Genomic DNA, 461,373 nt, shown 5'->3' with positions numbered 1-461,373 from the left:
TCTGGCGCCGTATAAATTTCAAATACGTCCTCTGATGTTTCTAGATCCTCCGCACCAGCTTCTAGTACATTTTCAAACATCGTATCTTCATCAACAGACAGACCTGCACGTTCAATTGCGATATAGCCTTTACGGTCGAACATATAACTAACGGAACCTGTTTCACCTAAAGAACCACCATTTCTAGTAAATGCAACTCTCACATTGGTTGCTGTCCGATTTCGGTTATCCGTTAATGCATACACTAAAATCGCAACACCAGCCGGTCCGTATCCTTCATAAGTAATCTCATCGTAATGTTCATTTTCACCTGCGCTGCTAGCCTTTTTGATTGCTCGATCGATGTTGTCATTAGGCATATTAGCCGCTTTTGCTTTATCCATTACAAGTCTTAAAGCCGCATTTGTGGCTGGGTCTGCGCCCCCTGCTTTAGCTGCCATATAAATTTCTCTTGATAATTTCTGAAAAATCTTCCCTCGTTTTGCATCCTGCGCATTTTTTCGTCCTTGAATATTTTTCCACTTACTGTGACCTGCCATTGTTTATTCCTCCCCGTGTAATAACGTTTTACGAACCTGTCAATCAAGTTCTGTTACCTTCTATTTTACTATGCTTCTTAATAGTTGCAACCTTTACTCTTATTCTCGCTATTTGCTATACTGAACAAAACGAAAGTACTTCATTGAAAAGAGGGAAAAATAGTGAGCGTATTTTTAAAGAAACTGCAAAAACATCAAGATCAACTAAGTCGTTTAGAGCAGCAGGTTCTAGCCTATATTATTGAAAATCCAGAAGTAATTGCCCAAAGCCGCATTGATGAAGTGGCAAAAGAAGTCTATGTGTCAACTGCAACAATCAGCCGAACAAGTAAAGCACTCGGTTATTCTGGGTTTCAAGAGTTGAAATATACTTTGATCCATCATTTAGAAGAAGAGCAACACCCTATTTACCAGCCTTCAGCGAACTTCACTCAATTGGCTGAACGTGTTCAAAATGAGATCAGTGAAACATTACAGTTAGTGAAGCAAGAAAATCTAGAGCTGGGAGCAAAGTTGCTTGCAGAAAGTCAACGTGTAGAATTTTTTGGTGTTGGAAGCTCTTATTCCTGCTGTTTTGAAGCAGCACGAAAATTGACTTTCGCTGGTAGGATTGCGAATGCACGCGAAGATTGGGACGAATTACGGATCGTTGCCGAACATTTAACTGCATCTGACACAGCGATTCTTGTCAGTTACAGCGGTGAAACCATTCTTCCCCTTGAATATGTAGCTATTTTAAAAGAAAAAAAAGTGCCTATCATTGCAATCGTTGGTTCTAAAAATAGTCAACTTGAAGAATTAGCGACATTGGTCTTTCATGTCAAAGTGACGAATGGCTATTATGGGGAAATCGACATGAGTTCACGAATTCCCATGCATCTTGTATTAGAACTCTTGATTCTTCATTATATCGAAACCTATGTAGAAAAATGAAACCCCGTACATTTTTTGAAAGTCCTTCCAGCATTTATGAAAGCGCTTGTTTTTGCGTATTTCGCCACGTAAACTAAAGCTATTGATAAAGAACTATCTAGTTTTTTTATTCAAAGGGGGAATTACAGCGTGAAAAAGAAATTTAGTTTTTGGGAGTTTTTTCAAGGAATCGGGAAAACATTTATGTTGCCTGTAGCATTACTGGCTTTTATGGGGCTGATTTTAGGAATCGGCAGTTCATTTTCTAGTCCTTCAACCATCGAGATACTTCCTTTTTTAGATCAGCCTTGGCTGCAAGTTATTTTTCGATTTATGTCCACGGTTGGTGGTTTTGCTTTTACTTATTTACCATTATTATTTGCAATGGCGATCCCATTAGGCTTAGCTCGCAACGAAAAAGGAGTCGCAGCGTTTTCTGGTTTCGTCGGTTATGTTGTCATGAACTTATCTATTCATTTTTATTTGACTGAAACGGGTAAATTGGCTGATCCAGAGCACTTGCGTGAAGCGGGACAAGGAATGGTTTTAGGGATGCAGTCGATAGAAATGGGGGTACTTGGCGGAATTATTGTTGGAATCATTGTGTATTTATTACATAGTAAATTCTATACAATCCAGTTGCCGGATGCCTTTGCATTTTTTGGCGGCGCTCGATTTATTCCAATCATCACGTCTCTTATTATGGCGATCATTGGTATCATAGTCCCAGTTATTTGGCCAATATTTGCATTAGGAATTAACAGTGTGGGGTTTGCGATTCAAAAATCAGGAATTTTTGGCCCCTTTTTATTCGGTGCGGGTGAGCGTTTATTACTCCCATTTGGTTTACATCATATCTTGGTTTCAATGATTCGTTTTACCGAAGCTGGCGGCACTCAAATCGTAGACGGGCACAGTGTATCTGGAGCATTGAATATTTTTTATACCCAACTACAAAGTGGTTCTCCTATCAGTCCGGCGGCCACGGCCTTTCTATCCCAAGGGAAAATGCCTACTTTCATGTTTGGACTTCCTGCAGCAGCTTTAGCGATGTATCGAACAGCATTACCTCAGAATCGCCATAAAATCAAAGGCCTTTTGATTTCTGGAGTCATTGCTACTTTTGTTACCGGCATTACGGAACCAATTGAATTCTTATTCTTGTTTATCGCCCCTGTTTTGTATGGCTTCCATGTCATCATGACAGGTTTAGGATTTATGCTCATGGCGTTACTTCAAGTAGTTATCGGCAATACTGATGGCGGTGTTCTGGACTTTTTAATTTTTGGTATTTTACAAGGAACCTATACAAAATGGTACTTCGTCTTGCTCGTTGGAGCGCTATGGTTCGTAGTCTATTATGTTGTTTTCAAGTTTGCGATTCAAAAATTCAACTTGAAAACACCTGGCCGAGAGTTAGTAACAGAAGATGTCTCTGAAAAAGAGCGAACTTATAAGAAAAAAGGCAATTACAATGGACCTTTGATCCTAGACGCATTAGGAGGACCTAAAAATATTGTTTCATTAGATAATTGTATTACCCGTCTACGCTTAGTTGTAGATGATATGACGATTGTAAGTGAACAGGAATTGAAAAATCAAGGTGCTATCGGTGTTATAAAATTAGATGCAAACAACCTTCAAGTCATTATTGGAACTCAAGTCGCCACAGTAAAAAATGAGCTTGAAAGTTTGATGGAATAGGAAGAAAATAAATGAAAGAAAAAATAGATTTTGATAAAATCGTGGAACGAACAGGGACTTTTTGTACCCAATGGGATTATATTGCCGATCGTTTTGGTCAAGCAGATTTACTACCGTTTACGGTCTCTGATACTGATTTTGCTGTTCCAAAAGAGATCCTAGAGACACTTCAAGAGCGAATCAGTCATCCTGTTTTCGGTTATACACGTTGGAATCATAGTTCGTTTAAAGAAAGTATTCAAAAATGGTATCGCACAAGATTTGACTATCTGCTCAATCCTGAATGGATCGTTTATAGTCCATCCGTTATTTATTCGATTTCAAAATTAATTGAACTAAAATCAGAGATTGGTGACCATATCGTAATTCAAACACCTGCCTACGACGCTTTTTTTAAGATGATCGAAGCGCACAATCGAACCTTAGTCGAAACAAACCTTTTGTATCAAAATAATCAATATACCATTGATTTCAATGATTTAGAGATCAAGTTGAAACATCCAGACTGCAAAATCTTTTTACTTTGTAGTCCTCATAACCCCACTGGCCGTGTTTGGACAAAGGAAGAATTAGCACACATTATTTTTCTCTGCGAAAAATATAATGTTTTTCTAGTTTCTGATGAGATCCATATGGATATTTTACGTAATGGGCAGCAACATACACCTATTTTAAAAGATGCCAAAGATCCAAATAATCTAGCTTTGTGCACTTCAGCTAGTAAAACGTTCAATACTCCTGGACTAGTTGCTTCTTATTTGATGATTCCAGACTTTGAATTACGAGAAAAATTTTTGATGCTACTGAAAAATCGTGATGGCCTTTCTTCTACAAGCATCTTTGGTATGCTAAGTACGATCACAGCCTATAATCAATGCGGCGCTTGGCTGGATCAATTAAATGATTATGTAGATCAAAATGTTCAGCTGACAGAAACGTTCATTCAGGCATTTTTACCAGAATTAACAGTTGTTTCTTCACAAGCAACTTATTTACTTTGGATCGACTGTTCTCAATTACCTTTTTCAATGGAAGAAATTCAAAAAGCTCTCGTTTATCATGGAAAAGTCGCTATTATGTCTGGCGCAACTTATGGTCAATCCGGCACGTCATTTTTACGTTTAAATATTGGTTGCTCTAAGGATAAACTGCTTGAAGGGTTGAACCGTTTAAGGAAAAGTATTCTATTTTTAAAGACTAAATAAACAAAGCAGGTAAAACAACTGTAAAATAGGTTGTTTTACCTGCTTTGTTTGGATCACTCAATAATTTCTAGACGAATTTCAACGCCGCGCAATATCACCGTTTCACCCGTTTTAAAAGGGATCGTAGACTCTTCTTGATCTCCACTCAACAGTTGTATATTGATGCATTCCGTGTCTGGAAAAATACGATACGCTAACATCCCCAAACCAGTAATCGTTGCTGTATCTCTTGTGTTATTTCTATTGATAGTCATATTTTCCATGATTCATCACTCCTTACTATAAGTATAGACAGCATTCTTTTAAATTTAGCTATCTTCTACATAAGAAATTTTTCATTTAACTAGAATAATGGCAATATATTATCTGGTAAATCACCTTTATCGATTTCTTCCCAATTCATAACGTTCTGACCTTTTACTGTTAATCTAAGAAATTTATCTGGTTTTAACTTTTTTCCAAATGAAATGTATTCTAGTTTTCGTTTTTCTCCTTTATCCGTATAACAAGTTTGAACATAGGCAAAATTTTCTATTTTGCTAACCGCATCTGGATAGGTATAATCGTAGTTTTCAGTTGTTTTAGTATAAAGAGTCGCGGTTTTGACTAATGGATTAAAGTAATCGATCATCGCTGCAGCGGTAGATGTATTATTATAAGTATAAATTCTAAGTCCGATGATGCTGATTACTAGAATAAACAGTATCATCAGTACTGATTTGCAGAAATGTTTCATTAGATGCCGCACACTCCTTCCTGGCTCATTTCGTCCTTCCTTACTATATTAGATTTTTTTGTTCTGACTTTCATCCAGCTTGAGACTGATTTTTTGAATTAAATTATAAAAATAAATGGCACAAGGTTCAGAGTAGTCTCACCTTGTGCCATTTATTATAATTATCAACTTTTGTAGCAAAAAATTGAATGAACTTCGTTTTATCGTTCTGTCTAATTTATTTTTTCCTCAATTTTTTGATGCCGATCACAAGTAAGCAAAGAAAAACTGCTGTAAGCGCCCCTATAGAATCTAGCATGACATCCTGAAATAGCGGAGTTCGCCCACCTGTCAACATTTGATGGTACTCATCCAAACCAGCATATCCTGTTGCTGTAAGCCACGCTACAACACCTATCAAAAGCGGTTGCTTGACTTTCATGTTCAACCCGATGAACCAACTACCGCCTAATAAAAAGTAGGTGCCAAAGTGAGCTCCTTTACGAATAAAGAATTCCACAAATTTTGCATATCCCTTCGCTTGGATACTTACCTCACTTCCAGCATAGCTAAATGAAATTCCTTTGAGCTGCTCTTCAAATGGATGGTTGCTCAATAGTTTATCTAGTAATCCAACCTGTGATTGTTGTTCATACGTTTGAGAAGAACTATAAAATAAAATAGCCATAATCAAAAATGCCATAAATATATAAAAATTACTGTTTTTTAACTGCTTTTTCAATTCGTCACCTCATTCCATTTACTATAGTAGCCTTTTTCGGCGAAATAAACAATCGCTCAAACTTTTTTTCTTATGATATACTAGAAGAAATAGATTTAAGAAAGAAGGTATCGTACATGACTTATTCACTCGTTTGGGACTTAGATAGCATTTTCCCAGGAGGCAGTCACTCCGCACAATTGGAACAACGATTAACAAAATTAAAAGATCAAAGCCGTGATTATCACCAATTGATCGAACAGTGGGCACCAGAAAATGATGCTGAATATCAAGAGTTACAAAAAATTATATCTTTGCAAGGAAACATCTCAAACGGATTTTCTCAATGTAGTAGCTTTATCACAGCACTATCATCTGCCGATACAAAAGATAAAAAAGCAAAAATTTTATCAGGTGACCTTTTCTCATTACTACCAGCGATCCAATTAGCAGAAACTATTTTCACAAAAAAATTGACAGAAATTTCCGACGAGCATTGGCAAACCTTAACAACTTTACCAACATTTGAATCCATCGCTTTTCGTTTAAATGAAATCCGCCGTGACGGTATGCAACTATTATCTGAGCAAGAAGAAAATATCATCAATACATTGTCCTTGGACGGCCTTAACGCTTGGAGCAGTCACTATGATACGATTGTTGCTAGCATCACAATTCCATTTAAAGAAGGAGATCAAACAACAGATCTTTCAGCTGGACAAGCATTTAACCGAATGATGAGCGATCCTAGCTCAGATGTTCGGGCACAACTATTCAAAGAATGGGAAAAAGCTTGGAGTGAGAAAGCACCCTTGCTAGCGGATACTTTAAATCACTTGGACGGATTCCGCTTAAGTGACTATAAGCTTCATGGTGTCTCTGATTTCTTAGAAAAACCATTGAACTATAACCGTATGCAAAAAGAAACACTAGATGTTATGTGGGCAACGATCCAAAAGAACAAACAACCTTTTATTGATTTCTTGACACGTAAAGCTCAATTATTTGGAAAAGAGAAAATGGACTGGCAAGATCAAGATGCGCCGATCATTTTAGGCGATTTAAAGGAAAAATCTTACAGTTTTGACGAAGCAGCTGAATTTATTTTAGAAAACTTTGAAAAATTCAGTCCTAAAATGGCTACATTTGCTAAAGAAGCATTTGAAAAAAGCTGGATTGAAGCAGAAGATCGCCCAGATAAACGCCCAGGTGGATACTGCACAGAACTTCCTGAAACAGAAGAATCTAGAATTTTTATGACTTTTGGCAATTCAATCAATGAAGTAGCAACACTAGCTCACGAATTAGGCCATGCATTCCATAGTAGCGTGATGTGGGATCTTCCAGCACTTGATCGGGAATACGCGATGAACGTCGCAGAAACAGCTAGTACATTTGCAGAATTGATTGTCGCAGATGCAACCTTGAAAAAAGCAGAAACACCAGAGGAAAAAATTAATTTATTAGACACTAAAATGCAAAATGCCATTGCTATGTTTATGAATATCCACTCTCGTTTCATTTTTGAAAATAGCTTTTATGAAGCTCGTCAAAAAGGATTGCTTAGTGAAGATGAAATAACCGAGTTGATGCTTGACGCTCAAAAAGAAAGTTATCAAGATAGTTTAGGGACTTATCATCCTCATTTTTGGGCAAGTAAACTGCATTTCTTTATTGATGATGTGCCTTTTTATAATTTCCCTTACACATTCGGCTACTTGTTCAGTATGGGGATTTATGCCTATGCGAATAAACAAGGCAGTGATTTTGAAGATCAATACATTGCCTTACTTCGTGACACTGCATCAATGACTTCAGAAGACTTAGCTAAGAAACATCTTGATGTCGATTTAACCAAACCTGACTTCTGGCAAGCTGGGATCGATCAAGTCATCAAAGATGTAAATGAGTTTATGGAATTGACAGAAGAATATATTAAGTAACAATTTGAAGTTTCAACGAGAGATCCGTTGAAACTTCTTTTTTTGGTATATTTAACAAAAAAAAGAACCAGACAACTGTCTGATTCTTAAATTATTAGGTTAAATTTGATTACATACGTACAGCGAAGCTTGGTGTAAATGAACCAACGTTGCTGTATTCAACGCCTGTACTTTCGTTACCAGCGTGGATATAACCGCCGCCACCTGTAGCAATCGCTACGTGGTAAGAAGCACCTGGGCTACCCCAGAAGTATAAGTCTCCAGCTTGAGCTTCCGCTACAGAAATACGTGTACCCGCACTTTCTTGTGCAACTGTGTATCCACCGACATTACGGCCAGTTGAGTTCATAAATGCGTAGTAAACTAAACCTGAACAGTCAAAGCTGTTTGGACCTTTAGAACCCCAAACATATGGTTTACCAACTTGTGCTGCTGCAATTGCAATTGCAGAACTACCTGTTGGTGGTGGAGGTGTTGGTGTTTCTGGCTCTTTTGGAACATCTGGTTGTTCAGGTTGTTGTGGTTGCTCTGGTTGTACTGGTGTTACATTGCCAGTTGACGAACCTGTTGTACCATTATTCGATGATCCTGTTGTTGCTTCTTCAGTTGATGAAGTAGTTGTAGTGCTTGGTTTTGTAGCTTTAGCAGCTGCAGCTTCTTCAGCTGCTTTTTTAGCATTAGCAGCTACTACTTTTTCTTGTTCAGCAATACGAGCTTGTTCTGCGATCGCTGCTTCTTTTTCTTTCACTAATCCAGCTTTTTGATCTTCAGCAGTTGCTCTTTCAGCAGCTAATGATGTTTGTAATACATTCAAGTCTGCCTCTGCTTTTACAAGTTCGCCTTTTTGTGCTTCAAGTTCTACTTGGTTATCTTGTAATTCTTTTAATTTATCTTCGTTTTCAGTTTTCTTAGTTTCAACTGCTTTTTTATCTTCTTGTTGTTGTTTTACTAAATCATTGTTTGCATTAACAATCGTAGACATTGCAGTTACACGAGTAATGGCATCAGAAACTGATTTTGCATTCAATAATGCATCCATGTAGCTTGTGCTGTTACCGTTCACTTGAACGTCACGTGCTTGATTTTGGATAGCTACTTCACGTTTGTCGATACGTTTTGTTAATTGTTTGATTTCTTTTTCTAAGCTAGTAGAAGTTTTTCTTAATTTGCCTTGTTCAGCTAATAATGTATCTGCTTTTTCGTTGATAGAAGCTACTTGGCTTTGTACAGCAGCCACTTGGCTTTGAGCATCAGCTTCTTGAGATTTTAATCCTGAAATTGTTTGGTCTTTTTGTTGAATTTTCGAGTCCACTTCATCTGCTGATGAAATCAATGGCATTGCTACAGATGTAAGGGTTAATGAGCAAATCATTAGTAATGGTAATATACTTTTTTTCAAAATTCATTCCTCCGACTTTTTGCTTATAATAAATTCGTTCATTGTTTGAGTAATTTTCATTCTTATATTGACAACGAAATCATTGTATCATAATCACATGTCATACATATAAAATTAATGTTACAGGAGTATTTCATTTTTGATTGTTAAAAATGACAACTTAAAAATTTTTTTAAGATCGTAACACCCCTATGAAATCAAGCTTTTCACCTTGTTTTCTATACTATGCTATTTGATTATAAAATGAGAAAAAACACTAACGCAGCACCAACTCTCTCACCATACTTCAATAAACGATAAATTACAAATAATCCCTACCCAAAAAATCCAGTTGATTTCATGAGTAGGGATTTGATTATTCGCTTAAATTATCCTGGAAAGCGCCATACAACAGCTCTAAAGTTTGCTGCATATGGACTTGGTGTCCAACCTGTAGTTGTTGACACATAACCAGAACCTGCTGGATTATTTGACTCAACAATCTGAACAGAGCTACCGTTGACACCAACGACTAAGACAGTATGAACCCCATCTAACCAAGCATCAGGACTAAGAGAGTTTTCGTATTGAACGACATCTCCCACTTGAACATCAGACCAAGAGACTTGAACTGCTCCTGATTGTGTGTAGCCACTATGAGGACCTCCTGGTGAGAATCTAATACCTGCTGCATTTAACCAATTTTGTACAGCTACAATACATTCACCACTTTGACCCCAACCTGTCGGGTTTGTTTGGCCGACAGCATTTAAAGCGATTTGTGCTGCTTTTTTCTTCGCTTCTGATACGCCGCCAGTACCGATACTGCTGCCACCACCAGTATTACCACTAGGTTTTTCAACTGGTTTTGGTGCTTCTGGTGTTGTATTAGTTGTACCATTTTCTTCTACAAGATTCGTTTGAACAAGTCCTGGGTTTGCAGCTTGTGCTTCTGCAAGTTTCTTAGCAGCTTCTGCTTCTGCTTTTCTTTGTGCTGCGGCTTGTTTCGCTTGCTTAGCTTGCTCTTCTTCTAATTTCTTTTGAGCTGCGGCTTTTTGTTCAACATACTCAGATTTTTTATTTTCTTCTGTTGAGCGCTGTGCTTCTAAATCATTTTTAGCAATTTCTAGTTCTAGCTTCAAAGTATCTAAAGACGCTTTTTTAGCATTCAGCTCTTTTGTAGATGTTTCTAAAACTGAGATTTGTGATTCTACAGTCTTTGTCTTTTTTTCCACATCTTTTTTATCAGACGTCTGTTGCTCTAATAAGTCATTGTTTGCATTTACTAATGTCGTGATCCCTTGAACTCTGCTGATTGCATCAGAGATAGATTCAGAATTGATGATCACGTCTAAATAGCTAGTACTTGTTCCACTTACTTGAACATCACGTGCTTGATTCCGCATTTGGACTTCTCTTTTTTGGATACGGACATTCAGATCAGAAATTTCGCCATATAACTTTGTGATTTCATCTTTAAGTGTTTTTTTCTTCGCTGTTAATTCATCGATTTTAGTTGCTGTAGCTAACATATCTGACTCGATTGCTGATAATTTAGTAGCAGCTTCTGATTCTTTTGTTTTTAGTCCATTGATGATCTCATCTTGTTGTTCAATCTTGGTGTCATAGTCATCTGCAACTGCAGCCGCAGGTAAAGCAACTGAGGTAAGCGTAATTGAACAAACCATCAATGCTGATAATATACTTTTTTTCACTCGTTTATTCCTCCGACATTTATGTTATGTATTTTATAAGTTCTAAGTATTGTTTCGTCTTCATTAAATTGGCAACGTGCTAATTGTAACATAGCAGTATGACATACAGATAAAAGAGATATTACAAAATTGTTTCATAAAACAGAATTAAATAACACCTAAAATCAATCAAAAGCCTAATTCCGCAGGCTTTTAAATAATATCAATTGTAATGTTTCGTTCATTAGCCACATGAAAAAAGACTATTCATTAGCGAATAGTCTTTTTAATGGATAAGAAAAAATAACGAATATCAACATATTAAAAAGCAATGTTGGTCCTAAAACTTTCGTGATAAATAATAATGGTGCCACATTTGATATGTGAAAAATGATTTGCAGCCCCATCGCAATCAGCTCATATGTCGTCACAAAAATAATCATTCCAAAAAAAGCTGTGATTAAGTTTGTGTGAACCACTCGCTGGAAACGATACATCATCATAACAGTCGCTACTAATGCCACCGTATAAATCCCTATGATTCCAATATAATAACTATCGCTAACCATCCCTAAAACAAGCGCTGTGATCAGCAAATAACGTTTAGAGAGATTAGGAACTGCCATTAAAAATGCCAGTAATAAAAAATGAGCATTCGCAAAATAGATATTATCCGTTATATTCCGCGCAGCTTGGGTCAGTTGACCATCGATCAGCATCAGTAAAAAGAAAACTACAGGCGCATAATATTTAACATTTTCTTTTCGGATCATGTGCATCTTACTCCCCCGCTCCAGCTAATCGCTTGATGATTGTCACGACGGGTATGTTATACATTTCAGCGTAAGGTTTGATATAAACTTCGCGATCTAAGCCATAACTATCTGGTTTAACTTTTTGAACCACACCGACCGGTAGATTCGCTGGAGAATTTTGGCCTAATCCAGATGTTTGAACAATATCGCCTTCTTTGATATCCATATCTCCTACCAATTGACTGACGATCAATGTATTTTCTTTATCATCGTATTTTTTCAACAATCCATATGAATCCCCTTTTTCAGAGTTGATTTGAACTGGAAAATGATTAGAATTTTGGTTCTTCGATGTTAATAGTTCGACTTTAGACGATGTTGCATTCACCTCTACAACACGACCAATCAACCCTTTTTGAGCTAGAACTGCCATGTTGGGTTCGATACCGTCATTTGAGCCTCGATCCACAACTAGTAAATCTTGCCACATGTCAGGAGATCGAGTAACAACTGTTGCTGTCACTTTTTCATAGTTGCCTAGTGTCTCATTCAGTGCTAGTTCTTTCTTCAATGCTTCATTTTCTTTTTTTAAGTTATCATTTTGGATAGAAAGTTCGCCATATCCATCGATTCTTTCTTTTAATCGTGCATTTTCATCGTAAGTGTTAAAAAGTGTGCTGATTGATGATACTCCGTTACTGATTGCTCTTCCCGGAAATGAAATAACTTTGTCAACAAAACCAACGCTATCATTGACTGCTGATTGACCAAGATTGGTTTTCCCGTTGTTTGCTCTATGAGCAGCGGTCAAACTAATGATCGTAACCACGATGATCACTATGATCAGCGTGATAATTATATTTTTATTTGGATTAAATTTTTTCACATCGACACCCCGACTAATCTTTAGACTGATAGCAATAATTTTACCACTAATTAGAGGTAAACAAAAGAGCTGTGGTGCGTCTTTACAATTTTTTATTAAATATCGTCATTTTACTGATCCTCCTTCTGCAAATAATCCTTTCGTCTACAGCTATATGGTCCTACAATTCAAAATAATACTATTCTGTATAGTAATGCTCCCAGAATTTAGTAATAATTGTCGACTAACTCCTTTTCCCATTATCCATTAGTAACGCTTTCGTTATGAACTTCATCTTGCATTCGTTGGAAAAATGAAGGTACATCATGCGATAAAATAAAACTAAAAACAGTATCAGTGAGCTAGCCTCACCGATACTGTTTCCATAACTGTACATTCTCTAATTGAAATAGCTGTACACTTAATAGCCATTCAAAAGACTAGAACAGGCCTTTGAATTTTTGTGCAATAAATACAGCTAGTTTTTGTTAGTTATTGACAATTTGATTAGTGAATGTGTTCTTACCAGTCAAGACTTTATCACTTGATTACCAGTCTCGCGAGAAAGTACTTTTTTTATTTTGATACCTATTACTTTAAATTCTCTTTTTCATCTTCCAACCATTTTTCATGGTCGGAAATAACTTTAGATAAGTGTTCCTCCGTGTAAAATTCTTGAGGGGTTAACTTGTTTTCTACACCTTGGTATTGATAAGGCATATCTACTGGAGACTTTAAATAAAGCCAGAATCCACTAATTTCTAACAAAGCATTTACATAATCTTTATCTAAGATTCTCTTCAATAGATTATTAACTAAAATCCATCTCCATCTATAATAAGACATCAAATCTTTTTCATTAGAATTTTCAATTAAATCCAGAAGTTTATATATTTCATTCTCATCATATGGTGAAAATAGACTTCCAAGCTCCCATATATACGAATTTTCCTCATTTTCATTTTTAGATAGATAATCTAAAGTGTATTTCATTACAAACTCATCATCAAGCATACCTTGTAAATAAAATTCATTGTCTGAATAACCAAATCTACCTACTTTAAGCTCATTCCAAGAAAAAGAAATATCATTTTTTTTAAATTCATCTATATAATTCATTATTTTATAGCCCCCACTCAATTCTGAATTTCTGACAAAAATTCTGTGCGTAACTTTTCCGTCTTGAATTATCCGCTCAAAACGCCTATGATAATTTGAGTTTGCTTTGTAGGTGATTTTCCAGTCAATGGGTCAATATCATAAACAGAACCTTTCCCTTTATTGGTGAACTGGCGTGAAAAGCTTGTAATTTTTGGAGCTTCTTTTCTAATTTCCGTTTGGCTTCTAGGCCTCGAGTCACAGAATGATTGTAGTAAAATAAAATTTAAAAATGAAATAAACCTATTGAAACAGCACAAGTAACTCTCGCTGATACCATTTCAACAGGTTTTGAATTTTATCATTTGGCAACTTGATTAGTGAGTCTCATCTTACTAGTCAAGTCTTTATCACGTAATTACCAATCTTGTGATAAAGTGCCTTTTTTAATTATGCTTCAAGTTAATTCTTTTAAAGCATGAGATACTTCATCCCTAATTTGCTTTTCACTATAGTACACATTAGGTAATTTTAAGTCTTCTACGCTATCAGAAAATCTAGCTGCCATATCAGACACATTGCCTAAAATTGTGTATTCTTTTTTTGACAATTCATCATAATCTATTTCTAAATCAAAAATTTTCATAAACTGATTTGTGAAATTATTAATCTCTATTTCTCCATTATTCAGACCATTTAATAAATAGTATAGTTGCTCTTTTTTTGTCATAATAATTTTCCTCCAGTATCATTGTTTTGGGACTGCAGGCAACGGACCTAATGGCCTTCTGTCGTATTTAAAGTGATAAATAGTATTTGTTGCCTTATCATAAAGCACTTCAAAATTATACTTCTTGCCGTTAATATAGATTTCACTATAATACATTGTTGCACTAGAACCTCTTGGGTCAGGCATTGGAGTTCCAACTTTAATTGCTTCTTTCAAAGTCTGAACTGGGACTGCTCTATCTGGATTAGCCATATGCTCATTTACTTTGTTTGTATAATTAAATATATTCTCTCCAGAAGTTCCAGCCCCACCAGCTTTTTTATTCTCAACCGTCTTCGTACCTTTATTCGTCGCCAATCGATAAGAGGCAAAGTTAAACCCTAACATCTGTAACGCTTGCCCCAGCTCGTCTTCCGTCATAAATTTATAACCATCTTCAAGATATTGACCGGATGCCACTAACGCTCCCAAAACTGGATTGTACTTGTTCCCTATCTGTAAATCCTTCCCATTTCGAAAGGCTGCTTTTACCCTATCATCCCAATCCTGTTGAGAAATAAATTCAAACAAGTCTGATGGTATTTCTTTGCCATTCGCATTTAAATACTGGTAGATTTTTGGATTTTTAACACCTGCTCCATCTTTTGTTACTTTACAAAAGATTTTAGGTCACCACTGTCAACGTCTGTTGTATATTGTTGAGGAACGTAGGCAGAACTATTGTAGTAAAATAAAATTAAAACCAGCATCAATGAGCCACTCTCACTGATCCTGTTTCAATTATTTGTAATTTGGGTAGTGAGACTATATCTTACTAATCAAAGCTTTACTGTCCGATTCCACTCAGATAGTAACGTGTCTTTTTATTTTACTATTTTAATTTTTTAATACTTCCTTTGCATATGAAATATCCATCTCTAAATCTAAATACGGAAATTTTTTCTGTAGTTTTTCTAATGTATCAATAAAATCTTCACTTTGTAGATTTTCTGATATATCTTCAAATACTTCACTTATCCATTCTAATTGACTTCCAGAACAATTATTTAAATATTTAATTGTGTCTTTTTCGTCTTCTGAGAATATTTGTGTCAATTCATCCCAGATTTCACCAATTCTTGGGTCATCTGGTAATAATTTTTTTCTTTCATTGATTAAACTTTCCATTTTTTCAGAATCAATCATTTTTAGTTAGCTCCTTCTTTTACGGTTGTCTAGAGTTATCAGGTATTATTGTTCTTACTTTGCTATCTTTCTTTTGTAGTAAAATAGAACTAAAAACAGTATCAGCGAGCTAGCCTCACTAATACTGTTTCAATGACTGCACATTTATTAACCCTTCAAAAGACTAGAAAAGGCCTTTGAATTTTTGTACAATAAATACAGCTATTTTTTATTAGTTATTTGCAACTTGATTAGTGAGATTGTTCCTTACTAGTCAAGAATTTATTACTTGATTACCAATCTCGTGATAAAGTGCCTTTTTTATTTTTAGAATGGTTCTTCATTTACAATTTCACATTTAATATTTTTGCTTGCAATGATTATTGGAGACGTTTCAAAATCTTCAGCATTGATCTTAAAAACGTAGTTTCCTTGTTCAACTTGATACTTATCATCAATTATCTGCTTTTCATCTCCAACTACAAGTTCTATAAATGGTTTCGAGTCATCTAGATGCCATGACAATAGACTAGAAATATAAAATGGTTCACCGAATTCTATATTGATAGCAAACTCATCATATGAAGTATCAATTCTACCAGCTACAACAATATCTCCACCATCCATTCTTGCAAATTCAAAATCCATCCACAAACATTTCTTCAAATAGTTGTTAATTGTTAATATCTCATCGTTAATTTCTTCTATATTCATATCTCTTCTCCTTATTGTCTATTTACCAACGGGTATGTGAGTATCTTTAGCAGCTTTATGGTTGAAATTGGGATTAGATTGTCCACCTTTATGAAATGCTTTTAACTTACTCTCATGCCACCAATTTCCATCAACATCCATATATTCCATTCCGCTCCCTTGCTTACCAGCAACAGGTGTTGCTTTTCTTGAAACTCTGTATATTGATTCTGCATCAGTATGTGCACTATTTCCAGGATGAACCCTTACTTCATAATTGTAGCCATCCTGTGACCATTTTTGTTTTAGATTTTTGGGTACTGTATCTAACCCTTGTTGTTTTAATGCTTCATCCAAATAATTTTGAGGTACATTAGCCCCACCAGCTTTTTTATTCTCAACCGTCTTCGTACCTTTATTCGTCGCCAATCGATAAGATGCAAAGTTAAACCCTAACATCTGTAACGCTTGCCCCAGCTCGTCTTCCGTCATAAATTTATAACCATCTTCAAGATATTGACCGGATGCCACTAACGCTCCCAAAACTGGATTGTACTTGTTCCCTATCTGTAAATCCTTCCCATTTCGAAAGGCTGCTTTTACCCTATCATCCCAATCCTGTTGAGAAATAAATTCAAACAAGTCCGATGGTATTTCTTTGCCATTCGCATTTAAATACTGGTAGATTTTTGGATTTTTAACGCCTGCTCCATCTTTTGTCACTTTCCAAATGATCTTAGGTTTACCATCTTTATCTTTATAAATCATCGCATAGATTTGATACTCTTTTAGCTGTTTTTCCATCAATCGTTTGTCTCGGGTTGCCCAACTGTTTTTGATTGTATTTGCCCAATCCATATTTTTTCCACTTGGAATCGTAAATTGTCCTGTACTCGCATTCCACGATTGATTCGCTTGGGCTATTCCTTGGTCGATTGTTGCTTTTAAACCGCTGATCTCTGAAAAAATCGTAGGTGAACTGGCGTGAAAAGCTTGTAATTTTTGGAGCTTCTTCTCTAATTCCTGTTTGGCTTCTAGATCTCGAGTCAAAGATTGCTGATTTTGATGCATCAATAGTTGTTTGACTGGGCTAGGGACTGGAAAATGGCGTAATTCCCGCTGTAAGTTTTGAACCCGAGTAATATTATTTTCTAGCTCTTCGATTTCCTTTTCCAATTCCTCAGATTTTAGGTCACCGCTATCAACGTCTGTTGTATATTGTTCTGGAAATTTTTTACATGCCTCTTCCACTGCATCTGTTAATAGTATCCCACCTTGAGCTAAGGGAATCAAGACGGCTGAGTAAAAAGCTTTCGCTGAATCGTAGGAATCACTTTTCAAGACTGAATCTCCAACGAATTGTTGTAGAGCTTTTTCTAGCTGATTATAACCATTATGATGCTTGTTACTTAACGCACTGACACCTGTCGCTTGGGAATTAGCTGACGAGAGGTACATATCAATACTGCTCATTGTTGATTGCCTCCTCGTCCACTTTATTTAATAATTGCTGCCGTCTATATTGTTCTTCTGACAGCTGATCATCCAACGCTTGGTTTTCTCGCTTCAACTCTTCCAACTTTTCTTCTAACTGATCGAATAATTGGCGCCGTTCATGATAAATTTCATCCTGAATTTGTTGGAACACTGGAGCAAAATTGTTGCGGTAAAAGGTGGCGTTGATTCCACTGTAAAGGGCATCGGAACGTTGAAAATGCTCATGATATAGTTCCATCGCTTGCTCCATACCGCGTTGTTGATTTTCATTTTCTTGTTGGCTTTCTTCTAATTGACGCATATTTCTAGTGGTCATTTCTAATTCTATTTCAATCATTTACTTCCCTCCGAAAGGGCCATCGGTAAATGGTAATGTTGGTTTTGAACCTCGATTTTTATCGGCACCAGCAATCATTGACGACTGCATTATTTTCCGAATCGCTGCATCTGCCGCTTCAAATTCATTCGCTACACTCTTCAAATTGTTGGATGCTAGCCCTACTGCATCGGCGATATCTGCAGCCGCGTTTTTCGCCAGCTGAATGGCTTCTTTTGCATTTTTATTACCAGCAACGGTTGTTTGATGATCTTCTTGAACCGCACTTGCATCTTTCAGTAAATCCATAGATAAAAAAATATCAGTCGCATACTGGTACGCAACCTGTTTATTACTACTGACTTCTCCAGAACCTTTTCCCATAAAACACCTCACTACATTTGTTTGATAATATAATCATAACAAATAGGCTAGTTGTTTTCTATAAATTTCAGAATAAATATATCATTTGGATAGTATTACTCTCTTTTAGATATGAAAAAAACAAGTGCTTTTTCAAATTTTTTTCTGTTATTTTTTCTTATATATAAGAGAGTTGTTTTTGATGTTATTTAATCGAGGTATGTAAGAATTCTCATTGCGAACGAACGTTTCTTTAGGTATAATAAATGGTATAGGATAGAAATAATTAACATCAAAATAAATAATAAATTGGCACTTTCTGGTACGGCTACCAACCGAACCAGTAAAGTATTGATTAAGCATCACAACCTGTTTAATTAGTTTGCCAATAGTGTAAGACGCTCTCTTATTTTTAGATTTTTTCGTATACCAGAAGTCTACTAACCTTCACATTCAAGAACGGAAAAAGGAAAAATAATGTTTCTTTGTCTTGCCTATTGTAGACGATTACAGGTAGATACTGTAGTCGTCTTTTTTATTGTTATCCTATAGAATTTGAGAAAACGAATAAAAAAAATAGGCACTTCATCCACTGGCACCAACCTGTGAATGAAGCCCTGAATAGACAGCACAACCTATCTATCCAAGTTGCCTGATTACTAGTACCGTAGCACTAGCTTCTTTATTGTACCTAATTTTTGTAAGAATTTCTAGACAGTTTTTGAAATTTTTCTAAATAGGAGAAAGAGTCCTGCTACAGACTTGTGACCAGAGCCACGATAGAGACGGCAATCTCTATCGTTTTTTCTTTTTCTCATTTAACGATCAACAGACAAAATACTAGAAAAAAGGAGAAATAACTTATGAAAAATTCCGCACATTGTATCAAAGCTGTTCCTTATCAAGAAATCATCGATCTTCGTGACACATTAGAGCGATTAGCTTCTTGGCAAGAACCATTAACAACATTGGAAAACTATTTTAAGAATCCAACTACACCCATCAACAAAAAGCAAGTCGTCAAACAATATTATGCCTGTTCAAAGCTCTTTCAGACCTTTAACAAAGAGTTCGAGCTTTTACTGACCACTGCTGAAAAACAAATCCACGAGGTCAGTTGGAATCAAACGGCAGCTATTTCTACAAAAGAAACTTCCCCTAACTGATTTTCTACTCAGAACAAAAAAAGCAGAGTAGGTGAAACACCTTGCTCTGCCTTATTTACGCTATCATTATTTTTCTTTGTTTTCTTCCGTCAATAAAGCTTTACGTGAAACATTTACACGACCTTGTTTGTCGATTTCAGTAACTTTTACAAGCACTTCATCGCCAAGTTTCACAACATCTTCAACGTTGTTTACACGTTCATTTGCTAATTGAGAAATATGAACAAGTCCGTCTTTACCTTTGATCAAGTTAACGAAAGCACCGAATTTTTCGATACGAACAACTTTACCAAGGTAAACTTGTCCAACTTCCACTTCTTTGGTTAATTCTTCGATGATCTTGATGGCTTTTTTGATCATATCTGCATCTGCTGAAGCAATACTTACATTACCTTCTTGATCGATATCGATTTTAACACCCGTTTCATCAATGATTCCATTGATCGTTTCTCCGCCTTTACCAATAACATCTTTGATTTTAGCTGGAGCGATTTGGATCATTTCGATCTTAGGTGCATATTTGCTTAACTCTGGACGAGGTTCAGCTAATGTTGAGGTTAATTCTGCAAGAATTTCCATACGCGCTTTTTTCGCTTGAGTTAATGCTTCTGTTAAGATTTGTTCTGTAATTCCTTGGATTTTGATATCCATTTGTAACGCTGTGATTCCGTCTTTTGTACCAGCAACTTTAAAGTCCATGTCGCCTAAGTGATCTTCTAATCCTTGGATATCTGTTAAAATCGTATAGTTTTCGCCATCGCTGACAAGTCCCATCGCGATTCCGGCAACTGGTGATTTGATTGGCACACCAGCATCCATCAAGGCTAAGATACCCGCACAAATACTTGCTTGTGAAGAAGAACCATTTGATTCTAAAACTTCTGATACCACACGGATCATGTAAGGGAAATCAGCTTCACTTGGAATAACTTGTGCCATCGCACGTTCACCTAAAGCACCATGACCGATTTCACGACGACCTGGAGATCCTGCACGTCCTGTTGAACCAACAGAGAATTGCGGGAAGTTATAATGGTGGATGAAACGTTTGCTGTCTTCTACGCCTAAACCATCAATGATTTGGTGTTCACCCAGCGGTGCCAACGTTACTACAGATAAAGCTTGCGTTTGTCCACGAGTAAATAATCCTGAACCATGAACACGCGGTAAAATACCAACTTCTGAAGCTAATGGACGAATCTCATCCAATTTACGGCCATCAGGGCGGATTTTATCGATCGTAATTAGTTCACGAACTACGTCTTTTTCTAAGTCTTCAGCGATTTGTTTTACTTCTTTCGCTAATTGTGCTTCCTCTTCATGACCAGCAAATTTTTCAGCATATGCTTCTTTTACTTGGTCTTTGATTGCATCAATATTGACTTCACGCGCTAATTTTTCTTCTGTCATAACGGCTTCTTTCATTGAAGCGTAGTATGCATCGAAGATTTCTTTTTTCAAATCAGCATCGACTTGTAATAATTTGATTTCCATTTTTTCTTTACCAACAGCGGCAACGATTTCTTCTTGGAACGCCACTAATTCTTTGATTGCATCAAAACCGAATAGCAACGCACCAAGCATATCCTCTTCAGATACTTCTTTAGCACCACTTTCAACCATGTTGATGGCTTTTTTCGTTCCAGCAACGGTTAATTCAATATCTGTTTTTTCTGATTGTTCAACTGTTGGGTTTAGCACGTATTCGCCATCCACACGACCAACATCAACACCTGCGATTGGTCCATCAAATGGAATATCTGAAATTGCTAATGCTAAAGACGAGCCGAACATTGCCGCCATTTCTGGTGTACAATCTTGTTCAACACTCATCACTGTATTTGTGATTTGAACTTCATTACGGAAACCTTCCGCAAACATTGGGCGGATCGGACGGTCGATCAAACGAGCCGTTAACGTAGCACGTTCACTTGGACGACCTTCGCGTTTGATAAATCCACCTGGGATTTTACCAACTGCATACATTTTTTCTTCATAGTTGACTGTTAATGGAAAGAAATCAAAATCTCTCGCATCTTTTGACGCAACTGCTGCACTTAAGACAACTGTCTCTCCATAACGAACTAATACTGCGCCGTTTGCTTGTTTCGCTAATTGGCCGATTTCAACTTGTAAAGGACGTCCGCCCCAAGTTGTTTTGAACACTTGTTTTTCTGACATATATCTCTTCTCCTTTGATTCTTCGGAAAAGTGAGACTACTACTAAACAAATGAAAAGATTCAAAAGAATTGAGTCCTTTTATTTGGTTAGTAGATTCATTCAAACTTTCCAAAGATGCTATTTTTTTAGTATTTTAAGGATACTTGACCTTCGCTTTTAAATAAGCTAAAAAGCGAGGTTCATTTAAGAATCTCGCTTTTCATTGTTTGATTAACGACGTAATCCTAAACGTTGGATCAATTCGCGGTAACGTTGGATGTCAGTTTTACGTAAGTAAGCTAACAAGTTACGACGGTGTCCAATTTTTTTCATTAGTCCACGGTAAGAATGGTGATCTTTTTTGTGAACGCGAGCGTGTTCGTTCAAGTGGTTGATATCAGCAGTTAATACAGCGATCTGTACTTCTGGTGAACCAGTATCTCCTTCATGACGAGCGTATTCGCTAATGATTTCGTTTTTCTTTTCTTTTGACATTGCCATGTTTTTCACCTCTTCTTTAATAGTCATCTTCTTACTGAGTAATGCGTTGGTGATTCGCACAACCAAGTAAAAGACGGTATGTTTCCATACAGGTACACTTTACAGGAAAGTTCGTAAAAATGCAAGACCAAGCTGACTCACTCTCGTGTTTTTTGAACAATTTATCCCCATTTCTACTGGTTTTATGATAAACTGTATAGACGAATAAATACATTCATGAAAAGATCTCGTTTCTTACTGAAACTTATCAGACTTTTACATAATTAAAGGAGGAATTATCCCATGATCACCATGGAGGATATTATCCGTGAAGGAAACCCAACTCTTAGAGAAGTAGCAAAAGAAGTTGCTGTGCCGCTCTCTGATGAAGATATTAAATTAGGCGTAGAAATGATGGAGTTCTTGCATAACAGCCAAGATCCTGTCAAAGCAGAAGAATTAGGACTACGAGGCGGTGTTGGTTTAGCCGCACCACAATTAGATATTTCTAAACGCATCATCGCAGTCCACGTGCCAAGTGGTGATTTGGAAAATCCTGAGCCGACATTAAGCGCTGTGATGTATAATCCTAAAATTTTAAGTCATTCCGTTCAAGATGCTTGTCTTGGCGAGGGTGAAGGATGCTTGTCTGTTGACCGTGAAGTACCTGGTTATGTGGTACGTCATAATAAAATCACACTCTCTTATGTAGATGCTGCGGGTGAAAAGCAAAAAATCCGTTTAAAAAATTATGAAGCGATCGTCGTTCAACATGAGATCGATCATTTAAATGGTGTAATGTTCTACGATCATATCAATGCAGAAAACCCATATGCGTTGAAAGACGGCGTTTTAGTGATCGAATAAAAAAAGTGATCTGCACAAGCTTAACGGCTTCGTGCAGATCACTTTTTTAGACTTAAATCGCCTTTAATTCTTTCAACGCTTTCCAGATACCATCATTATCATTGGTGTCTGTCACGATTTTTGCTTCTTTTTGAATATGAGGCAAGGCATTGCCCATCGCCACACCGATCCCAGCTTCTCTTAACATTTCACGATCGTTTTCACCATCTCCAAATGTAATGATATCTTCACGCGCAATTCCAACACGATCCGCTAAATTCAGCAAAGTTGCTGCTTTAGACCCATTATTAGGGACGATATCCACACTTTCAGAATGCCAACGGATAAAGCGAAATTTTGAGAACTCACGGTCAAACATGCCGTCGGCCGATTCATCGTAGAATGCTAAAGCTTGATACACATCATTCTCTTTTTGGAAATTCAAATCATATTCTGGCGCTTCAAAATCAATAGAACCCATCGCTTCAACCATTTGCTTTCTGCGATGATGATTATTTTTCTTCACGTCATCCAAACCAACATAGGCTAGACCGATTTCTCTTTTTTCTACTTCTGAAGCAAAGCGATGCAATTCATTTTCATCCAATAAATTTTGATAGTATTGTTCATGATCTAAAAATGCTGCTGCTCCGTTACAGAGAACGTAATTAGAAAAATCTAAGTCCAAAATAATATCTTGTGCCATAAAGCGACTGCGTCCTGTTGCAATTGTTACAAGATGTCCTTGTTGTCTTAACATCTTTAATGCTTCTCGTGTGCTTTCCAACGGTTGTCTGTCGGTTCCAAGCAATGTTCCATCAATATCAAATGCAAAAAGTTTTCTTCTCATGGCGTAATAACTCGCTCGCTTTCTATGATTTTGGCAAATACTTACTGCCTTCTCTAACTGCTAATGGGCTTAATTCGGTCGTCTTGATCAAGGTTTGAACCCAATCTGGATCTGTTTTACTATATTGACGCAAGGACCAGCCAATTGCTTTTTGAATAAAGAACTCATCTGTAGTTTTATCATAAATAATGGCTTTTTTCAATAACGCAGTGTTTGTTTTTTCTTTATATAACAATTGCAAATTGAGTGCAATTCGTCTATGCCAGAAGTCCTCTTCTCCAAAAAACGCTTCAAATAACTGAGGCATTTCGTCTAGATGCTGGTGCCCCCAAAGCCCAAAAAACTTGCGCCAAGCATCGACACTATCCCACCAAGCTTTATTGATTACGAAAGGTTTGAAGCTTAGCATCTCTTCAAAAGAGAAGCGTTTTACATTAACTGTTGCCAAATCAATCGCCAAATACTGATATTCTCGCTCGGATTTATGATAGTAAAAATCAACTAACTCAAACAGCTCATCAAACGGTAGTTTTTTGCTGATTTTTAACAACTCTTTCTCAATCACTGCCCGTTCTGGTGCGGAAACCCCTGCAAAAGGAAATAAATTTTTCATGTAGGCTGCCATCTGTTCAGCTTTTTCTTTATTTTTCGGAAAAACAACTTCATTCATTCTCTTGCTCCTCTTCTCTTATTCTCTTCTATCTTACTTCAATAAACTATAGACAGCAAAAAAAGCTGAAACGGTCATTCCGCCTCAGCCTCTAAATTGATTAATCTACATAAGTTGTATCTGCATTATTCAGCCAAGCATAACCCAAACCAATCACCAAGCCACCACCGATAAAGTTACCGATCAAAGCAAAGAATAGATTGTGTGCTACGCTACTAACTGTCATTGCCGCCATTGTTCCGTGAGAAGCAAAATAGGCTAAGCTAAAGGCAGGGAAGTTAGCGATAACGTGCTCGTAACCTAAGAAAGCAAAGATAAAGATGATAAAAATAATTGCTGCAACCTTACCAGCATCATCTTTCATACGCATACTTACTAAGACCGCCGTGTTTACTACGATATTGGCAAAAATACCTTCTACTAAAATTTGTGTTGTCGTTTTATTTAATTTTCCAGCGATCGAAGTGAAGAAGAAACTATCTGACGCTAAATCTTGATAAGGAACGGTCAAAGAAATCAAGTATCCAAAAAGAACACCACCGACTAAATTAAAGAAAATACATGCAAATAAAATTTTTGCCGCAAATGATAAGTTGATTTTTTTACGATAAACGCCGACCGTCATGTACAACATGTTTGATGTCCCTAACTCAGCATTCATATACAGAATCATAACAAGTGACCAGCTAAACATAAACGCATAAAGCATTTTGCCTAACCCATGTACAATGTCTTCACCTTTCATTGCAATTGCAAATGCAACGGCTGTTCCTAATGTTAAAAACATACAAGCCAGCATAGCACGAAAAGCATAACGCATAAAACTACTTTGGAATAAGTTCATTTTTTTACTGATTGATTTGTCGATCTGCTCAAATAATGGCGATACAGGTTTCATTGTGTTTCTCCTTTTCAATTTGTTTTCATCTAATATTTTCAAAAAACATCCTTTACCATTCTAAAGACCTGCAAGGGTTTTGTCTAGTGCTTTTTCACACAAAGTCACACTTTTTTTCACAGCATAACAAATGAACCCTCTTCATTTCGAGGAATCATTCGGCTTGGCTTTATTCATTTGAGTATATCACAATTTAGTTAATTTTCAGCTAATGCTCATCGTTGGCACCTCCCAGCATTGTAGAAATAGCCTTAAAAGAAGGATAAAATCAACCTGAAGTACGATGCATTTTATGGTTCACATGGTAAAATAATACTATCAGTATTTTGAACGTTTGATAAAAGGAGTTGTATGTGAAATGAAAGAAGAAAAATTTTGGTTGTTAGGTAAATGCTATTTTACAGTGGGCGAGCATGCAAAAAGATATTTTATATCAGCTTTGAATAAAGGAGATGAGTCTGATGTCTAGATCTAGCCAAAACAATCACCCCTCATTGAATCAACAAATTATCAATCACTACCGATCGTTAAAAAGAAGAAATGAGATTGTAACAGTCATTTTATTGTGGGTCCTTCTATCTTGCGGCTTTTTTTTCAGCCTATTCTTTATAACGGATAATCATTATCCTGCGAAAATGGCATCTTACGATCAACAATTGCAAACCCTTAACCAAGAACGTGCAGATATTGAGTCTGGAAAAGTGGCAGAAGCAACAAAATCCTTTGATACTGTTTTACAAGATAACTTAAATCATTTAAAAGAGTATCCTCAACAAGAAAACAATTATTCTGTTTCTATTGACGGAACAAATAGTAACTTAGTCATCAATAAAAATAATATTTTTGTCTCAGATAACGCGGCTATGTTAGACGGTCCAATGAAGAAAAAAATCTACGACCTGAATAAACAATTAGCTGCCAGTACGAACGGCGCTCAGCTAGAAGTCGTAACCGTCAGACGATTGCCAAACGGTGAAGATATCGAATCCTATGCGAATAAAATCTTTAACCAATTAGGAATTGGGAATAAAGAAGAAAACAATGGTGTCTTATATCTGATTGCATTAGATGATCGGGAGTTTCGATTAGAAGTCGGCTACGGATTGGAAGGCTTGATTCCTGATGGAACAGCAAACAACATCATTAACGATGATGACGTGGTCGACGCATTTAAAGACGAACGATATGCGGATGGAGTAAATCAAGTAGTTGACCAAGTTTTTTCATTGATGAACACCAAAACCGCTTTAGTGGATTCTAAAATCAATCAAGTCAAAGAGCAACAACGTTCAGCTAAATTTTCCCATTGGGGCTTATTCAGTTTGCTACTGTTGCTTATGACACTAAGTTTATTTTTCATCATTAAATTGATTCGCGCAAAAGGCACTTTGAAACAAGCCTACAATGACTATCTAGAGCAAATGTCTGCTTACTCTAAATCAATCGATCCAAATGATTCTCAATTCTTGCAGGAAAAAATGAAACAAACAGATTTTTACTATATTCTATTAAGCGGAACTTTTTTGATTTTATCAAAAAGAAGTTTACGTCGGGCGATCACCAGAGGAAAATTATTAAAAAATCCAGCAGCTCAGCAAAAGGCATTTGGTCGGATTTTAATTGGTGATACCCTCTATTCAGGAAACGGCGATATCTTAACGACTGCTTATTTAGCTTCTAACTATAATTCTAGTAACTGGTCAGATAATGATTCATCTGGTAGTGGAGGAGGCTCATCTTGGGGTTCTTTCGGTGGTGGATCTTCTGGTGGCGGGGGCGCTTCTGGCGGTTGGTAGTTTATTAAGGGATAACCCAAGAAAAAGCTTGAGTTATCCCTTATTTTGCGCTATACTATGCTTTGTGTAAAATAATGCAGCAGAAAAATAATAGGCTCGTCAACAATTCATTGCCTTGATTGCTTCGGCTTTCAGGTTCAACTGCGTAACCCACGGCTGCAAAGGGCGAAGGTTGAAGAATGAACTGAACGAATATGAATTTTTCAGAAGATTATTTTACTCCAAAAAATTATTTTATTGGAGGAATTTTTAATGTCACGTTATACAGGACCATCATGGAAAATCTCTCGTCGTCTAGGTATCTCTCTATCAGGAACTGGTAAAGAACTAGCACGTCGCCCATACAAACCAGGACAACACGGACCAAACAGTCGTGGTAAAGTATCTGAGTACGGTATGCAATTAACTGAAAAACAAAAATTACGTCATATGTACGGTATGAACGAACGTCAATTCGTTAACTTGTTTATTAAAGCAAGCAAGATCAAAGAAGGTAAACACGGTGTTAACTTCATGATCTTACTAGAACAACGTTTAGATAACGTCGTTTACCGTTTAGGCCTTGCAACTACTCGTCGTCAAGCACGTCAATTAGTAAACCACGGTCACGTTACTGTAGATGGCAAACGCGTAGATATCCCTTCTTACCACGTTGAAGTTGGTCAAGTGATTTCTGTTCGTGAAAAATCTCAAAACGTAGTAACAATCAAAGAAGCTGTTGAAGCAACTGTTGGACGTCCAGCATTCGTAAGCTTTGACACTGAAAAATTAGAAGGTAGCTTCACTCGTTTACCAGAACGTGATGAGTTATACCCTGATATCGACGAAGCTCTTGTCGTTGAATACTACAACCAAAAACTTTAAGATTCGATTTGGAGAAAAGCGTTACAGCTTCTCATACTTTTTCGGATTTGCAGACCTTGCCCACTTTGTTGGGCAAGGTTTTTTTGTATAAAAAAACAAAGATGCTGTTCACTATCCACATCTTTGTTTTTAGTATTTATTTTTGTTTTTTCAAGACACCATCTTTCATCACAAAGACTTCGTCACAAAAATCGATCAAGCGTTGATCGTGCGTTACCATGATCGTTGCTTTATTTTTTTCTTTTGTTTCTCTTGCTAAAATTTTTACAACTTCAAATGCTCGATCCGAATCTAAACTTGCTGTAGGTTCATCCGCTAAGATAATGGATGGATCATTATATAACGCACGAGCAATAGCTACACGCTGACGCTCTCCTCCAGAAATTTCATCTGGATATTTTTTTTTCAATTTCTCAATTCCTAGCTCTGTTAATAACTGATTGACTTTATCCACATCAGTCTTTTCTTTTTTTACTTTATCCACTAATCGTAATTGCTTTTCCACAGTTAAGAACGGAACCAGATTCGATGCTTGCAAAATAAACCCAATTTCGGAAAAACGGATCGTTGACCGTTTTTTTTCATTTTCTTCACTAAATGCTTGATTATTTATTTTAATTTCACCATTGGTAGGGGTTTGTAAGCCACCAGCAAGAGTCAAAAAAGTACTCTTGCCTGACCCACTCGGACCAATCACAGCGACAAATTGACCTTTTTCCACAGAAAAGTTTGTGGGTTTTAATGCTTCAATTGTTGTATCTCCATCTAAAAATTGTTTATCCACAGATAAAAATTCGATTGCTTTCACTTTTTCTCCTCCTGTTCTAGCCAATGGCCTTTAATGGATCGATTTTAATAATTGTTCGAACTGAGAATAATGCCCCTAATACTGCAATAATTAACATTATTCCACCGATTGATAAGAAAAATAGCCAATTCGATTGAAACGGAACTGCTGTGGGCAATACTAAGGAAGTTCCCACAGTACCAAGTAATCCTAGTGTTATCCCCAAGACAGCTAAGATAAATGTTTGTAAAATTACAGAAATTGCAATATACAAACCTGAAATACCTTGCGCTTTCATGATTCCAAAAATGGTTGTTTTTTGCATGGTCAACACATAAATAAATATGCCTATAACAATTGCCGCTATCACGATCAAAAAGCTGATCATGAAACCAAACGTCAGCACTTGGGCACTGTACCCTGGTAGTTTATTGATAAAAGTTGCAATGTCATAACGAGTTAATCCGTCATCTTTTATTTGAACATTTTTAACCGAGCCCTCTTTAGCACGAAAAACGATTGCATTGACACGAGCATTTTCTGTCGTATCTGATTTTTCAAAGCGAATTTGTTGAAAAGCACTTGTGGATACATATAACACTGGTGCAACATTAAACTTAGCATTTTCAGTAAAACCTACGACTTTAAGCTTTTTATCACTGCCAGCTAGCTTTATTGTATCCCCAATTTTGATATCATTTTCTTTTTTCAAGCTATTATCCGCAACTGTTTCATTTTCATTCGTAAAAGCTTTTCCTTCAACAATATTTGGCATCAAAAATTCATCTTTGTTAATCCCGAAAAAACTAGCATTGATTTTTTCAGCATTTTTTTGATCCAATTGAATCACAGCTGCAGTTTGCCCCAGTGAGGCTTTTTCTTGTGCTTCAACTTCATCAATTGACTTGATTGGTATCATCGACATGTTGATATTCGTGTTTGATTCATCTGATAATACAATCCCATCTGCTTGCCATTTATCCACAGCAGTTCGGTTATCTTCCGCCAATCCATACGCTAAGCCTGTTAAAAAGAAAACTAAATAAGAAATCAAAAACATCACACTAATGATCAGTGCATAGCGTAACTTCGAGCGGGTTATTTCATTCCAAGCCAAAAACATAGTTCATCCTCCTCCTTATCAAACGATAAGTTCTGTAAAAAGTATAACAAAATTTAGAAATCACAACAAAATATCTGCTTTAAGAATGCTCTTAGTGATTAAATAATCCACAAATCGTCTTATTTTCTTCTTATTTACTCGATTTATTCTGGTATACTTATAAGAAATAACACGTAAAAAGGAGTTTATTTATGAAAAAGAAATATGGCACGTTTTATACATTAATACAGTTTGCAATGATTTTACTATTTGCACTTTTTTTAAGAACGTTTGTTTTAACACCTGTGGAAGTCGTTGGAATTTCGATGGAGCCGACGTATCATGAGTCGGATCGTTTGTGGCAAACCTCTTTAGTCAGCCCAAAACGATTTGATGTGGCAACATTTCCTAGTCCCAGAGATGGGAAACGAATTGTTAAGCGGGTTGTCGGAATGCCTGGTGATACTATTCGAATGGAAAATGATCAATTATATATCAATGACAAAAAATATGACGAACCTTATTTAGATGAATTTAAAGATGCTTTGACAGATGGAATGCCTTTAACTGCTGATTTTACTTTAGCCAATAGTGCAGCAGGTCCTGCTACTGTCGTTCCTGATGGGAAATATTTTGTATTAGGAGATAATCGGCGGAAAACGGATGATAGCCGTTATTTTGGTTTTGTAGATGAGGACGCTATTGTGGGTGTTGTTTATTTTCGGTATTACCCACTGAATAAGATCGGTGTGCAATAAAAAATCAGGTAGTAGACTTCTCTCAATACAAAGTCACTACCTGATTTTTTATTGATGTTTAATTGCTAACTGATACAGCGGCAATAATTCCTCATACGTCTTCAACATATATTCTCTTGCTTTTTCTGGATCATTCAACAAATCATCCGTCTTTCGAATAATTCGACCAATTTGAAATTCTCCTTTTTTCACATCACGGAAACGAATAAGGTGTTTCTCCAAATCCGCTTCATTCAACCGTTCGATCTCGGGTTGCGTATGATCGATCGACAGGTAAAACTCATCATCTAATTGCTCAAATAATACTTGATTCTCTAAAAAAGCTTGTGCGATTTCCTTTTCATTTTTAGGATTATCGATCAGTGATAACCACATAAAAAGATAGTCTGGCCAGATCCCTAGTTGAAAATGAGCTTCCATTTTATAGCCGCGTTTTTTCTGACTTAATGCCGACCAAGTGTTTTCAGGTGGATAAACGGTTCTACGGCGATGTTGTGCAATATGAACAAAAAATTCTGTTTCTAGTTTCTCCCCTAATTGTTCAGCAAAATAATCATCTAACTCTTGAAATTTTGGTTGGATCGTTGAACGAATACCAGCCATTCTTGGGTCTAATCCTTCTATTGTAAAGACATCAAAATCTTTTTCAGTAAACATCAACATGTTGTTATTTCTCCTCTGAACTGTTCTATAGTTTAACGGTGTACTTTCTGCCATTCCTCTAACGTAATGCCAAGCATCGCATCTGTCACGACTTTTCCTTTCCACATACGAGCATTTGGAATTCTACCTTCTACTTTCATGCCGATTTTTTCCATTACTCGACCTGATTTAGGATTGTCAACATCATGGGTAGCAAAAATACGCATCAATTGTAATTCTTCAAAACCAAAACGCAAGATTTCACCTGCTGCTTCCGGCATATATCCTTTGCCCCAATAGTTTCGATTCAAGGCGTAGCCGATTTCTGCAATATTATGCTGATCTTCCACACGTAAATCGATCGTTCCGATCAGTTTGCCCGTTTCTTTTAATTCGACACCGTATTTTCCAAATGGTGCTGACATAAAGTAATTAGAAATACTGTCTTGTGTATCTTTCAAAGACTGATGGATTGGAAAAACATGGGTAACCGTCTCCTTATCAGACGCATATTCGTACATATCATTAGCATCACTTAGCGTTACAGGGCGCAGTTTTAAGCGATCCGTTTCTAAATATTGATTTTGTGCAAAAACTAAATTTCGATTGATAAGAATTTCCATAATTACACCTGCTTTTCATACTACTTTACAGAAATCCTCCCTCAGAGGCAAGGGGAAAATCGAAAAAATTTAAACTTCGTTCTTTATAGCTTCTTGGATAAAAGCTTTAACTTCTCCCTGCTTTCCTTCACTAAGGAGTTGAACAATTTTACTCCCAACGATTACACCAGCACAGCTTTTTCTGAAACGCTCAACATGCTCTTTAGTAGACACACCAAATCCTGCTAGAACTGGCTTATCACTCACTTTTTGAATATAAGCTAAATGCTCATCTACTATCTCTTGATAGTTTCGCCCAACTCCCGTTACACCATTAACAGCTACTGCGTATATAAAGCCATCTCCAGCTGCAGCCAATTCTGAGATCCGTTCCTTCGGTGTAGTCAGAGCAATCAGCGGAATCAATGAAATATCACTCTCTTTTAGTAATGGTGTTAACAATTTTTGATGTTCATAAGGTAAATCCGGAATAATCAAACCTAAAACATTGGTTTCAGCTAACTCTTGAATAAACGTTTCTAAACCATAGCTAAAAACCGGATTGAAATACGTCATGAGCACTAAAGGCGTTGGGGTTTTGATTTGTTTTAACTGTTGGATTATCTTTCTTAATGTAACTTTATTTTCCAACGCTCTTAGACCAGCCGCTTGGATTACTGGACCATCTGCAACGGGGTCTGAAAAAGGGATCCCTAATTCGATTGCACTAGCTCCTGCATCCGTTAATAATTGGATTTCATCCGCTAATTGATCTAGACCTTGCGCTCCTGCCATGATATATGGAACAAAAATCGTTTCATTCGCTTGCTGTTTTGCCTTTAATTGTTTCGTTAGTGATTTCATTAGTTAGCCTCCTGTTCAAATAATTCTTTGATTTGCTGAACATCTTTATCACCACGACCTGAAAGACAAACGATGATTTGTTTGTCTGGCCCAAGTTCTTTGGCCGCTTTTATAGCATGGCTAATAGCATGCGCACTTTCTAAGGCTGGTATGATTCCTTCTGTTTGGCATAAAATTTTAAAGGCATCCAACGCTTCTTGATCGGTCACGAACTCATAGCTTGCTCTTTGTATTTTATTTAAATGACAATGTTCTGGTCCAAGTCCAGGATAATCTAAGCCCGCTGAAATCGAGAAAGCTTCTAAAATCTGTCCGTCCTCATCTTGAAGCAGCTTCATCATCGCGCCATGAAGGACACCTGTTTTTCCTTTATTGATCGATGCAGCATGTGCGTCCGTCTCTAATCCCAAGCCAGCTGCCTCAACACCAATCAACGCAACATCATCATTGATAAACGGATAGAAAATTCCCATTGCATTACTTCCTCCGCCAACACATGCAACCACTGCATCAGGCAGTTTATTTTCTACTTCTAAAAATTGACGTCTCGCTTCAATTCCGATAATACTTTGGTAATCGCGCACAATTTCAGGAAACGGATGCGGACCTAAAACCGATCCCATCACGTAATGTGTATCTTCCACATTGGCAACCCAAAAACGTAGTGCTTCGTTAACTGCATCTTTTAGTGTTTTACTCCCAGAAGTCACACTTTCGACTTTCGCCCCTAACAATTCCATCCGAAAGACATTCAATGATTGGCGAGCTACATCGACTGCTCCCATGAAAATCGTACATTCCATTCCAAACAAAGCAGCCACTGTAGCTGTGGCTACACCATGTTGCCCTGCTCCTGTTTCAGCAACAACTTTTTTCTTGCCCATTTTTTTCGCTAATAAAATTTGTCCGATCGTGTTATTGATTTTGTGAGCGCCAGTATGGTTCAAGTCTTCTCGTTTGAGGTAAATCTTTGCGCCGCCCGCATAATCTGTCAGTCGCTCTGCAAGGTACAAAGGATTTTCTCGTCCAACATATTGCTTCAAGTAGTAATTTAACTCATCTTGAAACACCTCATCTGCCTTCGATGCTTCATAAACTTCCTCTAATTCTTTAACGGCATACATCAATGTTTCTGGAACAAATTGTCCCCCGAAATCTCCGTAAAATCCTTGATTTGGTTGATTATACATAACTTTCCTCCTTGTAATTAAAGCTGAATGGGCTCGTTTAGGTTCGACAAGAAAATAGGAAAAATCGACTGTGACGCTTTCTGTCACTTTCTATTTTTATCTTTTTCTCGAGAACCTAGCCCATGAAGCTAGATAGTTTTTAAAGCTGAACGGGCTCGTTTAGCCTTGACTGAAAAATAGAAAAATATGTTTGTGACGCCTTTTGTCGCAGGCATATTTTATCTTTTTTCCGAAAGGCTAGCCCGTGAATCTAGATAAATAAAAGCTGAATGAGCCGATTAGCATCGACTAAAAATAGGAAAACATTGAAGTGACGCTCTTGGTCACATTCAGGTTTTATCTTTTTTCCGAGATGCTGGCTCATGAAGCTAGATCGCTTTCTCTAGAAAAGCAATAATTTTTCTGGGGTCTTTTACGCCATTCGTCTCTACTCCACTTGACACGTCAACAGCATATGGATTAAATCGTTGTTTAGCTTGTTGGACGTTCTCCGTAGTCAGACCTCCTGCGATGATTATCTTCTTACCTTTGATGAAACTTGTATCTAGTTGACCCCAATCAAAAACTTGACCGTTACCACCAACAAACTCTTTAGGTGGTGCATCAAATAGTAGAAAATCCGTCTCTGGTTCTCGGTCAAGTGTTTCTTGTATTTCCTTAGTCACCGGTATTGCCCGAATCATTGGAACTGAAAACTTCTCTGTCGTTAACACCCCATGAATCTGTACCATATCAAGGTTAGCTTGATGAATGATCGTCTCAACTTCTGAATGACTAGGTGAAACAAAAACTCCAACTTTTTTGACTCTTTTTGGCACATTTTTCGTGATCTCTTTTGCTTTTTCAGGCGTAATACGACGCTTACTTTCTGCAAAAACAAAACCAAGATAATCTGCACCAAAGTTGACTGCTAAATCAACATGTTCTTTGGTTTTCAAGCCGCAAATTTTCACTTTCATCGTGAGACCTGCAATTCTTTGACTTTCTCTTTAGGATCATTTTCTTTCATCAATCCTTCACCAACTAAAACAGCTTGATAATTCTCTTTTACCAGTTTAACTTGTTCAGCATTTGAAAAACCTGATTCACTGATATAAATCGCATCTGTTTCTTGTTTTTCACCTAAAGTTTGGCTAACACCAAGTGAAACTTTAAATGTTTTCAAATTACGATTATTTACACCAATCAAACGCGCTGACAATTCTTCTGCGGTTCTTAATTCCTGCTCATCATGAACTTCCACAAGGACTTCTAAACCGAGTACTGCAGCTTTGGTATACAGTTCTGCTAACTTTTGTTTAGATAATGCCGCAACAATCAATAGTACGATTGTCGCTCCAGCATTTCTTGCCCGAATTAGTTGTTTTTCATCAATGATAAAATCCTTACATAAAACTGGAATGTTCACTTGTCCAGCAACTTGACGTAAGTCTTCAATCGATCCTTTGAAGAAATGCTCGTCTGTCAATACGGAAATAGCTGTAACGCCTGCCTGCTCATATGCTTTGGCCTGCTCGATGACATCCACTGACAAATTGATTGCACCTTTAGAAGGAGACGCGCGTTTAACTTCTCCGATAATATGCATTTTTTCAGGATTGTCTTTGACTTGTTGATAAAATGAATACGTTTCTCGCAGTGGTTGGACTATTTCTAAAGGCATCTCTTTTACCTCTTGTTGTTTTTCATTGATAATTTTTTTTAGAAAATCCATCTTACGCAACCTCCTTTTGTATTTGTATCAATTGTTCTAATTTATCTAAAGCTGCCCCACTTGCCACACAGTCTTTGGCTAGTATAATTCCTTCTTGAATGGTTTCCACTTTACCATTACCGAAAAAACCTAATCCAGCATTCAGTAAAACAGTATCCAAATAAGGGCTTTCTTGATTTTTCAAAACGGATAATAGTGTATCTGTATTTTGTGTTGCATTACCTCCACGAATAGCTTCTAAAGGCAGACGAGCAAATCCAAATTCTTCTGGTTCGATCGTATGCATCGTGATTTTTTTCTCTTTCAACAATGCAAAATGCGTCGTTCCTGCAAGAGATGCTTCATCCAATCCACCTGCCCCGTTTACAACTATTGCGCGGCTTCGGCCTAATTCGCTCAAGGTTTTTGCCGTTTCTTCCAACAAATCTCGACGATATGTGCCCATTAATTGCGAGTTCAAGGATACAGGATTTGTTAATGGTCCGATTAAATTTAAAATGGTTGGTGTTCCTAATTCTTTGCGGACGTTCATGACATATTTCATTTTTGGATGCATCTGAGGAGCAAATAGAAACGCTAATCCTACTTCATTTAGTATAAAGCTTGTTTTTTCAGGTGAAAGGCTGATATCTACACCTAAACATTCAAAGATATCTGCACTCCCTGATTTACTGGAAATACTGCGATTGCCGTGCTTCGCAACTGTTACACCACCAGCTGCTAAAACAAATGCTGCAGTTGTACTAATATTGAAACTACCTGATCGATCCCCGCCCGTCCCACAATTGTCCATTACATTTTCTTTTTGACAATCGATCATCACAGCTTTTCTCTGAATAGTATCAGCGATTCCCGCCATTTCTTCTGCTGTTTCACCTTTGCATTTTAGCGCTGTTAGAAAGGCCGCAATTTGGCTATCCGTTAATTGACCTTCAAAGATTTTTTCCGCAACTTGCGCGGCTTCGATCCGTGTGAGATGTTCATTACTATATACTTTTTCAAATAGTTCATGCATAGTATGTTTCCTCCATTAGTTGGATAAAATTTTTAATGATTGCAGCTCCGCTTGGTGTTCCAATTGATTCTGGATGAAATTGAATCCCGAAGATCGGGTAGTCTTGATGCTCGATTGCCATGATTTCCTGATCATCTGTAGCTGTTGCTGTAATCAAAAATCCTTCAGGTATTGTTTTTGGATCAATGACCAGAGAATGATAACGCATCACAGAAGGTTCAGAACCCCTCTCTTTAAAAAGCTTGCTATCTTTATGCGTCGTAATGACTGACTGTTTACCATGTCGAATTTCTTTAGCTGTTATCACTTGTGCGCCAAATACTTCTCCGATTGTTTGATGGCCTAAACAAATCCCTAATAATGGTTTCTGTTGATAAAATTGCTGGGTCACTTCTTTTACATGACCCGTTTCTGCTGGTGTTCCAGGCCCTGGTGAAATGACGATTGCATCCGCTTGTCTTGCTAATCGGAAAATATCAGCTGAATCATTACGAACGATTACTACGTCATGATCCGCTCCAAGTAATTGAGCTAAATTATGTGTAAATGAATCATAATTATCAATCAATAAAATCATTGCCCCACCTCCAAAAGTGCTTTAGCTTTTTGTAACGTCTCTTCATATTCCTTTGTAGGATCAGAATCATAAACAATACCTGCACCTGCTTGGACATATGCTTTATTTTTATGGATGACCATTGTTCGAATCGCGATAGCAAAATCCGCCTGGTCATTTTTCGATAAGTAGCCTACTGCACCAGCATAAATGTTTCGTTTGACGGGCTCGATTTCGTAAATACGCTGCATTGCTCGGATTTTCGGTGCACCGCTAACTGTTCCTGCAGGTAATGTTGATTTTAATGCATCCATTGCAGTCAATTCTTTTTTTAGTTTTCCAGTCACGACTGAAACTAAATGCATCACAAACCGATACTTCTCGACGATCATATAGACAGGTACTTCAACAGAACCGATTTCACTGACTTTTCCTACATCATTGCGTCCTAAATCGATCAACATCAAGTGTTCTGCACGTTCCTTTTCATCTGTGAGCAGTTCTTGTTCTAAGGTTGCATCTTGCTCCACTGTTTTTCCTCTTTTACGCGTTCCTGCAATTGGATTAGTTGTGACGAGTTGATTTTTCACGCTAACTAAACTTTCTGGCGAAGAACCGATAACGTAGGTTTCACCAAAATCTAGAAAATACAGGTAGGTTGAAGGATTAGTAACACGTAATCTGCGGTAATAATCAAACGGCTCTTCTTCAAAATCAGCTGTCAAACGTTGTGAAGGAACCATTTGAAATAGGTCTCCTTGTTTGATATAGCCTTTGATTTTGGTGACGGCTGCTTCAAAACTCACTTGTGTGAAGTTGCTTTGATAATTTAAATTTTTTAAACGCAGCTCTTTTTGTTCTTCTTCACTTGGTATTTGTAGTTCTTTTATTTTTCGAGTGATTGCTTCTTTTAATGCCACTTCACTTCGATTTGAATAGCTATCAGCTTCGACCAAAAAGATCTTTTCCCCAACATGATCAAAGATCAAGTAAGAGTCAAACAGATAAAAATGAATATCTGGAACATTCAACTCATCAAAAGGAGGCTGCCCTATGTCTTCATAACAAGCAATCACATCATAGCCAACATAGCCGATTGCCCCACCTTGAAAGGGTAATTCTTCTGAAATTTCTTCTTTTTTCAAGACATGTTTTTCGATTTCTTTCAGTGGATCTTTTGCAGTGATTCTTTTTCCATCAATCGTTAGTTCGTAACCGTAACAAGTGATTTCAGAAACCGCATCCCAGGCAATGATCGAATAGCGTCCTTTGCTTTTATCTCTGGGTATGCTTTCTAAAAGGCATTTGTTAGTTCCTTGGATTCTTAAAAAGGCGGATATCGCCGTTAGATAATCTGCTTGGATTTCTTTGATCAATTGCATGTGATTTCCTCTTTTCTAGTTTTTTTGTTTTAGAGTTTGATAGGAGCGAAAATTGGTGTAGTGAGTCGCTAGTATGGTTACTTCTCTCACTTCGGTCGCCAAGTACTGTTCAGCATCTACCCTGGCATAGCCAGTCATAGTGATTCCTAGTATGGTTACTTCTCTCACTTCGGTCGCCAAGTACTGTTCAGCATCTACTCTGGCATTGCCAGTCGTAGTGATTCCTAGTATGGTTACTTCTCTCACTTCGGTCGCCAAGTACTGTTCAGCATCTACTCTGGCATTGCCAGTCGTAGTGATTCCTAGTACGGTTACTTCTCTCGCTTTACTCGCCAAGTACTGTTCAGCATCTACTCTGGCATTGCCAGTCGTAGTGATTCCTAGTACGGTTACTTCTCTCACTTTGCTCGCCAAGTACTGTTCAGCATCTACCCTGGCATAGCCAGTCATAGTGATTCCTAGTATGGTTACTTCTCTCACTTCGGTCGCCAAGTACTGTTCAGCATCTACTCTGGCATTGCCAGTCGTAGTGATTCCTAGTATGGTTACTTCTCTCACTTCGGTCGCCAAGTACTGTTCATCATCTACTCTGGCATTGCCAGTCGTAGTGATTCCTAGTACGGTTACTTCTCTCGCTTTACTCGCCAAGTACTGTTCAGCATCTACTCTGGCATTGCCAGTCGTAGTGATTCCTAGTACGGTTACTTCTCTCACTTTGCTCGCCAAGTACTGTTCAGCATCTACTCTGGCATTGCCAGTCGTAGTGATTCACAGCAAAAAGCCCTCACAAAACAGACTTCTATCTGTTTTGTGAGGGCGAATAATAGTATCCACGGTACCACCTCAATGAAAAAAATTCTTTATCGTAACCTTGGAATCGCTGTTCACTATTGATCAGTTGGGATCAGAGCGTTTGGTGATTTCTAGTAAGGTTACTTCTCTCTCCTTAGCACACCTTTTACTGTAAACCACTTTTTTCATGCTTTACAATAAAATAAGCCCCCAAACCACACAAAATCTGTGGTTTGAGGGCGAAAAATTCACGGTGCCACCTCAAGTTTGAAAGAAATTCTTTCCTCTTATCAGTCGTCTATCAACGACCTTACTCTATAACGGGAGTTCCCGAAAATGCCTACTAAGATTCAACATTTCGCTCGAAAGTCCATTCACAACCCATCCCTTACTGATTCGCAGTCCCATCAGCTCTCTGAAAAGTTCCAGTGTTGTTACTCCTCTTTCTCAAAGCTTTGCTATTGAGGACAATCATATTAGAAATCTCTAATTTTGTCAACTTTTTTTTATATGAAAATCAATTTTTTCCTCAATCCTTTGATTTAACAGTGTTTTCTTTGATGATTTCTACAATCGTTTTTGACGCTAATTCCATTGCTTCAAGTGTGATAAACTCATACTGTCCATGAAAATTTTCGCCGCCTGTAAACAAATTAGGGGTTGGAATCCCCATAAATGAAATTTTTGAACCATCCGTTCCACCGCGAAAAGGTTGAATATCTGCTTTAATGCCGAGATTTCCCATCGCTTTAACCGCAAGTTCTACAGGAGTCATGTCCTTTTCAATGATCTCTTTCATGTTGTAATACTGATCTAGAAATTCAATTGTGATCCGCTCTTTATCAAAGGTTTCATTTAACTCACTAACGATTTTAGCAAGCTCTTGTTTTCTTTTTTCGAAAAGTTTCTTATCATGATCGCGAATAATATAGGTCAACTCAGCATGATCCAAACTTCCAACAAATTTTGTCAGTAAATAAAAACCTTCATAGCCTCGTGTTTTTTCCGGCACTTCATCTTTTGGTAATTGCGCATCTATTTTTTCGCCCAATTTAATAGCATTGACCATCGTTCCATAAGCCGTTCCTGGATGAACACTAGTTCCTTCGATCCTGATCACCGCTTGCGCTGCATTGAATGTTTCGTATTCAAAGCAACCAACTCTTCCACTATCTATTGTATAGGCAAAATCCGCTGGAAAATTTGGCGCATCAAAACGATCAGCGCCACGTCCAATTTCTTCATCTGGTCCAAACGCAAGCAGGACTTTTCCATGAGGAATTTCAGGATGTGCCAATAAATATTCAACTGCATCTAAAATTTCTACGATTCCCGCTTTGTCATCCGCACCTAATAAAGTCGTACCATCTGTCGTGACCAAGGTTTGTCCGATATAATCTTTCAGATTGGGAAACTCTTCAACTTCCATGACGATTCCCAGATTTTTATTTAGTACAACATCTTGACCATCATAATTTGAAAAAACATTCGGTTGAATATTCTCAGCATTATAATCTGCCGTATCTAAATGAGCAATAAACCCAATCGTCGGTACCTTTTCTTTGGTTGTTGCGGGTAAAGCAGCGGTCAAAAAGCCATTTTTTTCATTGTACTGAATATCAGAAAGTCCAATTCCCACTAATTCTTTTTCAATGATTTTTGCAAATACTACTTGTCCTTGTGTTGTTGGAACGGTCTGACTAGCTGCATCAGAGCGTGTGTTGACTTTGACATAACGGATAAATCGTTCTAATAATTGACTCATTATTTACTCCTCCGTGAAACTGATTAATCTTCTAAATAGGCTGTTCTCAGATTGAAATAATCACCATATAAGTGATAGCTGATTCCTTTGATTTTTGGATTGATCAAGTAGTTAGATGCACTTTGATAAAGCGGTACTTGCGCTGCATCTTGATCTAGTAAAATATCTTCTGCTTCTTTGTAGTTATCAAATTGTTTACTTGGTTTATTGGCATTCACTGTACGTGCATCTGTGATCAATTTATCATAGTCAGTATTTTTATATGACCCATAATTATAAGCAGATTCTCCAGCGTATAAATTAAAGTAAGAATCTAAATCACTGCTACCTGCGATCCAACCAGATAACGATAGTTCATAGTCTTTATCTTTACGCGTTTGTAAAACATTATTTTTTGGTTGCGCATTGATTGTGATTTCGATACCTTTTAAGTTTTCTTGCAATTGACTTTGGACATATTCTGAGATTTTCTTTCCATTATCATCGTCAGAAACTAAAAGCGATAACTTGATTTTATCGCCTAAATCAGCTTTGGCTTTTTCCCACTCCACTTGCGCTTTTTTCACATCATGAACTAAATGGTCACCACTAAATTTTCTAAAGTCTTCAGAAGTTTCAGGATTTTTGTACAGGTTACTTGGAATCAAGCCATTTAATGGTTTTGATCCATCGTTTAGCACGTTTTTCGTTAAGGCTTCTTTGTCGATTGCTTGGGCAATTGCTTTTCTAAGATGGATATTTGCTGGCGCTGTTCCTTCTTTTTTATTGAAATCTAAATAATAATTGGCGACGTCTGAATGTGTGACATAGCCAGCATCGTCACTGTATTGTTGGACATATTGACCACTGATCCGAACTAGATCCAACTCATTTGACTGGTATAAATTAATCCCTGTATTCTCTTCTTTGATTGTATTCACTTTGACTTCTTCTAGTTTTACTTTATCGGCATCATAATATTCAGAATTTTTCTTTAATGTCCATGTATCTGATGATGCATCCCAGTTAGTTAAGATAAACGGTCCACTATAAATCAAATGGTCGCTGTCTGTCGCATAATCTTTGCCTTGTTTTTCCACATAAGCTTGATTTTGTGGTGCTAACCAACCAATCGATACGACTGTTAAAAATGATGGCTGTGCCTGTTCTAATGTAACCTCAAATTCTTTATCACTTGGTGCTGCAAGACCAATCTCATCAATAGTTTTCTCACCATTGCGGATGGCTTTGCTGTTTTTTACATTATCTAATAAATAAGCATTTGGTCCGATCGTTGCTGGTGTTACTAATTTTTTCCACGAATATAAGAAGTCTTGAGCTGTAATTGGTTCGCCGTTACTCCATTTTATGTTATCTTTTAATGTAAATTTATACGTTAAACCGTCTTCGCTGATTTCTGCTTTTTCTGCTAGTCCTGGAATTGGTGTACTGTCGTCATCAAAACGATACAGTCCTTCAAAAAGATGCTGAACGATCGTGAATGTATTTTTATCCATTGTTTGGGTAGTATCTAAAGTTGAAAGTGGTACTGGTGAGCTGATTTTGATTTTTTGACTTGTTGCGATTGTTCCTTCTTCACTCTTTGTTGTTTCTTTTTTGTCGTTGCCCCCGCATGCTGTTAATAATAATCCCGTTAATACTGCACTTACGACTAATAACTTTTTCTTCATTTTGTTTCCCCCTTCAGTATCTGTATACATTAACTACTCCTACCTTTTTGTGTAGATGTCAGAAAAGCTGAGTATTGTTCATCATCGAATCACTTTGTTCCTCCTGTTTTACAATAATAAGATCAAAACGAAGACCCGTGATTCACTAGTATGGTAACTTTTCTCCCGTTGGTCGCCAAGTATTGTTCATCATCTACTCTGGCGGAGCCAATCGTAGTCCTTCAATTATTTGAGCTTTAGCTCTTAGAATTTGATGCGATTGGAACACCATGTAGTGATTCACTAGTATGGTAACTTCTCTCCCGTTGGTCGCCAAGTATTGTTCATCATCTACTCTGGCGGAGCCAATCGTAGTGATTCACAACAAAAAACTCTCATCCTATAAAAGGACGAGAGTTTTATACTTTCGCGGTACCACCTTCAATTGACTTTATAAAAAGTCCACTCTTTCAGTACAACCATACTGAGGCGCTGTAACAGGCGCACCTGAATTGATCTCAATATATTCGATCAATTTGTTCAAAGGCCATTTTCTTTTCCATATTCACTGTCTCTTCCCACCATCCGAGACTCTCTTTGAGTTATCTGAAAAATACTTTCCTCATCTTCACATTTAATTTTAATAGATAATGTATTACAAGGATTGTAGCATAAAGAGAGAAGAAGCGTCAATATAGGTATTAAAATTTATTGATCAAGCACTATTCATTTTTCATTAGATAAAACCATTAGAATTTATGTATTTAACAAAAAATAAACCTACATTCAATTTTCTGTTAGATAATATGAATGTAGGTCTATTCTGTTATTTTTATTTCAACGCTTTCTGTACATCTTCAATCATCAAGTGTGTAGATTCTAATCCGCCACCACTTAAATACCAAACGTCAGGCTGTAAAGAAATGACTTTATCATTTTTACCAGCATTTGTTTGTTTTACTAATTCATTATTTTCTACATTATCATTTGTATCATCGCCACCGATAGCTTTTGTACGGTCAACAACAAATAAAATATCTGGATTTTTTTCTAATACATATTCATACGAAACGCTTTGACCATGAGTAGATGCTTCAATTGCATCATCTGCTTGTTTGAAGCCAAATGTGTCGTGAACGATTCCAAAACGAGAGCCTGTTCCATATGCAGACAGTTGCCCTTCATTTACCAGAACAACTAAAGCTTTTTGATTACTTGCTTGTGCTTTTTCTTTAACATCTGTAATTTCTTTTTCTAAATCAGCGATTTTTGTTTTTGCCTCGTCTTTTTTATCAAAGATTTCAGCTAATGTTTCGATGTTTTTCTTTGTGGAATTCCATGTGTCTTTAGCATCCACTGATAGATAAATTGTTGGTGCAATTTTACTTAATTTATCTTGGAAGTCTTGTTGGCGACCAGAAATAATGATCATGTCTGGTTTAAGTTGATTGATTTTTTCTAAATCAGGTTCTTTGATTCCACCTGCTGATTCTACTTTTTTATAGCTATCTAAATATTTAGGCAAGTTTTTTGTTGGTGCACCGATAACAGTCTCTCCAACACCTAGCGCATCCATTGTGTCTAGTGAACCATTATCAAATACAACAACTTTTTTAGGATTCTTAGGAACTTCTACTGAGCCATTTGAATCGTTTACTGTGATCGTTGTTGCTGCATCAGAACTTGATTCTTTTGAAGCTGAACCGTCTGTTGCTTTTTTCCCGTTGTTACCACATGCACCTAAAGTAAGAAGTGCAATCATTGATACTGTTGCAATTGCTAAGAATTTCTTTTTCATTTTATTTCCCCCAGTTTAATTAATGTTTTTACATTTTTTCTACAATAGATTAAAGTTTTTTTTCTATTAATTTTCTCAAAGGCTGAACAACGCTCTCCGCTTTTCTAATTAAAATACATACAAAATCGTTTTCCTTCAATTTCACAAATTCGGATGTTCATATCATAAAGCTTATTCAACACTTCTGATTGAATAATGTCATCTGTACTACCATGAGTAAATAATCGACCATCTTTCATCGCGACGATCTCATCTGCATAACTTGCCGCAAAATTGATATCATGTAATACGATAATGACAGTTTTACCAAATTCATCCACCAAACGACGTAACGTCTGCATCATTTGAACCGCAAAGTTCATATCTAAATTATTCAGTGGTTCATCCAGTAAAATATAATCCGTATCCTGCGCTAAAACCATCGCAATATACACTCGCTGTAATTGCCCACCTGACAATGTATCGATCAGTTCATCTGCTAAATCTAATAGCCCAAGATTTTCCATTGCTTCTTCGACTTTTTCATGATCTTCTTTTTTCAAACGCCCTTTACTATAAGGAAAACGCCCAAAATTAACTAGCTCTCGAACCGTAATTTTCAGATTGATACCATTCGTTTGTTTTAAAATCGATAGCTTTTTAGACAGTTCACTTTGTTTCCAAGTCTTTACTTCGTTATGATCTAAATAAATTTCACCCGTATCTTTTGGAATCAAGCGACTCATCATTGAAAGCAACGTACTTTTCCCCGCTCCATTCGGACCGATAAACGCAGTTAATTTTTGCTCTGTAATTGGCAATTGAACCTCTGAAACAACAATCTTTTCACCATATCTTTTTGAAACATTTTTGATTTCGATCATCTGCGCTGCTTCCTTTCACTAATAATCTTTCCAACAAAATAGACACCGCCGCCAAATTCGATCACAATACTTAACGTCGTATTCAACTGAAACACTTGCTCTACAAGAAACTGCCCAAATACTAGTAATAAGATCGATAATAAACTACCACCTAAAAATAACTCACGATGTCGATAGGTACCCATTAACTGATAGCTCATATTTGCCACAATGAATCCAAGAAAAGTTACAGGACCTACCAAAGCTGTCGAAAGTCCAATCAATCCACTAATGACCGTCAACAATACAAACTGAAACCTAGGAACATTGATCCCTAGACTGGTCGCTTGCTCATTTCCTAAATGCAACACATCCAGCGCATGACTTTTTATCCATAAGAAGCCTACCAAAAGTGTGATCAAAACACCTGCAATCAAGAGATGCTGACTATTTACATTACCAAAACTGGCAAATAATTTCCCTTGCAATAAATCATATTCATTAGGATCCATCACAACTTGTAAAAAAGTACTGATACTATTGAAAAACGTTCCTAAAATAATTCCGATCATCAACAATAAAAAGAGATCATTACCGCCCTTTTTCAATAAGAAACGAGACAACATAGTACTCGCACTGACCATCAATAAAACGTTCAAAAGAAATGTCGCGATTGTTTCATTCCCTAAAAGCTGCTGTCCTCCTAAAAAAAAGAACAGTACAGTTTGAATAAAAACATACAATGAATCCAAGCCTAAAATATTCGGCGTTAAAAAGTGGTTCTGCGTCATCGTCTGAAAACTAATCGTCGAAAACGTCGCAGCGATTCCAACGAAAGCAAAAGCTAATAACTTTTTCCCTCTAAGTTCTAAAGCAAAGGCCCAATTCCCATATGTCTTATAGGATAGATACAAAGCACAGACTGCAATCACGGCTATCAACAATGCAATAATTTTCACCGCGGATGACTGGAAGAATTTTTTCATGCTGTTTTCCTCCTCATCAGTAATGCGATAAAAATAAAACTACCTAAAACGCCTACTACGACGCTGACGGGCACCTCATAAGGTGCAATCACCACACGAGCTAACACATCACATGCTAGTAAAAAGATACTTCCGCCAACTGCTGTGATCGCCAAAGTGTTTTTCATATGATCGCCATAACGCATGGATACAAGATTAGGAACGATCACGCCTAAAAACGGAATATTTCCTACCATGATCAAGACGACCGCACTAGATAAAGCCACAATGCCTAAGCCAAATAGCTGAATACGCTGATAATTCAAGCCCAGATTTGTCGCCATATCTTCTCCCATGCCAACTACGGTAAAACGATACGCAAAAAGATATGTGATAATCAATAACGGAATCGTCAGATAAAGCAACTCGTAATTGCCTTTCATCACTGTAGAAAAATTTCCCTGCAGCCAAGAAGACATATTTTGAACTAATTGAAATTGATAGGCAAAAAATGTCGCCACTGAACCAATGATATTCCCAAACATCACGCCGATCAGCGGAATCATAACTTGATTTTTTGCAGGTAAAAAGCGTGTTAAATAAATAAAAACTAACGTCCCGCCAAAAGCAAACAAGAAGGCAATAAAGGATCTGAATAATAATGGCGCGCTAGGAAATAGAATCATGACAACTAAAATCCCCAAACGTGCACTATCCATCGTCCCTGCCGTACTAGGCGAAACAAATTTATTCTGTGTTAAATGCTGCATGATCAAACCAGAAATACTGATCGTACTTCCTGCAATCACTAAACTGATCGTCCGAGGCAGCCTTGTTGTTAACAAAACTAATTGTTGCTGTGAATCCCATTGAAATAATTGTGTCAGAGAGATATCTTTCACTCCGACAAAAATCGATGATACGATCAAAAGGAGTAAGAGAACAAATAGGCCTATTTTTTTCATATACTTGCTCCGTTTTTCTACTTGCTAGAATGAAATACCCAAAATTAAACTCAGCTTGCTTCGCTTTTCTTTTTATCTAGCTTTACAAACTACTTCCTCTGAAAAAAGATAAAACATACGCATGCCAGAGAATGGCACAAGATTTTTGTTCTACCTTTCTAATTGAGAATGATTTTCATTCTTACTTCTTAGTCTATGCGATGTTATGAATAAAAGCAATACTTTTTTCGCTTTTATCCATTCTCAATTAGCGAAGAAATACAGTTCTTCAAGGCGCTTCTCACTTGTTCTATGCTATAATTTGAAATAAGACTAGATGGAAGCAGGTTAGATAATTAATGGCACAAGATGACTTACAGAAACATTTAGATAATGCAATGTATGGCACCCCGCTACTAAAACCAGAAGAACAACGCAAGTATATGGGTACTTTCCGCGAGCGTTGTTACTTGACGATGACGATTACACAGATGAAAAATACAGAAGATAAAGCGAATTTCTTAAAAGAATTGGCAAAACATCCAGATGCTACTGTTTTGCTGAATGGGGCGATGGAAATGAGTTTACAGGCGGCTTATATCAAATTGATCAATGAACAACAATTATCCTTTACCGTGGTCAATGATTTTGTTGAAAATACACCGGATGCTTTGGGCTTAGTTTTCACAGCTAAAGAAGCCGTGAATGAAGAAATAATCGATATTGAACAAAAATATCCAAAACAAACTGCTGAAACTTCCGAAACAGAACAATCAAAGAAAAGTTTTTGGCATAAATTATTTCGTTCTTAAAAAAGAGGTTGGGACAGGAGTGTTTAATCCCGAGAAATAAGAAGGAATTCACGAAAATTGCTCTTCAAATTTTTGTGAATTTCAGCTTATTTCCGATAAGATTGCTTTTGCTCCCACCGTTTACCTGGATTCCATGTGAGTGGGATATGACTCGAAGAGTTATGTCCCACTCTTTTTATCTACCTCTCGACTAACTGATAATATACCTTCGAGGTACGCCAATAAATCACAAAATAACCTAATGAAAAAATCAACACACACCCAACAGTTGTCACAAATAATAAATTAGCATTCATTAACCCAAATAGTACCATCAGCTTCTTAATGATCGGAAAGGCAAAACTTAAATGGATCACAGCAACAATAATCGGTAAAAAGAAAACCAATAAAATTTGATGCTGAATCGCTTTTTTTACCTCTCTATGGCTCAAACCAACTTTTTGCATGATCGTAAAACGTTCACGGTCATCGCTGCCTTCCGAAACTTGTTTATAATAAATAATCAGAGTTGTTGCCACTAAGAAGCTGACCCCAAAAATAATTCCTAAGAAGAAAAAACCGCCGTATAATGAACGCATTTCTTCTCGGTCTTTATCGATCGACGTTACTGACAACGAGCGTTCTAAATTCTCATCGCCATTTGCCGCTACAATCTCTTGAAATTTTCCTTGTAATGCATTCGATACTTTGATCCGTTTAACCAATGTACCTGATACTTCAAAACTTACTATAGAAGCAGGGGTTGGTACAAATTTGAAAACAGACTCTTTGAATTCATCTGCTATTTCAGTATAAAACGATGTTGTCGCTGTTTCATCTGGTATCACGAGAATAAGCGAACCTAAAACTGCGTCTTCTTCTTTCGGAGCAAATATAAATTGCTCTAGCGTTTTTTTCACTTGGAATTCTTTACTACCGATCGTGATACTTTTTTCTTTATAATTTCCAGTAACTGGGTAAACAAACACTTCGTTTTTCGCTAATGTCAATGTTTTATCTTCTAAACGATTGTATTCACTTAGTGCCAAAAAACGAATCCCAACGACTTTGTTATAATTTGAAAAAGCTTCTTTTAAAGGCTCAAATGAATCATCTTGTTGCTTCAGCGTAACTAAATTACCTGAAAGTGTTACGTATTTAACATCTTTAACTGCTGATCTTTGTTTTTTTACTTCTTCATGGATGATTTTTTTGGTTTCTTCCATGGGTAAAGCCACTTCCACAGAATTTTCAAATGGATTTCTACTTTGGATGATTTTTTCCTGCCCAATATACAAGCAAACAGTAGAAGAAATTGTCACTAATGCCATCGTACATAAAATAGAAATCGTAGCCAAACCTGCGCCATTTTGCTTCATTCGAAAAATCATACTAGAGATCGAAATAAAGTTATCTGGCTGATAATAGAATTTTTTATTTTTCTTCAATACCTTTAATAAAGTGATACTACCTGCGATAAAAATACTGTATGTACCAATGATCACTAAAACTACTGCAATAAAAAATTGTGTCAGTGCTTCTACTGGTGATGTGATCGTCACAGAAATACCATAGCCAATTCCCAAACAAATAATTCCCGCTACACTAAACAACCATTTAGACTTAGGTTCTTTCTCACCAGAACTTCCTTGCCCGAACAATTCGATCGGTTTGGTTTTTCTGACTTCCCATGTGTCATATAAAAACGTTACTAAAAAAACACCTATAAACAATAACGTGACTTGTCCTAGGGATTCAACAGAAAATGCATAGACAAAATCAGCACCAAAACCCGTTAGACGTTTTAAAATCAAAAACATCAACTTAGATAAAATAGCCCCCGCTAGTAACCCCACAAGCAACGTAATAGCTAACGTTATCAGATTTTCAAAAAACATCATCACAGTTAGATTCTTCTTATCCATCCCTAAAATATTGTACAGGCCTAATTCTTTTTTACGACGTTTCATTAAGAAACTATGCGTATAAAATGTAAAAACTACCGTGAAAATCATAATAATTTTATTTCCTAAGTCAAACATCACTTTCAATGACTCTGCCCCTTGCAAGTGATCCAGCCCTTGATTATTCCTCATAATTTGCATGATCATGTTTAACACGACCGTAAAAATTGCCGCAAGACAAAATGGGAGGTATACCGCACGATTTTTCTTAATATTGCTATAAGCTAAACGTAGATATAACATAACTTAGACTCCTTTCGACAGCAAAGTCGTCATTGTTTTTGAAATATCACTCAATAGCTCATCTTGCGTTTTTAAACCACGGTACAGTTGATGAAAAACTTGACCATCTTTAATAAATAATATTCGATTGGCGTGACTGGCTGCTATTGCGCTATGTGTAACCATCACGATCGTTTGTTTTTGCTGATTGACTTCTTGAAATAACTCTAACAAATTTTCAGAACTTTTCGAGTCTAAAGCGCCTGTCGGTTCGTCTGCCAAAACTAACTGAGGTTTTGTGATCAGTGCCCGTACCGCAGCAACACGCTGCTTTTGCCCTCCAGAAATTTCATAAGGGTATTTTTCTAATAACTGGTCAATGCCTAACGTTTTTGCTAAAGGTTCGATTCTTCGAGTCATTTCTTTGATATCCATTTTAGATAAGACAAGTGGTAAAAAGATATTGTCTTTAACAGAAAAATTATCTAACAAATTAAAATCTTGAAAAACAAATCCTAGATTTTCTCGACGAAATGCAGCTAATTTCCCTTCTGGTATCTCTGTAATATTTTTGCCATTTAGCGTAACAGTTCCGTTAGTCGGCATATCCAATGTTGCTAAAATGTTCAACAATGTACTTTTACCTGAGCCAGATTCCCCCATGATCGCAATATATTCCCCTTCTTCTACTTGAAAAGAAACGTCTTTTAATGCGGTCACTTGATTACCGCTAAATCTTGTTTGATAGATTTTTTGAATATGATTTACTTCTAATATTGCCATTACAATCGCCCCTGCCTATAATTTATCTACCTATTCACTATAAACAAAAGAGCAAGCAAAGAATACTTACACTTTGCTCGCTAACCTTACAATGAGGTAAGGATTGGCTATAAATAACTCCGTCATTCGATATCAAATATCTTTTGAGTAAGGTTTAGACTGACTTTTGTACCCATTCCTACCTCTGATATAAGAGCGATTTGATGACCTAATTTGATTAAAATTTCTTTACTCATAAACAAGCCCAATCCTGAAGCGTTTTGATATGTTCTCCCATTAAATCCCGTATAGCCGCGCTCAAATACCCGTACAGCATCTTCTGGTAAAATTCCGATGCCAGTATCTTCAATAATCAATTCAGGCTGTGGCTCCTCATTCATGTAAATCCTTATCCCACCTTGATTAGTATACTTGATTGCATTAAATAGCACTTGCTCAAGTACGAATTGCAGCCACTTTTTATCACTAATAATCGTTTGATTCGTCGGGTCCAATGAAAATGTCAGGTTTTTATGAATAAAAAAGACAGCATATTTTTTCACTGTGTCTTTAACCAGTTGATCTAAGTCGATCTCTTCAAAAACAAAATCCGTTTCTGTATGATTCATCCGTAAATACTGCAACATCATATCCAAATATTGATCAATTTTAAACAGTTCTTGTTTTAAAATATCTTGATCCAATTGATTTTCCTGCATTTTTAAATTCAATACGGCTATCGGCGTTTTTATTTGATGACTCCACATACTATAATAATCCATCAGCTTCTGATTAGACGCTTCAAGGCTCCCTACTTCTGTCCGATATTCTTTGTCCAGTACCGTCACCAAACGTTCATATTCTTTATCCAATAAAGAATATCCGCTTTTTTTCTGAGAAGGATATAATTTAGGTGCTTGAATCCCTTCTTTCAATTGTCGATATTTCCTGAGATAAAAATAAAACTGCACCCCCATTGTCACAATGATCAATAAAATAGAAAAAAGAATCGCATCAGAATACGCAGAAAATGGAATCTCATAGAGAAAAAAGGTCAATGCGAATAGTCCGACGATACCTAGATACGTAATAAGCGCTAAACGCTTATCAAATATGTAGTAGAGAAATAGTTTCATACCATTTATCCTCCCTTACCTAAACGATAACCTTTACCTTTTTCTGTATATATCTGTTGATCCAAACCAATCTCAGCTACTTTTTTTCTTAAGCGGGTCATATTGACTGACAATGTATTCACATCAATAAATTCTTCACTTTCCCATAATTTCTCCATGATTTTTTCTTTTGGTACTAATTTTTCAGGTTGCTGAAAAAGCATTCCTAAAATTTTAGATTCATTTATTGTAAGCGCGATTGTTTGCCCCTCAAATCCAACTTCAAATGCTTCTAAGTCTAAAATAAATCCATTGTAGTTCAAACTGTGAGTTGTCGGCAACATATCACTTCGACGCAAAATTGCTTGGATTTTTGCAACTAATATTTGTAAATCAAATGGTTTGGCGATAAAGTCATCTGCCCCCATATTCATCGCCATTAAGATATTCATATTGTCATCAGCTGACGATAAAAAGACAATCGGTACCTCTGTTTGTTTTCTTAACTCACTACACCAATAAAACCCATTATACAAAGGTAGGGAAATATCCATCAAAACAAGGTCAGGTCGGTACTGTAACACATCCACCGCCACATTTTGAAAATCCCCAGCAACTCGAATATCGAATCCCCATTTTCTTAAAAAAGCAGCAACTGTTTTTGTAATTTGTACGTCATCTTCCACTATATAAATTTTTTTCATTGTGTCCTCCAATACTTCATAAGCGCAATATTGTGCAACTTCTTACAATCCTCTTTCTTTTATTGTGGGAATTAATTATGCATTTGTCAAATCATTTTTTAGAAAATAAAATAAGAGATCAAAAAGCAATTAGCCTTGATCTCTTATACTTAGAATTATTCAAATACCTCTGGATACAACATCTTAAGCACATCCATCGTCAAATGACGTCCATTACCTGAATGCGGATAAGCATGCATATGCATCGCTGGATTAAAGTTCGCTTCTATAATTCCATACGTACGACTATTCTTCATTCCTTTGACCGATTTATCTGGAACGATCAAGTCGATCCCACAGATCTTTGCCCCTAAAGCTTGGACTGCTTCAATCGCAATTTGTTTATAACTATCATCGAAATTATCCGTTACATCGATTGAATCGCCGCCCGTGCTGACGTTAGAATTTTCCCGCAAATAAACGATCTGGTCTTTTTCCGGCACAGAAGTTGTTAAGAGATTTTGCTCTTTTAGCATCAAACGCTCTACATCCCCCAATTGAATCAGTTCTAATGGTGAGCGATGGTGGGTTCCTCTTAAAGGATCAAGGTTCTTTTCTGCTACCAACGCTTCAACCGAACGAATCCCATCACCAACAACATTGGCCGGCACACGCAACATAATAGCACGTACTTGGTCATCTAATACAAAGAAACGGTATTCTGTCCCTGGTAGGAATTCTTCAATCAACACAGCTGAATCTTCTTTAAAAGCTAATTTTAATGCTTCTGTGTAATCAGCTAATGAAGCTCCCTCTTTAAAAATCGTGATTCCTAAACCATAATTTGTTGATTTCGGTTTGATCACAAAGGCTTTTTCGGCGTATTTTACATACGCTTGTTCTGCTTGCTCTATCGCATCAAACTCATCTCCACCTGGTACGGTAAAGCCAGCTTCTGCCAAAACTTTTTTAGTGACGGTCTTATTCTCCATAATCAAAGGAACAATGTAGCTATCTTTACTCGTCATATTCGCATTTTTCACATATTCGATATGATCGTTGTGTTTGAGTTTTAAAAATTGTTCTGCTTCATCTAATAATTCAACTTCTACACCTTTTTGGATGACATCAAATAAAAATAACTGCGTCGATAACTCCATATTTCTAAAACCAGCTAATTGATACGGTCGTTCAAAAGCCATTCCTTGATATTCTTTTCCGAAAATAATCCCCAATTCTTGATTTGAATTGCTTTCAATGATCGTCCACATTTTTCCAGCAATCGTTAAATCGGGTGTTCTTAATTGCGCGCGATGGACTTCCAATGATTTTTTCGATCTGAATAAACCTAATGCTTCAATCATCTCATCCATTTCCGCAAAAATACGGTCACCTTCCGCTAAAAGCTTCACTTGAGAAAAAGGATGGCCTAAGGCTACTTGCTCATTTAAGAAGTCGCCTGTCGCTACCCAATCATTCGGCGCTTCTTTTTCATCCGTCCATAGTAAATACAACATAAACAAATGAATGAACTCAAGCGATTCTTCATCCACACCTAATGGCGCAAATGGATTTAAATCTAGATTTCTAAGTTCGATATAACGAATACCCGTTTTAGGTAAATCAGCCATTTGCTTGCCACCACGTAAACGAACAGCTGAATAAAATTCTTTTTCTTCAGATAATATGCCGTTTTCAACCATTCGGTGAATGTCATTGATATAGTGTTGCAATGATTCGTAAGAAACTTTAACGTCCTCATTATTTTTATAACCAAACGAACTGTTGCGTAAACTTCTAACAGGCTCTTTCGGACGCTCTTCTCGATCCGTAAAATAACCAGACTCACTAACAGGAGACGCACCAAATAGATACGTGATCAGCCATCGGTAACGTAAATAGTTCCGTGAGACTTTCATATATAAAATATTTTTGAACTCTTCAATCGTTTCATATTCTGTTTGTGCTGAGAAAAGCTGCTCTACTAATTCGATGTCGTATTCAAAATTAAAATGAATTCCACTGACCATCTGTTTACGTTTGCCATATTCTCTTGCTAAATAACGACGATACAAAATCCCTTCAAACTGGTCTAACTTAGCGATTTTGATCTCTTCATCTTTTAATGGCAATTTTGGCGGCATACTTAACGGCCAAAGCATCTCATGCTTATTCATCGAACGCAATGCTACATCATGAATCGCTGCAAGATAGCGCATCATTTCATGAATAGAATTAGCCACAGGTGTGATCAACTCCATTTGAGACTCACTAAAATCGGTTTGTATGTATGGATGATAAGAACGATTTCCTAAAACCTCAGGATGATCCGTCGTCGCCAATTGACCATCAAATGTCGTACGCTGGCTTTCTTTTTCTAATCCAAATCGCGCAGCCATTACATATGGGCGCGCATTTTTTTGCTGTAACAACTCTTTAAATTTCATACTGTCGCCTTTCTTCCCCGTTATTATTCCATTACTCATCATTATATAGAAAAAGAGAAGTAAAAAGAATATTTTAGCTTAAATTTTGTCAAAAAGAATATAAACTTTCTTAATTTGTCCAAACAGAGAGTGCCTCATACTTTTTTTATCTGCGCTCTCTTCTTTCAAGTCACTGAACTTCATTGTATACTAGAAAGACAAAATGAAGGAGGACATCATGAATACTAAAGCTTTGATTGTCATCGATCTCCAAAACGGTCTAGAAAATGAAGGAACTGGTTTATTTAACCTCACTAATCTATTGATTGGTGTAAATCAACGCATTGCAGATTACCGCAAGCACCATCTACCCATTGTATTTATCCAGCATGAAGATGTTGAGTTAGTTGTCGAAAGCCGCAAATGGCAGTTATTTGATCAACTTGATGCTAGATCTTACGACTTTTATGTCAGGAAAACCCATGCTAATTCTTTTTTTCAAACGAATCTAAAAGAATGTTTAGATAAACTCTCCGTCACTGAACTTGAATTTTGTGGTGCTCAGACAGAATATTGTGTTGATACTACGATCCGTATGGCTCATGGTTTAGGTTATACTTGTTTCATGAAACGAGGTTTAAGCACGACACTAGACACTGATTTACTCGATGCTAAAACAATCATCCAGCACCATGAACATTTATGGGATCAACGATTTTTAACCTTTATTTGATTAAATAGCTATTGTTTTTTTTGTTCCCTCTAATTTTACCATACTACTCAACTAAAAAATTAAAATTATCTCATGATATATTCTAGTCATTCGTGATAGTATAACTAGGGGATATTTGTTGAACTATTTTTCTTTTGCTCTTATTATTCGTTTAACGATGAAATACCCGATATTCTTTGACAATGGAGGAACGTTTTACATGAAATTTACGAAAAGACAAATCCACGATACGTTATACGTGACGATTGGTTCTTTTATTTTAGCAGTATCGATCAATTCGATTTTACTGCCAAACAAGATCGTAGCTGGAGGCGCAAATGGTATCAGTGTGGTAATCAACTATTTGTTCGGCACCAACCCAGCTTTAGTTTTATATGCAATCAACTTACCGTTATTACTGCTTTGTTTTTTACTTTTAGGCAAAGAAGTTGGGATCAAAACAATTTATGGTAGTCTGATCTATCCGTTTTTTGTAGGTGTTACAACTCATTTACCTGTACTGACCCATAATATTTTCCTCGCAACAATCTTCGGCGGTATTTTGACAGGGATTGGGTTAGGGCTAGAATTTAGAGGAAATGCTTCAACTGGCGGAACAGCGATTATTTCTCAAATCGTGAATAAGTACTTCAAAATTTCATTAGGTGTATCGATTTTATTTGTGGACGGTCTGGTGATTTTGTCAGCTCTATTTGTTTTCAATACAGATACAGTACTCTTTTCTCTGATTTGTTTATACCTTATTGGACGAGTGGTCGATATGGTTCAAGTTGGCTTTGTTCGTTCGAAAAATGTCATGATCATTTCACCGAAATATGCGGAAATCAAAGAGAAAATCTTAGTCGATATGGATAAAGGATTAACGATGGTTCCAATCGAAGGTGGCTATCAAAAAAATCCAAGCATGTTGATGATGACGGTTATTAGTGAAAAAGATTTTGCAAAGATCAAAGAGAATGTCTTGGCGATTGATGAAGAAGCGTTCATTGTGTCAATGAATGCGAGTGAAGTTTTTGGTAAAGGATTTAGTTTGAAGAAAATTGCTGAAGATTATGGGATCGAAGCGAATAATTTGTAATAGAAAAGCGAAACAAACCGTTTAGCTCTCATCAAAATTAGGAAATCTTTGGAAAGATGTTCTTTGTCTTTTCAGAGATTTGTCTATTTTGCTTGAGGGCTGATTTGTGTAGCTAGATCAAAAAAGCGAAACAAAGCGTTTAGCTCTCATCAAAATTAGGAAAATAGTTTGGGAGCGCATCTTTTCCTCTATACAAAATCTTCTCTTAATGATATAATTAGTTTGCATACAAAAAGCATAGAGTACACTAAACCCCAGGAGAGTCTGATTCTCCTGGGGTTTTTCGTGGGCTAATGCCGCCATATTTTGTTTTACTTCTTCTTTTTGGTATTTAGCCAATACTCAAATAAAGAGATCAATACTCCTACAAGAAGTGGGCAAACAAATGCTAAAAACATAGAGTACACCTCCTTTCAGTCGTAAGACTGGCGGATAGGCGACATATTAAAATACGCTAGTTTGCTCCGATCACATTATTTTTTACTATTGAGCATTAGATGCATTCAGCCACTGACGTTTCTCCCCTAATTCTAAATCTCCTTTTTTACCGAATATAATCGACTACTTGAAAAAGAAGCAATAAAAATGATAGGTTAGATCAAGAAAAAGGCTGCAACTGATTTTATTAGAAAGTGAGCACTACACTTCTTCAATATTTTCCGTACATATAAAAATGAAGCTCCTTAAATCAAATAAAAAAACAGCCTTTGAATAGTCATCTATTGACGTATTCAAAAGCTGTTTTTTAATTCAAGCTACGCTATAAACTCGCTTTTAATCTTCTTCTTTCAACAATCCTTTAAACAATCCAATCGCAAAATCATTTGCATCAAACGGCTCTAAATCATCAATGCCTTCACCCAGTCCCACTAGTTTTACTGGTAAGTGCAACTCATTACGAATGGCTAAAACGATCCCACCTTTTGCTGTCCCATCCAGTTTAGTTAAGACTAAACCTGTGACATCGGTCGTTTCTTTGAATTGCTTTGCTTGTGACATCGCATTTTGTCCTGTTGTAGCATCTACTACAAGCAAGACTTCATGCGGTGCATCTGGCAATTCACGCTGAATCACGCGCTTGATTTTTTCTAATTCGTTCATCAAATTGACTTTATTTTGTAAACGTCCTGCTGTGTCAACAAGTAAGATATCCGCATTCTCAGCTTTAGCACGGTCTACTGCATCAAAGACAACTGCCGCTGGATCACCACCTGCATTTCCTCGGACAACTTCTACCCCAGCACGTTCGCCCCAAACAACTAATTGATCGATGGCTCCTGCTCTAAAGGTATCTGCGGCTGCCATTAACACTTTTTTGCCGTCTTGTTTGAATTCATGCGCTAGTTTACCGATACTGGTTGTTTTACCTACTCCATTTACACCGACAAATAACATGACAGTTAATCCTTTTTCTTGAATATTCAGCGCATTATTTTCTTCAATACCTTCTGCTTCGTACAAATCAACCATTTTCTCAATAATTGTATTTTGAACAGCAGCTGGTTTTTTCACGTTGCGTAGTTTCACTTCTTGACGTAAGGATTCTGTGATTTTAATCGCTGTGTCAAAACCAACATCTGCGCCAATCAAGGTTTCTTCTAATTCTTCAAAGAAATCCTCATCAACTGATCGGAAATTCGCGAATAATTCATTCAAGCGTTCACCGAACGTTTTGCGGGTTTTTTCTAAGCCCTTTTCATACTTTTCTTGGACGATGATTTCCTCTTCTTGTTCCTCAATAATTTCAGGATCAACCAGTTCTTCTGCTTGGGTAACAGGATTTACTGTAATCAGAGGGTCGATTTCTGGTTCTCGTTCTTTTTCAGGCTCTTCTGCTGCTTCAAAAGTCTCCTCTTGTACTTGCTCTAGTGATTCCGTATCAGCTTGTTTTTCTTCTGGCATCACTTCTTCTTGAACGGGCTCTATGACTTCTTCATCTGTCTTGATTTCAGCAGGTGGTGTTTCTTTTTCGTTCATAAAGGCTTTTTTTATTTTATCGAAAAATCCCATTTAATTCCCTCCTCTCAATGGTTCTAAAACAAATTTTTCAACGGCTTGTGCAACACCATCATTGTCGTTCGTATCTGTAATAACATCTGCCAAGTCTTTCACCTTAGCGACAGCATTTTCCATCGCTACACCAAGTCCTGCATATTCGATCATCGGCAGGTCATTTTCTTCATCACCGATCGTCATGATTTCTTCTTGTTTGATGCCTAAATCTCTGGCCAATAAAGAAATTCCATAGGCTTTTGTGATTCCTTTAGGCATAAATTCTAGTAAATTACTTCTCGTTTTGATGATTTCATAACGGTCGTAAAATGGGGTAGGTATCTTTTTGATTTGCTCATCTAGATACGTTTGTTCTACCGCAACAACTGCTTTATTGTAAATTTTATCAGCTGTCAATTGAGCTAATTCGTATGACTCATATGTCAGTAATTTATTTAGTTGACTATATAAAGATTCATAGTCCTGTGTCGTTGGCAGTTGCAAGACAAGTCCATCAGACAAAATATCCAGAGGTACATTTAACGATGTAGCCAGCTCAAATAAATCGTGGATATTTTCCAAAGGCATGGATGATTTTTCAATGATTTCACCTGTATCATTTTTTTGAACTAATCCGCCATTAAAGGTGATGCTGTAATCGCCGTTATCTCGCAAATTTAAAGCGTCTAAATAAATGCCGATAGCAGCTAACGGTCGACCTGTACAAATGACGATTTTAACACCTGCAGCTTTAGCTTGTGTTAAAGCTTCTTTATTTCTCGAAGAAATTTCCTTCTTACTATCTAGTAATGTGCCATCTAAATCGATAGCGACCAGTTTAATCAACCCAATTTTTCCTCCTATCCTATACAACTAAGTTTCGGCAACGATTGCGCCGCCTTCTTTGACTTCTTCCAAACGAACAGAAACGATTTTCGACACACCGGATTCTTGCATTGTTACACCATATAAGACATCTGCCGCTTCCATTGTCCCTTTACGGTGAGTAACCACGATAAATTGCGTATCGTCTTCAAATTCACTTAAATAATGCCCAAAACGAGAAACGTTAGCGTCATCTAAAGCCGCTTCAACTTCATCCAAGACACAGAAAGGAACTGGTCTAACACGGATGATGGAGAATAATAACGCAATCGCTGTTAAAGCTCGCTCACCACCCGAAAGTAAGCTTAAGTTTTGTAATTTTTTACCTGGCGGCTGTGCTTCGATTTCTACCCCAGTATTCAGTAAATCTTCTGGATTTGTCAAAATCAGCTCTGCTCGACCACCACCAAACATATTTGGAAACACGACTTTAAACTGTGCTCGTATCGCTTCAAAGACTTCACTAAAGCGTGCTTTGACTTCTTCATCCATCTCACCCATTGTTTCGAACAACTGCTCTTTAGCGTCTAACAAGTCATCACGTTGAGACACTAAAAACTCATGGCGTTCATTCACTTGCTCGTATTGCTCGATGGCGTTGAGATTGACTGGACCTAAGCGTTCGATATCACGTTTCAAACGTTTCACTTCGATTTTTGCCTGCTCTTTGTCGATTGATAATTCATAATCTTCACTCGCGCGCTCGAAGGTTAAACTGTATTCTTCTTGCAGGTACTGCAACGAGTTATCTAGTTTGATTTCTGAACGGTTTTTCTCGACTTCGATTTTGGTTTGTTCCGTTAATAGATGTTGTTGTTGTTTATTCTCTTCAGCCAAACCTGTATCGATTCGATCGACTTGCTCTTGTAGTTGGTGCCGAGCTGTTTTCGCTTCTTGAATGCTTATTTGAAGTTGCTCTTTTTTCTCTGCTAGTTGTTCTAATTGAACCGCTAAGCTCTCTTCTGTGACTTGATGATCTGTTGAATGATCATTCAATTGTTGTAATTGCTGGCGTAATGCTGTTTCCCTTGCTAGGAATTCATCTAGCTGGGTTTGTTTTTCTACTACTTGCTCTGTTAAATGAGCCAATTGTTCAGCAGCGACCGCTTGATCTGCCTGCACTTGGTTGAATCGTTCAAACGCTTCAGCTCTTAACGTTTCCATTTGGCTCGCTTCTTGATCAACTTGCTTCATTTCTTGATCCAAACGTTCTTTTGTCTGATTCAGCTCTTGTTGTTGTTCCGTTAGTTCTTCTTTTCTTGCTTGATACTCCGTTAAAAACTGATGCAGTTCACGCGCTTCAAACTCAAACAGTCTTTTTTCTTTAGTCAAACGAGTGATCGTTTCTTCTTGATTAGCAAGTTTATTTTGCAACTCTTGCTGTCTCAAGCGGCTCGTTTCACCAGTGGAACGTAATTGCTCAAGTTCTTCATTTAATGCTTTGACTTCATCTGTTAATTGTTGGACTTCTTTTTCATTAGCTGTTAATTGCTTTTCAACTCGTTCCATCTGTTCAGTCAACGTTTGAAGTTCTTGTGTTTGAGAGAATAAACTACCTTGGTTGCCTCGTTTATTGGCACCACCTGTCATCGATCCTCCTGAGTTCATAACATCACCCTCTAAAGAAACGACGCGGTATTGGTAGTTTACAGCCTTCGCTAACTGATTGGCACTTTCTAGTGTCTCCGCTAACAATGTTACCCCTAAAAGATTTTGGATCACGTTACTGACATCTGCAGAGAATTGGACTAACTCGCTAGCAATTCCCAAAAAACCTGGAATGTTGCTGACACGCTCACGCACGGCGCTTGAAACATTTCTTGGTTTGATCGTGGTCAATGGTAAAAAAGTTGCTCGACCGCTGTGTTGTTGTTTCAAGAATGTGATTCCAGCACGTCCGTCTTTTTCTGTTTCCACAACTACATGTTGTGCCGCACCACCCAAAGCTGTTTCGATTGCTACAGTATAATCTTTCGGCACATCGATCAATTCCGCAACTGCTCCAACGATTCCAGTTAATTGGTCTTTATGTTTTAAAACGGCTCGAACCCCTTGATAAAAGCCTGAATAATTCTCTTGGATTTCTTGTAAGCTTTTTTGGCGAGCTTTGGCCTGTTGAACTTGGTTCATGGCTTGATACATATTTTTTTGTTTCACAGCCAGCTGACCTTGCTTTTGATCTAGTTTATTTTTTAATTGAGTATACTGTTCTCTTTGATCTGTTAATGATTGATCCGATGCGGATAAATTGGCTTCCAACTCTTCTTTTTCGGCTAGAGCATCTGTCATTTGTTTTTCTAACGCTTCATGTTTTTGAATTGATTGTTGGTTTTTAGCCGTTTCTTGTTGATATTGACGTTCCAAATATTTTAAATCGTTGGTAGTATTAGCTTGTTCTTGCATTACTTCTACATATTGGCTACGTAACTCTTCTAATAGTTCTTTTGAGGACTTACTGTACTTTTCAACTTCTAGTTCTGAAACTTTGATTGCCTCAACTAGTGATTCACGCTGCGTTCTTTTCTCAGCAACTTTTGCTTGTAGATCTTGTACTTCTTCACGATAGCGAGTGATTTTTTCGGCATTTTCTGCTAATGACTGCTGATATTCGCTTGTTGTCTGCATCGTATGTTTTGAGCGCTCGACTAAAACATCTTTTTGTCCCTCAGTTTGTTTCAGCGCTTCTGTGATTTGGAGCAACTGTTGCTGCTCTGTTTCGATTTGTCCATCCAATTTATTTCGTTTACCACGCAATTGGAACAATTCATCCTCTGAATCACGGATTTTTTTACTTGCAGCAGCTAGTTTTTCTTCAATCTCAGCAAGTTCAGCAGTTTTTATTTTCCAAACTTCTTTTGCAGCTTCGATCTCAGTTACCGTTAAACTAACGTCGATTTCAGTCAAGCTCTCTTTAAGCTTCAAAAACTCCTTGGCCGCTTCGCTTTGTGCAGCTAGAGGAGTCAGTTGATCTTCTAATTCATAGATGATATCTTGCACACGACTTAAATTATCTTCTGTTTCAAATAGTTTTTGTTCTGCTTTTTTCTTGCGTTGTTTATACTTTAAAACACCTGCAGCTTCTTCAAAAATACCGCGACGGTCTTCAGGTTTACTATTAAAAATCGCTTCAACTTTCCCTTGAGAAATGATTGAAAATGATTCTTTCCCTAAACCAGAATCCATAAATAAATCGTGGATATCTTTCAAACGACAAGCTTGTTTATTGATATAGAAATCACTTTCCCCAGTTCGACGATAGCGACGTGTCACACTGATTTCAGTAAAATCTAACGGTAAAAAATGATCACTATTATCTAAGACAACCGTTACTTCGGCAATATTCAACGCTTTACGACCTTCAGAACCAGCGAAAATAATATCCGGCATTTTGCCTCCGCGGAGGCTTTTTGCCGATTGCTCGCCTAGGACCCAGCGAATCGCTTCGGTGATATTACTTTTTCCACTGCCATTTGGTCCAACGACAGCCGTCACACCATTTTCAAACTCTATAACGGTTCGATCCGCAAAGGATTTAAATCCTGCGATCTCAATTCGTTTTAAATACACGAATAAAACGGCTCCTTCCAAGCTTACTCAGGATTTTGTTTCAGCGCTTTTTCAGCGGCATCCTGTTCTGCTAATTTCTTCGATTTTCCTTGGCCTGTTCCGATCAACTTTTCATTGACGTAAACTTCAACGAAAAAGATTCGATCATGGGCAGGACCTTCCTCATTAACTAAACGGTAGTCAATATTGACATCCCCTTGGCGTTGCAAAACTTCTTGTAAATGTGTTTTGTGATCCATCTCATGTGAAAAAGCACCGGCATCGATTTTAGGAAAAATGACTTCTGCAATAAATTTTTTGACTGCATCCACTTTTTGATCTAAAAATAAAGCACCTAAAAATGCTTCAAATAAATCACAAAGTAACGCTGGACGTGTTCGGCCGCCAGAATTTTCTTCACCTTTGCCCAGAAGAATATATTGGTCAAAATGACATTCTTTCGCAAATTTGGATAAACTATCTTCGCGCACGATCGCTGCCCGCATTTTCGTCAGTTTGCCTTCCGGCATTTCTGGGAATTGTTTATACAAATATTGAGAAACCAATAATTCTAAAACGGCGTCTCCTAAAAATTCTAATCGTTCATTGTCAGATAGTTTCAAATAGCGATGCTCATTCACATAGGATGAATGGGTAAAAGCCTGTTCTAATAGGTTGACATCATGGAAAACAATGCCGTAACGTTCTTTTAATTCTGTAGTTAACTGATTGTCCATTTGCTACATTCCTTTAAGTTTATTTACAACCTTCTCTATTATACTTTTTTTTGCGGAATTTTTAAATGGTTAGGGAGGAATTGCACTAAAATCACTGCTTAATTCATAGTATTTGAAGGATTTCCTAATAATTTTTGTGTATTTTTATCATAAACAGCACATTTTCTAGTATTCATTTGGATTGAAAAGATAAAAAGCGTTCAAGATTGATAACAAATCTTGAACGCTTTTGCTTTATTTTGATTCAGAAAAGAATCGTTTGATCTCAGCCATAGCCGCTTCCGGTGAATCTGATGCATGAATAATATTTTCATAGCTATTAGCACCATAATCTCCTCGAATCGTTCCCGGTTCAGCTTCTAAACAGTTTGTTGCACCAATCATTTTGCGAACAGTTTTAATGACGTTGGCTCCTTCTAAAACGAGATAAACGACTTCTGATGAGGTCATATATGTCATCATGTCTTCAAAGAAATCAAATTTTTTAACATGAGCATAATGTTCTTCTGCTAGTTCTCTGGACATTTTTGCTACTCTTAATTGGCTTAATTTTAATTGTTTTTTCTCAAATCGTTGAAGGATTTCTCCAACTAATTTACGTGAAACGCCATCTGGCTTGATGATAACTAGTGTTTGTTCCATTTGATTTCTCTCCCTATTTTTAAAATGCGTTTTGAAAGCGCTTAACAAAAAGATTATCATTCTTCCAAATTTATGTCTAGGATACAAGTGACAAAAAAAGAAGGTTCTTTGTCACTGTTAGATATAAGTCTTTGAAGTAGTCAGTGTAGAGAGACTATTAGTCCACCTTTTTAAAATATACACATTCCAATTTTGTGGTATCTGTCATTTCTTGGTTGTATTTTGATAAAAGATTCGTATAGTATTTCCAGTGAATATCATACCAATTCTGGAAACTTTGATCTCCTTCTTTGATTGCAAAATCATTCGTTATCGAGGCAAAAGTAGTGATTGTTACCTCTTCCACTTTAACTTCACACACTTTTCTATTTTGACTATCTTGAATAATCCATTTGTCTCCCACTTTAGTTGATTCTTTTACTCCGATTTCTTGCAAGTATAACAGTGAAGATGTTGCAACTTTTATCCCACTATCGACGAGATTTGCAAGTTGGTCCTGTTCATTTTCTTTTTCACCAAATTTAATTACTTTGTGGCCCATTCTATCATTCTCCTTAATTTTCGTTATACTCGTTCTTGTACGCTAAATATAAAAGCGAGTAGCTATGAACTCTACTTCATAACTACTCACTGTTTCCCTCTTACAGATTATCTCAGCTAAAAATTATTCATCAAATAATGACTCTTTATTCTTCGCTATCATAGCGACGACAAATAATAAAATTCCCGATAAGACAAATACTGTTCTCACACCAAGATACTCTGAAACTAGTCCCATAGAGACCGAAGCCAAAGAAAATGTTCCCGTATAAAGTACATTCATCGAAGCATAAATCGAAGCAAGTTTATCTTTTGGAATCTTCTGTTGTATAGCAGTCGCTTGAGGAATATTTTTGATTTGAGAAAATATCCCAACAAAGACAGAACAAATCAAAATAAATATAGGATGCCACCCTGGAACAACAAAAAAGGTCACAATAGCACCAAACAACGAACCTGTAATAACTGCTTTTGATTTATTTTGATTGATCCAATTTGAATATCTCATCACAATAATACTTCCAAGCATAGCTCCAGCAAAGTAAGTGGCGTTTATGTACCCCCACCAACTTTCAGAAACGTGTAAAACTTCTTTCACGTAAACTAACACGATCGCTGAAACCCAAGCTGTATTCGCAATATTCTCGAGAATATCCATCCTAACAACCACACGAACAAGCGACTGCTCACGAATCCCTTGCCAACCTACAAGAAAATTTTCCCATTCATTTTTTTCTGATTCTACGCGTTTAGTAACTTTTGGCAGCAGCCATAAAATAATAGCCGAAATCGCAAATACTCCTACATCCAACCACAAAAGATTCATCACCGAAAAAGTAATCAATAATGACGATCCGATCGCCCAACTACCTATGCTGACAACTTGTAACATGGTATTAAAAATACTATTGGCTCGAATCAAATAATGCTCACTAACATAGTGCGGTATTAAAGCTGTACTAACTGGTTCAGCACATCCGTCTAAAAAAGCAATACCTGCAATAAATACGTATAAAATGGTTAAATCAAGATGCTCGACATTCAACTGTAAATAAGTCGCTAAACCCGCTAAAATAATTGTCTTAAACAATTGGCTTACCTGCAAAATTTTTGATAGCGCTACACGCACCACGATCAATGGTGTCAACAATCCTGACAGAACCATACTCCCTGTGATAATGACGGGGACAGTTGATGCTGCTAATGCAGAATTCGTTAACGAAAAGACAGAGCTCACGATTGCAATCGTATAAATAGTATCACCAATATTAGAAATCATTTGACCTACAATAAGTTTGTTGAACGCTTTATTTTTATTCATTTTTCTCACCTTCACTTAGAAGAAACGAAAATTTCGTTCTTCATTTTTTTCGTTCTTGACCAAGTGAAGTATTTTAAATATTCATAGGTGATTTCCTCCAGATTCCATAAAGATTAGCATACTCTTTCATTTTCACTAACTTTTTTAACCATTTTCTCATACTATTACTTTTAGTTCAACCCTTCAACGCAAAAAGACACTTCCAAATACTAATGGAAGTGTCTTTTTTACTATCTTCTAGCCCAATAAATTAACGTTTTTCTGCTGTCAATTCAATATCATAGAAGTCTCTTGTTTCTTCATAATTCCAAGTAAATGATTTCACGCGATCATTAACTGGCATGATTTCGTTACGATATAATGTTGGAATAACTGGTGCTTGTTCAAACATATATTCTTGCCATGCATCGTATGCTTCTTTACGTTTTTTATCGTCAAATGACGCTTTTGAATCAATTGCTTTTAACAGTTTGTCATTTTCTTCTGAAGCAAAACGTGAGTAGTTGAATGCTGCGTTACGACTATATAATCCTGCTGGAGATGGCGCACTGTTGACACCCCAAGCAGCTTGGAATACGTCGATTTCTGGATCATCATTTTTGATTTTATCGTAGAATGCTTGGAAATCGATTAAACGGCCTGTTGCTAATTTCACATCTAAACCAATTTCTTTCCATTGTTGTAGATAGTAATCTGCTAAAGGTTGAGCTGTTTCGCCACCTGCCATTGAAGCAAAGTTGATGGTTAATTTTTCACCCTTAGGATTTTCTCTAAGGCCATCGCCATCTGTATCTTTATAACCAGCGTCATCTAAAATTTTCTTCGCTTTATCTAAATCATATTGATAGCCTTTAACATCTGTATTGTGCAATGTTTTGAAAATTGGTGGAATCAACGTTGTTGCACCAGTACGTAAGCCATTGTAGAATTTTTGTCCGATTGCATCATTATCCATCGCATAGCCCATTGCTTGACGTAATTTCACATCCGCCATTTTGGCATCTGGATTCATGATAACTTCGCCTTTTTCTTTATCAAATGTTCCTAATTTAAATCCAACATATGTGTATGCTAATTCTTCACGACCTAACATTTGATAGTCTTCTGAGTCTTTATAAGTTGGGAAGTTATCAGTTGGCATTGCGTAAACCATATCATATTTTTTCGCTTTCACTGCTTCAACGATTGAAGCAGTTGGCACGTTGGTAAATACAATTTTATCTAATTTAGGTTTTCCTTTGTAGTAATGTTCATTTGGTAAGTATTCCACAGATTCACCTGTTACGATTTTACTCATGTAGTAAGGACCGTATGTTACAGGATTTTTGCGGACTGCATCACTTTTTTCTTGGTCTTTGATTGGAATATCTTTAAAGATATGTTTCGGCATTGCACTTGTATAAACGCCACCGTCTAATTGTAGCATGCCTGGATTCATTTCTTTATAAGATACTTCGATTGTTTGATCATCTACTTTTTTGATACCTGAGATAGTGTCTGCTTTTCCATCATGGTACTCTTCCATTCCAACAATGTTAGTAAAGTTGTCATCATAGCGAATTCCTGTATAGTCTTTACTTCCAATCACTTCATATGGATAAATCAAATCATCAGCAGTTACAGGTTCACCATCTGACCATTTAATATTTTCTTTCAGAGTGATCGTTGCTTTTTTATTATCAACATCTAAATCTAACTTAGCAGCACCGTCATCTGTGATAACAAAATCTTCATCATAACTAAATAGTCCTTCATCAGAAGGTCTCATATAATGATAATCGTAAGCATCTTGATAGTATATTTTAGAAAATAATCCTTTAAACTGAGTATCTGACGCAACTGCAACTTCCAAAGTCCCGCCTTTGATTGCTTCTTTGTCATTTTTGACCTTCATTGTAAATTTACTGATATCCTCAGTTTCGACATTCTTGTTGCCTGAATCTGATTTCTTACCTCCACCGCACGCAGCTAATGTTACAGCTACCACTGCTGTTAATGTAATTAAACCCAAAAGTTTCTTGCTTTTCACACTACTTCCTCCTCTTCTTAACCTAAACGTTGTCTAGCATCTGCTGAACGTTTAAACGCTTGGCCAATATAATTTATACATAACATCATTACTAAAATCAGCACTGATGCAGGTACCCAGATCCATGTTTTATTTGCTAAAACATCGCCATTGCTGGCATATCCGATCAATGTTCCTAAACTCGGTACATTTGTCGGCAAACCAAATCCTAAGAAAGTCAATGTTGTTTCGATCCCGATATTTGCCGCAAAGTTGATCGTTAAGTTCGTGATGATCAATGAACTTAGATTTGGCATAATCTCTCGAAACATGATTTTAAAATCGCTTGTTCCTAGCGTCTTTGAAGCACTCACATAGTCTCTGCGAACCTCAGATAACGTTTTACTTCTAAACAACCGCGCTTTTGCGACCCAGTAAAAAGCACTCATGATTCCCACGAAGGACCAAACGTTATAGTTAGGAATGATCGTAACAAATACAATGATGATCATCATGATCGGCAAAATCATGATAAAATCAACCACACGCATCACTGCATTATCAAACATTCCGCCATAATATCCTGAAACAATACCGATACCTACACCGATGATCGATGTTAGAATCGTGATCGCAAAACCGATCACAACAGAATTACGAGCACCAATGATCAATTGACCAAGCACATCACGTCCGCCTTCATCTGCTCCTAATATGAAATTTCCACCAGGTTCGGCATATTTATCTAAAATACTGACTGTCATTACTTTGTCTTGATCGGTCAATAAAGCACCGATAAAAACAACCAATAGAATGGCTACTAACAGTACAAGTGAGAAAATCGCTAATTTATCTTTTTTGAATTCTCTTGCGATCATTCGAAATCCCATTGGTGGGATTGTTTCTGGTACAGCAACTGTTGTGTTTTCTTTATTTTTATCCATCTCGTCTCTCCCTCTCCTTAAAATTGATTTTCTATTGAACCCGAATCCGCGGATCTACAAGACTCATCACGATATCTGAAATCAGATTTCCGACGAGTGTCGCAACTCCTAAAATCAATACTAAGGCGGTGATTACTGCGTAATCCCGTTGTCCGATCGAGTCGATAAATAATTTTCCAATTCCTGGATAACCAAAGATCTTTTCGATAACTACTGAACCACTGATCAGAGCTGTGATTTCGTAGCTAAGTTGAGAAACAATTGGTAAAGAGGCGTTTCTGAAAATATGTCTTGTATAGACTTTATTTGTCGGTACCCCTTTTGAACGAGCTGTCCGCACATAATCCAAGGATTGAGAATCAATCACTTCATTACGTAAATATTGAATCGTGATCGCCGTTCCTAAAAGTGCTTGAGACAACGCTGGTAAAATCAAATGATAGAACCGATCCCAAATATACGCACCCGTTCCAGGTTCAACACCACTGGAAATCGAACCAGTTGTTGGGAACCAATCTAAACGATAGCCGAAAACAAAAAGCATCACTAATGCAAAAATAAATGGTGGCACTGCAAAACTGAAAAAGTTATAAATCACCACAAATTTATCTAAAATGGAGTTTTGATAACGACCCGATAAAACACCTAATGGTAAAGCGATCGCATACATGATCACAACTGTTACTAAGGATAGCAGGATCGTATTAATCGCACGACTGCCGATCAAGGTTGAAACGGGTAATTTAAAAATAAAACTCTCACCAAAATCGCCATGAAAAACATTGACGATCCAACGCACATATTGTGTTGTCCAAGGATCATTCAACCCAGCTGATTCACGCATTTTTTCAATCACTGCTGGATCGGTATTGGGGTTGATCAAACCAGTAAAGGGATCACCCGGCATCATTTTGGCTAACATAAAAATCAGTACGCTTAAAATCAAGATTTGAGGGATCATAAAGAGTACACGTCGTAAAATCGTTTTCCACATTAGATCTCACCTCCATCTTTTAGCGCTACTTGATGTGTTTCACTAATTTTACGTAAATCATATACGCGACCATTTTGATCGTAATAATCTTTTTGATGCTCGATATATTCTTTTTCTACTTGACGACGTTGCGCTTTGTGTTCTTCGCGATTTGCAACATCGATTTTAGGGATTGCTGATAATAAGCGTTTTGTATAGATGTGTTGTGGATTTGTGTAAATGTCCTGACGTGTTCCAATCTCTACAAAACGGCCTTTATACATAATTGCGATATTATCACACATATGCTTTACGACACCTAAATCATGTGAAATAAATAAGTAACTCAACCCATATTCTTCTTGGATATTTTTCATAAAATTCAACACTTGTGCTTGCACAGATAAATCCAACGCTGAAACTGGCTCGTCTGCAATAATCAACTTAGGATTCGTTGCAACAGCCCTAGCAACACCTAAACGTTGACGTTGCCCGCCTGAGAATTCATGCGGATACTTGTACAATGCATCTTCCGGCATTCCAACGATATCTAAAAGTCCTTTGACCTTTTTCTTTTCTTCTTGATCGCTCAATCGTTCAAAATTGCGAATTGGTTCAGCAATAATATCCAGCACACGTTTTTTAGGATTCAAGCTAGACATTGAATCTTGAAAAATCATTTGAACGTCTTTGTTGTATTTCATCGCTTTGCGGTTATGCGCTTTTGTCACATCTTTGTCCTGATATGAAATACTACCGCTCGTTACCTTTTCTAAGCCGATGATTGCTTTTCCAGTGGTTGATTTTCCCGAACCTGACTCACCAACTAAACCGTATGTTTTGCCTTTTTCGATAATAAAATCAACACCATCAACCGCCAATACATGATCAGTTACTCTATTAAAGAAACCGCTACGGATAGGATAATGAACTTTCAAGTCTTTGATTTGAATGATTTCTGCCATTATACTTCCTCCCGATCGTCTCTAAAATGGAAATGCTGATAACACGTACAACGGACAAAATGCCCTTCTGACACTTCATGCAAAGTTGGCTCTGCTTCATGAGCATCTTCTGAAATCCAAGGAATTCTTGGCGCAAAACGGCATCCTTTTCTTGGTAATTTACTCAACGAAGGTACCACCCCTTCAATTACGTGCAACTGACTATCATCTGAATTTTCTTGTGGAATCGATTGTAATAATGAACGTGTGTATGGATGTTTGGGATTGTTAAACAATTCTTCAGCCGTTGCAACTTCAACAAATTGCCCTGCATACATCACCGCTACCTTATCCGCCATTTCAGCTACTACACCTAAATCATGAGTGATCAAAATAATTCCAGAACCTGTTTCTTCCTGTAAATCCTTTAATAAATCCAAAATCTGTGCTTGGATCGTTACGTCCAATGCTGTTGTTGGTTCATCAGCGATAATGATTGCTGGTTTGCATGCAATCGCGATTGCAATGATCACACGCTGACGCATTCCTCCAGATAACTCATGAGGATATTGTTTTCCTACTCGTTCAGGATTTGGTATTCCTACTTGAGTTAATAGTTCAATCACTCGCGCTTGTTTTTGCTCTGTGTTCATATCTGTATGATAGGTCAAGCTTTCTTTTATCTGATCTTCAATTCGCATCAAAGGATTCAACGCCGACAATGGATCTTGGAAAATCATCCCGATATCGTTACCGCGTATTTTGTTATATAGTTCTTCATTAAATGTAGTCAAGTTCAAGTCTTTATAAATAATTTCTCCAGTTACACGGGTATTATTTGCATCATGTAACCCAATAATCGTTGTTGCTAAGGTACTTTTCCCACAACCAGACTCACCAACGATTGCCATGATTTCATTTTTTCCTAATTCAAAGGACACATCATCAACTGCATCATAGTACTCATCTTTAATACGAAAACCTGTGTGCAGATGTTGAACGTCTAATAATTGATTTCCATCACTCACTTTATACACTCCTCCACGCTAATTAAATCACTTATTACAATAAAAAAATCTTATTAAAAAACCATATCTTTTTAAACTTTTTCGGTATATTCTCATTGTAATCATTTTTAAGCAATTGTATATAATATTTGTAAAAATTGCAACATTTTGGTAATGCAAAATCGGCTATATGGTAAAAAAAGTGGAACAAAACAGGGTTTGTTTTGTTCCACTTTTTTCATTTCAAATTATAAGTTATTCATAATATAATCTACAGCGGCACCAACTGTTTCAATTTGCTCTGCATCTTCATCAGAAATTTCTGTACCAAACTCATCTTCCAGCTCTAAAACAAATTCCATTACACTAATTGAATCTGCATTCAAGTCATCTTTAATGTTTAATTGATCTGTCACTTTCTCAGCTTCAATATCAAAGTGGTTTGAGATAATCTTCGCTACTTTTTCAAGTACTTCTTCACGAGTCAACTGTATTCACCTCCACTGCTTTTGAAAAGCGTTCATCATGATTGAGTTAAACGCTATGATACATTGTACTCACAATTGATTGATTTGTCCATCTTTTTTTGCAAAACTATTACAATACGGTTGCAAATAGGTTGCGAAAATAGCTATTCTTTTGTTTCATAATAACGAACAAGTTGAGGTACGACCTCTGTTTTTAACATTGTATGAATCTGACGAATCGTATAACGAACAGCCTCTGGTCCAGTTGATCCGTGAGTCTTGATGACTGGTGCTTTCAATCCAAACAGAACCGCTCCACCGTGCTTAGAGTAATCCATTTCATCTTTCATACCACGTAACGCATTTTTTAGAAGTAATGCGCCCATTTTGCCTTTAAATCCTTCTGCCAGAATCGAAGATTTTAACAGTCCCATCATATTCAAGGCTGTTCCTTCGATTGATTTTAAAACAGCATTCCCTGTGAAACCATCAGTCACAACAACATCGGCTGCTCCACTTAGTAAATCACGTGCTTCCACATTACCAATAAAGTGAATTCCTTCTTCTTCTGAAAGCAATTCAAACGCTTTTTTAGTCAGCTCGCTGCCTTTCGTTTCTTCAGAACCATTATTCAAAAGCGCCACACGTGGCTTCGTGATATTTCTAACTTTTTCGGCATAAAAAGAACCTAGCACTGCGTATTGAACAAGATGCTCTGGCTTATTATCGGCATTCGCCCCTAAATCCAACATATCAAACCCGCCATCTGGTTGACCAATAACTGGCAAAGTCGACATCAAACCTGGACGTTCAACGTTTTTGATACGCCCAACGATAAATAATCCTGCGGCTAATAACGCACCTGTGTTACCTGCAGAAAAAATTGCATCAGCTTCTCCATTTTTGACCGCTTGTGCTGCCAACACCATGGAAGCTGTCTTCTTACGACGAATCGCTTTTACTGGCTCATCATCACTATTGATTTTTTCATCCGTATGGATAATCGTAATATTCGTTTCATCTGTTACATATTTTTTAATTTCATCTTCTTTTCCATAAAGTAAAAACTCAATCTCTGGAAAATCCTGTTTGGCTAACATCACGCCTTCAACAATAGCTTGCGGCGCATGATCGCCACCCATTGCATCAACTGCAATCTTCATAACATAGTCCCTCCTAGGTAAATTACAATAAGTAGTATAACATATTGAAAAGCGGAACAAAGCGTTTAACTCTCATGAAACCGAGTAGGTACCCTTCTACATCAACTCAGTTCATTCATTGTGTGTCAGGGCAATTAGGAATCTGACTAGGAAACGCTTTTAGTTTCATAGGCAGATTATCTATTTTCCTTGAGAGTTGCTTTGTGCAGCTAGATCATACCGAAAAGCGGAACGAGCCGTTTAGACCTCGATCAAATTAGGAAAATGCTGGAAAGATGCTCTTTATCTTTTCAGCATTTTGTCTATTTGTTGAGAGGTCTGGCTCGTGTAGCTAGATCAGCGAAAAGCGGAACAAAGCGTTTAACTCTCATGAAACCGAGCCTTTGTTTTTGACACTTAGAATTGAGGAGATCGAAATAAAATGTAGTAGGTACCTCTCTACATCAACTCATTTCATTCCTTGAGAGTTGCTTCATACAGTTCCAAATCTTTTTTTAATCAAAAAATTGCTGCTCACCATCATTCGGCTTGATTTTATCAGCCACTCCACGATACTCTGGTAACACCCACCATTGTTCCTTTTTCCAAATATCGCTTGCTTCTTGACGAGCGACTTCAAGAATATTGAAATCTGTCACAATATCTCCAACAGCAAATTGTGGTACACCAGATTGTCTAGCACCAAATACTTCTCCTGGTCCTCGCAATTCTAAATCCTTTTCGCTCAACACAAAACCATTATTGGTCTCGGTCATGATTTTCATCCGTTCTACGCCCATTTCATTTTTCGGGTTAGCAACTAAGATACAGTATGACGCATCTGAGCCACGGCCAACACGACCACGAAGTTGATGAAGTTGTGCCAATCCAAAACGATCCGCATCCATGATCAGCATAACCGTTGCATTTGGAACGTTGACCCCAACCTCAATTACTGTAGTAGAAACAAGAAGCTGCAAATTATTTTCTTTAAACTCCTGCATAATTTCTTCTTTTTCTTGATTCTTCATTTTCCCATGAAGTAATCCAACCTGATAAGTAGGATTGAAAAAAGCGGACATATGCTCAAAGATCTCTGTCGCATTTTTAACATCTAACGCTTCTGATTCTTCTATTAATGGACAAATCACATAGGCCTGATGACCACGGGCCAATTCTTTTTCCATCCACTCTAAAACAGTATCTAATTGAGGTGGTCGGATCCAACGTGTTTCTATCGGGATACGGCCAGCTGGCATTTCATCAATGATCGAAACATCCATTTCACCAAAAGCTGTAATCGCCAACGTTCTAGGAATAGGCGTCGCTGTCATAAATAAGACATCCGGTTTTAATCCCTTTTCTCTTAAGATTCGGCGTTGATTCACACCAAATCGATGTTGTTCATCGGTGATTACCAAACCTAATCGATGGAATAAAACATCTTCTTGGATCAAAGCATGGGTGCCAATGATAATATCGATTTCACCTGTCGCTAATTGCTCAAGAATTTCTCGACGCTCTTTGGTCTTAGTCGACCCAGTAAGTAGCGCTGTACGAACTTCTAAAGGATCATATAGTTGTTGGAGGCTTTCCATATGTTGTTGCGCTAAAATCTCTGTGGGGACCATTAAGGCCCCTTGAAAGCCAGCGGTCATCGTTGCATAAAGAGCAATCGCCGCAACCACTGTCTTACCACTTCCAACATCCCCCTGTAACAAACGCTGCATATGGTTTGGACTCATTAAATCTCGACAAATTTCATTTGTTACTTTTTTTTGAGCTGCAGTCAGTTCAAAAGGCAGTTTTTGCGTAAATGATTTTAAACGATCCACATCATACTGAATCATCAACCCATTTTTTTCAGCTTTCTCTTGTCTCTTCAGGCCTTGCATTTTCAGTTGGAATAAGAAAAATTCTTCAAAAACAACGCGCCGCTTCGCTTGATGACTTTCTTCTGGATTACTAGGAAAATGCATCGCAAGCATTGCTTTTTCTCTTGGCATCAAACGATATTTCTCCAATAGATTTTCTGGTAGAATTTCAGGAATCAAATTCCCATATTTTTCAAACCCAGTACGAATCAGCTGAATCAAACTACTTTGTCTAACTTTTTTATTTACATGATAAATCGGAGCAAAATCTTCTCCATCGTTTTTTGCCGCTAGAATTTTCATGCCATTCAAGGATTTCCGTTTAGCATCCCATTTTCCGTAAACAGCTATTTCTTCTGACATGACGATTTTATCTTTCAAATAGGGTTGGTTAAAGAAGGAAACATTGATCACCGCATGGTCTTGCATCATCCGAAACATCATTCGACTTTTTTTATAGCCATAGCGGCTCACAACTGGCTCAGATACAACTAAACCTTTTAACGTGACTTTCTCTTGATCTTGAATCTCATTTAATTCCTTTTCTTGGATATCATCATAGCGAAAAGGATAGTAGGATAGCAAATCTTCAATCGTTTGAATACCTAGCTCTTTTAAGTTTTCCGCACGTTTTGGTCCAACTCCTGGCAAGACACCGATATCATCTGATAGGTTCACCACTGTTCCTCCTTTCATTAATAGATACGTGATTTACTCTCTATTTGTTTATTTTCTATAGAAAAAGCCAAACAACAAGTGTCTGGCTTTAGTAAGTCATTAATTATTCAGCTGAAAATAGATATGGATAAACAGGTTGTCCACCTTCATGAAGTTCTGTTTCTAGATCTTCGTATTCAGCCGTCAAAGCTTCTACAAATTTTTCAGCTTCTTTCATTGTACCACCCTCGCCGACAATGATCGTTACGATTTCCGTATCTTCATCTATCATGCGTTTTAGTGTATCCAATGATGCTTTAAACATATCTGGTTCAGAAACGACGATTTTACCGTCGATCATTCCTAGATAGTCATCTTTTTTGATTTCGACATTATCGATCGTTGTGTCACGTACAGCTGTTGTTACCTGTCCACTGACAACACTTTCGATCATTTCTGTCATGGTTGTTTTATTTTCTTCAAGGGTTTGTTGATCATTGAATGCAAGCATCGCTGTCATTCCTTGAGAGATTGTTTTCGTTGGAACAACCGCTACTGGAATATCTGCTACTTCTGCTGCTTGATCCGCTGCCATGAAGATGTTTTTGTTGTTAGGTAAGATAATAACTTGATCCGCATTCACTTCTTTAACAGCTTTCAAGATATCTTCTGTACTTGGGTTCATTGTTTGACCGCCGCTGATGATGTAACTTGCACCAAGGCTACGGAATAATTCTTGGACGCCTTCTCCTGCTGCAATCGCAATCACAGCATAAGGAACACGTGCTTTTTGAGCAACTGCTGCTTGAGCGTCATGTTCAACCAATGTTTCATGCTGCAAACGCATGTTGTCGACTTTGATTTTCACTAATGAACCGAATTTTTGTCCGTAGTTCATCACTTCACCCGGATGTTCCGTATGCACGTGAACTTTAATGATTTCATCGTCATTTACAACAAGTAAAGAATCACCTAATTCATTTAAGTAGTTTCTAAATGTTTCATAATCGAAATCACTGTCCACTGTTGGACCTTCACCGATTTGAACCATGATTTCTGTACAATAACCAAATTTGATATCTTCAGTCGCTACATGTCCGCTAACACCGCGATGATGTTCAGCATTGACCATCTCGTCCATCTCACCTGGGCTTGGTTCATAGATTTCTGTTGCCAAGAATTCACCAGATAAAGCTTCTAAAAAGCCTTCATAGATAAATAACAAACCTTGACCACCACTATCGACCACGCCGACTTCTTTTAACACAGGTAAAAGATCAGGTGTTTTAGCTAGAGCACGTTTTGCTCCTTTAACAACTGCTTCCATCACTTCGATACAATCGTCTGTTTCTTTTGCCTTACGCTCACCAGAACGGGCAGCTTCTCTAGAAACAGTCAAAATTGTTCCTTCCACTGGCTTCATTACCGCTTTATAGGCAGTCTCTACACCATGAGTAAATGCTGCTGCTAAATCTTTTGCATTCAACGTCTCAACATCTGGAATTTGCTTAGAAAATCCGCGGAATAATTGTGATAAGATAACACCAGAGTTCCCTCTAGCACCCATCAACAATCCTTTTGAAAGAATCGTTGTTAGTTCTCCGACTTTTTCAGAACGAGAATCGGCTACAGCCTTCGCTCCACTTGTCATAGATAAGTTCATATTGGTTCCTGTATCACCATCTGGTACAGGGAAAACATTCAATGAGTTGACATATTCTGCATTCACATGCAGACGACTCGCACCAGCCTGAACCATCTCTTGGAACTGACTTGCACTGATTTCTGTTACATTCACCTAAAAAATCCTCCTTTGAGATTCACTGTTGCATAGAAAAGCGAAACGAACCGCTTAGACCTCGAACAAATTAGGAAAGTGCAGGAAAGATGCTTTTTGTCTTTTCGGCATTTTATCTATTTGTTGAGAGGGCTGGTTCGTGGAGCTAGATCAATAAAAAGTGAAACGATCACATCCAGCTAAACTCTTGCTAACAGCTGGCTACCTAGTCAGGCAACACACGAACACCTTGTACAAATACGTTGACAGAATTAGCTGTCACACCTAGTAATGTTTCAAGATTATATTTTACTTTCTCTTGTACATTACGTGAAACTTCTGAAATTTTTGTTCCATAACTCACAATTGTATATACGTCGACCGCAACGCCGTTTTCTTCTTGACGAACGACAACGCCTTTAGAATAATTTTCTTTACGCAAAATGCCATTTAAATTATCTTTGATTTGGTTTTTACTAGCCATACCGACGATTCCATAGATATCCGTCGCAGCACCGCCAACGACCGTGGCAATAACCTCATTGGTAATCTCAATGGTACCTGCTGGTGTTTTGATTTTTACAGCCATTGATGAAAGCCTCCTTAAAGAGCACAATTGCCCTATTTTCTTCTATAATATTTTAACATAGCCATACCTTAATGAAAAGGAACTTATCTAGATAATTATAGAGAGTCTCATCGAATTTACCAATAATTGTATAATTTACATCGTTTGAAGGAAAATGTCAAACAGATTTGAAAATCCTCTTGCAAAAAACTGCCTTCTGTGATAAATTAAGTTAGTATGAGCTGAAAACTATCGCTCCGAGATCAAAGCAAAGGAGGAAACTAAAAATGGCAAAAGTATGTTACTTTACTGGTCGTAAGACAAGCAGCGGCAATAACCGCTCACATGCAATGAACGCTACTAAACGTACTGTTAAACCTAACTTGCAAAAAGTTCGTGTATTAATAGACGGTAAACCTAAAAAAGTTTGGGTGTCAACTCGTGCTTTGAAATCTGGTAAAATCGAGCGTGTTTAATAGAACGTAATCAAAAAGCTGAACGGCATGCCGTTCAGCTTTTTTTATTTATCATCGCGACTTTGGATTACGGCAATCATGCCTGCATCAAACGAAAATCCAGCCGATTCACCAACAAATTCATTACTTGCATAAGAAATAGGAAGGCTAACATCGACATGATCCAACGTATATTTACTTTCTGTCAGTGTCAGGTTTTTGACCGGTATTAAACAGCAATAGGCTAAATAAGTCATTCCTACTTCTTTTGTCACACTATACTCTCCAGGAAGATAGTAGGAGACACTATTTTGGTAATCTTTTAATTTTATTTGGTGCGCAAAACTCTGAAAACGCGATTCAAGAGGGAGCCATAAATTTGCTAGAAAGTGATCCAAACGACCACCTGTTGCACCGATGATCGTAATTTCAGCTTCTGGAAACTTTTTAAGTGTATGAGCTAAAGCTAATTGGGTATCGGTATCATCTTTTTCTGCTTGTGCTTGCACAAGTTCTTTCGTCAACCTTTGGATAAGCTGTTGTTCATCCTCCGTTAAAGAATCAAAATCTCCTACCGCCAAATCCAACGACCAACCCTGCTCTACAATATACAAGCTTCCTCTATCGATGCCCACCAAATAATCAAACTCTTCCATGTCAAACTGCGGCCACTTATCAGGCGAACCACCTGCCACAAGAAGAATATTCATTAATCTAACACAGCTCTAAGTGCAGCGATGCGATCTTTAGGGCTTTCTGAATCATAGATATAAGAACCCGCCACAAAAACATTAGCACCTGCTTCTTTACAACGTTTGGCTGTCTCCGGCACAATACCACCATCTACTTCAATATCGTACGTATACCCTTTGGATTCTTTCCACTCTTTTAATTGGGCAATCTTATCTAATGAACTTTCAATAAACGATTGTCCCCCAAATCCAGGATTCACCGTCATGATCAAAACTTGATCAACTAAATCCAACACATACTCGATGGCTGACAAAGGAGTCCCTGGATTGATCACCACACCCGATTTCACACCAGACGCTTTGATCATTTGGACAGCACGATGGATATGCGGCGTTGACTCTGCATGAACCGTGATGATATCTGCTCCAGCTTTCGCAAATGCTTCAATATAATTTTCCGGCTGAACGATCATCAAGTGAACATCTAGAGGTAATTTTGTCACTGGTCGAATTGCCGAGACTACGTTAGGGCCTAACGTAATATTAGGTACGAATTGACCATCCATCACATCCACATGAATATAGTCTGCCCCTAATTTTTCGACTAATTGAATATCTCTTTCTAAATTGGCAAAATCGGCACTTAAAATCGATGGTGCTAGTTTCATTAAAACCACTCCTTGAATTTTGTAGGTTCGTTCTTCAACGTTTCTTATTTTTTCTTATAAATCGGTCTACGGTTTTCTATTTCTAGTAAAAACTGCAGATAATTATCATAACGTGTTTGAGCGATTGTTCCTGCTTCTACACGTTTTTTCACTTCACAACCTGGTTCTTTGCGGTGCATGCATTCGCGAAACTTACATGAAACGGCAGCTTCTACAAATTCTGGAAATTGTTTCGGCAGATCAGTAGTTTCCATTTCTAAAAAGTCGATCGAGCTAAAGCCTGGTGTATCCGCGACTAAACCGTCATACAACGGCAACAGTTCCACATGGCGTGTGGTATGTTTCCCTCGGCCTAGTGATTCAGAAATTTCATCGGTCGCTAATTGTAGGTCTGGAGAGATTTTGTTTAGTAAGGTCGATTTACCCGCACCAGATTGACCCATGAAAACAGTCAAACGTTCTGGAAAATACTGCTCTAAAGTCCGAACAGCGTCTTCATCATTTGCTTTTGTCGCAGCAATCACAGGATAACCAATATCTCCATAGACCTTTTTGACATCTGCTACGCTGACAGCTTCCGTACCTTTCAATAAATCGACTTTCGTCAAATAAATGATCGGTGCGATTTCTTTATCTTCTAACGTGACTAAAAAACGATCCAACAAATTATATGAAAAATTAGGTTCGATCATACTCATAACGACTACACCTTGATCTACATTTGCTACTGGAGGACGCACCAACTCATTGTGTCTAGGATAAACTTCAAGTAAATAGCCATCGGTTGGATTATCACTTTCAAACATAACTTCGTCACCGACTAGTGGGGTGATTTTTCGATTACGAAAATTCCCGCGGGCTCTTGTTTGAAATGTTGCGCCTTCTGCATAAATGTAGTAAAAACCACTTAATGCTTTTCTGATTTGACCTTTCAGAAATGCCACCTCCTCGTTTCTATTGGTTCCATTTTAACATAGGTTGAAGAAAAGCTAAATGCAGGGCTAGAGAAATCATTTTTTCACATAAAAAAAGTGATTAAGACAATGTTCATCTTAATCACTTATGTTACTTATTTAATTATTTTCATTACCTGTTGAATCGGTTGCACTTGAGAAGTTGACTGTTACGGAAGTCCCTTTTGCGACACTATCCCCAATGCTAGGCGACACACTAATGACTTTTCCTTTAGATGCATCTCCTGATCCTTGTACATACTTCAAGCCACTGCCTTCTATTTGGGACTTAGCCTCAGCTGAAGAAAGTCCTAGAATACTTGGAACACTCACGTTACTCGGCCCAGTACTAACTTTTAACGTAATTTTACCATTTTTAAGATCAAAGGTCGCACCTGCCCCTGGATCTTGAGAAATAACCGTTCCTTTAGGCAGATCACTAGCTTCATCTACTCTTGAGATTTGATTCTCTTTGATTCCTAAACTGACTAGAGCATTTACTGCATTATCATACGTATAACTTTCTGCATAACTCCCTAAAACAACTGTACTTGATTCAGAGCTCGTTGTCGTCGTTTTATCAGGCCCAGAACTTACCGTTAATGTGATCTTACCTTTTTTAGGATTAAATGGATTCCCTGCTGCGGGATTTTGAGCAATAACCAAATCTTTCGCTACAGTATCACTTGGTTTATCTACTCTAGTTATTTGACTTTCTTTAATTCCATAACTTGCCAATTCATCTACAGCATTGTTATAACTGTAACCTAAACTTGCATAGTCAGCTAAATAAATATCAGCTGGTCCTTCACTAACAACCAACTCGATTTCATCTGTTTTCGGATCTACTTCAGAACCTTCTTTTGGTGTCTGACTGATGACTTTGTCTTCATCAACTTTAGAATCCGTTTCCTTCGTAATCTTGATCTGACTTTCTTTGAAACCTAATTCACCTAATTTTTCAATGGCATCTTTATAACTTTCACCAGTCACCTTAGGTAATTTTATTTTTTTATTGCCAGTACTAATATATAGCTCAATCTCACGATTTTTCTTTACTGTAGAGCCTATCTCAGGATTTGTCTTGACTACTTTTCCTTCTTCGATGTTCTCACTTTGTACTTGTTTTACTTCGTTCTTTACTTTCAACCCAGCATCTTCTAATAAACTGCGCGCTTGTGCTTCAGTCTTGTCTTCCACGTTAGGAATCTTGACTTCACTACTGCCTCGCCCAGCAAAATAAAACAAACCGCCGATAATCAAAGCCAAAGCGAATAAAATCAGAAAAATAATCAAAGGCTTTTTCTTCTTTTTCTTCTTTGTTGCCTTTTCCTGATTTTCGATCTCTTCATGTTCATTCCGCTCTTCAGGCGGTGTTTCCATCGAATTGAAAGAAGATGGCATCGCCATTTCATCCGTGATTGGGGTTAAAATTTTCGTTTCACCCATCAATCCTGTTGGTTGCCATTTCGGCTCGTTCAAGCGATTCGCTGCTAATACCGTATATAAATCACGTGACATTTCTTCAGCAGTTTTATAGCGATCAGCTGGATCTTTAGCCGTTGCATGTAATACGACATTTTCCAACGACTGAGGAATATTAGGATCAAAATTTTTGACTGACGGCATTTCTTCTTGGAAATGTTTCAAAGCAATTGTTACGGCTGATTCACCATCAAACGGCACATTTCCTGTCAGCATTTCATATAAAATGATCCCAACTGCATAAACATCGGACTGATTAGTTGCCATACTGCCGCGAGCTTGCTCTGGAGATAAATAATGGACTGAGCCCAACATCGTATTTGTTTGGGTGATTGATGTTTCTGTCAATGCAATGGCTATCCCAAAATCGGTGATTTTAACAACGCCGCTTTCATCCATCAAAATATTTTGCGGTTTTAAGTCTCTATGAATGATTCTATGTTCGTGCGCTAATGAAACTGCTGATAAGATTTGTTCCATGATATCAACAATTTTTGCATATGGAATTGGGTACTGTGTCTGGATAAATCGTTTCAGATCCATTCCCTTCACATACTCCATCACTAAGTATTGTAGACCATCTTCTTCGCCTACATCATAGACACTGACGATATTTGGATGAACCAACTCAGTTGCGGCTAAGGCTTCTCGTTGAAAGCGACGGATTGCTGCTTGATCATTTTGGAAGTCAAAACGCAGTACTTTGACAGCAACATCACGATCTAAAATCAAATCATGTGCTAAAAATACATTTGCCATGCCACCACTGCCGATATTGCCAATAATATGATATCGACCATTTAATTTTCTGCCGATTTCGATCATTGGTTTTCCTCCTTCTGTTCGTCAAAATGGATCACTAAGACAGTAATGTTATCCGCGCCGCCTGCTTCATTGGCTGTCGCGATCAATGTTTCAACTTTTTGGTTTAATGGTTTTTCTGAAAGTAAGATAGTTAGAATATCCTCTTCCGACACCATATTTGTTAACCCGTCCGAACATAGTAATATATAATCATCCGGTACCAAAAGATGATTGGCTACATCAACTTCCACCATTCTGGGCATACCTAACGAACGTGTCAACACATTTTTTCTCGGGTGATTTGCAGCCATTTCACGTGTGATTTCACCAGATTTTACAAGTTCATTGACTAGAGAATGATCCTCTGTCAATTGACGTAATTGATTATTGCGTACTAAATAAGCTCGACTATCACCAATATTAGCCAACACAAATGATTGCTCCAGTAATACCGCACTGACGATCGTAGTCCCCATACCTAAATATTCCGGTCGAGATTGTCCTTTTTCATAAATCATTTCATTTTCGTCTTGGATTTCTTTGATCAGCCACTGTGCTGCCTTTTCCGATGTATCGATATGACTTTCTTGCCAGCGCTCACCAAGATTATTGACTGCCATCTGACTTGCAACATCGCCCGCCTGATGACCGCCCATTCCATCTGCTAAAATAGCTAGAGAAACGCCCGATTGATTTTCAAATAGCCCAGCATAATCCTGGTTGGTATTGCGTTTCCGTCCGACATCTGATTGAAAATTGATTTCCACTATGCTTCACCTCGTTTAACAAACTTTCTGCATACAGCAAATAAAAAATCCATCCGTCCCTAATTGATGCGGGTATAGTGTGAGCATTTGCTCATGTACAGAAGGCTCAACTGCCTCACTAACACTCACATCGATTTTTTTAAATTCTGGATGCTTTTGTAAAAATGCTGCCACAACTTCCTGATTTTCTTCTTCAGCAATTGTACATGTACTATAAACCATTATACCGCATTGTTTTAATGTTTTGGCAACACTTTCTAGAATTTCTAATTGGATTTTAGGTAATTGTTCAAAATCTTGCGCTGATTTATTGTATTTAACATCTGGTTTCCGGCGCATCAAACCTAATCCTGAACAAGGTGCATCTACTAAAATACGGTCAAAATATTCTGCTGGAAATTCTTCCCCTACTTTACGTGCATCTAATTTCTCAGTATCAACAACCTCTTTTACGTGTAGACGGTCAGCGTTTTGTTTGATCAATTTAATTTTATGGTCATGAATATCCAAAGATTTCACCCGACCGCCTTGTGCAGCATCAAGAAATGTTGCAATATGGGTGGTTTTACCACCAGGTGCCGCACAGGCATCTAAAACCACATGATTTTTTTCGATTTGCATTGCTGGCGCTACCAACATAGAGCTTTCATCCTGAATCGTCAGTTTACCTTCTGCAAATAAATAACTACCCGCTAAAAAACCTTTTTCAGCAACTACACCATATGGCGAAACTTGACTGGCAGATGCTTCAATGTGATCTTTTTGCAATTCTTCTAACGCATCAGCAACACTGATTTCACGAGTATCGACACGACCGCTAACATGACTTTTCTCAAAAAGAGAGAGGCCTAATTTTCTTGTTTCATCCATTCCCATTTGTTTGATCAGTTTTTCGGTCAACCATTTTGGCATACTGATTTCCACTGACAAACGCTCAACAGGATCTTTGATATTCTCTAAACTAGGTACTCCTTCACGCTGAAAGGCGCGAAGCACGCCATTAACAAACTTACCGATTCCGACATTTCCTCTATGTTTACCAATTTCTACTGCTTCATTGATAATCGCATGGTCCGGTATTTTGTCTAAAAACACTAATTGATAAATCGATAAACTAAGTAAATTTTTCACCCAGCTGTCCACTTTTTTAGGATTTGTAATAAATGGCGTCAAATAATATTCTAGTAGCAACTTACGGCTGATTGTTCCATACACAAGTTCTGTGAATAAGCGACTGTCTTTTTCTCCCAAAGCAGACTTGTTGATCATTTCATTTAATAATAAATTTGAATACGCTCCGCCATTGTCTACACGCTCAATGGTTCTTAATGCAACGTAACGAACAGAACTCTTGACTCTTGCTGGTATTTTCTTTCCCATTTTGATTAGCCCACCTTATCTGATTCTGTAACTGCTTTACCGACACCATTTAAGAAATCTTGAATGAATAATTTCCCTTTGCCGGATGGCTGAATCGTATTTACAGCAAGAACAGTTCCTTCTCCGCAAGCGATCCATAGTTCTTTTTTGCTACGTTTAATAATGGTTCCAGGATCTGCCTTTGTTGTTTCATCTAAAGGTGTGACTTCCCATAACTTCCAATTGACATCCTGATATGTCGTGAACGCTGTCGGCCACGGACGCATGCCGCGCACTTGATTATCGACTTGTTCCGCTGTTTTATGCCAATCGATCCGTTCTTGTTCTCTCGTGATATTTGGAGAAAATGTCACATGATTTTCGTCTTGAGGAATCGGCGTGATTTCATTGGCCAAAAGTTTAGGCAACGTCTCTAACAGCAATTCCTTTCCTACTACACTTAGACGGTCAAACATTGTCCCTACATCATCAGATTTAGTGATTGGAATCGCCTTTTGAGAAAGAATATCTCCAGCGTCCATTTTCTTCACCATTTCCATGATTGTAACACCTGTTTCTTTTTCGCCTTCAATGATCGAATAATGAACAGGAGCACCGCCACGATATTTTGGCAATAGAGAAGCATGGACATTGACTGCACCAAATTTTGGCGCATTTAAAATTTTCTCTGGTAAAAATTGACCGAAAGCAGCCGTTACAATAAGATCTGGCGCAAGCTCGATAATTTTGTCCATTTCAGGTGATCCTGAGATTTTTTCTGGCTGTAAAACAAGTAAGCCATGTTTGACTGCAGCTTCTTTCACAGGTGTTGGTGTGATTACTTTTTTTCGTCCTACTGGGCGATCTGGTTGGGTGACTACCGCTTGGATTTCATAGCCATTTTCTATTAGTCCTTCTAAGATAGGTACTGAAAAAGCTGGGGTTCCCATAAAAATTAGTTTAGTCATCTAAATGTTCCTCCATATATGCATCTAAATCTTCTGGTTTGATCGGTTCAATGATTTTATCGATAAATAACTCACCATTCAGATGATCGATTTCATGTTGAAATGCTCTGGCAAGGTAGCCATAAGCAGTTACTTCAATCTCGTCTCCTTCACGATCAAAATAACGAACGGTCACTTCATCTGCTCGTTCAACAGTGCCATATGTTTCCGGGATGCTCAAGCAACCTTCAACATCGATATCTGTGCCTTTTCGCTCGATGATTTCTGGATTGATCAGTTCAAACAAACCTGTTTCTTCATCCACTTCGATTACCGCAAGCTGAAGATTTTTACCAATTTGAGGGGCTGCTAGACCGATTCCGTCATGAGCAACCATTGTTTCGTACATATCTTCTAAAAGCGCGATTGTTTCATCCGTAATCATCGTTACTGGTTTTGCTTTTTGTTTTAGACGTTCATTAGGGTGTATCACTATAGGATAGCGCATAGGGTTTCCTTTCTTTTGATCAAGCATTCTCTCACTATGATGCTTGATATAACTAAGAGCTTATATAAAATTCATTGGCTCAGCATCGATCGATAATTTCAATCCGTGCGCTGTTGCTCTTTGAGTGTCAGTCAGTATTTTTTTCAAGATATTTTGTAGATTCGGTTCATTTTTGTACTTAATGATTACTTGATAGAAGTATCGATTATTGACACGCATGATAGCGTTAGGCGTTGGTCCAAGCAAGATACTTTGGTCAGATAATCCTTCTTTCAGTTCTTTGACTATTTCAAACATTTGTTTAGCCGCTTGATTTTCTTCTGGGTGACTTGCAGTAATTTGCACCGTAAAATAAAAAGGCGGATAGTCGCCCCGATGGCGGACGTACATTTCTTTTTGGTAAAAGTCCTCATAATCTTGAGCCTTGGCTAATTGAATCGCATAGTGCTCAGGATTAAAGGATTGAATAATTACTTCTCCAGGCTTTTCCGCTCGACCTGCTCGACCACTAACTTGTGTCAACAACTGAAATGTTCGTTCACTTGAGCGAAAGTCCGGCAGGTTAAGTGCAGTATCAGCGTTTAATACTCCAACTAATGTTACGTTAGGGAAATCTAATCCTTTAGCGATCATTTGTGTCCCTAATAAAATATCTGCTTCATGGTTGCCGAATGCTGTTAAGATTTTCTCATGAGCGCCTTTTCGTCTAGTTGTATCAACATCCATCCGTAAAACACGACTTTCAGGGAACAACGCTTTGAGTTCTTCTTCTACTTTTTGAGTTCCCGTGCCATAATATCGAATTTTATCGCCACCACAGTTTGGACAATGGTATGGGATTCGCTCTTCATGACCACAATAATGACATTTCATCGTTTTTGTATCCATGTGCAGGGTCAAAGAAATATCACAGTTTGGGCAAGGTAAAACATAACCGCAATCCCGACACATCACAAACGAAGAATAGCCTCGACGATTTAGTAATAATACGCTTTGTTCCTTTTTAGCTAAGCGATCTTGAATTTTTTCTTGAAGGGCCAGCGAAAAGGATGACGTATTTTTATTTTGAATTTCTTCACGCATGTCTACTACATCGATTGTCGGCAATGTCGCTGTCTGATTGGCTCTTTTAGATAATACTAGTCGTTCATATACATTTTTTTGTGCACGAGCTCGGGTTTCCAATGAAGGTGTCGCACTGCCTAAAACTACTGGACAATGGTGATAGTCTCCTCGCCAAATAGCTAAATCACGTGCATGATAACGCGGCGTTTCTTCTTGCTTGTAGCTGGCTTCATGCTCCTCATCAATGATCACAACACCAAGATTTTCTAAAGGAGCAAAAATAGCAGAACGTACCCCGACTACGACTTGTGCTTCACCACGTTCGATTTTCCGCCATTCATCATATTTCTCCCCTTGAGACAGCGCACTATGCATTACTGCTACTTGCTCCCCAAAACGACTTTTGAAACGATGAACCATTTGTGGTGTCAACGAGATTTCCGGTACTAGCATCATCGCTGTTTTCCCTTGATTCAATACTTCAGCAATCACTTGAAGATACACTTCAGTTTTTCCACTGCCTGTGATTCCTTCTAGTAAATACGTTTGGCTTTTCCCTTGATTCATTGATCCTAGAATTTTATCCACGGCATTTTGTTGTTCATCATTTAAAGCTAGTGCTGTAGTTTGTTCAAACGTATGATCTGCAAATGGATCACGATAGGCTTCAGCTTCGATAAATGTCAGCCATTGTCTGTTTGCTCCATCGTTTAAAACAGCTGTACTAAAACCTAATTCTTTCATCTCTTTGACTGTAGTCATTTTTTCTAAGCCTAATTGCTGTAAATAGTTGATCAACTGTTCTTTCTTTTGTGATCCTTTTCTAAGTTCTAATCGCGCTTCTTCTAATTGTTCAAAGTCTTTCAGAGCTTGGATGTAGCGGATCGTCTTTACTCTATTTCGCGTATTGACTTCATAACGAATATCGACTTTTTGCTGTTTTCTAAGCTGCATCAATTGGGGCAAGATATTCCGTGCTAAAGCATCGTCCCACGCAATTTCATCTAGTCCATAGAACAACTCATCTTGCATGTTTCCTTCTAATTCATCTGTTAAGTATATGTATTTGCTATAATCTGCACGCATTACGCTAGGCAACATGGTTTGTAAGCAGGTGATTTTAAAGGCAAATGTTTTTTCCTTCATATAGTCAGCTAGTTCTAAGAGTTCTGTATTGAGTACTGGCTTTAAGTCTAAAACTGAAAGAATTTCCTTCCATTCAAACTTTTGTGCTGCAATCACATCGTCAGAAACTTCATCTATTGCTAAAACAAAGCCTTGCAGATGCCGATTTCCATTTCCAAAAGGAACTTCCACCCGCATGCCCACTGTTAATTGTTGTTCTAAGTTCAAAGGAATCAAATAAGTAAACGGTTGATCTGTCTGCATCGTTGGTACATCCACAATTACTTGTGCCGCTTTTCTCATAAACATTCCTCCATTCTATAATTGTAGTACTGATTTTCTGTCAGAGCTAAACGGATTCGTTCAGCTTTGCTTTGAAACACAGCGAATCTATGAGCTGATGTTGAAAAGTACAAGAGTTTCGAAGAAAGTGTTGATCCATTCCTTTGATCTAGCTTCTCGAACCATCTCTTCGGAAAAAAGATGGAATCTGCTCGTGCTAAAAAGCAGCACAATCATATTCCCCTATTTTTCTGTCAGAGCTAAACGGGTTCGTTCAGCTTTTCTTTGCCTATTGTACTAAAGAATCAGGCATTTGTCTTGTTCCTCTGATTTCTGTTACTAAAAATTAAAGGCCTCAGTCGAGGTTTATTTTTAAAACACATAAAAACTGAGATGAAAGCTATTTATAGTTTCATCCCAGTTCTGTATTATTTTATAAACTTTTTTCTTCACGGATGCGATTTTCAAGTTCTTTTTGCTCTTGTTCACGTCTCATTTTTTGTTCTTCTTTTGCCATACGCATTCTTTCACGTTTTTCTTCTGGGCGAGGGTCATTGATCACTGTTGCAGCATCGATTTCTTCTAATGCTTGACCTACGCTTTTTACAGATTCAAAACTTTCTAGTGTTGGTTGTGCACCTTCATCTAGTTCATGAGCACGTTTGCTTGCTAGGATCACAAGTGAATATTTTGATGGTACTTCTTTTAATAATGAGTCAATAGATGGTTTTAGCATCATAAGGCTACATCTCCTTCAACATTTTAATATATTTGCCAATTACTCGATCAACGCGAAAATGTTCACTCGCGATAATTTCTTTGATTCGCTTCACTGCTAGCGGCACTTCATCGTTCACTACAGCATAATCATATAATGCCATCATTTCGATTTCTTCGCGAGCCACACGCATTCTTTCTTCAATCACATCGTGATCATCAGTCCCACGACCAACAATTCTTGATTTTAGCTCTGCTAAATCCGGCGGTGTTAGAAAAATAAAGACACCATCTGGTACTTGTTCTTTCACTTGTTCAGCACCTTGGACTTCGATTTCTAGAAAGACATCTTTTCCTTTATCAAGCGTTTGATTAACATAAGAAAGTGGCGTTCCATAATAATTCCCGACATACTGTGCATATTCCAGCATTTCACCAGCTTCAATCATTGCTTCAAATTCTTCTTTTGTGCGGAAATAGTAATCCACTCCTTCTACTTCTCCTTCCCGCATCTTACGGGTAGTCATAGAAATTGAGTACTGAAAATCATTCTCTTCACTATCAAAAATTGCTTTTCGCACTGTTCCCTTACCAACTCCAGAAGGACCCGATAGTACAATTAATAATCCACGCTCTGACATGATGACTTCCTTTCATTAAAAGCTGAACCGGCTTGTTTAGCCTTGACAAAAAAATAGGAAAAAATAAAATCGATGTTCCTTACTACAATTATTTTTCATTTTTTTCCAAGTTGTTAGCCTGTAAAGCTGGATAATTTAAAAGTTGAACAAGCGTGTTTGCTCATACAACTATATTTTAATAAAGTATTAGTTCTATAATGCACTTTTTTTCAGTAATTTTCAAGGCTTTACCACATAATATTTTCGAAAAAGGCACATACCATTTTAATTCTAACATCTAGCAAACTAATCTTGTATTTATAAAGCTGACTTTAAGCCCCTTTCAATAAATTTATCAAAAAAAGTATACAACACCCCCGTTTTTCAAGTAGAATAAAGTTATTACACATTTTCACAATAAAATAACTAACCTGTTTAATGAAGTGAAAGTACTAAAAATGAAGGGATTTAACTCAATGTTCACTAAAAAAACACTTTTTAAAACGACTAGTTGCTTTTTAATAATGACTTGTTTTTTACTCGGAAGTTTTACTCAAAAAAGCTATGCAGAAGAAGATTTGATGGATTTTGCTGAAAAATCAGGTTTTCCAGTCAAAGAAAATTATCGACCTAAGGCTTCAATCGTAATTGATGCTGATTCAGGTCAGATTTTGTGGGAAGATCAACCTGATTTATCTTGGAGCCCTGCAAGTATTGCTAAAGTCATGACGATGTATCTAGCTTTAGAAGCAATGGAGCAAGGGAAATTTAACTTAGATACGACAGTCACTGCAACTGAGAAATATGTAGATATTTCTCAACTCTACGCATTAAGCAATAATAAGATTTCCTTGGGCGTTGACTACCCTGTCCGGGATTTATTTTCAATGGTTGCCGTGCCTTCCTCAAATGTGGCTACACTGATGCTGGCTAATTTAGTTTCTGATAACGATGAGGCTGGGTTTATTCGTAAAATGAATGAGAAAGCAGCAGAGTTAGGCATGACAAACACAACTTATTTTAATTGCAGCGGAGCTCAAATTAGTGCCTTTGATGGATTATATCAAGCAGAAGGAATCGATCCAAATGGCGATAATAAATCAACGGCTAGAGACTTAGCAATTTTAACCTACAATTTACTAAAAAAATATCCTGATGTATTACAGTTCACGAGCAAGCCTGTAGTTACAACGATGGAAAATACACCTTACGCTGAGACTTTTGAGACATATAATTACTCATTACCTGGCGCAAAATATGGCTATGACGGAGTAGATGGATTAAAAACTGGATCAAGTCCAACTGGTGGTTTCAATTATATTGCGACGGCTAAAAAAGGAGATATTCGTCTGATTGAAGTTGTGTTAGGCGTTGGGGATTGGTCGGATCAAGAAGGGGAGTATGAGCGACATTTAGCTGGTAATGCCATTTTAGATCACGCCTTTTCTACTTATGAATATAAAAAATTATTGTCCAAAGGATCAAATAAGATCAACAAAAAAGAAATAAACTTGGAACAAGATTTTTACGGTTTTGTGAAAAAAGATACCCAGCCTAGTTTCAAATTGGTCGATGGTCAACTATCTTTAACGAATAATTATGGACAAGTTTCACCTAACATCCCTGTTCACAGCGTTCGTTATCAAGAATCGACATCACCCGCTGACGACAAACCATCTGCTAAACATGAAAAAAAGAATAGCTCTGCTCCTTCAAAGACTAATAAAACGGAATATAATTACTTAGTCAGCGCCATATTAGCTATCTTAGGTTTACTCCTACTTGTTTTTTCAAGAGTGTTTAGAAAACGAATTGCTGGAGTCAGAAGAGGTAGTCGTAAAATGGCTACACCAACGACGAGATTTTTATTTATTTTAGGAGCGCTTTTGCTTCTTTCAGCGATTGGTGTACTACTCTTTTTATAAAATATAGAATAGAATGTTTATTCAGATTTTAAGGGACTGATATATAACTCAGCAAGTTATATATCAGTCCCTCTTTTTTATTATAGTATTTCTTAAAATCCCATATTGGATAACGTATTCACAACACCCATAATCTCATCATGGCGTTTGATTTTTTTATCCACTGGACCATCTACTTCTTCAATATCCACACGAACAACAAAACGACGGTTCAATGTCACAAAGGCCTCTTCATTTACACGAATATTTAAAACATCTTTTGTAAATGACACACAGGCATCTTCCCAAACATCAAATGGTTCTTTATCAGAAATAATTTCTCTTTTTACCACGGATTTTCCGCTTAATTCATGGAACGTTACATCATAATAATTTGACATAAAAATTCACCTCTTTGCTTTCTTCTCTTTAATTATAGCTTTAAAAAATAGAATCACAAACTATTTTCTATTATTCGACATTTTGAATTTGTTCACGTATTTTTTCGAGGATCGTTTTCATCTGAACAACGATGTTTTTGATTTCGATCGAGCTAGATTTAGAGCCAATCGTATTTACTTCACGATTCATCTCCTGAATTAAAAAATCTAGTTCCCGACCAACTGGTTCTGACTGAATTAATAATTCCTGCAATTTATCTACATGAATCACTAAGCGATCCAATTCTTCATGGATATCCCCTTTTTCCAGTAGAATTGCCATCTCGGTCAGCAGGCGTGTTTCATCAACTTGACCGCCTAACCAATCATTCAATCTTGCTTCAAATTTTTCCTGGTAATCTTTCTCATAGATCTCGACAAAGCCAGTCAGCTCGTTCACTAAATCAGTAAAATCTTGACTATATACGGTCAATACTTGTTGAATTTTTCGACCTTCCTGTAAACGGCTGGCATCGATTCGCTCGACTGCTTTTTTCACAGATTCTAATATTAACAAACCAAAAGTTTCGTCTGCTTCCTGCTTTTCTGTGACTTCAACATAATCTGAGTTGTTAAGTAGTTGATTGATATTTTGCGCAGGATCAAATTCAGCTTGGGGATAATTAGCGGTTAATTCCTGCCGAACTTCTCCCAACAATTGATGAATCAAATCCCAGTGGATCAACACTTCTTTATTGCCACTGCCCGTTTGTTTAATATTGATGTACGCTTCGATTCGCCCGCGTTGTAATGTTTCTTTCATCAATTGGCGAATAGCCATTTCATGAGGATTGACCTCTTTTGGCATCCGTAATTGAATATCTAAAAAACGCTGATTGACACTTTTGATTTCTACATCGATTTGATACGTGTCATTTAAAAATGTTTCTTTTCCAAAACCAGTCATACTTTTCATTGACAGGGTGTCCTTTCTACATCGATTTTATTGCTTTAGATAAGATTTCAAATTCTTCATTTGTTAAGGTAATGCCTTTGCCCATTTTTTCATGGTCAACAGACCAGTCTCTCAAATCAAATTTTGGTGGACGCCCATTCCAACTAACTAAATTAAATTCTTTACGCCAACCTCTTCCGTTATCGGATAAAACTGCGATCTCTTCTACGATTTCATATGAAAATTCTTGTGCCATTATTGATCCACTCCTTGTTGTATAAATTCTTTCATTAAAATTTGTAATACTTGAACTGGTAATTTGTCCAATAAAAAAACCAAACGTTGTATTTTTTCTTTTTCATCTACATTTAGTAAATTGCTCATTAATGATAACTGTTGTTTATCCGAAAGTAAAAAGTAATCTTCATAGTATTTCATCAGCCATTCTTGAACAGAAATCATTCCAACGCTATCCGCAAAATCCGTCTTCATTTCACTTTGCTGCAGTAGTTCTACTATCTCTTGGATCGTATATAACTTTGAAGCAGAAATTTCCTGCCCCTTAGCTAACAGCTCCAATAAAACCAATCCGACATTTTCAGTATACACCCTGTCTTTATAAACTTTACGCAATTTTTTACAGATTTTATTTTGTTGAGAGATAGAATCCCATAATTTTATTTTATACGTATCATCAACAAAGGAAAAAAAGGCTTGTTGAAACACGGTCAAACTACTTATCGTTTCATCAAATGTATACCAGAATCCAAGATATTTCCCACTAATAGCCTTTAGTGTCTCCAAGTACCCTAATTGAATATTTTTCGTTGAACGAGCACCGTCGAATAAAAGAACAGCTCCCATTGACCATGGTGTTTGTAAAGTCAGACGACTAACTGTTTGGGGGATTTTCACTGGCTTTGTGATCCCTGGACCTTTCACATCTACAATGATGCATTCCGTCGCCCCATTTTGTAACGCGATATCAACAGGGATATTATTTCGATAACCACCATCAACATAATATTTATCCGCAATTTTTGTTGCTGCCATCGCTGGAAAAAAGGAAGCAGAAGCAAGCAACCAACTCTGCCATTGATTCATCTGACACGCATTAAAATGAATGTCTTTCTCCTGCATATTCGGCAATTCAGTGGTAACCAAATAAAAATCGGTAGTGACCTGTTTCATTTTTTCTTGTGAAAATGTGTCTCTGATCAACTTTTGCAGTGGTTTTGTCGATACCCCATTTGACTGGATTGCACTGAATGTAAAAGAGCCAATTTGACTCATCAGCCCTCCAAAAGTATCGCTAGGTGTCACGACTGTTGGAAAAGATAGAATTTGTTGCGTATCGATTGTTTCCCACATATTTTTAGCTGCTTCAAAATCATTTTGTAAAATCAGTGCTCCGTTCAATGCACCTACTGATGTACCCGTTATAATTTTAATTGGGATCATCAACTCTTTCAATGCTTGCCATACCCCAACTTGATAAGCACCTCTTGCTCCACCACCGCCTAAAACCAATCCAGTATGATACATTAGTTCTTTGACTGCTACTCTATTATTTTCCATCAAATACCCATGTTTCAAAAATACTTCTTGTAAATGCAGGGTGAGCGCTCTTGGAAAACGAACAGTAATTTCTGCTTGAAATGTTTGTCTAAAAAATCGATCAATGGCTAAAAAGAGCGATGACCAGCTTAATTGGATCGTTTCAGGAATCAATAAATTAGTTATTTCCCCTGCTTCAACTACCATAAATAAATACGGGCTCTTCCCTTGATAAATGACATACGCGGTCCCGCTATTATCCCGTACTTTTTTCCTAAATACTTGTCTTGCTAAAGTATGGGCATCATAAAAAGGGAGTAACTGAACACTTTTAGCAAGTTGCTCAGTAAAATTAGGCCACTCTGAAGCAACCATTTGTTCACTTCTCACTCCAAACACCTCCATCGTCTAAAGTATACCAAAATTAACCAAAAATTACTTTTTATTAAAAAAAGGCAAAAAAGATACATTTCCCTTCGCTTTTCACGTAAAATAAAATTGTTAGACTTTTTATATAAATACATAATTGTTGGTAAAAAAGGAGAATATTATGGGGATAATAGGGATTGATTTAGGAACATCAAATAGTTTAGTCTCGTTTTGGGATGGGGAATCTGTTCAATTGATCAACAATCAATTTGGTCAGATACTGACACCATCAGTTGTTGGTGTGGATGATAATGGGGATATTTTAATTGGCGCAATTGCGAAAGAACGGCTGATCAGTCATCCTCAGTTGACAGCAGCAACGTTTAAACGATTTATGGGAACTGATAAAAAATATGACTTAGGCGGACAGTCCTTCACGTCAGTCGAGCTGTCTTCTTTGGTATTACGTAGTTTAAAAGAAGATGCTGAATTTTTTTTGAAGCAGCCGTGTAGTGAAGTTGTGATCAGTGTACCTGCTTATTTTAATAATATCCAACGGGAAGCAACTGTAGAAGCTGCTAAACTAGCTGGATTAACAGTACAAAATCTCATCAGTGAGCCTACAGCTGCCGCAATGGCCTATGGGTTTCATAAAGAAGCTGATCAATCGATTTTAGTCGTAGATTTAGGTGGCGGAACATTTGATGTCTCGTTATTAGAGATGTTTGATGGCGTGATGCAAGTAGAAGCGATTTCTGGTGATAATCATTTGGGTGGTGAAGACTTCACTCATGTGATCGTTAGAGACTGTTTAAGCACTCTCGATTTAAGCGGTACTGTTTTATCTGCAACAACACAATCCGTTTTATATCAAAAAGCTGAGTTACTAAAACACACATTGACAATACAAGAATCCAGTTCATTTGAGTTTGAGTGGGAAGACAATGTGTATTCTTATCAACTGTCACAAAAACGCTATAAGGAACTTTGTGAACCACTATTAGCGAAAATGCGGCAGCCGATCGGGCGTGTTTTAAATGATGGTCAGATCAGCATCCAAGAGATTGATCAAGTGATTTTAATTGGCGGTGCTACAAAAAATCCGATCGTCCGTAACTATTTTGCTCGTTTGCTAAAAACCATACCTTATACACAAATCAATCCAGATGAAGCCGTTGGTCATGGCGCTGGTATTCAAGCTGCTTTAAAGCAGGATCGATCTATGGTCAGTGAAATGATTCTAACGGATGTCTGTGCGCATACTTTAGGCGTTGATTCTGTTAGCCAAACAAGTACAGGCTACATCGACGGTGTTTTTTCGCCTATTATCGAACGTAATACCACGATTCCTGTTAGTAAAATGAGAACTTTTTACACACTAAGAGACAATCAAGAATATGTTACATTTTCCATTTATCAAGGCGAAAATCCAATGGCAAAAGATAATCTAAAAATCGGTGAATTAGAGATAAAAATTCCAAAAGGACCTGAAAACACTCCCATCGATTGTCGTTTTACGTATGACTCTAACGGGCTTTTAGAAGTCCTTGTCACGGATACGAGCGGTCGGTCCAAGCAACTGATCATTGAAAGTTCACCTGGTAAATTGACATCAAAACAAATGCAGGAAAGTTTAGCAAAGCTCGCGGCGTTAAAAGTCCATCCACGAGACCGTGCTGAAAACCGTTTATTACTTGCTCGTCTAGAAAGACTATATGCGGAAACAACTGGTTTACAGCGCGAACAAGTCCAAGCATTACTCTTTCATTTTAGAAGTGTCTTAGAAAAACAGGAAGAAATCTTGACCAAACGAACAGCTGCTGAATTAACACAACAGCTAGAAGAACTTGAAAAAGGATTATGGCTATGAATCCTTGGAAAATCCTAGAGATTACGCCAACTTCTGATAAAAAAATGATCAAGCGCGCTTATGCCGAAAAGCTGAAAACAATGATTCCAGATGAACAGCCTGAAGAATTTCAGTGCTTAAAAACAGCCTTTGATTTAGCGTTGACTTTATCAAAAAACGATAGTTTAATAGAAGATGATCTTTTTACCTCAATTGCTGCAACAACCGAAATTGCTGAGGAATTTTCTCAACCTTCCGATGATTATACCCATCATGGACAGTCAAGCTTTCCTGCTTTCCAGCCATTAGAGGGGTTCTCTGATCAGTTACAAAAAATCATCGACGAGGAGAACTATTTTGAAAATGTATCTGTCTGGAAAGAGTTATTAGCATCGATCGACAGTTGGTCAATTGATGAATATATGCAAAACACCTATACGATCCAATTATTTTTAGTGGAAAATTATCCCTGTCTTGCTAGAGAAATCATTCGTTTTTTATTTCAGACGTTTGACTTAACAGAACTAACTGATCATATCGGCCAAGAGCGGTTTGTTTCAACTCACTTTCTTGAGTTGAAAAAAGTGATCTACAACGTTCCACCTTTCTCATTTCAAATAGCAGAGAACATTCCTGCTAATTTGAGAAAAAAGTATTTTCATTTACGCTATGAGATTTATCAAATAATTGCTAATAAGCAAAGCTATATAACAAGTATTGATGATAAAATCAGAAATTGCGCCGAAATTTTTGCTGAGGATAGCGAACTTTGGAATCTACAAATGATCGATTTACTGGATAAGACAAATGGCTTTTTAGAAAATGAAGACGCGCTAAAGCAATATAAGTTCTTGCTAAATCGAACACAAACAATGAACAGCAGTCCAACAACTATTTTTTTAAATAGATATTTCATGTTATTAACTGAAACACAAACAGATGACGCGATTTTCAATTGGAATAAAGAGCAGCTCACTATACCAGAAGAATTATTTCTTCTTATTCTCGGCTGTATATTCTTTAAAAAAAGCCAGTATGTCCCTGCCTTCAATCTTTGGAAGCAACTAAATATTTCCAGAAAAATCGCCCTGCAAGAACAATTTAAAGTGATTTTACCGCACTTATCTAAAGATCAAAAAGTGGACTATCGATTGATCGAAAAAGAAGTTCGGAGAGTCTTAGAACCTAAAACAGAAATGACTGTATCGTTTAAAAAAGGCTTTATGTTTTTATTTTGTAGTTTGTTAGTTCTACTATTTATGGTCCAAATTTCCTCTAGACCTCAGACTCCTAGAAGGATTGGTAGAACGCCAGAAGAACTTGTGAAAGCTTATAGAGAAAAGCATTCAAACCAGCAAAAAACTGAAGAAATTGAAGCAAAAGAAGCATCTGACTCAGAACTTTATGGTGATAGTTTAGAAGAGCGTTTTGTTCATTACTTTTACGCTTCTGATGATCCTAAAGGGAAGCAATTGTTTATCGATAGAAATGTCAATGATGTGCAATTGAAAAAACTATTAAGCTACTACGTAGACCAAGATACCCATAAATATAGCGACAGTTCTGGTTTCAAGTTTAAATCCAACACTGTAAGTGACCCTAACAGCAAAAAGACTGCCGTCTATTATAAAGAAGAGTTATTATGTATTCTGGAATCAGGTGCGTTTACCCTTACCCTTGAAAATGTTTATGGAAATCAATGGCATCTACTTTCAGATATCAAATTTAAACAATTACTTAACACAATAGAAATCAATCCAGAAAGTTCCACAACTATTTTTCTAAAAAAATTCCTATTTTCTGACAACAAACAAGAAAATCTGTTAGAATACACTGACTACCTTTCAGAAAATATGAAAATAATTTTAGAGAATAAATTAAATGAACCCATTTCTGACAATTTACGAAAAGGATTTCTATATCTTGTACGTGAACCCAAATTAAAATTTATTGTCTCTGATCAAAATCAAGAAAATGAGGAGAAATTGATTCTCACTTTCGATGAACTAGGAAGGTTAGATCACGTTTTCGGACCAAATTGGGAAGAAGTGGATGAAGAAATGATTCATTACTCTAACAGAGAAGCTTTTAAAAATATTCCTACTTTATTAGAAGAACCTGATTAATTACAAAGGATGTTTATATGAAGAAAAGAAACGTTTTACTGAAAATCTGCTCGCTACTATTGTTTTTAGGTTATTTTTCCGGTCTATTCACAGCCTCAAGCGCTTATGCTCAAGAAGATATCTTGACGATTACACAAAATGCAGGCTATCAAACAAATGAATTTTACAAACCTAAAGCATCGATCGTTATCGAAGCTCAAACGGGGCAAGTTCTTTGGGAAGATAATCCTGATTTAAAATGGAACCCTGCCAGTATCGCTAAATTGATGTCTGTCTACCTTGTTTTTGAAGCAATGGAGCAAGGCAAATTCACTTTGGATACAACCGTTAAAGCAACAGATAATGACCAAGCTATTTCACAAATTTATGAATTAAGTAATAATACGATTGTTTCCGGTGTAGATTATCCTGTTCGAGATTTGTTATATGCAACGCTGGTTCAATCATCAAATGTTGCAACCGTGATGTTGGCAAATCTAGTGACAGCGAATGATGAAGCAAAATTTATCCATATGATGAACGATAAAGCAAAAGAACTCGGCATGACTAATTCGACATTTTATAATTGTAGTGGTGCCGAAACAGGGTCTTTCAATGGTTATTACAAACCTGAAGGAATCGACCAAAATGCAGATAACGTGACGACTGCGCGCGATTTAGCTATTTTATCTTATCATTTATTAAAAAATTATCCAGATACTGTGACCTTTACAAGTCCAACCCAAATCACGATCATGGAAAATACGCCTTATGCTGAAGTTTTAGAAAACCATAACTATTCTTTACCAGGTCTTGCTTACGGTTATGAAGGCGCAGATGGCTTAAAAACAGGTTCAAGCCCAACAGGTGGTTTTAATTACGCCGCAACGGCTAAGCGAGAAGACACACGTTTGATCGAGATTGTTTTAGGTGTTGGTAACTGGGAGGATCAAGAAGGTGAGTTACAGCGTCACGCTTTTGGTAATGCAATTTTTGACCGAGCTTTCGCCACTTATGAATATAAAAAACTACTTTCTAAAGGAAATAACACAGTCAACCAAGAAGAAATTATTTTAGATCAAGATTTTTATGGTGTACTTCAGCGAAATACCGAACCAGCCTTTAATTTATCTGCTGATAAATTAACAGTTGAAACTGGACTTACTTCAGTCTCACCAACAATCAAGGCACCAAGCTCCAATTTCAAGTATGCAAAAAAATTAAAAGCATTACAAAATTCAACTCTTTTGAAAAACGTAAAGAAAAAAAATGGCTTATCTACCTTTTTCGTTAATGGCTTACTGATTATTCTAGGTCTCTTATTTATGGCATTAGCAAAACTATTTAGAAAAGAACCTATTGAAGCTAGCAGCTCCAAAAAATTCAGTCCCATATTTGCTTTAGGTATCCTATTTATTCTTGCAGGAGTCGTTTTAAGTATCTATACCGTAGTCGTTGGTCCTTGGATTTAGACAAAATAACAGCCACCCTATGAGTTTATCTCATTAGGTGGCTGTTATTTACTTATTCAAAAGAAATAGCGAAGGATCTCTCCTTCGCTATTTCTATCTTCACCAACATGACTTGGCAAAGAATATACTTTTTATAAGTTTCACACAAATTTGGGTAAGAAAGTTGGGAATTAGTAGTTATTTATCAGGGAATTATTTGTTTTTCTTTAATTGTTTGATTTCTTTTTCGATTTGATCGATTTGTTTGCCTAAAGCTTTTTGTTCGTTTTTATCACGTGATACTTTTTTCTTGTTGATCAATTCTTGTTTTTCTTGAATCAACGCATTGATTTTAGCTGTATTGTCTTCAACTGGTGTAGATGGTGCAGTTGTGCTTCCAGTTGAACCACCTGTTGAGCTACCATTTTTCAATGCTTGGATTTCACGTTCGATTTCGCCGATACGAATACCTAAAGCTTTTTGTTCGTTTTTATCACGTGATACTTTTTTCTTGTTGATCAACTCTTGTTTTTCTTGGATCAACGCATTGATTTTTGATGCTGTATCTTCTCCTGGTGTTGTCGGTGTTGTTGTGTTTCCTGTCGAACCACTTGTCGCGCCATTTTTCAACGCTTGGATTTCACGTTCGATTTCACCGATACGAATGCCTAATGCTTGTTGCTCTTGCCAGTTTGTGCTAACTTTTTTCTTGTTGATCAATTCTTGTTTTTCTTGGATCAACGCATTGATTTTTGACGCTGTATCTTCTCCTGGTGTTGTTGGCGTTGTCGGTGTTGTTGTATTTCCAGTTGAACCGCCTTTTTTCAATACTTGGATTTCACGTTCAATTTCACCGATGCGGATTCCTAATGCTTTTTGCTCTTGCCAGTTTGTGCTAACTTTTTTCTTGTTGATCAACTCTTGTTTTTCTTGAATCAACGCATTGATTTTTGCAGTGTTATCTACAAGTTGTGCTGAGTTTGCATGTGCTTGAGTAGCAGTTGCTAAAAATCCTGATCCTCCGATTGATAAAGCTAAACCAGCAACTACTGCACCTTTTACAAATTTGTTCATTATAAATTCCTCCAATTTTTTTTGTTCGAATACTACTGTTCATATGATAATAGTTCCGATACACAGATTATACCCACAGATTTAAAAAAAGTAAACTATTATTTTATAAATAGTAGTATCAAAATTTTTTATAAGTATCGAAAAAAATGAAAAAAGCTTATGTATCAGTAGTTATAGCGCTTATTTTTATGGAGAATTAATTTTTCTAAAATAAAAAAACTAGTTTTTTTTCTTGAAATCAAGTAGAAAAACTAGTTTTGGCTATTAATTATTTTAATTGATTATTACATTGAACCTTTAAAAACACTTGCATTTTTTACAAAATAATCGACTCCTGAATAAATTGTAAATAGTAAGCAGACGTACAGCATGATTTGATCTAATGGAAAACCAATTGCTGCAAACGGAATATTATTGATGAATAATAATATAATAGCAACCATCTGTGTTGCTGTTTTTACTTTCCCCGGCCAAGCAGCAGCCATCACTTCGCCGCCTTCAACTAGTAACAAACGCAATCCAGTAACTGCTAACTCTCTACAAACAATGATCGCTACTACCCAAGTAGGCGCTTTTTGTTGTCCTACTAAAACGATAAAAGCAGTCATTACTAGCATTTTATCTGCTAATGGATCTGCAAATTTCCCAAAGTTGGTAACTAACCCTCGTGCTCGAGCAATTTTTCCATCTAGCCAATCGGTAATACTCGCTACCGCAAAGATGATTGCTCCAACTAACTGAGTAACTGCTAATGATGTGCCCGCTACTGTGATTGTCCCCCAATCCATAGGAATACTGACGACAGCGATAAAAATTGGAATCATAAATATTCGAATAACTGTTAATTTATTTGGTAAATTCAATGCTTGTTGCCCCTCTCTTTTCTACCTTATTTTACGTTATCTCATAGAAGGTGTCACGGAAAAAGACACATTTTTAATTCTAAAGAGAGCCGTTTACATATATTGGATCACACTCTCAATAAATGAGCGAGAAAAATGCTTACAACGGTCGGCATCCCATCGCAAACTTTTCTCGCCCATCTTTCTATGAAAAATTATTTTTTCTATTGTGGTTGTTGAGATTCTTGTGATTGTTCTAGTTGTTGCGTTTGTGCATAAGCTAAATTCATATTGATATTTCTTGGCCCAATTCCTGCATTATTCGGATTAAACTCTGCTTTTTGACCATCTAATTTGAATTCCATATACTCAGATGCACCTAAACTTATAACCAATTGAGCTGTTCCTGCCGGTACCTCAACAGTTTTTGGCTGTCCAGGTTGAATTGTTTCTTGGTAAAAGTACCCATTATCATTGTTAGCTGCGGTCGCAATATACACACCGACCCAACAAGGTCCTGTCACAGCAGTAAACTCTAACTTGGCTGGCGTTGCAACATTAACAGCGCTCATGTTTACTGTCACACCAGATTCACTCTCAAATTTTACTTCTGTTGGTGCTTTTGGTTCCGACGAAGAACTAGTCGAAGTCGTTGTACTGCTTGATACTGGTGCTTGACTTGATTCAGAACTTGATGTGGAATCTGTTTCTCTAATAATCTCAGAAGCTGGTGGTTGGATCATAGGCGATGCCTGACGATCTTGCCATGTAATGTAAAAAACAACGATTGCGATTGCCAAACCAATCAAAGAAAAAATAATGGCAGGCAAACTACGCATAAAGCGTTTAGTTGAGCTGTATTCATCGTACATCTGCGTCCGTGATTCATCTAATGTTTCGTATTGAATCGTTGTTTCTATGTCTTCCGGCTCATCTATCCCATCATAAATCTCGACTAATTCGTTACCGTCTAAGCCAACCGCACTTGCGTATTGACGAATAAACGCACGCACGTAAAAAGTCCCCGGCATGGAATCAAAATCATTTTCTTCTATTGCTATCAAATAGCGTTTTTGTGTTTTAGTAATTTGCTGCAGTTCATCTAATGTCATGTTTCGCTGCAGTCGTGCATCTCTTAATTTTTTTCCTATATTCACGCTGGCCACTCGTCCATCTTCTCCAGTCTCTCTAATTTATCAGTTTTGCCTAAATCGATTAGGCGATTTTTTAGTCGTGCAGCTTTTTTGTAAATAAGATAAAATACCTCTGAATAGATCCTTATCTAACTGCTTATTGTCTACTTTAAAGTTGATGTTCATTTTATGTAAAACATTTGAGTAAAAATAGCTCACTTCACCTGAATTACCTAAGTAATTAGTTGGAAATTTCTTTTCATTCAACTATTCTAAGGATAACATAAAAAAATACTGATGAGGATAACATTTTTGAAAGTTTTTAACTAAATATCGGACTTTTTTTATTTAACACAATTGTCACTTCACATACTCGCTTTTCTACTACAACAGCTGATGATTCTTCTCGTTTATGAAAAGAATCATCAATGTAGAAAAATAAATCCTAGCTGTACTATTCGCTTTTAACTAAATAATTGTTATTTTTTAGGATACATATAAAAGCGGCTCAATCCCTCTTTGTTGATAAATGCTTGCGCCAAATTTTTCACATCTGCTAATTGAATGCTCTCAATCACTTCTGGTGTATCAAACAAAGTCGTTTCACCATAGAGTGATTGTGAAAATTGATTTGCAATATATTCTAGTGAATTTAATGATTGGAAGTACTTGCCAATCATTTTTTTCTTCAATAATGATAAGTTTTCAGCTGTTACCTCAGAGCTGTTATCTGCAGTTAAAAGAATTTCTTCGATGCGCTCAGCCAATTGTTCCGGCTGATCACTATCTCCACCAAAATCTGCAAAATGGAAGCTACGGTCTAAATTAAATTCATAACCAAAGCTATCATCTAATAATCCTTCATTATACAAATTCAAGTAATTTTGTGACGTATTGCCAAATAGTAATTGGAACAATAGATTTGCCGTTGTTTTGTATTTAAGTAGTTCTTTTCCATCTGTTGGAACGTCATCTAGTCCCTTCAAACCAACAATGACCTTTGAACGGCTGATAGCCATTTCGATAGAGCTTTCTTTAACAATATCTGCTGGTGTTTCTTTGGGGAAATGACGTTGGATCGGTTCAGCTTTGGCGAAATTTTTGGCAGACTGATTGTTACGGATAAACGCCATCATTTCTTCTGGTTCCATTTTTCCAACCACAAATAAGGTCATATTACTTGGGTGGTAAAAGGTGTTGTAACACGTGTACAGATCTTCTGCAGTGATCTCACCAATACTCTCTACCGTTCCAGCTATATCAATGTGCAAAGGGTGTTTCGGGTAAAGATTGCCCAATGTTCCAAAAAATAAGCGCCAGTTAGAATCATCTAAATACATTTGGATCTCTTGACCGATAATGCCTTTTTCTTTATCAACTGTTTCTTTTGTAAAATAAGGTTCTTGAACAAAATTCAATAATGTTTCTAAGTTTTTCTCCACTTGATCTGTGGTCGAAAATAGGTAACTCGTTTTCGTGAAACTTGTAAATGCATTAGCAGAAGCACCTTGGCGACCGAATTGTTGGAACACATCGCCATCTTCTTTTTCAAACATTTTATGTTCTAAAAAATGAGCGATTCCATCAGGAACTTTTACAAAATCTGTCTCACCAATTGGCACAAATTCATTGTCGATCGAGCCATAGTTTGTCGTAAACAGACCATAGGTTTTGTTGTACTCTTTTTTCGGCAATAAATAAACCGTTAATCCATTATCCAAAACTTCTGTATAAAGAACTTCATTGATTTGCGGATATTCTTTTTTATTCATCGACTTTTTCTCCTTCCAAAAAGAAAATGGCTTGCAGTTGCACCAATTTCGCAACGCGTTGAATATCGGCTAATGTGACAGCTTCCATTCGGCGAATCCATTCGTCATCTTTTAAGCGAAGGTGAGGAATTAAATCATTCAGATATTCATTTTCTAAAACAGCACCTGCATTGTCTAAAGAAAGTAAATATTGATTTTTCAACATTGCTTTAGTTTGTTCGATTTCTAAATCTGTTACGTTTCCTTGACGAATATTTTCTAATTCTACTGAAATCAAGCGCAGAACTTGGTTACGATTTTTACCATCGATCCCAGTCTGAACACTTAAAAAACCACGGAATGTATCGATACTGCTTGATGCGTAATAGGCTAAATTTTCTTTTTCTCGGACATTCATAAATAATTTAGAATGCGGGAAACCACCAAATACACCATTAAAAATCTGCAATGCAAAGTAATTTTCATCCCCATAATAAACGTCTGTGTGGTAGCCTAAATTCAATTTTGACTGTGCTAATTTTTCTTGCTCAGAGCGTTCTTCGATCACATTTCTTGATGGCTGTGCATAAAAAATATCAGCAATCCCTGAGGATCTATCTTCAAACGGTAAGGCACTGAACAATGAAGCCACTTCAGCTTCCTCCACATCGCCAAGAACAAAGATATCAACTTGATCTTGTTGAATCATTTGCTTGTGATATGCCGCAATACTTTCAGCTGTTTCTTTTTCTAAATCTGCGACAGTCCCAAAACTTGGAATTTTTTGATCTTCAGATTGACCAAAATAAAGATTTTGTAAAGCCAAAGAAGAATAGACTTGCTTGTCTTCTGAAATACTTTCATAATAGGCTTTCAGATTTTCTTTTTCACGTTGGAACGTCTCTGTTTCAAATTGTCCATCAATAATGTTTGGATAAAATAAAATTTCTTTTACAAAATCAGCAGCATCTGCTAGTACATGACTGTTTTCCAAGTACTTATCATTAACTAAATTCAGCGATAGATTCAGCCAATGTAAATTGCCTTTTTTATTCACATTGATTCCAAAACTAGCACCATATAATTCTGCCAGTTTTTCACTTAATTTCACTTGATCTGGATAGTTCAAACTATTCGTTTCCATCAAACTGGATAAAAGTGTCCGTTTTGTGATCGTTTCTCTATTCAAACGCGTATTAAAACGTACCAAAATACGCACTGTTTTATATTTTTCTGTTGGAACAACATGTAAGTTGACCCCTTGTGCTAATGTGATCGGCATCTTGTCAGCTCCTCTTTGTTTTTTCATCATAATAAAGCCCAGTCTTAAATACAATCATCTGGACGTTTCTAAATGTTTTTTTAAGGTTTTTCTACATCCATTTAATTATAGCACAGCTCAACTGTCTTTCCTTGATGTAAGAGTCTTTCATTTCAAATTTTTTATTTTTTTCTGTATACTGTATTTGAGAAAGGGAGGTTAGACTTATGATTAAAGAATTTAAAGAATTTATTATGCGTGGTAATGTTCTTGATTTAGCTGTTGGGGTCGTTATCGGTTCTGCTTTTACTGCTATCGTTACACAAATCGTTAATGGATTGATTACACCATTAGTTAGTCTAGTATTCGTATTGACTACTGGAGAAAAAAGTGCGGATGATGCTTTAGGCGCACTCGTTTTTCATGTAAAAGGTGTAGCATTTAATATTGGCGATGTAATCAGTGCTCTTATTACATTTTTAATTACTGCTTTTGTTTTATTCCTAATTGTAAAAGCTGTCAATAAAATGAAGAAAAAACCACAAGCTGAAGAAGAAGAAGAAGTTGTTGCACCTGCAACAGATGAACTATTAGAGCAAATCCGTGATTTGTTGGCAGCACAAAATGCTGCAACGCTAAACAATGGTACAAAGGATAGCTCTGAAAATATCAAAAAGTAACTATCAACTAGCTTTATATCCATAACTTAACTTTCCTAACAAACATATATACACTTATGTTTGTTAGGAAAGTTTTTGTTTTACAGTTCTATTTCCTTAAAACGTATACATTACTCTAATAATTCCTGTATACTTTATACTAAAGGAGATAAATTCACATGAAAAAAAACTTGATTAAAATTGGCTTACCGATTTCCACACTTATCTTTTTGGGGATTTTTATACAATTAATCCAACCTCGCCTAGGAACATTTTTCATAAATTGTGTTGTAGGTCTCGCCTTTATAGTTTTTGGTTGGCAATTGAACATAAAAACAAATTGGTTCGCTCGCATTATTTTATTATTAGGTGTACTTTGGCTAGTATATTTATTTTTATATTATGTAACTGGGTTCAATAACCCTCATTTTTAAGTTCTATCCTTAACATTCAAATAAACAATAGTAAAAAGGGTGTGGGACAAAAGTAAAAATCACTTTTGTTTCACACCCTAAGTACAGATAAACGGTGGGAGCAGATAAACATTGTTGCACAATACCTACTTGGTTCTCGGGATTAAACACTTCTGTCCCATCCTCTTTTACATCCATCTCATTTAATTTTTTCTCATATCAACATGAGGAATATCATCTTCCAAATACACTTCCGAAATTGCTTCAAATCCAAAAGCTCCGTAAAAATTTGTCAAGTGAGCTTGCGCCCCAATAATAATTGGTCGATTTGGATAGTTCGCTTCTATGACTTTCAGTGTTTCTTCTACAAGCTTGTTACCTAATTTTTTCCCACGGTAATCAGGATTGACGATTACTCTGCCAAAAGTCACCGTATCTCCTTTATCGATGATTCGTGTATAACCCATTATTTCCGAGCCGTCTTGAAGCCAAGTGTGCAATGCCTGTTCATCAGCTTCATCGACTTCTTGATATGGACAATTTTGCTCAACAACAAATACAGCAATACGCAATTTGACAATTTCAAAAAATTCTTTCGTCGTTAGTTTCGCAAATTCTTTGACATGATAATCCATTCTGTTAACCTCCACAATTAAATTAGTAACAAGAACCCCATTTTCTTATTCAGTCATTTTTAACGTTCCTGGACCAGAACGATACATAATTTTAACACTTTCACTAGCCATTGCTGGATACAAAAAATCAATCAACACAATGTCCCCGCTAGATACAGACTCTTTGCCAAGCTGAATCATTGTTCCTTCTGACGATTCCTTAGAATCTAGCGTATAAACATACTCTTCTTTTTCTCGTAAATGATCGATGTATTGCTCCATTTCCTTTTCACTGATACTTCCAGCTTTATACGTCAATGTCGTTGTGCGAACTTTATTTTTTATTTCGCTATTCGTGCCGACAATTTTTTTCTCACCGACTACCGAATAAATCGAAGGAACCTTATCCTCATTGATTTCAATTTCCTCTGCCGTACTCGAAGCACATCCAACCATTAACATACTTATCATGACCAATAACCCAACCTGAAAAACTTTTTTCACTGTTATTCTCCTTTTATTTTCCATATTTTCACCATTTATTATATCATAAACAAAAACATCTAAAACCCGACAATTTAGTCAGTTTTAGATGTTTAGTTCGCTAAGTAAACAGTTGTACACCGTTCCATAAATTCAATAACAACACCAAAAGAATCACGATTTGATATACTTGAGTGACACGTTCAGAAGAAATTTTCCCGCTAATCAATGCACCCACAAATCCACCTACAATAGCAGCTGGAATCACGTAAAACAAAATCGATAGATCAAACCGTCCAAAACCAGTTGATTGGGCAATCGTAAATAATTTTGCTGCCTGTGAAAAGAATATCGTAATAATCGAATAAACGGTAGCTTCTTTGATTGGAATGCCAAAACATAACATCAACAAGGCCACATTGATCGGTCCGCCGCCGATTCCCAATAAAGTAGAAATAAATCCTAAAAACAATCCCACACTCACATACCATATTGGATGAGACAACTCAAAAGACCGTTCATTGCCAATCTTCGTATAGAAATAAGCAAACAGCAACGTTATGATCGTCAGAATGATTTGGATCAACTGAACATATTTTTCATCAGAAAACACCCTTAATAATGATTCAAAGACCGTATTCCCCAAAATCCCCCCTACGACTGAACCTAAAGAAACGAATACAGCGATCGGTATCTGCAATTGTAGACCGTTTTTCATTTGCCTTAACGTAGAGACGATCGACATAGTAAAGACTGCTACACTAGAATAAAAAGAAATAGCGGCTAGTGGATGGAAGTGTAGCGTATCTAGCACAGGCTTGATAATTACGCCGCCTCCCATTCCAGAAATCGCGCCAACTGTATTCGCTAAAATAATGACAATAAAATAGATGATTCCTATATACACAATTATTTCATCTCCTAAAAAGTACTCTGTTTTTCTTTAGGCTTTTCTTCGTCTAGCAAAATCAACAAATTTAAATTTATCTAATCGATGTCTGGATTCCGTATATTCAAAACAACGCGTATCTTCTAAGCTGACCACACTGCGGACAACCACTACATGAGTATCTTCATGAATGTCCATCAATCTCTGATCATCTTCAGTGACAGCTTCTACTGTGATCTCTTTTTGCGCATAACTGATGGCCAAACCTAAATCATTTTCAAAGTAATCATAGATAGAGTCTGCCGCACGCTCTTTTGGCAACTCATGAATGATTTCTTTTAATAAATAATCAATATCAACAATTACGACTTCCCCATCTATTTCCCGTTGACGAACCAGACGCCACACGGCCGCCTCTTTCTTCCAGCCAGTCAAACGCGCTAAAGATTCACTAACTTTTTCTTCCTTTAGCTCCACAACTTTAGTTAGGCTATGTATTTGCTGAGCATTTTGTAATTCCTTATAACTAATAACACCCGAAATCGGTAAATCAAATTTTCTAACATTTAAAACAATCGATCCTTTTCCTTGTTTCTTTTGGATATAGCCTGCATTGATTAATAAATTCAGCGCTTTGCGAATTGTTTCTCTTGAAACTGAATATTGCTCTACCAATTGATTTTCACTTGGGAGCAGCGTTCCAGGTTGATAATCTCCTTCTAAAATCCCTTTTTCAAGTTCTAAAAATATATCATGAAATTTATTCATGTCCATCCCTCCACCCTAGGATACTCAAAGAAAATGATAGCACATTCTTCCTTAAAAAAATAGCGTTCTCAGTAAGTAAACCGTAGGACTGATACAATTCTTTGAAATTGTCGCACTTGTATTTACAAGCATTTCATACTATAATGAAAACGAAAACACAACATGTCTATACAAGTTTAAAATAAATCATAGTCAGGAGCCTTATAAATGAACTTTCTAGTCCTTTCACTTACACAAGATGCCTTATATATTCAGGAAAAAGAACAGAGCAACCTTATTTCGGAACAAGCAATTTCTTTTTCTGATTTTGAATTTCCTAAAACTGCTGAAACTTTAGCAACCCAAATCAAAGAAGAGTTTCCAACTGCCAGAGGTGCTATTTTCAACGATATATCACCTGACTTTTACAAGAAAAACAAGCAAGCAAATCCATTGAATGTAGGGCTTGATACTCTAATCAAATACTTTTCAGAACGCTTGAATTTTCCAATCCTTACAGCTTCTGAACTGGAAGAAAGTAAAGATTTAGCTACAGCATTTACTAAAAAAATGGAGTACTCTACCTGGAATTTAGATTATTTTGGTTATACACCAGGTAAAGAAGAATATTCAGTGGAATCCTTACTAACGATTGGTAACGGCTTTATGGGTTTACGCGGTACAGTCCCTGAAATGTCCCTTTCAAAAAATCATTATCCTGCCACTTATATTGCGGGACTTTACAATGAAGAAAAGTCAGAAGTTGCCGGTCAAATCGTTGAAAACGAAGACTTCGTAAATACACCAAATAACCAATATATAAGCATCCAAGTCGAAGGGACTGATGAGTGGCTCACTCTTGAAAAATCCACCTTGCATTATCTGCATAGAAATTTAAATTTAAAAACAGGTTTATTTACTTCGACTATGGTCATTGAAGATACACATAAACATCAATTAACAATAACTGCTCAGAAAATAGTTAATATGGCAAAAATGAACAATTACAGTATCAAATACTCGATCAAACCTGTGAATTTTTCTAAAAACATTACGATCAAGACCGCAACTGATGGATCAATCTATAATTTCAATGTAGAGCGATACCGTAATTTAACAGCAAAGCACTTTCATATAACACAATTACTTGCAGAAAAAAACAACTCTATGATTGAAATCCAAACAAATCAATCAAAAATAAAAGTCCAACAAATAGCAACTATTAGTGGAGACTTTTTTGAGGCGAATGCCATAAAAAACTCGATTGGTGAAGAGCGAATAGAACAAGAAATCACTTTTTATGCTGAAAAAAATACAGCTTATACACTTGAAAAACAAGTCCAAGTTAAAGCTTCTATAGCTAAGGAAAGTTGGGAAACCCCTTCTCTTCCAGCCATTTCTTTTGACTCAGAATTTACCGAAAGTAAGCTTGCTTGGGATACATTGTGGGAAAAATCAGATATCCAGATCACAGGAGATTTGATGTCACAAAAATTGCTGCGTATCCATACGTATCATCTATTCGTTTCTGCTTCTCCGTTTAACAACAATGAACTAGATGTTTCTGTAACTGCTCGCGGTTTACATGGTGAAGCTTATCGAGGCCATATTTTCTGGGATGAAATTTTTATCTTACCATTTTATATTCTCCATTTTCCTGAAACAGCTAAACAATTGTTGATGTATCGCTATAATCGTTTAGGCAAAGCAAAAGAAAATGCTCGTGAAAGCAACTATGCTGGTGCGATGTATCCTTGGCAGTCGGGTCTTGATGGCAGTGAAGATACACAAAAACTTCATTTGAATCCATTAAATGGAGAATGGGGTGAAGATCACAGTATCCTTCAGCGTCATGTCTCTCTAGCGATTGCATACAATATCTGGATGTATTGGAACAACTCTGGCGACGATCAGTTCATTAAAGAATATGGTGCCGAAATGCTAGTAGAAATTGCAAATTTCTGGCGTAGTGCTGCCTCTTTTGATGACAAAACTAAACGCTACTCTATCGCTAAAGTGATGGGACCTGATGAATTCCATGAAGGGTATCCTAATAGTACCGAAAGCGGCTTAAAAAATAATGCTTATACTAATCTAATGGTCGTTTGGTTATTTGAAGAATTAGAAGGTATCCTTTCACTATTAAATACGCAAGAACGAACAGAATTATTTAACAAGACAGGAATCACGCAAGACAATCTTGAAAAAATGAAAGACATTCGTAAACGACTATCAATCGAGGTCAATGAAGATGGGATCATCGCCCAATATGAAGGTTACTTCGATTTAAAGGAAATTGATTGGGATGCGGCTCGTGCGAAGTATGGCAATATTTACCGAATGGATCGAATTTTAAAAGCAGAAGGTCAATCACCTGATGACTATAAAGTGTCAAAACAAGCAGATACATTAATGCTGTTTTATAATTTAAATAAAGAAAAAATCGATGAAATTTTAGAAGAGCTTGGTTATGAATTGCCTGCTGATTATCTTGAAAAAAATCTTTTATATTATTTAAATAGAACTTCACATGGTTCAACATTATCAAGAATCGTCCATGCACAATTAGCCGAAGCGGTATCTTTTCATGACCTATCTTGGACGTTATATCAAGAAGCTTTATACTCTGATTATCAAGATATCCAAGGTGGAACGACTGCTGAAGGAATTCATACAGGTGTAATGGCCGCAACCATTTACGTTACGTTAACTACGTATGCTGGAATCGATATTAAAAAGAACCAGCTGACGATCCAGCCAAATTTACCGAAAAACTGGGAGGAAATGACCTTTAACCTTGATCACAAAGGAATTCACTATCAGTTGACTATTTCAAAATACACGGTTCAAATTTCTCCATCACAAGACACAACGGTCATCATCAATGGGCAACCTTATCCATTGATAGCCCATAAAGTAGCAAACATTAACTATTAAACAACAGACAGGAGAATACACATGAAAAAAGGCTTTGTTTTTGATTTAGACGGCGTTATTACCGATACAGCAAAATTCCATTATATTGCTTGGAAAGATTTAGCAAAAAATCTAGGCATCACAATCGATGAAGCGTTCAATGAAACATTAAAAGGCATCAGCCGCATGGATTCTTTAGAGAAGATTTTAGCTTATGGTCAACGAGAAAATGATTTTACTTTAGCAGAGAAAGAAGCACTCGCGCAAACGAAAAACGATGAGTATGTTTCGCTTCTGGCAGACCTTTCAGCGCAAGACTTATTGCCAGGCGTTCATGACTTTTTAGTTCAGGCAAAAGAACACCACATTCCTTGTTCGATCGCATCCGCTTCTAAAAATGCACCGATGATTTTAGAAAAGTTAGGTGTTCTTGAATTTTTCGGGCATATTGTTGATCCGGAAACACTAAAAAAAGGTAAACCTGATCCGGAAATTTTCGTAAAAGCAGCAGCTAGTATCAATGTCGCCCCAAAAGATGCCATTGGTTTTGAAGACGCACAAGCGGGAATCGAAGGGATCAAGGCAGCTGGAATGTATGCTGTTGGGATTTCCCCAACAGAAGTTTTAACAGGTGCTGACTTACAAGTTGCTTCCATGACTGAACTGGATATTGAGCAACTAATCAACCAATAAACTGAAAAGAAGAAGAAGCGAAAAACTTAAACGCTCCTTCTTCTTTTACATTTTCATGATGTTAAAACAAGTTTTTTCCATTTACGGATCTTCGTTCGAAAATTGGTGAATGGCGCAACTGTATTGATATGTACCCATTTATATAACGGCCACATCGCTTTTGTTGTGGCATAGTTTCTCTGACCTGCTTCGAATAATTCTTTATCCGAAAGTGTCTCCAACCATAAGCATACCTCATTAACCGATGCTCTCAACATTTCTCTTTGTTCAACAATACTATATTTCCCATACTTCTCATAAAATGACTGATACAAACCACCTAAATTATTCCATTTGTACCCTGGTGCAGGTGTTTCCACTATTTTTCCAGCTTGTTCCTCTTTTTCCCATTGAAGGATCAAATTCACCCAGCCAAGCTGATAAGACAGATTTTCAGAAGGCGTTTTGTCTACCTCTTCGATTCGTTGATTCTTCAACAATTCAGGTACTTGTTCAAATTCTTCATCATACTTCTCATATCTTTTTTTGATTTCGTCAATTAATTCCTCTTTAGTTGCATAAGTGCGCATAATTGTACCCCTTTCACGTTATCTTCTCTCTATTTTAAACCTTGCCACAATGTCAAAGTCAAGTGTACATATACAAATAAAAAATAGTATACTAAACTAACAACTAGACCATCTGTTCAAAGGAGAAAAATATGTTTAAAATCGGCGAGTTCTCTGAATTGACGAATATCAGTCCGCGCATGCTGCGACACTACGATAAACTAAATTTACTTAAACCTGTAATCAGTCATAAAGAAAATGGCTACCGTTACTATAAACCTGAACAAATCAATCAGGCCAATCAAATTCTTTCCCTTAAAAACATTGGGGTTCCGTTAAAGGACATCAAAGTACTTTTGGCTAACGAAATCAACCAAACGGACTATTTGATCAAACACCGAAAAAAAATCGAAACTGAATTAGCTGAAAAAAAGCTGCAACTTGCTTATTTAGATCGATTGGAAGAAAAAAATACTGCTTCAATAAGCAAAGCCGTAAACTATCCGATAGAAATAAAGACTATCAATGATAGGTTGGTTCTTTCCTATCGTCAAAAAATAGAGTCTTATTATCATGAGGAACAGCTTTGGCAGAAATTATTTTCTGAAATAAGACCGCAAGACTTAGCAAATTTAGGACCATCTATTGCTGTTTTTCATGGTACTGATGCAGAGATTATAGATATCGAAGTGATGATTGGTATTCCTGATAAGCTTAAACCAACATACCCTCGCGCAACGATGTACTCAATAGGATTAGTCGCTTCTGTCGTTATGACTGGTGCGTACTCAACAATCCCTAACGTTCATGCAGATATGCTGGAGTGGCTCAAATTAAATGAATACATCCTCAATGGAAATATATTTAATATTTATCATTCCAGTCCTGCTACACAAGAGCAGGAGGAATTATATATTACAGAGGTTTGTTATCCTATAAAAATAAAAGCAGATCAATAAAAAGAGTGCGTGACAAAACTTAAACTCAGTTTTGTTTCGCACTCTAAAACTTAATAACCGATGCCTAAAGGTCAATTGCTCTAACCTAATCGACTTTTGTCTCAACCTCGTAGAGTAATTTAATTCAGCGTTCCTTTTAAAATCCGCTTTACAACACGAAATTCCTCATCTAAAAGAATTAGGTCAGCAGCAAATCCTACCGCAATCTTCCCTATGTTTTGTTCTCCCAAAATAGCAGCTGGAGTAGTCGCCCCCATTTTAATTGCATCATCTAGTAAAATGCCCATCTCCACACTCAATTTAAGTGCTTCATTCATCGTTACTGTACTAGATGCCAAGGTGCCGTCTTTTAAGCGGGCAATCCCATTTTCTACAGTGACATGATGTCCGCCGAACTCATATGCACCATCTCCCACACCCATAGCCTGTAAAGCATCTGTGATCAAAACCATCCCATCCGATCCCTTTATTTTATACAATAAGCGAACGATTCCTGGGTGTAAATGAACCCCATCAATAATTGCCTGAACACTGACCTCATCGTTTTCAAGCGCTGCCGTAACCAATCCTGGTGTCCGATGATGGATCGGCGGCATTGCATTGAAACAGTGGGTGATGTGCGTTGCACCGTGTTGAAAAGCGACTTGAGCTTCTTCGTACGTTGCATCAGAATGCGCGATTGCAACAACAACGTTTTTTTCTTTTAGGTAGGTAATCAATTCCAAACAGCCTGGTAATTCAGGTGCTACAGTAACCATTTTAATTAAATCACCTGCTCGGTCAAAAATCATATCCATTTCTTTTAAATCAGGATTTCTAAGATAGTTTGGATCTTGCATTCCTTTTCTTTTACTATTTAAATAAGGACCTTCTAAATGAATACCTAAAATTTTTGCGCCTTCTTCATTCCCAATTACTTCTTTAGTTCGGTCGATCATTGTCAATAACGCTTCTAACGAAGAGGTTACAGAAGTCACTAAAAAGCCTGTACAGCCTGTTTCTAAACATTTTTTTGAGACTTCTTGAATACTTTGGGTCGTCCCATCCATCATATCAAAATTATTAGCTCCATGAATATGGACATCGATCATGCCAGGAATCAGTAATTGCTTGTGACCATCGATTCGTTGATCCACAGCTTCGCTAGAAAAAGAATCATTTTCTGATGGTTCTATCTCTAAAATAATTCCATTATCTATCATGATATCTACTATTTCTAGGTTATCTCCTGTACTTATCGTTGCGTTTTGAATAAGGGTCTTCATTTTTTTCCACCTTCTACAAGAATGATTTTTACTTCGTCTTTTCGCAGTTGCTTGTTTATTGTTTCTGGTAATGGCTTATCTGTGATCAATAGATCGATGTTGGTAAAATCGAGTTTAAAGTTGGTTGTATTCCTAACCTTTGTACTATCCAATAAGACACAAGTCCGTTTAGCATTCTGGATTATCGTCTGCTTCAACTCAATATCTTCTAATTCAGAATAAAACAAACCTGATTCATTGATGCCGGATGCACCGATGAAGGCAATGTCAAAATAAAAGTTAGCCAACTGATTGATCACTGATGTACCATGCAATAAATGAGAAGCTGGGTTAAAATACCCTCCTAGAAGAAAAACTGCCTGCTCTTTACTTTTTTCTGTTGCTGATATGGCGTTGTCGATTGAATTGGTGACGACTAAGACATTTTTCTGAGTGAGTTCTTTCGCAATAAATTGAACCGTAGTGGAGACATCTAGCCAAATGGTTTGGTCCTCACTAATTTGTCGTACTGCACTTTTTGCGATTTGAATTTTTTCTGGACTGTTTACAACTAAACGCTTAGAATAGTCTTCGATTTTTGTCTTGATAATCGGCAGTGTAATTCCACCACGATACCTTTCAGCTAATCCCTCGTTGACGATCAACAAAATATCTCGGCGAATGCTGTCTTTAGAAATTTGGAAATACTCCGCTAGTTCAACTGCATCTAGTTTTTCTTTTTCTTGTAACAACTCTAAAATTTTGGCGATCCGTTCTTTTTGATCCATATACTACCTCCTGATTTATTTTGAGTATAACAAATAATCCTATGTTTTGCATATTAATAAGTTTTTACATATCAAACCACAAGTTTTAGTAAGTTTTTATAAAAAAATAAAAAGACCTTTATCAAAAAAGTCTTTTCACAACTATATTTCTTTGGTGGTCGATTTTGTATAAAACAGGTTGACTGTACACATAAATGAAATCGTATTGTCTCTCAGTTTTTTTCCTGTAGATATGTTTTGCGAGTTGCTCAATGCTTTTTTCATCTTCACCAAATACAAAAATAAACAAATTATTTTCTTGATATACTTTGTAATTGCCACTTTGCAGTTTCTCAACTTTATTGTCGTACGCTTCGATCAGATTAAATAATGAATGCCAGTTATCGATGGAAATAGCGACCTTTTTCTTCGTATTATCCGGTAAGGGTAAATTGATTCTAAGCACTTCATTTCCGTACCTTTCCTTGATGATTTCAAGGATTTGCTTATCGTTATGTATATTGATCGTATCAAGATTCAATGCTTTTAGTACACTTTCTTTGAGTGATTGAGTGACTTCTACTCCAATATTCTGAACTAAATTTTGAATATCTGGTTTATCCAACAAGATTGCCTTTTGATACTTCTCAGGTTCTGATTTTTGAAGTATCTCCAATGCTTTTCGCTCATCCGGTCGTTCCATTGTAGCCATCTAATCACTCCTGCCCTACTTCTATTATAATCCCATTATACTAAAGTTAGGATAAATTGTGGGAACAAAAAAAAGCTGAACACCTGCTTATTGTTTTGCGTTCAGCTTTTCATTTTTTATCTATTCATTGAGCTTTTTTTATACCAGCCTATTGATGCTAAAAATACAAGAAAGAGTCCAGTGATCCAGAATCCGTTTGTACTTGAATCATTCGTTGCAGGTAGTTGTTTTCCTGTGGGTTTCGTCGTACCTACTGGTTTGACTGATCCCGTAGTGTTTTCAGAGATCGTTACTTTGATTACTTGAGTTGTTTCTTTTTTAGAAAATTCATAACCTGGATATTTCTCAGCTAATTTCTTCATTGTTTCATCAGACCAATTGTACGTAACTGTAAATTCAGTTGTGCCAGCCTTCAACGCTGTCCATTTGCCTGCAGCATCAACTTCAATGATTGAAGGGTCTTGAATAGCTGTAACAAAAGAACCTTTGGTATCATCGATTCCTTCGATTGGTTTCACTTTTAGTTGTCCAGTATCACCAACTTTGCCATTAATCGAAGTACTATCGATTGTTGGCGTAATATCTAATAACCCAGCTGGTTTCACTTCTACTTTTACCGAATAAGCAATATCTCGTCTAATCAATGTACTACCTGGATTTTTCTGTTCAATTGCCTTAAGTGATTCATCTGAAAGTTGGAAATCCAAGATAAATTCAGTCGTGCCAGGTTTTAATGCTGTCCATTTCCCATTTGCGTCAACAGAAATAATTTCTCTACCAGCACCTTCTGGAATATAAGCTAAATAGGTTCCTTTCAGATCTGCTACGCCCCCCATTGGATCTACTTTAAATTGACCAGTTTCTCCAATTTTGGCACTCACTAAACCACTATTAAAGTTAGGTGTAATATCCACAGTCTTTTCTTCTGGTTGAGTCACTTCTACAGGCAATTCCTGAGCGATATCTTGTTTGATCAATTGATGATCTGGATATTTTTCTTGAATTTTTTCTAAGGATTCTTTGTCCCATTCAAAATCCAATGTTGCTTTGGTTTTCCCAGCTTTCAGTCCTTGCCATTGTCCTTTTTCATTGATCGAAAGAATACTTTTATCTGCTACTGTGGTTTTGAACGATCCCTTGAGGTCTTTCATTCCCTCGATTTGTTCAACTTGTATTGTGCCCTTTTCACCAATGGTCGTTTTGATTTCTTTGATTTTAAATTTTGGTGTAATATTCATTTCCTTTTTTGCTTCAGTGACTTTCGTCTCTGTTTCAGATACCTCAGCTGTTTTGATTTCAGCCGCTGTGCTATCCTCTGTTGCAAACGAAACCGTCGAAAATGCTAAAAGCGCCGAACTAAATAAAATCCCCAACATCAAACTTTTTACTGTTTTCATTCTTCTTCCTCCCGAGTTTGAAAGCTTAACAGGCTCATTCATCCCAACTGAAAAATTGCGGGACAGTATTTTTTCCCAATCAATTCTTATTTTTTTGAGAATATCATTTCTAAGTGCTTAAAATACTTAGAAATTGATGAGATTGAGGCAAAACATAATGATAGCCTGTGAAACTAGATATTCAAAAATTGTATACGCTTCAATCTTATCAAATTCTAATCAATAGAGCAACCACATGTTTATGATATAAACACTTATTATACGTTTTTAAACTCTAGTCATATAGACTTTGAAAAATTATCTTTCTAAATGACATAAAAAACAAACCACCTTTAAAAATTTATATATGAAAATACAATTTTTTAAAGGTGATTTTATTCTATTATTATGCGTTAAGCTCAATCAAACTGATTGTATCCATTCGTTTTATTTCGGCATTACATCCGCTGGAATCGCAGATTGATATTTCTTTCCGCCTACTGTTACTTGATGCTCTGCTTTGGCTTTTGCTACTAATTCAGGATTTGTCAGCAAATCATAAGCCGTAGTGGCAATTGTTTTTCCTGCAGCTAATAACCCTTTATGTGCTACAGAAGATTTACCATTAGCAACCCATTGCCATGAATGCGGCGGCGTTCCTTGCGGTTCACAACCAATTAAAACTTGAGCTGTCGGACAAACCCAACTCACATCACCGACATCAGTTGAGCCAGAAGTCGCATTTGAAAAGAATAATGGACTAATTTGATCTAAAACTGGCATTGTACCCAGACGCTCAATTTCTTCTTCACTTGCGCTAGGATTACTTTGTCTGGCTCTAACTTTCAGCCCTTCTTTTGTTGCCTCATTTAGGCTATCATAATATCTTTGGCTATATTCTTGATCTTCTTTGGTCAAGTTCATATTTCCAAAATCTTTTAAATTGTCATACATTGCAGCTGTTACTGCATGGTTTGGTAAATAATTAGCGCAAGCAGAATCAAACACGATCTCTAATTCTGTTTCCGTCATCAACGCCGCACCTTCTGCGATTTTGTTAACACGTTTGTAGATTTCTTCGGCTTGTTCTAATTTTGGTGCGCGGATAAAATAATACAAGCTTGAAGTCGGCTGTACAACGTTGGCAGACTCACCGCCAGCGTCCATAAAGGCATAATGGACACGTCCTTCATCAATGATATGTTCACGTAAGAATTGAACCCCAATATTCATTAATTCCGCTGCATCAAGGGCGCTGCGCCCTTGTTCAGGAGCTGCTGCTGCATGAGCAGATATTCCTTTAAAGTTATAATAAATTTGATAAACAGCTAAACTACTTAATCCCCAAGCCATACTTGTATCCATCGGGTGCCACGAAAGAGCAATATCCAAGCAATCAAACACACCATCTCTAGCCATGAAGGCTTTTCCGTAGCCACTTTCCTCAGCAGGACAGCCGAATAACTTGATCGTACCCGTTAATTTTTCTTGTTCCATCAAATCTTTAACACCAATAGCACCCGCTAAGGCACCTGTTCCGAGTAAATTATGTCCACACCCATGTCCATTACCGCCTTCATTTACGGCTTTTTGCTCACCTAAATCAGCGACTTGGCTCAAATTACCTAACGCATCATATTCAGCTAAAATCCCAATAACAGGGTTCCCACTGCCATATGTTGCAACAAATGAATGTTCCATGTTGGCAACACCTTTTTCAATTGAGAAACCTTCTTTTTCTAAAATTTCTAGAAAAGGTTTTACAGATTCACTTGTCGCAAATCTTGTTTCTGGTGTACCCCAAATCCGATCTGCTGCTGTGATAAATTGGTCTTTTTTTGCATCGATCAATGCTGAAATTTGTTGTTTTGCATCCATTCTTATGTTCTTCCTTTCTTAACCATAATCTATTTTCTCATTAGTGAACATACATATTTTAGATTAGCGATCAATCCCAAATAATTCTTTAGCAATTCGCTTACCTGTTTTTGTTCCAGCTAATCCGCCAATGCCAGTCTCACGAATATCCGCTGGCATACTTCGGCCAACGCGATACATTGTTTCCACTACTTCGTCGGCAGGTATCTCACTTTCGATTCCTGCTAAAGCCATTTCTGCTGCACTGATGGCGTTGGAGGTCCCTCCTGCATTTCGCTTGATACAAGGAATTTCTACCAATCCTGCCACTGGATCACAGGCTAAACCAATCAAATTATTCAATGCAATTGCAAAAGCATGACTTGCTTGCTCAGGTGTTCCTCCTGCCATTTCAACTAATGCAGCGGCGGCCATTCCTGAAGCAGAGCCTATTTCAGCTTGACAACCGCCTTCTGCGCCTGAAATCATGGCATTATTCGCGGTGACAAACCCAAAGGCAGCGGCTGTAAATAAAAAGTTCAGCATCTCTTCTCGAGTTGACCTAAACTTTTCACGAAAGGCTAGTAAAACCCCTGGGACCACGCCGGCTGAACCAGCTGTTGGCGTGGCACAAATCATCCCCATCGCTGCATTCACTTCATTCGTTGCCACAGCATAGCATAAGGCTTTGACAAACGTATCATCCGTCAAAACTGTTTTTTTATCCAGATAAGCTTGCAACTTTTTCGCATCATAACCTGTTAAACCAGAGTGAGAGCGTACTCCTTGAACACCTTTGGCAGCCGCTGCTTCCATTGTTTCTAAATTTAAGGTCATTTGATTCATGATTTCCGTTCTGCTACGCCCAGATGTCTCTATTTCTTGTCGGATCATGATTTCGGATATCGTGCATTGATTATCTTTTGCACGTTGGACAAGTTCTTCAATTGATTCAAACAAAATATTCACGTCCTCTAATTTAGCCGGTCGTAGGCATAACTGCTGTAATTCCCGGTATTTCTCTGATTTTTTTGACTAACTTTTGACTAATATCGCTGACCGTTTCAACAAAGAATACTGTTTCTTGATTTAGTTGTTGAACTTCAACAAAAGCTGGATTTTCCAGCGCCATTTCCACACAAGGAAGAGCGGATTCTTTGTCTGCTGTAAAAACTAAGCCATTGCCTTGATCATGATTCAATAATGTAGAATAATGATTAATCTCCGTTAGCTGAATACTGCCTCCCCCAATCGAAATAGCCGTTAAATTTAGTTTTTCTTGTTCATCAATCAACTCTAAATTCACCGTATTGGCGTGTTCCGTTTCTTTGGTACTAACTAAAAACTCAATAGAAACGCCTTGTTTTTCTGCTATTTCAATAGCATCGGGAATTCGTTCATCATGTGTTTCAAATCCTAAAACCCCTGCAACAATCGCAACAGCAGTTCCGTGTCCTTTATACGTTTCCGCAAAAGAACCGAAAAATGTCACGATCAACTTTTTGGGCGTATGTTTATAAAGTTCTCTTGCCACATTACCGATCCTGACCGCTCCAGCTGTATGAGAGCTGGAGGGACCGACCATGATTGGGCCAATAATATCAAAGGCGCTTTTATATTTAAATTTTTTGTCTGACATTATGCTTCTTTTTTCACTCCTAATACACAAAGTCCGCAAAGTAGACTTGCTGCCGCCATGAAACCAAATGCGAGTGTAAATGAACCACCGGCCGCTTTGATCAATTGACCTAAAATCATTGGTGCTAAGAATCCACCTAGTGTTCCACCAGTATTGATGATTCCGATCGAAGAACCGATGATCGATGGGTCCATGATTTTGTGCGGCCACGTGAAGATTGCTGTAAAAGCACTAACCGAAACCATGCTGACTGCGATCAGACAGATCATCGATAAAACTAGATTATTCGATGCGACAAAAGCAGCAACTAAAACCGCGGCTAAAACTGTTGCACTAAGAATAAACATGCGTTCTTTCCCTAAAAATAGTTTTGATAATAGTGCCCCTGCAAACATTGTTGCAGCTGTTTGGAAAACGGCATTGACTGCTAATAAATAACCGATTGTTTTAATATCGATCGCAAATTTTTGCGCTAAGAAACTTGGTAACCAAGACATATTTCCATAAAGTAAAAAGTTTAATAGCAACATTGCGACAAACAAGACTAATACATTGCGATTTGTAATTACTTGACTAAATTTAATAGCTGGTTTATTCGCTGAGCTAGTTTTTGCACTCGTCGCTTGACTAGGAACGAATACAGCCACAAGAACCAACGCTACCGCGAATAATGTTCCCAATGCCAGATAACCATAACGCCAATTTGCATTGATCAAATTGGTTCCTAAAGTAAAAGCTAAGATCCCGCCGATACCAGATGTTGAAAGGATCAATGACTGAATAAAGGTTCTACGCTCTTGCGGAAAATTGTCTGCAATCGATTTTGAACAACTTGGCGGATAACCACCGTGACCAAGTCCCGCAAAAAAGCGGATAACCATAAATAACATCAAACTACTAACTGCACCAAATGCGAATGAGAAAATTGAAATAATTGCGAGTGATAACATTAATACTTTTTTAGCTCCGATTTTATCCGCTAACCAACCGCCAGGAATTTGCATCAATGAATAGCCTAGGAAAAAGAATGACATGATCATCCCAGTTTGACCAGCATCTAAATTAAACTCTTTGGCCATTGGCAAAACAGCTGTGGAAATCATGCTCTTATCCATGTAAATCATCGAATAGCCTGCCATTAAGGCAAAAATCAACCCAGCACTACTTTTATTCGTTACTTTTTCAACTTGTGTCTCCATTTTTTTCCTCCATTGTTCTAATATAAGAAAACGTTTTCCATGGATTTATTATATAAAACAATTCACAAATATAAATTACTTTAATTGCTCAATATAGTCTTAATATTTTTAATCTACACATTAAAAAAAAACGAGAGCAAAAAAGAACTAGTCTTTTTTGCTCCCGCTGTATCTTATTCACTTTATTTCCTCTTGACTTCACCTGAACGACGTTCTTTGATTTCATGTTCTTCCGAGATATTTTTTTGCTGTTGAGCGACATCATATATACGCACAGTACGATCTTGATTCATACCGCCAGATCCAGTATCAACCATTTTCCCCCAGCCCTTCTTGACAGGCGTTCGACCATTCGCTCGTAATCGGTCATTCTTTTCTCTAATCTTTTTGTGCTTTCTTTTTCGTCGATCATCAAAGTAATCTGAGATTTTATCTATCATTTCCATATTATTCACCCCTTACTGGCTATATCAACTCTACAATCATAATATAGAAAAAACTAGCTAGCACATACAGGAGATAGACATTTCCAACCATTTCTCCTAAACGAATGTTTTGCCATTTATTAGAATACGTCTTTTGAAAGGTAATGACCAACATCGCTATTGTAAAAAGAAATACCAAGATGCTTCTGGAATTAAAAAATACGTTCCAATAAGGTGAAGCGGTGGTAATTTGAATTCTTGGTAAAAAATAGTAAATAACAATCGCTAAATTTATCCCAAAAGTTGAAGTATGTTGGGTCTTTCCCATCTTAACAGCCTCCCCCTATCATTTGCTCAATAGATTATATTAAGTTTAGTATGAAAGCGCTATTCCGTCAATGATATCTTTGCTACATTCTCTTAGTATAAAGGTTGAAACAAATACAACTGACAAGCATTCAATGTCAGTGTAGCTTCTAACTCATAGCCAGCTGAATCGATCCACTCTTTTTTTAGTTCAAACTTTGGTACGATCTTTTGCTCCAAATATTTCTGTAATTCATGATCTAACTCTGCTTGACCACCTATCCTGATCCAGTCATTGTAAATGCCGCCGTGATCTTTATCCAAGACATATTCTCGAATCAAATAATTTCCTTTCGGCAACTCTTTTAAATGAACTAACATTTTTTTCGTCTGATATTGTACTTGAAACGTATCGACTGAGTAAAGTGGATCAAGGTAGCTAGAATTATATAATAATAGTTGGTATTGTCCTTGATTTCGCGTCAAAATATAGCCGTCTCCACTAGCAAGAAGTTCTCCTTTTAAATGATTTAAAAAACGGAGTGAAAAAAATAGCGGTCGTCGCAACTCTTCATAAAGAAAAACAGATAAACTGCTATCTTCTCTCGTATGTGTTTGCCGTTCTTTTACTTTGATGTTCAACCAAAAAGCAATACCCGTCACCTCGTTTGACAATTCAACGATCGATTCTAAAATCAGCGCTGAACGGAAGAACGTTCCAGAAAAAGTATTTCCTTCCCCAACTAAAGTGTTCCAGTCTGTTAAAAATAGCTCTGGTGACCAATCTGAAGCCATCGATTTTTTTTCCGATTGGCTTGTGTTGATAACAGACTTCACTCGGCTTAAAATTTCTTGTTGATACTCTTTGAATCGTACCGCATGTTCATCCTTGATCAACGTCGACGCATACGGATCAGCATGAAAACTAATGAATCCCGGTAAACAATGCTGCAATGCTTGCTCAGAAATAAAAGCTTGATACTGCTGATATTCTTCTTCATCCAGTGATCGTAACGACATTAGCCCCAGCTTACATTCGGGAACTAATTGTTTCAACTTACGATAAAAATAATGATACCCCCAACGGCTTTCTTCATTCCATCTTCCACTTACTTTTGGAAGTGACCATTGAATATACCAATGATTCACTTCATCCCTTCCATAACGATTGAGAAAATGACGGATAATTTTCAATTGTTTATCACACCACAATTGAACCTCTTCTTTTTCAGTATAATGTTCTGGTAAATAGAGCTGGATCATCGGTTTCAACTGAATTCTCACTAAAAAATCAAACCATTGATTATTTAAAATATATTCTGATACTAACAAAACATCGTTATCAAAATTCGTTTCTTCGCAAAAGCCCTCGAATTGAACCAAATCAAAAGCTAAATCTTTTTGCAAAATACACAATTCACGCTGAACACCATTCGCTAATCCTTCACTTGCAGGACCGATCTTTATAATTTTTTTACCGCTTTGGTAATGCTCTTGGCGCTCTGTAGGCAACACTAACTGTAAATTCTGTTCAATCGCAGCATTTTCATCTTCTAAATCTTTTTCTACCAAATATCTTGCCAACTCTTGCAATGCAGCAGCGCCTGTTATTTCGTGATAATCAGCATTTTCCGTACTTGGCTTTTCTAGATCTTTCTGTAACGAGTATTTTTTACGATAATTAGCCGGCGTTAAGCCATAGTGCTTTTTAAATACTTGATGAAAATGTTTCGCATTAGAAAAACCATTGTTCAAAGCAACTTTAATTACTGATTGTGCGGTCAACATCAACGATTCTGCTGCATGCATCAAACGAATTTGGTTTAAATATTCAGTAAAGGTCATTCCCACTTGTTTTTTAAAAGAACGGGACAAGTGATAATAAGAGATGCCACTTGATTCTGCTAACGTTTCAAGTGAAATTGGCTGATCATAGTTTAATTGAATCTGATCCAGCAATTGATTCAAGCGCTCATCTGCTATCTCTGCCGTTACTTGAGGAGTTGGGACAACTTCTTTTTTAAACCCTTTGACCAAATTTGTCAAAACTGTGAAAAAGTGCTGATAAATTTCCAGTTCACTTTCATTATTCTGTTTAAAATAAGCTGCCATTAAATGAACTAAGGCTTCACGTAGTTGTTGAAATTTTTCAGACTCACTCCCTTTGTCGGCTCCTGATGTCGAACAATCGATAAAAGGCAACCAGTTGTCTTTAAATTGTGATGTGATCGGCGCTCTAGAAACGCGTAAAGACAGCAACAGATTCTTATCTGAGCTCTTTACCTGAAACTGCTGACGCGGATTGATGACTAATAAATCATCTGTCTGAAGCAGATAGTCTTTTCCTCCAGTCGTCACGACCATACTGCCGCTCAGCATGAGAAAAAGTGTTAAATAGTCACTAATCTGCGGCGGTGCATAACTTACCTTCATCAATGACAAATGAAAAGGAAATTGTTTCGTTTCTCCCATAAATTCAGCCTTCCTTACTTCCTGCTAGTTTGTTTATCAAAATATATCATCAAATCTTCAGTGAAACAAGTTGTCTTTTTAGCGGAAAATTGTCTATACTATGGATAATTTAAAAAATGAGAAGCTTTGAGATAGGAAGATAAAAATGAAAACAAGTCAAGGTGATGTGTTTAGACGACGGGAAAAATTGATTGAGCGGTTGAACACAGCAGACAGCCAAACTGTGAATGAACTAGCTGCATTTTTTGATGTTTCAGCCGTTACGATCAGACGAGATCTTCTTTTTTTGGAAAAGAAAAAGATGATCGAACGTTTTTATGGTGGTGTAAAATTAATCAAAAAACAGCCAGTATCACAGCCTGCGATTCAAGAAGAACGGGTATTTCCTGTTGCAGTATTCGTTGAAGAACTCGCAACTATGCTACCAAATAAGGCACAAATCTTCGTTAGCGCTGGAAATTTTTCTACAGCAATCATTCATGCATTATCTTTTCTTGAGGTCAGTGTTTTAACGAATGATGTTACAGCTCTTTCCATTGATCATCCTGAGAAAAAAGCCTTGATTACAATCAGCGGTGGTGAACTTGAGAAAAATACAAACGCACTTGTTGGTGATTTTGCTATCCATGCTTTTAATAAAATTGAAGCAGATCTTTGTATCGTTGAAGCTGCTGGTTTTAATACACATGAAGTAACGACCAACACGTTGAGCGAATCCTTTATTTACCGCACAATGATCCAGCATACCAAAGGACCAAAAATTGTTTACACCCCTTCTATTAACTTAGAATCAGTTAGCTCATTTATGATCGATAGAACCTATTTATTTGATTTCCTGTATACAGATAGCGCCATCTCTACAACTCTTTTGGCGAATTATCAAGCAAGAGGAATCCCCGTTAAAGTGTTATTTGAATAAAAACGGTATACTAGAAGGGTTCGCTCTTCTTGTAGTAACCGTCTTTGAACTGTTCATAAAAATTCTTTCATGAACAGTTCTTTTGATTGTATTGAATTTACTCATATAATCACTTATTCTAAAGCCAAAGAAAACGCTTCACAAAAAAAGATATAGAATGGAGAAACCAATGACACATACATTTCCAAAAAATTTCCTATGGGGCGCGTCGATTTCCGCCCATCAAACCGAGGGCGCTTATCAAAGCGACGGTAAAGGATTAAGTGTGCAAGACACACGCCAAAGAGATAATCATGAGATCGCTAATTTTACAGTCGCTGTAGATCACTATCATCATTACAAAGAAGATATTCGTTTATTGGCTGAAATGGGCATCAAAATCTTTCGCTTTTCGATTGCCTGGACACGAATTTTCCCAACTGGACGAGGAGAAATCAATCAAAAAGGAATACAACATTATAGCGATGTGATTGATGAATTACTAAAATACGGTATTCAACCTTACATCACCTTGAATCACTTTGATTTACCCCAAGCATTAGAAGATGAAGGTGGCTGGAGTGTCCGCAGTACCGTAGATGCATTCAAACGGTACGCTGAAACGTTGTTTGAAGCCTATGGTGATCGCGTAACACACTGGCTGACGATCAATGAGCCGAATATCATGCTTTTGGTGGACAAGAAAATCCTAGGTAAAGAAATTCCATTACAAGAAAAATACCAACAATTTCATCATCTAATGATCGCTGAAAAATATGCCTTCAAACGTTGCCATGAATTGATCGAAGGCGGACAAATTGGGCCTGTTCCAAATATTTCTCTTGTGTATCCTGCAACCAGCAAGCCGATGGACAATCAAGCTGCCCTTTATTTTAATAGTGTTCGTAATTGGGCCTATCTAGATTTTTCTTGCTTTGGTCGTTATAACGCAGTCTTTAAAGACTATTTAAACCGCAACGATATCACGATTGAATTTGCCGCTGAAGATCAAGAATTAATGGAACATAACTTCCCTGATTTTGTTGCTATGAATTTTTACACCACCGTCACTGTCGAAAAACCAACTGAAAAAGACGGTATGGCAAACGGCATCAGCGATCAGCAAAGCGAAGATATTATGGAGTGGGGCTTTTATAAAGGCTTCACCAATCCTTATTTGAAGAAAAATGAATTCAATTGGACCATCGATCCTGATGGCTTGAAAACCACTTTGCAAACGCTGTATGACCGCTATCATTTACCAATCATTATCACTGAAAATGGTTTAGGCGCTAAAGATGAGCTGACAGATGACGGGAAAATCCATGACAGTTACCGTATCAATTATTTAAATCAACATATCGACCAATGTTTACAAGCTATTGAGGCTGGTGTTGACCTGATTGGTTATAGTCCGTGGTCAGCGATTGATCTGATCAGCGTTCATGAAGGCATCAGCAAACGTTACGGATTTATTTATGTGGATCGTACTGAACACGATGAAAAACAACTCACTCGCTATAAAAAAGACAGCTTTTACTGGTACCAAACATTGATTGATACGAATCAATTGCCCTCTTAAAGAAAGGAGAAAAAAATGAATAAAGTATTTACGTTTTTAGAAACAAAACTCATGCCCCCTTTGAATAAAGTTGCGAATTTGCGCTTTATTCGCGCGATTATGCAAGCTGGGATCATCACAGTGCCGTTTACAATCGTCGGCTCGATCTTTCTGATCATCAACAATTTGCCGCAGATCATTCCACCACTCGCACCGTTTTTTGAAAGTACGATTTTGAAATTCGCGCCATTTTATAGTGTGGCGACTACCATGTCGATCGGTTCAATTGCCATTTTTTACTGTTTAGCGACGGCTTATTATCTAACCGATATTTATCGAAAAGAAGAAAGTGATGGGCTGAGTAGTTTTGTTGGGGCGATTTTAGGGTTGTTTGCCTTTTTAATGACGATCGTCCAAACGGATATCGTTGATGGCGGTGCCCAGTTGATTCAATCAGAAAGTGAAACGTCGATCGTTTATAATGGGGTTGCACTTGGTGGCTGGGTCACTCGTTTTAGTGGCGTTGGGATTTTTATTGGGATCATTACAGCAGTGATTGCGACACAAATTTATCGCTGGTGTGTGAAAAAAAATATTACGATTCGGATGCCAGAAGGCGTACCTGATGGTGTAAGTAAAGCTTTTGCTTCATTGATTCCTGCTATTTTTATTGCGTTCGTGATGTTATTTATCAATACGATTTTAGCGGTATTCCATACTGATTTACATGGATTATTATCAAAACCGTTTGAGTTTGTAAAAGATTTGACGGGTTCTTGGTTGGGAATTATTGTCATCATGTTGTTGATCCATCTACTTTGGGCTGTTGGGGTTCATGGAACAGCTGTGATCAAAAATAGTTTTATCAATCCGATTTTATTGGTGGCATTGACTGAAAATATTGATGGCGGATCGAATATTTTCGCTGGCGATTTTGTCAATATGTATATCTTTATCGGAGGTGCCGGTAGTACACTTGGATTGGTTTTATTGATGATTTTTGTGGCAAAATCAGATCAGTTGAAAGTCTTGGGAAAAGCCGCAGTGCTGCCTGGTTTGTTTAATATCAATGAGCCAGTGATTTTCGGAGCACCAATCGTTTATAATCCTTATTTGATTATTCCATTTATTGTGACACCTTTGATCAATGTGACCGTTGCTTATTTTGCTACTTCTCTTGGCTTAGTGAATAAAGTGATCACTGGGATTCCTTGGATTTCGCCTGTGGGGATCGGGGCATTTCTGGGAACTGGTGGTGATTTTAGAGCGGTGTTGATTGCGTTGATTAATTTGGCCGTTTCGATTATTTGTTACTATCCGTTTTTCAAAATGTATGATGGGAAGCTGTATGGAGAACAGATGGCGGCTGTTGATAAAGATTAATTTAAAAAAAAGATAGCGGTTCTGTAATAGAACTGGTATCTTTTTTATTTTAATATATTTGAGAAGGTATCATTCCCCATAAATCCTCGACACCGTATATCTATTGATCAACGGTGTCAGCAAGTTCATCACCAAAATCGCCACACCAATTCCACCCGGCAAGTCCAAACTAATTCTCAAGACCACTGCCAACACACCACAGCCGATCGCAAAAATATACTTCCCTTTATCCGTCAACGGCGAAGTCGTATAATCCGTCACCATAAAGACTGCAGCAAAAATCAATGCGCCACTCAGCAAATGAGCATTAGCAAATGAAAAATCAAACCCGCTATATAACAGAATTGCGCTATAAAACGAGCCTAATGTTAGAATAGGAACCAACGGATTGATGATTTTACGTGCAATCAAATAAACAGCTGATAAAAATAACGCAAACTTACACGTCTCTCCAATCGGTCCACCTAAACCATACCCCATAAACAAATCAAACAAATCTGGTGTCGTGGGTGAAACCTCTCTAGCAAAATTGCCTAAATCAGCTAATGGTGTTGCTGTTGCGACAACATCTGGTTGCGGTGTGACCCAATTTGTGATCCATGGTGAGAAAAATAATTTCAATAATACACGAGCTGCCACAGCTGGGTTCAACCAATTTCTGCCGATCCCGCCAGTCAACTGCTTTACAATAATAATCGCAATAAAGTCTCCAATAAGCAATGTCCATAACGGCGCTGTCACAGGCAATGTCAAAGCCAAAAGCCACCCTGTAATCACCGCACTGTAATCCGATATCGTCACTTTTTTGTGAACTATTTTCTGAAAAGAAAATTCCAGACCTACACAGGCAACAATACTTACCACTACCATTACTAATGACCACCAGCCGAAAAAGTAAGTAGCAGCAATTGTTGGAAACGCTAAAGCAATCAACACTTGCTGCATGATCCACTGAGAGGTCCATTTTTCTCTAATATGAGGGCCCATAAATGGTCCCGTACTTGTATATTCTTTATTTACCATCATCGACTCTCCAATACTTTTTGCTTCGCCGCTCGGATATCACCTAAAATATCGATTTTTGACGGACAAATATACGAACATGCACCACAATCGATACAGTTCAACACACCTAAGCGTTTTGTTTCTTCAATATCACCTGCTCGATACGCATTACTGATAGAGATCGGTTGTAAATTAACGGGACATGCATTCACACATTCTGAACAGCGAATACAATTTTGCTCTTCAGGGATTTCCGCTTCTTCTCTAGTCAACGCAAGAATCAACGAAGTTGTTTTTGTGACTGGTTCATCTAAATTTTGAATGACTTTTCCCATCATTGGTCCGCCATTGATCAATTTCATCGGGCTTTCAATAAAGCCACCGCACGCTTCAATGACATGTTCGATCGGTGTGCCGATTCTTACGCGTAAGTTTTGAGGCGTCTTGATCGGTGTACCAGAAACCGTCACAACTCGATCGATCAATGGTCGATTTTCTTTCAACGCATGAAATGTTGCTAACACCGTTGATACATTCATGATTCCAACATTTAAATCAATCGGTAATTTCCCTACTGGCAGTTCAGTTCCAAGGACCGCTTTAATAACGATCTTTTCAGCCCCTTGAGGATAATGATTCGGCAAAATTTTCAGTTTGATACGGTCATTATCGATCTTAGCATTCAGTTTTAGGATTGCTTCTTCCGATGAACTTTCGATTGCAATCACACACTGTTTGATTGATAGCATTTCTTGAAGCAGACTGATTCCTTCGATAAAATCATTCAGCTGCTCAATAATAATTCGTCTATCAGCCGTGACAAAGGGTTCACACTCGACCGCGTTAATGATCAACGTTTCCATCTGCTGCTGTTCTTTGAAAAGAAATTTTACATCTGTTGGAAAACCAGCTCCGCCCATGCCGACAATTCCGTTGTTTTTAATAAGATCAACTATGTTTTCATTCCTTGATTGTGGTATTTCATATGTATCTTTAAAATCATTTTTGATGACTACAACTGATACTTCGTTTACTCCAATGATTCTTTGCTCAATTTTTTCAACAGTTCCTGAAACTGAGCTATGTATGTTGGCTGAAATCAAGCCATCTTTTGCGCCGATCAATGTTCCTATTTTCACTTCTTGACCAATGGAAACAACAATTTTTGCAGGTTTACCGATATGCATATTCATTGGTAAGATAATCTGCTTGGGAGCACTTAGCTCTGTGATTGATTCTAGCTTGGTTAGCCACTTATTTTTTTGAACCATAACACCGCCAAGCTTTCCTTTCATTCTAAAAAACATTGATTTTCCTTCCTTCTAATTCAAAATTTCTTACTTATCTGTAAATAAAAAAATAGTACACTAGTGCAATCGCCACCACGATTAATTGCAGCGTTAAACCCCAGATTTCGTATTTTTCTCTTTTCATGATTGCTCCTTTTAACGTTCTATTTTTAGAATCAAATACCTATTAAATTCAGCATATCATCAAAATTTACAACTCAGAATTATTTTTTTCCGTCAATTGCCGAAAGATGAGCTTGCGATTCACTCTATAAGACGAATATTCAGCTTCTTTTTTATAATTAAAATAGATAAACCGTTTTCCAATTGTCAGTACCAGGCATTGCTAACGATTTTCTTATAAAAAAAAGACTGAAAATCAATATTTTCCTGTTATAAAACTAATTTTGATATTTTTTTACAAAAAAAGACGACAAACGTTATTTCACTGTATATTTCCATACCGTGAAATAATGTTTGTCGCCTTGTATCCATTAAGTTTTAACGACGCTTCGTTTCAAACAATGGGCTAACTGGTTTGTTCTCGTGAATACGTTTGATAGCATCCCCAATTAATTCACCCACGCTGACTTCATCGATTTTATCGATTTTTCTATCATCAGAAAGGTAGATAGAATCCGTCACAACTAAACGTTTGATAGCAGAATCTTCAATGCGTTGTAACGCAGGTCCTGATAAAACAGGGTGTGTACATGACGCATATACTTCTTTTGCACCAGCTTCTTGTAACGCATTGGCAGCAAGTGAGATCGTTCCAGCTGTATCGATCATATCATCGATCAATACACATGTTTTTCCTTCTACATGTCCAATAATATTCATGACTTCGGCAACATTTGCTTTTGGACGACGTTTGTCGATAATAGCAATTGGCGCTTTCAGATACTCAGCTAATTTGCGGGCACGAGTTACACCGCCATGGTCTGGAGAAACAACAACAACGTCATCACCTTGAATGCCATGCTCCATAAAGTAATCTGCAATTAATGGTGCTCCCATCAAATGATCCACTGGAATATCAAAAAATCCTTGAATTTGCACTGCATGTAAATCCAATGTCAACATTCTAGTTGCTCCTGCTTTTTCAAGCATATTTGCAACAAGTTTCGCTGTAATTGGTTCACGGGCACGTGCTTTACGATCTTGACGTGCGTAACCATAATAAGGCATTACAACATTGATTGTTTTAGCACTGGCACGTTTTAAAGCATCGATCATGATCAATAATTCCATCAAGTTATCATTGACAGGACTACTTGTTGATTGAATAACATACACGTGAGAACCACGAATACTTTCTTCGATGTTTACTTGAATTTCACCATCGCTAAATTGATTTACAGAAGATTTTCCTAATTCGACACCGACAGCTGCTGCGATTTTTTCCGCTAACGGACGATTCGAGTTAAGAGAAAAGATTTTCAATCTTGGATCAAAATAATGTTTTGACATGGGGACCTCCACTTTCTTTTACTGAACAATAGTTTCCTTATAAATAGTAGTCACTTTTTCAAAATAAATCAAGTGATTTTGGAGCATTCCTCTAAATTAATACGATTTTCTAATAAAAACCTGCATGCACTCACTTGAAAAAAATAAAAGTCATAAAAATATGTAGATTTTGTCATTTTCTTTTGAAAAATCAGTACATTTTCTAATGACAAAACAAAGGATATATATTACTATTTAGTTGGACACTAAAAATGAAAGCGCATTATTTTTTTATGGATAATTCGTTCATTATAATGTCTTCACGAGCTGAGCAAACCTGCTACGCTTTAAATTTAAGGAGGAATTTTGTGAAAAAGTCTGTTTTGAAAAAAGTACACCTCGGGTTACAAGTATTGATGGTTTCAACCTTGCTTTTAAGTACTAGTGCTACTACTGCATTAGCAATCGAGCAACAAACTGGCGAATCAACACAACCAGAAAGCACTACTGTTTCAAGTACAACATCAGATGAATCAGATACCACTGCTCCAACTGATCAGACAAAAAACTCACAACGACTGACTATTTTAGGCACTTCAGATGTTCACGGACAGCTATGGAACTGGTCATATGAGGATGATAAACAAACACCAGTGGGTCTTTCTCAAGTTAGTTCTGTCGTCCAAAATATCCGTTCAGAAAACCCTAATGGTACAATTCTGATTGACAATGGAGATATGAACCAAGGAACAATATTAACAGATGATCTTTACAATAAAACACCTTTGATCGAGAAACCAAATCCGATGATCAAAGCAATGAACTATATGAAATATGATGCCATGGTGTTGGGGAACCATGAATTTAACTTTGGACTAGATTTAATCAAAAAACTCAAAAGCGAAGCTGAATTTCCAATTTTATCAGCGAATACTTATGTCAAAGAATCAAATAACCGCTTTGTTGGCGGAACAACAAAAAAAGATATTGATTTGGATGGTGATGGCACCAAAGACTTAACAGTCGGCATCATCGGCCTCACAACACCACAAATTCCATTATGGGATGGCGCTAAAGTAGATAGCTTGTATTTCAATCCATTGAAAGAAGAAGCTGAAAGAGCGGTAGCTGAATTAAAGGATGAGACTGATATCATCATCGCTTCGATGCATGCTGGACGTCAAAGCTCTGATCCTGCTGCGAGTGCAGATCAAGTCATCACTAATGTCGCTGGCATCGACGCCTATATTTTAGGACACGATCATCGCTCTTTCGCAGAGAAAATTCAAGGACCAAATGGGCTTGTTCCTGTGGCAGGTCCAAAAGATACTGGAACTGAAATGATCAAAATCGAACTTGATATCGAAAAATCAGCCGACAAATGGCAAGTAAAAAATAGCGATGCCGCTATCGTAAGTACTAAAACTGTTCCAGCAGATGAAGCCTTAAAAGCCGAAACAAAAGAATACCATGATAAAACGAGAGAATTCATCTCAGAGAAAATCGGAACAGCCACGGGAGATTTTTTACCCGCTGAAGAAGTGAAAGGCATTCCTGAAGCTCAGCTTCGACCTACTGCAATGATTTCACTGATCAATAATGTACAGCGAAAAGCAACTGGCGCACAACTTGCTGCTTCTGCACTCTTTAAAGCAGACAGTAAATTAAATGCAGGAGATATTTCTTATTCCAATATTTTTGATATTTATAAATACCCTAATACACTAGTCAGTGTCAATATCACTGGAGAAAATCTACTGGAATACATGGAAAATCAGGCGGATTACTACAATACACCTGGTCCTGATGATTTAACGATCAGTTTTAATGAAAAAATCCGAGTATATAACTATGATGTCTTTTCTGGAATTTCTTATAAGATCGACATTTCTAAACCACATGGTGAGCGTATTATCAATCCAACAATTGACGGAAAACCAGTTGATCTTGCGGCAAATTATACGATTGCCATGAATAATTACCGCTACGAAGGTCTATTGACCCAAGGTCTTGTGACAGGTGAACCAATCAAGTCTACTGATCCTGAAACATTGCGTGGATTGATTGCCGATTATATCCGTGAAAAACAAACACTTGACCCAGCACAAGAAATCGAACATAACTGGGAAGTGATCGGCTATCATTTTAATAACAACTGGCGGAAATTAGCTGTACAGTTAGTGAATGATGGTACATTGCAGACTCAACCAGCTGCAGACGGTCGTACCCCAAACGTTAAACCGATCACGAAACAAGATGTGCGCAATGCTGGTTACGCTCCAGATTCAGAAACATTTACGATCATGCATACCAACGATGTTCATGGACGATTAGAAGGCAATGGAAAAGATGTTTTAGGTTCGGCACGTTTGAAAACGTATAAAAACGTGATCAATCCAGATCTCTTAATCGATGCAGGAGATTCATTTCAAGGCTTGCCGATTTCTAATTTCTCTAAAGGCAAAGACATGGTCAAAGTGATGAATGAAGTGGGCTACGATGCCATGGCTGTCGGAAATCATGAATTTGATTTTGGCTTGGACACGGCACTAGAATATAAAGACGAATTAAATTTCCCAATCCTATCAAATAATACTTTTAAAGATGGAAAATTAGTCTTTGAACCCTCTACAATCGTTGAAAAAGGTGGCAATAAATACGCAATTATCGGCGTAACCACACCTGAAACAGCAACAAAAACACATCCAAACAATGTAGTTGGTGTGACTTTTGCTGATCCAATCGCTGAAACAAAAAAAGCCATCCAAACAATCAAAGATTCAGGGGAAACAATCACTGCCTATGTCGTTACTGGACACCTAGGTATCGACGAAACAACTCCACATGAATGGCGCGGTGATACTTTGGCAGAAACACTAAGCAAAGAATTTCCCGATTTGAATATTACTGTTTTAGATGGGCATTCTCATACAGCTGTTGATGGCGGAAAACAATTTGGAAATGTTATGTACACCCAAACAGGGAATTATTTGAATAATGTCGGTTTAGTCAATGTGGATTTGACAGATCTTAGCAAAAAAACAGCTTCATTAACTCCTGCAGAAACCTTAGCAGATTTAGAAGAAGATCCTGCTGTTAAAGCTTTAGTTGACCAAGCCAGAGCAAATTTTGAAGCATGGGGTTCAGAAGTTGTCATTGAGAATAACCCTTACCAATTTAATGGTGAGCGCGACAATGTACGGACTAGAGAAACGAATCTAGGGAATCTGATTGGCGATGCTATGTTAGCTTACGGGCAGCACGGCTTTAAAAATCAAGCTGATTTTGCAGTAACAAATGGTGGCGGTATTCGAGCAAATATCGAACCTGGAAAAGTGACACTAGGAGACGTTATAGCTGTAATGCCATTCGGTAACAGCATCTCTCAAATCAAAGTGACAGGTGCTGAGGTCAAGGAAATGTTTGAGCTTTCGCTTCGTTCAATGGCTCAAAAAGACGAAAACGGCAACATCATTTTAGATGACTACAATCAACCTAAACTTGGCGCAAATGGTGGATTCCTTCATGTTTCAAGCACGATTCGTGTCCACTATGACTCAACCAAAAAAGGGTCACTATTGCCAGCAGACGAAGGCAATGGTACAGACAAAACCATCGTCGGGGAACGAATCTTACAAATTGAAGTCCAAGACCGTACCACTGGAAAATTTGCACCGATCGATGAAAAAGCAACTTATCATATGGCGACTAATGACTTCCTAGCTGCAGGCGGTGACGGTTATGATATGTTAGGCGGCGAACGTGAAGAAGGTCCTTCTTTAGACACAGTCTTAATCAATCATTTAAAACAAGCAACCAATCTTCGCTTATACGATGCCGCAACAAATATCGATCTAGCACAATATAAAGAAGCCTTCCCAGGCGAACGAATCATTTCTATTTCAGAAGCTGAATTTAATAAGAAAAACAAACCCGAACCTGTACCAAATCCAGATCCAAAAGATCCCACGAAAACAAAACCAGACGAGATCAAAACAACTAAACCTGGCGGAAAAACAGCAGATTATCCGAAAATGGGTGAAACAATTGTTGCTTACGGCAGTTTAGGATTACTTGTTATTGGATTTTCTGGTTATGGTTTTTATGAATATAATCGTAAACGAAAAATCGGATAACTAAAAAGATGGTCACCAACTATGGGTGACCATCTTTTCTATTTCATGAAGTAAATGTCAAATGTTTAATTATTTTACTATGTAACAGCTTCGCACATGCCGCTTGCTTCAATGACACTATTTCTCATCACTGATACCTCATGTGAAAATGAGGTGCCCGCTTGCCCTTTTACCATATCTGGAGCATTTTGAACGAATGTTTCCACACTACGTCCTAGATCAAATTGCTCTGTCTTTATTTTATTTTGCATTTGAGCAGCTTCTTCCTTCAATGGGGTAAATACACTGACGCACTTCGCTTGTAATGCTATTTTTTGCATTCTTTTTTTCTCTAACTTTTGGTATTGTTCTAGTTGGATTTTATATAACGTAACTGTAGCTGAATTTGGTTCCTTTAAGCTTGATTCAAACGTAATTTTTTGCTGTAAACTTGAAATAACATCACTATATGACTCTCCACCAATACTCAAATCTATACCTGATCCATTCATTTTTTTCTCCCCTTAATTAAAACGATGTTGCTATTTGTTCATCTGCCGCTTCTGCTTTAACAGCTGCCATCCGTAAGCTATGGGCAAATTCGCCTAGATTATCTCCAATCGTCATCATCTTCCCCTTTAACTCTTTGACAACTTCTGGATCATGAGCATAGTATTGATCCCCCTTAGAGTAAGGTGCGACTGATTTCAAAATATCTTGAATTTCATGGTCTTCTAATTCAGAATAAGCTCCGCCACTGGCTTCACTACGGATATGTTTTTGCAAAGCCATCACTTCTTCGCCTTCATCCCATTCATATTGTTCAATTGTTTTTTTGATTCCTAATGCAGTGCCTTTCATATCATCATATTGTGCAGCAGTCGCCCGAAGCAATGCTGGAGCAAATAGACGCATAATACTTCCATCACCATTAAACATGTCCATGAAAGTATCGGTAGGATGTCCACCTAACGTTAATAAACTCATGATAAACGTTTCTAACTCTTTATTACTTTTAGTGAGGACCCGCTTCCCAACTAAAGGCATACCAAATTGATCAAAATTTCCCACACTATCATTCATATGCGTGTAATTTGTAATCTTGTCGGTGGCATGTCCAGCATCAACCCATTTTTTTGCTTTTTCACTCAATAACCGATAAATATTTGGAGCAGAAAAGACTGTAGCGTACTCTCCGAACTCAGCAGCAACATAAGAAGCTAAACCAGCACCTAGACTATGACCTGTGTAATCAAACGTTGCATTTTTAAAACGTGGATCTGCTTTTAATTGTTCAGCAAAAGCTAATGCCGTATCGAATTGACTACTGACTTGAACGGGAACACGTATGGTTGTTCCAGGAACATGTACATTTTGGTATTTATCTTTTTGACCCATGGTAACTTGTTGGACATCAGCGCTTAGATCACCATCCACATCAGCAAGGTTGGTTCCTTTGTAAGAAATCGTGATATTGGAAAGATCGGGTTTTCCGTTAACGATAGGGGCTACTGCGATTCCTTGTGCACCGTTTTTATCTGGGTTATTTAAAACCTCCACAACTTCATACATAACACCGTCGAAACCTTCAATTTGTTTCCCAATTTGTAATCCTTGGTACGCTCCAGTAGTTATATCAAAAAAATCTTTATCTGTCTTACTCATTGTTGTTCTCCTTATGTTATACTTATATTCAATTATGACACAAAAAGGACACATTGACTATGAAAACTAGGTATAAATTTTTAATAGGGGTAGGAATAATAATAATAGGGGTGGCAGGATTGAATTACTATAGCTATAACAATTATATGAACAAACAAAAAGAGCGAATCGAACTATTTTTTAAATACAATTACAATAATATTGATTCTCTGACTTTTACAGAAACAAAAAAAAATCCTATGGGCTCACTCGATTTCTATGGTTATTTTAACTCTGACAAATCAAATAGCTTTATAGGAAGTGTAATGCCTTATCAAAAAGAATTTGAAAGGAACAATGTCATGGATGGTGAATTCTCAAGAAAAAATGATAAATTTAAGAATAGGAAAACCTATACTGTTTCTGAAATTGAGAAACTTAAGCGTAAAGAACGTCGAGAAAATACAGAAGAAAACTCCACTTCTTGGTTCTCTGATTCAGAAGGTTTATCAAAGTATAGTGAATGAATTCTAACAACTTATACTTTTTTTGAACAGCTGATTATCACAAATACTAGAAAAATTTTCAGTTTCAACTAAATAATCTTCTGAAGCTATAACAAAATAGCCGTTATCGATTTTGCTCATGATAATGGCTCTCTTTTTGTTATGCTTATGGATAATTCTGATACAAAAAGGACATACTAACTATGAAAATTAGATATAAAATTTTGGTTGCGATAGGAATAATGGTAGTAGGGATATCAGGACTGAATTACTACAGTTATAACGATTACATGAACGAACAGAAGGAGCGTATCGAATTATTTTTCACCTATAATTATAACAATATAGATTCACTTACCTTTACTAAAATTAAAAAAAATCCTACAGGCTCTTTAAATTTTTATGGATATTTTAATAATGATAAAGAAAATGATTTTATAGGGAAAATTATGCCTTCCCAAAAAGAGTTTGAAAGAAATAATGCTATGAGTAGCTCTTTTGCAAGAGAGAATGCTAAATTTGAGAATGGAAAAACCTATACTGTTTCTGAAATAGAGAAGATCCAACGAAAGGAACGCCGGGAAAATACAGAAGAAAATTCTAGTTCTTGGTTCTCCGATTCAGCAGGTTTATCAAAGTATAGTGAATGAATTTTAACAACTCATACTTTTTTAGAACAGTGGATTATCACAAATACTAGAAAAATTTTTCAACTAGATAATCTTCTGAAGCTATAACAAAATAGCCTTTATCGATTTTACTCATGGTAATGGCTATACTTTTGTCATGCTTATAAATAATTCTGATACAAAAAGGACACATCGACTATGAAAACTAGGTATAAATTTTTGATTGCGATAGGAATAATGGTAGTAGGAATAGTAGGATTGAATTACTACAGTTATAACGATTACATGAACAAACAAAAAAAGCGAATCGAGCTATTTTTTAAATACAATTATAATAATATTGATTCTATTACTTTTACAGAAACAAAGAAAACTCCTATGGGTTCACTCGATTTCTATGGTTATTTTAACTCTGATAAATCAAATCGATTTATAGGAAGCGTAATGCCTTATCAAAAAGAATTTGAAGTAAACAATGGTATGACAGGCTCCTTCGCTAGAAAACATGCAAAATTTGAGAATGGAAAAACCTATACTGTTTCTGAAATAGAGAATAGCCAACGAAAGAAACGTAGAGAAAACAACGAAGAAAACTCTAGTTCTTTGTTCTCCGATTCAGCAGGTTTATCAAAGTATAGTGAATGAATTTTAACAACTCATACTTTTTTAGAACAGCGGATTATCACAAATACTAGAAAATTTTTTCAACTAGATAATCTTCTGAAGCTATAACAAAATAGCCTTTATCGATTTACTCATGGTAATAACTCTTCTTTTGTTATGCTCATAAATAATTCTGATACAAAAAGGACACATCGACTATGAAAACTAGATATAAATTTTTGATTGCGATAGGAATAATGGTAGTAGGGATAGCAGGATTGAATCGCTACAGCTATAACAATTATACGAACAAACAAAAAGAACGAATCGAATTATTTTTTAATTACAATTATAATATCGATTCTCTTACTTTTACTAAAACAAAAAAAAATCCAATGGGAACATTAGTCTTTTATGGTTATTTTAATGATGATAAAGAAAATGATTTTTCAGCAGATATTATGCCTTATCAAAAAGAATTTGAAGGAAATATTGCAATTAATGGCGCATTTGATAACGAAAATGCAAAATTTGAAAACGGAAAAACATATTCTGTTTCTGAAATAGAGAAGATCCAACGTAAGGAACGCCGAAAAAACAGTGAAGAAAACTCTAGTTCTTGGTTCTCCGATTCAGCCTACACTGAATGAATTTTAACAACTCACTATCATAAATACGAAAAAAGATGATTACCAAGGATTTGGCAATCATCTTTTTTCTCTTATTTCTCGTTATTCATATAAGGCATGTTCTTCCCATAACCTTCTTTATTCACTTGTCTTGCACGAGCAATCGCCAAGTCAAATTCTGCCACATCATCTGTAATCGTAGAACCTGCTGCGATAACGGAATTCGCTGCAACGTTCACAGGTGCGATCAAACTTGTTGATGACCCGATAAACGCATGATCCCCGACTGTTGTGCGGTGTTTATCTTTTCCATCATAGTTAACAAAAACCACACCGCAGCCGACATTGATATTTTTCCCTAAGTCTGCATCGCCAACATACGTCAAATGACCCACTTTAGTATCTTCTGCCACTGTCGCATTTTTGATTTCTACAAAGTTTCCGACATGAACACGCTCACCGATTTCAGCTTTCGGACGGATATGCGCAAATGGACCGACATCGGCATTTTTGCGAATAATGCTCTCTTCAACAACGGATTGCGTGATTTTTACGTTATCTTCGATTATACTATCCACAATTTCAGAATGTGCGCCGATAAAACAATCTTCACCGATCACTGTTTTCCCTTTTAAATGCACGCCAGCTTCAATCACCGTATCGGAACCGATCACAACGCCTTCGTCAATATACGTTGAATCAGAATCAACGAATGAGACACCATTTCTCATATGCATTGTATTTAAACGGCGATGCATGATTTTATTCGCCTCAGCTAAAGCTACACGATCATTGATTCCCATCGCTTCTTCAAAATCAGCCATTTGGTAGGCAGCAACGGTCTTACCTTCCTTTTTAAGGATCTCAATAATATCTGTTAAATAATATTCCCCTTGTGCATTGTCGGTATTGATTTTAGATAAGGCATTAAACAAGGCTTCATTATCAAAACAAAACGTTCCAGTATTGATTTCTTGAACACGAGCTTCTTGTTCGGAAGCATCTTTTTGCTCCACGATTTTTTCAACGATGCCCACATGATCACGGATGATTCGACCGTATCCAGTTGGATCTTCGGCATGAGCTGTTAAAATCGTTGCACTGGCGTTTTTCCCTTGATGATAGTCAAATAGATTCGCTAAAGTTTCAGCAGTTAATAACGGCGTGTCGCCTGTAATAACAAGGGTTGTACCTTTTTTGCCTGCTAAATGTGCTTCAGCTTGTAGCACAGCATGTCCTGTTCCTAATTGTTCTGCTTGTAAAGCATATTGGCTACGTTCACCTAAATGGCTTTTGATTGCCTCAGCACCGTGACCGACGATCGTCACAACTTCACTTGGATTCGTTTTTTCTACTTGATCCATGATGTGTTCCACCATTGGTTTTCCAGCGACAGGATGCAACACTTTATAAAGTTTCGATTTCATACGTGTTCCTTTACCGGCAGCGAGGATGATGACATATCTGTTTTCCAATTGCTTCACTCCTAAGATTTGTTTTATTTTCAATCGTTTATTTTCATTTTAAAATAGCGCCATGTTTTAGTTTAGCTTACTCTTTATGGTTTTTCAACTGAACCAATTGCTTTTTTACTATACCAATTTATAATTTTGCGTGTTTGCGTTATAATAAAGGAAAATTATGTTAGCGGGGTGATAATATGATACCAATTCAAAAACACGTATCTCGATCAAAAGCCCATTCAGGTTTGAAATAATAAAGTACTTTGGTTGTTGAAGGATTGCCTTTGCACAAAGTACTTTATCACTTGAATGATAGAGAGGAAATCCATTATGAATACAAAAATACAACCATATCAATTTAATTTTATTCGAAAACAAGCCAATATTTTGCTACAAGCTCATTTATCTGTAAATGATAAAAATACAATCAAAACACTGCAAGCAATCGTTCTTGAGAAAATCAATGAGCAGTTTGGTACAGATAAAGATGCGTTACAACCATTATTAGATGGATTTTTAGAAGCTGCTACTTCTAAGCCTAGACTGGAACATTATTTGGAAGGATTAAAAGAAGCGGTTATTCCCTTTGATCCGCCTTCAAAACAACAACTGACAAAGCTCTTTAAAAAGACCAAGAAATTGAAAATCCCAGAATGGGAAACAATGGACTTGAGAGATTATACTTTTTACAGCTGGAATGATAGCGGGAAACAGCAAAAATTTATTATCGCTTCAATCGACGGACAGCTCGTCGGTGTTTCCGGAACGATTTCTCCTACGACTCAGAAGGGTATCTGCCCGATTTGTCATGAAACGTCAGAAGTTGCGATGTTTCTATCTAAGGTGAAAGAATCCGGTGATGGGATGTATACAAAGCGCGGAAACTATATCTGCTATGATAGTGAGAAATGTAATCACAATATCGAGCGTAGAGACGAGTTAGAAGCGTTTGTTCAGAGTGTGAAGTTTATGAAATAGAACACTACCTAGAGGAAATCACCTCTAGGTTTTTATTTTTTTGACCTCTTCAATTTTGCTATTGGCAAGAAAAGATTGAGGAAACTTGATGTTTTTATCAAATTTAGCCTGATTTTTAGAATTATTTGACTATTCGGCATTATTAGGTTAACTAACTATTTCTCTTTAAACTAAAATGATTTACTCTATCCAAAAGATCTAAGAAAATACATGATCTAACAGTTGAATAAATGCGCATTATTGCGTATCATATTATCCATAAAGGAGATTAGTAGTGTGCCCAAGTCAGCCAGGGAAATAATAAAAATTCTAAAAAAAAATGGATTTGTTAAAACTGATCAAAATGGCAGCCACGTAAAAATGTACAATCCAATCACTCATTGCACAACAATAGTTCCTGTGCACACTGGAGATGTACCGATAGGAACCGAAAATGCTATATGGAAACAGGCAGGACTTAAATAGTCCTCATTTGTCCATCGTTTCAGCACAGCGTAAGGAGGAATACTAAAATGAGTAGTCTAGTTGTATACCCAGCAATTTTTAATCAAGAAGGAAATAGCTATAATGTTACATTTCCAGATGTTCCAGAAGTAATTACATTCGGCAATGGTATAGATCATGCTGTAGAAATGGCTCAAGAAGCTTTGGGTTTGGCCATCTATAATAAAATAGAATTGCCTACCACATCTGATCCAAGAAAAATAAAATTAGACAATGAAACTGATTTCGTCTTAATGATCACGTTGGATTTAAATGAATATAGAAGAAAATTTCATTCAAAGTCTGTAAGAAAAAATACATCGATTCCAGAATGGATCAACGACTTAGCTGAAAAAGAAAATATAAATTTTTCTCAGACTCTGACAGAGGCCCTTAAAAATAAGTTGAATGTTTGAAAATGTCTGCATGCTTTTTAACGTTATGGTGAGAACTGACTTTGTTCTAGCTACTAAACTATTTCAAATGAGGTAATTCATTCCCTAACTTCGTTAGCGTCTTAAAAAAATCGTGTTATAATGACAATGAAAAGAGAGATATGCGTTAACATACCTCTCTAGTGTAGATAGTACCAGTAAAAAGCTGGCGGCTATAGATCAAACGGTAAAAATAAACCATTTTAACCTACTAAAGTTAAAAAAATGGTTTATTTTTTTTGATTAAATTTCAATATGGCAACTACTAACATTGCAAGACTAATCGCAAGTGTTAATGCTTCATATACTGACAACTCTATTCCTTTCTAGGGACACAACCATTAATCATCAGGCATCACCCCTTTTCAAGAGATTTAGCCAACCATCTTTTCACTTTTATACACTAGTTATTATGTCATAATAGCGATTATTTATAACTCTTACTTGCAATTTTTTGCAGCAAAATGGCCCATTATTAGGCGATAAATCAGACAATCATCAATGCAAGTAAAACTTAAAAATTTCTACCTCTTTTGTCAAAATTGTCCTTTTTCCTGGACAGTTTTGACTATTTGAATTCTTTCACGATATTCTATTGACTATTCCAATGTCTTTAAGTTAGAATAAATTTACAACATAAAATAAAAAAAGGCGCCCTGCCAGAAGACGGACATCTTCTAAACAGAGCCCTGTATTATCAGCCAAAACTAATAATACAAGTTGCCTCGCCAATAATTTCTTATTGACTATCTTTATTGTACTAAAAGTAAGAACGGATTTCCATTCTTTTTTACTTGCTCAATACTGTTAGTGAATGGTTATTTAACGAACGCTTCATGGTATTAGTAGCTGACTAATATCATTTTTTTGTGTTTAAAATCAGGTAATTAGAGCGAAAAAACAAAATAAAAAGGCACTCTGTAAAAGGACGGACATCCTCGTACAGAGCCTCATATTATCAGCCAAAACTAATAATATAAGTTGCCAAGTCAATATTTGCATATCGACTCTTTCATTTTACTCAATTTTTGTAAGAAATACTAGTGTTTTTTACAAATTTGAGCGGTTTGAAGCAGTTGGTGGTTATTTGTTGCACTTTTGCACGGTATTAGTTGGTCGCTGATGCCGTATTTTTTTCGCTCTTTTTATAAATAGCAAGCACCTCTCTCCTTTTTCAATACGGTGTTTTCGTATTAGCATTCTACCAATTGGTGCTTGCGAGCGGATTTACTTGAATCGATCACTACCATACGTTGCCATTCAATCAAAAAAGGCAGCCAAGTCAATGTGCGTACAAATGGATAAAAATCAAAAACAGATAAATAAACATTTCTTTAATCTACCCGATTGAATGGCGCAACGTAACGATTGATTTCTTGTTCATCCGTAGTCTTAACGATCCGTCTGGCGGAAGATGGATCGTTAAGTAAAAAAATCGCAGGCCTGCAGAACCTGCGATTTTCAACTAGTTGCTCATCATTTCAGAAACAACCCAACCATTTTTTACTATCACAACATGGTGAGCAGCTACTTGTTTTTTACTTGTTTACTAACTCTATTATTTGCATAGAAGTTACCTGTTATACGCCATCTAAATACTACGATTTAGCAGTATTCTTTATGCAATCTATGTTTCTGATACATCTTCTTTTCTACCAAATAAAAAGAATAGATACCGCACTAAGACATAACTTACAATAATCAATGCGATCCATATCTCAACCTTCGCTACTGTTTCTAAAAAAATACCAACTCCACTTTTCGGATTCAACACATTAACAACTGTATTGACCGCTGTTGCTGAAATCACTAATGGAAATGTAAATGCAGCATAACTTGGATAAAATTTTATTTTTAACAACCTTGGTAATAGACAAAGAACAAGTACATACAATCCTTGCGAGATAAACAACAACAAATAAACGAACCATAGAGATTTTTGCTCCATCACAGAAAGATAGCCTACTAAACACAAAGAGCCTGGAGCTGTAACAATCGTCAGTAAAGGTAGGGTCGACTCGTGCATTTTTTTTAGAATAAATACCCTCTTTAAAATAATTGGCAATAAAATAATATAAAAAAATAGCGCAAACCAAATAATGATCCTACCAAAATCCACAGAAAATCCAGTAGAAGTCGTCGGAATCACCCCAATACCAACAAAGGTGATAAACCAACTGGGATAAATCTGCTCTAACTCAATTTTTTTGGGATAAATAAATACGACTATAAAAAAAAGCATTAATAGAAAATGAATGCTGATAAAGACGACCCATAAGATCAAAATAAAGGGATTACCTGGAAAAAGACGATTCAAAAAAACGCAGATAACCATTCCAGCCATCGAAAAAGTGGGTGAAACAGAAGCAATCATTGGATCATTTAATGTACGCCAGGTATGTTTCATAGTGAACATTATTTTACATACGACTAAAAACATCAACACGCTACCTATTAATACATAAACATTTCCTACGATTGAAAATCCTAAAGAGTAGAGAAGATTTCCTAAAGAGACAAGCGCAAGAATTAACCCACAGATTGGTATTGGTATCTTTTTTAAAAATTCAATGTATCTATCGTACATGTCTGTAGCACTTCCGATCATTTATAATTATGTAATCAACTAATTATATACAATTCGTTGGTAGAATCATAATTATTTGAAAGGTATTTTGGTAAAAACCTCCCTTATTTTATGAGCACTCTAGCGATTTTCTAGCGTTCCCCTTTAGGAAGTCTATACGTTTTAATATTGGTGAAAAATCAGCAGAATCATTTTTCATACATAGTAATTAAAAAAACAGCCTGAAGCCCTTGGAGTTAAGTCGACAAAAACTAACTACAAGGGACATCAAGCCGCCCTATACGAACCATTTTAGATATTCTAATCTTAAACATTGTTAAAAAACATGAATCAATCAGAGGCAGATTGCGCTAAATAATCTCTAGCACACGTACTTATTCTACTCAGCATTACCTTCATTATCTATCCACGGAAATCACTATTTATTAAAACCATGTAGTACATCAAACGAATCATGATAAATAAGAGAAAGAGATTACTAAACACAAAACCTAAAATCGTTTTAAATCCTAAGGTGATATTCCTGAATGTAAATCGACGTAGAAATTGCGGAAGCTTATTGTAACCATTACGTTTTAAACGAAAACTTTCTTCATACATTATCTCTAGAATATCATAATACACAATGTATAATGGCGATTTTGCGAAAAATGATCTGCTATACCCGACCGTCCTCACTAATATCTGTTGGAATTTATTTCTTAAATATCCAACCTCTTCTTGTTCAGAAATTTGAGGTACACTCTTGCTAAAAATGTCGTTGTTGCTCGTTTTTAAATACAACGCAGTGCTTGATACATATCCAAAATCAATACTATAACTCTCATATGGTAGCCCATCCTTTGATTAAGTAAATAGAATCTACTCCAAGCACTTTTATTCGGCAGGTAATGATTACATATTTCCCTCGTCATCTATGAAAAAATATTTTCTGATGTTAAGGTATGCCCCTTCTCTATGGGGTTTCAGCTATTTTCCATAATAATTTTGCTTGATAAGCTCCTTTTAATGATACCTCATTTTTAAAGACATTTAAGACTAACCCAGATTTATTTTTCTCCCATTTCTCACTGACATTGTACTCTCCATTTGCGGAAATAGCTCCTTGATCCACCAGTTGTTCTTCATCTTGAGATAGATTGACCATCGTGGCATCATTCTTCTTGTACCGAATCGCCCGATACAAGATTTGTTTTGAATCTTGTACACTCGTCAATGGTTGTTTGATCGTTACACTTAATTTCCAAGGCGTTTTTTCTTTCCGTATATCTTTCACGACCAACGGCTCTTTATACTTAGGTTGATTCACAGAAACATGTGAATCAATTAAAGAAACGGACCCGAATGAAAGATTTTCTGGAACAGATTTGAAATAAATTGTACCTAAAAATGTATAAGATACCTGAGTAATGTTTTCTGTAATAACTAAATTTGTTTCATTTTCAGGCCTATTATTCACAATATAATGAAGATCTTCTATTTCTTTTATTCTTTCAATCACATCACTATTTGATAATAAATTGATTGACGAGCCTACAGGTCCACTTATAGTAACTGGAGCAGTTAAAGGTTGGTTGTCTTCTCCTAAAAAATTAACCGTTATGCTAGAATCTCCTTTCTCCACAGAAATATTCCAACAATTATTAGGATTTTGATCTGCCTCATCCATGATTACTTGCAATTTATCGTCTTTACTTACAGCAATTGTTTGAGAATTTGAAGCAGGTCCAGAATATAAAACCTCTTTGGTGTCAGAATTTAAAATTGTAAATGTATGATTATTATACAATGTTATTTGATCGTTGCTATTCTCTTCTTTTGCCTGAAGATTAAAGTATCCTGGATCTGATTTATCAAATGGTTTAATCTTCTGTTTGTCACTCGTAACATTTATAACTTTTTTCCCACTTAACGTCAATTTCTTTGGATTGTTTTTATCAATAAATGTTTGTTCAAATCCTTCAGATAAGAAAGGAGGCGCCTCCGGTGAATTATACGTAATTTGGTTACTCATTACACTAACGTTCGTAGTTGAGTTGTTTAATTCAGGAATTTGCCCAACCAAATGATTATTAGAAACATCTAACGTAGTTAAATTAGAGAGGTTTTTAAGAGATTTGGGTAAATTTTTTCCTAATTTCTTGTTTGGTATCTTCAGCATTTGTAATTTATATAAGTAATCTATTCCTTCTGGAATAAATTGCCCTTCATACGTTGAGGAATCTGCAACTTTATCGATCTGTACAATTTTTTTTAAGTCAGATATATAAATACCTGTAGTTGAAGTCACTGTATTACTTATTTTTTTTCCAATTTGAGTTTCAATTTCTTTAATTAACCATTCTTGATTATCAAAATCTGACTTTTGTATCAATGCATCTTTAATTTGAATTTGAGTATTAATTTCTTTCACTCGATTTGGATCTTTAGTACTGTGCAATAAAATTTTTATTGGGAATGTTCCCACACTGTCGAATTCTTTTTCTTCAGAAAATGTAGCATAAACGTCACCCATTCCCAAGATACTTTTCGTGTTTTTCACAAATTTATTCGCGTCTAATTTTTTCGTGTTTACACCAACGTTGTATTGTAAGATAGGTGTTACCGCTGAACCGAAGGGACCACCACCTTGAATTGCTTTTTGTGTCACAGTATTACTCCGATAAATCCCTTGTTCATCTTTCCATGTCGCTGTTACTTTTATCGGGATTTCATACTGATTTTTACTTGCATTGTATAATTTATTCGCTTTATTTTCTAATGAAGATATGTTGAAGTTAGAATTTTTATAACTAATCTTAATGAGATTTGCCTTTAGATTTTCCATCGCACCTTTAGAGAATATCACAAGGTTTTTTCCATTTCCTCCATCTTGTTTCAAAACGCCATCAGCTGCAGTAAGTTCTTTATTATTTTGATCAGTTATGACAATGTCCTTTGTTGTAAATTCTTTAAACACATTTAGGTCGTCTGAAAATTGTACGATAAATGGATTAGGATAAAGATCTGAATAGGTTTCATAGGTCATGATTTGGAAGTTATACCCAATACCAATATCATTCACATTATTAATCGAACTCCCTTGAATTGTATAGTGAGGTGTAAAAGGATTTAAAACACCTGGATCTAGTAAAATAAATGATGAGGTCCTTGCATTTGCTGAAGTACCATTCATCGAAAGTGAATAGTTATTATCCGTAATTACCATATAATATAATACATTATAGTTAACTTTAGATGAAAGAAATCCCGCTCTATATACTGTATATTCTTTTCCATCAACAGTTTTAGTAAAGGTTACAGGGTCATTGGTAAATGGATAACTAACAGCACCACCATAATCTATATTATAAAGGCCATCCTTTAAATAATAAAGTTGTTTTAATCCATCAGAAGCAATAAGTGTATAGCCATATACATTAGAAATATTAGTATAAAAGGCAGTCCCGTGACGTGCTGGAAATGACAGATACACGTCTTTTACCCTTTCCCTGGTATCAGAATAAACCAAATACATATTAAATACATTTCCTTCAAGAGAAGATTTAACATTAAAAGTACCATCTTCTAGCAAATATATCTGTGATTGCCAATGATTATATCCTTTAAGCATTTCGATTTTCAAGGATAATGGTCTTCCATTATAAAAGCCTACTTGATTGTAATAGAATATGTCCCCTGCACCAAAAGAATAACCTAAATCAACATGTGTACCTAGTCCTTTCACTACAGGTCGCCCATCTGGAAAAACCAATAACTCTAAATAACTTTGTCCAGGATTTAAATAAGGTTGTGGACGTATTACGGCTTTATTAGGTTCTAATGGAGAGGGGACTGGAGAGCCAGATTGAATATGTCCGTCATTACTTACTATCGTTAATCCATTAAAAGCAAAGGCTTTCGTTGGAATCAAAATAAATAATAGACTAATTTGTGTTAACAATATTAAATATAAGAATTTTCTATTAAAAATTTTCATTTTTATCACTCCTTATTTTTCGTATCATTTTTTAAATAGGTAAGGACTGCTATTCCTAAAAAATACTATACTAAACAGTATGATAGAGACTTTTTGGATTTTCACACTATTTTGATTTGAATATGTGCTAATAAAGTAAACATATAAATTAAAGAATTGTTCCTTATGTCAAATTATAAAAAATATAATGAAGACTTCATAATTTATCACGAAGCAAAAAAATCAGGCCGCATTAAGAAAATATTACAGTTTTTTTCTACCGCTTTATCATGATGGATTAAAAGCTCAAATCGATGATTGGGCTATTTTGATCACTAACAGAGATCGAAGATTTTCAAAAGAAAAATGCTCTACTAAAAGAAGAGAATCTTATTCTTAAAAAAGCAATTTCCATATTCACATATCACTTAAACAACGATTATAAGTTAATCATTTACTGCATATTGAGCGTTTGATTGTTCGACATTGCCCAGTTCTAAGAATTACTCGAAGTATTTACATAAACATTTTTATTCTGCTGATTCTTCTCCTCGAACTCTTTAAAACCAAAAACTACAACAACTAATTGAGGATGAGTACTCAATTAGTTTTTTTTTTCTTTTTCTCATTTATGTAGTTTCCTGTTCTCTTTCTTCTGCCGTTACTTAGGTGGGTATTCCTTCGCATTATCACCCACACACTTCCAAAAATCACTATACACAACACTAAGGTACATCCTAGAAACAACGGTTGATTGAAATAACCATTCTTCGTTAAGTTATTTATTTCATTTACACGTTGAGCTTCTAGTTTAGAAAACGTGAATTCTTTCTTCCACATCCAATGTTTCCCGTTGGTAGTTGATGTCGTTACCTCTACGACATAATCCCCCGAATCAAGTTCAGTACCTTCTAATTCCACTGGAAAGTTCATCACTGAATTGGGTGCCATGCGCATATCACTTTGTTTTTTTTCAAACAAAATCGCTTTTGTTCCTTTTTTTCGAATCCTCACCTGAGTCGTCAAATTCTCTAAAAATACTGGTTGAACATTAGACAAACTAACGCTTAAACCATATTGTCCATCTCTTTTTTTCAAAGACATTCCATTTAAAGCCATCTCTGGGGCCAGTTGGTGACTGTCAGACTCACTTATCAAAAGACCAATCACATAGGCAAACTCATTGAGAATAACTGCCTCTTCTTTGGTTGTCTGTTCTGTATAACGAAATGGTGTTAATTGAATCCCACCTGCAAGATATCCGATAAAAGGCTTCGCGGGTAAATCAATCCTCAATTCCACCATTTTTTTACTATGTGGTGCCAATAAAACTTCTTTTGGTGTTGTCACCAATTTTTTTATATCGTAGGTTAATGAAGAGTCAGTCTCTAACTGATTCTCCCCATACTCAATAAGCCCATTTCCATTTGTTTTCGCACTGTTGACTGAAAGTGAGATTTTCATACTTTCAGATGAAAGATTAAACAATTTTAATTGAAGCGTCTGGGTCTCTCCTGCCTTCATCACCAGATCATAATACCCCACATCTGTTCGCTTTTGGTTTTCAGGAAGTACGACCTCGTAAGCAAACTCATTAGGGTTACTTCCCATGCTCTCACTTGCCTCACCCTGAATAGGAAGTACGATTAATAAGAAAAAAAAACTTATCATACAACGTATCAAATGATTCATTAATTGTTCCTTTCTATACAACTCTGTAATACCGTATAATTTTTGTTCATTCTATCTTTTCTTCGTTGAACAACTTAAAACAATAACTCTCTTCCCAATCTATTTCTATGATTTATTCTTTATATATTTTTTCGTTTTTATGTTAGAGATCCATTATGGTTGTAGATCATCCAATGTCCAAGTTACTTGACCTGTAAAAGATTTACCTGATGCTAAATCTTTTTTTGCATCTGTTGCCACTAATTTTACATCTTTTATCAGTGTCGCATATCCACCTTTTGTCTTAGTCGCTTCAGTTTTATTCATCACTGTTTTAGCTGTTGTATTGCCAGCTTCTAATGTCAGCGTGTTCCCACCTAAAACTACTTTAGAATCTGGTGCTAACGTTCCTAATGATGAAGCTCCTTCATCTGTTGCTGGGTTTGGTGCGATGAAGTCATTTGTCTCTGGATCAATAGTAGTCCCAATGTCATAGCCTTGTAAATCCCCTAAACCATAAACCAATTTAGATGTTAATTTTGTTTTTCCATCTGCTGTTGTCATTTCTGAAAACTTTGCTTTTAACTCCCATGTTGACAATGTTTCGTCCCCACGATCGTCATTGACAACTAAATATTGTTTGCCTTCAACAGTATTGTTAAACGTCGCAACCCCACCTACAGCTTTTTGTTGACCAAATTCAAAACTTGATGGTTTCCACACTAGTGATAAATTATCTTTGTAAGGTTTGTTGTCACCTGGTGTTGTTGGATCATCTGATTTGAAGCTTACGCCTACATCAGAGTTGTCATCAAAAGATTTTGCGTCTGCTGAAGTCGCAAACATCATCATTGCTGCTGCTGAAAGTAAAGAAATCATTATTGTTTTTTTCATTTTTTAGTACCATCCTTTTAATATTATAGAAATAGATTGGGGACAGTTACTGTTTTAAGTTGTCCAATACGAATTAGCTAAGCAGATCTATTTGTTCACGTAAAAGATTAAAGAGGTAAATTATAATTCCCAAATCACCTAACGTGATGAATAATAAACTAAAATTTAAAAGAAACCCACTCTTTGATTTTCTTAACTTCGTAAGTAAAAATGTGTCTTTTGACAAGGTCATCAAAAAAATTAGAAGCGACACAGTCGCTATTCCTCCCAAATAGAATAACCAAATATAATCCATTTCTTTATACTCCCTCCCATGCACTACTTATCATGACGCGTCTTAGACTATAGATCCCTACAAAAATGATGACCAAAGAAAGTCCAATAAACGTCATCATAACAGAGGTTACAAGCTCCCCTGTAGAAGGTAATTTTCCACTAGGCTTTACTAGGGGAAAAGTTTCTCCTGACGATGGAACGACAGGTTTCGTTGGATTCAATGACATTTCTTCTTTCAAAAAGGAAATACCAACATTCGTTTGGTCAGACCTTTCCATTGCCTGCACATTCGTACAAAAAAGGAAGCTACTCATTCCCATCAGACAAAGAATGATAATGCTATATTTTTTCATTTTTTTGTCCCTCTTTCATTTTTCTCTTTCTTTTTCGTCTATTTTTTCTTTTTTGCCACTCTTTCGTCAGTTTTTTCCGACGTATGACAAGTCCTATGACCAGTAAAACTACTCCAATAAAGGATAGAATTGTCGCAATCTTTACCCATGTCGGAGTAATAATTTTAAAACCACTTTCTTCGTTCATTTTTTTTGCTTGTTCACCGCTTATAATAAACTCTTTTTCAAATGACCACTCATTTAACTGATTGTTTCCTTTTATTTTAAGTATATACGTTCCTGCCTTTATTTGATTGGTTCCCCAATCCATTTCCAAATCAAAGTGACTATTTGGCGCAAGCATGTAATTTTCAACTTTTTTTTCTTTAACGATGTCTGTTTTTCCTTTTTCCTGAATCGTTGCCATTAATTGTAAATTCGTCAAAATCTTAGACTCTGGATTTTGTAGCGTTCCCAAAACCATTTTCTTGCCTCGTTTAATACTTGCTTTTACCTCAGTTAAATTTAATGTTTTTGAATTTTTGTAATCATCACCGGTTTCTGATGCAAAAAGCCCTATTCGATACGAAAACTTATTGCCGACAGTTTCCTCCTCGTCTTTATTTTCTAATTGAAAAACGAGCGCTCCCATTTTTATCCCGTCATACGGTAGTTTGGGAGGTTTTACTTTGATGACTACTTCTTTTTCTTCATAATTCTCTACAGAGATATTTGGTGTTTCTATTGTTGTCAATGAACTGATAGGATCTTTTAAGGTCTCGTCCAATGCTTTTGAATCTGTGGTATATTCAATCGTTCCTCCGTCACCAGTAAAAGCATCTTCGGCATAAATTTTAATACGTACTTTTTCTTTCTGTGTACTTTTTACTTTTACTTTTAATTCCTCTTCCACACCTGGAGATGTTTGAATATAGAAATAACTTTTTTCTGGATCTATTTGTTTGCTACTACGAACTGCTGAAACAGTGTACCCTAAATTTGTTTCTTCTTTCGCATTCACTTTTTGTGGGAAGACAAAGGAAAAAAAACTTATCAGCAAAAGGACATACAGTATTTTATTTGTTTTCATCTTGTTATTGCTTCTCCTTACTTGATTGATGAGGAACATCCATATGGTAAAACAGCTCTACATAATAGTGGTTGTTTTCATCTAAATAAATTTCCTTTTCTGCGACCAAACTTTTCTTCTCGAAAAAATCATGTATAAACACTTGGGCTCTTTCTTCCGCTTCTGTTTCTGTTTGAAAAGGTCCTATAATTTCAAGCAGATCCCTTTCTTCATCGTTCGCTGTCTTTTTAGCCATCGTGAAGCTAAGAACAAAGATGATGTAAACAACACTCATACTTAACACAATAATCACTAGAAAAATTGGCCACAATATGGTAAAGAATGAAGCAACTACGGTTAGAATACTTACACCGTAAAAAAAGTAATAAAGTCGTTGCTCTTTGTGATTCTTTTTAAAAAAATGACCAATTGTGCTGAAGAAAAATAGAGCAACATATACTAAAAAACTTAAACTAAGATACATCAGTGATTCTATCCAGTTATCATTCAAAAAAGAAATAATTTGGTAAAAAAGTGTGCGACTCTTGTCAATATAAAAATACGCATCTTGATAAAAAAGATAAAATTTACTCACGTATAGAGCCGTCGCAGCTAATGCTAATCCTACGAATAGGTAAATAAATTTATTTTGGGTTTGGGTCGTTTCTATTGGTTGGACCATAACTACCTCATCAATCCTTTGTTTTTTTTTAATCTCTATCAATACATACTGATTTTTTTTCTCTTCAAAAAAACTATTCGTTTTTAATGCTTCACTTGATACACTTGTTTTTTGAGAACAACTGTCTATCATGCAATAGATAGATGATTTTTTTATATTACCTACCACCTTCTAGTCTCTTTATGTTTAGAGATAGAGACTAGAGGTGCCTTTTATTTGCAATATTTATGAACCATCCCTATTGGCCCATTATATTGGTCCGCAATGGTTCGGATGTTTTTTTTGTTTATAATGACTTTATTGTCTATTATTGAATTCACTTCCTTATTGATCTTCTTTTACAGAGAGAAAATACCCTTTGTTACGTACAGTTTTAAGATAGACTGGATTTGATGGGTTTTCTTCTATTTTTGTTCTAATATGAAACACAATATTTGCAATCCGTGAACGGCCATTTTCTAGTGTTAAAGTTTCCATCCACAGAACCTTCATCAGTTCATCGTAGCTAGCGAATTGTCCTTCAATGTTGTTTAAATGATCAAGTAATTTAAACTCTAACTTAGTGAGAAACACTTCTTCCCTACCATCTATTCTGATAACAAAGCGGTTTGGCAACAATTCAATAGAACGATTACTTTCTTCCTGTTCTACTTCTACCGATTCTAACTGTCCCATATTTTTTGTATTCAATAGATTCGATAGAAAAAGAGAAAATTCATCCGGAGCAGTTTGCTGATCAAATACTTGAGTCACGCCCAATTGGAGAAGTACCATACGGTCTATTTTTTTTGATTCCTTGACTATCACAAAAATAATCTCAGGATTACTTACTTTCTTACTAACTAAAAGTTCGCATATATTTAACATCACCTCTTCACTAGATTGTTCGGAATAGTCAATAATTATAATGTCTATAGAAGAATCAGCTACACTATTAAATTCATCGTCTAATTTCAAAAGTGATAATTTTTTTTCATGAAGTACTTCTATGTATGAGGAATATGTATCTTGTTTGTTTGAAATAATCCCTATGTTTATCATAATTCATCCTTCTTTCTTCGTTTTTATTTTTACGTTATACTATGTGTATGGGAATTAATCTCCCTAAATTATTTTTTCTCAGAATTAGTCCTTCTAAGTTGAATCATACTCGCTCTTTTTACAGCAACACTTCTTATTTAAAGTGACCATTTTTTTGACGGCTACCAAATCGAGCCTAGTGCTTTTTCCTGACTAGTTAGCCATTTAAATTTAATGTCGCATCTACTATCGACATTGCTTGTTCTCTTGTTTCCCATAGGGATCCTGCGTACGTATCAAGCGTTAGTTTAATTGACTGATGCCCCAGTAATCGACTTAACGTCGCAATGTCGATGCCATTTTCAATACAACGTGTGGCAAATGTATGCCGTAACGCATGGAAATGGATCGAGGGAATCTTTGCCTGTTCCACGGTTTGTTTAAAGTGATAATTAATTAATCGCGGCTCTGCAAAAGAGTTTTTATTGTTCACTACATAGTTTCCAACAGATAATTTTTTCTTCTCCGTTAAGTACGTTAGTAGATTTTGAGCTATCGGTATTTTTCTAACAGAATTTTTTGATTTTGGTAAATCGAAAATCACTTCGGTCTTTGCGGATTTACCAGTGACGGAAACCCTTTGGATTGTCCGGACGACATGAATAATTTTATTTTCTAAGTCAATGTCTGACCATGTTAAACCACTGATTTCTCCAATCCTAAGTCCGGTATATAAAGCAATAATGACGGGTGAGCACTCGGTGTTTTGTAAAGCTGCTTTTTCTAATTTTCTTTGTTGTTCAACGGATAGTACACCAATCTCTTTTTTCTTAATTGGAGGAAAGACAACACCATCAAAAGGATTATCTAAGATTGCTTTTTCCGTATAGGCTTTATTGATGGCACTTTTAAAAATCGTCAAGGTATTGTGGATACTTGTTGTACTTAAACCTTTATCTGATAAAAGAAACAACACTTCAAGGATGTCTTTTTTACTGAGTTTACTCAGCTTTTTCTTCCCTAGATAGGGAAGAATATGATTGTGCATTTTAGTTTGATAAGACGCGTACGTGGACTTTTTGATTTGTCGGATAATCAAGTGATCTAGCCAATAAACCAACCATTCTTCTACTGTTCCTTGAAAAAAATCAGCGTGTTGCATTTGAAAACGATAATGTGATTTGATTCGTTCTAATTCTACTTTGACTTCGCTGTATTTTTGTCCGTATACATAGCCATACACTAGTTTTCCCTGCTTATTTCGACCTTTACGGTATCTACCTTCCCAGCGGCCGTCTCTTCTTTTATAAATATTTTCTCCCTTTTTAGCCATGAGTTACTTCCTTTCTAATTGACCATGTATTTGACGGCTTTAAATAAATAAATTGTTGTTTTTCAACATTATTCCCATGATATAAGGGGATAAAAATTAAATAATTCACATTATTTTACTATAGACTTTTCTTTTTCTTTATATTATAATAACTTTTGTGAATGTTTTTGAGCGAAACAATGTGATTACCCTATTGATTCTTCTTCTTAGAAGGACTAATTCTGAGAAAAAGAATTTTTTTCACCTCTGTTTCATCAACAACATTAGTATACTTAAACTAAAATATAAACGACTTGAAATGAAACGCTTCCAAATCAGTTTGGTGCGTTTTTTCATTTTATCGATATCTTTTTATATAAATACAATCCAACCTAAAAACAAAAAAATAAGCCACAAAATAAATTGTGCCTTACTTTTAAAAGTATTTTCATGCCTAGACTAAGTCCTCTATTATGAGACAGTTTATTTCTCGAAAACTTGTTCCTTAGTGTTCTAATGATTCAATTACTTGTCTAAGTTGTTTAACGGATTCTCTGAATTGCAGCTGCTCATTAGCATCGATATTCAGCTCAATAATTTCTCTAACACCAGATTGATTTACCACTGAAGGTACACCAGTAAATAGACCTGATTCTCCATATTCACCATTTAAATAGGAAGAAACTGGCAAAACTGCTTGTTCGTTGTTTAAAACAGCCTTTACAATTCTTGCTGTACTCATTCCAATTCCATAATACGTAGCCTGTTTGCGATCAATAATTTCATAAGCAGCATTTTTTACTCTATCTGAAATTAAAGCTAAGTCTTCAATACCTAAACGATTATTCTTTACAATAAATTCTAAAATAGGTTTACCGCCAACTGTAGTATGAGACCATACCGCTACCTCTGAGTCACCGTGTTCCCCAATTATATACCCATGGATACTTCGTGGGTCGATTTTTAATTTTGCAGCCAGTTCTTTTCTAAAACGAGTTGTATCTAGTGTTGTTCCTGTACCCAGTACTCGATTAGCTGGGAAGCCAGATGTTTTCCACGCAACATATGTTAAAACATCTACTGGATTGGAAGCAACTAACAATATCCCATCAAAGCCTGTATCCATTATTTTCTGAACGATTGATTTCATAATTGATGCATTGATATCAACTAACTCTAAACGCGTCTGTCCTGGCTTTTGATTGGCACCTGCTGTTATGACTACTACATCAGCATCGTGACACTCTTCATAATCTCCTGACCATACATCTACATTCTCTTGTCCCCAAGAAACTCCATCTAATAAGTCTAAAGCTTCACCTTCAGCTTTTTCTTGATTTACATCAATGAGAACAAGTTCATTCACGATTCCTTGATTAATCATAGAATAGGCTATGCTCGTTCCTACAAATCCTGTTCCTACTACAACTACTTTTCTACTGGTTTTTTTCATCGATCTTCGCCTCAATTCTAATTTAATCGTAACAATGAGAAAATAAGGTATCCTGCTCATTGACACTTTTACTTAATTTGTATCTTTTTTATTAGCTTAACTTCAATTATTGTCCTTTTTTAACTCTTGTATTCAGTCTCTTTTTCACTTTCTTGCTTACATTAATATAAATTCATTATAAAACGATTTTAAAAAAAACAACAATATCCTATCTGAATTGTTACTATTACTTTTTTTGATAGTTAAAACGATTCATTATTAAACGTTGTTTCTCTCATCCAAATTTATTTTTTCAAGCTTTTGCTTCTATAATACTACGTCAATTTTTGGAATGTGTTTTTTCCTTGTGTATATTTTTATGAAAATGTACACTGTGTATATAATAAATGAGAAAAATATAAAAAAGAGAGGATGAGTATAGTGGATGGAGTCATTCGCGTTTACATCATTGAAGATGATTTTGTATTTCGGAAGAAAACTCACGATATCGTTGAGTCATTGCCATTATCAGACGACTACTTTTCTTTGGAAGTGATTGCTGTGGAGAATTTTGACTCTTTTTTCTCTACACTAAATAAGTTAGTCATCTTAGATAATGATATTTTTCTTGTCGATATTGATTTACAATCCTATTATTCTGGTATTGAACTTGCTAAAGAAATTCGTCAGAAAAATAAGAACTGTTTTATTCTATTTTTAACAAACTTAGAAGATAAAGCCTTAGAAATCATTAATCAAGATATTAATGCAAAATCATACATTATTAAAGGTACTAGCTTAGATACTTCCATCTTTGAAAGCCTATTTCATTCTATAAAAATGGAAATCATTAAACGTATACAAAATAAAGATAATTACATCTCTTTTAAAAAATTTGGTGAAATTATCTTCATTAAATACGAAGACATTCTCTACATTACTTCTGTATCCGGAATGCGAGGTACACTGGCAGTCCATACGATCAATTCTGAACAGATAGTTGAAGGTTCCATTAGCAAGTTAAGAAAAGAAATCACTACCCCTTATCTTTACACTGGTTTGAAATCGTATATTATCAATCTAAATCAGCTTCAATCATTGAATCGTTCAATTGGGTTAATTATATTTAATGGCGGCTATGAGTTAGAGGTTGGGCTTAGCATCATTGATAAGTTAAATAAAGTTTTATAGTAAGGCAAGAACCACTGGAGGTGTAAATCATGGAAGCGTCAGTATTAACTATTGTAACTACTTTATTTGCAGTCAATCTTTTGCAAACATGTTGGATTGTCGGCTATAAAAAATACTTTTCGCCCCAGCAAACATTTATTTTAACGGGATACATGTTTTTTCTTTTACTTATCAATTATTTTATTAGTACTAATTTCAGTTTCAGTCTACTTATTCCTTTTATTTTAATTGAATCAGGATTTATACTCTATTTCACAAAAAGCTGGGCTTTGACTTTACTTTATTCAATATTACAAAATATGGTCATGCTTATTTCTTGGCTATTTACGTGGGATATTATTTATATTTCACGGTTGAAAGATATAATTTCACCTGAACAATTTCTCTTCTTTAAGCCCATAGCTATTATTTCACAGCAGCTATTGCAGGTTGCTCTATTATTAATAGTAAAAAAAATTAGTAGTAAGTACTCAATTTTTAATTCTATTGCGCAACTTCAAAAGAAATATATCGCTACATCCGTTTTTGGTTTCGTTTTACTTTATTCTTTAAATATTCTCAGACAAGGTAGTATTGTTCAGTTTGGACTCCTACCTTTTTTCCAGTTAACACTTATATTACTAGCTCTTTCAATTGTTTTTTGTTATCTAATATATATAATTAGCCGCTTTTATCAACAACAAACACAAATTTCTCTTCTTTCTAAAAAAACGGCAAGAGAATTACAAAACATCGACTTAGCTAATGAGTTTAGACATGATTATCGAAATATTCTTTTAAGTTTAAATACGTATCTTGATCAAAAACAATTTGAACAAGCAAGTACGTATCTATCGTCTATTATCAACTATTCTAAATCTTTTACTGAAACGAACTACTATGCCCAAATCTCCACAATCAATATTCCTGCTGTACAAGGATTATTGCTCCATTTTTTTGAAAAATGTGCAAATCTAAAGATACCCGTTCAGTTTTTTACAGATCAAAATATTTCTGATTTTGATCTAACAATCAATTTAGTTGATTTTATTCGTTGCCTATCCATTCTTTTAGACAATGCAGTAGAAGCTTCTGTTGCCGTAGAAAAACCACTAATTCAGCTGACAATGATACATAAAAACCAAGACTTGTTTATTGAAGTCAAAAATAAGTCCGAAGCACCAATTGTGATTGAAAAAATTTTTAAAAATAATTTTACAACTAAGAAGGGACATCAAGGAAAAGGAATCCCTATTTTTGTTAAACTATTGAAACAATATCGAAAAGTAACTTATTCTTTTTCTAGAGAAAACAATTTTTTTGTAGCCTCATTTACTTTGCCTACAAACCGGTTAAAAAAATAGCTTATAATAAAACTTTCCCCAACTGATACATTCTAGATACTATTCATCCTAAAAATACTAAGCTTTATCTTCTTTTGTTTCGTTATTCTCATTTTACAGGTGTATTTGAAGATAGTGCATTTAGAAATCTCATACTTGTTTCTAAATGCATTATTTTCAAAACACCTTCTATTATAAGGAGTAGTTTTATTTTAGCACTTGATAAGCTACTACTTATTTTCTGACTCGTTTTCAAAAGGGATTTAGTTTCGTTGTTTATGGCAATCTATCTGAATATTACTTAACATTTTAAGAATATCGCTATTCGGATGACTTTTCCCATTTTCCCAATTCGAAATACTTTGTCTTGTTACATATAATATATCTGCTAATTCTTGCTGTGTTAAATTTAATTGTTGTCGCTTCTTTTTTACATCTGTAATCATTGTCTTCCCCTTACCAGTAATAATATAAACTTATTATAGGACTATTTTTTCATAAAAAACAATATTGGTTTTGAATAGTTACAATTACATTTTCTAATATTTAAGGAATCTGATTTTTCTTCTATTCTGCTTAAATCAACTCAGTAAAAATAAAAAACACCTAGAACTGAAATACTCAATTCTAGGCATTTTTTTACTTTTCTATCTTTCGATTACGCTAAATAAGTCGTCGCCATTTCTTTATAAATATCTACCATTTCCAAATAGTTATCCACATCTACATATTCATCCACTTGATGCGGTGTTTCATTTCCTGGACCAAAAATAATCACTGGAAAAGCTTTTTTGCCTTTTGTAAATTCAGCGGCATCCGTCGTTCCAGATACACCAACCATTGGAATATCCACATTGACTTGTTTTTTCGCTACTTGTTGGGCAATTTTTGCGATATCAGAATCTTTTTCGCTTTTCACTGAAATTTTATTGGCTTCAATGCTCAATGTTAAATGATACGTATCTTTTTGGTTTAACTCATCGATCAGTTCATTCATTTTTTTGATAACAAGGTCATTATCGTAACCAGGAATCGTTCTAATATTTCCTTGAAGACTTGCTTCACTAGGAATACTGTTGATTTGTTCCCCGCCAGAAATCATGGTTACATTATAGATAAAGTCTCCCAACACTTCGTCTGTGTGGATTTCACTACGGAATAATTGATTCGCTCTTGAATAGAAATCATTTAGATGATCGATTGCATTAACGCCTAATTGCGGCATTGAGCTATGAGCGTTCTTACCTTGAGACTCTACTTTAAAATTGATCGATCCCTTATGAGCATAAACGATACCAGCATAGCCGGAAGGTTCACCAATTACCATTGAGGTTACATCATCCACATAGCCTTCTTTGGTTAACTGTTCTGCACCTAATTCTCCGACTTCTTCCCCTACTGTAGCGATCAAACGAAGACGTCCATTGAACGCTGCATTCTCTTCTTTTAATTCAATCATTGAAATAGCCATTGCCGCTAAACCACTCTTCATATCACAAGTGCCGCGACCATACATTTTGCCGTCACGAATTTCAGGTTTGAACGGATCTGATGTCCAATCCGCTTCATTTCCAGCAGAAACAACATCCATATGTCCTGAGAAAGCTAAAACTTTTTCGTTATTTTTATTGCCGATTTCAACAATTAGATTGTCACGGTCTTTATCATATTCTAAAAAGCTTGAGTCGATGCCATGTTTTTTGAATAATTTGCTTAAATACTCAGCGACTTCTTTTTCATTGCCATTGACTGATTTGATTGCGACGATGTCTTTTAAGATTTGAATTTTTTCTTGTTTTTCCATGTTGTTTGCCTTCTTTCATTTGATTCATTCAGCTTTTGATCGTGTGTGAAAAACTGGATAAATTTGTTTACAAATTAACTATACACCTAAATAGGAAATTCGTTAAATAAAAGAGGTTCATTTTATTATGCCTATTTATGAAAAGATTCACAAAAAACTTCATTTTTTATTTGTTTAATATATAATTAATAGATAATAATAAATAAAAGAAAGAAGATTGCAAATGAAAAAAATTGCTAGTTTCATAAGTTTTTTTGCTATTTTACTAATTGTAACCTGTTTTCCCAAAACTTCATACGCAGTAGATCAACTGGTTTTTGAAGGCCCTACATTAGATACTCCTTATGCAGGTCAAACTCAAATTTCTGGGTATCTTGCAGCATTCGGTACCTTGCCTTCTGGTGAAAAAGTTCCTGTAAGTAAGTTTGATGGTGCAGCTTGGATCGTAATCAATGGGAAAACGTATAATGGAACAACTGCTGGAAATCAGATGTTTGATTACACCGTTACAAAAATTGATGACGAAAAATACGCCTTTACGTTCAACCTTCCAGACAATATCGTTTTAAAAGAGGGGGATAAGATAAGTACTTTTGTGATTCCAGCAACTGTAGAAAATCCTTCAAATTACCCTCAATTGTCTCACAAATTCTCTGGAGAATACATCGTCCAAAAGAAAGCTGATCCGCTACCTGGTGAAGATGTCTTGGTTACATACCTAGATGAAAATGGCACTGAAATTGCCCCTAAAAAACCAATCAGTGGTATGGTAGACGATCTTTACGATGCTACAACAGCCGAGTACAAACTGACTATTGACGGTTACACCTTAGACGAAACAAAATTACCTACAAATGCGACTGGGACTATCAGCCAAGTAAGTCAAATCGTTACCTATACGTATAAAGAAAATCCCATCAAAGCTCATGACGTCACTGTGCGCTATGTTGATGAAAAAGGCAATCAACTAGCTGATTCAAAAACGATCAGCGGGTCGATCGGCGAACCTTATGATGCCTCAACAGATGCCTACAAACCAATCATTGATGGTTATACCTTGGATGAAACCAAACTACCCACAAATGCGACTGGAAAACTAAGTGCCCTCGATCAAATCGTTACTTATACGTACCAAAAAAATCGAGTCAAAGCACAAGATCTGACTGTTCGATATCTTGATGAAAATGGTAAAGAACTCGTAGCATCACAAACCGTTAGCGGCTTGATCGGTACACCTTACGATGTCTCAACGGCTACTTACAAATTAATCATTGATGGCTATACTCTGGATGCAACCAAACTACCCACAAATGCTATCGGAACTCTGACTGATAAGAAGCAAACCGTTACTTACTACTATGTTGCCAATAAAAAATCAGATCAACCAACAGATATAAACCAAAAAAACTCTGGAAAACCAACAACACAAAATACAACCTCTTTAAAGAACAACAAGAGCTTTCCTAAAACAGGGGAAACTGCCACACAATCTATTTTATACCTTGGCGGATCATTGATTCTCTTAACTGGGCTTGCTTACCTAAGAAAAAATAAAACAACTAAGTCTCAATAATATGATAAAAAAAATGCTGGCAACAAGTGCCAGCATTTTTTTATTGAATAAAACAAAAAACCAGCTCATCATTTCTGATAGCTGGTTTCAATTCTATTCGTCAAAATAATTCCCAGGAACCACATTGATTGTTTTCGTACGTGTATCTACATCTTCCACATAAAGCAATGATGTATAGTCTTCAATCGCACGTTGCCCTTTAAATTTAGACTCTGCAAAGACAGTGATCCCAACAAGCTCTGCCTCAAATTCTTCGATCAGGCTCTTCATTCCATTGACCGTGCCGCCGCCTTTCATAAAGTCATCCACGACCAACACTCTAGAACCGCGCTTTAAGCTACGTTTTGATAATTCCATTTTTTCGATCCGTTCAGATGATCCAGAAACGTAATTCACACTAACAGTCGAGCCTTCTGTGATCTTCGAATCACGGCGCACGATCACAAATGGAACATTCAAGTAATACGAAACAGCTTGCGCGATCGGCACACCTTTTGTCGCTACTGTCATCACCGCATCGATTTGTTCCCCTAAATATTTAGAAGCAATGATTCTCCCAACTTGGCGCAACAATTCCGGCTGTCCTAACAAATCAGAAAGATACACATATCCTCCTGGCAACAGACGATCTTGCTCTGATAAACGTTCACACAAAGCCATAACTAATTCTTTTGATTCCTCATATGGAATTTCTGGGATAAACCGAACACCGCCGGCTGCTCCTGGAATGGTTTCAAGAATTCCCGTCCCTCGTTGTTTGAATGTTTTTTTGATGATCGCTAAATCCTCACTGATCGATGATTTCGCTGATTTGTAGCGCTGTGCAAAATGGGTCAAAGAAACCAATGTATGGGGATGATCCAACAAGTACTGTGTCATATCAATCAATCGTTCGCTTCTCCGAATTTTAGAATCTGTCACTTCTTCTCCTCTTTCCTTTAAGGTTTTTTATTCATTTGAATAATGACTAGCCCTTATTTTTTATAGGTTCGTTATACATTATTTTTCAACAAGTAAAATAAATGATACTTCCTCATAATCTATCGTTCCCTATTATAGGGTGTTTTCCAAAAAAAATCGAGCATTTTTTGACAAAATTGAAAAATAGTTCGCAATTTAAGAAACAAAAAAGAAGATAAGAGAAAAAACTTTCGTTTTTCCCTTACCTTCAGCTAACTTATTTATGCTTTTCTTTCACTCATTTTTTTATTTCGTTGCATCGTTACAACTACTTTACGGACAATACTCACAAGAATAAATAAAGCGATAAAAATCAAGGTAATGCTGGCACTTGGCGGTGTTTCTAAATAATAAGATCCCGTCAGTCCTGTTAGCATGCCAATCAATCCCATGATCACACTAATAATAATCACCGTGTTAAATCCTTTACCGATCCGCATCCCGATTGCAGCTGGTAAGACCATGATTGCTGATATCAATAAGGCTCCAGCAATCGGAATCATCACCGCAATCGCTACACCTGTGATCACGTTAAACAACATCGACATCCAGTGAATCGGTAAGCCATCCACATGAGCCGTATCTTCATCAAACGTCAACACATACATTGGACGTTTAAATAAAACAAACAAAATCACTAATACCACAAACAACACAGCTAAAATAATGACTTGCTGCCATGTAATCGTCACGATTGAACCAAACAGATATGACTGGATACTGGCCGCTGAATTTCCGCCACTTAGATTCATCAGAACCAGAGCTAACGCCAGTCCTCCAGACATTAAAATCGCAATCGAAATTTCCGAGTACGTACTATAGATCATTCGTAGATATTCTAAAATAATTGCTGCAATGATCACCACGACAAGTGTCATGATATCTGGATTCCAATTTAAGAAAAATCCTAATGCAACTCCGGCGAGCGATACATGAGAAAGAGTATCCGCCATCAAAGATTGTCTTCTGATCACAAGAAACACACCTAACATCGGCGCAATCACTGAAATAAAAGTTGCTGCTAAAAAGGCTTTTCTCATGAACTCATATGAAAGCATCTCCACTGTGAATCCTCCTTCCGAACTAAACGAATTTGTCGATCGGCATACGCTTTGATATCTTCATGATCGTGGGTGATCATCAAAATCGCTTTGCCATGATCATGTGCATTATGCCGTAAAAGGCGATAAAATTCATTTCTAGACGTTTCATCCATCCCTGTTGTTGGCTCATCTAAAATAAATAAATCTGGGTCTGTCGCAAAAATACGAGCCAAACTGATACGTTGTTTCTGTCCACCAGACAGTTCACCGATCCGCTTATGACGCATCTCCCACATACCAACTGCTTTCAACGCTTTTTCTACGTGTTGATGATCTCGTTTCGTTAAAGGTTTAAACCAGCGATTACGCGGAAAACGCCCTGAGCGCACTAGCTCGATCACCGTACTTGGAAACCCTGCGTTAAATGATGCCACTTGCTGAGGAATATAGCCGATACTCAGCTTTTCACCTGTGGTATTTTCTTTTGCGATCGTGATTTCCCCTTTAGTTGGTTTTAATAACCCTAAAGTACTCTTGATCAACGTGGACTTCGCTGCACCATTTTCTCCTGTTAGAATCACAAATTCGCCAGGATCAACATAATATGAAACATCTTCTAAGACTGGCTCATCATCATAATAAAATGTGAGGTCTTTGACTTCTAGATAATGCATGACTCTACTCCTTCTTCTGCCTTATAAACTGCCTAAAATCGGGAGAAAAAACTAAATGTCTTTTATCCCGATTCGCTTTACTTAATACTTTTCTTCAATGCGTCAAGATTGGCTTTCATCACTGAAATATAATCTTCACCTTTATCTTGTTCTTTTTGGGTAATACTTTCTAACGGATTAAGGACCGCTAATTCCACACCTGTTTCACTTGCTAATGTTTCAGCAACTTTTGATGAAGCCGATGTTTCAAAATAAATAACTGAGACATTATGTTCTTTAATATATTTTTTCAACTCTGCTAAACGACTCGGTGACGGTTCTTGATCTGGTGAAATTCCTGCAATCGACTCTTGCGTCAAACCGTATTGTTTCGCTAAATAGCCAAACGCTGCATGCTGTGTCACAAACGTTTTGTTTTTAGCATTCGTAAAGGCTTCTTTATACTCTTTATCTAAATCCTTCAACTTCTCAAGATAAGCTGTAGCATTTTTCTCAAATGTTTCTTTTTTGTCTGGGTATTTTTTGACTAATGCATCGCGAATAGCTTCAACTTCCTTTTGAGCTAAAACGGGGTCTAACCAAACATGTGGATCTAATTCGTGATCGTGATCATGCTCATCATGGTCTGCTTCTTCCTCGTCATCGTCATGTTCATGAGCTGCACCTGCCATTAAATCGATTGAACCTGCTGCTTCCACTACAGTCACTTTTTTCTCATCAACGTTTTCCAAAACATCTTTGACCCACGTCTCTAATTCATGACTGTTGTACACAAATACATCTGCATCTGTGATTTTGGCGATATCTTTGGCACTTGGTTCATAGTCATGTGGTTCTGTTCCAGCTGGGATCAACAATTGAACATCTCCGGCATCACCGACAACATTTTTAGCAAAATCGTACATTGGGTAAAAAGTTGTCACGACTTTTATTGTATCACTTTTTCCAGATTTATCTTGCTCTTTTGTTTGTCCACAGGCCGTTAGTGTAAAAATCACTGCTGTTAAAAGGAGTCCTACAATATATTTCCAGCTATTTTTTCTCATATCATTTATCCCCATTTCGATTTATCTTATTCAAATCGTAATATTTACGATTTACTAGCAAGAACTAATTTACCAGAAGGAAAAGAGAACGTCAAGGGAAAACAGAAAAAATCTTTAGTGTTTCTTATTTTATAGAAAAATGAAGAGATGCCATTTTGGTCATCTCTTCATTTACAACTTATTTTAATGTCCTTACAATATACACTTCATCACAAAAACCTTTTAAGCCATTATAAATCCGCTGCGCTCGTGTCTGCTTCTCACATAATGCAAAGACTGTTGGACCACTGCCGCTCATTAGTGCTGCGTCTGCTCCGTATTTCATCATACGATCTTTGATTTGTTGGATCACTGGATGACGCTTGATCGTCACCCCTTCTAAAGCATTGCCGATTTTTTCTGCCATCAATCGATAGTCATCCGTTTCGATTGCTTGCTTCAACCCATGAATATCAGGATGATGAATACTGTTGAAAGATAAACTTCCAAAAATCGAACTCGTTGAAACACTCATTCTAGGTTTTACTAAAACGACCCAGCACTGCGGCATTGATGGTAAAAACTCGATTTTTTCCCCGCGTCCTGTGACAAATGCCGTTCCTCCATGAATACAGTAAGGAACATCTGACCCAATTTTACTACCCAATTCTGCAAGTTCTTCAAAAGACAAGTCTAAGTTCCATAAACGATTCAGACCTCTTAAAGCTGCTGCACAATCACTACTGCCGCCAGCTAATCCTGCTGCAACTGGTATTCTTTTTTCTATATAAATTCTAACTCCTTGCGTAAGACCAAACGTATTTTTCAGTAATTCTGCTGCTTGGTATACGTGATTCCTTCTATCTACTGGTAAAAAGGAGCTATCTGTTTCAATCACTATTTCATTTTCCGGCAACAACTCAAAGGTCAGTCTATCTGCTAAATCTACACTAGCCATGATCATCTCTAATTCATGATAACCATCTTGTCTTTTATAGAGAGCATCCAACCCCAAATTGATTTTTGCGGGCGCTTTTTCTATGATTTCCATTCTTTTCACCTATCTAATCCCATTACCTGACCAACTTCACAATCTTTTAAATTCTAACATATGTCGTTGGAGAAGTATAGATTATATGAAAAATCGTGCTATTTTATATATAATTTAGGAACCCCAAAATAAGATTACTGAAAAAAGATGCAACAGAATTCTATTTTATTTTTCTTGGACGTTACATCCCAATCCTGTAATTTTTATTAACTCTTTTTCAGGATAAATACAAATGGGCAGTTTCCACTAAGTTCTCTCAAGTTAAATCTGACATACATGTAGCTATCCTTTTCATAATAAATTGGAAGTCCCTTGTTGGTAACACTAGCGCTCCCTGTTCCTCCATTTTCAATATTAACTAAATTGGTGTTTCCTGCACTTTTTTCCAATGAATGCTCTTGGAAAAAATCTGCACTGATTCTGCCTTTTCCTTCATAATCTGGTACGCCTCTAAATCCCCATGAACCTCCTACATCATAATACCCTGTTTCTGGCACTTTTAATTTCAACCAACCTGATTCCTGGAATTGTTTAGACTCAACTAGATTATGATATGTTAGTTCTTCAAACGTATATTCTACCGCTTCTCCTGCTGTTTTTCCTAACGGCGAATTTGTTCGTTCTCTAACCTCATCTGTAAACTCTTTTGCGGCACCAGATACTTGTTCTACCAACGTTAAGTTGAATGCTCCATATGTTTTAAACTCCATATAATAGCTATCATTTTCTTTTGTTAACGTTACAACGTTTGGTGTCGACGTCTCTAGTTTATATTGTGGGGCAAGTGTCGGCACGACTTTATTTGTAATGTTTAATTTGTATTTTTTATTGAGCTTATAATAGGTTGTAACATTGGGAATAGCGCCTACTTCACTACTTAACGATAAGTTTTCAGCCACGGTTACTATTGGTCCGCCTTCTTTGTTAGATTTTTTCAAGATAAATATAAATGGACAGTTTCCACTAAGCTCTCTCAAGTTAAATCTGACATACATGTAGCTATCCTTTTCATAATAAATTGGAAGTCCCTTGTTGGTAACGCTAGCGCTCCCTGTTCCTCCATTTTCAATATTAACTAAATTGGTGTTTCCTGCACTTTTTTCCAATGAATGCTCTTGGAAAAAATCTGCACTGATTCTTCCTTTTCCTTCATAATCTGGTACGCCTCTAAATCCCCATGAGCCTCCTACATCATAATACCCTGTTTCTGGCACTTTCAATTTCAACCAACCTGATTCTTGGAATTGTTTAGACTCCACTAGATTATGATATGTTAGTTCTTCAAACGTGTATTCTACCGCTTCGCCTGCTGTTTTTCCTAATGGTGAGTTTGTTCGTTCTCTAACCTCATCTGTAAACTCTTTTGTGGCACCAGATACTTGTTCTACCAACGTTAACTTGAATGCACCATATGTTTTAAACTCCATATAATAGCTATCCTTTTCTTTTGTTAACGTTACAACGTTTGGTGTCGACGTCTCTAATTTATATTGTGGGGCAAGTGTCGGCACAACTTTATTTGTAATGTTTAATTTGTATTTTTTATTGAGCTTATAATAGGTTGAAACATTGGGAATGGCGCCTACTTCACTACTTAACGATAAGTTTTCGTCAACGGTTAATAGTGGTTTGCCTTCTTTGTTAGATTTTTTCAAGACAAATATATATGGACAGCTTCCACTAATTTCTCTGAAATTCAACTTCACATACATGTAACTGTCTTTCTCGTAATAAAGTGGAAGTCCACTATCTCTACCACTGCCACTGCCTATTCGACCATTCTCAATATTAGCTGTTAGTGTTTTCCCTGCACTCTTATTTAGTGTATGCTCTTGGAAAAACTCTGCACCTACTGTGCTTCTTCCTTCAAAATCTGGTACAGCTCTAAATCCCCATGAGCTTCCTACTTCATAATAACCCGTTTCCGGCACTTTTAATTTCAACCAACCTGATTCTTGGAATTGTTTAGATTCCACTAGATTACGATATGTTAGTTCTTCAAACGTGTATTCTACCGCTTCGCCTGCTGTTTTTCCTAATTTTGACTTAACAGTAACTTGTATTTCCGTTTTCACATTGAATTTCTCATTAATTGCACTAATTGTGACTGTACCGCTAGATTTTCCTACAAGCTTTCCTTCTTGGTTGATAGAAACAATCGAATCATCTGTGCTAGTCCATTTTATTTCTTTATCTGATGCATTTTCTGGTACTATCTTGGCCATTAGTTGTCTAGTGTCACCAACACTTATTTCCATATTTTGTGAATCTATAGAAATACTCTCAACAGGAACTATGGGCTCATTAAATGAAACAGTCATATTTCTATTTGAGTTACTTTCAATTGTGAGATCAAATTCACCAAACCCATCCGCTATTTTTGAAGATGGATTGGTATCTTTTGAAAGTTTGGTTGCTTGCTCCTTATTATGTGTATTGATCCCTACATAATAAAATGGATCGGCATTCCATACACCGCCACTCTCATAATAAGAATAACCTCTTGTGCTTTCATCTGCTTCTAACACTGTGACAAGTTGCTTCCCAGAGGTTTGATTTTGTGTATAATTTTTATTGATTCTATAAATAGCTATTCCTCCTGAATGAATCGCATTTCCGCGTTTCATTCCTTCGTCATAACCAGAAAGTTGTCTATTTTCAATCAAAAAATACTCTTTTTCGTCTGCTGAGTTTACTTTTAAGATTGTTGGTGTTCCCTCGTCTATCGACTGAACGAGTTTTCCTGATTGCGAAGTGGTTATTGTTTCAACAGCCATTCCTAATAATGATTTAGAATACGCATCTAAGCCAACTGGTGTTGTCCCACTCTCTTCACCGGGGCGTGCCCCCCAGCTACCAGAAGCCATTACACTAGTATAGCTTAAACCAGAACCTTTCTTTTCCGTTACTCCATTTTCATCTTTGAACCCAACATTATATAGATCAGGCAATCCTATATCATGGCCAAATTCATGCGCTATGATTCCCAAAGTGGCTTGTCTCGCCGCATGTTTCTCGCCAAATTGAGTATAGTAATCTAAAACAGTATCATCTAATTTTACTCGAAGAGAATTTAATGCCCAGCGGTGTCCCCAGACTGCCGGTTCTGAGACATTCCCATAAGACTGTTCTTGTCCTGCGACAATGACCATAAAATGAAGCTCATCTGTTTCTATTCGACCGTTTCCATTTGTATCATATTGTTTGTAATCAATATACTGATCTGCTTTTTCCAAAGCACTTCTTGTGATTTTTTGATTTTCAGTAATCAACTGTTGTCCTGTATTCGGGTGGTTCCCATCAAGGGGCAATCGAATGATTCCATCATCGGGACTGCCATTCGTTTCTCTTGCCGGCTCTATTCCAATGCCATTATTGGTGCTCGTTGAATAATAGTTTTTCAACGATGGGGCTGCTTCCCCAAAAACAAGTTTACTCCAGTCCTCATCAGAATATTTTAGTTTAACATCTTCAAATTCAACCAATAATACTAATAGATTATGGTCTTTCTTTTTACCACTTTTAACCTTTATTTCAGGTTCTTTTTGCTCTATTTCAAGTTCTTGTACATTTCTTTTTGATTGTAGTAACGTTTGCTCGTCTGCAGCATCATTTGGCTGGGTATCAATTCCAACTTTTGATTTAGACAGAGTTGTCGGGATCTGGGCATTTCTAGTATTGCTTTTTTGTAGATAATACCAAAACCCATCTTCTCCTTGTTCTAGACCAATCCCTCCTTCTGTCACAACATAATTAAAGTGCTCATCCCCTTTGGTTTGCGCTTTAAATGTTTCTCCAGATGGTTGTTTAAATGAGAATACTTCTGGATTTGCTGGAGAAGCATCCACCATTTGAGTCCCCATTATCATAGAACAAAATACCAAACAACTAAACAATTTCTTTTTCAAAATATAACCTCCTTTATGATATAAATTAATTATATCATAATTATATACCGTTAATACTAAACATTTATGATATTGATTATACAAAAGATATATATTTATTATATTCATATGTAATTATATGAATGGCTTTAAGAAAATAGAAGAATATGCACCATCTTTCTAAGCCAAAACCAACAGTTTTTGGGAATCATACATTTTAAAGAAACTGACACACTTTTTTATGTCAGCTCTATTATTGATAAAATTATGATTGTACTGTTTGATAGCCTAATATCCTGATTCTTCTTGATTGATTTTATTCGATCAATACTTTTAAGTTTTGATAGCACGTTAGAAAAACTATTACTTTTTTGATTGATAGACTACTTTCTCATTTTATTCGGTACATGATTTAAGCCAAAGTTACACAAATAGTGCAGCAAACCAAAAGTGAAGCTTTAAATATAAAAAAACTTTACCAATCTATTGTTTACATATTATTATCATTAAGTTATTATTAAATTACATAGAGGAGGTATCTTATGAAAAAAATATTACTAACATCCATTCTTCCATTAAGTTGTGTGATTGCATTGTCAGCAAGCTATAGCCTTGAGGTTGAAGCAGCATCAGCAAACGTAGGCGGTGTTACTTTCAGTAATGGAGGATACACAAATACCACAAATTTTTTGAACACGACTTGGATATATAATGGGAGTAAAGATAAGGATGGAAATGCTATTCGTCTTAAAAATGATTCGGCCACTACTGTAACCTTAAGTTCAAACACACGTGTTATTCTTACTGAAAATCAGAATTACAAGGGAAAGAGTATTACAATAGAAAGTCACGATGGGAAACCGATTTTACCACCCTTACCGCCAGCTTATCACTATAAAGTTTATAATTACCAGACAGTTAAAGACGGCAATGTCGGATTAAGTAATTATGGTTTTAGTAAAAAAACATCATCTATAATCGTAGAAGATTTAGGATCTGAACCAAAAGTGCCTGTCGTATACGAACATGATACATTTGGTGGTCGAAAACAAGAACTAAGTGCTAGAAACTATAGAAAAAAAGACCTTTCATTTGGTAATGATAGAATTTCAAGTATACGAGTTCCTGAAGGATACACTGTACAACTATTTGATGATGACAAATACAAGGATAGAAATTATATTTTTAAAGGTCCTATGCATGTACCATTTTTAGAAGGATTTAATGATAAAACATCATCTATGAAAGTTACTAAAAATTAATAACACATACAATCAGCAATTAAATAAACTTACTTGAAATTAATCCAACTTGAACTTTTTGGCAGACTCTTCTGTGTACTGCAGAAATAGTCTGCCCAATTTTGTTTCAATCTTTTTGTTATCAACCTCTACCCAAAACGAATGTTTTTGGGAATTAGACAATTAATAGAAACTGACTCAACGTGCTTGTGTCAGTTTCTAATCATTATATGTATGTATCACGAAAAAAGTGATCTAGCCGCTGCGCAAGATCACTTGTGATATCTCAATTAAACAGAAGAACCAATTTTTTTGAATGATCTGTTTCTAATTGAATAATTTGATTTATCAGTCTTCCGTATCTTCGATAATTCCGTTTGACTCTACATACGTTCTTTTGAAAGACATGTAATCCTTATAGGCTTCTTCGATTTTTTTTCTAGAAATTATCTCCCATTCACTTTTTAATCGATCACTGTGAGTTTGATAATCAGTTTTATTCAAATCTGAATCTACATCCATTTCTCCACCAAAACCAATAAAATCTTCTAAATTTTGGACAATTCCTGCTTCACCAGCAAAACATAATTCATAATCCGCATAAGTGAATTTAATATCTTTTTCTTTTAATTCATCAAAGGTAAAGCCTTCTATTAACATTTTTTCCAGATCTAATCCATCTTCATAATACACTTCTAATAATACATGCTTCATTCTAGTTTCCAAAATAATAAACTCCTTCTAATTTAATATTTATGCCCTCTGATTACATCCTTCAACCTAATTTTTCCTTTTCCGTCAGTTTCATAAGTTCCACGGATTCCACCTCTATTATTACCTGTCCCTTTGCCTTTAATATCAAAAGCACGTTCACCTTTTCGGTTTCCGGAAAGAGCGTGGTCATGTAATCCAGTTTTATCTCCTTTTGATAGTTTATCTAAGGCATTATCCAACGCTTTTTTCTGTTCTGGAGAAAGTTTTTTTATTTTTCTTTGTACGTCCTTAGGTATCTCAATTTCAACTTCGTCTGTATTTGCATCACTAAACGAAATAGACGGAGCATTATTCAGCGCTGTCAAAACACCAGCAGAAAGAATCGCCGTTCCTATACCTTTAACAACATTCTTTATATTTCCTAAACCTCCGAGGCCTGGTATAGCAATCGATGGATCAACAATTCCCTTTTTAACAGTCATTTCAATAAAACGATTAGCTGGTAATGAATCTCCGCACGTATTAATCGCTGCATACAATTCAGGAAAATCTTTCGGATTAAGATACTTTGATCCTTTTAAAATCATGTACTCATAGCCATTCCCGTTCTTTAACCGCATGACATCGTATCCGTTTAACAGCTCTTTTGCTGCTTTTATTTCAGCAGCTCTTTTTGATTCTAATGCTTTTTCACGTGCTTTCCAGCGATCATTGATCGGCTTTGCCCAGGACATATTTAATCTTCCTAAATCAAACGTTCCTGAAGCTGGATTCCACGCTTTACACTCTTTTACTTGTGCAAGACCCGCATTAAATTCTTGCTGACTCGCTTCATAATCTGAAAAGAAACTTGCTGATTGACCATCGTAGGCATGAAACTTTTCTAATTTTTCTCGACGTTTATCAATACTTTCACAGGCATTGATATATCTCCGTTCTAAGTCTGGTCGTGGTGTTTTAGCAGTACTCATTTGGTGGTCTAAACGCTGCTTTAACTGCTCAAACTGATTAATTTCTTCTAGGATCAAATCTTCATCCGTATCAATCCCACTTACTGTTCCTTGATATTCACTAAGAAACTTTTTATGTGCACTTTCCAACGCTTCACCAGTCATTATAGCAGATTGACACAACGGTGTATAAGCCACCATAAAATAACTTTTGGCTGAATCATAAGCTTTGCTAGATAGTGGTGCTGATAAAAATAACTGAATACTGGATTGTAATGAATTGATTGCTTGGTTCGCTTGATTGCTTAATTGTGACGCTTGTATAGATCGCGACTGTGCTTCGCTCACATAAAATTTAAGCCCCATTTTCTTTCTCCTCCGACTTCTTCCAAAACGCATGTTGCTCTGCTTTGAGTTTTTCTTCCTGATCAAACAAGCTGCGTTCGTCTTTTTTAAGCTGAAGGAGTTGTTCATCAAACTCTCGTTGGGCTTTTTTTGCAAGGTGAAGACTATCGTCTCCTCGTTCTTCAAAGAAAGATCGTTCCTCAGGATCACAATTTCCTAAGACAAAATCATAAGCTGCTTGCTCTTGTTGTTGTAGCTGGAAATATTCTTCTTGTAATTCTTCAAGGTAACGTTGCTCTTTTCTACTAGCTAACTGATCGTCCTGAAGTTGTTCAAGTCGGATTCTGAACTGATAGTTCTGCTGATCAAATTCTTTTTGTTCCTGAATTTCACTCATTATAGACCTCCAGGAAAGTTGAATTTTGTTAGCTGGGCAATCTTTTGATCTATTTGGTCAAACTCTTTTGCTACAGAATGAATATTATCACCAGCGGAAACCACACTAGTAGATAACCCTGCTAACCCTTGTTGAAAATTATTCAATGATTGGACTGCTGGGGCATTGCCTGAAACATTAGTACTAGACGCAGACACAGCAACACTGATACTATTTAAAGCACTAGCTGATTGACTAAATGAAGCTGAAATACCTCCTGCAATACTGGAATTACTATTAACGGTCATTGGGTCACTCCTTCTTTGATAAATACATTTCAGTTATATTTCATCACAATAAGGAAGTTATTCTTATCTAATTATTTATTTAATCGTATTTACTAACTAATATTTTTTAAGTGATCATTTACTCGTATAATTTACAATAAAAAAGTGATCTCACGGCAGCTGCACAAGATCACTTTTGACTATACTCTATTTTTACACGACAAGGGTAAAATAAACGAATTGATTCTATTAGCCTTTGTTCGATTAATCATTGTTTTTACTCTACATTACTTATAATTTTTACATACTTGACTTCAAATTCGTAACTTTTCGATAATTCCCAAAAACCGTCATTTTAGGTAACATTTTTGAACAAAAATGAGCTTCCTATTTATCCTGAGCATAAAAAAACATTTGTTATTCAACCATATTTTGATAAGTAAGGACGATTTTGGCTTATTATACAGAAAAATAATGACATTTTTGAATGAATAATCATAAAAATTCGCGCTATACTCTTTTTATTCTCATGACGGTGAGAATAAATATAAACTACTTTATTATAGGAGGAATAAGTATGAAAAAAAATGTATTAGGTGTTACTTTAGCTGCGTCGATTATTCTAGGCGGATTAGGAATGTTCACTTCTCAAGATGCTTCTGCCCATGGTTATATCTCAAGTCCGCCATCCAGAGCTTATTATGGAGCACTTGAAAAAAATACGATTGGCTATCAAGCCGCACAGCAAAAATATGGAGCGGTCATAAACGAACCGCAAAGTTTGGAAACTGGAAAAGGTTTTTCAAAAGATTTCGGGATCAATTTATTCTCATGGGAAACTGGCGCCTCAGGAAACGGACCTGCTGATGGAAAAATTGTTTCTGCCAATGATGCACTAGGTAGTCAGCTTAGTGTTCAAAAAGATAATTATTGGAAGATGAATGACATAAATTCTGGTAAATTGAACATTACTTGGAATTATACGGCGACTCACGCAACAAGCCGCTGGACTTATTACATCACAAAAAATGGCTGGAATCCAAATAGCCCCATTAAACGTAGCGATCTCCAGTTAATCTCAAATGTGCCATTTACAGGAGCACAAGCAAATACTAACTTAACACACACTATAGATATTCCAGCAGATCACACAGGCTATCATGTTATTTTGGGTGTTTGGGATGTTAGCAACACAGGTGCTGCGTTCTATCAAGCAGTCGATGTAAATATCAAAAATGGGGCTGAAACAACACCTCCAAAACCAGAAAAAGCACCAACAGCACCAACAAATGTGAAAACAACCGACGTAACAACTAAGGCTGCAACATTAACGTGGACAAAAGTAGATAGCGCACAAGAATATAACGTTTATAGAAACAATAATAAAATAGCTACTACCTCAGCAAATAAGATTACTGACGAACAGTTACAAGAAAATACAAACTACAGTTATCAAATTGAAGCAGTAGGGACAAATGGTCTTTTATCTGAAAAATCTACTCCAGTAAACGTATTAACGAAATCGTCTGAACAAAAAGACACTCAGAATCCCACAGTACCTACAGGTATCCACTCAATGGAAACAACAACTTCATCTGTAGATTTAATGTGGACAAAATCTGATCACTTTTTAGGGGTCAAAAATTATGAAGTGTTCCGTGATGGTAAAAAAATCGTAACTACTGGAAATACGCACTTCAAAGACACAGGACTAAAAGCTGATACAACTTACACTTATACAATTAAAGCTTATAGCTTAGGTGGAAATGTTTCACCACTTAGTCAAGCTTTCACTGTTACAACTAAAAAAGAAGAAGTTATCTCTGGAAAAACAACTTGGGATAAAACAAAAGTCTACAATTCGGGGGATGTCGTTTTCTACAACGGATTGAAATATCAAGCAAAATGGTGGACTCAAAATGAAAAACCTGAAGAATCAGACGCTTGGAAATCACTTTCTCCAACGGCTGTGGAATGGAATTCTAAAAAAGCTTACACTGCAGGTGAACGTGTAACTTTCCAAGGTAAAACATACAAAGCAAAATGGTGGACCAAAGGAGCTCAGCCATCCACTTCAAATGTTTGGGAATTAGTGTAAAGAATCCACTCAATATTATATAAATAAAAAATAGAGCTAAAGCGTTTACGCTTTGGCTCTATTTTTAAAATCAATAATTTTTTAGACTGCTTCACTGACAAATTCAATCTCTACTGTGCGGGTTAGCACATCCGAATAACTATAAGAAACTCGTTCAAATGAGTTTTCATCTGGATCTAAATCTACAACGAAGACAGATGGATACGTTTCTGTCAAAATACCGTTACGTTCAGTTTGACGCTTTCTGCCGGTCTGAGCAACTAATGTGATTTTGCTGCCGATACGACATTCTAGATCTTTTTTAATGGAAGCTAAAGTTGTTGGCATTGCATTCACCTCAAATCCCATTTTACCACATATTAATAAAAATAACAAGTTTACCATAGCAGAAAATGAAATGCAACTAATTATATTTTATAAATGGATAATTATTTAATGTGAAAAATGACAAATTTCTCATTTAATCATAAATAATGGCTCTAAGTTTCTTTTTGGCTCGGTCATAAGCACTTCGAACAGTAATTTCTCGGCTATCTGTGTCTCTGGCAATCTCTTCTAATTCTTTGCCATTCATGTATTCCTCAAATGTAGTTCGTTCAAAAGGGGATAAAATGGTCGGCAGTTGCTCTAATTTCTCCCTTATGATCATCTGCTCTAACGCATCTGTATCTTCCACACTTATGTAGTCGAAAAATGCCTCTCCCTGTTTTTCTATTTTTTGATCTAAAGAGATGGACTGCGTATCAATCGTCCGTTTAAGCGCACATTGTTTTCTGACCAAACTGCGAATATGATTTTCAAAATTTGACCTAAAAAATTTTCCGATAGAGACATTATGCACTTCTTCATATTTTTCTAATGAGCGATGAAAAATGATCCGACCTTCCTGCAACCAATCTTCTCGATCAAAATCCTTCAGGTAATACTTTTTTTGAAACTTATACACGACAGGATGATATTTCCGATACAAACGGTCAAATACTACTGGGTCTCCCTTTAAAACATCTTCATACTTATTCATCAACAACATTCTCCTTCCAAGCATTCTACCAAAATGCTTGAAAAAATCGTACCACTTTTTTTTGAATAACTAGAAGTAAATATGCAATTAATCTTTCTTTTTGGACAATTCGTCCAATTTATCGGACAATTTTGATAATTGCTCTATATTCCATGGAGAATTTCGTCGAAAATCTTGAAAATGAATATCTGTTGCATGAATTGCAATTGTTCGCTCCGTTTTCTGAACATTTTTATACAACTCATTCGCTGATGCTCGTAACGCTCCTTTTGAAAAAACTAGCCATTGTTCCGCCAGATCACTCGTTGCTACTGTGACTTGAGTCAATCGATCATTTTTCTCTCCTGCAATCCGCTCAATATAACTATCTGCAGTCTCTTCTTCTTTCGTGAAAACGACTGTTAAGCGATATTTCTTATACGTTTGCTGAATGCCTGGAACCAACTGCGCATCAAATACAGCAATGACTTCTAAATCTTCATATTTGGCATAATTAGATAAACGTTGCAATAAAACTTCTCTAGCATCTTCAAGTTTATTTTGATTCTTCAACTGAACCAATTCAGGCCAAGATCCGATCATATTATAACCATCAACGATCAACAACTGTTTTTTCACTTTATTTGTCACCTTCTTTATAATGATGCTGAGATAGAAACTTACATTCACAGTTGCTTCTATCTCGCCATTAAACTAAGTATCTAAAGAGGATTGCGTCCGCGATACACTTCATACATCAACAAGCCTGCTGCAACACCAGCATTCAAGCTTTGAACATGTCCACTCATTGGAATCGTCAATAATTCATCGACTTCTTTGTGAAGTCCTTGGCTCATACCACGACCTTCATTACCAATGATCAAAGCGATAGCTCCTTGGGTATTCCATTTGCGATAGTCCGTGCCTTTCATATCTGTTCCGAAAATCCAAAAACTATTTTCTTTCAGTGTTGCAATGCTTTGGGCTAAATTCGTGACACGTGCAATTGGAATATACTCAACTGCACCAGTCGAAGCTTTTGTCACAACTGGCGTAATTCCTACCGCGCGGTGTTTTGGAATGATGATGCCATCCACACCTGTTGCATCTGCAGTTCTCAAGATCGAACCAAAATTATGCGGATCTTCTAAACTATCTAAAATCAAGAAAAATGGTGTCTCTGTCTTTTCTTTTGTCCGATCAAGTAATTCGTCTAGCGTCAAGTATTCATAAGCTGTAATCGCCAGTACGATCCCCTGATGCACACCATGGTTGGTCATTGTATCTAGTTTTTGCTTTGGTACCCATTTTACTGGAACAGCATTTTCTTTTGCCAGTAACTTTAGGTGTTCAACTTTCTCACTTTTACTATCTTCTTGAAGAAATAACTTGTTTCCTCGCCCTTGTTGAATCGCCTCAATCGTTGCGTGGTTCCCAAAAACAAAGTTATCTTCGATCTCTTCTTGTGAGACTTCACGCTCTTTTTTGATTGTTTCTTTTTTAAACGGCTGATTTTTTTGTGATTTGTTCCCCTTGAAGGGACGCTTTTTATCATTTCTCATTTTTTTCACCTACTTTTTTTATACACCAATCGATCAATTCTTCCAAACGCTCGGTTTGTTTGGTTAAATGCAGATACCCCATCAACGATTCAAAGCCAGTCGCAATTCGATACGTTGTGATGTCAGCATTTTTAGCCGACGTGTGGCTTTTCGCATTGCGGCCGCGCTTGTACATTAACTCTTCATTTTCTGAAAGTAATTGCTCTTCTAACATTTCTTGTATCAAAAAGGCTTGGGCCTTAGCTGATACATAGTGCGTTGCCATACGGTGCAATATATTAGGTTTGGTTTGTCCTTGCTCCACTAAGTAGTCACGGATATAAATCTCATAAATCGCATCTCCTACATACGCCAAAGCTAAACCATTTAACTGAGTATAATCTCTCATTCACTTCTTCTCCATCTAGTTCCTTGGGCTGTGTCTTCCAAGGTTATTCCTTTGTCTTTTAATAAGTCACGGATTTCATCACTGCGGGCAAAATCTCGGTTTGCACGTGCTTGGTTACGTTCTTCGATCAACTGGTCGATATCATCATCTAATAGCTCTTCTGATAAAAAGAAAATACCGAAAATACTTAACCATTGCGCGAACTGTTCTAGCGCTTTTTCGATTACTACAGTTGATACAGCTTCTTGTTCACTATATTGATTCAACCACTTAGCCATTTCGTAGACTACCGTGATTCCATTTGCTGCATTAAAGTCATCATCCATTTCAGTCGTAAAACGTGTTTCTAAGTCAGCTAATTCTTTTAGCTTTTGACCGTCTTCTTCTAGTTCTGCTACTGCGTCAGCTGTTCTAAATGACAAGTTTTCAAATGCATTTTTTAATTTTTGTAAATTGACACCTGCTTCTTTCATCGTTGTTTCACTATAACGAATGGGACGGCGATATTGTGTAGTCGCCATGAAGAAACGTAGCACCTGAGGGTCGACTTGTTTTACTAACTCATGAACCGTGACAAAATTCCCTAGCGATTTACTCATTTTTTCATCGTCTTCGCCAATTGTGACAAAGCCATTGTGCATCCAGTAATTAGCGAATGTCTTACCTGTTTTTGCTTCGCTTTGAGCAATTTCATTTTCATGATGAGGAAATTCTAAGTCTTGACCGCCACCATGAATATCAATTGTATCACCTAAATGTTTCGTTGCCATAACAGAACACTCAATGTGCCAGCCCGGACGGCCAGCTCCCCACGGAGAATCCCAAAAAATCTCGCCTTCTTTAGCCCCTTTCCATAAGGCAAAATCTAACGGATCTTCTTTCAGTTCTTTTTCTACACCGGTACGTTGGCTCGCTCCGACTTCTAATTCATCGATTGATTGGTGACTAAGTTTTCCATAGCCTTCAAATTTGCGTGTTCGATAATAAACATCCCCTTGTGACTCATAAGCATAGCCTTTGTCGATCAATGCTTGGATAAAGGTCAAAATATCCGGCATATGATCCATTACTCGAGGATGAAGAGTTGCTGGTTTAACATTCAAAACATTGGTGTCTTCTTCAAATGCATGGATAAAACGATCCGCAACTTCTGGTGCTGTAATACCCAATTCTTTAGCAGCTCGAATGATTTTATCATCGACATCCGTAAAGTTTGACACATAATTGACTTCATATCCGCGATATTCTAAGTAACGTCTGATCGTATCAAACGCCATTGAACTACGAGCATTACCAATGTGAATATAGTTATAAACAGTCGGTCCGCAGACATACATCCGAACTTTCCCTTCCTCGATCGGCTGAAATTCTTCTTTTTCTCTCGTTAATGTATTATAAATTTGAATCATACGCTACCTCCAATTTTTCTCCTTTGATTCTGACCACTTTTGCTGGAATTCCTACAGCTGTTGCATCGTCTGGTATATCTGTTAAAACAACAGCTGCTGCTCCGATTTTAGCCCGTTCACCAATTGTGACAGGCCCCAATATTTGCGCATGTGCATGGATCATCGCCCCTTTTTTGACGGTTGGATGACGTTTCCCTGTGTCCTTCCCTGTACCGCCTAAGGTCACTCCATGAAATAACACGACATCCTCTTCGATTTCTGCTGTTTGACCAATCACAACGCCCATTCCGTGATCGATAAAAACACCTGACGCAATCGTTGCACCGGGATGGATCTCGATCCCTGTTAAAAATCGCCAAAACTGAGCGTGGATTTTCGCTAATAAAAACAAACGATGTCGATATAAAAAATGGGAAAAACGATGCCAAAACAACGCATGCAACCCTGGATATGTAAGCAATGCTTCCAACGTTGAGCGCGCTGCTGGATCATTGTTTTTGACTGCTCTAACAGCTCTTTTTAACCAACTCATATTCTTGCTCCTCTCATTCGATTTTAGATATAAAGTTGTAGCTGGATCATTCAGGTCTGATAGAAAAATAGAAACTAAGTTTAGGACGTTTTTGGGCACAGGCCTATTTTAGCTTTTTCCAAAGAACTTAGCCTAATAAAGCTAGATAATAAAAAAATAAACGCCTTTTAAACGAAATAACTTCGTTTAAAAGACGCTTATGCGTGGTTCCACTTTTTTTCACAGGTCTCCCTGCCTCAAAACAGATAACGGTTGTTGGCCGTTTTCAGCTACGTATCGCCGAAACTATTCAAAGATGCATTTCAAAAAGTGCTGACAACTGTTTTCACCATCCACAGTCTCTCTAAAGACATACGCTTTTTTACTTCTTCTTCTCTACATATTTCTATTATAAAACGTTATTTAAATGATCTAAGGCTTTTTCTTTTCCTAAAAGTTCGATCGTATCGCCTAATTCTGGTCCATGCATTTGTCCTGAAACAGCGACACGAATCGGCATGAATAAGTTTTTACCTTTAACCCCTGTTTCTTGTTGAACAGCTTTGATCCCCGCTTTAATACTTGGAACATCAACGACGTCCATCGCTTCTAATTGCGCTTTGAAAGCAGCTAAAACAGTAGGAACGGTTTCGCCAGCTAGTACTTCTTTTGCTGCATCATCTAAGACTGGATGTTCATTGAAGAACAATTCAGATACATTGACAATTTCTGCAGCATAGCTCATTTGTGGTTGGTATAAGCTAACAACTTTTTTCAACCACTCTAATTTTTCACTGCTTGGTTGAGCTTCGACTTTGCCTTCAGCTACTAAGTAAGGAAGACACATATCTGTTAAAACATCTAAATCTAATTGTTTCATATATTGATTATTGACCCATTCAAGTTTCTTCCCATCAAAAGCTGCTGGTGATTTGCTTAAACGTTCTGGATCAAAGATTTTGATCAATTCTTCTTGGGAGAAGATTTCTTCTTCTCCAACAGGTGACCAACCTAGTAAGGCTGTGAAGTTGAACATAGCTTCTGGTAAATAACCAAGTTCACGGTATTGTTCGATAAATTGTAAAATCGATTCGTCACGTTTACTTAATTTTTTCCCTGTTTCTGAGTTGATGATCAACGTCATATGACCAAATTCTGGTGCTTTCCAACCAAATGCTTCATACACCATCAATTGTTTTGGCGTATTCGCAATGTGATCATCCCCACGTAAAACATGTGTGATTTTCATCATATGGTCATCTACTGCTACAGCAAAATTGTAAGTCGGCATACCATCACGTTTTTGAATAACAAAATCGCCGCCGATATTATCTGATTCAAAAACGATTTCACCTTTGACCATATCTTCAAATGTGTAAGAAGTATTTCTCGGTACACGGAAACGAATGACTGGTTTAAGTCCTTGCGCTTCTTTTTCTGCTTGTTCAGAAGGTGACAAATCGGCACATTTCCCTGAATAATGAGGCATTTCACTGCGAGAACGTTGTGCTTCTCTTTCAGCTTCCAACTCTTCTTCAGTACAATAACATTTATAGGCACGATTGCTTACTAACAATTGATCGATCAATGGTTGGTAAATTTCGCCACGTTCAGATTGGCGGTAAGGACCGTACTCACCTGGTTTTTCAGGAGACTCATCCCAATCCATGCCTAGCCATGCTAAGTTTTCTAGTTGGCTTTTTTCACCATCTTCAATATTTCTTTTTTGGTCTGTATCTTCAATACGGATAATAAAATCACCATCATTATGACGGGCAAATAAGTAATTGAATAAAGCTGTTCTTGCATTTCCGATGTGCAGATGTCCAGTTGGACTTGGTGCGTAACGTACACGTACTTTTGTCATTGTGCATTCCTCTTTCTATTTATCAAGTAAAGCGACCGCGATCGCTCCCATACCTTCTTCTTGACCGATAAAACCCATTTTTTCCATCGTTGTTGCTTTCAAATTGATTTGATTCGTTTCAATTTGACACGCTTTCGCGATGTTTTCTTTCATTGATTCCAAATAAGGTTTCATTTTTGGTTGTTCTGCTAAAATTGTACAATCAATATTGCCAATAGTAAAGCCGTCAGCCAAAATTTTTTGATTTGCTTCATATAATAATTTCATTGAATCCGCATCTTTAAATCTTGGATCTGTATCAGGAAATAAATGACCGATATCTCCAAGTCCTGCAGCACCTAAAATGGCATCTGTGATTGCATGCAGCAATACATCTGCATCTGAGTGTCCTAACAAGCCTTTCTCAAAAGGAAGCTCAACACCACCGATGATCAATTTACGTCCTTCTACCAATTGATGAACATCAAATCCTTGTCCAATTCGTATCATAATTTTTTCACCTAGCTTCTTTTTCGTTTCACGATTGCTTCGCCGATCAACATATCTTCTGGGGTCGTCAATTTGATATTTTCATAACTTCCTAACACCATCGAGACTGGTAAGTCACTATATTTTTCGATCAACGATGCATCGTCTGTTCCTAAATAACCTTCTTGTTGTGCACAAGCATGTACCGAAAGTAAGTCAGTCCCGTAAAAAGCTTGCGGCGTTTGAATTTGCCATAATGTTTCACGTGGAACTGTTTCTTGAACGATTCCATCGATCACACGTTTGATTGTATCTTTGACTGGAACACCTAAAATTGCCGCTCTCGTTTCTTGTACCTTTCGATGTAACAATTTCAATTGTGTCAAGTTAACAAAAGGTCTTGCACCATCATGGACCATCACGATATTCCTTGGATCGAGTAATGCTTTCAACCCATTGTAGACACTGTATTGCCGTTCACAACCACCAGAGACGATCGTGATTGGACATCTTTTTTTCTTTGTTTCTTTTTTGACCATCGCCGCTATTAAATCTTGTTCATTTTCTTGTGTGACCAAGACAATGTGCTTGCACGCAGGATCATTTAAAAATGTATTTAATGAATAAGAAATAACTGGTTTGCCGATTAAATGCAATAAAATCTTATTCCGACTGGCGCCCATTCTCTTACCTTGTCCAGCAGCCAACAATATGACTTCATAATCCAGCGCTTTGTTTCTATTTTTAGCTTCTTTCATTGGCTTTGTGTTCTTCTTTACTGTCGTCGATACCGCGTCCTGAGTGAGCAGGCTTCGCAAAAATCATCCGACCAGCTGCAGTTTGTAGCGCACTGGTAACAACTACCTGAATGTGTTCATTCATGTAATGCTGTCCATCTTCGACTACGACCATTGTACCGTCATCTAAATAAGCCACACCTTGCTGACGTTCTGTCCCTGCTTTTACCACCATCACATTCATGGTCTCACCTGGAATCACGACAGGTTTTACAGCATTAGCCAACGCATTGATATTCAAGACAGGAACATTTTGGAATTCAGAAACTTTGTTTAGATTATAGTCATTTGTAACAACGACACCATCCAACAACTTCGCTAATTTGATCAACTTACTGTCGACTTCTGAAATATCTTCAAAATCGCCATCGTACATCTCCACAGAGATGCCATCTTCTTTTTGTAACGCATTTAAAATGTCTAATCCACGACGTCCACGGACACGCTTTAAGCTATCTCCAGAATCTGCAATATACTGCAGTTCATACAGAACAAAATTAGGAATTAAAATAACACCTTCTAAAAATCCCGTTTTAGCAATGTCATAGATTCTCCCATCGATAATTACACTAGTATCCAAAATTTTATATTTATGGAAATGATCTTCCACTTTGCGTTCTAGAACTTCTCCATCATTTTCAGATTGAACTTTCTTTTGTCGCGGTGTAAAAATTTTACGCCACTCATCGATTCGTGTCGTCCCCATACGGAAACCAAGATAGCCAAAAATGATCATGACCAAAATCGGTAAGACACTATTTACAAACGGAATATTCAAATTATACATTGGGATCGAAATAATCACACCAATGATCAGACCAATGATTGCGCCCACGCTCCCGAATAAAAGATAAGTCAAACTCATTTCGTTTAATGCTGCTTCTATTTTTTTAACACCTGAAACAATATACTTTGCTAACCCTAACGATAAAATAAAGAAAATAAGTGCACCAATCAAACTGTTAGTAAAGTTGTTGTTCAGCCATGTGTTATCTGCCTGTTTCGCCATGTCCCAAGCCATCGGTAACAGTGAAATACCTAAACTTGCGCCAACGACGACCATCAGCAATGTGATGACACGTTTTTGCATAGATTCATCCTCCAATATAGTCATACTTATTTAAAGGCTGAAGGAGAGACCGATCAAACGTTATTCTGTCGATCTCTAGTCCTCATCCTATTTGAATACTTTTCTCAGTGTTTCCCCGATTGTCGCAACGCCGACAATCTCGATGCCCTCTGGCGGGGTCCAACCACCTAAATTGTTCTTCGGTAAATAAATTTTGGTAAAGCCAAGCTTTTGTGCTTCACGTACTCGCTGTTCGATACTATTCACACGCCGAATTTCACCAGTCAAACCAATTTCACCAATAAAACATTCTGTTGGTTTTGTACCATTTTCTTTGTAGCTTGAAGCAATGCTTACAGCCACTGCTAAATCGATCGCTGGTTCGTTGATCTTCACGCCACCTGCAGCTTTTAAATAGGCATCTTGATTTTGTAATAGTAATCCAGCACGTTTCTCTAAAACGGCCATGATCAAAGATACTCGGTTAAAATCAAGTCCTGTTGTTGTTCGTTTTGCATTACCAAACATAGTTGGTGTCACTAACGCCTGCACTTCAACTAAAATCGGGCGTGTTCCTTCCATCGCTACCACAATGGCTGAACCTGTTGCATCAGCTAATCGCTCTTCTAAAAATACTTGTGAAGGATTCGCGACTTCTTCCAGTCCATGCTCCCGCATTTCAAAAATACCGATCTCATTAGTGGACCCAAAACGATTTTTCACCGCTCTCAAGATTCTAAATGTATGATGTTTGTCTCCTTCAAAATACAACACCGTATCTACCATATGTTCAAGCATACGTGGTCCTGCAATTGAACCTTCTTTGGTCACATGACCAACGATAAAAATCGCAATCCCATTTGTTTTAGCTATTTTCAATAATTCAGCAGTCGTTTCCCGTACCTGACTCACACTGCCAGCAACACTGGTCACATCAGGTTGTGTCATCGTTTGGATAGAGTCGATGATCACATAATCAGGTTCTAACTTTTCGATTGCTTTGGAGATTTCATTCATATCTGTTTCAGCGTACAAATAAAATTCTGTATCGATCGAGCTTAAACGTTCAGCACGCATTTTGATTTGTTCGGCGCTTTCTTCTCCAGAAACATATAAGACTTTGCCGCCGATCTCAGCTAGTTGTTGTGAGACTTGTAATAGCAGCGTTGATTTCCCGATACCAGGATCTCCGCCGATCAAAACAAGTGACCCAGGAACCACGCCACCGCCTAAGACACGATTCAGTTCTACCAGCTTCGTCTTAACTCTAGGTTCTTTTTTCGGCACGACTTCCGCTAAACGTTGGGGCTGTGTTTTTTTACCAGTTAAGCTGACCCTGACACGGCGATCTGTTGTATCTTGAATAATTTCTTCTGTCATTGTGTTCCATTGCCCGCAATTCGGACAACGACCTAAATATTTAGGGGAGATATACCCGCACGTTTGACACTCAAATTGAACTTTTGCTTTTTTTGCCATATGCTATCCCCTCGTTTTGATGTATTCTTTATTTTACCATAGTATAGACACTACGACTAAGACTTCCCACTGTAAAATACGCAGTTCAGAAGTGTTTTTATCTTAGTTTTTACCTGAAGAGCCAAAACCGCCTGTACGTTCAGTTTCTACGTCATCAACATCCGCTAATAGAAACGGTTTAAAAATTCCTTGTCCGATTCGTTCGCCCTTTTCAATAACCATCTCTTCATAGCCGAAATTCAAAAATTGAAACATGATATGTCCTTCGTTGCCTTCGTTATTATAATAATCGCGGTCGATCACACCTACGCCATTGGCTAACATTAAAAAGCGCTTCAATGGGTTTGATGAACGGCTCACTAATTCTAAATACTCATTTTCAGCCATATACGCTTTGATTCCCGTTTTTACCAAGACTGGTTTTGGTGCTATGCCTTGTGCTTGTAATTGCCAAATACTTGGAACGACTACTGTTTCTGCAGCTTCAAAATCGTAACCTGCAGCGCCTTTTGTCGCACGTTCAGGAATCGCGATGCCTTGATCTTTATAATCCGTAATAATTTCAAATCCTCGTTGTTTCATCAAAAATCTCCTCTACTTGTAAACTATTTCTATTTTAACATACTAGGTTGATTCCCAGTTTAGTTTTATAGCATCTTTAATATTCTCTTGTGTTTTTTTAATGTTTACACATTAATTGGACTCATTTTGTTCATGTTTTACTACTTCGTAAAGGATAAAAGTAAAAAATAACATCAACCCAACGATACTAATTACATGAACATGCTCTACTAGTTGAAGTGCCGCTGGATTGTGGGTCCGATGTGCCGTGATCTGTAAAACTGTTTTAACGGGTAACTGTGCTTGTTTCGCTAATAACCATAAAACACTCATCAATAACAATTGATGGGTGACACTTCCTTTGGTTTGCGTGCTGTATTTCGTAATGATTCGTTGATCCTGAGGTAAAATCTCTTCTTGATAATACTGCTGATTCAAAAAATTACCTGTAGCACTTATGAAACAACTAAGAAGAAAAATACCAACTGGAAAAATCGGTCGAAATAATAACAAGAATAGTGACAAAATAAAGCCGCTCAGATGAACGATTTTGGGATCCACTTTAGGAAACAGACGATATAAAAATTTAATAACAAAAGCGGAACCAATGATTCCCAAAATATAAGGAACATATAAAGTAGCTGTAAGACGATCTATCCCTAAACGCAACGAAACATAAAACGTGCCAAAAAGCAGTAGAAAGTTCATACACATCCCATTAGCGAAGGTTAGCAAATTTAACCATAGTGGGAGTTTCCATATTTTTCTTTGACTGTTCAAATACCAGCCAGCGATTAAAAATAAAATAGAAAACCCGATGATCCCAACATCCAAGAGTTGTGGATCGAATAATAAACGGGCTGAACGGATAAATAACAACAGAACGAAGAAAAATAAAAATAAAAAGAACTCCTTGACCGATATCACTTGTTGATTGACTTCATTGAAATCAATTTCATAATCAGGATAATGTGTGACCGTATGGTAGGCCGCTATATACAGCAAAGTATACTCTCCTAAAACTAAAGGAATCCTCAACTCTTTCGTCAACATCAACGATGCGATCACACCACCGAATATTAGTAAGATAAAAAGATATTTTCTACCCGTCAAAGCAGAATAACCTTGCCGTTTTTCATGATAGTTAACAGTAGTATTCGCTGCAGGCAACCACGATGCACTAATCCCCAGTAAAACAGCTGAAAAAAGATAAGCCGGAAAATAAAATTGCCCTAATACGCCAATCAAACACCCCGCACCCCCGAGTAAAATCGAAATAATCAGCACATTAAAACTCGTCAATGCTAGTTTGAAGCTTTTTAACAAAAAGATCCCCGTCATCCGAAACGTATAAAAAAGGACAAAGGGTAAAATTCTCTCCATTGTGGTGCCATCACTTAAACTTAAAAATAGAAAATAAGGAATAAAAATAATTGTATTGGATAAAATAAATGGCGCAACTTGTAGGAAATTGCGGGCTAATTCTTTTACTTTAGACATCGATCAGTCTCCTTTAAAACAGTTTGTTATGTTGGTAGTCTACCACGTTCATGAGAAAAGTGAAATCAATCACCCAACTAAAAAAAGTCGATCACATAAACTATGCAATCGACAATTTTTTAAATCTATACTTCCATTCCTACAACACTTCATCCACTAATTTCGTTTGATTTTTTTCAAATACTTTAAAGAATGGATAATAGACAACAATACTCAAAATAACTAAGAAAACATAGAAAACAATATTGCGCCAATCCATCGTAGCCAAATACGCTTGAGCAAAAAATGGTGTGAAAGACGGATCAACAATAAATCCTAGCGAAATCAAGCCGATTTTTTGTGCAAAGTACGTTAGAAACAGTGAAATAATTGGCATAATCAAAAATGGAATCCCTAAAATCGGATTAAAAACGATCGGCAGACCGAAAATAACTGGTTCATTGATAGAACAAATTCCTGGCACAAACGAAAGTTTCCCAATCGTACGATATTGAGGAACTTTACTAAACATCATTAAAACCACTAAACCTAATGTATTGCCTGCACCACCTAAAACAGAAATCCGAAACATCTGCAAGTTCATCAAATGCGTCATCGCTTCACCTGCGGCAGCTTGTTCTGCATTCAGTCCTGTTTGAGCTACGCCCAACGTAAAGACAATTGGAAAAATAATCGATGAACCATTGATACCAAATAACCAGAGAACATTTCCAAGTGTTACGATCAGCAATAACCCGCCTAAACTTCCTGCAATGTTGACTGCTGGTGTTAGTACAGACATGACTGCATCAGGAAACGTTTTATCAATCATACCTAAAAACACCAAATTCAATCCATAAAATAAGATAATATTCGTCAACAGCGGAATCAACGTATTAATAAACGTCACAACCATCGGCGGTACTGTATCAGGCAGCGAAATTTTGATATTTTTCACTTCAAAAAAACGGCTGACTTCAACAACTAAAAGACCTAAAATAATTGCCACAAACAACCCGTTCGTCCCTAAATAAGCAAGAGAAATCGTACCATCTTTGACAGGCGTACAAACAAGTAAGTAGGTCACCATACTGACCATACCATTCATTGCAGCGTTCAGTTTGTATTCATTTGATAATGAATACGCAATCCCAAAGACACTAATTAATCCAATGATTCCCATCGTTAAGTTATATGGAGCTGTAATCATATCATAATTGGCCACAGCGAATTCTTTCCACGCAGCTAAAAACTTCATAAAGACTCCAGCCTTCGCTGGATCATACTGATCTATATTGATGGGCGGATTGGCAAAAATCAAGAAGAATGAACCAATCACAATAAATGGTAAGCCAAACATCATTCCAGTTGAAACAGCTTTAAGATGGCGCTGATTGCCAATTTTATTTGCAAACGGACTTAAAATGTCATTCAATCGATTTACCATAGAACCTTTAGCGCTCGCAGATTTAGTCATGAGAAGCTCCTCCTTAAACTTGCCAAGAATTAAATTCAAAAGCCGATTCAACGACTTCATTCGGGTCATAGCGATCAATGATTTTTGCATATTCTTCTTTGTAGTTATTGGTTACTTCAGCTTGCGGAATAACGAGACTTGCTTCATTCAAGAAATGTTTTGAATCTCGCCCCATTTCTTTACCACGTGTTGTATGTTTATCTAAAGCGATATCTGGAATCTCAGGTACATGTCCCATTGCAAAACTTTTGATCACGATATTTTTCAATAAATCGGAAGAACGATCTTTTTCAGATTGGCATAGGTAACGGATCGCATGGAAAAAGAACATGGCACGATCAGATTCATTATATTGAAACTCTTTACGCATTTGGTTTAAATTATTGACCATGATTGCAGCTTGATCATTCCCCATTCCAATATCTTCTACTGAAATTGCTAGTAATCTGCGCCATAATTTTTCTTCAAACTGAGGAGACGTGATATACATTTCATACGCAAAATCACACGCTGCACGCTCATTGCCTCGACGGATCGATTTTTGCAGTGCAGAGACAACTTCGTCCCCATTTAAATTATTTCTGGTTTTAACTCTTGCCCACGGATCATTGATATATTCTTGTTCTGTCATGTTATAATACTCCTAACTAAATTGATTTTTAAGGGTGATTCAAGTGAATATCGATAGTCTTGCTGAAAAATACCAATTGAATAAAACCGAAATCCAAATTTTACGATATATGGCCGATCATCGGCAGGAATTGAAAAATTTAGGTATTCGGGAAATTGCCAAACAAAGTTTTGTTTCAACCGCAACCGTGATCAATATGGCGAAAAAAATGAATTTTACAGGCTACAGTGAACTTGTTTTTTACATCAGTGAATTCAACCTCAACCAAGAACGTCTTGAAAAACATGACGTGATCAAAGCATATGGCAATCATTTTTTAACTCTTATGAAAAAATATCAGGATAAAAACATCATGATTTTAGGTTCTGGTTTTTCACAAAATTTAGCAAATTACTTTTCTGAATACTTAAATCTTTACGGATTTAGAGCCACTTCAAATAGTCATTTAGAATTTTTAAGAGAAAGTCATAAGAATGATGTATTACTGATTTTCATCAGTAATTCTGGTAATACTGGTAGGATGTTTGAACTCGCAGAAATCGCTCAGACTAATGAGTTGGAAAGCATCTGCTTTGTTGGTAGTGAGCAATCTGCAATCAGTAAACTTTCTACACTTTCTATCAGTACAAATACCTACTCTAAAAGCTCCCATCAAGATTTCTATCCTCAACTATTTTTTGGTACAGTTCTAATCCAATTTGAATTATTAATGAGTTACACACTTCAAAACTTACAGTAGAAGAACGATTCGGCCGATGTCTCTTCATGACGTATTATAGTAAATAAAAACACTTATAAGAAGCGCTTTCAACCAAATATGAACATGTTTACTAATTTATAAACATGTTTGTTTTACTCAAAATGAAAATCTCTGTGAAAAATTTTACGAAATTTACTTTTAATCTTTTTTTAATTTAAGCTTTCTGTTATAATGGTTTTCACATTTACTATACAATAGTAGATGAATGATCATATCAAAGGAGAGATAGATGTATGAAAACTGTTTACAATTTTTCAGCTGGTCCCGCCGTTTTACCTAAAAGTGTATTGGAAAAAGCACAATCCGAATTGGTGAATTACGAGAACAGCGGCATGTCCGTGATGGAGTTGAGTCATCGTTCCTCCCTTTTTGAAACGATCATTGAAAATGCCGAAACTTTACTCAGAGAATTGATGAAAATTCCTGATAACTATAAAGTGCTCTTTTTACAAGGCGGCGCTAGTATGCAATTTACGATGGTTCCGTTGAATTTAGCACAAAATAAAAAAGCCTTATATGTCAACACTGGTTCTTGGGCAAAAAAAGCCATTAGTGAAGCGAAAAAAATCAAGAATGTTGACGTTCAAGTAATTGCTTCAAGTGAAGATAAAAATTTCACGTATATTCCTGAAATCAGTAAAGAAGACATCCCGCAAGATGCAGCCTATGTCCATATTACGACGAACAACACCATTGAAGGTACGACAATTTATAACCTCCCAGACACAGGTGAGGTGCCGCTTGTCGCAGATATGTCTTCTAATATTTTATCGATTGATTATAATGTGGCTGATTTTGGCTTAATTTACGCGGGAGCACAAAAAAATATTGGTCCAGCAGGACTTACTGTCGTTATCGTTCGTGATGACTTGATCGGTCAAGCCGATGTTCTCAGTGCCATGTTAGATTACGATATCCATGCGAAAAACGGCTCAATGTACAATACACCGCCGACATACAGCATTTACATGGCAAAGCTTGTCTTTGAATGGATCAAAGAACAAGGCGGTGTCTCTCAAATGGAAAAACAAAACAAAGAAAAAGCAGCGATTTTGTATGATGAAATTGATTCATCTACTCTATTTTCTTCACCAGTAAATCCAAAAGACCGCTCGATCAACAATATTCCTTTTATTACTGGCAGTGATGATCTAGATAAAAAATTCAATCAAGAAGCCTTAGCAGCAGGATTCCAAAATTTAAAAGGTCACCGTTCTGTAGGCGGTATGCGTGCAAGTTTATACAATGCCTTTCCAAAAGCTGGCGTTCTCGCTTTAGTTGACTTGATGAAAAAATTCGAAGCAGAAAATGGAGGAACAAAATAGATGTACGATATTAAAACATTCAATGCTATCGCCCCAGTTGGTTTAGCACGCTTCAATGAAGAAAATTTTACGATCAACAAAACGGAAACACCTGACGGTATCATCTTACGTAGTGAAAAACTCCATGAGTATGATTTTCCTGCTTCTGTTTTAGCTGTTGCTCGTGCAGGTGCGGGGACGAATAATGTTCCAGTCAAACAATGCACAGAAGACGGCATCGTTGTGTTTAATACACCAGGTGCCAATGCGAATGCTGTAAAAGAGCTAGTAATCGCTTGCTTACTTTTATCTGTCCGCCCAATCTTAAAAGGCTCTAACTGGGTTCAAACATTAACAGGTCCTGACGCTGAAGAACAAGCTGAAGCACAGAAAAAACAGTTTGCCGGCACAGAATTAGAAGGTAAAAAATTGGGTGTGATCGGTTTAGGTGCAATCGGTGCGATGGTTGCCAATGATGCCTATCGTTTAGGAATGGAAGTGACAGGTTTTGATCCTTTTGTTTCCGTTGATACTGCTTGGAGTATCTCACGTCGTGTCAAACGAGCACAAAGTATGGAAGAAGTTTTGAAAACCTGTGACTTCATAACTGTTCATGTTCCTTTGTCTGAAAATACTCATCATTTGATTGGCAAAGAACAATTAGCGCAAATGAAAAAAAATGCCGTTTTGCTTAACTTTGCTCGTGGTGAACTAGTCGAAACAGACGCTGTGATCGAAGCCTTGGCCCAAGAAGAAATCAGCAATTTTGTTACTGACTTTGCCGATGAACGTCTTTTGCACAATGAAAAAGTCTTAGTTCTTCCTCACTTAGGCGCATCAACTGAGGAAGCGGAAATCAATTGTGCCAAAATGGCTGCTCGTACTCTGAAAAAATTTCTAGAAACTGGGAATATCAAACGTTCTGTTAATTTCCCAACTGTGGAAATGGCCTTCAATTCGCCATTCCGTTTCACGATCATCCACAGAAATGTTCCCAATATGTTAGGACAAATTTCAACTGGCATTGCCAATTTAGAGATCAATATCGATACAATGATCAACCGCAGTCGTGATGATTATGCCTATACGATCGTTGATATTTCTGAAACAGATGAAGCCAAAATCAATGCTGCTGCTGAGAAAATTCAAGCCGCAGAAAACATCATCCGAGTACGGACGATCAAAAATACTGAGGCGGTGAGTTATTAATGGTTATGATCCACCCATTTAAAAGCATTCGACCAGCATCTGAGTTTAGTGACAAAATCGCGACATTACCTTATGATGTTTTAAATTCTGCAGAAGCGCGTGAACTTGGTGAAAATAATCCTTATTCTTACCTTCACATCGATAAAGCCGAAATCGATTTACCTGAAACCCTTTCGCCTTATGATGATCAAGTTTATGCAAAAGCTGCTAGTAATTTACAAGCTTTTTTACAAAAACAATGGTTGGTTCAAGATGAACAGCCACTCTTATATCTTTACGAATTAACAATGAATGGACGCGCTCAAACAGGTCTTGTCACGTGTACTTCAATCACTGATTACACAAAAGGTAAAATCAAAAAGCATGAATTTACCCGTCCAGAAAAAGAAGTCGATCGCATTCGCCATATTGAAGCATGCGATGCGAATACTAGCCCGATTTTTTTAACCTACCGTAAAAATGAACAGATCCAAACGCTGACAGATGAATGGAAAAAATCACATGATCCAGTCTATGATTTCACTAGTTTCCATGAAGTCACACACCGTGTTTGGCTTATAGATAAACCAGAAGTGATTGAACAACTCGTGACAACTTTTGCTCAAGATGTGCCCGCTTTATACATCGCTGATGGTCATCATCGTACAGAATCTGCAGTAAAAGTTGGACAAAAGAAAAAAGAGGCTCAACCTAATGCAACTGATACAGCGGAATTTAACTATTTCTTATCTGTCATTTTTCCGAAAGAAGAATTAGAAATTTTAGATTATAACCGTGTCTTGAACGTACCGATCGAAGCAGATTTCTTTAAGCATTTGGAAACGAATTTTACAATCACCAAGACAGACACTGGAAAACCTACCCAAGCAAAAACGTTTGGCATGTATTTAGACGGGCAGTGGTTTGCTTTAACGGCTAAAGACACGATTTTATCTGATGATCCAGTTGATGGCTTAGATGTTTCTTTACTTCAAAATCATGTATTTGCAGCGATTTTCGATATTCAAGATGTCCGTACAGATAAACGAATCGATTTTGTCGGCGGCATTCGCGGCATGCAGGAATTAGAACAACTAGTGGATAGCGGTCAGTGGTCAGTCGCTTTCGCTGTTTACCCAACAACCATGGATGATTTATTAAATGTTGCGGATGCAGGTAAAATCATGCCGCCAAAATCAACTTGGTTTGAACCTAAATTATTGAGCGGATTATTTGTTCATGATTTAGAGACAAAAGACCTATAAAGCTGTAAAATAGAAGAATAAAATCTAAGCTTGGACAAAAGCCAAATTTTTGTCCAAGCTTTCTTGCAAATAAACGGAAAAGGCTAGATAATAGCCTTATCTAAAATAATCGAAAACGGCTATCTAGAAGCAGCTCTTTCGGAAATAAGCTAAAAAACACAACAAAGGACGCGTTGATGTTGCGCATTCTCAGAGCTAAACGCTTCTATCTAAGCCTCTAATAAGTGAGGTCAACCATGCGAAAACAATTAAAAGAAGCAAAACGAATCGTCATCAAAGTTGGGACCAGTACCTTGATTTATCCCAACGGCAATATCAATTTAAGCGCCATCGATCAATTGGCGTTTACCTTATCCGATTTGCGTAACCAAGACAAAGAGATCATCTTAGTGTCATCTGGTGCGATCGGTGTTGGCTTAAATAAGTTAAACATGGACAAACGACCCCCGACCATTCCAGAACAGCAGGCAGTGGCAGCAGTGGGACAAGCGGAATTGATGAACATTTACAACCAACGCTTTTTGACTTACAGCCAGCAAATCGCCCAATTATTATTGACTAGAGACGTGATCGAATATCCTGAAAGCCGCCAAAACGTAACGAATACAATTGAACAATTGCTACAAATGGGCATTATTCCCGTCATCAATGAAAATGATACTGTGGCAATCGACGAATTGGATCATCTGACAAAATTCGGCGACAATGACCAATTATCGGCAATCGTAGCCCAACTGATCCAAGCAGATGCCTTGATTATGTTATCTGATATCGATGGTTTCTTTTCTGATAATCCAAATACTAATAAAGACGCAACTCTGTTCTCCGAAATCAATGAAATCAATGACGAGCTTTTACAATTAGCTGGTGGCAAAGGCAGTCGCTTTGGAACTGGTGGCATGTACAGTAAATTAAAAGCAGCAGAACGTGTATTAGAGCATGATGGCGCCATGATTTTAGCAAACGGACAACAACCAAAGATCATATTTGATATTTTAAATGGTGAAATGATTGGTACGTTATTTATTTAACTCAAAAAAGGAGGAACGTTTCATGACTGATTTAATACAACTAGGCAAACAAGCAAAAGAAACAGCTTATCAACTAGGCTTGATGGACACAAAAACAAAAAACGATTTATTACTGCACATGGCGGATGAACTGGAAAAAAGCACTGCTAAAATATTACTAGAAAATCAAAAAGATTTAGATGCAGCCAAGGAAAATGGGATTACAGATGCGATGTTGGATCGTTTGCGTTTAACAGATGAACGAATTAAAGAAATGGCGGACGGTATTCGCCAAGTGGCCACTCTCCCTGATCCAATCGGAGAAGTCGATAAAATGTGGAAAAATGAAGATGGCTTGATGATCGGCAAACAACGTGTGCCCCTAGGCGTGATCGGCATCATCTATGAATCACGTCCAAATGTGACGACAGATGCAGCAAGTCTTTGTTTTAAAACAGGTAATGCTGTGATTTTACGTGGCGGTAAAGAAGCTTTCCATTCAAATCAAATCCTTGTATCCGTTTTACAACAAGCATTGAAACAAAACGATGCTTCTCCTTTGGCAATCCAGTTTGTCGATGACACTTCTCGGGAAACAGCGCAAAAATTGATGAAATTAAATGATTATCTAGACGTTTTGATTCCTCGTGGCGGCGCTAATTTGATCAAAGCAGTCTTAACAACTGCAACTGTTCCAGTGATCGAAACAGGAACTGGTAATTGTCATGTGTATATCGATAAAGACGCTCAATTAGAGATGGCAACAAATATCATCGTCAATGCTAAATGCCAACGTCCTTCTGTTTGTAACTCAGCAGAAACATTATTGATCCATCAAGAAGTAGCAGCAGATTTCCTACCGGTTATCGAAAAAGCCCTGAATGAATATAATGTGGAATTACGAGCGGATGAACGAGCACTAGCGCTTTTTGAGCAGTCAATTCCAGCCACTGAAGAAGACTGGGAAACTGAGTTTAACGACTATATTTTAGCTGTTAAAGTGGTTGATTCTTTAGAAGAAGCCATCCAGCATATCAATCGCTATAACACCAAACATTCTGAAAGTATCATTAGTGATAATTATTTTGCTACGCAACAATTTTTACAGCAAGTTGACGCAGCCGCGGTTTACGCTAATGCTTCGACTCGTTTTACGGATGGTTTTGTTTTTGGCTTTGGAGCTGAAATCGGGATCAGTACACAAAAATTACATGCACGCGGTCCAATGGGCTTAGCTGAACTGACTTCTACGAAATATATTGTTTATGGAGATGGCCAGTATCGGAAATAACTAAAAAGCGTAAATCTTAAATACTGAGATTTACGCTTTTTTATGATTTCTATTTCTTCAAACATGCAGTACATACCCTTTTGACCGTACTGTTCGAATCGTATCTGATGACCCCACCTCTTGTACAAATTTTTGTCGAATATGGAAAATCAAATTACTGATGCGGTAAAATTTACGATCCTTACTTTCTTCTCCATCCCAAATCACTTGATACATTTCTTCATAAGTGACTGTCTTACCTGCATTTTTAAACAATAAATCCATCGCTTTATACTCAAGATTCGTCAATTGGACTTCTTCATTTTCATTTATAATGACACTTCTATTTCGATGGTTCAACACAAATCCATCACAATTATTTTCTTGAATTGTCTGTTCAGGTTTTGACTTTTTCATTGTTTGTTTACGCTTTAATGCGTTATCTATAATCAGTAGCCACTCTTCTAACTTTAAGTTTTCGGTCTTTACCCCGTCTGCCCCAAGTTTTAAATAAACCATTCGATTCATCTCAATTTGAAAAGTAGACCAAACCCAAATCAGCGAATCCGTTTCATTTTTCATTTGTATCAACTGACCACATATTTCTCCAACTTGCTCCAAGCTATTTTCTAAAAAAACAATTAGGTCACAGAAGGTCTTTTTCTCATTATCTATCTGAAACAATTCCCAGTTATCTGGAATAATCGTTTGTAACTGTTCCCAGTCCGATGTTCCACCTGCAAAATTTACTACACCAATACGATACATGTCGATCCCTCCAATAGAATTTTTGTGATTCATAGCCATATCAATAGGTGTTCATTTGATAAAATGGCCACCAGCGTAATTTTACATTACCGATCATCGCTCGTTCATCAACCAGTCCATAGTAACGGCTATCCGTGGCATAATGACGATTATCGCCGAGCACAAGATACTTTCCCTTTGGAATAATACCATTAGTTGTTCCTATAATATCTATCGAATCAAAGTCCTCAGTAATGACTTCGTTAGCTAATTGGGCTTGCACTAACTTTTTCTGCAAAAAACGCTCAATTACCAATCGATCATCAATATAAAGTTCATCATTGTGATATCTTATCCGTTCTCCAGGCAAACCAACGACCCGACGAATCGAAGTGCCATTTCCGTCTGGCTGGTCAAAATAAATCAATGAAAAACGCTTAGGTTTTCCAATCCGATCAACATACACACGGTCTCCATCATTTAGCGCATCCCGCATACCATATCCTTCATTTTTAGGTAGCGTAAAAATAACTTTAGAAAGAAAAAGCATGAGTAATAACAGAATCAAAAAAGTTAGTCCTAGCTCTTTACTTAATTCTTGAAGATGCTGTTTTTTTCTATTTTTCTTCCTTTTCTTTTTCCTATTTTTCGCTATTCTTTTACTACTCATACAGCTTCACAGCCATTCCCTAAACCCTTTTATTTCTTTTGCTTTAAAGCCGTCTCATTCACGTTAAAATACGTAAAAACTTTTTTCTGGCTTGTTTGTATTTTTTTTATATCTGCTAGGTAATTTTCATACGTTGTTTTTTCCTGAAGACTTTCCACCGACTGGTTATTCAAATTTAGACCTAGCTCTTTCATTTGTGCATAATAACGATTTAACAATTGCTGCCCTTCTACTGTCAACCTCGGATCCGCATATCGAATTCCAAATCCAGATAATTTTGCAGCCAATTCTCGGACATTCTTTCTCGCCTTCTCAATATTTGATGTTTCTTGCGTTGATGCTAATTGTTCTGATGTTTTATTTAACAAATAATACCCTTCCACAATTCCGTCCGAGTCACGATCCCCTAAATTTGTCGCTTGGTGATAACGAGAAAACACAGCTCCGCCTGCTAAAGCCACTCCTAAAAGTAAGAACATCATGCCTAAGCGAATTTGCTTCTTGCCTTTTTTCATCAACATACGTGATTTCTTTTTAAGAATCCTGCGCTTTTTTTTATTTTTTGGTCGAAGTTGTTTTAATTTTAGTCTCTCTTTTTTTGTTAAAAATGAAGAAATTAAAAAAACACTTGCGAAAATAATACAGAGGATAGCCGTTGAAAGTATCCCAATGAATAGCCAATCTAGTATCGACATTTTTCTATCCCCCAGAGATCGACAGTTTTAGCAATGGTCTGCTTTAGTTCTGCCTTTTTTTTGGATCACTAAACAACGTCGTTGATTGAACGTTGTAGTATTACATTATCTTTTTTTAATACTTGACTTCTTTTTCTTTCTAGCTTTTTTCTTGTTCTTTTTTCTAAAAAAGCGAACTGCAAAAAATATAATGACCGTGATTCCTAATACACCTAACACAATAAAAATGATTGTAATCCAATTTATACGACTCTCTTGCAGTAGACTGACATCTTCTTGGTTAAATTTATCGGCTTCTTCATCGGTGATTTTAAATTCTTGTTCCCAGTCCCACTTTCCATTGTTTTCAGTCGTGACTAAAATATGCGCACGATAATCGCCTGCAACCATTTTTTCGCCATTCATCAAAATCGGAAAATTGATTTGTGAGTTAGGGGCCATTCTCATTTTATTTTGCTTGGTATCATATAAAACTTCGTCTGAACCCTTTTTCATGATTTGAACATCGACTGTCATATCATCGATGTAGACAGGTTTTGTATTTGAATAATTGATAAAAACTGCATTTCGATAATTCTGCTGTTCAGCGAATACTGTATTAAGTTTAAGTTCTGGTTTTATTGCCGTATCAGTTTCCGTTAAAATCATGCCGACTAAATAGCCATATTCATTTTTGATCATGGCTTCTTGGCTTTCAGTTTGCCCTTTTTGAATCATATAGATTCCGCCAGAAATAACCCCATCGTATTGGGAATCCGGCATTTTTATGTTTATTTGGTAATCAATACTTTGGTTTGCTGGAATTTTAACTGTTTTTTCGCCCTTTACTAGATTGGCAAAATCATATTTTAATGATTTATCTTTTTCTAGCTTTGAAGGGCCGTATTCTATGACACCATTTGTATTGGTTTTAGCGCTATTTAGTGCAACTTCTACGGTGATTTCTTCGGAGGAGCTATTATTCATTTTGATCGTGACCGTTTGCTCCTGACCTGGTGTCATTCGTAAGTCAAAATAGCCGACTTCTTTATTATGTTGATTTTCAGGCTGAATGACTTTGTACGTGAAACCACTGCCGTCATCTTCTGCAGCTAATCCTGTTGTGGATAGAAAGATACTGTTCATCCCTATGTATAGAATAATTGCTAGCCACGTTAAGAAATTTTTTTTCATGCCATACTGCCTTTCTTTTATATGAGAACAAGAACGCCACTAATGACGGACTTGTTCTCATTCTTGATTTTATTTTTATGTCTTGCTTAGATTATCTTGCGTCAGCGATCGTCCAAGTAATTGTTGAAGAATAGCCGCTGCTTGTTGACAATTTATTGCCTGCTGAAGGAACCCATAATTTTACAGAATCCGCTTCAGTACTATCAGCCTTATCTCCAAATTGTAGGATAAATTGACCGAATCCTTTGTCTGCTGCATCTTGTGTTACAAAAGTTGTTGGTGTTGTGCCATCTGTTTCAACAACTTGCGTTGCAGGAACGCCAGCCGCGTTCACTTGATTTTGATCTGCTGCATTGATCAGTTTCACATTACCAAATTTTAATTGCGCTGATTTTAATTCTTGTTTTTCTGTATTGGTAAATTTTGTCGCTTTTGCTGTTAATGTGTGTTTGTTTGGTTGGTTATCTGCACGTGTATCTTTGAATTGTACAAAGTTTGGACTAATTACTTTTGTACCATCTTTATAGACAACTTCAGCAGCTTTCGCTGTATATTCCCACCCATTACCAGAAGCTGGTGTTACTTTATTGTCGCCAAAATTCAAATCAGTAAGCGCAATAACTTTTAACGGTCCTTTAGCTGGATTGACTGGTGGTTCTGTGATTGGATTTTCAGGATCGACCGGTTTTGTTGGGTCTGTTGGATCAACTGGCTTGTCTTCTCCGTCATCTTCACTAAAGTTGATTGTTCCTTTTCCGCTCCAATTTAATGGATCCTCTGCTGCCTGTACAGCATTTGGTAATGCAACTGCTGCTCCTAATACTGCTAATAGTGTTGCTGCGCATAATTTGTGTGTTAATTTCATGTGTGTTTCCTCCTAGAATTTGGTTGATTTATGGTAGCTCGGATAAAATCCAAGTTAACACCGTTTGGTAGTTGCCTGGTTCTTTTGCTGCTTTACCAGGTACAAATAAAGAAATCGCTTGGTTTTCATAGATTGGTTGATTATTGAACGTTGGATCTGTGATTGGATTGTTTTTTTCATCCAATTTTGGCTTCAATGTATCTGCTCGTTTTTTATCATTGTTCACAGATGCGCCAAAGATGATCGACCATGTTCCCTCACCCATATTTGGTTTGGCTTCAGCTAAGTTATAGACTTCTCCTATATTCAACAGTCGAATAACTTCTTTAGAAACTGTTGGAGCCGTTTTAGGATCATTCATTGAATTTGCCCATGATTGGTCAAACGACAAAACAGCTCCCTTTAACTCTTTACTTTTAGCTAAGTGATTTTGAAACTGAGTCTCTTGCTTTAGCTGTAATGTCCAGCCTGGACTGTCGTTTCTAAAATCAGATACTTGAATAAAATTCCCTCTCGCTCCCGTGTCGTCTTTAAATAACTGTGCATTTCCATAATACGTTTGATCTTGATCAGAAATCGCTGCTTCCCAAAAATTGATTTGAGGAACAAAATCAAATCGTAATAGACGATCTGTATTAGGGCTTTCCCCAGGATCAGCTGGCTTTTCTGGGTGTTCAGGGTCCATCACTTGTATTGGATGTTTTCCATTAAATTCAATCGTTCCCTCGCCTGAATAATCAGTTGCATCTGCTTTGACAGATACTGGACTTGCAAATAGAGCCAGTAACAGTAGAAAGCCGCTGAATCGTTTTCTCTTCATCTCAATCACGCTCCCCTTTCAGTGTTCTTCTCTTCTTCCAAAAGAAAAGAAACAGTGCTAGTAGACTTAGCGTAACTCCCGTGAAAAGTAAACTGATTTTTATTAAATCTCCTGTATTTGGCAATCGACCCGTCGGTTTTTTCTCTTTGTTTGACGGTTCATTATGCGTGGAATCACTTGTCTGCGGTGTTGAAGGATCCGTTTTTTGAAAAACAATCCCAGCATTTGTTTGTACCTGTCCACCTTCTTCAGCTGCCCAGCCCTCGTTGATTGTACCGAAAGACACGGCTAGAAAAATCAAAGGAGTTAGAATAAAACGAATAATTCGATGCTTTTTCATGACAGTCTTCCCTCCATTAATAGGCTTCTTCTATTTGCCAAGTCAGTGTCGTTTCATATTTTCCTACTTGTTTAACAGAACCGACTGGAACATTCAAACGTAGTCCTTGTTTTTCAGGTCCCCAAGTTTCTTCACTAATATCATATTTTCCAGTGGTCTGGTGTTTTGAACGAAAGACTTCTTGAGCATCGGTAGAAATTACTTTCTCGCCCGTCGTTGTCTGGTAGCTTAGGGCGTTTGGTAGTCGATGTGACGGGTCCCCTGGAATACTAAAATCTTGTGACTGTTTCAACGTGATTTTCCATGTGCCCAATGTTGAGCGATTGTCCCAAATAACTAAATGTTGATCATAATTTGGGTCGTTGAATTTTTTATTTTTCCCACTCACTTTTTGGTCACCGAAATCAATCGCATTCGGTGCGGATTCAATAAACAAGGTTCCTTTAAATGTATATTTACGAGTCACGCCTTCTGGAACGATCAAGAGATTTTTTTCATCTAATGGTGGCGTGTCTAATACATAGTTCAATGCTTTGACTGCTTTAAGTTTTTCGATGACTTGAGCATTTTGACTTAGATCGATCCGCTCCGAAATCGTTGCTTCAAAAGATAAATCATCCACGATCGGTTGGTTATTTTCATCCACAAAGGCGATTTTTACCGTAGCAAAGCTTTGGATAATCGTAACCTTGATCTTTTTATCTACTTTAGTGTTCCCACTGCCATAGGAAGCAGTCACTTCATACACCCCTGCACCTGCGAGTTCAGGTGGTTTCGGTAACGTCCCTATCGACAAGTTCAATTGACTTTTATCGATTAAATCAGCGGATAGTTCGTTATACTGCCATAGTTTTAACTCTGCTTTTTCCCGAATTAGTCCCAGCAGGTCTTCCTCTGTTTTAGGATAGTCTTTTGCAGCAACGTCGAAGTCCTTACCAAATATAATGTATTGACTACTTTTGGCTACTTCTTGATTTTGAACAAAAATCGGGATCTTCACATCACGCGCATTGCCTTTTTCATCAGTAAGAGTAACTTGAAAACTGCTAGGACCAACTGTCTTAACAACACTTTCAATATCCTGCCCCGCTTTTAACGTGATTTTTATTTTATCTTTGGGTGAAAAATCATCTTCATAGTGCAATAGAAAAGTACTATAGTCAGAAGCGTCTGATATTGCTTTGGAATCTCCCGCATCAATAAACGTTAATTTACCGAATCCAATTGGAGCCTCAAAGTCGTACGTTATATCATATGAAGCATCTTTCCCTGAGATAATATTTTTAGCAACCGCCTGTGCTGTTAGTGTCAACTTTGTATCATTAGTCACTTTAGTATCTTTCACTTTAAACTGAATATCGACGATCGGATTCGTTGCTGATAAATCTTTGGATAACGGAATTGCTAGCTCATTATTGATATACGTCGGGGTTGCAGGAACACCATTTAAAAGAAGTGTGCCTTGTTGGTATACTTGATTTGGTGACAAAGCAAACTTGAATGTTGGTTGAATCATGTTTTGTTTACCGCCTGTATATTGCCCTGAATAGTGTACTGTCACCTCAGAATCTTGTGTGATACTTTGAATTTTTTTTCCTTCAGTATTCATAAACTCAACATTTTCGGTGTAATTTACCAATCCAGGTACTGATTTAAATGCAACCACAGCTTTTTCAGACAAGGCACCCGTTGAACCAGTAAATCCCCAATAAACGCTATCTGTGCCAAACGTATCTCTGGAAATAGGTACTGAAACTGAAGCTAAATCACCAAATGTATACGTTAAATTCCCAACATTGCTTGCATTCCAAGCAGTCCATTGAATCTTTAACAAACGCCATTGCCCGTCTCCAAGCTTAAATGTCGGATATTGCAGACCTGAATGATTAATTCCAGTAATTGAAGTAGACGGACTTTTGTACTTATAAGAAGAAAGTTTGTCTGGAAAAGAATACGCAATATGCCCTTTATCTGAGTTTTTATTTAAGCCAGAGTCATAACTATCACCGTTGAAATACGTATCAAATTCGATTGCAAAACTATTTTTTAATTGCTTGCCTCCGACTTTGTTAGGTGAACCATAAACAACTTTATCACCATAAATCGACAATCCAGATCCGACTAATCCAGAAAAATTAGCAATTTTATCAGGATCATTATGCATCACATAAGCAATACCGTCCGCATCGCCATCAATGTATATATACATTTCAGAGTAAAAGTCTTTTGATAGATCCATTTTATTTTGCTCTGTAGAAAAAATACTCCCAATTTGACTCACTTTTTTATCCGTGATTACGACATTATTTCCTTCAACATAGCTGTTTGCTCCTTTGGGTGTCACAAAAATCTGGTCCAAGGGAACACTTTGAGGGGCATCAACATAACCTAATGCCTCGGCTTTTAAAGGAATGCACACTAGAGTAAAAACTATCGCTGTAAAAATAAGTTTTTTTACTTTGTTTAACATCTTCTATTTTCACCTCCTTTCAACTGAGGTGCTTTTCGTTTTAAGCATGACAAATAAACCTGCCTTAATCAGAATAATTGACTTCATTGGGGGTCTTTGATTTAATGAACAAAAGATTCTTCTTTTTAAATGAAACGAGAAATAAGACGGGTTTCTCTCTATTTTTAAGGATTCTTATCTCTACTTGACGATGAATTTGACGGCGGTAAAAAATAAACTTTTCTCTAGGTCCATCGTATTTTAGTCATTGGTTTTGAACATTAAAATAACAATCGTTATTTAATAAGCATGGATTTCTCTACTATAAAATAAGAAAAAACGAAATTTTTCCTATTTTTATAAACAAGCTAGCTTATCAATAGCCGCTCTCTGCTCTTCGAAAAACGAATTTGTATACGTATCTAACGTCAATTTTATTGATGAGTGCCCCAACAATGAGCTGATAGCTGCAATATTTACCCCTAATTCCACACAGCGCGTTGCAAAAGTGTGGCGTAACGCATGGAAAGGGACATTGAATAATCCTAACTTCTTTTTAATCTGCTCAAATCGATAACTAACTGTTCTAGGCTCAATCGAACGAGAGCCACTTGTCACAACAAAGTCAGAAGTTGCCCGCTCTTTACACTTCAATAACGCATTTTTCACTTTTAGAGAAAGAGGGATCAATCGATTAGCATTTGCCGTCTTTGGTGCAGTTTCAACGATTTTAGTTCGTTGATTTGATGTTTTTGGCATAGCGATCCGCTGTTTTGTTCTACGAACACGTAAAACTGCTTCCTCAAAATCGATGTCTTCCCATTTCAACGCACAAATTTCTCCAATACGCATTCCTGTTTCCAACGCTAATAAAACAGGCAATCCTTTGTCTGTTTTTAAACTTTCTATTTCTACTGCTTTTTGTTGGTTACGTGTCAAAGCTTGAATTTTTTGCTTGGTGATTTTAGGCAACATCGTCCGTTCACAAGGATTCAAATAAATGTATCCTCGTTCTCTAGCTGCTTCAAAACAGCTTTTAACAATTCGAAAAACAATCTGAATGGAACTTGCTGATAGTGATTTAGAGAGTCCTTTAACTACTTGATCCATATCAGATGCTGTGATTTTTTTCAAACTCCGCTGGCCTAGAAATGGAAAAATATGTATTTGAAGATTGTTGCTATAACTAGCGTATGTACTCTCTTTCAATTTCATTGCCATGATATCGTTTAACCAAATGTTAGCCCAATCACCAAAAGTACCTTGAAACTCTTTTGCTGATTTCAAATAAAACAACGCTGTTTGTGCTTTTCGTTCAATTAGTTGCTCTTTTACAGAACGATAGGAACGTGCATAGATATAACCATAATGAATCGTTCCATCTGCTTTACGACTTTTAGGATAACGACCTTCCCAACGTCCATCTTTTCTTTTATAAATATTTTCGCCCTTAGCCAAAATAATCAAATCCTTTCTCCCAAATTTGACGGCGGGATTGACGGCGGTAAAAAATAACCCATCTTCCCTTGATAAATCACCTTATTTTCATTTTTTTTAATAAACTCTCAAAAAATTGAAAAAACAAAACATTATTTTCTATCAATAACCTATTGATTTATTTCAAATAAACCAATACAATACACTTATGATTAAAGATATTTTTCTCAAATAAAACTATTTCTCGTTTCATTTAAAAAGCAGAAATAGTTTATTTTTTTCTATAAAAAACTCCTTTATACTGATTTCTCCCGATAGATATATCACTATAAAAAGAAGATTAATTATACTTTTTCGATATTTTATTTTCAGAAAAACAATTAAAATAAATCTATAACAATGATTATATAACAAAAAAATAATGATTAAAGTTTTAATTTTAAAAAATATTTACTCCTAAAATTCATGGCGCCATGATTTAATGTCTCAATAAATACTAATACTAGGGTAAAAGATAATAGACATAAAACACATTATACGATAGCCTATAGATTAACTATACGAATGATAGGAGGGACCTCATGAAACGTGATGGTCATACCCACACAGAATTTTGTCCACATGGAAAGGTTGAGGATACAGAATTACTGATTCAGCGTGCAATCAGCCTAGGCTTTAAAGAATATAGCATCACAGAACATGCACCTTTACCTACAGGCATAGAAAAAACGGTAGCTGGAGATCCCAATGTGTGGACAACTGCTTCAATGGCGCTAAATGATGTGGATAACTATTTCAAAAGGATGAATGAATTGCGGAAAAAGTATGCTTCTGACATTATTATTCACATTGGATTTGAATTGGATTATTTTTCAGCATTTGAAGGTTGGACTCGTGATTTTTTAGCTGAATACGGACCACAAACAGATGATGGAATTTTATCTGTTCACTTTCTTGAAGGGAAAGATGGATTACGTGGAATCGACTACTCTTTTGAGGAATATAAGAGTGGCATTGTTGACTATTTAGGTAGCTTTAAAAAAGCTCAAAAACATTACTACCAAAAGCTTTTAGCTTCTTTAGAAGCAGACCTTGGTCCTTTTAAACCTACACGTTTAGGTCATATTTCTTTGTGTCAAAAATTCGAACGTTCCTTTGACGAATCTACTGATTACTCTTTTGAAAATCAAGAACTTGTCCACACCCTTTTAACTCGTGTGCAACAGGAAAAATACAGCTTAGATTTAAACACTGCTGGATTTTATAAACAGGGTTATCAACAGAGTTATCCACAGGTGTGGATAACTAAAAAAGCTGCTGCATTAGGGATTCCTTTTATTTATGGATCCGATACTCATGCATTAGCTGAGGTTGGACAAGGGTATGAGAAAATTAAACAATGGCTTTAAAAAAATACTAAGATTCGCAGCGATATTGCTCACGAATCTTAGTATTTTTTTAATTCAATTCTTCATATTGCGGTGTTTTCACTAACTCATAGCTCTTGATCCGATCACCATTTCCAGCAACTTCATCAAAGTGAATGGTTTGGATCGTAAAATTATCATACATCTTCACATACAGTTGCTTTTTACTTAAATCATAGACAGAAGTATATTGGGTATACTGACGGTCTTGTCCTTTTGGCGCGTCCAGTTTGATGACTCCTTTGACGATATCAGATGTGGATAAAAGGTGAAAAGCTTTATTGATGCTTTCTTTTTCCACAACTGGATCACTAAATTTCAACAAATAGGCTGCTCGGACAAAACGCGAAGTGGCTGTGTAATCTCCAGGAATACCATGCATACCAGAACCTTTGCCTGCTGACAAAACTTTATGATCGTGGAATAGTACATCTTTTGTATTTGCATCAGATAATCCTGTATAGTTTTCCAAATTGGTCATATGCCAATCAAATTTAGGACTATTCGTCATCACACCGATTGGATTTTCATATACAGCAAAGTCCAGCTTTATTGAAGGCTCAACCACAATCGTACGACCAGCAGCATCTGTAAACATAAAGTGCTGTGGCAACCCGGGAGCTTTGCCATTCATTGAAAGATCAGCAATCGCCACTGTGGAAATCTTTTCTTCTACTTCCTTTGTATCCTTACAATTTGCTAATACCCAAAAAACAAATTGCTCTGCTATCAGCGGTAATTTTCCAGCATTTTTGATTTCTTCAATAGTTGAATATCGATTAAACTCCGCAAAATATTGCGTAATTCCTCCAAGTCCCCATTCATTAACGCCGTCGACCACACTTTGAGCAGCTTTTTCTTCGCTTTCCTTGATGCCCATCCCTAATACTGAATAAAGCGTCCGCCATTTCTCAATACTTTCTGTGATTTCAAATTTTTTAGGAATTTGTACGCCAACATAATCAAAATCAATATTGTATTCCTGCGTTCTTCCTAAATAATGACTTCCTTCTATTGATTTCAAACTAATACCTGTACACATAACGATCCCTCACCTTCCATAATAATCATTTTATACCATTCATTATACACACGTTATTATAAAAACAACCAATTAAATTATTTTTCCAATTTATCCATTTAGAAACCTTTCGATTTTCTTTAATTTTTTCTTTCTGACAATCAATTTTTCAATGGATATGCTAAACTATATATATCCTATTTATTACGTTGTGAGGTTGATTATGAAGAAAAAAATACAGGCGTTTACTAAAGAAAACTGGCCTTATATGACCGCCAGCTTTTTCATTCCTTTTTTTATAATGGTCATTATTTATTTAAGTATCGGCATTTATCCTGGTAGCAGCCGTAGTGTGATGGCGAGTGACTCCTTTTCGCAATTTTCCAACTTTCATGCTAGTTTCAATAATGTGCTGCACGGTAAACAAAGTATTTTTTATACTTGGAATGCGTCACTAGGATTAAATTATCTTTCATTGATTTCCTATTATCTTGGTGGACTTTTTACGCCACTGGTCATTTTCTTTAAAAACCAAAATATTCCTGATGCTCTGTATTTGATTACCTTGCTGAAAATTGGTTCTGCTGGTTTAGCTTTTTGGGTGTTTGCTAGAAATACCTATAAGATACCAAAATGGGGCCATGTCATGCTTAGTGTTCCATATGCTTTGATGTCGTTTGCTACAGCTCATTCAGAAATCATTATGTGGTTAGACGCGTTTACTTACCTACCATTGGTTATTCTAGGGATTCATCGTCTGATGGATGAACGAAAACCAACACTCTTATTTGTAAGTTATCTGCTGTTATTTATCTCGAATTTTTACATGGGCTTTATGATCGGTGTCTTCTCTTTCCTATACTTTATCGCCCGAATGTTGACGAACTGGAAAGTGTATAAAAAGCGGATTCTGCCTTATGGGATCACCTCTCTTTTAGCAGGTGGCGCTTCGATGATTTTAGTATTACCTGCGGTCCTTGATCTAAGAGCAAATGGTGAAACCTTGTCTCAAGTGACTCAATTTAAAACGGAAGCTACAGCCTTTTTGGATATCGTCATGAAAAATATGGTTGGTGTTTATGACACGACCAAATACGGCTCGATCCCCTTTATCTATGTAGGGTTACTTCCTTTGATTTTCTGTGTCTTTTACTTTGTCACAAAAGAAATTCCTCGGAAAAACAAACTGTTATTCGGCAGTCTCTTTATCATTTTGATTGCTAGTTTTTATATCACACCATTAAATTTATTTTGGCACGGTATGCATGCACCAAATATGTTCTTGTTCCGTTATAGTTTCCTTTTTTCTTTCTTAGTGGTAATGCTGGCGGGATATGGGTTTGAGAAATTCAAAACCGATGATTTAGGTCTCTTAGCAGGTTCCACGATCATGCTGATTGCGATTTTTGCTTTAGCGGAAGGAGCGAAAAGTGCTACAAGTTATGACTATATCCCTATTTCAGCCTTTGTTATCACTGCTTTATTTTTACTGCTATACCTTGCTGGAATCGTTTTTTATCAATTGAAGAAAATACCGATGCATTATTTGATCATCTTACTGTTATTACTTGTTTCAACGGAAGCCTTTATCAATACAAATTCGATGTTAAAAGGGATTTTAGAGGATTGGAATTACGCTTCTCGCAGTCTCTACTCAGAACCATATCCATCCATTAAAAAACTAGTGGATAAAACGAAAAAGGAAAATGATGAATTTTACCGTTTGGAGAACTTAAATCCTGTTTCTTCTAATGATAGTATCAATTATGGTTATAGCGGTGTCAGCTTGTTTTCTTCTATCAGAAATCGTCATTCCTCTTCTTATTTAAATGACTTAGGTTTCCGCTCTAGAGGAACTGGTTTGAACATTCGCTATCCAAATAATACCTTGTTAATGGACTCTCTTGTTGGCATCAAATACAATATTTCAGAAAGTGATCCATTAAAATTCGGCTTTTTCCCAATCGATAAAGCAGGTAAATTTTCACTATACGAAAATAGCAATGCCTTGCCTTTGGGCTTTTTAGCTGATAATGATATTTATAACGTCAAACAACCAACGAATGATAATTTAAGCAGTCAAACTGAATTATTCAATGCATTAGCTGGTCAAAAAGAAGATTATTTCAAATTTTATCAACCAACACTGATTGATAAAAAGAATGTCAAAATCGAACAAAATGCTGGTTCTGTGACATATAAGGAACTGCAAAATAATGTCGCTAAAGACCTGACTTGGACAGTAGATGTACCTGCAAACACGCAAGCGTATCTTAGTTTGTTCCCAACCGATTTTGGACAATTAGAAAGTTCAACTGCCACAATATCTGTAAATGGGACTAGTCAAAAGTCTCAAATCAATATTACTGGTCAATATTACAATATCGGCTATTATGATAAACCGACTAGCGTTACGTTTACAGTTAGTTTCTATGGAACAACGGCGGTCAGCTTTATGGAGCCAAAAGTAGTTGGAATGAATACAAAAGCCTTTGAAAGTTCCGTTCAGGCAATTCAAGCTAAAGGTGCTGATTTAACAGCTAAAGGACGTAAAGCAGTCGGAACCGTGACTGCTGACAAAGATCAAGTCCTCTTGACAACCATTCCTTATGACAAAGGATGGAAAGCCTATGTAGACGGGAAAAAAGTACCAGTTCAATCCTTTAAGAAAGCATTTGTCAGCATTCCTGTAACACAAGGTGAACATACGATTGAATTTGTTTATTTACCTGAAGGATTTGTTCCCGGTGTAATTTTGTTTTTTGTTTGTATTGGCGGATTTGTTGTTTATGTACGATTCACGAATAAACCAAAACTGGCATTAGTAAAACCTGCTAAACGTAAACGTAGAAAACGTTAAATCGATCTTGTACGAAACTAGCTTTCCCTTGATAGCTCTTCAGATAAAAAAATATTTGAGAATCACAGGGCTAATGAAGCGCAAGTATAGTAACTAACCCGCTGGAGAAATCAGAGTCTCTGGCGGGTTTTCGTAATCTGACGATCCATATACTTGAGGTGGGAACAGAAGTATTTAATCCCGAGAAAGTAAGAATGGACTGCTTCTGCTATTACTCCACCTGAGTGGGAGATGACTCGAAGAGTTATGTCTCACTCACTTTTTTATAGTACTTATTGTAAATCTCTATAGAATAAATAAAAATGAATTCCAATGAAACCTTTTTGACAAAATCAGAGTCTAATAGTTATCAAGGGGAAGGAGAAGTTTATGGAAAAGAAGGAACAAATACGTTTGGTTAAAAAAGCAAAAAATGGCGACGCGCAAGCGTTTATAACACTTTGTGAAGCCTATCAAGTGGTGTTGTACAATTCTGCTTATAAATTACTTTTAAACAATGAAGATGTAGCCGATTGTCTACAAGAAACTGAAATTCGTGCCTGGCAAAAAATTACGAATATCAAAAATGAAGCAGCGTTTAATTCTTGGATTTTTAGAATTATGATCAATATCGCTAAGGACATCTTGGAAAAAAGAATTGAAACGGTTGAATTTGAGGAAAGTTATATGAGCACAAAAGAAAGCAATGGTGAACAATCACACTTAGAAGAAGAATTTAATCAATTACCCGATAGATATAAAATCCCTATCGTGTTACATTATTACGCAGGTTTTAACGTTAATGAGATTTCCGAACAGCTGAATCTGTCTAAAAATACAGTTAAAACAAGACTTGCACGTGGCAGAGGAAAATTGAAAATATTATTGGAGGGAGAAGAAAATGGCTAAAAAAAGGAAGACTATTATCATACAAGAAAAGGAAATTCCAAAAGAAGTAATGGCAAAATTAGCTCAGAGTCGAGAAAACATTTTAAACGATCAAATTAAGCAAGAAAAAAAGAAATTCCAAATCAAATACAAGAAACAAATTGGCATCACTTTAGCTCTAGCCGCAACACTTATTTTAATTGCTATGATCAACCCACAAATAAATACAGCCATCAAAAATGCTTTCGGCATTAGCCAAGATTCTGGTGTTGCGGTAGTAGAAAATAACGGGATACAAAATGAACTCCATTTAACGAGCACAGAAAATGGTCGAGAGATTACATTGACAAAATTTATATCAACAAAGAAAAAATTTGCCTTTGATTATCAATTTAAATTGGATGACGAAAAACTAAAAGAGCTACTGAAAAAACAACGTTCTCCTGATCGACTATTCACTAAAAATGCGGCAAATGCTCAACATATTGAACTTGGTCTTTTTGTTAATGATAGCGCTGAAGACATGTTTTCTGGTGTCTCATCTCAATCTACTTTCCGCATAGAAGGAGATACTTTTTACGGCTCTGTTGTAGCTACTTTTAATCGAGAAAAAATTCCTGAAGATGCTAAATTGACCCTCCACATTTACAAATTATCTTGGCAAGATGCTGAAGAACTTGATCAAGCTTTTGCCGAAGCTTCTAAAACAGGCAGTCCTTTTGGTGTTGACAATGCTTTAGAATATGAGGGAGATTGGCGTTTTGATATTGATTACAAACCATTGACCCAAACAGCAGATACACAAATTAGGAACGTGAAGAATATCACTGATATCAAAGCAATCAGTGATCCTTTACAAACAACCGTTCAATTTATTGCACCTCTGCAAGAGTTTAATTCTCCTGAAAATCTTCTTAGCCCAGAGGTTACTTTATATAAAGATGGTGTACAAGCTGAAGATCAACTATTTACACAAATATATAATTTAGAAACTGGAGAAATCGAAGTCTCAATTAACCTAAGTTCATTAGATAAAACATCGATATATAAAGTCCAAGTCAATAAAGTGGACTACTCTTCTGGTGAAGTAATGGAGGAAATTGGCTTTTTTGAACTACAAAACAAATAAGCAATTTTCCTAAAACGAAAGAGTGACGGACACAACTAAAAATAGTTTTGTCCGTCACTTTTTAATAATTATCAATCACACTTCTCAATAGCGGCTAAAAACCATTGTTTAAACAGCTGTGCATCAATATCCGCACAAACCCGACAATTAACCGCTTTCCCTAAATATCCATCTAAATCAACTAACGTGGCGCCTGCTGTCAACGTACCTTGCGTTTCAACTGCAACATAAGCCTCTTTCACTTCAAATATTTCAGGCTCTAACAAATAAGCAATTGCACAACCATCATACATCTTCAAACCAGTATCTGAGTGACCTCCTCGATAGTGTTGAAACAACTGAGCAATCATGTCTCCGGTTTTGTTCATTTTTTGGATTTGATCGCTTACTTCTGGTAAGACTAACGCTTTTTCTCCAACATCTAAACTCACCATCGTTAATGGAATTTTACTTTCATATACGATTTTGGCCGCTTCTGGATCCGCAGCAATATTAAATTCCGATAATACACCGTAATTCCCTCTCCCCAAAGCACCGCCCATAATCACAAGTTCTTCGATTCTTTCCACACATTCTGGATAGATTCTCAGTAAAAGCGCAATATTCGTCAATGGACCGATCCCAACAATCGTGGTTTTCTCCTTAGATTCCATCAATACCTTGTACATCTCGATCACTGCATGATTTTTCGTTAATAACTCATACTTAGACTTAGGAAATTCATAGCCATCCATTCCTGTACTCCCATGAATGTCACTTGCATTGATTGCTTCACGCAACAACGGGCGGTCAGAACCAATCGCAACTGGCACTCCTTTGTTCCAAAAAGCCAACAGTTTTAGCAGATTTTTTGTTACTTTATCCACACTGACATTGCCTGCCACTGTTGTAAACAACCTGATATCCAACCTTTCATCAAATAATGCAGCCGCAATTGCAACAGCGTCATCAATTCCAGGATCTGTATCGATGATGATTTTTCTTGGTTTTTTCACTTGACTATTCCTTCCTTTTAAACTTTAGCTACACAAAAAAGCACACTCTCCCATGCTGATTTCACTTCACTAAAGCTACCCCTTTTTTATATAAAAAACGGGAAACAGAAAAAGTGCCTGTCTTCCCGCCTTCTTCTATTTTTAATAATCTAATTGCTTCAAATGTAGTAAGAACGACTCTTTCGTCAATCTCTTGATTGTATATAAGCGCTCAATCTGCTTACGGATTTTTTTATCCTCTTTTATCGCAGGATCAAAAACATCTAGCAATGTACCGATTCCATATTCTACTAAAATACCGATTCCGCCGCTACCAACAGCAAAACCTAAAGTATCCGTATCATCTAATTGTCCCCTTTTGATTTCTGCGATATTTTGACTAAAATCCCCTTCAACAATGATTTCATCTGTCTTCTTCTCTAACTCTGCGGCTAATTCAGCTTTTGTTCTTACAGTTACTCGTTCAAAATCCATCCCAAAAACCTCCTTTTTTAATTATTATACGCTATTCCTATTTTTTTACTAGTGGTACTTGAGAATGAAAAAAAGAAGCTAAAACCATGCGCTGATTTTAACTTCTACTCTTTTACTTTATGCCCCAGTCATTACCTCTTCTACCAAAGAAACGGCTTTGCCTTTCCCGCGTTCCACCAATAATGCTAGTTGGATAAAAGCAAACAAGACATTACTTTGCTTAGAGTAAGCAAAGTACCTAGACTCCCAGTTAGTTACATATTGTTCCTTTTCTTTGCGTGTATCTTTGAATCCATACACCTGATCGCCATATTTATAAAAAATATTGATAAAACGCTCATTTAAAAACGAGTATTTCGTTTCGCCAACATTCGATAGCGGAGCAGTACCTAGATCGATGGTTTGATACCCTCGTTGTTGATACTCCGCAATAAAATGAGTCAACAAGAAATCCGTAACATGCTCTGGAGCCGTTTCTGTATACCGTAATAAATCATAAGACATTTCACGATTTATCACAATTGGCTTAGCGGTAATAAAACCAATCACTTCATGACGTTCATTTCGCATAATACCAATATCACTTAACCGTAAATACTCTTTATCAAAATGACCACCAACAAAATTCCGTTCCCGCCCGTTTCCTAACCATTCCTCTGATACACGAGCTAACTCTTGAAAAAGCTCATCTGAAACAGGTTCGTGATACATCATAAACGTATACCCTAAATTACTTAAATGCTTTAACTCCATACTGTTTGTTGCTAAAGAAATCGGTGCCGAATCGATACAAGCAAAATCAACAATTCCTTCTTCGCCGACCTTCATAAAATTAAATCCTAAATCATGCAAGATCATTGTGTATGCTTCACTAACTCGGTAAAACGCCGCTTGATACCCAAGTAAATCTGCCCCATCCATAAAAGCTAATGTAGCTTGAGCCCATTTTTCTTGATTGCCGATTGGATCAGCTAAAACAAAACATTTATTGCCCTTGATCTGATAAGCAAATAGGACTTCATCTTCATTTTGTTCCTGATAATAATAATAGGAATAATTTTTTAAATACAGCAAGTGACTCCCTTGTGTTCCGCCATATTTATCGATCAGCGCTGTTAAACGTTCTTCTTGATAAGACTCACCTAAGCTTTTTGTCGTATCGGCTAAGTATTGATACAGCGTAATCAAGCCGATCATCGAAATACCCAGCCCAATCAAACCAGAAAACCAAACATCATCTGATGGGAAAAGCAAAAATGTGTGCGGCAGCGGCCCTATTTTATCTGGATGAGAACTATAATATCCTGCAACTGCATAAATTATGAATAAGAAACTAAACAAAACTCCATCAACTGCAAGCGCCCCCCAAGAATAAACAAATTTTTCTCGGTAAAACTCTTTTCTTGCTAAAAAAACAGCGGACAGAATCACTAAATAAACTAAAATCAGTTGCCACGAAGCCGTTCTAGAAATCGTATTGGCAATCCCAAAAATCAATAATCCAATCGTGGGCCAATACGCTTTTTTTACTTTCATCGAAATTCCTCGAGCTAATCCTAACAATAAAAAGCCGATCAACATATTAAACGTTTGGTCTAAGAAATCAAAAGAAAACGGCAAGAGAAATTTAAATAATCGACTCACGTTCGATAGATTAGTGATCGTTGAAAGCAACACCATCATGATCCCCGCAAAATAAAGAGCGGCAACTAAAATAAAATGAGCCACTTTTTGCGAAAATATTCGTGGTAAATTATCCAAAAATCGATTGATTTTAATCCCAGTTTGATGAATAAATAGAATAATGCCCGTAATAAAAGGCAATACATAATAAAATAACCGATAATAAATCAACCAAACGACCGCAGTAGATTGCCCTACCCCCAACTGAGATAACCCCAAAATCATCAACACATCAAAGGTTCCCATGCCACCTGGCACCATTGTCAGCATGCCTATCAAGGTCGCGATCACAAACATCGGATAAACCGATATCAACGACACATCCACTTTCATCAATGCCCCAACACTTAAAAAGACAAACATCGCACCTAACCATTGTCCAAGTGAAGCGCCAAAAAGAAGATAAATACCTTTCGGGAAAAAATCTTTAAACAAGGTATATTTTTTTAATTGCGTAAACAACAACAACGCCGGCGCAATCAAACTTCCTGCAAGTAACCAAAGCCAATACTCTCGAAATAAACTATCCGGTCGAATAAAAAAGACATCAATAAATGCAATAAACGATAAAATCGATAGTCCAGATATCATAAACAAAGCGACTTTAGAAACGGTTGCAACAACTTTTTTATGCGGCGCATCTTTGCCATAGAAATTAGCCCGTAATGTTGCTCCAACTACACCGCCGAAGCCCGCAAGGTTATTGATTGTATTTGTGACCCAAGCAGAAACAAACCACTCCCAGCGATTCATTTTAGGCTTTCCTTGGTCCTCCAGCACTTTTACTACTACTAAATCATATAAAAGCATCGGCAAGACACCGATAAAGCCTGCTAAAACCATTCCAATTATACGAAAGCGGTTCTGCTGTCCCATAGTATGAAAAACATCCTGCCAAGTCATTCCTTGAACAATATGGGTTACTTGATTTGCCACAAAAATTAAAACTGAACCTAGAAAGATCAATTTTAACAATAGACTGTGCTCTTTCATCCAATGAATTAGTTGGTTTATTTTATTTTTCATCTGCTCACCACCTTTGTATTTTTTAAAGAGTTTTCTTTTATATGTTATCTTATAACAGGTTATTTTTCCAGTTTCGCTCTTAAAACTACAAAAAAACAGTTGTTAAGCTTCTATTTACTAGCCTAACAACTGCTTTCACAAAATGACTATCTACTTATGACTCTTATACTCTTTTCCGATTTGATCTGCCACAATAATTGCTGCTTTTACTTGATCCACTGTAATTGGGAACGGCATTGAGTGGATCGATTCTTCTGGAATGCATGATTTTTCAGCTACTTCTGTTAGCTCAGCATCCGAAATTTCTTTCACCCCTAAGTCGGCTAAACAAACCGGTAAGCCGATCGATAAAGCAAAATCTAATACTTCATACAATTCAGATTTTGGCGCATTTTCTAAAACCAACTGACAAATCGTGCTGAATGCTACTTTTTCGCCATGTGTGGCACCATGCGCATCATGTAAAACGGTCAAACCATCATGGATCGCATGAATGGCAGCGAGTCCTGCACTTTCAAAGCCTAGGCCTGAAAGTAAAATATTGGCTTCAATGATATTTTCCAAAGCAGGAGTTACCACATTATTATCTGAAGCTTCTTTGGCTTTCAATCCATCTTCCAAGATTGTTTCATAACATAATTTAGCCAGTGCTAAAGCAGTATTCGTCCCTTTAGCAGGAGGACAAACGCCTTCACGGGCGCCACAAGGCAATCCAGCATTGACATTCGAGTAGGAATTATGTGTTGCTCTAGCCTCGAAATAAGTAGATAAGGCATCACCCATGCCAGAAACTAAGAAACGTGTTGGCGCATTTGCAATAACTACCGTATCAATCAAAACGACACTCGGACTTTGTACAAAGTAAGCATAATCGTCAAACTGACCGTCTTCTGTATAAAGAACTGCTGAATGACTCGTTGGCGCATCTGTTGCAACGATCGTCGGTACAATGATCAAGTTGTGCCCTTCTGCCACACATTTGGCTGTATCGATCGCTTTTCCACCACCAAGGCCGATTACGCAATCACAATCATTCTCTTCAGCAACTTTTTGCAGGCGAGCGACTTCTACTCGCGACGCTTCTCCATGGAAATTACTTTCGACAAAGGAAATATTAAATTTTTCAGCAGTTTTATCTAGTTTCTCTTTCACTCGGCTGACGTCATCTGCATGGGCAATCAATAATGCTTTTTTCCCAAAGGTTGTCACAAAATAGCCTAAATTCAATAACTCATCTTCACCTTGAACGTATTTCGTTGGACTAATAAACGCTTTTCTCATGTTTGCAAACTCCTATTCTCATCTTATTTTATTTTTAAAGGGGCTAACTGCTCCTTTATGGCATCGATCGGTGTATCTACTTGTAACAATGCTGCCGCTGTATAAGCGCTCTCTACTAAGGCCGTATCGAACAGTAACACTTCTTTTTCTGTCATATCAATGGCCATTTCCAAATTCATTTTAGCGCTACCTAAATCATAGAATGCTAGTAATGTTTGAGCAGAATTTTTTTCAAATGCGTCCATGATTTTTTCAAATGACGTTCCGACTTCTCCTTGATCCAATCCTGCTGCAACAGTGATTGGCACATCTTTTGCCACTTCTTTGATCAAACGGTCCACACCTTCGCCGATTTCTTTGACGTGTGACACAATAACTACACCATTACGCATCAAACACACCTGCTTCCATTAAAGATTGAAAGAAATACAGACTGGACATTGCACCGGGGTCAATATGACCGATAGACCGTTCCCCCACATAAGACGCACGTCCTTTCGTTGCCGCAATCTCTTTCGTCGCTTCTACAGCAGATTCTAGTGCGGCATCTGTTAACGTGCCTTTTTTGATTGCTTCGATTGCAGGTGCCCATTCATCCAACATTGTTTTTTCGCCTGGCTGACTGTTCCCACGTTTTTCGATTCCTGCTAATCCAGCTTCTAAAATTGGTAGTGCATCAGATGTTGCTGCAGAAGCTTTTGCCATTTCCATCATCGCTGTTCCATAAAGCGGACCTGAAGCGCCACCTACTTTGCTGATCAAAGCCATTGCAGTCAATTTGAAAATATCTTGCACCGTTTCTGGCTCTTTACTCTGCAAACTTTCACTCACAGCTTCCATTCCTCGAGCCATATTATTACCATGATCACCATCACCGATTGGTGTATCTAATTCACTTAAATAGTCTTTATTTTTATCGATTTTTTCTTTGAATAATTGTAGTGATTTTTTTAAATTATCTACAGTAAACATTACAATTCCCTCCGTTTTTTCAAACTATACGTAAACACATTCAATCTCTGTCAGACTTTACCATGCTACTGTCTCAACATCCTCATTCAACGCGTTTACCCAATCATCTTCCACTTTCAGCAACGTCACAGAGAGTCCAGCCATTTCCAAGGAAGTCATATAATTACCCACCTTAGAAAACGCGATTTCTACACCTGCAGCATCCAATAAATTCATTGCATCTTCATAAAAAATATATTGTTCCATTAATGGTGTACCACCTAATCCATTGACCAAAATAGCGAAACGTTCTCCTTTGTTCCACTGAAATGCATCTGCTAATTTTGAAATCAATTCTTCTGCCATTTCCTTAGATGGTTTGATTTTTTCCCGTTTATAGCCTGGTTCTCCGTGGATGCCAACACCAAATTCGATCTCATCATCTGCTAACACAAATCCAGGCTTCCCAACTTCTGGTACCGTGGCACCTGTTAATGCAACCCCAATCGTTTTTAAATTGTTGACAACGCGTTCTCCTAATGCAACTAATTCCTCTACAGAAGCGCCGTTGCGTGCGGCCGCACCTAAAATTTTATGAACTAGAATCGTACCTGCTACACCCCGTTTGCCTTGCGTATAGGTGCTATCTTCAACTGCAATATCATCATCCACAACAACTGTCCCAACTTTGATATCTTCCATTTCCGCCAAGTCTTTTGCCATGTCGAAATTCATAATATCGCCAGAATAGTTTTTTACGACCATCACAACGCCCTGTCCTTGATCGACTGCTTTGATTCCTTCAAAAATCTGATCAGGCGTAGGAGATGTAAAAACTTGTCCGCAAACTGCAGCCTGCAACATCCCTGATCCGACAAATCCAGCGTGGGCAGGTTCATGACCGCTGCCGCCTCCACTGATCAAAGCAACTTGTTTGCCAATTTCTTTTTGCTTTAAAACAAATGTTTCTGGAACTTGTTCTATTGTTTCATGATGAGCTCGGACAAATCCTTGTACCATTTCTGGAACGACATTTTGCGCTTGATTGATAATTTTTTTCATGATATTCCCTCCTGTTTTTCTATTAAGACTGTATAAGCTTGTTGCTCTTTTGCTTTATCTAGCTTCACACGCTAATCTCTCGGAAAAAAGATAAAATCTGAGTGAGGCAAAAAGCACCTCAATCATATTTTCCTATTTTTCTGTCGAGACTGAGCGAGCTTGTTCAGCTTTCACTTTTTGTATACGTTTACAATACTCGCATATGGAAAATGTTGCAACGGACAAACAACAAAATGTGTCCGCTTTCATTTATATTCCACCTAAAGATTGTAGTTTTCAGATAGAATACAGCGTATAATAGAAACAGATATTATTGAAAAGGAGCGAAGGCTCAATGAAGCAATTGATTAATTCCCGCGGACAGATTCGCCAACAACTACTAGCAGGACTTACCTATACATATAACGATACCTTGACTTGGCAAGAAAAGACTGGAATCGTCACTAAAAAAGTGATTCCCGAGGATAAAGTAGTTTTAATCAGCGGTGGTGGCTGTGGACATGAACCAGCTCACGTTGGCTATATTGGTGAGAATATGCTGGATTGTGCGGTTATGGGTGCTATTTTTGAACCACCTGTCAGCTCAGAAATTCTTCAAGCGATCGAACAGACATACAATGGGCAAGGTACTTTACTGATCATCAAGAATTTTGAAAAAGATTTAGCCAGTTTTTTAGAAGCTGAACGTCTAGCTAAAGCAAAGGGGTTAACAGTCTCTCATGTCATTGTAGATGACGATTGTTCAATTGAAAGTGGCACATTCGAAAAAAGACGACGTGGAGTTGCTGGAACTGTTTTTGTGCACAAAATTCTTGGTGCAGCAGCCGCTGAGGGTAACTCTCTAGATGAGCTAAAAGCATTAGGCGAACAAGTAATCCCTCTGATCAAAACATTAGGTGTTGCTTTTTCACCCGCTTCTCCTATTGGTGTCATTCCCCAACAATATGAATTAGCAGAAAATGAAATGTACTTCGGTATTGGTATTCACGGAGAACCTGGCTACCGTATTGAAACAATGCAATCCTCTGAACGAATCGCAGTTGAGCTTGTAAACAAATTAAAGCAGCAATATAAAAAGAAAGAATTGAGAAAAGCAGCTGTCTTAGTAAATGGTTTAGGTGGAATCCCTTTACTTGAACTTAGTGTTTTTATGAACGATGTCCAACAATTATTGGATATTGAAGATATTGACGTCGTTTATAAACGAATGGGCGATTTTTTAACTGCTTATAATACAAATGGTCTTTCTTTAACTTTATTAACAATCAAAGAGGATAAATGGTTGGATTATTTAAGGATCCCAACTGATGCCTTTGGCTGGAAATAAAAAACGATACATCAAAAAGACAATGAACAACAGTGTAAATGCCACGTACACCCCGTTGTTCATTGTCTTTCTTCAAATCCCATTAAAAAGGCAATTTTCATTTGCTCAGCAAATCGATGCGAATCAATCTTGCAACCCTCAATAATCCATTTTGTCGTTAATGAAACAAATGCATTCGCATAAAATTCTTCCAGAAATAAGCGATCCCCATCTTCCAGAGTCTCGTCTGTTTGCTTTTTAACCACTAAAACTTGATGGATCAATACTTTCAAATGTTGTGTATAATATTCTTGAAACGAGTTTTGTCCCTCAAAAGTCAGGATCCTGCGATAAAATACCTGATTTTCCTCAAAGTAGACAAACAAGTTTTCCACAATAAATTGCCAACCCTCATAAGCTAAATTATCTTCAATTTTTTCGATTGCCTCTTGTCGAAAAATCCAGTCGGCTAAATCATATTTATCTTGAAAATAATCATAAAACGTCTGGCGGCGCATGTTACTTTCCTTCATGATTTTTGCGATCGTGACTTTTTCAAAACCGATCTCAGCAACAAGCTTTTTAAATACCTTCGCAATTTTCTTTTTCGTAATCAATGATCCTGTCATCTGCATACACCTTTGGTTTCTTTAGTCCTTTTATTGTACCAGTTAATCTGCATTTAGAAAATCAATCATCTTATCCTTAAATAAAAAAAGATAAAGCTAGGATATCAGGCCTAACTTTATCTTTGGATAATACTTATAAATTTTGTCGTTCCAATGTTCTCAATGAAATATAGCCAAACACAACAATTGAAAGGACTGTCAGGAATAATTGGAAAATATAACTTCCAGTTGAACTAAAGTCAAATGAATAAGCTAGAGTTTTCAAAATTCCTGTTACTAAACTGCTGATAATATTGAACCCAATGAACAGCAAGAACGAAAGATTTTTTCCTTTCATGATGATACAAGAGGTTGCAATCACCATCAGCATATTTAAATAGCCAAGCAATCCTGAAAAAATAAATTTTCCAAAGCTTAAATCTGTATAATAAAATGCTGAATTAAAACCATCCGCAAAATCATTCCAAGCATCTAATTGTACTAATTTTATCAAAAATAAAATTGTTGGAATCAATGCGATCATTAGCATCAATGCAATCGTACAAATAAATATTGCACCAACTTTTGCAAAGAATAATTTTCGTCTATTCACACCAGAAGCAACCATCATCGCCATAACATTATTCTTGTAATCCATAGAAATCATATGGAATGGGTAAACGTACGCAAAAATAATATTACCAAAAAAGACAATTACACCAACGAATGCTACTGTTCCCAACATTGATGCAGTAGCGCTTGATTCATAATATGAATCTGAAAATGTCGACGTTAAACTTAATGAAAGCAATGTTAAAACAATATTCAAAATACCAATCACTCCAGCCGTGATCAAAAAGCTTTTATCTCGTAAAAATTTAAATAACTCCATTTTAAAAATCAGTTTTCCAGTCATTTTCACCCCTCCTAATTCAATTTCTCATCTAAAATTTTCACTTTAGATAATTCAGAAATGTCAATTGCTTCTTCTGTTAAACGTTGTTTAACCAGTACCCAACGCTCATCAGAGATATCCAATTTAACGCCGCCTTCATCATCTACTTGATAGTAATAATTGGCTTCATCCAACATTTCTTGTAGACGGGCATTATTGGTCGTATCGATACGGCGAATTTGTTTTTCTTTTTCAGCATTGATGTCGATCGTTTCTGAAATTCGACCGCGGTCGATCACATACACGATGTCACATAATGCTTCTAAGTCATTTTGGACATGACTGGAAATTACCAATGTTAAGCCTTTTTCTGTCAATTGTTTCAAATATTTTTTAAACCATTTCACCGTGTCGATATCTAATCCGCGGAATGGTTCATCTAAAATCAAGACTTCTGGAGTATGCATCAATGCAATCAATAAAATCAATTTTTTCTGCATCCCATATGAATAAGTTTTTACTTTTTGATCCAATACAGCGTATAAATCCAACTCTCTTGCCAGATCTCTCGCTTTTTCTTCATCAAAATTACCACGCAACCCAGAAAAATACTGGATATTGAACCAACCTGAACGGTTCGAATAGACAGACATGCCATCTAAAACGATTCCCACATTCAATAGCACTTCATTGTGCTGTTTCACTGAAGTGTCATCAATCAAAATTTCTCCTTGGTAATTGGCAATGATATTGGTCATACATTTAAACAACGTTGTTTTACCTGCGCCATTATGACCAACTAAACCATACGACGTGCCTTTTTCGAAGTCTAATGAACGGATGTTCAAAACTTCAGCACGACCATAGCGCATAACTAAATCCCTTACTTTAATTTCCATAGTAATCTCCTTTAATTTTTTTGTTGTCCTTTTCTTTTTTTCAGTACCCTAAGTATAAAAAGACTAACAATAATAGTTTATCATGTTTTTTCCTATATATGGAAACAGATTCAAAATAGAAAACGTTTTTATGGAATTGTGTAGGAGGATGTTCAATATTTGTTGTATTCTTATTCAACTTTTTTGTTACTTCCGACCTTAACTTTTGATAAACTGAGTATCACAAAAATAAACACTTCTAATTTCTCAAGATTAGCATTTTAATATTATTCTTGTAATAAAGTATTGATAGTAGAGCACGATTTACATAAAATACCTGATAAAGTCTCTGCACGAAAAAGAAAAAACGGAAATCAACTTAATCCAATTGATCTCCGTTCATATTTCTATCTTATTATTCCATCGTTTTGTCGTGCAAGATAAGTCTCTAGGTATTCACTCAATAGCTTATAGCCTTCCATCTTTTGTTCCACTTCTTTCGGGCAGTAAATCCACTTACCCATAACTTTTCGTTTCCTTGATAGAATATCTACTTCTTCTAAAAAATCATTTAAGTCATTGATTAATTGCTGCATGCTTAATTCATTACCCAACAAAATATCTTTTTTCTCTCGTTCATATACAGACGCCCATAAATAAGGCAGTACTTCAATGCTGCGAATATTCGCATAAAAGTCATCTTTGGGCATCATTCCCTTGTGTCCCAAACCTCGTCCTTGTTGGAACAAAGAATGAATATCCCATTCTAATTTTTTTAAACGGCGTAAAGATGGCCCCTGTGTATCTTCAGCGTCACGATTATTTTGATCGTAGCCTTCATCTAATCCCCAAGTATTTCTTGTTCCGGTTGCCGTTTGAGGATGCTTCTCTGAGACCCGATCCAACATTTCTTCGATCGCCAAAGTAACTGTTGGCCTTTCTTCTTCACTCTCTATGACAGGCTTCACTGGTCTGTTTGCTTGTAGAAAGGTCTCTTTTGTTGGAAAACTTCTACCTGTTTGTGCAGTCTGATTTTGCTGTGGTGCTGTAGAGCGTTTTGGTGGTGCTGGCGGTCCCATCATAGTATTATTTCTTGTCACAGCCTCTTGCTGAACAACTGTTGCAGGTTCTTTTTTAGCATTTGGTGTTGTTTGTGCTGCTTGACGCATTTTTTGTTCTAATTCAGCAATTTTTTGATGTGCTTTGATTAATTGAACATCTACTTTACCAACGGTTTGTGTCAATTTTTTGATTTCTGTTGCATTTGATTTTAATTGCTCTTGATCTTTTTGGTGTTGTTCAGCTAGTTGTTTCGCTGAATCACTTTTTGTTAGTTTTACTGTTGGTACTTTTTTCTTATTCTTTTTAACTGTTGTAAGTTCCATCTCAACGTTTTGCAATTTCTTTGTCAATTGATCGATCACTTGGTTCAACTTAATAGTTTCTGAGGCTGTTTCTTGTAGTTGTCCATGATCCTTCTCAATTCTTGCTAATGCTTCAGAATCTGGGTTCACTTCCAAAACATTGGATTCTACAGCACTCAATTTATCGTCGATCTGCTGTAATTGTTTCGCAATCATTGTGACTTCATTACTGGTTGTTGCTAATTTTTCTGCTAGTTTATCTTGTTCATTCGTTGTTTTTTTAGCTGTCGAAAAGGTTAGTTTAGGTCTTGAGGTTTGTTTATTTTTCTCAATTGTGTTGTTCAACTCTATCACTTGCTGATCTGAGCGACTTATTCTTTGACTGAGCAAATCAATTCGCTTCATTGCTTCCTCTAGACGCATTTCCATAGTCGGTCCTGATTCTTCGTCTGAACCAAACATAATTTTAAATTTCGGTGGTGTCTTTGGTTTTGGCATATTTGCTAATTTTTCATCTACATATACTTTAAATGTTGAAAATTCTTCCATTAATTGAACAATTTTCTTATTCATTATTTTTAATTGTTTGGCATTTTCAGATTCCAGTGCTTCTTTAGCTGCGACTTTGCTTTGTACTACTTTGACTACAGGTGGTGTTCTCCTGTCTTTAACAGTCTGGACCTCTTTGTAGATATCATTTAGATTTTCACTAAATTGATTCATCATTTCTGTTAGAAGTAAAACTTCACTATTGGTTTCCTGCAGCCCTTTCACCATTTCAAGCGGAACTTCTTCAGAGAAGTTAGACATATGCTCTAGTGGCAATTCAGGAACTTCTAAACTACTGATCCAGGTCCGTAAATCACTGATTTGTAATTTACTGAGTGGATGTGCCAAAGCCAAAAGTAATGTAATGTAAACAGCTTTTTGTGTCACGCGTACATAAAGATTTTTTGCGACACAATCTTCAAATTCATGATTGAATTGTTCTGGAAGATCTGCCAAAAGTGCTTCAAATTGTTCTGGCTTCTCATAATCTTCCGATACCTCGAATTTTCTTAGGAGATAGACAGAATATTGACTCAACACATCATCTGAATAGAGCTCTTCCCCTAATCGACTCGCTTCAATTTCTTTTCTAAAAAAAACTTTTTTGCTTCCTGTTGCATTCTTTGTAAGATTCAACTTTTCCATATGTACTAACGGCCCCTTTTTCACTTGTACCTTACCTTTTTATTTAGAAACACCCTTTTTATGATCAAAGAGGCTGGGTCCAAAGTTTTGCTTTAAAAATCAAGACCATCAACTTTCTTTAAAAGCCGATCAGATTGAATGGGTCATGTCTTATCAAATAACTTTTGTAACACCAGTTTGCTTGGATTAAGGCAGCATCACGTAACACTAAGCTACTTATGCTCCAATCCCCTCTACATCCTTTTTTATAATTCTATGTTTACTACGTTCTTTTTTAAACAATCATATTTAATTTTACCCTAAAAACAACCCGATTTGTTTTCATAAAATGTGCTGATATCATAAAAAAATGAGAATATCTCGTTTCAAAATCGATTTTCCATCTTTATTTATTTTAAATAGCAACAAAAACAAAATAAAAAGGATTTTATTATCCTTTTTATTGGATTTATATAAAAAATATCGTATTTACTCCTTATATTGTTTTTCAATTCGTCGATCTGGTATGATCCACATAATCAAAATCCCAATATTTACAATTAATACGAAATAGGGATGGATTAATAACCCTAAGACCAACCCTAGAATATTTAGAAAAATCGTTACATACGCTTTATTATAACGTTGAAACAGATTTTTTAATGTTGAATCACTGCCGTTTGCTCGGATCAACTCACGAGTCAGCACCAGATATGAACTATTCGCTAAAAGTGTCATCACACCATATGTTAACTGAGGAATTAAACTATCAATAAAATCCCCCACCCAGGCAGTAGCAAATGGCACGAGTGTTAATGTAAAAATGAAAAAGTTATTCGCCCATAGAACACGTCCATCGATTTTGTGTACTAACTGAAACATATGATGATGATTATTCCAATAAATCGCCAGCATGACAAAACTTACTATATAAATGAATAACTTCCGCTCAATTCCTACTAAACCAGCTAAAGTATCTGTTGTTGGCTGACGTAATTCTAAAACTAAGAGGGTCATTACGATGGCTATAACGGCATCTGTAAAAGCTTCTATTCTTGATTTCGACATATTTTTCATCTCCTTCTTTTTAATTTTACGTTCTTTTTAAGCAAATGCAATGAATATGACCCGCCTAAAGATGGAGAAAAAATCAGCCTAAAGGTGGATTTCTTGAACGGGGATTCTTGCTATACTTTATTCATAGAGAACGAGAGAAAAAATGGAGGTTTTCATAATGAGACAACGATCAATGGTAATGAATATATTAATGGTAATCGGGTTATTTTTCGTAGGAAGTATTGTTTTAAGTATTGCACTTGGTATTTTAGGTGGACTATTATGGTTTGCAATTAAAATCATGATTCCTGTGGCTATTGCAGTTTGGTTAGTTCGTATGATTTCAGGTTCATCTAATCGTCGTAGATATTACTAATAAATAGAAAAAAAGATTCGACCTAATAAGGGTTGAATCTTTTTTTCCTTGTTTATTACTTAGTTTCTGTTGTATACATTTTATCTCGATAACGCAATAATTGTTGCTCCTTGATTTCTTCAATCGCTTTTACAGCATAAGCAAGTCCCTTATGGTAATCTTTATGAACTTGTTTGGAAACAGTCAAAAGATTCGTTTCATGATCGCTGCCACCTTCGGATACGAAAACTAAGTGATGGATTTCTACTTGCTGATTGCTTGTTGGAATTCTAACGCCAAAACGGTTGGTAAAGGCTAAATCTTCGCCTGTTATCCTACAATAGAATCGATCTCTACTGGCAATTCTATAAGGTAACGTGGAAAGGCCCCGCTTAAAAAAAGTTGCTTTCCCATAATTCCGACTACAACGGTCTGAGCAAAATGATCTGCGCCGACCTTCTAAAGGTTGGTTACACCATTTGCATAAGCTTATATCTTCTCGAAAATCAATCGTTTCAAAACCTAATGTTTCACCAAAGGCTTTTTCATATTCATAAAGACTCAACCAGCGTCTTGTATAGGTATCTGATGTTTCTTCTAAACGTAATTGGCTGCCCTTCGCTTTATAGATATATTTATCAGGAATCTCTTCAACAGTTTCCTGAATGTCTTTTTTCCTTTCAATAGAAAACGCTGAGAAGTCATTAACAGGCAATTCTCCCACACCAAATTGTCCAATCGTTTTACATTTAAAACAAAGGTAAAATTGCGGTAAACCTGAAGACTCTTCTGAAAAAAGTAACTCTACTTTTTTTGAGCATTTCGGACAATAGGCTTTCGGTAGTTTAAAACGATGATAATTCATGGTGTCATTCCTTCGTGTTTTTTTCTATTATAACGTATTTTAGAAATAAATAAGTAGAGAAGGAACTAATTGACATCCTTCTCTACTTCTTTATTATTCAATTAGAATTGGTCATTACCCTAATTCTTCTGTTTTTTTAACGATTTTTTTGATTTCATGAATCGCCTTCTTTTGTTCTAAATAACTTTTCACTTTATTTTCATCGCTATCGATTTTACCCAACGTTGTATCTAATTTATCGATTTCATTATTGATTTTACCAACCAATGATTCTTGATCATCGATCCAGTTTTCAGTATTTTCAACTGCTTTATCACGTGCTTTTTGTTCGTCTTTTTCAATCTTATTTTCTTTTCGGATAATTGATTTTACTTCATGTAACGCTTTTTCTTGTTCATAAAAATGTTTGATTTTGCTGTCAGTATCTTCCATTTTTCCAAGAGTAACGTCTAACTTATCCATTTCTTTACCGATTTTTTCTACTAATTTTGCTTCTTTTTCTGCATAATTTGTCATAACTTACTCCTCCTTGTCTTATCTAAATGCATAAACAATATGTGTGATACCAAAAAGCATAAAATAAAATCCAACTAGAAAACTTAATGTTAGAGCAGAAGATAAAGGATTCATCAATAGCATGATTCCTAAAATAATCCCTAAAACATCTACAACTAAGGTAAACCAAAAGTACCCTGTACTAACTGATTTCGCCAAATCTAAAGCAAACAATCCAAAAACAGAGTCTAAGATAAACCAAATTGCAAATATAAACGGTAAAGCTGCAACACCGATATTTAAATTGAATAAGAAATACACACCGATAATAATATCGATTACACCTAAAATAATTGGTGCATACGCTTTGTACCCTGTTAATTCTTTCATTCTGTTACGAGCGAAAATTTCAAAGATTCCTTTCAAAATCGCAAATATAGCAAAAACCATCACAATTGCAATCAAGTTTCCAGCTGGATCTTGAAAAGATAATAATGCTGTTAAAACAAACAGAATGCCTAGAATCAAAGAACCCCAATCAATGCCTTTTTTGCTTGTTTCATTCATAATTTCCCACTTCTTCCTGTTTTATTTCTCTTTACAATTTTATGGTACTCCTAAAAAATGACTGGGTCAAAACAAAAGGCCCTAAAAACAACAAACGTTATTTTTCTCACATAAATCACACAAAATCAGTTATTTTCTATCAAAAATCATTCAAAAAATTAATTCAAGCACATATGAAAGATAAAAATTCGCCAGATTCCCTATAACTATGAATCATACAAAAAAATTTTATAAAAAATCTGCTATATTGCTTTACAACATAGCGGATTTTTAGTATATTGTATTACAAGATACCAATATCAAAGGAGGAACTTAGTTGGATGCTACCCAGATGTTAAAAGGTTTGCTCGAAGGTTGTATCTTAAAAATTATTCAAAAAAAGACTGTTTACGGGTACGAGATGATTACGCTCTTATCAGAATATGGCTTGAATATGGTCAGTGAAGGTAGTATTTATCCCATCTTACTCAAGCTTCAAAAACAACAATTGATTTCAGGTGAGATGCGTCCATCTTCTGAAGGACCAAAAAGAAAATATTACTCTTTGACACCAACTGGAGAAGTTTATTTACAGCAATTCGAAAAACAATGGGCATTGATCTCCACAGGCGTTAACAACATTATGGAACAGGAAAATGAGGGCTGAACATGAACACAAAAGAGATTATCCAACAAAATAACGAACTAAGAAAACAGTTACATCCAGAAAATAAAAAATACTATGAGGAAATCTTGCTTTATATCCGCGTAAACGTGAATAAAGATGAACAACAGACAGAAGAAATTCTCTTAGAAATTTTACAAGATATTTTAGATGCACAAAAAAATGATACTTCAGCGCAAGAATTTTTCGGGAAAAATCCGAAAGAAATCAGCGATCGTATTTTAGCAGAATTACCCCATAGCGCTAGAACAGATTTAATAAAATTTGTTCTTATGATCTTCATTTTGCTCCTGCAATTTAATTTATTTAATCTTCTACTTGAGCCTGTAATAGCAATCAGCCTGTTTAAAACAGGTCTTCCTATCTTGTTGTTAGGTTTAGCCATCGTTTTTATACTTGCAGCAGTGAAATACAGTGGGTTTTCAAAAAAAGCAAGTTATTCTTTTGGTCTATTAGCTTTTGTTTGTTGGCTAGCTACTTTTTTAATTCCGATATTCGATAACATGATGAACGGTATAGGAAAAACAATCATACTTTCTCATCAAACATTTGCTTTGATTCTACTTGTTTTATCCGGGATTATTTTAATAGGATATTACTTAGAGAAAAGCAGCTTTTTAGAGGCCATCCCGACGGTCATTCTAACCATTTTAGAATTCACTATTCTACTAGGATTAGTGAATCCTGCCACATTGTCTTTAGGGAGTAAAACGATCTTCTCAACGCTTCTACTACTAATGATGTTTGTACTCCCTTCTATTCAATTTTATAGGCAGGAGAAAAAGAATTAGCTACAACTGTAACAAAAAAGATCAGAGTCAAAAAACGATTAACGTTTTTTAGCTCTGATCTTTTTTTATTTTTTCTTACCAATCGATTGAAATGCACGTTTGATTACATCAAAAAATCCTAATGACTGTACCATATGATCCGGCGCTACATATTCCTGCATCTTCCTAAGCACTTTTTTTGGTTGCTTAGAAGAAAACGTAAACGTTCCATTTTTCTTTGTTTGGATCGCATAACGAGGAATCCATTTCCCCTTAAACATCACAGAAGCAATCACATAATCAACTTCTTCCCACGGAATTTGAACAAATTTTCGGCTATCACGAGAATTATAAAATTCAAAACCTTTGTCTCCGATCATAATTTTTCCATAATCCGTAAGTCCCGTAAACGCGGTGGCATCTGTTATGAAATCTACTTTAGTATTCAGTGATTGAACCATTTTATCTGCTCCATTTCTTCCGTGATCTATAGTCTTTATTATATGTGTTTTCAATCAATTAAGCTATGTAAATGAAACTTGGGACAAAACCGAATGGCTTTATCCCAAGCATAAAACTCATAGACGTATTACAGTAATCCGATTACGTGACCAAGTACACCGACTACGAATAAGCCAAGAATAATAACGATTGGAGAAACTTTTTTCTTCAATAACCACATACATAAAAATGTAAGTAGTAACGCTGCTAAACCAGGAATCAATTGATCCAAGTTATTTTGCAATGTCGTTACTTTCATTGCTGAAAGTGCCTTGCCTGAGCCAACTTCTTCAAAGGCTTTTTGTAACCCTTCACCATTGATTGGAAGTTTGTCCCATTCAACATACGCACCTTTATCCAATTTAACCGTTGAAACGATTGGTATGAACTTGATGGATACCCACCGCTGTACGAGCGCCGCCAGTACAAACATACCGAGAATCGAAGCACCTTTTGTAACATCTTGCAACAACCCGCCTGAAAGGTCTTCTGTGATCTTAGAACCAGCTTTATAACCGAATTCTTGTGTATACCACATAAATGACCAGCGAATGATATTCCAAGCTAAGAAGAAAATGATTGGACCAAGAATGTTCCCACCAATTGCTAGTGAAGCTCCTAAGGCACCTAACATCGGACGGATCGTAAACCAGAATACTGGATCACCAACACCAGCCAAAGGTCCCATCATCCCAACTTTAACACCTTGAATCGCTACATCATCAACAGGTGCGCCATTGGCACGTTCTTCTTCCAATGCTAACGTTACACCTAGAATTGGTGAAGCAATGTATGGGTGAGTGTTAAAGAACTCTAAGTGACGTTTTAATGCCGCTGATTGATCTTCTTTTGTTTTATATAATTTACGGATCGCTGGGATCATTGAAAATGCCCAACCACCATTTTGCATACGTTCATAGTTCCAAGAGCCCTGAATGAATGTAGAGCGCCATGCAACGGCTAAACGATCTTTTTTGGATAATTCAATTTTTTCTGCCATGTCTTTTCTCTCCTCCTTCAGGATTAATAATCATTTAAGATATCGCCTAGTGGGTCACCAGTATTGCTTCCGCCGCCACTACCATTTGAAGAACCACCCATTTTAGAAAGGTTCAAGTAGATCAACGCTAACGCAACGCCTAAAGCACCAAGTGCGATCAATGTTAATTGAGAAATTGCCGCTACAACGAATCCGATGATAAAGAATGGCCATACTTCTTTTGTTGCCATCATATTGATTACTAATGCGTAACCAACAGCTACAACCATACCACCACCGATAGCCATACCTTCAGTTAACCATGCTGGCATTGATTCCAATGCTGATTGAACCGTTTCTGCTGGAATGAATAAAAGTGCTGCTGCTGGAATCGCAATACGGATCCCTTGCATACATACTGCTAAAATGTGTAACATTTCTATTTTTCTGATATCGCCTTTTTCAGCTGCCGCATCCATCATGTGAACGATCGGTACAGCGAGTGTACGAACGATCATTGTTAAGAAAAGACCTGCTACTGCAAGTGGTACAGCAATCGCGATTGCTGATGGAACACCTTTAACACCTTGTCCGCCTAATACTAAAATAATTGCTGATGCAACAGATGCTAATGCCGCATCCGGTGCTACTGCGGCTCCGATGTTTGCCCAACCAAGTGCGATCATTTGTAACGTTCCGCCAAGAACGATCCCAGCTTCCAAGTTCCCTGTTACTAAACCGATCAACGTACATGCCACTAACGGTTGATGGAACTGGAATTCATCAAGAATTCCTTCCATACCAGCTAGAAAGGCAACTAAAATTACTAAAATAATTGTTATAATAGACATGATAAGCCTCCTATTTTCATTTGAATTTTTGGATTATTTTGAGTGTGCTTGTGCTAACTCATGTTTTGCTTTTTTAAGGATTTCATCCATGTTTGCGCTAGAGTCATTTGGAACTTTACGAACGTCGAATTTAACGCCTAAATCTTCTAATTTTTCAAAAGCATCAACATCTTCTTGTCCCATTGATAATACTTTACTTACGACTACTTTGCCGACTGAATGTGCCATAGAACCAACGTTTACTTCTTTGATATCTACGCCTGCTTCGACTACTTTTACCACATCTTCTGGGTTTTCAAATAACAATAATGCTTTGGTATTCCCAAAACGTGGATCTTTTGAAATTTCAATCATTTTGCTGATTGGGATAACATTTGCTTTAACCCCTGGAGGCGCTGCTTGTTCGATCAGTTTTTTACGAAGATCATCTTTAGAAACAGCATCTGAAACAACGATAATACGATTTGGTAAAACCGATTTTGTCCAAGCTGTCGCTACTTGACCATGTAATAACCGAGAATCGACACGTGCTAAAACGAACTTGATTTTGCCGTCACCGACAACTGTTCCTGCTGGTAATGCCCCTTTTGGTTGCGCATCTTCCACAGCAGCTTTCGGTGCTTCTGCAGGCTCTAGCTCTTCTGGTTTGATTCTCACACCTTCTTTAGCTGTTTCAAGAATGTGTTTAGCAATTTCTTGCGCTGAATTCATTGAAAAGCGTGATGCATATGCTTCAATCAGCATTGGTAAGTTCAAGCCGCTAACGATCGCCCATTTGTCTTTATGTTCTTCAAAAAGACTGTTTGCTTGGTTAAACGGTGTGCCTCCCCATAGATCAACTAAAAATAATACTTCGTCTTCTTCATCAAACGTTGCGATTGCCTCTTTCAGCTTTGCTTTTAAATCGTCTGGGCCTTCGCTAGGCATCAATACAACTGCTTGTACTTTTTCCTGTTCGCCAAAAATCATGGAACCGGATTGTAAAATGCCTTGAGCAAATTCCCCATGGCTAGCAATAATAATTCCTACCATAATTTGATACCTCCTATATTTTTTTCAATTACTTGGTTATTACCCTCATCAACAGACGAAAACACTTGCTAGAAAATTATAAAAAGAAAAAATGCATGACTCTTTTTGTGCTCTCAATTGCTGCTTGCAATCTGTCAGATGATTTTAAAGTTAGAACCATCTATTGCTCAACGATCAGTACTCACTTTTTGATCGATCGGATCACTCCTTCCAATACTATGCATAAGTTTCGACAATTGGCATCTAGTTCATCACTTCATTTATATAGAATCTGAAAAAGAATTATACTAACTGTTCTTTTTTCAGCAATTCCATCAAATCTACTTGGTTATCTGCAACCACTTTTCGAATTTCCAATGTAATTCCTTGATCATGTAAATATTTGAATGCTGCAATATCCTTTTCGTTGACAGCAACAGCATTTGTGATCATTCGTTTACCACTAATAAAGCTCATACCCCCAATATTGACAGAGGTAAGTTTGACATTCCCTTCAACCACACGTTTTACATCTTCTGGATTAGTGAACAACAACATTACTTTTAAACTGTCAAAACGCTCATCGGCAAAAACGTCGATCATCTTTTCAACCGTAATGACATTTACTTTTACGCCTGGTGGGGCAGCTTGTACCAGTAATGCTTTTCTTAACGTATCGTGAGCAACTGCATCGCTTATAACTAAAATTCGATTTACATTCGTACTTTTGGTCCAGACAGTAGCAACTTGACCATGTATCAAGCGATCATCAATTCGCACTAAACGAATATCCATCATGTATTGTTCTCCTTTTTTCCTATTGTCTAATCAATAAATACTTAGTGTGTTATTAATAAAATACTATGTCCAGTCATTTATTGCCAAAATAACGACTAGCGGAATCGACTACATCATCAAAAATTAAGCGATTGCGTAGTAGGCAGATTTCACCCACGACTTAATTAAAGCAAGTATCGTGCCAAAAATAGTGTATTGCTGAAATAAAGTAAAAAATAAGGCTTTTATTAAGAAAATACACAAAGAAGATACACTAAAACAGTGTATCTTCTTTGTGTATTTCATCTAGTGTATCTTCTGTATTTTGTTCTTGATTCATTTGTGTATTTTTAATCAGCTGAATAATATAATAAATTTCTTCTATTGGTACTTCTATTTTAAAGGTTTGCTTTAAATAGAGAGTTGCTTTCATCACAGTTTCATAGCTTGGCTCAGAAGTAATTTGTTGCAATTCTGCTTCAGTGAGTGTCAATGTGTCGTGTTGCAGCACTCTTTCTAACATACCAGCTAAATGCATAACTAAGTTAACGTAGAATGTATAGTCCAGTTGTAAAGCAAGTTTAGTTCTGATGATGTCTGTAAACGCCCATAAAGGGTCAATAACTTTTCTAGGGTTGATAAAAGTAAAACTTTCTTCCATATAATCAATACAGATTTTTTTTGCAGCGGATTCATCCATTGCTTGCGTCTCTACATAGATATCACTAGCCATCAATAATTGATCGATTATAGACTCAGCTTCCCCTGAAAAGAACGTCTCCATTGGAATAAATGGTGCTGCAATTTTTGGATCGGTGATTCCTGTTACAGCAATCACACGATATTCATCTTGAATAGCAACTAGCTGCTCTTTCATATCGATAATAGACAATGGTAATACTTCTAACTCTAATCCTAACTGTGGTGGAACAGCTGCTTCGATCATTTCTTTCATCCGTTTAGCTGTCCCTTCACCAGAAGCACAGATTGCGATGATCACTCGTTTTTTCCAAGAGGCTAAGGGGTCGATTGCTCTCTCTTGCTGAATATCCGCATATCCTTGAAAATTTTTCAAAGAATCATATAGTGTATCCAATTGAGTATCGATCAAAGTCGTTTTTCTGGCAGTTTCTAAAACAATAGGGGTTGTGACCATATCGACCGTCCGCACATCAATTCCAGTCTGTCGAGTAATCTCATCTGAAAAAGTTGCTAAAGAACCCATATCCACTAAAAGAATCACACCACTATCTTCATTGACTTCTTTGACCACATTGACAATTTGGTGTAATGCCTCTTTTGGTTGCATTTCTAAAGGCATATCGACAGCTCTTAGATTATCGACATTTAGCAGTTGAGATACAACTTGTACCATACTGGTAGCTGTACTTTTTCCGTGTGCAGCAACCACAATCCCAATTCGTCCCGCATCTTTATTTTCTCTTAATGAAATTAGTAACACTGCTAAATAATAGGTTTCAAATTCTGGTATCTTCATTTGATAATTGATTTCGATGATACGCTTGATCTCTTGGGCTGTCTCGAATTCTACTGGATAATCCAACACCATATTTCTGATATTTTCGTTTAGCTGATGCTGACGCTCCTCACCGTTTTGGATTCGTTTTAAAAATGAACTGATATGCAAACTCATAGCATAAATAAAATTAGATTGAAAATTGTAATTTAGTTTTTGTTTCGCAAAATTATAGATTTCCTTGGTGACATCAATAATTCTCTGGTCAACGATTTCCGCTAACTTATTTTCAGTATCAAAGGTAAAACCATGGTCTTTATAGAAGGATTTTAGATGAACATTGATATCTGTCGTAATAAAATTATTGATCACTTCTTGTTCTAGTCCATCTGCTTTTAATAAGGCGGCTTTATCTCCAATAATTTCGTATAAATTATATGGCAGTTCATATGAATCAGACTGTATCGTTACTAATGGTTCATTTGGTGTAACGATCATTTGTGGTTCTAGATATTTAGATAGTTCAGCTAGCATATCGCGATTACTTGCCAGTTGCATCATGCCTTCTTTAATACTATCCGTCAATTCATCAATCGTGATTGTTAGTTCATCTTGGTCGATATGATTCAAAAACCCTCTGGCTGTCACTAACTGAACATTGGATTTCAATTGACCTACATTTCCGTAGGAGACGCTGCCGATCAAAGCTTTGACGACATCTTCAGATAAAGATATTTTTCGTTGAATTCGTGAAGCTTCCATCGAAATCATCACTCTAAGCAAATCGATTTTTTCTTTTGCTGGACGATCTATAAAATTCGGCAATTGGATAATAATCGGAATTCTACGGACAAAAGTATTCAATAAAGAGGAGGTTGGATTTTCAGTTGTTGCACAAATGATCCGTACATCTGCACGGCGATTTTTGACAGTTTCACCTAGCCTTGAATATGTCCCATGATCCATAAAATAAAAAACCATCTCTTGTCCTTCCGGCGGTAGGCGATGCACCTCATCAAGAAATAAAATACTGCCGTCAGCTTCGTGAATGATTCCTTCTTTAGCTTTTGTTGCACCAGTAAATGCGCCTTCAGCATATCCAAATAAATGGGACATCAACAACTCTGGGTTGTGGGCATAATCAGCGCAATTAAAAACAACTAGTTTTTTATCTGAATCGATCACATGATTTAATAAAGCAAATTGAAACATTGCATGAGCAAAGTACGTTTTCCCCGATCCAGTCGGTCCCGTGATCAAACAATTTAATCCTTTTGGCGGATATAGAATTGCCGCTTTGGCTTGCTCCACAGGTGTTCTCATACTCCCCGTGGAGCCGATCATTCCTTTAAAAATATCTTCTCCAGCAAATTTTTTCGTTGGCTTATGTACCTGTTCAGCACTTGCTGTTTGACCATTTATTAAACTATGTTCACGATAGCTCATAACAGGTTTAGACAAAGGCTGATATTTAAAAATAGCTTTATCGACATATTTGACTGGTCGACCTTCTGTTTTGTCTAATAATCCTTCTCGGACAAGCTGATTCAAATCTTTACTAGCATTCGTCCTTTGAATATTCAACGCTTTGGAGACATCCTCTGTTGTCAGTCCGCCTCCCAAAGAAACATCACTCGTCGTTAAATTTTCAGTCTGTTCTTTTACGTAAAGGTAGATTCGTTCGATGCGCTTCATCTTACTTCTCCTTTCAATTTAAAAGCCTTACGAGTTCAGCCGAGACTAACTCATAAAGCAAGATCACAATACCACTTGGATCTATAAACGATACACTAATTTTATGTGTATCATACAGTGTATCGTTTTAAATGTACACTAATAACCTTTTTATTAAAATGTTTCACATGAAACACCTTTTTTATAAAAAGTTATCTCATTTTAGTAAAATCCATACAGTATTTCTGAAAAAGTCTGAAATTCCTTGAATAATATGGGTTTCCTCGCTATAATGCAGAGAGGTTTAACTATTCTATATGAAGTGAGGAAAACAATTGATTACTGTAAATGATGTAAGTTTGCTCTTTTCAGATCGCAAACTTTTTGATGATGTAAATATTAAATTCACACCTGGTAACTGTTATGGCTTGATTGGTGCAAATGGTGCTGGTAAATCAACGTTTCTTAAAATTTTATCTGGTGAAATCCAACCAACAACTGGATCGATCACATTAGGACCAGATGAACGTATGGCAACATTGAAACAAAATCATTTTGATTTTGAAGATAATACTGTTCTGGAAACAGTTATCATGGGTCACAAACGCTTATACGAAGTAATGAAAGAAAAAGATGCAATCTACATGAAGGAAGATTTTACTGATGAAGATGGGATCAAAGCAGCCGAACTTGAGGGAGAATTTGCCGAGTTAGATGGTTGGGAAGCGGAACCAGAAGCAGCTGTTTTACTGCAAGGTTTAAACATTCCTGAAAGTCTGCATGATCAAAAAATGAGTGAGCTAACAGCTGGCCAAAAAGTCAAAGTGTTACTTGCACAATCTCTATTTGGTAAACCAGATGTTTTACTATTGGATGAGCCGACCAATGGTTTGGATACTCGTTCAATCAATTGGTTGGAAGAATTCTTGATCAACTTTGAAAACACGGTTATCGTGGTTTCCCATGACCGCCATTTCTTAAATAAGGTATGTACACACATGGCCGATCTTGATTTCGGTAAGATCAAATTATATGTTGGTAACTATGATTTCTGGTTGGAATCTAGCCAATTAGCCGCAAAATTACAATCGAATGCAAACGCGAAAAAAGAAGAGCAAATCAAAGAGTTACAAGACTTTATCGCTCGTTTCAGTGCCAATGCTTCAAAATCAAAACAAGCAACTTCTCGTAAAAAAATGCTTGATAAAATTACCTTAGATGACATCCAACCCTCTTCACGTCGTTATCCATTTGTTGGGTTTACTCCTGAAAGAGAAATCGGAAATGATCTACTTCACGTAGAAAATGTTTCTGTAACGATTGATGGTAAGAAAATTTTAGATAACATTTCTTTCTCTTTAAATAACGTTGATAAAGTAGCCTTCATTGCAGATAATGATATCGTTACAACCACTTTATTCAAGGTGATCATGGGGGAAATCACTCCTGATACTGGCAGCGTCCGTTGGGGTGTTACAACAACTCAAGCTTACCTACCAAAAGATAACAGCAAAGACTTCGATACTGATTTAACGATTTTAGATTGGTTACGTCAGTTTGCAAGTAAAGAAGAAGATGATAATACGTTCTTACGTGGATTCTTAGGAAGAATGTTGTTCTCTGGTGAAGACGTACTGAAATCAGTAAATGTGCTTTCAGGGGGCGAAAAAGTTCGTGTAATGTTGTCTAAATTGATGCTTTCTAAATCAAACGTACTTGTTTTAGATGATCCTACCAATCACTTGGATCTAGAATCGATCACTGCTTTGAATGATGGCTTGATGGCCTTCACTGGCGCCATTTTATTTGCTTCACATGACCACCAATTTATTCAAACATTAGCAAATCGGATCATTGCGGTTTCTGATAAAGGTGTTGTTGATCGCGCTGATACAACCTATGATGAATTTTTAGAAAACAAAGATGTTCAAAAACAATTGGATGAACTGTTTTCTGGTGAATATTAATTAAAAAAAGAAGAAACATCTGAATTAACGGATGTTTCTTCTTTTTTATTACGCTCTTTTATTCCCTCTAGAGAAAACTGCAATACAACCATTTCCTGTATGACTGGTAATCGTTGGGCCTAAAGGATGTAAACGAATCTCCCTAACCTGAATCTTTTCTTCAATCATGGCTTTGACTTTCTCAGCACTCTCTAAATCCCCAGCATAGGCAATAAATAATGTTTGTTTTAATGGCTCGACCATTCCTTTAACCGTCTCATCTGCCAGCTTTTTCAATGCTTTACTACGACCTCGAACTTTGCCGATATTTTGTAGTTTTCCTTGTTCGTCCACTATAATGATTGGTTTCACATTCATCAATCCGCCAATTGCAGCGGCAGCTTTAGAAATCCTACCACCTCGTTCTAAATGTTTCAAGTCATCCACCGTCACCCAAGACTGAACAGTCATCTTATTTTCAGATAACCATAATAAGATATCCTCTAAAGAATGTCCGTCTTCTTTTAATTGAACAGCTTCACTCACAAGCAATCCCTCGCCTAAACTAGCCGCTTTTGTATCGATCACATAAATTTCAGCGTCCTCATATTCTTCTTTTAGGATATCAACAGCCTGCATAGCACTTTGGTACGAACCGCTTAATCCTGAAGAAAAAGCCAAATATAGTATGGGAACTTTTTTTTCCACGTAAGGTCTAAAAAATTCAATATATCTCCCAACATTTACTTGAGAAGTCGTAGGCATGCCGCCAATTTTTATCTCTTCTAAAAACCAATCATAGTCAAATGTTTTCCCCAAGTCATCGACTAGTTCTTTGCCATTTAATTGAATTGTCATACTGATAAAATCAACATCTTTGGCTTCTAAATATGTATATGGTAGATCACAACATGAATCTGTCATTATTTTAAATGTCATTTTAAATCCTCCCTAACTATTTTTCTATTTTAACACATAATCGTTGGATACTCATGCTTTATTAAGCGAGTAAACAACCAAAATAAGCCGTTCCTTAGAAAAAAGTGATTAAAAAACGAGAGACAATTTTTACATTGTCTCTCGCTTATTTTATCGTTTAAATTTGTGCCCAAACACTTTCTAATACATTTGTTTGGTTACGGTCTGGACCTACTGAGAATGTTGAAATACGTACACCGACTAATTCAGAAATACGGTGAACATAGTTTCTTGCATTCGCTGGTAGATCAGCTAAGGTCTTACATCCAGTGATGTCTTCTGACCAACCTGGTAGCTCTTCGTAGACTGGTTTACAACGGCTCAACTCTTTCAAACTAGCTGGATAATGATAGATCAATTCGCCATCTAATTCATAGGCTGTACAGATTTTCACTGTATCTAAACCACTTAAAACATCGATTGAATTCAATGATAAATTCGTGATTCCAGAGACACGTTTAGAGTGACGCATCACAACCGTATCAAACCAACCCACACGACGTGGACGACCTGTTGTTGTACCATATTCTTTCCCAACTCTACGAATTGTTTCTCCTGTTTCATCAAACAATTCTGTAGGGAATGGTCCATCACCAACACGTGATGTATAAGCTTTACAAACACCAACGACTTTATTGATCTTAGAAGGACCAACTCCGCTTCCGATCGTAACGCCTCCAGCAACTGGATTTGATGATGTTACAAATGGATAGGTTCCTTGGTCGATATCTAACATAACACCTTGTGCGCCTTCAAATAACACACGTTTACCAGCATCTAATGCATCGTTTAAAATAACAGACGTGTCTGTTACGTATTGTTTGATTTGTTGACCATATTCATAATATTCTTCAAAAATATCTTCAAATGCAATTGGTTCGCTATCGAACATTTTGACGAATTGACGATTTTTTTCTTCTAAATTGATTTTTAGACGTTCTTCAAAGATTTCTTTATCTAATAAATCTGCTACACGAATCCCTACACGAGCTGCTTTATCCATGTATGCTGGACCGATTCCTTTGATTGTTGTACCGATTTTATTATCACCCTTAGCATCTTCTTGTAATTGATCCAATTGGATGTGATACGGTAAAATCACGTGAGCACGGTCAGAAATACGTAAGTTATCTGTCGTTACATTATTTTCTTTTAAATAAGCCAGTTCTTTTACTAAAGATTTCGGGTTAACTACAACGCCGTTTCCGATCACGCTGATTTTTTCTTTGTAAAAGATACCTGAAGGAATCAAGTGTAGTTTATAAGTAACACCATCAAATTTAATGGTATGACCTGCATTATCTCCGCCTTGATAACGTGCGATGACCTCAGCATTCTCACTTAAAAAATCCGTGATCTTTCCTTTTCCTTCATCGCCCCACTGCGTTCCGACTACTACAACTGATGACATTCGAACACCTCGTTCTAAATTATTTTGTCCTGATTCATTGTACCAAGAAAGCAGAACGCTTTCAAGGAAAAATCGAATATTGTTTTTTCCGAAAAGAAAAAAACGAGCAAAACACGAACATTATTCCGATAATTATTTTACATCAGATAAAAAAGCGAAAATTTTCTTATTGCCTTGTAAAGTAATTTCATTTTGTTATAATCATAAACAATATATTATGAATTTAATAGGAGGTACATTCGGGATATGAAGCATTCTTTTTGTTTAGAGATTGACGAATCTTTATCTTTAATTCAACCAACACTTGAGATGGCACAGGAACTTTTTGAAGTTGTCGACTCAGATCGAGATCATTTAAGAAGGTTCCTAGATTTTGTTGATTCAACAACCTCTTTTGAACCGCAAGAACAATATATCAAGATGAAATTAGAAGGCTATGTCAACGGGACAGACCGCTTATTTTTAATTGCTTATGATCAAAAGATCATCGGCTGTATTGATCTACATTTTATTGATAACAATAATAAAAAGGCAGAGCTTGGTTATTGGCTTCATTCATCTCAAACCAATAAAGGTATCATGACAAAAGTAGTTAAAATGGTTTGTGCAATTGGGTTTGAAGATATGGATTTAAATAAATTAAGTATACGAGCTGATACTGAAAATAAAGCAAGTAATGCGGTGGCGGTCAAAAGTGGTTTCTCCTTTGTTGGAACGGATAAGTCTGAAGTTCTTATGTATGATGAATTTAGAGACTTGAATAAATATTCTCTTTTAAAAGCAGATTTTAACTAAAATAATAGCCCAGGTAAGTGTTTTTCAGTAGATACTTACTTAGGCTATTATTTTTATCTATTCACGCTTCACTAAAACTCTTCTCTTGGTGATAGTGAAGCGAATTTATTGAATTCTTTAATAAACAACAGTTCTACAGTTCCACGGGCACCACTACGGTTTTTCTCGATGATCACTTCAATTACGTTGTCGATTTCGGGCTCTTCCCGATCGCCATCTTCTCCGTCTTCACCACGATCATAATAATCATCACGATATAAGAAGGCAACGATATCGGCATCTTGCTCGATCGATCCAGATTCACGGATATCACTTAATACAGGACGTTTATCCTGACGCTGTTCTACACCACGAGATAATTGAGAGAGTGCAATAACAGGAACTTTTAATTCCTTTGCTAATTTCTTCAATTGACGGGAAATTTCAGATACTTCTTGTTGACGACTTTCACGACCAGTTCCTTCAATCAGTTGCAAGTAATCAATTAAAATCAACCCAAGATTACCGCGTTCTTGCGCTAGTTTACGACATTTCGCTCGGATTTCGGTAATTTTGATACCTGGCGTGTCATCAATGTAGATTTGAGCTCTAGACAAGCTTCCCATTGCAATGATTAGGTTTTGCCACTCTTCTTCTGATAGTTGACCAGTCCGTAAGTGCCCCGCTTCGATCGAACCTTCCGCACAAAGCATCCGGTTAACTAATGATTCTGCCCCCATTTCCAAACTGAAAATAGCAACAGAGCGGTCTGTTTTGGTTCCGATATTTTGAGCGATATTCAGAGCAAATGCTGTTTTCCCCACGGCAGGACGGGCGGCTAGAATAATCAATTCTTCTGCTTGCAGTCCAGCGGTCATTTTATCTAAAGCTGGATAGCCAGTTGGTAATCCAGTGATTTCTTCATCATTTTGATACAGTTGGTCAATGTTTGCAATCGACGTATTCAATACATCTGCAATTGACAGGAATCCGCTTCGGTTTCTTTTTTCTGAAACTTCTAAAATGCTACGTTCAGCATCATCCAAGATAGTTTCTACATCTTCCCCTTGTTCAAAACCTTTAGTAACAATCTCTGTAGCGGTTTGAATCAAGTTACGAAGCAATGATTTTTGTTCAACGATTTTCGCATAATATACAATATTCGCAGCAGTTGGCACAGCCAACGCTAGATCAGACAGATAGCTTAAACCGCCTACGTCTTCCAGTAAGTTTTCTTGCTCCAAACGATCTTTGATCGTGATAACGTCAATCGCTTCATTTCGATCGTTCAAAGTCAGCATAGTCTGAAAAATCAATTGATGATTACGGCGATAAAAATCTTTTGGTTCTATGTATTCTAACGCATCGATAATAACCTCAGCATCTAAAAAAACCGACCCTAAAACGGCCTGTTCTGCTTCCATACTTTGGGGCGGTACTCGATCTTGCCATACTTCATTCATTTTTTTCTCTCCTATAGCTCAAATTACGCCGTTCAGTCTTTCTATTTTAACAAGAAATAAGCGAAATGTACAATGACATTATCGTATCATTTCTTGTTAATAATAAGCAAAAAACAGAGGAGATCCTCTGTTTTCACCCTTTATTCTTCTACAACATGAACTTTGATTGTCGCAGTTACTTCGTGATGTAATTTCACTGGAACTTTTGTAAAACCTAATGCACGGATTGGTTGAGATAGTTCTAGCTTACGTTTGTCTAATTTCACCTTATATTGCTTGTTTAAGGCCTCTGCGATTTGTTTTGAAGGAATAGATCCAAAGAGACGTCCATCCTCTCCAGCCTTCGCTTTAAGCTCTACAACTGTTTCTTCTTTTTCTAGAAATTCTTGCATTTTTTTAGCTTCTGCTAAAACTTCAGCTTCGTGTTTATCTTGTGCTTTCTTTTGTCCAGCTAAAGCACTGATACTTCCTTTATTTGCTTCTTGAGCGTAACCATTTTTGATGAGAAAGTTTTGAGCATAACCTGTTGGTACTTCTTTTACTTCCCCTTTTTTCCCTTTACCTTTAACGTCTTGTAAAAAAATAACTTTCATACTATTATTCCTCCTTAATTTTAAAGCATAGAAGTTTATGGAGCTGGATCATACATTACATCTATATTTTGTTGGATCACTTTCAGCAGTTGCTCTTTTACTTCAGCGACTGTTACATTTGTTAATTGTACCGCAGCATTCGTAAAATGACCACCTCCGCCTAAATTCTCCATAATCAGCTGGACGTTTATCGACCCGTTACTGCGGGCACTGATTCCAATTTGTTTATCAGTTCGTTTCGTTATCACAAAAGCTGCATTGATGCCGACCATTGACAATAAGGTATCTGCCGTTTTCGCTGCAGTTACGCTATCATATTCTTTCTCTTCGCTACCTGTTACGATAACTGTATCTGGTGTAACATACTCACTTTGGGCAATCAAACTGTTCATCTCCAAATAACTGGTTAAATCTGAGCTTAATAAATATTGTACTAAAGATGAATCTGCACCACAAGTTCTTAAATAGCTAGCCACATCGAAGGTGCGTGCCGTTGTTCGAACACTAAAACTCTTCGTATCGACTACGATTCCGGCTAGCAATAATGTCGCTTCAAGTTTGTCTAAACTTCTTTGAGCATTACTTTGATATTCGATCAATTCAGTCACCAACTCTGAAGCAGATGAAGCGGACGATTCAATATAAGCAAGTAATGGTTTTGCTGGAAACTCATCACCACGTCGATGATGATCGATAATCACCACTTTGTCAAACTGTTCATATAACTCTTGTGAAATTGAAAGAGATGGCTTATGGTAATCAACCATGATCAATAAACTGCTGTCCGTTTTTCGTTTCATTGCTTCTTTTGGCGTAATGATTTGCTTTGCAAGATCAGGATACTTTTCTAATTCAGACATCACTCGCTCAACATCTGGAATACTTTCATTTTGCTCCAAAACGACCCAAGCTTCCTTGTTATGGAATTTGGCTAATCTTGCCATACCAAATGCCGAACCAATCGCATCCATATCTGGAAAACGGTGTCCCATGATATAAACATCCGAAGACTCTGTTAAAATCCCTTGAATTGCAGTACTCATTGCACGAGAACGAACGCGTGTTCTCTTTGCAACTGAAGCTGTTCTACCCCCATAAAAAATAGGTTTAGCGTTATCTTTTGCTTCTTTGACTACTACTTGATCTCCACCTCTGACTAAGGCTGTATCTAAGTTTGTTTGGGCAGTATTCCCCGTTTGGCTTAGTGTTTCACCACCATAAGAAATCCCCATACTTAATGTTATTGGTATATCTCTTGTACTTGATTCTTTTCTGATCTTATCTAAAATTTGAAATTTAGTGTCCATCATTTTCTTTATATCTTCTAACTGTCCAATGAAAAAATACCGTTCAGCGTTTAGTCTTTTATAAAAAACTTGATACTCATCCATCCAATCAGAAACCATTGTGGTGATAAAACTATTCAAGTAAGAAATTTCTTTCTCATCCATACTATCTGTAATATCGTCATAGTTATCCACCGATACGATTCCAATTGCTGTCTGCATCTCTAATTTTTCTTGATACAAGTTACTCTCTTCTGTGATATCTCTAAAGGTAATCGTATTTTGACTTGTATCAATATTAAAACGATACACATGATCCCCAACTTTAAATATATCCTTACCTTTTTCAGCTCGTGATACATACGTCTGTATCAATTCTGAGCTAATAAGTGTCTGACCGTCTTTATAAAAAATATCTTCTGCAAACGGATTTAGCCACTTGGCTTCTTTCGTTTCTGGATCATAATTTATGATCCCTACGGATACTTCATTAAAAGCATAATCCAACGACTTTTCCGCAATGGTACTTGCTTCTCTGATTTTTTCTGTATTTGATATCTCAATTTTTTTAATTAGGTAAAAAATTCGATTGATCAGTATAAGATTGAGTATCAATAATCCAGCTATAATCATGTATTTATTAGATAGGAAGAAAAGTAATATTACTTCTAATAAAAAGAGAACGAATACAGAACCCAAAATCCGTTTCATTCTAATTTTTTTCATTTTTAGGACTCCCCCATTGTTCTACAGATAAGGTTATTTTAGCATAAAAAAGAGATTTCTGCGAATCTCCAAATGTTTCACGTGAAACATTTGGAGATCATATTCGAATCCTAAACTAAAAAAGATCAAAGAACTAAACGTCCTTTGATCTTTACGTAATACTATATTATTGCTCTTCACCAACAAATGGTAATAAGCCCATGATACGTGCACGTTTGATTGCAATTGTTAATTTGCGTTGGTTCTTAGCGCCAGTACCTGTTACACGACGTGGCAAAATTTTCCCACGTTCAGAAATGAATTTTTTTAATAATTCGATATCTTTATAATCAATATATTCAATATGGTTAGCAGCGATATAATCGACTTTACGACGTTTACGTCCGCCTCTTCTTTGTTGTGCCATTCTTATTCCCTCCTATCAAATTCGTTTAGAATGGTAAATCATCATCTGAAATGTCGATAGTTGAACCTGATCCACTAAATGGGTCAGAATCTCTATCAAAATCAGGCATACCGTTATTGTTAGACTGAGAGGATGATTGATTAAAATTGTTTTGTCCTGAAAAATTATTGTTCTGTGATTGTTGGAAACTTCCGCCGCCAGCATTATAAGTTGGTGTTGAATCTGATCCATCTGTTGTTTGTCTTTGCTCTGATGCAGAACGAGACTCTAACAACTGGAAATTTTCACATACAACTTCCGTCACGTATACACGTTGACCTTGTTGATTCTCATAATTTCTAGTTTGAATACGACCAGTTACGCCTAATAATGTACCTTTGCGCGCGTAGTTTGCCATTGTTTCAGCAGGTTTACGCCAAATCACACAGTTAATAAAATCTGCTTCACGATTTCCATTTGCATTCGTAAAGTTACGGTTTACTGCTAGAGTAAATGTCGCAACTGCAGAACCACTAGATGTATATCGTAAATCCGGATCTTTTGTTAGTCTTCCAACTAATACAACGTTGTTAATCATTTAAACATCTCCTTTCGTCAATCCAATGTTTCACGTGAAACATTTGGTTATGCTTCTTCCTTGATAATCATGTGACGGATAATATCGTCATTGATTTTAGCAAGACGATCAAATTCATTGATTGCTCCTGCAGTTGATGGAGAAGATACTTTAACGATATGATAGATGCCTTCACGGAATCCGTTCATTTCATATGCTAAGCGGCGTTTTTCCCAATCTTTTGATTCGATAACTTCTGCTCCGTTATCTTTTAAGATTGTGTCGAAACGTTCTACTAAAGCAGTTTTTGCTTCTTCATCAATGTTCGGACGAATAATGTACATAATTTCATAATTCGTAGCTTGACTCATTGATTTTCACCTCCCTATGGACTTTAGGCTCTTAGATTGCTAAGAGCAAGGAGAGTTATCTAAAATTTATAGACTACTCACAAGGTTTCATTATACAGCTAAAAGCTGATAAAATCAAGTCTTCTTAGCAATTTTTGATCATTTTTTTCAGCAATGTTTTTTTCCTCTCGTGTCTTACTTTAATATACGTATAATTTTACTTTTTTCATTTTTTTTTGCTATTGATTTAGGTTATTTATTTTTCATGTTATACTATCCTTGTTCGATATTACACAAATATTTTAAGGTAGTTTGAAAGGATGCTGTTACATTGAATCAACTGTTAGAATACCAACCACTCAACTTATACACAAATTATTTTGAGGCTGCACGTAATACCCCAGAAATTTCTATTATTCATGATGAACTTCTACCAGCTTTTCCTGAACTTGGCACTAATTATACTTATCAACTAAGTCACGACGCAATTTTAAATCGCGCCTATCAATTAGCTAGTTTAGGTGTAAAGGCTGAGGATAAAATCATCATTTTCAAGAGCCCAAAATTCGATACGTATTTGTTAGCAGTTGCCGCTTCTTATTTAGGCGCTGTTCCTGCAATGATTTCTTATCATTTTCCCGCAGAAACGATTGATGTTTTTGTTGATCGCTTGGAAGACCCTTTTATTCTATTTGATGATGAAACAGCAGAAAAAGTAGCACATGTGAAAAATAGTTCACAAGAAAAACAAATTTCAGTCCAAAAACTTTTGCAATCACCTGCTAAAAAAGTTTCCCAAGTAGAGTTACCTAAGGATGCTATTGCATACATGACACATACATCCGGAACAACTGGTATTCCTAAATTAATCTGTCACTCCGCAAATTCTATGGGCTGGCGAACAAAGTGGCAAAAAACAATTTTCACAAAAATTGCAGAAAAGAAGATTGTTGGTTTCCACATTTCACCAGTGCACTCCCGCTTTAATATAGGTATTTCTTCTTTAATGGCAATGGGCTTTCCTATGATGCCTTTATCAATATCAAATAGTGATTCTGTTTCAAAAATGTTAGTAAAACATCAACCAATTGCTCTTGAGACTCACCCAAACAATTTTGTTCAGTGGACATCTATGGCAAAAAAACAACCTGAATCCTTTGCAAGTGTCCGTTATTACCACTCCACTTTTGATGCCATCAACAACGCAACAATGGGAAGTTTCTTAAAAGCTTCAGAAAAGAATCAACCGATTTTCCTTCAAGTTTATGGACAAAGTGAATGCGGACCTATGATTTTAAAAGCTCATACGTTAGACTCTCTAAAAACATCTGATGCTCGTGACATGGGTGTTGGTTTAGAAGGATTAACTGAAGCTCGAATCGCGGATAAAGAGGGTAACGTACTACCTGCTATGACAGACGGACACATCCAATTCTTATCTAAAGGCCGTGCTTTAACGTACTATAAAGAAGACGACCGTTTCCAAGCAACCGTCTTTGGTCCTTGGTGGGATAGCGGTGACTATGGTTTTATAGATGAAAATGGTCATTTATTCCTGAAAGATCGCCAAGTTGATTTAATAGAGAAAATCGATAGTAATTTAGCAATCGAAGACCATTTATTGGATGCTCTGGATTTCCTTCAGGAAGTAATCATTGTTAGAGCAAAAGATAACTCTCCTCAGCCAATTTTAGCAGTTGATCCAAAACAAGGAATGGATTGGGATGCTTGGTGGGAACAAGTTGCTGATTTACCGCATCTAAACAAGCCGATTATTATGGATTGGGATGAGATTCCTCGCACTGCAACAATGAAAGTACAACGATTACAGATCGAAAAAGCATTGAAAGAAAAAGAATGATTTAAACTAAAAAGAATCGCAGACTAAGATGGAATAATAGTCTGCGATTCTTTTATTTAGTATATATAGTTTCTAAAGTACCATATTTTAATAATTTTTCTTTGGATAAAGAAATGCCGATTCCTTGACCATTTGGAACACTGATTTCACCGTTTTGAATTACAATTGGTTCACTCAGGATATCCTCAAAGTAATAACGATCAGAAGCGGAGATATCTCCAGGAAAAGTAAATATTTTTTGAGAAGCAAATTGTAGATTCAAAGCTCTTCCTACACCAGATTCAAACATTCCTCCAAGCCAAACAAACAGCCCTTTTTCTTTACAAAAATCAACTATTTTCATAGCTTCTGTAATTCCACCTACTCTAGGAATCTTTAAATTGATTGCTCGACAACTCCCCAAAGCAAATGCTAGCTCACAATCTTTAAGCGTTCGAATATTTTCATCTAAACAAATATCTGTTTTTATTTCCTTTTGCAACTGTGCATGATCCAGAAAATCATTTGCAGCAAAAGGTTGTTCGATCATTGCCAAATTATAGGCATCTAGTTGCTTTAAGTAGGAGATATCCTTAATGGTATAGGCTGAGTTGGCATCTACCATCAGCAAAATATCAGGAAATTCTTGTCTAATGGCTTCGATTGGTTCTAAATCATATCCTGGACGAATTTTTAGTTTGACCCTTTGATAACCCTGTTCAACATATTTTCCAATTTGATCGGTTAACTTAGTTAGATCGGTCTGAATTCCCACACTGACACCGACTGGGATTCTTTCTCTAGTATCATAAAAATATTCTTTTAGGCTTTTGCCCTTTCGTTTAGCATATAAATCCCAAATCGCTGTTTCAAGGCTAGATTTAGCCATTTGATTGCCTTTTACTTCATCAAATAAAGTCGATACTTCTTTAGGATGTTGAATATCACTATTTGTCATTAACGGAATCAAATGTTTTTCAATGATTATTCGAGCTGTATCGATTGTCTCTTCTATGTAATCTGGCTGCTCAAATGGAACTAACTCGCCCAGACCACAGTTACCTAATTCGTCTGTCACTACCAAAATATCAAAAGCTTTCTCTGTTAGACGACCGTAACTCGTTACAAAAGGAATCCTCAACGGCAATCGAACACAGTAACGATCAATACGGTGAATTTTCAACGTAGTTTCCTCCTTTTAAAAGTTTAGCGACTCGTTCAGCTCTGACTGGATAATTTAAGTTGTCGCATTTGGTTTCTCGGACAATTTAGCTATTTTCCTAAGGATTGATTTGTGAAGCTCGATAACACTAAATGCTAAACAAATCGGGGAATCCTTTAGAAAATTAGGAAATGGACATTGAAACGCTTTTCGTTTCGATGGCAATTTATCTATTTTCCCAAGGATTGATTTGTGAAGCTCGACAAAAATGTATAAACAATTTTCTCAAATACCTGTGGTTTTTCCAAATGAATACAGTGACCAGCATCTTGCACAACTTCAATTACCAAATCCGGTTGTTTTTCTTGCATTTTTTTGGCAATATCTTGGAATTTAAGATCTAGTTCTCCTACGATCAAAAGGGTAGGTATTTTTATCTTGTTAAGTTCCTGCCAAAAATCTGGCTGAACTCCGGTCCCCATAAACCATAAACTGCACGCCAATCCAAAATTCCGTTGGGATAATCGCTCTTGGCGAAGCGTTCCTTGGACTTTAGGCGATAACCTTTTTTGAGTCTCAAAAAGAGGTAACTGTTCCCAATTGTCAACAAAGTCTTCAATTGGATGGCTCATAATAAAACTAGCTAAATGTTCATCAGAACATTTCCGCACTATTCTTTCTGACTTGCTCTGTAAGCCCGGAGATCCACTCTCTAAGATCAGTTGCTGAATCTTCTGAGGAAATAGATGAGTGAAACCTAAAGCCGCTCTAGCGCCCATTGAATAGCCTAATAGAGAAAATTGAAATATACCCAAGTGTTCGGTCAATAACGCTATATCCTGACATAAGCAATCCATCTGATAACGATAGGGGTGAACATAACAATCCGTTTGACCATGACCAATTAAATCAATCGCTAAAATATTTATATCACTTTTTTTTTGAAAAACTGATGTGAAAGTTTGACTCGTTCCAGTAAATCCATGTAGGCAAACCAATGTTGGTTGGTCTGGTTTGTAGACAGACAGCCATTCATAATAATAAGTTACACCATTTATAGTCGTATTCATTTATTTTTTACCTAGCTTTTCTTTCAATCCACTAATAACTTTTTCATATAGCAACACATTTTCCTGACGATTACCGACAACTTCAATCATTTGAAATTTCGGTTGCTTTTGTGTCGCCTCCAACACTAATTCTAACTGTTCTAAACTCTCAGCTTTTACATAATCTGCTCCGTATAATTGAGCAACTAAAGAAAAATCCAAATCGATTGGTGTACCAAAAATTGGTTCAAAATCATCGGGTCTCAACTGACGTTGTGAAAGAAATGAAAAAATGCCGCCGCCATTATTATTCAGTAAAACAATCGTCAATGGTAAATTGTATCGTTTTGCTAATAATAATCCATTCATATCGTGATACATAGCTAAATCACCTATCAACAACACATTCTGACGATCTGGATTAATCGCGCACATTCCCAAAGCAGTTGAAACGATCCCATCGATTCCATTGATTCCACGATTACCGAATAAATGATAATGATTATTTTCAGATGCCGTAAAACGGTCTAAGAAACGTATCGCATTGCTGTTTGAAACAAATAATTGACCATTTTTTGCCATTTTTTTATGAACAAGAATACTTGCAGTCGTTTCATTTAGTGTCTTCATTTCACTTAGTTCTGCTAATTGTTGCTCTGTTGTTTCCTGCCAATCGACCCATTGATTACGCCATGAATCTGAAGTTTTCGTTTTAATTTTATCCGTAATCGCCTCAGCAAATATTTGTTCTTCTGCTTGGATCGCAACTTGGGTTTGTTTTAGTTGGTCTTGCCATTCGCCTGTTTCATCGACAAAGTAGATTGTGGTCGTCTCATTAAGTGATTGCAACCAAAGCATCGTATTTTTTGAAATAGGCAACATCCCAAAACGAACGACTACCTCTGGATACAGCTTCATTTCCACTTCTTGGATAAATAGATCAGCATAGCTCATGATCAAAGAGCTGTCTTTACTACACGAAGTAATATTTGCCAAAGGATCACTAATAATCGGCCAATTCAATGTTTCTGCCAACTCAATAAATACTTCAGCTTCTTCTAGTGTGTGACTTCCCCCTACAACTAAAACTCCTTTTTTCTCTTGCCATGCAGCAACACACTTAAGCAACTGTTCTTCTGATAGTTGCTTTTGACCAGCGAAAATTTCTGTTTGTCTTTCAACGCTCAATGATTGATTTAAATCAGGTAATAACGGCTCACGTAATGGAAAATTCAAATGAATGGGACCTTTTGGTGTTTGACAAGCCGTATCAGTAACTCGCATTCCTTGCCAATACGCATAGTCTAACATCACATTCGTTCCTTCTGGAATCGCCATCTCTATAAATTCTTTTACATGACTTTGAAATAAATGGAATTGATCCATTGCTTGAGGCGCGCCTACTTGCCGTAATTCATGTGGTCGATCTGTTGTTAGAATGATCAAAGGAACATGACTAGCACTTGCTTCGCAAATTGCTGGATAATAATTTGCAGCGGCTGTTCCAGATGTACATAATAAAGCGACTGGTTTACTGCTAGCTTTACTTAAGCCTAAAGCAAAAAATGCTGCAGAACGCTCATCAACTTCAATAAACGTTTCGATTTTTTCTTGTCGATGTAATAATAGTGCTAAAGGTGTAGAACGAGAACCTGGACTTATCACAGCCTGTTCTACGCCACTGCTGATCATTCCCTCAACAAACGTTTGTAGATAATTTGTCATTTCACTTTGATTTGTCATGATCATCCCCACCTATTCCTCTTAACATCGGTTGAAATTTGATTTTTGTCTCAACTCTTTCTTGCTCTACTTGAGAATCTTTCACAATACCACAGCCAGCGTATAAATAACCGATATTCTCTGAAAGTACTGCAGAACGAATTCCAACAGCAAATTCTCCTATATCTTCCTTGATTGCAACCCAACCAATTGGAGCACCATACAAACCTCGGTCCAAACATTCATGTTCTTTAAGCCACTTCAACGCTAACTCCTTTGGTTCTCCACCCAAAGCTGGGGTCGGATGTAATTGCTGGATTCCTTTTAGAAAACGGTATTCAACTTGTCGTTGTCCTTCAATGGCTAGGTGAAGGTGCTGAATATCACGATTCTTTAATAATTGCGGCTGTTGCGGGTGAATCGTAGTACCCGTCATCCATTCTAATTCTTTGATGATTCTATCTACAACGATTTTATGTTCTTGCCGATTTTTCATATCATTCAATAAATAATTCCCTAACGCCTTGTCTTGTACCTCTGTTGTTCCACGTGAAACAGAACCAGCGATACTTGCTGTCGAAAATGTCGTTGCAGAAGCCTGTAATAAGCGTTCTGGAGTAGCACCAATAAATATATGCTCATCTGATTCTAAAACAAAAAAATAGGTGTTTGTTTGCTGCTGCTGAAGATTTTTTAAAATCACATCTGCTTGGAATGGACGATCACTTTTCACTTCCATCCGTCTAGCTAAAACGACTTTCTCTAAAGGTCCTGCTTCCCTCAGTTTTGCTACAGTTTGATCCACAACAGACATCCATTCAGATACAGCGATTTCTTCTGCCTTTATTTGTAAAGGGACATTCTTTTCTAGCAACTGAACAGTCATTAGTTCTGTGAATTGTTCTGTAAGTTCTAGCCATTTTTGCTGTAATATTTCTTTATTTTCTGCACTGAAATTCATCGAAAGATACCGTTTGCCATCGGTTTCTGTAATTAAAAAGGTGGGTAAGTAAAATAATCCTTGTTCCATCTTGCCCCAGTCATTCTGCTTCATTTGTTTGCTATCAAAAGCAAATCCACCAAATAAAATAGCTCCTGTTCCAGTCATCGAATGATTTTGATATATTTTTTCTTTTTCTGCTAAAATAAATGCATCCACCTGTTCAAAAGTAGCTTGATCATAGGTCAGTTCTTGCTCTTTACCGAAGCCGACTAGCGTAAAATTTTTGTCAGGTGTTTGCCAATAAAAACGGACACCTTTAAACGTTTTTTGTCCCTTCTCAAATAAAGTACGCAAAGAATCTGTATTTTCATTTATTTCTTTAATCCAGCTAAATTGGCGATAGCCATTTTCATATGCTTGTTCTAATTCTTTAGGAATGCTCATTTGCTTAAAAAAGCCTCCCTTTCTATTGTTGTTAAGCGGTGCTTCGCTAATTTTCCACTAGCTGTTTTTGGTAGAGAATGGCATAAGTAAATTCGTTTAGGTAGTTTATACTTTGCCAAATAATTTTCAGCAAATTCATTTAGTTTTTCTACTGTGATCGTCGGTTCGCCAACAATATAGGCCACAGGAACAGCGCCCCATTTTTCATCAGATTCGCCAATTACGGCAACTTCTTTTACACCTGGAAACTCTTGGATAACATGTTCGATTTCTGTAGGATAAATATTCTCACCACCTGAGATGATCAACTCACTTAAACGACTGACTAAATACAGATATCCTTCTTCATCGAGATACCCCATATCACCCGTTTTAAACCAACCATCTGCTGTCCACTTTACCATCTGCCATTGATCTCCATTTAAATACCTGTAAACAACATTCTTCCCTTTTAGAAGAATCTCCCCAACCTCATTTGGCTGCAATTTTTTCTCGTTGTCATCAATGATTTTGACTGCCATTCCCATCAAAGGCTTACCAGCTGATCCTATTTTTTCTGCAGCATCTTCAAAACCTAATGCTACAACTTGGGAACAGGTTTCTGTCATTCCATATGATTGGATCACACGTATACCATGGCTTTCACATTTTTCCAACGCTTTAGGCGAAATCGGTCCACCGCCAAGCAGCATCGCTTTAAAATTTGAGCTATAGCCTGCCTTAGGATAGTTTTCTAGTAACTCTTGTAGCATAACTGCCACAACAGAAATCACGGTCCCACGACCTTTTGCTAGATCGTTTGTCACCATTTTTGCGTCAAATTTACTATATAAACGGAGACTACATCCTAATACTAACTGGCGAATGATGATCGATAATCCACTAATATGAAATAGTGGGACTGGGCAAAGCCAACAATCATCTGCTGTAATATTCATGTTTTCTTGTGTCGCCAAAGCACTAGCCAAATGATTACTGAAACACTGCACAACACCTTTTGGATTTCCCGTCGTACCTGACGTGTACATAATTGAAGCTGTCCCATCAAGCTGATAGATAGACGTATTTTCAGTTGCTGCTGTTCCTTTAAGGGGATTGGATTTTGTCATTTCAATCTGTTTTAATTGATCTAATTCAGAAAGAAATGCTGTACTTTCAGTAGAAACCACCACCAGATTCACCTCTGCATCGGTCAATTGGTAGTGGAGTTCCTGTAAGCTTAAATGTGTATTTAATAAAACTAACTCTTTACCTAATTCCCACAAAGCTAAAATCGAAAAATACATTTCTTTTGAATTACGACTAAATAAAGCAACTCGTTTTTCTTTATTCGGTATCTTTGATGAAAACGATTCTGCCCATTGCTTGACTTCTTGAGCTATTTCAGTAAACGACCAAACTTCATCCTGCCAATAAAAAGCAGGCTGATCTGGTCGTTCATTTACTTGTTTTTGTAGCCAACTGCACATGTTTTTCACCCTTTTATTTTATGGAAATTTAGGGAATTGGTCGAAATCAGGATCACGTTTTTCTTTAAATGAATCGCGTCCTTCTTTGGCTTCATCCATTGTATAATAAAGTAACGTTGCGTCTCCTGCTAATTGCTGGATTCCAGCCAAACCATCTGTATCGGCATTTAGAGAAGCTTTGATCATACGCAATGCAAGTGGGCTTTTCTTCAACATTTCTTCGGCCCATTCCATCGTTACATCTTCTACTTCAGCTAAAGGTACGACCGTATTGATCCACCCCATATCCAACGCTTCTTCCGCTGAGTATTGTTTGCATAGGAACCAAACTTCTTTGGCTTTCTTATGACCAACCACACGCGCTAAATAGCCAGATCCATATCCACCATCAAAACTACCAACATTAGGTCCTGTTTGCCCGAATTTAGCGTTATCTGCTGCAATCGTCAAATCACAAACAAGTTGAAGTACGTTCCCACCACCGATCGAATAGCCTTTGACCATCGCAATGACAGGTTTTGGAATCACACGAATCAAACGTTGTAAATCTAATACATTCAAACGAGGAACACTATCTTCCCCTACATAACCACCGTGACCACGAACTTTCTGATCGCCGCCAGAACAAAATGCTTTATCGCCTGCACCAGTTAAAATAATCACGCCAACATCTTGTTTATCACGGCTAATGTTGAATGCATCGATCATTTCCATGACTGTTTTTGGAGTAAAAGCATTGTGTACTTGAGGACGATTGATTGTGATCTTCGCCACTTTACCTTCTTGCTCAAATAAAATTTCTTCGTATTCTTTGATTGTTGTCCAGTTTCTCATTGGGAAACCTCCTTATAATTTTTAAAGCGGAACAAGCTGCTTAGCTCTGATAGAAAAATAGGGAAATATGATTGTGACACTCTTTGTCACTGGCAGATTTCATCTTTTTTCCGAGAGACTGGCTTGTGCAACTAGATGACATAAAAGCGGAACAAGCCCGTTTAGTCTCGACTGAAAAATAGGGAAATATGATTGTGACACTCTTTGTCACTGGCAGATTTCATCTTTTTTCCGAGAGACTGGCTTGTGCAACTAGATGACATAAAAGCGGAACAAGCCCGTTTAGTCTCGACTGAAAAATAGGGAAATATGATTGTGACACTCTTTGTCACTGGCAGATTTCATCTTTTTTCCGAGAGACTGGCTTGTGCAACTAGATTAGTTTTCAATGCCTCTATTATACACAAATATGAAGATTTTAGAATGATAGACGGTTTAGAGAGTGGCGAAATTGAACTTAGAAAAAGGAACATCCTACGAAACCTTGTCGTAAGACGTTCCTTAACATTTAGTACATTTATCACCATGGTCAATGATGGAATCTGGATTCCTAACTTGATTATTTTTGAATTTAAGACTTTTAATGAATCTTCTGATATCGATGCTATTACTTTACGGAATTAACAGTACTTTCGTTTATGGTTACTTTTTTCTTCAGAAAAACTGTCTGATACAACAATGAAGTTACATCAGACAGTTTTATTTTACAGATAGATACTTCCCTTGTATTACATACAGTTCTCTTCTAAGTTCATGTCGTAAAGCGCTTAGCTTAAACGTATTTCATCAAAAAAGGAATAAAGCGAGTTTGTGATCACTTAGATTACTCCTCTCTAAATTAAAGATTCTCCCTATAAAAAGCCTCTAATCTCTCCACTGCCAAACCAACTGGTTCTTCCTGATCATACAAATCATAATGACTAGCACCTTCGATCACATACAAATCCTTCTTCTCAGAACCTGCACGAGCAAACAATTCGTGTCCATCTCTATTCGAGCCAAATGCACCTTGTACACTACCAACAATAATTTGCAGTGGTTGTGTCAGTAATTCTTCTACAAGATGAAACGCATCAAACCCAATTACTGAACCAAAACTAGTATATCTCACTTTATTTGGAGAACAAGGATGTTGGCCACGAGGTGTCGTATAATAGTCCACTGCTTCAATTATATCAATATCTGTGATTCCAGCAGCTTCTCTTTCTTCTTGATTCTTAGGAATCCAATTCGCAATCAAAGGATTTTCGCCTCTTGCTTCCACAGTCCGTTGTTGCCCAATCTCTTCCAATGCCTTGATTACGCCAACTGTATCGCCATGACTTTCACGATTGACACGACCAATATTTGCACCTACAACAGTTCCAACTGCTTTGATCCGACGTTCGGTCATTGCTGCATTGACTGCGTAACCTCCACCAGCACAAACACCTAAAACACCAATGCGATCGACATCCACATAATCAATTGTTGTTAAATAATCAACTGCACAGCGAATATCTTCGACTCTTGCTGCTGGTTCTTCAATAAAACGCGGTTCTCCTTCACTTTCTCCTTGATACGAAGCATCAAAAACAAGCGTGACATAGCCTAATGCTGCTAGTTTTTCAGCATAAATTCCAGCAGTTTGGTTTTTACAACTACTGCCAGGATGGACACACACAATCGCAGGATATTTCTTGCTTGCATCTAATCCATCAGGGACATTTAAAATACCAGCGACCTTTAATCCTTTTGCATCAAATTTTACAGTTTGTTTTTCTACATTCATCATAATACCACCTTTATTTTTCTCTTGAGAGAATTATTACACTCTAGTATAATAAAATGCAGAAAAATACTTTTCAATAACCAAAAAAAGAAAAATGAGACTTACTACACACTTATTCAAAAATGTGTAGTCTAGGAGAATGACTATGAGTAAAATCGATCGAAGAATTCTAAAATCAAAACAAGCGATTCGGGTAGCCTTTGTAAACTTATTAATGGAACGTGGATTTGACGAAATAACGATAAAAGACATTGCTGAACAAGCAGATATTGCTAGAAAAACCTTTTACCTGCACTATCTAGATAAATTTGATCTTTTAGAACAACTTGTCGATGAGCACTTATCTGAGTTACGGATAATTTGTGATCAAAAACAAGAAAAAGAATTGATAGAAGGAACAATTATCTGGTTTAACTATTTTGATGCACGTAAAGATTTTTTTAAAGCGCTGTTTAAAAGTAACAGTACACTTTCATTTCGAAAAAAGTTACTAGATTTTACGATGGGGGAACTAAAGAAAAAAATCTACCCACTATCTGATAGCAACAAAATGATCGATCAAGAAATTCTCTTAAAATTTTTGGGAATTGCTGTGATGGGGATCATTGAATCTTTTGTTCTAGAAGAGATCAATGGTGATACAGCAATTGTAGCCCAACAAGTCGGAAAACTTGTTCAAAGAAATATATAATCAAAAATAAAAATGAGACAATCATTAATGATTTATATTAGTATCAATGTGCCAGCATCTCTTGTGCAATATCAAATCCAGTCATACCAACAGGATAGTACGTAGGCCAATTGTCCATTTCTTCCAATAATTTTTGCTGACTTTCATCACCAAAATAGATATGGAAATGTGCTGCTTTTGAAGGGGCGATCCCATGATCTGAAAATTGCACATACTTATACGGCGTGTCTTCTGTGGCTTCAAATAAATAGCGAACTCCACGATTTCCTGCTTTATAAGTTAAGATTTCTTTTCCTACGTATTTATATTTCGACGAGTACTGTTTATCCCCTACTATAAAAGTCATGGTGTCCTTACTGATATCAATTCGATCTACGTCTGTTTGATACCCTTTCTGATAATAGTCTTTGTATTCTTCTGCCGTCATTTTTTTCGTTCGTTTTTCTTTATAGTCAAATACTTGGTCAAACATGCCCTCTTCTAAATAAGGAAACACCGATTGCCACTCACCAGCATAATCAGAAAGCTCACGGTCTTTAACATCCTTGTCGTCAAAATAGCCATTTGAAACCGTCTTGTTTACAGTAGCTTCAGTTAGTTCTTTTTTAGGCGTAACTTCTGTTGATTTTATCAGTGCTTCTAAATTCTCTTTCATCACACTAATATACGTTTTGCCTGCTTTCATATCCTCATTTGTAAGACCTTCTAACGGATTTAAAACAAGTAATTCAACACCTGTCTCGTTTGCTAAGGTTTTCGCTACTCGGTCATTTGCATTTTCTTCAAAATAAATATAGTTGATCCCTGTTTCTTCCACTAGTTTTTTCAGTTCTGCAATCCGAGAAGGCTGCGGTTCTTGATCGGGAGAAATTCCTGCAATTGGTACCTGTTTTAAGTTATAATCTAAAGCTAAATAAGAAAAAGCTGTATGTTGGGTAATAAAATTTTTTTGTTTAGCATTCGTCAACTTTTTCTCATACAGTTCATTAAGCTCCGTTAATTGTTCGATATAATCTGCCGCATTTTTAGTAAATGTCGTTTTTTTCTCTGGGAAATGCTTACTCAATTCATCTCTGATTGTTTCAACTTCTTTGATTGCTCGAAATGGACTTAACCATACATGAGGATCATAGTCATGAGAATGCCCGTCGTGATTTCCCTCTGCTGAATGATCGTGATCATCACTCCCAGGTAAAAGAACCATCCCTTCACTTGCCTTGATACTCGTCACATTCTTTAGTGATTTTTCCATCTTAGGTACCCAAGTCTCCATATATTCACTATTATAAACAAAGGCATCCGCATCTTGTAATTTGGCGATGTCCTTTGCAGAAGGTTCGTAATCATGCGCTTCTGTTCCTGCTGGAACCATTAACGTAACCTCACCACCGTCACCAACGATATTTCTAGTAAATTCATACATCGGATAAAAAGAAGTGACAATCGTTAATTGTTTTTGATCTTTATTCTCTTTTGTCTCCGTTTTTGGTTTGGTACAAGCTGTTAAAATAATTCCTAGTAAAAATAGCCCTACGCTAATAAGTCGTAACTTCTTTTTCATTTCTGATCTCCTCAATCGTTTTATTTATGATCTAGTGTATCTTAAGATAATTGCTAGTGTGAAAAACACATTATTGTAATAAAAACTAATTACTCATCAGACCACTCCTTTACGATTCTCACAACACAAAACGTAATGGTTACGTTTTAATCACATGAGAATATAACAATTTTTGTTATCGTTGTCAAGAGACGAACAGAGACCAAGAAAGTATAAAACCAAAATAAAAAGCGTAAGACAATAGTCAGAAAAAAATCTGATTATTATCTCACACTCTCTATTTTTTATTCTTATTCCATATAAATACTGTTCGTAGGAACGACTTGTGCACCAAACGGCATCAATGCCAATTTAGCCAATTTAAACGACTGCATCCCAAATGGTATTCCAATGACCGTTACACATAAAATAATTCCGCTGACACAATGTCCTACTGCCAACCAAAATCCACTGAATACTAGCCAAAGAATGTTTACTAAGAATGAGGTCGTACTTGTGCTGTACACAACTTTTTTACCGAAGGGCCAAAAACTTAAACCTGCTAGTTTGAAACACTGCAGTCCAATCGGAATCCCAACGATCGTAATACACCACAGAATTCCTGCTAAAAGCCAAGTCAATCCACCAAAAAAACCACCAAAAATGAACCAAATAATATTTCCTAGACAACCCATATCTTGATCCCTGCCTTCTTTATACTTTAAATAGAAATTATACTATAAAATCCAAAAACATTCTTTTTCTTTATGCATAAAATGATTAAATCATATAAATTTTCTTGTGAACACTTAATACTTTCGTTACTATTACTATTAAGAACCTCATTATTAGCCCCAAAGGAGATTTTTTTATGAGCACAGCAATCATAGTCTATCAAAGTACACCAATGTTTGGAAAAAACATACTTCCAGATGGAAACGTTCTAGGCATGTTTAAACAAAATAAATTAGTCACTAAGCTAAACCAGACACTTGAAAAAAAGAATAGTCACTGGCTCGTCGTTTTAGATGACTCCATCGCAGATATCGACGTTATTACTCCAGAAGCGGATGCTATTATTTGTGTCCCAGGACTGCAAAAACAATTTGATCTAAAAGATTATCCAAGAGAAAAAGTATTCTATTTTGATTCTTTAAGTTATCATGAGTTGAATCTAGATAAGGTGATTGCTTTTCTGGAATCGATCCAGTAATGATTTGCTTAAAAAAAGAGAGGATTGGGTGATTATGCATTTATTAGACTATTTGAACATTGAAACAACTGAGCTATCTAAAGAAAAAGTAGTTCTAACCATGAAAATAGAAGATTTCCATAAACAACCTTATGGCATTTTACATGGAGGAATGAATGGTATTTTGATTGAAACAGCCTGCAGTTTAGGAGCAAATGAACAGCTGGATGAAACTTCTTATGCAGTTGGTATCGACCTTCAAATCAACCATTTAAAAAGCGTACCTAGCGGCATATTAACGGTCGTCGCAACAGCAGATCGAATTGGACAAACTGTTCAAGTTTGGGAAGGAAAAATTTTTAATGCTTCAGAGGAGTTGACAGCTGTTGGTCGTTGTACACTAATGAGCCGCAAAATTGAGAAATAAAAATAGGAGTGTGGAACAATAATCTTTTCTCCAAACAAAAACGATTGATGGTTCATAGCTAGGTTGAGAACTTTGAGTGAGCCACATCATGCGAATGGTGAAAAGATGAACCCATTTGATGATGAAAAAAGCTAGCGCGTTCCTCAAGAATACGCTCAATCAGCTCATCTATGGTAATTTTTTCTACCGGAAAATTAAAATCTAGAGGAAGAAGAACTTGATTTTCGGTATAACGTTTAACTATAAAAACACCTCGCTAGTTTGATTGAGTCGTTACTTTTATTCTAGTAAAGGTGTTCATATTTTTGTACAAAAATAATCCAGATGTCCATCAAATTGACTGGTATCTGGATTTCGGTTTAGAACGTATGGTCCAAGCTCCTCTAGTTTAGTGTGTTTATTCAACTTTCTATCAATAATTAATATGCTTTATCCCACTATTTTTATTAATTGAATACGTAAAGGTTACTCTTTATTGTTTCGGTTATTTCGCTTTTTTCAGTAACTGTACCAACTGCTGAAGATGCTCGTCTGCAGATTCTACATCTTCGCGGATCATTTTCTCTGATAAAATAAAGGAGCCACCAACAGCTATGATTTCCTCAGCGTTTACATACTCTAAAAAGTTGCTTTCATGAATCCCACCAGTTGGCAAAAATTTCACATCATAAAAAGGACCACTTAAGCTTTTAATCGCTTTTAACCCACCATATATATCTGCTGGGAAAAATTTCACCACATGTAACCCAAAGTCTAATGCTTGTTGAATATCCCGAGGCGTAGCCGTTCCAGGAAAAACGGGAATATTTCTTTCTAAACAAAATTCAATGACTTCTGGAACAATGGCTGGCGACACAATAAATTGAGCACCATTACTGGTAGCATCTCTGGCTTCTTGTAACGTACGAACAGTACCAGCACCCACAATTAATTTCCCAGAAGCGGCTAATTGTTTGATGGCTTCCAATGCTAAGTCGCTTCGAAACGTGACTTCAATGAACGGTAGCTCATTTCTTAGTAACAGTTCTTCTACTTGTGGTAAGTAGCTTAAATCTGTTGCTGTGTATAGCGGCAACAATTTGCAATCGGCTAACGTTTGGTACATTAGCTCTTTTTTTTCCACATCTATCATCATTCTCTGTCACTTCCTATTTTCATTTGCTTTGGTTGCTTCATAAAGCCCTTGAATATACGTTAAGCCCATTGCTCGATCATATAAACCATAACCTGGCATCGCATTCTCATCCCAGATTGCGCGACCGTGGTCTGGACGAATCACCCCTTCGTACCCTACATCAACTAAAGCCTGCATCAGGGCGGACATATCTAAAGAACCTGCAACACTTGGATGAGCTGTTTCTTCAAATCGATGATCTCCTAAATATTTTACATTCCGAAAATGAACAAAATTAATTCTGTCACCTATTTCACGAATCATGGTAGGCAAATCATTGGTTGGATCTGCACCAAGAGATCCTGTACAAAAAGTGATGCCGTTTGCTGGTGAATCGACTAAAGATAAAATTCGTTTCAAATCGGCTAAGTTCTTGGTAATTCTTGGTAAACCAAAGATTTCCCAAGGTGGATCGTCGGGATGGATCCCCATTTTGATATCTTCATCTTCACAAACGGGAATTACTCTTTCTAAGAAATAGCGTAGATTTTCAACTAATTTTTCTTCTGTGACCCCTTCGTACATCGCTTTTAATTCTTGAAATTGTTGCAGCCGTTCTTCTTCCCAACCAGGTAAACGAAAGCCCTTCGATTGGCTATGAATCAATTGATACATATCTTCTGGTTGCATATTTTCCACAACAGCTTGGTCAAAAAGTAAAGATAAACTGCCATCTTCATTTTCGTAAGCCAAATCCGTTTTGGCCCAACCAAAAATAGGCTTAAAACTGTAACAAACTAACGAAATCCCGCATTTTCCTAGATTACGTAATGTTTGAATATAATGATCGATATACAAATCCCGCTCAGGTGTACCAGCTTTAATCGCATCATGAATAGCTATGCTTTCAATTCCTAGTAATTCTAACCCTTCTTTTTCAACGGATTGTTTTAATGTTTGGATTTCTTCTACAGACCAAATATCTCCTGGCAGTTTATTTAATAATGTTCCAACGATTCCAGTAATTCCTGGGATTTGTCGGATATGTTTTAACGGAATGGCATCTCCTTCAGTGCCATACCATCTAAATCCCCATTTCATTGCACTCATCCTTTGCTTCCTCCATTAAAAATCATCCTCATCATCATCAATTTCAGTTGTTATCATGGATATATCCCACGCTTGTACACTCTCTTTTCCTTGTGCTACAACAGCTTGAGCTGCTTCAGCGATAGGTGTCCTCAATATTTGATGATTAATAGCTTCTAAAACCATTGGTAAATTCGTGCCGCTAACGACATAAATATCTTTTTGAGTATTTGGTTCTAATTCATTAATGACTAAAACAGCTTGATTGTATGGACTCGCACTCAGTAAATCAACTAAGACCAGCACACCAGCATTTTGATTCACTGTTTCAATCGCTTTTTTGATTTGCTCACCTAATGCTTGTACATCATCTCCACTATTTAAATTTACTGTTTCAATATTTTCTGTTGCTCCCATGATAACTGTAGCAGCATCTTTTGCTCCATCGCTTAGTGCGCCATGTGTCGCAATCACAATTCCTAGCATACTTGTTCCTCCTGTAATCTTATTGAGGCTATTTAACTGACCTAAAATGGTCTATCTTTCCCTTTGTTTTACAAGTCAAAATTTCCTAATACGTCTTTTAAACTAGTTTTTGTTGCGGCGGGTGTTGCTTGGAAATAAATGTCTTCTACCCCGTAGTTATCGTGCATATCTTTTAATTTTTCAGCATCTTCTTTGTTTAAATAGACTGATTTAGTAACGAATAAATCCTTCTCTGGATTTTTTTGTGCAATTCCACCGATATTTAATTCTTTCATCGGCACCCCGTGTTTTACCAAGTCGTAAATAACCCCAACGGTTTTAGCAATTAAAATACAGTTATACTCTTTGAAATTGTATTCATCCCAATAAAATTTAGCTTTTTCTGGCGTAACAACAATTGTTTTTTGCCCAGTGCGGCTACCCGCACTTTTGTATAAATCCCGCATAAATTTATCTTTTGCCACAATCTCATCCACTACGAAAATTGAATTAACACCACTCTTTTGTGATAATGTCATCATTACCTGTCCATGGATCAAACGCTCATCCACACGTGCTAAATTTACTACACCCATTTTTTTCACGTCCTCTTCTTTTTATAAAATACCAACTGCGGCCAAAACAATTAAAATACCTGTGAGCCACAATAATGCTTGCGTTACTTTTAGACCTTTTTTCGTATAGAACCAATACACCCCCATCACAACTGCTAATGGTAATAGTCCTGGTACAATTTGATCCAAAATCTCTTGAACAACGAATTCACGCCCAGAAAGCTTAAATTGTAATGTTGAAGAAACTTTGACATAGTTTCCAGCCAAAATCCCCATCATAAACAGACCGAGAACAGACAACATTTCAATTGCCTTTTGAATCCCTGCACTTTGCATTAAACCCGTTGCATTTCGACCCATTTTAAAAGATGATCTGGCAAAGAAAACACCTAATAACACTTGATATAAAGCGAATGCGATAAATGGAAATATCGCCCCTAATGCACTTCCTTGTTGTGCCCACGGAACCGCAATGGCGATGAAAATATATTGCACAGTTCCAGAGTCGATCGCATCTCCAATCCCCGCCAAAGCGCCCATCAAACCAGCTTTGGTGTTATACATTAAATCATCTTGCATCATGATTTCGCGTTTTTCATATTCTTCTTTAGCACGTTCTTGTTCCATTGACGCCATCAACCCTGTAATGACACCACCGCCCCAACTTAACTGCGTATTGAAGAAAAGTAGCTGACGCATGTAAGCCGCTTTTAATTGTTCATCATCTTTGTATAGCTTTTTCAAAAGTGGCATCATTGCGTAAAGCAATGATGGTGCCAAATAACGTTCAAATGAATGTGGAATTTCATTGGCAAAATGCCAACGAAGATAAGCTTTTGTTACATCTTTATTTGTAATTTCTTCTGGTGCCAAAGCCGTTGTTTTCGGGACCATTTTTTCTGTTGTTTCCGTCATTTTTAGTTCCTCCTTTTTTCCTAAAATCCGTCATCGTAATCGTCGTCATCATCAAAATCGGCAGATGAATGGTTAGAAACAGCACTTTCTGTCACAACGGATTTGCCTTTTTGAACTTGAACAAAAATTAACGCGATAATAACACCGAAGATTGCATAAGTCACCATCGTGATTTCTAATGATTTAAAGACAATACTCATGAAATAAGCTAGGAAGAAGAAGACCAAGAAGTCTTTACGTCCAATAACATAAACTGTTGTCGCAATCCCGATCGCCGCTAGCCCGCCGCCGACTACTTCTAATACATGAATAACCACTGTTCCTTCTAATGCCTTGATAATATCTGCAATCACTGGTGCACCTAAATAAAGAGCAAAAAACACTAACGGAACGAATAAAATAAATGATGCAATCGTTGGGTACCAGATGATCGAACGCGCAATTTTTTTTGAGTTTAACTCTGCTACTGCTCGGTCAGTATACTTTCCTAAAAATGTATTAATAAAGAAACGGAATTGATACAAATAACTTCCTAAAAGTCCCACAGGTACTGCTACAGCAATCGCCGCTTCTGGTTTTAAGTTTCCTAATAAAGCAACAGGAACTGCGATCGCTGCGGCAATCGATGGTTCCGCCGGCATAGAGCCACCTGGAGAAAACACCCCCATATAGATCATTTGCAGTGCCGCTGTAACAACCATTGCTTTTGGCACATCCCCCATCACTAAACCAGCAACTAATCCAGTCATTAAAGGTGAAAAACGTAACGTTAACGTTGCGCCTCCTCCAAGCCATCTTGACATAATTGCTGCTACCCAAAGCGCCATTATCAAACTTTGTAAAACACTTAAAGTTTCCATAGTTCCTCCTTCTTATCCTTGTTCTCGGATATATTTTTCTAGGTCTTCAATTCCTTGATGCAACGTTTTTTCAGAAATAGCGATCGGAATTAAATGAACCTTTTCTTTTGAATCAATAAATTGAACCATAGCTTGCAAAATATCTGTATCTTCTGGATATAACCCCATTTGTTCTAGCGACATAGGCAAGTGCATGTCTTGATAAAAAGGGATTAAGTCGTCAATTACCGACCACTTTTGTTCTAATGCTAATTGATAAAAAATACCATAGGCGACTTTTTCACCATGTAAGAAATCATGACTGTTTGATAAAAACTTACTCATTGCATCATGCATCGCATGTGCAGCGGCATTTCGGGCGTATTTATCACCTAACCCACCGACTAATCCTGAAACCGCAAAAATGATTTCTGAAAGGTGAACAAATTCTGGCGTTACCTTTCTATTATCCATGGCGTTCAAGGCAGTGACTGAATCACGCATAATAGCTTCCTGACAAAGCTTAGCCGTTGCGCCAGCCAATTCTAAAAACGGTTCGTCTTGTAATTTTTCTTGTCGTAAAATACTTTCTGATTCATACCATTTCGCTAAGGTATCGGCTAATCCTGCAATAAAATAATCGCGAGGCGCATCAATGACCAATCGCGGATCTGTCATTAAAAATGCCGCTTGTCGAAAGAAATGTTCTGTTTTTCCTTCAGCTACACCATTTTCTTTATACATCACTGCTAAAGGTGTCCAAGGAGCACAATTACTCGCCAAAGTTGGGATAACACCAAAATTCAAATCATTAAGATGTGCTGCATAACCGACCAAATCAGCTAATTTACCGCCACCGACACCAATCATAAAGTCGATCTCATGGCTTTTGATCTGATCTGCAATCAACTCTGCCCCATAATAGCTGCATTCACCTGTATAAGAATGATAAAAAAATCGATAACGCTCATCTGACAAAAAAGTTAAAAATGGCTGGGCTTTTTCAAAAGATAGTGAACCATGAACCACTAAAATTCTTTTAGCATGATATTCTTCCAATAATTGCGGGACAGTATCTAATGCTCCTTCATGGTAACGATAAAATTGCGGTCCCACTTTGACTTTTAAATCTGTTAACATCTTCATCCTCCTCTTTTAGCTGACATAACGACTATCTGCTTGAACGGCTCGTTGCGGTAAAACACCTTTTGCAACATCTTCCACATCTCGAACACATTTTTCCCCCATCGCTTGCAAACATTCCATCGTATAAGCTGATGTATGGGGTGTCATTACTACGTTTTCAAAAGAGAGATACGGATGGTTTTTTCGACCAGGTTCTTCTTCTAAAACATCTGTACCAAATCCAGCGATTTTCCCTGAACGCAAACCTTGAATCATTGCTTTTTCATCAATTAATGCACCACGTGCACTGTTCGAGAGATAAACTCCGTCTTTCATTTTTACAATTTCTGTTTCACCGATCATATGGTAGCTTTCGTCTGTTAAATTGGCACATAAACAGATAATATCTGCAGAGGTTAGTAATGTGTCTAAATCAACTTTTTTCGCCCCATAACTTTGTATATACGTTTGCGATTTATAAGGATCATAGGCTAACACTTCACAACGAAAACCATTTCTCAATGCTTCAACCACGCAACTCCCTGTATTACCAATCCCAATAACACCCACTGTTTTATTAAACAATGTTCGACCAACAAATTGGGCTCTTTTTTCCCATTGATCTGCTTTGACGCTGGAATCTGCTGCGACTGTCCGTCGTAAAACAGCTAATAAATTCGTGATATTATTCTCAGCAACAGCATCTCGTTCAACTAATGCTGGAATGATAGAAACAATCGTATTGTGTTTTTTCGCCGCTTCTAAATCAATGTTATTGTAGCCGATGCCATGACGAGAAATTAATAGCAGTTCATCTTTGTATTGGAAAAATTCTGCTGTAAAAAACGGAGTAACACTGGCAATAATCATCGTGTATCCATGCAGCAATTCAGCTAACTCTTTACCACCAATTTCACTGTCTACTATAAAATGTTCAACGACTCCAATTTTTTCTAATCGAGCTAGGTGTTCTGGAAAAATTTCACCAAAACTACTTGAATTCACTATTGCGATTTTCTGTTCTTTTGACATAGTTAGGCTCCTTTACTGACTTTCTACAACCGCATGACCACCAAAGCCTCGACGTAAGGAGGCTACTACCTTGTTAGAAAAATGATTTGTTAACATACTTTCGTTACGAACGAACAACGACAATGCTGTTGTTGGAACAGGCATTTCTAAACGTAATGCTTCTTCGATCATCCATTTCGCTTCCCCATTTGAAGCAACTTTTCCTTCTAAGCTGGCTAATGTTGGATCATCTGAAAAAATATCAGCTGCTAATCCCATCAAACGTGCTTCGATAATTGAGCCGTGGTTCCAAACACTCGCCACCTCATCCAATGCAAATGAATAATCCGAGGCTTCTAACAAGTTAAAGCCTTCACCCATTGCTTGCATCATCGCGTATTCGATGCCATTGTGAACCATTTTTAAGTAGTGTCCTGCTCCTGATTTTCCTGCATAAAGATAGCCATTCTCACAAGCTAAATCTTTAAAAAAAGGTTCCAACACAACCACCGCTTCTTTTTCACCACCAACCATTAAACAGGCTCCTTCACGAGCTCCTTTTAAACCACCAGAAGTGCCGCAATCAATAAAGTAAATGCCTTTTACTTTGGCTTTCTCTGCATTCGATACACTGTCATGAAAATTTGAGTTACCGCTATCTACGATGATATCTCCTACCCCCAACACTTCTGTAAGATCTGCTACCAATTGATTAGTGATCATTCCAGCTGGTGTACTTAAAAATATCACCTTCTTTTTATTAAGCGCTTTCAATAAACTGTCTAAAGAATCTGCTACCGAAAGTCCTTTTTGATTCGCTGTTTCTCTTGCCTCGTTGTTTACATCATAGCCAATTATTTCCCAGCCTTGTGCTTGAACATTCAATGCCATGTTCAACCCCATCTTCCCAAGACCAATAAATCCAATAATCATTTTTTACTCACCTGCCTTTTTGATACCCCCATCATAATAGATAAAAAAAAAAATGTAAATGCATACATTAAATAAAAAATATTTTTTATTTTTTAAAGAAAATTCGCTTTTTACAGGAGGAAAATAACACTGTTTTTTTTGCTGTTTTCATGTGAAAGAAAGGAAACAACGATGCTCAGCTCGAACATTTTTCCTTATTTTCATTTTCTCTCTTCAAGATTTTTTCAAGGCTTTATAAATTTTTCAGAAAAAAGATTGTTTATTTTTTTACCCCTTTTTTTAAGACTTTATTTTTTTTAGACGAGATGAGAAATTGTAATTCTAATTTTTTTTCTCTATAATAAGTCTATGCTAATCATAAAAAGGCATTCATTTTGTAAAAAAGGTTGAAAGATTGGAGGAACTTCCTTATGAAAAATCATTACCTTGACCAGCGAATTCGGATAAAACGACCAAGTTTAAGTATTACAGAAAAAAAAATTTCAGAGTATCTTGTTCAATCAGAAGCATTATTGACTCAGATGACGTTAGAAAATCTAGCGAATGAAATCGGTGTTTCTCAATCTTCCGTTTATCAATTCGTTAAAAACATTGGCTATTCTGGTTTTCAGGAATTTAAGATTGATATTGCTCGAAATTCCAATTATCAACCGACCTTTCAGAACATCAATTCCGTCAATGGCGCAGATGATATTTTACCAGATGATAATAGTATCGATATTGCCAAAAAGGTCTTACAAGCCAATATATATTCATTAAGTAATGCCACGCAGTTTTTAACGAAAGAGTTATTGGACAATGTTTTGGCACTAATGTATTCTGCGAAAACCTTACACTTTTTTGGACAAGGTGGCTCTTCTATTGTTGCTTTTGACAGTTTTCATAAGTTTATTCGCACCAAATATCGGTGTAATTATATCTTTGACTATCATATGCAGTTAAGCTTTGTTACTAAGCTGACTAGTGAAGATTGTGTGTTTATTTTTTCTCACTCTGGCAAGACAAAGGAATCCATTAACCTAGCTCGGCAGGTAAAAAAAACCGAGGCAAAACTTATCACTTTAACCGGCAACAGTGGTTCAGAATTAGCTGGATTATCAGATGAAGCTATTATCGTTGTAACGGAAGAAGGACTATTTCGTGCTGAATCATTAGCTTCTAGAATCAGTTATTTAACCGTTATGGATATCCTATACACCAATATTATGTATCATAATTTTGATCAAAATGCCGATTCTTTAAAAAAGATTCGCTACAATATTAGTACTACGTAGAGATCTACGCATTGATTATCACTATATATCCTTCAAAAATAAAAAAAAACACATTTTTCATAAAAAATTGACACTCGATATTCGAGCATAAAATTTCAATGAGGATGTGTTTTTTTTATTTTTCTTCAACAACTCTAACGATCTCCCATATTCTTTTGATTATATAATCATTGTTACTCTATAATATACTTTTGGGAGGTTGAAGTTGAAAATGTTTCATTTAATCAGTTTAATAATGGTCATTTGGTTCCTTGTAGCACTGTCTGCATTTTTCATTCGTATAAGAGCGTTTTTTATTGCATCATACGATCATATAAAAGAAAAGAATTTAAAAAAACTTAGTAACAAACTGTTTTTATGGTTAGTTATTTCTATGTTTGTATTATTAGTTGCTTCAGCATATCTTTTATAGCGTTAATTTCAAGTAAAAATCGTATTTACTAATCCGATCAACATTCCTGTTACAGGTACTAAAACCCAAATCCATGAACTCCAGTCCGCTTTGTTTTCTTCCTTCATCGTTGCTAAACGTAATCTTAAATTTTCGTTTTCTACTTTTAATGCTTCGATTTTTTCATTTTGATTTGTCATATTTATTCGCTCCTAAATTAGTTGATAAGCTTATTATGACGGATTCAGCTCCAGACAAATAGAAGCTTTTGTCAGGAATCAACATGACAATTGTCATGTTTTTAGGCTAGGACATAACGCTACAAGTCACATTCTCATTTAACTAAATTATTTCACCAGTGATAACTTTTAAATTCATCAATAAAGAGGACATTACATCCAATTCTCTTTGATCTACTTCCGCATATTTTTGATTCATGATTTTTTCTCTTTCTTTTTTGACAAGTTGGTACATTAGAGTTAGTTCTTCCGAGGTTAAATTTGATAAATAAACGTGATTTGGCTCTGAATAAGCAAAAGCTTCGATTTCAAAGGTTTCTGGATTTCTTTTCAGACTTGTCCGAATTTGAAATCCATTTGAAAAAGTGATCATCTCTACATACAGATATTCAGAAAAAGTAATGGGTCTCCGTTCATAAACCGTCGTTTTCCCTCCGAATATTTCTAGTATATTTTCAAGAAAGTTAGATAATGCTGTTCCAATATTTAATTGTTTTGAAAAAGTTTTTGATAGTAATAATTTTTCTTGTGTCATCATTTTTACCTCTCACTTCTTATTACTCCTATTATAATCATACTTTTTTTCAAAACAAAGCGAAACGATATTATGTTTTTTTTAAATTTAGTAAAAAGAAGAACATCTCGGCCTTCCGCTAAGATGTTCTTCTTTTCAATTTATTCTTCTGTTGTTGTATCTGTATCTAGCGTCTCAGTTTCAATCACTGTTGTTTCCACACTTTCAACTTCTTCAACGATTTCGTCTGGTTCTGGCTCAACAACGGCCATCGTTACAACTTTTGCATCATCTTCCATTCTCATCAAACGAACACCTAATGTGGCACGTCCTGTTTGAGAAACTGAATCGACATTGAAACGAATAATTACACCTTTATTGGTGATCACTAGAATATCTTCATCACCACGAACGGTAGTAAGTCCTGCTAGTGGTCCGTTTTTCGCTGTAATGTTAGCTGTCTTGATTCCTTTACCGCCACGGCCCTTCACAGGGTACTCAGAGGCTTTTGTCCGCTTACCGTAACCATTTTCCGTCAACACCAGTACTTCCGTGTCAGCGTCCAATAAAGAGGCTCCTACGACGTAGTCATCTTCTCTTAGACGAATACCACGCACACCTGATGCTGTACGGCCCATATCACGAACCGCTGTTTCAGCAAATGTCACAGAATAACCGTTATGCGTTCCGATGATCATGTTTTGTTCACCATTGGTTAAGACAACATTGACTAGCTCATCATCTTCTTTTAGACCAATCGCAATCAAACCATTACTTCTAATGTTAGAGAATGCCTTAACTGCTGTACGTTTAACGGTACCTTTACGAGTCGTAAAGAATAGATAATGTCCTTCTTCTGCTTGTCCTTCAACAGCGATGATCGCTTGGATCTTCTCACTAGAGTCGATCCCTAGCATGTTGATCACTGGAATTCCTTTAGCCGTTCTACCATATTCAGGAATCTCATATCCTTTAGCACGGTAAACTTTCCCGTTATTCGTAAAGAATAATAACGTATCATGGGTTGAACAAGAAACAAGGTTTTTCACGAAATCATCATCATGAACACCCATTCCTTGAACACCACGACCACCACGGCGTTGTGCTCTAAATTCACTATTCGCCATACGCTTGATATAGCCATTGTTTGTTAGTGTGATAACAACTTCAGCTTCTTCGATCAAGTCTTCATCTTCTAGACTTAGAACTTCACCGACTAATAATTCTGTACGACGAGCATCACCATATTTATCATGAATCTCACCAAGTTCTGTTTTGATGATCTCAATAACACGTTCTGGACGCGCTAAAATATCATTCAAATCAGCAATTAATTTCAATAATTCTTGGTACTCATTTTCGATCTTATCGCGTTCCAAACCTGTTAAACGGCGTAAACGCATATCTAAAATCGCTTGTGCTTGACGATCAGAAAATTCAAAACGTTCGATTAAAGCGGCTTTTGCTTCATCATCTGCTTTTGAATTTCGGATAATTGCGATGATCTCATCAATGTGATCTAAAGCAATTCTCAAACCTTCTAAGATATGAGCACGTGCTTCAGCTTTTTTCTTATCAAATTCTGTACGACGTGTAATGACTTCTTTTTGGTGTTCTATATAATTTTCAAGAATTTCTTTCAAGCTTAGAATTTTAGGAATTCCTTTTTCGATTGCCAACATATTAAACCCAAAAGAAGTTTGTAATGCCGTCATCTTATACAGATTATTCAAGATAACAGAAGCACTCACATCACGACGAACATCGATAACGATACGCATTCCTTCACGAGAGGATTCATCTCGTAAATCAGTGATTCCTTCGATTCTTTTTTCACGATGTAATTCTGAAATCCGTTCAATCAAGCGCGCTTTGTTGACCATGTATGGCAGCTCTGAAACTAGAATACGTTCTTTGCCGTTTGGCATATCAACGATCTCAACTTTTGCACGAATCGTGATCGAACCTCGACCTGTTTCATAGGCACGGCGGATACCTGATTTACCCATAACTAAACCACCCGTAGGGAAATCTGGTCCAGGTAATACTTCCATTAATTCATTCGTTGTTGCTTCTGGATTTTCCATCAACAAACTTGCAGCTTCAATAACTTCTGCTAAATTATGAGGCGGAATATTGGTTGCCATCCCTACAGCGATCCCTGTTGTTCCATTCACCAAAAGGTTAGGAAAACGTGCTGGTAGTACATCTGGCTCTTGTTCTGAGTCATCATAGTTTCCATGAAAATCAACTGTATTTTTATTGATATCACGTAGCATCTCCAGCGCAATCTTACTCATTCTCGCTTCGGTATAACGCATGGCAGCGGCACCGTCGCCGTCGACAGAACCGAAGTTTCCGTGTCCATCAACGAGCATACTGCGGTAACTAAATGGTTGAGCCATCCGTACCATTGCTTCATAAATAGATGAATCACCATGTGGATGATACTTACCCATAACATCCCCAACGATACGAGCGGATTTTTTATGCGGTTTATCAGGTGTTACACCTAACTCATTCATCCCATATAAAATACGACGATGAACTGGTTTTAACCCATCACGAACATCCGGTAACGCACGCGCCACAATAACGCTCATCGCATAATCAATGAAGGATTCTTTCATTTCACTGGTCAGATTGACGTCTTGAATGTTCTCTTTCATTTCTTCACTCATGAATTTTGCTCCTTCTTCATTAAATATCTAGATTTTTCACGTAATGGGCATTTTCTTCAATAAATGCTCGGCGTGGTTCAACACGGTCTCCCATCAACATTTCAAAAATTTGATCGGCTTCGATTGCATCATCAACACTGACACGTGACATCAAACGTTTTTCAGGATCCATGGTTGTTTCCCATAATTGATGATCATCCATCTCTCCAAGACCTTTATAACGTTGAACACTTGGTTTTGGACTAGCTGGTAGGCTCTCTAAAACTTGAGCGAGTTCTTCCTCAGCATTCTTCCCTGGTTGAACGTATGTGATATTTTTTCCTTGTTTGACCCCATATAAAGGTGGTTGAGCGATATAGACGTATCCCGCTTCAACAACTGGACGCATGAAACGATAGAACAATGTCAATAACAGCGTACGAATATGTGCACCATCGACATCGGCATCGGTCATGATCACTAGTTTGTGGTAACGAGCTTTTGATACATCAAAATCAGCCCCAAAACCTGTTCCCATCGCTGTAAATAATGAACGGATTTCTTCATTCGCTAAAATTTTATCCATGCTAGCTTTTTCAACATTCAAGATTTTCCCACGAATTGGTAAAATCGCTTGAAATTCACGGCTACGGCCTTGTTTTGCTGATCCACCGGCCGAATCTCCTTCGACGATAAAGATTTCGCATTTTTCAGGATCTTTACTTGAACAATCGGCTAATTTACCTGGTAAATTACTGATTTCAAGTGCACCTTTACGACGAGTTACTTCACGTGCTCGTTTAGCAGCCATACGGGCTTTTGAAGCCAATAGACCTTTTTCTACGATTTGTTTCCCAACAGTTGGGTTTTCCATCAAGAATTTATTGAAATACTCAGAGAATAAACGGTCTGTAACCGTACGAACTTCTGAATTTCCTAGTTTTGTTTTAGTTTGTCCTTCAAATTGAGGTTCTGGATGCTTGATAGAAATAACAGCTGTTAATCCTTCACGAACATCTTCCCCTGTTAGGTTTTCGTCATTTTCTTTCATGATCTTTTGTTTACGAGCATAATCATTGATGACACGCGTCAATGACGTTTTAAAACCTGATTCATGTGTTCCGCCTTCATACGTATGGATGTTGTTGGCGAAACTTAGTAAGTTAGTATGGTAACCATCTGTATATTGCATCGATACTTCAACGATGATGTCTTGTTGTTCTCCTTCAATGAAAACAGGTTCAGGGAACAGCACATCTTTATTCGCGTTCAAGTGTTCCACGTAACTCTTGATCCCGCCTTCATAGTGATATTCTTTCAAGACAGGTTTTTCTTCACGTTTATCTTCAATAGAGATTTTTAATCCTTTATTCAAGAACGCTAATTCTCTTACACGTGTTGCTAATTTATCAAAATTAAAAATCGTTGTTTCTGTAAAAATTTCTGGATCTGGAACAAAGTGAACCGTTGTACCATGACGGTCTGTATCGCCAATCACTTTTAGATCATCTTTGACGGCACCTTGATGGAACTCTTGGAAGTAAATTTTTCCTTCTTTGTAGACTTTTACATCTAATGTTGTTGATAAAGCATTAACAACAGAAGAACCTACCCCGTGAAGTCCTCCGGAAACTTTATATCCGCCACCGCCGAATTTTCCTCCGGCATGTAGAACGGTGAATACTGTTTCTACAGCTGGTCTCCCTGTTTTAGCTTGGATACCGACTGGGATTCCACGACCATCATCGACAACAGTGATGCTGTTATCTTCTTCAATAATTACTTGGATACTTGACGCAAAGCCTGCCAAAGCCTCATCGATCGAATTATCAACGATCTCCCAAACTAAGTGATGCAAACCTTCTGAACTCGTCGATCCTATGTACATACCAGGACGTTTACGAACCGCTTCAAGACCTTCTAATACCTGAATCTGACTGGCATCATATTCTTGTGCACGTTCTTTCATGTTTTTTTCTTCTTCTGTCATATAGATGCTTCCCTCTCTATCTCTCCCTGATGAACATGAAATATATCTGGTTCAACAGTTAATTTATTGTTTAAATGATCCAAACTTGTTGTTGTTAAAAAAGTCTGAACCTTTCCTTCAATCGTTTCTAGCAGGTGCAATTGTCGTTCATTATCTAACTCACTCATGACATCATCTAATAACAACACAGGATATTCTCCTGTTTCTGAATACATTAAATCAATTTCCGCAAGCTTCACGCTAAGAGCTGTGGTTCTTTGTTGACCTTGTGAACCATATGTTTGAACGTTTTGTCCATTTACATTAAAAATCAGGTCGTCTCGATGAGGACCTAAAAAAGTATTTGCTTTGAACAATTCACGTTTCCGGTTGTCAAGAAGGCTCTGCAGCAGTTGCTTTTGGATCTCTTCCAGTGAAAAATTTTCTTTGTCTAATGGGATACTTGAAAAATAATCGATCGCTAATTCTTCTTTTTCATGGCTGATTTTCTTGTGCAGTAAGTTCGCCCAGTGCTCTAATTTTTGAATAAATTCGAGACGAGCAAACAAGACTTTACCGCCAAATTCTGCCAATTGTTCTGTCAAAATATCTAGATAAACAAGATCCGACTGTTTTTTTTCCGCCAGCTGTTTTAAATATTGGTTACGCTGTTTTAAGACAGACTGATATTGAACCAAATCATATAGGTAAATTGGATTGACTTGGCCTAATTCCATGTCGATAAACTTACGACGTAATTGTGGTGAGCCTTTGACTAGCGATAAATCTTCTGGCGCAAATAAGATGACATTCAGCTGACCAATGTATGAACTCAAACGCTTTTGTTCAATGTGATTGACTTTTGTCTTACGGCCTTTGTTGGAAATAATGATTTCAAGCGGCACCGTTCCCGTCTTTTTTTCAATGACACCACTGACCCTTGCTGAATCTGAATCCCAATGAACTAGTTCTTTTTCATTACTGGTTCGGTGACTGCGGGTCATTGCTAAAACATAAATACTTTCCAAAAGATTCGTCTTGCCTTGCGCGTTTTCTCCAAGAAAAATATTTAATGTTTTAGGAAAATCTAAGCTCAGCCCATCATAATTACGATAATGCTGCACCTCGATTTTATTCAGTCTCATCGACTGCCTCGCCTTTTTTAACCATAAAAAAAGTACCTTCTTCAGGTATCTCGAGCATCATTCCAGCATACAATTTTCTGCCGCGGCGATTCTCTAATTCCCCATCTACGAAAACACTATTTTCAGCTAAGTACCACTTTGCAGCACCGCCGCTACTGATAACATCGACTTCTTTTAAGACCTGACCAAGTGTCATATAATCAGTTTCTAAAACAATCGTCTTTTTCAAAATGCATCCCTCTTTTTTGTTTTCACTTTTACTTTAATATTATACTCTTTTTTACGTCAAAAAACAAATTTATCCGTCTAATTTTCTTTCTAAGCAATTTTGAATGCAATCGACAAAAAATATTCTAACGATTAAAAAAGGCTTAAAATGCATTTTAAGGAGAAATTTGTAAGTTAGGTCTCTTGAAATTTTTTTTCAGTAATTTTCATTTTGCTTATCATAAATAATAGTTATATGCGAAAATCATCTGAATAAAGAATTGACTTATACAGCTCGACGATATACAATCAAAATGTACAGTTCAACTGTATAAAAATAACGATATAAAGGTGTACGATAAATGGATATTAAGAAAATCTTGCCTCTAACAGAAACAACTTTTTATATTATGCTGTCACTGATTGAACCTTCACATGGATATGCCATCATGCAAAAAGTCGAAGAAATAAGTAATGGTCGGGTACGTATTGCGGCAGGCACAATGTATGGTGCAACAGAAAATTTATTAAAACAAAAGTTGATTTGTGAGGTCCCTGGAGAAGATAAGCGGCGGCGGGTATATCAATTAACAAATACTGGTAAAGATGTTTTAAAACTTGAAGTGAAACGACTAAAAGAATTAGCAGCACTTGCTGATCAATTATTATAGGATAGGAGGACCAAATGAAAAAATTCAAATTATTTATTGATATAAAAAATGAAGAACACTACTTAAATAAAATGGCAAATGAAGGCTGGGCACTAGTAAAATATAATGCATGGGGAATCTATACATTTGAAAAGACAGCCTCAAAAGTTCTGAATTATAGAATTGATTATCAACTATTCAAAAAGAAGGCTGATTATATGGCTTATCTAACCTTATTTGAAGATAGTGGTTGGCAGCATATCAGCGGCACTAAACATAGCGGTTTTCAATTTTTTTTACCGTTGAATAGTGAAAATCAAGAGCTAGATATATTTTCAGATACTTCATCAAGTAATGAACGCTATAAGCGTTTATACAATCAAGCGATGTTATGGATGGGACTAATGATTGTATACTTTTTTATCGTTCAGCCTTCTTTTGAAAATATTTCTTCTTGGTATTTAACCCCAAGTCTTTGGGAATATACTGGCCTACAACTATTTGGAATGATTTTTATGCAAACATTCTTTTTGTTACTACAAATAATGCCAATGATGTTTTTTATGTTTGCCGCTATATACTATATGATGATGGGAATCAAAACAAAAAAACTTATCAAGAAATATGAGAATGGATAATTATTCTTATCCAGATATTAACTCCAAAAAAAGAGTGTATGAGAAACTGAGTTTCAGTTTTTCATACACTCTTTTTTCTTAATTTGTACGAACTGGTGTAATCAATTGAATAAAATCTAAATCTGTTTCTGTCGGTTCTAATGTAAATGGACGGATTGCAGAAATAAACTTAACGGTAATACTCATATCGCCAAAAGCACGCAATGCATCTTTCATATAATCTGGATTGAAAGAAATTTCTAATGGGTCACCCGTTACTTTTTCGTAATTCAGAGGTTCTTCTACTTTACCGATTTCTGGAGAGTTTCCGTAAAGAACAACAGAATCAGAAGCAATGGCTAAACGAACGATATTATTGCGGCCTTCATGTGACAACAAAGAGGCGCGATCGATAGCTGATAATAATTCTGGTACATAAAAATCAATTTCTGTATTAAAGCTTGTCGGAATCAAACGATTTGTATCAGGATAATTTCCTTCTAACAAGCGAGAATAGAAATACATATTTTGAGTTTTGAACAGTACTTGGTTTTCCATGATGCTGATTTCGACCATTTCTTCTTCATTCGTGAATGAACGAGAAAGTTCAGTCAAACTTTTTCCTGGAATGACAATATTGAAATTTTCAGCTGCTTGTTCGATAGGGATGATTCGTTGACTCAAACGATGTGAATCTGTCGCAACAGCTAATAATTTTTGATCTTCTAATATAAAGTGAACACCAGTCAAAATTGGACGACTTTCATGAAGAGAAACAGCAAATCCTGTTTCATTGATAATTTTTGTCAACAGGTGAACAGGTAATTGAATTTGATTTTTGGCATCGATCACAGGAAGGTGTGGATAATTATCTGCATCCAAGCCATTAACAGTAAAGTCAGCTTTTCCTGAGGTAATCGCTACTTGATTATTCTCTAGTACTTCAAGTGTAAACATTTCTTCAGGTAATTTACGAATGATTTCACCAAAGAAGCGAGCTTGTAAAACGATACTTCCTGTAGATTCAATCGTCATTTGAGCTTTTTCATCTTCTTTACTTAGAAAACTTTCAATAGAGATGTCTGCATTACTACCTGTTAAGGATAAACCTTCATCAGTCAAAACGATTTTTACACCTGTTAAAATAGGGATAGTCGTTTTAGAAGAAATGGCTCTTTGAACAGTTTGTAATTCTTGTAAGAATGTATTTCTTTTTACAGTTAATTTCATAATGATTGAACTCCTTTTTAATTGATTTTAAAAGCATTAATTTTGCTAAGACAGTTTTGTATTTATATATAAATAAATAATAAAAGTAGTAGGGCTTGTTAATTCTGTGGAAAAGTCTAGAAACGAAATGAAACAGGAGTTTTCCACCTGTGTATAACTTGTGGAAAACTTTTTCCTTTTTCTCTTTTTTATCCACAGGTCAGGAATTAAGCAAGTTTTTGATTTCTCCAACTTCTTTTTGAATTGTCGGATCTTTTTCCATTAATTGTTGAATTTTTTCGTGAGCATGGATGACCGTGGTATGATCTTTTCCGCCGAACTCTGCCCCGATTTTTGGTAGAGAGTTATCTGTCATCTCTCTGGAAAGGTACATCGAGATTTGTCTAGGAACAACAATGGATTTTACGCGTTTTTTGCCTTTTAAATCTTTTAATTGGATATGGTAATACTTTGCCACTTCTTCTTGGATTTGTAAAATCGATAGGTGATTTTGACTGCCGACAGATTTTAAGGATTTCAAAGCATCTGCTGCTAAACTTGTTGTAATATCTTCACCATTGATTGTGGCAAATGCTTGAACTCGGACTAATGCACCTTCTAGTTCCCGAATGTTGGAATCGATTTGGCCTGCAATGTAACTAAGGGTATCATCAGGAATCTCCAGACGTTCTGCATCAGCTTTTTTCCGTAAAATGGCGATTCTCGTCTCTAAGTCAGGTGGTGTGATATCAACAGATAAGCCCCAAGCAAAACGAGAAACCAAACGCTCAGGAAGTTTGGGAATATCGTTAGGTGGCCGATCACTTGTTAGTACGATCTGTTTATTTTCATTATACAAATCATTAAACGTATGGAAAAATTCTTCTAATGTTGCTTCTTTCTCTGCTAAAAATTGAATATCATCGACTAACAGCAAATCAACATTTCGGTATTCTTTTCGGAACTGTTCTGAATTTTTTGTTTGGATCGAATTGATAAATTCATTTGTAAATGTTTCGCTGCTGACGTATTTTACTTTAGCGTCTGGTCGATTTTGCAGCATTTGATGACCGATTGCATGCATCAAATGGGTTTTTCCTAAACCAACACCACCATAAAAGAATAATGGATTGTAAATTGAGCCTGGATCTTCCGCCACAACTAAAGCTGCAGCATGTGCCATTTGATTTCCTTTTCCGATAACAAACGTATCAAAAGAATACTTTGGATTCAATAAAGCTTTCTTGCCATGTTCTGCAATTTTTTCTTGCGTTACAGGGGCTTTTTTTTCTTCTTGAACAGGCATTGTCTCGGTTTCACCAGTAACAACAAAATGAGGCATCACTTCAGCACCAGTCAATTTAAAGCCGGTCTCAACGATTTTAGCGGCTAAATTCTTTTCCCAATAGTCTTTATGAACAGCAGAAGGAACTTCTAACCATAATTGGTTATTCTCCAACTTTAGCGGTTGCGTTGTTTTTATCCAAGCATCAAAACTTGGCGCAGACAAAACAGATTGGTAAGTATCTTCTAGATCTTTCCAGAAACTTTCCATATCGGGCATATGGTGACCTCCTTAGTTTAAAAGCGGAACAAGCCGGCTGATCTCTGACAGAAAAATAGGAAAATATGATGAAGGTCCTTTTTACCTGGGTCATATTTTTAGCTTTTTTCAGAAGCGCTGGCTTGTGCAGCTAGATAAAATTTGTCTATATAAAAAAGCAGAGCAAATATAAATAGATAAGCAAATAGAATTTTAGCATTTTTTCGGAACTTTTTCCACAGGCAAATTGTGAATTGTGGAAAAAAAATTCACAGAAGGTTATAAACTTATCCACACAGAAGAAATAAACGGTGGATTTCTCATAGTTATTTTATTTATCCACAACATATTCTGTAAAACAAAGCTAATGAATTCAAGCTTTTTAAAAAGTTATACACAACAAAAAAACGAAGTGTGCATAACTTTTTAACAACCTGTTTTTTTGTGCATAAGTGTGGAGGAAACTAAAAATAGAATGAGATCGTTGAAAAAACTATCCACAAGTTATCCCTAAACTTTTTCGTTTTGTGGATAACTTATTTAGATGGAGGGAAAAATTAATTCCTGAAAATTTATTGACAAATCTACCCAATACTAGTTATACTATCAAAGTATGTCTATGTATTGATGGATAGTTACAATTTCAGGAGGTGGAACAAGAGATGAAAAGAACGTATCAACCAAACAAACGCAAACGTCAAAAAGTTCACGGTTTCCGTAAACGCATGAGCACAAAAAATGGTCGCAACGTATTAGCGAGCAGACGTCGTAAAGGCAGAAAAGTTATTTCAGCATAATCTATGTTGATTTTAAATAACGAATCAAGTTTAAACTAAGAACCCTTTATTATCTTCACAAAGTATCTGTGGACATAATAAAGGGTTCTTTGCTTTCTCTCATGAACTTGTTGCACACAAAAGTATAAGTTGATTAAAAAGAAACGTGATGATCTATTCAATCATGACTTTTGAATACGTCTATTTCATAAGAAAAAAAGTGAAAAAAAATCAAAAAAATGATAATATATGAAATTAGGGTCATTATCACCAAAATCTCTGGACATTTTCCCTGAAATTTGGAAAATTTTGACTGAGATATGCTATTATTGTAGAGTGAGCAAAAAAGAAAGACAGAAAGAAACAAAGGGATGCATATGAAGAAATCCTATAGAGTAAAAAAAGAAAAAGAATTTCAGGCAGTGTTTCAACACAAACAGTCTTGTGCGAATCGAAGATTTGTCGTCTACGTGTTGGAAAAGCCAGAACAAAAGCATTTTCGGGTAGGGATATCCGTAGGGAAAAAAATTGGGAATGCGGTTGTCAGAAATGCTGTAAAACGTAAAGTTCGTACATCGATCTACCAATTAAAAGAATCGATCGATCCATCTTGTGATTTTATTATTATCGCGAGACCCGGCGTCGACAAGTTGACATCGGAAGAAATTCACAGCAACGTGACGCATGTTTTAAAACTTGCAAAAATTTTGAAATAAGAGAGGAACAGTTTTGTGAAGAAGTATAAACGCCTATTATTGATGGCAGGCTTAGTTACACTTGTTTTTGTGTTGTCTGCCTGTGGAACAGCCCCGATTAATGAAAGTAGTACAGGAATTTGGGATCGCTATATTGTCTATTATTTCGCTGAGGCGATCAAATTCTTATCCATTTCAGCAAATACTGGTATCGGGATCATTCTGTTTACATTAGTGATTCGAATCATTTTATTACCATTAATGCATTTCCAAACGAAAAGCATGCGTAAGACCCAAGAATTACAACCAAAATTAAAAGCGCTACAAAAACAATATTCATCAAAAGATCCAGAAACACAACGTTTATTCCGTGAAGAACAACAAAAATTATATGCCGAAAATAATGTAAACCCATATGCTGGTTGTTTACCATTATTGATTCAAATGCCGATTATGATGGCACTATATCAATCGATTTCTCGTGTACCTGAATTGAAGCAAGGAAGTTTTATGTGGCTGAATTTAGGTCAACCCGATCCGTATCTAATTCTACCGATTCTTGCAGCTGTGTTTACATTTGCCAGCAGTTATTTAACAAGTATGAGTCAGATCGAATCAAATGCGTCATTGAAAATCATGAACTTTGTAATGCCAGTTATGATTTTTGTTATGGGGATGAGCTTAGCCAGCGGGTTATCACTTTATTGGGTGGTTTCTAACGCTTTCCAAGTGGGTCAAACATTATTGATCAATAATCCATTCAAAATCCGTAAAGAGCGTGCTGAAGCAGAACGACAAGTGAAAGAACGCGAACGAGCATTGAAGAAAGCAATGAATCCTAAGAAAAAAAATAAGAAAAAATAAAAGGAGGTTTTCCAGATGCCGGTATATGAGGGAAACACAATTGAAGAAGCAACAACTAAGGGCTTAAACGCACTGAATTTATCAAAAGAAGAAGTAGAGATCAGCGTGATCACAGACGCTAAGAAAGGTTTCTTAGGTTTTGGTAAAAAACTTGCTCAAGTATCGATTGAACCTACTGTTAGTGAACAAATTTCAGAAGCAGTTGCAGAGACAGTCGAAGATATTATTGTGACAGATGAGGAAGTTAAAGTAGAAACAGCTGTTGAAGAATTGTTAGCAGCTAAAACATCAGATTCTGATTCCTCACAGCCCAAAGTCTTGGAAAACTTAAATGATGAAGAAGCAATCACTGAATTAGCAATGTATTTAACAACCATTTCAAAAGAGTTGAATGCGCCGGCTTTAGTCCGCTTAGAACGTAAAGATGGGTTGTTGGTTTTCCATTTAGATACAGATAAACAAGGGATTTTGATTGGAAAACATGGAAAAGTCCTAAACGCTCTGCAATATTTAGCACAAGTTTTTGTCCATCGTGTTGCAGAAAATAAATTGTCAGTCGTGGTAAATGTTGGCGATTATCGCGAAAAACGTCAAGCAATCTTACAACGTTTAGCAGAAAGAACGGCAGAAAAAGTCAAACAAACTGGTCGTCCAGTCTTTCTGGAACCAATGCCAGCATTTGAAAGAAAACAAATTCACTTTACCTTGAGTAAAGATGATCACATCAAGACACATTCAGAAGGCGATGAACCGTATCGCTACTTAGTGGTTGAACCTGCGAAAAAGCATTATTAAGCAATAAAAATGACCCTTTAAAAGCAATTTTTTAAAGGGTCATTTTTTATTTAAATCAAGTAACGTCATAAAAAATACATTGACAAATACTGTTAAACAAAGTATATTTTAAACGAAATCATTCTTATCAACGTACAAAATACGATGATAAAGTAGTCGAAGCATTCGTGCTTCTTCCAGCCTGGTTCTTTTAGAATCAGGTTTTTTTATTTAGCCAATATTGGTTTGTGTAAATTGTACGACTGTACCATAAGCAAATATTTCCACGACCCATTTCCCTTGGTACTCCACATATTTTTCTTCAAAATGGCAGTTGATCACAGCATCTGCTTCATACTCAAATGCGATCACTTTTAGTTGACGATACACGCCACTGAAGACATCATTTGGATTGACATCGGGTGAAAATAAATCGGTCTCAATTCGATCTGTCGCAAAAACAATATCTCGAACGATATACTTTCTACTAACGTTTCCTGTAGATAATGTGATTCCATTTAAACGATTTTCTAATTCTTGTTCATTGAATTCGTCTTTTTTTGTTCGTTTCATCATAGGAACCTCCTCGCCTTATATAAGTTTATTTTAAAGATAAAAAGAAAGAAATGCAAAGTTAACGAACACTTTTAGTAAATAAACAATCTTGCGAAAAATATAAAAATATGCTATTCTATTTCAAGAAATTAATAGGAATTGATGCAGTGAAAGTGCTAGATCCAACCTGAAAAAATAGGGGTGGAGTGGGCGCTTTTTTTGTAGACAAAATTAGATGTATACATAGTTTTAAAGAAGATAAGAGTCGTTTAACATAATAATTATTACGCGAAAAACAGCTCAATTCATTAATGAAAGGAAGTCAATCATGCAACAAATAACATTAGAATTCGATACGATCGCCGCAATTTCAACGCCTCCTGGTGAAGGAGCCATAAGCATTGTCCGTTTAAGTGGTGATGAAGCGATCACTATTGCAAATAAAGTGTATCGTTCAGGGAGTAAACAGTTGAACGATGTACCTACTCACACGATCCATTATGGTCATATTCTTGATCCTAAAGATGATAGCTTGTTAGATGAAGTGATGGTTTCTGTGATGCGGGCACCAAAAACATTTACCAGAGAAGATGTTGTTGAAATCAACTGTCACGGCGGAATTGTCGTTGTTAATCAATTATTGCAGCTATTGTTAAGAGAAGGTGCACGTTTGGCCGAACCTGGTGAATTTACGAAGCGAGCGTTTCTAAATGGGCGAATGGATTTATCTCAAGCAGAAGCTGTGATGGATTTGATCCGAGCGAAAACGGATCGAGCAATGCATGTTGCATTGGATCAATTAGATGGAAATCTATCTTCCTTGATTCGCTCATTAAGACAAGAAATTTTAGAAACATTAGCGCAAGTAGAAGTAAATATCGATTATCCTGAATACGATGATGTAGAAGAGTTAACGACGAAATTACTACTTGAAAAAGCTGGTTTCGTCAAAGCTCAGATCGAAGGATTATTGACAACAGCGAAACAAGGAAAAATTTTACGTGAAGGTCTAAGCACAGCCATTATTGGACGCCCAAACGTTGGGAAATCGAGCTTATTGAATCATTTATTACGGGAAGAAAAAGCCATTGTAACGGATATTGCTGGAACGACACGCGATGTCATCGAAGAATACGTCAATGTCCGCGGTGTGCCGTTGAAATTGATTGACACAGCTGGTATTAGAGAAACAGAAGATATCGTAGAACGAATCGGTGTTGAACGTAGTCGTAAAGCGTTAGCTGAATCTGATTTGATTTTACTGGTCCTTAACCAGAATGAGCCGCTAAGTGAGGAAGATCGTCAATTATTAACTGCTACAGAAGGGCTAAAACGTGTGATCTTACTCAATAAAATGGACTTACCTTCTCAATTAGACCGAGAAGAATTAAAGCAACTTGTTAAGGATGAAGAAATTTTACCAGTTTCCGTTTTGTCCAATACAGGGATGGAACAATTAGAATTAAAAATCGCTGATTTATTTTTCGGCGGACAAACAGGGGAAAAAGATGCCACATATGTCTCCAATACCCGCCATATCGCCTTACTAGATCAAGCAGCAATAGCGCTAGATGAAGTCATTCGCGGAATCGAAGCTGGCATGCCAGTGGATTTAGTCCAAATGGATATGACTCGCTGCTGGGACTTTTTAGGTGAAATCGTCGGTGATAGTGTTCAAGACGAACTGATCACCCAATTATTCAGCCAATTTTGTTTAGGAAAATAGAGAGGAAGAGTCGATGAATCAATTTAAAGCAGAATCGTATGACGTAATCGTAGTCGGAGCAGGCCACGCAGGCTCAGAAGCCGCCTTAGCATCCGCTCGTATGGGCAGCAAAACACTGCTCCTAACCATTAATCTAGATATGGTGGCCTTTATGCCGTGTAACCCATCTGTGGGAGGTCCAGCCAAAGGCGTCGTGGTGCGGGAAATCGATGCACTTGGCGGGGAAATGGGTCATAATATAGACAAAACATACATCCAAATGCGGATGCTAAACACAGGAAAAGGTCCGGCCGTTCGCGCGTTGCGCGCCCAAGCGGACAAACATGCTTACGCTACTGAAATGAAACACACGATCGAACGCACTGACAACTTATCATTACGCCAAGGAATCGTGGAACGTTTGATTGTAGAAGATGGTATTTGCCAAGGCGTTGTGACAACAACAGGTGCACAATATCAGAGTAAAGCGGTAATCATTACAGCCGGAACAGCACTTCGAGGAGAAATCATCATCGGTGAGTTAAAATATTCTTCTGGCCCAAACAATTCGTTGCCATCTATTGGTTTAGCGGATCATTTAAAAGAATTAGGTCTTGAAATGGATCGTTTTAAAACAGGGACACCACCTCGCGTGAAATCTAGTACGATCGATTATTCTGTTACAGAAGAACAACCTGGGGATGAGCAACCGAATCACTTTAGTTTTAGTACACCAGATACTGCTTATAATTTAGATCAACGGTCTTGCTGGTTGACTTACACGAACGAAGGAACCCATGAAATCATTCAAGATAATCTACATCGTGCGCCGATGTTTACTGGAATTGTTGAAGGAGTAGGTGCTCGTTACTGTCCATCGATCGAGGATAAAATCGTTCGTTTCTCTGACAAACCGCGCCATCAATTATTTTTAGAACCAGAAGGATTAAATACAGAAGAAGTCTATGTTCAAGGATTATCAACTTCACTACCAGAAGATGTCCAAACTGATATTTTACATTCGATTGCTGGTTTAGAAAAAGCTGAAATGATGCGTACAGGATATGCGATCGAGTATGATGTCGTTGTGCCGCATCAATTACGCCCAACACTTGAAACCAAAGTGATCGATGGCTTATTTACAGCAGGACAAACCAACGGGACCAGTGGGTATGAAGAAGCAGCGGGTCAAGGTTTGATCGCAGGAATCAATGCGGCACTTAAAGTGCAAGGCAAAGATCCGTTTGTTATGAAACGTAGCGATGGCTACATCGGTGTGATGATCGATGATTTAGTGACAAAAGGAACCAATGAACCTTATCGTTTACTAACATCAAGAGCTGAATACCGTTTGATTTTACGTCATGATAACGCTGATTTGCGTTTAACAGAAAAAGGTCATGAAATCGGCTTGGTTAAAGAAGACCAATATACAGCCTATCTTGAAAAGAAAAAAGCAGTCGAAGCAGAAATTGCTCGTTTGAGTTCAGTCAGAGTCAAGCCTACGAAGGACGTACAAGCGTTTCTAGAAGAGAAAGGTTCTGTTCCATTGAAAGATGGAGTCTTAGCCAGCGACTTCTTAAAACGCCCAGAATTGACGTATCATGAAGTCACTCAATTTATCCCAGCAGTAGACGAAGAGTTAGATGATAAAGTCATCGAGCAAGTGGAAATTCAAATCAAATATGAAGGCTACATCAAAAAAGCGTTAGAAAAAGTCGATAAACTAAAACGAATGGAAGCCAAACGAATTCCAGAAAATATCGATTACGAAGCAATCAATGGTTTGGCAACAGAAGCAAGACAAAAATTACAAAAAATCCAACCAGAAACAATTGCTCAAGCAAGTCGGATCAGCGGAGTGAACCCAGCGGATGTATCGATTTTGATGGTTTATATTGAGCAAGGGAAGATAGCGAAATTGAAACCGGAAAATACTTGAGAATTAAATAGAAATTGAAAATAAATACGTATATTGAAAAAAGACCTGTTTGTTGATAGGTCTTTTTTTGGATATTCAATTTGTTATAGGAGGAGGAACGTGGGTTACAAAATTATATGAAAGTTATTGATTATATTTTTTAGTTAATATTTTGGTGTAAATGAAAAAAAGTTTTAAAATTTGACCAAATCACTTTTTTTAACTAGATAAACAATATCCATATAAGATCATTACTGTACTGTTAATTATAGAAAATTGCGCTTTTTTCTAAACAAATTAGACTTTATTTTAATATAAAGTTGTAATGACAGTGTCATAGATATATGATAATATGTTATATAGTAATGTAATCTCCACTAGGAGTAATGCCACTTCATATTTTCCTCTTCCCCAAGATTTGAGTATGAAGTGGTTAGTTTTTAAACAGTAATCATCCACTGATATAGTGAAATCACACATGAAGCAGCTAATCCAAACATAAATCCTTTCCTCCTCTAAAACAATTAATAAAAAATGAAAATCCAAATTTTATTAAGTAAAGTATATCAATATAAAAGTAAAAAATAAACATTATGTTTTTGTGATTTCCGCCAGTGGGATAAATTATGAAAAAACAAAAAAGATTTATCGATTTATTTTTAAATATGATAAAAAAAACCATATGAGGGATTAGGGAGGATAGACATGAATATAGGTGAGACGATTAGTTTTTTTAGAAAAAAATTGAAATTTAGACAAAAAGAACTAGTTAATGATTATATGGAAAGTTCCTCTATTTCACGAATTGAACAAGGGAAACAATCTATAAAAGTAGATGCATTGATTGAGATATTAAATCAAATGTCATTAACAGTAGAAGAATTTTTTGCAAAATGCTTAACAGACAAATCTCAAGACGAGTGGAGAAAACTATTTTATGAGTGTGCTGAAAACCCAAACAAGGACTCAGCAAAAAAAGAGCTTTTACGTTATTATGATTCAGTTAGGTTGAAGGATAAGAGCCTAAAAGAATGGGTAAACTACTTAAATATTAAAGTATACTTTTCAAGGCTGTGGGATGAGATTGATGCGATTTCAATAAAAGAATTAGATGAAGTATTTTATTATTTAAAGTCTAAAGATTATTATCAGCAATATGATTACGTGATAATAAGTAATATGATTTTACTTATGAAGGATGATCAACAGGAATACTTACTTTCTAGAGCAATTCCTATTCAAGATGAAGCCTCACGAACAGATGAGGTAAAAAAAAATGCTTGTCAAATCCTGATAAATTTGATTACATCAAGGATTTACAGAAAAGATTTTGTTGGAGCCAAAAAGTATTTACAAAAAACAGAAACATTGGCTATAAGTAAAACAGATTACCGACTGGCTTTAAATATTGAGTACTTAAAGAACTTATTAGGGTATTTGATAACAGGAGAAATGTTCTACATGAAAAATATCCAAACATATATTATTTTATTGGAATTTGTAGGAGATGAACAAACATTAAAAGCAGTGAAAGAAGAAGTAAAAGTTTTGACGTATACAAATACCAATACTGTAAAAATAGATGAAAATGATTTTCCTATAGGGATATTGAAATGAAAAGTAGTTATAGTGTAAATAGGACAGAGATTCAGCACAATTGTTGAGTCTCTTTATTTTATTGAAAAGCTTAAAGTAAATCTATAAGAAAATTAGATCAAAAAATTCTCAAATAGGGGAAAAAGACCAATTGTCTTAGGTTCTTTTTAAATGATAAAATATAAACAACAAAAAGTTTTTGATATTCCGTTGATGATGAGAATATTAAAAGGCAATAAAGGAGTATTTAAATGACAATTAACAGTTATATGAGCATTGCAGGAGGCATTTCGGCTTCTTTTAGTCAATCTGCTAGTACATTGAATAGTATCAGTGCTTCAACCGTCTCATCAGGTACCAATGTCTTGGGCAACGCAAAAGCCAAACAAGCAATGAATAAATATGAACAGGGACTAAAGTTGTTATCTTCCAGCGTCGTTTCTGCGGGAAATAACATTCATTCCGTTGCGAAAGAATTTGAAAAGGTCGATCAGAATATTGCTCAATTGACAAACTTAAACAATTTGGGAGGTTTTCGATGAACGATATAGATTATGATCAAAAAAATTATCAGTTTCGTATGCGAATTGAACAGTTGCAACAGGATCAACTAGGTATAAAGAAAGAACAACGCCAAGTAGAAGAGCAACAAGACGCTTTTTTCTACCTCCAACAAAAAGAGCAACAAGCGTATGAATTTGTTTTGAATAGTTGTGAAACAGAGGAACGCGCTATTTACCAAGACCGGGGAGACGAAAGTCTTCATCTAGCTAAAAAAGTGCAACTAGAACTTGAAGAGCAACAAGTTGAATTACAAAAAGAATATCGCTCGTTGTTAGATCAAGAAGAATCAATAAATGCAGAACAAACTTCTTTTTGGAAGCAAAAGGAGGGAGAGTCAAGTGGGACTTAGTTTTTATATCGGTGAAGTTCAAGCACAAGCCAATCAAGCTTCTCGAATGAATAATCAGGCAAGCCAAGCAATTGCTTCACTACAAACAAGTATTCAGTCTTTTTTATCAGCACCATTATCTAGTAAGGCGTATGATTCAGCTAAAAGCTATTTCATGGTGGCTTACACACCGTTGTGTCAATCTGCTATAATGACAGGAGAAGCACTAGAAAGTGCGAATAAACGCCTACTTAGCGATTATCAGAGTATGGTTTGTGGAATTGATACGATCGAAGATGAAATTTTAGAACAAATCGCTCGTTTCGAAGAGGTCAAACGAGATGTTGAGCAACAAATGAGCACAGCGAAAACAACACGCCCTGATTTAGAACGGCGTTACATGAATGCCTGTGAGACTATTGAGAAACGCCGAGAGAAATTAAGAAAGTTCCATGAATATAATACCCATTCAGCGAGTATCTTTTCTGATTACGAAGCCAGTGAAGCAGAATTTAGTACAGGTTTGAATCAAGTAGCAAACTGCAAAGCTTGGAATCCAGCGACAGGAACATTTGATATGACTCGTTTAAATATGAGTTGGGCGAAACCAATCAATGAACGCTGGAAAGCTCGAGCAAAAGAGATAGAAAATCGAGCGAAAGCCAAACGAGACAACTGGGAAAGACAAGTAAAAGCAGACGGCTTGAAATTACAAGGCGAATTGGATATACGCAAATATATGCTTGTCGATATTAATGGAACGAAAAGATGGATGTGGGTTATTGATCCAAATCGCATCACTCAAGAAGACTTCCGAGTAAACGAAGCGTATGATTTATGGATAAAAAATCAGATAGAGCTTTACGGCAGAGATGCGGTTTTAGGTAAAGAAGAACCTGATTATTTGACGAAATTAGCGATTGAATTACGAGATGGAAAAAATTATGATACAGGAAAACCCTTAACTGATCTTGAAAAAGCGCAACGCTGGGCAACTATTGCAAGTATGATTGCTGCGACAGGGATTGCAGGTTATTATGCGAATAATCCATTGACTGCTGGGCAAGTTACGCCTAAAAGGACACCTATTACTGGGAGCAAGGATGGGAAAAATTATGCACTGGACAGAAATAAAAGTAAGGGGAACTGGGACGTTAAAACGCCTAGTGGAATTAATCCTAGAACTGTCATTAAAAATGGTGGAAAAATGCCAAATCATATAGTTATCCAAAAGGGAGGGTTATCTAAAGATGGGAAACCAAATTCTTCTGCAGATATTCTTAATCCTGATGGGAGTGTTAAACAACGAAGATATTATGATGAAAAAGGTAGAGCTACAGAAGATATAGATTTCAATCACTCAGATGATGGAACTCATGAGTTTCCACATAGACACAAATGGGATTGGTCAAATCCTGAAAAGCCAAAAAGATTAAAGTGAGGATGAATAAAAAATGGAATGGAAAAATTTAGAAACTCAATCGGATATAGATGAATTAATGCAATCGCTAGATAATTTCCATGATAGTTGCATAAAGGATTTGAAATATACAAGTGGTACTTATGTAGATGAAGATTTCTCTATGATAATGAATACGGATCCCGTTGTAAATCTATTTATTCAAAGACAATCAGAATTTATGACAACGATTGAATTTTGTTTAGAGGGTGTTAATCAGTTTCATATAAATAATATTTTAGATTCAACGTTAGAAATATTTGAAGCTAGCTTCTTTGAAAAAGATGGGAATTTTTATTGGTATAGTAGCGATGATATTGAGGATGAAACTGCTACAAGTTTTATATGTAAAAAAATTAAGTGGAGAGAGCTTTCATAATATACTGGGGTGAAACATGTGCAATGAATTAATCCATACTACAAAATGTGAGTATATCGAATCTGATCCTACTAGTAAATTAGGAAACTGTTTTATTGTTAATTTAAAAGGCAATGAAATATCAAATAAAATGGAATTATTTAGTGTATTACAAAAAGAATATACATTGTCAGATGCTAATAGTTGGGAAGGGATAACTGATTGGTTAACAGATTTAAGTTGGATTGAAACAGATAATTCTCAGTTAATTGTGCATAACTATACTTATTTTTTAGGTGATGATAATAACCTCAAAGACATATTTGAAGAAATATTGATAGATTTTGTTTTGCCTTTTTTGGAAAAAGAAATCCTAACTACTGTTGTAAAAGGAGAACCGAAAGGGTTTATTGTCTATCTAATTGATTAGATTTAATAAATAGAAATAATGATCTCGTTAAAAAATATTGATTTTCATTTGTGATCAGAACATCTTTATAATTTAAAAAGCCTCGTTACATCAATTAAAGATGTAGCGAGGTTTCTTAAATAATAAGTTGTTAAAGTGCATCAATAAAAGAATTTCAAAGTATAAAAATAAATAGAAGAAGCAATGTCCATAACCCCTTTTTTAACTACATTTTGATTACATTCATTAAGAGTGAGTGAAAATATATGAATCCATTTTTATTAAAAAACATAGTAAATTAGCAACATTGATCTGTTTGAAAACTTATGAAAATCAAAATTTCGACTATATCGAACAAGGTAAGATAGCAAAGGTACAACCATAACACACAAAAAAAGCCACCCTTTAAAAAAGGGATGGCTTTTTCTTTTTTTACTCAGTATCGCTCTCAATGCTATCTGTATCTTCTTGCGTAATAACAAAATTAATTAATTCTGTTTTATCTGGGTTAAGGAAAATCACTTGAATTTTAACATCTGGGATCACTATCTTAGCCCCATCGATTACTGGTTTTAATCCTTTAATCAATGTAGGTTTCAAAGCCTCGACATCCACTTCAGCGGCTGGTGCTTGCGCAAATGTATAGGTATAAACAATTGTACTATCTTCTCCTTCAGTTATAGAAATATCAGAGTACATTCCTTCGTATTGCTTTTTCAAGCTAGGAACTTGTGATTGAGCGCCTTCGATCATAAGCTTAAACTGTTTTGAGTTACCAGCTTCAGATTCTGCTGTTTTTTCTACCTGCTCACTAGTAGATGATTCTGAACTTTCTTCCTGACTCTGACTGCTAGTACTAGCAGCAGTGCTTGCTGAACTTGAACTAGTATTTGCCTTACCACAACCACTAAGAACTAAAGCTCCCATTAAAAAACAAACCATTCCCACTTTTACCTTTTTCATTTTTTCTTCTCCTTGTAAACTAAAATATTTTATATAACACTAGTTAATTTTAACATAATATATAAAGAGCGCACTATTTATATTTAAATTTTCTTCTTAATTTACATAAAGGATGCAAAATACTTTTTGTTTCACATGAAACATTAGCCTTTTTTAGGTGCAAATGAATACCCGCATTAGGGAGAGTTTTAACAGTAAGTTAAGAGTTCGTATGTCTCAATATTAAGTAAAATCAAGGTACAAATGAAAATCAAAATAAAGGAGGTAGAAATAATGCGTACAATCAAAACAATCACCGATTTTTGGGAAGTAATCGATGAGATAAGAATAAAAAAAGAACTGAATTGGTCTGAATTAGTAGGTGGAAAGGCTAAATTAGCTGGCAGTAGACGATGGAATCCATCGTTAACATATATACTTCAAATACAAAAAAGACTGGACATTGATATCCTAAATACGATTGCTTATGAGTTGTCTGAATCGGAACAAATCCTTAATAAAGATCCAGAAACACCGAATAAAATGAAGCTGATCCATCAATGGATTCAATCTGATAACTGGATGGAAGATGAAGAAATCGTCAAAAAAGTTCAAGAAATAGCTAAGACGATTCTATAGTAAAAATAAATGAAAGGAGTAAAAACGATGGCAAATATAGAACACATGATTAAATGGATGGCCGAGCGTAAAGGAAAAGTCACGTACTCAATGAACGTGCGATTAGGTCCCAACAGCTATGATTGCTCAAGTGCCGTTTATTACGCATTGATCAACGGCGGTTTTTTGAATACTGGAATTATGGGGAATACAGATACACTTTTCTTCCATTTAGAAAACAGTGGTTGGACCCAAGTAAAAAAAGATGGATTTGGGAATTATCCTGCAAAAAAAGGAGACATTTTTATCTGGGGAGATCGAGGAGCTTCTGGAGGAGCCTCTGGCCATACGGGGATTTTTATAGATGATCAAGACCGAATTATTCATTGTAATTATGGTTATAATGGTATTACCGTCAATGATCATGATACGATTTGGGCGTTAAATGGGTGTCCTACGATAACGATTTATCGTTATGGGAAAGGTGAAAGTAATCAGCCGAAACCTCAGCCAAATCCCCCTAAACTTCAACCTGAATCACAAAAACAACCATCAAGTTTGATTCCAATGTCAGGAACCTTTTATCCAGATAGACAATTAGCAGTTAGCCGAGATACAGAGCCAGATGACAGGATTAGTCCAGCACTTGATTATTATTCAGCGGGTATGGCAATCAACTACGATCACTATCTTCATAGTAAGGGTTATGTTTGGATCAGTTATATCAGTCAAGCTGGTTCTCGCCGCTATGTTGCAGTGGGCCCAGATGACGGACAGATAAATACAACATGGGGAACTGGTTTTTTTAACTAATCAAAAAAGTACCTTTCTATAAAAAACAGCCGAACCCTGCTATAATGATGGGAAAGTAATGATAGGTGGACTGATAGTTAATGAAAACGAATTTTGTAGAAAGTGAATTTGCTCCGTTAAAGAGAGTTGTTTTAGCACAATCACAATTTTGTTTACCAGAAGGGGAAGATGAGTTAGATACAAGTTTTTTATCAGAAAAAAATCTGGCTCTATTTGATCATAAAGTTGGCGATATAGCAGAAATTTACCCGGATATGCAACTAAAATGGGAACAAGAGAAAGAGCAAATGGCTACATTATTAACTTCTTATGGGGTAGAAGTGATTAGACCGAGAATGTTGACAGAATATGAAAAAGAGTTAGGCAGAAAAAATGGACATGGTTATGCTAATTTCTTCTCCAGAGATCCATTTTTTACGCTTGGACATTTCGTTATTGAAGGAAACTTGAGATTTGCTCATCGACGTATGGAAATATTGCCGATTCGAGATATATTAATTGAGGAATCCAACCATTCAGAAGCAGTCTATTTAGCTGCGCCACAACCAGATATTTCGCAAGGAGCAGAAAGTGAAGTAGGACCGTTTTTAGAAGGCGGCGATGTTTTAGTATACGATAAAACGATATTTGTTGGGTACTCTGGTTTGGCTAGTAATTTAAATGGAATCAATTGGCTGAAGTCATTTTTAGCGCATTGGGACTATAATGTTATACCTGTGCGTTTACACCCAGATATATTACATCTGGATTGTGCATTAAGTATGGTTCGAGAGGGCTTGATGATTTGCTGTGAAGAAGCCTTTTTAGACGGTCTGCCGAAGGAATTAAGCAATTGGGATAAGATCAACGTTTCTTTAAAAGACGCATCTTTATTGATGACAAATGGTCTTCCAATCAATGAATCTGTGTATGTTACAGATCAGGCATTTACAGAATTGATTGCAGCATTGGAAGAATATGATATAAAAGTTGAAACATTGGATTACGAAGTTTCAAGGATATTCGGCGGTTCGTTCAGATGTACGACACAAGCATTACTGAGAACAACAAACTCGTTGTGAATTTGGCTAAGATTATAGAAAACTAAAAGAAATTCAGAATTTCACCAAACAATCGTAATAAAGAAACCAATTTTTCAACACAAAATAGTCACAATTTCAGGTTATTATATATTCATACCAAACAAACAACCCTAACAAAACACTTTTTCATTTTTTAACTCCTTTTCCCACTCTTCCCCAAAGAGTGGGTTATTTGTTGTGAATCACTACGACTGGCTATGCCAGAGTAGATGATGAACAATACTTGGCGACCAGAGGGAGAGAAGTCTCCTTACTAGTGAATCACTCCCTTTCGTTTCGAATACATCAAATTTAAAGTGCCAAAGCGCTAAGAATTGAAAGACGACGACTGGCTCCGCCAGAGTAGATGATGAACAATACTTGGCGACCAGAGGGAGAGAAGTCTCCTTACTAGTGAATCACTCCTCTTCGTTTCGAACGCATCAAATTCCAAGTGCTAAAGCGCTAAGAATTGAAAGGCAACGACTGGCTATACCAGAGTAGATGATGAACAATACTTGGCGATCCAAGAGAGAGAAGTCGCCGTACTATAGAATCACTCCCCTACGTTTCGAACGCATCAAATTCCAAGTGCTAAAGCGCTAAGAATTGAAAGGCAACGACTGGCTATACCAAAGTAGAAGATGAAGAATACTTGCAGAACGCGGAGAGAGGTAATCTTTCTAAAAATCTACAAGTTCATAGACAATGCTGAATAGCTAAGTATATAATTGAAACAAAATAATGAAGAGTGGAGGGGTTTGGAGATGAAAGAGTTTATTGGTGAACATGATAATAATAAGATCAAAGTATTAGACTTTTTAATAAATGAAAATAAAAGTGTAAATATGTCAGAGATATGTTCGGCAACACAACTATCATACAAAACTGTTCGTAGTGTTATTGACTCTTTTGAAGAGAATACATATATTGATAAAAAGAATCTAGAGATATACTACAATAAGGTGGGGAAAATTGAATCGGTCAAGCTTAGTAATAGTTCACATGTGGATGTCTCTTTTTTCTATTTAGAGAAGTCCATTTTATTTATTATGATTAAAGAGTTGTTTTTAAAAGGACGAGTTGAAAATAAATATATTTGTGAAAACTACTACATCAGCACAACTACATGCATAAGGTATAAAAAAAAGCTTAGGGATTTACTAGAAAGCTTTGGACTTGAAATGTCTGTTAATGGTGAATTGAAAAGTGAAGAGTATCGTATTCGTAATTTCTTCTTGCATTTTTTTTCCAACGCTAGTTCTAATTGGATCTTTTCAAACGAAGCATATAACTTTTTAGAACATTCCTTGGATGTGGAATTTCCTGCAATTTTTCAAATGGATGCTGCTCAAAAAGAATTAATGAGATTATTATTGTACATTACTATTAAAAGGAATAGCCAAGGATATGTTCTCGTAAAAAAAAGACAAATAGATTTAGAAATGAAAGGAAAATTATTAAAAATATATACGAATATTTCTAATTATATTATTAACTACTTTCCCTATTTTGAAAATAAACCTTCAGAAATTGACTATCTTTTTGTTTCAATGCTAAGGATTCAAGTAATTAGAATGGAGAAAAATGCTGAAGAAAACCAACTGATAGTCAATATTAAAAATACGCCTAATTTTGACGTTATATGTAATTCTTTAATAGATTTAATAATTGGAAGTTTTTTTAAAAATAATAAAAAAAATCACAATTTTATTCGCATTAGTGTGACGCTGTTTTTAATCTATGCGATAGCAAGTTTTCATGATACAAGAAGATTTTTTTACGAGTATGAAGAAGAAGTTTATACAAAGCGAAATGTTTATGAAGATGAATTATTCAAAAGAGTCACAAAGATAGTCGAGAATTGGGAAAGTGAACATGATGTATTCTCAAGACTTTTAAACATCCGAGGAGAAAAAAATCAGATATCATTTAAAAGGCAAGTTTATTTACTAGTCTACAGTCTGATATGTCGACTGGAACCAGTTCAAAATAAAGAGAAAGTCAAAATATATGTTCAAAATTCTAAAGTATATATCGCAGATATTATTCGTAGAAAAATTGAAACTATTTTTTCAGATAAAGTGACAATATTAGATGTATATAGTTCAGATATTGACCTTTTTGTTACAGACAAAGAGTATAAGGTGACCGATATTTCAAGTAATAAAGTATTTGTACAGACTTTTTCTGATTGTTATGCTATTCATCGATTAATTGAAGCAATAGACAATGAAATTTTAAATAAAGTAAACTCTGCGCCATTTAAAATTGATAATTGATAAGTCGCAAGGAATCAAAGATATTTATAGAAGAGTGTACAACCAAACTAAAAATTAGTTTGGTTGTACACTTTTTTATCATGCCATTTAGGGATAACTCGTTAGGAAAAACTGAATAATTAAGTCGATAAAAAATGATATAAATAATAAAGAAATGAAAAACATTTATTTTTAGTAATTAATAAATATATTTTCTTTTGTGTTTTTTAATTATTAAATAATAAAGAAGAAAGTCAGTAAATATAATGCAAATGCAATAATTAGGAGGTTTTTTAATAGTGGAACACATTGTATTAATTACATTAAATAAAAAGAATGCACAACCATATATTCAGGAATTTGAAGCTTCAGGAGGAAAAGTGGATATTTTACTACCAAGTGAACTGGATTTTATAGATAACAATGATTTCTCTCCAGGAATTATTTGTATTCTAGAAGATAACGTATTGGCAGCTGGAGAAATTGGTCAATTGATATTATCTGTAAAAAAGTATGATCCATCGTATTTATGGGTATTTTCTTTGTCAGATCAACTACCATATAGATTAGTTTATTCCAGTTTGGGAGCCGATGGCACTATTTGTGTAAAAGAAATGGCAACAGTTCAAGAATTAATCCGTTTCAGCTTCCATCAAATAGAAAAATTAAAGCATTTGAAAAATAATTTTGTAAAAGAATCGTTTCCTGAAAAACAGTCAAGTACAAGGACAAAGAAAACAGGAATATCAGGATTCAAATTGAAAGAAAGTAACCTAAGTATTTGTATAGAAGAAACGGAAATCTTTTTGACACGATTAGAGTTTCGATTTATGAGTATTTTAAATGAAAACTTAGGCAGAGCTGTTACATATCAGGAGTTAGGTGAGTATGTTTGGAGTGACAATAGTGCAGATTGGAAGATCAGTAGGTATCGTACAGCAAATATTGTTTATAAATTAAGATGCAAAATTGAAAAACATAATAAAAGTTCGGACGTTATCCAAACGGTACGTTCAATGGGGTACAGAGTGGGAAGTAAATAAGCTTTAAAAAGAAGTATAAACCAGTATAGCTGTTTTGTATTAGGGTATTGTCAAAGTTTAGGTTGGATGGGGTGGGAAAGAAGACAGAAGGTAATAGCTGATTCAAAAACTAAGAACTTTATGGCAGTTATTACTTTTAGAAAGGAGGAAAAGTAATGAGGAAGTTTATTAAGCTAAAGCGAAGATATAAAGTAGTTGTTTGTTTGTGTATGTTTTTTGGAGTGACTACGTTCTTCTTGTTAACAAATCGCTTTAATACAAATATTAAAGCACATCCAGTTGATATAAGCACTATTGATGCAGGGACTGATTTGGCGGTATCCATTCCTATAGATTCACCACCAATTTATGAACCGGAGTTAAAACCTAAGTATCCAGATTACTTCCAAGGAGATTCCAGTGTTATCAATTTAACAAAAGAAGAACTTTACGGAAGCAGTTCACCAATCAATGATACGGTTTATGGTGCGGTAAAAACAGCAAATGGAAATATTTTGGAGATATGGTCTCATTCAACTTACGGATTAGAAAATCCTGATTGGATGGTAGTATCTGAAGTTGTTCTTCTTTCAAAAGATAATCAAATTATTAAAAGATTATGGATAGATGGGAAGACACCAGATTTAAATTCAACTAAAAATAATAATGAAATCCAAAAATCAGAAAGTAGCTTTGAACTAATTGCTGATAATAAAAATGGAACATACAGCATCGTTTATTCAGGTTATGTTGGAGATGAGAAAGGACCTGCGATTTTGACAGTTGATACTGATCTAAATGTGGTTAGTCGAAAGATCATTTCAAGTGGAAATTTTGCTTTAGAAGGACAAACTTATAATCGATCAAGTACGGATTTTGACGACAATATTTATAAAACATCTTACATTTATTGGCGATCAACCGAAAAGAGAAATTACAACGTCTTTACTGTGTCAGAAGATGGTTTATATTCAACCTTGAATAAATTGGAAGCGATGGATGCGGACGATTTATATTCTAAAAAGTTAGGGGCTCCCAAACCAATTTCAGCATATGACGGATTAGCACAGGTAACTAGAGCTAGAAATGGCGATTTTATTGGAGTCGCAACACTAGGGAAAACAGACCGAACAGTAGATATACCGCAATATTCATTTCTAAACGTGTGGGATGCTACTACTGGAAAAATAAAATACAGGTATGAACCTTCATCAGGAGATACTTCAATTAGTATTAAGAGTGAAATTTCTGATGTTGATAATATCTATTTTTTTGAATCAAGTTCAACTAAAAATCCATTATATTTGAAATGTTTAGACACTGTTACTGGAGCGGTTCGTCTAGTGAAAGAATATCCTAGAGGAACGAGCCCAAGTTCTTTTCATTTTTCAAGAAATGAACATACAGGAAAAGTAGTATTTTTCGGATATATATCATCATTTACAGGTGATTTTAAAGGGTATGGAACAGAGCCTAGTGTTGTTTCAGGATTTATGGATAAAAACTTTAATATTGAAAGTATGTCTGCTATAGGTACAGGTGGGGAACGTGTCTTACCTAACGCCATTGTTTCTATGGAAGGAGATAATGTCCATTTAGCGGGAACTTTACAAGGAACGCAGTTTGTAGGCTCATATCCAGGTGGCGGACCTACAGCTAAACGAGTAGATACTAAAAACAATATTTTTTATGGAACTATCAAACAAGTTGCAGATTTTCCGCCTGTTATTCGGGCACCGAAAGATCAATTGATTAATCCTAACAATCCAATTTATCAAATTCCTGAAAATGTAGAGAGAAAACTATTGACTGGTTCTCCAACAGGTAAATTTGAGCATAGTAATGCCGTGAAAGTTTACGATTTTTATGATTTCAATAAAAGTATGGATTTAAAAGATCAACCATGGTTAAATGCCAGAATTAACCGTAATCCTCACGATATTACACAACCAATTGATTGGAAAGCGTTAGGTTTTGATATAAATCAAACAGGACCTCAACAAGTTACCTATTTTGTAACAGACTCTCAAAAACAATTTTCGGTTACATCAAGTATTGTGAGTGTTTTATCAAATAAATCTGTCTACAATGACAAAGCTGTGATGGATGCGCATAATTTTGCGATTAGTTTTGAACAAGCGCAGACGCTAACAGAAAGTATGCTAAGAAGAACGAATGATTTTGCCAGGTTGTACGCCTGGGATAGGATTAAAGGCAATAGACTTTCCGGCGGGATATTAAATGTTGAAGTAGATCAGGAAGATTTAAAAAGAATCAATAATGCGTCCTCTACTAATCCAAAAGAAACGCAAATATATGATTTAACTTTCCGGCTAAAATACGGTGCTATTGCAGGGGAGCCAATGAAAGAAATAAAAGTAAAAGTATTCATTGGTGGAGAAGCTGATGGCGATTATGTCTTTAGCACAAGCTCTAACAAGTTCCCAATCTTTTGGGATATATCTAAATCTATTTCAAGTGATCAACTCTTGAAGAAAGAATATGGAAATGTAAAAGCATATCAAATTTCTAAAGGAACGCTAATTGATGAAACTCAAAATAAATTAAAAGTGAAAGATGACTCTCTTCAAGTATTTAGAAAAGCAGAGCCAGTTTCAGGTGCTATTAGTCAAGGAGTGATCCTTCAGATTTTAGCAAAAGATAATTCTGTTTTAGCAGAAAGTAAAAAGCTAGATCAAACAGTTGGGACAATAGATTATCGTTATGAGGATATTTCGGTTTCTTTTATAGATGAAGAAGGGATGAAACTTTATGATGAAAATGATCAAGACGTTACAACGAATCTAGTTAAATTGCCTAAGCAAATAGTTGGAAAACCATTTATTTTTGATAAAGAACCGAAAGTAATGATCGAGGTAGACAAAGCAATCAAGAGTCAAGGATATGAGTTTAAAGGGTACATTTTAGATGATAAGACAACTCAATATCCTCTTGCTGGAATGGAGATTCCTTATAAAGAAGGCAAGGGATGGCAACTATATGCGTTCTTCAAAGGTGTATTAAGATTTATCTCTGTACCAAAACAAATATCTTTTAAAGAAAGTCGCGTTTTGGCCAAAGAACAAACGGTACTGCCTGCAGACAACAATCCAGCTATCATTATCGGGGATAATCGGAAGGCAGGAGAAAAAAACGTTAAAGGGTGGCATTTGTATGCCCGTCTGGCGAAAGACTTCACCTCAGCTACGAATGATAAACTTCCAAATGTTTTATATTACGATCAAAATCTACTTGGATTCAAAAATAGTTTGATCAATACGAATCGAGTACAAACAAAGTCTATTGTTAGCTTAGATAGTACCGGACACTTTAGTTTACAAGTACCAATCGGAACAGCTAAGAAAAAATCCTACTCTGCAACAATTATCTGGGAATTGGCAACTGGGCCATAGAAAGGAGTAGTTCTAAAAATGAAAAAGAAGCTGTTTGTCTTTCTGCTTTCACTTTTATTTGTAGGGGCAATGTTTAATCGAACTGTTATTAGCTACGCAGCCGAAATGGAGTCTCGAGTCGGTTTGACATTTACAGATGACAAATTTCCAAATGCAGGCATAGCAGATACACAGAAAAATGAATCAATCAAAAAAAATCTTACAACTAAAAATATAAGTAGTAAATTTCCTGTAACAGGGGAAGAAATTGTACTTTTTCTACTATATTTAGGTCTCTTGCTTCTTTTGATTTGGTTAATAGTTATTGGTAAAAAATACAAAGGAGAGAAGCGAAAATGATGAAGGTAAGCCGTGTTCTTTTAGCATTATATTTGTCCTCTTTCCTTATTTGTGTATTTGAAACAGATGCTTTTGCTCATTCAACCAGTGGAAACATTCAATTTTTTTCAGATGATACAACAGAAGATCCAATAGATCCAACAGAACCAGGGAAACCCATTATCCCAAATCAACCACCAAGCGCTGGATCATTAAGCTTAAGTTATGTCAGTAATTTGTCATTTGGCGCACAAGCAATGTCCACTCGCTCACAAGAATATTTTGCGCAACCAGATAGTATTATGGATAAGGAAACTAATCAAGCTAAAGAAGTACCTAATTTTGTACAGTTAATAGATAAAACTGGAAAAAATTTAGGTTGGGAACTGACCGTAGCTCAAAGTAAACCATTAACTAATGAACGAGGCTTTATGTTAGAGAACACTCGATTTTCTTTCCGAAATTTAGTTCTTAAAGGACTATTATCTGATGCCACAGCACCTTATTTCCCAGAAAAAGAGATTAATTTAACAAAAGTAAATGAGCCAGTACTTGTTGCCAGAGCGACTAAAGAAACAGGGCAAGGGACTTGGTCTATCCAGTTTGGAAAGGAGGGGAACGAAGCAAATAAAAGCATATCTGTTTATATTCCTGGAAAAATCAAAAAAGAAGCTGGGCAATATAACACAACATTGATTTGGACGTTAACAAACAGTCTATAAAAAAGGAGAAAAGAGATGAAAAAGACAATATTAGCAACTGCAACACTGGGCACATTGTTGTTAGCAATAATAATGCAAGGCAATATTGCAAATGCGACGACAACAAAAGGAGATATCCACTTTTTAGAAGGAGATGGCTCTGATTCCAATGGGATAGAGGTCAGTGATCCTGGGAAAGGAGGTCAACATGAAGGAGACGGCAGTATAATCAAACCTCCAGCTGGCGGAAGTTCTACAACAGGAGCTTTACGCTTTAACTATATACCGTCTATTCGATTCGGCCAAAACCGTTTATCGACCAAGACACAAGATTTTTATGCATTGTTTGATGAGATAGAGATCGGTGGCAAAAAAGAAGAACGTCCAACCTTCTATGAGATCGTGGACTTGAGAGGCGGAACAAAAGGCTGGACCGTTAATTTAAAAAATGACCGCGTTTTTCGTTCAGCTGACGGCAAACAATTTAAAGCGACACTAGCATTCAAAGATATGACCGTTCAAAGTAATAGCTCCATTAGTAACGAGAAACAATTTCCAACTGTTCCAAAAGCTATGGAAGAGACGGCTATTGGGACAGATGCAGGTAGTTCAGTAAAAATCACTGAGGCTAAAAACGTTGAAAGTCAAGGCTACGGAAGTTGGTCTGTCCGAGTGGGGGATCTCGATAAAAAAATACCAGTTAAAGGAGATTCTGGTATTCAAAAAAATGCTGAAGCGGATGAAACAAAAACAACAAGAAATGCAGCAGTAAAATTGACTATTCCTGGAGGACAAATCATTGATACGTCCAAAGATTACAGCACAGATTTAGTTTGGGAATTGGTTTCGGCACCCTAAGCTTTAATGGGAGATCGTAACAAAATAAAGTATATGAGGAGAATAGAATGAAATTTCGAGTGTTTTTATTTAGTATGTCACAAATCCTATTGATTGGAGGGCTTAATCAAGCAACTATGACAGCTGAAGCAGAAGCGTCGACAGAGACGACCTTAGAATTTATTCCTAATGATGCAAATGGTGGAAATCCTGTCGTACCAGGAAAAGGACCCGAAGAAAGAGAGCGAATTTATCCTGAAAAAGCAGATGGAAGCTTTACAAATGGCTCTTTACGTATCGAGCATGTTCCAGCGATTCGATTTGGTCAACAAAAAATAAGTTCAAAAATTGAATATTATCAAGCCTTATGGGGAAGCGGTACAGTAGGTGAAGATGAAACAAAGGTAAAAATTCCAAGTTTTGCACAAGTCACAGATGAACGAGGGATTCAAAGTTCCTGGAAGTTGACCGTGCACCAAGAAAAAGCTTTTCAAAATACAAAGAACGAGAAAAATGAACTAGAAAATACTCGAATTGAAATTCATGAAGGTCAACTATTTAACACAGTAGAGCCAGATGCAACTGTATTAGTTAGTGGTGTCCTAGGATTAAGTGATTCTAAACCTGTAGATATTCCAGTTGGAGCAAAAGGAAATGCTCTAGAAGTCATGGCAACAAAAGAAGCAAAAACAACAGATGGTTCTAAAACATCGATTGTCTTTGCCTCATCCAAAGATTACGACAATGATGCAACCTTTTATGGCGCAGAAAAACAAGAAACACTTTCAATCGATCATGGAGGACTTAAGCTCCGCACACCAGGAAAAGATAAAAAAGAAAAAGCAACATACTCTGCCAATCTAATTTGGACACTGACAGATAGTATTTAATAAAAAACATGAAATGGGGAAAAAAAATGAAAAAACAAAGAACAATAAAACTTATTTCCACACTACTTTTGAGCAGTGTAGTATTTCTACCTATCACTAGTTTTGCTGTGACAGAAGAAAAAAATACAGAGTCAACTGTGACCTTTAAAGATAATCCAGTTGATCCAGTAAATCCAGCACCAGAATCTTTAGGTTTGGTAAAACCAGGTACGGTCGAAGACAATATTTGGATTGGCGACGATGGAGCATTTACTACGGGAAGTTTACGTTTTTCAAATATCCCTCATATTAAGTTTGGTGAAGTAAATATTAAAGCGCAATCTATGCGTTATGATGCGGTAATGCCAACCTACCAAGTAGCGACAAATGGGGAAAAACCGAAAGAAACGGATCCTAAAATCAATATTCCGCATTTTACACAAATCGTTGATGAGCGTGGAACGACAGGGCAGTTTGAAGTGAAAGTTTCCGCAACAGAATTTACGCAAGTAAATGATGCAACTAAAAAATTAAAAAATACGCGTATCGAGTTATACAATAAAACACTTAGAAATAACAAAGTGGACAAAGAAGACGCTAACGGTCGTGATGGTGATGCCTCAACATTGTTAGATGCACCAGGTCTTAAAACTGATACTGCAGTCGCTATCCCAATCAGCAAACAAAACAGTATTTCTTTATTGAAGGTAAAAGCTGGCAAAAATGCAAATGCGACTATCTCTTCAGTCGTTTTTGATAAAGAATATAAATCAGACAAGGATTATAAAGCAATAGCCAACAATACAAATGTGAAACTTTTCGTACCACAAGGAGAGCAAGCAGAAAAAGGTAAAAATTATAAAGCAACACTTACATGGGAATTGATTGATTCAATTTAAAAGAAAAGAGGGTCGAAACTTACATAAAAGCTTCGACCCGAACTTTTCCAATAATGTAGCAAATAAATAGAGGTGGAGATTATCTTGTACATAATGAAAAGAGAACTTAGTAAGAAACATTTCGTTATAAGAACAGCTATTTTAATGAGTTGTATGATAGTTTTTTTATGCGGATTACCAATACGAAGTCAGGCGAATGAAGCTGAAACAGGTGGTTTTTCAGTAAAAGCCGTTTTGCCTGAAAATCAACTGAACCCTGATGTTACATATTATGATTTACGTGTTAAACCAGGACAGGAGCAGACACTTGATTTAGAATTATACAATTCCACAAAAGAAACACAAAAAGTTGCTGTGATGATTAATCCTGGAATTACCAATGACAATGGCTTGATCGATTACTCAGAAAGAGAAAAAGACTACCAATACGATGACTCACTAACTCTTGCAATCACGGATATAGCTACAACGGATAAAGAAATAACAATCCCTGCATTGAGTAAAGTCACAACTAAAATTCGTCTAAAAGTTCCAGATCAGCCATTTAAGGGAATGGTATTGGGTGGTATTTATTTAACGTCACTTTCAGAAAATCAAGAGGAACAAGGAAATACTGAAGGTGGCATGCAAATCAAGAATAAAGTTGTCTATTCTGTAGGGATCAAATTGACAGAAAGTGATGATCCAGTTGAAGCTGATTTACTCTATGAAAAAGGCCAGACTTTAGCTGCACAAGAAGCAGGACGTAACATTATCAAATCTAAAATTAGAAATATTGCTCCGACGAACATTGACGAGATGACCTATCATGCTAAAATTTACGCTGAAAATGCTAAGGAAGTACTCGTCGAACGTGCTGTCTCAGGTTATCGCATGGCTCCTAATTCTTATTTTCACTATCAGGTTCCATGGGGAAGCCAACCGTTCAAACCAGGAAAATACCGAATTGAATTATCAGCTGAGTCAAAAGCAACAGGGCAAAACTGGCAATGGCAAGATGATTTTGAAATTACACAAGAAGAAGCAAAAGAACTGAATGAGTCCGCTATTGACTTAGAAGAGACGTACAATTGGCCGCTTTATGTAGCATTAGGAGTAGGTATTTTATTCCTAATTATTTTAGTAATCCTATTTATCAGAAGACAAAAAAAGAAAAAGCGGAAACGAAGAAAAATAGAGGCACAAAGAAAAAAGCGACAAAGAAAGAAGAGACCACAACCCACAGGAAAAAAACGTTCAGAAAAACAGATCAAGAAAAAAGGATATAAAAATGGCTAAAGAACAAAATGTTTCTGAAAAAGAAGGAATGAGCACACTAAATCCTACATCGGAGCAGGAAAAAACTGCAGAAAAAGATAGCTATTTTGTTTTAGGACAAATCGTGGTAGGTCTAAGTATTTTTGTACTAATAGGGTTTATTTTACTTTTGAGCTATCGATTATTTCCAATGAATCAAAAAGTATCTGGTAATTGGCAAACTAATGCCAATCAATCATATCAACTAAAAATATCTGGAAATCGAGCCACGTTGGTTGTGGAAAAACTTAATGGAATGGATGGTGTTCGCATGGAAGTAAATTCAACTATTTTTCCAGTCGATTCAACGCATTATCGCGGAAAAGAGACATTTGTACATCTATTGATTAATAAACAAAAACAAGATAAACAAGAGCTTGAAGCGATCAAACAACAAAGGAATTACTATAAGCTTGTAAAAGAAACAAACGAACAATTAACGTTGGAATACACATCTGAAGCAAAACTCATGGCTTTTGGGGCTGAAAATTTAGATTCCTATTTTCAGTTTGAAATAAACGCATGGCGATATGGAATAATGCCAACAAAAATCCATTTCCTAACGGAAGATTTCGTAACTGAAGACCTAATAGTAATCAAATAAAAATAAGAGGCCAAGATATAACTCTATGAGTCGTATCTTAGCCTCAAATAATCCTAATAAACAGTTGGAGTAGAAGAAAAGTTCTGTTTATTGGAATGAAAATAGATATATTTTTTTACTAGACAGAAAATTAAATTTTATTTACTGTGTTTTCCTTTTTTTCTCTTCCAGAAAAGAAGTGATCCAGCAGCTCCTGCCATAAAGGCGCCCATTCCTTGACTCATTAGTGAAGTCTCGGTTCCCGTATTTGGGAGTCTTCTTTCAGAACGAGTATTTGGAAGTTTAGTCCTAGATGGATCAGCAACTGTATTTAATCCAGGACTTGTAGTTGCCAGCACTTTTTCTTCAGCCTTCTTTTTAGGATCTACTAATGCAACAGGAGCATCGGGCAGCTGACTTGCTGCAGGTGCTTCTAATGTATTAGGTTCTGTTGGCGCTATGATCTCAATTGGTTGTTCTACCGGAGGGGTTGTTGGATCTACCTCTTCTGGCGCTGTAATATCTGGAATAATCGGATCTTCGACTTTTGGTGCTTCTTCCAGCTCTTTTGGACGTTCTAATGGATCTACATTTGTAACATCCTCTAAGTCTTCTAACTCAACCGGAACATCAGGTTGAACACTTTCTTCCGCTTCTTTATCTTCTAATTCCACGTCAGTTACACCCTCTGAGGTACCTAGTGGTATAGCTGAATCGGTTGGTTTTGATGGGCGTTCTTCTGTTAAAATTGGTAAATTGACTCCTGTGATACCAACAATTGTTTTTGTTGAAACGGTGGAAGGCGCAAGCGCTGGATTAACTGGCTCTTTTATAGGCTCCACTTTTTCAGGTATGTTGAATTCAATTGTTGGGGGGATAGGAGCTGATGGCATGTATGGTACTTCTGGAATCACAGGAGCTGTAAGTTCCAGAAGGTTCAGAGTGCCTAAGGAAATTGTTAACTCTTTAGGTACAAAGTTAGGAACTGTCACTTCTACGGGTCTTGATTGACCACTAATGCGCCAACTCATTGCAGAACCAACGCCTTGCCCGTCTAACCACCCAAGCACTGTTTCGCCAGAATCTGGATCATAAGGATCGTCATGAAGCGTAGAGAGACTGTTATTATAGACACGATCTGCTTCAGCCGCTACTCCAGCTGCAGCACCTGAAAGTCTATTGCTAGTAGTCGGTTTTTTAATCGTTTCTCCTGTTATTCCTTCAAATTCAGTTATTGCAGCAAGCATATCGGCATGTGCCGCTGTCCACTTATCAGATACACCGATGATGTATGTTGCATAGTTTTTAAGATGATCAACTGCCTCTGATCCTTGAGTTTCATAGGCTGAAACGACTTCATCCCATTTCTCCATAGTATCCATCAAATCTAGGTCATCATTAGAATAACCCAGTTGACTAAAGTCAACATTGATCGTTGCATTCACAATAGCAAGCCATTTTTCTTGCTCATTGTTAGGGTCTCCTACATTTCCTGGTTGCCAGCCAGCTAAATATTCTTGAAACTCCTTTTTATAGTCTATATTCGCTTTAATAACCGCTTTAAAAGCATTGGCGTTAGTAATAGTTTGATTCATTACTTTTTCAGCATCAGCAATATAAGCTATTAATAGTTCTTTAAAATTTTCTGGATCATAAACAAGTCCTAATCTATCCTTTAAATTTTCAGGTGCAATAGAGCTTAGGTTGTAGGCATCACTTTTTGTTTGGTAGTCGTCAATGGACAACCAAGATTCCTTCAATGCTTTATCTAGTGCTTGTTTAGCCGTATCATACGTAGCTTGCCATGCTGCTAAGTCAGCTGAAATATGATCAAAATTCGCTTCTGTGATTTTATCAGTTGGAAAATTTTTGAGAGTTTGGTTCATATTTGTTACAGCAGCGTTAATTTCTCCTTCAGCGATAACTGCCTTCTCATAGGCGGCTAATGCGTCCTCATAAGGTTTTGCTGCAGTAGTGAAGCTTTCTTTTGCAAGATCGTACTTCGTTTGTAGACTATTGAAGAGTCCAAGTGCATCAGTGTAGTCACTATTAAGTAACTTTAATTTGTCGTTTGCTGCTTGATAAGCAGTATCGGCTTTTTCCCATGCATCATTTGCATCGTTGTATAATTTGTCAACACTAGTATATTTTGTATGAAGTTTTTCAAAAGAAACTTTTACTGCTTCATATTCTTCTGAAACAGCGTTGTACTCATCTTCATGTATTTTTTGTTCAGCTGTTACTTCATTCAATTTAGTCGAAGTACTAGTGTAAATTTCAAAGGTTTTTTCATACTCTATTTTAAGATTGACATAGGAAGCTGCTAAAGCTTTATATTCATTTTCACGAAGGTCGAAGGATTCTTTTGCGTTGGCAATTGCCGTTGCTGCAGCTTTATATGCAAGTTCAGCAGTACTGTATTCTTGACCTAAGTTTTTATATTGTTCTGTTACATCATTAAAGTTCTTCATTGTTTCAGTATATTGTGATTGTAAATCTGTATATTGATTTTTAGTTGTTGCCAGTATTTGCCCCAAATTAGTAAAAGTTGTTTTTGCTTCTGAGAGATCTAATTTTAATTGGTCCAATTGATCTTTAAGCGTTCGATATTCGGGTAATAAGCGGTCATATTCGTCACGTGCTTTTTCGTATTTTTGGTTAACCGCTTCATAGGTTTTATTTGCCTCGATATATTTCTCTTCAGTGGTTTTAAACACGTCTGAACCATTTGTAAATTTAGTCTGTACCTCTTCGTAAGATACATTCAGCTGAGTAAATTGTACTTTGACTTCCTCGGATTCTTCAAGTGCCGCTTTGTATGCTGTTTCTGTTTCAGTGTAAACTTTCATTACTTGAGTGTAGCTTTCGCTGATTGTTTGATAGTCTTTTTCCAATTGTTGGTAATCAAGTTTTGCCTGATTATATTTGGTAACAAGAGAATCATATTGTTGCTTGATCGATTGGTAAGAAGCCGTAATGACTTGGTAATCGCTTGTTGCAGTATCGTAAGCTGTTTGGACTTCTTTAAATTGCTCTGTCAGTAAATCTGACTGTTCTTTAACTTGTTGATAGTTCTTATTTACTGCATTGTAGCGATCATTATTTTCATTGTATGCAGCCAAGGCAGTTGAATATTCTACTGTTCCTTCTTCATATTGTGCAAGAATTTCTGCTGCGGCTGTTCTTTTTTCATTGTACATATTCAATTCTGTTTCATAGGCAGTAAGTTGAACCTCATAGGTTGCTTTTTGTTGATCATAGGCTGTTTTAGCTGTTTCGTAAGTTTTCGTTTTCTCATCAAAAGTTGTTTTTTCAGCTTCGTAAGCGATACGTTCAGTATCATATTGTTTCGCTAATTCTTTTAATTGAGTTGATAGATCATTGTAATTGATTTTTGCTTCTTCATAAGCTTGTTTCGTGGCTTTATAGTTATCTTTGATTTTATTGTAAGCAGTAAGCTTCGTTTCGTAATCGCGAATGGATGTATCTAATTCTGATAAACGTTTTTCATATGCTGTCTTTTCAGATAAATAGCTTTCTTTAGCTGTATTGTACTCAGTTACTAGCTTTTTGTATTCATCAAGAGCCTTATCGTATTCAGATTTGATTGTTGTGTATTCCGTCTTAGCTGCTTCAAGTTCATTTTTCAATGTATTGTATAATTGCGCAGCTTTATTGAAATCTGTGGCTTTTTTGTCATAAATGATTTTCTCATTCGTATAAGTGCTGAGTAGTTTTTCATAAGCAAGCTTTTGTGTATTATAATCTGTCAGCTGCACATTATAGTTCTTTTTTGCCGCATTATAGGCTGCTTGAATCTTTTTATACGCGGCTGCAGCTTCATCATAGATTGTACGTTTATTTTCGTACTCTACACGTAAAGTTTCATAAGTAGCTTTTTTTGTCTCTGCCTCAGTGTTCAAGTTCTCATACGTTGTGAGCGCACTCAGATAGTCTTTTTGCATGTTACTAAAAATTAATTCTAATGCTTGGTAACTAGTTTGTTTTGCTTCGTACTCTTCTTTTGCTTTATTGTAATCTTCAATATGTGCTTCGAAACTCGACTTATTTGTTTCATATGTAGCTCTATGTGCTTCGTAAGTCGTAGTAGCTTTTTCGAAATCCTCTAACTGTTCTTTGTATATCTTTTTTTGCTCATCTAAATCAACTTTAAGCTTAGCGGCTGCTTCATAAGTTTTATCAGCTTCTGTTTTTGATTGATTGTACGCATCTAATGCAGCATCGTATTTGCCTTTGGTTTCTAGATAGTTTTCTTTTGCAACGGTGTATTCTTTCAATACACTAATGTAATCTTTTTCCAAAACAGGTTGAGCTGCTTGGTTTACTTGTGTTATCGTTGTAGCCAATGTTTGCACAGGAAAACTAGTTCCTACGACTATCGTGCTTGAATACAACAAAAACTTAAACGAACCTCTTTTCCATGAATCTTTCATTACACCACACGTGCCTTCCTTTTTTTAATAATATTCACACCGTAAAAATATAAAAACTTAAAGAGTGTTATATTTTCACAAATGTAATTATACATTAGGTATAAGTATAATATTTATCATATTTTTCTTTGTAATTCTAATTTTTTGATAAACTTATAAAAAACAAGGGTAAATGCTATCTATTGTAGAATTATTAGTTGTGTTAAAGACTTATATTTATTTTTTATGTAATGTTTATATATATAATATTTAGATATTTTTGAACGTGAATGAAATATAGTATATCTGTTTTGTGTTAGTTTTCTAATTTTTTTGTGACTATGAATATCTAAAAAGAAATTCAGAATAACGCTAAAAATCGTAATAAAGAAACCAATTTTTAGCCACAAAATAATCACAATTTCAGGTTATTATATATTCATACCAAACAAACAACCCTAACAAAACACTTTTTCATTTTTTAACTCCTTTTCCCACTCTTCCCCAAAGAGTGGGTTATTTGTTGTGAATCACTACGACTGGCTATGCCAGAGTAGATGATGAACAATACTTGGCGACCAAAGGGAGAGAAGTCTCCTTACTAGTGAATCACTCTCTTTCGTTAATGCATCAAATTTAAAGTGGTAAAGCCCTAAGAATTGAAAGACAACGACTGGCTATGCCAGAGTAGATGATGAACAATACTTGGCGACCAAAGGGATAGAAGTCCCCATACTATAGAATCATTCCCCTTCGTTTCGAATACATCAAATTCCAAGTGGTAAAGCCCTAAGAATTGAAAGACTACGCCAGAGTAGTTAATGAATAATACAAGGTGTCCGCAAAAAGAGTGATCCACCAAAAAACTAAGCCTAAAAAAATTGATGTTCATTTTTCGAAAGAACTTTCTAAAGATCAGCAGTAAAATAAAGCTACGAAATGAAGGGATCGATGAAAAATGAAAGAAGCAAAAGTAATGCAATTCAGAACAGCACATAAAAAAGATAAACCGCTTGTTTTACTAAATATCTGGGATGTAACAACTGCCACTGAGCTGATACAAAAAAAGATAAAGTTGATTCCCACAGGAAGTTTTGCAATGGCTGACTTTTACAGCTATCAAGATGGTGAAAAGATGCCTTTTGAAGAAATATTAGGCTTTATAGAACAAGTGAACGGAGAAAATCACTATATCACAGTAGATATTGAAGCTGGTTACGCGTCAAATTTAACTGATTTAGCTTTAAATGTTGAGGGAGTTGTCAACAACGGAGCCGTCGGTATCAATATTGAAGACAAAAGACCAAATCTAGATACCTTGTATTCCATAGAAGAACAATGTGAGCGGCTAGTTTGCATCAAACAAAAACTCAACGCCATGAAGAAAGATCTGTTTATCAATGTTAGAACTGATTTATATTTTACAGGCGACATCGTGCAAAATAATCAAAATGAGCGGTTGCTGAACCAAACAATTACTCGAATCAAAGCCTATGAAAAAACGGGAATCGATGGTATTTTTATACCAGGTTTAAAAAATAAAAAACATATCAAGAAAATCGCAGCTGAAACAACATTGCCGATCAATATTATGCTTGATATCAAAGAAGATTCGATCGCAGATTATTTAAATTCAGGTGTTTCAAGAATTAGTTTTGGGCCTTCGATTTATTTCCTTTACAATGAACAGGAGAATCAAGAATTGGCGGCTTTTTATACATCATTATTGACAGATTTGGCTGAACTGGAAGAGAAAGAACGTATTGAATTATTCAGATTAAAGTAGAAAGGGGAATGTTCAATGATCGGAGAAAAAGAAAAAAAACAGTATTACAAAGCACTGCTTGCAAAAGATTCTACCTATGACGGCATTTTCTTTGTCGGTATTAAATCAACGGGTGTTTTCTGCCATGCAACGTGTCCAGCAAGGAAACCCAAATATGAAAACTGTACTTTTTATGAAACAGCAGAAGAAGCTTTGTTATCTGGCTACAGACCATGTAAACGATGCAAACCGTTATCTTTTCCAAGAGAAATTCCACCACTCGTTCAAAAAATGGTGGAGTTAGTAGAAGAAAATCCAGAAAAGCGTTGGAAAGACCAAGACTTCGCTGAGTTGGGCATTCATTCGATGACTGCCAGAAGACAATTCAAAAAAGTCTACGGCATGACCTTTGTTCAATATGCACGTTCAAGAAGGATGGGGATGGCGTTGAAATCAATCAAAAACGGTGAGAAACGGATCAATACTCAGCTGGATGTAGGCTATGATTCATCCAGTGGATTCTATGATGCTTTTTCAAAAATCATGGGCAGAAATCCGAAACAATCAAAAGAGATCAAAATTTTATCTGCCGATTGGATCGATACGATTTTAGGTCCGATGATGAGTATTGCGAATGATGAGTACTTATATTTGTTGGAATTTGTCGACCGTCGCGGCTTGGAAAGAGAAATCGAGCGACTACGGAATCGAATGAATGCATCGATCGTTCCTGGAAAAACCAAGATCAATGAACAGATCAAAGAAGAATTAGAGTTATATTTTGAGAAGAAACTAGATGAATTTCAGACTCCATATCTGTGTTTGGGTTCTGATTTTCAAAAAAGTGTATGGCAAGCTTTGACGAAAATCAAGCGTGGTGAAACATCTTCTTATAAAGAGTTGGCGCAAGCTATCGGAAATCCTAATGGAATGCGTGCTGTTGGGAATGCGAATGGTGCGAATCAATTGGCAATCATTATTCCGTGTCATCGGGTGATCCAGACAGATGGGAGTTTAGGTGGATATGGTGGTGGCGTGGAGCGGAAGAAGTGGTTGTTGAAGCATGAGCGTGAGTATGATTTGTGAGTAGAATAAAAAGAGAGAGCCATATTTTAAGAATTGGCTCTCTCTTTTCTATTTACCAGCCTCCAGAAAAGCCGCCACCGCCGGATGACCCACCGCCACCAGAGCTGCTTCCGCCGTCCCCAGAAGATCCGCCAGAATCACTACTTCGATAGCTTGAAGGACTAAAATACTGTAACGTTTGATAACTTGATAAATTCATGCCAGGTATGGCGCCAAGAAATAAACATTTATCAAGATCCGTGATCGCTTTTTGATAATAGTCAGACTCGATTTTTTTAAAATCCTTCTCACCCTTTTTAAAAGCTTTAGGCAATTCATTTTCAAAATTACCTGCTTCTGTTAAAAAATCTTCCTTACTGGTATCTTGACCTTTTAACAGATGATAGGAAACAAGTAAAACTAGTAATTTTTCTTTTTGTTTTGTGTAAAATGATTTTGATACATGTTCTTTTACATAAACTTGCACAATCTTTCTCGTTTGCATGAAAGCAACTCTGGCTTGAACAATTTTTTGTAAAATTTCTAAGTAGTCACTATCTGATTTTTTCAGTCTTGGTTGTAGTTGTTCTTTAGCCTGAGTGATTTTCTGTGGTTTTGATAAGAAGTCGTCTAAACTTTGAGCATATTCTTCATAGTAGCGCTCGCTGACTTCTAAACACATGGTGCAATAAGTTAGCTTGTTGGCTGGGGTAAGGTGATGCATACGATATTTCCCAAGTTGGGTTGCATAATCAATGACATCGCTAGTAAATAAAATCTTAGTTAAATAGTGTTGTAAAGGTTTATAGTTATCAAAATTGGCTAGAATCAATATCCTAATAGGTGCTTCTTTAACATAAAGCATAATCGCTTTTTCCCTCACAGCTACTTTACCTAGCCAACGTACTTGTAATTCTTGGATTGAATCAAACAGGGGCTTTTTTAAAAGCCGTTCTTCTAAGAAACTCCTTAAGAAAAGAAAGCCGATAAATAGACTCAAAGCAACCAAAGTTGATAGGACAAAATGATCCATGATAAAAGCAAAAGCACTCCCAATATAGTTTGAAAAATTCTTTTTCGGTTCTACATAGTGATATTCAGAGTCGTCATAAGAGTTACTTGCCTGTGCTATATCTTGAACTTCCTTTTTTGCTACTTCGTAATTGCCATAACGTTCATTGACGATCGTTATGATATTGTGGCTGATGATAGTCAAACCTTGATCATACTTTTCTTCACGAAACAATTGTTCCACGTTTGTAGGGACGATGTCACGCTTCATACTATCTGTGATCACGTCTTCTACACCATATCCAACTTCTAAACGATATTTCCGATCAGACACTGCAATGACGAAAAGAAAACCATTGTTTCGGTCTTTATCACCGATACCTAATGTTTGAAATGTTTCATTTGCGTAGGTTTCGATCGTTTCGTTTTTCGGTAATTTTTTGATAGTTTTTAGAACGAATTGCGGACTGCCAGGTAGTTGTTTGAAGTCTGATTCGTTTGCTTGAATGATCGCTTGTTTTGTTTCTTCGCTTAATAGACCAGCTTGATCATCGACGAAGAAACTTTCGGCTGTGCTGATTTGTGGAGAGAATAGAGCGAATAGGAAGATAGTAGTGAGGAATAGGATTGTTTTAAAAAAGGTTGCTTGGGTAAAGTGTGTGTGTTTTTTATGTGTGTGATTTGAGTTCATTTTGCTCCTTTTGATTGTGTTGGCTTAGTTTTTTAGAAAAGTGTTGTTTCTTTTTTTGTTCTTCTTTATGTTCCTTAGATTTAGAACCGTACCATAATTTTTTCTCTATTTTAAATTTTTGTCTAAATTCCTCTGAAAATTCATTCAAAAAATATATTCGTGCCATCGTTTCAGATAGCCAAGGAAATGCATAAATGCTAAAAATAGAGAATAGAATAGGTATTACTGGAACAAGTGCCAAGATAATTCTGCCTTCTATGTTTGGTTTAGGTGTTTGATTAGACAGCTCATTTGAAAATATATTGCTTACGACAGATGCTATAAAAAGAATTGTCAAAATGGATTTAATCATTTTAGGATTTTCAGTCATTAATTTACTTAATCGATCAGCTTCTTGATTTTTGTAAATTAAATTTTTAATTTTTTTGATTGATTTGATTATACTGAAAATAAAACAACCTGAGACGACTAAAATATTGAAGATTCTCAAGTAAGGATTTTTTGTCAACAATTGTAAGTCAATAATCAACAACCAATAAAAGATTACGCTAAGTTGCGCTAACCAAACATTGGATTTATATGCTAACTTAATATTGTTTCGACATCTATATTTGGCACCTAAGAAAATCATATTAAAAAGAAAATATAGACAGAATAGCATCACGAACCATTTTAAGGACAACGTGAATTGGTACTCATTTGTAGTGCCTGAAAAGGTTGGGTTTCCCACTAAAAAATAGCCAAACCAATACAACGCTTGTACGGAACCAGCAAAAAAAATTGCAGCTATTAACCGTTTACCAAAAGACATATTTTCTGCTTTTATATACCCTTCCTTGGCCATCTTTTCTGAGACAGTATTTTCTATTTGTTCAAATCTAATGCTCTTTTTCATGTTGTAATCCTCTTCCTTTTCTACCAAGTAAATATATTATTTTCATTAATTTCCCCAACCTTCTCTTTTTAATGTTGCTTCTAAAGCTTTTTCAGAATATTGTTTAGGAAATTTAAATTTGACGAATGACATAATCAAGACTTTACCTACTACAAAAGCTATAAAATAAGCGAGAGCAGTTAACAGTATAAATAATACAAATGATCCTTCCATAAGTCCGCCTATTCCGATTCCAGCGGATGTTCCAATCAAAAGAATTCCTTGACTCTTAGTAATTGCACTATCTACATCACTATCCCCTTTAACTTTTTTCTCCATCTCAATTACTTTTGGATATTTTTTATGAGTTTTTCCAGTTAGAATCATCCAAACGTACCATACTATTGAGATAAGTATAAAGACAAAAGGTAGGAATAATAGAATATCGAATGCTAGAGCTTGGTATTCTTCAGAGATAGAATTTGATAAAAAATTTCTATATTCAAAGATAAGTAGAACATAGCTTATTTCTAAAAAGCCCCAACTGACCAAAAAATAGATAATCGGATCATAGAGTTTTGTTTTTATTAGTAGTAGTGAGAATAGAATCAACACATTTATAATTAAAAAGAATAAAACAATTTTTTGGAATAACATTGTGTTTGGAAAATAAATCTCATCATATTCAAAACTATCAATGTAGAAATACATGATTGGAAAACATGCTACAGCAATAAGGCTTATCATTCTTGAAGCCTTGATTCCGGCAAATTCTAATCTGTATTTTATTGGAGCGATAAAAAAATAAAAATCGTCTGCTGTTTTTTTCAAAATTCTTCTCCTAATTTAATTTTATCTGAAAGTAAAATTACGCATTTTTTTGATAGATTTTCCAATTCTATCTTTAACTATATACAGTACATAGTAGATTTAATTTTAACATAAAGAGTGAACGAATATTTTTATTTGAGAGAAAAAGTCAAAAATTACTTGAAAAAGTAATTTCTGACTCTGAAAGGTAATAAGTAATTAAATTTTTTTCTTTTCGACGTAGTTCTTCAATTTGATTTTCCATTTTGGGAATAGTCTGTGAAAAATCAGATTGAAAAGCTGAGAATATTTCGGAACAAGCGTAATAGTCACTAGCAATTTTCTTCTTGTTCACGGGGCATTTTATGTCACTGAATTTAGTTGTTCCAACATGCCATGTAGAGAGTAAATTTCCTGATGACTTACCATTTTAATAGGTTGATTCTTTTTTGTCTCTAGCTTTTTAATTTCCATAATTCTACTCCTTTTTTGAAATGATGCTTTTACGAATACCAATTCTTTCTTGGTTATACTATATGATGTTCGTATGAGCAACAGAAGGGTGGAGGAAATTTTATGGAAAGAAAAGTAGAAATTCGTTTGAAACAACTAGTTAAAGATAGAGGTATATTATTAAGAGAGCTTGCACGTTTATCTGACATTGAGCCTTCAATTGTTAATAAATTAGCAAATAATAACAGAGAAAAGATTTATTTATTGCATATTGAGAGGATAGCGGATGCGTTGGATATTAGTGATATATCTGAAATAATTCGGTTGAAGTGAAAAACTGTGCAAATATCAGAAATACGATATTTGCACAGTTTTTCTATATTTTTTCTGTTTCTATTTTAGTTACCTTATCGTCTTTTAATTCTATAGATAAATATACATACCCTTTTTCCAATTTATCTTCCCATCGTAATACAATTAGCCCATTTCCATCCTTTTTCATTTTATCTGGTTCTCCAAGTTCGTCGATAACCTTGGAGAATGGATCTTTTTCCGCTATATTTTTAATCTTTTTTTCTTCAGGCATCGTTAAATCAGCGCTGTTCATTTTCATAAACCTTAATTCATTTTCTTCTGGAGAGTATGTTAAATTCTGAATATAATCTTTTGAAATAACTAAAATTTTCTCAATATTTCTATCTTTAGCTTCTTGGAAAGTATACTCATTTTTTTCAGCAAATCTTTTCAATGATTCAATATTGGCTTTTTCATTTTTTGTGGAAATATCCATTTTTTCGAAAATGTCTGGAAAAGATGCATATGTTTTATTATTGGAAGATACAAATAGCCATCCTCCAATAATAGCAACAAGGACTACGCTAATTAAAATAACAATAAATGTTTTCTTGTTTTTCAATATTTTCTCCTTTTTTCTATTCAACATTTTTTGATTTACTTAGATCTATTCTTCCTGTTCTTTCTTCTTCTTTTCTTCGTATTCTATCCGAACAGCTTTTATATAAGAGTAGTGACGAAATAACAAAACAATACCACATACAATGAGTATCAATTCTAAATTTCCCCAAGTAAACGAACTATAACTAGAAAAAATATTAGTGAAACCAGAAGCTAAACAGCAAATAAATATCCACCATGCAGTTGAGTTTTTTGGGAGTTTTTTTTCTTTATTTACTAACCAAAACATTATGATAGTCTGAATAACTGCACGAATAAGCATTCCACTTAAGAGTAGTCCGTATAAATAGTATTGACTCCCTGCCCAAAATCCAAAAATAACATTGAATATAGTCATTATCACTTGGACGAAAAGAAGAATATTAGCAATAGTATCTAGTTTATCTCCAGGATGTTTACTTTGCACTATCTTGTAGCTCCTTTTCAGATAGTTCATCTGTATCATAGTTTATTTCATTACAATAGTGAACGACTAATTGATAGCTATCGTTTGTTAATTCTTGATTATCATATCGATCGTTTCCAAAGTCAATTAAATCTAGCCGCACATCATCTGGAAGAAGTTCTTCATAGCAATTTTTGTTGGTTCTTAAAGCACCTGTGAAGTATTCTTTTCCAAATAAAGATAGTGTAACACCCAATTCAATTTCTTTGACTGGTTTGTCGGTGTTATTTATTAATGCATATTCTAACACCATATTTTCGTCTTTAATAGTCATATCTCCAGTGATAAGTAATAACTTATTTGATAGAAAAATTTTTCTATTTTTTTTAAAATAATCATCCCAGGCTGTAATATATTCTTGATTCTCAACAATAGAATGACATTCAGGGTTTTCTTTTAAATATTTTGCCCAATCAATTTTCATTTTTATTGTTCACTTTCTCTCCATTTATTTCTAGATCTTTAATTTCAAATGTAATATCGGAACCAGTATTTTCTTTTAGTTTATCAAGATACTCTATAGGGGCATTTGCTGAGATAGCTTTAGGTATAGCACCGTTATTTGGTAGGTCAATAAAATCTTTTTTGTTGTACTCTATTTCACCAAATTCCCCGTCTGTTATATTTTTAAATGTTGGTTTAACTTTCATTTTAATACTTTGTATATTCTCATGTGATGTATTCACTAAAAAAACTCCTAGATTAAAACGTTCTTCTTCTGGAGAATAATGCATAGCGTAGGTAATTATATTAATTTTTTTAGCAGGGTTTATCTGAGATTCTGCATCTAAGAATCCTTTTTCAAAGAAATTATTCTCTAAAAAAGTGGTAACGTCTTGTGTAGACTTCTTATTATTTTCGGTTAAAAATATCGTATATTTACCTACGGGATAACCGTTATCAAGTGCTTTTTTTTCTTCTTTAGTAAAGCTATTCAAAGTATGGCCAGTACTAGATTCTGTGACATAATTATAATCATTTTTTTGACAAGAACTTAATAATATAGTAAACAAAAATAGTATAAAAAATTTACCTAGGATGTTTTTGTTCATTTACTTCTCCTTTCTATAAGCCGCTGTCAAGATCTATTAGCTCTTTTTTACTTCCAGAAATACCAACACCTACTAAGCCTGGTGTACCGATGTCAAAACCGTCAGTTCCTAGTTTTGCTTTTATTTCTCCAGATAGTAAAGAAAGATCAAGTTTAGCACTAACTCTGTGTAAGTCATCTTCCCAGAAAACTACTTCATAACTACCTTTTGCAGCACTACCACCTAGCGCAATATCAGCTCCTTTTTGGTTAATCGAACCTTTCAATGAAGCATTTCCAACAGACCAACTGGTATTATCATTTTCTATTGAAACAAGGCTACCAGATCCTGAAACAGAGGTTCCCATTCCAGGTTTTAAAGACGGTTTTCCAGAGCCGTTTATGTCAATATTAGATGACATCGATGGTTTTAGAAGATTGGCACTTGCAGAACCATTTATATCTAAGAAAGTCACTTTTGACATATTAGGATATAAAATTTTATACTTTCCATCTTCAAATATTAATTTTGCATCTTTTCCTTGTATATCTAACGGTTGAGTTAGTAAAGGCCACGATTTCATATTTTTAAAGACATAATATTCACGTAAAATTTTAATTTGATCATCTGATAAATTACGATACATTTCTCTTATTTTTTCTTCAATTTTTTCTGGCGACCATAATTTATTTAATCTTACTTCTCTTTCCAATCGTTTGTTACGACCATCAATAACTCCGGGAATATTGTCAATATTCCCAGCTTTACCTATAGCTTTTAGTCCTGAGTTTAGTCCGGGTGCAGTAAGAGAAGATGCGCTTTGTATTTTACTTTTATATTGACTTATTATACTCTTCAATTGCTTTACTTCATCAGAACGAGCTGTGATTTTTTCTTTGATTTCACGGTCATCGGTTTGAGCTTTCTCATTAGCATCTGTTAAAGCGGTTTTGATACCTGTGACATACTCATCCAGTTTTGTAGTTAATGTTGATGGTGATGAAGCGCCGGAAAATTCTTCTGATAAAGTTCCCTCAATAGACAGGTCACACTCCTCGATTAAAGTATCGATTTTTGTTGCTAGCTTTTCGGATGATGTATAGTAAGAATCAATATCCGTAGCAACGCTCGCTATATCCGTATTATACTGTTCAATCGCCTCACTTAAAAGCTTTCTTTCCCCCATTTTTGTTACCTCCAACTAGATATATTTGTTTCTGAACTAATTACTTTATTGATATAGTTATCTAACTCTTCAAAAAGTGTAGCATCACCAATAATTTTTTTAGATAAAGCTTCAAAAAAATCGGTAATCTCATTCATATATACAAGAAAATTATCAACATACTCTCTATAACTTTCATAAGATTCAGATTTCCAATCTTTTTCTGTTAAGGAATTTTTTTTAGATTCTATTAATTTGACACCTTCTTGCAGTTGGGTTAATCCTAACATAATATTCGTACATATTTCTGTTTCAATTTTTCCTTTGTCAATTAATATTCCAGCTCCCATTTCATAAGATGCTTTTGTTTCAGAAATTTTTGGTTTATATCCCCCAGCATATGAAGGTGTAGGTTGTGTGATGGAATGTGTTGGTATATAAACTTTATTCACAGCATCACCTGTAGTTGGACTTTTTCTCATATTATTACCTCCTATTATAACGATTCAAAGCGGTCATAAGCAGCTTTTAAAACACTAAGTACTAAGTCATTATATTTGTCAGTGGGAGCAATTACATCTGATTTAATAATATTCATTAATTCTTCAATACTTTTTCCAGCTTCGCCTTTATAACCTTTGTTCTCTACACCTTCAAGAGCTTTTTCTATATTGACTAACCCATTATGAATACTATCAAATCCATTTTTTAAGCCATCTCTTTGTTCAGATAATTTATCTGTTTCAACTTTTAGTTCGTATCCCATTACTGCACTCCTTTAATTAAATAATTGAATTTAATGCTTGTCTAAATTGAAATTGTGTTTCTGTTAAAGTAGTCATTGTTGAGCTCAATTTTGAACGTAATTTTTCAATTTTTTTGTCCAATTTCGTTTGTGCTTTAATGCTTTTGTCCCACGCTCGTTTTACCGCTTCTCTTGCTGATTGACCATCCCCAATAACTGCGGAAGCTTGTGCATTAACTTGAACCATATAATTCCCTTTTAGATCTTCAGTATCAATTTCATTAAATTTATTTTTATTAGTGTTCATTAAGTCACGAAAATTTTGATGCGTTGTATCTAGAGTTGTGACATTACTATCTAAAAAAATTTTTTTCATCGTTAAAAATTCAATTTCAGTGGTCAAAGAGGTAATATTTGCCTCCATTGCTCGAATTTCTGGTTCATATACATTTCTAAGATTTTGGCGTTCTACATTTTTTTCAGATTCAGTTTTTTTACCCATAAAACTCTCCTTTAAAATAGTGTTGGTAATTTAAGAATAGTCGCGTAATCATCTTCTACAAAGTAAGCTTCTTGATTCGTTAATGCAGGTGATTTGTAGTTCAAGTTAGCTGCTGTTAATAGACTTTGATCTGAATATTTCATAAATAGTAAACCGTGTTTATTTTGTTTTAATAGCTTAGAAAAATCGTCATAGTTCGCACCATAGTCATTAGCTGAGCCAAAAGTAATGAATTTAATTGAATCGTATTCTTCATAAAGTTCAATGTTTATCTTAGCTAAAGTATCTCTTGTTTTGGCACTAAAATCATTGATGTTTGCAATTAAAATATAATGATTCATTTCAACATCGGTTCTATTTTGTTCTTTTAGAGCGACTTGTTCATTTCTAATTCCTGTTAATAGTTGTTCCATGCCCTCAAGTTCTGAAACATAGCTAACTACTGAGCCGCTTAAATGTTGGTAAGCTTGTCTGCTAGTATCAATAACATGCAGATAATTAACTGGATTAGCTTGGTTCATACGGTTCACTTGTGAGATGAATAATTTCATCAAACCTTCAGTGTCTTGCTGACTAGCCCCTACCACAGTTAAATGTTCTTCTTTTGTTGTCAACCAAGGAACTACCTCAACACTGTCTAAATCTAGTCCTAATGGAATGTATTCTGTTGACGCTGGATGTTTTCTGTCTAAAATGCCTGCAAAATGCTCGTAAGTTAATTCTTCTGGCACCATCGGAATTGGTTCAGGTCTAGCCCCAGTCCAATGTTGATCCATCTCATTTACTTCTTCTTGAATCGCTTCAATAATCTGCAATGTATCTTCACCATCAGCTGGAAGGGCAGTCTGGAATAATTCAGGTTCTTCCAACTTGATCAATCCACGACCAGGCAAATCATCGATCGTCAATGTCGTCCGTCCAACAATCGCTCTTGGCTCGGAATCATCGATCATTTTCAACACAATTTGCGTCTTGATATTACTTGAAAGCGTCATGCGCATTGAGTTTTGACGTCCCGCAGAAAGTAAGAGGTGAAGTCCAATCCCAGCACCTTCACGAGCCACTTGAGTAATCACTTTCTCAAGAATCTCTTCAAACTTAGCACCTTTCATTCCTTCAAAACCATCTAACAGAATAAGGATGATCGGTTCTTCTTTCCCACTAGCACGCTCATACATATCCAAACTAGCCACAGAATACTCACTCAATAACTTCTTACGACGTTTCAATTCATCATTGATCCGTCTCGCGAACTTCTCAATTTTCTCTTCTTCATCAATACTCATCGTATCCGCCACATGCGGTAATTTCTTCAACGGCAGTAAACCATTCGTCCCAAAATCAAGCAAGTATACATTTAATCTTTCAGGACTATGCACTCTCGCCAAATCCATCACAACCGTCTGCATAAACGTACTCTTCCCATACCCAGGACTACTAAACACCGTCATATGACCTTCTTGCGTCATATTCAAACGCAACGTATTCTGCGCCTGCATACTCGGCACATCCACCACACCCAAAACAGGTTCAAGCGGCTGTTTTTCAGTCAACCATTCTTCTCTAAAGTCCACAGGATGTAGCGTAGAAGAAGCAATCCGTTCTTCCAACGGTGGTAACCAAGGTCTCGGTAGTGGTGTGATATTTTCCCGTTCCGCTACTTCATGAATCCCATCAATAATGGCATCCAGTTCAGTTGGAATTTGTTTCACATCATCCGCATTTTCAAGTCCACTTAAATCTTCACTCAGAATCTCATACTGACCCAAATCATTCACAAGGTAAATCGTATGATCCTCAATCTGTTGATCATCTTTCTCTGGCTGATAATCCGCACCACTCCAAGCACTCTGGAACAATTCATAAATCTCATTATTCCCAACTTGCAAGTACGCACGCCCAGCTTGGGTGATTTCCGCCGCATCTGGCGTTTTCAACATTTCCATCGAATCGGCTTTATCCGCCACTTTCAACGCTAATTTAAATTTCGAGTTACTCCAGATTTGGTCGTTGACCACACCACTTGGTTTTTGCGTCGCAAGAATCAAGTGAATCCCCAATGAACGCCCAATACGAGCAGTGGAAACAAGTTCCTTCATAAACTCAGGCTGTTCTGATTTCAACTCCGCAAACTCATCCGAAATTAGGAAGAGGTGAGGCATTGGTTCAGAAACATCGCCATTTTTATATAATTTTTGATACTGATTGATATGATTCACGTTATTCTCCGAGAAAAGGCGCTGACGGCGTTTTAGCTCGGCATTGATAGAGATTAAGGCACGCATACTTTGAGCGCCATCTAGGTTGGTAATACTCCCTAATAAGTGAGGTAGGTTACGGAACAAGTTCGCCATTCCTCCACCTTTGTAGTCAATCAGTAGGAAAGCGACATCATACGGATGGAAATTCACGGCTAAACTCAAAATATAACTCTGCACGATCTCAGATTTACCAGAGCCCGTCGTCCCAGCGACTAAACCATGAGGTCCGTGGGCTTTTTCATGTAAGTTCAAATAGACAATATCGTCTTTTCCACGCAAACCCAAAGGCACAGCTAAGGTTTTATGCGGCGAATGTTCAGCCCAACGTTGGGTCACATTAAATTCCTCAAATTTCTCGATGCCGTACATTTCTAGGAAAGTAACAGCTTCAGGAATACTTGATTTCAAGTTCTGTAAGTGATTCAATGGCGCAAGTAATCTTGGCAATTGCTCTTTGTTAAATTCAGCAGGGAAGTGATCCAATTGGAACGATTTGTTCATCAATTTTCCTTCTTCCAACAAAAGAACCCCAGTATTTCGGTCACGGATATCGATAACCGTTTTGATATTATCCGATAAACTACTCATAACATCTTCCACAAAAATCACGCTACAACCTAATTCACTCGGATCTTCATTGAAGAATTCCATGATCACATGATCCAAAATCAACTTCTCATCAGTGATCATCACCACATAATGAGGGGAGAAGATGGTGCTGTCACGGCTATTGCGGTTTTCTTCCATGGAATTTTTACGGTTTTTCAAAATTTGATTCAAACTATTCAAGACTTGGTCACGGCTCCGTTGGTTATAGACAAACCCACGTACATTGACATCTTGCATTGTCGCATGAGGCAACCAACGCATCCATTCCCATTGGTCTTTTTCTGCTTCTGGGAAAATCGAGATAAATTGTAAATCATGGTAACTATGGAAGGCAGGTAACTGGTTTACTAATTGATAAAGCTATGTATTTCATTCTTTTATATTAAGTTTAACATAAAGAAAGAATGGATATTTTGATTCAAAAGAAAAAGTCAAAAATTACTCAAAATAGTAATTTTTGACTTTGGAAGGTAAGGGGACTTATATTTTTTCTTTTTGTTGTAACTTTTCGATCTGCTTATTAATCTTTTTTGAAAGTTGGTAAAAATCGTTATGAAAGTTGGTGAATAATTTAGCGCAAACATAGTATTCACTCATGACCTTTTCCTTATCTAGAGGTTGTGGATTTTCATTAAAAAATTGATGTAGTAGATTTAATACAAGGTTCCATGAATCAAGTTGTTTTAGTGTGATACCTAAAGACTGAATATCTTGTTGAGTGATGTTGTTGTAAATTGGCTTATTTTTAGTTGTGGTGGTTAATGGTTTAATTTTGTTCATTATAATTCTCCCTTCAATTTTTCGTGAGTGACTTGGAGAATTTCTTAAATGTATGGTATACTCTACTTGTCTATGGTGGAGTTTTAATTTAAGAAATTCATTTCTTATTTTTAGAACTCTGCTTTTTTGTTACTTTGAATTGTAAAATCAATCTATTATAGTACCTCCTTTTAAAAGTATTTGGTAAATTATAGTCTTGTTAAGACTATAATTTATTTTAAACAATCTTTATATGGTTGTCAATGTTTTGTAGTCTAGATTAGATTGAATTTTTTGATTTAATAATCTAAAATAGATAAGGAGAGGTGATATGCTTGTTAAGTGAAAATTTTCAGGAGTCATTAAAACAATTAAGAATAAAAAGAAATCTAACTCAAGATGAACTAGGTACAAAACTTGGAGTGAGTGGTCAAACAATTTATAAATATGAGAATGGGGTTACCTTTCCACCACCAGAAAAAATAGAGAAGATTCTTCAATTTTTTAGAGTCGATCCAAATGTTTTATTTGGTTACCACAGTCAAAGTGAGAACATCAATAAGTTATTAAAAATAATCAATAACGAAGCACATTTACAAGCTGAGATTTTTCGTAACTTGGAAGTTGGGGATGAAAAGAGTGTTTTGGAAAAGCTGATTAATGAATATCCATACTTGGAGAAACAGAATATGGATTTATTGATAAATTACAATGAATTTATTTTTAAAACAAATGTTGAAAAATATATAGTGCGAGAAATTGAACGTATCAAAATAGCCGATACTTTTTTGAATAAAGAATGTTAAGATAAGTAAAAAGAGAGTATCAAACAAATTATTTGAGATTTGTTTGATACTCTCTTTAATTTAATGATTATTTTTGATACTCAAAGATTCTTGTCGCACCTAAATAAATTTGCAGATAGCTTATATCATCCATAATTTTTAAAAGATGGAAAAATGGAGCAGTTAATTCCATACCTTGTTTGTCTGTATACTCTAATAACTTACCGTAACTTTCTAGAGTTTTATTTTCAAAATCATGATCAATTCGTGTCATAATCATATCAGAAACAGCAAAGTAGGTTCGGAAATTTAAAATTTCCATATCTATTTCCACATTATTCTCTTGAACTGGGAGAAAGAATTCAGCCAATATGGGTTCTGAAGTATCTTTTTGGTTATAGGTATTAATGGAGTAGAAAAAAGAACCATTTGGTGTTAATTTATTCTCTCTAATTGTTTCGAAAAAATCATCTATGGCTAACTGCATTTCAGTTGGAATAAAAGTATAATATTTTGATATTATATTTCTGTATTCTATTTTTTGCCCTTCCACAATCATTTTATTGACACATCCTTTATGGGAATGTAGATATCTAATACGTATTCTCCAAAAACATCTGTGCAAATAACATAAGAAGTGTCTTCTAAAGTTATTTGATTTTCTTTTGCATATTGTTCAATTTTTTCTCTTGCTGCAAGAAAGTTGTCCTCATTATCAGCTTGTCGTAACATTACTGCGTTTCGAATTGATAATTCTTCTGTGAAAGTTAATGAATCCAATTCAGGCGGAATCTCAGTTGCCCAATTTATTGGCATATAAAATGTAAAGGATTTTTCTTCATGATCTTGAATATCTTTTATAGAAAAGAATAATGGACCAGATTGGTACAGGCCTTCGTTCAATTCCAGAACTTGTAATGTATTTAGACCAGTTTCCCATTCCTTTGGTAAAATTTCTCTTGAAAAATTAATTAAGTTCTTCATGTATAGTGGCCGTTGCTCTATTTTCAATGTTCATTCTCCATTCTGCTAGTTAAATATTTCTCTGGAAATCTAATTTTTAAATAGGTTAAAATAAATATCCTTGGTACGAAAAAAATGAGTAAATAAGAAAGAAGTAACATGATTATGGCTAGAAAAGATTCTCCTGGTGTAAGTAATTTCATTATAACAATACCTAGGACTGCTCCTATAGATGCATAACTTGTAAGTTTTTCACCTTCTTTTTTATCTTTTTCAGTTAATTTTTTTAGTTTTCCTTTTTTTGTTCTATGAACAATGTCATAGGAATAGCCTATAAATAAGACTACAATTAGGAATAAGAATAATATAGTAGTTATAGTGGCAAATCTTTCTTTATATACTATAAACCATTTATTATATTTATTTTCAGAAAAAAATACGTTTGACATGAGTAAAAATAGATTAAAAAAGAACAAGACTACCCAAATAGAGCCAATTCCTAAGCTTAAAGTATTATAGATTTCAGCTTTAGGAGAAGGTACTGATTGTCTATTTAATATTAATAATATGGCCATATAAATAAATAGACCTAGGGTCAATACAAAAGATATCCGTTCTATCCATCCTAATTGAAAGTCGTATCTAGAAGGGATAATTAAAATTCCTAACATTAATATTACTCCTAAAAAATATAGAGCTAAATGCAAAGTTGCTAGTCGTTTCTTATCAGTACTTCCAAATTGAATAGCAGCTCCCCATCTATCTAACTGTTTTTCATCAAATTGTTTTAAGCTTAGTTTTTTTAACATATTTTTTCCTCTTCTTGTGATTTTATCAAACAAAATTTATCAGAAAACCCGTAGTTCATTCTTATTAAGAAAAGAAACTACCAAGTTTTTTTCCTGCCCAATTTAAGCCTCCTGATACAGCTTTTACAGCTCCTTTGCCTATATCTTTTACAGTATCTTTTATTCCTGTCTTATCTAACACCCAGTTAACACCTATTGATATTCCTATTGCCCCAGCAGTAACAGCTACAGCTGCAACAGTTCCACCTCCTGGACATATGGCGGTACCAATCGCTGCAGCAGTAGCCATAGAACCCGCCCATGTTGCACCACCTATAGCTACATCAGTCGCAGTATTGACTGCTCCTGCAAAATTAGCCTCAGTAGTGGTCAAGCTAGGATCATTATGAGCATCACTAAAATTATCCCATGCAGACATACCGACATTTGCAATAAAAAGACCTCTTCCTAAGTTATTTAGCCCTTTGAAACTACTTGGCTTGAAATCATCAAGTGCTCCTTTCCAAGTAGCACTTCCAATTCCTTTAACGGAATTTTTAAGTCCACCTGGCTTTAAATATGCAGGATGAGTATTAGGTAATTGAAATTTCTCTTCAAATAATCCCATTGTTCCCGACTTAAAAGTTCCATTCCATTCGCTAACATATCTAAATTGACTACCAGATCTCCACGGACGTCGTGTAGTATTTATCATATCATATAATTTTTTAGTAGTAACTTTCCATATTTTTTGTCCATTTGCATTTTCTACTAATACTAGGCTACCATCTTTTATGCATTGCTCAAAAAATTTTAGTCCCTTACCTAATTTGTATCCATCTTTTAAAATGTCTAGATTTCCCCAAACATCATTAAGTTTACTAAAATTTTTAGCATTGTAGTTATTCAAGCCTACTTCACCAATTTGCCCCATTGTTTGACTAACTTGATTTAACCCATCTAGTTGTGTAGAAAATATTGATAATACACCAGAAAAGCTACTTTCAAAGGTTTGTAAATCTTCAAACATCGTTTTAATAATCTTTTTTAACTCTGTCCAAGCTTCATTAGCTTCTGTCAACTCTATTTTAGATACTGAGCAAATACTACTAACGTTTGAAAATTCTGTATTAATTGTTTTTAAACTTGTTTTTACAGATTTGTATTGTGTTTCAACGGTTGTTTTGAAAGTTTCAATCTCGCTTTTTTTTATAACACAATCCCCTGAATTATCTACTTGACTTGAAAAATCTGTTAATGATCGTTTTACTTCATCAGAGAAGGATGAGACAGCTTCTTTATAGCTTTCTGCTAATTTTGAATGTGTATCTTTTAAATAGTTTTTAACAGATCCTGCGCCGTTCCCGTCAAATGATTCTAGTGTGGCTAAACCATTTGAGGCTTCTTTTAATGTGTCAAGTTTTCCAGAAAATTCAGTTGTAAAAGTAGAGAGGTTATTGCTCCAATCTTGGACTTCACTAATTTTTACAGTTGTCATTTTTTACCTCCTATTCTTTTATCAGTTTCTACTAATGCTGCACCGATACTTTTCATTTGTGTGATATCAGATTCAATCAAAGACTGATAAGTTCCTAAAAATTGGCTCAAAGATTGTTGAACGGTCTTAAAAGAAGTGTAGGGTTCTATATCAGTTTCAGAAATAGAGTCTGTAACATCCATAGACAGATCTGTCCCTCCCGTTGAGAATTTACTGATTTTGTCTTCAAATTCCTTTGGATCAAATTTTATCTTATCTCCCATTTACTTCACCTTCTTATGTCTAATTTATATAGTTGCTAATAGATTTGCTAGGTCAGCAACCGATGCTTCTTGATTAACTACCCTAGATTCTAGTTCAATTAATTCTTCTTCTAATTCAGTTAGTTTATCTTCTATTTTTTGTAAGCCGTCTTCTATTTTTGTTTTAGCAGTAGTAGTATTTTCTTTTATAGTAGAGTATTCTGTATTTGCTTTGGTTGCATTTTCACCTTGCCAAAACGAGCTTTCTATAGTAGTACTACCTAAGGTAGTACTACTAGAATCAAAAGTCTCTTTAGAAGATTGAATATTTTTAATTGCTGTTTCTAATTTTTTTATTTTTGCTTCCAAAGTAGATTTTTCTGTTTTTAAAGTATTTAAATGTAAAGTTTCAGTATTTAATTGTATGCGGAGTTGAGTTCGCATCGCCGCTTTTTGTGCTTTTTCTTTAGCATCAGTTGTCATAAAATTATTCCTCCTTTTCAGACACAGCAAACTTTATTTTTATAAATTGTTTATCTACACTATAATGAGCAGCATTTTTTTCTAATTCTGGTTCTCTTGAAATATATGGCTTTTCAATATATTCTTGATCGGAGATACGCATAGGGAAAATAGCAGTTTTTACTAATTCTTTAAACAAACGTGGTAATCCAATTCTAGTACGTGCCATATATTGGTGGGATCCAGCCAATATGAAGTGAATGTTGTTTATTTCATTTACTTGTAAAAGAAGTTTTAATTCATCTTCAGTCAAGTCAACTAACTCAATAAATTTTTCAATATCTGTAATGTATATTATTCTTTTAGGCGTTTGTTTTTCAGCTACTTGATTTTGAATTTCTTGCAATATTAAAGGCTTCATTTGTTTGATATTTTCTTCTTTGGATATATAAGTATTAACATTCAGGTTTATTCCATCTGTAATTTTTCCTGTATCAATAACCATCGTTTGCATATTTCCAGTTAAAAGCTCCATGCTTGAGAGAATAGAACGTTTTAATGGCATGAAAGTATTATTTGACTCACCCATCACTGACAAATGGCCAGAATCATCTAAATTAATAGCAACTGGTTGAACTTCTTCAAAATCTACACCTAATGGTAGTATTCCTCTTAGTGAAAGCTCTTGGACTTGTTTTTTCTGTTTAAATTCTTCAAAGTAAAGTATTTCAGGAACCATCGGAATCGGTTCAGGTCTTTCACCTGTCCAATGTTGATCCATCTGGTTAACTTCTTCTTGAATTGCTTCGATGATCTGTAGTGTATCTTCACCATCAGCTGGTAATGCTGCTTGGAACAGTTCAGGTTCGTCCAACTTAATCAACCCACGCCCAGGTAAATCATCAATGGTCAATGTTGTCCGTCCAACGATGGCTCTTGGTTCACTATCGTCGATCATTTTCAACACAATTTGTGTCTTGATATTACTTGAAAGGATGGCTTTCAGAGAGTTTTGTCTACCTGCAGAAAGAAGTAAATGAACCCCAATCCCAGCACCTTCACGAGCTACTTGAGTAATGACTTTTTCAAGAATTTCATTGAACTTCGCATCTTTCAATCCTTCAAATCCATCTAACAAGATAAGAATGATCGGTTCTTCTTTCCCACTAGCACGTTCATACATATCCAAACTTGCCACAGAAAACTCACTCAACAATTTCTTCCGTCGTTTCAACTCATCATTAATCCGTCTCGCAAACTTCTCAATTTTCTCTTCTTCATCAATACTCATCGTATCTGCCACATGCGGTAATTTCTTCAACGGCAGAAGTCCATTCGTCCCAAAATCAAGCAAGTAAACATTCAATCTTTCAGGACTATGCACTCTCGCCAAATCCATTACAACGGTCTGCATAAACGTACTCTTACCATAACCAGGACTACTAAACACCGTCATATGACCTTCTTGCGTCATATTCAAACGCAACGTATTCTGCGCCTGCATACTCGGCACATCTACCACACCCAAAACAGGTTCAAGCGGCTGTTTCTCCGTCAACCATTCTTCTCTAAAGTTGACTGGATGAAGGGTAGAAGAAGCAATCCGTTCTTCCAACGGCGGTAACCAAGGACGTGGAAGTGGGGTGATATTCTCACGTTCAGCTACTTCATGAATCCCATCAATAATGGCATCCAGTTCAGTCGGAATCTGTTTCACATCATCCGCATTTTCAAGTCCACTTAAATCTTCACTTAGGATTTCATACTGACCTAAATCATTCACAAGGTAAATCGTATGATCCTCAATCTGTTGGTCATCTTTTTCAGGCTGATAATCCGCACCACTCCAAGCACTTTGGAACAATTCATAAATCTCATTATTCCCAACTTGCAAGTAGGCACGCCCAGCTTGAGTAATTTCCGCCGCATCTGGTGTTTTCAACATTTCCATCGAATCGGCTTTATCCGCCACTTTCAACGCTAGTTTAAACTTCGAGTTACTCCAGATTTGATCATTGACCACACCACTTGGCTTTTGCGTCGCAAGAATCAAGTGGATTCCTAGTGAACGCCCAATACGAGCAGTGGAAACAAGTTCCTTCATAAACTCAGGCTGTTCTGATTTCAATTCCGCAAACTCATCCGAAATTAGGAAGAGGTGAGGCATTGGTTCAGAAACATCGCCGTTTTTATATAATTTTTGATACTGATTGATATGATTCACGTTATTCTCTGAGAAAAGGCGCTGACGGCGTTTTAGCTCGGCATTGATCGAGATTAAGGCACGCATACTTTGAGCGCCATCTAGGTTGGTAATACTCCCTAATAAGTGAGGGAGATTACGGAACAGGTTCGCCATTCCTCCACCTTTGTAGTCAATCAGTAGGAAGGCTACATCATAAGGATGGAAATTCACGGCTAAACTCAAAATATAACTCTGCACGATCTCAGATTTACCAGAACCTGTTGTCCCAGCGACTAACCCATGAGGCCCGTGGGCTTTTTCATGTAAGTTCAAGTAGACAATATCGTCTTTTCCACGTAAACCAAGCGGCACAGCTAAGGTTTTATGTGGAGAATGTTCAGCCCAACGTTGGGTCACATTAAATTCCTCGAATTTCTCGATGCCGTACATTTCTAGGAAAGTAACAGCTTCAGGAATACTTGATTTCAAGTTCTGTAAGTGATTCAATGGTGCCAACAAACGTGGCAATTGTTCTTTGTTAAATTCAGCAGGGAAGTGATCCAATTGGAACGACTTGTTCATCAATTTGCCTTCTTCCAACAAGAGAACCCCAGTATTGCGGTCACGGATATCGATAACCGTTTTGATATTATCGGATAAACTACTCATAACATCTTCCACGAAAATTACACTACACCCTAATTCACTCGGATCTTCATTAAAGAATTCCATGATCACATGATCCAAAATCAACTTCTCATCGGTGATCATCACCACATAATGAGGGGAGAAGATGGTACTATCACGGCTATTACGGTTTTCTTCCATGGAATTTTTTCGGTTTTTCAAAATTTGATTCAAACTATTCAAGACTTGGTCACGGCTCCGTTGGTTATAGACAAAGCCACGTACATTGACATCCTGCATCGTCGCATGAGGCAACCAACGCATCCATTCCCATTGGTCTTTTTCTGATTCTGGGAAAATCGAGATAAACTGTAAATCATGGTAACTATGGAACACAGATAACTGGTTGACCAATAAATGAAGCTGTTCTAATACTAAGTTTCTAGGACCGATATACCCAACAGGTCCATTAACTAAATTGGCAACAATCGGCATATCTTCCAGCTCTAAACTCTTCGTATAGAGCTCATACCCACTTTTTTCTAAATCATCCGTTTCTTTCCCACGTTCTTTGTTAGAATACGTAATCTCACTTGACGATTGCAATGTTCCCAATCCTAAACGATAGAAGAGGAAGTCAAAGTGCAACGGCGTTTTTTCGTAAATTCTTGGGCTATAGGTTTTTGTCATATCCAATAATTCGGAAACGTTTGGATAGTGATAGAGTTGTCCTTGTTTTTGTTCTTGATTCAGTTGGTGCAATTCTACCGATTTATCGACTAAATATTTTTTATAGCTCACTTCACGGTCGATCAAACTTTGTTTGTGTTCTTTTTTCGTTTTGAAGTAATTCGTGATCGAGAAAATAATCGTGATCAAGGTCGTTGCTGCACTGGCTAATACGAATAACCCGTTCGGTCTGAAAAAGGCCATCGCAACTGTCACCATCAACATCACGATCGGTGGTAAAATCGTTTTGATCAGTTGGTCTTGTTGTTTATTGTTTGGTTCACTTGGTGCATTGATCATCATTTTTTCTTCTGGTTCACGGTAAATGATCCGCGGTGAACGGTGGAAATCTGGGTAATCTTCATAGACATCGTAACGAGAGTTGTAGATTTCGCATAGATCAGATTTCACGATCGTGCCTTCTGTGGCATGGATTTCATGCGTAAAGATCTTCAACGTGTGGTGTAAGAAAGACAGCTCGTCTCCTTTGTGCAATACATAGTCGGTCTCGGTAAATAACTGGTTGTTGATCATTAATTCACCGGAGATACGTGTCAAAGCCCACTGATCATCTTGTTTTTTCAAGATAGCAGAAAGTGGCTCAGCTAAATGATCATTTGGTAATTCAAGGGTTGCGCCTTTATCGGTGCTTAAAATGATTTCTTTTTTGTCTAATAGATCGAAGATATGGAGCTTCGTCTCAGGTGCTAAAATAACAGTCACTTCTTGTTCATCTGATAAAGAGAAGGAGAGAGGTGTAGCAAAATTTAAGACATGTTCAGTATCTTGGTGCGTCAACACCCATTTGTCCTCTTTATTTTCGATCGTAAAAGCATCTGTTTCTGGTAACAATGGCAAGTGAAGTGCTGCTTGATTGTCGGGACCAATCTGTTGAACTTTTTCTTCATCAAGGGTCAATTGATAGCGATAGCCTTGAAGGTAGATGATGGCTTGTGTCTTGGTCATCTAATTTCCCTCCTGAGCAGTCGATCCTTGTGTCTTTTCTGCTTCTGCTGCAGCATTTACACTTTCGTCACGTTTTTCTTTGTATTTCTTATAGTCGGCTTCTAATTTGCCGATTGTTTCTTCTTTTTCAGTTCCAGTCATTTTCGTATCTTTTCGAACTTGTTCGATTTTTTGCGTGATACCATATAAAATCAAATCAGAATCTTCCAAGTTTTTCGCTACATCTAGGGCTTCATCAAGGTTTCCACGACCGTTTTCGATCCAGTAATCTAAATAATTTTCGTCAGAACGTAGTGTTACATTGTTTAAAATGACTTTTTTCTGTTGCTCTTGTAAGGCTTCTCCTTGAATGAAGCTAAAGGCTAATTCGTATTTTTGCGTAAATGGAATTTTAGCTGTCTTAACAGGTTCCAAGGTTGTGATCACAGCTTCATAGTCATTTTTCAAGAAGGCAGTGTCAGTGTCTTGCATACGATCTAAAAATGGCAAGCGGAAAAAGAGCAGGTAAGCTAAAGGAACGACTAAAAAGACGGATAAAACAGTCATCCAAATCGATAGTTGTTTCATGACTTGGAATTTTGTTTTGCTGACTTTTTTTATGGTTTTTTTTGTGCGTTCTACTGTATGATCATAGCTTTCAACAAGGTATTGTCTGATTTCTTCAAAGCTTTCTTTTTTTAGAATCGTTTGAATAAATTCGGAGCCTTTTTTGATTTCTAGTTGTCCTTCATAGAGCTTTGAAAAATCTTGTTTCTTTTCAAATAAAGCCACAATCAAGCTTTTGTATTGTCTTAAAAGTAATTCGTTATTTGTGACTTTTGGCGGCATTTTGCCTTCTAATCCTCGATAAGCGACTTTTGGTAATAAGTTGTAATCAAATAAAATATTTTCTGGATGAATAAAGAAGGTTAATGGTAAATCTAATAATTGTTCGATTGCGGCCATATTTGCCATGGCGCGTAGTTTTTCTTCTTTAGAAGCGGCTTTTAATTCATCAAAAGTGATACGCTCTTTCGGTAGTTCATAAGTAAATGTCACGGCATCTTCTTCCCAATAGATGCTCGTATCCATCAATAAGGGGTGAGCGACTTTAAGTAAAGCCAAGTCTTTTTCTTCATGGACTTGAACTTCCGATTTTCTTAAGGCAAGCGTCCAATTTTCTGCTGTTTTGTTAAATTCATATGTGTGTTTTTCAATGATTACGTCTGTTTTTTTCGTTGTCTCCATCTATTTTACTCTCCCAATATTTCGATTATGTCTCCGTTAGTGATTGCCCAATCTTTTAGCTTTTGTTCTTCATCTAAAAGGATTCCTTTGTTCAACACTTTGAGTTGGTATTTTTTCAATGTTTTTTCTTTCCCAAATATTTGGTTCAATTCCCGAATAAAGCGGTAAACAGTAATGTTTTTTGGGATTCTCAAATCCATTTGTTTATCCTTGTTTCCTTGGTACAACAAGGTAATGTTGATATGTTCTTGGTTATCTGCCATTTTGCTGACCTCTTTTTCTGTTGTGATACAACACTAGTGTTACAACTGTGACCAATAGCAAACCTAGTATTAATGGAAATAACGCAGGAGGAGAAGAAACTGCGTTGACAGTTTCTTCTTTTTTGACTGCTGCGTGATTGGTTTCATTTGCTGTAAATAACTGCGTATGATCATTTGCTTTTACTTTGGGTATTTTAGTCAAAAAGAATTGTGCTTCTTCTTCTTGTCGTTGTTTGGTTTCAACTTTTTTTGCATGTGTGACTTTTTCAATCATTTCTGTTTCGAATAAACGGTCTTCCGCAATAAAGCTTTGGGCTTTTCCGTTATCGATTTGGTCTTGATTTAGACGATCTGTTTTTAGGTCTAGGTTGTTATCTAATAATGTTTCTTTGGCATATGTCGTTTCAGTAAAAGAAAGGATTCCTATTCCTAATGCAACTAAGAACAGTAGTTTCTTCATTTTTTTGCCACTTCCTTTACTTTTCTTCTTGGTTTCCAAATGAAAATGTTAAACGCAAAGAGAGCAGTAATCGCTAGTACATATAGAATAATATGAACAACATTCAAGGCGTTTCTAGCTAGGATATCGGCTAAATTGTTTTCGCCGATCGACAGTGGGTTGATAGATCGAATCATGTCCACCATTGGGTTGTTTCCTTTGGTTTTACCGATGGCATTGGTGACAAATACATAACTGATAAATAGGAATAAACTAAATCCAAACCCTGCGATATGGAATTGCTTCAACGCATAGTGGTTGAGCAGGGAGAAGATCAGCATAAAGAGTACGACCATCATGACCCAAACGATTTGAGATTCTTTTACGATCGATAATTCACTAATGCTTAGCATGCCTAAGATCAATCCAATACCAATGGCGCTTAAGCCAAGAAGAGCTGTTTCCATAATATTGTCTTTAAACCATAATTGTTCCCGCTTGAACTTATCTTTGACTTTTCTAACGACTGGTTGTGTCGCAAAGAGATAGGCAATAAATAAGCTTAAGGTATACATGATCAAAATCCATGTAAATGGTTCGTTGACTTCCGTTGTTTTGATTGTTGCTTCTGATTTTCCATGAACAGGATTAGCGATAAATTGCAGCAACGTGTTATTTGGTACGCCGTCTTTTTGAGCATTGCTAAGAACTTTGATGAAGGCTGAAACGAAGTCGTTATTGTTTGCTAGTTCATCATTTAAGTTGGCCATAATCACGTCAGCGTTGGTTGAAAGTTCTTCACCATTTTTTTGAGCAGTGTTGACTTCTTGGTCGAAAGAAGTGAAGACAGATTTCACCGTTTCTGCTTCTTTGACATTCATTTCGGATGCTTCTTTGACAGCTTGTGATTGTTGTAAGAGTGATTCTAATGTTGATTTAGCAGATCCGATTTCTGAATCTGTTTGGCTGTTCCAAGAGCTGATTTTGCTTTCTGAACTGATGGCTTCTTGAATTTGTTGTTGTCCATCTTCTACCAGTCCGGCTTGTTTTCCAATGGCTTCATTTAATCCCATAGTTGTGTTGAGAACAGTACTCATTTTTTCTCCAACAACTTCCGATTGCATCTCAAGGCTATCTGCTTTTAGTTTCAAGGCTTCAAGGTGATCTACTTGAACTTTATAATCACCGCCAAGGAAGGTTTCGTTAAGAATTTTTTTGAAAGCGTCTGTCAGATCTAATTTAAGGAAGCCGCCGAATTGTTCAAATTGATAATTTTCGTAAAAGGCTAGTTCACTGCTGATCGAGTCGTAAAGATCTAATGTTTTACCAACTTGTTCAGAGTAAAGTCTTTTTTTGAGTTGATAATCTGCATCAAGGAAGGCTGATGTATCGATAGTTTGATCCCACACGATAGCAAATTGTGATTGTACCAGTTCACTTGTAATTGATTTTGTTTCCACTTTTTTAGAAATTTCGTCCTGCGACTGTTCAGTACTTTCTTCTTTTTCAGAAGAAGAAGTTGTTTCTTCTGGACTTGTTTCAGGCTCAGTTACCTCTGCTGTGAAAGGAACACTTCTTTCATTAGATAGTTTTGGTTGACCGACTCTAATACTCATTGTTGGTGCTGAAGTTGTTTCGTTGTATTCATCTGTAAATCGGTAAGTGACTGTGTAAGTACCGCTTCCAGTGAATGGATACTCTTCGCCCACGGCGATTGCTCCTATTCTAGAAATGTGAACATTGGTGATTCCTGCTGGGATACTGTTAATCTTGATCGTTCTGCTTGAACCAGTAGTATCCATATTTATTTGGAAACTACCTTCACTAGATTTTAATAATTCTGCTCGTGTGGCCGTCAGATTATCGTAGGCATCTTTCAAATTTTTATAATAAGGACTGTCTAAAGCTTTTTCTGGATCCATTTCAAACTCTATATGAGGTTCTTTTAGATTATTCTCCTTATTGTTTTCATCGATTTTTTCATTGAGAGTGAAAACTTTGCCTGAAATATCATTAAATTTTTCTTGTAATTGGGCAAATGGTTGTCCATCTCCGTAAGGCACTTTCGTGTATCTGAAAATATCGTCTTGCGGGTTTAAGTTGAATGTTATTGTTCTAAAAGGCAGTAAAGCTAAACGTTCTTCCATCCATTTTTTATAATCAACGTTAAACCCAGTATCATCACTTGGCGGATATTCTTTATTTGCTTTCTTTAAGACATCGTTTAAGGTGACTTTAGGATCTCGGCTAGATTCATCGATTCCTAAGGAAGCGAAAAAGGGTTCTTTGTATCTGTCAAAGTAGTTATCACTGATCTCTGTTAGTTTCTCTTGTTGTTCTGTCACAGCAGCTCGGGCATCTGCTAGCTGTTGGTTTAAAGCATCCATTTGTTTGACTGTTGTATCGGACATTCCTTCTGGGTTGAATTCATTTTGTAAATCCATACCAGTATCTTGAAGTTGTTTGAACATAGCAGCTATATCTGCTGCGGTTACAGTCTTTTCAGCTTCTAATAATTGTTTGATGAATTCATCATAAGTGAGTTGTCCTTTTGCCCGCTCGTCCAATAGTTTTTCCAAAAGAGAAGCGTAGTCCTTATGACTGTTAACGAGTGAATCTGTCCCTTGAATGTGACTCCCTAAAGTATTTGCTAACAAATCATTGGCTTGTAGCGCACTTTTAGATTGTGATGTGATCGAAGGGAGATATTCTTTAAAATTTAATGTTGGCTGATACAGGACATCTTGAAATTCCTGCACAGATGACGTCTGATTTGCATAAACTTTTTCAATATTTCGTTGTGCTGTAAATAGATTGTCCATAATGCTAACAACATAAAGATCCACTAGTTGTTGATTCAAATCATTTACGATTCTTCTCCCAACGCTTTTTGATTCGTTTTCTAATGTTGCATTCCCATTTGCATTGATCTTGTAGTTGACCTGAACTTTTTCTGGTGCTTCGCTGTCTAATTCTAATAATTTACTTGAAAAATTGCTGGGGATTGTTACAAGTAGGTTATAAGTCCCATTTTTTAAGCCATTTTCGGCAATACCTCGACTAACTGTAAACCAGTTATAGGTAACATCTTTTTCAATTTTTTTAACATAATCTGCACCGAGATTATAGTCTATGTTATTTTTATTGACTCCTGCATCTTCATTTACCAAGGCAATATTTAGTCGCATATCTTCTTCTTGGTCTTTTTTTGCCGAAATATCAGTAAAATCCCGGTTCATGAATATAAGCATAATAAGTAATATTACAACCATCCAAACAGATTTCAACATATAGTATAGTTTCTTACTGTTCATTTATCATTCTCCTAAACAAAAGAGGAACAGCGAGGAGCAAGTGCCCTCCCTATTCCTCAGATATGTGTTTCTTATAGACCTCTTCCGATTGCTGAAGAGATATTTTGGTCTGTTTCTTCTACAATGTTTGCAACTTCGTTTAATTGTTTGTTGATTTGCTCTAATAATTCAGCAAACTCAGATACTTTTGGTTTTAAAGCAGTGAATTGATCGTTAAAGCTATCAAAACCGCTACCTTCCCAGTTGCCTTGAATTGTATCTTGTTCAGATTGTAACTTCTGTAAAATGTCGTTTACTTGGTTTGAACCATCCGTATATTTTGTTGCAGAAGTTCTAAGTTCTTGTGGGGATAATTTAATTCTATCGCCTGCCATTTTTCATTCCTCCAAATTGTTATTTTAGGGAGCAATAATTATGCTCGCTAGTTATATAAACGTTACCATAAAAAAAGATTTATAAATACTTAATGTAATAAGTTGCGAGTTTTAAGTAAAAAATAACGAAAAAAATAGAATCATAACTTTTCTTTTAGGCGATTTTTTTTCTTTTTGTGGTCTTTATAGTTACCTATAAGTCTGAAAAATAAAAAACCTGCAAGAATAACAGGTTTTTATAGAGACATGCTAAATTTCTACAAGCACTTTAATGTAGAGAACAATGCACGATTCAATTATGATTTACCCAATCTTAAAAAAGTCGAGTATGATTCTTTTGCGTTGTCTTTAAAGGTTCTACTCATAGGCAAAGAGGTGGGGCTATCTTGTTGCATGTTATTCTCAAATTGTTTAACAAATACTTCACTCTTGATGATCTTAACAATATAATTTAAGTTCACAATATAGCTACCGTGTATTCTGGTAAATATATCTTTATTTAGCTTATCTACTATTTCAGCCATCGTTAAATAGGTTTTATAAACTTTTTCTGTTGTATGAATGTATGCTATGCGTCCACTTTTGGCGATGTAGACGATGTCATTCATTGTTAATACAATAAGTTTTCGGTTAAATGAAAATTCAAAGTAAGCGTGGATAGCATTGAAATAATTAGTTGCTCTAGTCATTGTTTCTAATAAACGGTCATCAGCAATCGGCTTCAATAAGTAATCAAAGGCGTGAACTTGAAACACATCCGGCATACGTTGAATATCATTAGATACAAAGATGATCAGTGCTTCTCGATCGGATTTCCGTATCTGTTGAGCTAAGGCAATACTATCCATATCATTCAGCTCAATAGAAATGAAATATATAGAATAATTTGCCTCGTTTTTCTTAAAATGTCTGATTAATTTTTTTCCGCTGCTAAAAAAATCAAACTCATATTTTTGAGAAAAGTGTAAATTTATAGATTTTTCGATTTTTCCCATTTCTCGCTGGTTATTATCACACAAAACAATCTTCAATAGCTCATCTCCCTTGAGTTTAAGATTAAAAATGTATGTATAGAGTCATTATATTTTTTAAACTTTCTATTTTTATCAATTCTAATCATAGCATATTTTTATTACAGAAATTCTCAAAAATTTTACTCAGAACAACGTTTTTCGATAAAATATTATAATCTTTTTAAAGAATACCTCTATTTATGAAATGACAGACATGTTGTATATATAATTAGTAGTCTTTTTTTGTTACACTAAAGAAAGTGATGGAGAGCCAAAATACGTTGTTTGAAAGGAAAGTCATGAAATGAAAAGATCTGAAATTCAATTAGCTCAAATAGCTAAGCCAATGATTTTTACGAACGTTGCACCAACTTTTTTAACCAATGATACAATGCGTGAAAGAAAGCAAAAAGTCTTGGAAAATATGAAGTCAGAAGAGTACGATGCGTTAGTGGTTTATGCAGATAAAGAACATGGCGGGAACTTTGAATATTTAACTGGCTTTATTCCTCGTTTTGAAGAAGGATTGCTGGTGTTGGATGTTTCAGGAGAATGTACACTGATTCTAGGTAATGAGAACTTGAAGATGGCGAAGGTTGCTCGAATCGAGAACCAGTTGATTCATAGCCCATTATTCTCTTTACCAAATCAACCGATGGATAATGAAGCAAGGTTAGAACGCATTTTTGAAAAAATAGGTTTGTCTGACAAAGATAAAATCGGGGTAGTCGGTTGGAAAATGTTTACAACAGCCGAATCAGACAATGAGTCTTATTTTGATTTGCCTTATTTTATTGTCCAAGCACTTTTAACAAGTAAAAAAGAACAAGCAGTGCTTAAAAATGCGGCGCATCTATTTATCCGTGGTGATAAAGGTGCTCGTACGACGAATAATGCAAATGAAATTGCCCATTATGAATATGGTGCAAATTTGTCTTCTAGTTGTATGTTAAAAGCTATGGACGCTGTTGAAGTAGGTGTAACTGAAGCTGTATTAGGCAACGAACTGACTGCTGAAGGTCAAACCAACACCGTGGTGACAATTGCTGCTACTGGACAGCGTTTTGAATACGGCAATGTATATCCAACCCATAAACAAGTGAAATTAGGTGATCCACTGTCCTTAACGACGGCATATAAAGGAGGGCTGTCTAGCCGCACGGGTTTTGTGATAGAAAATGAGAAACAACTTCCAGAAAACCAACAAGATTATTTAGAAAGAGTCGCTAAACCTTATTATCAAGCCATTACAACGTGGTTGGAAACGATAAAAATTGGAATGGTAGGAAAAGAACTGTATCAAACAATCGAAACTGTTTTTCCTCAAGCTGATTATCACTGGCACTTAAATCCTGGACACTTAGTATCAGATGAAGAATGGATGTCTTCACCGATTTATGCAGGATCTGAGGAAACGTTGAAAAGCGGGATGATTTTGCAAATTGATATTATCCCATCTGTGGCAGGGTATACAGGGGTAAGTGCTGAAGAATGTGTAGCGTTGGCTGATGTAACGTTACAAAAACAGCTAAAAGAGGATTATCCTGAGCTATGGCAACGAATCAGCTCAAGGAAACGTTATCTCAAAGATGTATTGAATATCGATTTAAGTGAGGATATCATCCCTTTATCAAATACAGTGGCCTATTTAAGACCGTTTTATTTAGCGAAAGATCAGGCTTTTCGATGGACAAAATAATACTTAAAAAATAAGAAGAGCCTGGGACAAAACTAAAAATCAGTTTTGTCCCAGGCTCTAAATCTGAATACACGGTTGGATCAGAAGTAACCCCTTCTGATCCAACCTCTCTTTATTTTATTCCCAAAAGTCATTGTTACACGTGAAACATTTACTTAATTTCTTTTAAAAGAATGTTATTTTTCAAAGATTTAACTGATTCAATAGATACATATCCCACTGCTTGTTCAAGAGCATTACTCATCCCACAAGCCATCCCGTAACGCAAAGTTTCTTCTATAGAAAGACCTTGGTCTATAGCGAAAGCAATGCCGCCAACTGTAGCATCTCCAGACCCCGTCGGATTGATAATGTCGATTGGGGGAATAATAACATCGAAGATCTGCTCATTATACTTTGCCACTGCGCCATCTCCGCCACAAGAAACCAGAATAAAGGGAATTCCCTGCAATAGCGGATGATTTAGATATTCAATCACGTCATTTTTACTACGAATAGGAATACCCAATAACTCTGCAAATTCGTGGATATTTGGTTTGATAAAAAATGGTTTGGTTGCCCCTTGTAGAACATATTGCAGTTGCGTACCTGAAATATCTGTTAGAATTTTTATTTCTGAACCAAGTTGAGTCTGTAGTTGTTGTAAGTAATCCTGATACAATCGTTCATTTTTCGTATTGGCTGATCCGCATAGAGCAATGATAGGACATTTTTTTTGTTGAGATGAGAACTCAATGACTTTATTTACTATTTGATGTGCTGTTTCCTCTGTTATTTCAGGACCTAACTCGACAATTTCAGTTTGATTTTTTTCTTGGTCCATAACGGTTACAGCATTTCTCGATTCCCCCTTGATTGCAAGAAAGTCTGTGTTAAATGGTTCAAGTTCAAGCGCAGATTGGATCAGTTCTCCATTTAGTCCAGCTAAAACGCCCATCGTTGTGACGTCACTTCCTAAAATTGCGGCTGTTCTTCCTGCATTGATTCCTTTTCCGCCAACAGCCTTTACAGGGTTACTGCAGCGGTTCATTTCGCCTAAAATAAATGTGTCTGTAAAATAAATAGAATCCATGGATGGGTTAAGTGTCACTGTTAGAATCATTGTTGTTTTCTCTCCTTCAGATACCTAGCTAATCTGGGTTTCTGAAAGAGCAGACCAAACCCAGTTAACTTTTTTTGTTTAATAATGTGCCATAAGATTGATAGAAATTAAGTGTCTGTTCGTCAATTTGATCATCGGTGATTACATAGTCTAAATCAGACAGCTTATAAAAAGTATAGACATCGCTCACATTGAATTTTGTACTATCTGCTACAACAATTTTTTTCTTAGCATTTTTAAAAGCAGCCCGTTGGACGCCGCCTTCTAAATAGTTTGAGGTAGTCACATTATTGTTGTAGATGCCATTTGTTGCAGCAAAAGCAATATCGATATTGATTGTTTCAAATGTTTTCTCCGCATGTTCCCCAATAAATTCTTCCGTAATAGGTGTGAAATCCCCTCCAGTCAACAAAATTCGATAGTCCGTGTGTTCAATCACATAATTGAAAGCCAACAGGCTATTTGTAACGATCATCAAATTTTGTTTTTTGATAAAAGGTAGCGCGTATAGAATAGTCGTTCCTGCACCGACAAAAACAACTTGATGATCCTGGATCAAAGAATTCATGATTTTTCCGATATATTCTTTTTGCTCAATATGAAGATTGATTTTTTCATGAGTGGCCAATTCCTTATTTTTTCGATCGATTTTTTGTGCGCCACCATATAGACGAACGAGTTGGTTCGAGTCACTCAATTCGTTGATATCACGGCGAATCGTCATTTCAGAAACATTCAGCTCCTCAGCGATATCGGATACCGTCATAAACGTATTTTTTTCCAGTAATTCTAAAATATGCGCATGGCGCTCTCTTTTTAACATAATATGTTCCCCTTTTTGTTCGAAAATGTTTATCTATTACATTTTAAACGTAAAACGAACAAAAAACAATCAAAAGAAAGCGTTGACAAACCTTTGTACAAGTTGTATTCTTTTTGTATAAACAAAGTTTAACATATATTTACAAAGTTGAACATAAAAAGTTTAAATGTGTTAAAAAGTATAGAGGAGGAATCAAAGACATGAAGCAGATGTTTCAACCAGATTTGATCGATTTACGAGTAAGTGTTCAAGAGGAAGAAGAATTATTTGAGTTGATTGCCTGGCGATTGCAGCAAGCGGGATACGTGAATTCAGGGTATTTGGAAGGGATCACCTCAAGAGAAAAAAGGTTTCCAACAGGCTTGATCACAGAGCACCTCAATATTGCCTTACCTCATTCTGACACGGAATATATTGAAAGGCCTTTCATATATATCGTAAGAACAACAAAACCGATCAAGGTCAAACAAATGGGAGATAATCAAGAAATGGAGGTGAGCGATTTATTTTTCCTAGGAATCAAAGAACCCTCAAAACAGGTTGGTCTATTACAGGAGTTAATGGTCTTATTTCAAAATGAAGCATTTGTGTCAGAGCTAAAAGCGACAACAGAAAATGAAGCAGTATTCAACTTATTCATGAAACAATGGGAGGAAGTTAAAAATGCCTAGAAAATTAATTGTAGCGTGTGGTAGCGGTGTTGCAACAAGTACGACTGTAGCAGAAAAAATCAAAAGCCAATTTGATGCTGATAATATTGAATATCCAGTAGAAGCGGTGGATTACAAATCGATTTTACAAGAATTACCAAGTGCTAGTATCTATGTTTATATCGCAAAACCTGATGATGAGGTACTTGAAGCAGCGGAGAAACTGGGCGTTTCGGTGTATGCGGGTGTGCCGTTTTTGACAGGCATGGGTGTTGATGAAGTGTACGAAGGAATTGTCAACGATACGAAGAAATAAAAAAGCGGTTCAGGTTATGACGAACCTGAACCGTAGTAGATAGTGAGAATGAAGCAATGCTTTTCTCTCACCCTCTAAATTAAAAAAGTATACAAACTAATCATACCAAAAATTTAAAGAGATAGGTAGGTAAAAGAGATGGGGATTTTTCAATCTGTGATTGATTTTATATTGAATCTTGGTTCAGCTATTTTTGTTCCGTTGATTATCCTAATTATCGGGCTGATTGCTCGGATGCCACTGAAAAAAGCGTTTATGTCAGCTGTTACACTCGGTGTTGCTTTTACAGGAATGAGTATGGTGATCGGTTTCATGTCGGATGCGGTCAGCCCTGCATCTGAGGCGATGGCCAAAAATACAGGAATCAGTTTGCCAGCTCTCGATTTAGGCTGGACGGGTGCGGCGAGTATTACGTGGTCATGGTCTTATGCATTTGTTTTTTTCGCAGTCGTTTTAGGCGTGAATTTTATTATGCTTCTATTAAATTTAACGAAGACACTAAATGTCGATATGTGGAATGTTTGGGGTAAAGCGTTGACTGCGTATCTGGTGTATTTTATCAGTGGATCACTTGTTGCAGGGTTCATTGCGGCTGTTGTTCAAGTCGTTTTGGAACTAAAAATGGGCGATATGTTCCAACGGCATATTCAAGATTTAACAGGGATTCCTTTAGTGACGGTAACCCATTTGATGAATATTTCGGCTGTATTGATGCTGCCAGTTAATATCGTGATGGATAAAATCCCATTCTTTAATAAAAAAGCCGATACTTCAGCACTGAAAGCAAAGATTGGGATTTTTTCTGAAAATAGCGTGATGGGATTCATTATTGGTGTATTGCTTGGTTTTGGTGCAGCGTATGGGATTTCTGGTTCGTTGAATTTAGGGATTCAAGTGGCAACGGCGATGGCATTGTTCCCGATGATTAGTAAGATGTTTATGCAGTCTCTTTCTCCTTTGGCGGATGCGATGTCAGAGATGATGAAAAAACGTTTTAAAGATCGTGAAGTTTTTATTGGTTTAGATTGGCCCATTTTGGCAGGGCGTTCTGAGATTTGGGTAACAGCGATCATCTTAGTGCCGATTTTCATTGGTTATGCCATGATCTTACCAGGCAATCAAGTATTGCCTTTGGCTGGCATCATCAATTATTCGATTGCAGTTGGAGGATTATTACTGACTGGGGGAAACTTGTACCGCATGATCACACTTGGCATTATTTATACGCCGCTTTATTTATATGGTGCAACGTATCTTGCGCCAGTGTTGACAGGTTTAGCGAAAAAAACAGGTGCAGTCGATCTAAAAGGCGGCAGTATAACATGGTCATCGATTGAAGGACCAGAATTTAGAATTTTGTTTGCAGAAGCGGCCAACTTGAATGTTGTTGCCATTGTTGGTTTTATCATGTTTATCGCAATGTTCATTTGGTTATATAAGTATATGGCAAAAGAACCTGTGCCAAGCGCACGTTATGAAGAAGTGAAGGATTGAATAAAGAATAGAAAGGACCAAATGATATGACTCAAAAAGGAAAATGGATGATCCTACTATTTGTAGATAGTTTACTGTTTATACTAGCATTATCAATCAATATCGTTCCATTGTATTTTCTAGTCATGCTCCTTTCTTTTGTCATTTATAAATACGGAAATCCAGTACTTTTTAAGGAATATGATGATAGAAAAAAACAAAAATATAAAGAATATCAAGTGGTGCAGGAAGCAGCGAAAAAAGTGATCCGCACAGGTAAATTACTAAAAAAGAAGGAGCTGTAGTAAATCATGGCAGATGGAAGAATTTTATTTGAACGTGAAAGAGAAGATATGGCAAAAATCGTACAATTGATTTTTGAACGTAAAAATACCAATGTTGCTGGCGGAAATTTTTCATTTAAAACAACGGATAAAGAGGGGAAAGAATATATTATCATGACCCCTACAATGATGTCTCAAGCCTATTTAGGACATGTTTCCCCGTCACAGATTTTAGTGGTGGAACCTCATACAAGAAAAGTCGTTGCAGGAGAAGGGGGATTAACAAGAGAAATCAATATGCATGAGGCGGTATATGATGCAAACCCTGAAATCAAATCTGTTTTACATGCTCACGCACCCAATAGTATGTTTTGGGCCACTAGTGGTTTAGATATGCCTAATTTAACCGAAGCGACTCAAAAAGTCGAATATATTGAAGTCTTGGAATTTGAGCCAAACTGTTCAGAGGAGCTAGCGGAAATCGTCAGTAATCATATTAAGACAATGCCGAGAAAAACATTGCCTCATGAATTTTTGTTGGACAGTCATGGTGTGTTGATCACAACAGGTGGTGAAACAGGGATGGAGGCTATTCATTCAGCATTAGCCATTCTGGATACAGTTGAGTGGAATGCCGAGATTGCGTATAAGCAAACCATTTTCCAAAAGCTTGGTATTTTGGATGGCTACTACTCTAAAGGGGTTAAAATAGGCACGATTGAAGATCTGATCAATCGTGAACCGATTTATAACCAAAAAATCAAAATGACAGCTGGTGGAGACTAAGAAGGAAAATATCGAAACGAGGTTGGAACAGAAATGTTTAATCCCTCGAACCAAGTAGGTACTGTTCTACATCAACTCGTGCCTCGATGTGTGTCACAGTAATTTCAGTTTATTTCCGAAGGAATTGCTTCTGCCCCACCGTTTATTCTGATTCCACGTGAGTGGGATATGACTCGAAGAGTTATGTCCCACTCACGTTTCTTTTTTACTGAAAATGAGCGAGATTTTTTTCTGCCATATAATAGAAAGAAACATTTTATTATAACTGTGACAAATCTTGCTAAAAACATTGCAAGAAATCTCTATTTGCGTTAAAGTAAGAAAAGACAACTGTGAAACATTTTCCTGTTTCACGCAAGGAAGGAAACGTATGACACCAGAAGAATTTAAACAACTATTAAGCCAAAAAGGCATTGATTTGTCAGATGAGCAAATGGCGCAATTTACTCGTTATTTTGAATTACTCGTTGAGTGGAACGAAAAAATGAACCTGACAGCAATTACAGAAAAAAAAGAAGTTTACTTGAAGCATTTTTATGATTCTATCTCATTGGCATTTTTTGAAGATTTTTCAACAAATAAATCAATTTGCGATGTGGGTGCAGGAGCCGGTTTTCCAAGTATTCCGTTAAAAATCGTTTTTCCAACATTACAAGTCACAATTGTTGATTCATTAAATAAACGAATCACCTTCTTAACAGAATTAGTCAATGAATTAAAGTTAGAAGAGGTTTCTTTGTATCACGATCGTGCAGAAACATTTGGACAAAAAGAAGAATTTCGGGCAGCCTTTGACTACGTTACAGCTCGTGCAGTTGCTCGCTTAAATGTGTTAAGTGAGTTATGCTTGCCGTTAGTGAAAAAGGATGGTTTTTTCTTAGCATTGAAAGCTGCTAAAAGTGAAGAAGAAATTATTGAAGCCAAACCTGCAATTGCTATTTTAGGTGGTAAATTTCAAAAAGAAGTTTCCTTTGAATTACCAGTCACAGCGGATGAACGTCATATCGTTGTAGTACAAAAGAAAAAAGAAACACCAAAAAAATACCCGAGAAAACCAGGGTTACCAAATAAACAGCCAATCAAATAAGATGGAGGGACACAAATGGCACGAATTATTTCTGTAGCGAATCAAAAAGGCGGCGTTGGTAAGACAACGACCACTGTGAATCTAGGTGCTTGTCTTGCCTATTACGGCAAAAAAGTGTTGCTGATCGATATTGATGCTCAAGGAAATGCTACAAGTGGTATCGGCGTACGTAAACCAGATGTTGCAACGGATGTTTATGACGTATTAGTAAATGAAGAACCAATCAAAAATGTGATTCAGCAAACATCTAGAGAAAATCTGGATATCGTTCCAGCGACGATCCAACTTGCTGGAGCAGAAATAGAATTAACTTCAATGATGGCGAGAGAGTCGCGTTTAAAAGCTGCGATTGAAGAAGTAAATGATATTTATGATTTTGTTTTGATCGATTGTCCGCCATCTTTGGGACATTTGACTATCAATGCTTTTACAGCTAGTGATTCGATTTTAATTCCAGTGCAATGTGAGTATTACGCACTTGAAGGATTGAGCCAACTCCTTAATACGATACGTCTTGTTCAAAAGCATTTTAATCCAGATTTACGTATCGAGGGTGTATTGTTGACGATGTATGATGCTAGAACTAACTTAGGCGCTGAAGTCGTAGAAGAAGTTCGCAAGTATTTCCGTGAAAAAGTCTATGACACCATTATTCCTAGAAATGTTCGTTTGTCTGAAGCGCCAAGTCATGGTTTGTCGATTATTGATTATGATCCCCGTTCACGTGGTGCCGAAGTGTACCAAGCACTAGCAAAGGAAGTGTTGGATAATGAGTAAAGGAAAAGGTTTAGGTAGAGGTATTGATGCATTGTTTCAAGATTTTGCTAGTTTGGAAGATGTAGACGTTCAAAAAGAAGAAGTACTTGAAATTCCTTTAAATGAACTTCGTCCGAATCCATATCAGCCAAGAAAAACATTTGATGAAGCATCACTGCAAGAATTGGCGAACTCGATTCAGCAATCAGGTGTCTTTCAACCGATCATTGTTAGAAAGTCATCTGTTAAAGGATATGAAATCATTGCAGGTGAAAGACGATTTCGCGCTTCAAAATTAGCAGATAAAGAAACGATTCCAGCAATCGTCCGCGAATTCGATGAAGAAGCCATGATGCAAGTCGCTGTTTTAGAAAACTTACAACGTGAAGATTTAAATCCGCTAGAAGAAGCAGAAGCTTATGATATGCTGATGAAAAATTTAAAACTCACACAAGTAGAAGTTGCAGAACGTCTAGGGAAAAGTCGACCATATATTGCAAACTATTTACGCCTATTAACGTTACCGACCCAAGTTAAAGAGATGGTTCAAAGCGAAACTTTATCGATGGGACAAGCTAGAACGTTACTTGGTTTAAAAGATAAGGATTTAATTTTAACTCTAGCAAAACGAGTTGTAGAAGAAAACTTGACTGTTCGTCAGCTAGAACAAATCGTCAATGATTTGAATGAAAATCAAGGCAAAAAAGCTTCTAAGAAAGAGAAGAAACCGATTAAAGATAAACCTTATTACATTCGTGAAAGCGAAGATCGCTTAATGGATAAATTTGGTACAACCGTTGCTATTCAAGAAAAAGAAGGTAAAGGGAAAATAGAGATCGAATACCTTTCACAGTCTGATTTAGCTAGAATTTTGGATATTTTAGAGATTCATTTTGATGAAGCTTGATTAACTAAATGAACAAAAGAGTCTGATACAAAACTAATATTAGTTTTGTGTCAGACTCTTTTTTATGGTCGAATTATTATTAGTAATAAGTGAAAAAGAAAGTCACATAGACAGATAAAAATTACTATTTATTAAAATAATTATTTAAACAATTGAATTTCCATAAAAAATATAATATATAGAAATAAATAATATTTTTCTTATTCTTATATAAAATAAGAAAAATCTATAATTGTTTAAATTAAATCATATAGATATTGTTAAAATAGGTACTTACTGTTAAATACTTACATTTCAAGTATACAATAAATAATTTGGACATGTCAATGAGGAATAAAAAAATCACAATATATTTAATTTATGTAAATTATGCTCTACCTAAGAGAACAAATTAGTCAATTGATATAAGTAGCGAGATTACGTATCAAGCCTATATCACATGACGTGTGCTTTGTTGTTGTTCATAATCAATACTAACTCAAAATAAATTTACTTATTTCTATACGCCGTCAAATGAACCGTCAAATAAATAGTCTTAAATAGTTCGTATAGTGAAAAGATCTAAGCACGCTTTTTTTGGAAGTGTGCTGTTTTTATTAATATAGATATAAAAACAGTAATATTTTAAATCGTAAAAAAGCTAAAAGAAAATCATGGATTGTAACTATACATTTGATTAGGTCAAAAAAATAATAAGTAAAGCTTCTGTTTTCATCTCAAAAGTTATGATTCGTTTATTTTTATTAAAATTACTATTTTTTAAAATGTTAATTTATGTATTTTCTTTATTCCACCGTCATCTAACCGTCAATGATAAAAACAAAACTTCTTTGCATATACGTTTAAACGGTTTTTTTCTTATTTTATATAAGAATAGGAAATTCCTATTATCTAATATTTACAGTTTTATGTAGTGCATGTATTAAAACCTGTATTACATGTATTTTTCGAAGGAATCTTAGTAATCATAAATGGTTGGAATTTACTATATAAAAATTAAGAGGAGGATTTTCCATTATGAGGAAAAAAATTATTATATTGACCGAAACGTTAAGCGCAAATGGGCTATTACAAAATAGTTTATTAAATATGGATTATGAAATAATGGTTTCAAAAGATATATTAACTCAACCAAAAGATAAAGAGTTTTATTTTCTGCAAAATTTTGATCTGATTATTTATCAACAATCTATGTATAGCGGCTTAAAGGAATCATTTCTAGATAACTTGGCATTATTGAATAAGCCAATTGTTGTTTTAACATTTGAATCAGAGCAGGTAAACAAGTCTAAGTACTTGAATAATGCTAATGTGAGCTTTGTTCGTTATCCAATATCTGTTACTGATTTAGCGAGTAAATTAGCAGCAATTTTTGAGGAGTCTGCAAATCGTAAAGGTAAAAATAGTCAAGAAAGAGCAGAGGGATCCTCTACAAATAATGATGGATTTGCTCGAAACATGTCAGCCTATTCAAATGCTGTAAAAGTAAAGAAACCATACTCTTTCCAATTAAAAGACCGCACACTAATTATCGATAATTGGTTGATTCCATTAACTAAAAAAGAACATCAGGTATTGACACATTTTATCGAATCGGAGCAAAGAGTTTTTTCAAGTCAATCACTCTGTGAAGCAATTTGGACAAATGCCAAGCAAAAAAACAAGCAGGCACTGTTGAGCAATTTGATTAACCGTATCAAACAAAAAATAATGGATAAAACCTCTATTTTTGAACCATTTATATTAAATAAAAAAGGGATAGGCTATTACCTGAATCAGGAGTTTGTAGCCTTAGACGAACAAAATGATGAACAGATAAGAGAACTATTGGTAGGCAATCTGTAATTTAAAAAAGGTAAGTCAGAAAGGAAGCGGGAGCATTGGCGATATTTAACAAAAAAAGCAAAAAAAAAAAGAATCATGAGGATATTTACGAAGAATACTACGATGAATATGACGAATACGATGAGTATGAGGATTACGACGAGTATGATGAGGATGAATTTGAAGAAGAGGATCATGTACCCCCTAAAAAAAATCGTCCAGAAACTTCAACTAAAAGAGAGCGTTCGGAAAACACTATGAGAAAACAAGAGCAAGAAGCACACCAAGAACAAGCAGCTGTAATTGAACATTTAAACAATGAAAATCAACAGTTTCAAAAAGAAATGCAGCGCCAAAAAACAATGGCAGAGCGCTTAAAAGCAGAAGTTGAAAATAAACAGCAAGAAATAGATCAGTTAACCATGCGTTTGACCAGTTCATCTAAATCAAAAGAAAGAATTCTTTCATTAGAAGAGCAAGTAAGGCAGTCAGAAGAATTGAGAATACAGCTGGACGAACAATTATTAGAAGAACGTAATAAGAGTACAGAGATCGAAAAGCAGCTACGTCAACAGGATTTAATGAAAAATCAAATTGCAGAGGTATTGATGGAAGCGAAAGAGAAAGCGCAACAAATCATTGAACGTGCAACAATTGAAGCTGATCGAACAGTAGAAGCTGCTAGACATGAGACTAAAAAAGCAGTTTCAGAAGCATCAATTGAATTAAAAATGATTAATCAGGAAGCGGCAAACTACCATACACGTATTCTTCGTCTACAAAGTGAAACAAGTGTATTAATGGAAGATTTGTTAAACAAATCTAGCCGATTAGCTGACCAATCACTGGATTAAAGGAAGGGGTTTAAGAAGTGGTTTATCAAAATATTATGGTTGACATCTATCAAGCCGCTTCTCCAGCAGTAGGTGAGCGCCTTTTTGATGACGATATGCTACGGGATATCTATTATATTTGCGAAGAAATTTTTCAAAAAAGAAATAAAAGAATCCCCTATCCTCAAAAAGAAGTGGAAGAATATTTTGAAGAGTTTCATACCATAATTTCTTTTTTTAAACATGTTGAGATCACTTTAGATTTTGTAGATCTTGATTGGTCTGCTTTGTTGGACGAGTTGATTCATACCTTTCCTCAAATTGCCTGGATAGGCGGTTCTAAGGAAAAAGAAGACAATCGCATAGTATATTATATCGATTTTGTTCCTATTGCTTATAGAGAGACCGGATTTCCTTTCATGGTTAATTTACTACAGTCATTAGATCAGCAGTTATTAGTTGAGAGTGATGATATGTTGGAGTCGTTTGTTTGTGAAATCGAAAGGCTTGTAGCTAAGTTTATCAAACCGTTTAAGATGGCTGACTCTGTCGAAAAGACAGAGGTTGTAGAATATAGTGATGATGACAGTGCAAATTATTTACTGAAAATGGAAGAAGCAGTCAGTAGAGAGAGGTATGCAAAAGAAAGAATGCGGCTTGCAAATAAAAAATTGGAAGTTGTCATTGAGCAAATGGAACGGCAAAACTTATCCAGAGCTATGAAAGAATTAAGTAAATCTAGCAGTGATGAAAATGAAAACTGGGATCATGTATTAAAAATTGATTTGAGAGAGTATTCTCAACTTCTACAAAAGGCCAAGTTTTTAGAACAGTCGTGGCTAATGAATAAAGAATTGGTTACAAAATCTGAAAAGATGACGATTTCTGATAATCAATTAACTTACGAAAGAGAACAGGTAAGGAGCTTTAAAGATTCAGTTTCAACAAACGAGATTTACCTTATTCTAGATGAGTGTAAGCTAATTGAATCAAGAGTAAAGATTAAGAACAAATCTTGGTTTAGACAACCTCATGTGCGAATCATGAAAATGGACTATGACAGTATATTAAACAAAGCGGCCTATTTTGATCTTATTCAAGGAGAAAATTACTTACTCGAACAGATAGTACTAAATGAGGAGTCGATAGTAAACGATTAAAATAAGTCGATAGTTGATTTTAATTAAAAAATAAAAGGATTGGGAATAGTCGGCTTTTCCCATCCACCACTACATAATGATTTTAACTATTTACTAGAGAGAAATATTGAAAAAGAACACAATTATCAATGAGGTAAGAAGGATTTAAAAAAAATCAATTGAAGGATTGGGAAAAGAAAGTAATTGATGAAAAATAAAGATTTTGACCTATGATTCATTTGATTTTAACTGTTGCTATGTTTAGTTTTTTTCAAAGTACATATGATTTTACTATGCAGGGAGCTTAAAATTCAATGATTAATAAACGAAAAAGACTTCGCTTGATTGTTGTAATGATAGGATTTTTTCTTTTATCACTGATAGTCATAGTTGCTAAACCAGAAGTTGGTTCAGCGGTCTCCGTAAAACCAATTTTACCAAAGAATCAACATAATTCAGAAGCAACTTATTATGATCTTCGAATGAAACCAAGCCAAGAACAAGAGCTGAATTTGGAGTTAGCAAATACTTCTGATACAGAACAAAAAGTTACTTTTCAAATAAATGATGCGACAACAAATGATAGTGGAGATATAGACTATTCTGATCGATCAAAAAGTATTTCGCGAGATAAGAGTTTGAAGATTTCTTTGAAGGACATTGCAACCATCGAATCGGAACTAATAATTCCAGCAAAAAAAACGATAACAACAAGAGTTTATTTAAAAATGCCCGAGAATAAGTTTGATGGAATGATTTTAGGTGGAATTAAAGTTGTTTCATCGGAAAAAAATAATAAACTCTCTGATTCCGATGATAAGAGACAAGATAAAAAAACATATATTGTAGCTGTGAAACTGACTGAAACAGACACACCGATTGTAGCAAAATTAAATTTATTGACTATTTTATCTTCAAGAGAGTCAAATAAAACCGTGATAAAAGCAACTATTCAAAATGATCAAGCAGTAAACTTAGAAGATATCGAGTTTGTTGCCAAGGTGTATAAAAAAGACTCGGATCAGTTATTTTCTCAAAGTAAGGTGACAGGTTATCGGATGGCACCAAACTCTAGCTTTGTTTTCAAGCTTGATGAGGAAAATAAGAAATTTTCGGCTGGAAAATACCAAATTGAACTAACAGCTAAATCTAAAGCAACAAATCAGGAATGGCAATGGAAAAAAGAACTGGAAATAGCAAAATCTGATAATAGAAAAGATAGAACTGCTAAGGATGTAACTGACAAAGAAAAAATAATGCTTTACACCATTATTTGTGTGATTACATTTGTTTTATTGTTGTTACTACTATTGATTTTGTTAATTTTAAGAAAGCGCAAGGAGAAGCGTTACGAAGAAGCTTTGTATCATAGAAAGAAAAAACGTGACCGAAACAATAAAAATATCCAGCGAAACAGAAAATCTAAGAGTAAAAATGTTGAAAGAAATAAGAAAAAAAAGCCTGCAGATTATAGTCGATCAAAAAGATAGAGCATCCACAAAAGTTTGAAGCTGTTTCTCTGTTTTTTTAGAGATAGAAAAACGTATTAGAATAAGTTATTAAGGTATCCGCACCCTTGTAAATTTACTCTTAATTCCACTATTAGAAACAGGCATAACCAAAACGTTTTTGCCTGTAGAGAATGTTAAGAAAATCAATGCTGTAAAAAAGAATTAGGAGCTATATAAAAAAATTTCATAGACGATAGTAGGTTTTCTATCTGAAAAAAAGGAATATATAAAGCGAGTTACTGCTATTCTAGATAATCACTGATTATCAGTTTGTATTTTAAATTATGAAAAATAGATATATAGTATAGAGATTTTAGGAGTTGGAGGATATGAAGAAAGCAGAAGAAAATTCTCAAAAACAGGGAAGAAAGATAATTAAAAAATACATTCTCCATCAAAAAGTCAATCCCAGGCTTTTAGGCGTAGAGTTGTTCGATAAGCATTTAGATACACCATATGAAGCTTATTTATCATGTAAATTAATCTTTAGAAAAGATGTTCGCTCATTGATGGAACTTGAAAATATTGCAACAAAAATATACGAAACTTGGACAAAAAAAAATGATAAGTTACATATAAAAAAAATAAATGTTTTTACATCAACTGCATATATTGTATTAACATTTACGATCGGTTTCTATGAGGATGTACATGTAAAATATTTACGCAATTTAAAAGAGTGCGCTAAGGAAATTATTGAGACCTATGATAACTTAGTTAAGAAAGAAAAAGAGGCTGAATATAAAAGAAAAGAAGAAGAAATTTATAAAGTTTTAGAAAAATTTAGTCAGCTAAATGACAAGATGGATGGTTTGGAAGATAGACTCACAAAAAATGAATCGATAGTTTTAGATTCTGGAGAGTTATTGAAAACAGAACTTACTAAGGTCAGTCAAACAATCAAAGAGCAACTAAGCCAAGCTGAATATACTGTAAAAGATGTGCCAAATAGTTTCCAAGGTAACGAGAAGGAAGTAGAAAAAGCCAATCCTAGTAAGGTAAAAACAAAGCAGTTAAAGAAAAAGGTCGTAAAGAAAGAAAAGTATCAAGAACGTAATTTTATACTTGATCGTTCTAAGCTATTACCAGTAGTCAAGATAAAGAGTTGGAAATCAAATCGCTTTTCTTCAAAAAACATGGATGAAAGAGAACCAACCAAAAAGAATGATTTGAAGGGATATGTATCTAAACTTGAGTTGGAAGTGTTAGCCTGTTTCTCGGAAAGTAAGGAATTGAACAAAAAAAGAATGGTACCGAAAAAACAATTCTTAATTTTAAAAGCAAAAGTAGAATTTATAGATTATTTATGGATGTTATTGGAATTAGAAGGAAAAGAAGAAATTATCATTGCTGATAAGCTAAGTTGTAGAGAATTGATCGAAGAGTTAGGTCAATTTATGGAAACTGTTGAAAAGATTGCTACAGGAGCAACAATTTTTAATTACTGGGTCTATTGCTCGCAAGAAATCTTAGTCAAATTAGAAGGATATGCAGCATTAAAAGATTTTTTAAGCAATTCATTAAGACTAAGCAACAATACTTTAGCAAATGAAGTATGATGATTAGCCTGTTTTGGAAAAAAGGGGTGTGTACAAGAGACTAAGACAGTTTCAAATGTATAGGTCCTCTTTCTTTTTCTTTTATTATTATACAAATAGTATTTCTATAACAAAGAAAACTAACATTTTACTTCCAAAAATTCTCTTTTTTTCTAAAATTTTTGAAACTAAATAAAAATGATAATCATGCATACTTAGTTAGGAAAAGCGAACGTATTGTAAGGTCATGATTGGTTTTCGTTGGGAGAAGATGAAGTGAGGAATTTGATTCATTGATTTTAATAAAAATAACACATGAAACTTTAAAATTTGTAGTCATTCATTTTCTTAAATTAATAAAATTAAGTTTTGGAAAGGATCTTAATTATGGCAAGAAGAGGAGAAAATATCTATAAAAGAAAAGATGGTCGTTGGGAAGGCCGATACATAAAAGGGAGACAGAATAACGGGAAGATTCATTATGGTTATATCTATGGATATAAGTATTCAGAGGTAAAGCACCAGCTTATCTTAAGAAAGTACGAAAAACAGACGAGTAATAGTAAGAATCTGCTACCTTATGAAGGAGAGTTGTTGGATTGGACAAAGTATTGGTTGGAGACATTCATTCGTCCAAAAGTAAAAAGCAGCACATATGCTAGTTATAAAAATAAAATGAATGTCCATGTATTATCAAGAATTGGTTCTATCAAGCTCCAAAAACTAAAACAATCAGATCTTGACTCATTACTTAAAGAAATGGATAAAACGTTAAAAGCAAGTTCGATTCGCTCGATATTTTCTGTATTGAAAAATTGTTTGAGTAAGGCAGTAACAATAAATTTGTTGACGGAGAACCCATGTATGGGAGTAGAACTTCCCAAAACAAGAAAAAGTGCAGTGCAAGCGTTATCTATTAAGGATCAAGACAAATTAGTTAAAGAAATTAATACAGATCAGAAGTTTTTTGCAATTATACTTGCTTTACAAACTGGACTTCGAATTGGAGAAATTTGTGGTTTAAAATGGGAAGATATTGATTTTGAGAATAGTACACTAGGGGTGAATAGAACGGTACTTCGTATTCAGTCTGAAGATAAGTCTGGAAGAAAGACAGAGATTGTTGAAGTTACACCTAAGAGTAATAATTCCCAACGTAAAATCCCAATCACGAAAACATTAAAGGAAAAGTTACTAGAGCTTCAAAAAGTATCGACAAGTGAGTATGTTATTTCAAACAAACACAAAGCTTTAGAACCTCGTACGATAGCATATCGTTTTCAAATAATCCGCAAAAAAATTGGATTAGAAAAATTTTCTTTTCACTCTTTAAGGCATACTTTCGCTACTCGTTGTTTAGAAGCAGGGGGAAACATTGCAACAATCAGTTCATTGTTAGGTCATTCATCAACAAAGATGACATTAGATTGTTATACCAATTCTTTTTTTGCGGAGGAACGTCAATTAGTTGAAAAGCTTGAATTTGTTTAGGATGAAATCAAGTAACCTTTTTTTGATAAGGTGAACTGAGAGGTCGAGACAAAAGGATCTAGCTCCGAGAACCAAATAGGTACTATGCAATATCAATTTGTACCTCATTTTGTTTTATCGCAATAAGAAGAAACAAGGTGTCTGAAAGACACCTTGTATTGTATATTATCGAAGCACTTCGTTCTTCGTGATTTAAAACAATGTGATCGAAGTGTAACGTAGTAGTAGCTTTTTTAGTGAGGATAAATTTAACGGGAAGAGGAATAAATTTCATGTAGTAACTGATCAAGATCAAAGATGTCTTTTTTTTCGTTATAGTTGGTTAGAAAGAAAAAATATTTCCCTCTCTTTTTTAGGTACGAACAATCTACATTACTAATGACTAAGTCATAAAGTTGGTTGGAAGCAAAAGGGTCTGCCTTGGCAAAAGTAGTTAACTCAATGTATTTGATCCACCAGTCCATAAATCTATTTTTGTATAATAGATCACCTTCAAGAAACACCCCAACAGAAATTTTAGTTTTGATACATTCTTCATAAAAATTTATCGCATGAGCATATTTTGAAATTAGAACAGTGTCATATGTGTCATCTACAAAAAGTGTGGAGTATTTTTCTTTTAAGTAATTAATAAAATAATGAATTATTTCGGAGTGTTCAGACTCTCCCCAGTCTGTATACTTTCGTTCCCAATAATAATCAATATGTCCTTTGAATATCAAATGATGGTAGCCAATAGTGTTTAGATAATAATGAAGGGTTGAACTGTGAGTGTTTTTTAAACAAGTGTTGGGATAGTATTTGTTCATTAGATTCAAAAATTCTTTGTTTAACGTAAGAACAAAAAAATCACTATACCTTTCAATCAAATCAAGTTCTTTTAAACAATAAGAATTAGCAGGAATGATTTCTTCACCAAGCATGAAGAGAAGCAATAGGATGGTTTCGTTAGGAAGCATTTTAAAAGAATAATAAACTAAAAACGATTCAAGTGTTTTATTGACTTTTTTGAATAAATGAGAATTTTTAAGTGCATTTATAAATCTTTTTTGACTGCTGATATCTGATTTATTACTGAAAAAAGGTTCCTGATTACTATAATCTGATATATTTTTTTGGGCATTTCTTCTTTTTAGCAAACTAAAATAGACGACTAGCTTTTTTCGGGAAAAAAAAGATAATGGACTATCTAAAATTTGTTGAATCGTATTGATTGTTTCATAAATTCTAGGATCGATGTTTGGGACCTTTAATTGGTGTTTAGGGTCTGTGACCATGTAAAGTGATACATAAAAAAAGCGAATTTGTAACTCAGATCCTAGAAGAGAACCATTTTGGATAGTCAAATCAAACTCTTTCAACAAGCTGTTCAATTCGTTGATTTTTCTGAAGTAGGTTGAATGACTAATTCCAATTTTTTCACATACACGAGTCACATCAATCGTTCCACAACGCAATAATTCTTCTAAAATTTTATATTTTGGTGAATAAATGATTAATTCATTATACAAAGTATGAAGAGAATACTCTGGTGTTGTTTGGAAAGTGATTGTTTGCTTATTTACTTCAATAGAAAAGCGCTTATTTGATTTTTTGGCTGAAGTCATCAATCCATCAATTACTTTTAATAAAAAGTAATCTCCGATGTTTAAATGACGTAAAAGGTCTTTTTTTGTTGCAGTACCTCCAACGTTACTCAAATGTATTAATAAGTCAATTTGATAAACTTCCAATTTTTCTAGTAAGTCAAATTTTCTCATATGTAAAACTCCTTTAAATATCAGTATAGGGAATAGCAACTGAAGGGATAAGATCAGCTGAGACTCTTGTAGTGATATTTTCATTATTATCCAACATAAATACAGTAAATACAATCTCATTTAAATGGATTTATTTTTCATTTTTTTGAGAATTAACCTTATTTCCTCTTTGTGTTTTCTTATTGAATATATAAAAAAAGCGGATCAACAAAATAGTTTTGCTTGATTGTCAAAAAAATGGTATTGTATCTTTGTATGTTTATATATGATTTTCTGACTATTTTTAGAAGGGATATGTCTGTTATGTATGATCTTGGTGATATTGTAGAAATGAAAAAGCCCCATGCTTGTCAGGCAAATCGTTGGGAAATTATCCGAATGGGTGCTGATATTAAAATAAAATGTACGAACTGCGGTCATATCGTGATGATGACACGCCGTGATTTTGAAAAGAAGATGAAAAAAATTTTGGAAAAAAACTGATAAAGGATAGTGAATGATCAATGGCATTAACAGCTGGAATCGTAGGTTTACCTAACGTAGGAAAATCTACCCTTTTTAACGCAATTACAAAAGCAGGTGCAGAGGCTGCGAATTATCCGTTTGCAACAATTGACCCAAATGTGGGAATGGTTGAAGTACCAGATGAACGCTTGCAGCGTTTAACAGAGCTAGTGAAACCTAAAAAAACAGTGCCAACTACTTTTGAGTTTACCGATATTGCTGGGATTGTTAAAGGTGCAAGTAAAGGTGAAGGATTGGGCAATCAATTTTTAAGTCATATTCGTCAAGTAGATGCAATTTGTCATGTAGTACGTTGTTTTGATGACGATAATATTACCCATGTTGAAGGACGTGTAGATCCGTTAGCAGATATTGATACGATCAATTTGGAATTAGTATTAGCTGATTTGGATTCTATTACAAAACGCTATACACGTGTAGCTAAAATCGCTAAGACAAAAGATAAAGATGCAGTCGCCGAATTAGCAGTATTAGATAAGCTTAAACCAGTTTTAGAAGAGGGATTATCTGCTAGAACGATCGAATTTACAGAAGACGAGCAAAAAATCGTTAAAAGTTTATTCTTATTAACAGCAAAACCAATTTTATACGTAGCAAATGTATCAGAAGATGAAGTAGCGGATTCAGATAATAACCCTTATGTTCAACAAGTACGGACTTTTGCTGCAAATGAACAAGCAGAAGTAATCGTTGTTTGTGCCCGCGCAGAAGAAGAAATCGCTGAGTTAGATGATGAAGATAAAGCTGAGTTTTTAGAAGCGCTAGGTATTGAAGAATCAGGTTTAGACCAATTGATCCGTGCAGCCTATGATTTATTAGGATTAGCGACATACTTTACAGCTGGTGAACAAGAAGTTCGTGCATGGACGTTCCGTAAAGGGATCAAAGCCCCTCAAGCAGCTGGGATCATTCATACTGACTTTGAACGTGGATTTATTCGCGCAGAGACGGTTTCATTTGATGATTTGAATACGTATGGCAATATGCAAGCAGCCAAAGAAGCGGGTAAAGTTCGCTTAGAAGGAAAAGAATATGTTGTACAAGATGGCGATGTTATGCTTTTCCGTTTCAATGTATAGGAAAAATATTGCTAAAAACTGTTTTTCTCCCTAAAAAATGTGTTAGAATACTTTTTAGGTAAAGACTGCCCCGTTGGCCACGGGCGAGGAGGACGCAAAAAAATGGAATCAGAAGCACTTCGAGATATTGTTTCAGAAAATCGTGAACTTGAACAAAAATTGACAAAGAGAAATGAACAATACATCTTTGACTTAAAAAAATCATTAGTTGCTGCTAATCTTTCAGAAGAAGCACAAACACTTGCTTTACATGAAATTCTACCTCATTTAGTAGAAGGACAAAAAAGCGGGAAAACAGCGCGTCAGCTTTTCGGAACAGTGGCTGAACGTACGGAGTCTATTTTAAATAAACCAGAAGAGCTTCCAGAGTCGACACCAATGTTGATGTGGCTAGATAATACATTGCTATTGTTTGGTGTAATGACGATTATGTTTTCAGTTATGATGATGTGGTCTAAAGGAAAATCACAACCATTGGGATTGTTAACATTAGTGTTAGCGTCGATGGCTGGTGGGTATGTGTTTTATCTAATGTATAAATACGTATACCAATATGATCGACCTGGTGTGGATAAATCAAAACGGCCTGGCTGGTTTAAAACAGGGTTAATCTTAGTTGGAGCGATGCTTTTATGGTTGGTTGTTTTTGCAGGTTCTGCAATGCTGCCAGTCGTTATCAATCCTGTGTTGGATCCAATTATTGTTATCATTATTGGTGGGATTGCCTTAGGTACACGTTACTTATTAAAGAAAAAATACAATATGCGTAGTAGTTTGGCGCGTTAAAAATGAAAGTAGAAGAGTGTTAGACAAAGCTAATGATAGTTTTGTTTAGCACTCTTTTTTGTTGTAGATTCAAAGGGTTCATGTTTGAAAGAAAAGCTTTAGCACGCTACCATAGAGTTTAAGAATGAAATTTACAATGTATTTTCAGTATAAGGAGGTGGATCAATGAAAAAATGGATCAAACAATATAATCAGGTATTGATTTTTCTAAGTTTTTTTCTATTAAGTGTCTTATCTTTATATATTGTTTATCTTCAAAATGGTCATATAATGATTGGTGACGATTATCATTTTCATCAAAATAGGATCGAAGGTTTGGCAATGTCATTGCAACACGGTATATTGCTGCCAAAAGTGAGTTACTTTTTTATTGGGGGATATGGATATGCATCGAGTTTGTTTTATCCAGATTTTTATCTCTATTTCCCGGCACTTTTACGTGTTTTTGGTCTTTCACTCGCTACTAGTTTTGTTCTCTTTGCTATTGGGATAAACTTGTCTACTTTTGCTTTAACATATGTGTCTGGCAGGTACATGGGATTAACGAAAATAAAAAGTTACTTGTTTTCTTTATTATACACGTTATCGATTTATCGATTGCAAGATTTTTTTAATCGGCAAGCGATAGGAGAGCTGTTGGCAATGGGCTTTTTTCCATTAGTTCTAGCAAGTTTATATTTATTGAAAAATGGGAAAGAGAAGAAATGGTTCTTGTTAACAGTAGCTATGACAGGAATTGGTTTAGCTCATTTTATTTCATTGGAAATCGTTAGTATTTTTGTAGGGCTATATATTCTTTTAAATCTGAAGTACTTTTTAAAAAAAGAGGTCATTATTGCGATAGTAAAGGCTGCAGGAGTTACTATTTTACTGTTAGCTTTCTATCTAGTACCTATTTTTGAACAGATGAGTCATGTTACGTTTCAAGTAACGTCCAGTCCATTGACGTTGATTTCAGATAGAAGCTACTCTGTGGGGGAATTAGTGAGTAATAGCTTTGAAAATAGCGTATTCCATGCTTCTTCGGCGAATATAGGTGTCATTCTCTTATTTGGTTTGGTGATCTACACAGCAATGCTTTTTAAGCGAAATTTGCCCAATCGTGAAGTGGTTATTCTTGCATTGCTATTTATGTTTGTTACGACGAATCTTTTTCCTTGGCAGCTCTTTGACAATACGCCGTTGAATACGATTCAGTTTCCTTGGCGCTTTCTATCGATCGTGACTCTGTTGTTAGCATTTCTTATTGCAAATGATGATATTGGATTATTTAAAAGATTTCCAAGTAGTCAGATAATCTTAATTATGGTTATTTTCCTTGGTGTTGGATTGTATGAAAAAGAAAGTATTGATACTGAAGGAAAACGTATCTTATCGCACCACTCATACGATCAAACCAATAGCTATTATATCGGTGCTGGGCACGAATATTTACCAAATGAAGTTGATTATTCTACTATTAAAAAGAATAAAAAGCGAAAAGTCGTTTATGATGATTCTAAAATAGAAATAACAGACGTTAAAATGAACTTTGACTCAGTGGCTTTTGACTATCGTACAAATGATCCAAAGAAAACAACTGTTACTGTCCCATTTATCTATTATTATGGTTATCAAGCTAAAATAGTAAGAGACGGCAACGAAAAAATAATTCCAGCATCATTAAATAAACAAAACGGATTAGTCGATATTCAGTTATCTAAAAAAGGCAGTGTTGCTATTTCTTATGATACAACTTGGGCTCAAAAAATTTCTTTAAGTATTTCTGTGTTGACTCTTTTAGTTTGCGTAATATGGAAAATTGCGACGATGTGTTCTATTGAGTTGAAAACAAAGAAATAACTATAGTTATCCTTTTATTTCGATAATAAAAAAATGAGAAAACGTTCATGTTTCGGGTGATACAAAGAAAATATCTGTAAACAGGAAAATTCGGTTGACTTACCTTTTATTATCTGTTATTTTCTTATATAAAATTAAATAGAGGAGTGGTCTAGAAAATGTCTAACTGGGAAACAAAATTCGCAAAAAAAGGTCTTACATTTGATGATGTTTTATTGATTCCAGCAGAAAGTCACGTGTTGCCAAATGAAGTGGATATGGGTGTGCAATTAGCAAAAAATATTAAGTTGAATATTCCTCTGATCAGCGCAAGTATGGATACAGTAACGGATAGTAAAATGGCCATTTCAATGGCTCGTCAAGGCGGCTTAGGTGTTATTCATAAAAATATGAGCATCGCTCAACAGGCAGATGAGGTTCGTAAAGTAAAACGGTCTGAAAGTGGTGTGATTATTGATCCATTTTTCCTGACACCAACAAACTTAGTAGCAGATGCTGAAAATTTAATGAGTAAATATCGTATCAGTGGCGTTCCAATCGTAGAAACGATGGATAACCGTAAATTAGTTGGCATCATCACAAATCGTGATATGCGATTTGTAACAGATTATCAAATGAAGATCGACGAAGTCATGACGAAAGACAATTTAGTGACAGCCCCAGTTGGTACTTCTCTAAAAGACGCAGAAAAGATTTTACAAAAGCACAAAATTGAAAAATTACCGATCGTTGATGAAAACAATCGTTTAAGCGGTTTGATCACGATCAAAGATATTGAAAAAGTAATTGAATTTCCAAATGCAGCGAAAGATGAGCATGGCCGTTTACTAGCAGCAGCGGCAGTCGGTGTTACTAGTGATACATTTGAACGTGCGGAAGCGTTATTAGAGGCAGGAGTAGATGCGATCATTATCGATACAGCTCATGGCCACAGTGCAGGTGTGATTCGTAAAATCAAAGAAATTCGTGATACATTCCCAGATGCTACGTTGATTGCTGGAAATATTGCAACAGCCGAAGGTGCTAAAGCTCTTTATGATGTGGGCGTTGATGTTGTGAAAGTGGGAATCGGACCTGGTTCTATTTGTACGACTCGTGTGGTTGCCGGTGTTGGTGTTCCTCAGTTAACAGCTATCTATGATGCGGCATCTGTTGCTCGTAAATATGGAAAAGCAATTATTGCTGATGGCGGGATTAAATATTCAGGAGATATCGTGAAAGCTTTAGCAGCTGGTGGACATGCTGTTATGTTAGGAAGTATGTTAGCTGGGACAGATGAATCTCCGGGTGAATTTGAAATTTATCAAGGTCGTCGCTTTAAAACGTATCGTGGAATGGGTTCATTGGGGGCAATGGAAAAAGGCTCAAGTGATCGTTATTTCCAAGGCGGCGTTAATGAAGCCAATAAATTAGTTCCGGAAGGTATTGAAGGACGCGTTGCTTATAAAGGTAGCGTATCAGATATTGTTTTCCAAATGATCGGTGGTTTAAAATCAGGTATGGGATACGTTGGTGCGGCAAACCTAAAACAATTGCGTGAAGAAGCACAATTTATTCAAATGAGTGGTAACGGATTGAAAGAATCTCATCCTCATGATGTGCAAATTACAAAAGAAGCACCTAATTATTCTGTAGAACAATAACTAAAAAACTTCCGATGTCGCTTATGACATCGGAAGTTTTTTGCTTATTGGACAGGGCGTTCATCTTTAGAACCATAATACATATGGAGTGGCTTGGCTTTTCTCCCTAATAATTCTTTAGAAGGTAAGATTTCATAGCCATCGCTACGTAAATGATCGATTACAGTTGAAACAGAATCAACTGTTTCTGGATGAATATCATGCATCAATACGATTGTGTCATTATAGGCAGTATCATCTATACGCTTGATGATTGCTTGGGCGTTGTGACTTTGCCAATCTTGAGAGTCTACAGACCATTGAATGATTGGTTTCCTAATGATTGCAGCGACATCCTTGTTTACAGCACCATAAGGAGGTCTAAAGTCAGTTGGAATCTTACCGATCGCATGATAAATGGCTTTGTCTGTGTTTTGAACTTCATCTTTTACTCTTTGAGCATCGACTCCAGTTAGTTGTGGATGTGAATAAGAATGACTAGCTACTTCATGGCCTTCTTCGGCTACTCGTTTTACAAGCGCTTCATGCTTTACAACATTTTGTCCTAACATAAAGAAGGTGGCTTTGACCCCTTTTTCTTTTAGAATATCTAAAAGTCGAGGTGTTGTTTCAGGATTTGGACCATCATCAAAAGTCAATGAAATATACTTCTTGTTTGGATCTAAAGGTTCCGGTAGGGCATCTTTGATGGAAGAAAAATCGACAAATTCTGGATTCACATAACCAGCAATATCTTTATAAGACAATGTGATTTCATTCTTACCAGTTGAGTTATCAGGCAGGCCCAATTTGATTTTATCAGGATAATAGGTAAAGGCAGTTTTATCTAGTGAAAGATTGGGCAGATTGAGTACATCGTCAATGATAGTATTGCCATCAGAATTCTCATCAAGTAATTGCTGTTGAACAACTTGCTGGACAGCTAGCATATTTGCTTCATTCGAGAAAATATCTTGGAGTGTCAATGGCTGTTTTGTTTTTTGATTGACAAATACTGTGTTTTTACCCAGTTCAGTCTTTTCAGACCAATCACCTTTTTCTTGTTCCCAGGTATAAGTGTCAATAGCTGGGAGGTAACCAACCACCTGATCACTGATTTTGTTTATCTTCATATGCCCGACAATTTTTATAGGAACCTCTTTGAAGCTATTTTTTTTAGAAGTTTCTATTAAGGTAGTTAATTCAGTTTTTATTGCTTGGAATTGAGGGACAACGTCTGTGGCAACAGGTTCATAGATTAGCGTCTGGACATTTCCATCTGTTTTTTCTACTTCAGAACTTTCAAGATCCTCTAGTTTTTGAGATTTTCGAATTTTTTCTAAAAGCGTTACTTCTTTTTGCTTATACTGGCGTTCATCTTCAACTTCATTTAGTTTATCTTGCTTATGCTGCATGGCATAGGTTGCATAAACACCACCGCAGATGAAAATAAGTAAAATACTCAATATAGATACAAAAGCGATCTTTTTTGAAAAAATGTGATTATTTCTTTCACGTCGGCTATTTCTAGTTCCTCGTGGGTGATTTTTTCTGTCCATAACGTTTGATCCCTCTAATTTATAAATTTGACTGCGTGCAGTAATTCAAATGTATCATGCTTGATTTATTCTTTCAACAAACATAATGGCAAATTAGCGATTCTTTTTATTTATTTAATTAATTTCAAATTACCCATGTAAGGAACTAAAACTTCTGGAATAGTTACTGAGCCATCTTCGTTTTGATAATTTTCTAAAATGGCAGCGACTGTCCGTCCGACAGCTAGACCAGATCCATTTAAAGTGTGGGCGTATTGAACTTTGTCATTTTCATCACGGTAACGAATCATAGCGCGTCGTGCTTGGAAATCTTCACAGTTTGAACAAGAACTAATTTCACGGTAGGCATTTTGTGCCGGGATCCAGACTTCTAAGTCATATGTTTTCGCAGCTGAGAAGCCCATATCGCCTGTAGCTAGTGACATGACACGATAAGGAAGGTTCAATTTTTGTAGAATATCTTCAGCATTAGCAGTCATTTTTTCTAACTCTTCATAAGAATTTTCAGCATCACTGAATTTCACCATTTCTACTTTATTGAATTGATGCAGGCGAATCAAGCCTCGTGTATCACGACCAGCACTTCCAGCTTCAGAACGGAAAGACGGGCTAAGAGCTGTAAAGTAAATCGGTAAATCTTTGCCATCTAAAATTTCATTATTATAGTAATTTGTCAATGGTACTTCAGCAGTAGGAATCAAGGTCATATCCGTTCCTTCTAGCTGAAAAACGTCTTCTTTGAATTTAGGGAATTGACCAGTACCAAACATAGAGTTGCTATTTACGATATATGGTGTCATCATTTCAGTGTACCCGTGGTCATAAACATGCATATCCAACATGAAATTGTATAGCGCACGTTCTAATCTAGCACCGAGTCCTTTATAATAAACAAACCGACTTCCTGAAACTTTTGCTCCGCGTTCAAAATCAAGAATATCTAGATTTTCAGCTACATCCCAGTGTGGTTTCGGTTCAAAAGCAAAACTTCTAGGTTCACTCCAACGGCGTACTTCAACATTGTCTTCTTCATCAGCTCCTACAGGGACTGAGCTGTGAGGTAAATTTGGTAAGGTTGTAGAAATTTCTTGAAGTTTAGCATCGATCTCTTCGATTTCAGTATCAAGAGCTTTGATATTCCCGCCGACTTCTTTCATCTCAGCAATTTTTGCAGTGCCATCTTCTTTATTTCTTTTTAATTGCGCGATTTCAGCAGAAACATCGTTACGATATTTTTTCAGTTCTTCAGATTTAACTAATAAGTTACGTCGGCTTTCATCTAAACGTAAGAACTCTACTAATACTTCTTCCTTTACACCACGTGTTTTTAATTTTGCTTGGACTTCATTGAAATTTTGACGAATCATTTTTACATCTAACATAATTACTCCTCCTTAATATAAAAGCGTAGCAGGCTCTTCCAACTCCGACTAGAAAATAGGAAAAATCGATTGTGGTGCTTTTTACCACAAGCTATTTTTATCTTTTTCCTAAGGAGTTAGCCCGCGTAGCTAGATAACCTTGTAGTAAAATAAAAAGTCACTTCATCCCCAGAAAAATATTCTTGGGACGAAATGACTTGAATTTCGCGGTACCACCCAAGTTCAGCTAAATGCTGCCCTTGTATTGCAGATAACGGCTGCAACCGGTCTGACTTATCTCGCCAAACGCATGTAACAGAGACGGACTTCTTTATAGTAGAATATTTGCTCTCACCACCGCAAACTCTCTTTGATTCAAGGCTATAAATACTTTTTCTCTTTGCTTGTCATTAGGATACAAAACTTTTGTTTGGATGTCAACCGTCGTAAATCAATTTCTTTTTAAAGGTAAGTGAATAATAAAGGATGTCCAACGATTATCAGAAGTTGCGTAGATGTATCCACCATGTAAAGCTATGATACTTTGTGCAATAGCTAAACCAAGCCCTGTTCCGCCTGTTTCTTGTGAGCGAGATTCTTCTACACGATAAAAACGGTCAAACAATTGATCTAAAGATTTCTTAGGAATCGGTGGACCATCATTTCTAACAGCAATGACAGCTTCTGTGCCGACTTTCTCTACATCGATCACGATGTTTTCCCCGCCTTTTCCATATTTAAGGGCATTAGATAAAAGATTGTTGAAGACGCGGACTAACTTTTCCGTATCGCCATCCATTTTTATTGACGCTGGATTAGCATTAACTTGAATTGTCATCCCGTTCTTATCCGCTTCGAGCTCGAAATCAGCTGCAAGTTGTTCAATCAATTGTGCCATATCAAAACTGATTGAATTAATAGGAACGGAAGGTTGTCGAACTTTTGTATACTCAAAGAGATCATCAACGAGTAGTTTCATCTGTTTGGCTTTCACATAAGCTGTATGTGTATATTTTAGCAGATCCTCTTCACTATGAAATTGTCGATCCTCAATCAAACCTAAATACCCTATAATAGAAGTTAAAGGTGTTCGGATATCATGACTTACGTTTGTAATCAGTTCATCTTTTGATTTTTCTATCTTACGTTCATCTTCAATTGCTGCAACAGTACTGTCAACTAAACCATTGATACTAGTAACTACTTTTGCTAAATCACCACTTAACTCAAACGGAATACGATGATCATAATTACCATCAGCTATATAATGCAGCTCACTGATAATATGTCGTAATTGCATTTGACGATACCGACGAATCAAACGCCAGTAAAGAACACCAACATCAACTACAAAGAATATCGGGATAACAAATTTGCTCAAACTCCAAAATAAATCTGTATTCAGTTCTGTAGCAAAAGCGCCTTTTGTTGCCCAAATGATTCCTTGTAATGTTTGGTTACCACTCAAGATGACCGTAATTGAGACATTTAATAGAAGCAACAGGATAATCGTGACAATTCCTTCAGCAAGTAATTCGCTGATTTCCTTTGAAGTTAAGGTGATTCGTTTTTGTTTTTCAATTTTCTTTTGTCTAACGAGCATCGATCTTATATCCAACTCCCCAAACTGTTTGAATGACTTTTTCTCCACCAGTTGCTTCTTCTATCTTATCTCTCAGGTGACTGACGTGAACCATAACTGTTTTAGCAGAAACGATACTTTCTTGCTGCCATACGCGTTCAAATATTTCATCAGCACTAAAAACGCGATTTGGATGACTAGCCAATAGATATAAAATCCCAAACTCTAAAGCGGTCAATTGAATTTCTTTTCCATCGACAGTTTTTACTTCGTGAGAATCTTTGTTGATGATCAATGAGCCAGTTTCAAGTACATCTGGTTCATCTGATTTAAGCTGCATTTGACTACGTCTTAAGATAGACTTAACACGAGCCATAACTTCTAGTGGATTAAATGGTTTTGTAACATAATCATCTGCTCCAGCTACAAGACCTTTGATTTTATCCATGTCAGTTGTTTTAGCAGTCAACATAATAATCGGGATTTGAGATTCTTTTCGCAGCTCTTTTACGACTTGCATACCATCCATAACTGGCATCATGATATCTAAAATAAGTAAATCAATATCTGATATCGTTCGAATCTTAGACAAGGCTTCTTTCCCATCATATGCTTTGACCACTTCATAACCTTCATTGTGAATATAAATACTCAGCAGTTCTACAATTTCTTTATCATCATCTGCAACTAAAATTTTCATATCATTCATTTCCTCCATATATATAGTAGAATTCTTCTCCTACATTCTAACAAAAAAACAGAAAAAAGGACAAAAACAAAGAGAAGTTACGGTAAATTTAGAATATGTTACAAAAAATTAAGAAACAGGCTAAAAAAGATCGTTTTTAGGGTCAAAAACGAACAATAAAGAACAAAAGTAATAAAACAATCGGTAACGAAAAAAAGTTTGAAAAAAGTGCAAATTTTAGTTGACCTAAGCGTATAATCTTGGTATATTATATCTTGTCGCAAGGCACCGATGAAACACGCCGAACGATAGGAATAATATAACAATCCAAGTTTGAAAAAAACTTTGGAAATCAGGTGAAAAACTTGTTGACAAACAATGATTAACCTGATAAACTAGTGAAGTTGTCGCAAGAAACAAAGACAGCTGAACGAAAAATAGAATAACATTTCAGGTTTTAAAAAAACTTGAAAAATCAGGAAAAAAGTTGTTGACAAATAACAAGCAACCTGATAAACTAATGAAGTTGTCGCGAAACATTCGATAACATCAAGCAGAAAAAACTTTGAAACTTTTTTAAAAAAAGTGTTGACATCAAATCGAAGATTTGATATGATATAAAAGTTGCTGCGAGGTAACACAGTAGACCTTTGAAAACTGAACAAAGTAAGACGAACCAAATGTGTAGGTTGTTTTTACAACGGTAAAAACAAACAACAATTTTTAACAAAGCGAAGCAATATGCTAGCAAACAAATGAGCTTAACAATCTTCGGATTGTGTTCAACTTTTATTATGAGAGTTTGATCCTGGCTCAGGACGAACGCTGGCGGCGTGCCTAATACATGCAAGTCGAACGCTTCTTTTCTACCGAGTGCTTGCACTCATTTGAAAAGAGGAGTGGCGGACGGGTGAGTAACACGTGGGTAACCTACCCATCAGAGGGGGATAACACTTGGAAACAGGTGCTAATACCGCATAACAGTCGACACCGCATGGTGTTGATTTGAAAGACGCTTTCGGGTGTCACTGATGGATGGACCCGCGGTGCATTAGCTAGTTGGTGAGGTAACGGCTCACCAAGGCCATGATGCATAGCCGACCTGAGAGGGTGATCGGCCACACTGGGACTGAGACACGGCCCAGACTCCTACGGGAGGCAGCAGTAGGGAATCTTCGGCAATGGACGAAAGTCTGACCGAGCAACGCCGCGTGAGTGAAGAAGGTTTTCGGATCGTAAAACTCTGTTGTTAGAGAAGAACAAGTAGGAGAGTAACTGCTCTTACCTTGACGGTATCTAACCAGAAAGCCACGGCTAACTACGTGCCAGCAGCCGCGGTAATACGTAGGTGGCAAGCGTTGTCCGGATTTATTGGGCGTAAAGCGAGCGCAGGCGGTTTCTTAAGTCTGATGTGAAAGCCCCCGGCTCAACCGGGGAGGGTCATTGGAAACTGGGAGACTTGAGTGCAGAAGAGGAGAGTGGAATTCCATGTGTAGCGGTGAAATGCGTAGATATATGGAGGAACACCAGTGGCGAAGGCGACTCTCTGGTCTGTAACTGACGCTGAGGCTCGAAAGCGTGGGGAGCAAACAGGATTAGATACCCTGGTAGTCCACGCCGTAAACGATGAGTGCTAAGTGTTGGAGGGTTTCCGCCCTTCAGTGCTGCAGCTAACGCATTAAGCACTCCGCCTGGGGAGTACGACCGCAAGGTTGAAACTCAAAGGAATTGACGGGGGCCCGCACAAGCGGTGGAGCATGTGGTTTAATTCGAAGCAACGCGAAGAACCTTACCAGGTCTTGACATCCTTTGACCACTCTAGAGATAGAGCTTTCCCTTCGGGGACAAAGTGACAGGTGGTGCATGGTTGTCGTCAGCTCGTGTCGTGAGATGTTGGGTTAAGTCCCGCAACGAGCGCAACCCTTATTGTTAGTTGCCATCATTCAGTTGGGCACTCTAGCGAGACTGCCGGTGACAAACCGGAGGAAGGTGGGGATGACGTCAAATCATCATGCCCCTTATGACCTGGGCTACACACGTGCTACAATGGGAAGTACAACGAGTCGCTAGGCCGCGAGGTCATGCAAATCTCTTAAAGCTTCTCTCAGTTCGGATTGTAGGCTGCAACTCGCCTACATGAAGCCGGAATCGCTAGTAATCGCGGATCAGCACGCCGCGGTGAATACGTTCCCGGGCCTTGTACACACCGCCCGTCACACCACGAAAGTTTGTAACACCCGAAGTCGGTGAGGTAACCCTTGTGGAGCCAGCCGCCTAAGGTGGGATAGATGATTGGGGTGAAGTCGTAACAAGGTAGCCGTATCGGAAGGTGCGGCTGGATCACCTCCTTTCTAAGGAATATTACGGAAACTTACACATTCGTCGACACTTTGTTCAGTTTTGAGAGGTTTACTCTTATAAAAAAAGCGAATCGCTTGATTTTCTTTTTTATATGATTTCTCTCAAACGAATTGTTCATTGAAAACTGGATATTGAAGTAAAAAAGTAATCAAAACAAACCGAGAACACCGCGTTGAATGAGTTTTTTAATTAAAATAGTTCGAATGCTTATTTTATTGGTGACGCCTCTATCGCTAGAGAAACGAACCAAACAAACTGACCGTAAGGTCATAAGGTTAAGTGAATAAGGGCGCACGGTGGATGCCTTGGCATTAGGAGCCGATGAAGGACGGGACTAACACCGATATGCTTTGGGGAGCTGTAAGTGAGCTATGATCCAGAGATTTCCGAATGGGGAAACCCAACATCTTTTATAGGATGTTACTTGCCAGTGAATACATAGCTGGTTAGAGGTAGACGCAGAGAACTGAAACATCTTAGTACCTGCAGGAAGAGAAAGAAAATTCGATTCCCTGAGTAGCGGCGAGCGAAACGGGAAGAGCCCAAACCAACAAGCTTGCTTGTTGGGGTTGTAGGACTCCGTTGTGGTAGTCTGTCAAGATAGTCGAAGAACCTGGAAAGGTTCGCCAAAGTGGGTAATAGCCCCGTAGACGAAATGTTGGCAACACCTAGGAGGATCCTGAGTACGGCGGAACACGAGAAATTCCGTCGGAATCCGCGGGGACCATCCCGCAAGGCTAAATACTCCCTAATGACCGATAGTGAACCAGTACCGTGAGGGAAAGGTGAAAAGCACCCCGGAAGGGGAGTGAAATAGATCCTGAAACCGTGTGCCTACAACAAGTCAAAGCCCGTTAATGGGTAATGGCGTGCCTTTTGTAGAATGAACCGGCGAGTTACGATTGCATGCGAGGTTAAGGTGAAGAGCCGGAGCCGCAGCGAAAGCGAGTCTGAATAGGGCGAATGAGTATGTAGTCGTAGACCCGAAACCATGTGATCTACCCATGGCCAGGTTGAAGGTGTGGTAAAACGCACTGGAGGACCGAACCCACGTACGTTGAAAAGTGCGGGGATGAGCTGTGGGTAGCGGAGAAATTCCAAACGAACTTGGAGATAGCTGGTTCTCTCCGAAATAGCTTTAGGGCTAGCGTCGAAGTTAAGAATGATGGAGGTAGAGCACTGTTTGGACTAGGGGCCCATCTCGGGTTACCGAATTCAGATAAACTCCGAATGCCATTCATTCATATTCGGCAGTCAGACTGCGAGTGATAAGATCCGTAGTCGAAAGGGAAACAGCCCAGACCACCAGCTAAGGTCCCAAAATATATGTTAAGTGGAAAAGGATGTGGGGTTGCACAGACAACTAGGATGTTGGCTCAGAAGCAGCCACCATTTAAAGAGTGCGTAATAGCTCACTAGTCGAGTGACCCTGCGCCGAAAATGTACCGGGGCTAAACATATTACCGAAGCTGTGGATCACACCTCTGGTGTGATGGTAGGAGAGCGTTCTAAGGGCGTTGAAGGTCGATCGTGAGGACGGCTGGAGCGCTTAGAAGTGAGAATGCCGGTATGAGTAGCGAAAGACGGGTGAGAATCCCGTCCACCGTATGACTAAGGTTTCCTGGGGAAGGCTCGTCCGCCCAGGGTTAGTCGGGACCTAAGCCGAGGCCGATAGGCGTAGGCGATGGACAACAGGTTGATATTCCTGTACCAGTTGTTTTTGTTTGAGCAATGGAGGGACGCAGGAGGCTAAGGAATGCATGCGACTGGAAGTGCATGTCCAAGCAGTAAGTCTTGAGTAGAGTCAAATGCTTTACTCTATACGGACAAGCTGTGATGGGGAGGGAAATAATAGTACCGAAGTTCCTGATGTCACACTGTCAAGAAAAGCTTCTAGTGAGAAAACAACTGCCCGTACCGTAAACCGACACAGGTAGTCGAGGAGAGTATCCTAAGGTGAGCGAGCGAACTCTCGTTAAGGAACTCGGCAAAATGACCCCGTAACTTCGGGAGAAGGGGTGCTGACTTCGGTCAGCCGCAGTGAATAGGCCCAAGCGACTGTTTATCAAAAACACAGGTCTCTGCAAAATCGAAAGATGAAGTATAGGGGCTGACGCCTGCCCGGTGCTGGAAGGTTAAGAGGATGGGTTAGCTTCGGCGAAGCTCAGAATTGAAGCCCCAGTAAACGGCGGCCGTAACTATAACGGTCCTAAGGTAGCGAAATTCCTTGTCGGGTAAGTTCCGACCCGCACGAAAGGCGTAACGATTTGGGCACTGTCTCAACGAGAGACTCGGTGAAATTTTAGTACCTGTGAAGATGCAGGTTACCCGCGACAGGACGGAAAGACCCCATGGAGCTTTACTGTAGCTTGATATTGAGTGTTTGTACCACATGTACAGGATAGGTAGGAGCCGATGAACCCGGAACGCTAGTTTCGGTGGAGGCGCTGGTGGGATACTACCCTTGTGTTATGAACCCTCTAACCCGCACCACTTATCGTGGTGGGAGACAGTGTCAGGTGGGCAGTTTGACTGGGGCGGTCGCCTCCTAAAGAGTAACGGAGGCGCCCAAAGGTTCCCTCAGAATGGTTGGAAATCATTCGCAGAGTGTAAAGGCAGAAGGGAGCTTGACTGCGAGACTTACAAGTCGAGCAGGGACGAAAGTCGGGCTTAGTGATCCGGTGGTTCCGCATGGAAGGGCCATCGCTCAACGGATAAAAGCTACCCTGGGGATAACAGGCTTATCTCCCCCAAGAGTCCACATCGACGGGGAGGTTTGGCACCTCGATGTCGGCTCGTCGCATCCTGGGGCTGTAGTCGGTCCCAAGGGTTGGGCTGTTCGCCCATTAAAGCGGCACGCGAGCTGGGTTCAGAACGTCGTGAGACAGTTCGGTCCCTATCCGTCGCGGGCGTTGGAAATTTGAGAGGAGCTGTCCTTAGTACGAGAGGACCGGGATGGACTTACCGCTGGTGTACCAGTTGTTCTGCCAAGGGCATTGCTGGGTAGCTATGTAGGGAAGGGATAAACGCTGAAAGCATCTAAGTGTGAAGCCCACCTCAAGATGAGATTTCCCATTTCTTTAAGAAAGTAAGACCCCTGAGAGATGATCAGGTAGATAGGTTGGAAGTGGAAGTGCAGTGATGTACGGAGCGGACCAATACTAATCGGTCGAGGACTTAACCAAAGAAACGAAATAAAAAAGTTTTTTCGGAATGTTTGATTACTACTTCAATCCAGTTTTGAGTGAATAATCACTCAACTTAATAGTAACAACACCCAGTGTGGTGGCGATAGCGAGAAGGATACACCTGTTCCCATGCCGAACACAGAAGTTAAGCTTCTTAGCGCCGATTGTAGTGAAGGGTTTCCCTTTGTGAGAGTAGGACGTCGCCACGCTAAAGTGTTGTCTTGGAGGTTTAGCTCAGCTGGGAGAGCACCTGCCTTACAAGCAGGGGGTCGGCGGTTCGATCCCGTCAACCTCCATTTTTTGAGCCGTTAGCTCAGTTGGTAGAGCATCTGACTTTTAATCAGAGGGTCGCAGGTTCGAGCCCTGCACGGCTCATAGAAATATTTTGCGGGTGTGGCGGAATTGGCAGACGCACTAGATTTAGGATCTAGCGCCTTACGGCGTGGGGGTTCAAGTCCCTTCACCCGCATTTTTAGTCTCGTTTTAATACTAGGCGATTATAACGCCGGCTTAGCTCAGTTGGTAGAGCATCTGATTTGTAATCAGAGGGTCGAGGGTTCAAATCCTTTAGCCGGCATCCAGACTGCGGAAATAGCTCAGTGGTAGAGCACCACCTTGCCAAGGTGGGGGTCGCGGGTTCGAACCCCGTTTTCCGCTTTGCTTGTTCTTTCGCCGGGGTGGCGGAACTGGCAGACGCACAGGACTTAAAATCCTGCGGTGAGTGATCACCGTACCGGTTCGATTCCGGTCCTCGGCATAGAAATGTAGCACCCATAGCTCAACTGGATAGAGTGCTTGACTACGAATCAAGAGGTTAGGGGTTCGACTCCCTTTGGGTGCATACTTTGAATGTTTGACTACGAATTAGAAGGTAGAGAAACTTAGTTCCTTTTAAGCGTTTAGTCTTTTTTTATTATTATAGCTACGGGAAGTAGCTCAGCTTGGTAGAGCACTTGGTTTGGGACCAAGGGGTCGCAGGTTCGAATCCTGTCTTCCCGATTTGATGAACAGAGTGGTCTTCTCTGTTCTTTTTTTGTTTACTTGTTTATCTTTTCTTATCAAATTAGGCATTCTCCTTTATTAAACACTTAAAGTTATGTATAATTAAGGTCAGTATTAGTCAAGGGAAAAGGATGAGTGTGATGAGTAATCAAAATACTTCAGATTTAATAGAAGCATATTTAAAAAAAATTCTTGAAGAAAGTAGTAAGATTGAGATTCGTAGAGCTGAAATGGCTCATTTATTCAATTGTGTTCCCTCCCAGATTAATTATGTGATCAATACGCGTTTTACGATCCAACGAGGTTATTCTGTCGAGAGTAAGCGTGGTGGCGGTGGTTATATTAGGATCGCCAAAGTCCAAATTTCTGATAGTGATCAATTATTAAAACAAATTGCCCAGTTTACGGGAAATGGACTTTCAGAAAAGGATGCACTGATTTTTATACAAAAGTTGTATGAAGAAGAAGTGATTACCAAAAGAGAAGGAAATCTGATGTTGTCTGTTCTTGGGAAACAGGTTTTAGGCAAAGCAGGATCAAATGAAGATTATTTACGTGCTCAATTGATGCATTCATTTTTAGAACGTTTGAGTTACGAGGAGGAATGATAGTATGGACGAATTATTTACAGAAAGTGCCAAGGCAGTACTAGCCATTGCACAAGAAGAAGCAAAGTATTTTAGGCATCAATCCGTGGGCTCAGAACATTTATTATTGGCTTTAGTTTTAGAGCCTAATGGCATTGCTGGAAAATCTTTGCGTCAGTTGAATGCTGATAAAAATGATATCCGTGAAGAAATTGAACACTTAACTGGCTATGGAACAGTTAAAGGTTATCCTAAAGGTGCTTATTTACCCTATTCTCCTCGCGCGAAACAAATCTTTGCGTACGCCGGAGATGAAGCGAAACGTTTAGGGGCACCAAATATTGGAACTGAACATATTTTACTAGGTTTATTAAGAGATGAAGATATATTAGCTTCACGTATTTTATTGAATTTAGGTTTAAGTTTATCCAAAATGCGTCAGTTATTAATGAAAAAAATAGGTATTACTGATCCACAAATGAGCGGCAATGTAGGACGTCGCCGAAATAATCAAGCTCAAAAAGCAGCACCAAAAGGAACACCGACTTTAGACTCATTAGCACGTGATTTAACGAAATTAGCACGTGAAAATAATCTTGATCCTGTAGTTGGACGTTCACAAGAGGTTAGACGATTGATTCAAATTCTAAGTCGTCGTACAAAGAATAATCCTGTTTTAGTCGGTGAGCCAGGTGTTGGTAAAACAGCAATTGCTGAAGGATTAGCACAAAAAATCGTGAATGGCGAAGTACCAGAAGATATGTTAGAAAAACGCTTGATGATGTTGGATATGGGAGCGTTAGTTGCTGGGACTAAGTATCGTGGTGAATTTGAAGATCGATTAAAAAAAGTCATTGATGAAATTTATCAAGATGGCGAAGTAATTTTATTTATCGATGAATTGCACACCTTGATCGGTGCAGGTGGTGCGGAAGGTGCTATTGATGCATCGAATATTTTAAAACCAGCCCTTGCAAGAGGGGAACTACAAACAATTGGAGCAACAACATTAGATGAATACCAGAAATATATAGAAAAAGATTCTGCTTTGGAACGCCGTTTTGCTCGTGTACAAGTCGACGAACCGACACCAGAAGAAGCAGAAGAGATTTTAAAAGGTTTGCGTTCACGATATGAAGAACATCATGGCGTAGAAATCACGGATGATGCGTTGCATGCGGCGGTTCAACTATCCGTACGTTACATTAATTCTCGTCAATTACCAGATAAAGCAATCGATTTGATGGATGAGTCTTCAGCTAAAGTTCGTTTAGACTTGGCAGATGAACCTTCGGAAATCAATAACTTACGTATGGAGATTGCTCGCTTAGTTCAAGAGAAAGAAGAAGCAATCCAGTCACAATCCTTTGAAAGTGCGGCAAGACTACGCCAAAAAGAAAAAAAACTGGCTCGTAAATTAGAAAACATTTTATTATTAGAGCAAAAAGAGGCTTCTGGGTATGCAAATCGCGTGACAGAGCAAGATGTTGCTAATGTTGTGTCACAATGGACGGGTGTGCCGTTGCAACAGCTGGAGAAAAAAGAAAGTGAACGTTTACTTGAACTAGAAAGTATCCTACATCATCGAGTAGTTGGTCAAGATGAAGCGGTCCAAGCTGTATCACGCGCTATTCGTAGAGCCCGTAGTGGGTTGAAAGACCCAAATAGACCGATCGGTTCATTTATGTTCTTAGGTCCAACAGGTGTCGGTAAAACAGAACTGGCAAAAACCTTAGCTGAAACAATGTTCGGTAGTGAAGATGCTCTGGTTCGTGTGGATATGTCTGAATTTATGGAAAAATACAGTACTAGCCGTTTGATTGGTTCACCTCCAGGTTATGTGGGCTATGAAGAAGGCGGTCAATTAACTGAAAAAATCCGTCAAAAGCCATACTCTGTCATTTTATTAGATGAAGTAGAAAAGGCTCATCCAGATGTCTTTAATATTCTATTACAGGTATTAGACGATGGTCATTTGACAGATTCTAAAGGACGTAAAGTTGACTTTAGAAATACGATTTTGATCATGACATCAAATATTGGTGCAACAGCGATTCGTGATGAAAAAAATGTTGGTTTCAATGTACAAGATCTAACTAAAGATTACGGTGCGATGCAAAAACGAATCATGGAAGAATTAAAGAAAGCATTTCGTCCAGAGTTTTTGAATCGTGTGGATGAAACAGTTGTTTTCCGTTCATTGGATCAAGAAGAAATTCACGAAATAGTGAAAATCATGAGTAAATCAATTGTTCAACGCTTAAGAGAACAAGATGTCAATGTGAAGATCACGGCAGCTGCTATTGAAGTCATCGGAAAAGTTGGTTTTGATCCAGAATATGGGGCACGACCAATTCGTAGAGCACTACAAAAAGAGGTGGAGGATCGACTAAGTGAAGCATTGCTTTCTGGTCAAATCCATCTTGGAGACAAGGTAACCATTGGTGCAAGCAAAGGGAAAATAACATTGAATGTTAAATCACCTAAACCCGAACAAGTTTTACAAACAATTTAACAAAAAAATCTTTAATTCGCTGTGCAAAACGAATCTGTTTTGCACAGTTTTTTTCTTTAAGAAAAGCAAATTGCAACATTGAATTTGTGAAAAATGTACATTAAAATAAAGAGAGACTATTGGAAAGTTTGTGAACCTATGCTACTATAAAACAGTTGTTAGAAGACTGTTGGAAAAAGTAAAAAACATAACTTTTTAAATAATTTATTCGAAAAATGGACACTTGTTCAGCTTTTAAAGGAGGATATAAAATGATTGAACTTATTGCGACTGCTGAATCTGTCGAACAAGCGGAGGCATTGTTAGCAGTCGGGGTAGACACTTTATACATTGGGGAGGAGATGTTTGGTTTACGATTACCAACATCGTTTTCTCGTGAGGAACAGCGAATCATCACTGAAAAAGCGCACAATACTGGTAAAAAAGTAACTGTAGCGTTAAATGGGATTATGCATCCAGAAAAGATGAAAAAGGTTCCAGAATATTTAACATTTTTAAAAGAAATAAACGTAGATCAGGTAACGGTCGGTGATCCTGGAGTTGTGTTTGTGATGCAACGAGATGGAATCGATATTCCCTACATTTATGATGGAGAAACATTAGTAACTAGTTCTCGTCAGATCAATTTCTGGGCGAAGCGTGGATCGGTTGGCGCGGTCTTGGCTCGTGAAGTTCCTTTTGAAGAGATGAAAGCGATGAAGGAAAACTTGATGGTTCCAGCTGAAGTTCTTGTATATGGTGCCACATGTATCCATCAATCCAAACGCCCTTTACTACAAAATTACTATAATTTCACTAAAAATGATGAGTCTGCCAGCAAAGAACGAGGTTTGTTTATATCGGAACCTAAAAAAGAAGAAACGCACTATTCGATTTATGAAGATAGCCATGGCACTCATATTTTTGCGGACAATGATGTAAATCTAGTTGGTGAATTGGACAAACTTCATGAACATAATTACACAAAGTGGAAACTTGATGGGATTTATGCTCCGGGAGAAAATTTTGTAGAAGTTGCTAAGGTATTTGTAAATGCGAAAGAAAAAATCGAAGCGGGTCTTTGGTCGAGCGAGCAGGCTTGTAAAGCAATTGAACAAATCGAAGTGCTTCACCCAGAAAATCGTGGTTTAGATATCGGATTCTTTGATTTGGATCCAGACGAGATAAAATAAGGAGAAAAAAACACATGACAAACGAACGAACATTGAAGCGTCCTGAGGTCTTAGCACCAGCAGGGACGCTAGAAAAACTAAAAACAGCTATTCATTACGGTGCAGATGCGGTATACATTGGCGGAAATGCTTATGGTTTACGCAGCCGAGCAGGTAATTTTACAAAAGAAGATATGATCGAAGGCGTAGCATTCGCTAACGAACATGGTGCAAAAGTTTATGTGGCAGCAAATATGGTTACTCATGAAGGAAACCAAGAAGGAGCAGGAGACTTTTTTAGAGAAATACGTGATGTCGGTATTTCTGCAGTAATCGTATCTGATCCAGCCTTGATTGAAATTTGTGCAGCGGAAGCACCAGGCTTGCCAATCCACTTGTCCACACAAGCTTCAGCGACGAATTATGAAACATTAGAGTTTTGGAAAAATGAAGGACTGGAACGGGTTGTTTTGGCGCGTGAAGTATCTATGGATGAAGTAGCTGAAATTCGTAAAAATACGGATGTTGAGATTGAAGCGTTTATTCATGGAGCGATGTGTATTTCTTATTCAGGTAGATGTACGTTGTCTAATCATATGTCTATGCGTGATGCAAACCGCGGTGGCTGTTCTCAATCTTGCCGTTGGAAATATGAGCTTTATGACATGCCTTTTGGTGCTGAGCGTACAAGTTTAACCGATAAAGGTGAAGTGGAAGAAGAATTTTCAATGAGTGCGGTGGATATGGCGATGATCCAACATATTCCTGAACTGATTCAAAATGGTGTAGATAGTTTTAAAATCGAAGGCCGTATGAAATCAATCCACTACGTATCGACTGTAGCGAATGTGTATAAAAAAGCAGTGGATACTTATATGGAAGATCCGGAAAATTATGAATGTAAACAAGAATGGATCGATGAGCTTTGGAAAGTTGCTCAAAGAGAACTTTCAACTGGGTTTTATTATCATGTACCGACTGATGAAGAACAATTATTCGGAGAACGCCGCAAGATTCCTCAATATAAATTTATTGGAGAAGTCATGGCATATGATGCTGAGACAAAAGTTGCAACGATTCGTCAGAGAAACCATTTCAGTGTCGGCGATGAAATTGAATTTTATGGTCCTGGGTTCAATCACTTCCATCAAACGGTAGAAGTTATGTATAATGAAGAGAACGAGTCGATCGATCGAGCACCAAATCCAATGATGATTTTAACGATGCCGGTCGTAGAACCAGTAGCAGTTGGCGATATGATTCGTAAGAAGAAATAAATAAATTAAGTGAGGGATTGGCTGTTACGGCTTGTCCCTTTCATTGCAGAGAGGATAGGTAAACAATGGCAAAACAATATGATTATATCGTAATTGGCGGTGGAAGCGGCGGAATTGCTTCTGCTAATCGCGCAGGTATGTATGGTGCTAAGGTTTTATTAATCGAAGCAGGTGACATCGGCGGAACATGCGTCAATGTTGGTTGTGTACCTAAAAAAGTGATGTGGCAAGCAAGTTCAATGATGGAAATGATGAAGCGTGATACAGAAGGATATGGTTTTGACGTAGATGTAAAAGATTTCAGCTTTAAAAAGCTTGTTCAAAATCGTGAAGCCTACATTGATAATTTACATGCGGCGTATCATCGTGGATTAGATAGTAATAAAGTAGAAGTTTTATCTGAATATGCAACATTTGTTGATGATCATACAATCAAAGCGGGGGATGAAACATATACAGCGCCCAATATCTTGATTGCCACTGGCGGTCGTCCTAAAAAGTTAGGGATTCCTGGTGAAGAATATGCAATAGATTCTAATGGTTTTTTTGCCTTAGAAGAACTGCCAAAACGAGTAGTGTTTGTGGGAGCGGGTTATATAGCCGCTGAACTTGCTGGAACGATCCATGGTTTGGGTGCGGAAACGCATTGGGCATTTAGAAAAGAGCGTCCGTTGCGGGAATTCGATGAGATGCTTTCTGAAAAAGTGGTTGAGCACTATCTTGAAGATGGGATGCATATTTATCCTCATTCAACACCTCGTTCAATTGAGAAGTTTGAATCTGGAGAATTGATGATTACCTTTGAAAATGGGACTAAAATCACAGCTGATAGCATTGTATTTGGTACAGGACGTCAACCGAATACAGATACGCTAGGTTTAGAGAATACACATATTGAGTTGACAGATAAAGGCTATATAAAAGTCGACAAATTCCAAAATACGACCCAATCAGGTGTATATGCCGTTGGAGATGTCATTGGTAAAATCGATTTAACACCTGTTGCTATTGCGGCAGGAAGAAGATTATCAGAACGTTTGTTTAATGGGAAAGAAAATGAATACTTAGATTATGAAACAATTCCGACCGTTGTCTTTACTCATCCACCGATTGCGACAGTTGGTTTAACTGAAATCGAGGCAGAAGAAAAATACGGTGATGAAAATATCAAAATCTATCAATCCACTTTTACGCCGATGTATTTTGCGCTAGGAGAGTATCGCCAAAAATGTGATATGAAACTAGTTTGTGTGGGTGAAGAGGAAAAAATCGTTGGGTTGCACGGAATAGGTTTAGGTGTGGATGAAATGCTGCAAGGTTTTGCAGTAGCTATTAAAATGGGGGCGACGAAAAAAGATTTTGATAATACAGTCGCAATTCACCCAACAGGTTCAGAAGAATTTGTAACGATGAGATAAGGAAAAGGACAAGGCGGAAAAAATCGTCTTGTCCTTTTTCTCTTAATTTGTTCTTGCAAGAATTGCTTGTGTAATAGTTAAGAGTTTACCCCTAGCATCAGCTGATGTATCAGGTAACTTAGTGATGCCTTTTAATGCTTGTTGTGTATATTTTTCTGCAAGTTTTTGTGCCTTAGCAACACCGTCAAATGAATGAACCAGTTCGTAGATTTTATTGGTTTCAGCATCAGTTAATACTTCCCCTTTTTCTAGATAGGGAAGTAAAACTTCTTTTCCTTCTTCCAAAGCGTATAGTAAAGGAAGCGAATAAACACCTTGACGGACATCTTCCAACACAGGTTTACCAATTTGTTCAGGACTTTGCGTATAGTCTAAAACGTCATCAATAATTTGAAAAGCAATACCAATGTTTTCTCCGATCTTTCCGCAATTTTTAGCAAATCGTTCCGAAGTTCCACTTTCGTAAGCCCCAACAAAACAACTTAGTGAAAATAGCTCAGCAGTTTTACCAGAAATGTTTTCAAGGTATTGATCGATCGTCATTTCAAGGTTATAGCGATTGTCCATTTGCCCTAATTCACCGCTTAGTATTTTTTCCATGCTTCGGGAATTTAACTGGATGCTCTTTAAAGAAGAAGAGTAGTCAGCCAACAATTTGAAACAACTGACAAATAGATAATCACCAGCGTAAACGGCTGTGCTATTACCAAATTGAGACCGAATAGTTGGTAAGCCGCGTCTTATATCTGCATCATCTACAATATCATCATGAATCAATGTTGCAGTATGCAGTAATTCAATCGCAGCAGCAAGAGCAACTGTTTTTTTCGACTCTCTATTTTCTCCAAATTGAGAAAATAGAAGTTGATAAGCTGGTCGAAGCAATTTTCCACCAGAATGAATCATCGACATAACCGCGTTTTCGACTTCTTTGTTTTTCAAATTAACACTATTTTCCATCAGCTTTAGTGTGCTATTTAATTCTTTTGCTAGTTCAGGATATTTTTTCCACATTGGGTGAATGTTCATAAAATGACTCCTTTGATTGTACTCGATCAGACTAAGATGTTATTGGAAATATTGACTCCATTTATGCTTGGTTGTTGATTCGTAATTCAATTGAAATTGCCGTAAGGTTTGAACATGGCGAAGTAAGTAGTTGGCCGCAATACCTATGGCAATCCCAGATAATAAGCCGATAAATGAAAGAAACGGTAGATAAAGCATCGGAGCCCACGATTGCGCGAAGAAACAAGTGGTCAATAGCTGCCCAACGTTATGCAAAAATCCACCCGCAGCACTAATACCGATAATGCTAACACGTTTTGGTCCTAATTGCATGATGAGCAACATACCAAAATAACTAAGTAGAGCGCCACTAGCGCTGTAAAAGAAGGTCGAGATCGTTCCACCAAGTAAGGTCGTCAAAATTAGACGCATGCAAACTAAAAAGAAACTGTCTCTTTTTCGCATTGTGAAAATAGCAATGATCGTAATCAAGTTAGCCAGTCCAAGCTTTGCCCCAGGGGCGAAAGCAAAGGGATAAGGAATCATATTTTCAATCAAACCAATGATCACACCCTGAGCGACTAACATGGAAATATAGATGTTTTTTTGTAATTTACTCATAAAATGTTGGCAATGTTTAGTATATCAAACTGCCATCCTCACTCCCGTCAGAAGCTTCAACTGTGATGAATAAATTATGGGGCAAACACGCAATCGGTGTTTCTCCTGCTTTAGATATCCAGCCTCGTTGTACGCAAATTTGATCTCCGCAATTTGTTTCTGCCATACGGATTTTATCTCCACTAACTTCAATCACATTGTAATCACCATCAGCGGCTTCGTATCTGTATGTATAAGTAGGGCCATCTTCTTTTAAGTCGAAGACCTTGATGACTTCACCATCTACTTTTAGTACTGCCTGTTTTGTGGCATCATCTTGTGCCGTGTTTTGTATGCCAAAAACAACAAGGGGCAAGAAAGAACTGATCGTTAGAAGTAAAATAATGACAATATCCCAAGGACGTATATAACTTTTTTGAATAAATTCTTTAAAATCCAACTCTTTCCTCTCCTTTGTCGTTTTTAGTTTAATATATTCTATCATAATGAGAAAAGAAAGTTCTAGGAGTAAACCTAGAACTCTCTTAGATTTTTGCTATAAAAGTACTTATTTACTGACGTATCTAGATTTAGGTGTACCATACCACCATTTACCTAATGTACGTTGTACCCAAGGGATGACCCAGCGGTCTAAACCAAGTGAACGTCCAGAGCCATTCATCAAAGCAAAGGCTACAAAGATAAACCAAATATTTACCCAGTAGAACATGCCTGATAGACAAAAGGCAATTGTTAAACCAATTGTTGCGGCACTACTTAACCAAGTGAATAATCCAGCGATCAATGCTAAAGCAATCAAGACCTCAACGATTGTCATGAACTTTTGCATGAATAAAGCAACTTCTTGGTTAGGCATCATGAATTTCATAACACTTTCAAACCATTTAGGCATGTGATCGAACACTTGCATTGGTTCTTCACCATATGCATAGCTTAAACCAAATTGAGCAGCTTTAGCTGTTGTTTCAGTTGCCTCAGCACCGCCACCTGCGGCAGAAGCACCAGTCGTTACTTGTTCTTGTAACCAAGGGAATGGGAAAGCGACTTTATCAGTAAACCATGAACCGTCACCAAACCAAGTGCTTGGTTTCAAGTAATCGCCAGTTCCGACAATTTTCTTCATTGATTCAACTAGCCAAACCATACCATAGAATACACGTAATGGAACGCTCCATAAAACATTACCATAACGAGAAGAATGTCCGCGTGTTACGTTGCGGTCGTCTTTAATATGGAAGAATTCGTGCATAATATATTGGAACATGTAGTAACCAGAACGGATATCAAAGAAATATTTCAAGTTAACGATGTGTTTCATGATGATTGCTAAGAAACCGCTAAGGTGAATTTTATCAAATAAGTTCGCCACACCCCATTTAGAGCCGACAGAAACCATGAATCCTTGATAATTTCCTTTGAATTTGTGTTTTTCGCTGCCTTTGATGTCAGCTACGATATTAGCAGCGGCTGTGTGACCAGTTTGTTCAGCTGCTTGAACGATTTGCGGAGTTGGTGTTTCAGGGAATTCTTCGTAATACACCAAGTCACCAACGATATAAATGTTTTTGTCTTCATATCCTTTGGCTTGCATAAATTCGTTTGCGATCAAACGATTTCCACGAGCTGATTCTAAACCGAAGTCAGCAGCATCAGAAGTTGCTTTAACACCGGCAGTCCAGATCAATGTGTGTGTTGGAACTGTAGAACCATCTTTTAATTTAATATGATCTGCAGCGACTTCAACGATTGGTGCGTTAAGCAACAATTTCACATTTTTCTTCTCTAAATAACGTTCAGCTTTGGCTGCGTCATTACGAGATAACATGTTTAAGATTGTCGGCATTGCTTCAACGACCATTAATGTAAATTCATTAGGATCAAGTTTGAAGTCTTTTGCAAGACGATCTTTCCAGTCGATCAGTTCGCCGACCATTTCGATACCAGTAAATCCTGAACCACAGACAACAAATGTAAGCATTGCTTTACGAACTTCTGGATCTGGTTCGATTGCTGCTTTTTCAACTGTTTCCAAGATATGTTCACGAATTTTCAAAGAGTTTTCAAAAGACCATAGAGTAAATCCATGTTCTTTAACTCCAGGAGTACCAAAGTCATTTGGCTCGCCACCCATACCGATAATCAATTGGTCAAATTCATAAGAACCTAACTTCGTTTGAACGACTTTTTTGTCTTTATCGATACCAGTTACAGTGTCTGTTACAAGAGTAACGTTCTTTTTACGTGAGAATAAACGTTGCAAATCGTATTGGATCGCAGAAGGTTCAACACGTCCTCCAGCTACTTCGTGCAACTCAGTCATCATGGTGTGGTAAGAATGACGATCAATTAAAGTAATCTCAACGTCAGAATCTTTTTTCAATTTTTTTGCTAAAAATTTAGTAGCTGAAACTCCAGCATAACCAGCTCCCACAACGACAATTTTTTGCTTTGTCATTGATAATCCGCTCCTTAAAAAAATAAAATAGAAAATGATAATAATTACACAATCGATTTCATTATATAGCGATATTTGGGTTTTGTCTAATAACAATTCTTAAATATAGGAAATAAATTTTTATTATTAAAAAAGTGTGAAAAACGGGTAAAATTTTGTCTTTCTTTTATAACTTTAATTGACATAATTGAAATTTTCTATAGAATGTAAATTATATCACAAACTTAATTTGTGGAACGTTTAAGAAAAGGAAATGGTGAACAAAATGAAAATGAATAAAATTGTAAAGGGCTTCACAGCTATCGCACTATCATCTCTTTTATTAGCAGCATGTGGATCAGATCAAAAGAAAGATACAGCAAAATCATCTGATTCAAGTACTGCAACATCAAAAACAGCTGATTCTTCTACAGTAGCAGAAAAAGAAGCTGGTGGCGATTTACAAGATGGTACGTATAAATTAGAAGAAAAGAACGAATCTAACGGTTACCGTGCAACATTTGAAATGACTGTTAAAGATGGCAAAATCACTGAATCTAAATATGACAATATCAACGCTGATGGCAAATCAAAAGCAGATGATAAAGACTACGAAAAAAATATGAAAGACAAATCAGGCGTAGGTCCAGCTGAATACATTAAAGAATTAAACGATTCTTTTGTTAAAGCTCAAAGCGCTGACGGTGTAGAAGTAGTAACTGGTGCGACTCACTCTAGTGAATCATTCCAAAACTATGCACAACAATTGATCCAAGCAGCTCAAGCAGGAGATACTAAAACAATCGAAATCGACAATGGTGCTGACCTTAAAGATGGTACGTATTCATTGAAAGAAAAAAATAATTCAAATGGCTACCACACTGAATTTTCAATCGTTGTGAAAGATGGCAAAGTAACAGAATCTAAATACGATAACGTTAATGATGAAGGCAAATCTAAAAAAGATGATGCTGACTACAACAAAAACATGAAAGACAAATCAGGCGTAGGCCCAGCAGAATACATCAAAACGTTAAACGAAGAATTAGTAAAAACAATGGGTGAAGAAGGCAAATCAGCTGCAGACGTTGAAGTTGTAACAGGCGCAACTCACAGCTCTCATTCATTCGTAATGTATGCGGAACAATTGATCAATGCTGCTGAAAAAGGCAACACTGATGAAATCGTTGTAGACAACATTGTAATGAAAAAATAATTTTTCACACAAGTGAACGAACAAATATATACGTGGCAGAATTCAGAAATCGCTCTGAATTCTGCTTTTATTTTTATCAAAATACATAAATGACAGATAGAAAATCCTTCCCATTCACGAAAAAAAGAGCTACTATAAATAAGACAATTTTCTATTTAGAAAGAGGGATATGATGAAGAACAAAAAAACACTAATCACTGTAGCAATAGCATTATTATTGGTTGTTTTAGCAGGATGTAATTCGAAAGACGCGCAGTCAAAAATCAATAAAGAACCTTATTCAGATCAGCAATCATTGTTAGGAACGTATGTACAAGTAAGAATTTACGATGATGGTAAAGAAGAAGTGTTAAAAAAAGCTTTTGATCGGGTAAAAGAGTTAGGTGCTAAAATCACGGTTAATGAAAAAGGGTCTGAGATAGATGAGATCAATGAACAAGCTGGAATCAAACCAGTTAAAGTTTCCGATGATATTTACCCATTATTAAAACGAGCATATGAATATAGTGAAGATTCTTCTGGCGGTTTTGACATGGCTATTGGGCCGATCACGCAATTATGGCATATAGGATTTGATGATGCCCGTAAACCTTCACAAGAAGAGATCGATCAAGCATTAAAATTAGTTGATTATCACAAAGTGAAATTAAATGATGAAGACAAAACAGTCTACCTTGAAGAAAAAGGTATGGAGCTAGATTTAGGTGCGATTGCTAAAGGGTTTATCACAGATGAGGTCGTGAAAGTCTTAAAAGATAATGGTGTCACGACCGCTATCGTGGATTTAGGCGGGAATGTTTATGTTCTTGGACATAGCCCTCGAGGAAAAGATATGGACTGGAATGTTGGTATTCAAGATCCTAATAAAGCACGAAATACAGTGATCGGAACAGTTCAAGAAAGCAATAAAACATTAGTTACTTCTGGAATCTATGAACGTTTCTTAGAAGTAGAGGGTAAAAATTATCATCATCTATTTGATCCAAAAACGGGCTATCCTTTTGATAATGATATTGCTGGAGTGACTGTGATCACGAATAAATCAATTGATGGTGATGGTCTATCAACAGCAGTATTTTCTATGGGTGTCAAAAAAGGGCTAGAATATGCTGAAGGTCTAAAAGATGTCGATGTGATTTTTGTTACAAAAGAAGATGAAGTATTTGTAAGTAAAGATATTGAAAAAGTGTTTGAGTTAGGAAAAGATTCAGGTTACACCATGGGTAATCGTAAAGACCTGAAATAAGGAGAACGGATATGACGGTGAAAGTGTTTTTGCAAGTTGTGGAAATCCAGACAAAGTTAGCAAGTCTATTTCCTTTTGCAGTTGGGGTGTTATTTTCTATTGCTTATTTTAACCAGTTTCAATTAGGGTATACAGTGTTGTTTTTTGTTGGTATGGTCGTGTTTGACATGGCGACGACAGCAATCAATAATTATATGGATTTTAAGAAAGCAAAGTCTGAAGTATATAAATATGAAGAAAACATTATTGGGAGCTCGGGAATTGCCCCAGTTCTTGTGCGAAATATGATCTTTGGAATGATTACTTTTTCTGCTTTGATCGGTATTTTTCTAACAATTAAAACTGGTTGGTTATTTTTAGTGATGGGCGGCGTATGTTGCTTCATTGGTATTTTTTACACGTTTGGTCCAATCCCATTGTCGCGGATGCCGTTAGGTGAAGTGTTCAGTGGGTTTACTATGGGACTTGGGATTTTTGCGATGACGATTTATTTAAATGTTCAAGAGAGCCGTCCATTTTACCTGTTGCTTGATTGGAGTCGTGGAACATTTGCTTTGAATGGGAGTTTGTGGGCAGTAGTTGCAATTATTTGGGCTTCATTGCCGATGGTGTTTACAATTGCGAATATTATGTTGGCAAATAATTTGAGGGATCTGGATACAGATATTGAGAATCATCGGTATACATTGGTTTATTACATTGGTAGAAAGCAGGGTGTGATGTTGTTTCAACTATTGATGTTGGCGTGTTATGCCGTTGTATTGATCGGTTTACCGTTTGGTGTATATCGTTGGCCGATTTTAGTCGTATTCTTATCATTGCCAATTGTTTGGAAGAACCTTCAGCTGTTCAAAAAAGAATTGCCGCATCCTAAAAGCTTTGGTTATTCGATAAAAAATTTGATAGCCTTTAACGGCAGCTATTTAGTCGGTTTATTTCTGACAATTGTTTTAGAGAAATTATAAAAAAAGAAGGAAGCAGTAACCAACAACGACTCTGCTTCCTTCTTTTTTTTTTCGATCTATTTTAACAACCCTTTTTCATAAATTAACCTTTATTCTTTTTACTTTTAATGAAAAGAAATAGTATAGCTAATAAAATAATGGCAATACCAGCAATTGAATAGTAAACAGTTTTCTTTTCTCCAGTATTTGGGAACAGGCCTTTTTTCTGTTCTTCTTTTTTAGCAGTTGATGACTCGGTGCTTTTAACTGGTGTAGAACTATCTGCTGTACCAACTGCTGCTCCAGCAAAGGTTTTGTCATTCAATGTGCATATAGGTGAATAATCTCCTGTTTCTGGAGAAAAAACTGTAAAAGTGAAATTATCTTTATACGGAAGGGTAAAATAACCTTCCGCGTCCGTCAAAATGGGAGCGTGAACACCCCAATTTGTATACGGGTAGAACTCTTTTATACTTGTAGGCAGACTGTCAATCATCCCACCGTAAACGGCAACGTTACTTGTTGAAGCACCATCTGTAGCCACAATTTTCCCCTTAATTTGATTGTTATCCGAGTCATAAGAGACGAATTGAATATCAAAAGTAGGGCTAGATTTTGCTACTAAGTACTGCATATTTAGCTTAACTTCTTGTTTGTCTCCTTGATTTTCTTCCAATGGATAAAGCATGAAGCTCACTTTGACTGAATTTTTTCCTAATTTTTCTGTTGAAGCCTCTTCTAACAGTTTAAGATCCCTATATGCAGTACCATGAAACCCAGCATCTTTGGAAAGCAATTCAGCGGTCACTTTTTCTTCTGGAAAGACAACTACTGTTGTGGAAAGAAGATTGACGCCGTCATACATATTTTGAATCGTACTGGATGTTTCTGTAGCACTTGAATCTAATGTGGAAAAAACGCTGCTATCAACTGTTTTCTCATCATTTTTTTCTGTGTTTTGTGTTGAAGCTGCTACTTCCGAAGAGCTTTCAATTTGTGAAGGTTCAGATGTAGATGTTGTTTCCTCTGCAAAACTTGTGATTGGAAGCGCAAACGATAATGCAACCAAACAAAAAACCAATTTTTTCATAATCATTCTCCTTTTGTAATATTCGTATCATTCGCAATACAAATGTAACATAAGTGAAATATATAGCAAATAGTTGTAAGAAAAGAATCTTTTTTCTTAAGGAATTCTTAATGTTTTTGTTTGGCAAGTGGTCTAAACCGTCGGGTTTATTTTACTAAGACTGATTTCTCCAGAAGAAAGTACTTTTTCTGTTTTATCATGAAGTTGAACAACCAATTCACCATGATCGTTGATTGCTGTAGCAATCCCTTTATAGTCGACTCCGGCTTGTGTAAATGAAACTGTTTTGCCAAGGACAAAAGATTTTTGGCGGTATTCTTCTAAGAAACCTTGTTCTGGTAGTCGATTTAGTATGGCGTAAAATTGATTCCAGATTGCTCCGATCAATTCGTTTCTTGTGATAGTTGGTTCATTTTCTGGAAATAGGGAGGTTGCTTTTTCTCTTAGGTCTTTTGGAAATTCGTTTTGTTTCAAAGAAAAATTGATACCCATACCGATAATGACATTCGAGATTTGCCCAGATTCAACATCGCTCATGGCTTCTGATAAAATACCACAGACCTTTTTCCCATTGATATAGATGTCGTTGACCCACTTGATCTCTGTTTTAACTTTGACCAAAGTATCCATCGCACGTGCGATGGCGACGGCCATAATCACAGTATATTGCGCCATTTCTTCGAAATTTTGATTAGGCCTTAGCAGCATACTCATGTAGATGCCGCTGCCAGCCTTTGAAAAGAACGGTCGGCCGAATCGTCCTTTGGGTGCTTCTTGGATATCTGCTACGATCAATGTATTATTTGGTTCACCGTTGATTGCAGCTAGTTTAGCATCTTTCATTGTGGACTCTGAGGCGTTTAAAACAGTGATTGAAAGATCGGGAGCTGTAGGTTCTAGAGTTAGACGAATTCCTTCTATAGATAAAACATCTGATTTATCATAGGAGTAGCCTTTGTTGCGGCTGCTAGTGATAAGATGTCCTTCTTTTTTCAATTCATTGATTGCTTTCCAGATGGCAGTTCGAGACAAGGAAAGTTCTTGAGCCATCTCTTCACCAGAAATAAATGCTGGGGCTTGTTTCATTAATAGAGTTAACACCTGACTTTTAGTAGACATATACTTCGCTCCTTTATAGTAGTTTCATTGTATCTGATGGGAGGAAGGCGGGTCAACCGCGATACGCCTAAAAGAGGAGGAAAAAATCCTTCTTAGGATGTATGATTTCTCTTTGAAAGCTTGCTATACTTACATGACAGGAACGAAGGACAATGTGTTTGATTGTTCATCGAATAGAGAGTTTATAGAGATGGAGTGGGTAAGAATGGAAAAGCAGCAATATGTTTGTGATAAGTGTGGGAATGAACATTATGTTTCCGATCAGTTTCAAGCAACAGGGGGAAACTTTGCGAAAATATTTGATGTGCAAAATAAAAAATTTATTACGGTCAGTTGTACAAGATGCGGCTTTACGGAACTATACCGTGGGCAAACATCAGACGGCTGGAATGTTTTAGACTTTTTAATGGGTGGTTAATAACCACCATAGGAACAAAAAAGGAACCCAATTACATTGTGCAATTGGGTTCCTTTTTTTATTTAAACTAATAATAATTGATCATCTTTTAATTCAGTGCCGCTATTTTTATGGAACATGTCCATCAATTCATTTACAGTCAAATCTTTTTTCTGCTCAGCAGGCACATCTACCACGACTTGTCCTTGATGAAGCATGATCAAACGGTTGCCATAACGAATAGCATCTTCCATGTCATGTGTGACCATAAATGCTGTCAGGTTTTGTTCTTGAATCAATTTTTCAGTCAGTTCCATAACTGTGATCGAGGTTTTAGGGTCAAGTGCTGCAGTATGTTCATCCAACAATATCAATTCTGGACGAATCAACGTTGCCATCAGTAAGGTGATTGCTTGGCGTTGACCACCAGATAATAAGCCGATTTCTGCACCTAAACGATTTTCGAGTCCTAAATTTAAACTAGCTAACTGTTCTTTAAAAAAAGTACGATCAGCTTTGCGAACGCCGTTGCCTAAACCACGTTTTTTACCACGTTTCATTGCAAGCGCCATATTTTCCTCCACAGTCAAACGAACGGCAGTCCCCATTTTAGGATCTTGGAAAACACGGCTGATCTGTTTGGAGCGAGCGACAACGCGCTGTTTAGTGATGTCTTTGCCGTTTAAAGCTAATTGGCCTTCTTCGATCGGTAAAGTACCTGCGATACTGTTTAATAACGTCGATTTACCAGCGCCATTTCCACCTATGATCGTAATGAATTCCCCTTGATTGATTGTTAAATCAATCCCTTTTAATACGTGATTTTCATTGACTGTTCCACGTTCAAAATATTGGTGTAAGTTTTTGATTGTTAATACAGGCTCCATTAATTTGCGCCTCCTTTACGTTTTCCGAGTTTAGAAAGTCCTAATTTTTTTTGTATCAATGGTGAAGATAAACAAATAACTAGAATGATCGCGGAGAATAGTTTCAAGTCTGCTGGATCAACACGTAATTCTAAAACGCAAGCTAGTATGAAGCGGTACAAAATAGCACCGATCACAATCGTAATCAAACGCAGACCTAATGATTTGTTTTTAAAGAGAACTTCTGCAATGATGATCGAAGCAAGACCGATAACGATGGTTCCAATTCCTGAGTTTAAATCCGCAAAGTTATTATTTTGTACAAGCAAAGCGCCAGCCAACGCAATACAACCATTTGAAAGCATATAGCCGATGATCTTCATATTGTCTGTTTTGATTCCGTTAGCCTCACTCATATCGATATTATCGCCCGTTGCACGAGTGGCTAAGCCGATTTCAGTTTTGAAGAATAGAACGAGCAAGACGATAACTAAAAGCACGATGATCAAACCGACAACGATGGCACTGTTGATTTTCGTTAAGCCTAATGACTGAGCATGAGAGAAAATTGAATCTGTACCAATCAATGAAATATTTGGAGCGCCCATGATTCGTGAGTTGATACTATAGAGTCCAGTCATAGTAATGATTCCTGCTAATAAAGCGGGGATTTTTAATTTTGTGTGTAAAAGTCCTGAAACAAGTCCCGCTAGCATACCAGCGATAAAAGCAATGATCAATGCAACAATTGGTGCTATCATATAATGAAGGTCAAATAAAGACTGGATCGGTGCAGGCCAAGTCGTTGGATCTTTCGCTAAAATAACCGCTGCGACAGCTCCGCCTAAAGGGAAACTTCCTTCGGTAGTTAAATCGGCAATGTCTAAAATCCGGTAAGTCAGAAAGACTCCGATGGCTAATAAGGACCATAAAAGACCTTGAGAGGTTGAGGAAAGTAATATGTCTAACAATAAAATCAGCTTCTTTCAATAATTTTTATGTAGAGGTTGGGACAGGAATGCTTAATCCCAAGAAATAAAAAGGAATTGCTTCTGCTCTCACCGTTTATCTTGATTTCACGTGAGTGGGATATGGCTCGAAGAGTTATGTCCCACTCACAAAATTCAATTAAGGTGCTTTGATAGTATCTGGATCAATATCCAAGGCTTTTGCCATGTCTTTATTTACGAACAGTTCTAAGTCTTTGGCTTTTTCAACAGGCATGTCAGCTGGTTTTGCTTCACCTTTTAGAATTTTCGCCGCCATGACACCTGTTTGTTTACCAAGTGATTTATAATCGATCCCGACTGTTGCTAATCCGCCTTCTTCTACTTGCTCGATCGAACCAGCGATAACAGGGATTTTATGTTCTTTGGCTACTTCGCCGATGACAGCTGCAGCCGAAGCAAATGTGTTGTCTGTTGGAATGTAAATTGCATCGACGTCTTTTGCTAAGCTAGTTGTTACTTGCTGTACGTCATTGGTTGAGTTAGCAGTTAAAACTTTTGACTTGATTCCAGCATCTTTTAAAGCTTTTTCTGCCATGTCTGCTTGTATTTTAGAATTTGCTTCACCTGCGTTATACATAATTCCGACAGTTTTTGCCTCTGGTACGATGTTCAACAATAAGGCGATTTGTTTGTCGATTGGGACGATATCTGTAGTTCCAGTTACATTTCCGCCAGGTTTTTCATCTGATTTTACTAATTTAGCGCTGACTAAGTCGGTAACTGCTGTGACTAGGATCGGAATATCTGTTGTTTCGTTCAATAGTGATTGTGCAGCAGGTGTCGCAATGCCTAAAAGTAGATCTGGTTTTTCTTTGACTAATTTTTCACTCATGCTTTTTAATTGAGCTTGATCATTTTGGGCATTACTGTATTCAATCGTTAAATTGTCGCCTTCTTTAAAACCATTTTCGGCTAAACCTTCTTTGAATCCTTCAAATGCAGCATCTAATGAGCCGTGTTCAACGGGTTGTAAAACACCGATTTTTTTATTATCACTATTTGCACCGCTGTCCGTCTTTTTCCCATCTCCACATGCTCCGAGAGCCAATAATGCTACGGCCGATATGATACTTAGTCCTACTAGTTTCTTTTTCATTCTGATTCCTCCAGTTTTAGTTGATGTTGATAAAACAAAAAATCCATTCAGACAATATGCCTAAATGGATTGATAAAAGTCGTAGGTAAACACTTCTTTATTCGCCACTTAGGATTGTCTACGTGGCTGTTTGTTCAATACAAAGCGCTCTAGCCATCATAGATACAAAAACAGGTTTTTGCTGTTTGTACCCACGATTGCATGAATACAAAACTATCTAAAGTAGCTAAAGTAAGCTTTATTCAGTTGTGCGTTGATTGAGTGTGTCATAAAAATCCCTCCGCAAATTGAATTGTGTTTAGTATATAGGAAAATAGAGGTGGATGTCAACAGATTATTTTAAATTTTCTGAAGATTCGTATAAAGGATGTGATTTTGTGAATTTTTTAAATTAATCGTAATAGTACCCATTGAAATAGATATCTTTGTGAATTTAAACGATTTCATGCTACTATTTAATTGAATAAATAGTAAATAATTAGGAGGATGTATATGATTTCGAAAAAATTGATTACATTAGGAACATTAGCAGCAACAGTATTGGTGTTAGGTGCATGTAACAGTGATAATAAAGCTTCTAAAGACAGTTCGTCTGATAGCAAAACAGAAACATCAATGAGTTCAAGTGTGGATGCAGTAAGTGGTGCGTCAATCAGTGATAAACCAGAAGTAATCGAAAAAGCATTAAGTAAAGATGGAAATTGGATCGTTGCAGCAACAGCAGATCTGACGTTTGATAAAGATGTGACCGTTGCAGGTGAGTTTCATGATAAAGGTGAAAAATCTGGCGATATTTATAGAAAACTAGCATTATACGCGCAAGATTCAGATAAAAAAGTGACAGCTGAGTATACAGTAACGGTTCCTAAACTAATTGTTGAAACAGAAAACTTTAATATCGTTAACGGAACTGTTAAAGGAGATATCTTAGTTAAAGCGAATGGTTTTGTCTTAAATGGAACAAAAGTTGAAGGTAACGTAATGTTTGAAAAAGAAGAATATAAAACTTCTGCTACTTTAGACAAAGAAGGCGCTGAAATTACTGGAGAAACTACGGTTCAGTAAGATAAAATAATAGAATCTGTGAAAAAGACACTTGAGTTTTTATCGAGTGTCTTTTTTTGTGAATAAAATAGTATTTTAAACTCTCAGAAACCCTTGACTTTTACTATAGAAGGAAGTACAATGTATAGATGCAAAAACTATCTGAAAAATGACAAAGCAGGAGCGAAATATTGTCCGTTCCGGTTTTTAATAGGGAAACAAAAGTAGAGACGCACGAGAAATTTTCAAGAGCACATTCTATTTTTGGTTTTTTTTTGCCTAAAAACTGCAAAAAATGCTCAATATTACAAATATTTAATATTTGTAATATTAAAGAAATATTTTCGGTTAGTGTTTTGATAGACTTTTAATTAGAGGAGTGAAGAGCTTGGCTGGACACGTAGTAAAATACGGAAAACACCGCGAACGTAGAAGTTTCGCCCGGATCAGTGAAGTGTTAGAGTTACCTAACTTGATCGAAATTCAAACAGACTCTTACCAATGGTTTTTAGATGAAGGATTAAGAGAAATGTTTGAGGACATTTTACCGATCGATGATTTTCAAGGAAACTTATCTTTGGAATTTGTGGATTATGAATTAAAAGAACCTAAGTATACGGTAGAAGAAGCGCGTGCACATGACGCAAACTATTCTGCACCGTTACACGTTACTCTACGATTGACGAACCGTGAATCTGGAGAAATCAAATCACAAGAAGTATTCTTCGGTGATTTCCCTCTAATGACTGAAATGGGAACATTTATCATCAATGGTGCAGAACGTGTTATCGTTTCTCAATTAGTACGTTCACCAGGTGTTTATTTCCATGGAAAAGTAGATAAAAATGGTAAAGAAGGCTTTGGCTCAACAGTAATCCCTAACCGTGGTGCATGGTTAGAAATGGAAACTGATGCAAAAGACATTTCTTACGTACGTATCGACCGTACGCGTAAAATTCCTTTGACTGTATTAGTTCGTGCTTTAGGTTTTGGCTCTGATGATACGATTTTTGAAATTTTCGGTGAAACATTAAGCTTACGTAATACGATCGAAAAGGATTTACACAAAAATGCCAGCGATTCTCGTACTGAAGAAGGCTTGAAAGACATTTATGAGCGTCTTCGACCTGGTGAGCCGAAAACGGCTGACAGTTCTCGTAACTTACTGAACGCTCGTTTCTTCGATCCGAAACGTTATGACTTAGCGAACGTTGGTCGCTACAAAGTCAACAAAAAATTAGATTTAAAAACTCGTTTATTGAACCTAACTTTGGGAGAAACATTGATCGATGCTGAAACTGGTGAAATCATTGTTGAAAAAGGGACAGTATTGACCCACCAAGTAATGGAAACATTAGGTGAACATATCGATAACGGCTTAAACAGCGTAACGTATTACCCAAGTGAAGATGGTGTAGTTACTGAACCAATGACAGTTCAAGTAATCAAAGTTCTTTCTCCAAAAGATCCAGAGCGCATCGTTAACGTAATCGGTAATGGTTATCCTGATACAAGTGTGAAGACTGTTCGTCCAGCAGATATCGTCGCTTCAATGAGTTATTTCTTTAACTTACAAGAAGACATCGGTAACGTAGATGATATCGATCACTTAGGAAACCGTCGTATTCGTTCAGTTGGTGAATTACTACAAAACCAATTCCGTATTGGTTTAGCTCGTATGGAGCGTGTGGTTCGTGAAAGAATGTCTATTCAAGATACTGAAACATTGACACCACAACAATTGATCAATATTCGTCCAGTAGTGGCAAGTATCAAAGAATTCTTTGGTTCTTCTCAGTTATCACAGTTCATGGATCAAACAAATCCTCTAGGTGAGTTGACACACAAACGTCGTCTATCTGCCTTAGGACCTGGTGGTTTGACTCGTGACCGTGCCGGCTATGAAGTTCGAGACGTTCACTATTCCCACTATGGCCGTATGTGTCCGATCGAAACGCCTGAGGGCCCGAATATCGGATTGATCAATAGCTTGTCAAGTTATGCTAAAGTTAATAAATTTGGCTTTATCGAAACACCGTATCGTCGTGTAGATCGTGCTACAGGAAAAGTAACCGACAAAGTAGATTACCTAACTGCCGACACAGAGGATCACTACATCGTAGCGCAAGCAAACTCACGTTTGAATGACGATGGAACGTTCGCGGAAGAATTGGTAATGGCACGTCTGCAAAGTGAAAACCTTGAAGTGACGATCGATAGAGTCGATTACATGGACGTTTCACCTAAACAGGTAGTAGCAGTTGCGACAGCATGTATTCCTTTCTTGGAAAACGATGACTCCAACCGTGCCTTGATGGGTGCCAACATGCAACGTCAAGCAGTACCGTTGATCCAACCTCGTTCACCACTTGTGGGAACTGGTATGGAATACAAGTCAGCACATGACTCGGGTGCCGCTTTACTATGTAAACATGATGGTGTCGTTGAATATGTGGATGCATCAGAAGTACGCGTTCGCCGTGACAATGGCGCATTAGATAAATATATGGTAACAAAATTCCGTCGTTCAAATTCAGGTACAAGTTACAACCAACGTCCAATCGTTCTTTTAGGCGAAAAAGTTGAAAAAGGCGATACATTAGCAGATGGACCTTCTATGGAAGAAGGAGAAATGGCTTTAGGACAAAACGTACTTGTCGGATTTATGACATGGGAAGGGTATAACTACGAGGATGCGATCATCATGAGCCGTCGTTTGGTGAAAGATGATGTCTATACTTCTATCCATATTGAAGAGTATGAATCAGAAGCTCGTGATACAAAATTAGGCCCTGAAGAAATCACTCGTGAAATTCCAAACGTCGGGGAAGATGCTTTGAAAGATCTTGACGAAATGGGAATTATCCGTATCGGTGCTGAAGTCAAAGACGGCGACCTATTAGTAGGTAAAGTAACGCCTAAAGGGGTAACTGAGTTATCTGCTGAGGAACGTTTACTACATGCTATCTTTGGTGAAAAAGCCCGTGAAGTTCGTGATACATCTCTACGTGTACCTCACGGTGGCGGCGGGATCGTTCATGATGTGAAAATCTTTACTCGTGAAGCCGGAGACGAATTATCTCCAGGCGTAAACATGTTAGTTCGTGTATATATCGTTCAAAAACGTAAAATCAACGAAGGTGATAAAATGGCCGGTCGTCACGGTAATAAAGGGGTTGTATCCCGTATTATGCCGGAAGAAGATATGCCGTTCTTGCCAGATGGTACACCAATCGATATCATGTTGAACCCATTAGGGGTGCCATCACGTATGAACATCGGACAAGTACTAGAATTGCACTTGGGTATGGCTGCTCGTCAGTTAGGTATCCACATCGCAACACCAGTATTTGATGGTGCGAATGATGATGATGTCTGGGAGACTGTTCGTGAAGCTGGTATGGCTAGTGACGCGAAAACAGTTCTTTACGACGGACGTACAGGTGAACCATTTGATAACCGTATCTCTGTTGGTGTGATGTACATGATCAAATTGGCCCACATGGTTGATGATAAATTACATGCCCGTTCTATTGGACCATACTCACTTGTTACCCAACAACCACTTGGAGGTAAAGCTCAATTTGGTGGACAACGTTTTGGGGAGATGGAAGTGTGGGCACTGGAAGCATACGGTGCAGCTTACACATTACAAGAAATTTTAACGTACAAATCTGATGATGTGGTTGGTCGTGTGAAAACATACGAAGCCATCGTCAAGGGTGAACCAATTCCAAAACCAGGCGTACCTGAATCATTCCGCGTATTGGTGAAAGAATTACAATCACTTGGGTTAGATATGCGCGTATTGGACATTGAAGAACAAGAAATCGAATTACGTGATATGGATGACGATGATGATGACTTGATCACAGTTGATGCCCTAACAAAATTTGCCGAACAACAATCAGCGAAACAATTAGAAAAAGAAGCAGCTGAAGCAAAAGAAGCGGCTGATGCAGTTCTTGAACAAGAAATTGAAACTGCAGAAGATACAAAAGACTAATTGTTTAGAGTCTTATTAAAATTGTCAAGTTAGTTTTGTCTCAACACTCTTTGCAAAAACAGAGTTGAGACAGCTGGTGGAAGAAAATGAGTATTAAAAAATACTGCAATTTTCTTCTCACCCTAACTTTTCCTATCAAGAAATGGAGGGAATCCCTTTTGATCGATGTAAATAAATTCGAAAGTATGCAAATAGGTTTGGCTTCTCCAGAAAAGATCAGAAGCTGGTCTTACGGTGAAGTAAAGAAACCCGAAACGATTAACTACCGTACGTTAAAACCTGAACGTGAAGGTTTGTTCTGTGAACGCATTTTCGGTCCAACTAAAGACTGGGAATGTGCCTGTGGAAAATACAAACGTATTCGTTATAAAGGTATCGTTTGTGACCGTTGTGGTGTAGAAGTAACTCGTTCTAAAGTTCGTCGTGAACGTATGGGACATATCGAGTTAGCAGCACCTGTTTCACATATCTGGTATTTCAAAGGTATTCCATCTCGTATGGGTCTTGTCTTAGATATGAGTCCTCGTGCGTTGGAAGAGATCATTTACTTTGCGTCATACGTGGTAATTGATGCTGGAGATACTTCTTTAGAGAAAAAACAATTATTAACAGAACGTGAGTACCGCGATAAACGTGATCAATATGGTCAAGGTTTTTCAGCCGCAATGGGTGCAGAAGCTGTTAAACAGTTATTAGACAATGTTGACTTAGATGGCGAAGTAGCTCAACTAAAAGAAGAGTTGAAATCTGCCCAAGGTCAAAAAAGAACACGTGCAATTCGCCGTTTGGACATTTTAGAAGCATTCCGTGCCTCTGGAAACTTACCAAGCTGGATGGTTATGGATGTTATTCCTGTAATTCCACCAGATTTACGTCCAATGGTTCAACTAGAAGGTGGTCGTTTTGCGACTTCTGACTTGAACGATTTATACCGTCGTGTAATCAACCGTAACAATCGTTTGAAACGTTTATTAGACTTAAATGCGCCAAACATCATTGTTCAAAATGAAAAACGTATGCTGCAAGAAGCAGTCGATGCATTGATCGATAATGGTCGTCGTGGTCGTCCTGTTACAGGACCAGGTAACCGTCCATTGAAATCTCTTTCTCATATGCTAAAAGGGAAACAAGGTCGTTTCCGTCAAAACTTACTAGGTAAGCGTGTGGATTACTCTGGTCGTTCAGTTATCGTCGTAGGGCCTAACTTGAAGATGTACCAATGTGGTTTACCAAAAGAAATGGCGATTGAATTATTCAAACCATTTGTGATGCGTGAACTAGTTCAACGTGAAATCGCAACAAACATCAAAAACGCAAAACGTAAAATCGAACGCGGAGAAGATGAAGTTTGGGATATCTTAGAAGAAGTCATTCAAGAGCATCCAGTATTGCTTAACCGAGCACCTACACTACACAGACTTGGTATCCAAGCCTTTGAACCAGTGTTAGTTGAAGGTCGTGCAATCCGTCTTCACCCATTAGTTTGTGAAGCCTACAATGCCGATTTCGATGGAGACCAAATGGCCGTTCACGTTCCGTTGAACGAAGAAGCACAAGCAGAAGCACGTATGTTAATGCTAGCTGCTCAAAACATTTTGAATCCAAAAGATGGTAAACCAGTTGTAACGCCTTCTCAAGATATGGTCTTAGGTAACTACTACCTAACAATGGAAGAAGACGGTCGTGAAGGGGAAGGTATGATCTTCCGTGACATGAACGAAGCTGTTTTAGCATGGCGTAATGGATACGTACATTTACACTCACGTATCGGTGTTCAAACAACCTTACTTGGCGACAAACCGTTTACGGATTGGCAAAAAGAACGTATTTTGATTACAACAGTAGGTAAGATTATCTTTAATGAAATCATGCCTGTGGAATTCCCTTACTTGAATGAACCAACAGATTACAACTTAACTGTACAAACACCTGACAATTATTTTGTAGAAGCTGGTACAGATATTCCTGCGCATATTAAAGCACAAGAATTAGTCTTACCATTCAAGAAGAAAAACTTAGGAAATATTATCGCTGAAGTATTCAAGAGATTCCATATCACTGAAACTTCTAAGATGCTTGATAGAATGAAAGACTTAGGTTATAAACATTCTACTCATGCTGGTATGACTGTTGGTATCGCTGATATCATGGTGTTGCATGAAAAACAAGAAATCATCGATGATGCCCATAAACAAGTAGAAAATATTACGAAACAATTCCGTCGTGGTCTGATTACAGATGACGAACGTTATGAACGTGTTATTGCTGTTTGGAATAAAGCTAAAGATGAGATCCAACAAAAACTGATCGAAAGTATGGATGCTAAAAATCCAATCTTCATGATGTCAGATTCTGGAGCCCGTGGTAACATCTCCAACTTTACTCAGCTTGCTGGTATGCGTGGACTGATGGCCGCACCGAACGGCCGTATCATGGAACTACCGATCATCTCGAACTTCCGTGAAGGACTTTCTGTCTTGGAAATGTTTATCTCTACCCATGGAGCTCGTAAAGGGATGACCGATACAGCCTTGAAGACTGCCGATTCAGGTTACTTGACTCGTCGTTTAGTTGACGTTGCCCAAGATGTTATCATTCGTGAAGATGATTGTGGAACTGACCGTGGTCTAGTGATTCAATCTATTCGTGAAGGGAATGAAATCATTGAACCTTTAGAAGAACGTTTACTAGGACGTTACACTCGTAAATCAGTGATGCATCCTGAAACTGGCAAAATGATTATTGGCGAAGATCAACTGATTTCAGAAGATCTTGCAAGAGAAATCGTAGATGCTGGTGTTGAAACTGTAACGATCCGTTCCGTATTTACATGTAACACCAAACATGGTGTATGTAAACACTGTTACGGCCGTAACTTAGCAACTGGTTCTGGTGTTGAAGTTGGGGAAGCAGTTGGTACAATTGCCGCTCAATCAATCGGTGAACCTGGCACTCAGTTAACAATGCGTACGTTCCATACAGGTGGGGTTGCCGGAGATGATATTACTCAAGGTCTACCTCGTGTCCAAGAAATCTTTGAAGCACGTAATCCGAAAGGACAAGCAGTTATCACAGAAGTTACCGGTGAAGTTATCGATATTTCTGAAGATCCTGCAACACGTCAAAAAGAAGTAACAATCAAAGGGAAAACAGATACTCGTACGTATACAGTTCCTTATACAGCTCGTATGAAAGTTGCTGAAGGCGATACGATCCATCGTGGTGAGCCGTTGACAGAAGGTTCGATCGATCCTAAACAATTACTACAAGTTCGCGATGTATTATCTGTTGAAAACTACCTATTGCGTGAAGTACAACGTGTGTACCGTATGCAAGGGGTGGAAATCGGCGATAAACATATCGAGGTAATGGTTCGTCAAATGCTTCGTAAAGTTCGTGTCATGGATCCAGGTGATACTGAAATCTTACCAGGTACATTACTAGATATCGCTGAATTTAAAGATCGTAACTACGACACATTAGTAGCCGGCGGCGTTCCTGCAACAAGCCGTCCAGTCTTACTAGGAATCACAAAAGCATCATTAGAAACAAATAGTTTCTTATCTGCTGCGTCATTCCAAGAAACAACTCGTGTGTTAACAGATGCTGCGATCCGTGGTAAAAAAGACCCATTACTTGGTTTGAAAGAAAATGTTATCATCGGTAAGATCATCCCAGCTGGTACTGGTATGGCTCGTTACCGTAACATGGAACCAAAAGAAGTTGGCGTAGCGAGCGAAAATGTCTACAGTATCTCTGATATTGAAGCACAAATGGCTGCTGAAGATGCTTTGAATGAGTTGAATAAATAATAGATAATAAAAAGGCTTGAAATCAATCGATTTCAAGCCTTTTTTGTTTAATCAAGTTCTGACGCTGCATCTTGATCTAAAACAATCGTTAAATTAGGGTGTGTTTGTAATAAAGAAGCGGGTACTTCATTTGTGATTGGACCGAAGAAAGCGCGTTTGATGATAGCGGCTTTTTTCTTGCCCGTAGCAAAGAGTACAATTTCTTTTGCATGCATCACGCTTTTTGGTCCCATCGTCACATAAAAGTCTGGGCGTTCATTTTCATCTCCGCCGACTTCACTTAATAAGATCTCTTTCATATTTTCAGTAGCATTTTCTCCTACATAAGAAGTTAAATCTTCAAATTTGGTTGTTCCTGGCAGGTTTCCGCAATAATGACCGTCTGCTCCGATTCCTAATAAAATCAAATCTAATCTGCCATCTTGCTCAATTCTTTTATCTTGAGTTTTGTAGTTATTTTCGTCTAAAGGATGAATCTGGCTTTCAGGAATGTCTGCTGGTTTAAAGAAAAGATTAGTGAGGTTTGTCATGGTTACGCCATATCCTTTTCTTTGTTTGAACGGGATCTCATCGAAGTTGTAATAATGAACATTATCAAGATAAGATTTGTTTTTTACATCTGAAACTAAGTATTCATACATTTTAATGGGTGTTGAGCCAGCGGTTATAGCTAAGTTTACTCGTTTTTGTTGGTACATTTTACCTAGTAGAATATTTGCAGCAACTCGGCTCATTTTTTCGTAGTTTTCTTCAATAATAATTTTCATTTTTTGAACAGCTCCTTCTTTTTATTTAACTTATCATATGGGAACCATCCCATGTCAATGGGATTTTTGTAGAAGATATGAGTTTAGTATATATCTTTTGTGTACCAATAAGTTCAGAATTACAGTAGCTTGGTTGAATGGCAGTCAATAAATAAAAAATTTCCTGATAAGTAGTTGTAATTATACTTAGACTAAAATATAATTAACATACTGAACAAATAGGGGTTTGAGGATGGTGAAATTATGGATATAAAGTTAGAATTAGGAAAAAAAATCCGTATGTTTCGAGAACAAAAAGGTCAAAGTAGAGAAGCGTTTTGTGATGATGAGCTAGAATTGACTGTTAGACAACTTTCTAGAATAGAAGCTGGAGAGTCATTACCCACACTACCGAAACTTACATATATATCAAAACAACTTTCTCTACCTATTTCACACCTAATTAACGAAGATGAAATCACGTTGCCTAAACGCTATATCCAGTTGAAAATGAATTTGTTCAAAAGACCTCCGCAATATAATGATGCGATGAAAAAAATGGTCGAGGACACCTTTGAGGAAATATATGAAGACTACTACGAGACTTTACCTGAAGAAGAGCAACTTTTAATGGATACTGCTCAGGCACAAAATGATGTAAATCTTTCAAAGAAAATCGATTTTGGTGAAGGAATACTACAAGACTATTTTTTTCAAATCAGGAAAAAAAGAGAGTTTTCTGAAAATGATTTGTTAATTGTAGATTTATATTTTGCCTGTTGTTTTTATAAGCCTTTTGATAATCAAGAGTTTGATACTTTGGTGGAGAAGATATTGGAACAAGTAAACTACAGCTCGGAGTTTGGCTTGATTCTCCTAAATAGAATTCTCGTTACGATAATGGGTCTATATATTATTTCTAATAGATATGATAAAATTTTGAATATTACAAAGATTTCAAATACTATAATGAAGATGAGTCAGGACTTTCATCAAAAACCGATCATTGATATGCTTGAAGGAAAGTATTGGTTGTATTTTAATCACCTAGAAAATGGGAATAAAAAGTATAATGATGCAATATTACTTGCTCAATTACATGGTGAGGAGCTATTATCAGATAGAATTAAGCAAGAATGGGAAGAAGATTTAAATAGTTAATTATAGACTGTGGAGACATAATTATGTTTCCACGGTTTTTTTTCTAATTATTTAGGAATGTTAATAACCGGACAAAGATGTCCTGTTAGAAAAAGACAGAAAGCAGTAAAGTAATACATGTAAAGAGGATACAGAGCAAAAAAACTTGAAAGGAGCTAACGAGTTCTAGTAAGGATTATAAAAAATGACAAAGATGTCCTGTTAGAAAAAAGGATAAAACAGTAGAGTAATACATATCAGGAAGACCTAAATAGAAAAGGAAAGGAGGAATTAGAGTATGAAATTATGGAGTATCTTATGCAATCTTTGGTGGAGAATATAAAAAGAATAACTTGAGTAAGTATAAAACTATAACATGAGAGAAAAAACATAAATAATTAGCTACTAAAAAGGGAGGGGATATTCATGACAAAGATAAAATATTTTATTGAGGATGAAGAAGTTATACATAGAAAATTAGTTATTGTAAATGATGGTAATGAAGATAAATTACTGAAAATACTTAATAGAGGCGAGCTATTGAAAATTGTTATGCTCCCTCAAAAAACAGAAAAGGAATTACTTTTTGACTATTTGAATGTAGAAGATGTTGAAGTACTAGAAATAAAATGAAGAAAATCCAGTTAAATCATAGGAGTGATAAACATGCAGGAAGTTAGAATGAATAACTATTTATTAAAAACGAAGAGTTTAGTAAAGAAATATAAAGATTATCATGCAGTAAATGAAGTCTCAATGACGATCAATCAAGGAGATATTTACGGATTTATTGGCAAGAATGGTGCAGGTAAGACAACTTTTATTCGGATGTTAACGAATTTAATCGAGAAAAGTTCAGGTAGTATCGAATTTTTTAATGGTAAGGAAAAAATAAAAGTTGGTGCTGTAATAGAATCACCAGCATGTTATCCCTACCTATCTGCCCAAGAGAATTTGAATTATTATGCTATCCAAATGAATTTACCTGATAGGAAAAATCGTATTAAAGAAGTGCTTGAGTTTATTGGGCTAGGATCTGTTGGTAAGAAAATGTTTAAAGACTTTTCTTTAGGCATGAAGCAGCGCTTAGGTATTGGGTTAGCTATTTTGAATAACCCTAATCTACTTATTTTGGATGAACCAACCAATGGTTTGGACCCACAAGGGATAGTTGAAATTAGAGAAATCATAAAAAAATTAAATAGAGAGTACAAAACGACTATCTTAGTATCAAGTCACATTTTATCAGAATTATCCATGATAGCGACAAGATACGGAATCATTCATCAAGGAAAATTGATTAAAGAAGTGACAACACAAGAACTTGAGAATGAATGTAAAAAAACAATTCTATTATCGAGCATAGACAATCAAAAATGCCAGAATATTTTAGAAAAAGAAGGTTATGTCGTGAATAGTGATGATGTTGGATTAGTAGTTAGTGCAGAAAAGTCTGAAATGCCAAGCATTTCTCAGGTTCTATTTAACAACCAATTGTATCTTACTTATTTTTCATACAAAGAAGAAAGTCTAGAAGACTACTATTTAAAATTAACAGAGTAAAGGGGAATTTATATGTTAAATCTATTAAAATCAGATACTTATAGAATTTTAAAAGGAAAACTTGGTTTTTATTCAGTCGCAGGTTTAATTTTATTCGGAATATTTTTTGGAATAGTGAGAGATGATACACCGAGTTTAGAAGTGATCCAAGATGGCTTATCCAGTGCTTCGATTTTTGTTTCAATTTTTATGATCAATATTTTTATTATTGTTTGGGGTCATGAGTTTATGAATCGGGTCGTCAATAATTCATTGATTTTTGGGATTAAAAGATGGGTATATTTTCTAAGTAAAGTTGCATTAACCTTTATTCTGGTATTTATCTTTTTAGTAATTTATACAGGATCATTAGCAAGTACGGTGTGGTTTACAGGTGGCGGGTTTTCTCTGTTTGAAATGGCAAAAATAATGTTGTTACAACTGCCATTATATTTTGCAGTCAGTCTTATAGGTGTGTTGTTGTTTAATGTAATTAAATCAAGTAATGTTGCAACTGCGGTATTTGTGGCACTAATTTTAGTAGGAGAAGGGCTCGCCTCAAGTTTTGTTTCAAGCTATTTTTCAGCAGCCAACTCATTATTAGACACGTTATTATTTACTAATATTAGACAATTGACGGACTATCAAAATGTATCAAACCAGACATTTGTAATTGTTTTTAGTAGTGCATTAGTTTACAGCATTATATTTTATGTATGCAGCTATACTTTGTTCAAAGAAAGAGATTTTAAATAATAAAAAGAGAAGAAAGAAGTGAATCATATGAAAAAGAAATTAATGATTTTGATCCTTGTGGTCGCAGCTGTTCTCCTTGTCGGCTATACAACGATGCGCTCAGATAAAACAACAAAAGACATAACGAAAGAATGGAGCCTTTCAACAGATGTGATTGAATCGCTATCGTTATTGGGTGCAGAACAAAATGTTAAGACCACGATCATTGAAACGGATAAAGAAAAAACAGTAGTTAAATTAGCTGGAAAAGTATCTGATAAAACAGAAAAAGAACTCAATAAGACAACGGCTAAGAAAGCGAATTTGGAAATTACATTATCTGATATAGATGGCTTCAAATTGATGCCAAGTAACGATGGGAAAAGTGAACTAGAAATGCAGATTTTCTTAGGCAAAAATGCAAGTATAAAACATTTAAAAATAGAGTCAATCGTAGGAAATGTTGATGTTACTGTTCCACAAGATTTTCAAGGTAAGTATGTGACGACCGCCAAAAATGGTGGAGAAGTTTTAGAAGTTCCAGATACAAGTAAAGATCAGGATGAAGTTATAGAAATTAACACCATTGGAGATATTCGCATTAAAAAGTAAGGAGAATGTATTATGTATGCTCATTATATGCAACATTCAACGACAGATTGTGGAATCGCCTCGTTAAAAACAATCTTAAAACAGTTACGAGTAAAAATTGGTAGTGAGAATGAATTATATGAACATTATAGTATTAAAAAAACACAGGGACTTTCTCTAGATGAAATGAAAACCATTTTAAAAAAGTACGGAGTGAATTCTAGTGCGTATGGTGTTACGGATTTTGAGAAGCTAAAAAAAATTGAAAAACTACCTATGCTCTTGGTCGTGGAGAATGATGGCGTGGGTCACTATATAGTTGTTCATGAGATAAAGGAGGACCAATCATTTATAGTCTCTAATCCTGCAGAAAGCACTCTAATGGAGTACGACGAAGCCTATTTGAAATCTATATTTTTAGGCTATGCTTTATGTATTGCAGATTCTAGCCCAGTTGTTACAAGCAAATCAAAAAAGAGATTCAGAATGAATAATGAAGAATCGAGTCTAGGTAAAAGGCTTTACAAGGAAGTAATGCAAGAGATTTCTTATAGTTTAAAAGTGAAAATGATTGGGTTGATATTGCTAAAATATCTACTTCCGATAGTGACAACTTTTCTGATTCAAGGGACACTATCATCAAACCGACTACATTCTGTCCCTGTCTTTGTTTTTGTAATTTCTGTAGCCATAATATTGATTTTAGGATTCTATAAAATCAATATTATGGAAGGCAAGCAAAAAGTTGCTCTTGAGAATAAAATACAAGAAAAGATTTTAATGAAGTACTACGCTCAAAAAGTTAGTGATATCAAATCAGGAGGCAATAGTGATAATATAACTGGCTATTTTTGGAATTTGTTTGGTTCAGTTTCGGGTTTATTGGAAAAATTTTATTTTAAACTCAATTTATGTTATGTGTTGTTATTGGCAAGTATTGTTTTTAGTATCACTCCCTTATTATTTGGTGTATTAGTTTTCTGGATTGGTTTATTTTCTTATTTTTTAAAAATGAAAGTGGACACTATCAGAAACAATGAGAAAGATGTTATTGGGAAATCATCGGCTTTTTCATTCTCTGTTGAAAATAATATAAAGAGCTCATTTGATATCAATTTATTTTCTAAAAATAAAGAAGCTGAGAACTTTGTTCAACAAAAAATCCAAGATTATTTTGAAAGCAAAAATCAAATGGTTAAGAATGATTTGAAAATAGCTTCAACGTTTCAAGTTTTTTCAACGCTAATTTCAATCTCAACATTTGTTGTATTTGGAGTTAATGCAGCACTTCATGCAGGAGATACAACTAGTTTATTAAATGATTCAAATGGTATTTTGATCATCTCTATTATACTTAGTTCGGTTGCTCCAGTCCTGCAATCGTGGTTGAGCTATCAAAAAAGTGCTATTGCGATCGACTATATTCAAAGTGGTGAAGATTATACCGAACAAGCAGAAATTTTAGAGAATGTATTAGATGTTCCCAAAATTACAACGATTGATGTGAAGAATTTGGATTTTTCTTACGATGAGAAAAAAAAGATGTTCAAACAATTCAATACTCGATTTGAAGCTGGGAAACTATACACTCTTATTGGGGATAATGGTTGTGGCAAATCAACACTCATTAATTTACTTTCTGGGATGCTAGATCCAGATTCTGGCACATTGATTGTTAATGATTGTGTCGAGAAGCGGTCATTTAAGAATACTAACATTAGAGAGTATATTAGCTTGTATTCACCTGAATTCAGTTTATATGGAAATACTGTTGGTCGTAATATTCGCTATAAGGTATTTAATGAGCATTTGACGACAGAGGAGAAGTCTCACTATGATGACTTACTAGATTTAAAGTTGCCAAATAATTATTTAATTCAAAGTGATGGTCGAAATTTGTCTCAAGGCCAAAAGCAAAAAATTCTGTTAATGAGAGCTTTGTATCAAGATACGAGCTTATATATTTTTGATGAACCAACTGGAAATTTAGATAGTGCGTCTAAGCAGAAATTTATGAATTATATCAAAAAACTAGCGAATCACGAAAAGAAGATCGTGATTGTAATAAGTCATGAATCAGATGTTTTAGAATATGCTGATGAAATCATCAATATAAAAGAAAAAAGACAAGGAGGGAAAGAATGAAAAATAAGACAGGGATATTTATGCTCTCTATAGTTGTTGTTGTATTCTTTATGATTCTAACTGCGACTAAATCTAGTGCTAGTATAAAAGACAATACAATATCTACCCAGAAAATCGAAGATACTATTAAAAATGAAGAGGATGCATTCATTTTAGTAGGAAATCGAAATTGCACTTCATGTCAAAAGTTTCTCCCGATACTAGAGAAAGCAGCCAAAAAAACAGATACTGAAGTTTATTATTTGGACACTGAAAATACTAGCAATAAAAAATTTATTACTAGTAACAATGTAACAGTGACACCGACAATACTAGTAATCAAAGAGGGGAAACTAACGCGTTATGAAGGTGCTCTGGAATACGAAGCAACAAAAAACATTCTTGAAAGAGGGGAAGTGAAATGAATTTAAAGAGGGTAGCAGTCGTTTTGGCAGTAATTGGGTTATTTAGTCTAAGTGGGACAGCATATGCGTTAAAGATGGATAATGATAAAAAGGATGAGCAATTGGTAGTAGAGCAGTCTAATTATCCAGATATATACAATACAGTGGATTCAATTACATTTGATAGCTTTAAAGAAAAAATTGAGAGAGAAGAGGATTTTTACGTTTATGTGGGTCGGCCAACATGTGGGGATTGCAATGATTTCGAGCCAGAATTTATTAAGTTAGTAGAAGAAAAAAAGATAACACAACGAATATTTTATCTGAATGTCGCAAAGGTTAGAGAAAATGAAGAAGAGTGGGAAAAATTCAAGGTGGATTACAACATTATGTATACACCAACGCTAGCTAAATATAGTAAAGGTATTTTGACAAGCAAAATAGAATGGACACCTGAAAATGGAATATCCCTGCAAAAAGTCGCAGAGTGGATAGATATAAATATTGCATCAGAAACAGTATAAAAATAACTACTAAGTTATTAAAAATATAAAAAGAGGAGGAAAAGCAGATGAAAGAATTAACGAAAAACGAAGCGAAAACAGTAGAGGGTGGATTGAGATTTTGTTTCTTCTATTGGAAAGGCTGGGGCTTCTTTTGTAAATAAAAAGAAGGAAGCAAGTTAAAAAGCATAAGAAATGGAATGAATATAAAACAAGCATAAAAAGAGGAGGAAAAAAGATGAAAGAATTAACGAAAAACGAAGCGAAAACAGTAGAGGGTGGATTGAGATTTTGTTTCTTCTATTGGAAAGGCTGGGGCTTCTTTTGTAAATAAAAAGAAGGAAGCAAGTTAAAAAGCATAAGAAATGGAATGAATATAAAACAAGCATAAAAAGAGGAGGAAAAGCAGATGAAAGAATTAACGAAAAACGAAGCAAAAACAGTAGAGGGCGGATTGAGATTTTGTTTCTTCTATTGGAAAGGCTGGGGCTTCTTCTGTAAATAAAAGAAGTGATCAAGTAAAAAGGTATATAAAAACGGAATGAATGTAAAACAAGCATAAAAAGAGGAGGAAAAAAGATGAGAGAATTAACGAAAAACGAAGCAAAAACAGTAGAGGGCGGATTGAGATTTTGTTTCTTCTATTGGAAAGGTTGGGGCTTCTTCTGTAAATAAAAAGAAGGAATTAAGTTAGAATTGAATTGTTGAATAAAGTAAGTAAAAAGATAAACGCTTTAGTATTTTATTCATAGAAGATACAAACGCAACCTTGTTCATTAGGTACAGGTTGCGTTTTTTTGTTTGTAATAGTAACGAACAGTATGGTGAGATAAGTTGATTTTTTAGTATATCATCTTTAGGCTATCTTGACTTTTAGTTTTTCACTCATTATTGAAGGGATCTTTTATTGTAGGCAAATCAATATCATTATTTTTTGATTCGGCTTATGATAAAGAAAAAAGAGGTGAAGGAATCATGGAACATAATTACGAAAAAGCGATTTTTGCTGGTGGTTGTTTTTGGTGTATGGTAAAGCCTTTTGACTCTCAACCAGGCATTATTTCTGTGGTATCAGGATATACAGGTGGACATGTTGAAAAACCAACTTATGAACAAGTTACAACAGGAACAACGGGCCATACAGAAGCAGTTGAAATAACGTATGATCCTACGATTATGTCATATGAAAAACTAGTGGAAACTTACTGGCAACAAACAGATCCGACAGATGCACTAGGACAATTTGCAGATCGCGGTGATTCTTACCGTCCTGTTATCTTTTATACAAATGAAGCGCAAAAAGAAATTGCAGAAAAATCAAAAGCAACACTACAAGCAAGTGGTCGCTTTACTCAGCCAATCGTTACAAAAATTGAACCTGCTAAACCTTTTTATCCAGCAGAGGATTATCATCAAGATTATTATAAAAAACACAGTGTACACTATAATCTATATAGAGAAGGTTCTGGTCGTGCTGGTTTTATTCGGAAGAACTGGAAAGATAAATAACTGAGAGAAACGAGACAAAAGTAAACATGTGCTTTTTGTCTCGTTATTTATTTACAGAGCAATACAAAAAATAGTCCAATACTTAAAAAGGGGACAAAGGGAAGATGTTTTATTTTTTTCTTTAAAATATATCGGTAAAACAACATAAAAAATAATCCGCTGCTACTAGCGCAGAATAGTAAAAAGATAAGTGACTCACTTCCTAAAAGTGCGCCCCATAAAGTTAATAGGATGATATCTCCACCGCCAACTGAATCAGGAAAGAGGTAGTTTAACCCATGCAAACCAAAGAAAAAAATGCCGCTTGTAAAAAGATAAAACGGCCATGCTAAATAAAAGTGCCAAATACATAGTAACACCGTGAGTGGGAAAAAAATTTTAGGCTCAACGATCAAATAAAAAATATCTGTCAAAGACAAAATCACTGCTGTAAATAAAAAGCAAAGAGAGTACAGTGGATAACTAGATTTGAACGCGATAAAAGAGCAAAGAAGTCCACAAATTATTTCACTACAAAAATAAACAAATGGTAATTTATGCCCACAATAACGGCAGCGAAAACATAGAAAAATAATAGAAACAACCGGAATCAATTCAAAAACTTTTAACTTCGTCTGACAGAAGGAACAATGTGACGCTGGAAATAGAATCGATTCCCCAATAGGAATTCGTTCAGCAACTAAACAAAGAAATGAACCTATCACACTACCAAAGATAAAATAAATAACCAACATATAAAAACTCCTTTCATAAATAAGTACGCAAAAAAATATCTTTTTAACTAGACAATTCTTTTTTTATTCGGAATAATGAAAGTGAGAAATGAGGCGAGAAGATGGAAAAAATAGCAATCGGAGTAGATATTGGTACGACGCAAACAAAGGCTGTTGCCTTTAGGGAAGATGGAACAGTTCAAGATTCTGCTTATGTACGTTATCCACTCATTCAGGAAACGGAAGGCATGGCAGAACAGGATATAGAGCAGATATTTCAGGCGGTGGTTACTTGTATCAAACAAGTTGTGGCTAAAGTGCAGCCATTGGAAATTTCAGTTGTGTCTTTTTCCACGGCAATGCATGGGTTGATCGTCATGGATAAAAATCATCAACCTCTGACAAGGGTCATCACATGGGCCGATAATCGTGCGGAAAAATATGCGGAAGAACTAAGAGATACCGCTTTGGGGAAAAATATTTATCAAAATACAGGATTACCGATGCATCCAATGACTCCTTTTCATAAGATTCGTTGGTTAAAAGAAGAATGTCCAGCAATATATGAGCAAGCTGAGACGTTTATTGGAATGAAAGAGTATGTATTTTATCGTTTGTTTGACCGATATATTACAGATATTAGTACCGCTTCGGGGACAGGATTTTTGAATATCCGCGACTTGAATTGGGATCAATTAGCTTTAGCCGAGATGGGAATTACAACTGATCAATTACCATTATTAGTAAAGCCAACTCATCAACTATCCGGATTAAAAGCTGAGTGGATCGAACAGTTAGGTTTGACTGCACAAACAGTTTTTATGTTGGGAGGTGCGGATGGTCCATTATCTAATTTAGGATTAGGTGCTGTGGCAAAAGGAACTGCAACATTGACTGTTGGAACGAGCGGTGCTTTACGTTATATCGTGGATAAACCTCAGACCCATCCGCAGGAGGAAACTTTTTGTTGTGTGCTAGACGAAAAACATTGGGTGATCGGAGGCGCAACAAGTAATGGTGCTGGGATTTTCGATTGGGCTTGTGAAAATTTATTGAAAGAAGTCCAAGCGGAAGCTCGTGCAGCGGGGAAAAATCCTTATGATGCTGTGATGGATCTTGTGAAGGCAACACCTATTGGGGCTAAAGGACTATTATTCCAACCTTATTTGTTGGGGGAACGTGCTCCTTTGTGGAATGCAGAAGCTACAGGTAGTTTTGTTGGATTGAAGCGAAACCATGATGACAAATTGATGATGCGTGCAGTAGTTGAGGGGATTTGTTTGAATCTGAAACGTATTTTAACAGAGTTAGAAGAGTTAGGCGGAACAGTTAAAGAAATTCGAGCCACAGGTGGCTTTGCTGATTCAGAAGTATTCAAACATGTGATGGCTGATGTTTTGGGTCAAAGTCTTTCGTTAACGGAAAGCGTAGAGGCTTCAGCTTTCGGTGCGGTTTTGTTAGGTTGGCAAAGTATTGGTAATATTACTGATTTAAAAGTAGCGAGTGAACAAGTAGAAATTTATGAAACAGTTGAACCTAATAGTGAAAACAGTCAAATTTATCAACAGATTTATCCACTGTTCATAACTACGCAGCAACAATTATCCGCCAATTATCACCAATTAGCGAAACTAAGAGCAGACTTAGAATAAATTTTTTTGACAAATAACTATGAACTTGCTTTACTAGTAGTAAGAGAACGGAGGAAAGGAAATGAAAAAGTTATGGATCACCTCGTTGCTCGTAATGGGAATAGTGCTGACAAGCTGTGGTTCCAAAGGTATCTCAGCAGAAGATGCGGGTGAATTATTTGTTGATCGTCTTGTTTATCAAAAAGAAGAACAAAAATTTGCAAAAGAATTTCGAGATGGCGAGCAAGTGGGTAAGGAATTAGATGAAAATAGTAAGACTTTTGAAGAGAACTTTGCTAAAGGTTTATCCTCTACAGGAGCGAAAGTTCCAGAAAAACAGGCAGATCAACTAACAAAGGAGCTTTTACAACAAGCAAGGGAAAAAGCAACTTTTAAAATCGTTCAAATAGATGAAACAAAAAAGGGCGCAACAATCACTTATTATGTCACTGGACTGGATCTAGTAAGTGCCATGCAGGAAATGACAAGGCAGTTAGTGAAAGAGACCTTAGCTGATACTGAAATAGCGAAAGATGAGCAAAAAACCCTAGATGCTACGTTTTCCATTCTCGAGGAACGGGTCAAAGCAATTAAAATAAAAACAGATCCAGTAGAACTAAAATTACGCTTAGAGAAGGAGAAAGGGAAGTGGTTTGTGCCAAATGATCAAAAACAGGCAGTATCTAACTTATTTCTGGCGTTCATTTCTGGCTCGAAAGATATAAACACGATGAATAAAGAATTACAAGAAGCATTAAATGAAGTAGCTAAAGAGATTCTGGATTCATTAGACACTATACCAATACCTAACAGTAATTAATCTTTTTAGTTTATAATTATTCTTAAATGAGAAAAATTATAAAAATGAAGATTTTAGTGTACTTTTTTGTGATTTCGTACTACAATTGTATATAGATAAAAATTTAGGAGGATGATGTATAATGAAATTTGAACAAACTAAAGAAGTATTGAACCAACTAGTTGCAGATTTAAGCCAGTTTTCAGTGGTAATCCACCAAACTCACTGGTACATGCGTGGCCCAGAATTCTTGACATTACACCCTAAAATGGACGAATACATGGATCAAATCAATGACCAATTAGATGTTGTATCTGAACGTTTGATTACACTAGATGGCGCTCCTTACTCAACATTACAAGAATTTGCGGATCATACTGGTATTGAAGATGAAATCGGCACATATGAGCGTACAATTCCTGAACGTATGGAAAAATTAGTTGAAGGCTATCGCTATTTAGCTGACTTATACCAAAAAGGAATTGATGTTTCTGGTGAAGAAGGCGATGACTCTACACAAGATATCTTTATTGCAAACAAAACAGATATCGAGAAAAATATTTGGATGTTGCAAGCAAAATTGGGTAAAGCACCTGGTATTGATGCAGATTCACGTGCAAAAACTCGTTAATCAAAAAAATTGAAAGCTGATGGAAGATAGTATGCTATCTTTCATCAGCTTTTTTAGTTTTTTTCACTTTCTAGTTTTAACTTACTGCGTTCAATTGCGGCCGTTACTTGGTCAAATCCAGTACCGCCATATGAGTGTCGACGCTCGATTGCGGTCTTTGATGCTAGAGTTTGGTAGATATCAGAGTCAATCAATGGCGTAATAGCTTGATATTCTTTTAATGGAATATCTTGTAAATAAATGCCTTGTTTGGTACAGTCCAAGACTAATTTCCCCACAACTTCATGTGCTTGCCTAAAAGGCATTCCTTTACTTGCAAGGTAGTCAGCCAACTCTGTTGCGTTTGAAAAATCCTTCTCGGTCGATTTTTCCATCATTTCCTGATTTATTTTCATGGTCTCTACCATACCTGACATGATTTCTAAACTAGTCAAAATCGTGTGAGACGTATCAAACATACCCTCTTTGTCTTCTTGCAAGTCTTTGTTATAAGCTAACGGCAAACCTTTCAAAACCGTTAAAAGGCTGAATAAATTGCCATATACGCGACCTGATTTCCCCCGAATCAATTCTGCCATATCTGGGTTCTTTTTTTGAGGCATGATTGAACTACCAGTAGAAAACGTGTCCGTCAATTGAATAAATTGAAATTCATGACTGCACCATAAAATGATTTCTTCACAGAATCGAGAAAGATGCATCATTAGAATGGAACTATTACTAAGAAACTCTAAGATAAAGTCCCGATCACTTACACCATCAAGACTATTTTCATAGATTGAAGAAAAACCTAGCAATTCAGCTGAATAAGCCCGATCGATTGGAAACGTTGTGCCGGCCAAAGCTGCACAACCCAAGGGAGAAATATCGATACGCTTCAAACTTTCTTTAAAACGCTCTTGATCCCTTGTCAACATGCCGTAATAAGCCATCATATGATGTGCAAATGAAATCGGTTGTGCATGTTGTAAATGGGTGTAGCCAGGCATAATAGTCTCTATATTTTCTTCGGCTTTGTGGACTAAAACTTGGCGAAATGAGTGAATCTTTTCAATAACTTCTTGGACGATTTCCTTTAAGTAAAGATGCATGTCTGTGGCGACCTGGTCATTTCTACTACGACCTGTATGTAGTTTGCCAGCAACTGAACCAATTTCATCATGTAGATGCTTTTCAATATTTAAATGGATATCTTCATTTTCTATACTGAAGGTGAGGTCACCAGCAAGCAGTTTTTCTTGAATCGTAGTTAGTCCAGAACTAATTTGTTCAGCTTCTTCTGCAGTTAAAATTCCTGTTTTCGCTAACATTTTTACATGAGCTAAACTTCCAGTGATATCTTGTTTTGCTAATTTTTGATCAAAAGGAATCGAAGCCCCAAATGCATCGATCCATGTTTCACTTTTTCCTTCAAAACGTCCGCCCCATAATTTTTCCATGATACACACCTCATTTTTGTATTATTATTCAGTGGAATAAGAAAGAGGTCATCTACTTCCCGATGCAGATAACCTGTTTGCTTATTAAGTGACACTAGAAGTAACTATTTCGTTAAATTCCTGTTCAACTTTGTAACGAGTTTGGCACACCTATAAAGACGTACGATTTCCTTATTTCGATCCGCAAACCGAAAAGAAATTCTCCTTAGATAAGTCTGTTTAATAGGTGGATTGGATAACCTTATTTACAAACCTGTAAAAGTTATCTCACAGTAGTTTCAACCTAGGTAAAATAAGATTGTTGCTAATTATTTTTGTTTAGAGAGGCTTGGACTTCAGCATTTACCTTAGTCGGAAGTCCCCAGAGTTTAATAAAGCCGACAGCAGCATCTTGATCAAAAGTATCAGCTGATGTATACGTTGCTAAGTTTTCATTGTATAAGCTATTATCAGATTTACGCCCCTCAACTACGGCATGTCCTTTGAATAGTTTTACTCGAACTACACCATTTACATACTTTTGTGTAGATTTTAAGAAGGCAATCAGAGCATCTGTCAACGGGTTGAACCATAATCCATCGTAAATTATTTGTGATAATTGATTTTCGATGATTGGTTTGAAGTGTGCTACTTCACGAACAAACGTTAAATCCTCAAGCTCTTTATGAGCAGTCATCAACGTAATCGCTGCCGGACATTCATAAACTTCACGAGATTTGATCCCAACTAAGCGATTTTCCACATGATCGATCCGACCGATTCCGTGCTTACCAGCTAAATCATTTAACGCCAAAATTAAATCGGATAAAAGCATTTTTTTCCCGTTGATAGCTGTAGGTACACCCTCAACAAATGTCAATTCAATAATATCTGCTTCATCAGGGGCACTCTCTAAGCTAGCAGTTAATTCATAAGCCCCTTCTGGCGGAGTTGTCCATGGATCTTCTAAAATGCCGCATTCATTAGCACGTCCCCAAAGGTTTTGATCGACTGAATAAGGATTATCTAAATCAGCGGGAACAGGCACGCCTTTTTCTTTGGCATAATTAATTTCTTCTTCACGGGACCATTTCCATTCACGAACGGGTGCAATAACATTCAGCTCAGGTGCAAGGGCATTGATCGCAACTTCAAAACGAACTTGATCATTCCCTTTTCCTGTACAGCCATGAGCAATTGTTGTTGCGCCAGTTTCGTGTGCCAACTCTACTAATTTCTTAGCAATCAATGGGCGGGATAAAGCGGAAACGAGTGGATAAGATTGTTCGTAAAATGTATGCCCTTGTAAAGCGATCAAAGCAAACTCTTGCGCAAATTCTTCTTTAGCGTCAATGGTATAAGACGCAGAAGCACCGACTTCTAATGCTTTATTTTTGATGAAGTCTAAATCTTTTTTTTCACCGACGTCTAAACAGCATGCAATCACATCATATCCTTCGTCAACTAACCATTTAACAGCAACAGAGGTATCTAATCCCCCAGAGTAGGCTAAAACAACTTTTTCTGTCATGAGTAACACTCCTTATTTTCTAATTGTCTTTTTTGATTGTTTTCATCATATCACTTGAAAATACAAAAATCAACCATTTTTATAAATAAATATGCATAAAAATAAAATAAAAAGGAATAATATACATTTTTGTTCAAAGGGATTACGTAATATACATTACGCATTTTTTGAAGGAATCGATTTGATAGTGCAGATATTTTTTGGATAAGAAAAATATGTCGAAAACTGCAGAAATTCATTGACTTTGCTAGTGATAGAAGGTATCATATTAAATGGTATTGTTTGCCCCACAATGAGCCCCGGAAACTCAAGTGAATGTCAAACATCGAATAGAAAATTGGAGGAAAGAATCGTGCGTACAACATATATGGCCAAATCTGGCGAAGTAGAACGTAAATGGTATGTAGTAGATGCGACAGATATCCCAATGGGACGTCTATCAACTGTAGTTGCTTCTATCTTACGTGGAAAAAATAAACCAACATTCACACCACATGTGGATACTGGAGATTTCGTAATTGTAATTAATGCTGATAAAATCAAATTAACTGGTAACAAAGCAAGTGATAAAATTTACTACCGTCACAGCCAATACCCAGGTGGGTTAAAATCTGTTACTGCTGGTGAATTACGCGATAAAAACTCTCGTCGTTTAATTGAAACTTCTGTAAAAGGTATGCTTCCTAAAAACACTTTAGGCCGTAAACAATTTACTAAATTAAACGTATACGGTGGAGCTGAGCATCCACATGCTGCACAACAACCAGAAGTATTAGATATTACTAACCTAATTTAAGGAGGGAAATTCATTGGCTCAAGTACAATATAGCGGCACTGGCCGTCGTAAAAAATCTGTAGCTCGCGTACGTTTAGTACCAGGTACTGGTAAAATTACTGTAAATAAAAAAGACGTTGAAGAATATATTCCACACGCTGACTTGCGTGAAGTTATCAACCAACCATTTGGTGTAACTGAAACTAAAGGCGCTTATGATGTAATGGTAAACGTTAATGGTGGAGGCTACTCTGGTCAATCAGGTGCGATCCGTCACGGAATCGCTCGTGCATTATTAGAAGTAGATCCTGACTTCCGCGGAGCTTTAAAACGCGCTGGACTTCTTACTCGTGATGCCCGTATGGTAGAACGTAAAAAACCAGGTCTTAAAAAAGCTCGTAAAGCTTCACAATTCTCAAAACGTTAATTGTTGGAGTCGTTGCGAATTTATTCGCTTACGAGTACCATTCAATTGTAACATTTCAAGACACTTTCCATTTTTTGGAAGGTGTCTTTTTTTGATTTGGTTAAGAGTTTAATTTGCCTGTCTATATTCTTCAAAACGTTCATTTGTATGCCCGTAAACTTTTCTAAGCATATTAGAAGTTTCTGCCTGACCGAAAAGAAATTTAATAATTGAACTATTGATTACGTGATTTAGTAAATCTAAAACAAATGCTTGTCTTAAGCTTTGAGAAGGAATGTGAGGAACTCTATATTTTTTATTAATTGAAAAGGTCCCTGAACGATTTTTATAGAGTAACATCTTTTCGCTGTTTTTATTCTTTATTTTTTTGTTTTTAAGTCAGGTATATTTTTTTATTTGTCGGGTTTACTAACTATCCAAGGATGTTATAATTATTATGACTGTTTAATTGTTAACGGTAATAATTAATAGGAGTGTGAAAAAATGGGAGAAACGGTCAGTACAGATGGAAATGCAGTTGCTAAATTTGCTGCGGATATTTTAGTTGCAAAGGAAAATATTGATTTTAAGCCAACAAATAGCATTAATACATCTACAAGTCCAGCAACAAATGAGTTAAAAACATTGATGACTTCTTTTCAGCAAACAATTGACACCTATAAAATGTGTTTAGCTACAGAAGTAAGAAATGTTCAAGCCGTACATAATGCAATTGAAGAAACGGATCAAAAAATAAAAGATAGCATAGCAACAACGATGCAAGCATGAGGTGGAATAGATGGATAAGAATTTATTTAGCTTGCGTATGAAAGTAGAGGAAGCAGAAGAAGATTTCAACAGCTTGAAAAAGAAAACTGGAGAGATTCCATTTGCTTATGAAGAGTGTCAAAAAGCGATCAATCGACAAAAAGAGATATGGGAACGTGTCCTACATTATTCTAAAGGGACAGATTCAGAAAGACAAGTCTATCAAAAATTAGATGAAGTGGAAGAAAAGCAAAGGGAACTTACAAAAGTTTTTTCTATTGCAGATGAAGAAATTGAAGACGAACTGACGGATAGAAAAGCAGTTTACAAAAAAGCTGAATTATTATATGAAGAAACTAGAAAGGAGGACTCCGATGAAAATAATGTATGAGGAACTAAGTGATGTAAAAAGTAGTATTCGTTCGCAACGTTTAAATGCTGTAGGTAGTTTTAATTCTGTGACAAGTTCAATAGATGGATTAGCTGGAAATAGAAATTTATTAGGTGGTGGTTGGGTTTCAACTGTGAGCCATCTCCAAGCGTATCAAGAGATAGACAAAGCACTATTCAACGTTTATTATGAGATGGACAACAGTTTAAATAGCTATTTAACAGATTTTGTTGGTGAAGTTGGCAAGACAGATGAAGTATTAGACACAGATGATTTGGAAGGATTGCTTAGAGATTTACAAACTGCTCAAAATGAATATACTAACTTAATGAGTGATTTGGCTAAGTCGATGAAGAATGTTCCTGTATTAGGTGATTTTTTTAAACAACAGAGTATTGATCCTATTAAAGAAGATATTGAGATTTTACAGAAATATCAAGCTTTTGAATTTAGTCATGCCTCTCATTATTCGGAATTATCTAGTTTGATCAGTGATGTAAACACAGGATTAGCACAATTAGGTAATCCAGCAAATTTTCTTAATCCAAGAGAGGGGTATAGAATTGTTGACTATGGTAATCAACAATGGTTTAAAAATTTAAAAGGATATAATGATAGCCAGCCAAAAAGTCGTGTTGAAACGGTGACAGAATTAGATGCTGCTGGAAATATTGTCTATGTTGTTTATACAAATGGTGTAAAAGATGAGAAGCTAACAGCTCAACTAACAGAAGCAATGAAAGAAAGTTGGCTTGATTGAAGCATAGATGCGGTAGCAAAATTTCTGGATTTTGTAGGAAAAGTAGTGTGGACTTCATTAGGAATAGCGACAACAATTACAGGTATAATTGGAACAATCGGAGGCTTGGCAATAGTTTCTACCACGAATGGCGTTGGGATTCTAGTTGGTGGAGAAGTTATTCTGGATGGAGTGGCTGTAACAGCAGAAGGAATAGCGATTACAGTTGATGGTATAAATGGATTAACAACAAGTAACTTTACTTCAAGTGATGGTGGAGGAAGTTATAATAAAAAATTTCCAAAAGGAAACAAGGAATTTAAAAAGACTTTTGGTACTGACAAAAATACATTCCATGACAAGATTAAACCAGAAATCAAAAAAGACTTAAACGTTGATCCAAAGTTTAAGAGGTGGTTGAACCAATTTGGAGATAATCCCGATATAGGAGTAGATAGTTTGGGGAATATTGTTTTAAGAGCAACCAACGGGAAGAAACCATTCGCAGAACTTATAACAAATTTAAAGTTAGAATGGTATTTGTTACCATAATTAAGGAGGAAAATAATGTCATTTTCATTAGATGTACTTGTTTTGTATCAAGAAGAAATTCAAGAATATACTACAACAAACTCTTTTAGAGCAAAAGCCTATCATGAATCAACAAAAAAAGATATTGAGGAACTATATGAAGAATATGGGGAAAAACTAATTATTCCCGAATCTGAACCTGATTATTTTTATGATAGTATGAAAGGTAAGTGGTATACATTAGGGGAAAATGATGATGGACTTGTTTGGGCATTGGGCTTGATTGATACAGATTTTGACAAACCATTATCTATATCTGCTCCATGGATAGACGATGAAGATGATTTTGAAGCTTTCACTCCTGTAAGGGTAAAAAAAGAATTTCAAGAAGATTTATTTATTTTATTAAGTGAGATGCTAGATACTTCTCCGAATAAAACTCTTGTAGTCCATCCAAGATATCAGAGTGGCGACGTAAAAATAGTTCAAGGCCCGATTCCATTAGAAAAATATTTTAAGTTGTTAATAGAAGAAAAAATCCCTTTTAATGTATATACAATGATACAAAGATAACTTATTAATAATTACAAGAGGAAATAGAAGTTTTCTCAATAAATGATGAGGATATCTTACTGGAGAGAGTTCTTAAAGTATAAAAGAGCTAAGTATAGAGGGGAATACATCAATTTTGATAGATGTTATATAGAAACTTGTCTATTATATTTGTTGACTAAGAAATTTTTTATATGGATATAATGGTTCGTTAAGACTTAAAAGCAGATCCAGATTTAAGTAAGTGGTTATCAAAATACGGTAAAAATCCAGATATGATATAGGGTAGATAATTTAGGAAATATTGCTTTAAGAGCAACAAAAGAAGCAAACTTGTTTGCTGAAGAATAACTAATTTAAAGTAGCTAGAGTCGTATCGTTTGCAAAAGGAGGAATCAAATGGGATTTTCATTAGATGTATTTATTGTAGGTCAAGTAGAAGAAAATAAATATTATAAAACAAATTCATTTTGCGCTGAAAAGCAAGATGAATTAAATGAAGAGGATATTTTAGAAGCACATGAGGAATTAAAAAAATCGGGGAAAATCATTGATGATGTCTCTTATCCATTTTACGAAAATATTAATGGTAAGTGGTATACGCTTGGTAAAGAAGAAGAGGGAGAAGTTTGGTGGGCGTTAGGATTGATTGATACAGATTTTGATAAGAGATTAACAATTGCAGCACCATGGTTAATAGATGAAGCAGGTTATGAAGCTTTCACTCCAGTAATTGTAAAAGAAAAATATCAAGTGGATTTAGAAATAATTTTAGATGAAATGATTGAATCTTCGCCAACAAAATCATTAATAATCTATCCAAGATATCAAAGTCCAAGCAATGAAATTGTTCAGGGGGTAATACCGTTAAAAAAATATATCGAGTTGTTGAGAGAAGAAAAAATACCTTTTAACGTTTATTCAATTATTCAGAAGTAAAAATTATTCTGCTGACGAATCAAGTAGTTTTCTTGTACTTCTGTTGCGACTACTTGAAAGATATATCTTAGGGATTTCTTGTGGATTTTCGATCAATTAATGGATTAAGTAGTCGATTTTTATTACTATTTTTGATCATATCAACTGAAATTAGGCGCAATTAAAAATTTGTCCTGAAAAGAGGTATGAATTTTCTGAGAATGGTCAAAAGCATACCTATTTTTTATGTAAATGTAGACGGAACCCGCATTGTATACTACTATGAGAATAATAAATAGATTTCACTAAATAGACGAAAGACTTGGGGGATTTGTTGTGAAAAAAATGAAAAGAACTATTTTGTTAGGTGTTTGCATTGCATTTTCAGGCTTATTAGCAGGGTGTAATAATTCTAGTAAATCAAGCGTGGATACTGATAAATCATCAGCTAGTACGAAAGCAACTACAGAGTTGACCACTAGTATTAAAGAAACTAAAGAAACCACAGAACAAACTACGGAACAATCAAGCACAGTTCAGGACACAAAAGAAACAGATCAATCACATGAACAGGTAAAAGAAGAGCAAGTAAATGAAGTGACTGAAGAAATGAATCTCTCTCAAATTCAACAAGGAGATTATTCGAGCCTTAATGGAATTTGGGAAAATGGATTAGGTAATACAATCTTTGTGGAAAACACTACAATGAGTTTTACAGACATTTCTAACCAGAAGCAAGCAGCGGAAATAAATGGGTTAAACGTAAATATTCCCACTTTGAATTCACCTGACGGGACACCTGAGTTAGTATCTTTTATGGGAGATAATAATAAAGTTCAATCGTATGAACAGCAATTAGGAATTGAAGAGAATCAAGGATTTATTTCTTTAAAAAGTAGTCTGCCAAGTGCAGTAATCTACGTATCATTTTTACCAAAAGGGACAGTGGGAGACCTACTTGAAGGAGATAGCACCAGAGATAAAATTGTTGCTGTGGGTACGCAAAATACCGCTACATCAGTTCGCGCAGAGTATGTCTATTACAAAATCGACTAGATATGTGTTAGGGAATTAAAACAATACATTCAAAAAAAATAGTATGTATCTGTAATGAGATACTGTGATTTCTTTATGAAGTGCCCACAAAAAATGGGTGCTTTTTTTGTTTAATATCCTGACAAAAATCAAAAGAAAAAGCGCTCCATTTTAGTGAGCGCTTAAAACAACTTATTCTATCAGAGCCTTATTTCTCTTTATAAAAATCCTTCAAAATCTCACGCACTTCATCCGTCGATTTTGTCCCCATCAATTTAACACGCAAATCACTTGCGCCAGGAAATCCCTTTACATAAATCTTAAAGAAACGATGCAAGCCAACGATCGAGCGTGGCACCATTTCAGCATACTGATCCTGTAAATCAAGCTGCATCTCCAATAATCCAAGCAATTCTTGAGATGAATGCTGTTTCGGTTCCTTTTCAAACGCATAAGGATTTTTAAAAATCCCGCGACCGATCATAATTCCATCTACGCCGTATTGCTCTGCGAGTTTTAAACCAGTTGTGCGATCAGGAATATCGCCATTGATCGTAATTAGTGTTTGAGGGGCAACACGATCACGAATTTCCATAATTTGAGGAATCAAATCCCAATGAGCATCGACTTTACTCATTTCATTTCGTGTTCGCAAATGGATAGATAGGTTCGCAATATCTTGTTTTAATAAGTGGGTGATCCACTCCTCCATTTCGGCTATTTCTGCATAACCGATTCGTGTTTTGACGCTGACAGGGATACCTCCTGCTTTTGCAGCTTCAATCAGCTCAGCGGCAACTTCTGGTCGTAAAATAAGACCACTTCCTTTTCCACGACCCGCTACATTCGGAACTGGACAGCCCATATTGATGTCGACGCCTTTAAATCCCATGTCAGCTAGACCAAGACTCATTTCTCTAAAGAATTCTGGTTTATCCCCCCAAATATGAGCGACCATCGGCTGCTCATCTTCGGTAAAAACGAGACGTCCACGTACGCTCTCCTTACCATCTGGGTGGCAATAACTATCCGAATTCGTAAATTCAGTAAAAAAGACATCGGGTGCTCCGGCTTCTTTGACAACATGGCGAAAGACAACATCTGTCACATCTTCCATCGGTGCTAAAACAAAAAAAGGCTTTGGTAGTTCTGCCCAAAAATTATTCATCATTCTATAATCTCCACTCTATTACTTTCGGTTACGATCTGAAAAACATAATCATTATACTAATAATAGTAGAAAGAATCAAAGGGAAGATTTGCTCAGCTAAGATGAGAGCTAGTATTGAGAACCACAAAAATTGGTAATAGTGGGAATCGATAGTTTGCTTATTTTTAGTAAGTATAATATACTAACGTTATCAGTTTAGTCCTAAACTATGAAGGAGGTTCAATCAATGGAAAAGTTATCGATTTCAGAAAAAGTAAAATTAAGTTGCTGGATGTCCATTTTGCAGTTCGTTCAAAAGAGCAATCTCCAGTCGAATGAGTTTCTTAAACAATATGACTTAAATGCTTCAAAATTTGATATGCTTCATCAAATTCAGGAATATCAACCCATCACGCAAAAAGAACTAGGAGAGAAGTTACTGATCTCTAAGGGTGGAGTTTCTCAAATGATCAAGCAATTTGAGTCGGATGGTTGGATCACGCGCCGACAAGAATGGAAGGAAAAATACATTTCCTTAACCGATAAAGGACAAAAACAACTAGATAATTGTTTTATTGCACAAAGTAAGCAGCAGGCAGCAGCGTTTGATAATTTAACCAAACAAGAAGTTCTTCAACTAGCAAAAATCAGTAAAAAGTTGATGAAGTGATAACTATATCAAGATAATGAAAAAGGAGTGCAGGAAAATGAACAAAAAAATGAATGAAAAATTCGGTATTGATTCCTCAAAAGGGATGGAAATCGGCTTGTATTCTTTAGGCGATCACGTTACAAATCCAATGACAGGAAAAAGAATCAGCGAGCAGCAACGAATCAATGATATTATCGAAGCAGCGAAATTTGCTGATGAGGCAGGAATCGATGTATTTGGTGTTGGTGAGAGTCATCAAAGCCACTTTATCGGACAAGCCAACCAAGTGATTCTATCCGCAATCACGGCACAAACCAAAGATATCAAAATTTCTAGTTCAGTCACCGTTTTAAGTACCAATGATCCAGTCCGAGTTTATGAAGAGTATGCAACCTTGGATTTAATTTCAAACGGTCGTGCTGAAATCGTGGCTGGTCGAGGTTCTCGTGTTGGTGTTTATGAGCTTCTGGGATTTGACTTGAAAGATTATGAAGAACTATTTGAAGAAAAAATGCATTTGTTAAAGCTATTGAATGAAGCTTCACCAAATGAACGAATGAATTGGGAGGGGGCATTCCGTGCCCCGCTAAAAAATGCAGAAATTCTACCACAACCTGTTCGTGGTCATTTACCTATTTGGAGAGCGGTAGGTGGACCAGCGGACAGTGCAATAAAAGCTGGATTAGATGGGATTGCCATGATGTTGACGACATTAGCTGGACCTGCTCCGATTTTTAAACGAGCAGTAGATGCTTATCGTTTATCGTTAACAGAGGCAGGTTATGATGAGAAAGAATTTCCGCTTGCTACTACAAGTTTATTTTATGTTGCAGAGTCTGGCAGCCAAGCGCGTAAAGAGATGTATCCATTTTTAAATGCTGGCTGGAGTGCGATTCGTGGTGGAACGTATCCGAAGCAACATTTTGCCCAATCAGCTGATGGCAGAGACACATTGATGGTTGGTGGTGTTAATGAAATTATCGAGAAGATGCTCTATCAATATGAATTATATGGACATCAACGTTTTATGGCACAAATCGATTTTGGTGGAGTGCCGCTTGATCTTGTGAAGAAAAATATTGAATTGATTGCGACGAAAGTGATGCCAGAAGTTAAAAAATATACGAAAGAGTAGGGTGAGCTTTTATGAAAATCGTAGCAGTCATCGGTTCCGCTTTTGGTAGTAAATCAAGGGTAGCCGTAAATTATACAATGAATAAAATAAAAGAAGTACGAGAAGATGCTGAAGTTGAAGTGATTGATTTTTCTGAAATACAATTTCCATTCGCTGATGGTCGGGAATATTTTCAGCATGAAGGTGAAGTTGGTATTGCGTTGAAAAAAATCATGGAGGCAGATGGCTTGATTATTGGAACACCGATTTTTCAAGCATCGATGCCTGGAACGTTGAAAAATTTATTTGATATGTTGCCAGTCAATGCTTTCCAAAATAAAGTAGCAGGAATGATCGTCACAGCTGGATCAGAGAAACACTTTTTGATCCCTGAGCAACAAATCCGCCCTGTTTTAAGTTATATGAAGGCGAATTTAGTGCCGAACTATGTATTTATTACAGATCAGGATATTATTCGAAAAGAAATCAAAAATCCTGATATTGAATTTCGTTTGGATCGATTCGTGGATGATTTCTTCTTATTGTTGGATACGTATCAAACAATGATTCAGCAAAAAGAAGCGGAATATGATTTTTAAGAGGCGATAATAGAATTTATACACTTTTCTTTTTAGAAGAGTGTATTTTTTTATCCTAAAAAGTGGCAGTTAGCACGTGTATAAAATGGTATCATGAGAGTAACATATCAACTAAAAAATAAAATCATATTTCAGGAGGCTCATAATATGGAAACATGCGACCAAAACAATTTAAAAAACTTGATAAAGGAATTTCTAACGGATCAAAATTGTTTGAGAACGTATGAACACTGTATTTCAGTAGGCGATTATGCATATGAATTAGGGAAAGAATTTTTAGATGAACCATATAAAGCACGAGTTGCAGGATATTTACATGATATTTCAGCTATTTACCCAGATGATCAAAGAATCGATGTAGCCAAGAAGATGGGGATCGAATTATATCAAGAAGAATTAGAGCTTCCCATGATTATTCATCAAAAAATCTCAAAGGAAATTGCGTTAAATGAATTCAATGTGACGGATCCAGCAATTCTGTCTGCTATTGAATGCCATACGACGTTAAAAGAGGAGTATTCTGATTTAGATTTAGTTGTATTTATTGCCGACAAAATAAAATGGGATCGAAAAGGTGAACCGCCGTATCTTAACCAACTTATGGTAGCTTTAGACATTTCTTTAGAAGAAGCGGCCTACTGCTATATCGACTATCTGTTAAATCATGACATTCAAGTGATTCATCCATGGTTAAGAGAAGCTTATTTGAAATTAAAACATCATTAAGCAAGTTCCTCTTTACTATTTTTTATTGTATAAGGAAAACGAAAAAAGTTCTCTAGTAACGTTGGTTACTAAAGAACTTGAACCGTGTGTTAACCTCAAGCATTTATCTTGTTATCAGCTGAGAGGCAAATTGAGTTGCCGCTGATTCTTGAACCGAGCTCCTGCATGATTTTCAATGCTTCTAATAATTCCAAACCCAAACTGCTCAAACTGTATTCAACTTTAAGTGTATACGTATGGGGTTTATCAGGAGGTGTCATACCACCATAAAAAGAAGATAATTCTTTTGATTGATTAGACCCGATTGGACTGTGCTAACTATTGATTCCTTGAGTGAAATCAAGTGCTGTTTGGCTTTCATTTGCGGATAATTCTGCTCTTGTTAAGTCAGAGATGACCCAGTGGATCCATGGAAAACCTTTGGTTGCAGCAAAAGCATCTATGTCATATAAAATGACAGCATAACTTTTAGTATTTTCAGGTGCATTTTCTATTTTAAAAGGGATAGAGTAAGTAGGCATTCCATTTTCATTAAATTTTGTTCCGTGTCCGCCATAACTATCTAAAAAGTAACCATTTTCAATTGCTGAACTGCTGATATTCATCGTATCATCCTTTACTGAATTATTTGTACATTCATCATAAAGGAAAATACTAAGCTTGAAAATTACTTACTTTTTAGTGGGTATGCTTTTTTAGTTAAACAACTGTCCACTCATTAAGGGTTTTCCCATTAGCATCGATCAGCTCAAGCCAACTATTTGTTCCGCCAAAATATAAAAACAATCCAACTTCATTAACGCTTTTTAAAATAATATCTTCAGTCGTAACGAAGTTTTTTACCTTGTCTTTATGATCTTCTCTGATTCTTTGACCCATTTTAGCTGAAAAGCCCAATGAACCGTCTTTGTTAAGCGGTGGCGTTGCCATCATCGTAGCGCCTGCTTTTAAGAGCATTTCATTTCGCTTATGCCAAAGTGCAGTGGCTTTGCTATCTCTGGTATCAATAAAAAATTCAATTTGACTGACTTCTTTTGTCCATTTATGGCGTGCTTTTGCTGGTTTGGCTTTCTCTTTTTTAGGTTCTTCGTGGCGCTTTAGAGGGTAACCGAATGTTTCAAGAACTAAAAGTACGTCATCTTTGTAGGTGGTAACCGTTTTTTCATAGTTGGCAGGGATTTTTGTTTCTATTTCAGGTAGATTAGTGAGTGTTATACCATTTGCCGTGGCTTCTGTGATGAATTGGTGTTCTAAATAGTCTAATTCGATATCCCATGATGGGTTGACTATAATTATTTTGTTAAAATCTACGTCATTTTGGAAGTTGCCTGCAGCTGATTTTCCAATGGAAATAATCACGTTATCTTTTAACAAAATATAGACAGCAGGTTGGTCTAATGTGATTTCTTTATTGCTATCAATGATGTTGATTTGGCCGTGATTATTAGGGAAGGTAATTGTTGTTTTTGCTTCTGTAATAAGCACAGATAAATTGATTTCCATGTTAAGCTCCTTTTACCATTTTTGTCGTTTGAGATGTAAGTAAATAGTATCATGAAACGATCAATAAATCCTAAAATGAGTGTTTATCATAAAAAAGGGTGTATTTTAGTAAAGTTTTTTTATGAGAGTGAATTTGTAAAAGCTTACCATTTGCTCATTTTCGATAGAGTAAGTTCATAAGAACTGGTTTCTTTTTGTATTGGCAAGACTGTTTTTCTTTAATTTGAAAACAAGATAAGTAAAAAAGGGAGATCCGTATTTTCTCATTTTCATTTGGTTTGATTGTAAAATTGTAGTTGAAAAAGAAGTGCCTCCTTGTTATTCTGTTCAGTAAATTGATGAAGGAGGTTCCATTGATGGAAAAAATTCGCAGCAATCAATTTGTGACACAAGAAGATTTCCAGACTGCTCTGGAAGAAATTATCCGCCCTTTGAGAAGGGAAATACTTGAAACAGACACTGCAGGGCTACATTTAGGCAGTAGTGGTGCTGTATACAATCAACAACGAGCTGATATGGAAGCGCTTGTTCGCCCGTTGTGGGGGATTGCGCCTTCTTGGATTTTTCAAAAAGATGATGAATTAAGAGATGCATACCTAGATAAATTGGTTAAAGGAACAGATCCAACAGGACCTTATTATTGGGGGATGATCGACAATTATGATCAATATATTGTCGAAACTGCTGCTTTGTCTGTGACGTTGTTATTACACAAAGAATATTTCTGGGAAAAGTTATCGAAACAGGCGCAACAAAACGTTATCAACTGGTTATCTCAAGCGTTGGACCGAAAAATTCCTAAAAATAATTGGACTTTTTTCAAAGTGTTGATTCGAATTGCCCTATATCATTGTGGCGAGATATTGGATCGTGAGAAGCTATTAGTGGAACTGCAATTAGTGGATTCCATGTATATCGGGGCAGGATGGTATGTGGATGGAAAAGCGGCGCAAAGAGACTACTACATTCCATTTGCTTTTCATTATTATGGGTTGATTTATGCACGATTTATGAGAGAAGAAGATCCTGAATGGTCGCAGCGTTTTATCGAAAGAGCTACGCTGTTTGCTCAAGAGTTTATTTATTACTTTGATAGCGATGGGGAAGCATTGCCATATGGGCGGAGTTTAACCTATCGATTTGCTCAAGGCGCATTTTTTTCAGCGTTGATATTTGCTGATGTTGAAGCGATCCCTTGGGGAGAAATGAAAACAATACTATCTGCACATTTAAAAAGCTGGATGAATCATGATATCTTCACTTTTGATGGGCGACTTTCGATCGGTTACCATTATGAAAATCTCGTGATGGCTGAAGGATATAATGCGCCAGGTTCCCCTTATTGGGCCTTAAAAACATTTTTATTGCTAGCAGTAGAAGCAGATCATCCTTTTTGGCAGGCAGAATTATTACCCGTTCAGAAAAGCTCAAAAAAACTTGTAGAAAAGGGCAATCTGCTTTTGCTTCAACAAAAATCGGGTCATCATTTATTAGGTTATCCAGCAGGAATGATGGTTGAAGGACAGGCGCATGCGCAAGCGAAATATAGTAAATTTGTTTATTCTACTAAGTTTGGTTTTAGTGTGTCTAAAGCAGGTGTTTGTTACGAGGAAGGAGCTTTTGATAATATGTTAGCTGTTTCTTGTGATGGTCGATATTTTAGGACGAAAAGGGAAGTAAGAGACTATCGTTTGACGGAAACATGTGTTTATCAGCGGTGGTCTCCTTTTAAAGAAGTATTGATCGAAACGGAAATTTATCCTTTTGATCAGTGGCATCTGCGTGTGCATACTATCAATACTAAGATGCCGATAGAGATTCGTGAAGGCGGCTTCAGCGTACCAGTGTCTGGGCGAAAATCAAAAGGAGCGGTCGGTACTGACTGGGCTTTTGCAACAGAAGGCGGCCTTACGTCTAGAATTATTGGGATTGAAGGGTATGAAGAAGCGTTGCTGGTCACTCCAGAAGCGAATACGTCCTTATTTTTCCCAAGAACAAGTTTACCGTGTTTGAAAAAAGTACTTCCGATTGGTAGGCATCGCTTGATATGTCTCGTTGGTGGAATACTTGAACAAAAAGAAGGAGTGAAAGAGCATGATAAAAATTGAATTGAAAAATCAAACGAATCAGCCGATCATTGGTCGAATCGATCATGAAAAACAGGAGCAAGCTTACGTAGCGCAAGGGGATGACATGGCAGTTCTGGCTATCAAAGAGTATGCTTATGAACAAGGAGATAAAATTGTTGTGACAACAGACGAAGAAGATCAATACTTTGTCGTACAGTTAGACGAAACCTTGGCGTCGTCGGTTATTTATCTGCCTCAAAGAACGTGGGAATATCTAATACCGTTATCAGATGCGGCTAGAAAGGCTTCGGTTGAAACAAGCTTTCATTCTAAACGTCATCACTTAATGGTGCGAAAAGCGCATGATTTTGAAATCAAAAACTATCAGAATCTTTCCTTTAATGCCCATGATCAAAAAGAGTTATCAGGCGCTTATCCACATGCCCATGCCAATGTGGAGACTAGAGATGATGCCGTCTTTTTTGCTAAAAATGCGATTGATGGGAAGTTTGGGAATTTATCTCATGGTTCGTATCCATTTGCATCGTGGGGCATTAATCAACAAAAGGATGCTGCTTTAACGATTGAGTTTGGACGTAAGGTAGAAATTGATTGGATTAGGTTGTTATTTAGAGCAGACTATCCTCACGATAGTTACTGGACTGAAGTGACATTGGCATTTTCTGACGGCTCACAGAGTATTGTATCAACAACAAATGCTGCAGGATTTCAGGAAGTTCATTTTTCTCCCAAAGAAACAAGTTTTGTTACGTTGAAAAATCTCAAAAAAGCAGTGGAGAAATCTCCATTTCCAGCTCTTACACAAATTGAGGTTTTTGGAAGGAATAAGTAAAGAAATTAACCATGGTTTTTCATAGATAGAGAAATCATGGTTTTTTGCTGGAAAAAATTTCCAAGGAACGTTCGCTTTTTAATTTTTTTTGAGTTATAATGATTTTAGTTAATATGTTAACAAGTTAAGGAGATGTGAATAATGACTCTTCAAGAGAATAAAAATAAGCTAATTCATTTAGGTGAAAAAGTGACGCAACAATGGCTAGATGAGCAAATTCATTGGTGTATCACACAAATCGAGAAAAATATGGCGCGCTTTGGCACGGAATTCCCTTCCGCTTGCGGGACAAATGGAAAATATCGAATCAAAGCCAATGATGATTGGACGAATGGCTTTTGGACAGGGATGCTTTGGTTAGCATATGAATGGACTGGGAAAGCAACGTTTTGGAATCGAGCAATGGAAAATATTAAAAGTTTTCAGCAACGTTTAGATGATCATTTTGTGCTAGATCATCATGATATCGGTTTTCTGTATAGTTTATCAGCAGGTGCAGGTTACAAAATCACAGGTAGCGAGGCTTGCAAAAAAGAACTTTTACAGGCGGCAGACGTATTAGTGGCTCGTTTTCAGACACAAGGCAATTTTATCCAGGCGTGGGGGAAATATGGTGATCCTAAAGAATACCGTTTGATTATTGATTCTTTGCTCAACTTACCGTTATTATTTAGCGCAACAGAAATTTCTGGCGATCCTCGTTATTCAGCTGTGGCAACTAAGCATTATCGTACCTTGTTGAATACGGTGATCAGAGAGAATGCAACAACATTTCATACTTACTATTTTGATCCTGAGACAGGGAAACCGAGTCATGGTGCAACTCATCAAGGAAATAGTGATACATCGATTTGGGCAAGAGGGCAAAGTTGGGCAGTGTTAGGGATTCCGTTAAATGAAAGCTATATTCAATCTAAACCATTTCCAGAAAATTATGCAGAAATCGTAGATGTTTTTCTTAACCATTTGCCTGAAGATCTTGTGCCGTACTGGGATTTTGATTTTAACGATCAGTCTCCTTCTGACAAAGATAGTTCAGCTGCTGCAATTGCTGTTTGCGGATTACTGGAAGCTGAACGATTACAGGCTTATCCAGATGCTAAAGCTCTCGCAAAAGGCATGATGTATCAACTAGGAGAACACTATTCAGCTAAAGAAGCGATAGATAATGAAGGTTTGTTGTTACATGGTGTTTATGCTCATAGTGAGGGTAAAGGAATCGATGAGCCAAACTTATGGGGCGATTACTTTTATTTAGAGGCTTTGATCAGATTAGCAAAACCAACATGGCAAAGATACTGGTAAAGGAGAATGACGATGCAAACGTTTGAGATAAAAGAAGATTTTTTATTTGATGGTAAACCGATCAAGCTGATCAGCGGAGCGATTCATTATTTTCGGCTGACACCTGGTCAGTGGGAAGATAGTTTGTATAACTTAAAAGCTTTAGGTGCCAATACGGTCGAAACCTATATTCCTTGGAATATCCATGAACCTGTTGAGGGAACTTATGATTTTGAAGGATTAAAAGATATTGAAGCTTTTGTAAAGCTTGCTCAGAAAATGGGGCTAATGGTGATCTTGCGCCCTTCTGTTTATATCTGTGCTGAATGGGAATTCGGTGGGCTTCCAGCTTGGTTACTAAAAGAAAAAGGCGTGCGTCTTCGCTCGACAGATCCGTTTTTTATGGCAAAAGTTCGCCAGTATTTTAGTGTTTTGATACCTAAATTAGTTCCATTGCAGCTGACGTATGGCGGTCCTGTTATTATGATGCAAATCGAAAACGAATATGGCTCTTACGGAATGGAAAAAGAATATCTACGCCAGACAAAACAGTTGATGGAAGAGTTTGGTATTAATGTCCCGCTGTTTACATCTGATGGTGCGTGGGAAGAAGTGCTAGACGCAGGAACCTTGATTGAAGAGGATGTTTTTGTAACAGGAAATTTTGGCAGTCACTCAAAAGAAAATGCCGTTGTGATGCGTAAATTTATGGAACGACACGGTAAAAAATGGCCGATCATGTGTATGGAATACTGGGATGGATGGTTTAATCGTTGGCATGAGCCAATCATCAAGCGGGATGGACAGGAATTAGCGGCAGAGGTCAAAGACATGCTGGAAATTGGCTCGTTGAATTTATATATGTTTCATGGTGGCACGAACTTTGGTTTTTATAATGGCTGTTCTGCTCGTGGGACGCTTGATCTGCCTCAAGTGACAAGTTATGATTATGATGCATTATTAAGTGAATCAGGAGAACCAACTGAAAAATACTATCATGTCCAAAGAGCCATCAAAGAAGTTTGTCCCGATGTATGGCAAGCAGAACCTAGAAAAAAAGAGCTTGTAGATCTAGGTTCATATCCTGTAAAAAGGAGTGTTTCCCTTTTTGCAGCAAAGGATAAAATGATGCAGGCCAAACAGACAATGTATCCGCTAAGCATGGAAGAAGCAGGTGATGGATATGGCTATATGTTGTATTCAGCAGAGATGAATAATTATTTTCGTGAAAATAAATTGAAGGTCGTAGAAGCTAGCGATCGCCTTCAAGTCTATGTCGATGGGGAACATCAAGCGACGCAATATCAAGAAACGCTAGGGCAAGAATTGACAATAAAGGGTCAATCGAATCAAGAGTCAATTAGCGTAGACGTTTTAGTAGAAAATCTAGGGCGAGTAAATTATGGATTTAAACTAAATAGTCCAACGCAATCAAAAGGTATTCGCGGCGGGATCATGCAGGATATCCATTTTCATCAAGGCTATAAACAATACCCGTTGATGTTTTCCACAGAGCAGTTGGAGGCAATCGATTACGCGGCAGGGATGAATCCCTTACAGCCCTCATTTTATCAAGTAGAGTTCGAGTTAGAGAATGTGGGAGATACTTTTATAGATTGTTCCGCTTATGGTAAGGGGATTGTCTTGGTAAACGGAATGAACCTTGGTCGTTACTGGAATGTTGGACCGATTCGTTCACTTTACTGTCCAAAAGAATTCTTGAACAAAGGACATAATGACGTTGTGATTTTTGAAACAGAAGGACAAGAAATTACTGAGCTTACATTTTCAGAAAAAGCAATCGTAGATTAAAAAAATAGAAGTAGAAGCTTATTCGGCTTCTACTTCTATTTTAGTTTTGAAATACTTCCAATGTTTGTAACTAACGATGTATTCAGCCACACTTCGGTCAGGTAAATAAGAATGCTTGATTTGTTTCACTACAGGCTCACGAAAACTTAGTTGCAACAAATTTAACAATTCTGCATCGTCTGGAAAGACGATCTCATTCGTTTCCACTGAAGCTAATGAGAACAGATCAACGTCAAAATCTTTTCGAACGCGTTCGTAAACACTAGAATAAGTGGATAGTTTTTTTGAAATGGGTTCTTTCATTAATTTTTTTGGTAAATGTGTAATGTGAACCAAAAAAGGAACATCACCAAAAGAACGGACACGGATGATTTTATAATAAGAACTATTAGCGGACAACCCTAACTCTTTTAAGATTTCAGGGTTATTTTCTTCTTCAACAGAAACGACTTGAATCTTTTCTGTGTCTAAAGAATGAAGCTCTATATCAGAAAATTTTACGTTTTGTGAGACTTTTGATTTTGAGACAAATGTTCCTTTTCCTTGTATGCGGTAAAGATATCCAGCACTGGTTAATTCATTTAATGCCTTTACTGCAGTAATGGAACTGACGGAGTATCTTCGTTTGATGTCCGCCTCTGAATAGAATTTATCACCAGGGATAAAGGTGTGATTTTTTATTTCACTTAAGAGATCCTGTTTGATCTGCTCATATTTAGGGATCACGATGGATTACCTCCGTTCTCATAGAATAGTCAATTAAGCATAACATGTTAATTTAACTTTAGCAATTGCATTATAGCCTATTCTGTTAATAAATACACACAATAAGTAAGGCTAAAATAAAATACTCAACATATTAAGATATTAGGTTTACGAATAACTTATCATGTGTTATAGTATATTCGTAAAGGACATAACATGTTAAGTAGGGCGACCTGCACTTTAGGAGGGAATTGAGTGGAAAATATTGTATTAATAAGCCACGGCGGGATGGCGGAAGGTGTCAAAGTGAGTCTCGAGATGATTGTTGGACAACAAGAGCATATTCATACTGTTTCTTTACGGCCAGATGGAGACAACATCCAGTTTGAAAATGAGTTGAATGAAAAAATGAAAGCCCTTAACGGATCAACGCTGATCATCGCAGACTTACTAGGAGGAACGCCTTGTAATGTAGCTGTGAAGAATTATTTAAATGTGGAGGATGTTGAAATCATTGCTGGAATGACTCTTTCAATCGTGATCGAAGCGGTTGTAAATCAACAAGTATCTATAAAAGAACTGATTGGTTTAGCAAAAGAAAATATTGTTGATGTCAAGGCTGGTATGAATAAAGCCGAGAAAGATATCTCAGAGGCTAACTTGGAAGCAGAATTAAGTAATTTTAGTGAGTATGCTGGTAAAGCAAATATCGTTAATACGCGAATCGATGAGCGTTTAATCCATGGTCAGGTTGCAGGGATATGGTCAACAAGTTTAGATACACAGCGAATTATTGTAGCAAATGATGAAGCCGCCGCCGATCCATTACAAAAATCCTCTCTCAGAATGGCTGCGCCTACTTCTATGCGATTATCTGTTTTACCTGTCACTGAAGCGGCTGAAAATATTCTTTCTGGTAAGTATGGGAAACAGAGACTGTTTTTATTATTCAAGAACCCGACGGATGTCTTAAAGTTTATTGAAGCGGGCGGACCGATCCAAGCAGTTAATGTTGGGAATATGAGTTATAAAGAGGGCGCTCGTGAAGTGACGAAAAGTATTCAGGTTTTAGAAACAGAAGAAACGGTTTTTGAGACGATTGCTTCAAAAGGAGTAAATGTAACCGCTCAATTGGTACCAAATGATCCAGTGATCGATTTCATGAAAAAATTAAGAAGTTAAAATTTTGTATATTAAGAGCTGATTTTTTTAGGGGGAAATATAAAATCTGATTGTGGCGAAAAGCGCCACCCTCTGATTTTCCTATTTTCCAGTCGAGTCTGAACGAGCTCTTTCAGCTTTTAAATTGTCTAGCTTCACGGGCTAGTTCTTCGGAAAAAAGATAAAATATGCCTGTGACAAAAAGCGTCACAAACCTATTTTCCTATTTTTCAGTCAGAACTAAACGAGCCCGCTACGCTTTTAAAATTAGGAGGGAAATTTATGCATTTAGCGACGTATCAAATTATTCTTATCACGGTTTATGCTTTTATTGCGATTAATGATTCACTTATTTCAAATACGTTGACACAGCCAGCGATTGCCGGAATGATTTCTGGGATGATCATGGGTGATTTGAAAACGGGATTGATGGTTGGAGGAACGTTACAGCTTATGCGTCTTGGTATTGCGGCTTTTGGTGGAGCTTCTGTTCCAGATTATTTTACGGGAGCAGTATTGGGAACAGCCTTTGCAGTGATTTCTGGAAAAGGTGCTGAGTATGGTATCGGTTTAGCGGTTCCAGTGTCGTTGCTTATGTTGCAATTAGATGTTGTTGCACGATTCTGTAATGTGTTTTTATTACATCGTGTTGATAAAGCCATCGACAATATGCAAATCAAACGAATTCCTAAATTAGTTCTTTCTGGTTCATTTTTATGGGGATTATCTCGTGCGATACCAATTCTTTTAATGTTATTAGTCGGCGATGCAGCTGTTACAACGATTACTGAAAATACGCCGGAATGGTTAATGACAGGATTAAAAACAGCGGGTGGTGTCTTGCCAGTTGTGGGTGTGGGGATTTTATTACGTTACTTGCCAACCAAACAATATATTCCATATCTGCTTTTAGGTTTCTTCTTGGCAGCGTATTTACAAGTGCCGATGTTAGGTGTTTCGATCATCGGAATGGTTGCGGCAATGCTTGTATTTAAACGTGACAGTGACAAAGCAGTAACTCAAACGGCTTCTAGCACAAGCAACTTTGAAGGAGGATTTGATGGCGATGAGTAATCAAAAACTAACAAAACAAGAACTGAATGCAATCAGTTGGCGCTATATCTTAGGAAGCCAATTAAATTGGAACTATGAGCGAATGATGAGTTCAGGGTATCTATATGGAATCTTACCAGTATTAAAAAAATTCTACGGACATGATGATAAACAGTTTCAAGATATGTTGCGTACCCACAATCAATTCTTTAATACGAATGCTATTTTTGGCAATCTGATTATGGGGATCGATGTGGCGATCGAAGAACAAGATGGGTATAAAGCCAAAGATACGATCGTTGCGTTGAAAACAGCTTTGATGGGTTCACTTGCAGGTGTGGGTGATTCGCTGTTCCATGTCATCTGGGGGACAATTTTTGGCTCAGTTGCTGGAACTCTTGCACAAAATGGTTCTGTTGTTGGCTGTGTGATCTGGATTATTGCCAACATTGCATTATTGTTTGGCCGAGCAGCTTTATTGCCGTTAGGGTATAAGCAAGGCGTTAAGTTAGTTACCACATTGAAAGATAAATTATCAGCATTTACAAATGCAGCAACAGTTTTAGGAATTACCGTGATTGGTGCGCTGATTCCTTCGGTGATCAAAGCCACAGTTCCATTTGTTTATAAAAAAGATGGCGTTGAGTTAGTTATCCAAGATACATTAGATGCAATTTTACCATCATTAGTGCCGATTCTTTTGGTTCTTTTGACTTACTGGATGTTAGGGCAAAAGAAATTAAACTCAACTCGAGTGATTTGGATTATTTTGATCCTTTCAATTGCATTAAGTGCTTTTGGTATTTTAGGTTAATAAAACGATGAAATAGGTGATTAGATGAAACGAGTCGATATTTTATCTCGTTTGGAGAAAACAGGTGTGGTTGCTGTTGTGCGGGGTGAAACGAAAGAAGAAGCCTTAAAAGCAAGTCACGCGATCATAGAAGGCGGAATGACAGGAATCGAGTTGACGTTTACAGTGCCGCAAGCAACTGAAGTTATTAAAGAATTAGTCGCTATGTATAAAAAACGTTCGGACATTGTGATTGGTGCGGGAACAGTTTTAGATGCTGTGACGGCGCGATTGGCAATAATGGCAGGGGCTGAATACATTGTCAGCCCAAGTTTTGATGCCAAAACGGCTGAGTTATGCAATCTGTATCAAGTTCCCTATTTACCAGGTTGTATGACAATTACAGAAGT

The 461,373-nt window shown here is 36.5% G+C and carries 416 protein-coding genes, 8 tRNA genes, 3 rRNA genes, 1 pseudogene and 4 other annotated features (2 of these 432 running past the window's edge); of the genes and pseudogenes, 166 read left to right on the top strand and 262 right to left on the bottom strand.

Annotated elements, in window-relative coordinates; genetic code table 11:
* On the bottom strand, window positions 1-539 hold the 5' portion of the coding sequence (locus tag A5821_RS13240) for a YebC/PmpR family DNA-binding transcriptional regulator (protein ID WP_086315220.1). Its footprint begins 187 nt before the window's first position; only the first 539 of its 726 coding nucleotides appear in the window; its start codon is at window positions 537-539; its stop codon lies off the left edge, out of view.
* A 162-nt stretch (window positions 540-701) separates the two neighbouring features.
* Here A5821_RS13240 and A5821_RS13235 point away from each other — a divergent pair, with 162 nt between their 5' ends.
* From A5821_RS13235 to A5821_RS13225, 3 genes are all read left to right on the top strand, one after another.
* Window positions 702-1,472, top strand: a complete 771-nt coding sequence (locus A5821_RS13235) for a MurR/RpiR family transcriptional regulator (protein WP_086315219.1) — start codon at window positions 702-704, stop codon at window positions 1,470-1,472.
* A 183-nt stretch (window positions 1,473-1,655) separates the two neighbouring features.
* Complete coding sequence (malX, locus tag A5821_RS13230; protein ID WP_249921888.1) at window positions 1,656-3,155, top strand: maltose/glucose-specific PTS transporter subunit IIBC; 1,500 nt, start codon at window positions 1,656-1,658, stop codon at window positions 3,153-3,155.
* Window positions 3,156-3,166: 11 nt separating this feature from the next.
* Window positions 3,167-4,360, top strand: a complete 1,194-nt coding sequence (locus A5821_RS13225; protein ID WP_086315217.1) for a MalY/PatB family protein — start codon at window positions 3,167-3,169, stop codon at window positions 4,358-4,360.
* A gap of 53 nt (window positions 4,361-4,413) precedes the next feature.
* Here the strand turns inward: A5821_RS13225 and A5821_RS13220 are convergent, their stop codons facing one another.
* The 3 genes from A5821_RS13220 to A5821_RS13210 form a co-directional block, all read right to left on the bottom strand.
* On the bottom strand, window positions 4,414-4,623 hold the full coding sequence (locus tag A5821_RS13220) for a hypothetical protein (RefSeq protein ID WP_086315216.1): 210 nt from the start codon (window positions 4,621-4,623) through the stop codon (window positions 4,414-4,416).
* 80 nt (window positions 4,624-4,703) lie between these two features.
* Window positions 4,704-5,108, bottom strand: coding sequence for a YxeA family protein (locus A5821_RS13215; protein WP_339098746.1), 405 nt, complete (start codon window positions 5,106-5,108; stop codon window positions 4,704-4,706).
* 205 nt (window positions 5,109-5,313) lie between these two features.
* A complete protein-coding gene (locus tag A5821_RS13210) occupies window positions 5,314-5,817 on the bottom strand; it encodes a VanZ family protein (RefSeq protein WP_086315214.1) in 504 nt (167 codons plus the stop codon).
* A gap of 116 nt (window positions 5,818-5,933) precedes the next feature.
* On the opposite strand from A5821_RS13210, the gene A5821_RS13205 reads away from it, so the two are divergent.
* Window positions 5,934-7,739, top strand: a complete 1,806-nt coding sequence (locus A5821_RS13205) for a M3 family oligoendopeptidase (RefSeq protein ID WP_086315213.1) — start codon at window positions 5,934-5,936, stop codon at window positions 7,737-7,739.
* A gap of 109 nt (window positions 7,740-7,848) precedes the next feature.
* Here A5821_RS13205 and A5821_RS13200 read toward each other — a convergent pair whose 3' ends face one another.
* The 12 genes from A5821_RS13200 to A5821_RS13145 all read right to left on the bottom strand — a co-directional run bounded on the left by A5821_RS13200 (window position 7,849) and on the right by A5821_RS13145 (window position 18,313).
* Window positions 7,849-9,138, bottom strand: coding sequence for a coiled-coil domain-containing protein (locus tag A5821_RS13200; protein ID WP_086315212.1), 1,290 nt, complete (start codon window positions 9,136-9,138; stop codon window positions 7,849-7,851).
* Window positions 9,139-9,506: 368 nt separating this feature from the next.
* Window positions 9,507-10,832 carry a coiled-coil domain-containing protein gene (locus A5821_RS13195; protein ID WP_086315211.1) on the bottom strand — a complete coding sequence of 442 codons (1,326 nt, stop codon included), beginning with the start codon at window positions 10,830-10,832 and terminating at the stop codon, window positions 9,507-9,509.
* Between the two features lie 242 nt (window positions 10,833-11,074).
* Complete coding sequence (mreD, locus tag A5821_RS13190; RefSeq protein ID WP_086315705.1) at window positions 11,075-11,584, bottom strand: rod shape-determining protein MreD; 510 nt, start codon at window positions 11,582-11,584, stop codon at window positions 11,075-11,077.
* A 7-nt stretch (window positions 11,585-11,591) separates the two neighbouring features.
* The gene (gene mreC / locus A5821_RS13185; RefSeq protein WP_170923040.1) at window positions 11,592-12,452 is read right to left on the bottom strand and encodes a rod shape-determining protein MreC; all 861 of its coding nucleotides are present in this window, start codon (window positions 12,450-12,452) and stop codon (window positions 11,592-11,594) included.
* Between the two features lie 570 nt (window positions 12,453-13,022).
* Complete coding sequence (locus tag A5821_RS13180; RefSeq protein WP_086315209.1) at window positions 13,023-13,550, bottom strand: DUF2247 family protein; 528 nt, start codon at window positions 13,548-13,550, stop codon at window positions 13,023-13,025.
* Window positions 13,551-13,986: 436 nt separating this feature from the next.
* The gene (locus A5821_RS13175; RefSeq protein WP_086315208.1) at window positions 13,987-14,259 is read right to left on the bottom strand and encodes a hypothetical protein; all 273 of its coding nucleotides are present in this window, start codon (window positions 14,257-14,259) and stop codon (window positions 13,987-13,989) included.
* Window positions 14,260-14,277: 18 nt separating this feature from the next.
* Window positions 14,278-14,718, bottom strand: coding sequence for a hypothetical protein (locus tag A5821_RS13170; RefSeq protein WP_339098745.1), 441 nt, complete (start codon window positions 14,716-14,718; stop codon window positions 14,278-14,280).
* A 417-nt stretch (window positions 14,719-15,135) separates the two neighbouring features.
* Window positions 15,136-15,444, bottom strand: a complete 309-nt coding sequence (locus tag A5821_RS13165) for a hypothetical protein (protein WP_086315204.1) — start codon at window positions 15,442-15,444, stop codon at window positions 15,136-15,138.
* 306 nt (window positions 15,445-15,750) lie between these two features.
* Entirely contained in the window at window positions 15,751-16,137 is a 387-nt protein-coding gene (locus A5821_RS13160) for a hypothetical protein (RefSeq protein WP_086315203.1), read from the bottom strand.
* A gap of 18 nt (window positions 16,138-16,155) precedes the next feature.
* A complete protein-coding gene (locus A5821_RS13155) occupies window positions 16,156-17,589 on the bottom strand; it encodes a hypothetical protein (RefSeq protein WP_339098744.1) in 1,434 nt (477 codons plus the stop codon).
* A complete protein-coding gene (locus tag A5821_RS13150) occupies window positions 17,576-17,950 on the bottom strand; it encodes a DUF3958 family protein (RefSeq protein ID WP_086315206.1) in 375 nt (124 codons plus the stop codon). The genes A5821_RS13155 and A5821_RS13150 overlap by 14 nt, the downstream gene beginning before the upstream one ends.
* Window positions 17,951-18,313 (bottom strand): TIGR04197 family type VII secretion effector, encoded by a 363-nt coding sequence (locus tag A5821_RS13145; protein WP_086315205.1) that lies wholly within the window; start codon window positions 18,311-18,313, stop codon window positions 17,951-17,953. It abuts the gene before it with no gap.
* Window positions 18,314-19,155: 842 nt separating this feature from the next.
* Between A5821_RS13145 and A5821_RS13140 the strand changes: the two genes are divergently transcribed.
* A complete protein-coding gene (locus A5821_RS13140) occupies window positions 19,156-19,458 on the top strand; it encodes a hypothetical protein (protein WP_086315202.1) in 303 nt (100 codons plus the stop codon).
* Between the two features lie 66 nt (window positions 19,459-19,524).
* Here the strand turns inward: A5821_RS13140 and pnp are convergent, their stop codons facing one another.
* Together pnp and rpsO are read right to left on the bottom strand one after the other, a co-directional pair.
* Window positions 19,525-21,639 (bottom strand): polyribonucleotide nucleotidyltransferase, encoded by a 2,115-nt coding sequence (gene pnp, locus A5821_RS13135; protein ID WP_086315201.1) that lies wholly within the window; start codon window positions 21,637-21,639, stop codon window positions 19,525-19,527.
* Window positions 21,640-21,850: 211 nt separating this feature from the next.
* The gene (gene rpsO / locus A5821_RS13130; RefSeq protein ID WP_010761818.1) at window positions 21,851-22,120 is read right to left on the bottom strand and encodes a 30S ribosomal protein S15; all 270 of its coding nucleotides are present in this window, start codon (window positions 22,118-22,120) and stop codon (window positions 21,851-21,853) included.
* Between the two features lie 282 nt (window positions 22,121-22,402).
* Between rpsO and def (A5821_RS13125) the strand changes: the two genes are divergently transcribed.
* Complete coding sequence (def, locus tag A5821_RS13125; RefSeq protein WP_086315200.1) at window positions 22,403-22,966, top strand: peptide deformylase; 564 nt, start codon at window positions 22,403-22,405, stop codon at window positions 22,964-22,966.
* Between the two features lie 52 nt (window positions 22,967-23,018).
* Here def (A5821_RS13125) and A5821_RS13120 read toward each other — a convergent pair whose 3' ends face one another.
* The 3 genes from A5821_RS13120 to A5821_RS13110 form a co-directional block, all read right to left on the bottom strand.
* Window positions 23,019-23,795 (bottom strand): Cof-type HAD-IIB family hydrolase, encoded by a 777-nt coding sequence (locus A5821_RS13120; RefSeq protein WP_086315199.1) that lies wholly within the window; start codon window positions 23,793-23,795, stop codon window positions 23,019-23,021.
* Window positions 23,796-23,817: 22 nt separating this feature from the next.
* On the bottom strand, window positions 23,818-24,465 hold the full coding sequence (locus tag A5821_RS13115; protein WP_086315198.1) for a DNA alkylation repair protein: 648 nt from the start codon (window positions 24,463-24,465) through the stop codon (window positions 23,818-23,820).
* Between the two features lie 100 nt (window positions 24,466-24,565).
* Window positions 24,566-25,363, bottom strand: a complete 798-nt coding sequence (locus tag A5821_RS13110; protein ID WP_086315197.1) for a formate/nitrite transporter family protein — start codon at window positions 25,361-25,363, stop codon at window positions 24,566-24,568.
* A gap of 461 nt (window positions 25,364-25,824) precedes the next feature.
* On the opposite strand from A5821_RS13110, the gene A5821_RS13105 reads away from it, so the two are divergent.
* Together A5821_RS13105 and rpsD are read left to right on the top strand one after the other, a co-directional pair.
* A complete protein-coding gene (locus A5821_RS13105; RefSeq protein WP_086315196.1) occupies window positions 25,825-27,159 on the top strand; it encodes a TPM domain-containing protein in 1,335 nt (444 codons plus the stop codon).
* A gap of 252 nt (window positions 27,160-27,411) precedes the next feature.
* A complete protein-coding gene (gene rpsD, locus A5821_RS13100) occupies window positions 27,412-28,023 on the top strand; it encodes a 30S ribosomal protein S4 (protein ID WP_025870165.1) in 612 nt (203 codons plus the stop codon).
* Window positions 28,024-28,159: 136 nt separating this feature from the next.
* On the opposite strand, the gene A5821_RS13095 is transcribed toward rpsD, so the two are convergent.
* Together A5821_RS13095 and A5821_RS13090 are read right to left on the bottom strand one after the other, a co-directional pair.
* Window positions 28,160-28,831 (bottom strand): ABC transporter ATP-binding protein, encoded by a 672-nt coding sequence (locus A5821_RS13095; RefSeq protein ID WP_086315195.1) that lies wholly within the window; start codon window positions 28,829-28,831, stop codon window positions 28,160-28,162.
* 16 nt (window positions 28,832-28,847) lie between these two features.
* Window positions 28,848-29,933, bottom strand: a complete 1,086-nt coding sequence (locus A5821_RS13090) for an ABC transporter permease (RefSeq protein WP_086315194.1) — start codon at window positions 29,931-29,933, stop codon at window positions 28,848-28,850.
* Window positions 29,934-30,124: 191 nt separating this feature from the next.
* Here A5821_RS13090 and lepB (A5821_RS13085) point away from each other — a divergent pair, with 191 nt between their 5' ends.
* The gene (lepB, locus tag A5821_RS13085) at window positions 30,125-30,670 is read left to right on the top strand and encodes a signal peptidase I (protein ID WP_086315193.1); all 546 of its coding nucleotides are present in this window, start codon (window positions 30,125-30,127) and stop codon (window positions 30,668-30,670) included.
* 48 nt (window positions 30,671-30,718) lie between these two features.
* Here the strand turns inward: lepB (A5821_RS13085) and A5821_RS13080 are convergent, their stop codons facing one another.
* The 16 genes from A5821_RS13080 to A5821_RS13005 form a co-directional block, all read right to left on the bottom strand.
* Entirely contained in the window at window positions 30,719-31,333 is a 615-nt protein-coding gene (locus A5821_RS13080; protein WP_086315192.1) for a DUF1054 domain-containing protein, read from the bottom strand.
* Window positions 31,334-31,365: 32 nt separating this feature from the next.
* On the bottom strand, window positions 31,366-31,935 hold the full coding sequence (locus A5821_RS13075; protein WP_086315191.1) for a GNAT family N-acetyltransferase: 570 nt from the start codon (window positions 31,933-31,935) through the stop codon (window positions 31,366-31,368).
* Window positions 31,936-32,004: 69 nt separating this feature from the next.
* Window positions 32,005-32,778 (bottom strand): tryptophan synthase subunit alpha, encoded by a 774-nt coding sequence (trpA, locus tag A5821_RS13070; protein WP_086315190.1) that lies wholly within the window; start codon window positions 32,776-32,778, stop codon window positions 32,005-32,007.
* A complete protein-coding gene (trpB, locus tag A5821_RS13065) occupies window positions 32,778-33,968 on the bottom strand; it encodes a tryptophan synthase subunit beta (RefSeq protein ID WP_086315189.1) in 1,191 nt (396 codons plus the stop codon). The genes trpA and trpB overlap by 1 nt, the downstream gene beginning before the upstream one ends.
* 368 nt (window positions 33,969-34,336) lie before the next feature.
* Window positions 34,337-34,927 (bottom strand): phosphoribosylanthranilate isomerase, encoded by a 591-nt coding sequence (locus A5821_RS13060; RefSeq protein ID WP_086315188.1) that lies wholly within the window; start codon window positions 34,925-34,927, stop codon window positions 34,337-34,339.
* The gene (gene trpC / locus A5821_RS13055) at window positions 34,924-35,682 is read right to left on the bottom strand and encodes an indole-3-glycerol phosphate synthase TrpC (RefSeq protein ID WP_086315187.1); all 759 of its coding nucleotides are present in this window, start codon (window positions 35,680-35,682) and stop codon (window positions 34,924-34,926) included. The genes A5821_RS13060 and trpC overlap by 4 nt, the downstream gene beginning before the upstream one ends.
* A 1-nt stretch (window position 35,683) precedes the next feature.
* The gene (gene trpD, locus A5821_RS13050) at window positions 35,684-36,697 is read right to left on the bottom strand and encodes an anthranilate phosphoribosyltransferase (protein ID WP_086315186.1); all 1,014 of its coding nucleotides are present in this window, start codon (window positions 36,695-36,697) and stop codon (window positions 35,684-35,686) included.
* Window positions 36,690-37,274 carry an anthranilate synthase component II gene (locus A5821_RS13045; RefSeq protein WP_086315185.1) on the bottom strand — a complete coding sequence of 195 codons (585 nt, stop codon included), beginning with the start codon at window positions 37,272-37,274 and terminating at the stop codon, window positions 36,690-36,692. The genes trpD and A5821_RS13045 overlap by 8 nt, the downstream gene beginning before the upstream one ends.
* Window positions 37,271-38,635 carry an anthranilate synthase component I gene (trpE, locus tag A5821_RS13040; protein WP_086315184.1) on the bottom strand — a complete coding sequence of 455 codons (1,365 nt, stop codon included), beginning with the start codon at window positions 38,633-38,635 and terminating at the stop codon, window positions 37,271-37,273. Before trpE ends, A5821_RS13045 begins: the two co-directional genes overlap by 4 nt.
* 15 nt (window positions 38,636-38,650) lie before the next feature.
* The gene (locus A5821_RS13035; RefSeq protein WP_339098740.1) at window positions 38,651-39,349 is read right to left on the bottom strand and encodes a hypothetical protein; all 699 of its coding nucleotides are present in this window, start codon (window positions 39,347-39,349) and stop codon (window positions 38,651-38,653) included.
* A gap of 310 nt (window positions 39,350-39,659) precedes the next feature.
* Window positions 39,660-39,887, bottom strand: a binding site (T-box leader).
* 69 nt (window positions 39,888-39,956) lie between these two features.
* Entirely contained in the window at window positions 39,957-41,192 is a 1,236-nt protein-coding gene (pepT, locus tag A5821_RS13030; protein WP_086315183.1) for a peptidase T, read from the bottom strand.
* 23 nt (window positions 41,193-41,215) lie between these two features.
* Window positions 41,216-42,862, bottom strand: a complete 1,647-nt coding sequence (locus A5821_RS13025) for a peptide ABC transporter substrate-binding protein (RefSeq protein WP_170923039.1) — start codon at window positions 42,860-42,862, stop codon at window positions 41,216-41,218.
* 382 nt (window positions 42,863-43,244) lie between these two features.
* Window positions 43,245-43,479 (bottom strand) — a binding site (T-box leader).
* Between the two features lie 194 nt (window positions 43,480-43,673).
* On the bottom strand, window positions 43,674-44,639 hold the full coding sequence (locus A5821_RS13020) for a siderophore ABC transporter substrate-binding protein (RefSeq protein WP_086315181.1): 966 nt from the start codon (window positions 44,637-44,639) through the stop codon (window positions 43,674-43,676).
* Between the two features lie 104 nt (window positions 44,640-44,743).
* On the bottom strand, window positions 44,744-45,502 hold the full coding sequence (locus tag A5821_RS13015; protein ID WP_069639184.1) for an ABC transporter ATP-binding protein: 759 nt from the start codon (window positions 45,500-45,502) through the stop codon (window positions 44,744-44,746).
* The gene (locus A5821_RS13010; protein ID WP_086315180.1) at window positions 45,499-46,467 is read right to left on the bottom strand and encodes an iron chelate uptake ABC transporter family permease subunit; all 969 of its coding nucleotides are present in this window, start codon (window positions 46,465-46,467) and stop codon (window positions 45,499-45,501) included. Before A5821_RS13010 ends, A5821_RS13015 begins: the two co-directional genes overlap by 4 nt.
* Window positions 46,464-47,411: an ABC transporter permease gene (locus A5821_RS13005; RefSeq protein WP_086315179.1), complete on the bottom strand. Its 948-nt coding sequence runs from the start codon at window positions 47,409-47,411 to the stop codon at window positions 46,464-46,466. Before A5821_RS13005 ends, A5821_RS13010 begins: the two co-directional genes overlap by 4 nt.
* A gap of 338 nt (window positions 47,412-47,749) precedes the next feature.
* On the opposite strand from A5821_RS13005, the gene A5821_RS13000 reads away from it, so the two are divergent.
* Window positions 47,750-48,202, top strand: a complete 453-nt coding sequence (locus tag A5821_RS13000) for a YueI family protein (protein ID WP_086315177.1) — start codon at window positions 47,750-47,752, stop codon at window positions 48,200-48,202.
* Window positions 48,203-48,381: 179 nt separating this feature from the next.
* Here A5821_RS13000 and A5821_RS12995 read toward each other — a convergent pair whose 3' ends face one another.
* The 5 genes from A5821_RS12995 to gshAB form a co-directional block, all read right to left on the bottom strand.
* The gene (locus tag A5821_RS12995) at window positions 48,382-50,388 is read right to left on the bottom strand and encodes an ABC transporter permease (protein ID WP_086315174.1); all 2,007 of its coding nucleotides are present in this window, start codon (window positions 50,386-50,388) and stop codon (window positions 48,382-48,384) included.
* Window positions 50,389-50,391: 3 nt separating this feature from the next.
* On the bottom strand, window positions 50,392-51,150 hold the full coding sequence (locus tag A5821_RS12990) for an ABC transporter ATP-binding protein (RefSeq protein WP_086315173.1): 759 nt from the start codon (window positions 51,148-51,150) through the stop codon (window positions 50,392-50,394).
* 122 nt (window positions 51,151-51,272) lie between these two features.
* Complete coding sequence (locus tag A5821_RS12985) at window positions 51,273-52,265, bottom strand: sensor histidine kinase (RefSeq protein ID WP_086315170.1); 993 nt, start codon at window positions 52,263-52,265, stop codon at window positions 51,273-51,275.
* A gap of 5 nt (window positions 52,266-52,270) precedes the next feature.
* On the bottom strand, window positions 52,271-52,948 hold the full coding sequence (locus tag A5821_RS12980; protein ID WP_086315167.1) for a response regulator transcription factor: 678 nt from the start codon (window positions 52,946-52,948) through the stop codon (window positions 52,271-52,273).
* 155 nt (window positions 52,949-53,103) lie between these two features.
* Complete coding sequence (gene gshAB / locus A5821_RS12975) at window positions 53,104-55,374, bottom strand: bifunctional glutamate--cysteine ligase/glutathione synthetase (RefSeq protein WP_086315161.1); 2,271 nt, start codon at window positions 55,372-55,374, stop codon at window positions 53,104-53,106.
* A gap of 217 nt (window positions 55,375-55,591) precedes the next feature.
* Between gshAB and A5821_RS12970 the strand changes: the two genes are divergently transcribed.
* Window positions 55,592-56,086, top strand: coding sequence for a cysteine hydrolase family protein (locus A5821_RS12970; RefSeq protein ID WP_086315159.1), 495 nt, complete (start codon window positions 55,592-55,594; stop codon window positions 56,084-56,086).
* 199 nt (window positions 56,087-56,285) lie between these two features.
* Window positions 56,286-57,164, top strand: a complete 879-nt coding sequence (locus A5821_RS12965; RefSeq protein WP_086315157.1) for a YitT family protein — start codon at window positions 56,286-56,288, stop codon at window positions 57,162-57,164.
* 311 nt (window positions 57,165-57,475) lie between these two features.
* On the opposite strand, the gene A5821_RS17605 is transcribed toward A5821_RS12965, so the two are convergent.
* The 18 genes from A5821_RS17605 to A5821_RS12880 all read right to left on the bottom strand — a co-directional run bounded on the left by A5821_RS17605 (window position 57,476) and on the right by A5821_RS12880 (window position 79,209).
* Window positions 57,476-57,562, bottom strand: coding sequence for a type I toxin-antitoxin system Fst family toxin (locus A5821_RS17605; protein ID WP_139844076.1), 87 nt, complete (start codon window positions 57,560-57,562; stop codon window positions 57,476-57,478).
* 376 nt (window positions 57,563-57,938) lie between these two features.
* Window positions 57,939-59,174 (bottom strand): signal recognition particle-docking protein FtsY, encoded by a 1,236-nt coding sequence (gene ftsY, locus A5821_RS12960; RefSeq protein ID WP_086315153.1) that lies wholly within the window; start codon window positions 59,172-59,174, stop codon window positions 57,939-57,941.
* Window positions 59,175-60,002: a Cof-type HAD-IIB family hydrolase gene (locus tag A5821_RS12955; RefSeq protein WP_086315151.1), complete on the bottom strand. Its 828-nt coding sequence runs from the start codon at window positions 60,000-60,002 to the stop codon at window positions 59,175-59,177.
* A 27-nt stretch (window positions 60,003-60,029) separates the two neighbouring features.
* The gene (gene smc / locus A5821_RS12950; protein WP_086315150.1) at window positions 60,030-63,608 is read right to left on the bottom strand and encodes a chromosome segregation protein SMC; all 3,579 of its coding nucleotides are present in this window, start codon (window positions 63,606-63,608) and stop codon (window positions 60,030-60,032) included.
* 23 nt (window positions 63,609-63,631) lie between these two features.
* On the bottom strand, window positions 63,632-64,324 hold the full coding sequence (gene rnc, locus A5821_RS12945; protein ID WP_010770450.1) for a ribonuclease III: 693 nt from the start codon (window positions 64,322-64,324) through the stop codon (window positions 63,632-63,634).
* A 234-nt stretch (window positions 64,325-64,558) separates the two neighbouring features.
* On the bottom strand, window positions 64,559-64,966 hold the full coding sequence (ndk, locus tag A5821_RS12940) for a nucleoside-diphosphate kinase (RefSeq protein ID WP_086315148.1): 408 nt from the start codon (window positions 64,964-64,966) through the stop codon (window positions 64,559-64,561).
* Between the two features lie 157 nt (window positions 64,967-65,123).
* A complete protein-coding gene (locus A5821_RS12935) occupies window positions 65,124-65,507 on the bottom strand; it encodes an ASCH domain-containing protein (RefSeq protein ID WP_086315145.1) in 384 nt (127 codons plus the stop codon).
* A 123-nt stretch (window positions 65,508-65,630) separates the two neighbouring features.
* Window positions 65,631-66,827 (bottom strand): MFS transporter, encoded by a 1,197-nt coding sequence (locus tag A5821_RS12930; protein WP_086315143.1) that lies wholly within the window; start codon window positions 66,825-66,827, stop codon window positions 65,631-65,633.
* Window positions 66,828-67,077: 250 nt separating this feature from the next.
* Window positions 67,078-68,856, bottom strand: a complete 1,779-nt coding sequence (locus A5821_RS12925) for an oligopeptide ABC transporter substrate-binding protein (RefSeq protein ID WP_086315141.1) — start codon at window positions 68,854-68,856, stop codon at window positions 67,078-67,080.
* Between the two features lie 17 nt (window positions 68,857-68,873).
* A complete protein-coding gene (locus tag A5821_RS12920; RefSeq protein WP_086315139.1) occupies window positions 68,874-69,779 on the bottom strand; it encodes an ABC transporter permease in 906 nt (301 codons plus the stop codon).
* Between the two features lie 31 nt (window positions 69,780-69,810).
* Window positions 69,811-70,773 (bottom strand): oligopeptide ABC transporter permease, encoded by a 963-nt coding sequence (opp4B, locus tag A5821_RS12915; RefSeq protein WP_086315135.1) that lies wholly within the window; start codon window positions 70,771-70,773, stop codon window positions 69,811-69,813.
* The gene (locus A5821_RS12910) at window positions 70,773-71,717 is read right to left on the bottom strand and encodes an ATP-binding cassette domain-containing protein (protein WP_086315098.1); all 945 of its coding nucleotides are present in this window, start codon (window positions 71,715-71,717) and stop codon (window positions 70,773-70,775) included. The genes opp4B and A5821_RS12910 overlap by 1 nt, the downstream gene beginning before the upstream one ends.
* A complete protein-coding gene (locus tag A5821_RS12905) occupies window positions 71,717-72,724 on the bottom strand; it encodes an ABC transporter ATP-binding protein (RefSeq protein WP_086315096.1) in 1,008 nt (335 codons plus the stop codon). Before A5821_RS12905 ends, A5821_RS12910 begins: the two co-directional genes overlap by 1 nt.
* 227 nt (window positions 72,725-72,951) lie before the next feature.
* Entirely contained in the window at window positions 72,952-73,191 is a 240-nt protein-coding gene (gene acpP / locus A5821_RS12900; RefSeq protein ID WP_010761893.1) for an acyl carrier protein, read from the bottom strand.
* Between the two features lie 143 nt (window positions 73,192-73,334).
* Window positions 73,335-74,333, bottom strand: a complete 999-nt coding sequence (gene plsX, locus A5821_RS12895) for a phosphate acyltransferase PlsX (protein WP_086315094.1) — start codon at window positions 74,331-74,333, stop codon at window positions 73,335-73,337.
* A gap of 494 nt (window positions 74,334-74,827) precedes the next feature.
* Entirely contained in the window at window positions 74,828-76,882 is a 2,055-nt protein-coding gene (recG, locus tag A5821_RS12890; protein ID WP_422392078.1) for an ATP-dependent DNA helicase RecG, read from the bottom strand.
* Between the two features lie 85 nt (window positions 76,883-76,967).
* Window positions 76,968-78,641 (bottom strand): DAK2 domain-containing protein, encoded by a 1,674-nt coding sequence (locus tag A5821_RS12885; protein ID WP_086315089.1) that lies wholly within the window; start codon window positions 78,639-78,641, stop codon window positions 76,968-76,970.
* A gap of 205 nt (window positions 78,642-78,846) precedes the next feature.
* Window positions 78,847-79,209, bottom strand: a complete 363-nt coding sequence (locus A5821_RS12880) for an Asp23/Gls24 family envelope stress response protein (protein ID WP_010761897.1) — start codon at window positions 79,207-79,209, stop codon at window positions 78,847-78,849.
* A gap of 266 nt (window positions 79,210-79,475) precedes the next feature.
* Here A5821_RS12880 and rpmB point away from each other — a divergent pair, with 266 nt between their 5' ends.
* Complete coding sequence (gene rpmB / locus A5821_RS12875; RefSeq protein ID WP_010761898.1) at window positions 79,476-79,664, top strand: 50S ribosomal protein L28; 189 nt, start codon at window positions 79,476-79,478, stop codon at window positions 79,662-79,664.
* A gap of 44 nt (window positions 79,665-79,708) precedes the next feature.
* Here rpmB and A5821_RS12870 read toward each other — a convergent pair whose 3' ends face one another.
* From A5821_RS12870 to gmk, 11 genes are all read right to left on the bottom strand, one after another.
* On the bottom strand, window positions 79,709-80,353 hold the full coding sequence (locus A5821_RS12870; protein ID WP_086315087.1) for a thiamine diphosphokinase: 645 nt from the start codon (window positions 80,351-80,353) through the stop codon (window positions 79,709-79,711).
* Complete coding sequence (gene rpe / locus A5821_RS12865) at window positions 80,353-81,003, bottom strand: ribulose-phosphate 3-epimerase (protein WP_086315085.1); 651 nt, start codon at window positions 81,001-81,003, stop codon at window positions 80,353-80,355. The genes A5821_RS12870 and rpe overlap by 1 nt, the downstream gene beginning before the upstream one ends.
* Window positions 81,004-81,047: 44 nt before the next feature.
* The gene (rsgA, locus tag A5821_RS12860) at window positions 81,048-81,947 is read right to left on the bottom strand and encodes a ribosome small subunit-dependent GTPase A (RefSeq protein ID WP_086315083.1); all 900 of its coding nucleotides are present in this window, start codon (window positions 81,945-81,947) and stop codon (window positions 81,048-81,050) included.
* A 129-nt stretch (window positions 81,948-82,076) separates the two neighbouring features.
* Entirely contained in the window at window positions 82,077-84,266 is a 2,190-nt protein-coding gene (pknB, locus tag A5821_RS12855; protein WP_086315081.1) for a Stk1 family PASTA domain-containing Ser/Thr kinase, read from the bottom strand.
* The gene (locus A5821_RS12850) at window positions 84,263-85,012 is read right to left on the bottom strand and encodes a Stp1/IreP family PP2C-type Ser/Thr phosphatase (RefSeq protein WP_086315080.1); all 750 of its coding nucleotides are present in this window, start codon (window positions 85,010-85,012) and stop codon (window positions 84,263-84,265) included. Before A5821_RS12850 ends, pknB begins: the two co-directional genes overlap by 4 nt.
* 15 nt (window positions 85,013-85,027) lie before the next feature.
* Window positions 85,028-86,392 carry a 16S rRNA (cytosine(967)-C(5))-methyltransferase RsmB gene (gene rsmB, locus A5821_RS12845; RefSeq protein ID WP_086315078.1) on the bottom strand — a complete coding sequence of 455 codons (1,365 nt, stop codon included), beginning with the start codon at window positions 86,390-86,392 and terminating at the stop codon, window positions 85,028-85,030.
* Window positions 86,393-86,397: 5 nt separating this feature from the next.
* Window positions 86,398-87,339, bottom strand: coding sequence for a methionyl-tRNA formyltransferase (fmt, locus tag A5821_RS12840; protein ID WP_086315076.1), 942 nt, complete (start codon window positions 87,337-87,339; stop codon window positions 86,398-86,400).
* The gene (def, locus tag A5821_RS12835) at window positions 87,332-87,826 is read right to left on the bottom strand and encodes a peptide deformylase (RefSeq protein ID WP_086315074.1); all 495 of its coding nucleotides are present in this window, start codon (window positions 87,824-87,826) and stop codon (window positions 87,332-87,334) included. Before def (A5821_RS12835) ends, fmt begins: the two co-directional genes overlap by 8 nt.
* Window positions 87,827-87,886: 60 nt before the next feature.
* A complete protein-coding gene (priA, locus tag A5821_RS12830; protein ID WP_086315071.1) occupies window positions 87,887-90,319 on the bottom strand; it encodes a primosomal protein N' in 2,433 nt (810 codons plus the stop codon).
* Window positions 90,320-90,731: 412 nt separating this feature from the next.
* Window positions 90,732-91,037, bottom strand: a complete 306-nt coding sequence (gene rpoZ, locus A5821_RS12825) for a DNA-directed RNA polymerase subunit omega (RefSeq protein WP_010770429.1) — start codon at window positions 91,035-91,037, stop codon at window positions 90,732-90,734.
* 4 nt (window positions 91,038-91,041) lie between these two features.
* Window positions 91,042-91,656: a guanylate kinase gene (gmk, locus tag A5821_RS12820; protein WP_010766465.1), complete on the bottom strand. Its 615-nt coding sequence runs from the start codon at window positions 91,654-91,656 to the stop codon at window positions 91,042-91,044.
* 455 nt (window positions 91,657-92,111) lie between these two features.
* Between gmk and A5821_RS12815 the strand changes: the two genes are divergently transcribed.
* Window positions 92,112-93,560 (top strand): DUF1958 domain-containing protein, encoded by a 1,449-nt coding sequence (locus tag A5821_RS12815; protein WP_086315069.1) that lies wholly within the window; start codon window positions 92,112-92,114, stop codon window positions 93,558-93,560.
* Window positions 93,561-93,652: 92 nt separating this feature from the next.
* Here A5821_RS12815 and A5821_RS12810 read toward each other — a convergent pair whose 3' ends face one another.
* The 4 genes from A5821_RS12810 to A5821_RS12795 form a co-directional block, all read right to left on the bottom strand.
* On the bottom strand, window positions 93,653-93,940 hold the full coding sequence (locus A5821_RS12810; protein ID WP_086315067.1) for a hypothetical protein: 288 nt from the start codon (window positions 93,938-93,940) through the stop codon (window positions 93,653-93,655).
* A 70-nt stretch (window positions 93,941-94,010) separates the two neighbouring features.
* Complete coding sequence (locus tag A5821_RS12805) at window positions 94,011-94,895, bottom strand: YicC/YloC family endoribonuclease (protein ID WP_086315066.1); 885 nt, start codon at window positions 94,893-94,895, stop codon at window positions 94,011-94,013.
* Window positions 94,896-94,911: 16 nt separating this feature from the next.
* Window positions 94,912-95,130, bottom strand: a complete 219-nt coding sequence (locus tag A5821_RS12800) for a YdbC family protein (protein ID WP_086315064.1) — start codon at window positions 95,128-95,130, stop codon at window positions 94,912-94,914.
* Window positions 95,130-96,821 (bottom strand): patatin-like phospholipase family protein, encoded by a 1,692-nt coding sequence (locus tag A5821_RS12795; RefSeq protein WP_086315063.1) that lies wholly within the window; start codon window positions 96,819-96,821, stop codon window positions 95,130-95,132. The genes A5821_RS12800 and A5821_RS12795 overlap by 1 nt, the downstream gene beginning before the upstream one ends.
* A 160-nt stretch (window positions 96,822-96,981) precedes the next feature.
* Between A5821_RS12795 and A5821_RS12790 the strand changes: the two genes are divergently transcribed.
* From A5821_RS12790 to A5821_RS12780, 3 genes are read left to right on the top strand one after another with little or no spacing between them, the layout of a single operon-like run.
* Window positions 96,982-98,670, top strand: coding sequence for a molecular chaperone HscC (locus A5821_RS12790; RefSeq protein ID WP_086315062.1), 1,689 nt, complete (start codon window positions 96,982-96,984; stop codon window positions 98,668-98,670).
* A complete protein-coding gene (locus A5821_RS12785; RefSeq protein WP_086315060.1) occupies window positions 98,667-100,775 on the top strand; it encodes a hypothetical protein in 2,109 nt (702 codons plus the stop codon). Before A5821_RS12790 ends, A5821_RS12785 begins: the two co-directional genes overlap by 4 nt.
* 17 nt (window positions 100,776-100,792) lie before the next feature.
* A complete protein-coding gene (locus tag A5821_RS12780) occupies window positions 100,793-102,226 on the top strand; it encodes a DUF1958 domain-containing protein (RefSeq protein WP_086315058.1) in 1,434 nt (477 codons plus the stop codon).
* Window positions 102,227-102,418: 192 nt separating this feature from the next.
* Here the strand turns inward: A5821_RS12780 and A5821_RS12775 are convergent, their stop codons facing one another.
* The 5 genes from A5821_RS12775 to yfmF all read right to left on the bottom strand — a co-directional run bounded on the left by A5821_RS12775 (window position 102,419) and on the right by yfmF (window position 108,287).
* Complete coding sequence (locus A5821_RS12775; protein ID WP_339098725.1) at window positions 102,419-103,279, bottom strand: hypothetical protein; 861 nt, start codon at window positions 103,277-103,279, stop codon at window positions 102,419-102,421.
* 284 nt (window positions 103,280-103,563) lie between these two features.
* A complete protein-coding gene (gene pgsA, locus A5821_RS12770) occupies window positions 103,564-104,142 on the bottom strand; it encodes a CDP-diacylglycerol--glycerol-3-phosphate 3-phosphatidyltransferase (protein WP_086315055.1) in 579 nt (192 codons plus the stop codon).
* Window positions 104,143-104,345: 203 nt separating this feature from the next.
* Window positions 104,346-105,278: a helix-turn-helix domain-containing protein gene (locus A5821_RS12765; RefSeq protein WP_249921875.1), complete on the bottom strand. Its 933-nt coding sequence runs from the start codon at window positions 105,276-105,278 to the stop codon at window positions 104,346-104,348.
* Between the two features lie 455 nt (window positions 105,279-105,733).
* Window positions 105,734-107,026 (bottom strand): EF-P 5-aminopentanol modification-associated protein YfmH, encoded by a 1,293-nt coding sequence (yfmH, locus tag A5821_RS12760; protein WP_086315050.1) that lies wholly within the window; start codon window positions 107,024-107,026, stop codon window positions 105,734-105,736.
* The gene (yfmF, locus tag A5821_RS12755) at window positions 107,019-108,287 is read right to left on the bottom strand and encodes an EF-P 5-aminopentanol modification-associated protein YfmF (RefSeq protein WP_086315048.1); all 1,269 of its coding nucleotides are present in this window, start codon (window positions 108,285-108,287) and stop codon (window positions 107,019-107,021) included. Before yfmF ends, yfmH begins: the two co-directional genes overlap by 8 nt.
* Before the next feature lie 206 nt (window positions 108,288-108,493).
* Between yfmF and mscL the strand changes: the two genes are divergently transcribed.
* Window positions 108,494-108,946 carry a large conductance mechanosensitive channel protein MscL gene (gene mscL / locus A5821_RS12750; protein ID WP_086315046.1) on the top strand — a complete coding sequence of 151 codons (453 nt, stop codon included), beginning with the start codon at window positions 108,494-108,496 and terminating at the stop codon, window positions 108,944-108,946.
* A 595-nt stretch (window positions 108,947-109,541) separates the two neighbouring features.
* Here mscL and A5821_RS12745 read toward each other — a convergent pair.
* The 4 genes from A5821_RS12745 to treR form a co-directional block, all read right to left on the bottom strand.
* Window positions 109,542-109,973 (bottom strand): GNAT family N-acetyltransferase, encoded by a 432-nt coding sequence (locus A5821_RS12745; protein ID WP_086315042.1) that lies wholly within the window; start codon window positions 109,971-109,973, stop codon window positions 109,542-109,544.
* A 45-nt stretch (window positions 109,974-110,018) separates the two neighbouring features.
* Window positions 110,019-110,456 (bottom strand): hypothetical protein, encoded by a 438-nt coding sequence (locus A5821_RS12740; protein ID WP_086315040.1) that lies wholly within the window; start codon window positions 110,454-110,456, stop codon window positions 110,019-110,021.
* 100 nt (window positions 110,457-110,556) lie between these two features.
* Window positions 110,557-111,342: a sulfite exporter TauE/SafE family protein gene (locus tag A5821_RS12735; protein WP_086315038.1), complete on the bottom strand. Its 786-nt coding sequence runs from the start codon at window positions 111,340-111,342 to the stop codon at window positions 110,557-110,559.
* Between the two features lie 36 nt (window positions 111,343-111,378).
* Window positions 111,379-112,092, bottom strand: a complete 714-nt coding sequence (gene treR / locus A5821_RS12730) for a trehalose operon repressor (RefSeq protein WP_086315036.1) — start codon at window positions 112,090-112,092, stop codon at window positions 111,379-111,381.
* Window positions 112,093-112,299: 207 nt separating this feature from the next.
* On the opposite strand from treR, the gene A5821_RS12725 reads away from it, so the two are divergent.
* Together A5821_RS12725 and pgmB are read left to right on the top strand one after the other, a co-directional pair.
* The gene (locus A5821_RS12725) at window positions 112,300-115,008 is read left to right on the top strand and encodes a glycoside hydrolase family 65 protein (RefSeq protein ID WP_086315034.1); all 2,709 of its coding nucleotides are present in this window, start codon (window positions 112,300-112,302) and stop codon (window positions 115,006-115,008) included.
* Window positions 115,009-115,029: 21 nt separating this feature from the next.
* Window positions 115,030-115,680 (top strand): beta-phosphoglucomutase, encoded by a 651-nt coding sequence (gene pgmB / locus A5821_RS12720; protein WP_086315032.1) that lies wholly within the window; start codon window positions 115,030-115,032, stop codon window positions 115,678-115,680.
* A gap of 53 nt (window positions 115,681-115,733) precedes the next feature.
* Here pgmB and A5821_RS12715 read toward each other — a convergent pair whose 3' ends face one another.
* Complete coding sequence (locus tag A5821_RS12715) at window positions 115,734-116,249, bottom strand: ClbS/DfsB family four-helix bundle protein (RefSeq protein ID WP_086315029.1); 516 nt, start codon at window positions 116,247-116,249, stop codon at window positions 115,734-115,736.
* A 131-nt stretch (window positions 116,250-116,380) separates the two neighbouring features.
* Here A5821_RS12715 and A5821_RS12710 point away from each other — a divergent pair, with 131 nt between their 5' ends.
* Window positions 116,381-117,187 (top strand): MerR family transcriptional regulator, encoded by an 807-nt coding sequence (locus tag A5821_RS12710; protein WP_086315027.1) that lies wholly within the window; start codon window positions 116,381-116,383, stop codon window positions 117,185-117,187.
* 119 nt (window positions 117,188-117,306) lie between these two features.
* Here A5821_RS12710 and nagA read toward each other — a convergent pair whose 3' ends face one another.
* The 11 genes from nagA to A5821_RS12655 form a co-directional block, all read right to left on the bottom strand.
* Window positions 117,307-118,452 (bottom strand): N-acetylglucosamine-6-phosphate deacetylase, encoded by a 1,146-nt coding sequence (gene nagA, locus A5821_RS12705; protein ID WP_086315025.1) that lies wholly within the window; start codon window positions 118,450-118,452, stop codon window positions 117,307-117,309.
* A complete protein-coding gene (locus tag A5821_RS12700; RefSeq protein ID WP_086315023.1) occupies window positions 118,449-119,219 on the bottom strand; it encodes a DeoR/GlpR family DNA-binding transcription regulator in 771 nt (256 codons plus the stop codon). Before A5821_RS12700 ends, nagA begins: the two co-directional genes overlap by 4 nt.
* A gap of 121 nt (window positions 119,220-119,340) precedes the next feature.
* Window positions 119,341-119,910, bottom strand: coding sequence for a hypothetical protein (locus A5821_RS12695; RefSeq protein ID WP_086315021.1), 570 nt, complete (start codon window positions 119,908-119,910; stop codon window positions 119,341-119,343).
* A gap of 116 nt (window positions 119,911-120,026) precedes the next feature.
* Window positions 120,027-121,307 carry a cell wall protein gene (locus tag A5821_RS12690; RefSeq protein WP_086315019.1) on the bottom strand — a complete coding sequence of 427 codons (1,281 nt, stop codon included), beginning with the start codon at window positions 121,305-121,307 and terminating at the stop codon, window positions 120,027-120,029.
* A gap of 426 nt (window positions 121,308-121,733) precedes the next feature.
* Window positions 121,734-123,164, bottom strand: a complete 1,431-nt coding sequence (locus tag A5821_RS12685) for an amidohydrolase (RefSeq protein WP_086315017.1) — start codon at window positions 123,162-123,164, stop codon at window positions 121,734-121,736.
* 63 nt (window positions 123,165-123,227) lie between these two features.
* The gene (sdaAA, locus tag A5821_RS12680) at window positions 123,228-124,103 is read right to left on the bottom strand and encodes an L-serine ammonia-lyase, iron-sulfur-dependent, subunit alpha (RefSeq protein WP_086315015.1); all 876 of its coding nucleotides are present in this window, start codon (window positions 124,101-124,103) and stop codon (window positions 123,228-123,230) included.
* Between the two features lie 19 nt (window positions 124,104-124,122).
* Complete coding sequence (gene sdaAB / locus A5821_RS12675) at window positions 124,123-124,782, bottom strand: L-serine ammonia-lyase, iron-sulfur-dependent subunit beta (RefSeq protein ID WP_086315013.1); 660 nt, start codon at window positions 124,780-124,782, stop codon at window positions 124,123-124,125.
* Window positions 124,782-125,981 (bottom strand): MFS transporter, encoded by a 1,200-nt coding sequence (locus tag A5821_RS12670; RefSeq protein ID WP_086315011.1) that lies wholly within the window; start codon window positions 125,979-125,981, stop codon window positions 124,782-124,784. The genes sdaAB and A5821_RS12670 overlap by 1 nt, the downstream gene beginning before the upstream one ends.
* Window positions 125,982-126,163: 182 nt before the next feature.
* Entirely contained in the window at window positions 126,164-126,427 is a 264-nt protein-coding gene (locus A5821_RS12665) for a hypothetical protein (protein WP_086315009.1), read from the bottom strand.
* 19 nt (window positions 126,428-126,446) lie between these two features.
* Complete coding sequence (locus A5821_RS12660; RefSeq protein ID WP_086315007.1) at window positions 126,447-126,734, bottom strand: hypothetical protein; 288 nt, start codon at window positions 126,732-126,734, stop codon at window positions 126,447-126,449.
* Window positions 126,735-126,826: 92 nt separating this feature from the next.
* Window positions 126,827-129,184, bottom strand: a complete 2,358-nt coding sequence (locus A5821_RS12655) for a helix-turn-helix domain-containing protein (RefSeq protein WP_086315005.1) — start codon at window positions 129,182-129,184, stop codon at window positions 126,827-126,829.
* Between the two features lie 145 nt (window positions 129,185-129,329).
* On the opposite strand from A5821_RS12655, the gene A5821_RS12650 reads away from it, so the two are divergent.
* The 3 genes from A5821_RS12650 to celB all read left to right on the top strand — a co-directional run bounded on the left by A5821_RS12650 (window position 129,330) and on the right by celB (window position 133,026).
* Window positions 129,330-130,103 carry a DeoR family transcriptional regulator gene (locus A5821_RS12650; protein ID WP_086315003.1) on the top strand — a complete coding sequence of 258 codons (774 nt, stop codon included), beginning with the start codon at window positions 129,330-129,332 and terminating at the stop codon, window positions 130,101-130,103.
* A gap of 169 nt (window positions 130,104-130,272) precedes the next feature.
* Entirely contained in the window at window positions 130,273-131,664 is a 1,392-nt protein-coding gene (locus A5821_RS12645; RefSeq protein WP_086315001.1) for a glycoside hydrolase family 1 protein, read from the top strand.
* A gap of 15 nt (window positions 131,665-131,679) precedes the next feature.
* Window positions 131,680-133,026, top strand: a complete 1,347-nt coding sequence (gene celB / locus A5821_RS12640; protein WP_086314999.1) for a PTS cellobiose transporter subunit IIC — start codon at window positions 131,680-131,682, stop codon at window positions 133,024-133,026.
* Between the two features lie 69 nt (window positions 133,027-133,095).
* Here the strand turns inward: celB and A5821_RS12635 are convergent, their stop codons facing one another.
* The 3 genes from A5821_RS12635 to A5821_RS12625 form a co-directional block, all read right to left on the bottom strand.
* Entirely contained in the window at window positions 133,096-134,049 is a 954-nt protein-coding gene (locus tag A5821_RS12635; protein WP_249921874.1) for an RnfABCDGE type electron transport complex subunit D, read from the bottom strand.
* Window positions 134,049-135,338, bottom strand: coding sequence for an electron transport complex subunit RsxC (rsxC, locus tag A5821_RS12630; protein WP_086314995.1), 1,290 nt, complete (start codon window positions 135,336-135,338; stop codon window positions 134,049-134,051). The genes A5821_RS12635 and rsxC overlap by 1 nt, the downstream gene beginning before the upstream one ends.
* Window positions 135,339-135,821: 483 nt before the next feature.
* Window positions 135,822-136,793 carry a ribose-phosphate diphosphokinase gene (locus tag A5821_RS12625; RefSeq protein WP_086314993.1) on the bottom strand — a complete coding sequence of 324 codons (972 nt, stop codon included), beginning with the start codon at window positions 136,791-136,793 and terminating at the stop codon, window positions 135,822-135,824.
* Window positions 136,794-137,140: 347 nt separating this feature from the next.
* Between A5821_RS12625 and A5821_RS12620 the strand changes: the two genes are divergently transcribed.
* On the top strand, window positions 137,141-140,908 hold the full coding sequence (locus A5821_RS12620) for a 5'-nucleotidase C-terminal domain-containing protein (protein WP_086314991.1): 3,768 nt from the start codon (window positions 137,141-137,143) through the stop codon (window positions 140,906-140,908).
* A gap of 77 nt (window positions 140,909-140,985) precedes the next feature.
* Here the strand turns inward: A5821_RS12620 and A5821_RS12615 are convergent, their stop codons facing one another.
* Window positions 140,986-141,399, bottom strand: a complete 414-nt coding sequence (locus A5821_RS12615) for a hypothetical protein (protein ID WP_086314989.1) — start codon at window positions 141,397-141,399, stop codon at window positions 140,986-140,988.
* Window positions 141,400-141,415: 16 nt separating this feature from the next.
* On the bottom strand, window positions 141,416-142,552 hold the full coding sequence (locus tag A5821_RS12610; protein WP_086314987.1) for a hypothetical protein: 1,137 nt from the start codon (window positions 142,550-142,552) through the stop codon (window positions 141,416-141,418).
* A gap of 59 nt (window positions 142,553-142,611) precedes the next feature.
* On the opposite strand from A5821_RS12610, the gene A5821_RS12605 reads away from it, so the two are divergent.
* The 4 genes from A5821_RS12605 to A5821_RS12590 all read left to right on the top strand — a co-directional run bounded on the left by A5821_RS12605 (window position 142,612) and on the right by A5821_RS12590 (window position 144,919).
* Entirely contained in the window at window positions 142,612-143,058 is a 447-nt protein-coding gene (locus A5821_RS12605; RefSeq protein WP_086314986.1) for a DUF1433 domain-containing protein, read from the top strand.
* Between the two features lie 182 nt (window positions 143,059-143,240).
* A complete protein-coding gene (locus tag A5821_RS12600; RefSeq protein ID WP_086314984.1) occupies window positions 143,241-143,687 on the top strand; it encodes a DUF1433 domain-containing protein in 447 nt (148 codons plus the stop codon).
* A 177-nt stretch (window positions 143,688-143,864) separates the two neighbouring features.
* Window positions 143,865-144,311, top strand: a complete 447-nt coding sequence (locus tag A5821_RS12595; RefSeq protein ID WP_139844065.1) for a DUF1433 domain-containing protein — start codon at window positions 143,865-143,867, stop codon at window positions 144,309-144,311.
* Between the two features lie 176 nt (window positions 144,312-144,487).
* A complete protein-coding gene (locus A5821_RS12590; protein WP_086314982.1) occupies window positions 144,488-144,919 on the top strand; it encodes a DUF1433 domain-containing protein in 432 nt (143 codons plus the stop codon).
* A 71-nt stretch (window positions 144,920-144,990) separates the two neighbouring features.
* Here A5821_RS12590 and glmU read toward each other — a convergent pair whose 3' ends face one another.
* Window positions 144,991-146,373 (bottom strand): bifunctional UDP-N-acetylglucosamine diphosphorylase/glucosamine-1-phosphate N-acetyltransferase GlmU, encoded by a 1,383-nt coding sequence (glmU, locus tag A5821_RS12585; RefSeq protein ID WP_086314980.1) that lies wholly within the window; start codon window positions 146,371-146,373, stop codon window positions 144,991-144,993.
* A 318-nt stretch (window positions 146,374-146,691) separates the two neighbouring features.
* On the opposite strand from glmU, the gene A5821_RS12580 reads away from it, so the two are divergent.
* From A5821_RS12580 to A5821_RS12570, 3 genes are all read left to right on the top strand, one after another.
* Window positions 146,692-147,339 carry a FusB/FusC family EF-G-binding protein gene (locus A5821_RS12580; protein ID WP_086314978.1) on the top strand — a complete coding sequence of 216 codons (648 nt, stop codon included), beginning with the start codon at window positions 146,692-146,694 and terminating at the stop codon, window positions 147,337-147,339.
* 276 nt (window positions 147,340-147,615) lie between these two features.
* A complete protein-coding gene (locus A5821_RS12575) occupies window positions 147,616-147,804 on the top strand; it encodes a type II toxin-antitoxin system HicA family toxin (protein WP_086314976.1) in 189 nt (62 codons plus the stop codon).
* A 47-nt stretch (window positions 147,805-147,851) separates the two neighbouring features.
* Window positions 147,852-148,238 (top strand): type II toxin-antitoxin system HicB family antitoxin, encoded by a 387-nt coding sequence (locus A5821_RS12570; protein WP_086314974.1) that lies wholly within the window; start codon window positions 147,852-147,854, stop codon window positions 148,236-148,238.
* A 248-nt stretch (window positions 148,239-148,486) separates the two neighbouring features.
* Here A5821_RS12570 and A5821_RS17600 read toward each other — a convergent pair whose 3' ends face one another.
* The 12 genes from A5821_RS17600 to A5821_RS12515 form a co-directional block, all read right to left on the bottom strand.
* Window positions 148,487-148,570, bottom strand: coding sequence for a putative holin-like toxin (locus tag A5821_RS17600; protein WP_422392090.1), 84 nt, complete (start codon window positions 148,568-148,570; stop codon window positions 148,487-148,489).
* Between the two features lie 1,025 nt (window positions 148,571-149,595).
* Complete coding sequence (locus A5821_RS12565) at window positions 149,596-149,721, bottom strand: hypothetical protein (protein ID WP_283936105.1); 126 nt, start codon at window positions 149,719-149,721, stop codon at window positions 149,596-149,598.
* A gap of 162 nt (window positions 149,722-149,883) precedes the next feature.
* On the bottom strand, window positions 149,884-150,843 hold the full coding sequence (locus tag A5821_RS12560; protein ID WP_086314972.1) for a TDT family transporter: 960 nt from the start codon (window positions 150,841-150,843) through the stop codon (window positions 149,884-149,886).
* A gap of 955 nt (window positions 150,844-151,798) precedes the next feature.
* Window positions 151,799-154,822: a hypothetical protein gene (locus tag A5821_RS12555; RefSeq protein WP_086314970.1), complete on the bottom strand. Its 3,024-nt coding sequence runs from the start codon at window positions 154,820-154,822 to the stop codon at window positions 151,799-151,801.
* Between the two features lie 579 nt (window positions 154,823-155,401).
* Window positions 155,402-156,412, bottom strand: coding sequence for a DUF916 and DUF3324 domain-containing protein (locus tag A5821_RS12550; RefSeq protein ID WP_212637425.1), 1,011 nt, complete (start codon window positions 156,410-156,412; stop codon window positions 155,402-155,404).
* Window positions 156,413-156,646: 234 nt separating this feature from the next.
* Window positions 156,647-157,366 carry a hypothetical protein gene (locus A5821_RS12545; protein ID WP_086314967.1) on the bottom strand — a complete coding sequence of 240 codons (720 nt, stop codon included), beginning with the start codon at window positions 157,364-157,366 and terminating at the stop codon, window positions 156,647-156,649.
* 299 nt (window positions 157,367-157,665) lie between these two features.
* Window positions 157,666-157,995 (bottom strand): hypothetical protein, encoded by a 330-nt coding sequence (locus A5821_RS12540; protein ID WP_086314963.1) that lies wholly within the window; start codon window positions 157,993-157,995, stop codon window positions 157,666-157,668.
* A complete protein-coding gene (locus A5821_RS12535) occupies window positions 157,982-159,064 on the bottom strand; it encodes a DUF3324 domain-containing protein (RefSeq protein WP_086314961.1) in 1,083 nt (360 codons plus the stop codon). The genes A5821_RS12540 and A5821_RS12535 overlap by 14 nt, the downstream gene beginning before the upstream one ends.
* Before the next feature lie 4 nt (window positions 159,065-159,068).
* Complete coding sequence (locus A5821_RS12530; RefSeq protein ID WP_339098707.1) at window positions 159,069-159,725, bottom strand: hypothetical protein; 657 nt, start codon at window positions 159,723-159,725, stop codon at window positions 159,069-159,071.
* A gap of 324 nt (window positions 159,726-160,049) precedes the next feature.
* Window positions 160,050-160,766 (bottom strand): winged helix-turn-helix domain-containing protein, encoded by a 717-nt coding sequence (locus A5821_RS12525; RefSeq protein ID WP_086314957.1) that lies wholly within the window; start codon window positions 160,764-160,766, stop codon window positions 160,050-160,052.
* 196 nt (window positions 160,767-160,962) lie between these two features.
* Window positions 160,963-162,078 carry a tyrosine-type recombinase/integrase gene (locus A5821_RS12520; RefSeq protein WP_086314955.1) on the bottom strand — a complete coding sequence of 372 codons (1,116 nt, stop codon included), beginning with the start codon at window positions 162,076-162,078 and terminating at the stop codon, window positions 160,963-160,965.
* A 484-nt stretch (window positions 162,079-162,562) separates the two neighbouring features.
* Window positions 162,563-163,510 carry an L-lactate dehydrogenase gene (locus A5821_RS12515; protein ID WP_086314953.1) on the bottom strand — a complete coding sequence of 316 codons (948 nt, stop codon included), beginning with the start codon at window positions 163,508-163,510 and terminating at the stop codon, window positions 162,563-162,565.
* 411 nt (window positions 163,511-163,921) lie between these two features.
* Between A5821_RS12515 and A5821_RS12510 the strand changes: the two genes are divergently transcribed.
* Window positions 163,922-164,680, top strand: a complete 759-nt coding sequence (locus A5821_RS12510) for a LytR/AlgR family response regulator transcription factor (protein WP_249921873.1) — start codon at window positions 163,922-163,924, stop codon at window positions 164,678-164,680.
* A gap of 29 nt (window positions 164,681-164,709) precedes the next feature.
* Window positions 164,710-166,023, top strand: coding sequence for a sensor histidine kinase (locus A5821_RS12505; protein WP_086314948.1), 1,314 nt, complete (start codon window positions 164,710-164,712; stop codon window positions 166,021-166,023).
* A 242-nt stretch (window positions 166,024-166,265) separates the two neighbouring features.
* Here A5821_RS12505 and A5821_RS12500 read toward each other — a convergent pair whose 3' ends face one another.
* Together A5821_RS12500 and A5821_RS12495 are read right to left on the bottom strand one after the other, a co-directional pair.
* Window positions 166,266-166,448, bottom strand: a complete 183-nt coding sequence (locus A5821_RS12500) for a helix-turn-helix transcriptional regulator (RefSeq protein ID WP_086314946.1) — start codon at window positions 166,446-166,448, stop codon at window positions 166,266-166,268.
* Between the two features lie 212 nt (window positions 166,449-166,660).
* Window positions 166,661-167,806 (bottom strand): ArgE/DapE family deacylase, encoded by a 1,146-nt coding sequence (locus tag A5821_RS12495; RefSeq protein WP_086314944.1) that lies wholly within the window; start codon window positions 167,804-167,806, stop codon window positions 166,661-166,663.
* 223 nt (window positions 167,807-168,029) lie between these two features.
* On the opposite strand from A5821_RS12495, the gene A5821_RS12490 reads away from it, so the two are divergent.
* Window positions 168,030-169,379, top strand: a complete 1,350-nt coding sequence (locus A5821_RS12490; RefSeq protein WP_086314942.1) for a MucBP domain-containing protein — start codon at window positions 168,030-168,032, stop codon at window positions 169,377-169,379.
* A gap of 93 nt (window positions 169,380-169,472) precedes the next feature.
* On the opposite strand, the gene purR is transcribed toward A5821_RS12490, so the two are convergent.
* The 6 genes from purR to A5821_RS12460 all read right to left on the bottom strand — a co-directional run bounded on the left by purR (window position 169,473) and on the right by A5821_RS12460 (window position 178,040).
* Window positions 169,473-170,258, bottom strand: a complete 786-nt coding sequence (gene purR, locus A5821_RS12485) for a pur operon repressor (protein ID WP_034860037.1) — start codon at window positions 170,256-170,258, stop codon at window positions 169,473-169,475.
* A 302-nt stretch (window positions 170,259-170,560) separates the two neighbouring features.
* Window positions 170,561-171,403 carry a metal ABC transporter permease gene (locus A5821_RS12480; protein WP_010770369.1) on the bottom strand — a complete coding sequence of 281 codons (843 nt, stop codon included), beginning with the start codon at window positions 171,401-171,403 and terminating at the stop codon, window positions 170,561-170,563.
* Complete coding sequence (locus A5821_RS12475; protein WP_010770368.1) at window positions 171,376-172,056, bottom strand: metal ABC transporter ATP-binding protein; 681 nt, start codon at window positions 172,054-172,056, stop codon at window positions 171,376-171,378. Before A5821_RS12475 ends, A5821_RS12480 begins: the two co-directional genes overlap by 28 nt.
* 77 nt (window positions 172,057-172,133) lie before the next feature.
* Window positions 172,134-173,102 carry a metal ABC transporter substrate-binding protein gene (locus A5821_RS12470; RefSeq protein WP_086314940.1) on the bottom strand — a complete coding sequence of 323 codons (969 nt, stop codon included), beginning with the start codon at window positions 173,100-173,102 and terminating at the stop codon, window positions 172,134-172,136.
* A 178-nt stretch (window positions 173,103-173,280) separates the two neighbouring features.
* On the bottom strand, window positions 173,281-174,132 hold the full coding sequence (gene ispE / locus A5821_RS12465) for a 4-(cytidine 5'-diphospho)-2-C-methyl-D-erythritol kinase (RefSeq protein WP_086314938.1): 852 nt from the start codon (window positions 174,130-174,132) through the stop codon (window positions 173,281-173,283).
* Window positions 174,133-174,338: 206 nt separating this feature from the next.
* Window positions 174,339-178,040 carry a M6 family metalloprotease domain-containing protein gene (locus tag A5821_RS12460; protein ID WP_339098705.1) on the bottom strand — a complete coding sequence of 1,234 codons (3,702 nt, stop codon included), beginning with the start codon at window positions 178,038-178,040 and terminating at the stop codon, window positions 174,339-174,341.
* A 521-nt stretch (window positions 178,041-178,561) separates the two neighbouring features.
* Here A5821_RS12460 and A5821_RS12455 point away from each other — a divergent pair.
* On the top strand, window positions 178,562-179,281 hold the full coding sequence (locus tag A5821_RS12455) for a beta/gamma crystallin-related protein (RefSeq protein WP_086314934.1): 720 nt from the start codon (window positions 178,562-178,564) through the stop codon (window positions 179,279-179,281).
* Window positions 179,282-179,608: 327 nt separating this feature from the next.
* On the opposite strand, the gene A5821_RS12450 is transcribed toward A5821_RS12455, so the two are convergent.
* The 4 genes from A5821_RS12450 to A5821_RS12435 are packed head-to-tail and all read right to left on the bottom strand — an operon-like array spanning window position 179,609 to window position 181,953.
* Window positions 179,609-179,986 (bottom strand): hypothetical protein, encoded by a 378-nt coding sequence (locus tag A5821_RS12450; protein WP_086314932.1) that lies wholly within the window; start codon window positions 179,984-179,986, stop codon window positions 179,609-179,611.
* Window positions 179,987-180,006: 20 nt separating this feature from the next.
* Window positions 180,007-181,290 (bottom strand): hypothetical protein, encoded by a 1,284-nt coding sequence (locus tag A5821_RS12445; RefSeq protein WP_170923036.1) that lies wholly within the window; start codon window positions 181,288-181,290, stop codon window positions 180,007-180,009.
* Window positions 181,280-181,666, bottom strand: coding sequence for a hypothetical protein (locus A5821_RS12440; protein ID WP_139844062.1), 387 nt, complete (start codon window positions 181,664-181,666; stop codon window positions 181,280-181,282). The genes A5821_RS12445 and A5821_RS12440 overlap by 11 nt, the downstream gene beginning before the upstream one ends.
* The gene (locus tag A5821_RS12435; RefSeq protein WP_086314928.1) at window positions 181,666-181,953 is read right to left on the bottom strand and encodes a TIGR04197 family type VII secretion effector; all 288 of its coding nucleotides are present in this window, start codon (window positions 181,951-181,953) and stop codon (window positions 181,666-181,668) included. The genes A5821_RS12440 and A5821_RS12435 overlap by 1 nt, the downstream gene beginning before the upstream one ends.
* A gap of 556 nt (window positions 181,954-182,509) precedes the next feature.
* Here A5821_RS12435 and A5821_RS12430 point away from each other — a divergent pair.
* Window positions 182,510-184,030, top strand: coding sequence for a lytic polysaccharide monooxygenase (locus A5821_RS12430; RefSeq protein ID WP_086314926.1), 1,521 nt, complete (start codon window positions 182,510-182,512; stop codon window positions 184,028-184,030).
* 81 nt (window positions 184,031-184,111) lie between these two features.
* On the opposite strand, the gene A5821_RS12425 is transcribed toward A5821_RS12430, so the two are convergent.
* The 16 genes from A5821_RS12425 to A5821_RS12350 all read right to left on the bottom strand — a co-directional run bounded on the left by A5821_RS12425 (window position 184,112) and on the right by A5821_RS12350 (window position 198,728).
* Window positions 184,112-184,357, bottom strand: coding sequence for a Veg family protein (locus tag A5821_RS12425; RefSeq protein ID WP_010761984.1), 246 nt, complete (start codon window positions 184,355-184,357; stop codon window positions 184,112-184,114).
* 133 nt (window positions 184,358-184,490) lie between these two features.
* The gene (locus tag A5821_RS12420) at window positions 184,491-185,051 is read right to left on the bottom strand and encodes a sigma-70 family RNA polymerase sigma factor (protein ID WP_086314924.1); all 561 of its coding nucleotides are present in this window, start codon (window positions 185,049-185,051) and stop codon (window positions 184,491-184,493) included.
* A gap of 87 nt (window positions 185,052-185,138) precedes the next feature.
* On the bottom strand, window positions 185,139-185,669 hold the full coding sequence (locus A5821_RS12415) for an NYN domain-containing protein (protein WP_086314922.1): 531 nt from the start codon (window positions 185,667-185,669) through the stop codon (window positions 185,139-185,141).
* 83 nt (window positions 185,670-185,752) lie between these two features.
* Entirely contained in the window at window positions 185,753-186,601 is an 849-nt protein-coding gene (gene rlmB, locus A5821_RS12410) for a 23S rRNA (guanosine(2251)-2'-O)-methyltransferase RlmB (RefSeq protein WP_170923035.1), read from the bottom strand.
* Window positions 186,582-186,980: a Mini-ribonuclease 3 gene (locus A5821_RS12405; protein WP_010770360.1), complete on the bottom strand. Its 399-nt coding sequence runs from the start codon at window positions 186,978-186,980 to the stop codon at window positions 186,582-186,584. The genes rlmB and A5821_RS12405 overlap by 20 nt, the downstream gene beginning before the upstream one ends.
* Window positions 186,977-188,389 carry a cysteine--tRNA ligase gene (gene cysS, locus A5821_RS12400; protein WP_086314918.1) on the bottom strand — a complete coding sequence of 471 codons (1,413 nt, stop codon included), beginning with the start codon at window positions 188,387-188,389 and terminating at the stop codon, window positions 186,977-186,979. Before cysS ends, A5821_RS12405 begins: the two co-directional genes overlap by 4 nt.
* Window positions 188,373-188,921 carry a serine O-acetyltransferase EpsC gene (gene epsC, locus A5821_RS12395; protein ID WP_086314916.1) on the bottom strand — a complete coding sequence of 183 codons (549 nt, stop codon included), beginning with the start codon at window positions 188,919-188,921 and terminating at the stop codon, window positions 188,373-188,375. The genes cysS and epsC overlap by 17 nt, the downstream gene beginning before the upstream one ends.
* Before the next feature lie 186 nt (window positions 188,922-189,107).
* Window positions 189,108-189,308, bottom strand: a binding site (T-box leader).
* A 1-nt stretch (window position 189,309) separates the two neighbouring features.
* Window positions 189,310-190,767 carry a glutamate--tRNA ligase gene (gene gltX, locus A5821_RS12390; protein WP_086314914.1) on the bottom strand — a complete coding sequence of 486 codons (1,458 nt, stop codon included), beginning with the start codon at window positions 190,765-190,767 and terminating at the stop codon, window positions 189,310-189,312.
* Window positions 190,768-190,782: 15 nt separating this feature from the next.
* Window positions 190,783-191,256, bottom strand: a complete 474-nt coding sequence (ispF, locus tag A5821_RS12385) for a 2-C-methyl-D-erythritol 2,4-cyclodiphosphate synthase (protein WP_086314912.1) — start codon at window positions 191,254-191,256, stop codon at window positions 190,783-190,785.
* A gap of 11 nt (window positions 191,257-191,267) precedes the next feature.
* Entirely contained in the window at window positions 191,268-191,993 is a 726-nt protein-coding gene (ispD, locus tag A5821_RS12380) for a 2-C-methyl-D-erythritol 4-phosphate cytidylyltransferase (RefSeq protein WP_086314910.1), read from the bottom strand.
* Entirely contained in the window at window positions 191,980-193,122 is a 1,143-nt protein-coding gene (locus tag A5821_RS12375; protein ID WP_086314908.1) for a PIN/TRAM domain-containing protein, read from the bottom strand. Before A5821_RS12375 ends, ispD begins: the two co-directional genes overlap by 14 nt.
* An 87-nt stretch (window positions 193,123-193,209) precedes the next feature.
* Window positions 193,210-194,580: a DNA repair protein RadA gene (gene radA, locus A5821_RS12370; protein ID WP_086314906.1), complete on the bottom strand. Its 1,371-nt coding sequence runs from the start codon at window positions 194,578-194,580 to the stop codon at window positions 193,210-193,212.
* 102 nt (window positions 194,581-194,682) lie between these two features.
* Window positions 194,683-195,162, bottom strand: a complete 480-nt coding sequence (locus A5821_RS12365) for a dUTP diphosphatase (RefSeq protein WP_086314904.1) — start codon at window positions 195,160-195,162, stop codon at window positions 194,683-194,685.
* Window positions 195,163-195,273: 111 nt separating this feature from the next.
* Window positions 195,274-196,641 carry a hypothetical protein gene (locus tag A5821_RS12360; RefSeq protein WP_010770352.1) on the bottom strand — a complete coding sequence of 456 codons (1,368 nt, stop codon included), beginning with the start codon at window positions 196,639-196,641 and terminating at the stop codon, window positions 195,274-195,276.
* Between the two features lie 139 nt (window positions 196,642-196,780).
* Complete coding sequence (locus A5821_RS12355; protein WP_170923034.1) at window positions 196,781-198,097, bottom strand: PTS sugar transporter subunit IIC; 1,317 nt, start codon at window positions 198,095-198,097, stop codon at window positions 196,781-196,783.
* A gap of 13 nt (window positions 198,098-198,110) precedes the next feature.
* A complete protein-coding gene (locus tag A5821_RS12350) occupies window positions 198,111-198,728 on the bottom strand; it encodes a hypothetical protein (protein ID WP_010770350.1) in 618 nt (205 codons plus the stop codon).
* Window positions 198,729-198,771: 43 nt separating this feature from the next.
* Here A5821_RS12350 and A5821_RS12345 point away from each other — a divergent pair, with 43 nt between their 5' ends.
* The 6 genes from A5821_RS12345 to A5821_RS12320 all read left to right on the top strand — a co-directional run bounded on the left by A5821_RS12345 (window position 198,772) and on the right by A5821_RS12320 (window position 205,546).
* Window positions 198,772-199,467: a MurR/RpiR family transcriptional regulator gene (locus A5821_RS12345; protein WP_086314902.1), complete on the top strand. Its 696-nt coding sequence runs from the start codon at window positions 198,772-198,774 to the stop codon at window positions 199,465-199,467.
* A 254-nt stretch (window positions 199,468-199,721) separates the two neighbouring features.
* Complete coding sequence (gene serC / locus A5821_RS12340) at window positions 199,722-200,813, top strand: 3-phosphoserine/phosphohydroxythreonine transaminase (protein WP_086314900.1); 1,092 nt, start codon at window positions 199,722-199,724, stop codon at window positions 200,811-200,813.
* On the top strand, window positions 200,814-202,001 hold the full coding sequence (locus A5821_RS12335) for a phosphoglycerate dehydrogenase (protein ID WP_086314898.1): 1,188 nt from the start codon (window positions 200,814-200,816) through the stop codon (window positions 201,999-202,001).
* Window positions 202,001-203,245, top strand: coding sequence for a DUF1015 domain-containing protein (locus A5821_RS12330; RefSeq protein ID WP_086314896.1), 1,245 nt, complete (start codon window positions 202,001-202,003; stop codon window positions 203,243-203,245). Before A5821_RS12335 ends, A5821_RS12330 begins: the two co-directional genes overlap by 1 nt.
* Window positions 203,246-203,481: 236 nt before the next feature.
* Window positions 203,482-204,276, top strand: coding sequence for a glutamate 5-kinase (gene proB / locus A5821_RS12325; RefSeq protein WP_010770345.1), 795 nt, complete (start codon window positions 203,482-203,484; stop codon window positions 204,274-204,276).
* A gap of 22 nt (window positions 204,277-204,298) precedes the next feature.
* On the top strand, window positions 204,299-205,546 hold the full coding sequence (locus A5821_RS12320) for a glutamate-5-semialdehyde dehydrogenase (RefSeq protein WP_086314894.1): 1,248 nt from the start codon (window positions 204,299-204,301) through the stop codon (window positions 205,544-205,546).
* Between the two features lie 57 nt (window positions 205,547-205,603).
* On the opposite strand, the gene A5821_RS12315 is transcribed toward A5821_RS12320, so the two are convergent.
* From A5821_RS12315 to A5821_RS12275, 9 genes are all read right to left on the bottom strand, one after another.
* The gene (locus tag A5821_RS12315) at window positions 205,604-206,293 is read right to left on the bottom strand and encodes a winged helix-turn-helix domain-containing protein (RefSeq protein ID WP_170923033.1); all 690 of its coding nucleotides are present in this window, start codon (window positions 206,291-206,293) and stop codon (window positions 205,604-205,606) included.
* Between the two features lie 40 nt (window positions 206,294-206,333).
* The gene (gene lepB, locus A5821_RS12310) at window positions 206,334-206,942 is read right to left on the bottom strand and encodes a signal peptidase I (protein WP_086314890.1); all 609 of its coding nucleotides are present in this window, start codon (window positions 206,940-206,942) and stop codon (window positions 206,334-206,336) included.
* A gap of 29 nt (window positions 206,943-206,971) precedes the next feature.
* On the bottom strand, window positions 206,972-207,637 hold the full coding sequence (locus tag A5821_RS12305; RefSeq protein WP_086314888.1) for a hypothetical protein: 666 nt from the start codon (window positions 207,635-207,637) through the stop codon (window positions 206,972-206,974).
* A 105-nt stretch (window positions 207,638-207,742) separates the two neighbouring features.
* The gene (locus A5821_RS12300) at window positions 207,743-208,810 is read right to left on the bottom strand and encodes a DUF916 and DUF3324 domain-containing protein (protein ID WP_086314885.1); all 1,068 of its coding nucleotides are present in this window, start codon (window positions 208,808-208,810) and stop codon (window positions 207,743-207,745) included.
* Between the two features lie 91 nt (window positions 208,811-208,901).
* A complete protein-coding gene (locus tag A5821_RS12295; RefSeq protein ID WP_086314883.1) occupies window positions 208,902-209,675 on the bottom strand; it encodes a WxL domain-containing protein in 774 nt (257 codons plus the stop codon).
* Window positions 209,676-209,703: 28 nt separating this feature from the next.
* Entirely contained in the window at window positions 209,704-210,495 is a 792-nt protein-coding gene (locus A5821_RS12290) for a WxL domain-containing protein (RefSeq protein WP_086314881.1), read from the bottom strand.
* 1 nt (window position 210,496) lies between these two features.
* Window positions 210,497-210,835 carry an LPXTG cell wall anchor domain-containing protein gene (locus A5821_RS12285; RefSeq protein ID WP_086314879.1) on the bottom strand — a complete coding sequence of 113 codons (339 nt, stop codon included), beginning with the start codon at window positions 210,833-210,835 and terminating at the stop codon, window positions 210,497-210,499.
* Window positions 210,836-210,851: 16 nt separating this feature from the next.
* Window positions 210,852-213,305, bottom strand: coding sequence for a lectin-like domain-containing protein (locus A5821_RS12280; protein ID WP_086314877.1), 2,454 nt, complete (start codon window positions 213,303-213,305; stop codon window positions 210,852-210,854).
* A gap of 336 nt (window positions 213,306-213,641) precedes the next feature.
* Complete coding sequence (locus A5821_RS12275; protein ID WP_249921872.1) at window positions 213,642-214,751, bottom strand: tyrosine-type recombinase/integrase; 1,110 nt, start codon at window positions 214,749-214,751, stop codon at window positions 213,642-213,644.
* 551 nt (window positions 214,752-215,302) lie between these two features.
* Here A5821_RS12275 and hisJ point away from each other — a divergent pair.
* Window positions 215,303-216,130: a histidinol-phosphatase HisJ gene (gene hisJ / locus A5821_RS12270; RefSeq protein ID WP_086314874.1), complete on the top strand. Its 828-nt coding sequence runs from the start codon at window positions 215,303-215,305 to the stop codon at window positions 216,128-216,130.
* Window positions 216,131-216,179: 49 nt separating this feature from the next.
* On the opposite strand, the gene A5821_RS12265 is transcribed toward hisJ, so the two are convergent.
* The gene (locus A5821_RS12265) at window positions 216,180-217,190 is read right to left on the bottom strand and encodes a choloylglycine hydrolase family protein (protein ID WP_086314872.1); all 1,011 of its coding nucleotides are present in this window, start codon (window positions 217,188-217,190) and stop codon (window positions 216,180-216,182) included.
* 202 nt (window positions 217,191-217,392) lie between these two features.
* Between A5821_RS12265 and A5821_RS12260 the strand changes: the two genes are divergently transcribed.
* The 3 genes from A5821_RS12260 to A5821_RS12250 all read left to right on the top strand — a co-directional run bounded on the left by A5821_RS12260 (window position 217,393) and on the right by A5821_RS12250 (window position 222,025).
* A complete protein-coding gene (locus A5821_RS12260; RefSeq protein WP_086314870.1) occupies window positions 217,393-220,029 on the top strand; it encodes a YfhO family protein in 2,637 nt (878 codons plus the stop codon).
* Between the two features lie 369 nt (window positions 220,030-220,398).
* On the top strand, window positions 220,399-220,917 hold the full coding sequence (locus A5821_RS12255) for an RNA polymerase sigma factor (RefSeq protein ID WP_086314868.1): 519 nt from the start codon (window positions 220,399-220,401) through the stop codon (window positions 220,915-220,917).
* Window positions 220,910-222,025 carry a hypothetical protein gene (locus A5821_RS12250; protein WP_086314866.1) on the top strand — a complete coding sequence of 372 codons (1,116 nt, stop codon included), beginning with the start codon at window positions 220,910-220,912 and terminating at the stop codon, window positions 222,023-222,025. The genes A5821_RS12255 and A5821_RS12250 overlap by 8 nt, the downstream gene beginning before the upstream one ends.
* A gap of 71 nt (window positions 222,026-222,096) precedes the next feature.
* On the opposite strand, the gene rihC is transcribed toward A5821_RS12250, so the two are convergent.
* From rihC to dhaK, 7 genes are all read right to left on the bottom strand, one after another.
* Window positions 222,097-223,020 carry a ribonucleoside hydrolase RihC gene (gene rihC / locus A5821_RS12245; RefSeq protein WP_086314864.1) on the bottom strand — a complete coding sequence of 308 codons (924 nt, stop codon included), beginning with the start codon at window positions 223,018-223,020 and terminating at the stop codon, window positions 222,097-222,099.
* Window positions 223,021-223,161: 141 nt separating this feature from the next.
* Window positions 223,162-223,494, bottom strand: a complete 333-nt coding sequence (locus tag A5821_RS12240; RefSeq protein WP_086314862.1) for a hypothetical protein — start codon at window positions 223,492-223,494, stop codon at window positions 223,162-223,164.
* A 117-nt stretch (window positions 223,495-223,611) separates the two neighbouring features.
* A complete protein-coding gene (gene mprF, locus A5821_RS12235) occupies window positions 223,612-226,203 on the bottom strand; it encodes a bifunctional lysylphosphatidylglycerol flippase/synthetase MprF (protein ID WP_086314860.1) in 2,592 nt (863 codons plus the stop codon).
* 150 nt (window positions 226,204-226,353) lie between these two features.
* The gene (locus tag A5821_RS12230) at window positions 226,354-227,484 is read right to left on the bottom strand and encodes a glycerol dehydrogenase (RefSeq protein ID WP_086314858.1); all 1,131 of its coding nucleotides are present in this window, start codon (window positions 227,482-227,484) and stop codon (window positions 226,354-226,356) included.
* Window positions 227,485-227,507: 23 nt separating this feature from the next.
* Complete coding sequence (gene dhaM / locus A5821_RS12225; protein WP_086314856.1) at window positions 227,508-227,876, bottom strand: dihydroxyacetone kinase phosphoryl donor subunit DhaM; 369 nt, start codon at window positions 227,874-227,876, stop codon at window positions 227,508-227,510.
* The gene (dhaL, locus tag A5821_RS12220) at window positions 227,869-228,456 is read right to left on the bottom strand and encodes a dihydroxyacetone kinase subunit DhaL (protein WP_086314854.1); all 588 of its coding nucleotides are present in this window, start codon (window positions 228,454-228,456) and stop codon (window positions 227,869-227,871) included. The genes dhaM and dhaL overlap by 8 nt, the downstream gene beginning before the upstream one ends.
* A 57-nt stretch (window positions 228,457-228,513) precedes the next feature.
* The gene (gene dhaK / locus A5821_RS12215; protein WP_086314852.1) at window positions 228,514-229,497 is read right to left on the bottom strand and encodes a dihydroxyacetone kinase subunit DhaK; all 984 of its coding nucleotides are present in this window, start codon (window positions 229,495-229,497) and stop codon (window positions 228,514-228,516) included.
* 334 nt (window positions 229,498-229,831) lie between these two features.
* Here dhaK and A5821_RS12210 point away from each other — a divergent pair, with 334 nt between their 5' ends.
* Complete coding sequence (locus tag A5821_RS12210) at window positions 229,832-230,824, top strand: dihydroxyacetone kinase subunit DhaK (RefSeq protein WP_086314850.1); 993 nt, start codon at window positions 229,832-229,834, stop codon at window positions 230,822-230,824.
* A gap of 59 nt (window positions 230,825-230,883) precedes the next feature.
* On the opposite strand, the gene dhaS is transcribed toward A5821_RS12210, so the two are convergent.
* From dhaS to A5821_RS12185, 5 genes are all read right to left on the bottom strand, one after another.
* Window positions 230,884-231,432 (bottom strand): dihydroxyacetone kinase transcriptional activator DhaS, encoded by a 549-nt coding sequence (gene dhaS, locus A5821_RS12205; RefSeq protein ID WP_086314848.1) that lies wholly within the window; start codon window positions 231,430-231,432, stop codon window positions 230,884-230,886.
* 133 nt (window positions 231,433-231,565) lie between these two features.
* Window positions 231,566-232,327 carry a hypothetical protein gene (locus A5821_RS12200; protein ID WP_086314847.1) on the bottom strand — a complete coding sequence of 254 codons (762 nt, stop codon included), beginning with the start codon at window positions 232,325-232,327 and terminating at the stop codon, window positions 231,566-231,568.
* A gap of 11 nt (window positions 232,328-232,338) precedes the next feature.
* Entirely contained in the window at window positions 232,339-233,205 is an 867-nt protein-coding gene (locus A5821_RS12195; protein WP_086314845.1) for an ATP-binding cassette domain-containing protein, read from the bottom strand.
* Between the two features lie 386 nt (window positions 233,206-233,591).
* The gene (locus A5821_RS12190) at window positions 233,592-235,742 is read right to left on the bottom strand and encodes a hypothetical protein (protein WP_086314843.1); all 2,151 of its coding nucleotides are present in this window, start codon (window positions 235,740-235,742) and stop codon (window positions 233,592-233,594) included.
* A 468-nt stretch (window positions 235,743-236,210) separates the two neighbouring features.
* Window positions 236,211-236,789 carry a TMEM175 family protein gene (locus A5821_RS12185; RefSeq protein WP_086314841.1) on the bottom strand — a complete coding sequence of 193 codons (579 nt, stop codon included), beginning with the start codon at window positions 236,787-236,789 and terminating at the stop codon, window positions 236,211-236,213.
* Between the two features lie 166 nt (window positions 236,790-236,955).
* Here A5821_RS12185 and A5821_RS12180 point away from each other — a divergent pair, with 166 nt between their 5' ends.
* On the top strand, window positions 236,956-237,153 hold the full coding sequence (locus tag A5821_RS12180; protein ID WP_086314839.1) for a hypothetical protein: 198 nt from the start codon (window positions 236,956-236,958) through the stop codon (window positions 237,151-237,153).
* 55 nt (window positions 237,154-237,208) lie between these two features.
* Here the strand turns inward: A5821_RS12180 and A5821_RS12175 are convergent, their stop codons facing one another.
* From A5821_RS12175 to A5821_RS12165, 3 genes are all read right to left on the bottom strand, one after another.
* Window positions 237,209-237,997: an HNH endonuclease gene (locus A5821_RS12175; RefSeq protein ID WP_086314837.1), complete on the bottom strand. Its 789-nt coding sequence runs from the start codon at window positions 237,995-237,997 to the stop codon at window positions 237,209-237,211.
* Window positions 237,998-238,111: 114 nt separating this feature from the next.
* Complete coding sequence (locus A5821_RS12170) at window positions 238,112-238,513, bottom strand: hypothetical protein (protein ID WP_086314835.1); 402 nt, start codon at window positions 238,511-238,513, stop codon at window positions 238,112-238,114.
* A gap of 18 nt (window positions 238,514-238,531) precedes the next feature.
* Window positions 238,532-239,059, bottom strand: a complete 528-nt coding sequence (locus A5821_RS12165; protein WP_086314833.1) for an HdeD family acid-resistance protein — start codon at window positions 239,057-239,059, stop codon at window positions 238,532-238,534.
* 316 nt (window positions 239,060-239,375) lie between these two features.
* Here A5821_RS12165 and A5821_RS12160 point away from each other — a divergent pair, with 316 nt between their 5' ends.
* Together A5821_RS12160 and A5821_RS12155 are read left to right on the top strand one after the other, a co-directional pair.
* The gene (locus A5821_RS12160; RefSeq protein WP_086314831.1) at window positions 239,376-239,705 is read left to right on the top strand and encodes a PadR family transcriptional regulator; all 330 of its coding nucleotides are present in this window, start codon (window positions 239,376-239,378) and stop codon (window positions 239,703-239,705) included.
* Between the two features lie 2 nt (window positions 239,706-239,707).
* The gene (locus tag A5821_RS12155) at window positions 239,708-240,514 is read left to right on the top strand and encodes a hypothetical protein (protein WP_086314829.1); all 807 of its coding nucleotides are present in this window, start codon (window positions 239,708-239,710) and stop codon (window positions 240,512-240,514) included.
* Window positions 240,515-240,579: 65 nt separating this feature from the next.
* Here A5821_RS12155 and A5821_RS12150 read toward each other — a convergent pair whose 3' ends face one another.
* From A5821_RS12150 to A5821_RS12125, 6 genes are all read right to left on the bottom strand, one after another.
* The gene (locus A5821_RS12150) at window positions 240,580-240,954 is read right to left on the bottom strand and encodes a DUF956 family protein (RefSeq protein WP_086314827.1); all 375 of its coding nucleotides are present in this window, start codon (window positions 240,952-240,954) and stop codon (window positions 240,580-240,582) included.
* Window positions 240,955-241,082: 128 nt separating this feature from the next.
* Window positions 241,083-241,994 carry a PTS system mannose/fructose/sorbose family transporter subunit IID gene (locus A5821_RS12145; protein WP_086314825.1) on the bottom strand — a complete coding sequence of 304 codons (912 nt, stop codon included), beginning with the start codon at window positions 241,992-241,994 and terminating at the stop codon, window positions 241,083-241,085.
* A gap of 23 nt (window positions 241,995-242,017) precedes the next feature.
* Window positions 242,018-242,824 carry a PTS mannose/fructose/sorbose transporter subunit IIC gene (locus A5821_RS12140; protein WP_010762081.1) on the bottom strand — a complete coding sequence of 269 codons (807 nt, stop codon included), beginning with the start codon at window positions 242,822-242,824 and terminating at the stop codon, window positions 242,018-242,020.
* A 33-nt stretch (window positions 242,825-242,857) separates the two neighbouring features.
* Window positions 242,858-243,856 (bottom strand): mannose/fructose/sorbose PTS transporter subunit IIA, encoded by a 999-nt coding sequence (locus A5821_RS12135; protein WP_086314823.1) that lies wholly within the window; start codon window positions 243,854-243,856, stop codon window positions 242,858-242,860.
* Window positions 243,857-244,138: 282 nt separating this feature from the next.
* The gene (locus A5821_RS12130) at window positions 244,139-244,633 is read right to left on the bottom strand and encodes a mannose/fructose/sorbose PTS transporter subunit IIB (RefSeq protein ID WP_086314821.1); all 495 of its coding nucleotides are present in this window, start codon (window positions 244,631-244,633) and stop codon (window positions 244,139-244,141) included.
* A 253-nt stretch (window positions 244,634-244,886) separates the two neighbouring features.
* Window positions 244,887-247,784, bottom strand: a complete 2,898-nt coding sequence (locus A5821_RS12125; RefSeq protein ID WP_086314819.1) for a sigma-54-dependent transcriptional regulator — start codon at window positions 247,782-247,784, stop codon at window positions 244,887-244,889.
* 314 nt (window positions 247,785-248,098) lie between these two features.
* On the opposite strand from A5821_RS12125, the gene A5821_RS12120 reads away from it, so the two are divergent.
* A complete protein-coding gene (locus tag A5821_RS12120) occupies window positions 248,099-249,730 on the top strand; it encodes an ABC-F family ATP-binding cassette domain-containing protein (RefSeq protein ID WP_086314817.1) in 1,632 nt (543 codons plus the stop codon).
* A 48-nt stretch (window positions 249,731-249,778) separates the two neighbouring features.
* Here the strand turns inward: A5821_RS12120 and A5821_RS12115 are convergent, their stop codons facing one another.
* On the bottom strand, window positions 249,779-250,648 hold the full coding sequence (locus tag A5821_RS12115; protein ID WP_086314815.1) for a DegV family protein: 870 nt from the start codon (window positions 250,646-250,648) through the stop codon (window positions 249,779-249,781).
* A 157-nt stretch (window positions 250,649-250,805) separates the two neighbouring features.
* Entirely contained in the window at window positions 250,806-252,098 is a 1,293-nt protein-coding gene (locus A5821_RS12110) for an adenylosuccinate synthase (protein WP_010770295.1), read from the bottom strand.
* 246 nt (window positions 252,099-252,344) lie between these two features.
* Here A5821_RS12110 and A5821_RS12105 point away from each other — a divergent pair, with 246 nt between their 5' ends.
* Window positions 252,345-252,893: a GNAT family N-acetyltransferase gene (locus tag A5821_RS12105; RefSeq protein WP_086314813.1), complete on the top strand. Its 549-nt coding sequence runs from the start codon at window positions 252,345-252,347 to the stop codon at window positions 252,891-252,893.
* 71 nt (window positions 252,894-252,964) lie between these two features.
* On the opposite strand, the gene dnaB is transcribed toward A5821_RS12105, so the two are convergent.
* The 6 genes from dnaB to rpsF form a co-directional block, all read right to left on the bottom strand.
* Window positions 252,965-254,335, bottom strand: coding sequence for a replicative DNA helicase (gene dnaB, locus A5821_RS12100; RefSeq protein ID WP_069653498.1), 1,371 nt, complete (start codon window positions 254,333-254,335; stop codon window positions 252,965-252,967).
* Window positions 254,336-254,475: 140 nt separating this feature from the next.
* Complete coding sequence (gene rplI / locus A5821_RS12095) at window positions 254,476-254,928, bottom strand: 50S ribosomal protein L9 (protein WP_086314811.1); 453 nt, start codon at window positions 254,926-254,928, stop codon at window positions 254,476-254,478.
* A gap of 35 nt (window positions 254,929-254,963) precedes the next feature.
* Window positions 254,964-256,940 (bottom strand): DHH family phosphoesterase, encoded by a 1,977-nt coding sequence (locus tag A5821_RS12090; RefSeq protein ID WP_086314809.1) that lies wholly within the window; start codon window positions 256,938-256,940, stop codon window positions 254,964-254,966.
* A 166-nt stretch (window positions 256,941-257,106) separates the two neighbouring features.
* Entirely contained in the window at window positions 257,107-257,346 is a 240-nt protein-coding gene (gene rpsR, locus A5821_RS12085; RefSeq protein ID WP_010762117.1) for a 30S ribosomal protein S18, read from the bottom strand.
* A gap of 25 nt (window positions 257,347-257,371) precedes the next feature.
* Complete coding sequence (ssb, locus tag A5821_RS12080; RefSeq protein WP_086314807.1) at window positions 257,372-257,923, bottom strand: single-stranded DNA-binding protein; 552 nt, start codon at window positions 257,921-257,923, stop codon at window positions 257,372-257,374.
* Window positions 257,924-257,970: 47 nt separating this feature from the next.
* Window positions 257,971-258,273, bottom strand: a complete 303-nt coding sequence (rpsF, locus tag A5821_RS12075) for a 30S ribosomal protein S6 (RefSeq protein WP_069663270.1) — start codon at window positions 258,271-258,273, stop codon at window positions 257,971-257,973.
* Window positions 258,274-258,583: 310 nt separating this feature from the next.
* Between rpsF and A5821_RS12070 the strand changes: the two genes are divergently transcribed.
* On the top strand, window positions 258,584-260,113 hold the full coding sequence (locus A5821_RS12070; protein WP_086314805.1) for an AMP-binding protein: 1,530 nt from the start codon (window positions 258,584-258,586) through the stop codon (window positions 260,111-260,113).
* Window positions 260,114-260,165: 52 nt separating this feature from the next.
* On the opposite strand, the gene menC is transcribed toward A5821_RS12070, so the two are convergent.
* The 6 genes from menC to menB all read right to left on the bottom strand — a co-directional run bounded on the left by menC (window position 260,166) and on the right by menB (window position 267,715).
* Window positions 260,166-261,275 (bottom strand): o-succinylbenzoate synthase, encoded by a 1,110-nt coding sequence (menC, locus tag A5821_RS12065; protein WP_086314803.1) that lies wholly within the window; start codon window positions 261,273-261,275, stop codon window positions 260,166-260,168.
* 209 nt (window positions 261,276-261,484) lie between these two features.
* The gene (gene menH, locus A5821_RS12060) at window positions 261,485-262,324 is read right to left on the bottom strand and encodes a 2-succinyl-6-hydroxy-2,4-cyclohexadiene-1-carboxylate synthase (RefSeq protein ID WP_086314802.1); all 840 of its coding nucleotides are present in this window, start codon (window positions 262,322-262,324) and stop codon (window positions 261,485-261,487) included.
* Complete coding sequence (menD, locus tag A5821_RS12055; protein ID WP_086314801.1) at window positions 262,325-264,046, bottom strand: 2-succinyl-5-enolpyruvyl-6-hydroxy-3-cyclohexene-1-carboxylic-acid synthase; 1,722 nt, start codon at window positions 264,044-264,046, stop codon at window positions 262,325-262,327. It lies immediately after the preceding gene.
* Window positions 264,030-265,412, bottom strand: a complete 1,383-nt coding sequence (locus tag A5821_RS12050) for an isochorismate synthase (RefSeq protein ID WP_086314800.1) — start codon at window positions 265,410-265,412, stop codon at window positions 264,030-264,032. Before A5821_RS12050 ends, menD begins: the two co-directional genes overlap by 17 nt.
* Window positions 265,409-266,881 (bottom strand): o-succinylbenzoate--CoA ligase, encoded by a 1,473-nt coding sequence (locus A5821_RS12045; protein ID WP_086314799.1) that lies wholly within the window; start codon window positions 266,879-266,881, stop codon window positions 265,409-265,411. The genes A5821_RS12050 and A5821_RS12045 overlap by 4 nt, the downstream gene beginning before the upstream one ends.
* Window positions 266,882-266,899: 18 nt before the next feature.
* A complete protein-coding gene (gene menB, locus A5821_RS12040) occupies window positions 266,900-267,715 on the bottom strand; it encodes a 1,4-dihydroxy-2-naphthoyl-CoA synthase (protein ID WP_086314798.1) in 816 nt (271 codons plus the stop codon).
* A 423-nt stretch (window positions 267,716-268,138) separates the two neighbouring features.
* Here menB and A5821_RS12035 point away from each other — a divergent pair, with 423 nt between their 5' ends.
* The gene (locus A5821_RS12035) at window positions 268,139-268,339 is read left to right on the top strand and encodes a hypothetical protein (protein WP_139844061.1); all 201 of its coding nucleotides are present in this window, start codon (window positions 268,139-268,141) and stop codon (window positions 268,337-268,339) included.
* 214 nt (window positions 268,340-268,553) lie between these two features.
* Here A5821_RS12035 and A5821_RS12030 read toward each other — a convergent pair whose 3' ends face one another.
* Complete coding sequence (locus A5821_RS12030) at window positions 268,554-269,486, bottom strand: alpha/beta hydrolase (RefSeq protein ID WP_086314796.1); 933 nt, start codon at window positions 269,484-269,486, stop codon at window positions 268,554-268,556.
* Window positions 269,487-269,631: 145 nt separating this feature from the next.
* On the opposite strand from A5821_RS12030, the gene A5821_RS12025 reads away from it, so the two are divergent.
* The gene (locus tag A5821_RS12025; protein ID WP_086314795.1) at window positions 269,632-270,177 is read left to right on the top strand and encodes a TetR/AcrR family transcriptional regulator; all 546 of its coding nucleotides are present in this window, start codon (window positions 269,632-269,634) and stop codon (window positions 270,175-270,177) included.
* Between the two features lie 43 nt (window positions 270,178-270,220).
* Here A5821_RS12025 and A5821_RS12020 read toward each other — a convergent pair whose 3' ends face one another.
* The gene (locus A5821_RS12020) at window positions 270,221-271,738 is read right to left on the bottom strand and encodes a zinc ABC transporter substrate-binding protein AdcA (protein ID WP_086314794.1); all 1,518 of its coding nucleotides are present in this window, start codon (window positions 271,736-271,738) and stop codon (window positions 270,221-270,223) included.
* Window positions 271,739-272,028: 290 nt separating this feature from the next.
* Window positions 272,029-272,412 (bottom strand): YccF domain-containing protein, encoded by a 384-nt coding sequence (locus A5821_RS12015; protein ID WP_086314793.1) that lies wholly within the window; start codon window positions 272,410-272,412, stop codon window positions 272,029-272,031.
* A gap of 176 nt (window positions 272,413-272,588) precedes the next feature.
* Between A5821_RS12015 and A5821_RS12010 the strand changes: the two genes are divergently transcribed.
* Together A5821_RS12010 and A5821_RS12005 are read left to right on the top strand one after the other, a co-directional pair.
* Window positions 272,589-272,930, top strand: coding sequence for a hypothetical protein (locus A5821_RS12010; protein WP_086314792.1), 342 nt, complete (start codon window positions 272,589-272,591; stop codon window positions 272,928-272,930).
* A gap of 34 nt (window positions 272,931-272,964) precedes the next feature.
* On the top strand, window positions 272,965-273,336 hold the full coding sequence (locus A5821_RS12005; protein WP_086314791.1) for a PaaI family thioesterase: 372 nt from the start codon (window positions 272,965-272,967) through the stop codon (window positions 273,334-273,336).
* A 484-nt stretch (window positions 273,337-273,820) separates the two neighbouring features.
* On the opposite strand, the gene A5821_RS12000 is transcribed toward A5821_RS12005, so the two are convergent.
* The 9 genes from A5821_RS12000 to gnd all read right to left on the bottom strand — a co-directional run bounded on the left by A5821_RS12000 (window position 273,821) and on the right by gnd (window position 281,402).
* Window positions 273,821-274,471 carry a bifunctional 4-hydroxy-2-oxoglutarate aldolase/2-dehydro-3-deoxy-phosphogluconate aldolase gene (locus A5821_RS12000; RefSeq protein ID WP_086314790.1) on the bottom strand — a complete coding sequence of 217 codons (651 nt, stop codon included), beginning with the start codon at window positions 274,469-274,471 and terminating at the stop codon, window positions 273,821-273,823.
* Between the two features lie 6 nt (window positions 274,472-274,477).
* Window positions 274,478-275,551 carry a mannonate dehydratase gene (uxuA, locus tag A5821_RS11995; RefSeq protein WP_086315698.1) on the bottom strand — a complete coding sequence of 358 codons (1,074 nt, stop codon included), beginning with the start codon at window positions 275,549-275,551 and terminating at the stop codon, window positions 274,478-274,480.
* A gap of 24 nt (window positions 275,552-275,575) precedes the next feature.
* Window positions 275,576-276,025, bottom strand: a complete 450-nt coding sequence (locus A5821_RS11990) for a PTS sugar transporter subunit IIA (RefSeq protein WP_086314789.1) — start codon at window positions 276,023-276,025, stop codon at window positions 275,576-275,578.
* Window positions 276,026-276,093: 68 nt separating this feature from the next.
* A complete protein-coding gene (locus tag A5821_RS11985) occupies window positions 276,094-276,600 on the bottom strand; it encodes a PTS system mannose/fructose/N-acetylgalactosamine-transporter subunit IIB (RefSeq protein WP_086314788.1) in 507 nt (168 codons plus the stop codon).
* Window positions 276,601-276,621: 21 nt separating this feature from the next.
* Entirely contained in the window at window positions 276,622-277,494 is an 873-nt protein-coding gene (locus tag A5821_RS11980) for a PTS system mannose/fructose/sorbose family transporter subunit IID (protein WP_086314787.1), read from the bottom strand.
* A gap of 20 nt (window positions 277,495-277,514) precedes the next feature.
* Entirely contained in the window at window positions 277,515-278,354 is an 840-nt protein-coding gene (locus tag A5821_RS11975; protein ID WP_086314786.1) for a PTS mannose/fructose/sorbose/N-acetylgalactosamine transporter subunit IIC, read from the bottom strand.
* Window positions 278,355-278,366: 12 nt separating this feature from the next.
* Complete coding sequence (locus A5821_RS11970) at window positions 278,367-279,473, bottom strand: iron-containing alcohol dehydrogenase family protein (protein WP_086314785.1); 1,107 nt, start codon at window positions 279,471-279,473, stop codon at window positions 278,367-278,369.
* 15 nt (window positions 279,474-279,488) lie between these two features.
* Window positions 279,489-280,490 carry a D-isomer specific 2-hydroxyacid dehydrogenase family protein gene (locus tag A5821_RS11965; protein WP_086314784.1) on the bottom strand — a complete coding sequence of 334 codons (1,002 nt, stop codon included), beginning with the start codon at window positions 280,488-280,490 and terminating at the stop codon, window positions 279,489-279,491.
* Window positions 280,491-280,502: 12 nt separating this feature from the next.
* Window positions 280,503-281,402: a phosphogluconate dehydrogenase (NAD(+)-dependent, decarboxylating) gene (gnd, locus tag A5821_RS11960; protein WP_086314783.1), complete on the bottom strand. Its 900-nt coding sequence runs from the start codon at window positions 281,400-281,402 to the stop codon at window positions 280,503-280,505.
* A 410-nt stretch (window positions 281,403-281,812) separates the two neighbouring features.
* Here gnd and A5821_RS11955 point away from each other — a divergent pair, with 410 nt between their 5' ends.
* Complete coding sequence (locus A5821_RS11955; protein WP_086314782.1) at window positions 281,813-282,676, top strand: MurR/RpiR family transcriptional regulator; 864 nt, start codon at window positions 281,813-281,815, stop codon at window positions 282,674-282,676.
* Between the two features lie 420 nt (window positions 282,677-283,096).
* Here A5821_RS11955 and A5821_RS11950 read toward each other — a convergent pair whose 3' ends face one another.
* The 6 genes from A5821_RS11950 to yaaA form a co-directional block, all read right to left on the bottom strand.
* A complete protein-coding gene (locus A5821_RS11950) occupies window positions 283,097-283,267 on the bottom strand; it encodes a hypothetical protein (RefSeq protein WP_170923032.1) in 171 nt (56 codons plus the stop codon).
* Between the two features lie 142 nt (window positions 283,268-283,409).
* On the bottom strand, window positions 283,410-283,841 hold the full coding sequence (locus A5821_RS11945; RefSeq protein WP_086314780.1) for a hypothetical protein: 432 nt from the start codon (window positions 283,839-283,841) through the stop codon (window positions 283,410-283,412).
* 140 nt (window positions 283,842-283,981) lie between these two features.
* Window positions 283,982-286,501 carry a DNA gyrase subunit A gene (gene gyrA, locus A5821_RS11940; RefSeq protein WP_086314779.1) on the bottom strand — a complete coding sequence of 840 codons (2,520 nt, stop codon included), beginning with the start codon at window positions 286,499-286,501 and terminating at the stop codon, window positions 283,982-283,984.
* A gap of 19 nt (window positions 286,502-286,520) precedes the next feature.
* A complete protein-coding gene (gyrB, locus tag A5821_RS11935) occupies window positions 286,521-288,470 on the bottom strand; it encodes a DNA topoisomerase (ATP-hydrolyzing) subunit B (protein WP_086314778.1) in 1,950 nt (649 codons plus the stop codon).
* The gene (recF, locus tag A5821_RS11930; RefSeq protein WP_086314777.1) at window positions 288,467-289,594 is read right to left on the bottom strand and encodes a DNA replication/repair protein RecF; all 1,128 of its coding nucleotides are present in this window, start codon (window positions 289,592-289,594) and stop codon (window positions 288,467-288,469) included. Before recF ends, gyrB begins: the two co-directional genes overlap by 4 nt.
* Window positions 289,581-289,823 (bottom strand): S4 domain-containing protein YaaA, encoded by a 243-nt coding sequence (gene yaaA, locus A5821_RS11925; protein ID WP_010770272.1) that lies wholly within the window; start codon window positions 289,821-289,823, stop codon window positions 289,581-289,583. The genes recF and yaaA overlap by 14 nt, the downstream gene beginning before the upstream one ends.
* A 340-nt stretch (window positions 289,824-290,163) precedes the next feature.
* On the opposite strand from yaaA, the gene A5821_RS11920 reads away from it, so the two are divergent.
* Both A5821_RS11920 and A5821_RS11915 read left to right on the top strand, forming a co-directional pair.
* Window positions 290,164-290,472, top strand: coding sequence for a PadR family transcriptional regulator (locus A5821_RS11920; protein WP_086314776.1), 309 nt, complete (start codon window positions 290,164-290,166; stop codon window positions 290,470-290,472).
* A 14-nt stretch (window positions 290,473-290,486) separates the two neighbouring features.
* Window positions 290,487-291,089 carry a DUF2812 domain-containing protein gene (locus A5821_RS11915; protein ID WP_086314775.1) on the top strand — a complete coding sequence of 201 codons (603 nt, stop codon included), beginning with the start codon at window positions 290,487-290,489 and terminating at the stop codon, window positions 291,087-291,089.
* A 78-nt stretch (window positions 291,090-291,167) separates the two neighbouring features.
* Here the strand turns inward: A5821_RS11915 and dnaN are convergent, their stop codons facing one another.
* Together dnaN and dnaA are read right to left on the bottom strand one after the other, a co-directional pair.
* Window positions 291,168-292,298 carry a DNA polymerase III subunit beta gene (dnaN, locus tag A5821_RS11910; protein WP_010770269.1) on the bottom strand — a complete coding sequence of 377 codons (1,131 nt, stop codon included), beginning with the start codon at window positions 292,296-292,298 and terminating at the stop codon, window positions 291,168-291,170.
* A gap of 199 nt (window positions 292,299-292,497) precedes the next feature.
* Window positions 292,498-293,841 (bottom strand): chromosomal replication initiator protein DnaA, encoded by a 1,344-nt coding sequence (gene dnaA, locus A5821_RS11905; protein ID WP_086314774.1) that lies wholly within the window; start codon window positions 293,839-293,841, stop codon window positions 292,498-292,500.
* A gap of 641 nt (window positions 293,842-294,482) precedes the next feature.
* On the opposite strand from dnaA, the gene rpmH reads away from it, so the two are divergent.
* The 4 genes from rpmH to jag all read left to right on the top strand — a co-directional run bounded on the left by rpmH (window position 294,483) and on the right by jag (window position 296,950).
* Window positions 294,483-294,617 carry a 50S ribosomal protein L34 gene (gene rpmH, locus A5821_RS11900; RefSeq protein ID WP_010762140.1) on the top strand — a complete coding sequence of 45 codons (135 nt, stop codon included), beginning with the start codon at window positions 294,483-294,485 and terminating at the stop codon, window positions 294,615-294,617.
* A 356-nt stretch (window positions 294,618-294,973) separates the two neighbouring features.
* Window positions 294,974-295,312 carry a ribonuclease P protein component gene (rnpA, locus tag A5821_RS11895; RefSeq protein WP_086315697.1) on the top strand — a complete coding sequence of 113 codons (339 nt, stop codon included), beginning with the start codon at window positions 294,974-294,976 and terminating at the stop codon, window positions 295,310-295,312.
* Window positions 295,313-295,327: 15 nt separating this feature from the next.
* Window positions 295,328-296,155 carry a YidC/Oxa1 family membrane protein insertase gene (locus tag A5821_RS11890; RefSeq protein ID WP_086314773.1) on the top strand — a complete coding sequence of 276 codons (828 nt, stop codon included), beginning with the start codon at window positions 295,328-295,330 and terminating at the stop codon, window positions 296,153-296,155.
* A 15-nt stretch (window positions 296,156-296,170) separates the two neighbouring features.
* Complete coding sequence (gene jag, locus A5821_RS11885) at window positions 296,171-296,950, top strand: RNA-binding cell elongation regulator Jag/EloR (protein ID WP_086314772.1); 780 nt, start codon at window positions 296,171-296,173, stop codon at window positions 296,948-296,950.
* Window positions 296,951-297,160: 210 nt separating this feature from the next.
* On the opposite strand, the gene A5821_RS11880 is transcribed toward jag, so the two are convergent.
* On the bottom strand, window positions 297,161-297,502 hold the full coding sequence (locus A5821_RS11880; protein WP_086314771.1) for a hypothetical protein: 342 nt from the start codon (window positions 297,500-297,502) through the stop codon (window positions 297,161-297,163).
* Window positions 297,503-297,812: 310 nt separating this feature from the next.
* Between A5821_RS11880 and mnmE the strand changes: the two genes are divergently transcribed.
* From mnmE to A5821_RS11840, 8 genes are all read left to right on the top strand, one after another.
* Window positions 297,813-299,210: a tRNA uridine-5-carboxymethylaminomethyl(34) synthesis GTPase MnmE gene (mnmE, locus tag A5821_RS11875; protein WP_086314770.1), complete on the top strand. Its 1,398-nt coding sequence runs from the start codon at window positions 297,813-297,815 to the stop codon at window positions 299,208-299,210.
* Window positions 299,211-299,223: 13 nt separating this feature from the next.
* Window positions 299,224-301,131 carry a tRNA uridine-5-carboxymethylaminomethyl(34) synthesis enzyme MnmG gene (gene mnmG, locus A5821_RS11870; RefSeq protein WP_086314769.1) on the top strand — a complete coding sequence of 636 codons (1,908 nt, stop codon included), beginning with the start codon at window positions 299,224-299,226 and terminating at the stop codon, window positions 301,129-301,131.
* A 684-nt stretch (window positions 301,132-301,815) separates the two neighbouring features.
* Window positions 301,816-302,727, top strand: coding sequence for a helix-turn-helix domain-containing protein (locus A5821_RS11865; RefSeq protein WP_086314768.1), 912 nt, complete (start codon window positions 301,816-301,818; stop codon window positions 302,725-302,727).
* A 230-nt stretch (window positions 302,728-302,957) separates the two neighbouring features.
* Window positions 302,958-303,248 carry a TIGR04197 family type VII secretion effector gene (locus A5821_RS11860; RefSeq protein WP_086314767.1) on the top strand — a complete coding sequence of 97 codons (291 nt, stop codon included), beginning with the start codon at window positions 302,958-302,960 and terminating at the stop codon, window positions 303,246-303,248.
* On the top strand, window positions 303,245-303,619 hold the full coding sequence (locus tag A5821_RS11855) for a DUF3958 family protein (RefSeq protein WP_086314766.1): 375 nt from the start codon (window positions 303,245-303,247) through the stop codon (window positions 303,617-303,619). Before A5821_RS11860 ends, A5821_RS11855 begins: the two co-directional genes overlap by 4 nt.
* The gene (locus A5821_RS11850; RefSeq protein WP_170923031.1) at window positions 303,609-305,039 is read left to right on the top strand and encodes a T7SS effector LXG polymorphic toxin; all 1,431 of its coding nucleotides are present in this window, start codon (window positions 303,609-303,611) and stop codon (window positions 305,037-305,039) included. The genes A5821_RS11855 and A5821_RS11850 overlap by 11 nt, the downstream gene beginning before the upstream one ends.
* Before the next feature lie 13 nt (window positions 305,040-305,052).
* Window positions 305,053-305,436, top strand: coding sequence for a hypothetical protein (locus A5821_RS11845; RefSeq protein WP_086314764.1), 384 nt, complete (start codon window positions 305,053-305,055; stop codon window positions 305,434-305,436).
* 16 nt (window positions 305,437-305,452) lie between these two features.
* Window positions 305,453-305,845, top strand: a complete 393-nt coding sequence (locus A5821_RS11840) for a barstar family protein (protein WP_086314763.1) — start codon at window positions 305,453-305,455, stop codon at window positions 305,843-305,845.
* 411 nt (window positions 305,846-306,256) lie between these two features.
* On the opposite strand, the gene A5821_RS11835 is transcribed toward A5821_RS11840, so the two are convergent.
* Window positions 306,257-306,787: a hypothetical protein gene (locus tag A5821_RS11835; protein WP_086314762.1), complete on the bottom strand. Its 531-nt coding sequence runs from the start codon at window positions 306,785-306,787 to the stop codon at window positions 306,257-306,259.
* Window positions 306,788-307,060: 273 nt separating this feature from the next.
* On the opposite strand from A5821_RS11835, the gene A5821_RS11830 reads away from it, so the two are divergent.
* The 13 genes from A5821_RS11830 to A5821_RS11770 all read left to right on the top strand — a co-directional run bounded on the left by A5821_RS11830 (window position 307,061) and on the right by A5821_RS11770 (window position 321,478).
* Window positions 307,061-307,405, top strand: coding sequence for a hypothetical protein (locus tag A5821_RS11830; protein WP_086314761.1), 345 nt, complete (start codon window positions 307,061-307,063; stop codon window positions 307,403-307,405).
* Between the two features lie 27 nt (window positions 307,406-307,432).
* Complete coding sequence (locus tag A5821_RS11825) at window positions 307,433-308,197, top strand: peptidoglycan amidohydrolase family protein (protein ID WP_086314760.1); 765 nt, start codon at window positions 307,433-307,435, stop codon at window positions 308,195-308,197.
* 80 nt (window positions 308,198-308,277) lie between these two features.
* Complete coding sequence (locus tag A5821_RS11820; protein WP_086314759.1) at window positions 308,278-309,258, top strand: dimethylarginine dimethylaminohydrolase family protein; 981 nt, start codon at window positions 308,278-308,280, stop codon at window positions 309,256-309,258.
* Between the two features lie 767 nt (window positions 309,259-310,025).
* Entirely contained in the window at window positions 310,026-311,540 is a 1,515-nt protein-coding gene (locus A5821_RS11815; protein ID WP_086314758.1) for a helix-turn-helix domain-containing protein, read from the top strand.
* Between the two features lie 278 nt (window positions 311,541-311,818).
* Window positions 311,819-312,562 carry a winged helix-turn-helix domain-containing protein gene (locus A5821_RS11810; protein WP_086314757.1) on the top strand — a complete coding sequence of 248 codons (744 nt, stop codon included), beginning with the start codon at window positions 311,819-311,821 and terminating at the stop codon, window positions 312,560-312,562.
* Between the two features lie 155 nt (window positions 312,563-312,717).
* Window positions 312,718-315,954 (top strand): hypothetical protein, encoded by a 3,237-nt coding sequence (locus A5821_RS11805; protein WP_086314756.1) that lies wholly within the window; start codon window positions 312,718-312,720, stop codon window positions 315,952-315,954.
* 18 nt (window positions 315,955-315,972) lie between these two features.
* Window positions 315,973-316,293, top strand: coding sequence for an LPXTG cell wall anchor domain-containing protein (locus A5821_RS11800; protein ID WP_086314755.1), 321 nt, complete (start codon window positions 315,973-315,975; stop codon window positions 316,291-316,293).
* A complete protein-coding gene (locus A5821_RS11795; RefSeq protein WP_086314754.1) occupies window positions 316,290-316,994 on the top strand; it encodes a WxL domain-containing protein in 705 nt (234 codons plus the stop codon). Before A5821_RS11800 ends, A5821_RS11795 begins: the two co-directional genes overlap by 4 nt.
* 15 nt (window positions 316,995-317,009) lie before the next feature.
* Window positions 317,010-317,831 (top strand): WxL domain-containing protein, encoded by an 822-nt coding sequence (locus A5821_RS11790; protein ID WP_086314753.1) that lies wholly within the window; start codon window positions 317,010-317,012, stop codon window positions 317,829-317,831.
* Window positions 317,832-317,878: 47 nt separating this feature from the next.
* Window positions 317,879-318,700 carry a WxL domain-containing protein gene (locus tag A5821_RS11785; protein ID WP_086314752.1) on the top strand — a complete coding sequence of 274 codons (822 nt, stop codon included), beginning with the start codon at window positions 317,879-317,881 and terminating at the stop codon, window positions 318,698-318,700.
* Between the two features lie 26 nt (window positions 318,701-318,726).
* Window positions 318,727-319,578, top strand: coding sequence for a WxL domain-containing protein (locus A5821_RS11780; protein WP_170923030.1), 852 nt, complete (start codon window positions 318,727-318,729; stop codon window positions 319,576-319,578).
* Window positions 319,579-319,671: 93 nt separating this feature from the next.
* The gene (locus tag A5821_RS11775) at window positions 319,672-320,856 is read left to right on the top strand and encodes a DUF916 and DUF3324 domain-containing protein (protein WP_086314750.1); all 1,185 of its coding nucleotides are present in this window, start codon (window positions 319,672-319,674) and stop codon (window positions 320,854-320,856) included.
* Window positions 320,849-321,478 carry a hypothetical protein gene (locus tag A5821_RS11770; RefSeq protein WP_086314749.1) on the top strand — a complete coding sequence of 210 codons (630 nt, stop codon included), beginning with the start codon at window positions 320,849-320,851 and terminating at the stop codon, window positions 321,476-321,478. The genes A5821_RS11775 and A5821_RS11770 overlap by 8 nt, the downstream gene beginning before the upstream one ends.
* 137 nt (window positions 321,479-321,615) lie before the next feature.
* Here A5821_RS11770 and A5821_RS11765 read toward each other — a convergent pair whose 3' ends face one another.
* On the bottom strand, window positions 321,616-325,911 hold the full coding sequence (locus A5821_RS11765; protein ID WP_086314748.1) for an LPXTG cell wall anchor domain-containing protein: 4,296 nt from the start codon (window positions 325,909-325,911) through the stop codon (window positions 321,616-321,618).
* Between the two features lie 937 nt (window positions 325,912-326,848).
* Between A5821_RS11765 and A5821_RS11760 the strand changes: the two genes are divergently transcribed.
* Together A5821_RS11760 and A5821_RS11755 are read left to right on the top strand one after the other, a co-directional pair.
* Window positions 326,849-327,676, top strand: a complete 828-nt coding sequence (locus A5821_RS11760) for an isocitrate lyase/PEP mutase family protein (RefSeq protein ID WP_086314747.1) — start codon at window positions 326,849-326,851, stop codon at window positions 327,674-327,676.
* 15 nt (window positions 327,677-327,691) lie between these two features.
* Window positions 327,692-328,741: a bifunctional transcriptional activator/DNA repair enzyme AdaA gene (locus A5821_RS11755; RefSeq protein WP_086314746.1), complete on the top strand. Its 1,050-nt coding sequence runs from the start codon at window positions 327,692-327,694 to the stop codon at window positions 328,739-328,741.
* Between the two features lie 52 nt (window positions 328,742-328,793).
* Here the strand turns inward: A5821_RS11755 and A5821_RS11750 are convergent, their stop codons facing one another.
* The 3 genes from A5821_RS11750 to A5821_RS11740 are packed head-to-tail and all read right to left on the bottom strand — an operon-like array spanning window position 328,794 to window position 332,127.
* Window positions 328,794-330,422 (bottom strand): TPM domain-containing protein, encoded by a 1,629-nt coding sequence (locus A5821_RS11750; protein ID WP_086314745.1) that lies wholly within the window; start codon window positions 330,420-330,422, stop codon window positions 328,794-328,796.
* A complete protein-coding gene (locus tag A5821_RS11745) occupies window positions 330,400-331,317 on the bottom strand; it encodes a hypothetical protein (RefSeq protein ID WP_086314744.1) in 918 nt (305 codons plus the stop codon). Before A5821_RS11745 ends, A5821_RS11750 begins: the two co-directional genes overlap by 23 nt.
* 45 nt (window positions 331,318-331,362) lie before the next feature.
* Window positions 331,363-332,127 carry a hypothetical protein gene (locus A5821_RS11740; protein WP_086314743.1) on the bottom strand — a complete coding sequence of 255 codons (765 nt, stop codon included), beginning with the start codon at window positions 332,125-332,127 and terminating at the stop codon, window positions 331,363-331,365.
* 555 nt (window positions 332,128-332,682) lie between these two features.
* Here A5821_RS11740 and A5821_RS11735 point away from each other — a divergent pair.
* The gene (locus A5821_RS11735) at window positions 332,683-332,892 is read left to right on the top strand and encodes a helix-turn-helix domain-containing protein (RefSeq protein WP_086314742.1); all 210 of its coding nucleotides are present in this window, start codon (window positions 332,683-332,685) and stop codon (window positions 332,890-332,892) included.
* A 43-nt stretch (window positions 332,893-332,935) separates the two neighbouring features.
* Here A5821_RS11735 and A5821_RS11730 read toward each other — a convergent pair whose 3' ends face one another.
* The 10 genes and pseudogenes from A5821_RS11730 to A5821_RS11685 all read right to left on the bottom strand — a co-directional run bounded on the left by A5821_RS11730 (window position 332,936) and on the right by A5821_RS11685 (window position 341,072).
* Window positions 332,936-333,475 (bottom strand): hypothetical protein, encoded by a 540-nt coding sequence (locus A5821_RS11730; RefSeq protein ID WP_086314741.1) that lies wholly within the window; start codon window positions 333,473-333,475, stop codon window positions 332,936-332,938.
* Window positions 333,476-333,520: 45 nt separating this feature from the next.
* Window positions 333,521-333,940, bottom strand: coding sequence for a hypothetical protein (locus A5821_RS11725; RefSeq protein WP_086314740.1), 420 nt, complete (start codon window positions 333,938-333,940; stop codon window positions 333,521-333,523).
* On the bottom strand, window positions 333,930-334,403 hold the full coding sequence (locus tag A5821_RS11720; RefSeq protein WP_086314739.1) for a hypothetical protein: 474 nt from the start codon (window positions 334,401-334,403) through the stop codon (window positions 333,930-333,932). Before A5821_RS11720 ends, A5821_RS11725 begins: the two co-directional genes overlap by 11 nt.
* A complete protein-coding gene (locus A5821_RS11715) occupies window positions 334,393-335,031 on the bottom strand; it encodes a hypothetical protein (protein WP_086314738.1) in 639 nt (212 codons plus the stop codon). Before A5821_RS11715 ends, A5821_RS11720 begins: the two co-directional genes overlap by 11 nt.
* Before the next feature lie 13 nt (window positions 335,032-335,044).
* Window positions 335,045-336,196, bottom strand: coding sequence for a hypothetical protein (locus tag A5821_RS11710; protein ID WP_086314737.1), 1,152 nt, complete (start codon window positions 336,194-336,196; stop codon window positions 335,045-335,047).
* Between the two features lie 5 nt (window positions 336,197-336,201).
* Window positions 336,202-336,657, bottom strand: a complete 456-nt coding sequence (locus tag A5821_RS11705; protein WP_086314736.1) for a hypothetical protein — start codon at window positions 336,655-336,657, stop codon at window positions 336,202-336,204.
* A 14-nt stretch (window positions 336,658-336,671) separates the two neighbouring features.
* On the bottom strand, window positions 336,672-336,941 hold the full coding sequence (locus A5821_RS11700) for a hypothetical protein (RefSeq protein WP_086314735.1): 270 nt from the start codon (window positions 336,939-336,941) through the stop codon (window positions 336,672-336,674).
* 16 nt (window positions 336,942-336,957) lie between these two features.
* Window positions 336,958-337,422 carry a hypothetical protein gene (locus A5821_RS11695; protein ID WP_086314734.1) on the bottom strand — a complete coding sequence of 155 codons (465 nt, stop codon included), beginning with the start codon at window positions 337,420-337,422 and terminating at the stop codon, window positions 336,958-336,960.
* A gap of 11 nt (window positions 337,423-337,433) precedes the next feature.
* Window positions 337,434-340,652 (bottom strand): annotated as a pseudogene (gene essC / locus A5821_RS11690) (type VII secretion protein EssC); the annotation flags it as partial.
* Window positions 340,653-340,772: 120 nt separating this feature from the next.
* On the bottom strand, window positions 340,773-341,072 hold the full coding sequence (locus A5821_RS11685; protein ID WP_086314733.1) for a hypothetical protein: 300 nt from the start codon (window positions 341,070-341,072) through the stop codon (window positions 340,773-340,775).
* Window positions 341,073-341,386: 314 nt separating this feature from the next.
* Here A5821_RS11685 and A5821_RS11680 point away from each other — a divergent pair, with 314 nt between their 5' ends.
* Window positions 341,387-341,857, top strand: a complete 471-nt coding sequence (locus A5821_RS11680; RefSeq protein WP_170923029.1) for a helix-turn-helix domain-containing protein — start codon at window positions 341,387-341,389, stop codon at window positions 341,855-341,857.
* A gap of 67 nt (window positions 341,858-341,924) precedes the next feature.
* Here the strand turns inward: A5821_RS11680 and A5821_RS11675 are convergent, their stop codons facing one another.
* From A5821_RS11675 to A5821_RS11615, 13 genes are all read right to left on the bottom strand, one after another.
* Entirely contained in the window at window positions 341,925-342,395 is a 471-nt protein-coding gene (locus A5821_RS11675; protein ID WP_086314731.1) for a DUF5085 family protein, read from the bottom strand.
* On the bottom strand, window positions 342,392-342,847 hold the full coding sequence (locus A5821_RS11670) for a DUF5085 family protein (RefSeq protein ID WP_086314730.1): 456 nt from the start codon (window positions 342,845-342,847) through the stop codon (window positions 342,392-342,394). The genes A5821_RS11675 and A5821_RS11670 overlap by 4 nt, the downstream gene beginning before the upstream one ends.
* Window positions 342,844-343,608 (bottom strand): hypothetical protein, encoded by a 765-nt coding sequence (locus tag A5821_RS11665; protein WP_086314729.1) that lies wholly within the window; start codon window positions 343,606-343,608, stop codon window positions 342,844-342,846. Before A5821_RS11665 ends, A5821_RS11670 begins: the two co-directional genes overlap by 4 nt.
* 64 nt (window positions 343,609-343,672) lie before the next feature.
* On the bottom strand, window positions 343,673-345,085 hold the full coding sequence (locus A5821_RS11660; protein WP_086314728.1) for a T7SS effector LXG polymorphic toxin: 1,413 nt from the start codon (window positions 345,083-345,085) through the stop codon (window positions 343,673-343,675).
* Window positions 345,082-345,348, bottom strand: coding sequence for a TIGR04197 family type VII secretion effector (locus A5821_RS11655; RefSeq protein WP_086314727.1), 267 nt, complete (start codon window positions 345,346-345,348; stop codon window positions 345,082-345,084). The genes A5821_RS11660 and A5821_RS11655 overlap by 4 nt, the downstream gene beginning before the upstream one ends.
* Before the next feature lie 24 nt (window positions 345,349-345,372).
* Window positions 345,373-345,810: a YwqH-like family protein gene (locus A5821_RS11650; protein ID WP_086314726.1), complete on the bottom strand. Its 438-nt coding sequence runs from the start codon at window positions 345,808-345,810 to the stop codon at window positions 345,373-345,375.
* 4 nt (window positions 345,811-345,814) lie between these two features.
* On the bottom strand, window positions 345,815-350,296 hold the full coding sequence (gene essC, locus A5821_RS11645) for a type VII secretion protein EssC (protein ID WP_086314725.1): 4,482 nt from the start codon (window positions 350,294-350,296) through the stop codon (window positions 345,815-345,817).
* The gene (gene essB, locus A5821_RS11640) at window positions 350,297-351,523 is read right to left on the bottom strand and encodes a type VII secretion protein EssB (RefSeq protein ID WP_086314724.1); all 1,227 of its coding nucleotides are present in this window, start codon (window positions 351,521-351,523) and stop codon (window positions 350,297-350,299) included.
* Between the two features lie 5 nt (window positions 351,524-351,528).
* Window positions 351,529-351,786 (bottom strand): EsaB/YukD family protein, encoded by a 258-nt coding sequence (locus A5821_RS11635; protein WP_086314723.1) that lies wholly within the window; start codon window positions 351,784-351,786, stop codon window positions 351,529-351,531.
* The gene (locus tag A5821_RS11630) at window positions 351,776-352,246 is read right to left on the bottom strand and encodes a hypothetical protein (RefSeq protein WP_086314722.1); all 471 of its coding nucleotides are present in this window, start codon (window positions 352,244-352,246) and stop codon (window positions 351,776-351,778) included. Before A5821_RS11630 ends, A5821_RS11635 begins: the two co-directional genes overlap by 11 nt.
* Window positions 352,243-355,539, bottom strand: coding sequence for a type VII secretion protein EsaA (esaA, locus tag A5821_RS11625; protein ID WP_086314721.1), 3,297 nt, complete (start codon window positions 355,537-355,539; stop codon window positions 352,243-352,245). The genes A5821_RS11630 and esaA overlap by 4 nt, the downstream gene beginning before the upstream one ends.
* A 71-nt stretch (window positions 355,540-355,610) precedes the next feature.
* Window positions 355,611-355,913, bottom strand: a complete 303-nt coding sequence (locus A5821_RS11620; RefSeq protein WP_010766560.1) for a WXG100 family type VII secretion target — start codon at window positions 355,911-355,913, stop codon at window positions 355,611-355,613.
* Window positions 355,914-356,209: 296 nt separating this feature from the next.
* On the bottom strand, window positions 356,210-356,944 hold the full coding sequence (locus A5821_RS11615; protein ID WP_086314720.1) for a LytR/AlgR family response regulator transcription factor: 735 nt from the start codon (window positions 356,942-356,944) through the stop codon (window positions 356,210-356,212).
* Window positions 356,945-357,230: 286 nt separating this feature from the next.
* On the opposite strand from A5821_RS11615, the gene A5821_RS11610 reads away from it, so the two are divergent.
* Complete coding sequence (locus tag A5821_RS11610; RefSeq protein ID WP_086314719.1) at window positions 357,231-358,625, top strand: M24 family metallopeptidase; 1,395 nt, start codon at window positions 357,231-357,233, stop codon at window positions 358,623-358,625.
* A gap of 151 nt (window positions 358,626-358,776) precedes the next feature.
* On the opposite strand, the gene A5821_RS11605 is transcribed toward A5821_RS11610, so the two are convergent.
* Both A5821_RS11605 and A5821_RS11600 read right to left on the bottom strand, forming a co-directional pair.
* The gene (locus tag A5821_RS11605) at window positions 358,777-359,727 is read right to left on the bottom strand and encodes a 1-phosphofructokinase family hexose kinase (RefSeq protein ID WP_086314718.1); all 951 of its coding nucleotides are present in this window, start codon (window positions 359,725-359,727) and stop codon (window positions 358,777-358,779) included.
* Between the two features lie 64 nt (window positions 359,728-359,791).
* Window positions 359,792-360,550, bottom strand: coding sequence for a DeoR/GlpR family DNA-binding transcription regulator (locus tag A5821_RS11600; RefSeq protein WP_010770240.1), 759 nt, complete (start codon window positions 360,548-360,550; stop codon window positions 359,792-359,794).
* Between the two features lie 200 nt (window positions 360,551-360,750).
* On the opposite strand from A5821_RS11600, the gene A5821_RS11595 reads away from it, so the two are divergent.
* The 14 genes from A5821_RS11595 to A5821_RS11530 all read left to right on the top strand — a co-directional run bounded on the left by A5821_RS11595 (window position 360,751) and on the right by A5821_RS11530 (window position 375,145).
* A complete protein-coding gene (locus tag A5821_RS11595; RefSeq protein ID WP_086314717.1) occupies window positions 360,751-361,221 on the top strand; it encodes a PTS sugar transporter subunit IIA in 471 nt (156 codons plus the stop codon).
* Window positions 361,214-361,516, top strand: coding sequence for a PTS sugar transporter subunit IIB (locus tag A5821_RS11590; protein WP_010770238.1), 303 nt, complete (start codon window positions 361,214-361,216; stop codon window positions 361,514-361,516). The genes A5821_RS11595 and A5821_RS11590 overlap by 8 nt, the downstream gene beginning before the upstream one ends.
* A gap of 138 nt (window positions 361,517-361,654) precedes the next feature.
* Window positions 361,655-363,010: a PTS galactitol transporter subunit IIC gene (locus A5821_RS11585; RefSeq protein WP_086314716.1), complete on the top strand. Its 1,356-nt coding sequence runs from the start codon at window positions 361,655-361,657 to the stop codon at window positions 363,008-363,010.
* Window positions 363,011-363,036: 26 nt separating this feature from the next.
* Complete coding sequence (locus tag A5821_RS11580; protein ID WP_086314715.1) at window positions 363,037-363,294, top strand: hypothetical protein; 258 nt, start codon at window positions 363,037-363,039, stop codon at window positions 363,292-363,294.
* 6 nt (window positions 363,295-363,300) lie between these two features.
* Window positions 363,301-364,059, top strand: coding sequence for a class II aldolase/adducin family protein (locus A5821_RS11575; RefSeq protein ID WP_010770235.1), 759 nt, complete (start codon window positions 363,301-363,303; stop codon window positions 364,057-364,059).
* 370 nt (window positions 364,060-364,429) lie between these two features.
* On the top strand, window positions 364,430-365,146 hold the full coding sequence (gene rsmG, locus A5821_RS11570; RefSeq protein ID WP_086314714.1) for a 16S rRNA (guanine(527)-N(7))-methyltransferase RsmG: 717 nt from the start codon (window positions 364,430-364,432) through the stop codon (window positions 365,144-365,146).
* 15 nt (window positions 365,147-365,161) lie between these two features.
* Window positions 365,162-365,923 (top strand): ParA family protein, encoded by a 762-nt coding sequence (locus A5821_RS11565; RefSeq protein WP_086314713.1) that lies wholly within the window; start codon window positions 365,162-365,164, stop codon window positions 365,921-365,923.
* Window positions 365,916-366,809 carry a ParB/RepB/Spo0J family partition protein gene (locus tag A5821_RS11560; protein ID WP_086314712.1) on the top strand — a complete coding sequence of 298 codons (894 nt, stop codon included), beginning with the start codon at window positions 365,916-365,918 and terminating at the stop codon, window positions 366,807-366,809. Before A5821_RS11565 ends, A5821_RS11560 begins: the two co-directional genes overlap by 8 nt.
* A gap of 1,017 nt (window positions 366,810-367,826) precedes the next feature.
* Window positions 367,827-368,654: a helix-turn-helix domain-containing protein gene (locus tag A5821_RS11555; protein WP_086314711.1), complete on the top strand. Its 828-nt coding sequence runs from the start codon at window positions 367,827-367,829 to the stop codon at window positions 368,652-368,654.
* Between the two features lie 35 nt (window positions 368,655-368,689).
* The gene (locus A5821_RS11550) at window positions 368,690-369,487 is read left to right on the top strand and encodes a hypothetical protein (RefSeq protein ID WP_086314710.1); all 798 of its coding nucleotides are present in this window, start codon (window positions 368,690-368,692) and stop codon (window positions 369,485-369,487) included.
* A gap of 17 nt (window positions 369,488-369,504) precedes the next feature.
* Window positions 369,505-370,626 carry a hypothetical protein gene (locus A5821_RS11545; RefSeq protein WP_086314709.1) on the top strand — a complete coding sequence of 374 codons (1,122 nt, stop codon included), beginning with the start codon at window positions 369,505-369,507 and terminating at the stop codon, window positions 370,624-370,626.
* A 293-nt stretch (window positions 370,627-370,919) separates the two neighbouring features.
* Window positions 370,920-372,095 (top strand): DUF916 and DUF3324 domain-containing protein, encoded by a 1,176-nt coding sequence (locus tag A5821_RS11540; protein ID WP_086314708.1) that lies wholly within the window; start codon window positions 370,920-370,922, stop codon window positions 372,093-372,095.
* A gap of 350 nt (window positions 372,096-372,445) precedes the next feature.
* Window positions 372,446-373,675, top strand: a complete 1,230-nt coding sequence (locus A5821_RS11535; protein ID WP_086314707.1) for a hypothetical protein — start codon at window positions 372,446-372,448, stop codon at window positions 373,673-373,675.
* A gap of 366 nt (window positions 373,676-374,041) precedes the next feature.
* A complete protein-coding gene (locus tag A5821_RS11530; protein ID WP_086314706.1) occupies window positions 374,042-375,145 on the top strand; it encodes a tyrosine-type recombinase/integrase in 1,104 nt (367 codons plus the stop codon).
* A 248-nt stretch (window positions 375,146-375,393) separates the two neighbouring features.
* Here the strand turns inward: A5821_RS11530 and A5821_RS11525 are convergent, their stop codons facing one another.
* Window positions 375,394-376,905 carry a helix-turn-helix domain-containing protein gene (locus tag A5821_RS11525; RefSeq protein ID WP_086314705.1) on the bottom strand — a complete coding sequence of 504 codons (1,512 nt, stop codon included), beginning with the start codon at window positions 376,903-376,905 and terminating at the stop codon, window positions 375,394-375,396.
* A gap of 303 nt (window positions 376,906-377,208) precedes the next feature.
* On the opposite strand from A5821_RS11525, the gene A5821_RS11520 reads away from it, so the two are divergent.
* The 5 genes from A5821_RS11520 (at window position 377,209) to guaB (ending at window position 382,780) form a co-directional block, all read left to right on the top strand.
* Complete coding sequence (locus A5821_RS11520; protein ID WP_069635274.1) at window positions 377,209-377,388, top strand: DUF951 domain-containing protein; 180 nt, start codon at window positions 377,209-377,211, stop codon at window positions 377,386-377,388.
* 20 nt (window positions 377,389-377,408) lie between these two features.
* Window positions 377,409-378,509, top strand: coding sequence for a redox-regulated ATPase YchF (gene ychF / locus A5821_RS11515; RefSeq protein WP_086314704.1), 1,101 nt, complete (start codon window positions 377,409-377,411; stop codon window positions 378,507-378,509).
* A gap of 102 nt (window positions 378,510-378,611) precedes the next feature.
* Entirely contained in the window at window positions 378,612-379,295 is a 684-nt protein-coding gene (locus tag A5821_RS11510) for a DUF1129 domain-containing protein (protein ID WP_086314703.1), read from the top strand.
* 165 nt (window positions 379,296-379,460) lie between these two features.
* Window positions 379,461-381,137 carry a 6-pyruvoyl-tetrahydropterin synthase-related protein gene (locus tag A5821_RS11505; RefSeq protein ID WP_086314702.1) on the top strand — a complete coding sequence of 559 codons (1,677 nt, stop codon included), beginning with the start codon at window positions 379,461-379,463 and terminating at the stop codon, window positions 381,135-381,137.
* A gap of 158 nt (window positions 381,138-381,295) precedes the next feature.
* The gene (gene guaB / locus A5821_RS11500; RefSeq protein WP_086314701.1) at window positions 381,296-382,780 is read left to right on the top strand and encodes an IMP dehydrogenase; all 1,485 of its coding nucleotides are present in this window, start codon (window positions 381,296-381,298) and stop codon (window positions 382,778-382,780) included.
* 44 nt (window positions 382,781-382,824) lie between these two features.
* Here the strand turns inward: guaB and A5821_RS11495 are convergent, their stop codons facing one another.
* The 4 genes from A5821_RS11495 to A5821_RS11480 all read right to left on the bottom strand — a co-directional run bounded on the left by A5821_RS11495 (window position 382,825) and on the right by A5821_RS11480 (window position 387,961).
* On the bottom strand, window positions 382,825-384,318 hold the full coding sequence (locus tag A5821_RS11495; protein WP_086314700.1) for a polysaccharide deacetylase family protein: 1,494 nt from the start codon (window positions 384,316-384,318) through the stop codon (window positions 382,825-382,827).
* A gap of 110 nt (window positions 384,319-384,428) precedes the next feature.
* Window positions 384,429-385,700, bottom strand: coding sequence for a serine--tRNA ligase (serS, locus tag A5821_RS11490; protein WP_086314699.1), 1,272 nt, complete (start codon window positions 385,698-385,700; stop codon window positions 384,429-384,431).
* Window positions 385,701-385,880: 180 nt separating this feature from the next.
* Window positions 385,881-386,092 (bottom strand) — a binding site (T-box leader).
* Between the two features lie 38 nt (window positions 386,093-386,130).
* Window positions 386,131-387,282 (bottom strand): sensor histidine kinase, encoded by a 1,152-nt coding sequence (locus A5821_RS11485; protein WP_086314698.1) that lies wholly within the window; start codon window positions 387,280-387,282, stop codon window positions 386,131-386,133.
* Window positions 387,272-387,961 carry a response regulator transcription factor gene (locus A5821_RS11480; protein WP_086315696.1) on the bottom strand — a complete coding sequence of 230 codons (690 nt, stop codon included), beginning with the start codon at window positions 387,959-387,961 and terminating at the stop codon, window positions 387,272-387,274. The genes A5821_RS11485 and A5821_RS11480 overlap by 11 nt, the downstream gene beginning before the upstream one ends.
* A gap of 778 nt (window positions 387,962-388,739) precedes the next feature.
* On the opposite strand from A5821_RS11480, the gene A5821_RS11475 reads away from it, so the two are divergent.
* The 16 genes from A5821_RS11475 (at window position 388,740) to gor (ending at window position 401,448) form a co-directional block, all read left to right on the top strand.
* Window positions 388,740-390,300 (top strand): 16S ribosomal RNA (locus A5821_RS11475).
* A 283-nt stretch (window positions 390,301-390,583) separates the two neighbouring features.
* Window positions 390,584-393,495 (top strand): 23S ribosomal RNA (locus tag A5821_RS11470).
* A 96-nt stretch (window positions 393,496-393,591) separates the two neighbouring features.
* Window positions 393,592-393,707: ribosomal RNA gene (rrf, locus tag A5821_RS11465) — 5S ribosomal RNA — on the top strand.
* Together the 16S, 23S and 5S rRNA genes with 8 tRNA genes alongside form the textbook arrangement of a ribosomal RNA operon.
* Before the next feature lie 14 nt (window positions 393,708-393,721).
* Window positions 393,722-393,794 (top strand) — tRNA-Val (locus A5821_RS11460).
* Between the two features lie 6 nt (window positions 393,795-393,800).
* Window positions 393,801-393,873, top strand: a tRNA-Lys gene (locus tag A5821_RS11455).
* 12 nt (window positions 393,874-393,885) lie between these two features.
* Window positions 393,886-393,967, top strand: a tRNA-Leu gene (locus A5821_RS11450).
* 35 nt (window positions 393,968-394,002) lie between these two features.
* Window positions 394,003-394,075, top strand: a tRNA-Thr gene (locus A5821_RS11445).
* A gap of 8 nt (window positions 394,076-394,083) precedes the next feature.
* Window positions 394,084-394,155, top strand: a tRNA-Gly gene (locus tag A5821_RS11440).
* Between the two features lie 14 nt (window positions 394,156-394,169).
* Window positions 394,170-394,255: transfer RNA gene (locus A5821_RS11435), tRNA-Leu, on the top strand.
* Window positions 394,256-394,265: 10 nt separating this feature from the next.
* Window positions 394,266-394,339, top strand: a tRNA-Arg gene (locus tag A5821_RS11430).
* Between the two features lie 84 nt (window positions 394,340-394,423).
* Window positions 394,424-394,497, top strand: a tRNA-Pro gene (locus A5821_RS11425).
* Window positions 394,498-394,640: 143 nt separating this feature from the next.
* Window positions 394,641-395,108 (top strand): CtsR family transcriptional regulator, encoded by a 468-nt coding sequence (locus tag A5821_RS11420; protein WP_086314697.1) that lies wholly within the window; start codon window positions 394,641-394,643, stop codon window positions 395,106-395,108.
* Window positions 395,109-395,112: 4 nt separating this feature from the next.
* The gene (locus tag A5821_RS11415) at window positions 395,113-397,602 is read left to right on the top strand and encodes an ATP-dependent Clp protease ATP-binding subunit (RefSeq protein ID WP_086314696.1); all 2,490 of its coding nucleotides are present in this window, start codon (window positions 395,113-395,115) and stop codon (window positions 397,600-397,602) included.
* Between the two features lie 251 nt (window positions 397,603-397,853).
* Window positions 397,854-398,774, top strand: coding sequence for a peptidase U32 family protein (locus tag A5821_RS11410; RefSeq protein ID WP_086314695.1), 921 nt, complete (start codon window positions 397,854-397,856; stop codon window positions 398,772-398,774).
* Window positions 398,775-398,788: 14 nt separating this feature from the next.
* The gene (locus A5821_RS11405; RefSeq protein ID WP_086314694.1) at window positions 398,789-400,030 is read left to right on the top strand and encodes a peptidase U32 family protein; all 1,242 of its coding nucleotides are present in this window, start codon (window positions 398,789-398,791) and stop codon (window positions 400,028-400,030) included.
* A 65-nt stretch (window positions 400,031-400,095) separates the two neighbouring features.
* Entirely contained in the window at window positions 400,096-401,448 is a 1,353-nt protein-coding gene (gene gor, locus A5821_RS11400) for a glutathione-disulfide reductase (protein ID WP_086314693.1), read from the top strand.
* 42 nt (window positions 401,449-401,490) lie between these two features.
* On the opposite strand, the gene A5821_RS11395 is transcribed toward gor, so the two are convergent.
* The 4 genes from A5821_RS11395 to A5821_RS11380 form a co-directional block, all read right to left on the bottom strand.
* Entirely contained in the window at window positions 401,491-402,477 is a 987-nt protein-coding gene (locus A5821_RS11395) for a polyprenyl synthetase family protein (protein WP_086314692.1), read from the bottom strand.
* Window positions 402,478-402,516: 39 nt separating this feature from the next.
* The gene (locus tag A5821_RS11390) at window positions 402,517-403,077 is read right to left on the bottom strand and encodes a Gx transporter family protein (protein WP_086314691.1); all 561 of its coding nucleotides are present in this window, start codon (window positions 403,075-403,077) and stop codon (window positions 402,517-402,519) included.
* Window positions 403,078-403,093: 16 nt separating this feature from the next.
* The gene (locus tag A5821_RS11385; RefSeq protein ID WP_086314690.1) at window positions 403,094-403,516 is read right to left on the bottom strand and encodes a NusG domain II-containing protein; all 423 of its coding nucleotides are present in this window, start codon (window positions 403,514-403,516) and stop codon (window positions 403,094-403,096) included.
* Between the two features lie 108 nt (window positions 403,517-403,624).
* The gene (locus A5821_RS11380; RefSeq protein ID WP_086314689.1) at window positions 403,625-405,532 is read right to left on the bottom strand and encodes an NAD(P)/FAD-dependent oxidoreductase; all 1,908 of its coding nucleotides are present in this window, start codon (window positions 405,530-405,532) and stop codon (window positions 403,625-403,627) included.
* A 265-nt stretch (window positions 405,533-405,797) separates the two neighbouring features.
* Between A5821_RS11380 and pplA the strand changes: the two genes are divergently transcribed.
* From pplA to menA, 3 genes are all read left to right on the top strand, one after another.
* Entirely contained in the window at window positions 405,798-406,727 is a 930-nt protein-coding gene (pplA, locus tag A5821_RS11375) for an extracellular electron transfer flavoprotein PplA (RefSeq protein ID WP_086314688.1), read from the top strand.
* A gap of 172 nt (window positions 406,728-406,899) precedes the next feature.
* Window positions 406,900-407,973, top strand: a complete 1,074-nt coding sequence (locus A5821_RS11370; RefSeq protein WP_086314687.1) for an FAD:protein FMN transferase — start codon at window positions 406,900-406,902, stop codon at window positions 407,971-407,973.
* An 11-nt stretch (window positions 407,974-407,984) separates the two neighbouring features.
* Window positions 407,985-408,938, top strand: a complete 954-nt coding sequence (gene menA, locus A5821_RS11365; protein ID WP_086314686.1) for a 1,4-dihydroxy-2-naphthoate polyprenyltransferase — start codon at window positions 407,985-407,987, stop codon at window positions 408,936-408,938.
* Between the two features lie 82 nt (window positions 408,939-409,020).
* On the opposite strand, the gene A5821_RS11360 is transcribed toward menA, so the two are convergent.
* Both A5821_RS11360 and A5821_RS11355 read right to left on the bottom strand, forming a co-directional pair.
* On the bottom strand, window positions 409,021-410,007 hold the full coding sequence (locus A5821_RS11360; RefSeq protein ID WP_170923028.1) for an LPXTG cell wall anchor domain-containing protein: 987 nt from the start codon (window positions 410,005-410,007) through the stop codon (window positions 409,021-409,023).
* Window positions 410,008-410,139: 132 nt separating this feature from the next.
* Window positions 410,140-411,126, bottom strand: a complete 987-nt coding sequence (locus tag A5821_RS11355) for a biotin--[acetyl-CoA-carboxylase] ligase (protein ID WP_086314684.1) — start codon at window positions 411,124-411,126, stop codon at window positions 410,140-410,142.
* A 205-nt stretch (window positions 411,127-411,331) separates the two neighbouring features.
* On the opposite strand from A5821_RS11355, the gene A5821_RS11350 reads away from it, so the two are divergent.
* Complete coding sequence (locus A5821_RS11350; protein ID WP_086315695.1) at window positions 411,332-411,544, top strand: zinc ribbon domain-containing protein; 213 nt, start codon at window positions 411,332-411,334, stop codon at window positions 411,542-411,544.
* 62 nt (window positions 411,545-411,606) lie between these two features.
* Here A5821_RS11350 and A5821_RS11345 read toward each other — a convergent pair whose 3' ends face one another.
* The 3 genes from A5821_RS11345 to A5821_RS11335 form a co-directional block, all read right to left on the bottom strand.
* Window positions 411,607-412,410 (bottom strand): ABC transporter ATP-binding protein, encoded by an 804-nt coding sequence (locus A5821_RS11345; protein ID WP_010771951.1) that lies wholly within the window; start codon window positions 412,408-412,410, stop codon window positions 411,607-411,609.
* Window positions 412,410-413,360 carry an ABC transporter permease gene (locus A5821_RS11340; protein ID WP_086314683.1) on the bottom strand — a complete coding sequence of 317 codons (951 nt, stop codon included), beginning with the start codon at window positions 413,358-413,360 and terminating at the stop codon, window positions 412,410-412,412. The genes A5821_RS11345 and A5821_RS11340 overlap by 1 nt, the downstream gene beginning before the upstream one ends.
* A gap of 157 nt (window positions 413,361-413,517) precedes the next feature.
* Window positions 413,518-414,495 carry an ABC transporter substrate-binding protein gene (locus tag A5821_RS11335; protein ID WP_086314682.1) on the bottom strand — a complete coding sequence of 326 codons (978 nt, stop codon included), beginning with the start codon at window positions 414,493-414,495 and terminating at the stop codon, window positions 413,518-413,520.
* A 492-nt stretch (window positions 414,496-414,987) separates the two neighbouring features.
* On the opposite strand from A5821_RS11335, the gene A5821_RS11330 reads away from it, so the two are divergent.
* The 3 genes from A5821_RS11330 to rpoC all read left to right on the top strand — a co-directional run bounded on the left by A5821_RS11330 (window position 414,988) and on the right by rpoC (window position 423,357).
* A complete protein-coding gene (locus A5821_RS11330) occupies window positions 414,988-415,560 on the top strand; it encodes a hypothetical protein (RefSeq protein ID WP_086314681.1) in 573 nt (190 codons plus the stop codon).
* Between the two features lie 367 nt (window positions 415,561-415,927).
* Window positions 415,928-419,545, top strand: a complete 3,618-nt coding sequence (gene rpoB / locus A5821_RS11325) for a DNA-directed RNA polymerase subunit beta (protein ID WP_170923027.1) — start codon at window positions 415,928-415,930, stop codon at window positions 419,543-419,545.
* A gap of 158 nt (window positions 419,546-419,703) precedes the next feature.
* On the top strand, window positions 419,704-423,357 hold the full coding sequence (gene rpoC, locus A5821_RS11320) for a DNA-directed RNA polymerase subunit beta' (RefSeq protein ID WP_086314679.1): 3,654 nt from the start codon (window positions 419,704-419,706) through the stop codon (window positions 423,355-423,357).
* A gap of 47 nt (window positions 423,358-423,404) precedes the next feature.
* Here the strand turns inward: rpoC and A5821_RS11315 are convergent, their stop codons facing one another.
* Window positions 423,405-424,124: a glucosamine-6-phosphate deaminase gene (locus tag A5821_RS11315; RefSeq protein WP_086314678.1), complete on the bottom strand. Its 720-nt coding sequence runs from the start codon at window positions 424,122-424,124 to the stop codon at window positions 423,405-423,407.
* Between the two features lie 243 nt (window positions 424,125-424,367).
* On the opposite strand from A5821_RS11315, the gene A5821_RS11310 reads away from it, so the two are divergent.
* From A5821_RS11310 to msrA, 9 genes are all read left to right on the top strand, one after another.
* Entirely contained in the window at window positions 424,368-425,264 is an 897-nt protein-coding gene (locus A5821_RS11310) for a helix-turn-helix domain-containing protein (protein WP_086314677.1), read from the top strand.
* A 405-nt stretch (window positions 425,265-425,669) separates the two neighbouring features.
* Window positions 425,670-425,876, top strand: a complete 207-nt coding sequence (locus A5821_RS11305) for a hypothetical protein (RefSeq protein WP_086314676.1) — start codon at window positions 425,670-425,672, stop codon at window positions 425,874-425,876.
* Between the two features lie 33 nt (window positions 425,877-425,909).
* Window positions 425,910-426,806, top strand: a complete 897-nt coding sequence (locus A5821_RS11300; RefSeq protein ID WP_086314675.1) for an ABC transporter ATP-binding protein — start codon at window positions 425,910-425,912, stop codon at window positions 426,804-426,806.
* Window positions 426,807-426,818: 12 nt separating this feature from the next.
* Window positions 426,819-427,541: a hypothetical protein gene (locus A5821_RS11295; protein WP_086314674.1), complete on the top strand. Its 723-nt coding sequence runs from the start codon at window positions 426,819-426,821 to the stop codon at window positions 427,539-427,541.
* 27 nt (window positions 427,542-427,568) lie between these two features.
* Window positions 427,569-428,132: a hypothetical protein gene (locus tag A5821_RS11290; protein ID WP_086314673.1), complete on the top strand. Its 564-nt coding sequence runs from the start codon at window positions 427,569-427,571 to the stop codon at window positions 428,130-428,132.
* Window positions 428,133-428,144: 12 nt separating this feature from the next.
* Window positions 428,145-430,256 carry an ATP-binding cassette domain-containing protein gene (locus A5821_RS11285; protein ID WP_086314672.1) on the top strand — a complete coding sequence of 704 codons (2,112 nt, stop codon included), beginning with the start codon at window positions 428,145-428,147 and terminating at the stop codon, window positions 430,254-430,256.
* On the top strand, window positions 430,253-430,660 hold the full coding sequence (locus A5821_RS11280) for a thioredoxin family protein (RefSeq protein ID WP_086314671.1): 408 nt from the start codon (window positions 430,253-430,255) through the stop codon (window positions 430,658-430,660). Before A5821_RS11285 ends, A5821_RS11280 begins: the two co-directional genes overlap by 4 nt.
* Window positions 430,657-431,163, top strand: coding sequence for a thioredoxin family protein (locus tag A5821_RS11275; protein WP_086314670.1), 507 nt, complete (start codon window positions 430,657-430,659; stop codon window positions 431,161-431,163). The genes A5821_RS11280 and A5821_RS11275 overlap by 4 nt, the downstream gene beginning before the upstream one ends.
* A 954-nt stretch (window positions 431,164-432,117) precedes the next feature.
* Window positions 432,118-432,651, top strand: coding sequence for a peptide-methionine (S)-S-oxide reductase MsrA (gene msrA, locus A5821_RS11270; RefSeq protein ID WP_086314669.1), 534 nt, complete (start codon window positions 432,118-432,120; stop codon window positions 432,649-432,651).
* A 47-nt stretch (window positions 432,652-432,698) separates the two neighbouring features.
* Here msrA and A5821_RS11265 read toward each other — a convergent pair whose 3' ends face one another.
* Window positions 432,699-433,385, bottom strand: coding sequence for a prepilin peptidase (locus A5821_RS11265; RefSeq protein WP_086314668.1), 687 nt, complete (start codon window positions 433,383-433,385; stop codon window positions 432,699-432,701).
* 101 nt (window positions 433,386-433,486) lie between these two features.
* Between A5821_RS11265 and A5821_RS11260 the strand changes: the two genes are divergently transcribed.
* The 3 genes from A5821_RS11260 to A5821_RS11250 all read left to right on the top strand — a co-directional run bounded on the left by A5821_RS11260 (window position 433,487) and on the right by A5821_RS11250 (window position 436,425).
* Window positions 433,487-435,016, top strand: coding sequence for a gluconokinase (locus A5821_RS11260; protein ID WP_086314667.1), 1,530 nt, complete (start codon window positions 433,487-433,489; stop codon window positions 435,014-435,016).
* Between the two features lie 61 nt (window positions 435,017-435,077).
* Window positions 435,078-435,815, top strand: coding sequence for a DUF5105 domain-containing protein (locus A5821_RS11255; protein ID WP_086314666.1), 738 nt, complete (start codon window positions 435,078-435,080; stop codon window positions 435,813-435,815).
* A gap of 121 nt (window positions 435,816-435,936) precedes the next feature.
* Window positions 435,937-436,425 (top strand): Dps family protein, encoded by a 489-nt coding sequence (locus A5821_RS11250; RefSeq protein WP_086314665.1) that lies wholly within the window; start codon window positions 435,937-435,939, stop codon window positions 436,423-436,425.
* A gap of 53 nt (window positions 436,426-436,478) precedes the next feature.
* Here A5821_RS11250 and argH read toward each other — a convergent pair whose 3' ends face one another.
* Window positions 436,479-437,864, bottom strand: coding sequence for an argininosuccinate lyase (argH, locus tag A5821_RS11245; protein ID WP_086314664.1), 1,386 nt, complete (start codon window positions 437,862-437,864; stop codon window positions 436,479-436,481).
* A 304-nt stretch (window positions 437,865-438,168) separates the two neighbouring features.
* Window positions 438,169-439,374, bottom strand: coding sequence for an argininosuccinate synthase (locus A5821_RS11240; RefSeq protein WP_086314663.1), 1,206 nt, complete (start codon window positions 439,372-439,374; stop codon window positions 438,169-438,171).
* A gap of 349 nt (window positions 439,375-439,723) precedes the next feature.
* Here A5821_RS11240 and rplM point away from each other — a divergent pair, with 349 nt between their 5' ends.
* The 9 genes from rplM to A5821_RS11195 all read left to right on the top strand — a co-directional run bounded on the left by rplM (window position 439,724) and on the right by A5821_RS11195 (window position 445,510).
* Window positions 439,724-440,170, top strand: coding sequence for a 50S ribosomal protein L13 (gene rplM / locus A5821_RS11235; RefSeq protein ID WP_303393681.1), 447 nt, complete (start codon window positions 439,724-439,726; stop codon window positions 440,168-440,170).
* Between the two features lie 13 nt (window positions 440,171-440,183).
* A complete protein-coding gene (gene rpsI / locus A5821_RS11230; protein WP_010771970.1) occupies window positions 440,184-440,576 on the top strand; it encodes a 30S ribosomal protein S9 in 393 nt (130 codons plus the stop codon).
* Window positions 440,577-441,059: 483 nt separating this feature from the next.
* The gene (locus tag A5821_RS11225; protein ID WP_086314662.1) at window positions 441,060-441,344 is read left to right on the top strand and encodes a hypothetical protein; all 285 of its coding nucleotides are present in this window, start codon (window positions 441,060-441,062) and stop codon (window positions 441,342-441,344) included.
* Between the two features lie 10 nt (window positions 441,345-441,354).
* On the top strand, window positions 441,355-441,714 hold the full coding sequence (locus tag A5821_RS11220) for a hypothetical protein (RefSeq protein ID WP_086314661.1): 360 nt from the start codon (window positions 441,355-441,357) through the stop codon (window positions 441,712-441,714).
* On the top strand, window positions 441,698-442,474 hold the full coding sequence (locus tag A5821_RS11215) for a T7SS effector LXG polymorphic toxin (protein WP_170923026.1): 777 nt from the start codon (window positions 441,698-441,700) through the stop codon (window positions 442,472-442,474). Before A5821_RS11220 ends, A5821_RS11215 begins: the two co-directional genes overlap by 17 nt.
* A gap of 45 nt (window positions 442,475-442,519) precedes the next feature.
* Complete coding sequence (locus tag A5821_RS11210) at window positions 442,520-443,005, top strand: hypothetical protein (RefSeq protein ID WP_086314659.1); 486 nt, start codon at window positions 442,520-442,522, stop codon at window positions 443,003-443,005.
* A 15-nt stretch (window positions 443,006-443,020) separates the two neighbouring features.
* Window positions 443,021-443,557, top strand: a complete 537-nt coding sequence (locus A5821_RS11205) for a hypothetical protein (protein WP_086314658.1) — start codon at window positions 443,021-443,023, stop codon at window positions 443,555-443,557.
* Between the two features lie 378 nt (window positions 443,558-443,935).
* Window positions 443,936-444,475: a hypothetical protein gene (locus A5821_RS11200; RefSeq protein ID WP_086314657.1), complete on the top strand. Its 540-nt coding sequence runs from the start codon at window positions 443,936-443,938 to the stop codon at window positions 444,473-444,475.
* 324 nt (window positions 444,476-444,799) lie between these two features.
* Window positions 444,800-445,510, top strand: coding sequence for a DUF6287 domain-containing protein (locus tag A5821_RS11195; protein WP_249921886.1), 711 nt, complete (start codon window positions 444,800-444,802; stop codon window positions 445,508-445,510).
* 187 nt (window positions 445,511-445,697) lie between these two features.
* Here the strand turns inward: A5821_RS11195 and A5821_RS11190 are convergent, their stop codons facing one another.
* The gene (locus A5821_RS11190; protein ID WP_086314656.1) at window positions 445,698-446,660 is read right to left on the bottom strand and encodes a tRNA dihydrouridine synthase; all 963 of its coding nucleotides are present in this window, start codon (window positions 446,658-446,660) and stop codon (window positions 445,698-445,700) included.
* 226 nt (window positions 446,661-446,886) lie between these two features.
* On the opposite strand from A5821_RS11190, the gene A5821_RS11185 reads away from it, so the two are divergent.
* From A5821_RS11185 to yqeK, 4 genes are all read left to right on the top strand, one after another.
* The gene (locus A5821_RS11185; protein ID WP_086314655.1) at window positions 446,887-447,309 is read left to right on the top strand and encodes a MarR family winged helix-turn-helix transcriptional regulator; all 423 of its coding nucleotides are present in this window, start codon (window positions 446,887-446,889) and stop codon (window positions 447,307-447,309) included.
* A 37-nt stretch (window positions 447,310-447,346) separates the two neighbouring features.
* Window positions 447,347-448,426: an LLM class flavin-dependent oxidoreductase gene (locus tag A5821_RS11180; protein ID WP_086314654.1), complete on the top strand. Its 1,080-nt coding sequence runs from the start codon at window positions 447,347-447,349 to the stop codon at window positions 448,424-448,426.
* An 11-nt stretch (window positions 448,427-448,437) separates the two neighbouring features.
* On the top strand, window positions 448,438-449,004 hold the full coding sequence (locus A5821_RS11175; RefSeq protein ID WP_086314653.1) for an NADPH-dependent FMN reductase: 567 nt from the start codon (window positions 448,438-448,440) through the stop codon (window positions 449,002-449,004).
* 147 nt (window positions 449,005-449,151) lie between these two features.
* On the top strand, window positions 449,152-449,730 hold the full coding sequence (yqeK, locus tag A5821_RS11170) for a bis(5'-nucleosyl)-tetraphosphatase (symmetrical) YqeK (RefSeq protein ID WP_086314652.1): 579 nt from the start codon (window positions 449,152-449,154) through the stop codon (window positions 449,728-449,730).
* 314 nt (window positions 449,731-450,044) lie between these two features.
* Here the strand turns inward: yqeK and A5821_RS11165 are convergent, their stop codons facing one another.
* Together A5821_RS11165 and A5821_RS11160 are read right to left on the bottom strand one after the other, a co-directional pair.
* Window positions 450,045-450,335 (bottom strand): YbhB/YbcL family Raf kinase inhibitor-like protein, encoded by a 291-nt coding sequence (locus A5821_RS11165; protein WP_212637423.1) that lies wholly within the window; start codon window positions 450,333-450,335, stop codon window positions 450,045-450,047.
* A 94-nt stretch (window positions 450,336-450,429) separates the two neighbouring features.
* Window positions 450,430-451,233, bottom strand: a complete 804-nt coding sequence (locus tag A5821_RS11160; RefSeq protein WP_086314651.1) for a hypothetical protein — start codon at window positions 451,231-451,233, stop codon at window positions 450,430-450,432.
* A 356-nt stretch (window positions 451,234-451,589) separates the two neighbouring features.
* On the opposite strand from A5821_RS11160, the gene A5821_RS11155 reads away from it, so the two are divergent.
* The 4 genes from A5821_RS11155 to A5821_RS11140 all read left to right on the top strand — a co-directional run bounded on the left by A5821_RS11155 (window position 451,590) and on the right by A5821_RS11140 (window position 457,251).
* The gene (locus A5821_RS11155; RefSeq protein ID WP_086314650.1) at window positions 451,590-453,341 is read left to right on the top strand and encodes a DUF2264 domain-containing protein; all 1,752 of its coding nucleotides are present in this window, start codon (window positions 451,590-451,592) and stop codon (window positions 453,339-453,341) included.
* The gene (locus tag A5821_RS11150) at window positions 453,328-454,155 is read left to right on the top strand and encodes a hypothetical protein (protein WP_086314649.1); all 828 of its coding nucleotides are present in this window, start codon (window positions 453,328-453,330) and stop codon (window positions 454,153-454,155) included. Before A5821_RS11155 ends, A5821_RS11150 begins: the two co-directional genes overlap by 14 nt.
* 141 nt (window positions 454,156-454,296) lie before the next feature.
* The gene (locus tag A5821_RS11145; RefSeq protein ID WP_086314648.1) at window positions 454,297-455,460 is read left to right on the top strand and encodes a glycoside hydrolase family 88 protein; all 1,164 of its coding nucleotides are present in this window, start codon (window positions 454,297-454,299) and stop codon (window positions 455,458-455,460) included.
* Between the two features lie 12 nt (window positions 455,461-455,472).
* Window positions 455,473-457,251: a glycoside hydrolase family 35 protein gene (locus A5821_RS11140; RefSeq protein WP_086314647.1), complete on the top strand. Its 1,779-nt coding sequence runs from the start codon at window positions 455,473-455,475 to the stop codon at window positions 457,249-457,251.
* A gap of 18 nt (window positions 457,252-457,269) precedes the next feature.
* Here A5821_RS11140 and A5821_RS11135 read toward each other — a convergent pair whose 3' ends face one another.
* Window positions 457,270-457,977, bottom strand: a complete 708-nt coding sequence (locus A5821_RS11135) for a GntR family transcriptional regulator (protein WP_086314646.1) — start codon at window positions 457,975-457,977, stop codon at window positions 457,270-457,272.
* A 267-nt stretch (window positions 457,978-458,244) separates the two neighbouring features.
* On the opposite strand from A5821_RS11135, the gene A5821_RS11130 reads away from it, so the two are divergent.
* The 4 genes from A5821_RS11130 to A5821_RS11115 all read left to right on the top strand — a co-directional run.
* Window positions 458,245-459,138 (top strand): PTS mannose/fructose/sorbose transporter subunit IIAB, encoded by an 894-nt coding sequence (locus A5821_RS11130; protein WP_249921885.1) that lies wholly within the window; start codon window positions 458,245-458,247, stop codon window positions 459,136-459,138.
* Between the two features lie 261 nt (window positions 459,139-459,399).
* Window positions 459,400-460,191: a PTS mannose/fructose/sorbose/N-acetylgalactosamine transporter subunit IIC gene (locus tag A5821_RS11125; protein ID WP_086314644.1), complete on the top strand. Its 792-nt coding sequence runs from the start codon at window positions 459,400-459,402 to the stop codon at window positions 460,189-460,191.
* On the top strand, window positions 460,184-460,984 hold the full coding sequence (locus A5821_RS11120; RefSeq protein WP_170923023.1) for a PTS system mannose/fructose/sorbose family transporter subunit IID: 801 nt from the start codon (window positions 460,184-460,186) through the stop codon (window positions 460,982-460,984). The genes A5821_RS11125 and A5821_RS11120 overlap by 8 nt, the downstream gene beginning before the upstream one ends.
* 24 nt (window positions 460,985-461,008) lie before the next feature.
* Window positions 461,009-461,373 carry the 5' portion of a bifunctional 4-hydroxy-2-oxoglutarate aldolase/2-dehydro-3-deoxy-phosphogluconate aldolase gene (locus tag A5821_RS11115; RefSeq protein WP_086314642.1) on the top strand. 280 nt of this gene lie beyond the right edge of the window, so the window shows 365 of its 645 coding nt (coding positions 1-365); the start codon lies at window positions 461,009-461,011; the stop codon falls past the right edge of the window.

This window comes from Enterococcus sp. 7F3_DIV0205 (genome assembly GCF_002141365.2).
Taxonomy (GTDB): domain Bacteria; phylum Bacillota; class Bacilli; order Lactobacillales; family Enterococcaceae; genus Enterococcus_L; species Enterococcus_L palustris.
Note: the sequence above shows the minus strand (reverse complement) of the source record. Positions and strands in the feature narration are given on the sequence as shown.

What these genes read in the sequence shown, in the direction of transcription:
- malX (WP_249921888.1), top strand. Translation starts at nt 1,656, where the DNA reads ATGTTGCCTGTAGCATTACTGGCTTTTATGGGGCTGATTTTAGGAATC.
- A5821_RS13225 (WP_086315217.1), top strand. Translation starts at nt 3,167, where the DNA reads ATGAAAGAAAAAATAGATTTTGATAAAATCGTGGAACGAACAGGGACT.
- A5821_RS13220 (WP_086315216.1), bottom strand. Translation starts at nt 4,623, where the DNA reads ATGGAAAATATGACTATCAATAGAAATAACACAAGAGATACAGCAACG.
- A5821_RS13205 (WP_086315213.1), top strand. Translation starts at nt 5,934, where the DNA reads ATGACTTATTCACTCGTTTGGGACTTAGATAGCATTTTCCCAGGAGGC.
- mreD (WP_086315705.1), bottom strand. Translation starts at nt 11,584, where the DNA reads ATGATCCGAAAAGAAAATGTTAAATATTATGCGCCTGTAGTTTTCTTT.
- A5821_RS13180 (WP_086315209.1), bottom strand. Translation starts at nt 13,550, where the DNA reads ATGAATTATATAGATGAATTTAAAAAAAATGATATTTCTTTTTCTTGG.
- A5821_RS13175 (WP_086315208.1), bottom strand. Translation starts at nt 14,259, where the DNA reads ATGACAAAAAAAGAGCAACTATACTATTTATTAAATGGTCTGAATAAT.
- A5821_RS13165 (WP_086315204.1), bottom strand. Translation starts at nt 15,444, where the DNA reads ATGATTGATTCTGAAAAAATGGAAAGTTTAATCAATGAAAGAAAAAAA.
- A5821_RS13160 (WP_086315203.1), bottom strand. Translation starts at nt 16,137, where the DNA reads ATGAATATAGAAGAAATTAACGATGAGATATTAACAATTAACAACTAT.
- A5821_RS13155 (WP_339098744.1), bottom strand. Translation starts at nt 17,589, where the DNA reads ATGAGCAGTATTGATATGTACCTCTCGTCAGCTAATTCCCAAGCGACA.
- A5821_RS13150 (WP_086315206.1), bottom strand. Translation starts at nt 17,950, where the DNA reads ATGATTGAAATAGAATTAGAAATGACCACTAGAAATATGCGTCAATTA.
- A5821_RS13145 (WP_086315205.1), bottom strand. Translation starts at nt 18,313, where the DNA reads ATGGGAAAAGGTTCTGGAGAAGTCAGTAGTAATAAACAGGTTGCGTAC.
- A5821_RS13140 (WP_086315202.1), top strand. Translation starts at nt 19,156, where the DNA reads ATGAAAAATTCCGCACATTGTATCAAAGCTGTTCCTTATCAAGAAATC.
- pnp (WP_086315201.1), bottom strand. Translation starts at nt 21,639, where the DNA reads ATGTCAGAAAAACAAGTGTTCAAAACAACTTGGGGCGGACGTCCTTTA.
- rpsO (WP_010761818.1), bottom strand. Translation starts at nt 22,120, where the DNA reads ATGGCAATGTCAAAAGAAAAGAAAAACGAAATCATTAGCGAATACGCT.
- def (WP_086315200.1), top strand. Translation starts at nt 22,403, where the DNA reads ATGATCACCATGGAGGATATTATCCGTGAAGGAAACCCAACTCTTAGA.
- A5821_RS13120 (WP_086315199.1), bottom strand. Translation starts at nt 23,795, where the DNA reads ATGAGAAGAAAACTTTTTGCATTTGATATTGATGGAACATTGCTTGGA.
- A5821_RS13115 (WP_086315198.1), bottom strand. Translation starts at nt 24,465, where the DNA reads ATGAATGAAGTTGTTTTTCCGAAAAATAAAGAAAAAGCTGAACAGATG.
- A5821_RS13110 (WP_086315197.1), bottom strand. Translation starts at nt 25,363, where the DNA reads ATGAAACCTGTATCGCCATTATTTGAGCAGATCGACAAATCAATCAGT.
- A5821_RS13105 (WP_086315196.1), top strand. Translation starts at nt 25,825, where the DNA reads ATGTCTAGATCTAGCCAAAACAATCACCCCTCATTGAATCAACAAATT.
- rpsD (WP_025870165.1), top strand. Translation starts at nt 27,412, where the DNA reads ATGTCACGTTATACAGGACCATCATGGAAAATCTCTCGTCGTCTAGGT.
- A5821_RS13090 (WP_086315194.1), bottom strand. Translation starts at nt 29,933, where the DNA reads ATGTTTTTGGCTTGGAATGAAATAACCCGCTCGAAGTTACGCTATGCA.
- lepB (WP_086315193.1), top strand. Translation starts at nt 30,125, where the DNA reads ATGAAAAAGAAATATGGCACGTTTTATACATTAATACAGTTTGCAATG.
- A5821_RS13080 (WP_086315192.1), bottom strand. Translation starts at nt 31,333, where the DNA reads ATGTTGATGTTTACTGAAAAAGATTTTGATGTCTTTACAATAGAAGGA.
- A5821_RS13075 (WP_086315191.1), bottom strand. Translation starts at nt 31,935, where the DNA reads ATGGAAATTCTTATCAATCGAAATTTAGTTTTTGCACAAAATCAATAT.
- trpA (WP_086315190.1), bottom strand. Translation starts at nt 32,778, where the DNA reads ATGAAATCACTAACGAAACAATTAAAGGCAAAACAGCAAGCGAATGAA.
- trpB (WP_086315189.1), bottom strand. Translation starts at nt 33,968, where the DNA reads ATGTATAATCAACCAAATCAAGGATTTTACGGAGATTTCGGGGGACAA.
- A5821_RS13060 (WP_086315188.1), bottom strand. Translation starts at nt 34,927, where the DNA reads ATGAAAGTGAAAATTTGCGGCTTGAAAACCAAAGAACATGTTGATTTA.
- trpC (WP_086315187.1), bottom strand. Translation starts at nt 35,682, where the DNA reads ATGGATTTTCTAAAAAAAATTATCAATGAAAAACAACAAGAGGTAAAA.
- trpD (WP_086315186.1), bottom strand. Translation starts at nt 36,697, where the DNA reads ATGCATGAACTATTTGAAAAAGTATATAGTAATGAACATCTCACACGG.
- A5821_RS13045 (WP_086315185.1), bottom strand. Translation starts at nt 37,274, where the DNA reads ATGATTTTATTGATTGATAATTATGATTCATTTACACATAATTTAGCT.
- trpE (WP_086315184.1), bottom strand. Translation starts at nt 38,635, where the DNA reads ATGCAATTGATCAAAGAAATCCAAGCAGATTATCTAACGGCGATATCC.
- pepT (WP_086315183.1), bottom strand. Translation starts at nt 41,192, where the DNA reads ATGAGTCAATTATTAGAACGATTTATCCGTTATGTCAAAGTCAACACA.
- A5821_RS13025 (WP_170923039.1), bottom strand. Translation starts at nt 42,862, where the DNA reads ATGAAGAAAAAGTTATTAGTCGTAAGTGCAGTATTAACGGGATTATTA.
- A5821_RS13020 (WP_086315181.1), bottom strand. Translation starts at nt 44,639, where the DNA reads ATGAAAAAGAAATTCTTAGCAATTGCAACAGTATCAATGATTGCACTT.
- A5821_RS13015 (WP_069639184.1), bottom strand. Translation starts at nt 45,502, where the DNA reads ATGATCGAAATCAAAAATGTTTCAAAAAGATATGGTGAAAAGATTGTT.
- A5821_RS13010 (WP_086315180.1), bottom strand. Translation starts at nt 46,467, where the DNA reads ATGAAAAAATTCTTCCAGTCATCCGCGGTGAAAATTATTGCATTGTTG.
- A5821_RS13005 (WP_086315179.1), bottom strand. Translation starts at nt 47,411, where the DNA reads ATGAAAAAAATAGGCCTATTTGTTCTCTTACTCCTTTTGATCGTATCA.
- A5821_RS13000 (WP_086315177.1), top strand. Translation starts at nt 47,750, where the DNA reads ATGGCACAAGATGACTTACAGAAACATTTAGATAATGCAATGTATGGC.
- A5821_RS12995 (WP_086315174.1), bottom strand. Translation starts at nt 50,388, where the DNA reads ATGTTATATCTACGTTTAGCTTATAGCAATATTAAGAAAAATCGTGCG.
- A5821_RS12990 (WP_086315173.1), bottom strand. Translation starts at nt 51,150, where the DNA reads ATGGCAATATTAGAAGTAAATCATATTCAAAAAATCTATCAAACAAGA.
- A5821_RS12985 (WP_086315170.1), bottom strand. Translation starts at nt 52,265, where the DNA reads ATGAAACTATTTCTCTACTACATATTTGATAAGCGTTTAGCGCTTATT.
- A5821_RS12980 (WP_086315167.1), bottom strand. Translation starts at nt 52,948, where the DNA reads ATGAAAAAAATTTATATAGTGGAAGATGACGTACAAATTACAAAAACA.
- gshAB (WP_086315161.1), bottom strand. Translation starts at nt 55,374, where the DNA reads ATGAAATTTAAAGAGTTGTTACAGCAAAAAAATGCGCGCCCATATGTA.
- A5821_RS12970 (WP_086315159.1), top strand. Translation starts at nt 55,592, where the DNA reads ATGAATACTAAAGCTTTGATTGTCATCGATCTCCAAAACGGTCTAGAA.
- A5821_RS12965 (WP_086315157.1), top strand. Translation starts at nt 56,286, where the DNA reads ATGAAATTTACGAAAAGACAAATCCACGATACGTTATACGTGACGATT.
- A5821_RS17605 (WP_139844076.1), bottom strand. Translation starts at nt 57,562, where the DNA reads ATGTTTTTAGCATTTGTTTGCCCACTTCTTGTAGGAGTATTGATCTCT.
- ftsY (WP_086315153.1), bottom strand. Translation starts at nt 59,174, where the DNA reads ATGGGATTTTTCGATAAAATAAAAAAAGCCTTTATGAACGAAAAAGAA.
- rnc (WP_010770450.1), bottom strand. Translation starts at nt 64,324, where the DNA reads ATGGACAATCAGTTAACTACAGAATTAAAAGAACGTTACGGCATTGTT.
- ndk (WP_086315148.1), bottom strand. Translation starts at nt 64,966, where the DNA reads ATGGAACAAACACTAGTTATCATCAAGCCAGATGGCGTTTCACGTAAA.
- A5821_RS12935 (WP_086315145.1), bottom strand. Translation starts at nt 65,507, where the DNA reads ATGGGCCACAAAGTAATTAAATTTGGTGAAAAAGAAAATGAACAGGAC.
- A5821_RS12930 (WP_086315143.1), bottom strand. Translation starts at nt 66,827, where the DNA reads ATGAATAAAAATAAAGCGTTCAACAAACTTATTGTAGGTCAAATGATT.
- A5821_RS12920 (WP_086315139.1), bottom strand. Translation starts at nt 69,779, where the DNA reads ATGGATAAAAATAAAGAAAACACAACAGTTGCTGTACCAGAAACAATC.
- opp4B (WP_086315135.1), bottom strand. Translation starts at nt 70,773, where the DNA reads ATGTGGAAAACGATTTTACGACGTGTACTCTTTATGATCCCTCAAATC.
- A5821_RS12910 (WP_086315098.1), bottom strand. Translation starts at nt 71,717, where the DNA reads ATGGCAGAAATCATTCAAATCAAAGACTTGAAAGTTCATTATCCTATC.
- plsX (WP_086315094.1), bottom strand. Translation starts at nt 74,333, where the DNA reads ATGAAGATTGCAGTTGATGCAATGGGTGGCGATCATGCGCCGCAAGCT.
- recG (WP_422392078.1), bottom strand. Translation starts at nt 76,882, where the DNA reads ATGAAAGGAGGAACAGTGGTGAACCTATCAGATGATATCGGTGTCTTG.
- A5821_RS12880 (WP_010761897.1), bottom strand. Translation starts at nt 79,209, where the DNA reads ATGGCTGTAAAAATCAAAACACCAGCAGGTACCATTGAGATTACCAAT.
- rpmB (WP_010761898.1), top strand. Translation starts at nt 79,476, where the DNA reads ATGGCAAAAGTATGTTACTTTACTGGTCGTAAGACAAGCAGCGGCAAT.
- A5821_RS12870 (WP_086315087.1), bottom strand. Translation starts at nt 80,353, where the DNA reads ATGAATATTCTTCTTGTGGCAGGTGGTTCGCCTGATAAGTGGCCGCAG.
- rpe (WP_086315085.1), bottom strand. Translation starts at nt 81,003, where the DNA reads ATGAAACTAGCACCATCGATTTTAAGTGCCGATTTTGCCAATTTAGAA.
- pknB (WP_086315081.1), bottom strand. Translation starts at nt 84,266, where the DNA reads ATGATCGAAATCGGCAGAAAATTAAATGGTCGATATCATATTATTGGC.
- rsmB (WP_086315078.1), bottom strand. Translation starts at nt 86,392, where the DNA reads ATGGGAAAGAAAATACCAGCAAGAGTCAAGAGTTCTGTTCGTTACGTT.
- fmt (WP_086315076.1), bottom strand. Translation starts at nt 87,339, where the DNA reads ATGACTAAACTAATTTTTATGGGAACCCCAGCTTTTTCAGTACCTATC.
- def (WP_086315074.1), bottom strand. Translation starts at nt 87,826, where the DNA reads ATGCGCTATCCTATAGTGATACACCCTAATGAACGTCTAAAACAAAAA.
- priA (WP_086315071.1), bottom strand. Translation starts at nt 90,319, where the DNA reads ATGAGAAAAGCGGCACAAGTAATTGTGGATGTACCAACGATGCAGACA.
- rpoZ (WP_010770429.1), bottom strand. Translation starts at nt 91,037, where the DNA reads ATGATGCTAAAACCATCTATTGACTCATTATTAAAAGAAGTACCATCA.
- gmk (WP_010766465.1), bottom strand. Translation starts at nt 91,656, where the DNA reads ATGTCAGAGCGTGGATTATTAATTGTACTATCGGGTCCTTCTGGAGTT.
- A5821_RS12815 (WP_086315069.1), top strand. Translation starts at nt 92,112, where the DNA reads ATGTTCACTAAAAAAACACTTTTTAAAACGACTAGTTGCTTTTTAATA.
- A5821_RS12810 (WP_086315067.1), bottom strand. Translation starts at nt 93,940, where the DNA reads ATGTCAAATTATTATGATGTAACGTTCCATGAATTAAGCGGAAAATCC.
- A5821_RS12805 (WP_086315066.1), bottom strand. Translation starts at nt 94,895, where the DNA reads ATGAAAAGTATGACTGGTTTTGGAAAAGAAACATTTTTAAATGACACG.
- A5821_RS12800 (WP_086315064.1), bottom strand. Translation starts at nt 95,130, where the DNA reads ATGGCACAAGAATTTTCATATGAAATCGTAGAAGAGATCGCAGTTTTA.
- A5821_RS12790 (WP_086315062.1), top strand. Translation starts at nt 96,982, where the DNA reads ATGGGGATAATAGGGATTGATTTAGGAACATCAAATAGTTTAGTCTCG.
- A5821_RS12785 (WP_086315060.1), top strand. Translation starts at nt 98,667, where the DNA reads ATGAATCCTTGGAAAATCCTAGAGATTACGCCAACTTCTGATAAAAAA.
- A5821_RS12780 (WP_086315058.1), top strand. Translation starts at nt 100,793, where the DNA reads ATGAAGAAAAGAAACGTTTTACTGAAAATCTGCTCGCTACTATTGTTT.
- A5821_RS12775 (WP_339098725.1), bottom strand. Translation starts at nt 103,279, where the DNA reads ATGAACAAATTTGTAAAAGGTGCAGTAGTTGCTGGTTTAGCTTTATCA.
- yfmH (WP_086315050.1), bottom strand. Translation starts at nt 107,026, where the DNA reads ATGAATAAAAAAGAATATCCGCAAATCAATGAAGTTCTTTATACAGAA.
- yfmF (WP_086315048.1), bottom strand. Translation starts at nt 108,287, where the DNA reads ATGCCGATCACATTAGCACAAGGGGTCAACTTACATGTTGTTCCAACA.
- mscL (WP_086315046.1), top strand. Translation starts at nt 108,494, where the DNA reads ATGATTAAAGAATTTAAAGAATTTATTATGCGTGGTAATGTTCTTGAT.
- A5821_RS12745 (WP_086315042.1), bottom strand. Translation starts at nt 109,973, where the DNA reads ATGGATTATCATGTCAAAGAATTTGCGAAACTAACGACGAAAGAATTT.
- treR (WP_086315036.1), bottom strand. Translation starts at nt 112,092, where the DNA reads ATGAATAAATTTCATGATATATTTTTAGAACTTGAAAAAGGGATTTTA.
- A5821_RS12725 (WP_086315034.1), top strand. Translation starts at nt 112,300, where the DNA reads ATGAACTTTCTAGTCCTTTCACTTACACAAGATGCCTTATATATTCAG.
- pgmB (WP_086315032.1), top strand. Translation starts at nt 115,030, where the DNA reads ATGAAAAAAGGCTTTGTTTTTGATTTAGACGGCGTTATTACCGATACA.
- A5821_RS12715 (WP_086315029.1), bottom strand. Translation starts at nt 116,249, where the DNA reads ATGCGCACTTATGCAACTAAAGAGGAATTAATTGACGAAATCAAAAAA.
- A5821_RS12710 (WP_086315027.1), top strand. Translation starts at nt 116,381, where the DNA reads ATGTTTAAAATCGGCGAGTTCTCTGAATTGACGAATATCAGTCCGCGC.
- nagA (WP_086315025.1), bottom strand. Translation starts at nt 118,452, where the DNA reads ATGAAGACCCTTATTCAAAACGCAACGATAAGTACAGGAGATAACCTA.
- A5821_RS12700 (WP_086315023.1), bottom strand. Translation starts at nt 119,219, where the DNA reads ATGGATCAAAAAGAACGGATCGCCAAAATTTTAGAGTTGTTACAAGAA.
- A5821_RS12695 (WP_086315021.1), bottom strand. Translation starts at nt 119,910, where the DNA reads ATGGCTACAATGGAACGACCGGATGAGCGAAAAGCATTGGAGATACTT.
- A5821_RS12690 (WP_086315019.1), bottom strand. Translation starts at nt 121,307, where the DNA reads ATGAAAACAGTAAAAAGTTTGATGTTGGGGATTTTATTTAGTTCGGCG.
- A5821_RS12685 (WP_086315017.1), bottom strand. Translation starts at nt 123,164, where the DNA reads ATGGATGCAAAACAACAAATTTCAGCATTGATCGATGCAAAAAAAGAC.
- sdaAB (WP_086315013.1), bottom strand. Translation starts at nt 124,782, where the DNA reads ATGTCAGACAAAAAATTTAAATATAAAAGCGCCTTTGATATTATTGGC.
- A5821_RS12670 (WP_086315011.1), bottom strand. Translation starts at nt 125,981, where the DNA reads ATGGAGACACAAGTTGAAAAAGTAACGAATAAAAGTAGTGCTGGGTTG.
- A5821_RS12665 (WP_086315009.1), bottom strand. Translation starts at nt 126,427, where the DNA reads ATGGAAATGATAGATAAAATCTCAGATTACTTTGATGATCGACGAAAA.
- A5821_RS12660 (WP_086315007.1), bottom strand. Translation starts at nt 126,734, where the DNA reads ATGGGAAAGACCCAACATACTTCAACTTTTGGGATAAATTTAGCGATT.
- A5821_RS12655 (WP_086315005.1), bottom strand. Translation starts at nt 129,184, where the DNA reads ATGGGAGAAACGAAACAATTTCCTTTTCATTTGTCATTGATGAAGGTA.
- A5821_RS12650 (WP_086315003.1), top strand. Translation starts at nt 129,330, where the DNA reads ATGAAAACAAGTCAAGGTGATGTGTTTAGACGACGGGAAAAATTGATT.
- A5821_RS12645 (WP_086315001.1), top strand. Translation starts at nt 130,273, where the DNA reads ATGACACATACATTTCCAAAAAATTTCCTATGGGGCGCGTCGATTTCC.
- celB (WP_086314999.1), top strand. Translation starts at nt 131,680, where the DNA reads ATGAATAAAGTATTTACGTTTTTAGAAACAAAACTCATGCCCCCTTTG.
- A5821_RS12635 (WP_249921874.1), bottom strand. Translation starts at nt 134,049, where the DNA reads ATGGTAAATAAAGAATATACAAGTACGGGACCATTTATGGGCCCTCAT.
- rsxC (WP_086314995.1), bottom strand. Translation starts at nt 135,338, where the DNA reads ATGTTTTTTAGAATGAAAGGAAAGCTTGGCGGTGTTATGGTTCAAAAA.
- A5821_RS12625 (WP_086314993.1), bottom strand. Translation starts at nt 136,793, where the DNA reads ATGTCAAAACATTATTTTGATCCAAGATTGAAAATCTTTTCTCTTAAC.
- A5821_RS12615 (WP_086314989.1), bottom strand. Translation starts at nt 141,399, where the DNA reads ATGAATGGATCAGGTATAGATTTGAGTATTGGTGGAGAGTCATATAGT.
- A5821_RS12610 (WP_086314987.1), bottom strand. Translation starts at nt 142,552, where the DNA reads ATGAGTAAGACAGATAAAGATTTTTTTGATATAACTACTGGAGCGTAC.
- A5821_RS12605 (WP_086314986.1), top strand. Translation starts at nt 142,612, where the DNA reads ATGAAAACTAGGTATAAATTTTTAATAGGGGTAGGAATAATAATAATA.
- A5821_RS12600 (WP_086314984.1), top strand. Translation starts at nt 143,241, where the DNA reads ATGAAAATTAGATATAAAATTTTGGTTGCGATAGGAATAATGGTAGTA.
- A5821_RS12595 (WP_139844065.1), top strand. Translation starts at nt 143,865, where the DNA reads ATGAAAACTAGGTATAAATTTTTGATTGCGATAGGAATAATGGTAGTA.
- A5821_RS12590 (WP_086314982.1), top strand. Translation starts at nt 144,488, where the DNA reads ATGAAAACTAGATATAAATTTTTGATTGCGATAGGAATAATGGTAGTA.
- A5821_RS12580 (WP_086314978.1), top strand. Translation starts at nt 146,692, where the DNA reads ATGAATACAAAAATACAACCATATCAATTTAATTTTATTCGAAAACAA.
- A5821_RS12570 (WP_086314974.1), top strand. Translation starts at nt 147,852, where the DNA reads ATGAGTAGTCTAGTTGTATACCCAGCAATTTTTAATCAAGAAGGAAAT.
- A5821_RS12560 (WP_086314972.1), bottom strand. Translation starts at nt 150,843, where the DNA reads ATGTACGATAGATACATTGAATTTTTAAAAAAGATACCAATACCAATC.
- A5821_RS12555 (WP_086314970.1), bottom strand. Translation starts at nt 154,822, where the DNA reads ATGAAAATTTTTAATAGAAAATTCTTATATTTAATATTGTTAACACAA.
- A5821_RS12550 (WP_212637425.1), bottom strand. Translation starts at nt 156,412, where the DNA reads ATGGGAAGTAACCCTAATGAGTTTGCTTACGAGGTCGTACTTCCTGAA.
- A5821_RS12545 (WP_086314967.1), bottom strand. Translation starts at nt 157,366, where the DNA reads ATGAAAAAAACAATAATGATTTCTTTACTTTCAGCAGCAGCAATGATG.
- A5821_RS12540 (WP_086314963.1), bottom strand. Translation starts at nt 157,995, where the DNA reads ATGAAAAAATATAGCATTATCATTCTTTGTCTGATGGGAATGAGTAGC.
- A5821_RS12535 (WP_086314961.1), bottom strand. Translation starts at nt 159,064, where the DNA reads ATGAAAACAAATAAAATACTGTATGTCCTTTTGCTGATAAGTTTTTTT.
- A5821_RS12530 (WP_339098707.1), bottom strand. Translation starts at nt 159,725, where the DNA reads ATGGTCCAACCAATAGAAACGACCCAAACCCAAAATAAATTTATTTAC.
- A5821_RS12525 (WP_086314957.1), bottom strand. Translation starts at nt 160,766, where the DNA reads ATGATAAACATAGGGATTATTTCAAACAAACAAGATACATATTCCTCA.
- A5821_RS12520 (WP_086314955.1), bottom strand. Translation starts at nt 162,078, where the DNA reads ATGGCTAAAAAGGGAGAAAATATTTATAAAAGAAGAGACGGCCGCTGG.
- A5821_RS12515 (WP_086314953.1), bottom strand. Translation starts at nt 163,510, where the DNA reads ATGAAAAAAACCAGTAGAAAAGTAGTTGTAGTAGGAACAGGATTTGTA.
- A5821_RS12510 (WP_249921873.1), top strand. Translation starts at nt 163,922, where the DNA reads ATGAGTATAGTGGATGGAGTCATTCGCGTTTACATCATTGAAGATGAT.
- A5821_RS12505 (WP_086314948.1), top strand. Translation starts at nt 164,710, where the DNA reads ATGGAAGCGTCAGTATTAACTATTGTAACTACTTTATTTGCAGTCAAT.
- A5821_RS12500 (WP_086314946.1), bottom strand. Translation starts at nt 166,448, where the DNA reads ATGATTACAGATGTAAAAAAGAAGCGACAACAATTAAATTTAACACAG.
- A5821_RS12495 (WP_086314944.1), bottom strand. Translation starts at nt 167,806, where the DNA reads ATGGAAAAACAAGAAAAAATTCAAATCTTAAAAGACATCGTCGCAATC.
- A5821_RS12490 (WP_086314942.1), top strand. Translation starts at nt 168,030, where the DNA reads ATGAAAAAAATTGCTAGTTTCATAAGTTTTTTTGCTATTTTACTAATT.
- purR (WP_034860037.1), bottom strand. Translation starts at nt 170,258, where the DNA reads ATGACACAGTACTTGTTGGATCATCCCCATACATTGGTTTCTTTGACC.
- A5821_RS12475 (WP_010770368.1), bottom strand. Translation starts at nt 172,056, where the DNA reads ATGCATTATCTAGAAGTCAAAGACCTCACATTTTATTATGATGATGAG.
- A5821_RS12470 (WP_086314940.1), bottom strand. Translation starts at nt 173,102, where the DNA reads ATGAGAAAAAATAGCTGGAAATATATTGTAGGACTCCTTTTAACAGCA.
- ispE (WP_086314938.1), bottom strand. Translation starts at nt 174,132, where the DNA reads ATGGAAATCATAGAAAAAGCGCCCGCAAAAATCAATTTGGGGTTGGAT.
- A5821_RS12455 (WP_086314934.1), top strand. Translation starts at nt 178,562, where the DNA reads ATGAAAAAAATATTACTAACATCCATTCTTCCATTAAGTTGTGTGATT.
- A5821_RS12445 (WP_170923036.1), bottom strand. Translation starts at nt 181,290, where the DNA reads ATGGGGCTTAAATTTTATGTGAGCGAAGCACAGTCGCGATCTATACAA.
- A5821_RS12440 (WP_139844062.1), bottom strand. Translation starts at nt 181,666, where the DNA reads ATGAGTGAAATTCAGGAACAAAAAGAATTTGATCAGCAGAACTATCAG.
- A5821_RS12435 (WP_086314928.1), bottom strand. Translation starts at nt 181,953, where the DNA reads ATGACCGTTAATAGTAATTCCAGTATTGCAGGAGGTATTTCAGCTTCA.
- A5821_RS12430 (WP_086314926.1), top strand. Translation starts at nt 182,510, where the DNA reads ATGAAAAAAAATGTATTAGGTGTTACTTTAGCTGCGTCGATTATTCTA.
- A5821_RS12425 (WP_010761984.1), bottom strand. Translation starts at nt 184,357, where the DNA reads ATGCCAACAACTTTAGCTTCCATTAAAAAAGATCTAGAATGTCGTATC.
- A5821_RS12420 (WP_086314924.1), bottom strand. Translation starts at nt 185,051, where the DNA reads ATGAATAAGTATGAAGATGTTTTAAAGGGAGACCCAGTAGTATTTGAC.
- A5821_RS12405 (WP_010770360.1), bottom strand. Translation starts at nt 186,980, where the DNA reads ATGAGAGATTATACTCAGTTAAATGGTTTAGCTTTGGCGTATGTAGGA.
- cysS (WP_086314918.1), bottom strand. Translation starts at nt 188,389, where the DNA reads ATGATTCAAATTTATAATACATTAACGAGAGAAAAAGAAGAATTTCAG.
- epsC (WP_086314916.1), bottom strand. Translation starts at nt 188,921, where the DNA reads ATGAGTTGGTTAAAAAGAGCTGTTAGAGCAGTCAAAAACAATGATCCA.
- gltX (WP_086314914.1), bottom strand. Translation starts at nt 190,767, where the DNA reads ATGACAAAAGTACGTGTACGTTACGCACCAAGTCCAACTGGACATCTG.
- ispF (WP_086314912.1), bottom strand. Translation starts at nt 191,256, where the DNA reads ATGATACGAATTGGACAAGGATTTGATGTTCATCAATTGGTAGAAGGA.
- ispD (WP_086314910.1), bottom strand. Translation starts at nt 191,993, where the DNA reads ATGAAAGAAGCTAAAAATAGAAACAAAGCGCTGGATTATGAAGTCATA.
- A5821_RS12375 (WP_086314908.1), bottom strand. Translation starts at nt 193,122, where the DNA reads ATGCAAAAACGTGTCATCACATTGCTGATGGTCGTCGTTGGCGCAAGT.
- radA (WP_086314906.1), bottom strand. Translation starts at nt 194,580, where the DNA reads ATGGCAAAAAAAGCAAAAGTTCAATTTGAGTGTCAAACGTGCGGGTAT.
- A5821_RS12365 (WP_086314904.1), bottom strand. Translation starts at nt 195,162, where the DNA reads ATGAAACAACGAGGATTTGAAATTATTACGGATTATAAAGATCAAGGC.
- A5821_RS12360 (WP_010770352.1), bottom strand. Translation starts at nt 196,641, where the DNA reads ATGTCTAAAGTAAAAGAATTAGCCCGCAATTTCCTACAAGTTGCGCCA.
- A5821_RS12355 (WP_170923034.1), bottom strand. Translation starts at nt 198,097, where the DNA reads ATGACTAAATCTGCGAGCGCTAAAGGTTCTATGGTAAATCGATTGAAT.
- A5821_RS12350 (WP_010770350.1), bottom strand. Translation starts at nt 198,728, where the DNA reads ATGACAGAACAAGAATATATCAATGATCCGTGGGCAAGAGTTAAAACC.
- serC (WP_086314900.1), top strand. Translation starts at nt 199,722, where the DNA reads ATGAAAACTGTTTACAATTTTTCAGCTGGTCCCGCCGTTTTACCTAAA.
- A5821_RS12335 (WP_086314898.1), top strand. Translation starts at nt 200,814, where the DNA reads ATGTACGATATTAAAACATTCAATGCTATCGCCCCAGTTGGTTTAGCA.
- A5821_RS12330 (WP_086314896.1), top strand. Translation starts at nt 202,001, where the DNA reads ATGGTTATGATCCACCCATTTAAAAGCATTCGACCAGCATCTGAGTTT.
- proB (WP_010770345.1), top strand. Translation starts at nt 203,482, where the DNA reads ATGCGAAAACAATTAAAAGAAGCAAAACGAATCGTCATCAAAGTTGGG.
- A5821_RS12320 (WP_086314894.1), top strand. Translation starts at nt 204,299, where the DNA reads ATGACTGATTTAATACAACTAGGCAAACAAGCAAAAGAAACAGCTTAT.
- A5821_RS12315 (WP_170923033.1), bottom strand. Translation starts at nt 206,293, where the DNA reads ATGTATCGTATTGGTGTAGTAAATTTTGCAGGTGGAACATCGGACTGG.
- lepB (WP_086314890.1), bottom strand. Translation starts at nt 206,942, where the DNA reads ATGAGTAGTAAAAGAATAGCGAAAAATAGGAAAAAGAAAAGGAAGAAA.
- A5821_RS12305 (WP_086314888.1), bottom strand. Translation starts at nt 207,637, where the DNA reads ATGTCGATACTAGATTGGCTATTCATTGGGATACTTTCAACGGCTATC.
- A5821_RS12300 (WP_086314885.1), bottom strand. Translation starts at nt 208,810, where the DNA reads ATGAAAAAAAATTTCTTAACGTGGCTAGCAATTATTCTATACATAGGG.
- A5821_RS12295 (WP_086314883.1), bottom strand. Translation starts at nt 209,675, where the DNA reads ATGAAATTAACACACAAATTATGCGCAGCAACACTATTAGCAGTATTA.
- A5821_RS12290 (WP_086314881.1), bottom strand. Translation starts at nt 210,495, where the DNA reads ATGAAGAGAAAACGATTCAGCGGCTTTCTACTGTTACTGGCTCTATTT.
- A5821_RS12285 (WP_086314879.1), bottom strand. Translation starts at nt 210,835, where the DNA reads ATGAAAAAGCATCGAATTATTCGTTTTATTCTAACTCCTTTGATTTTT.
- A5821_RS12280 (WP_086314877.1), bottom strand. Translation starts at nt 213,305, where the DNA reads ATGTTAAACAAAGTAAAAAAACTTATTTTTACAGCGATAGTTTTTACT.
- hisJ (WP_086314874.1), top strand. Translation starts at nt 215,303, where the DNA reads ATGAAACGTGATGGTCATACCCACACAGAATTTTGTCCACATGGAAAG.
- A5821_RS12265 (WP_086314872.1), bottom strand. Translation starts at nt 217,190, where the DNA reads ATGTGTACAGGTATTAGTTTGAAATCAATAGAAGGAAGTCATTATTTA.
- A5821_RS12260 (WP_086314870.1), top strand. Translation starts at nt 217,393, where the DNA reads ATGAAGAAAAAAATACAGGCGTTTACTAAAGAAAACTGGCCTTATATG.
- A5821_RS12255 (WP_086314868.1), top strand. Translation starts at nt 220,399, where the DNA reads ATGGAAAAGAAGGAACAAATACGTTTGGTTAAAAAAGCAAAAAATGGC.
- A5821_RS12250 (WP_086314866.1), top strand. Translation starts at nt 220,910, where the DNA reads ATGGCTAAAAAAAGGAAGACTATTATCATACAAGAAAAGGAAATTCCA.
- A5821_RS12240 (WP_086314862.1), bottom strand. Translation starts at nt 223,494, where the DNA reads ATGGATTTTGAACGAGTAACTGTAAGAACAAAAGCTGAATTAGCCGCA.
- mprF (WP_086314860.1), bottom strand. Translation starts at nt 226,203, where the DNA reads ATGAAAAATAAAATAAACCAACTAATTCATTGGATGAAAGAGCACAGT.
- A5821_RS12230 (WP_086314858.1), bottom strand. Translation starts at nt 227,484, where the DNA reads ATGAGAAAAGCGTTTATTAGTCCAACGAAATACGTTCAAGGTGAAGAT.
- dhaM (WP_086314856.1), bottom strand. Translation starts at nt 227,876, where the DNA reads ATGCGTAATGGTGTAGTTATTGTGTCACACGTCAAAGAAATCGGCGAA.
- dhaL (WP_086314854.1), bottom strand. Translation starts at nt 228,456, where the DNA reads ATGTTTACTGTAGATAATTTAAAAAAATCACTACAATTATTCAAAGAA.
- dhaK (WP_086314852.1), bottom strand. Translation starts at nt 229,497, where the DNA reads ATGAAAAAAATTATCAATCAAGCGCAAAATGTCGTTCCAGAAATGGTA.
- A5821_RS12210 (WP_086314850.1), top strand. Translation starts at nt 229,832, where the DNA reads ATGAAGCAATTGATTAATTCCCGCGGACAGATTCGCCAACAACTACTA.
- dhaS (WP_086314848.1), bottom strand. Translation starts at nt 231,432, where the DNA reads ATGACAGGATCATTGATTACGAAAAAGAAAATTGCGAAGGTATTTAAA.
- A5821_RS12200 (WP_086314847.1), bottom strand. Translation starts at nt 232,327, where the DNA reads ATGACTGGAAAACTGATTTTTAAAATGGAGTTATTTAAATTTTTACGA.
- A5821_RS12195 (WP_086314845.1), bottom strand. Translation starts at nt 233,205, where the DNA reads ATGGAAATTAAAGTAAGGGATTTAGTTATGCGCTATGGTCGTGCTGAA.
- A5821_RS12190 (WP_086314843.1), bottom strand. Translation starts at nt 235,742, where the DNA reads ATGGAAAAGTTGAATCTTACAAAGAATGCAACAGGAAGCAAAAAAGTT.
- A5821_RS12185 (WP_086314841.1), bottom strand. Translation starts at nt 236,789, where the DNA reads ATGTCGAAATCAAGAATAGAAGCTTTTACAGATGCCGTTATAGCCATC.
- A5821_RS12180 (WP_086314839.1), top strand. Translation starts at nt 236,956, where the DNA reads ATGAGACAACGATCAATGGTAATGAATATATTAATGGTAATCGGGTTA.
- A5821_RS12175 (WP_086314837.1), bottom strand. Translation starts at nt 237,997, where the DNA reads ATGAATTATCATCGTTTTAAACTACCGAAAGCCTATTGTCCGAAATGC.
- A5821_RS12170 (WP_086314835.1), bottom strand. Translation starts at nt 238,513, where the DNA reads ATGACAAATTATGCAGAAAAAGAAGCAAAATTAGTAGAAAAAATCGGT.
- A5821_RS12165 (WP_086314833.1), bottom strand. Translation starts at nt 239,059, where the DNA reads ATGAATGAAACAAGCAAAAAAGGCATTGATTGGGGTTCTTTGATTCTA.
- A5821_RS12155 (WP_086314829.1), top strand. Translation starts at nt 239,708, where the DNA reads ATGAACACAAAAGAGATTATCCAACAAAATAACGAACTAAGAAAACAG.
- A5821_RS12150 (WP_086314827.1), bottom strand. Translation starts at nt 240,954, where the DNA reads ATGGTTCAATCACTGAATACTAAAGTAGATTTCATAACAGATGCCACC.
- A5821_RS12145 (WP_086314825.1), bottom strand. Translation starts at nt 241,994, where the DNA reads ATGGCAGAAAAAATTGAATTATCCAAAAAAGATCGTTTAGCCGTTGCA.
- A5821_RS12140 (WP_010762081.1), bottom strand. Translation starts at nt 242,824, where the DNA reads ATGTCTATTATAACAATTATTTTAGTAATTTTAGTTGCCTTTCTAGCT.
- A5821_RS12135 (WP_086314823.1), bottom strand. Translation starts at nt 243,856, where the DNA reads ATGGTAGGAATTATTATTGCTAGCCATGGGGAATTTGCTCAAGGCATT.
- A5821_RS12130 (WP_086314821.1), bottom strand. Translation starts at nt 244,633, where the DNA reads ATGATGGATATTCGTTTAGTGCGAATTGATGATCGCTTGATACATGGT.
- A5821_RS12125 (WP_086314819.1), bottom strand. Translation starts at nt 247,784, where the DNA reads ATGAAGCGCATCGAACGAATCTACCTTTACGTAAAAGAACAGACTGAA.
- A5821_RS12115 (WP_086314815.1), bottom strand. Translation starts at nt 250,648, where the DNA reads ATGACATTTAAAATAATGACAGATTCATGTTGTGATCTACCATATACA.
- A5821_RS12110 (WP_010770295.1), bottom strand. Translation starts at nt 252,098, where the DNA reads ATGTCATCAGTTGTAGTAGTCGGAACGCAGTGGGGCGATGAAGGAAAA.
- A5821_RS12105 (WP_086314813.1), top strand. Translation starts at nt 252,345, where the DNA reads ATGAAGCATTCTTTTTGTTTAGAGATTGACGAATCTTTATCTTTAATT.
- dnaB (WP_069653498.1), bottom strand. Translation starts at nt 254,335, where the DNA reads ATGAATGAAGTATGGCAAGATCGAGTACCGCCCCAAAGTATGGAAGCA.
- rplI (WP_086314811.1), bottom strand. Translation starts at nt 254,928, where the DNA reads ATGAAAGTTATTTTTTTACAAGACGTTAAAGGTAAAGGGAAAAAAGGG.
- A5821_RS12090 (WP_086314809.1), bottom strand. Translation starts at nt 256,940, where the DNA reads ATGAAAAAAATTAGAATGAAACGGATTTTGGGTTCTGTATTCGTTCTC.
- rpsR (WP_010762117.1), bottom strand. Translation starts at nt 257,346, where the DNA reads ATGGCACAACAAAGAAGAGGCGGACGTAAACGTCGTAAAGTCGATTAT.
- ssb (WP_086314807.1), bottom strand. Translation starts at nt 257,923, where the DNA reads ATGATTAACAACGTTGTATTAGTTGGAAGACTAACAAAAGATCCGGAT.
- rpsF (WP_069663270.1), bottom strand. Translation starts at nt 258,273, where the DNA reads ATGAGTCAAGCTACGAATTATGAAATTATGTACATTATTCGTCCGAAC.
- menH (WP_086314802.1), bottom strand. Translation starts at nt 262,324, where the DNA reads ATGAATACGACTATAAATGGTGTAACTTATTATTATGAATGGCTGTCT.
- menD (WP_086314801.1), bottom strand. Translation starts at nt 264,046, where the DNA reads ATGACAAATCAAAGTGAAATGACAAATTATCTACAAACGTTTGTTGAG.
- A5821_RS12050 (WP_086314800.1), bottom strand. Translation starts at nt 265,412, where the DNA reads ATGAGCATTCCTAAAGAATTAGAACAAGCATATGAAAATGGCTATCGC.
- A5821_RS12045 (WP_086314799.1), bottom strand. Translation starts at nt 266,881, where the DNA reads ATGTGCAGTTGGCTACAAAAACAAGTAAATGAACGACCAGATCAGCCT.
- menB (WP_086314798.1), bottom strand. Translation starts at nt 267,715, where the DNA reads ATGAGAAACTGGACAACAATCAAAGAATACGAAGAAATTTTATTTGAG.
- A5821_RS12035 (WP_139844061.1), top strand. Translation starts at nt 268,139, where the DNA reads ATGATAGACGGTTTAGAGAGTGGCGAAATTGAACTTAGAAAAAGGAAC.
- A5821_RS12030 (WP_086314796.1), bottom strand. Translation starts at nt 269,486, where the DNA reads ATGAATGTAGAAAAACAAACTGTAAAATTTGATGCAAAAGGATTAAAG.
- A5821_RS12025 (WP_086314795.1), top strand. Translation starts at nt 269,632, where the DNA reads ATGAGTAAAATCGATCGAAGAATTCTAAAATCAAAACAAGCGATTCGG.
- A5821_RS12020 (WP_086314794.1), bottom strand. Translation starts at nt 271,738, where the DNA reads ATGAAAAAGAAGTTACGACTTATTAGCGTAGGGCTATTTTTACTAGGA.
- A5821_RS12015 (WP_086314793.1), bottom strand. Translation starts at nt 272,412, where the DNA reads ATGGGTTGTCTAGGAAATATTATTTGGTTCATTTTTGGTGGTTTTTTT.
- A5821_RS12010 (WP_086314792.1), top strand. Translation starts at nt 272,589, where the DNA reads ATGAGCACAGCAATCATAGTCTATCAAAGTACACCAATGTTTGGAAAA.
- A5821_RS12005 (WP_086314791.1), top strand. Translation starts at nt 272,965, where the DNA reads ATGCATTTATTAGACTATTTGAACATTGAAACAACTGAGCTATCTAAA.
- A5821_RS12000 (WP_086314790.1), bottom strand. Translation starts at nt 274,471, where the DNA reads ATGATGATAGATGTGGAAAAAAAAGAGCTAATGTACCAAACGTTAGCC.
- uxuA (WP_086315698.1), bottom strand. Translation starts at nt 275,551, where the DNA reads ATGAAATGGGGATTTAGATGGTATGGCACTGAAGGAGATGCCATTCCG.
- A5821_RS11990 (WP_086314789.1), bottom strand. Translation starts at nt 276,025, where the DNA reads ATGCTAGGAATTGTGATTGCGACACATGGCGCACTAAGCGATGGAGCA.
- A5821_RS11985 (WP_086314788.1), bottom strand. Translation starts at nt 276,600, where the DNA reads ATGGGTGTAGTAAATTTAGCACGTGTGGATGAGCGTTTGATCCATGGA.
- A5821_RS11980 (WP_086314787.1), bottom strand. Translation starts at nt 277,494, where the DNA reads ATGACGGAAACAACAGAAAAAATGGTCCCGAAAACAACGGCTTTGGCA.
- A5821_RS11975 (WP_086314786.1), bottom strand. Translation starts at nt 278,354, where the DNA reads ATGGAAACTTTAAGTGTTTTACAAAGTTTGATAATGGCGCTTTGGGTA.
- A5821_RS11970 (WP_086314785.1), bottom strand. Translation starts at nt 279,473, where the DNA reads ATGTTAACAGATTTAAAAGTCAAAGTGGGACCGCAATTTTATCGTTAC.
- A5821_RS11965 (WP_086314784.1), bottom strand. Translation starts at nt 280,490, where the DNA reads ATGTCAAAAGAACAGAAAATCGCAATAGTGAATTCAAGTAGTTTTGGT.
- gnd (WP_086314783.1), bottom strand. Translation starts at nt 281,402, where the DNA reads ATGATTATTGGATTTATTGGTCTTGGGAAGATGGGGTTGAACATGGCA.
- A5821_RS11955 (WP_086314782.1), top strand. Translation starts at nt 281,813, where the DNA reads ATGAAAAATCATTACCTTGACCAGCGAATTCGGATAAAACGACCAAGT.
- A5821_RS11950 (WP_170923032.1), bottom strand. Translation starts at nt 283,267, where the DNA reads ATGACAAATCAAAATGAAAAAATCGAAGCATTAAAAGTAGAAAACGAA.
- A5821_RS11945 (WP_086314780.1), bottom strand. Translation starts at nt 283,841, where the DNA reads ATGACACAAGAAAAATTATTACTATCAAAAACTTTTTCAAAACAATTA.
- gyrA (WP_086314779.1), bottom strand. Translation starts at nt 286,501, where the DNA reads ATGAGTGAAGAAATGAAAGAGAACATTCAAGACGTCAATCTGACCAGT.
- gyrB (WP_086314778.1), bottom strand. Translation starts at nt 288,470, where the DNA reads ATGACAGAAGAAGAAAAAAACATGAAAGAACGTGCACAAGAATATGAT.
- recF (WP_086314777.1), bottom strand. Translation starts at nt 289,594, where the DNA reads ATGAGACTGAATAAAATCGAGGTGCAGCATTATCGTAATTATGATGGG.
- A5821_RS11920 (WP_086314776.1), top strand. Translation starts at nt 290,164, where the DNA reads ATGGATATTAAGAAAATCTTGCCTCTAACAGAAACAACTTTTTATATT.
- A5821_RS11915 (WP_086314775.1), top strand. Translation starts at nt 290,487, where the DNA reads ATGAAAAAATTCAAATTATTTATTGATATAAAAAATGAAGAACACTAC.
- dnaN (WP_010770269.1), bottom strand. Translation starts at nt 292,298, where the DNA reads ATGAAATTAACTGTAAAAAGAAATACATTCTTACAAGAATTACAAACT.
- dnaA (WP_086314774.1), bottom strand. Translation starts at nt 293,841, where the DNA reads ATGCCCGATATGGAAAGTTTCTGGAAAGATCTAGAAGATACTTACCAA.
- rpmH (WP_010762140.1), top strand. Translation starts at nt 294,483, where the DNA reads ATGAAAAGAACGTATCAACCAAACAAACGCAAACGTCAAAAAGTTCAC.
- rnpA (WP_086315697.1), top strand. Translation starts at nt 294,974, where the DNA reads ATGAAGAAATCCTATAGAGTAAAAAAAGAAAAAGAATTTCAGGCAGTG.
- jag (WP_086314772.1), top strand. Translation starts at nt 296,171, where the DNA reads ATGCCGGTATATGAGGGAAACACAATTGAAGAAGCAACAACTAAGGGC.
- A5821_RS11880 (WP_086314771.1), bottom strand. Translation starts at nt 297,502, where the DNA reads ATGAAACGAACAAAAAAAGACGAATTCAATGAACAAGAATTAGAAAAT.
- mnmE (WP_086314770.1), top strand. Translation starts at nt 297,813, where the DNA reads ATGCAACAAATAACATTAGAATTCGATACGATCGCCGCAATTTCAACG.
- mnmG (WP_086314769.1), top strand. Translation starts at nt 299,224, where the DNA reads ATGAATCAATTTAAAGCAGAATCGTATGACGTAATCGTAGTCGGAGCA.
- A5821_RS11865 (WP_086314768.1), top strand. Translation starts at nt 301,816, where the DNA reads ATGAATATAGGTGAGACGATTAGTTTTTTTAGAAAAAAATTGAAATTT.
- A5821_RS11860 (WP_086314767.1), top strand. Translation starts at nt 302,958, where the DNA reads ATGACAATTAACAGTTATATGAGCATTGCAGGAGGCATTTCGGCTTCT.
- A5821_RS11855 (WP_086314766.1), top strand. Translation starts at nt 303,245, where the DNA reads ATGAACGATATAGATTATGATCAAAAAAATTATCAGTTTCGTATGCGA.
- A5821_RS11845 (WP_086314764.1), top strand. Translation starts at nt 305,053, where the DNA reads ATGGAATGGAAAAATTTAGAAACTCAATCGGATATAGATGAATTAATG.
- A5821_RS11840 (WP_086314763.1), top strand. Translation starts at nt 305,453, where the DNA reads ATGTGCAATGAATTAATCCATACTACAAAATGTGAGTATATCGAATCT.
- A5821_RS11835 (WP_086314762.1), bottom strand. Translation starts at nt 306,787, where the DNA reads ATGAAAAAGGTAAAAGTGGGAATGGTTTGTTTTTTAATGGGAGCTTTA.
- A5821_RS11830 (WP_086314761.1), top strand. Translation starts at nt 307,061, where the DNA reads ATGCGTACAATCAAAACAATCACCGATTTTTGGGAAGTAATCGATGAG.
- A5821_RS11825 (WP_086314760.1), top strand. Translation starts at nt 307,433, where the DNA reads ATGGCAAATATAGAACACATGATTAAATGGATGGCCGAGCGTAAAGGA.
- A5821_RS11820 (WP_086314759.1), top strand. Translation starts at nt 308,278, where the DNA reads ATGAAAACGAATTTTGTAGAAAGTGAATTTGCTCCGTTAAAGAGAGTT.
- A5821_RS11815 (WP_086314758.1), top strand. Translation starts at nt 310,026, where the DNA reads ATGAAAGAGTTTATTGGTGAACATGATAATAATAAGATCAAAGTATTA.
- A5821_RS11805 (WP_086314756.1), top strand. Translation starts at nt 312,718, where the DNA reads ATGAGGAAGTTTATTAAGCTAAAGCGAAGATATAAAGTAGTTGTTTGT.
- A5821_RS11800 (WP_086314755.1), top strand. Translation starts at nt 315,973, where the DNA reads ATGAAAAAGAAGCTGTTTGTCTTTCTGCTTTCACTTTTATTTGTAGGG.
- A5821_RS11795 (WP_086314754.1), top strand. Translation starts at nt 316,290, where the DNA reads ATGATGAAGGTAAGCCGTGTTCTTTTAGCATTATATTTGTCCTCTTTC.
- A5821_RS11790 (WP_086314753.1), top strand. Translation starts at nt 317,010, where the DNA reads ATGAAAAAGACAATATTAGCAACTGCAACACTGGGCACATTGTTGTTA.
- A5821_RS11785 (WP_086314752.1), top strand. Translation starts at nt 317,879, where the DNA reads ATGAAATTTCGAGTGTTTTTATTTAGTATGTCACAAATCCTATTGATT.
- A5821_RS11780 (WP_170923030.1), top strand. Translation starts at nt 318,727, where the DNA reads ATGAAAAAACAAAGAACAATAAAACTTATTTCCACACTACTTTTGAGC.
- A5821_RS11775 (WP_086314750.1), top strand. Translation starts at nt 319,672, where the DNA reads ATGAAAAGAGAACTTAGTAAGAAACATTTCGTTATAAGAACAGCTATT.
- A5821_RS11770 (WP_086314749.1), top strand. Translation starts at nt 320,849, where the DNA reads ATGGCTAAAGAACAAAATGTTTCTGAAAAAGAAGGAATGAGCACACTA.
- A5821_RS11765 (WP_086314748.1), bottom strand. Translation starts at nt 325,911, where the DNA reads ATGAAAGATTCATGGAAAAGAGGTTCGTTTAAGTTTTTGTTGTATTCA.
- A5821_RS11760 (WP_086314747.1), top strand. Translation starts at nt 326,849, where the DNA reads ATGAAAGAAGCAAAAGTAATGCAATTCAGAACAGCACATAAAAAAGAT.
- A5821_RS11755 (WP_086314746.1), top strand. Translation starts at nt 327,692, where the DNA reads ATGATCGGAGAAAAAGAAAAAAAACAGTATTACAAAGCACTGCTTGCA.
- A5821_RS11750 (WP_086314745.1), bottom strand. Translation starts at nt 330,422, where the DNA reads ATGAACTCAAATCACACACATAAAAAACACACACACTTTACCCAAGCA.
- A5821_RS11745 (WP_086314744.1), bottom strand. Translation starts at nt 331,317, where the DNA reads ATGAAAAAGAGCATTAGATTTGAACAAATAGAAAATACTGTCTCAGAA.
- A5821_RS11735 (WP_086314742.1), top strand. Translation starts at nt 332,683, where the DNA reads ATGGAAAGAAAAGTAGAAATTCGTTTGAAACAACTAGTTAAAGATAGA.
- A5821_RS11720 (WP_086314739.1), bottom strand. Translation starts at nt 334,403, where the DNA reads ATGAAAATTGATTGGGCAAAATATTTAAAAGAAAACCCTGAATGTCAT.
- A5821_RS11715 (WP_086314738.1), bottom strand. Translation starts at nt 335,031, where the DNA reads ATGAACAAAAACATCCTAGGTAAATTTTTTATACTATTTTTGTTTACT.
- A5821_RS11710 (WP_086314737.1), bottom strand. Translation starts at nt 336,196, where the DNA reads ATGGGGGAAAGAAAGCTTTTAAGTGAGGCGATTGAACAGTATAATACG.
- A5821_RS11705 (WP_086314736.1), bottom strand. Translation starts at nt 336,657, where the DNA reads ATGAGAAAAAGTCCAACTACAGGTGATGCTGTGAATAAAGTTTATATA.
- A5821_RS11700 (WP_086314735.1), bottom strand. Translation starts at nt 336,941, where the DNA reads ATGGGATACGAACTAAAAGTTGAAACAGATAAATTATCTGAACAAAGA.
- A5821_RS11695 (WP_086314734.1), bottom strand. Translation starts at nt 337,422, where the DNA reads ATGGGTAAAAAAACTGAATCTGAAAAAAATGTAGAACGCCAAAATCTT.
- A5821_RS11685 (WP_086314733.1), bottom strand. Translation starts at nt 341,072, where the DNA reads ATGAACAAAATTAAACCATTAACCACCACAACTAAAAATAAGCCAATT.
- A5821_RS11675 (WP_086314731.1), bottom strand. Translation starts at nt 342,395, where the DNA reads ATGATTGTGGAAGGGCAAAAAATAGAATACAGAAATATAATATCAAAA.
- A5821_RS11665 (WP_086314729.1), bottom strand. Translation starts at nt 343,608, where the DNA reads ATGTTAAAAAAACTAAGCTTAAAACAATTTGATGAAAAACAGTTAGAT.
- A5821_RS11660 (WP_086314728.1), bottom strand. Translation starts at nt 345,085, where the DNA reads ATGACAACTGTAAAAATTAGTGAAGTCCAAGATTGGAGCAATAACCTC.
- A5821_RS11655 (WP_086314727.1), bottom strand. Translation starts at nt 345,348, where the DNA reads ATGGGAGATAAGATAAAATTTGATCCAAAGGAATTTGAAGACAAAATC.
- A5821_RS11650 (WP_086314726.1), bottom strand. Translation starts at nt 345,810, where the DNA reads ATGACAACTGATGCTAAAGAAAAAGCACAAAAAGCGGCGATGCGAACT.
- essC (WP_086314725.1), bottom strand. Translation starts at nt 350,296, where the DNA reads ATGACCAAGACACAAGCCATCATCTACCTTCAAGGCTATCGCTATCAA.
- essB (WP_086314724.1), bottom strand. Translation starts at nt 351,523, where the DNA reads ATGGAGACAACGAAAAAAACAGACGTAATCATTGAAAAACACACATAT.
- A5821_RS11635 (WP_086314723.1), bottom strand. Translation starts at nt 351,786, where the DNA reads ATGGCAGATAACCAAGAACATATCAACATTACCTTGTTGTACCAAGGA.
- A5821_RS11630 (WP_086314722.1), bottom strand. Translation starts at nt 352,246, where the DNA reads ATGAAGAAACTACTGTTCTTAGTTGCATTAGGAATAGGAATCCTTTCT.
- esaA (WP_086314721.1), bottom strand. Translation starts at nt 355,539, where the DNA reads ATGAACAGTAAGAAACTATACTATATGTTGAAATCTGTTTGGATGGTT.
- A5821_RS11620 (WP_010766560.1), bottom strand. Translation starts at nt 355,913, where the DNA reads ATGGCAGGCGATAGAATTAAATTATCCCCACAAGAACTTAGAACTTCT.
- A5821_RS11610 (WP_086314719.1), top strand. Translation starts at nt 357,231, where the DNA reads ATGAAAAGATCTGAAATTCAATTAGCTCAAATAGCTAAGCCAATGATT.
- A5821_RS11605 (WP_086314718.1), bottom strand. Translation starts at nt 359,727, where the DNA reads ATGATTCTAACAGTGACACTTAACCCATCCATGGATTCTATTTATTTT.
- A5821_RS11600 (WP_010770240.1), bottom strand. Translation starts at nt 360,550, where the DNA reads ATGTTAAAAAGAGAGCGCCATGCGCATATTTTAGAATTACTGGAAAAA.
- A5821_RS11595 (WP_086314717.1), top strand. Translation starts at nt 360,751, where the DNA reads ATGAAGCAGATGTTTCAACCAGATTTGATCGATTTACGAGTAAGTGTT.
- A5821_RS11590 (WP_010770238.1), top strand. Translation starts at nt 361,214, where the DNA reads ATGCCTAGAAAATTAATTGTAGCGTGTGGTAGCGGTGTTGCAACAAGT.
- A5821_RS11585 (WP_086314716.1), top strand. Translation starts at nt 361,655, where the DNA reads ATGGGGATTTTTCAATCTGTGATTGATTTTATATTGAATCTTGGTTCA.
- A5821_RS11580 (WP_086314715.1), top strand. Translation starts at nt 363,037, where the DNA reads ATGACTCAAAAAGGAAAATGGATGATCCTACTATTTGTAGATAGTTTA.
- A5821_RS11575 (WP_010770235.1), top strand. Translation starts at nt 363,301, where the DNA reads ATGGCAGATGGAAGAATTTTATTTGAACGTGAAAGAGAAGATATGGCA.
- rsmG (WP_086314714.1), top strand. Translation starts at nt 364,430, where the DNA reads ATGACACCAGAAGAATTTAAACAACTATTAAGCCAAAAAGGCATTGAT.
- A5821_RS11565 (WP_086314713.1), top strand. Translation starts at nt 365,162, where the DNA reads ATGGCACGAATTATTTCTGTAGCGAATCAAAAAGGCGGCGTTGGTAAG.
- A5821_RS11560 (WP_086314712.1), top strand. Translation starts at nt 365,916, where the DNA reads ATGAGTAAAGGAAAAGGTTTAGGTAGAGGTATTGATGCATTGTTTCAA.
- A5821_RS11555 (WP_086314711.1), top strand. Translation starts at nt 367,827, where the DNA reads ATGAGGAAAAAAATTATTATATTGACCGAAACGTTAAGCGCAAATGGG.
- A5821_RS11540 (WP_086314708.1), top strand. Translation starts at nt 370,920, where the DNA reads ATGATTAATAAACGAAAAAGACTTCGCTTGATTGTTGTAATGATAGGA.
- A5821_RS11535 (WP_086314707.1), top strand. Translation starts at nt 372,446, where the DNA reads ATGAAGAAAGCAGAAGAAAATTCTCAAAAACAGGGAAGAAAGATAATT.
- A5821_RS11530 (WP_086314706.1), top strand. Translation starts at nt 374,042, where the DNA reads ATGGCAAGAAGAGGAGAAAATATCTATAAAAGAAAAGATGGTCGTTGG.
- A5821_RS11525 (WP_086314705.1), bottom strand. Translation starts at nt 376,905, where the DNA reads ATGAGAAAATTTGACTTACTAGAAAAATTGGAAGTTTATCAAATTGAC.
- A5821_RS11520 (WP_069635274.1), top strand. Translation starts at nt 377,209, where the DNA reads ATGTATGATCTTGGTGATATTGTAGAAATGAAAAAGCCCCATGCTTGT.
- ychF (WP_086314704.1), top strand. Translation starts at nt 377,409, where the DNA reads ATGGCATTAACAGCTGGAATCGTAGGTTTACCTAACGTAGGAAAATCT.
- A5821_RS11510 (WP_086314703.1), top strand. Translation starts at nt 378,612, where the DNA reads ATGGAATCAGAAGCACTTCGAGATATTGTTTCAGAAAATCGTGAACTT.
- A5821_RS11505 (WP_086314702.1), top strand. Translation starts at nt 379,461, where the DNA reads ATGAAAAAATGGATCAAACAATATAATCAGGTATTGATTTTTCTAAGT.
- guaB (WP_086314701.1), top strand. Translation starts at nt 381,296, where the DNA reads ATGTCTAACTGGGAAACAAAATTCGCAAAAAAAGGTCTTACATTTGAT.
- A5821_RS11495 (WP_086314700.1), bottom strand. Translation starts at nt 384,318, where the DNA reads ATGGACAGAAAAAATCACCCACGAGGAACTAGAAATAGCCGACGTGAA.
- serS (WP_086314699.1), bottom strand. Translation starts at nt 385,700, where the DNA reads ATGTTAGATGTAAAAATGATTCGTCAAAATTTCAATGAAGTCCAAGCA.
- A5821_RS11485 (WP_086314698.1), bottom strand. Translation starts at nt 387,282, where the DNA reads ATGCTCGTTAGACAAAAGAAAATTGAAAAACAAAAACGAATCACCTTA.
- A5821_RS11480 (WP_086315696.1), bottom strand. Translation starts at nt 387,961, where the DNA reads ATGAAAATTTTAGTTGCAGATGATGATAAAGAAATTGTAGAACTGCTG.
- A5821_RS11420 (WP_086314697.1), top strand. Translation starts at nt 394,641, where the DNA reads ATGAGTAATCAAAATACTTCAGATTTAATAGAAGCATATTTAAAAAAA.
- A5821_RS11415 (WP_086314696.1), top strand. Translation starts at nt 395,113, where the DNA reads ATGGACGAATTATTTACAGAAAGTGCCAAGGCAGTACTAGCCATTGCA.
- A5821_RS11410 (WP_086314695.1), top strand. Translation starts at nt 397,854, where the DNA reads ATGATTGAACTTATTGCGACTGCTGAATCTGTCGAACAAGCGGAGGCA.
- A5821_RS11405 (WP_086314694.1), top strand. Translation starts at nt 398,789, where the DNA reads ATGACAAACGAACGAACATTGAAGCGTCCTGAGGTCTTAGCACCAGCA.
- gor (WP_086314693.1), top strand. Translation starts at nt 400,096, where the DNA reads ATGGCAAAACAATATGATTATATCGTAATTGGCGGTGGAAGCGGCGGA.
- A5821_RS11395 (WP_086314692.1), bottom strand. Translation starts at nt 402,477, where the DNA reads ATGAACATTCACCCAATGTGGAAAAAATATCCTGAACTAGCAAAAGAA.
- A5821_RS11390 (WP_086314691.1), bottom strand. Translation starts at nt 403,077, where the DNA reads ATGAGTAAATTACAAAAAAACATCTATATTTCCATGTTAGTCGCTCAG.
- A5821_RS11380 (WP_086314689.1), bottom strand. Translation starts at nt 405,532, where the DNA reads ATGACAAAGCAAAAAATTGTCGTTGTGGGAGCTGGTTATGCTGGAGTT.
- pplA (WP_086314688.1), top strand. Translation starts at nt 405,798, where the DNA reads ATGAAAATGAATAAAATTGTAAAGGGCTTCACAGCTATCGCACTATCA.
- A5821_RS11370 (WP_086314687.1), top strand. Translation starts at nt 406,900, where the DNA reads ATGAAGAACAAAAAAACACTAATCACTGTAGCAATAGCATTATTATTG.
- menA (WP_086314686.1), top strand. Translation starts at nt 407,985, where the DNA reads ATGACGGTGAAAGTGTTTTTGCAAGTTGTGGAAATCCAGACAAAGTTA.
- A5821_RS11360 (WP_170923028.1), bottom strand. Translation starts at nt 410,007, where the DNA reads ATGAAAAAATTGGTTTTTTGTTTGGTTGCATTATCGTTTGCGCTTCCA.
- A5821_RS11355 (WP_086314684.1), bottom strand. Translation starts at nt 411,126, where the DNA reads ATGTCTACTAAAAGTCAGGTGTTAACTCTATTAATGAAACAAGCCCCA.
- A5821_RS11350 (WP_086315695.1), top strand. Translation starts at nt 411,332, where the DNA reads ATGGAAAAGCAGCAATATGTTTGTGATAAGTGTGGGAATGAACATTAT.
- A5821_RS11345 (WP_010771951.1), bottom strand. Translation starts at nt 412,410, where the DNA reads ATGGAGCCTGTATTAACAATCAAAAACTTACACCAATATTTTGAACGT.
- A5821_RS11335 (WP_086314682.1), bottom strand. Translation starts at nt 414,495, where the DNA reads ATGAAAAAGAAACTAGTAGGACTAAGTATCATATCGGCCGTAGCATTA.
- A5821_RS11330 (WP_086314681.1), top strand. Translation starts at nt 414,988, where the DNA reads ATGATTTCGAAAAAATTGATTACATTAGGAACATTAGCAGCAACAGTA.
- A5821_RS11315 (WP_086314678.1), bottom strand. Translation starts at nt 424,124, where the DNA reads ATGAAAATTATTATTGAAGAAAACTACGAAAAAATGAGCCGAGTTGCT.
- A5821_RS11310 (WP_086314677.1), top strand. Translation starts at nt 424,368, where the DNA reads ATGGATATAAAGTTAGAATTAGGAAAAAAAATCCGTATGTTTCGAGAA.
- A5821_RS11305 (WP_086314676.1), top strand. Translation starts at nt 425,670, where the DNA reads ATGACAAAGATAAAATATTTTATTGAGGATGAAGAAGTTATACATAGA.
- A5821_RS11300 (WP_086314675.1), top strand. Translation starts at nt 425,910, where the DNA reads ATGCAGGAAGTTAGAATGAATAACTATTTATTAAAAACGAAGAGTTTA.
- A5821_RS11295 (WP_086314674.1), top strand. Translation starts at nt 426,819, where the DNA reads ATGTTAAATCTATTAAAATCAGATACTTATAGAATTTTAAAAGGAAAA.
- A5821_RS11290 (WP_086314673.1), top strand. Translation starts at nt 427,569, where the DNA reads ATGAAAAAGAAATTAATGATTTTGATCCTTGTGGTCGCAGCTGTTCTC.
- A5821_RS11285 (WP_086314672.1), top strand. Translation starts at nt 428,145, where the DNA reads ATGTATGCTCATTATATGCAACATTCAACGACAGATTGTGGAATCGCC.
- A5821_RS11280 (WP_086314671.1), top strand. Translation starts at nt 430,253, where the DNA reads ATGAAAAATAAGACAGGGATATTTATGCTCTCTATAGTTGTTGTTGTA.
- A5821_RS11275 (WP_086314670.1), top strand. Translation starts at nt 430,657, where the DNA reads ATGAATTTAAAGAGGGTAGCAGTCGTTTTGGCAGTAATTGGGTTATTT.
- msrA (WP_086314669.1), top strand. Translation starts at nt 432,118, where the DNA reads ATGGAACATAATTACGAAAAAGCGATTTTTGCTGGTGGTTGTTTTTGG.
- A5821_RS11265 (WP_086314668.1), bottom strand. Translation starts at nt 433,385, where the DNA reads ATGTTGGTTATTTATTTTATCTTTGGTAGTGTGATAGGTTCATTTCTT.
- A5821_RS11260 (WP_086314667.1), top strand. Translation starts at nt 433,487, where the DNA reads ATGGAAAAAATAGCAATCGGAGTAGATATTGGTACGACGCAAACAAAG.
- A5821_RS11255 (WP_086314666.1), top strand. Translation starts at nt 435,078, where the DNA reads ATGAAAAAGTTATGGATCACCTCGTTGCTCGTAATGGGAATAGTGCTG.
- A5821_RS11250 (WP_086314665.1), top strand. Translation starts at nt 435,937, where the DNA reads ATGAAATTTGAACAAACTAAAGAAGTATTGAACCAACTAGTTGCAGAT.
- argH (WP_086314664.1), bottom strand. Translation starts at nt 437,864, where the DNA reads ATGGAAAAATTATGGGGCGGACGTTTTGAAGGAAAAAGTGAAACATGG.
- A5821_RS11240 (WP_086314663.1), bottom strand. Translation starts at nt 439,374, where the DNA reads ATGACAGAAAAAGTTGTTTTAGCCTACTCTGGGGGATTAGATACCTCT.
- A5821_RS11225 (WP_086314662.1), top strand. Translation starts at nt 441,060, where the DNA reads ATGGGAGAAACGGTCAGTACAGATGGAAATGCAGTTGCTAAATTTGCT.
- A5821_RS11220 (WP_086314661.1), top strand. Translation starts at nt 441,355, where the DNA reads ATGGATAAGAATTTATTTAGCTTGCGTATGAAAGTAGAGGAAGCAGAA.
- A5821_RS11215 (WP_170923026.1), top strand. Translation starts at nt 441,698, where the DNA reads ATGAAAATAATGTATGAGGAACTAAGTGATGTAAAAAGTAGTATTCGT.
- A5821_RS11205 (WP_086314658.1), top strand. Translation starts at nt 443,021, where the DNA reads ATGTCATTTTCATTAGATGTACTTGTTTTGTATCAAGAAGAAATTCAA.
- A5821_RS11200 (WP_086314657.1), top strand. Translation starts at nt 443,936, where the DNA reads ATGGGATTTTCATTAGATGTATTTATTGTAGGTCAAGTAGAAGAAAAT.
- A5821_RS11195 (WP_249921886.1), top strand. Translation starts at nt 444,800, where the DNA reads ATGAAAAGAACTATTTTGTTAGGTGTTTGCATTGCATTTTCAGGCTTA.
- A5821_RS11190 (WP_086314656.1), bottom strand. Translation starts at nt 446,660, where the DNA reads ATGATGAATAATTTTTGGGCAGAACTACCAAAGCCTTTTTTTGTTTTA.
- A5821_RS11185 (WP_086314655.1), top strand. Translation starts at nt 446,887, where the DNA reads ATGGAAAAGTTATCGATTTCAGAAAAAGTAAAATTAAGTTGCTGGATG.
- A5821_RS11180 (WP_086314654.1), top strand. Translation starts at nt 447,347, where the DNA reads ATGAACAAAAAAATGAATGAAAAATTCGGTATTGATTCCTCAAAAGGG.
- A5821_RS11175 (WP_086314653.1), top strand. Translation starts at nt 448,438, where the DNA reads ATGAAAATCGTAGCAGTCATCGGTTCCGCTTTTGGTAGTAAATCAAGG.
- yqeK (WP_086314652.1), top strand. Translation starts at nt 449,152, where the DNA reads ATGGAAACATGCGACCAAAACAATTTAAAAAACTTGATAAAGGAATTT.
- A5821_RS11165 (WP_212637423.1), bottom strand. Translation starts at nt 450,335, where the DNA reads ATGAATATCAGCAGTTCAGCAATTGAAAATGGTTACTTTTTAGATAGT.
- A5821_RS11160 (WP_086314651.1), bottom strand. Translation starts at nt 451,233, where the DNA reads ATGGAAATCAATTTATCTGTGCTTATTACAGAAGCAAAAACAACAATT.
- A5821_RS11155 (WP_086314650.1), top strand. Translation starts at nt 451,590, where the DNA reads ATGGAAAAAATTCGCAGCAATCAATTTGTGACACAAGAAGATTTCCAG.
- A5821_RS11150 (WP_086314649.1), top strand. Translation starts at nt 453,328, where the DNA reads ATGATAAAAATTGAATTGAAAAATCAAACGAATCAGCCGATCATTGGT.
- A5821_RS11145 (WP_086314648.1), top strand. Translation starts at nt 454,297, where the DNA reads ATGACTCTTCAAGAGAATAAAAATAAGCTAATTCATTTAGGTGAAAAA.
- A5821_RS11140 (WP_086314647.1), top strand. Translation starts at nt 455,473, where the DNA reads ATGCAAACGTTTGAGATAAAAGAAGATTTTTTATTTGATGGTAAACCG.
- A5821_RS11130 (WP_249921885.1), top strand. Translation starts at nt 458,245, where the DNA reads ATGGCGGAAGGTGTCAAAGTGAGTCTCGAGATGATTGTTGGACAACAA.
- A5821_RS11125 (WP_086314644.1), top strand. Translation starts at nt 459,400, where the DNA reads ATGCATTTAGCGACGTATCAAATTATTCTTATCACGGTTTATGCTTTT.
- A5821_RS11120 (WP_170923023.1), top strand. Translation starts at nt 460,184, where the DNA reads ATGAGTAATCAAAAACTAACAAAACAAGAACTGAATGCAATCAGTTGG.